Annotated in this window: 362 protein-coding genes, 2 tRNA genes, 41 pseudogenes and 2 riboswitches (2 of these 407 cut by a window edge); of the genes and pseudogenes, 202 read left to right on the top strand and 203 right to left on the bottom strand. The window is 41.4% G+C overall.

The window, feature by feature from the left end:
• Positions 1-198, top strand: the 3' end of a protein-coding gene (locus NSTCB13_RS19265; protein WP_448273514.1) for a sensor histidine kinase. Its footprint begins 2448 nt before the window's first position; the window shows 198 of its 2646 coding nt (coding positions 2449-2646); the start codon falls outside the window, past its left edge; its stop codon occupies positions 196-198.
• On the opposite strand, the gene NSTCB13_RS19260 is transcribed toward NSTCB13_RS19265, so the two are convergent.
• The 3 genes from NSTCB13_RS19260 to NSTCB13_RS19250 all read right to left on the bottom strand — a co-directional run bounded on the left by NSTCB13_RS19260 (position 195) and on the right by NSTCB13_RS19250 (position 2315).
• Positions 195-899 carry a helix-hairpin-helix domain-containing protein gene (locus NSTCB13_RS19260; protein ID WP_448273513.1) on the bottom strand — a complete coding sequence of 235 codons (705 nt, stop codon included), beginning with the start codon at positions 897-899 and terminating at the stop codon, positions 195-197. The genes NSTCB13_RS19265 and NSTCB13_RS19260 overlap by 4 nt on opposite strands.
• A gap of 21 nt (positions 900-920) precedes the next feature.
• On the bottom strand, positions 921-1262 hold the full coding sequence (locus NSTCB13_RS19255; RefSeq protein ID WP_448267376.1) for an NINE protein: 342 nt from the start codon (positions 1260-1262) through the stop codon (positions 921-923).
• 657 nt (positions 1263-1919) lie between these two features.
• On the bottom strand, positions 1920-2315 hold the full coding sequence (locus tag NSTCB13_RS19250; protein ID WP_445631223.1) for a hypothetical protein: 396 nt from the start codon (positions 2313-2315) through the stop codon (positions 1920-1922).
• Positions 2316-2873: 558 nt separating this feature from the next.
• On the opposite strand from NSTCB13_RS19250, the gene NSTCB13_RS19245 reads away from it, so the two are divergent.
• From NSTCB13_RS19245 to ftsH2, 9 genes and pseudogenes are all read left to right on the top strand, one after another.
• Positions 2874-3227 carry a hypothetical protein gene (locus NSTCB13_RS19245; protein WP_322692622.1) on the top strand — a complete coding sequence of 118 codons (354 nt, stop codon included), beginning with the start codon at positions 2874-2876 and terminating at the stop codon, positions 3225-3227.
• Positions 3228-3931: 704 nt separating this feature from the next.
• A pseudogene (locus tag NSTCB13_RS19240) lies at positions 3932-5394 on the top strand (TM0106 family RecB-like putative nuclease).
• A 209-nt stretch (positions 5395-5603) separates the two neighbouring features.
• On the top strand, positions 5604-6788 hold the full coding sequence (locus NSTCB13_RS19235; RefSeq protein WP_448267375.1) for an esterase-like activity of phytase family protein: 1185 nt from the start codon (positions 5604-5606) through the stop codon (positions 6786-6788).
• 325 nt (positions 6789-7113) lie between these two features.
• The gene (locus tag NSTCB13_RS19230) at positions 7114-8736 is read left to right on the top strand and encodes a serine/threonine protein kinase (RefSeq protein ID WP_448267374.1); all 1623 of its coding nucleotides are present in this window, start codon (positions 7114-7116) and stop codon (positions 8734-8736) included.
• 101 nt (positions 8737-8837) lie between these two features.
• Positions 8838-10352, top strand: coding sequence for a serine/threonine protein kinase (locus tag NSTCB13_RS19225; protein WP_448273512.1), 1515 nt, complete (start codon positions 8838-8840; stop codon positions 10350-10352).
• Positions 10353-10462: 110 nt separating this feature from the next.
• Positions 10463-10536: transfer RNA gene (locus NSTCB13_RS19220), tRNA-Asp, on the top strand.
• A 134-nt stretch (positions 10537-10670) separates the two neighbouring features.
• Complete coding sequence (gltX, locus tag NSTCB13_RS19215; protein ID WP_448273511.1) at positions 10671-12116, top strand: glutamate--tRNA ligase; 1446 nt, start codon at positions 10671-10673, stop codon at positions 12114-12116.
• Positions 12117-12467: 351 nt separating this feature from the next.
• The gene (locus tag NSTCB13_RS19210; RefSeq protein WP_445631230.1) at positions 12468-12962 is read left to right on the top strand and encodes a hypothetical protein; all 495 of its coding nucleotides are present in this window, start codon (positions 12468-12470) and stop codon (positions 12960-12962) included.
• Positions 12963-13623: 661 nt separating this feature from the next.
• Positions 13624-15511: pseudogene (gene ftsH2 / locus NSTCB13_RS19205) on the top strand (ATP-dependent zinc metalloprotease FtsH2).
• Positions 15512-15661: 150 nt separating this feature from the next.
• Here ftsH2 and rnc read toward each other — a convergent pair.
• From rnc to NSTCB13_RS19185, 4 genes and pseudogenes are all read right to left on the bottom strand, one after another.
• Entirely contained in the window at positions 15662-16348 is a 687-nt protein-coding gene (rnc, locus tag NSTCB13_RS19200; protein ID WP_448267371.1) for a ribonuclease III, read from the bottom strand.
• A gap of 97 nt (positions 16349-16445) precedes the next feature.
• Entirely contained in the window at positions 16446-16682 is a 237-nt protein-coding gene (locus NSTCB13_RS19195; RefSeq protein WP_448267370.1) for an HNH endonuclease, read from the bottom strand.
• A 658-nt stretch (positions 16683-17340) separates the two neighbouring features.
• Positions 17341-17949 (bottom strand): hypothetical protein, encoded by a 609-nt coding sequence (locus tag NSTCB13_RS19190; RefSeq protein WP_448267369.1) that lies wholly within the window; start codon positions 17947-17949, stop codon positions 17341-17343.
• A gap of 43 nt (positions 17950-17992) precedes the next feature.
• Positions 17993-18579 (bottom strand): annotated as a pseudogene (locus tag NSTCB13_RS19185) (Uma2 family endonuclease).
• 91 nt (positions 18580-18670) lie between these two features.
• Between NSTCB13_RS19185 and bchD the strand changes: the two are divergent.
• A complete protein-coding gene (gene bchD / locus NSTCB13_RS19180) occupies positions 18671-20695 on the top strand; it encodes a magnesium chelatase ATPase subunit D (protein WP_445631236.1) in 2025 nt (674 codons plus the stop codon).
• 51 nt (positions 20696-20746) lie between these two features.
• Here bchD and NSTCB13_RS19175 read toward each other — a convergent pair whose 3' ends face one another.
• Positions 20747-21532 carry an RNA polymerase sigma factor SigF gene (locus tag NSTCB13_RS19175; RefSeq protein ID WP_445631237.1) on the bottom strand — a complete coding sequence of 262 codons (786 nt, stop codon included), beginning with the start codon at positions 21530-21532 and terminating at the stop codon, positions 20747-20749.
• 507 nt (positions 21533-22039) lie between these two features.
• Between NSTCB13_RS19175 and NSTCB13_RS19170 the strand changes: the two genes are divergently transcribed.
• The 12 genes and pseudogenes from NSTCB13_RS19170 (at position 22040) to NSTCB13_RS19115 (ending at position 34844) form a co-directional block, all read left to right on the top strand.
• On the top strand, positions 22040-22768 hold the full coding sequence (locus tag NSTCB13_RS19170; RefSeq protein ID WP_448273509.1) for a Bax inhibitor-1/YccA family protein: 729 nt from the start codon (positions 22040-22042) through the stop codon (positions 22766-22768).
• A 315-nt stretch (positions 22769-23083) separates the two neighbouring features.
• On the top strand, positions 23084-25426 hold the full coding sequence (locus NSTCB13_RS19165) for a WD40 domain-containing protein (protein ID WP_448273507.1): 2343 nt from the start codon (positions 23084-23086) through the stop codon (positions 25424-25426).
• The gene (locus NSTCB13_RS19160; RefSeq protein ID WP_448273505.1) at positions 25359-25823 is read left to right on the top strand and encodes a WD40 repeat domain-containing protein; all 465 of its coding nucleotides are present in this window, start codon (positions 25359-25361) and stop codon (positions 25821-25823) included. The genes NSTCB13_RS19165 and NSTCB13_RS19160 overlap by 68 nt, the downstream gene beginning before the upstream one ends.
• A 133-nt stretch (positions 25824-25956) precedes the next feature.
• The gene (locus NSTCB13_RS19155) at positions 25957-28734 is read left to right on the top strand and encodes a peptidoglycan-binding protein (protein ID WP_448273504.1); all 2778 of its coding nucleotides are present in this window, start codon (positions 25957-25959) and stop codon (positions 28732-28734) included.
• Positions 28735-28855: 121 nt separating this feature from the next.
• A pseudogene (locus NSTCB13_RS19150) lies at positions 28856-28969 on the top strand (peptide chain release factor-like protein); the annotation flags it as partial.
• A gap of 121 nt (positions 28970-29090) precedes the next feature.
• Positions 29091-30222, top strand: a pseudogene (locus NSTCB13_RS19145) (PCRF domain-containing protein).
• Positions 30223-30347: 125 nt separating this feature from the next.
• Positions 30348-31470, top strand: a protein-coding gene (gene prfB, locus NSTCB13_RS19140) for a peptide chain release factor 2 (RefSeq protein WP_448273502.1) whose coding sequence is annotated in 2 segments (ribosomal slippage) — positions 30348-30419 and positions 30421-31470 — 1122 coding nt in all. Because the reading frame shifts where the segments join, the coding sequence is not laid out codon by codon here.
• A 265-nt stretch (positions 31471-31735) separates the two neighbouring features.
• Positions 31736-31891, top strand: a complete 156-nt coding sequence (locus NSTCB13_RS19135; protein WP_094350437.1) for a DUF3285 domain-containing protein — start codon at positions 31736-31738, stop codon at positions 31889-31891.
• Between the two features lie 127 nt (positions 31892-32018).
• Positions 32019-32546 carry an rRNA maturation RNase YbeY gene (ybeY, locus tag NSTCB13_RS19130; RefSeq protein WP_448270248.1) on the top strand — a complete coding sequence of 176 codons (528 nt, stop codon included), beginning with the start codon at positions 32019-32021 and terminating at the stop codon, positions 32544-32546.
• Positions 32547-32699: 153 nt separating this feature from the next.
• Entirely contained in the window at positions 32700-33155 is a 456-nt protein-coding gene (locus NSTCB13_RS19125) for a diacylglycerol kinase family protein (protein WP_445631243.1), read from the top strand.
• A 317-nt stretch (positions 33156-33472) separates the two neighbouring features.
• Positions 33473-34073, top strand: a pseudogene (locus NSTCB13_RS19120) (anthranilate synthase component II).
• Positions 34074-34076: 3 nt separating this feature from the next.
• Complete coding sequence (locus tag NSTCB13_RS19115; protein WP_448267359.1) at positions 34077-34844, top strand: MBL fold metallo-hydrolase; 768 nt, start codon at positions 34077-34079, stop codon at positions 34842-34844.
• 98 nt (positions 34845-34942) lie between these two features.
• Here the strand turns inward: NSTCB13_RS19115 and NSTCB13_RS19110 are convergent, their stop codons facing one another.
• Both NSTCB13_RS19110 and NSTCB13_RS19105 read right to left on the bottom strand, forming a co-directional pair.
• Positions 34943-36184: an FG-GAP repeat domain-containing protein gene (locus tag NSTCB13_RS19110; protein WP_448267358.1), complete on the bottom strand. Its 1242-nt coding sequence runs from the start codon at positions 36182-36184 to the stop codon at positions 34943-34945.
• Positions 36185-36582: 398 nt separating this feature from the next.
• Positions 36583-37050 carry an NUDIX hydrolase gene (locus NSTCB13_RS19105; protein ID WP_448267357.1) on the bottom strand — a complete coding sequence of 156 codons (468 nt, stop codon included), beginning with the start codon at positions 37048-37050 and terminating at the stop codon, positions 36583-36585.
• A 305-nt stretch (positions 37051-37355) separates the two neighbouring features.
• Here NSTCB13_RS19105 and NSTCB13_RS19100 point away from each other — a divergent pair.
• Positions 37356-38667: pseudogene (locus tag NSTCB13_RS19100) on the top strand (aminopeptidase P N-terminal domain-containing protein).
• A 168-nt stretch (positions 38668-38835) separates the two neighbouring features.
• On the opposite strand, the gene NSTCB13_RS19095 reads toward NSTCB13_RS19100, so the two are convergent.
• On the bottom strand, positions 38836-40026 hold the full coding sequence (locus tag NSTCB13_RS19095; RefSeq protein ID WP_448273501.1) for a sensor histidine kinase: 1191 nt from the start codon (positions 40024-40026) through the stop codon (positions 38836-38838).
• Positions 40027-40442: 416 nt separating this feature from the next.
• A riboswitch (cyclic di-AMP (ydaO/yuaA leader) is annotated at positions 40443-40679 on the top strand.
• A 101-nt stretch (positions 40680-40780) separates the two neighbouring features.
• Here NSTCB13_RS19095 and ntrB point away from each other — a divergent pair.
• The 4 genes from ntrB to NSTCB13_RS19075 all read left to right on the top strand — a co-directional run bounded on the left by ntrB (position 40781) and on the right by NSTCB13_RS19075 (position 45162).
• Positions 40781-41632 carry a nitrate ABC transporter permease gene (ntrB, locus tag NSTCB13_RS19090; protein ID WP_448273499.1) on the top strand — a complete coding sequence of 284 codons (852 nt, stop codon included), beginning with the start codon at positions 40781-40783 and terminating at the stop codon, positions 41630-41632.
• Between the two features lie 87 nt (positions 41633-41719).
• On the top strand, positions 41720-43162 hold the full coding sequence (locus NSTCB13_RS19085) for an ABC transporter substrate-binding protein (RefSeq protein WP_445631250.1): 1443 nt from the start codon (positions 41720-41722) through the stop codon (positions 43160-43162).
• Positions 43163-43212: 50 nt separating this feature from the next.
• Entirely contained in the window at positions 43213-44049 is an 837-nt protein-coding gene (locus NSTCB13_RS19080) for an ABC transporter ATP-binding protein (protein ID WP_448274189.1), read from the top strand.
• A gap of 16 nt (positions 44050-44065) precedes the next feature.
• A riboswitch (cyclic di-AMP (ydaO/yuaA leader) is annotated at positions 44066-44282 on the top strand.
• 259 nt (positions 44283-44541) lie between these two features.
• Complete coding sequence (locus NSTCB13_RS19075) at positions 44542-45162, top strand: universal stress protein (RefSeq protein WP_445632083.1); 621 nt, start codon at positions 44542-44544, stop codon at positions 45160-45162.
• Positions 45163-45627: 465 nt separating this feature from the next.
• Here NSTCB13_RS19075 and NSTCB13_RS19070 read toward each other — a convergent pair.
• The 3 genes and pseudogenes from NSTCB13_RS19070 to NSTCB13_RS19060 all read right to left on the bottom strand — a co-directional run bounded on the left by NSTCB13_RS19070 (position 45628) and on the right by NSTCB13_RS19060 (position 46340).
• A pseudogene (locus NSTCB13_RS19070) lies at positions 45628-45841 on the bottom strand (high light inducible protein).
• A 41-nt stretch (positions 45842-45882) separates the two neighbouring features.
• Positions 45883-46095, bottom strand: a complete 213-nt coding sequence (locus NSTCB13_RS19065; protein WP_445631252.1) for a high light inducible protein — start codon at positions 46093-46095, stop codon at positions 45883-45885.
• Positions 46096-46136: 41 nt separating this feature from the next.
• Complete coding sequence (locus NSTCB13_RS19060; RefSeq protein ID WP_448273498.1) at positions 46137-46340, bottom strand: high light inducible protein; 204 nt, start codon at positions 46338-46340, stop codon at positions 46137-46139.
• Positions 46341-47064: 724 nt separating this feature from the next.
• On the opposite strand from NSTCB13_RS19060, the gene NSTCB13_RS19055 reads away from it, so the two are divergent.
• The 4 genes from NSTCB13_RS19055 (at position 47065) to NSTCB13_RS19040 (ending at position 52558) form a co-directional block, all read left to right on the top strand.
• Positions 47065-50178 (top strand): MFS transporter, encoded by a 3114-nt coding sequence (locus tag NSTCB13_RS19055; RefSeq protein WP_448273497.1) that lies wholly within the window; start codon positions 47065-47067, stop codon positions 50176-50178.
• Between the two features lie 420 nt (positions 50179-50598).
• Complete coding sequence (locus tag NSTCB13_RS19050; RefSeq protein WP_448273496.1) at positions 50599-50871, top strand: hypothetical protein; 273 nt, start codon at positions 50599-50601, stop codon at positions 50869-50871.
• 279 nt (positions 50872-51150) lie between these two features.
• Positions 51151-51393 (top strand): hypothetical protein, encoded by a 243-nt coding sequence (locus tag NSTCB13_RS19045; protein WP_445631256.1) that lies wholly within the window; start codon positions 51151-51153, stop codon positions 51391-51393.
• Between the two features lie 223 nt (positions 51394-51616).
• Positions 51617-52558 (top strand): extracellular catalytic domain type 1 short-chain-length polyhydroxyalkanoate depolymerase, encoded by a 942-nt coding sequence (locus NSTCB13_RS19040; protein ID WP_448273495.1) that lies wholly within the window; start codon positions 51617-51619, stop codon positions 52556-52558.
• A 12-nt stretch (positions 52559-52570) separates the two neighbouring features.
• Here the strand turns inward: NSTCB13_RS19040 and NSTCB13_RS19035 are convergent, their stop codons facing one another.
• From NSTCB13_RS19035 to NSTCB13_RS19025, 3 genes are all read right to left on the bottom strand, one after another.
• Positions 52571-53401: a dienelactone hydrolase family protein gene (locus tag NSTCB13_RS19035; protein WP_448274188.1), complete on the bottom strand. Its 831-nt coding sequence runs from the start codon at positions 53399-53401 to the stop codon at positions 52571-52573.
• Between the two features lie 999 nt (positions 53402-54400).
• Complete coding sequence (locus NSTCB13_RS19030) at positions 54401-54922, bottom strand: DUF29 family protein (RefSeq protein WP_445631258.1); 522 nt, start codon at positions 54920-54922, stop codon at positions 54401-54403.
• A 95-nt stretch (positions 54923-55017) separates the two neighbouring features.
• Entirely contained in the window at positions 55018-55641 is a 624-nt protein-coding gene (locus NSTCB13_RS19025) for a class I SAM-dependent methyltransferase (RefSeq protein ID WP_334840874.1), read from the bottom strand.
• 93 nt (positions 55642-55734) lie between these two features.
• On the opposite strand from NSTCB13_RS19025, the gene hemH reads away from it, so the two are divergent.
• Positions 55735-56901 carry a ferrochelatase gene (hemH, locus tag NSTCB13_RS19020; protein WP_445631259.1) on the top strand — a complete coding sequence of 389 codons (1167 nt, stop codon included), beginning with the start codon at positions 55735-55737 and terminating at the stop codon, positions 56899-56901.
• A gap of 153 nt (positions 56902-57054) precedes the next feature.
• Here hemH and NSTCB13_RS19015 read toward each other — a convergent pair whose 3' ends face one another.
• The 6 genes and pseudogenes from NSTCB13_RS19015 to NSTCB13_RS18990 all read right to left on the bottom strand — a co-directional run bounded on the left by NSTCB13_RS19015 (position 57055) and on the right by NSTCB13_RS18990 (position 62023).
• Positions 57055-57594 (bottom strand): DUF4126 domain-containing protein, encoded by a 540-nt coding sequence (locus NSTCB13_RS19015; protein WP_448273494.1) that lies wholly within the window; start codon positions 57592-57594, stop codon positions 57055-57057.
• Between the two features lie 284 nt (positions 57595-57878).
• Positions 57879-58388, bottom strand: coding sequence for a nucleotidyltransferase domain-containing protein (locus tag NSTCB13_RS19010; RefSeq protein ID WP_448274187.1), 510 nt, complete (start codon positions 58386-58388; stop codon positions 57879-57881).
• A 43-nt stretch (positions 58389-58431) separates the two neighbouring features.
• A pseudogene (locus tag NSTCB13_RS19005) lies at positions 58432-58602 on the bottom strand (IS5/IS1182 family transposase); the annotation flags it as partial.
• Positions 58603-58939: 337 nt separating this feature from the next.
• A complete protein-coding gene (gene purB, locus NSTCB13_RS19000) occupies positions 58940-60235 on the bottom strand; it encodes an adenylosuccinate lyase (protein WP_445631262.1) in 1296 nt (431 codons plus the stop codon).
• A gap of 40 nt (positions 60236-60275) precedes the next feature.
• Positions 60276-60827 (bottom strand): DUF421 domain-containing protein, encoded by a 552-nt coding sequence (locus tag NSTCB13_RS18995; protein ID WP_445631263.1) that lies wholly within the window; start codon positions 60825-60827, stop codon positions 60276-60278.
• A gap of 182 nt (positions 60828-61009) precedes the next feature.
• Positions 61010-62023: a YihY/virulence factor BrkB family protein gene (locus NSTCB13_RS18990; RefSeq protein ID WP_448273493.1), complete on the bottom strand. Its 1014-nt coding sequence runs from the start codon at positions 62021-62023 to the stop codon at positions 61010-61012.
• A 211-nt stretch (positions 62024-62234) separates the two neighbouring features.
• On the opposite strand from NSTCB13_RS18990, the pseudogene NSTCB13_RS18985 reads away from it, so the two are divergent.
• Positions 62235-62864 (top strand): annotated as a pseudogene (locus NSTCB13_RS18985) (type I restriction endonuclease).
• A gap of 9 nt (positions 62865-62873) precedes the next feature.
• Here the strand turns inward: NSTCB13_RS18985 and NSTCB13_RS18980 are convergent.
• The 9 genes and pseudogenes from NSTCB13_RS18980 to NSTCB13_RS18940 form a co-directional block, all read right to left on the bottom strand.
• A complete protein-coding gene (locus tag NSTCB13_RS18980; RefSeq protein ID WP_445631265.1) occupies positions 62874-64403 on the bottom strand; it encodes a YifB family Mg chelatase-like AAA ATPase in 1530 nt (509 codons plus the stop codon).
• Positions 64404-64834: 431 nt separating this feature from the next.
• A complete protein-coding gene (locus NSTCB13_RS18975) occupies positions 64835-65323 on the bottom strand; it encodes a type II toxin-antitoxin system VapC family toxin (protein ID WP_445631266.1) in 489 nt (162 codons plus the stop codon).
• A gap of 399 nt (positions 65324-65722) precedes the next feature.
• A complete protein-coding gene (locus tag NSTCB13_RS18970) occupies positions 65723-66964 on the bottom strand; it encodes a pentapeptide repeat-containing protein (protein WP_448273492.1) in 1242 nt (413 codons plus the stop codon).
• Between the two features lie 564 nt (positions 66965-67528).
• Entirely contained in the window at positions 67529-69148 is a 1620-nt protein-coding gene (locus NSTCB13_RS18965; protein WP_448274186.1) for a hybrid sensor histidine kinase/response regulator, read from the bottom strand.
• A 36-nt stretch (positions 69149-69184) separates the two neighbouring features.
• A pseudogene (locus NSTCB13_RS18960) lies at positions 69185-69493 on the bottom strand (response regulator); the annotation flags it as partial.
• A 105-nt stretch (positions 69494-69598) separates the two neighbouring features.
• Complete coding sequence (locus NSTCB13_RS18955; RefSeq protein WP_448273491.1) at positions 69599-69970, bottom strand: response regulator; 372 nt, start codon at positions 69968-69970, stop codon at positions 69599-69601.
• Entirely contained in the window at positions 69967-73101 is a 3135-nt protein-coding gene (locus tag NSTCB13_RS18950) for a PAS domain S-box protein (protein ID WP_448273490.1), read from the bottom strand. Before NSTCB13_RS18950 ends, NSTCB13_RS18955 begins: the two co-directional genes overlap by 4 nt.
• A 4-nt stretch (positions 73102-73105) precedes the next feature.
• Positions 73106-73309: a helix-turn-helix domain-containing protein gene (locus tag NSTCB13_RS18945; protein WP_448274185.1), complete on the bottom strand. Its 204-nt coding sequence runs from the start codon at positions 73307-73309 to the stop codon at positions 73106-73108.
• A 383-nt stretch (positions 73310-73692) separates the two neighbouring features.
• Entirely contained in the window at positions 73693-74193 is a 501-nt protein-coding gene (locus NSTCB13_RS18940) for an HAD family hydrolase (protein ID WP_448273489.1), read from the bottom strand.
• Positions 74194-74232: 39 nt separating this feature from the next.
• On the opposite strand from NSTCB13_RS18940, the gene NSTCB13_RS18935 reads away from it, so the two are divergent.
• Entirely contained in the window at positions 74233-74355 is a 123-nt protein-coding gene (locus NSTCB13_RS18935; RefSeq protein WP_448273488.1) for a hypothetical protein, read from the top strand.
• 130 nt (positions 74356-74485) lie between these two features.
• Here the strand turns inward: NSTCB13_RS18935 and NSTCB13_RS18930 are convergent, their stop codons facing one another.
• The 5 genes and pseudogenes from NSTCB13_RS18930 to NSTCB13_RS18910 all read right to left on the bottom strand — a co-directional run bounded on the left by NSTCB13_RS18930 (position 74486) and on the right by NSTCB13_RS18910 (position 84178).
• Complete coding sequence (locus tag NSTCB13_RS18930; protein WP_448273487.1) at positions 74486-79201, bottom strand: WD40 domain-containing protein; 4716 nt, start codon at positions 79199-79201, stop codon at positions 74486-74488.
• A complete protein-coding gene (locus tag NSTCB13_RS18925; RefSeq protein WP_448273486.1) occupies positions 79198-79539 on the bottom strand; it encodes a hypothetical protein in 342 nt (113 codons plus the stop codon). Before NSTCB13_RS18925 ends, NSTCB13_RS18930 begins: the two co-directional genes overlap by 4 nt.
• A 486-nt stretch (positions 79540-80025) precedes the next feature.
• Positions 80026-81331, bottom strand: a pseudogene (locus NSTCB13_RS18920) (P-loop NTPase fold protein).
• Positions 81332-81716: 385 nt separating this feature from the next.
• The gene (locus tag NSTCB13_RS18915; protein ID WP_448273485.1) at positions 81717-83192 is read right to left on the bottom strand and encodes a pentapeptide repeat-containing protein; all 1476 of its coding nucleotides are present in this window, start codon (positions 83190-83192) and stop codon (positions 81717-81719) included.
• 275 nt (positions 83193-83467) lie between these two features.
• The gene (locus NSTCB13_RS18910) at positions 83468-84178 is read right to left on the bottom strand and encodes a pentapeptide repeat-containing protein (RefSeq protein ID WP_448273483.1); all 711 of its coding nucleotides are present in this window, start codon (positions 84176-84178) and stop codon (positions 83468-83470) included.
• A 277-nt stretch (positions 84179-84455) separates the two neighbouring features.
• On the opposite strand from NSTCB13_RS18910, the gene NSTCB13_RS18905 reads away from it, so the two are divergent.
• Positions 84456-85670 (top strand): FAD-dependent oxidoreductase, encoded by a 1215-nt coding sequence (locus NSTCB13_RS18905; RefSeq protein WP_448273482.1) that lies wholly within the window; start codon positions 84456-84458, stop codon positions 85668-85670.
• Between the two features lie 95 nt (positions 85671-85765).
• On the opposite strand, the gene NSTCB13_RS18900 is transcribed toward NSTCB13_RS18905, so the two are convergent.
• The 3 genes from NSTCB13_RS18900 to NSTCB13_RS18890 all read right to left on the bottom strand — a co-directional run bounded on the left by NSTCB13_RS18900 (position 85766) and on the right by NSTCB13_RS18890 (position 90942).
• Positions 85766-87586, bottom strand: coding sequence for a tetratricopeptide repeat protein (locus NSTCB13_RS18900; protein WP_448273481.1), 1821 nt, complete (start codon positions 87584-87586; stop codon positions 85766-85768).
• 187 nt (positions 87587-87773) lie between these two features.
• On the bottom strand, positions 87774-90692 hold the full coding sequence (locus NSTCB13_RS18895; protein ID WP_448273480.1) for a plasmid replication protein, CyRepA1 family: 2919 nt from the start codon (positions 90690-90692) through the stop codon (positions 87774-87776).
• A 7-nt stretch (positions 90693-90699) separates the two neighbouring features.
• A complete protein-coding gene (locus NSTCB13_RS18890; protein WP_448273479.1) occupies positions 90700-90942 on the bottom strand; it encodes a hypothetical protein in 243 nt (80 codons plus the stop codon).
• Positions 90943-91512: 570 nt separating this feature from the next.
• Here NSTCB13_RS18890 and NSTCB13_RS18885 point away from each other — a divergent pair.
• The 3 genes from NSTCB13_RS18885 to NSTCB13_RS18875 all read left to right on the top strand — a co-directional run bounded on the left by NSTCB13_RS18885 (position 91513) and on the right by NSTCB13_RS18875 (position 93379).
• On the top strand, positions 91513-92025 hold the full coding sequence (locus NSTCB13_RS18885; RefSeq protein WP_448273478.1) for a hypothetical protein: 513 nt from the start codon (positions 91513-91515) through the stop codon (positions 92023-92025).
• A gap of 17 nt (positions 92026-92042) precedes the next feature.
• On the top strand, positions 92043-92186 hold the full coding sequence (locus NSTCB13_RS18880) for a hypothetical protein (RefSeq protein WP_448267329.1): 144 nt from the start codon (positions 92043-92045) through the stop codon (positions 92184-92186).
• 389 nt (positions 92187-92575) lie between these two features.
• Positions 92576-93379: a hypothetical protein gene (locus NSTCB13_RS18875; RefSeq protein ID WP_448273477.1), complete on the top strand. Its 804-nt coding sequence runs from the start codon at positions 92576-92578 to the stop codon at positions 93377-93379.
• A 121-nt stretch (positions 93380-93500) separates the two neighbouring features.
• On the opposite strand, the gene NSTCB13_RS18870 is transcribed toward NSTCB13_RS18875, so the two are convergent.
• Positions 93501-93767, bottom strand: a complete 267-nt coding sequence (locus NSTCB13_RS18870) for a Txe/YoeB family addiction module toxin (RefSeq protein ID WP_448273476.1) — start codon at positions 93765-93767, stop codon at positions 93501-93503.
• 80 nt (positions 93768-93847) lie between these two features.
• Here NSTCB13_RS18870 and NSTCB13_RS18865 point away from each other — a divergent pair, with 80 nt between their 5' ends.
• The gene (locus NSTCB13_RS18865; protein WP_445631285.1) at positions 93848-94138 is read left to right on the top strand and encodes a DUF2281 domain-containing protein; all 291 of its coding nucleotides are present in this window, start codon (positions 93848-93850) and stop codon (positions 94136-94138) included.
• Entirely contained in the window at positions 94138-94512 is a 375-nt protein-coding gene (locus NSTCB13_RS18860; RefSeq protein ID WP_448267326.1) for a type II toxin-antitoxin system PemK/MazF family toxin, read from the top strand. Before NSTCB13_RS18865 ends, NSTCB13_RS18860 begins: the two co-directional genes overlap by 1 nt.
• 350 nt (positions 94513-94862) lie before the next feature.
• Here NSTCB13_RS18860 and bchB read toward each other — a convergent pair whose 3' ends face one another.
• Complete coding sequence (gene bchB, locus NSTCB13_RS18855; RefSeq protein WP_445631289.1) at positions 94863-96389, bottom strand: ferredoxin:protochlorophyllide reductase (ATP-dependent) subunit B; 1527 nt, start codon at positions 96387-96389, stop codon at positions 94863-94865.
• Between the two features lie 538 nt (positions 96390-96927).
• Between bchB and NSTCB13_RS18850 the strand changes: the two genes are divergently transcribed.
• Positions 96928-97623 carry a Uma2 family endonuclease gene (locus tag NSTCB13_RS18850; protein WP_448273475.1) on the top strand — a complete coding sequence of 232 codons (696 nt, stop codon included), beginning with the start codon at positions 96928-96930 and terminating at the stop codon, positions 97621-97623.
• A 256-nt stretch (positions 97624-97879) separates the two neighbouring features.
• Here the strand turns inward: NSTCB13_RS18850 and NSTCB13_RS18845 are convergent, their stop codons facing one another.
• The 3 genes from NSTCB13_RS18845 to NSTCB13_RS18835 form a co-directional block, all read right to left on the bottom strand.
• Positions 97880-98257 carry a DUF2358 domain-containing protein gene (locus NSTCB13_RS18845; RefSeq protein WP_322687975.1) on the bottom strand — a complete coding sequence of 126 codons (378 nt, stop codon included), beginning with the start codon at positions 98255-98257 and terminating at the stop codon, positions 97880-97882.
• A gap of 53 nt (positions 98258-98310) precedes the next feature.
• Positions 98311-98874, bottom strand: coding sequence for a hypothetical protein (locus NSTCB13_RS18840; RefSeq protein ID WP_448273473.1), 564 nt, complete (start codon positions 98872-98874; stop codon positions 98311-98313).
• A 160-nt stretch (positions 98875-99034) separates the two neighbouring features.
• Complete coding sequence (locus tag NSTCB13_RS18835) at positions 99035-99709, bottom strand: HupE/UreJ family protein (protein ID WP_448273472.1); 675 nt, start codon at positions 99707-99709, stop codon at positions 99035-99037.
• Positions 99710-99902: 193 nt separating this feature from the next.
• Here NSTCB13_RS18835 and NSTCB13_RS18830 point away from each other — a divergent pair, with 193 nt between their 5' ends.
• From NSTCB13_RS18830 to NSTCB13_RS18820, 3 genes are all read left to right on the top strand, one after another.
• Positions 99903-100529: a DUF416 family protein gene (locus tag NSTCB13_RS18830; RefSeq protein WP_448273471.1), complete on the top strand. Its 627-nt coding sequence runs from the start codon at positions 99903-99905 to the stop codon at positions 100527-100529.
• 212 nt (positions 100530-100741) lie between these two features.
• Entirely contained in the window at positions 100742-101368 is a 627-nt protein-coding gene (locus NSTCB13_RS18825; RefSeq protein WP_448273469.1) for a DUF416 family protein, read from the top strand.
• A gap of 10 nt (positions 101369-101378) precedes the next feature.
• Positions 101379-102098 (top strand): helix-hairpin-helix domain-containing protein, encoded by a 720-nt coding sequence (locus NSTCB13_RS18820; protein WP_448273468.1) that lies wholly within the window; start codon positions 101379-101381, stop codon positions 102096-102098.
• Positions 102099-102206: 108 nt separating this feature from the next.
• On the opposite strand, the gene NSTCB13_RS18815 is transcribed toward NSTCB13_RS18820, so the two are convergent.
• Positions 102207-102983: a DUF4886 domain-containing protein gene (locus tag NSTCB13_RS18815; RefSeq protein ID WP_448273467.1), complete on the bottom strand. Its 777-nt coding sequence runs from the start codon at positions 102981-102983 to the stop codon at positions 102207-102209.
• 605 nt (positions 102984-103588) lie between these two features.
• Here NSTCB13_RS18815 and NSTCB13_RS18810 point away from each other — a divergent pair.
• The 3 genes from NSTCB13_RS18810 to NSTCB13_RS18800 all read left to right on the top strand — a co-directional run bounded on the left by NSTCB13_RS18810 (position 103589) and on the right by NSTCB13_RS18800 (position 107645).
• A complete protein-coding gene (locus NSTCB13_RS18810) occupies positions 103589-104986 on the top strand; it encodes a beta strand repeat-containing protein (protein ID WP_448273466.1) in 1398 nt (465 codons plus the stop codon).
• A gap of 759 nt (positions 104987-105745) precedes the next feature.
• Positions 105746-106027 (top strand): hypothetical protein, encoded by a 282-nt coding sequence (locus NSTCB13_RS18805; RefSeq protein ID WP_445631298.1) that lies wholly within the window; start codon positions 105746-105748, stop codon positions 106025-106027.
• Between the two features lie 202 nt (positions 106028-106229).
• A complete protein-coding gene (locus NSTCB13_RS18800) occupies positions 106230-107645 on the top strand; it encodes a site-specific integrase (RefSeq protein WP_448273465.1) in 1416 nt (471 codons plus the stop codon).
• 198 nt (positions 107646-107843) lie between these two features.
• On the opposite strand, the gene NSTCB13_RS18795 is transcribed toward NSTCB13_RS18800, so the two are convergent.
• From NSTCB13_RS18795 to NSTCB13_RS18760, 8 genes are all read right to left on the bottom strand, one after another.
• Positions 107844-108563, bottom strand: a complete 720-nt coding sequence (locus NSTCB13_RS18795) for a DNA-directed RNA polymerase subunit alpha C-terminal domain-containing protein (RefSeq protein ID WP_448273463.1) — start codon at positions 108561-108563, stop codon at positions 107844-107846.
• 64 nt (positions 108564-108627) lie between these two features.
• Positions 108628-108885 carry a DUF7219 family protein gene (locus NSTCB13_RS18790; protein WP_448273462.1) on the bottom strand — a complete coding sequence of 86 codons (258 nt, stop codon included), beginning with the start codon at positions 108883-108885 and terminating at the stop codon, positions 108628-108630.
• 357 nt (positions 108886-109242) lie between these two features.
• Complete coding sequence (locus NSTCB13_RS18785; RefSeq protein ID WP_448273460.1) at positions 109243-109701, bottom strand: hypothetical protein; 459 nt, start codon at positions 109699-109701, stop codon at positions 109243-109245.
• Between the two features lie 17 nt (positions 109702-109718).
• Complete coding sequence (locus tag NSTCB13_RS18780; protein WP_448273459.1) at positions 109719-110483, bottom strand: hypothetical protein; 765 nt, start codon at positions 110481-110483, stop codon at positions 109719-109721.
• 195 nt (positions 110484-110678) lie between these two features.
• Complete coding sequence (locus NSTCB13_RS18775) at positions 110679-110891, bottom strand: hypothetical protein (protein WP_448273458.1); 213 nt, start codon at positions 110889-110891, stop codon at positions 110679-110681.
• Positions 110869-112437: a hypothetical protein gene (locus NSTCB13_RS18770; RefSeq protein ID WP_448273456.1), complete on the bottom strand. Its 1569-nt coding sequence runs from the start codon at positions 112435-112437 to the stop codon at positions 110869-110871. The genes NSTCB13_RS18775 and NSTCB13_RS18770 overlap by 23 nt, the downstream gene beginning before the upstream one ends.
• A 56-nt stretch (positions 112438-112493) precedes the next feature.
• Positions 112494-114371 (bottom strand): hypothetical protein, encoded by a 1878-nt coding sequence (locus NSTCB13_RS18765; RefSeq protein WP_448273454.1) that lies wholly within the window; start codon positions 114369-114371, stop codon positions 112494-112496.
• Positions 114371-115183: a hypothetical protein gene (locus tag NSTCB13_RS18760; protein ID WP_448273452.1), complete on the bottom strand. Its 813-nt coding sequence runs from the start codon at positions 115181-115183 to the stop codon at positions 114371-114373. Before NSTCB13_RS18760 ends, NSTCB13_RS18765 begins: the two co-directional genes overlap by 1 nt.
• A 110-nt stretch (positions 115184-115293) precedes the next feature.
• Between NSTCB13_RS18760 and NSTCB13_RS18755 the strand changes: the two genes are divergently transcribed.
• From NSTCB13_RS18755 to NSTCB13_RS18730, 6 genes are all read left to right on the top strand, one after another.
• Positions 115294-115632, top strand: coding sequence for a hypothetical protein (locus NSTCB13_RS18755; RefSeq protein WP_448273451.1), 339 nt, complete (start codon positions 115294-115296; stop codon positions 115630-115632).
• Positions 115633-115697: 65 nt separating this feature from the next.
• On the top strand, positions 115698-116300 hold the full coding sequence (locus NSTCB13_RS18750; protein ID WP_448273450.1) for a hypothetical protein: 603 nt from the start codon (positions 115698-115700) through the stop codon (positions 116298-116300).
• 23 nt (positions 116301-116323) lie between these two features.
• Positions 116324-116785, top strand: a complete 462-nt coding sequence (locus NSTCB13_RS18745) for a hypothetical protein (protein WP_448273448.1) — start codon at positions 116324-116326, stop codon at positions 116783-116785.
• A gap of 104 nt (positions 116786-116889) precedes the next feature.
• Positions 116890-117159: a helix-turn-helix domain-containing protein gene (locus NSTCB13_RS18740; protein WP_448271390.1), complete on the top strand. Its 270-nt coding sequence runs from the start codon at positions 116890-116892 to the stop codon at positions 117157-117159.
• Positions 117152-117400, top strand: a complete 249-nt coding sequence (locus NSTCB13_RS18735) for a winged helix-turn-helix domain-containing protein (RefSeq protein WP_448274184.1) — start codon at positions 117152-117154, stop codon at positions 117398-117400. The genes NSTCB13_RS18740 and NSTCB13_RS18735 overlap by 8 nt, the downstream gene beginning before the upstream one ends.
• The gene (locus NSTCB13_RS18730) at positions 117382-117951 is read left to right on the top strand and encodes an IS630 family transposase (protein ID WP_448274183.1); all 570 of its coding nucleotides are present in this window, start codon (positions 117382-117384) and stop codon (positions 117949-117951) included. The genes NSTCB13_RS18735 and NSTCB13_RS18730 overlap by 19 nt, the downstream gene beginning before the upstream one ends.
• On the opposite strand, the gene NSTCB13_RS18725 is transcribed toward NSTCB13_RS18730, so the two are convergent.
• Positions 117943-118158, bottom strand: coding sequence for a ParA family protein (locus NSTCB13_RS18725; RefSeq protein WP_448273447.1), 216 nt, complete (start codon positions 118156-118158; stop codon positions 117943-117945). The two genes, NSTCB13_RS18730 and NSTCB13_RS18725, sit on opposite strands and share 9 nt — an antisense overlap.
• Before the next feature lie 52 nt (positions 118159-118210).
• Here NSTCB13_RS18725 and NSTCB13_RS18720 point away from each other — a divergent pair, with 52 nt between their 5' ends.
• On the top strand, positions 118211-118438 hold the full coding sequence (locus NSTCB13_RS18720; RefSeq protein WP_448273446.1) for a hypothetical protein: 228 nt from the start codon (positions 118211-118213) through the stop codon (positions 118436-118438).
• A 148-nt stretch (positions 118439-118586) separates the two neighbouring features.
• Here the strand turns inward: NSTCB13_RS18720 and NSTCB13_RS18715 are convergent, their stop codons facing one another.
• The gene (locus tag NSTCB13_RS18715; RefSeq protein WP_335000902.1) at positions 118587-118781 is read right to left on the bottom strand and encodes a hypothetical protein; all 195 of its coding nucleotides are present in this window, start codon (positions 118779-118781) and stop codon (positions 118587-118589) included.
• 76 nt (positions 118782-118857) lie between these two features.
• On the opposite strand from NSTCB13_RS18715, the gene NSTCB13_RS18710 reads away from it, so the two are divergent.
• From NSTCB13_RS18710 to NSTCB13_RS18700, 3 genes are all read left to right on the top strand, one after another.
• The gene (locus NSTCB13_RS18710; RefSeq protein WP_448273445.1) at positions 118858-119283 is read left to right on the top strand and encodes a hypothetical protein; all 426 of its coding nucleotides are present in this window, start codon (positions 118858-118860) and stop codon (positions 119281-119283) included.
• Between the two features lie 486 nt (positions 119284-119769).
• Positions 119770-120942 (top strand): TRC40/GET3/ArsA family transport-energizing ATPase, encoded by a 1173-nt coding sequence (locus NSTCB13_RS18705; RefSeq protein ID WP_445631299.1) that lies wholly within the window; start codon positions 119770-119772, stop codon positions 120940-120942.
• A 270-nt stretch (positions 120943-121212) separates the two neighbouring features.
• On the top strand, positions 121213-124518 hold the full coding sequence (locus NSTCB13_RS18700) for a GAF domain-containing protein (RefSeq protein ID WP_448273443.1): 3306 nt from the start codon (positions 121213-121215) through the stop codon (positions 124516-124518).
• 176 nt (positions 124519-124694) lie between these two features.
• Here the strand turns inward: NSTCB13_RS18700 and NSTCB13_RS18695 are convergent, their stop codons facing one another.
• The 4 genes and pseudogenes from NSTCB13_RS18695 to dnaA form a co-directional block, all read right to left on the bottom strand.
• Entirely contained in the window at positions 124695-126134 is a 1440-nt protein-coding gene (locus NSTCB13_RS18695) for an SAM-dependent methyltransferase (protein ID WP_448270243.1), read from the bottom strand.
• A pseudogene (locus NSTCB13_RS18690) lies at positions 126131-126792 on the bottom strand (restriction endonuclease). The gene NSTCB13_RS18695 and the pseudogene NSTCB13_RS18690 overlap by 4 nt, the downstream one beginning before the upstream one ends.
• Before the next feature lie 377 nt (positions 126793-127169).
• A complete protein-coding gene (dnaN, locus tag NSTCB13_RS18685) occupies positions 127170-128333 on the bottom strand; it encodes a DNA polymerase III subunit beta (RefSeq protein WP_448273441.1) in 1164 nt (387 codons plus the stop codon).
• A 558-nt stretch (positions 128334-128891) separates the two neighbouring features.
• Positions 128892-130274: a chromosomal replication initiator protein DnaA gene (gene dnaA / locus NSTCB13_RS18680; protein ID WP_445631302.1), complete on the bottom strand. Its 1383-nt coding sequence runs from the start codon at positions 130272-130274 to the stop codon at positions 128892-128894.
• Positions 130275-130567: 293 nt separating this feature from the next.
• Between dnaA and NSTCB13_RS18675 the strand changes: the two genes are divergently transcribed.
• Entirely contained in the window at positions 130568-131812 is a 1245-nt protein-coding gene (locus NSTCB13_RS18675) for an HhoA/HhoB/HtrA family serine endopeptidase (protein ID WP_448273439.1), read from the top strand.
• A 154-nt stretch (positions 131813-131966) separates the two neighbouring features.
• Entirely contained in the window at positions 131967-132497 is a 531-nt protein-coding gene (def, locus tag NSTCB13_RS18670) for a peptide deformylase (RefSeq protein WP_448273437.1), read from the top strand.
• Between the two features lie 115 nt (positions 132498-132612).
• On the opposite strand, the gene NSTCB13_RS18665 is transcribed toward def, so the two are convergent.
• Together NSTCB13_RS18665 and NSTCB13_RS18660 are read right to left on the bottom strand one after the other, a co-directional pair.
• Complete coding sequence (locus tag NSTCB13_RS18665) at positions 132613-133212, bottom strand: arsinothricin resistance N-acetyltransferase ArsN1 family B (RefSeq protein WP_445631304.1); 600 nt, start codon at positions 133210-133212, stop codon at positions 132613-132615.
• 112 nt (positions 133213-133324) lie between these two features.
• Positions 133325-135016, bottom strand: a complete 1692-nt coding sequence (locus NSTCB13_RS18660) for an NAD-binding protein (protein ID WP_445631305.1) — start codon at positions 135014-135016, stop codon at positions 133325-133327.
• Between the two features lie 514 nt (positions 135017-135530).
• Here NSTCB13_RS18660 and NSTCB13_RS18655 point away from each other — a divergent pair.
• Together NSTCB13_RS18655 and NSTCB13_RS18650 are read left to right on the top strand one after the other, a co-directional pair.
• Positions 135531-136628: a D-alanine--D-alanine ligase family protein gene (locus tag NSTCB13_RS18655; RefSeq protein ID WP_445631306.1), complete on the top strand. Its 1098-nt coding sequence runs from the start codon at positions 135531-135533 to the stop codon at positions 136626-136628.
• Positions 136629-136984: 356 nt separating this feature from the next.
• Complete coding sequence (locus NSTCB13_RS18650) at positions 136985-137479, top strand: hypothetical protein (RefSeq protein WP_448273436.1); 495 nt, start codon at positions 136985-136987, stop codon at positions 137477-137479.
• A 1049-nt stretch (positions 137480-138528) separates the two neighbouring features.
• Here NSTCB13_RS18650 and NSTCB13_RS18645 read toward each other — a convergent pair.
• The 3 genes from NSTCB13_RS18645 to NSTCB13_RS18635 all read right to left on the bottom strand — a co-directional run bounded on the left by NSTCB13_RS18645 (position 138529) and on the right by NSTCB13_RS18635 (position 140974).
• The gene (locus NSTCB13_RS18645; protein WP_445631308.1) at positions 138529-139461 is read right to left on the bottom strand and encodes an alpha/beta fold hydrolase; all 933 of its coding nucleotides are present in this window, start codon (positions 139459-139461) and stop codon (positions 138529-138531) included.
• 19 nt (positions 139462-139480) lie between these two features.
• Positions 139481-139987 carry a DUF4112 domain-containing protein gene (locus NSTCB13_RS18640; RefSeq protein WP_448273435.1) on the bottom strand — a complete coding sequence of 169 codons (507 nt, stop codon included), beginning with the start codon at positions 139985-139987 and terminating at the stop codon, positions 139481-139483.
• 87 nt (positions 139988-140074) lie between these two features.
• Positions 140075-140974, bottom strand: coding sequence for a YihY/virulence factor BrkB family protein (locus tag NSTCB13_RS18635; protein WP_448273434.1), 900 nt, complete (start codon positions 140972-140974; stop codon positions 140075-140077).
• Between the two features lie 144 nt (positions 140975-141118).
• Here NSTCB13_RS18635 and NSTCB13_RS18630 point away from each other — a divergent pair, with 144 nt between their 5' ends.
• Positions 141119-141586: a hypothetical protein gene (locus tag NSTCB13_RS18630; RefSeq protein ID WP_445631311.1), complete on the top strand. Its 468-nt coding sequence runs from the start codon at positions 141119-141121 to the stop codon at positions 141584-141586.
• A 109-nt stretch (positions 141587-141695) separates the two neighbouring features.
• Here NSTCB13_RS18630 and thrC (NSTCB13_RS18625) read toward each other — a convergent pair.
• Positions 141696-142788 (bottom strand): annotated as a pseudogene (thrC, locus tag NSTCB13_RS18625) (threonine synthase).
• A 932-nt stretch (positions 142789-143720) separates the two neighbouring features.
• On the opposite strand from thrC (NSTCB13_RS18625), the gene NSTCB13_RS18620 reads away from it, so the two are divergent.
• Complete coding sequence (locus NSTCB13_RS18620) at positions 143721-143915, top strand: hypothetical protein (protein WP_448273433.1); 195 nt, start codon at positions 143721-143723, stop codon at positions 143913-143915.
• Between the two features lie 169 nt (positions 143916-144084).
• Here the strand turns inward: NSTCB13_RS18620 and NSTCB13_RS18615 are convergent, their stop codons facing one another.
• Complete coding sequence (locus NSTCB13_RS18615) at positions 144085-146460, bottom strand: hypothetical protein (protein ID WP_448273432.1); 2376 nt, start codon at positions 146458-146460, stop codon at positions 144085-144087.
• A gap of 255 nt (positions 146461-146715) precedes the next feature.
• Here NSTCB13_RS18615 and NSTCB13_RS18610 point away from each other — a divergent pair, with 255 nt between their 5' ends.
• Together NSTCB13_RS18610 and NSTCB13_RS18605 are read left to right on the top strand one after the other, a co-directional pair.
• Positions 146716-148383 carry an iron uptake porin gene (locus NSTCB13_RS18610; protein ID WP_448270241.1) on the top strand — a complete coding sequence of 556 codons (1668 nt, stop codon included), beginning with the start codon at positions 146716-146718 and terminating at the stop codon, positions 148381-148383.
• A gap of 445 nt (positions 148384-148828) precedes the next feature.
• The gene (locus tag NSTCB13_RS18605; protein ID WP_448273431.1) at positions 148829-149182 is read left to right on the top strand and encodes a hypothetical protein; all 354 of its coding nucleotides are present in this window, start codon (positions 148829-148831) and stop codon (positions 149180-149182) included.
• 249 nt (positions 149183-149431) lie between these two features.
• Here the strand turns inward: NSTCB13_RS18605 and NSTCB13_RS18600 are convergent, their stop codons facing one another.
• Both NSTCB13_RS18600 and thrC (NSTCB13_RS18595) read right to left on the bottom strand, forming a co-directional pair.
• Entirely contained in the window at positions 149432-149707 is a 276-nt protein-coding gene (locus NSTCB13_RS18600) for a ubiquitin-like small modifier protein 1 (protein WP_322692526.1), read from the bottom strand.
• Positions 149708-149796: 89 nt separating this feature from the next.
• Complete coding sequence (gene thrC / locus NSTCB13_RS18595; protein ID WP_448273430.1) at positions 149797-151107, bottom strand: threonine synthase; 1311 nt, start codon at positions 151105-151107, stop codon at positions 149797-149799.
• A gap of 955 nt (positions 151108-152062) precedes the next feature.
• Here thrC (NSTCB13_RS18595) and NSTCB13_RS18590 point away from each other — a divergent pair.
• From NSTCB13_RS18590 to NSTCB13_RS18565, 6 genes and pseudogenes are all read left to right on the top strand, one after another.
• Positions 152063-154583, top strand: a pseudogene (locus tag NSTCB13_RS18590) (beta strand repeat-containing protein).
• Between the two features lie 176 nt (positions 154584-154759).
• Positions 154760-155323, top strand: a complete 564-nt coding sequence (locus tag NSTCB13_RS18585; RefSeq protein WP_445631318.1) for a hypothetical protein — start codon at positions 154760-154762, stop codon at positions 155321-155323.
• 270 nt (positions 155324-155593) lie between these two features.
• Complete coding sequence (locus NSTCB13_RS18580; RefSeq protein WP_448274182.1) at positions 155594-157030, top strand: hypothetical protein; 1437 nt, start codon at positions 155594-155596, stop codon at positions 157028-157030.
• On the top strand, positions 157027-160791 hold the full coding sequence (locus tag NSTCB13_RS18575) for a TonB-dependent receptor (protein WP_448273429.1): 3765 nt from the start codon (positions 157027-157029) through the stop codon (positions 160789-160791). The genes NSTCB13_RS18580 and NSTCB13_RS18575 overlap by 4 nt, the downstream gene beginning before the upstream one ends.
• A gap of 367 nt (positions 160792-161158) precedes the next feature.
• Positions 161159-164029 carry a hypothetical protein gene (locus tag NSTCB13_RS18570; protein WP_448273428.1) on the top strand — a complete coding sequence of 957 codons (2871 nt, stop codon included), beginning with the start codon at positions 161159-161161 and terminating at the stop codon, positions 164027-164029.
• Positions 164030-164190: 161 nt separating this feature from the next.
• Positions 164191-165180, top strand: coding sequence for a DUF1350 family protein (locus NSTCB13_RS18565; protein WP_448273427.1), 990 nt, complete (start codon positions 164191-164193; stop codon positions 165178-165180).
• A 129-nt stretch (positions 165181-165309) separates the two neighbouring features.
• On the opposite strand, the gene argC is transcribed toward NSTCB13_RS18565, so the two are convergent.
• From argC to glpK, 3 genes and pseudogenes are all read right to left on the bottom strand, one after another.
• Positions 165310-166284, bottom strand: coding sequence for an N-acetyl-gamma-glutamyl-phosphate reductase (gene argC, locus NSTCB13_RS18560; protein WP_448273426.1), 975 nt, complete (start codon positions 166282-166284; stop codon positions 165310-165312).
• 71 nt (positions 166285-166355) lie between these two features.
• A pseudogene (locus tag NSTCB13_RS18555) lies at positions 166356-166959 on the bottom strand (hypothetical protein).
• A 235-nt stretch (positions 166960-167194) separates the two neighbouring features.
• Positions 167195-168710, bottom strand: a pseudogene (gene glpK, locus NSTCB13_RS18550) (glycerol kinase GlpK).
• A 233-nt stretch (positions 168711-168943) separates the two neighbouring features.
• Between glpK and NSTCB13_RS18545 the strand changes: the two are divergent.
• Positions 168944-169084 carry a hypothetical protein gene (locus NSTCB13_RS18545; protein WP_448267297.1) on the top strand — a complete coding sequence of 47 codons (141 nt, stop codon included), beginning with the start codon at positions 168944-168946 and terminating at the stop codon, positions 169082-169084.
• Positions 169085-169695: 611 nt separating this feature from the next.
• Positions 169696-170385 carry a CPBP family intramembrane glutamic endopeptidase gene (locus NSTCB13_RS18540; RefSeq protein WP_448273425.1) on the top strand — a complete coding sequence of 230 codons (690 nt, stop codon included), beginning with the start codon at positions 169696-169698 and terminating at the stop codon, positions 170383-170385.
• Positions 170386-170396: 11 nt separating this feature from the next.
• Here the strand turns inward: NSTCB13_RS18540 and NSTCB13_RS18535 are convergent, their stop codons facing one another.
• From NSTCB13_RS18535 to NSTCB13_RS18515, 5 genes are all read right to left on the bottom strand, one after another.
• Positions 170397-171563 (bottom strand): PAS domain S-box protein, encoded by a 1167-nt coding sequence (locus tag NSTCB13_RS18535; RefSeq protein WP_445631324.1) that lies wholly within the window; start codon positions 171561-171563, stop codon positions 170397-170399.
• 1627 nt (positions 171564-173190) lie between these two features.
• On the bottom strand, positions 173191-174483 hold the full coding sequence (locus NSTCB13_RS18530; RefSeq protein WP_448273424.1) for a hypothetical protein: 1293 nt from the start codon (positions 174481-174483) through the stop codon (positions 173191-173193).
• 352 nt (positions 174484-174835) lie between these two features.
• Positions 174836-175702, bottom strand: a complete 867-nt coding sequence (locus NSTCB13_RS18525) for an Rpn family recombination-promoting nuclease/putative transposase (protein ID WP_448270235.1) — start codon at positions 175700-175702, stop codon at positions 174836-174838.
• A gap of 137 nt (positions 175703-175839) precedes the next feature.
• Positions 175840-176277 carry a hypothetical protein gene (locus NSTCB13_RS18520; protein WP_448273423.1) on the bottom strand — a complete coding sequence of 146 codons (438 nt, stop codon included), beginning with the start codon at positions 176275-176277 and terminating at the stop codon, positions 175840-175842.
• A gap of 130 nt (positions 176278-176407) precedes the next feature.
• Entirely contained in the window at positions 176408-176551 is a 144-nt protein-coding gene (locus tag NSTCB13_RS18515) for a hypothetical protein (protein ID WP_448273422.1), read from the bottom strand.
• Between the two features lie 8 nt (positions 176552-176559).
• On the opposite strand from NSTCB13_RS18515, the gene NSTCB13_RS18510 reads away from it, so the two are divergent.
• The 3 genes and pseudogenes from NSTCB13_RS18510 (at position 176560) to mutS (ending at position 180659) form a co-directional block, all read left to right on the top strand.
• Positions 176560-176751, top strand: coding sequence for a hypothetical protein (locus NSTCB13_RS18510; RefSeq protein ID WP_448273421.1), 192 nt, complete (start codon positions 176560-176562; stop codon positions 176749-176751).
• A 383-nt stretch (positions 176752-177134) separates the two neighbouring features.
• Positions 177135-177599, top strand: coding sequence for a tellurite resistance TerB family protein (locus NSTCB13_RS18505; protein ID WP_445631330.1), 465 nt, complete (start codon positions 177135-177137; stop codon positions 177597-177599).
• Positions 177600-177976: 377 nt separating this feature from the next.
• Positions 177977-180659 (top strand): annotated as a pseudogene (mutS, locus tag NSTCB13_RS18500) (DNA mismatch repair protein MutS).
• 72 nt (positions 180660-180731) lie between these two features.
• On the opposite strand, the gene NSTCB13_RS18495 reads toward mutS, so the two are convergent.
• Positions 180732-181301: a peptidylprolyl isomerase gene (locus NSTCB13_RS18495; RefSeq protein WP_448267291.1), complete on the bottom strand. Its 570-nt coding sequence runs from the start codon at positions 181299-181301 to the stop codon at positions 180732-180734.
• Between the two features lie 119 nt (positions 181302-181420).
• Positions 181421-183403: a primary-amine oxidase gene (locus NSTCB13_RS18490; protein ID WP_448273419.1), complete on the bottom strand. Its 1983-nt coding sequence runs from the start codon at positions 183401-183403 to the stop codon at positions 181421-181423.
• 202 nt (positions 183404-183605) lie between these two features.
• Between NSTCB13_RS18490 and NSTCB13_RS18485 the strand changes: the two genes are divergently transcribed.
• Complete coding sequence (locus NSTCB13_RS18485; RefSeq protein ID WP_448267289.1) at positions 183606-184412, top strand: hypothetical protein; 807 nt, start codon at positions 183606-183608, stop codon at positions 184410-184412.
• A 190-nt stretch (positions 184413-184602) separates the two neighbouring features.
• Here the strand turns inward: NSTCB13_RS18485 and NSTCB13_RS18480 are convergent, their stop codons facing one another.
• The 4 genes from NSTCB13_RS18480 to rpmI form a co-directional block, all read right to left on the bottom strand.
• Positions 184603-185127 carry a tetratricopeptide repeat protein gene (locus tag NSTCB13_RS18480; protein WP_448267288.1) on the bottom strand — a complete coding sequence of 175 codons (525 nt, stop codon included), beginning with the start codon at positions 185125-185127 and terminating at the stop codon, positions 184603-184605.
• A gap of 97 nt (positions 185128-185224) precedes the next feature.
• A complete protein-coding gene (locus NSTCB13_RS18475) occupies positions 185225-186040 on the bottom strand; it encodes a transporter substrate-binding domain-containing protein (protein WP_448273418.1) in 816 nt (271 codons plus the stop codon).
• 12 nt (positions 186041-186052) lie between these two features.
• On the bottom strand, positions 186053-186409 hold the full coding sequence (gene rplT / locus NSTCB13_RS18470; protein WP_445631335.1) for a 50S ribosomal protein L20: 357 nt from the start codon (positions 186407-186409) through the stop codon (positions 186053-186055).
• Positions 186410-186428: 19 nt separating this feature from the next.
• The gene (rpmI, locus tag NSTCB13_RS18465) at positions 186429-186626 is read right to left on the bottom strand and encodes a 50S ribosomal protein L35 (RefSeq protein ID WP_445631336.1); all 198 of its coding nucleotides are present in this window, start codon (positions 186624-186626) and stop codon (positions 186429-186431) included.
• Positions 186627-186741: 115 nt separating this feature from the next.
• On the opposite strand from rpmI, the gene NSTCB13_RS18460 reads away from it, so the two are divergent.
• Positions 186742-187281 carry a GrpB family protein gene (locus NSTCB13_RS18460; protein WP_448273417.1) on the top strand — a complete coding sequence of 180 codons (540 nt, stop codon included), beginning with the start codon at positions 186742-186744 and terminating at the stop codon, positions 187279-187281.
• A 171-nt stretch (positions 187282-187452) separates the two neighbouring features.
• On the opposite strand, the gene NSTCB13_RS18455 is transcribed toward NSTCB13_RS18460, so the two are convergent.
• Positions 187453-188175: a hypothetical protein gene (locus NSTCB13_RS18455; RefSeq protein ID WP_448273416.1), complete on the bottom strand. Its 723-nt coding sequence runs from the start codon at positions 188173-188175 to the stop codon at positions 187453-187455.
• Between the two features lie 291 nt (positions 188176-188466).
• Complete coding sequence (locus NSTCB13_RS18450) at positions 188467-190926, bottom strand: ATP-dependent helicase (protein ID WP_448273415.1); 2460 nt, start codon at positions 190924-190926, stop codon at positions 188467-188469.
• A gap of 116 nt (positions 190927-191042) precedes the next feature.
• On the opposite strand from NSTCB13_RS18450, the gene NSTCB13_RS18445 reads away from it, so the two are divergent.
• Positions 191043-192209, top strand: a complete 1167-nt coding sequence (locus NSTCB13_RS18445) for an FAD-dependent monooxygenase (RefSeq protein ID WP_448273414.1) — start codon at positions 191043-191045, stop codon at positions 192207-192209.
• A 347-nt stretch (positions 192210-192556) separates the two neighbouring features.
• Here NSTCB13_RS18445 and aqpZ read toward each other — a convergent pair whose 3' ends face one another.
• Both aqpZ and NSTCB13_RS18435 read right to left on the bottom strand, forming a co-directional pair.
• A complete protein-coding gene (aqpZ, locus tag NSTCB13_RS18440; RefSeq protein ID WP_445631341.1) occupies positions 192557-193330 on the bottom strand; it encodes an aquaporin Z in 774 nt (257 codons plus the stop codon).
• 612 nt (positions 193331-193942) lie between these two features.
• Positions 193943-195031: a RuBisCO accumulation factor 1 gene (locus tag NSTCB13_RS18435; RefSeq protein ID WP_445631342.1), complete on the bottom strand. Its 1089-nt coding sequence runs from the start codon at positions 195029-195031 to the stop codon at positions 193943-193945.
• A 305-nt stretch (positions 195032-195336) separates the two neighbouring features.
• Between NSTCB13_RS18435 and NSTCB13_RS18430 the strand changes: the two genes are divergently transcribed.
• From NSTCB13_RS18430 to NSTCB13_RS18420, 3 genes are all read left to right on the top strand, one after another.
• Positions 195337-196281: a response regulator gene (locus tag NSTCB13_RS18430; RefSeq protein WP_448273413.1), complete on the top strand. Its 945-nt coding sequence runs from the start codon at positions 195337-195339 to the stop codon at positions 196279-196281.
• A gap of 82 nt (positions 196282-196363) precedes the next feature.
• Positions 196364-197071, top strand: a complete 708-nt coding sequence (ubiE, locus tag NSTCB13_RS18425; protein ID WP_448273411.1) for a bifunctional demethylmenaquinone methyltransferase/2-methoxy-6-polyprenyl-1,4-benzoquinol methylase UbiE — start codon at positions 196364-196366, stop codon at positions 197069-197071.
• A gap of 211 nt (positions 197072-197282) precedes the next feature.
• On the top strand, positions 197283-198518 hold the full coding sequence (locus NSTCB13_RS18420) for a DUF445 domain-containing protein (RefSeq protein WP_445631345.1): 1236 nt from the start codon (positions 197283-197285) through the stop codon (positions 198516-198518).
• A gap of 108 nt (positions 198519-198626) precedes the next feature.
• Here NSTCB13_RS18420 and NSTCB13_RS18415 read toward each other — a convergent pair.
• Positions 198627-199203: pseudogene (locus NSTCB13_RS18415) on the bottom strand (Uma2 family endonuclease).
• Positions 199204-199623: 420 nt separating this feature from the next.
• Here NSTCB13_RS18415 and NSTCB13_RS18410 point away from each other — a divergent pair.
• The 4 genes and pseudogenes from NSTCB13_RS18410 (at position 199624) to NSTCB13_RS18395 (ending at position 203916) form a co-directional block, all read left to right on the top strand.
• Positions 199624-201741 (top strand): DEAD/DEAH box helicase, encoded by a 2118-nt coding sequence (locus NSTCB13_RS18410; protein WP_448273410.1) that lies wholly within the window; start codon positions 199624-199626, stop codon positions 201739-201741.
• Between the two features lie 92 nt (positions 201742-201833).
• Positions 201834-202869: pseudogene (locus NSTCB13_RS18405) on the top strand (IS630 family transposase); the annotation flags it as partial.
• A 16-nt stretch (positions 202870-202885) separates the two neighbouring features.
• On the top strand, positions 202886-203716 hold the full coding sequence (locus NSTCB13_RS18400) for a hypothetical protein (RefSeq protein ID WP_448273409.1): 831 nt from the start codon (positions 202886-202888) through the stop codon (positions 203714-203716).
• Positions 203710-203916 (top strand): hypothetical protein, encoded by a 207-nt coding sequence (locus NSTCB13_RS18395; RefSeq protein WP_448273407.1) that lies wholly within the window; start codon positions 203710-203712, stop codon positions 203914-203916. The genes NSTCB13_RS18400 and NSTCB13_RS18395 overlap by 7 nt, the downstream gene beginning before the upstream one ends.
• On the opposite strand, the gene NSTCB13_RS18390 is transcribed toward NSTCB13_RS18395, so the two are convergent.
• From NSTCB13_RS18390 to topA, 7 genes are all read right to left on the bottom strand, one after another.
• Complete coding sequence (locus NSTCB13_RS18390) at positions 203907-205268, bottom strand: cytochrome P450 (protein WP_448273406.1); 1362 nt, start codon at positions 205266-205268, stop codon at positions 203907-203909. The two genes, NSTCB13_RS18395 and NSTCB13_RS18390, sit on opposite strands and share 10 nt — an antisense overlap.
• A 266-nt stretch (positions 205269-205534) precedes the next feature.
• Complete coding sequence (locus NSTCB13_RS18385; RefSeq protein ID WP_448274181.1) at positions 205535-207484, bottom strand: HD family phosphohydrolase; 1950 nt, start codon at positions 207482-207484, stop codon at positions 205535-205537.
• Positions 207436-208233: a hypothetical protein gene (locus NSTCB13_RS18380; RefSeq protein ID WP_448273405.1), complete on the bottom strand. Its 798-nt coding sequence runs from the start codon at positions 208231-208233 to the stop codon at positions 207436-207438. Before NSTCB13_RS18380 ends, NSTCB13_RS18385 begins: the two co-directional genes overlap by 49 nt.
• Before the next feature lie 229 nt (positions 208234-208462).
• Positions 208463-209404, bottom strand: a complete 942-nt coding sequence (locus NSTCB13_RS18375) for an ADP-ribosylglycohydrolase family protein (protein WP_448273403.1) — start codon at positions 209402-209404, stop codon at positions 208463-208465.
• Positions 209405-209531: 127 nt separating this feature from the next.
• Positions 209532-209981, bottom strand: a complete 450-nt coding sequence (aroQ, locus tag NSTCB13_RS18370; protein WP_448273402.1) for a type II 3-dehydroquinate dehydratase — start codon at positions 209979-209981, stop codon at positions 209532-209534.
• A gap of 19 nt (positions 209982-210000) precedes the next feature.
• A complete protein-coding gene (locus NSTCB13_RS18365; protein WP_445631350.1) occupies positions 210001-210141 on the bottom strand; it encodes a hypothetical protein in 141 nt (46 codons plus the stop codon).
• A 402-nt stretch (positions 210142-210543) separates the two neighbouring features.
• The gene (gene topA / locus NSTCB13_RS18360; RefSeq protein ID WP_448273401.1) at positions 210544-213195 is read right to left on the bottom strand and encodes a type I DNA topoisomerase; all 2652 of its coding nucleotides are present in this window, start codon (positions 213193-213195) and stop codon (positions 210544-210546) included.
• 633 nt (positions 213196-213828) lie between these two features.
• Here topA and NSTCB13_RS18355 point away from each other — a divergent pair.
• Both NSTCB13_RS18355 and NSTCB13_RS18350 read left to right on the top strand, forming a co-directional pair.
• On the top strand, positions 213829-214122 hold the full coding sequence (locus NSTCB13_RS18355) for a hypothetical protein (RefSeq protein ID WP_448273399.1): 294 nt from the start codon (positions 213829-213831) through the stop codon (positions 214120-214122).
• Entirely contained in the window at positions 214109-215200 is a 1092-nt protein-coding gene (locus NSTCB13_RS18350) for a DUF6745 domain-containing protein (protein ID WP_448267275.1), read from the top strand. Before NSTCB13_RS18355 ends, NSTCB13_RS18350 begins: the two co-directional genes overlap by 14 nt.
• A gap of 123 nt (positions 215201-215323) precedes the next feature.
• Here NSTCB13_RS18350 and NSTCB13_RS18345 read toward each other — a convergent pair whose 3' ends face one another.
• Genes NSTCB13_RS18345 through NSTCB13_RS18330 form a run of 4 tightly spaced genes read right to left on the bottom strand, consistent with a single transcriptional unit; the run spans position 215324 to position 222252 of the window.
• Positions 215324-216403 (bottom strand): hybrid sensor histidine kinase/response regulator, encoded by a 1080-nt coding sequence (locus tag NSTCB13_RS18345; RefSeq protein ID WP_448273398.1) that lies wholly within the window; start codon positions 216401-216403, stop codon positions 215324-215326.
• 12 nt (positions 216404-216415) lie between these two features.
• Positions 216416-216937, bottom strand: coding sequence for a response regulator (locus NSTCB13_RS18340; protein WP_448273397.1), 522 nt, complete (start codon positions 216935-216937; stop codon positions 216416-216418).
• A gap of 28 nt (positions 216938-216965) precedes the next feature.
• Positions 216966-220613 carry a PAS domain S-box protein gene (locus tag NSTCB13_RS18335; protein WP_448273396.1) on the bottom strand — a complete coding sequence of 1216 codons (3648 nt, stop codon included), beginning with the start codon at positions 220611-220613 and terminating at the stop codon, positions 216966-216968.
• Positions 220522-222252, bottom strand: a complete 1731-nt coding sequence (locus tag NSTCB13_RS18330) for a PAS domain-containing protein (protein ID WP_448273395.1) — start codon at positions 222250-222252, stop codon at positions 220522-220524. The genes NSTCB13_RS18335 and NSTCB13_RS18330 overlap by 92 nt, the downstream gene beginning before the upstream one ends.
• A gap of 1218 nt (positions 222253-223470) precedes the next feature.
• Between NSTCB13_RS18330 and NSTCB13_RS18325 the strand changes: the two genes are divergently transcribed.
• From NSTCB13_RS18325 to NSTCB13_RS18315, 3 genes are all read left to right on the top strand, one after another.
• Positions 223471-226809 carry a PAS domain S-box protein gene (locus NSTCB13_RS18325; protein ID WP_448267272.1) on the top strand — a complete coding sequence of 1113 codons (3339 nt, stop codon included), beginning with the start codon at positions 223471-223473 and terminating at the stop codon, positions 226807-226809.
• 155 nt (positions 226810-226964) lie between these two features.
• Complete coding sequence (locus tag NSTCB13_RS18320) at positions 226965-227699, top strand: response regulator transcription factor (protein ID WP_445631358.1); 735 nt, start codon at positions 226965-226967, stop codon at positions 227697-227699.
• Positions 227700-227954: 255 nt separating this feature from the next.
• Positions 227955-229046: a hybrid sensor histidine kinase/response regulator gene (locus tag NSTCB13_RS18315; RefSeq protein ID WP_445631359.1), complete on the top strand. Its 1092-nt coding sequence runs from the start codon at positions 227955-227957 to the stop codon at positions 229044-229046.
• A gap of 66 nt (positions 229047-229112) precedes the next feature.
• On the opposite strand, the pseudogene NSTCB13_RS18310 reads toward NSTCB13_RS18315, so the two are convergent.
• A pseudogene (locus NSTCB13_RS18310) lies at positions 229113-230412 on the bottom strand (dihydroorotase).
• Positions 230413-230681: 269 nt separating this feature from the next.
• Positions 230682-232046 (bottom strand): histidine phosphatase family protein, encoded by a 1365-nt coding sequence (locus NSTCB13_RS18305; protein ID WP_448273393.1) that lies wholly within the window; start codon positions 232044-232046, stop codon positions 230682-230684.
• A gap of 484 nt (positions 232047-232530) precedes the next feature.
• On the opposite strand from NSTCB13_RS18305, the gene NSTCB13_RS18300 reads away from it, so the two are divergent.
• From NSTCB13_RS18300 to NSTCB13_RS18265, 8 genes are all read left to right on the top strand, one after another.
• Positions 232531-233724 carry an aminotransferase class V-fold PLP-dependent enzyme gene (locus NSTCB13_RS18300; RefSeq protein WP_448273392.1) on the top strand — a complete coding sequence of 398 codons (1194 nt, stop codon included), beginning with the start codon at positions 232531-232533 and terminating at the stop codon, positions 233722-233724.
• Between the two features lie 71 nt (positions 233725-233795).
• Entirely contained in the window at positions 233796-234896 is a 1101-nt protein-coding gene (locus NSTCB13_RS18295) for a glycosyl transferase (RefSeq protein ID WP_448273390.1), read from the top strand.
• A 170-nt stretch (positions 234897-235066) separates the two neighbouring features.
• On the top strand, positions 235067-235867 hold the full coding sequence (locus NSTCB13_RS18290; protein ID WP_445631365.1) for a class I SAM-dependent methyltransferase: 801 nt from the start codon (positions 235067-235069) through the stop codon (positions 235865-235867).
• Between the two features lie 141 nt (positions 235868-236008).
• Positions 236009-236422 carry a secondary thiamine-phosphate synthase enzyme YjbQ gene (locus tag NSTCB13_RS18285; RefSeq protein WP_445631366.1) on the top strand — a complete coding sequence of 138 codons (414 nt, stop codon included), beginning with the start codon at positions 236009-236011 and terminating at the stop codon, positions 236420-236422.
• 312 nt (positions 236423-236734) lie between these two features.
• On the top strand, positions 236735-237484 hold the full coding sequence (locus NSTCB13_RS18280) for a hypothetical protein (RefSeq protein ID WP_445631367.1): 750 nt from the start codon (positions 236735-236737) through the stop codon (positions 237482-237484).
• Between the two features lie 32 nt (positions 237485-237516).
• Complete coding sequence (locus tag NSTCB13_RS18275) at positions 237517-238305, top strand: Nif3-like dinuclear metal center hexameric protein (protein WP_445631368.1); 789 nt, start codon at positions 237517-237519, stop codon at positions 238303-238305.
• 268 nt (positions 238306-238573) lie between these two features.
• Complete coding sequence (locus tag NSTCB13_RS18270; RefSeq protein ID WP_194042969.1) at positions 238574-238792, top strand: hypothetical protein; 219 nt, start codon at positions 238574-238576, stop codon at positions 238790-238792.
• A 576-nt stretch (positions 238793-239368) separates the two neighbouring features.
• Positions 239369-239680 carry a DUF6679 family protein gene (locus NSTCB13_RS18265; protein ID WP_012408115.1) on the top strand — a complete coding sequence of 104 codons (312 nt, stop codon included), beginning with the start codon at positions 239369-239371 and terminating at the stop codon, positions 239678-239680.
• 106 nt (positions 239681-239786) lie between these two features.
• On the opposite strand, the gene NSTCB13_RS18260 is transcribed toward NSTCB13_RS18265, so the two are convergent.
• Positions 239787-241454, bottom strand: coding sequence for an MBL fold metallo-hydrolase (locus NSTCB13_RS18260; RefSeq protein WP_448273389.1), 1668 nt, complete (start codon positions 241452-241454; stop codon positions 239787-239789).
• 517 nt (positions 241455-241971) lie between these two features.
• Between NSTCB13_RS18260 and NSTCB13_RS18255 the strand changes: the two genes are divergently transcribed.
• Positions 241972-242148 carry a hypothetical protein gene (locus tag NSTCB13_RS18255; RefSeq protein ID WP_445631370.1) on the top strand — a complete coding sequence of 59 codons (177 nt, stop codon included), beginning with the start codon at positions 241972-241974 and terminating at the stop codon, positions 242146-242148.
• Positions 242149-242344: 196 nt separating this feature from the next.
• Here the strand turns inward: NSTCB13_RS18255 and NSTCB13_RS18250 are convergent.
• Positions 242345-243988: pseudogene (locus tag NSTCB13_RS18250) on the bottom strand (calcium-binding protein); the annotation flags it as partial.
• Positions 243989-244752: 764 nt separating this feature from the next.
• On the opposite strand from NSTCB13_RS18250, the gene NSTCB13_RS18245 reads away from it, so the two are divergent.
• Complete coding sequence (locus NSTCB13_RS18245; protein WP_448273387.1) at positions 244753-245271, top strand: hypothetical protein; 519 nt, start codon at positions 244753-244755, stop codon at positions 245269-245271.
• Positions 245272-245293: 22 nt separating this feature from the next.
• Here NSTCB13_RS18245 and NSTCB13_RS18240 read toward each other — a convergent pair whose 3' ends face one another.
• From NSTCB13_RS18240 to NSTCB13_RS18230, 3 genes and pseudogenes are all read right to left on the bottom strand, one after another.
• On the bottom strand, positions 245294-245359 hold the full coding sequence (locus NSTCB13_RS18240) for a pentapeptide repeat-containing protein (protein WP_448274180.1): 66 nt from the start codon (positions 245357-245359) through the stop codon (positions 245294-245296).
• A gap of 94 nt (positions 245360-245453) precedes the next feature.
• A pseudogene (locus tag NSTCB13_RS18235) lies at positions 245454-245888 on the bottom strand (pentapeptide repeat-containing protein); the annotation flags it as partial.
• A gap of 266 nt (positions 245889-246154) precedes the next feature.
• Positions 246155-246943, bottom strand: a complete 789-nt coding sequence (locus NSTCB13_RS18230) for a tryptophan-rich sensory protein (protein ID WP_448273386.1) — start codon at positions 246941-246943, stop codon at positions 246155-246157.
• A gap of 135 nt (positions 246944-247078) precedes the next feature.
• Between NSTCB13_RS18230 and hisD the strand changes: the two genes are divergently transcribed.
• Positions 247079-248356: a histidinol dehydrogenase gene (gene hisD / locus NSTCB13_RS18225; RefSeq protein ID WP_448273385.1), complete on the top strand. Its 1278-nt coding sequence runs from the start codon at positions 247079-247081 to the stop codon at positions 248354-248356.
• Between the two features lie 170 nt (positions 248357-248526).
• Here hisD and NSTCB13_RS18220 read toward each other — a convergent pair whose 3' ends face one another.
• From NSTCB13_RS18220 to NSTCB13_RS18205, 4 genes and pseudogenes are all read right to left on the bottom strand, one after another.
• Complete coding sequence (locus NSTCB13_RS18220) at positions 248527-249132, bottom strand: hypothetical protein (RefSeq protein WP_448273383.1); 606 nt, start codon at positions 249130-249132, stop codon at positions 248527-248529.
• Positions 249133-249222: 90 nt separating this feature from the next.
• The gene (locus NSTCB13_RS18215; protein ID WP_448273382.1) at positions 249223-249903 is read right to left on the bottom strand and encodes an alpha-amylase family glycosyl hydrolase; all 681 of its coding nucleotides are present in this window, start codon (positions 249901-249903) and stop codon (positions 249223-249225) included.
• 278 nt (positions 249904-250181) lie between these two features.
• A pseudogene (locus NSTCB13_RS18210) lies at positions 250182-253341 on the bottom strand (efflux RND transporter permease subunit).
• A gap of 239 nt (positions 253342-253580) precedes the next feature.
• Positions 253581-255038, bottom strand: a complete 1458-nt coding sequence (locus NSTCB13_RS18205; protein WP_448273380.1) for an efflux RND transporter periplasmic adaptor subunit — start codon at positions 255036-255038, stop codon at positions 253581-253583.
• Between the two features lie 569 nt (positions 255039-255607).
• Between NSTCB13_RS18205 and NSTCB13_RS18200 the strand changes: the two genes are divergently transcribed.
• Positions 255608-256489, top strand: coding sequence for an Npun_R2479 family HD domain-containing metalloprotein (locus NSTCB13_RS18200; RefSeq protein WP_448267252.1), 882 nt, complete (start codon positions 255608-255610; stop codon positions 256487-256489).
• Positions 256490-256658: 169 nt separating this feature from the next.
• A complete protein-coding gene (locus NSTCB13_RS18195; protein WP_448273378.1) occupies positions 256659-257774 on the top strand; it encodes an ABC transporter permease in 1116 nt (371 codons plus the stop codon).
• Positions 257775-258080: 306 nt separating this feature from the next.
• Here the strand turns inward: NSTCB13_RS18195 and NSTCB13_RS18190 are convergent, their stop codons facing one another.
• Complete coding sequence (locus tag NSTCB13_RS18190; RefSeq protein ID WP_448273377.1) at positions 258081-260750, bottom strand: ATP-binding protein; 2670 nt, start codon at positions 260748-260750, stop codon at positions 258081-258083.
• Between the two features lie 302 nt (positions 260751-261052).
• Complete coding sequence (locus tag NSTCB13_RS18185; protein WP_448273375.1) at positions 261053-262123, bottom strand: AAA family ATPase; 1071 nt, start codon at positions 262121-262123, stop codon at positions 261053-261055.
• 191 nt (positions 262124-262314) lie between these two features.
• On the opposite strand from NSTCB13_RS18185, the gene NSTCB13_RS18180 reads away from it, so the two are divergent.
• Entirely contained in the window at positions 262315-262860 is a 546-nt protein-coding gene (locus NSTCB13_RS18180) for a hypothetical protein (protein ID WP_448273374.1), read from the top strand.
• Positions 262861-262901: 41 nt separating this feature from the next.
• Positions 262902-263507 (top strand): hypothetical protein, encoded by a 606-nt coding sequence (locus NSTCB13_RS18175; RefSeq protein WP_448273373.1) that lies wholly within the window; start codon positions 262902-262904, stop codon positions 263505-263507.
• Here the strand turns inward: NSTCB13_RS18175 and NSTCB13_RS18170 are convergent.
• Together NSTCB13_RS18170 and NSTCB13_RS18165 are read right to left on the bottom strand one after the other, a co-directional pair.
• Positions 263504-264530 (bottom strand): annotated as a pseudogene (locus NSTCB13_RS18170) (ABC transporter permease). The gene NSTCB13_RS18175 and the pseudogene NSTCB13_RS18170 sit on opposite strands and share 4 nt — an antisense overlap.
• Before the next feature lie 167 nt (positions 264531-264697).
• Positions 264698-266350, bottom strand: a complete 1653-nt coding sequence (locus NSTCB13_RS18165) for an ABC transporter substrate-binding protein (RefSeq protein ID WP_448273372.1) — start codon at positions 266348-266350, stop codon at positions 264698-264700.
• Between the two features lie 554 nt (positions 266351-266904).
• On the opposite strand from NSTCB13_RS18165, the gene NSTCB13_RS18160 reads away from it, so the two are divergent.
• The 6 genes and pseudogenes from NSTCB13_RS18160 (at position 266905) to NSTCB13_RS18135 (ending at position 273369) form a co-directional block, all read left to right on the top strand.
• On the top strand, positions 266905-267231 hold the full coding sequence (locus tag NSTCB13_RS18160; RefSeq protein WP_289795423.1) for a hypothetical protein: 327 nt from the start codon (positions 266905-266907) through the stop codon (positions 267229-267231).
• A 466-nt stretch (positions 267232-267697) separates the two neighbouring features.
• A pseudogene (gene psbB / locus NSTCB13_RS18155) lies at positions 267698-269229 on the top strand (photosystem II chlorophyll-binding protein CP47).
• A 113-nt stretch (positions 269230-269342) separates the two neighbouring features.
• On the top strand, positions 269343-269450 hold the full coding sequence (locus NSTCB13_RS18150; RefSeq protein WP_084227385.1) for a photosystem II reaction center protein T: 108 nt from the start codon (positions 269343-269345) through the stop codon (positions 269448-269450).
• A 374-nt stretch (positions 269451-269824) separates the two neighbouring features.
• A complete protein-coding gene (locus NSTCB13_RS18145; RefSeq protein ID WP_448273370.1) occupies positions 269825-270889 on the top strand; it encodes a 30S ribosomal protein S1 in 1065 nt (354 codons plus the stop codon).
• 131 nt (positions 270890-271020) lie between these two features.
• A complete protein-coding gene (locus NSTCB13_RS18140; RefSeq protein WP_448273369.1) occupies positions 271021-271755 on the top strand; it encodes an HAD family hydrolase in 735 nt (244 codons plus the stop codon).
• A 483-nt stretch (positions 271756-272238) separates the two neighbouring features.
• Positions 272239-273369, top strand: a complete 1131-nt coding sequence (locus tag NSTCB13_RS18135) for a sensor domain-containing diguanylate cyclase (protein WP_448273368.1) — start codon at positions 272239-272241, stop codon at positions 273367-273369.
• A gap of 257 nt (positions 273370-273626) precedes the next feature.
• Here the strand turns inward: NSTCB13_RS18135 and NSTCB13_RS18130 are convergent, their stop codons facing one another.
• The 5 genes from NSTCB13_RS18130 to NSTCB13_RS18110 form a co-directional block, all read right to left on the bottom strand.
• Positions 273627-274244, bottom strand: a complete 618-nt coding sequence (locus NSTCB13_RS18130) for a DUF4231 domain-containing protein (RefSeq protein ID WP_445631392.1) — start codon at positions 274242-274244, stop codon at positions 273627-273629.
• A gap of 9 nt (positions 274245-274253) precedes the next feature.
• Complete coding sequence (locus NSTCB13_RS18125; RefSeq protein ID WP_448273366.1) at positions 274254-275000, bottom strand: hypothetical protein; 747 nt, start codon at positions 274998-275000, stop codon at positions 274254-274256.
• A gap of 396 nt (positions 275001-275396) precedes the next feature.
• Complete coding sequence (locus NSTCB13_RS18120) at positions 275397-276500, bottom strand: AI-2E family transporter (RefSeq protein WP_448273365.1); 1104 nt, start codon at positions 276498-276500, stop codon at positions 275397-275399.
• Between the two features lie 289 nt (positions 276501-276789).
• A complete protein-coding gene (locus NSTCB13_RS18115; RefSeq protein WP_448273364.1) occupies positions 276790-277224 on the bottom strand; it encodes an NUDIX hydrolase in 435 nt (144 codons plus the stop codon).
• A gap of 21 nt (positions 277225-277245) precedes the next feature.
• On the bottom strand, positions 277246-277662 hold the full coding sequence (locus NSTCB13_RS18110) for a hypothetical protein (RefSeq protein WP_448267244.1): 417 nt from the start codon (positions 277660-277662) through the stop codon (positions 277246-277248).
• Between the two features lie 399 nt (positions 277663-278061).
• On the opposite strand from NSTCB13_RS18110, the gene folD reads away from it, so the two are divergent.
• The 3 genes from folD to NSTCB13_RS18095 all read left to right on the top strand — a co-directional run bounded on the left by folD (position 278062) and on the right by NSTCB13_RS18095 (position 280833).
• Complete coding sequence (folD, locus tag NSTCB13_RS18105; RefSeq protein ID WP_448273363.1) at positions 278062-278949, top strand: bifunctional methylenetetrahydrofolate dehydrogenase/methenyltetrahydrofolate cyclohydrolase FolD; 888 nt, start codon at positions 278062-278064, stop codon at positions 278947-278949.
• Positions 278950-279124: 175 nt separating this feature from the next.
• Complete coding sequence (gene crtE, locus NSTCB13_RS18100) at positions 279125-280057, top strand: geranylgeranyl diphosphate synthase CrtE (protein ID WP_448273362.1); 933 nt, start codon at positions 279125-279127, stop codon at positions 280055-280057.
• A 320-nt stretch (positions 280058-280377) separates the two neighbouring features.
• Positions 280378-280833, top strand: coding sequence for a divergent PAP2 family protein (locus NSTCB13_RS18095; RefSeq protein ID WP_094350479.1), 456 nt, complete (start codon positions 280378-280380; stop codon positions 280831-280833).
• A 278-nt stretch (positions 280834-281111) separates the two neighbouring features.
• Here NSTCB13_RS18095 and NSTCB13_RS18090 read toward each other — a convergent pair whose 3' ends face one another.
• The 4 genes and pseudogenes from NSTCB13_RS18090 to NSTCB13_RS18075 all read right to left on the bottom strand — a co-directional run bounded on the left by NSTCB13_RS18090 (position 281112) and on the right by NSTCB13_RS18075 (position 284102).
• A complete protein-coding gene (locus NSTCB13_RS18090) occupies positions 281112-281765 on the bottom strand; it encodes a hypothetical protein (protein WP_448273361.1) in 654 nt (217 codons plus the stop codon).
• Positions 281766-282027: 262 nt separating this feature from the next.
• Entirely contained in the window at positions 282028-282357 is a 330-nt protein-coding gene (locus tag NSTCB13_RS18085) for an MgPME-cyclase complex family protein (protein ID WP_445631400.1), read from the bottom strand.
• A 62-nt stretch (positions 282358-282419) separates the two neighbouring features.
• Entirely contained in the window at positions 282420-283139 is a 720-nt protein-coding gene (locus tag NSTCB13_RS18080; protein ID WP_445631401.1) for a SnoaL-like polyketide cyclase, read from the bottom strand.
• Between the two features lie 236 nt (positions 283140-283375).
• Positions 283376-284102: pseudogene (locus NSTCB13_RS18075) on the bottom strand (pyridoxine 5'-phosphate synthase).
• 191 nt (positions 284103-284293) lie between these two features.
• On the opposite strand from NSTCB13_RS18075, the gene NSTCB13_RS18070 reads away from it, so the two are divergent.
• The 4 genes from NSTCB13_RS18070 to NSTCB13_RS18055 all read left to right on the top strand — a co-directional run bounded on the left by NSTCB13_RS18070 (position 284294) and on the right by NSTCB13_RS18055 (position 293818).
• Entirely contained in the window at positions 284294-290200 is a 5907-nt protein-coding gene (locus tag NSTCB13_RS18070) for a trifunctional serine/threonine-protein kinase/ATP-binding protein/sensor histidine kinase (protein ID WP_448273360.1), read from the top strand.
• A gap of 125 nt (positions 290201-290325) precedes the next feature.
• Positions 290326-292242 carry a sensor histidine kinase gene (locus tag NSTCB13_RS18065; RefSeq protein ID WP_448273359.1) on the top strand — a complete coding sequence of 639 codons (1917 nt, stop codon included), beginning with the start codon at positions 290326-290328 and terminating at the stop codon, positions 292240-292242.
• Positions 292243-292399: 157 nt separating this feature from the next.
• Positions 292400-293038 carry a Uma2 family endonuclease gene (locus NSTCB13_RS18060; protein WP_445631405.1) on the top strand — a complete coding sequence of 213 codons (639 nt, stop codon included), beginning with the start codon at positions 292400-292402 and terminating at the stop codon, positions 293036-293038.
• Between the two features lie 36 nt (positions 293039-293074).
• Positions 293075-293818, top strand: coding sequence for a Uma2 family endonuclease (locus NSTCB13_RS18055; protein WP_448273357.1), 744 nt, complete (start codon positions 293075-293077; stop codon positions 293816-293818).
• Positions 293819-294062: 244 nt separating this feature from the next.
• On the opposite strand, the gene NSTCB13_RS18050 is transcribed toward NSTCB13_RS18055, so the two are convergent.
• From NSTCB13_RS18050 to NSTCB13_RS18025, 6 genes are all read right to left on the bottom strand, one after another.
• On the bottom strand, positions 294063-296561 hold the full coding sequence (locus NSTCB13_RS18050; RefSeq protein WP_448273356.1) for a caspase, EACC1-associated type: 2499 nt from the start codon (positions 296559-296561) through the stop codon (positions 294063-294065).
• A 30-nt stretch (positions 296562-296591) separates the two neighbouring features.
• Complete coding sequence (locus NSTCB13_RS18045) at positions 296592-296969, bottom strand: hypothetical protein (RefSeq protein WP_448273354.1); 378 nt, start codon at positions 296967-296969, stop codon at positions 296592-296594.
• A 415-nt stretch (positions 296970-297384) separates the two neighbouring features.
• The gene (gene ilvD / locus NSTCB13_RS18040; protein WP_448273353.1) at positions 297385-299070 is read right to left on the bottom strand and encodes a dihydroxy-acid dehydratase; all 1686 of its coding nucleotides are present in this window, start codon (positions 299068-299070) and stop codon (positions 297385-297387) included.
• Between the two features lie 598 nt (positions 299071-299668).
• Positions 299669-300307, bottom strand: coding sequence for a M10 family metallopeptidase C-terminal domain-containing protein (locus NSTCB13_RS18035; RefSeq protein ID WP_445631410.1), 639 nt, complete (start codon positions 300305-300307; stop codon positions 299669-299671).
• Positions 300308-301902: 1595 nt separating this feature from the next.
• Positions 301903-302799 (bottom strand): calcium-binding protein, encoded by an 897-nt coding sequence (locus NSTCB13_RS18030; RefSeq protein ID WP_448270227.1) that lies wholly within the window; start codon positions 302797-302799, stop codon positions 301903-301905.
• A gap of 271 nt (positions 302800-303070) precedes the next feature.
• Positions 303071-306193: an MFS transporter gene (locus NSTCB13_RS18025; RefSeq protein WP_448273351.1), complete on the bottom strand. Its 3123-nt coding sequence runs from the start codon at positions 306191-306193 to the stop codon at positions 303071-303073.
• 532 nt (positions 306194-306725) lie between these two features.
• Here NSTCB13_RS18025 and NSTCB13_RS18020 point away from each other — a divergent pair.
• From NSTCB13_RS18020 to NSTCB13_RS18005, 4 genes are all read left to right on the top strand, one after another.
• Positions 306726-308006, top strand: coding sequence for a general stress protein (locus NSTCB13_RS18020; protein ID WP_448267232.1), 1281 nt, complete (start codon positions 306726-306728; stop codon positions 308004-308006).
• 142 nt (positions 308007-308148) lie between these two features.
• A complete protein-coding gene (locus NSTCB13_RS18015) occupies positions 308149-308610 on the top strand; it encodes a BON domain-containing protein (protein WP_292741746.1) in 462 nt (153 codons plus the stop codon).
• Between the two features lie 182 nt (positions 308611-308792).
• Complete coding sequence (locus NSTCB13_RS18010; RefSeq protein ID WP_448273349.1) at positions 308793-309227, top strand: CAAD domain-containing protein; 435 nt, start codon at positions 308793-308795, stop codon at positions 309225-309227.
• 344 nt (positions 309228-309571) lie between these two features.
• The gene (locus tag NSTCB13_RS18005) at positions 309572-309979 is read left to right on the top strand and encodes a hypothetical protein (protein ID WP_445631415.1); all 408 of its coding nucleotides are present in this window, start codon (positions 309572-309574) and stop codon (positions 309977-309979) included.
• A gap of 106 nt (positions 309980-310085) precedes the next feature.
• On the opposite strand, the gene NSTCB13_RS18000 is transcribed toward NSTCB13_RS18005, so the two are convergent.
• Complete coding sequence (locus NSTCB13_RS18000; RefSeq protein WP_448273347.1) at positions 310086-310316, bottom strand: transposase; 231 nt, start codon at positions 310314-310316, stop codon at positions 310086-310088.
• 74 nt (positions 310317-310390) lie between these two features.
• On the opposite strand from NSTCB13_RS18000, the gene NSTCB13_RS17995 reads away from it, so the two are divergent.
• On the top strand, positions 310391-310567 hold the full coding sequence (locus NSTCB13_RS17995; RefSeq protein ID WP_448273345.1) for a hypothetical protein: 177 nt from the start codon (positions 310391-310393) through the stop codon (positions 310565-310567).
• A 126-nt stretch (positions 310568-310693) separates the two neighbouring features.
• Here NSTCB13_RS17995 and NSTCB13_RS17990 read toward each other — a convergent pair whose 3' ends face one another.
• Together NSTCB13_RS17990 and NSTCB13_RS17985 are read right to left on the bottom strand one after the other, a co-directional pair.
• Positions 310694-312244 carry a metallophosphoesterase family protein gene (locus NSTCB13_RS17990; protein WP_445631417.1) on the bottom strand — a complete coding sequence of 517 codons (1551 nt, stop codon included), beginning with the start codon at positions 312242-312244 and terminating at the stop codon, positions 310694-310696.
• 186 nt (positions 312245-312430) lie between these two features.
• Positions 312431-313402 (bottom strand): YegS/Rv2252/BmrU family lipid kinase, encoded by a 972-nt coding sequence (locus NSTCB13_RS17985; RefSeq protein ID WP_445631418.1) that lies wholly within the window; start codon positions 313400-313402, stop codon positions 312431-312433.
• An 826-nt stretch (positions 313403-314228) separates the two neighbouring features.
• Here NSTCB13_RS17985 and NSTCB13_RS17980 point away from each other — a divergent pair.
• The 4 genes from NSTCB13_RS17980 (at position 314229) to glgA (ending at position 317857) form a co-directional block, all read left to right on the top strand.
• The gene (locus NSTCB13_RS17980) at positions 314229-314966 is read left to right on the top strand and encodes a phycobilisome rod-core linker polypeptide (protein WP_445631419.1); all 738 of its coding nucleotides are present in this window, start codon (positions 314229-314231) and stop codon (positions 314964-314966) included.
• Between the two features lie 29 nt (positions 314967-314995).
• Entirely contained in the window at positions 314996-315175 is a 180-nt protein-coding gene (locus NSTCB13_RS17975; RefSeq protein ID WP_448273344.1) for a hypothetical protein, read from the top strand.
• Positions 315176-315308: 133 nt separating this feature from the next.
• Positions 315309-316280: a hydroxymethylbilane synthase gene (hemC, locus tag NSTCB13_RS17970; protein WP_448273343.1), complete on the top strand. Its 972-nt coding sequence runs from the start codon at positions 315309-315311 to the stop codon at positions 316278-316280.
• Between the two features lie 137 nt (positions 316281-316417).
• Positions 316418-317857 (top strand): glycogen synthase GlgA, encoded by a 1440-nt coding sequence (gene glgA, locus NSTCB13_RS17965; protein WP_445631421.1) that lies wholly within the window; start codon positions 316418-316420, stop codon positions 317855-317857.
• A 153-nt stretch (positions 317858-318010) separates the two neighbouring features.
• Here glgA and NSTCB13_RS17960 read toward each other — a convergent pair whose 3' ends face one another.
• On the bottom strand, positions 318011-319282 hold the full coding sequence (locus NSTCB13_RS17960) for a HEAT repeat domain-containing protein (RefSeq protein ID WP_448273342.1): 1272 nt from the start codon (positions 319280-319282) through the stop codon (positions 318011-318013).
• A gap of 267 nt (positions 319283-319549) precedes the next feature.
• Here NSTCB13_RS17960 and NSTCB13_RS17955 point away from each other — a divergent pair, with 267 nt between their 5' ends.
• From NSTCB13_RS17955 to NSTCB13_RS17940, 4 genes are all read left to right on the top strand, one after another.
• Positions 319550-319843, top strand: coding sequence for a hypothetical protein (locus NSTCB13_RS17955; protein ID WP_448273341.1), 294 nt, complete (start codon positions 319550-319552; stop codon positions 319841-319843).
• Between the two features lie 529 nt (positions 319844-320372).
• The gene (locus NSTCB13_RS17950; protein WP_322704097.1) at positions 320373-320612 is read left to right on the top strand and encodes a hypothetical protein; all 240 of its coding nucleotides are present in this window, start codon (positions 320373-320375) and stop codon (positions 320610-320612) included.
• Between the two features lie 32 nt (positions 320613-320644).
• Positions 320645-321553 (top strand): HEAT repeat domain-containing protein, encoded by a 909-nt coding sequence (locus tag NSTCB13_RS17945; RefSeq protein WP_448273340.1) that lies wholly within the window; start codon positions 320645-320647, stop codon positions 321551-321553.
• A gap of 4 nt (positions 321554-321557) precedes the next feature.
• Positions 321558-321710, top strand: a complete 153-nt coding sequence (locus tag NSTCB13_RS17940) for a hypothetical protein (RefSeq protein ID WP_448273338.1) — start codon at positions 321558-321560, stop codon at positions 321708-321710.
• A 58-nt stretch (positions 321711-321768) separates the two neighbouring features.
• Here the strand turns inward: NSTCB13_RS17940 and NSTCB13_RS17935 are convergent, their stop codons facing one another.
• From NSTCB13_RS17935 to NSTCB13_RS17920, 4 genes are all read right to left on the bottom strand, one after another.
• Positions 321769-322383, bottom strand: coding sequence for a HEAT repeat domain-containing protein (locus NSTCB13_RS17935; protein WP_448273337.1), 615 nt, complete (start codon positions 322381-322383; stop codon positions 321769-321771).
• A 428-nt stretch (positions 322384-322811) separates the two neighbouring features.
• Positions 322812-323306 carry a bleomycin hydrolase gene (locus NSTCB13_RS17930; protein WP_445631425.1) on the bottom strand — a complete coding sequence of 165 codons (495 nt, stop codon included), beginning with the start codon at positions 323304-323306 and terminating at the stop codon, positions 322812-322814.
• A gap of 78 nt (positions 323307-323384) precedes the next feature.
• A complete protein-coding gene (locus NSTCB13_RS17925; RefSeq protein WP_322667613.1) occupies positions 323385-323942 on the bottom strand; it encodes a bleomycin hydrolase in 558 nt (185 codons plus the stop codon).
• A 346-nt stretch (positions 323943-324288) separates the two neighbouring features.
• Positions 324289-324459 (bottom strand): NblA/ycf18 family protein, encoded by a 171-nt coding sequence (locus tag NSTCB13_RS17920; RefSeq protein WP_242060871.1) that lies wholly within the window; start codon positions 324457-324459, stop codon positions 324289-324291.
• Positions 324460-324761: 302 nt separating this feature from the next.
• Here NSTCB13_RS17920 and NSTCB13_RS17915 point away from each other — a divergent pair, with 302 nt between their 5' ends.
• The 3 genes from NSTCB13_RS17915 (at position 324762) to NSTCB13_RS17905 (ending at position 327175) form a co-directional block, all read left to right on the top strand.
• Positions 324762-325367: a phycobiliprotein lyase gene (locus NSTCB13_RS17915; protein ID WP_445631426.1), complete on the top strand. Its 606-nt coding sequence runs from the start codon at positions 324762-324764 to the stop codon at positions 325365-325367.
• Positions 325368-326114, top strand: a complete 747-nt coding sequence (locus NSTCB13_RS17910) for a hypothetical protein (RefSeq protein ID WP_448273336.1) — start codon at positions 325368-325370, stop codon at positions 326112-326114.
• A gap of 293 nt (positions 326115-326407) precedes the next feature.
• Positions 326408-327175: a phycobilisome rod-core linker polypeptide gene (locus NSTCB13_RS17905; protein WP_445631428.1), complete on the top strand. Its 768-nt coding sequence runs from the start codon at positions 326408-326410 to the stop codon at positions 327173-327175.
• Positions 327176-327426: 251 nt separating this feature from the next.
• Here NSTCB13_RS17905 and NSTCB13_RS17900 read toward each other — a convergent pair whose 3' ends face one another.
• The 4 genes and pseudogenes from NSTCB13_RS17900 to NSTCB13_RS17885 all read right to left on the bottom strand — a co-directional run bounded on the left by NSTCB13_RS17900 (position 327427) and on the right by NSTCB13_RS17885 (position 331243).
• Positions 327427-328341 (bottom strand): RluA family pseudouridine synthase, encoded by a 915-nt coding sequence (locus tag NSTCB13_RS17900; protein WP_448274179.1) that lies wholly within the window; start codon positions 328339-328341, stop codon positions 327427-327429.
• 257 nt (positions 328342-328598) lie between these two features.
• The gene (locus tag NSTCB13_RS17895; protein WP_445632095.1) at positions 328599-328949 is read right to left on the bottom strand and encodes a DUF952 domain-containing protein; all 351 of its coding nucleotides are present in this window, start codon (positions 328947-328949) and stop codon (positions 328599-328601) included.
• Positions 328950-329069: 120 nt separating this feature from the next.
• Positions 329070-329639: pseudogene (locus tag NSTCB13_RS17890) on the bottom strand (HAD family hydrolase); the annotation flags it as partial.
• An 89-nt stretch (positions 329640-329728) separates the two neighbouring features.
• Positions 329729-331243, bottom strand: a complete 1515-nt coding sequence (locus tag NSTCB13_RS17885) for a thioredoxin-like domain-containing protein (RefSeq protein WP_448273335.1) — start codon at positions 331241-331243, stop codon at positions 329729-329731.
• A gap of 39 nt (positions 331244-331282) precedes the next feature.
• Between NSTCB13_RS17885 and glsA the strand changes: the two genes are divergently transcribed.
• A complete protein-coding gene (gene glsA / locus NSTCB13_RS17880; protein ID WP_445631430.1) occupies positions 331283-332212 on the top strand; it encodes a glutaminase A in 930 nt (309 codons plus the stop codon).
• Positions 332213-332837: 625 nt separating this feature from the next.
• Here glsA and NSTCB13_RS17875 read toward each other — a convergent pair.
• A complete protein-coding gene (locus NSTCB13_RS17875) occupies positions 332838-334448 on the bottom strand; it encodes a hypothetical protein (protein ID WP_445632096.1) in 1611 nt (536 codons plus the stop codon).
• A gap of 537 nt (positions 334449-334985) precedes the next feature.
• Here NSTCB13_RS17875 and psaA point away from each other — a divergent pair.
• The 8 genes and pseudogenes from psaA to NSTCB13_RS17835 all read left to right on the top strand — a co-directional run bounded on the left by psaA (position 334986) and on the right by NSTCB13_RS17835 (position 342341).
• Complete coding sequence (psaA, locus tag NSTCB13_RS17870; RefSeq protein ID WP_445631431.1) at positions 334986-337244, top strand: photosystem I core protein PsaA; 2259 nt, start codon at positions 334986-334988, stop codon at positions 337242-337244.
• A gap of 118 nt (positions 337245-337362) precedes the next feature.
• Positions 337363-339588, top strand: coding sequence for a photosystem I core protein PsaB (psaB, locus tag NSTCB13_RS17865; protein ID WP_448267216.1), 2226 nt, complete (start codon positions 337363-337365; stop codon positions 339586-339588).
• Positions 339589-339657: 69 nt separating this feature from the next.
• Positions 339658-340053 carry a hypothetical protein gene (locus NSTCB13_RS17860; RefSeq protein WP_445631433.1) on the top strand — a complete coding sequence of 132 codons (396 nt, stop codon included), beginning with the start codon at positions 339658-339660 and terminating at the stop codon, positions 340051-340053.
• A complete protein-coding gene (locus NSTCB13_RS17855) occupies positions 340043-340249 on the top strand; it encodes a hypothetical protein (RefSeq protein ID WP_448273333.1) in 207 nt (68 codons plus the stop codon). The genes NSTCB13_RS17860 and NSTCB13_RS17855 overlap by 11 nt, the downstream gene beginning before the upstream one ends.
• Complete coding sequence (locus NSTCB13_RS17850) at positions 340249-340596, top strand: type II toxin-antitoxin system PemK/MazF family toxin (protein ID WP_448273332.1); 348 nt, start codon at positions 340249-340251, stop codon at positions 340594-340596. The genes NSTCB13_RS17855 and NSTCB13_RS17850 overlap by 1 nt, the downstream gene beginning before the upstream one ends.
• Positions 340597-340742: 146 nt before the next feature.
• A complete protein-coding gene (locus NSTCB13_RS17845; RefSeq protein ID WP_445631435.1) occupies positions 340743-340904 on the top strand; it encodes a hypothetical protein in 162 nt (53 codons plus the stop codon).
• Between the two features lie 32 nt (positions 340905-340936).
• Positions 340937-341378, top strand: a pseudogene (gene cynS, locus NSTCB13_RS17840) (cyanase).
• Positions 341379-341450: 72 nt separating this feature from the next.
• On the top strand, positions 341451-342341 hold the full coding sequence (locus NSTCB13_RS17835) for a DNA-methyltransferase (RefSeq protein ID WP_445632098.1): 891 nt from the start codon (positions 341451-341453) through the stop codon (positions 342339-342341).
• Between the two features lie 97 nt (positions 342342-342438).
• Here NSTCB13_RS17835 and NSTCB13_RS17830 read toward each other — a convergent pair whose 3' ends face one another.
• Positions 342439-342633: a hypothetical protein gene (locus NSTCB13_RS17830; RefSeq protein ID WP_094342069.1), complete on the bottom strand. Its 195-nt coding sequence runs from the start codon at positions 342631-342633 to the stop codon at positions 342439-342441.
• An 875-nt stretch (positions 342634-343508) separates the two neighbouring features.
• Here NSTCB13_RS17830 and NSTCB13_RS17825 point away from each other — a divergent pair.
• Both NSTCB13_RS17825 and NSTCB13_RS17820 read left to right on the top strand, forming a co-directional pair.
• The gene (locus NSTCB13_RS17825; RefSeq protein WP_448273331.1) at positions 343509-344564 is read left to right on the top strand and encodes an SGNH/GDSL hydrolase family protein; all 1056 of its coding nucleotides are present in this window, start codon (positions 343509-343511) and stop codon (positions 344562-344564) included.
• 63 nt (positions 344565-344627) lie between these two features.
• On the top strand, positions 344628-344984 hold the full coding sequence (locus NSTCB13_RS17820) for a DUF4864 domain-containing protein (protein WP_445631437.1): 357 nt from the start codon (positions 344628-344630) through the stop codon (positions 344982-344984).
• Positions 344985-345009: 25 nt separating this feature from the next.
• Here NSTCB13_RS17820 and larE read toward each other — a convergent pair whose 3' ends face one another.
• On the bottom strand, positions 345010-345837 hold the full coding sequence (gene larE / locus NSTCB13_RS17815) for an ATP-dependent sacrificial sulfur transferase LarE (protein WP_448274178.1): 828 nt from the start codon (positions 345835-345837) through the stop codon (positions 345010-345012).
• 341 nt (positions 345838-346178) lie between these two features.
• A pseudogene (hrmK, locus tag NSTCB13_RS17810) lies at positions 346179-348000 on the bottom strand (hybrid histidine kinase/response regulator HrmK).
• A 208-nt stretch (positions 348001-348208) separates the two neighbouring features.
• Here hrmK and NSTCB13_RS17805 point away from each other — a divergent pair.
• Positions 348209-349075, top strand: coding sequence for a branched-chain amino acid ABC transporter permease (locus NSTCB13_RS17805; protein ID WP_322697126.1), 867 nt, complete (start codon positions 348209-348211; stop codon positions 349073-349075).
• Positions 349076-349096: 21 nt separating this feature from the next.
• Here NSTCB13_RS17805 and psaX read toward each other — a convergent pair whose 3' ends face one another.
• Together psaX and lipA are read right to left on the bottom strand one after the other, a co-directional pair.
• Entirely contained in the window at positions 349097-349246 is a 150-nt protein-coding gene (gene psaX / locus NSTCB13_RS17800) for a photosystem I protein PsaX (RefSeq protein WP_194041075.1), read from the bottom strand.
• A gap of 179 nt (positions 349247-349425) precedes the next feature.
• Positions 349426-350331, bottom strand: a complete 906-nt coding sequence (lipA, locus tag NSTCB13_RS17795; protein ID WP_448273329.1) for a lipoyl synthase — start codon at positions 350329-350331, stop codon at positions 349426-349428.
• Between the two features lie 234 nt (positions 350332-350565).
• Between lipA and NSTCB13_RS17790 the strand changes: the two genes are divergently transcribed.
• Positions 350566-351213, top strand: coding sequence for a response regulator (locus NSTCB13_RS17790; protein ID WP_445631441.1), 648 nt, complete (start codon positions 350566-350568; stop codon positions 351211-351213).
• A gap of 388 nt (positions 351214-351601) precedes the next feature.
• Positions 351602-357280 carry an ATP-binding sensor histidine kinase gene (locus tag NSTCB13_RS17785; protein WP_448273328.1) on the top strand — a complete coding sequence of 1893 codons (5679 nt, stop codon included), beginning with the start codon at positions 351602-351604 and terminating at the stop codon, positions 357278-357280.
• 98 nt (positions 357281-357378) lie between these two features.
• Here the strand turns inward: NSTCB13_RS17785 and NSTCB13_RS17780 are convergent.
• A pseudogene (locus NSTCB13_RS17780) lies at positions 357379-358778 on the bottom strand (cytochrome P450).
• Between the two features lie 157 nt (positions 358779-358935).
• Positions 358936-359970: a terpene synthase family protein gene (locus tag NSTCB13_RS17775; RefSeq protein ID WP_448273327.1), complete on the bottom strand. Its 1035-nt coding sequence runs from the start codon at positions 359968-359970 to the stop codon at positions 358936-358938.
• A 449-nt stretch (positions 359971-360419) separates the two neighbouring features.
• Between NSTCB13_RS17775 and NSTCB13_RS17770 the strand changes: the two genes are divergently transcribed.
• The 5 genes from NSTCB13_RS17770 to NSTCB13_RS17750 all read left to right on the top strand — a co-directional run bounded on the left by NSTCB13_RS17770 (position 360420) and on the right by NSTCB13_RS17750 (position 364375).
• Complete coding sequence (locus tag NSTCB13_RS17770; RefSeq protein WP_448273326.1) at positions 360420-360560, top strand: hypothetical protein; 141 nt, start codon at positions 360420-360422, stop codon at positions 360558-360560.
• 67 nt (positions 360561-360627) lie between these two features.
• Complete coding sequence (locus NSTCB13_RS17765; protein WP_448273325.1) at positions 360628-361947, top strand: hybrid sensor histidine kinase/response regulator; 1320 nt, start codon at positions 360628-360630, stop codon at positions 361945-361947.
• Positions 361948-361989: 42 nt separating this feature from the next.
• Positions 361990-362118, top strand: a complete 129-nt coding sequence (locus NSTCB13_RS17760; protein WP_322690092.1) for a hypothetical protein — start codon at positions 361990-361992, stop codon at positions 362116-362118.
• A gap of 249 nt (positions 362119-362367) precedes the next feature.
• Positions 362368-362910: a methanogen output domain 1-containing protein gene (locus tag NSTCB13_RS17755; protein ID WP_445631446.1), complete on the top strand. Its 543-nt coding sequence runs from the start codon at positions 362368-362370 to the stop codon at positions 362908-362910.
• An 85-nt stretch (positions 362911-362995) separates the two neighbouring features.
• The gene (locus NSTCB13_RS17750) at positions 362996-364375 is read left to right on the top strand and encodes an ATP-binding protein (RefSeq protein ID WP_448273323.1); all 1380 of its coding nucleotides are present in this window, start codon (positions 362996-362998) and stop codon (positions 364373-364375) included.
• Between the two features lie 97 nt (positions 364376-364472).
• On the opposite strand, the gene NSTCB13_RS17745 is transcribed toward NSTCB13_RS17750, so the two are convergent.
• The 11 genes from NSTCB13_RS17745 to prfC all read right to left on the bottom strand — a co-directional run bounded on the left by NSTCB13_RS17745 (position 364473) and on the right by prfC (position 376565).
• Positions 364473-366077 (bottom strand): NAD(P)H-quinone oxidoreductase subunit N, encoded by a 1605-nt coding sequence (locus NSTCB13_RS17745; RefSeq protein ID WP_448273322.1) that lies wholly within the window; start codon positions 366075-366077, stop codon positions 364473-364475.
• A gap of 332 nt (positions 366078-366409) precedes the next feature.
• On the bottom strand, positions 366410-366553 hold the full coding sequence (locus NSTCB13_RS17740) for a hypothetical protein (protein WP_448267202.1): 144 nt from the start codon (positions 366551-366553) through the stop codon (positions 366410-366412).
• Positions 366554-366567: 14 nt separating this feature from the next.
• Complete coding sequence (locus NSTCB13_RS17735; RefSeq protein WP_448273320.1) at positions 366568-366840, bottom strand: hypothetical protein; 273 nt, start codon at positions 366838-366840, stop codon at positions 366568-366570.
• Positions 366841-366918: 78 nt separating this feature from the next.
• Positions 366919-367977 (bottom strand): WD40 repeat domain-containing protein, encoded by a 1059-nt coding sequence (locus tag NSTCB13_RS17730; RefSeq protein WP_448273318.1) that lies wholly within the window; start codon positions 367975-367977, stop codon positions 366919-366921.
• Positions 367978-368074: 97 nt separating this feature from the next.
• Complete coding sequence (locus NSTCB13_RS17725) at positions 368075-369046, bottom strand: CobW family GTP-binding protein (RefSeq protein WP_448267199.1); 972 nt, start codon at positions 369044-369046, stop codon at positions 368075-368077.
• Positions 369047-369277: 231 nt separating this feature from the next.
• Entirely contained in the window at positions 369278-370186 is a 909-nt protein-coding gene (locus tag NSTCB13_RS17720; protein ID WP_445631453.1) for an alpha/beta fold hydrolase, read from the bottom strand.
• Positions 370187-370350: 164 nt separating this feature from the next.
• The gene (locus NSTCB13_RS17715; protein ID WP_334770680.1) at positions 370351-370791 is read right to left on the bottom strand and encodes a SufE family protein; all 441 of its coding nucleotides are present in this window, start codon (positions 370789-370791) and stop codon (positions 370351-370353) included.
• 457 nt (positions 370792-371248) lie between these two features.
• Positions 371249-371758 (bottom strand): RNA recognition motif domain-containing protein, encoded by a 510-nt coding sequence (locus tag NSTCB13_RS17710; protein ID WP_448267197.1) that lies wholly within the window; start codon positions 371756-371758, stop codon positions 371249-371251.
• 638 nt (positions 371759-372396) lie between these two features.
• Positions 372397-372714, bottom strand: a complete 318-nt coding sequence (locus NSTCB13_RS17705; protein WP_448273317.1) for a hypothetical protein — start codon at positions 372712-372714, stop codon at positions 372397-372399.
• Between the two features lie 10 nt (positions 372715-372724).
• The gene (locus NSTCB13_RS17700) at positions 372725-374668 is read right to left on the bottom strand and encodes a M48 family metalloprotease (RefSeq protein WP_448273316.1); all 1944 of its coding nucleotides are present in this window, start codon (positions 374666-374668) and stop codon (positions 372725-372727) included.
• Positions 374669-374936: 268 nt separating this feature from the next.
• The gene (gene prfC, locus NSTCB13_RS17695; RefSeq protein WP_448273314.1) at positions 374937-376565 is read right to left on the bottom strand and encodes a peptide chain release factor 3; all 1629 of its coding nucleotides are present in this window, start codon (positions 376563-376565) and stop codon (positions 374937-374939) included.
• 124 nt (positions 376566-376689) lie between these two features.
• Here prfC and NSTCB13_RS17690 point away from each other — a divergent pair, with 124 nt between their 5' ends.
• The 4 genes from NSTCB13_RS17690 (at position 376690) to NSTCB13_RS17675 (ending at position 379427) form a co-directional block, all read left to right on the top strand.
• A complete protein-coding gene (locus tag NSTCB13_RS17690) occupies positions 376690-377049 on the top strand; it encodes a DUF4870 domain-containing protein (RefSeq protein WP_445631456.1) in 360 nt (119 codons plus the stop codon).
• A gap of 541 nt (positions 377050-377590) precedes the next feature.
• On the top strand, positions 377591-378571 hold the full coding sequence (gene hemB / locus NSTCB13_RS17685; RefSeq protein ID WP_448273312.1) for a porphobilinogen synthase: 981 nt from the start codon (positions 377591-377593) through the stop codon (positions 378569-378571).
• Positions 378572-378744: 173 nt separating this feature from the next.
• Complete coding sequence (locus NSTCB13_RS17680; protein ID WP_448273310.1) at positions 378745-379014, top strand: hypothetical protein; 270 nt, start codon at positions 378745-378747, stop codon at positions 379012-379014.
• Positions 379011-379427: a type II toxin-antitoxin system VapC family toxin gene (locus NSTCB13_RS17675; protein ID WP_445631459.1), complete on the top strand. Its 417-nt coding sequence runs from the start codon at positions 379011-379013 to the stop codon at positions 379425-379427. Before NSTCB13_RS17680 ends, NSTCB13_RS17675 begins: the two co-directional genes overlap by 4 nt.
• A gap of 90 nt (positions 379428-379517) precedes the next feature.
• Here NSTCB13_RS17675 and NSTCB13_RS17670 read toward each other — a convergent pair whose 3' ends face one another.
• The 4 genes from NSTCB13_RS17670 to NSTCB13_RS17655 all read right to left on the bottom strand — a co-directional run bounded on the left by NSTCB13_RS17670 (position 379518) and on the right by NSTCB13_RS17655 (position 381091).
• Entirely contained in the window at positions 379518-379838 is a 321-nt protein-coding gene (locus NSTCB13_RS17670; RefSeq protein ID WP_448274177.1) for a putative toxin-antitoxin system toxin component, PIN family, read from the bottom strand.
• A 95-nt stretch (positions 379839-379933) separates the two neighbouring features.
• A complete protein-coding gene (locus NSTCB13_RS17665) occupies positions 379934-380203 on the bottom strand; it encodes an AbrB/MazE/SpoVT family DNA-binding domain-containing protein (RefSeq protein ID WP_445631462.1) in 270 nt (89 codons plus the stop codon).
• A gap of 505 nt (positions 380204-380708) precedes the next feature.
• Positions 380709-380921, bottom strand: coding sequence for a DUF6887 family protein (locus tag NSTCB13_RS17660; RefSeq protein ID WP_292706909.1), 213 nt, complete (start codon positions 380919-380921; stop codon positions 380709-380711).
• Positions 380922-380929: 8 nt separating this feature from the next.
• Positions 380930-381091, bottom strand: a complete 162-nt coding sequence (locus NSTCB13_RS17655) for a DUF6888 family protein (protein WP_448270216.1) — start codon at positions 381089-381091, stop codon at positions 380930-380932.
• 331 nt (positions 381092-381422) lie between these two features.
• Between NSTCB13_RS17655 and NSTCB13_RS17650 the strand changes: the two are divergent.
• The 5 genes and pseudogenes from NSTCB13_RS17650 to NSTCB13_RS17630 all read left to right on the top strand — a co-directional run bounded on the left by NSTCB13_RS17650 (position 381423) and on the right by NSTCB13_RS17630 (position 386293).
• Positions 381423-382407 (top strand): annotated as a pseudogene (locus tag NSTCB13_RS17650) (pyruvate dehydrogenase complex E1 component subunit beta).
• Positions 382408-382566: 159 nt separating this feature from the next.
• A complete protein-coding gene (gene secD / locus NSTCB13_RS17645) occupies positions 382567-383979 on the top strand; it encodes a protein translocase subunit SecD (protein WP_448267193.1) in 1413 nt (470 codons plus the stop codon).
• Positions 383976-384965, top strand: coding sequence for a protein translocase subunit SecF (gene secF, locus NSTCB13_RS17640; RefSeq protein ID WP_448267192.1), 990 nt, complete (start codon positions 383976-383978; stop codon positions 384963-384965). The genes secD and secF overlap by 4 nt, the downstream gene beginning before the upstream one ends.
• Before the next feature lie 72 nt (positions 384966-385037).
• Positions 385038-385451 (top strand): hypothetical protein, encoded by a 414-nt coding sequence (locus NSTCB13_RS17635; protein WP_445631466.1) that lies wholly within the window; start codon positions 385038-385040, stop codon positions 385449-385451.
• 374 nt (positions 385452-385825) lie between these two features.
• On the top strand, positions 385826-386293 hold the full coding sequence (locus tag NSTCB13_RS17630) for a GNAT family N-acetyltransferase (RefSeq protein ID WP_445631467.1): 468 nt from the start codon (positions 385826-385828) through the stop codon (positions 386291-386293).
• A gap of 102 nt (positions 386294-386395) precedes the next feature.
• Here NSTCB13_RS17630 and NSTCB13_RS17625 read toward each other — a convergent pair whose 3' ends face one another.
• The 6 genes and pseudogenes from NSTCB13_RS17625 to NSTCB13_RS17600 form a co-directional block, all read right to left on the bottom strand.
• Complete coding sequence (locus tag NSTCB13_RS17625) at positions 386396-387328, bottom strand: sensor histidine kinase (protein ID WP_448273308.1); 933 nt, start codon at positions 387326-387328, stop codon at positions 386396-386398.
• Between the two features lie 103 nt (positions 387329-387431).
• Positions 387432-388034, bottom strand: coding sequence for an L-threonylcarbamoyladenylate synthase (locus NSTCB13_RS17620; protein WP_448273307.1), 603 nt, complete (start codon positions 388032-388034; stop codon positions 387432-387434).
• Positions 388035-388097: 63 nt separating this feature from the next.
• A pseudogene (gene prmC / locus NSTCB13_RS17615) lies at positions 388098-388989 on the bottom strand (peptide chain release factor N(5)-glutamine methyltransferase).
• A gap of 25 nt (positions 388990-389014) precedes the next feature.
• Complete coding sequence (locus NSTCB13_RS17610) at positions 389015-389833, bottom strand: Tic22 family protein (RefSeq protein ID WP_448273306.1); 819 nt, start codon at positions 389831-389833, stop codon at positions 389015-389017.
• Between the two features lie 674 nt (positions 389834-390507).
• Positions 390508-390581: transfer RNA gene (locus NSTCB13_RS17605), tRNA-Pro, on the bottom strand.
• Between the two features lie 744 nt (positions 390582-391325).
• Positions 391326-391877, bottom strand: coding sequence for a GNAT family N-acetyltransferase (locus tag NSTCB13_RS17600; RefSeq protein ID WP_322671979.1), 552 nt, complete (start codon positions 391875-391877; stop codon positions 391326-391328).
• A gap of 460 nt (positions 391878-392337) precedes the next feature.
• Between NSTCB13_RS17600 and NSTCB13_RS17595 the strand changes: the two genes are divergently transcribed.
• On the top strand, positions 392338-393057 hold the full coding sequence (locus NSTCB13_RS17595; RefSeq protein WP_445631472.1) for a hypothetical protein: 720 nt from the start codon (positions 392338-392340) through the stop codon (positions 393055-393057).
• A 115-nt stretch (positions 393058-393172) separates the two neighbouring features.
• Entirely contained in the window at positions 393173-394084 is a 912-nt protein-coding gene (locus tag NSTCB13_RS17590) for an alpha/beta fold hydrolase (RefSeq protein ID WP_448273305.1), read from the top strand.
• Between the two features lie 55 nt (positions 394085-394139).
• Here the strand turns inward: NSTCB13_RS17590 and tsaD are convergent, their stop codons facing one another.
• Positions 394140-395189: a tRNA (adenosine(37)-N6)-threonylcarbamoyltransferase complex transferase subunit TsaD gene (gene tsaD, locus NSTCB13_RS17585; RefSeq protein ID WP_448273304.1), complete on the bottom strand. Its 1050-nt coding sequence runs from the start codon at positions 395187-395189 to the stop codon at positions 394140-394142.
• Positions 395190-395505: 316 nt separating this feature from the next.
• Here tsaD and NSTCB13_RS17580 point away from each other — a divergent pair, with 316 nt between their 5' ends.
• The 3 genes from NSTCB13_RS17580 (at position 395506) to NSTCB13_RS17570 (ending at position 396987) form a co-directional block, all read left to right on the top strand.
• Positions 395506-396000 (top strand): Photosystem I reaction center subunit III, encoded by a 495-nt coding sequence (locus NSTCB13_RS17580; protein ID WP_448273303.1) that lies wholly within the window; start codon positions 395506-395508, stop codon positions 395998-396000.
• A gap of 39 nt (positions 396001-396039) precedes the next feature.
• A complete protein-coding gene (gene psaJ / locus NSTCB13_RS17575) occupies positions 396040-396189 on the top strand; it encodes a photosystem I reaction center subunit IX (RefSeq protein ID WP_094349471.1) in 150 nt (49 codons plus the stop codon).
• A gap of 276 nt (positions 396190-396465) precedes the next feature.
• The gene (locus NSTCB13_RS17570) at positions 396466-396987 is read left to right on the top strand and encodes a photosystem I reaction center protein subunit XI (protein ID WP_445631476.1); all 522 of its coding nucleotides are present in this window, start codon (positions 396466-396468) and stop codon (positions 396985-396987) included.
• Between the two features lie 98 nt (positions 396988-397085).
• Here the strand turns inward: NSTCB13_RS17570 and gmk are convergent, their stop codons facing one another.
• The 5 genes from gmk to tyrS all read right to left on the bottom strand — a co-directional run bounded on the left by gmk (position 397086) and on the right by tyrS (position 401441).
• Positions 397086-397685: a guanylate kinase gene (gene gmk / locus NSTCB13_RS17565; RefSeq protein WP_448270214.1), complete on the bottom strand. Its 600-nt coding sequence runs from the start codon at positions 397683-397685 to the stop codon at positions 397086-397088.
• Positions 397686-397851: 166 nt separating this feature from the next.
• A complete protein-coding gene (gene remA, locus NSTCB13_RS17560; protein ID WP_041233849.1) occupies positions 397852-398118 on the bottom strand; it encodes an extracellular matrix/biofilm regulator RemA in 267 nt (88 codons plus the stop codon).
• A 630-nt stretch (positions 398119-398748) separates the two neighbouring features.
• A complete protein-coding gene (locus NSTCB13_RS17555; RefSeq protein WP_445631477.1) occupies positions 398749-399429 on the bottom strand; it encodes a hypothetical protein in 681 nt (226 codons plus the stop codon).
• A complete protein-coding gene (pyrF, locus tag NSTCB13_RS17550; protein WP_448273301.1) occupies positions 399426-400142 on the bottom strand; it encodes an orotidine-5'-phosphate decarboxylase in 717 nt (238 codons plus the stop codon). The genes NSTCB13_RS17555 and pyrF overlap by 4 nt, the downstream gene beginning before the upstream one ends.
• A gap of 108 nt (positions 400143-400250) precedes the next feature.
• Positions 400251-401441, bottom strand: coding sequence for a tyrosine--tRNA ligase (gene tyrS, locus NSTCB13_RS17545; protein WP_448274176.1), 1191 nt, complete (start codon positions 401439-401441; stop codon positions 400251-400253).
• A 173-nt stretch (positions 401442-401614) separates the two neighbouring features.
• Between tyrS and NSTCB13_RS17540 the strand changes: the two genes are divergently transcribed.
• A complete protein-coding gene (locus tag NSTCB13_RS17540; RefSeq protein ID WP_445631479.1) occupies positions 401615-403540 on the top strand; it encodes a transglycosylase domain-containing protein in 1926 nt (641 codons plus the stop codon).
• Positions 403541-403633: 93 nt separating this feature from the next.
• Here the strand turns inward: NSTCB13_RS17540 and NSTCB13_RS17535 are convergent.
• Positions 403634-403958 (bottom strand): annotated as a pseudogene (locus tag NSTCB13_RS17535) (DUF1825 family protein).
• 126 nt (positions 403959-404084) lie between these two features.
• Positions 404085-405017 (bottom strand): DnaJ domain-containing protein, encoded by a 933-nt coding sequence (locus NSTCB13_RS17530; protein ID WP_448273300.1) that lies wholly within the window; start codon positions 405015-405017, stop codon positions 404085-404087.
• Between the two features lie 182 nt (positions 405018-405199).
• Between NSTCB13_RS17530 and NSTCB13_RS17525 the strand changes: the two genes are divergently transcribed.
• Together NSTCB13_RS17525 and NSTCB13_RS17520 are read left to right on the top strand one after the other, a co-directional pair.
• Entirely contained in the window at positions 405200-405574 is a 375-nt protein-coding gene (locus NSTCB13_RS17525) for an NINE protein (RefSeq protein ID WP_194042368.1), read from the top strand.
• Positions 405575-405588: 14 nt separating this feature from the next.
• The gene (locus NSTCB13_RS17520) at positions 405589-406122 is read left to right on the top strand and encodes a helix-hairpin-helix domain-containing protein (RefSeq protein WP_448273298.1); all 534 of its coding nucleotides are present in this window, start codon (positions 405589-405591) and stop codon (positions 406120-406122) included.
• A gap of 79 nt (positions 406123-406201) precedes the next feature.
• Here NSTCB13_RS17520 and lepB read toward each other — a convergent pair whose 3' ends face one another.
• Positions 406202-406774, bottom strand: a complete 573-nt coding sequence (gene lepB / locus NSTCB13_RS17515; RefSeq protein ID WP_445631482.1) for a signal peptidase I — start codon at positions 406772-406774, stop codon at positions 406202-406204.
• A 1715-nt stretch (positions 406775-408489) separates the two neighbouring features.
• On the opposite strand from lepB, the pseudogene NSTCB13_RS17510 reads away from it, so the two are divergent.
• Positions 408490-409399: pseudogene (locus NSTCB13_RS17510) on the top strand (polysaccharide deacetylase family protein).
• A gap of 48 nt (positions 409400-409447) precedes the next feature.
• Positions 409448-409819 carry a hypothetical protein gene (locus NSTCB13_RS17505; protein ID WP_445631484.1) on the top strand — a complete coding sequence of 124 codons (372 nt, stop codon included), beginning with the start codon at positions 409448-409450 and terminating at the stop codon, positions 409817-409819.
• Between the two features lie 397 nt (positions 409820-410216).
• On the opposite strand, the gene NSTCB13_RS17500 is transcribed toward NSTCB13_RS17505, so the two are convergent.
• Together NSTCB13_RS17500 and NSTCB13_RS17495 are read right to left on the bottom strand one after the other, a co-directional pair.
• Entirely contained in the window at positions 410217-411281 is a 1065-nt protein-coding gene (locus tag NSTCB13_RS17500) for a GltB/FmdC/FwdC-like GXGXG domain-containing protein (protein ID WP_448274175.1), read from the bottom strand.
• Positions 411267-414882 (bottom strand): annotated as a pseudogene (locus tag NSTCB13_RS17495) (glutamate synthase-related protein); the annotation flags it as partial. The gene NSTCB13_RS17500 and the pseudogene NSTCB13_RS17495, both read right to left, overlap by 15 nt.
• A gap of 1008 nt (positions 414883-415890) precedes the next feature.
• Here NSTCB13_RS17495 and NSTCB13_RS17490 point away from each other — a divergent pair.
• The 9 genes and pseudogenes from NSTCB13_RS17490 to NSTCB13_RS17450 all read left to right on the top strand — a co-directional run bounded on the left by NSTCB13_RS17490 (position 415891) and on the right by NSTCB13_RS17450 (position 425604).
• Complete coding sequence (locus NSTCB13_RS17490) at positions 415891-417966, top strand: phosphodiester glycosidase family protein (protein ID WP_448273297.1); 2076 nt, start codon at positions 415891-415893, stop codon at positions 417964-417966.
• A 254-nt stretch (positions 417967-418220) separates the two neighbouring features.
• Positions 418221-418640, top strand: coding sequence for a cupin domain-containing protein (locus NSTCB13_RS17485; RefSeq protein WP_104907515.1), 420 nt, complete (start codon positions 418221-418223; stop codon positions 418638-418640).
• Between the two features lie 257 nt (positions 418641-418897).
• Complete coding sequence (locus NSTCB13_RS17480) at positions 418898-419221, top strand: HesB/IscA family protein (protein WP_448273296.1); 324 nt, start codon at positions 418898-418900, stop codon at positions 419219-419221.
• A gap of 123 nt (positions 419222-419344) precedes the next feature.
• Complete coding sequence (rpsL, locus tag NSTCB13_RS17475) at positions 419345-419728, top strand: 30S ribosomal protein S12 (RefSeq protein WP_012410236.1); 384 nt, start codon at positions 419345-419347, stop codon at positions 419726-419728.
• 580 nt (positions 419729-420308) lie between these two features.
• On the top strand, positions 420309-420779 hold the full coding sequence (gene rpsG, locus NSTCB13_RS17470) for a 30S ribosomal protein S7 (RefSeq protein WP_069070112.1): 471 nt from the start codon (positions 420309-420311) through the stop codon (positions 420777-420779).
• 137 nt (positions 420780-420916) lie between these two features.
• Positions 420917-422995, top strand: coding sequence for an elongation factor G (fusA, locus tag NSTCB13_RS17465; RefSeq protein ID WP_445631488.1), 2079 nt, complete (start codon positions 420917-420919; stop codon positions 422993-422995).
• A gap of 23 nt (positions 422996-423018) precedes the next feature.
• A pseudogene (tuf, locus tag NSTCB13_RS17460) lies at positions 423019-424249 on the top strand (elongation factor Tu).
• Between the two features lie 183 nt (positions 424250-424432).
• The gene (gene rpsJ, locus NSTCB13_RS17455) at positions 424433-424750 is read left to right on the top strand and encodes a 30S ribosomal protein S10 (RefSeq protein ID WP_445631490.1); all 318 of its coding nucleotides are present in this window, start codon (positions 424433-424435) and stop codon (positions 424748-424750) included.
• Positions 424751-424962: 212 nt separating this feature from the next.
• On the top strand, positions 424963-425604 hold the full coding sequence (locus tag NSTCB13_RS17450; protein ID WP_448273295.1) for an LON peptidase substrate-binding domain-containing protein: 642 nt from the start codon (positions 424963-424965) through the stop codon (positions 425602-425604).
• 153 nt (positions 425605-425757) lie between these two features.
• Here NSTCB13_RS17450 and pheA read toward each other — a convergent pair whose 3' ends face one another.
• The gene (gene pheA, locus NSTCB13_RS17445) at positions 425758-426633 is read right to left on the bottom strand and encodes a prephenate dehydratase (protein WP_445631491.1); all 876 of its coding nucleotides are present in this window, start codon (positions 426631-426633) and stop codon (positions 425758-425760) included.
• A 462-nt stretch (positions 426634-427095) separates the two neighbouring features.
• On the opposite strand from pheA, the gene NSTCB13_RS17440 reads away from it, so the two are divergent.
• Entirely contained in the window at positions 427096-427683 is a 588-nt protein-coding gene (locus NSTCB13_RS17440) for a DUF1997 domain-containing protein (protein ID WP_445631492.1), read from the top strand.
• A gap of 167 nt (positions 427684-427850) precedes the next feature.
• Here the strand turns inward: NSTCB13_RS17440 and NSTCB13_RS17435 are convergent, their stop codons facing one another.
• The 5 genes from NSTCB13_RS17435 to NSTCB13_RS17415 form a co-directional block, all read right to left on the bottom strand.
• Positions 427851-428507: a ribonuclease HII gene (locus tag NSTCB13_RS17435; protein WP_448273293.1), complete on the bottom strand. Its 657-nt coding sequence runs from the start codon at positions 428505-428507 to the stop codon at positions 427851-427853.
• Between the two features lie 8 nt (positions 428508-428515).
• The gene (locus NSTCB13_RS17430; RefSeq protein WP_448273291.1) at positions 428516-430660 is read right to left on the bottom strand and encodes an Rne/Rng family ribonuclease; all 2145 of its coding nucleotides are present in this window, start codon (positions 430658-430660) and stop codon (positions 428516-428518) included.
• Positions 430661-431594: 934 nt separating this feature from the next.
• On the bottom strand, positions 431595-434135 hold the full coding sequence (locus NSTCB13_RS17425; RefSeq protein ID WP_448273289.1) for a TIGR03936 family radical SAM-associated protein: 2541 nt from the start codon (positions 434133-434135) through the stop codon (positions 431595-431597).
• Positions 434059-434322, bottom strand: a complete 264-nt coding sequence (locus NSTCB13_RS17420; RefSeq protein ID WP_448273288.1) for a hypothetical protein — start codon at positions 434320-434322, stop codon at positions 434059-434061. The genes NSTCB13_RS17425 and NSTCB13_RS17420 overlap by 77 nt, the downstream gene beginning before the upstream one ends.
• A 151-nt stretch (positions 434323-434473) precedes the next feature.
• Positions 434474-434803 carry an STAS domain-containing protein gene (locus NSTCB13_RS17415; protein ID WP_448273287.1) on the bottom strand — a complete coding sequence of 110 codons (330 nt, stop codon included), beginning with the start codon at positions 434801-434803 and terminating at the stop codon, positions 434474-434476.
• A gap of 471 nt (positions 434804-435274) precedes the next feature.
• Here NSTCB13_RS17415 and NSTCB13_RS17410 point away from each other — a divergent pair, with 471 nt between their 5' ends.
• Positions 435275-435475 (top strand): hypothetical protein, encoded by a 201-nt coding sequence (locus NSTCB13_RS17410; protein ID WP_292724859.1) that lies wholly within the window; start codon positions 435275-435277, stop codon positions 435473-435475.
• Positions 435476-435819: 344 nt separating this feature from the next.
• Positions 435820-435954 carry a hypothetical protein gene (locus NSTCB13_RS17405; protein ID WP_445631496.1) on the top strand — a complete coding sequence of 45 codons (135 nt, stop codon included), beginning with the start codon at positions 435820-435822 and terminating at the stop codon, positions 435952-435954.
• Positions 435955-436210: 256 nt separating this feature from the next.
• On the opposite strand, the gene NSTCB13_RS17400 is transcribed toward NSTCB13_RS17405, so the two are convergent.
• Positions 436211-436576, bottom strand: coding sequence for a hypothetical protein (locus NSTCB13_RS17400; protein WP_322683624.1), 366 nt, complete (start codon positions 436574-436576; stop codon positions 436211-436213).
• Positions 436577-436870: 294 nt separating this feature from the next.
• Between NSTCB13_RS17400 and clpS the strand changes: the two genes are divergently transcribed.
• The 5 genes from clpS to NSTCB13_RS17375 all read left to right on the top strand — a co-directional run bounded on the left by clpS (position 436871) and on the right by NSTCB13_RS17375 (position 439089).
• On the top strand, positions 436871-437152 hold the full coding sequence (gene clpS / locus NSTCB13_RS17395; RefSeq protein WP_012410249.1) for an ATP-dependent Clp protease adapter ClpS: 282 nt from the start codon (positions 436871-436873) through the stop codon (positions 437150-437152).
• A 72-nt stretch (positions 437153-437224) separates the two neighbouring features.
• Positions 437225-438058 carry a CPBP family intramembrane glutamic endopeptidase gene (locus NSTCB13_RS17390; protein WP_448273286.1) on the top strand — a complete coding sequence of 278 codons (834 nt, stop codon included), beginning with the start codon at positions 437225-437227 and terminating at the stop codon, positions 438056-438058.
• The gene (locus NSTCB13_RS17385) at positions 438055-438594 is read left to right on the top strand and encodes a hypothetical protein (protein WP_448273284.1); all 540 of its coding nucleotides are present in this window, start codon (positions 438055-438057) and stop codon (positions 438592-438594) included. The genes NSTCB13_RS17390 and NSTCB13_RS17385 overlap by 4 nt, the downstream gene beginning before the upstream one ends.
• Before the next feature lie 68 nt (positions 438595-438662).
• A complete protein-coding gene (locus NSTCB13_RS17380; RefSeq protein ID WP_448273283.1) occupies positions 438663-438839 on the top strand; it encodes a hypothetical protein in 177 nt (58 codons plus the stop codon).
• Positions 438840-438843: 4 nt separating this feature from the next.
• Positions 438844-439089 carry a hypothetical protein gene (locus NSTCB13_RS17375; protein ID WP_448273282.1) on the top strand — a complete coding sequence of 82 codons (246 nt, stop codon included), beginning with the start codon at positions 438844-438846 and terminating at the stop codon, positions 439087-439089.
• Between the two features lie 274 nt (positions 439090-439363).
• Here the strand turns inward: NSTCB13_RS17375 and NSTCB13_RS17370 are convergent, their stop codons facing one another.
• The 3 genes and pseudogenes from NSTCB13_RS17370 to NSTCB13_RS17360 form a co-directional block, all read right to left on the bottom strand.
• Entirely contained in the window at positions 439364-440002 is a 639-nt protein-coding gene (locus NSTCB13_RS17370; RefSeq protein ID WP_448273281.1) for a pentapeptide repeat-containing protein, read from the bottom strand.
• Positions 439999-441397 (bottom strand): annotated as a pseudogene (locus NSTCB13_RS17365) (DICT sensory domain-containing protein). Before NSTCB13_RS17365 ends, NSTCB13_RS17370 begins: the two are co-directional and overlap by 4 nt.
• Positions 441398-441484: 87 nt before the next feature.
• Positions 441485-443078, bottom strand: a pseudogene (locus NSTCB13_RS17360) (photosystem II high light acclimation radical SAM protein).
• Positions 443079-443667: 589 nt separating this feature from the next.
• On the opposite strand from NSTCB13_RS17360, the gene NSTCB13_RS17355 reads away from it, so the two are divergent.
• From NSTCB13_RS17355 to NSTCB13_RS17340, 4 genes and pseudogenes are all read left to right on the top strand, one after another.
• The gene (locus tag NSTCB13_RS17355) at positions 443668-444063 is read left to right on the top strand and encodes a DUF1830 domain-containing protein (RefSeq protein ID WP_445631504.1); all 396 of its coding nucleotides are present in this window, start codon (positions 443668-443670) and stop codon (positions 444061-444063) included.
• Positions 444064-444195: 132 nt separating this feature from the next.
• Positions 444196-444657, top strand: a complete 462-nt coding sequence (locus NSTCB13_RS17350) for a DUF4079 domain-containing protein (protein WP_448267172.1) — start codon at positions 444196-444198, stop codon at positions 444655-444657.
• A gap of 68 nt (positions 444658-444725) precedes the next feature.
• Positions 444726-445293, top strand: a pseudogene (locus NSTCB13_RS17345) (hypothetical protein).
• A 27-nt stretch (positions 445294-445320) separates the two neighbouring features.
• Positions 445321-446094, top strand: coding sequence for an ABC transporter ATP-binding protein (locus tag NSTCB13_RS17340; RefSeq protein WP_448273280.1), 774 nt, complete (start codon positions 445321-445323; stop codon positions 446092-446094).
• Positions 446095-446210: 116 nt separating this feature from the next.
• Here the strand turns inward: NSTCB13_RS17340 and NSTCB13_RS17335 are convergent, their stop codons facing one another.
• Complete coding sequence (locus NSTCB13_RS17335) at positions 446211-446984, bottom strand: response regulator transcription factor (protein WP_445631508.1); 774 nt, start codon at positions 446982-446984, stop codon at positions 446211-446213.
• Between the two features lie 582 nt (positions 446985-447566).
• Here NSTCB13_RS17335 and NSTCB13_RS17330 point away from each other — a divergent pair.
• A complete protein-coding gene (locus NSTCB13_RS17330) occupies positions 447567-447815 on the top strand; it encodes a DUF6761 family protein (protein WP_194042008.1) in 249 nt (82 codons plus the stop codon).
• Positions 447816-448161: 346 nt separating this feature from the next.
• Here NSTCB13_RS17330 and grxD read toward each other — a convergent pair whose 3' ends face one another.
• The 7 genes and pseudogenes from grxD to NSTCB13_RS17295 all read right to left on the bottom strand — a co-directional run bounded on the left by grxD (position 448162) and on the right by NSTCB13_RS17295 (position 453069).
• On the bottom strand, positions 448162-448485 hold the full coding sequence (grxD, locus tag NSTCB13_RS17325) for a Grx4 family monothiol glutaredoxin (RefSeq protein WP_445631509.1): 324 nt from the start codon (positions 448483-448485) through the stop codon (positions 448162-448164).
• Between the two features lie 105 nt (positions 448486-448590).
• Positions 448591-448849 (bottom strand): annotated as a pseudogene (locus NSTCB13_RS17320) (BolA family protein).
• A 226-nt stretch (positions 448850-449075) separates the two neighbouring features.
• Positions 449076-449684 carry a hypothetical protein gene (locus NSTCB13_RS17315; RefSeq protein WP_448267169.1) on the bottom strand — a complete coding sequence of 203 codons (609 nt, stop codon included), beginning with the start codon at positions 449682-449684 and terminating at the stop codon, positions 449076-449078.
• Positions 449685-450493: 809 nt separating this feature from the next.
• On the bottom strand, positions 450494-451249 hold the full coding sequence (locus tag NSTCB13_RS17310) for a lysophospholipid acyltransferase family protein (RefSeq protein WP_445631511.1): 756 nt from the start codon (positions 451247-451249) through the stop codon (positions 450494-450496).
• Between the two features lie 112 nt (positions 451250-451361).
• Entirely contained in the window at positions 451362-451847 is a 486-nt protein-coding gene (tadA, locus tag NSTCB13_RS17305) for a tRNA adenosine(34) deaminase TadA (protein WP_448273279.1), read from the bottom strand.
• Positions 451848-452020: 173 nt separating this feature from the next.
• A complete protein-coding gene (gene grxC / locus NSTCB13_RS17300) occupies positions 452021-452335 on the bottom strand; it encodes a glutaredoxin 3 (RefSeq protein ID WP_069070140.1) in 315 nt (104 codons plus the stop codon).
• 161 nt (positions 452336-452496) lie between these two features.
• The gene (locus NSTCB13_RS17295; RefSeq protein ID WP_448273278.1) at positions 452497-453069 is read right to left on the bottom strand and encodes a DUF981 family protein; all 573 of its coding nucleotides are present in this window, start codon (positions 453067-453069) and stop codon (positions 452497-452499) included.
• Positions 453070-453425: 356 nt separating this feature from the next.
• On the opposite strand from NSTCB13_RS17295, the gene glpX reads away from it, so the two are divergent.
• The 4 genes from glpX (at position 453426) to NSTCB13_RS17275 (ending at position 457287) form a co-directional block, all read left to right on the top strand.
• Positions 453426-454463 (top strand): class II fructose-bisphosphatase, encoded by a 1038-nt coding sequence (gene glpX, locus NSTCB13_RS17290; RefSeq protein ID WP_445631515.1) that lies wholly within the window; start codon positions 453426-453428, stop codon positions 454461-454463.
• Between the two features lie 240 nt (positions 454464-454703).
• Positions 454704-455990, top strand: a complete 1287-nt coding sequence (locus tag NSTCB13_RS17285) for a glutamyl-tRNA reductase (RefSeq protein ID WP_448267166.1) — start codon at positions 454704-454706, stop codon at positions 455988-455990.
• Positions 455991-456089: 99 nt separating this feature from the next.
• On the top strand, positions 456090-456650 hold the full coding sequence (locus tag NSTCB13_RS17280) for a DUF2087 domain-containing protein (protein ID WP_445631517.1): 561 nt from the start codon (positions 456090-456092) through the stop codon (positions 456648-456650).
• Positions 456651-456696: 46 nt separating this feature from the next.
• Positions 456697-457287, top strand: coding sequence for a Uma2 family endonuclease (locus NSTCB13_RS17275; RefSeq protein WP_445631518.1), 591 nt, complete (start codon positions 456697-456699; stop codon positions 457285-457287).
• Between the two features lie 88 nt (positions 457288-457375).
• Here NSTCB13_RS17275 and NSTCB13_RS17270 read toward each other — a convergent pair whose 3' ends face one another.
• The 4 genes from NSTCB13_RS17270 to NSTCB13_RS17255 all read right to left on the bottom strand — a co-directional run bounded on the left by NSTCB13_RS17270 (position 457376) and on the right by NSTCB13_RS17255 (position 460615).
• Positions 457376-457951, bottom strand: a complete 576-nt coding sequence (locus tag NSTCB13_RS17270; protein WP_448267165.1) for a Uma2 family endonuclease — start codon at positions 457949-457951, stop codon at positions 457376-457378.
• Positions 457952-458013: 62 nt separating this feature from the next.
• Complete coding sequence (locus NSTCB13_RS17265) at positions 458014-458577, bottom strand: YfbM family protein (RefSeq protein ID WP_448267164.1); 564 nt, start codon at positions 458575-458577, stop codon at positions 458014-458016.
• Positions 458578-458709: 132 nt separating this feature from the next.
• Positions 458710-459492: an ABC transporter ATP-binding protein gene (locus NSTCB13_RS17260; protein ID WP_445631521.1), complete on the bottom strand. Its 783-nt coding sequence runs from the start codon at positions 459490-459492 to the stop codon at positions 458710-458712.
• Positions 459482-460615: a branched-chain amino acid ABC transporter permease gene (locus NSTCB13_RS17255; protein WP_445631522.1), complete on the bottom strand. Its 1134-nt coding sequence runs from the start codon at positions 460613-460615 to the stop codon at positions 459482-459484. The genes NSTCB13_RS17260 and NSTCB13_RS17255 overlap by 11 nt, the downstream gene beginning before the upstream one ends.
• Positions 460616-460918: 303 nt before the next feature.
• On the opposite strand from NSTCB13_RS17255, the gene NSTCB13_RS17250 reads away from it, so the two are divergent.
• Both NSTCB13_RS17250 and NSTCB13_RS17245 read left to right on the top strand, forming a co-directional pair.
• On the top strand, positions 460919-461116 hold the full coding sequence (locus NSTCB13_RS17250) for a hypothetical protein (protein ID WP_322715232.1): 198 nt from the start codon (positions 460919-460921) through the stop codon (positions 461114-461116).
• A gap of 61 nt (positions 461117-461177) precedes the next feature.
• Positions 461178-461373, top strand: the 5' portion of a protein-coding gene (locus tag NSTCB13_RS17245; RefSeq protein ID WP_251959737.1) for a cytotoxic translational repressor of toxin-antitoxin stability system. Its footprint extends 62 nt past the window's final position; 196 of the gene's 258 nt are visible here — the first part of the coding sequence; it begins with the start codon at positions 461178-461180; its stop codon lies off the right edge, out of view.

Genomic DNA, 461373 nt, shown 5'->3' with positions numbered 1-461373 from the left:
TTTAAATTATTTCAACCTTTTGTCCAAGTTGAAACTGTTCCCGATCGTAGTTCTTCAGGCACAGGTTTAGGATTAGTTATGGTGCAAAAAATTGTCGAGTTGCATGGTGGAACTGTCCACGCCGAAAGTCAGTTAGGCAAAGGTAGTCGATTTACTGTGAAGCTTCCTTGGAAAAAGGCCAAGGAGTGGGGAGTCTAAGCGATGTGACGATAAGTATTAAACGGTAATCCAGTGCGCTGCTTGACATCAATCAACGATTTATACTCACCTCTTTGCTGCCTTTCGACAACAATTTGCTCTGCGATCGCTCTATCTAATCCACAGGTAATCAATTCATCAGTTGAATATGTGTTTAATCGTTTCCAAGAACAATCAGCTTCTTTTTTGTAGTTGTAGCTAAAAGTAATCAGTGGTGTAATTCGATCTACTTGCTTTTCGGGAATTCCGGCTATTTCGATTAACTCTTCTACATGAGTAAAAACATATCCCTCATTCATCAATGATTCGATGTTATTTGCATAAACTATCGGTAGTCCTAAGTAGTTAACTAGTTCATGTTTTGAGCATTCATTAATATCTACTTTTTCACGAGTATTCGCAACTAATTTTGCTAACTCTTGTTCTTCGGGAATTGGTAAATTCTTTGGATAAGTTTTGATTAAATAAAATTTCTTGAGATAAAACGCAACGCCAATCTGAGCTATCCAGGGCGCAAATGCTAAACTATTAGCTGATAAAGCTAAAGCTAATATAGAGATACTAATCCCTAGAACAACCCAAGTTTTAGTCTTGGATTTATAACCTGCATAGACAATCGCAAATCCCCCTAATGTTGGAATTAATGATAACCACACCCAAGCAGGAGTTTGTTGAAACCAAGATTTAGATTGTGACATCATAAATCGACTAATAGTTTTAATTTACAAAGATTTCAGAAGCTTTTGGCGTTTTTCTTCATACTCTTCTGCGGTAATTATCCCAGAATCAAAAAGATTTTTTAAATCAGCTAGCGCACTGGTTGCATCTTTTGCGGAGACGGCTCCACCTGAGCTTGCGATAACTTGATTATATTTTGTGTTAAATTCGGTATCTGACATCAAAACTAAGACGAAGAATTCAACAAAGGCTATTAAAGATGGTATACAAGTCCAAAAAAACAATAAGTACAAAATACCTGCTACATTTTCTCCTAAATAAAATTTGTGGATTCCCAACCACCCGCCAAAAAAGCAAAGTATAATTGCTGTAGATTTAGTCTTCATAACATTTACTTCCTGAATTAACTCTAATAAATATCTATTGGTATATAATACAACTAAAGTTTTTGAGATTTTTTGATTATTTCTGTGCTTTGTTAGTGAATTTTGCCGTCAAAAAATAAATAACGATTATACCTAGCTGAGATTCCATTAAGACTAAATATCCTTTAACTATGTAGTTTAAATCTAGGTTGGAATTGAAATAAAAAATCAAAGAACCAATTGCTAAATATGGAATTAAACGCAACTGATGAAGTTTAAGTTTTAGTCTTTCGTTATTCAAATCGCTCATCAGTAGATAAAGTTATATTGAACAACAGTTGCTTATTAACAATTAAGCAATTATTACAAATTTGCTTGGTTTAACAGATATTGACTGCTATTCAAAGCTAATCTTAGTTAATTTCTATCTGTTAAACCTCACGAATTTTACCGAGTTTGCTTATAGTTACATCAATAGACTTACGTAAAGTTTCTGATGACTAAAGTAAAATGCACAGCATAAAAATCACTGAAGTTTTGTTTTGCTTTCTTTGCTTTTTGAGACAACAAAACAATGCAACATTCAAGCATGACAGATCGGAAGTTCTTGTTCATGCTAAAATCTTGCTAAAAACAAGCTTTGTTTCAGTAGCAGCAGACTTTAATCTCAGGGCGCTTTTATACAGCCGTAGCATCCTTAATAACTGCTTCCTCTGAAGCCGATTTCAAGCGGGTTGCTCTACTTTTACGGATGCGATCGCTTTTGCGAACACCACCCGCCATCTGATATTCATGGCTATCTTTGCCGTACTTAAAAGCAACTCCCAGGAGCATTTTTTCACTCAAATCGCTCAAAGTTTTTTCCAACTCTTTCATCTCACTTTTATAAGAGTCAATCACAGCCAGAGTCGTATTATAAGCATCTATTTTACTGCGGTACTGTTGAATAACTTGTGCGACATTTTGCAAGTTACGAGTATCCCCAAAATCCATAGTGGGATCGATTGCTTTGAGTCCAGCGATTCTCAATTCAGCTTTTTCTAGAACGCGATATGTACGCTTTTGACGAGGCATAATGATGTTCTTTTGATGGTGTTCTAGAGCTAGCTTGCCTTACTAAAGCCTAATTTTGGTTGAGTATAATCCACAGTATTTGGTGTTTATTACAACAATCTACTCAGCAATGTTAACTAAAGCTATGATGTTTGTAACAAAAATCGTAGTCAGAGTAACTAAATTTGTAAAATTGTAACGAAAATCGTAGTGATGGTAACTAAACTCGTTATTTTAGTAACAAATTTGTCAGATTGTAACAAAAATTGTAGTGGTTGGTAATTAAACACAGCTTCAGCCAAGCGATCGCTCTTGTGCCACTGTTAAACATCCTTAATCTCATCCTGGCATATCTCAACGAACTTAACTGCGATCGCTCATAAACTTAACCAGATAATCCAACTTATCAAGAGATATCAAAGCGATAACTTATTAATCCCTAAAATAGCAAAAATCATTGACACGCTAAGTATATACGCAATAAAATTATTTTAGTAGAACCTAACAATAGAGTTAATCAAAATATTTTTCCCAGAGAATAATAGACGAGCAATATTAAAAATAATTTGGATCGAGCAAATGAACGCCAAAATTATTGCTTTCTTGGGGATTACGGCAGCCTTTGTAAGCTTAGGAAGCCAAGTCTACGCTCAATCACCAGCATCAAACTCAAATCCCGGACAATATCGATTAAGTGGTGATTCTCTACTTGGAATCGATCGGAAAACAGCCCAAGATGACTTTAGAAGTTTTTTTGAGCAAACTAATCCAGCAAGCCTTTCCAACAATAATAGAAGAGAAAATAAAACTCCAGCCCAAATTCGCTTTAACGAATCATTATCACAGCCAGACACCTCAGTTTTCTTAACACCGGCTCAGTCAGGCAGTGACAATGATGGATTGCAAGTACAGTTAGATATCGGGAGAAAATAAGCAGGGATAAAAGCTGACGGTGTAGTTTTAATTAATTATGCGTTGGCCAAAATCCTTGCTAATAGTCTGTTAAGTTTAAATTAGTAAGGTCAACAAGTTCGTAGTAAGCACTTTAGTGCTTACTACGAACTTTTCATTACTAGGTTAGACATTGTACTAAGCACAACTTAAAAATTATTTCCAGATTATTTTCACTCTTACTATTTTTACTTAAATCAAAAGAGTTTTATTAGAAAATATCGTTCAGACAATCGCAATTTTAACCGCTCTTACAGCCTCCTCTAGCAGAATAAAGTTTTGCACCTGACTCAATCCGCCTTCCTGAGTCGATAATTATGCAATCGTTTTGCAGTAAAATTAATCGTCAAGATAAGAGGAGAGCTTTGCGATGACTCGTGTCATCATGGTGTGACACGTTTACAGATGAGATCCGGCTCATGTTGTTTTGTCATGTAACCTTGTAATAATGGACAAATTGTGATTTTTACTCTCTTTTAGTTGTAATTTGGCACAAAAGCAAACGCTCTAGCTGTTGACAGTATAAAATAAACGGCAAATTAAGCGTGGACGCGTTGGCGTAGCGCACCCTATCCCTACAGGGAAGCAAGCTACGCAAAGCGTCTTGCAGAGAATGTATCGCCACTTCCAGATTTTAATTGTCACAGTTACTCCCAGATTCTGCTAATTATTGTTAACTTAAAAGGATGATAATTAATGCTGAACTCCTACTGCAATATCAACGCTGTAAACGCCGACCTTTTCTAGATATCCACGGTGACACAAGTCAGCGCGATGCTCCCAATGAGTTGCTACAGAAACTGCAACAGGATAAAATCGCTCATCAGTTGAGTGCTTTAGCACAGATGACTTATTATCAACCAGATTATGCTTATGGAAACTGGGAAAAGGGAGAGAAAGCAACTTTAGAATTGATGCAGCGTGGGGTTGAGTACATCTATAAAGGAGTACTGTTAGCAAATTATTCGCAAGCACACACCCTGCTAAGTCGTCCAGATTTACTTGTGAAACAGCCGGGGGACAATCAAATTTTGGAGATTGGATCTACGTCCCAGCTAGTATTGAACTGGGTAAGCGCCCTAAGCAAGAATATCAAGTTGTTGCTGCATTTCATGCCCAAGTATTGGCAACAGTGCAGGGAGTTGCACCTGAAACAGCTTTGCTCATATTGCGAACCAAAAATACAAATTATGCAGTGGATCTGTGCAAATGGACAATACGGATGCAGCAGATTTTGGAAGAGTTTATTCAAGTATTAAAGTTACCGAATCCGCCAGAGGTATTTATTTCTCGCCAAAAGTGCAATTTTTGCCATTGGTATAGTGAATGTTATGCGATCGCTCAATCTGAAAAACATCTCTCACTGCTACCAGGTGTAACACCGCTGCGCTATACTCAACTCCAAGCCTTAGACATTACCACACTGGAGTCTCTTGCTAACACCAGTCCCAGCAGCTTAGAAAAGCTACTTGGTTTTGACACCGAAGTAGCGCCCAAATTGGTAGTACAAGCTCAATCTGCACTAGAAAAACGGCCGTTGATTCTACCATATCCGCTACCAACAGAAGATATTACATTTACAGCGCCCATAGAGCTTTATTTTGATATTGAAGCCCAGCCAGACTTAGATTTAGATTATCTTTTAGGGGTTTTGGTTGTTAATAGACAAACTAATACAGAACAATTTTATTCTTTTTTAGCAGATAAACCAGAAGACGAAGAATTAGTTTGGCAGCAATTTTTGGATTTGGTTTGGCAATATCCCGAAGCGCCAATTTATCATTTTTGTGTCTACGAGTTTGATACAGTCAAACGGTTGGCAAAACTTTACGGCACTCCACATTCCTTAGTGCGTCCTGTACTGAATCGATTTGTGGATGTGTATGAGCAATTAACCCAAAGTGTAGCATTGCCCGTAGAAAGCTATGCCTTGAAAGCGATCGCTCGTTGGTTAGGATTTGAGTGGCGCGATAAAGAAGCCAGTGGTGCCAAGTGTATTTACTGGTACGATCGATGGTTAGAAACAGGCGATCGCACTTTACTAGAAATTATCCAACGCTACAACGAAGATGACTGCCGCGCCACCCATAAAGTAAAAAATTGGCTTGTCAACTTTTTCCAAGATGAATATGACTTACGATTAGCTTAAGTAATTTATTATTTTTTAAAGGTTTTCAAATTAAAAAATACGTTTTGAAAAGTCTCAGTAAAAAAACATCTGCTCAGACTTGTCACCAATTTAAAAAAAATGATTAGCGGGATTTTCAGGCTTGTATCTATTAAATTATTTATTTAATTGATATTATTTGAAGGGATGTATAAGTGTTTGTTCCTAAAAATATTTATTTGATAAAAATTATGCAGATATTTAAAAAAATCTTCGTATTTCCACGAATTATTTACTTGTTGATTGCAATTATAATTATTAGCTTTGTATTCACAAATTTTCCTTCAAATAGTGTTGAAATTAGTAGTATAAATTTTATTGGAGAAGCAACCTTAGAAAAAGGTTTAATATTTAAAGAAACTGAAATAGGAGGTTTATCTGGAATTACATATAATGCCAAAAACAACCTGTATTATGCTATTTCAGATGACCGGGGACAAAAAGCTGCCGCTCGTTTCTACACGTTAAAAATCGATTTGAGCAAAGGTTTACTAGAAAAAGATGGAATTATTCCAGTCAGCGTTACTACATTATTAAATGAAAATGGTCAAAGATTTCGCCCTGGTGAAACTGATACAGAAGGTATTGCATTAACTAATAAAGCGACTGTGTTTGTTTCTTCTGAAGGCGATGCTGCAAAATTAATTAATCCTTTTATTAAAGAGTTCTCACTATCTTCTGGTAGAGAAATTGCAACACTCCCTATACCAAACAAATTTTTACCAGATAAAACTAATCAAAAAGGTATCCGCAACAATTTAGCTTTTGAAAGCCTCACCATCACACCCGATAATAAGCATCTATTCACAGCCACCGAAAATGCTCTAATTCAAGATGGTGTCGCAGCGAAACCTAATATTGGTAGTCCTTGCAGAATTTTACAATACAACTTGCTCAACAACCAGTCAGAAAAGGAATTTCTTTACCAAACTGAACCAGTTGCACCATTTTTGAATCTGATTGGCAAATTCGCTAGTGGATTACCCGATTTACTCGCTCTCGATAATCAAGGACACTTCTTAAGTTTAGAAAGGTCTTTTACAGGTTTAGGATTTGCTATTTCCTTATTTCAGGTTTCTTTAGAAGAAGCCGATGATATTCATAATATTGATAGCCTTTTAGCCGTTGACTCCAAAAATATTAAACCAGTTAAGAAAAAACTGTTGTTAGATTTGAGAAAACTAGATGTACTGCTAGACAACATCGAAGGCTTAACTCTTGGCCCAAAACTACCAAATGGTCAACAATCATTAATTCTCATCAGTGATAATAATTTTAACTCCCTACAACGCACCCAGATACTAGCCTTTAAACTTAAAGTTGAAAATCCCTTAATTAGATTATTACGCCGGGTACTCCCAAATTTTAAGCTTTAATTGCACAGAGATAAAGGTGCTTAGGCGCAGCCCGTCATAAACATTGCAACTTAACTGCTATTTAGTTATTTCTGATTATTCCTGTGTATTTACTGAATATACTAAGTAATTTTATCTAGCTTATTTATAGTTTACGTGTAATTTCTCAACCGTACTCCTTAATAAATATGTTACACAATGTTTAGTAGCTTTTGCAGAAGGCTTAAGCATATTTACAGCATATAATTAATTTTCTCAAAATTCGGACATCTCTTAGATTTAAATTTAATAATTAGCTAGACTTATTAAAGTATTTTGCCAATAACATTTTTTATAAATGATTTTTATGCCAGAAAATAAAATTGAGAGTATGGTAGGGCAAAAGGCAGAATTAGACGATTACATCGGACATTTTTTAAACAATCGCTATTTAATCAGAGATTTGATTGGCAAAGGGGGGATGGGTAGAGTTTATCTAGCAGAGGATACTGCTAAAGACGGTATGCCGATCGCAATCAAAATCTTATCACTTAGTTTGTCAAACCAACAAATGTCCCAACGTTTTGCCAGAGAGATTTTTATTGGCGCTCAATTGGGTCGCAAAAGTAAACATATTGTTCGCATTTTAAGTTATGGAGTTACTGAGGATAAAACTCCATTTTATGTAATGGAATACCTCCAAGGAAAAAATCTTAAACAAATTCTGAAAATTCAGCCCTTAACAATATCGAAGTTTCTAGAAATTTGCAATCAAATTTGTTTAGGCTTACAATGTGCCCACCAAGGTATTAGTCTTAAAGGAGAGATTTACCCTATTGTTCACAGAGATATTAAACCAGAAAATATATTTATTGCTGAAGATAGTAAAAAAGGTGAAATTGTTAAAATTCTAGATTTTGGTATTGCTAAGTTTTTAACAGAGCGAAGTGGAATGACCCTAACAGATTCTTTTATTGGCAGTTTGCCTTACTGTTCTCCGGAACACATGGAAGGGCGTAAACTGCTAGATATCCGCTCTGATATTTATAGTTTGGGAGTATTAATGTTTGAGATGCTGACAGGTAAACACCCATTTCAAACAAAAAGTAACTCCTTTGGTACTTGGTATCAAGCCCATCGCTTTCAAATGCCACCTACAGTTGAAGAAGTAAATCCGCAAGTTAAAATACCAGAAATATTAGAAAAAATATTAATGACTTGTTTAGCTAAAGAAGTAAGCGATCGCCCTCAGAATATTAACCAAATATTAGAAGATTTAGAAAAAGTTAGTCTTCAAGTTAATAATGTTATTTTTAGTAATAGTACAGACATTATTAAAGTTTCGCTCCCAGTTCAATTAGTACCCGCAACTTTACTATCAGAAAAAGAGTGCTTGCAAAAAAATTGGCCTAAAAATAAACCAATTGCACCAATTGGTTTTCCCCATTTATTACAGACTTCTCAAAGACCTATACCAACTTTTTGGGCAATGTTGCCCAAACAAGAGATTGCAAAATTTTTGGATAAAATACATAGCACTGAATTTATTAGTAAAATGAATGTATATCCGATGCTAATGTGGTTAACAGTGTTATATGACGCCCAACCTTCTACGACTAAGTGGCTACCTTATTATCTGGATTTAAAAGATAACAAGAGTCAAAATATAGCACGTAGTTTAGCAGAAGTAGGCTACTATCATTTACTATTTTTCCCCTTAGAAGAGCCAACTCATTGCTCTCATGTAACGACTTTAAATCTCACGGCTAAACAGCGTCAGCAACTTTTAGATTGGTTAGATATGAGTCAACAGTCAAATGAATTGATTTTGCCTGGTCAAGCCAAAAATATTCTAAAAGCAGAGTACGAAAAGCTGAAGTTAGACATATTACGAAACTTAGCCACACATCAAAAATCTGAGACAGAAGTTTTAAAAACTTGGATAAATAAATTTTTGGAAATGTTTTTAAAAATGCTATTACGTCGTTGAAATTCTGCTAGTAAAATCAAAATGCTTGCCACCATTAACTAAGAATATTTTTATGTATTTATTGCTAACTTTCAATGGACTCAGCATCAGAGGTGAACAAAGTGAATCAGAGCTTATCTACATCTCCCAGTAGTACGGGCTTGCTTGCCAATCGTTATCAACTCAAGCAATTAATTGGCAGCGGTGGCATGGGTGAAGTTTTTTTAGCAAATGATGTTTTGTTAGGAGGTATACCAGTTGCTATCAAGTTTTTGACTCAAACTGTTGTTAATACCAAAATGCAACAAGACTTTGCTCGTGAAGCTTTAATGAGTGCAGCCTTGAGTCAAAAGAGCGTACATATAGTGCGGGCCTATGATTATGGTGTGAATGAGAAAGGAAAACCATACTACGTCATGGAATATTTATGTGGTAAGAGTTTAAAGGATTTAATTCCGCTATCTCTGCCCATGTTTTTGACTCTCTCTCGCCAAATTTGTTTGGGCTTACAGTGTGCTCATCAAGGAATTAACATTGATGGCAAAATTTGTCCGTTGGTTCATCGAGATATCAAGCCCGCTAATATATTAGTTATTCCCGATCCGATATTGGGCCAGTTAGTTAAAATTCTTGATTTTGGTATTGCTAGATTTTTGAATTATGCATCAACAGCTAGTACAAGTAGCGGATTTAATGGCACTTTACCCTACTGTTCTCCAGAACAGCTAGATGGAGAAAAATTAGATAGTCGCTCTGATATTTATAGTCTGGGTGTGATGATGTTTGAGATGCTCACAGGCAAAAAACCTTGGCAAACAGAAACTGATTACTTTGGCGCTTGGTATAAAGCACATCATTTTGAAGCACCAAACACGATCGCAGATGTTAAACCTACTATTAAAATACCTCAGAAGTTAAATAATTTAATTATGGCTTGTCTGGCTAAAAAAGCAAGCGATCGCCCTCAAAATATCGCTGAAATTTTACAAGTTTTAAACAGTCTAGAACAGTCTAATTGTCCCACTTTACCTACAAACTTCACCTTTAAGTCTCCCTTAAATTCTGCATTACCAATCACTGTAGAACAAAGCTATCGGCAACTTTTGTGGCCTCAAAATAAACCAATTCAAGAAATTGTTTTTCCCCAGCTTCTAGACACTCCCCAAGGATCTATAACAGCGCTATGGTTGATGTTGTCTAAACAAGAAATTAAAAACTATGCGGTTTCTACCCGTTATAACCAGTTTGTCTTTGTGACATCCCCTCATCCAATGTTGTTGTGGGTAACTGTACTCTATAATCAGCAATTCGCTCCTAAGTGGCTACCGTGCTACTTAGATATGCAAAATCCCCAAAATCTGAAGATGGTAAGTTTCCTGGCTGAAAATGAACAATATCCTTTGATTTTCTTTACTCTAGAAGCACCACATTCCTGCATCAAGGTTCTCAGCAGTCGCATTGAGTCAACTCAGCGGCAAATGTTAAAAACTTGGGTGCAACAAAGCCATAGTCTACCACCCACTTCTCAACCCCAATTGAGCAAACAGCTATTGAAACAGCAGTATAAACAAATGCAATCCCGAATATTGCAGCATCTGGAATCAGAGCCACAGGTTGTGTTATCACGGTCTCTTTAACGTATAATTTGCATCTTGGAGATACGTGACAAAAATCATTACTAATTCCTGACTCCGAAACACTTGACAAGTAGAAAAAAAATAGTGATAATAGCAAAGTTGCCAAACAAGGGACTGTAGTTCAATTGGTTAGAGCACCGCCCTGTCACGGCGGAAGTTGCGGGTTCGAGCCCCGTCAGTCCCGTTCTAAATTTATGAGTAGCGAATAACTTAAACTTAGGTGATATTAGATTCTGAATTACCCAAAGAGGTTGACTCAGGATTCAAGATTTAAATATAAGCTACATTTATCATGCTTTGCGAAAGAGAGAATTAACTGTGACTGTTAGAGTCCGTATTGCGCCGAGTCCAACCGGAAATTTACATATTGGTACAGCTAGAACTGCTGTATTCAACTGGTTATTTGCCCGTCACCACGGCGGTAAATTTATACTGCGAATAGAAGATACAGATTTAGAGCGATCGCGTCCCGAATACACAGACAATATTCTGGAAGGACTGCGTTGGCTAGGACTGAACTGGGATGAAGGGCCATTTTTCCAATCCCAACGCCTGGATCTTTATAAAGAAGCAGTGCAAAAATTGCTAGAGCAAGGATTAGCTTATCGCTGCTACACTACTTCCGAAGAACTAGAGGCGCTCCGAGAAGCTCAAAAAGCTAGAGGCGAAGCACCTCGCTATGACAACCGTCATCGCAACCTCACCCCAGAACAACGTGCCGCCTTTGAAGCCGAAGGTCGTTCTTTTGTGATTCGGTTCAAAATCGAAGACGATCGCGAAATTGTCTGGAACGACCTAGTCAGGGGAAAAATGTCTTGGCGAGGTAGCGATTTAGGTGGTGATATGGTCATCGCCCGCGCCTCAGAAGAGAGTAGCGGTCAACCTTTATACAACTTTGTCGTTGTAGTGGATGACATTGATATGCAAATCACCCACGTCATCAGGGGAGAAGACCACATCGCCAACACTGCCAAACAAATTCTGCTGTATGAAGCGATGGGTGCAAAAATTCCAGAGTTTTCCCATACACCGCTAATTTTGAACAGGCGAGGGCAGAAGCTTTCTAAGCGGGATGGAGTTACTTCTATTTCTGAATTTCAGAAAATGGGCTTTACTGCTGAAGGCTTGGTGAATTACATGACATTGTTGGGTTGGTCGCCACCAGACTCTACGCAAGAAATATTTACCTTAGAAACAGCAGCCAAAGAATTTGGTTTTGAGCGTGTAAATAAAGCGGGTGCAAAGTTTGACTGGGACAAGCTGGATTGGTTGAACAGTCAGTATATCCACAACACGCCAGTAGATAAACTCACAGATTTGCTCATCCCCTATTGGCAAGCGGCTGGCTATAAATTTGATGGTGGAAGAGAACGCCCCTGGTTAGAACAGCTAGTAACTTTAATTAGTCAGAGTTTGACTCGCCTGGTAGATGCAGTACCTCAAAGCCAACTGTTTTTTAGCGATACAGTTGAATTTAGCGATGAAGGCAGTACACAACTGAAACAAGAAGGTTCTACTGCTGTTCTGGAAGCGATTATCACAGCTTTAGAAAATCAGCTGCAACTCTCGGAAGCCGCCGCCCAGGAGATTATTAAACAAGTTGTCAAAGAGCAGAAAGTCAAAAAAGGTTTAGTGATGCGATCGCTCCGAGCAGCTTTAACTGGAGATGTTCATGGCCCCGACTTAATCCAATCTTGGTTACTACTAAATCAGATTGGTTTAGATAAGCCCCGCTTGAGTCGAGCGATAACGGAAGCTAAGTAGCGATTACTTGCAGATTTTAGAAATATTTGAGATTTTAGGGGCGCACAAACGTGTGCCCCTATCCATAAGAGACCTCTTGGCATTTGTGCCAAATGCCAAGAGATCGGGAAATGGGTGCATGTTAAAGGGGAATGTTAATTCTATCCCTTTTCCCTTTAACCCTTACCCTTTACCCGACAAATGCCAAGAAGTCTAAGGTAAAGCAATTATGGAAACAAGAAATCATTGACTAATTACTAATGAATTATCCCCCATTTCACATCTAAAATAGTTAGTCAATTCTCCTCATGTTGGGAACTTGGTGTGTAAAATTCATGTCTTCAAAAACACTTAGAAGCGAACGTAATTACAATGCCGACAAAAGCGCTCAATAGAGGGATGAGATTATCGTTCATGATAGTTACGCTCTTCATCATATCGACAGTTAACGCTGCGGTTGATGCTCAGGAAGCGCCAACGATATTTGGAGATGTCACCCTTAGCCCTCAGTTTTCCCCAGACCCTCTGACAGTTCGCGGGATGAGTGGTGGCTCAATATCTGGGAGTCAAGTAGGTGGAAGAAGCGAAACAGCCACTGGCCCTTGTACCGGATTTGTGGATGAAACACCAGACCACACATTAGCGTTAACAAGTAAATTTGACTACCTGAAGTTGCAAGTGCAAAGTCCTGAAGACACCACCATGATTATCAAAGGGCCCGGTGGTACTTGGTGTAATGACGATTTTGATGGCAAAAATGCTGGCATTGTTGGTGAATGGCTAGCTGGAAGTTACCAAATTTGGGTTGGTTCCTACGAAAAAGGCAAGTATCTCCCTTACACTCTAAAAATTACAGAAGTAAAGTAGGGTATTGGGCATTGGGCGTTAGGAGTGCTGTTAGCGATAGCGGGGCGTTTAGTCCGTGCTGAGTTAAGAGTTAGGAGTTTTGTTTATCTCCTTGTCCCCTTACTTCCTCACTCCCTCAGGGTGGTTTCATACAACGAGAGAAAAACTAAAAATAGATTTCAAAGCCTCTCTCCGCTTCGGGGAGAGGTTTGGAGAGGGGTCAAAATCTATGGTTATATATGAGAAATCAAGACTTATGTATTTTTCTTTTTTCGTATGAAACCACCCTGCCTTACTTCCTCACTCCCTCATCTCCCTGCTCCCCTGCTCCCTCATTTCGCCCACTCTTGTACAGACGCGATTCATCGCGTCTCCCTAAATAGAATCATGATTTAGAGCGGCTTGAACGATACAAGGAGCATTCTGGAGAAATTCTCTCTGTCTTTGCATACCGTTGCGCTCCCTTTTCTCGTGCGATATTGTATTAAAATTAAGTTAACTTTGATTAAGATTCTTGTTGGCATCGCCATAATGCTCTAATCGCCTTATGGCAGTGCATCTAAGAGATCAAATTAAACAAAATGGATTTATAAACATCCGTTTAACAGCTTAAAGTGACAGAGTGATGAACATTCGGTTACTAGAGCTAACGAGTTGTATAGGCATCTAGAGGCAAATTAAAATGAAATTCTCTTGGAAAGTCGTAGCACTCTGGACGTTGCCGGCTTTGGTAATTGGCTTTTTCTTCTGGCAAGGGGCGTTTGCAGGCGCACCTGCTGACATGAGTAAGAATGCAGCCAATACCCGCATGACTTACGGTCGCTTTCTAGAATACTTGGACAGCGATCGCGTCACCAGCGTGGATCTGTACGAAGGCGGTAGGACAGCAATTATAGAAGCCCGCGATCCAGACCTGGAAAATCGTGTCCAAAGGTGGCGTGTGGATTTGCCTGTTAACGCTCCTGAGTTAATTAGCAAGCTCAAAGAGAAAGCCATTAGTTTTGATGCTCACCCCATGCGGAATGATGGCGCAATTTGGGGATTGTTGGGCAATCTCATCTTTCCAGTTTTATTGATTACTGGGCTGTTCTTTTTGTTCCGGCGTTCTAGTAACCTCCCTGGTGGCCCAGGTCAAGCAATGAACTTTGGCAAATCTAAAGCGCGTTTCCAAATGGAGGCGAAAACCGGAGTCAAATTTGACGACGTAGCCGGAATCGAAGAAGCTAAAGAAGAACTACAAGAAGTCGTCACCTTCCTGAAGCAGCCAGAAAGATTTACGGCTGTGGGCGCACGGATTCCCAAGGGAGTGCTATTAGTTGGACCTCCTGGAACTGGTAAAACTTTATTAGCAAAAGCGATCGCAGGGGAAGCAGGCGTACCTTTCTTCAGTATTTCCGGTTCGGAATTTGTGGAAATGTTCGTTGGTGTGGGTGCATCCCGCGTCCGCGACTTGTTCAAGAAAGCTAAAGACAACGCCCCCTGTATTATCTTCATCGATGAAATCGACGCCGTAGGACGGCAACGGGGCGCTGGTATCGGTGGCGGTAATGACGAGAGAGAGCAAACCCTCAACCAATTGCTCACCGAAATGGACGGGTTTGAAGGTAACACAGGCATCATTATTATTGCTGCTACCAACCGCCCCGACGTACTAGACTCAGCATTGTTGCGTCCTGGTCGCTTTGACCGCCAAGTAACAGTCGATGCACCCGATATCAAAGGGCGTTTGGAAATCTTGCAAGTCCATGCGCGAAATAAGAAACTAGACCCTAGCGTATCTTTGGATGCGATCGCTCGCCGCACTCCTGGATTCACTGGTGCTGACTTAGCCAACTTACTCAACGAAGCAGCAATTCTCACTGCTAGAAGACGCAAAGAAGCCATCACCCTCCGCGAAATTGATGATGCGGTGGATCGGGTAGTTGCAGGGATGGAAGGCACTCCCTTGGTAGACAGCAAGAGCAAGCGCTTAATTGCTTACCACGAAATTGGACACGCCTTAGTGGGGACTTTGTTAAAAGACCATGACCCAGTACAGAAAGTTACCTTAATCCCACGGGGACAAGCACAGGGTTTAACTTGGTTTACACCCAACGAAGAACAGGGGTTAATTTCCCGTTCCCAGTTGAAAGCTAGAATTACTGGTGCTTTGGGTGGTCGCGCCGCTGAAGAGGTGATTTTTGGCGCTGCGGAAGTTACCACTGGCGCTGGTGGAGACTTGCAGCAGTTATCGGGAATGGCGCGGCAAATGGTAACTCGTTTCGGGATGTCCGACTTAGGTCCATTGTCCTTAGAAAGCCAGCAGGGAGAAGTATTCTTGGGTCGTGACTGGACAACCCGATCTGAGTATTCTGAATCTATTGCTTCCCGCATCGATGGACAAGTCAAGGAAATTGTTGAGCAGTGCTACGACAATGCTAAGAAGATCATCCGTGACCCATCGCACTGTCACCGATCGCTTAGTAGATTTGCTCATTGAAAAAGAAACCATTGATGGCGAAGAATTCCGCCAGATTGTAGCTGAGTACACTGAAGTACCTGAGAAGCAACAGTACGTACCGCAACTGTAATAGTTGACTCTTTTCTGATACCATCAGGAAAAAAGTAAAGTAACAAAAAGTAAAATGAGGATGGCGTATACCATCCTCATTTTTTTGCAATTTTTTAGTGTTAGGAAGATTCTAATTTGAAAATTCTCATAATTTATAAACCCCTAAACTCTACAACCAACCTTGTTTTTTCAACTTAGCTAGCGCATCTTCCGCAGCAGCTTTTTCTGCATCTTTTTTATTGCGTCCCTTACCTTCTCCATAAATTTTTTCATCCACCAATACTTTGGCTATAAATTCTGGCGCATGAGAAGGGCCTCCTATTTGGTCTGTGAAATATTTGGGGGGATTTGGAGTAACATTGCGTTGCACCCATTCTTGAAAGCGATTTTTTGAGTCTACATTAGAACGAGATACAATTATATGCTTAGGATCTACAGAATCAAATAGTGGTTCTATAATTTCGCGAACTGTTTCGATATTGGAATCACGATCCAAATAGTAAGCACCAAGAACTGCTTCAAAGGTGCTACTGAGCAAATTAGGATTTTGGTAGCCTCCGTCTCGAATTGCGCCTTTTCCTAACCGCATCCTAAAGTCTAAACCTACCTCTTCAGCGAACTTTGCCAGTTGCTTTTCATCTACAAGCGCCGAACGGCGCCGGGTTAATTCATCTTCTCCCATTTCTGCATGACGACTATAGAGATATTCACCACTTAAGAAATTCAGCAAAGCATCACCAAGAAACTCTAGGCGTTCGTTGTGTTCGCCTTCTCCGGGATTTTCATGCACATAAGAACGGTGGGTAAGCGCACGGCGTAAAAGTTTTTCATCATGGAATATTAGAAGTTTGTGCATTTTGATTTTTTCCTCTTTTTGGTAGTTAATTCAATGGAAAAGGCGGACAAGATGCCCACCTTCTAAGATCAGAGCCTTAATAAAATTAAGATGCTACCTAGAAACAGTTATTCTCTCTCCGGAGAGGCGGATAGAGACTGTTTCCGCGAGAATTGTTACATTGAAAGCAAGAAAGTCGTAAGTTTTCAAAAGAATTAGAACCGCCACGACTCTTAGGTAAAAGGTGATCAAATGTCAGATTTGCTTGTGGGATATTTTGACGACACCACCAACAGCAAGAACCATAAAAATCAATGAGTTGCTGCTTCTTATTACGTTTTTGTTTGGGATTCATTTTTTCGATGTTCCATTTCGCTTATTGTTTGGAACAGCATTGAAATATTAGGCATCTACAAGTAACGAATTTCTGTAGAGAGAATTAAGAAAAAATTAATTTGTCTATACAAAAAATTTGCTATGTACGCTTTCGTTTGGTTCAAGTCTCAGCCGTAGAACTCCTGGCTTCCTACCAAGTTTCGCGTCATCCTTTCCCCTGAACATTCATCCAAACATCTTGTCTTACCGTTGAAAGTCTAGTCAATCAGTTGACCTGACATTGGACTGAATACTCAGCCGAAGGGATGACACGAAGCTCGGCAGGAAACTAGGAATTCTGCTGCTGAGACAACACCAAAAACTTGCGCTTTAAAATGCGGTTATTTTGCTGTCTTATATACATAATCATATAACTAAATGCTGGATGTCAATAATTTATTTATGAAGATTTCGTAAAAGCATAGAAGTGTAACGGTTTGTCGTAAGATATCGCTTGCCATTCATCAGTTTTAAAAATCATCTATAGTATTCTTTCAAAACTACCATTTATTTAAAAAATATCTTATTTAATCAGGACTTACGCGAAAAATAGCCAAAAAGCTTAATTTATCGAACCGCCAAGAAATCAAAAACGCCAAGAGTTCGTAGAGTTTGTGTAGGTCCTATTAATAAATAATTTACAGTTGACTTTGCGCGATCGCACTATACAAAATACCTAAAATTTTCTTAATATCCTTAATATAATATTCACTCAAGTCAATCGAAACTACATTACCTTCAAGCTTGAGAAATTGCCAGATAGTACCGATAGTAACAGCACCATATATAGCTTTTATTTGATTTCCACCTCTCTCGTTAAATAACTGAGCAGCTACCATTTCGGCAATACATTGCGCTAAACCAGACCTCAAATTTTCATTTTTACTTTCTACTAGGACAATCACCGGACTTCGTACAAGCAACTGCTCCGAAGAAAGACTCAAAATAAAATCACAAAATCCGTTTAATCCTCGCTGGCTATCAACAGTAAAATCAACTCCAGAAAAAAAGCTTATTTCATAATTAAATTTGCGTCTAATTTCTAATAATATTGGACTAATTATCATTTCACTACGAGCCTTTTCCGAGCTTATTGCTACTGCTAAATCAATATTTTCACTCAGAATAGTAGATAATAAATCACTACATTCTTGCTCCGGTACATTTGCGAATAGCCCAGATGACTCGTGGATAACTAACCCAAAAAAATCAATAACTTCAATAAGTTTAAAATCGCTATAAGCCATAAAACTTACTCCTTTGTCTTATGATTGAATCCTATAACAAAGTTTAAAAATTCAGCTTTGGCGGAAACACCTTAGCTAAATCAAGAGCTAAATCAGTGAAACAGGGGAAATTTATTACTTCATTTAACAAGAAAATTCGCTTATTTGAATAACCATATCTGCCTTGATTATCCTGATATTGTTTACTGTAAACTTCCAAATAATGATCGAATAAATTGAATATCCAATAATAAGTAATACCCGCTTTAGCATAGAGAGGTATTTTAACATCTTGGTCATAAGCTAAAGAAGAATCTGAAACCTCCATTACCAAAAACACATCAGCAGGTTTAGGATGACCAGATAGATAATTATCATCTCGGTTTTGAAGAATAGCAAAATCCGTTTCAGGTTCACTATTCGGTGGCAAAGCAATCGGAGCTTGAGATTGCAAAGTTGCCCTATCACCTACAATTTTCGGAAGTTCTCGTAACAAGTTTCGCAAACAAGTTTCATCAGCCGTACCCTTGGATGCCATTTCAATAATTTCCCCATTAATTAATTCAATATGGTCATCTTCATGGAAAAGCCCAATTCTCCAAGCTTGTGGTATTCATCCAGTATGAAGCGTTTAGCCTGAGCAATACTCATAACCTTACCTTTGATCTCATTGCCATAATCCTTATTCTAAATGTGTCAGAAATTGGTATGCTAAAGGCCGAGACTCGCTATTGAAAAAACAATGCCTGCGCCTACTATCAATCCCACCATCACTGCCTTTCCCTTGACTGCCGTAGTCGGTCAAGAAGCAATTAAATTAGCCTTGCTTTTAGCAGCAGTCGATCCTGGTTTGGGAGGAGTAGCGATCGCAGGTCGTCGCGGTACGGCAAAATCTGTAATGGCTCGTGCTATCCACGCTCTACTACCGCCGATTGAAGTTGTCAAAGGTTCAATTAGTAATTGTGACCCCAACTACCCAGAAGAATGGGACGATCAACTTTTGGCGGAGTACGCAGACAAAGATATTCAAGATGTTCCCGTCGAAATTATCCCCGCGCCTTTTTTGCAAATTCCTCTAGGTATCACCGAAGACCGACTCCTCGGTTCAGTAGATGTTGAAAAGTCGGTAAAGCAAGGTGATACTATTTTTCAGCCTGGATTACTCGCTACAGCAAACCGGGGTGTACTGTACGTAGACGAAATTAATTTATTAGATGACCAAATATCAAATCAGCTTTTAACAGTATTATCTGAGGGACGCAACCAGATCGAACGAGAAGGGATTAGTTTTCAGCATCCGTGTAAATCCCTGTTTATTGCTACCTATAATCCAGAAGAAGGTGGATTACGAGAGCATTTGCTAGATAGAATTGCGATCGCCCTCTCTGCTGACGGTGTACTCGGCTTAGATCAAAGAGTAGAAGCAGTGGATCAAGCGATCGCTTATTCTAAATCTCCTCAAGACTTCCTCCAACAGTACAACGAAGATTTAGACTCACTCAAAACCCAAATCATCTTGGCGCGGGAATGGCTCAAAGAAGTAATCATCACCCACGAACAAATTGCCTATTTAGTGGATGAGTCCATTCGCGGCGGAGTTCAAGGACATCGCGCCGAGTTATTCGCCACGCGGGTTGCCAAGGCCGCCGCAGCTTTGGAGGGACGAACAACAGTTAATGCCGAAGATTTGCGCCGTGCGGTGGAACTGGTAATTGTACCACGCGCTACAGTTGTGCAGACACCACCACCAGATCAAGCACCACCTCCGCCTCCGCCTCCACCACAGAATCAAGAAGAACCTCCAGACGAATCTGAAGAGGAAGAACAAGAAGAACAGGAAGAAAATCAAGAGCAAGAACCTCCCAGCATCCCGGAAGAGTTTATCTTCGATCCGGAAGGGGTAATTCTTGATGACAGCGTGCTTTACTTTACTCAAATGGCGAAGCGGCAAGGTAAATCTGGTAGTCGCAGTGTCATTTTTTCTGATGACAGGGGACGCTACATTAAGCCGATGTTACCCAAGGGGAAAGCGCGACGCATTGCAGTAGATGCTACCTTGAGAGCAGCGTCTCCTTATCAAAAAGCGCGAAGAGAAAGACAACCAGATAGAAAAGTTATTGTCGAACAAGCTGATATTCGTTCAAAACGCCTGGTACGTAAAGCTGGGGCGTTGGTAGTATTTGTGGTAGATGCTTCTGGCTCAATGGCACTGAATCGAATGCAATCAGCTAAAGGTGCGGTAATGCAACTGTTGACAGAAGCTTATCAAAACCGCGACCAAATAGCATTAATTCCCTTCCGAGGAGAACAGGCCGAGGTATTATTGCCTCCAACACGTTCTATTGCTTTGGCGCGTAACCGTTTGGAAAGGTTGCCCTGTGGCGGGGGTTCGCCCTTAGCACATGGTTTAACTCAGGCTGTGCGCGTCGGCTTAAATGCTCAGATAAGTGGAGATATTGGGCAAGTTGTCCTTGTAGCAATCACCGATGGGCGAGGTAATATTCCTTTAGCGCGTTCTTTGGGCGAACAGCTAGAACCAGGAGAAAAGCCAGATATCAAAGGAGAATTATTAGAAATTGCTGCGAGAATCCGTGCTTTGGGAATGCAACTATTAGTAATTGATACAGAAAGTAAATTTGTGTCTACTGGGTTTGCTAAAGAATTATCGCAAACAGCAGGCGGTAAATATTATCATTTGCCGAAAGCGACAGATCGAGCTATTGCTGCTATGACCAAAGGTGCGATCGCTGATTTAAAATCTAGATAATTTGTCATTTGTCATTAGTCATTAGTCATTGGATTTTTGACTTAGCTATGACTACGATCCAGTGGGCATTACTTGTGGTTGTAAATAGCAAATCAAATCTTGAATTCCCTTTTGCAGATAGCGCGTTACTGTCATTGGACTAGTACCAATGTTCTTAGCAGCATCCTTGCGAGAAAGTTCCTTCAAAAATACCATTTCAACTGCCATGCGGGGCTTTTCTTCCAACATATTGATTGCGCCTTGCAGCTGTTGGCGTTCTTCTTCTTGTTGCAGAAGCACATGAGAACGAGGACAAGGAAGTGCCTCACCCAAGGTTATTTGACAATCAACATAGTTAACTGCGGTTGCATCTAAACTCAAAGGCATCCGGTTTTGAGCAGCTAATTTGGTTTCTTGCCACTCTTGTACAGATACCCGAAGTTGGCTGGCAATTTCAGCATCCTTGGGCGGGCGACCTAAAGACATTGACAAATCCTTGCGAATCTTTTGTCCTTCATTGTATAATTCTTGCCAACGACGGGGAATTTTTAATAAAGTACTGCGATCGCGCAAAAAGTGTAGCATCTCACCGCGAATATATGGCACTGCAAAGGAACTAAAAGCATATCCTTGGCTAGGATCGAAACGCTCAATAGCTCTAATCAAACCAAAATACCCAATTTGTTCTAAATCTTCATAAGGTTCATTGCATTGATGGCTGAATTTATGAGCCATTTTCCGTACTAAGCCAGTATGTAACTGTACAAGTTTATTACGAAGTTTAATAGAAGGATTCTGGTGGTACAAGTGCAATAATTCTATACCATCAGTTCGTAAAGAGGACTCACTTGTTGCCATATAAATTACCTTTGTTGTAACTCCTATTCCTGAGAAAATGGAGCTGCGTATATTTTCTTCTAAGCTGTTATTATTTTGCTGAATCAGGGAAGAATAAGCCATCGTCGTTTCACTGAACTTGTTAGGGGTCTAACTCTACAATTCAGTATTTGTACGCATGATTTTGCGAACCCCTCTATTACAGGTGATTTTTGCTTTTATATAACTGTTGAATGGTAAATAATCTTTAGCTTTTGCAACAAAAACTAGCTATTTATGCTGAACAATGCATTCCTGACCTCATATCTATCAGTCATACTGAGTGCAAGTATAGGAATCCGCTTTGATTCGGAGAAATTATTTGCGTAAGGAGGGAACAGGGAAGAGGGAATAAAAGTATACTGAGTTTTTTCACGCAATCAAATACGCTTCAGATTTGACAACTATATTAAATCCTTGGCTGTTAACCACAAAGATTGGTAACAATAGGAATAAGCAGAACGTTTTCCTAAAAAACAGTTTTTCAATATGAGCAATACCAGTAATTTTCGTGAAGCTATCCGTGAGGCTAAATCTCACGCTCTCGTTGGCCCAAACGTGATTGCCAACGCCCTCCCCTACGTCGGTGGTGGATTGCTGCTAACCGCATTAGGAACCTACGGCGGTTTGGGAATTATCCGTACTAACCCCGAAATATTCTTTCCCACCTTCATTGGTGCGGTGATTTTGGAGTTAATATTGTTTTTTGTTGCCCAAAATGTTGCCCAAAAAGGTAATAAAGGTCTTGCACTACCCCTGTTGGCAACCTACAGCCTGTTGTCTGGATATACTCTCAGTGGCTTGGTATTTGTCGCCTTGAGATCCCAAGGTGTTGGCATTCAAGGCATTGGTTTGGCTGCCCTTGGTTGTGGTGTCACCTTTATTGCTGCCCGTCAGATTGGTTCTAATCTTTCTGAACAAGACGGCATGGCTTTGACGAAAACCATCAATCTTGGTGTCATTGCCTTGGTGGTTGTGTGCCTTGCCCAATTCGGATTTGCTATGTTTGGTGTTTACACGCCAAATTGGTTAGAAATCGCCATCTCCGGTTTAGGAGTATTTCTGTTTGTTGGGGTTTCTGTTGTCGATTTTTACATCTTGCCCCGCACTTACAACGATGACCAATATCTGCCTGCTGCTTTGTCGATGTACCTTACTTACATCAACTTGTTTGTCTTTATCTTGCGGTTGCTAATTGCCATCAATGGTCGTGATTAATTACCTGTAGGCACTAACAAAAGTAAAGTTCTATAAAGCAAAAACCGTGGTTAAATTTTTAGCAACCACGGTTTTTTCATCGTTTTAATTTCCAACCGCCCTTTTAACCTTAGGTTGACACCATTAACACATGTGCAGACCTACAGGGAATTGTGGTTCGAATAGATAAAAAAGGTTGTAGTGAAAATTTGTGGAATAATTTATCATATATAAAATTTGCATTCAATTAATTCTTTTTCCAAAGGATATAGATTTTTTAAAACCAGGATAAAAGTAGTATTTTATCCAAATGTTATTAAGTTTTTATAAAATTATATGGCTGAGGCGTTTGTTTCTTACTCCCGCAAGGATAAAGAGTTCGTCAAAAGGCTTTATGAAGCACTCAAGCAACATAAGCGAGATGTCTGGGTGGACTGGGAGGATATTCCGTTCACGGCAGATTGGCGGAAAGAAATTTATGAAGGAATTGAAGGCGCTGATAATTTTATCTTTATTATTAGTCTGAATTCAGTCACTTCTAAAGTCTGCGGTGAAGAGATTGCATATGCCCTCAAGCATAATAAACGTTTAGTGCCAATTGTGTTGCAGGATGTTAAGGGCGTTCATCCCGAATTAGCCAAAATTAACTATATTTTCTTCCAAGAAAGTAATAATTTTGAGCAAGCCTTGCAATCATTACTCAAAGCACTCGATACTGATCTAGTTTATGTTAAACAGCATACCCGCTTACTCGTGCAAGCCTTGGAGTGGGATCGGAAAAAACGCAACAGTAGTTACTTACTACAAGGTAGTGAACTAGAAGAAGCAGAGCAATGGTTCACCCAAGGAGCAGGGAAAGAACCCTCGATCGCACCACTCCAACAAGAGTACATCGGCGAAAGTCGTAAAGCCCAGAGGGTACGTCACAGAACAAGATTTATTGCTCTGACATCAGGATTTGTAGTTTCAACAGGATTGGCTATTGTTGCTGGAATAGGGTGGAATGTAGCTATTAATCAACGGATAGCAGCACAAAAATCGGAACTCCGAGCCTTGATTTCAGCATCAGACGCACGTTTTACCTCGAATAGAAATACGATTGATGCCCTGATAGAAGGTTTAAAAGCCGGCAAGCAACTCAAAGAACTAGATACAGCCAAAGTCAACATTCCAAATCAAGAACGGGCGGAAGTTATGACTGTGCTAGGGCAGGCTCTTTACTGGGTAAGAGAGCGCTCACGCCTTCAAGGACACAGCGATTATATCAAAAGCGTTAGTTTTAGTCCCGATGGAGAAGCGATCGCTACCGCTAGTGGAGACAAAACAGTGAAACTTTGGAACAAACAGGGTCGTTTGCTGAATACTTTAAAAGGGCATCAAGATCAAGTTGTCAGTACAAGTTTCAGCCCCGACAGTCAAATCCTTGCTTCTGCCAGTTTAGACGGAATAGTGAAACTCTGGAAAGATGGCAAGGAACTTAAAACCTTTAAAAAGCTGAATACTAGAATTCGGGCTGTGAGTTTCAGTCATGATGGCAAGACCCTTGCTTCTGGTGGTGACGACAACATCGTGAGACTTTGGAACATACAGGGTCAGGAACTCAAAATGCTCAACAGGCATACAGGCCCAGTCTATAGTTTGAGTTTCAGCCGTGACGATCGGATACTAGCCTCTGCCAGTTTTGATAGAACGGTGAAACTGTGGAACAAAGACGGTAGGGAATTTAAGACCTTAGAAGGACATAACGATACAGTCACTAGCGTGAGTTTCAGTTCTGACAATACCCTCGCCTCTGCTGGTTATGACGGAACGGTGAAACTTTGGAATACTGATGGAAAAATGCTTTCACCTATTAACACGTCAAAAGTACAAAGTAGTCCCATCAACAGCATCAGTTTCAGTCCTGATGGTCAGACCCTTGCCACGGCTAATGAGGATAACAGCGTGACGCTGTGGCAGAGAAATGGCCAGAAACTTACTACTTTTACAGGACATAGTGGTGAAGTTAAGAGCGTGAGTTTCAGTCTGGATGGTCGTACTCTTGCATCTGCTAGTCAAGATCGGACAGTGAAACTATGGCAAATTGACAGCCCTTGGCAAACTATTCTTATTGGGCATCAGGCTGGTGTCAATCGCGTCAACTTCTCACTCGACGGGAAAGCGATCGCTACCGCCAGTGATGACGGAACGGTGAAACTCTGGAATCAGCAAGGTAAGCAGATTAAATCGCTGAAGATTAATGAATACAACATCTGGGATGTGAATTTTAGCCCAGATGGTCAAATAATTGCTGCTGTCAGTTCTGACGAAGGGGTGGTAAGACTGTGGAATCGGCAGGGTAAACTGCTTAAGACTTTAAAGCATAGCGATCGCATTCGCATTCATAGCGTGAGTTTCAGCCCAGACGGCAAAACAATTGCCACTGCTGGTCAAGATAGAACAGTAAAACTCTGGAATCGCCAGGGTCAGTTAATTAACACCCTAAACCATAGCGCTACTGTCTATAACGTCACTTTTAGTCCAGACGGCAAAATAATTGCCACTGGTAGTAATGACGGGATAGTGAAACTCTGGAATCGGCAAGGTCAGCCGTTTAACACCATCAACCATAATGCTGCTGTCTACAGCGTCAGTTTTAGCCCTGATAGTCAGACCCCTTGCCAGTGCTGGTGCAGATAATAAAGTAAAACTTTGGCAGCTTAACGGTCGGGCGATCCGCAGTCTTGATGGGCATAGTGCAGCTATCTGGCAAGTAACTTTCAGTCCTGACGGTCAGATGATTGCCACTGCTAGTGATGACAAAACAGTGAAACTTTGGCACAGAGACGGGACTTTGATTATTACTCTTACTGGTCATAGTGGTGAGGTGAATGGGATCAGTTTCAGCCCTGATGGTAAGACTCTCGTTTCTGGCAGTAAAGATGGTACAGCTATTTTGTGGAATGTAGAAAATCTCACCCTAGATAATTTGATCGGGCGTGGGTGCAATTGGCTGCATGATTATCTAGCGAATAATTCTCAGGGTCAAAGCGATCGCTATCTTTGTGATGGAGTTAAAACTCCGAATAAATCCTGATTTTGCCAATTTTCACTATTATTTCACGTGGTTAAATACTTCAAGAAAAGTAATAAAATTTAAATATTTTTTTGCATAAAAAGAACTAGGACGATAGATAACCATAACAGCAGAAATCTGAGAGGAAATCACCGTGGATAAAAAAGCAACAGGCTGGATACCAGACTACCCCGATTTTAGAGACTACGGCATAGACGAAATCAATCAGAAGTTAATTGTGAATGTTCAAAATATACAGATAAGTAATGATAATGATTTACAAACTAATCTAGAAGAATTATTTAAACTATTCTTAGATTCAATAAAAAATGAATTAAAGGAACCTTCCACAAAAACACTTGTTCCCAAGCTGAAAAACTTTGAGAAAAAAATAAGTAAAGGTTTAAAATTAGTCAACGCCAAGGCTATTAAAGAACAAATATTTTTAGCTCCTGGTTGTGCAGGTCAAGAAGTCTACAATCTTCAACAGAAGTTACTGAAATTTAGTAAACATCAGGATAAATTTGGAGCTGTGTGGCAAGAGAATATTGCTCAGTTTCAAGAAGCTGTTTCAGAATCAGAATATATGGAATATGGTTACTTTGGTAAAAATACAGAGAAGGCAGTAAAACTACTCAAGATGATTTTTGGACTCTCAAGTGTCTCAGATAAGAGTGTTGATAGTGTTGTCTCAAATGACAGTACTGACAGTGTTGTAGATCAAGTAACACTCTATACTTTAAACCAAACTTTGGAAATACTAGAAAGTCTAGAAGCAGAAAAAACTTCTCAATATGAAGGCACGGAAAAAACAATTAAAAAGTTGGGAATGTTTGATCCAGAAATTAAAGCCATTCAAATCAAACTGAATAAACTGGGTTATCTGAAAAATTTAGGAGAAAATAACGGGGCAATAATAGGATTCTTTGATTATCTCACACAGGATGCGGTTCAAGAATTCCAAACACAATATCATTGGCATGATGCTTCAAACTTTGATGGTATTTATGGAATAGTTTGCGAACATACAAGCAAAGCTTTAAATGATCTATTTCAGAGATATAATGCACAACAGCAAAAATCTGACGGTGACGATCGAGTTAAAAAACTACAAAAGCTTTTACGTGAGTTAGGAGAATTTGATGGACAAGTAACAGGGTATTTTGGATTACAGACACAGACAGCAGTCAAATCATTTCAGGCTAAATATGGACTAGCAGTAGATGGTCTAGATAATTGGAAAAAAACCTTAGAAGTATTATGTGAGCTAGTTGCGCTCAAAAAACAACAGCGGCGAGAAGTTTTACCTGTATCCTTAGCAATACCCATAAACCTTTATGAAATCATTTTAAGAGTTTTTGAAGTTTCTGAATTTCAAGCTGAAGATTTTGTTAATGAAAAAGGATTGCAACCAACTACAGAGACTAATGCTGAAAAAGAATTACAACCAGCTACAAAGACTAATAAGTCTGATATTGCTGAACACAAAAATGCATTGAAGCGATCAATTGATATGATAGTTAAATTGGTTGCTCAACTAATTTCTCCTTTAGCTCAACATAGAAATCTTGAAAAAGCAGTAAGAGAGGTATTAAATAAGCTAGATCAATGGTTTGATAAATCAGAATACGTTAACGTTCTTCGTAAAGAAAATAATTCACAAGAGAATCAGCAATTAATTAATGATGCTGTCAAAAATGAAGCTTTTCAGCAAAAGTTATGGAAAAAATCTAGTATTTTTTCTCAAGCAGGACAGGAAAGAAACTTATTTAAAGAATGGGATTTAAATCCAGTATCTTCATATATAGCTTTTTCAGCAATTTTAAATTTCCAAAGCTCCCTGAAAAATATCTGTCAAATAATTTCTGCTGAATCAAATAATGATAAAAATGAAAATGAGAGATTAGCTACTTCTTTAAAAAAGTCTTTAGAGAAGATAGATGAGATATTTCAGTCCATCAAAAATTTAGAAGTAAATATCAGAAATTTAGAAGTTAGTCTTAATTATAATCCTCAACTTCAGGAAGAAAATTATTTAAAAAATCAACAAAAAAATCTGAAAACAGTCATCCAAATACTTCCAGAACTCCAAGATGAACTAAAATATTTGGATAAAAACCCAGAATTTCAAAGTGATTTACTACTTCCGGTAGAAGGTAATTTACAGGAATCTATCAGAGAAAAACAAGAAGATGGCAAGAAGGTAACTGTATATTTATTAATGCCAGAATTTGTAGATTTAAGCTTTTGGTGTTCTCCAATTGAAGACCAAGGCTCATTGGATTCATGTACGGCACATGCTGGTGTTGCTTTAATGGAATACTTTGAGAAAAGAAGTTTTGATAGGTATGTCGATGCTTCTCGGCTTTTCCTTTATAAAGCGACACGTAATCTCATGCATCGTCAAGGTGATGTAGGAGCATCTCTTCGGCAAACTATGCAGGCAATGGCGTTATTTGGCGTACCCCCAGAAGAGTACTGGCCTTATATAGAAGATAAGTTTGATGAGGAACCAACCCCTTTTTGCTACTCTTTTGGTCAAAGTTATCAAGCGCTGAAATATTTCCGCCTAAATCCTCCAGGCACTACAGAATATATACTATTATTGCGAATTAAAGCAGCTTTAGCCGCTGGTTTTCCCTGCGCGTTTGGGTTTACTATGTATTATTCCATTGAGGATTTAAACCCAAGTGGTTATATTCCATATCCAGTTAAAAACGATAAGGTAAAAGGAGGTCACGCTGTTGTTGCAGTTGGCTACGATGACCATAAGATAATAGAGAATGCTGATGCTAGTAGACGGTCACAAGGAGCATTGCTAATTAGAAACTCTTGGGGAACCGATTGGGGTGAAGGGGGCTATGGTTGGCTTCCTTATGATTACGTATTGGAAGGGTTGACAAATGATTGGTGGGTCGCTGCTCAAGTCTAAGTGGTTTGAGACAGGACACTTTGGATTAGCAGCAAACAATTTGGGGGGAGGATCTACAGATGACAAACCGCTACACAACCCTAAGCCGCCTAAAAACCCACATTCCGCAACAGAAACATAGGTAAAGATGGTTCACATTCCTGCTGGAATTAGTGTATTTTGTAATCAAGAGCGCAGTCAGATGCGAAACAAAGAGAAAGCCTTGACTATTCTTAAGAGTAAATTGTTTGCGATGCCTACGGCTGGCTACGCCTACGCACTAGCCCAAGGTGTCTGTTAAATTTTCAGCAACTACGGTTTTTTATCGTTTTAATAGTATAATACGTAGACAAGTTCAGCCTAAAGTGAGTAAAACTATGCTAGAACTCTCAAATATCAAAATCGAAGTAGAAAGGTTGTCTAATATCTTGACCAAAGCTGAAGGCTGTCTTTGACCTGCAAGAACTCAGTGCAAGAATCGAGGACTTGAATCAATTAATTGCTCAACTTACTTTTTGGAATAATTCTGTCACTTTCTATCAAAAACTTCAAGAAATTGAATTCCTCAACGCTAAAAAGAAACAATATCAGCGATCGCACTTCATTCTAGAAGATATCAAGGCTGCACTAGAATTACTAGAATTATCTGCTGATGAGGAATTGTTGCAAGAGGCACAAAGCAACCTTACCCAACTTCAACAAGAACTTGAAACAGTAGAAATAGAACAATTTCTGTCCGATCCCTGCGACCAAAAGGGGGCATTCTTGGCAATTACGGCTGAGGTTGGAAGTATAGATGCTCAAGACTGGGCAGCTATGTTATTACAGCTATATCATCGTTGGGCAGTAAATCATAATCATAAAGTATATCTAGTGCAAGAGTCAGCAGGTGATTTAGGAGGGTTCAAACATGCCACCCTAGAAATTACAGGGCGTTATGCTTACGGCTGACTAAAATCGTAACAAGGAACTCATGCAAGAATAGAGCGAATTTCTCCTGTTCATGGCAATGGCAAACGGCATACTTGCCTAGCCAGCGTAGAAGTCAGCCCGATTTTAGATGAGTCTGTTGATTTTGAGATTCCAGAAAAGCATTTAGAAATTACTTTGCCCCGGCATCAGGGGAATGTTAACCGCCCAGAAACATGGGCACAGGTGTTTCATATTCCTACCGGGATTAGTGTATTTTCTAATAATGAGCGCAGTCAGATGCAAAACAAAGAGAAAGCCTTAGCTATTCTCAAGAGTAAACTGTTTGCTATCGCACTATCCCAAGGTGTCCAGATTGACAAAATTCAACCTCGGCTAATAAAGTCTCTATCCAGCAAGCTCATCCGTGAATATATCTTGCATCCTTACACCAAGGTGAAAGATTTACGTACCAATGTAGAAACACTTGCTGCGGCAGAGGTATTAGACGGGAAAATTGATTTGTTTATCAAAGCCTATCTGCAACAGCTAAATCACGCTACTTCAGTGAGTAAAGAAGCGCTTGATAATTTCAAGTAACTTTTGTAACTTATACAAGTAGTGCAGAAAAAATTTACCCAACTACAGCTAAAATCAAGAAACACAAGTAGAATAAAGAGCAATTTCTTAATCCAAAGCGCTCTATCTATCATTCAGCAAGCACTATGGAAGTTTTAGAACTCAAACGCGAAATCGAAACGTTGTCTAACCGCCTGGGTAAAACCCAGGACTATCTTTGACGTACCTGCACTGACAGCTAAAATTCAAGACCTCGAAAAAATATCTGCACAGCCAGAATTTTGGGATAACCAAACCCAAGCCCAGCAAACGCTACAAGAACTCAACGATCTGAAAGCCCATCTTCAGCAATACGATCGCTGGTACGCCAATCTCGAAGATACTAAGGCAGTTGTTGAATTGTTGGAGTTAGAAACTGATGAGGCACTACTCCAAGAAGCCGAATCTACCATCACCAAACTCAATCGTGACCTAGATCAATGGGAGTTACAACAGTTACTTTCTGGTCATTATGATGCGGAAGGTGCTGTACTGACGATTACTGCTGGTGCTGGTGGCACAGATGCTCAAGACTGGGCATTTATGCTAATGCGGATGTACACCCGTTGGGGCGAAGCTCACGGCTATAAGGTAACTTTAGCTGAAGAGTCGGAGGGTGATGAAGCCGGAATAAAATCGGCAACCCTAGAAATTACCGGTCGCTATGCTTATGGTTATTTGCGATCGGAAATGGGTACACATCGTTTAGTGCGAATTTCACCTTTTAATGCTAACGGCAAGCGCCAAACCAGTTTTGCCGGGGTGGAAGTGATGCCACAGATTGACAACTCTGTGCAATTGGATATTCCAGACAAAGATTTGGAAATCACCACAACTCGCTCTGGTGGTAAAGGTGGGCAAAATGTCAACAAAGTAGAAACTGCGGTGCGGATTGTTCACCTACCCACGGGTATAGCCGTGCGCTGTACAGAAGAGCGATCGCAGCTGCAAAATAAAGAAAAAGCCTTAAATCGCCTCAAAGCAAAGCTGTTGGTCATAGCCAAAGAGCAACGCGCCCAAGAAATTGCTGAAATTCGTGGCGATATGGTAGAAGCCTCTTGGGGAAACCAAATCCGTAACTATGTGTTTCACCCTTACCAAATGGTGAAAGATTTACGTACAAATACGGAAACGACAGCGATTGGCGATGTGATGAATGGCGAACTTGATACATTCATCCAAGCTTATCTGCGCCAAGAAAATAAACTAGTAGAAAATACTTCGGCATAGAGGCGCTCATTGCATAACATCCAATACGGTTCGGTTAAAGGGGAAAGGGTAAAGGGGAAAGGGGAATAAAAAACCTTTAACCGCAAACCCATTTCCCTTTTCCCCAAACCCTATTTTGAGTTCAAAATGCTTATCCAACCGTATTGGCATAACATCCCGATTACTAAGGCGTTTCATACAGAAACGCCTTAGCAATATATGGGCGATCGCAATTCTATCCCAGACCAACTGTTACAGTTATAAAAGAGTCTGTAGGCAAATAATTATGAGCAACTCACCTTCAACAGAACCTCAACCTAGCTACGTCAAACTCGCCATGCGAAACATGGTGCGCAAGGGTGGAACTTCCCTAAAGCATTTTGGATTGACTGCTGTAGGGCTTTTAGCTCTGCTTGTTGGTCTTGCTTACCTCACTCACTAAGCATTACGCAACTGGTGAGGATTTTTATTAGTCATTAGTCATTTATATTTCAAAGAACAGATGACCAATTGACTTAGGACAGTTTTAACAACAAATCGTAAACCTCAGACAAGGAGACTGTGTGCCCCTGAGAGTTGAACTATATGTGGAGGAGTATTTTTATGAGTTGTCCCCGACAACATCTGTAAAAATTGACGAGACTGATGCCCGAATTACCCCTGAAACTTGGGAAAACTGGTTTAATCACTGGTTGGAAATACTTCACCCTCAGATTCCACCAGCGCCAAGTTATGAAATTGGGCTGCGTTTGACAGATGACTTGCAAATTCAAGAACTGAATGCTCAATATCGTCAGCAAAATAAGCCGACAGACGTTTTAGCCTTTGCTGCTTTGGAGGTGAATTTTCCTCAAAGCAAAGAAATGCTTGCCTCTGTCCCATTATACTTAGGTGATATTATTGTGTCTGTAGATACAGCACAACGCCAAGCTCAACAACAGGAACATAGCTTATCAACTGAGCTAGCTTGGTTAGCTGCTCACGGTTTATTGCATCTGTTGGGCTGGGATCATCCTGATGAAAAAAGTTTGGAGCGAATGTTAAAACAGCAAGTGGGATTGCTGAATGCAATAGGTATTGCTATTGACATTGAATAGCAGTAATTGAAGTATCTCTTAATGTTAATTTTGGGTAATACTTTTATAATACTTCTGTGGAAAATTGCTTAAAGATTGCCTCAAAGTTAATTCTGCCATTAAGATCGGCGAATATTCCCACTGTAGCAACTCTGTTCTTGTGTTTTTAAGTCTATGTCCCAAAAAATTTCTCCATCACCAACGCCTACCTCGTTACAAACACTGGTGTCTAACGAACGGGAATTCTCCTGGAAAGTAGCCTCTAATTTATTTATTAGTTTTAAATATGCTTGGGCTGGAATCAGCTATAGTTTTCAAACTCAACGTAATTTTCGCATCCACGTAAGTGTTTGTGCAATGGCGATCGCTTTAAGCGTTTTTTTGCATCTGCAAGCGGTGGAAATAGCGGTAATTGGTATAACTAGTGGTTTAGTTTTAGCATTAGAGTTACTAAATACAGCACTTGAGTCTGTTGTGGACTTAACCGTTAAGCAGACATACCATGATTTGGCAAAAATTGCTAAAGATTGTGCGGCTGGTGCAGTACTTGTCTCTGCTTTCGTAGCGATGCTAGTAGCAGGTACGCTATTGCTCCCTCCTCTAGTAAGGTTAATTATATCGGCTTTGTAGACGTAATTTAGGCATCGCTAAGTGACTCATTAAGAGAATCACACTCTGTCCGAATTCCCTTTGCAGAATATATTCAAAATTTAAATCGTGCGATGTCTACAATGGTCACTGAAGCTCACTCGAAGTGCGGTCTACGCCAACGCGCCAAGCATCCTGGCTAAAGGATTTGGATAATCTTTAGAAAGTAGCCGTAGAGTAGCCGCTTTATACTTACACGTCTACGTCAGCATTATTTTTACACCTAATGAACAAATAGCATGAGATACTTATCTATGCTTTTTACAACTGATGAGTGGTAAAACCAGGAGTGATAAGCTTTGATTATAGTTATCGACAATTACGATAGTTTTACATATAATTTAGTGCAGTACTTGGGAGAATTAGCATCAGAGTTCCCAGTGGCAGATGACATTAAAGTTTTTCGTAACGACAAGATATCCATAGACGAAATTCAGGCATTAAAACCAGAAGCTGTAGTTATTTCTCCTGGGCCTGGGTCGCCCGGAAGATGCCGGCATTTCTTTAGAATTGATTGAACAGCTAGGACAAGAATTACCAATTTTGGGTGTCTGTTTGGGACATCAAGGCATTGGTCAAGTATTCGGTGGTAAAATAATTCCTGCTCCAGAGTTGATGCATGGCAAAACCTCTCAGGTGTCTCACACTGGAGTGGGGGTTTTCCGGGGATTAGAAAATCCTCTGACCGCCACCAGGTATCATAGTTTGGTAATCGAACGTGAGACTTGCCCAGATGTGTTAGAAATCACCGCTTGGGTTGAAGATAACACCATTATGGGAGTGCGACACCGGAACTATCCTCACATTCAGGGCGTCCAGTTTCACCCAGAGAGTGTCCTGACATCTTCAGGAAAACAGTTATTGCGAAATTTTCTGGAACAGTTACACTCAAGAGCATAATTAATGAAACGACGACAGTTGATGGGCTATGCTGGGGCGGGGTTGGTAACAGCTTTAGTTACTACCTTGGGTTCTGAATCTCAAGCTGACGCACAATCTAGCGGTTTATCAGTTCAGTGGTTGGGTCATACTTGCTTTCTTTTTACTGGTGGTGGTGCGAAAGTTCTCGTCAATCCATTTCGGTCAATCGGTTGCACAGCTGGGTATCGTCCCCCAAAAGTTGCAGCAGATTTGGTTCTGATTAGCAGCCAACTGTTAGATGAAGGTGCTGTGGATGTATTACCGGGAAATGCAAAACTCATCTACGAACCAGGAGTTTATGAGTTTAAAGGCATTAAATTCCAAGGAATTGCCATAGACCACGATCGCAAAGGTGGTAAGCAGTTTGGCTCAAATACTGCTTGGAGTTGGAAGCAAGGCGGAATTAATATCCTACACTTAGGCGGGGCTGCTGCACCCATTTCTATTGAGCAAAAAATCCTGATGGGGCGTCCCGATGTGGCATTTATTCCAGTGGGAGGCAGTGCAAAAGCCTACAATGCTGAAGAAGCAAAGCAGGCTGTTCAAGTATTAAATCCCAAGTTAGTGATTCCGACTCATTACCGGACACAGGCTGCTGATGCTGCTAAATGCGATCTTTCACCACTAGATAATTTTCTGACCTTGATGCAAGGTATGAAAGTGCGGCGTAGCAATGGAGATAGTATTTCTATTAGCCCTAAAGATTTGCCGGAGAATAGCGAGATTCAAGTTTTAAGTTACAAATTTTGAATAAAGGGAACTGGGAAAAAAGCAGGGGAAGCAGGGATAAAATCATGACTCCTGCCTCCATCTCCTGAATTCAGAATTCAGAATTCTGAATTCTGATTTTAGAACGTATACCACTCTCCGGTCAGCTTATCTGCGTCGCTGATGGGATTATCAACTGCTGTCGTTTCATTTATAGTCCAAATGGTGTCTGTACCTGCTGTCTGATCGCGCCAGTAGATATCAGTCTTGCCATCGCCGTTGAAATCGCCAAGTGATGGTGTCAAGGCTGCGTTATTAGCTGGTAAGAAAGCTTCAGTTGCAACTGTTGTGCCATCCATCAACCAAGCAGTATTCTCACCTGTGGTTCCATTGTGCCAGAAGATATCAGTCTTGCCATCACCGTTGAAATCGCCAATTTTGGAAGTCCAGGCTGGGTCAAGTGTCTTTAAAGCACCTTCTGTGACTAAAATGCCATTCATCGTCCAAACCTTGTTCTCACCAGTTTGAGCGTTTCTCCACAGAATGTCTGTCTTAAAGTCACCATTGAAATCACCAAGGCTAGGAGTCCAGGCGGCATCTTGTGATTGTAGAGCAAAGTCAGTCTTTTGCGTACCATCCATAAACCAAGCGACGTTATCGCCAGTTGTCTGATTGCGCCAGAAGATGTCACTCTTACCATTGCCGTCGAAATCAACAATGGTAGGAGTATACGCTGCGTCTGTAGTGTCTAAAACAGTTGCATTCAGAACTGTAGTGCCATCCATCTCCCAAATAGCATTCTCGCCAGTTGTGGTATTATGCCAGAAGATATCGGTTTTGCGATCGCCATTGAAATCGCCAATCTGAGGAGTCCAAGCTGGATCGACGCTACTTAAAGCAGCCGCACTACCAACTTTGGTGCCATCCATCAGGACAACGCTATTCTCACCGGTTGTCTTATTGCGTAATAAGAAGTCGGTTTTGCCATCACCATTGAAGTCAGCAATTTTGTAATCATAGGCGGATAGGTCAAATTGACCCAAAGAACCCTGTTCGATAACTTTTGTGCCATCCATCAACCGAATGATAATCTCACCTGTTGAAGAATTGACCCAAACTTTGTCTGTTTTACCATCACCGTTAAAGTCAGGAGTAATCGCCGCACTAGTTAAGTAAGGATTAGGATTGGGATTTGCTGATGTTTTAACAGGCACAGTTATCGGTTGACTTTCTAGTGCTAGCGAAGAACTCTTATTTCCAAACCCTAAATCATAATTTAAACTCTTCAGAGAAGTTGTCAAGATTTCTGATTTTGCAAAAGACTCTGATGCTAATCGAGATGTATTCAAAGCTAAGGGTGAGGAATTTTGATTTACAGGCATGGTGAATTTTTATTATTGGCTGTCATATTTTTTTAACTTTTTTTGCCAATCTCTTTCTGTAACGAAATAACATTTACCTGGTTTTCAAACTTTTTTTATAACTATTTTTTATTTATTAATGTCACTCTTTGAAGATAAATCTTTGTTTGTTTTAAACTATTATTCTAAAATTTTCAAGTTCTATATAAGCATTTGCAAAATATATTTTGTAATTAATATATGATTATTTATATATAAAAATGATTGTTTTATCTACTTTCTTTGACATTTGAAGGTTGTATAAAAAATCTATCTACGAATTTGATCTATAATTAGATAGGCTTAATTAAGATAGAAGCGATCGCTACATTATTCCTAACATATTTTGTATAATCTTAATTTGTTTCATTGACACTTTCTTAAGTAATAACTGAATCCTGACTAGTTTTTATTTTGTGAACAAGCTTAGATAAAAAATAACCTTGACCACCGGCTAGTCTTAAATCTGAGCTATCTAATTTAACCCAAGAAAAATCAAAGGCTATAGGGTTTTTGCTCGTACTTGGATGTATTTCCCAATGCCGCCAAGTAGATGGTGTAGGCTGAATTAATTCGAGATGATAAACATAACGTTCTTGAATTTCATTACGATAGGGAGTCATATTGTATTGATAAATACCTAATAACTCAATAATGCGAACTCCCTTAATACCAGATTCTTCATAAATTTCCCGCAGTACAGCTTCAGATGGCTCTTCACTTTCTTCAACTGTACCAGCAGGTACTTGCACACCAGCTTCAGGAAAGTCAGTATGTGTAAACACCATTAATTCATCTTTGTTGGTTACGTAAGCGATCGCTTTTTTTATTAAGGGTTGAGTAGACATATTTTTTACTGTGTGTTGCTAAATTTATAAAATACCAAAGTTTGTATAAAATCAACGTTTAAAACTTATTTAACTTCATAAATATCCTAAAATCTTCGATAACAACAAGATACCCGACTTCTTTTAGAAGTCGGGTATCTGAGTCTTTCGAGATAATTGATTATTCTCCACTGATTTATCAGTTGAGTGGAAACAAATATTGGTTAGAATAACTTAGATTAGCAGCTATTAAGAGGCATCATCTGTGCATTTGTTAGTCGCTAAAAGTGTCAAATACTACAATACTTTTTAAAAGTACATCAACTATGCAAGCAGAATATCGGCAGCGTCGCGAGCAATTAATGGCAAAAATTGGTGATGGAACAGCCATTTTTTGCAGTGCGCCAATGGCAGTGATGCACAACGATGTCGAGTATGTTTATCGCCAAGAAAGTGATTTTTTTTACTTGACTGGTTTCAATGAACCACAAGCAGTAGCAGTGTTAGCGCCGCATCATGCAGAACATCGGTTTGTGCTGTTTGTCCAACCGAAGGATCGCGAAAAAGAAGTATGGACTGGTTATCTTTGTGGGGTAGATGCAGCCAAGGAAATTTATGGTGCTGATGAAGCGTATCCCATTAAAGAATTAGATGAAAAGTTACCGCAGTATTTAGAAAAAGCCAGCCGGATTTACTATCACTTAGGACGCGATCGCAATTTTAACGATCAAATCCTGAAACATTATCAAAGTTTACTGCGGACTTATCCGAAGCGCGGTACTGGGCCGATCGCTATTGAAGATACTGGCCCTGTTCTCAACAGCATGAGATTGCTCAAAAGCGAAGCTGAGTTGGAATTGATGCGTCAAGCAGCTGCGATCGCCACCGAAGCACACAATTACGCCCAAGAAATCGCCGCGCCGGGACGTTATGAGTACGAAATCCAAGCGGAGATGGAACGCATCTTTCGAGTCCCGGGGTGGAATGGGACCTGCTTATCCTTCGATTGTGGCATCTGGTGTCAATGCTTGCGTACTCCATTACATTGAAAATAATCGTCAAATGCAGGATGGAGAATTACTGCTAATTGATGCCGGTTGTGCTTACGGTTATTACAACTCGGATATTACCCGGACATTTCCGGTTGGAGGTAAGTTTACGCCAGAACAAAAGACATTGTATGAGATTGTTTTGGAGGCGCAAAAACAAGCGATCGCTCAAGTCCAACCAGGTAATCCTTTCAAGTTAGTTCACGATACAGCAGTGCGCGTTCTCACAGAAGGTTTAGTCGAACTTGGCATCCTCAAAGGTGAAATTGATAAGTTAATTGAAGAAGAGAAATATAAACCATATTATATGCATCGCACCAGTCATTGGTTAGGTTTGGATGTTCATGATGTCGGTGTTTATCAGCATGGTGAAGACAAACCACAGATTTTACAACCAGGTCAAATTTTGACAGTGGAACCAGGATTATATATTGTGCCAGATACCAAACTAGCAGAAGACCAGCCACAGACCGATCCTCAATGGGTTGGGATTGGCATTCGGATTGAAGATGATGTGTTAGTTACACCTGGAGGACATGAGGTGTTAACTGCGGGGGTTCCCAAAGAAATAGATGAAATAGAAAAATAAAAAATGGAGATGATGCCAACCATCTGTAAGATACGTTTGTAAAGCACCGACGATTGTAAATCGCTGTTAATACGGACAAAACCCACAGAGGTGGATTTGAAATCCTTAATTTAGTATTAGTCCACGTAGGTGGACTTTGCTTTGTGTAGCCGCGACTTCCAGTCGCTTTTAAAGCTCCACTTCTAAAGGAAAAATCGCGGTGAAAGTAGAGCCAACGCCTACCTGGGAGGCTAGGTTAATTTGACCTTGCAATAGTTTTACTAAACGTGAGACGATCGCTAATCCCAATCCTGTACTATCAGGAAGATAGGGGCGATCGCTAGAACTGACGCGAAAGTAGGGTTCAAATATCTGGGCTTGGTTTTCGGGTGCAATGCCAATTCCAGTGTCAGAAACTGCGATCGCCCATCTCTGCTTCTCCAACACCTGACACATGATGATAATAGTCCCCGACTCTGTATAACGAATCGCATTACTAAGAAGATTTGTAACAATTTGTTGCAACTGAAAAGAATCTGTGATTAATTTTTCAGGGATGCGATCGCAATCGACTACAATTTGTAAATTTTTTCCCGCAGCTAAAGGTTCCAACATTTGACAGATATTATCGATTAATTCCCGCACATCGGTAGGCGCTAATTGGATTTTTATCTGTCCTGCCTCATAACGCGAAAGTTCTAGTACATCATTGATTAAATGGAGTAACTGTCTACCATTGCGTAGTACCCGCTCAATATGTTCTAAATTAGTATAGTTGTCTTTTATATCAGCCTTTCGTCGTTGTTGGCGTAAAAACAGATCCGAATAACCAATAATAGAAGTTAGAGGATGTTTTAATTCGTGGGCTAGTTGAGAAAGATACTCTTGATTGGCGCTAATTAACCGCGTGAGTTCCTCATTATGGAGCGTTAGTGATACTTGCAACTGCTGTAATTCCCGCAAGCGTTCTTCAACATAACTCTTGAAACATCGAGCGATCGCTTCGTCTAGGATAGCGTCAATCAAACGCATAGAACGAATTATCTCTACAGGTGTTCCCTCTAATAAATCTGCTTGTAGAGTATCAAGTATTATTGTTCGCAGCAGATGATATTCTCTAGCGATTTCTGCTGGATCAAAGCCTTGTTCGGCACGAATAGCTCCATGCTGAAAACTGGCAGTAACTATTGACTGAATATCATTATCCTGAAATTTTGAAAGCACTGTCACCATAGCTTTCAAAACATCAGGGACGTGATCCTTTACCGCTGTATAAGATAGATCGTCAGCACTTTCAATCCGTCTATCCTTGCGAACCGCTAAAATCCATTTATCGACGATGCTATCCGTTTTCTCAGCCAGTACTTGACTAAAATCCATTATGTTAAATTCAGCTAAAAGATAGATGAGTAAACTTCCATATCCAATTAGTTTAGCGAGTGCAGTGGATTTTTACCAAATTTAACAATTTAGTTCACCTATCAAAAGGAATAGATTATATATGTTATTTTATTTGCTAATTAAGTAGCCGTATATAAAATTTTATCAGTATCTTTTGTTTTCTATTAAAAAATATTAATTAAGCACGTAATATTCTTGATACTGGACTTGAATATATTGTTTAGCTGGCTGTGCAAGGAGTTCACTCACAACCAAACTAGAAACTTGAGTATTATTTAATACTGATAACTAATTATTAATGCTTAATTTAAGTATTAAAATAAACAATATTTTTCATAAGATAGATGGCTTTTACTGAGGATCGATGTTATATTGTGCATAATTTAGTATCCATTAGAGTAAGTCAGCCTAATTCGGCGTGTCACAGTGCATAACGCTGGAGCGGAGGAACCAAATTGTGGGGCGTATCTCATAGAAAGTGAGGAGTTGGAAGTAAGGAGTTAGAAGTTAGTTTACTAAATACTTAAATTTGTAACTCATAACTTATAACTCATAACTCATAACTTTCTTGTGAAGGGCATCTCTCAGCCCTAGCCCGTCAGCTAACTTCGTAGGCATTGAGAGGAGACTGAAGAGACGGCATTATTTATGATGTTCCGATCTCATCGGTGTCCCCCAAGGCTGGTACTGCTCGGATTTTTTGTACCTGCACTTAAATCTGTTGAGGTCGTAAATGATATTTCAACTAAATTTGGCTGCGATCGCCGCGATCGCTGGACAAGCTGCTTGGAAAAAAACAAAACCTGTTATTGTTAGGGATGTTTTCTTTCTACCTATATTGGGTTTCTTGGGAATAATTGTGTTGTGGTGGATTGTTGCACTTGCCAACCATGAATTGATGCCCACCCCACCAGAAGCTTTAATCGCTAATCTCGACTACATTTTAAATCCCTTCTATGAGCGAGGCCCAGGCAACTTAGGAATTGGTTGGTTGTTAATAGCAAGTCTGCGCCGGGTATTAATAGGCTTTTTGTTGGGTGCGGTAGTAGCGATTCCTCTGGGGTTTCTAATTGGCATGTCCAAATCGGCAATGCTAGCGCTCAATCCGATCGTGCAAATTTTTAAACCTGTATCGCCCCTAGCTTGGCTACCCATCGCCTTAGCAATTTTCAATTTAGCAGATCCTTCAGCCATTTTTGTCATCTTTATTACCTCTTTATGGCCAACAATTATTAATACCGCCTTAGGAGTTTCTAGCGTTCCCCAAGATTATTTAGATGTAGCACGAGTCATCGAAATGCCCCGTTGGCGACGGATTACAAAAATAATTTGGCCTGCAAGCTTGCCGTATATTTTTACAGGTTTACGAATTAGTTTAGGGATAGCTTGGTTAGTAATTGTTGCCGTAGAAATGCTTACAGGCGGTATTGGTATCGGCTTCTTTGTTTGGGATGAATGGAGTCGCTTAAACTTAAGCTCAGTCTTTTTAGCTGTGTTCATAATTGGCTTAACTGGATTAATTCTGGATTATGCCGTGGGCAAAATCCAAGGATTAGTAACCCATCGTCCTAAAACTTCCAACTAACAAAATTAGCCTGCTATCAAAACAGCAAGATTTAACGAGACTCTGCGCCTGAAGCGTGAGCAATTAATCACCAATGGAGCTACAAGAATGGGTGATATTAACTGGACTCGACGAGATTTTATCAAGGGAATAGGAGCAACAACGGCGGGAATGACGCTGTCTTCCTGTGGCATTTCAGGAGATAGATCGGCCAAAGGATTGACCGAAGAAGCCTTAGCTGTGCAACCAGTAGTTAAAAGCAGCGACCTAGAAAAACCCGATCTTACAGTTGGTTACGTTCCCGTTAATGATTGTGCGCCATTTGCGATCGCCTGGAAAAAAGGCTTCTTCCGCAAATATGGTTTGAACGTTACACTCAACCGCGAAGCCAGTTGGGCCACCTCCCGCGACGGTGTAATTTTTGGTCGCCTGGATGCTTCGCCCGTGGTATCTGGTGCCGTCACCAACGCCAGAATTGGTGCTGAAGGCGCACGCCACGCTCCCTTGTGTGCAGCCATGACCATCCATCGCCACGGTAATGCCATGACAATGGACAAAGCCATGTGGGATTTTGGGCTGCGTCCGTGGTACGAATACCAAGAACAATATGGTGATGGCGCGCTAGAAGCCTTTGGGCGCGATTTTCGAGGCTACTTTGACAAGCAACCGCCAGAAGGAAAAGTTTGGGCAGTAGTGCTGAGTTCGGCTATTTATGAATACTTTGTCCGCTACCTATCCGCTGCTGCTGGTGTCGATCCGCTTAAGGAGTTTCGGATCATCATCGTTCCGCCACCCCAAATGGTAACAAACGTGCGGATTGGTGCCATGCAAGCTTACATGGTTGCAGAACCTTGGAATACACGAGCAATAACAGGTAACGAAAACATCGGCTTTACCTTTGCACAAGGTAAAGAAGTCTGGTTGGGACACCCAGATCGTTTGTTGGGCGTGATGGAATCTTTCATTGACAAATATCCCAAAACCTATCGTTCTCTAGTCAAGGCAATGATTGAAGCTTGCCAATATTGCAGCAAAGTAGAAAACCGTCAAGAAGTAGCCGAACTGCTTACAGAACGTTCCTTTACAGGTGCAAGACCCAAAAAGAAAGATGCCCCTATCGCAAAATTTACAAGTCCGGGAATTCTCGGCAACTATAACTATGGCGGCTTTGACGGCAAAGACCGCACCATCGAAGCCGCTGACACCACGATTTTCTTCGATATTCCTGACAACCTTCCAAAACAGCCAGGAGAACACTCCACATTCTTATGGAGATCGAGAAGTATCTGGTTGATGACACAAGCAGCGCGGTGGGGACAAATCAAGCAATTCCCCAAAAATGCCGAGAAACTAGCAGAACTTGGCTGGAGAGCAGATTTATATCGGGAGATAGCATCGGAAATGGGCATCCAATGTCCCAAGGATGATTACAAGGTCGAACCACCAGAGGTATTTATAGATAAGAAAGGCTTCGACCCCAGCGATCCGGTGGGTTATCTGAATAGTTTTGCCATCAGGGCTAACGCTCCCACTCGTTTTTTCATGTCTTAATTCCCAAGTTCAAATATTGATTGACTAAATTATTTCCGGAGCCTTTGATGATGGAATATACCTCATTACCTATTAATACCCAGACCGAAGTTATACCCCGCGCTGGATTTTTAGAAATTGAAAATTTAGTCAAGTCTTATCCGACACCTGATAAAGATAACTTTGTCGTTTTAGATAAAGTCAATTTAACGATTGATGAAGATGAATTTATTTCTGTAATTGGTCACTCAGGTTGTGGGAAATCAACTCTCATAAAGATAGTAGCTGGTTTAGAAAAAGCAACTTCCGGTTCAGTCAGGCTAGATGGAAAAGAAATTCGTGAGCCAGGAGCCGAAAGGATGATGGTATTTCAGAACTATTCGCTGTTACCTTGGTTAACAGTGCGAGAAAATGTCCGTTTAGCCGTAGATGAAGTGCTAAAAAATGCTAATCGTGCCGAGAAAATTAGCATTGTAAATGAACACTTGGCAATGGTAAACTTGACGGCGGCGGCTGACAAATATCCTGATGAAATTTCTGGAGGTATGAAACAAAGAGTAGGTATTGCCAGAGCCTTAGCGATTCGTCCCAAAATGTTGCTGATGGATGAACCTTTTGGGGCACTAGATGCACTAACTCGTGGGAAATTACAGCGGCAGGTATTGGATATTTGGGAAAATAATCGTCAAGCAGTGATGATGATTACCCACGATGTAGAGGAAGCAATTTATATGTCCGATCGCATCGTTTTGATGACCAATGGGCCAGCTGCTAATATCGGGGAGATTTTAGAAGTTCCTTTTGAGCATCCACGCGATCGCGCCGCTATGCGAAACTCAAAAGAGTATTTTGAACTCCGCAACCACGCCTTAAATTTCCTCGATCGATATTTTGCCCAAGACGAGTAAATTAGATTATCATTTTTTTAGCGGGTAGCCTAATTCAAATCCATGAAAGCTGCATTTGGAACGGAGGAACCATATTGTGTGTGGGGCGTATCTCATAGAAAATGAGGAGTTAAGAGTCAGAAGTTAATAATTATTAATATTAACTCAGCACTCAGCACTCAGCACTCTTAAGAGAGAGACACCTTCCAGTCTTAGCCCGTCAGCTAACTCCGTAGGCAATGGAAGGAACCCCCAAGACCTTGGCTGTAATACAGTTATTATTGGGGTTTCCTTGACTAATTTAAGATTTGAAATTTTGGTTATCGTCACTCAATCTAAAATCCTTCGATGGTTCCTGAGCGAAGTCGTACCCCTCTGGGGAAGCAAGGCTACGCGTAGCGTCCCGCAGGGAAGGACTGAGCCTAGCCGAAATTCAAAATATAAAATTGGTCGCCCTGCTTCTCATTGCTAATTCATTTCATTAGGAGAAGTAAAGCTGTGCAAATTAAGCCAATGTTAGCACGTCTGCAAAGTGCCACAGGCCGAGATGACTTAATTGAACAAATGGTACTGTTGCCACAACCAAACAAACCTTTTTCTAAAAAACCTCAAAAGGCGAAAGCAATTAATCTAATTGTTGCTTATGATGCATCTCCCAACAGTCATACGGCATTAGATATTGCCTTTTGGATTGCCCATCAAACACGTTTGGCCACCAATACAGAAGTTACAGTTCAAGCCGTTTATGTAGTGGAAAATAATCAAAGCAATCAGTATCCAAATATCTTGAGTTTTCCCCAACAACAATCTTCATTAGAATGTGAAGTTAGTGAAGTATCAAAGTCTGTCACACAGGTATTGACTCAACCTAAATTACAGACAGCGATCGCTCCTCTACAACAAGCAGATATAATTCTCTGGCAAGCCCGGAGTTTGGCTGAAGAATGGCAGGGTTCTTTCAAATCTCATTTGCGGTTTGGCTGCATTTCTACAGAACTTAGCAAAGTTGTTGAATCAGAAGCGGCTGATATTCTGTTTCTAGGTTGTAACTCTGTCAATCATCCAATGATTGAAGCTCTAGGTTCTAATTTTCCCTGTGCTGTTTTGGGTATTCCCAGTAGTATTGATGAATAATCACTCTTTAAAATTTCAGTAATTTTTGTCAAATTTTGATCGTAGAAAAGTCACCTAGTTGTAAGTGACTTTTTTGCTACTCAATAAATAAACTTCCATAAGTAGTATGTGGAAAACTGGCAAGCATTTATAGAAGCCAATGCAATACTGCTAAGGCTAAAAAATAAAAACCTGTAGGTTGGGTTGAAGAACAAAACCCAACCTACGAATTAACAATCTTGGTAAATTTGCCAAATTGGTGCAATCTTGTACCGTCTCTGAATGGGAAGCGCTATAAGCACTTAAGTGCTTACTACAAACATATCTTAACCTGTGATAATGTTTGTGGCAGACGACTAGCAGTCTGGCAACCCAAAAATGCTGGGTGAGTGCTGGGGAAAGGGAAAAGGGTAAAGGGTAAGGGATTTAAACCCTTTCCTCCTTCCCCCTTCCCCTTTACCCCGCTTGCGTTCGCTTGGCGAACTACTAGTAGCTAATCAGATGTAAAACGTCGCGCAGGACACTATAACCAGCCAAATCCCAAAGCAAATAGGCTAGAAAGCCAATTGCTGCCAAACGACCCATTCCAAATTTCTGCTTGAGGAGTCCAACCAAACAAAAATGCATTCCGGTCTATGCCGTTGTATTCCGGTGCTACAACTGGTAAATCAGTAGAAGGACGAGTTTCTTGAGTTGCCATTTTTTTCTCCAATATCTAATAGGTTTTTAGGTGTTTAGTTTCTAGTAGCCAATCAGATGTAAAACGTCACGCAAGACGCTATAACCAGCTAAATCCCAAAGCAAATAGGCAACAAAGCCAATAGCCGCCAAGCGACCATTCCAAATTTCTGCTTGAGGAGTCCAACCAAACAAAAATGCATTCCGGTCTATGCCGTTGTATTCCGGTGCAACAACTGGTAAATCAGTAGAAGGACGAGTTTCTTGAGTTGCCATTTTTTTCTCCAAAATCTAATAGGTTTTTAGGTGTTTAGTTTCTAGTAGCCAATCAGATGTAAAACGTCACGCAAGACGCTATAACCAGCTAAATCCCAAAGCAAATAGGCAACAAAGCCAATAGCCGCCAAGCGACCATTCCAAATTTCGGCTTGAGGAGTCCAACCAAACAAAAATGCATTCCGGTCTATGCCGTTGTATTCCGGTGCTACAGCTGGTAAATCAGTAGAGGAACGAGTTTTCATTGTTTTTTCCTTCCTAATCAAGTTGGTTTTTATTCTTTAAATGCTCTCGTAACCAATCAAGTGCAAAACTCTATAGCTAACTAAATCCCAAATTAAATAGGCAAGAAAGCCAATCATTGCAAAACGACTGTTTAAAATTTAGGCTTGAGGAGTCTAATCAAACAGAAAATGATTGCGATCGCAACTATTATATTCTGTTGATATTATTGGCAAATCTTTAAAAAAAGGAGTTGCCATTTCCTTGCCTCAACAATTCGTTTGTTAACTTTAATGTAGCTATTAATAACTAGAATGCTTTCTGTCTATAGGCATAAAAGACAAGCACTTCTGTTGACCGATGCTCAAACGTATTATTATAAATAAATCCACCTAGAGAGGGTGATAAAAACAGATATTTAAATAAATCTAAACTCTTTAAAAGTAAACTATTTTGAAAATAGAGTTACTCACTATCAGTTAAACAATTAAAATTAAAATTAGCAGTAAAGTAAGTAAAATTGCTTGCCATTTAATTATGTTTTTTATCAAGAGATAGCAAAAGTTATATCTTCCGCTGGATGAGGGTTTCAGCCTTTGGAGAGATGCTTTCAAGAGGTAAATTCTACGATTGTGATCTAAAGAATTAGGTATTGCCATAAGTACAAACATAATAAATACTAAGAGTTGCTTCTCAAAAAATTCTTAATTCCCCCAAATTTAAACTTAGTAGGTAGAAGGAAATCCAATGTTCCAAAGTACGGAAATCATGGTGGGACTCTATAAACCACTATTGTGGTTAGCACAGGTTCCAGTAGAACGCTCAAACGTCACACCAGAACAAGCATCGGTTCTCTTTTCGGGCCCACGCTTTTTTGTGGCTTTAATCTCCGGTGTGATTCTTGCCTTTGCTTTCCAATTAGTTCTAACTAATCTCTCCCTTGCAGCCGGTATTTCCTACCTGGGGCACTCATCTGACTCAGATTCAGATAATGGAGAAGTCGGAAGTTTGGGCGGCAATATTCGCAAAATCGGCACAGCAGTGGGAATTTGGACATTAGTCACTGTGACTGTCGCCTTATTAATCGCTTCTTACCTAGCAGTAAAATTGAGCCTTGTCATCTCAGACCGAGGATTGGGAGCGACTCTCGGCTTAGTAATTTGGGGTGCCTACTTTTTGCTCCTAGTTTGGGTAAGTTCCACCACCGTAGGCTCCTTAATTGGCTCAGTTGTGAATACGGCAACATCTGGGTTTCAAGCGATTATGGGGACTGCTACCGCCGCACTAGGTGCGAAAGCTGTAAATAACCAAGTGGTAGCCACAGCTGAAGCCGCCGCCGCCGCTGTCCGTCGAGAACTAGGAAGCGCCATCGACCCCGTAAGTATCCGAGAAAACATTGAAGAGTACTTAGATAAGATACGTCCTCCAGAACTCGATGTGTCAAAGATTCGGAGTGATTTTGAAAATTTACTCAACGATCCGCAATTCAAAGCGATCGCTGGGACTCCAGATATCCGCAACATCGACCGCCAAAAGTTTATCGAGTTAGTCAGCAGCCGCACCGATCTTTCCAAAAAAGACGTTAGCCGCATTGCTGATACCTTGTATAAAGTTTGGCAGCAAGTGGTAAGTCAGCAACCAGCCACCCAAGACCGTTTGGGTGAGTTGATCGATTATCTGAAATCACTCCCAGCAGGACAAAGCAAGACAGATGAACTCAACGCCAAGTTGGAACGGTTACTAGCAGAAAAGGGTGGTTCCAAAGAATCTGACCAAAAAGCAGCTAGCGGGCCAATTCAAAGTACACTCCAGCAAGGATTATCTGCCTTAACCGGCATTGTGTTGGGACGTGCAGATTTGTCTGATTTGGATGTAGAAAAAATCTTAGGTAGTCTTACTAGCGCTAAAGATAAAGTCACCGAACAAGCAGATAAGTTAGGCTTGTCAACACCATCACAACCCTATAGCCCAATTCGGGCTGATGTCGAAAATTACTTATACAATACTTATGCTTGGCAACTGAGTCCAGAAAGAATTGCCCAGGAATTTCATGATGTCATTTACGATCCAGCAGCCGATCCTGGAATCGTCCGTAGGGAACTAGAACGACTATCCCGCAATGATTTCGTCAAAATTTTGCAACAACGGGGATTGCTGACTCAAGGTCAAATTCAACGCATTGCTAATCAGCTAGAAACTGTCCGCCAAGAAGTGCTAGTAACAGTCAGAGCTATTGAAGAAAGAGATATAGTCCAAGACTTGCAACGCGCAGTAGAAAGTTATCTGCTCGTGACTCCCAAGGCAGATTTGACACTCGAAGGCATCGAGCAGAATTTTAAACCACTGTTGGAAGACTCAGAGGCAGATTATGAAACCCTGACATTGCGGCTAGCTCACCTTGACCGTCAAGAAATTCGGCAGATATTGCTACAACGTAATGATGTCCAGTTATATGAAGTAGATAGCATTGTCGATGAGTTGGAAAAACAACGCGATCGCGTTTTGGTAGAATCCAAAGGACTAGCAGAACAGGCACAATATCAAGCAGAAACGCTGTGGTTAAATGTAGAATCATATCTGCGTAACACCGGCAAATCAGAACTGAATCCGGATGGCATCCGCGCCGACTTCAAAAAGCTACTTGAAGATCCGCAAGCTGGAATTAGCTCAATTCGGGCACGCTTGTCTCGCTTTGACCGCGATACCTTAGTACAATTGTTGAGTCAACGGCAAGATTTGAGTGAAGATCAAGTTAATCAAATCATCAATGCTACTGAGGAATCATGGTATAATATTCGCCACACACCTCAAATTGTAGCCGATAAAGCTAAAGAGCAATACGACTCTGTGACAACAACGATCGCAGATTATCTCCGAAATACTGGCAAACAAGAACTCAATCCTGAAGGTATTCAGCGAGATTTGACCAGATTGTTTGAAAATCCCAAAGAAGGAGCCGTCGCATTGCGCCGTCGGTTGTCACAGGTAGACCGGGATACACTGGTGAAATTGCTCAGTCAACGCCAAGACTTGAGTGAAGAACAAGTCAATGAAATCATTGATTCCATCCAAACTTCAATTCGTAACTTTGTGCGCGCGCCTCGTCGCCTAGCTAGCCGTACACAGCAAAGAGTAGAATCATTCAAAGGTTATCTAGAAGAGTATCTGCGCCAAACTGGTAAAGAAGAACTCAATCCTGAAGGTATCAAACGCGACTTGCAATTATTGTTGCACGATCCGCGAGTCGGCGTAGAAAGTTTTGGCGATCGCCTTTCCCAGTTTGACCGTGATACCATCATTGCCCTGCTGAAAATTCGGGAAGATATTTCTGATGAAGAAGCAGCACGGATTGCCGATAATATAGTGTCCGTAAGGGATCAATTTGTCGAACAAGTGCGCAGCATCCAACGCGGCATTCAAGATGCAATTGATGGGGTTTTTGCTCGCATTCGCAACTATCTCAACTCCCTGGATCGCCCAGAACTTAACTATGATAGTATTAAGCGCGATATTCGCACAGTTTTTGACGATCCCCAAGCAGGTTTCGATGCCCTGCGCGATCGCTTGTCCTCCTTTGACCGTGATACCCTAGTGGCAATCATGAGTTCTCGTGAGGATATCTCCGAAGAAGATGCCAATCGGATCATCGACCAAATTGAACGGGCACGCAACACAGTATTGCAACGTGCAGAACGCATACAGCATGAAGCCCAACGCCGTCTAGAACAGGTAAAGCATCAAGCACAGCGGCAAGCAGAAGAAACCCGCAAAGCCGCAGCTACAGCAGCGTGGTGGCTGTTTGCCACGGCATTCGTCTCCGCCATTTTCTCTGCATTAGGAGGAGCGATCGCTGTAGTTTAATAAGTTGTCTCCGCTAACTTTTCAGCCTCCCATAATGGGAGGCTTTTCTATTTTAAGGACGAAGAGAATAAAGTAAAAAAATACGTATTGGCATTTGTGTAATACCAATTGGAAAGAAGAATGCAACAAATAGACCATTTGTAGAGACGCGATGAATCGCGTCTTTACCCCGATTCATCGCATCTTTACCCAAGGATGTGTTGCAATCGTTAATTGAATTGCTACAAGTATGTCTTTCAATATAGTCATATATGAATATCCTTTACTGCTCTAATCTCAGCAATTAGATGGGTGAAAATAGAATTGGTTTAATGTTTTAATTTTATTAAATGACTTGCAATAAAATCTCAGCCTATCATCAATAAATTACTCCGTAATTTTTGCAAGTTAATAATTTTACCTAAGTAGTAATTTCAAACAATGGAAAACACGTTAGTTGATAAAACCTTCCGTGACAGCAGTGGCAAAATTGTTGTGGCTCAAATGCCAAACCCACCACTTATTCTTTGGATAGTAGCTAGTTTACTCACTCTGGTTTTTACAACTGGTAAAATCAATACAGTGTTAGACTTTGTGGCAAATGGCGCCTTGTTTACTTGGGCGTGGATGGAGCTATTTCAAGGCGTTAATTATTTTCGCAGAGCGCTAGGTCTTGCCGTATTGATTGGAATGATTGCATACAGAATCCTGTAAATATACATAATTAAGTAAAAAATAATACTAAAAAGGAGTAATTTTAAACTCCTTTTTTTTGTCCAAAGTTTAAAATGTGAATAAAGTCATACTGACATTATGACTTTATTACACTGTGTTTTCTTATTCAGCATTTTAAACTGAGAGCAATACAGCAAATCAATTAAGTCGTGTAACAAACAAAACTTACTGTAAAGCTAATGAGTAAGAATATCTGTTCACAACTTATTGATAAATGCTGTATAAAACTCAAACAAATTAATTGATGGAGATTTGAATATGAAACGTATTCTATTAGGTACATTACTTGCTCTCCCATTTGCAATTTCCTCCTTACCGTCACAAGCATCAGCAGCAGAAATCATTGTCAGACCCAATGTTCATAGAACTGCTATTGTGCGTAAACCTATTGTTGCCCGATATCAACGGAAGTTAATTCCTGCACATTGGGAAACAGTACGACGCGGTAACAGGTGGGTTAAAGTTAGAGTTCCTGCTCGTTATGTAAATGTCAGAGTTTAATATCTAAATAGAGGCTAACAACTAAAGTTGTTAGCCTCTATTAGTTAAAAAATTGGTTTATAAATAATACCAATTTAACAAAAGAATGCGACAAATAGACCATTTGTAGAGACGCGATGAATCGCGTCTTCACCCAAGGATGTGTTGCAATCATCAATTGAACTGGTATAAAATTTGAAAGTAAACAAAAATAGCTATTACCAGTCAATTTAATTTAATCAATATGAATATATATAAAAACTCTCAGCTTTGGCAAAAGCTTTTGATATTTATACTAGGAATTAGTTTCGTAACAGCCTGCGATTCCATTCAGGCTGACGAAAAAAATATAACTAAAGAAAAAATCTTGATTGGTGATAATTATGGAGAACTACACGATCAAGGTAAATTACGTACTTACTATTTTTACACTCCAAAATCTTATAACCTACACCGCCCGATGCCATTAGTTTTAGTGTTTCATGGAGATGAGGGTAATGGTCGGTCTATCAGTAACGTGACTCGCTTCAATAAATTAGCAGAGCAAAAAGGATTTATTGTTGTTTATCCAGATGGAATTGACCAAAAATGGAGCCTTAGAGGTAACGGTCAAGGAAAAGTAGATGATGTTTTGTTTGTCAGTGCTTTGATTAATCATCTTCAGCAGCAACTTAATATTGATAGTCATAAAGTTTATGCCACTGGTTTTTCTAGAGGTGGTATACTTACCCAAGCACTAGCTTGTAAGTTACCTGATAAAATTGCTGGCTTTGCATCAGTAGCTGGTTCGCTCCCAGTTAGACTTAAACCTAGTTGCCAGCCTCAAACTCCCATATCGATGTTAACGATCAACGGTACAAACGATCGCGATGTCCTTTATGAAGGTGATGATCACACTCGAAGAGGAGCGCTGGTTTCGATCTCAGACATGGTAGAGTTTTGGCGATCGCACGATCGATGTACCTTATCAAATGCATCTCCAAATTTTCCTGAAGATAAAGTGAAAACCGCTATCTACACAGGTTGCAGTGGCAATTCCGAAGTCTGGCAGCTAGCGGTAGTCAACGGTGGACATTTCTGGCCTGGTGGTTCTTCAACTGACGAGAACCTAAACAAATTCAATGCCAAGCTAGGGTTGAACGCCAGTGAAACAATTTGGGACTTTTTTCAGCGTCACAGTTCATAAGTAGCTAATTTTTTAAACACCATTTTCCTTAAACCATGCCAACAGCCGTTTCCAACCATCCTGAGCTTCTTGTTCGCGGTAGGAGGGGCGATAATCGGCAAAAAATGCGTGGGGTGCATTGGGATAGACGATAATTTCAGATTTGCTACTGCTGGACTTTAAGCGATCGCGCATCTGCTCTACTGTATCAACAGGAATACCTGTATCCTTGCCACCATAAAGTCCGAGAATCGGGACTGTCAGTTTTGATGCAATATCGACGGGATACTGGGGCTGAAGTTCGGTAGCATCGCCCACAAGTCGCCCATACCAAGCTACACCAGCCTTCACCTGGGGATTATGTGCAGCATATAACCAAGTAATACGACCGCCCCAACAGAAGCCTGTAATTCCCAACTTCGCGCCATTACCCTTAGCTGATTTCTTTGCCCACTCTACTGTGGCATCAAGATCGGATAATACTTGGTTATCTGGTACTTTGGCGACAATTGGACGAATTTCGTCTATGTTGCTTAACTTCGAGACATCGCCTTGACGGATAAATAATTCGGGTGCGATCGCTAAATATCCCAACCGAGCAAAGCGACGAGTGATATCCTGGATATGCTCGTGTACGCCAAAAATTTCCTGGATTACCAGAACAATTGGGAAATTATCACCACTAGCCGGTGCTGCTCTATAGGCAGGAATTTCGCCATCTTTGACAGGAATTTTCACTGCACCAGCTACTAACCCCTTGGCATCAGTAGTGATGACTCCGGCAGAAATGGGTTGTACTGCAAGGGCAAAACCTGTCGCCACTGTCGCTGTTGCAATAAATTTGCGGCGCGTTAGTTCTTTCATCATCTCTACGTTGAATTACTAAGTTCCTTTATATTTAGATTACTGTATGGTCAAATGCGCGTAAGGGTAGGTGTACAAATTTCACACCCGAAAAAAAGTGCTTCTATCTCAACACCAGCAAGCGTTTCACCCCACCAATTGTCCAAATTCATCCGCGCAATCTCTGAAATGCTTACAATAATTGAGTTTCAGCCTTCAACCTTTCCTGACACTCTTCCCAAAGAAATTCTCTAATGCTATGATTGCTCTAGAATCGCGCAACCGCACCTTGAAAACTAAATATAGCTTGGCTTTCAGGCTCCCGCTATTGCAATTAATCAAAATCCCTATTAGGGATTGAAACGTAGGTGTTGGTGGTGATTTTGACGCAATTAACCGATTGCAATTAATCAAAATCCCTATTAGGGATTGAAACTGGTTGTTGTGCATACTGATTTACTCAACTGTAAATTGCAATTAATCAAAATCCCTATTAGGGATTGAAACGCTGAATTCATTTCGCTTGCACCAGCTGCGGAGATTGCAATTAATCAAAATCCCTATTAGGGATTGAAACAAAACTCCCTTACCCTTGAAATGATACTTTCCGTCATTGCAATTAATCAAAATCCCTATTAGGGATTGAAACAAGGATATTCCTTTGCCTGTTCAGGCTAAATTAATTGCAATTAATCAAAATCCCTATTAGGGATTGAAACTTGACTATCATCCAACTTTGGAAAATACCACAATCATTGCAATTAATCAAAATCCCTATTAGGGATTGAAACTACTCAGATGCGACAGCATGACTAACTACCATTAAATTGCAATTAATCAAAATCCCTATTAGGGATTGAAACGCCGCCGCCAGAGTGTCTTAAAATCCTGGTTCTCTGGCTTATTACAATTTCTCAAAATCTCTATTAGAGATTGAAATATAGTAATGGGTGGAAAAGAATCATAATGATGACAAAATTGTAATTCATCAAAATTCCTATTAAGAATTAAAATATTTTTTTATCGCTTACCTGTTTTCCAATCTTCTCCACCGGATAACTGAGTTAAATTTTCAGCTAAAACTGCGGGTAACTCCTTAGCTGAATAGGAATAAGTTAGCGCCAAAAACTTCAACGCAGTCTGAAGAATTTGTTTTCTATCTACTATTTCAGATAGTTGAAATTGATTATATACTCCATTCATTACTTCATCACTCGCATCAGCGATCGCATCTTCAATCACTTCCTCTTCTATCAAACTCTCCCACTCACCTAAATTAATATAGTAAGATTTTTTATTATCTTTGATATTAAGACTTTTAATTTCTCGGATTGAATTACGAATAGAATTTGCCCATGAACCAGTTAATCGTTGTTCTACTTGGTTTTTAATCAGATGAATCAGCAGAATCCTTAAATAAGCTCGGATATTCCGCAGAATAGCTTGTTTACTCATGCCTTCTAATTCGTCTACAATTGCTAAAGCATCTGCATAACGTCCTTCCAAAATACTCTTTTTGAGGTCTATTAGTTCCTGCGTCATTTTTTCTTTGCCTACCTGCTTAAGTACTATATAAAAACAACCTATACTTTATTAATAGCAAAGTCTCTTCGCTGCCATTAATAAAGTAGTATTGTTCACTTATTCGCCTGTATCACTTGCAAACTCCCACCTGCATATAAAGTTGACTTACTCACTTCAAAGCCAGTCTTAGCTAACAACTCAGCTAAATCAGTTTTCAGTAATTCCCAAGCCGTTTCCGTCTCAAACAACAACAAAAACACTGATATCCCAGGCCAAAATATCGGATTTGTCGGAGCGTGAAAATCCACCAGCGTAAACACTCCTCCCGGCTTCAGCACCCGATAAACTTCATTAATAATTTTTCGTAATTGCTGAGGCTGCATCTCGTGTAAGGCAACGCTGGTATGTACCACATCAAACAAATTATCTGCAAATGGCATCTCTTCAGCAAAAGCTTCTACATAAGAAGCTTCCGGTACATTTAGCCGCGCCCGTTGCAAAGACTTGGGTGAAGCGTCCAATCCTGTTACGTTTTGTGAATTTTTTACTAAAAACTCTGTTGTTTGACCACTACCACAACATAAATCTAAAACTTGAGAATCTGAGTGAATTGTTAAGCCTTGCAAAGCAAGTTGCCGAAAACGTGCTTCACCACCTACACTTAAGGCTGCTAAACGAGAGATACCATCATATAACCACTGATAGCGGTAACTCCAATCCCTTAAAATTGTTGCCATTGCATATTTCCTTGCTATTAAGCTTTATATTTAATAAAGATATATTGTTAACATTAGTAAAAAACCTGAAAAGATTGGGGGAAAGTAACTGCTATGGGTCGTGTAGGCGTCTTATTACTCAATCTCGGTGGCCCTGATAAGCTAGAAGATGTCGGGCCCTTTTTGTACAATCTATTTTCCGATCCGGAAATTATTCGCCTACCATTTCGCTGGTTGCAAAAGCCCCTAGCCTGGTTTATTGCCACGCGGCGAACCAGAACATCTCAAGAAAATTATAAGCAAATCGGTGGTGGTTCCCCATTGCGGCAGATTACAGAAGCCCAAGGGGAAGCTCTAAAAGAACAGTTAGGTTCTTTGGGGCAAGAAGTTAATATTTACGTGGGAATGCGTTATTGGCATCCCTATACAGAAGAGGCGATCGCACAAATTACCCAAGATCGGGTAGAACACCTAGTAATATTACCACTATATCCCCAGTTTTCTATCAGCACTAGTGGTTCCAGCTTCCGGCTTTTAGACAAGCTTTGGCGAGAAGATCCAAAACTTCAACCGATTGATTACACCGTTATTCCTTCTTGGTACAAACAACCAGGCTATCTTCAAGCAATGGCGCAACTCATAGCCCAGGAACTTGAGCAATTTCCCAACCCGGATGAAGTTCATATATTCTTCAGCGCTCATGGCGTTCCGAAAAGCTACGTTGAAGAAGCAGGCGATCCTTACCAGGTGGAAATTGAAGAATGCACTGCGTTGATTATGCAGACTCTCAATCGACCCAATGCCCACACCTTAGCTTACCAAAGTCGTGTCGGGCCAGTAGAATGGCTTCAACCCTATACTGAAGATGCCCTCAAAGAACTAGGCGCGCAAGGCGTGAAAGATTTGGTTGTCGTGCCAATCAGTTTTGTCTCAGAGCATATCGAGACACTACAAGAAATTGATATTGAGTATCGAGAAGTAGCCGAAGAATCAGGAATTCACAATTTCCGCCGCGTACCGGCTCCCAATACCCATCCAGTATTTATTAATGCACTAGCCGAATTAGTGATTGATGCACTGAAAAACCCCAGTTTCAAGCTTTCGCAAGCTGCTCAAATGAAGAAAATGGTCAAAATGTACCCTCAAGAGCGTTGGGAATGGGGTCTGACAACTAGTGCTGAAGTATGGAATGGTCGGATTGCGATGCTGGGTTTTATTGCCTTAATCGTAGAGTTGATTACCGGTCACGGCTTCTTGCACATGATTGGGCTTTTGCAGTAAATGAAAAGAGTTAGGAGTTAGGAGTTGGGAGTTGGGAGTTTTTAATTTTTCTCGCTAACTCTTCACTTTTAACTTCTATCTTCATTCCTAACCCTTCTCTACGAGACGCTCCGCGAACGGCAGGCTCAGGGCATCGCTTCTCACTTTTAACTCCTAACTTTTTAGCCGATACCAGTCATACCACTGTTTAGCACTACGAACTGCAAACCAAAGCAGTATTAAAGCAATTAGTCCTCCTTGCCAAGGAGCATCAAAGGCAAATAGTACTAGAGCAATGCACAAGGTATCTTGAAGGAAGACTGCCCACAACGGTAAGCCACGTAACCGATAGAACCAACCAATTTGGACGAGCTGGAGTACCAAAGCTAATAAACCTCCAATTATGGCAATCAACCAGTTTGGGGTTGCTGTTGCTGTCGCTACTCCTAACCCCATAATCGCCCCTACAAGGGGAGACATGAATAACTGAACCACTTGGAGCAATCTTTGCCCCCAAAGCTTTTTTGAGGCTAATAATTCAATTAATGACCAACTGGTGAGGCAAAATAATAATATTGGTGGAGAAATGTGAGATAAGATTGGAACTTGTGACCACAAGCTGCTACCCTGCAATAATCCAATAATTAGCAAAGGTATGCCTATTCTCATTCCTGCTGCCGCAGAGGCAGAAAGTGTGGCTAGGATTTCAATCATCAAAGCACTCGTAGTATTAATAAATAACTAAGTATTTGTAATGTATACTACCCAGTGCTAGCAAGAATTCGAGCATCCAACAGATTGCAATATTAAATATTGTTGGTACCTTTATATAACAGAATTCAGGCGCAGTTTTTTTAACAGGCTCATCCTAAACATTAGACCTCTTGCAAAAGTAACTTTTGCACTCTTGCGGGAAAAAGGACTCATCTTGATTGGGAAAAGGTTTTTTTTATTCCTTTTCCCTTTCCCCTTTACCCCGACAAATGCCAAGAAGTCTATTATCCACAGTTCTTCTCAAACTCCTCGTACTCCAAAGGCAGCATGATGCCGAAATGGTAACAGAGCGCCTTAACATCGCGGTAATCGTTTTCATCAAACGCGTATCCAGTATGGAACCTCACCATCCACTTAGGCGATATACATCTTACGGGATATCCAGCTATCAAGCCATGTCCGGATAGTGAGTCATAAGGATATTCAATGCCATAAACATGATTACCCGTTGAATCAAATGTATACGAATGAATATCGATTTCATTCCCTTGGTGATTTACCAAAACAAAGTTGCAATCGCGTGTATCGTCGCAAAGCTTATCCTGATAGCCTCTAGTTTCAAGCAAAACTCTTATTTGAGCCACATCTTTGTGCTGAACAGCTATATCTAAGTCAGTATGGCTTCGAGTTTGCTTTCCAAGCAAAGCATCAACTCCCCATCCCCCATCAATGTAAACTTCAATTGCATTCTCCTCAAAAAGCTGCACTATCTTAATCACTTCCTGTGCAGTCATTTCAGGCTCATATTCTTGCATCTGAGCACTCTCTCCAATACTAAATCACCATTAAAACTTGGTCTTCAATAATTAATCTAGGACGACCTGTTTTCTTTTTCTTTTGAGCATCAGCTTTAACTACATCCACCATTAACTCAAAGGTTTGACAGCTTACTCCAGTCATAGGCTTAAATTTTCTTGAAGTAAGGTGTTTAGCTTTCTCTATTTTCACTGCTAATCAAATTTCCTAATCGCAAATTGCCAAATTTTTAATTATACGACAAAACATTTTTGCAAGAGATTCTATGAGCTGCGCTTACAAGGAACAATGAAAATGTCTTTTCCTCCTGCCTCCTGCCTGGTTGTTGAGCGTAGTCGAAACACTGCCTCCTGCCTTATTTTCAAGGCAGTTCTTGAGTATAAACAAGCTTGAAATCAAGGCTTTTAGCAATCAACATTGTCCTAGCCTATGTAGCTACGGCTATATATCTTTTTTGATGATATCTGCATATTTTTGGGGTAATTTACTTATAGTAAGTGCCTAAACTCCTACTACAAGTAAATTAATCTTAAATACCTAATCGTTGGTAAACTTCTTCTAAATGCCGCAGATGTTGCTGGGGATCAAAACAAAGCTCTAGTTCTGCTGGAGACAACTTTTGGGTAACACGCGGATCTTTGCTAATCAAGTCTTGGAAGTTTCCTTCTGGCTGATTCCAAGCGGCGTGAGCGCTTTCTTGAACGATCGCATAAGCCTCTTCTCGGCTGCTTCCCTTGTCTATCAAAGCCAGTAACACTTTTTGGCTAAACACAACGCCGCCGTAACAGTTGAGATTGCGTTTCATGTTCTCAGGATAGACCAATAAGTTTTTCACCAAATCGGTTATTTCTGACAACATAAAATGCGTCAAAGTACAAGCATCTGGCAAAATTACCCGTTCTACAGAACTGTGAGAAATGTCTCGCTCATGCCATAAAGCAACGTTTTCTAAAGCTGCACCGGCATGACTTCTGACGAGTCGTGCCATTCCCGTCAGTCGTTCCGAACGGATGGGGTTGCGCTTGTGTGGCATAGCTGAGGAGCCTTTTTGACCTTTGGCGAAAAATTCTTCAACTTCTAAAACGTCTGTTTTTTGGAGATTGCGAATTTCTACAGCAAAGCGTTCAATGGTTGCGGCTACCAAAGCTAATTGTTGCACGTAGTCAGCGTGGCGATCGCGGGAAATAACTTGAGTTGAGGCCGTATCAGGTTCGAGTCCGAGTTTTTGACAAGCGATCGCTTCTACACGCGGTTCAATATTCGCGTATGTTCCGACTGCACCAGAAATTTTACCGACAGCGATCGTTTGGCGGAGTATTCTCAGACGTTCTTGGTGTCGCAACACTTCTGCTAACCAACCAGCTAGTTTAAAACCAAAAGTAATCGGTTCAGCATGAATACCGTGCGATCGGCCAGCCATCACTGTCTGACGATGTTCCCGTGCTTTTTGGCGAATTACCTGAATCAAATCTTCCAGACGTTGCAATAATATATCCAGACTGGCAACTAATTGCAGTGCTAAAGCTGTATCCAAAACATCCGAACTAGTTAAACCCAGGTGAATGTAGCGTCCGGCATCACCAACATATTCATTGACATTTGTCAAAAAAGCAATGACATCATGGCGGACTACAGCCTCAATTTCCAACACCCGCTTTGGATCGAAATCTGCCTTGGCCTTAATTTCCTCAACCGCCTCAGATGGAATGTAACCAAGTTCAGCTTGAGCCTCACAAACAGCAATTTCGACTTGCAGCCAAGTTTTTAGTTTATAGGCTTCACTCCACAGATTAGCCATTTCGGGCAAAGTATAACGCTCAATCACAGTTCGGCACAGAATACAACCGTCATATTTTACAGTCTAATTAATGTACATCGCTTTTTAACGCTACTTTTTGCTCAGAGACGGAAGCAGTTTTTGAATCCGACATGATAATACTAATCCTGCCATCAGCTTCCATATACGCGAACTTCACATCAGCTAAAAATTCCACACCTTGCTGACGTAACTTGCTCATCAACTCATCATCTGTAATTAACTCTCGTTGCAGATGGCGTTCAATCATCCGACCGTTTTTTACCAATAGCAGCGGTGGCGGATTCATGAAACGTTGGAACTGGGGAAGTTTGTAACCCAACCAGTTCAGCAAGTAACTCCAAAAAATCACTGTTCCTACCAGGATAGCGCCTTCAGTAATTGATGTGTAATTACTTGCCATAGCATTTTGAGCAGCTTCTGCAAATAATACAACTACGAGTAAATCAGTAATTCCTAGTGTTCCTAATTGTCGGCTAGGAAGTAGGCGTAGCACTGAGAACAGCGATAAATAGACTAGCGATCCGCGGATAATCAACTCAAAGATGCTGATGCTAGGAATAAAAATTGCTTGCCAATTGATAAAAAACCATTTTTCCATTAGCACTGATTTTCTTCCTTGTTCAATGGGCTTCTGGAAAAAATCCAGTATAAAAAAAGTCAGAATTCAGAATTGCTGAATACTTTATTTATAACCTATGGCAAGAATAATTAATTACTTTGATGTGATATTAGATACAATATCTATTAGATTTATAAATATAAATCTCCAGTAATTAAAGATTAAAAACGCTGATTTCTTCTCTTTTTTAAGCGTTTAGGCTTCCTAAAATACTGAAAAAAGCGATTAATAAAGCGAGAAGATGGCTTTTTCTGACTCGATGCTTGTTCTCTTGGAGCCTTGCCATTATAGTTTGTGTTATCAGATATATGTACAGCATTTTTAGTTGGAACTATGCCGCTGCCATACCTTCGGGAATAAACTTGAGTGAATTCTGCACCGAAGAAAAGAATTTGTGCGGCATAGTTAACCCAAGCTAAAATCACCACTAGTGAACCAGCAGCACCATAGGTCGATCCAAAACTGCCATTACCTAAATATTGTCCTAATAAAAATTTCCCAATAGAGAACAAAACTGAGGTGAGAGCCGCTCCAATTAAAACATCACTCCATGCAATTTTGACATCTGGTAGAACTTTAAAAATTAGTCCAAACAGTACTGTAGTTATTGCAAAAGAGATGACTAAATTAGCAATCTGCCAGATGAAATCGAAACCTGGCAATAAGTTACTAAAGTATGTTACTAAGGTTGTTAATATCGTACTAATTACTAGAGAAACTAAAAGTAAAAAGCCAATTCCAATCACCATTGCAAAGGACAAAACGCGGAGGCGAATCATGTTATTTATGCCACGTCCAGGTTTGGGTTTCACTTCCCAAATCGTGTTCATCGCATCTTGCAACTCAGTAAATAAGCCTGTAGCGCCCAATAACAAAACTAAGACACTAATAATCGAAGCGATCGCTCCTGTTTTTGGTTGGTTAGCATTTTGGATGGCTGTTTCGAGAAACTTGGCGCCATCTACCCCGACTAAACCTTGAATTTGTCCGACAATTTGACCTCTTGCCGCTTCCTCTCCAAATACTGCACCTGCGATCGCAATTACAATAATTAGTAATGGTGCAATGGAAAAAATCGTGTAATAAGCTAACGCCGCCGCTAACCGTGAGGCTTTATCGTCACTCCATTCTTTGAATGTCTCTTGTAATAACTTCCAAACTTCTTGCAAATTCATCCAATCAGTCTCCTTGTAAGGGATGTTGCTTAGTCCCTGCTATATTGGATACTGATTTGTTGAGTTGCGGCATCCTCCCAAGGGTGTTTGTGAAGCGTTCTTAGGGAGGAATTTAGAATTTTATAGTCACATAACAATGCGATGTCTAGGGCAGGCGTAGCTGCGGCGCTAATTAGCGATAATTAAAGATGCGCTGATGTTGATCGAAGCAATGACACAGACCACAGCAATTACCACTCTTCAGGATGCAGAAAATCGATTTGGTTTTGTCCGTGTTGAAAACGAGCGATTTTTCCTAGAGTGGTATGAGGGGTTGTCTGAAATTACAGAAGCGGAAAAAGCTTCTGTGGATGTCGTGCGGCGCAGATATCTTTATCACCGTGCCGGAGGTGATTTACTAGAAGGGACAGTCATATTGTTGTTGGTGTCACCAATACTTGCATTTTCTGGATTTTACGATCCTCCTTTCAGAATTAAGGCTGAATCATCCGTGGAAGTAATGCTGAATGATGGCGAGGAGATACTGCGCGGACGAATTGATGTTTTAGTCTTACAAGATCGGTTGTGGGTGATGGTGTTGGAGTCGAAAAAAACCACACTCTCAGTTTGGTCGGCTGTACCGCAAGCTTTAGCTTATATGATGGCTAACCCCAATCCCAGTAAACCTGTGTTTGGAATGATGACGAATGGAGACGATATTTTATTTGTCAAAGTGACGCAAACAAATACACCATAGTACGATTTGCCAGGAGTTTTTGCTCCCTTTGTATCCGTGAGAGAACTGTACGCGGTTTTGCAAATTCTCAAGCGTATTGGTCAGTTAATTTCTTCTGCGTCTTAGCGTTCCTTTTTATTGCATTCTATCTATCGTGCGATATTGAATCGCTTCCGCTACATGATTGGTTTTTAGCTGATCTTCTCCTGCCAAATCTGCAATAGTCCGTGCTACTTTGAGAATGCGATCGCTTGCTCTTGCCGATAAACCTAATTTTCTAATTGCTGCTTCTAATAAATTGCGACTTCCATCATCTAACTTGCACCATTTTTGCAGATGACTGCTCTGCATTTGGGCATTGCAACGCAGATTTGCTTCTCCTTGAAAACGAGTAATTGCGCGATCGCGTGCTTCTTGTACTCGTTGACGCACCGATGTTGATGCTTCCCCCGTCGGTTGTTGAGTAATTTCTTCTGGTTTTAAGCGATTCACCGCCACTTGTAAATCAATCCGATCCATCAACGGCCCGGAAAGTTTTGCCCAATATTGCTCGCGTTGCCGAGGAGAACAAGTACACTGTTGGATAGTATCGCCATAGTAACCGCAAGGACAGGGGTTGGTACTCGCTACCAAAGTAAACTGTGCGGGAAAAACAACTGATAATTTGGTGCGGGAAATCGTCACAAAACCATCTTCTAAAGGTTGACGCAGAAACTCTAAAACATCACGTTTAAATTCTGTCAATTCGTCCATGAATAAGATCCCATTGTGGGATAATGATATTTCGCCAGGACGAGGGAAACTACCGCCACCCACCAGAGAAGGCCCGGATGCTGAGTGGTGGGGACTGCGAAAAGGGCGATCGCGTACCAATGTACCACGATTTTTCAATAAACCAGCTACCGAATGAATGCGAGTCACTTCCAAAGATTCGGCAAAGCTCAACGGCGGTAAAATTCCTGGTAAGCGCCTTGCTAGCATCGTTTTCCCACTACCAGGCGGCCCGACAAAAATTAAATTATGCCCACCAGCCGCAGCAATTTCTAAAGCACGACGCCCATGAGCTTGTCCTTTCACATCATGTAAATCTGCGCCAGGATAGGATACTGTTGCTATCTTTGTTGTACTATCGATCTGCACAGGTTTGTAACGCCCCGGATTATTTAAAAAATCCACCACCTCAGACAGATGTTTGCAGCCGTAAACAGCTAAATCTTCAACCACTGCTGCTTCTTGGGCATTATCAGCAGGGAGAACTAAACCTGCAATTCCCATCTTTGGCGCTGCTGCTGCGATCGGTAATACACCAGCCACAGGACGTAAACTGCCATCCAAAGAGACTTCGCCCAAAAATAGATAATCCCCCAACAAATCAGCGCTAACTTGCTCAGAAGCCGCCAAAATTCCTACACTGATAGGCAAATCGAAACAGGGGCCTTCTTTGCGTAAATCTGCCGGAGTTAAATTAATTACTATCTTTCGCATCGGAAAGGCAAAGCCAGTATTTTTTAAAGTTGCTTTGACTCTTTCTCTGGACTCTTGAATCGCTGAATCTGGAAGTCCCAAGACAACAATTCCCGGTAATCCCCCTGACACATCGACTTCCACGCCGACTTTGACGGCATCGATGCCCACAATTGATGCACTCCAGACTCTAGCAAGCATTGCTTATATAACAGTAAACCTTTAAAATCTCTAGCAGATGAGTTGGTGGATTGGCATTAGTAAAACCACATAGACAATTTTTTGGCATTGCTACGCCCACAGAAGCGGGTGCAGTGAGTTGTGGTGGTGCGATCGCACAATATCAAGAAACGCGATAATAATGTTTAAAAAGTCAGATCCCTCAACAGTATCAAAGCTGAACTCACTCGCGCAAAGATACTCTACGCTAAGGTAGACACGCTCTCAGTTTGCGTCGGGTGTAGTGACTTGTTAGACTGACGTTTGATCGGAAGTTTTACAACTTTACGCCCATGAGCAATCTGTTTCTTTCGTAGATCGTTAAAGATTGCGTTCAGGTCATAGTTAAATGAGCTAGCATATTCCTCTCTGTACTTATGAATTTCCTCTAAAATTTCATTTTTATACATAGATTATTCTCCTGTAAAATCGTATCCCATTAACTCATAGGGTGTACAGATGACTGGTAATTCATATCCAAGTTTAGAGCTAATTTGTGATAGCTTTCTCTGGATTTGGGCGTTTGCCATATGCTTACAGTTCCATGTTAACAGGTAGTCTAAACCGTAAACTGTTGCTAATGACATATGCAAAGCATCATTAGAGGCTTTTGGTGGTAGGTTGCTTTGTTGCAAAAACTCTTGTGCAAGCTCTATCGCTTCTTCTGTGAGATCGAGAAACGTTAAAGACTCTAACAAATTCAGCCTTTGATCCGCGATCGCTGCATCTCCCCTAGCCGCTTCATCTTCTACAATCTCAGAAGCATAAAGGACAAAAGAACCGCGACGAATATTCCACCAATCTTGCGTGATTTTCATGTTTGCTGCCAAAATCAAATTTTCTGTCGATCTGGCAGTCAAGTATCCCAAAATACTAGTTTCAATATAGACGGTTTCGCTCACAGAAATCTCTAGAATTTATTTATCCCTCATCCTACAGCGTTTAATTCTCCTTCTGAGGGTCTTGGATTTTCTTATGTCAACCCAATCTATAAGATCGGCGATCGCTCAGTCGCAAAACTACCATAACCTTATAATAAGGAGGGAATTAGCGGTCTGACGACCAAATTCACCGAGTTTTTGCAATTCAACCGACAATGACGATCGCAACTAATTAAAAACCTCTCGGCGTTTCATAATTATTAGTGATTAAAATTGCGTCAAATTTAGACTGATAGAGAATATTTATCAGGTTTTTGGGAATTTTTTAGTTTTGGGTACTAAATTAAACACGATAGGGACGCATAGTTATACCTCCCTATCGTGTAATCAAGTTTTAGATGCTGAAAATTTACCTTGTTATTACCGCCAGTGTTGAGGTATTTTCAGATTTTCCGGTAGGATAGTTGTGCGATCGCCAATTGCTTGTTCAATCTGCTGTGATTCTACATTTTCCGAGCCGCTCAAGTTGGCTCCACAGAGGTTAGCTTCTTGGAAATTAGCTTCTTGGAGGTTAGCTGTACTCAGTAATGCACTTTCTAGATTAGCACCAGCCAGTTTTGCCCTTTGCAAGTTACTGCCAATCAAGTTTGTATCTTGGAGATTGCTACCCTCGAAGTTGACTTCTTCTAAATTGGCATCACAAAGGATTGCTCCTTCTAAGTTGGCATCGCAAAGAACTGCTCCTTCCAAGTTGGCATCGCACAGAACTGTGCCTTCCAAGTTGGCATCGTAAAGAATGGCTTGGGAAAGGTTCGCTTTTCTAAGAACTGCGCCTTGGAGATTGGCTTCTGGGAGGATTGCTTTTTGCAGGTTGGCTTCATAAAAGATTGAGCCACAAAGACAGGTAACAGATAAGTCTGCTTCAGAAAGGTTTACTTTGGTAAAATTGATCCATTGCAAGTTAGCTCCGACAAAAATTGCTCTAGAGAGATTAGCTTCTGTTAAGTCTGCATTGCTAAGGTCTGTATTGCGTAAATCAAGTTTTTGATTGACTGGATCTTTAGATGAATCGCGTCTGCCAATGACAGTTAAGGCTGTTTGAATATCTGTAGGAAGTTTTGATGATTGTAGTGACTCATTCTCATATTCTCTATTCACCGGGGCATTCTCGCGGATAAAAGCAGCGAGGATTTCCATAATTGTCCAATGATCTTTCGGGGAATCTTTGGCAATTCGTTCTAAAGCATAAATTGCAGCAAATCGCGTTTCAATTTTTTCATTTCCCAGCTGTTCAATCGCTTTAGAAAAGCGTTCGGAAACAATTTCTTGGGGAGTTAGTTGTGTCTGATTGAGACAATTTCCGATATTGTTATCCCAAGCTAGTGTTTCAGTTAGTAGTTGCGTTAACAAGCTGTGATTCTCTTCTAGAGAGAGTCTAGAGGTATAGTAAGCATTAAGAATTAATGCCAATCCCCCAATAATTATGGCAATCGTTGTTAATGCTTGAGTAATGTATTCAATTTTTTCTTGATTTGAAAATCCTTGAATATTTTCAAAAAATAATATAATTAAAGTGAATGATAAAATAAATATAACTGAGACAAATGCCAACAAAGTCGTGAGTCCATTGGTTTTTATGAAAGACATGTCATAAGTCTTCATATCCGACTCCTTACGGAAATAAATTTAGGTTGATTCTAAGAGTATCCGTAAAGTTATGATAGAGTACAAACACGGAGAAAATTGGCGAACTATTAAATCTATTAGATAAAAATTATCTATATACCAATCCTGAATCATTCACGATCGACAAGATTATCGACTTTTTAGAGAAGTCAGGGATCTGATTATTCACGAATGATTAGACATCTAGTGAAGTTAAATATGCTATATCCAGAAACCTTGTAGAGACTTAGTACTGCTACATCTCTACACTCTTTTTCACTCAGATTGATTTGATAAAATTTTCAGGTATTTAGTCCACAATCCAGACGGAGAATGAAAAGTAGTGTAGTTCAATTACTTGAAAGGTACTGTCAATAAGGTGATATAAATTTTTGACAAGAGAATAAACTTTTTATATCAACACGCTGTTGGAGCACAACATTTTTCTGGATTACCAGGAGTATTCCAGGCAATTAAAAAGACCATATTACTTGTGAAGAATAGTTTCAAATCTGTAACCTTAAGCCAGTTCAATTACTCAGATCGATCGCAAACCCTAACCTAAGTAGATTGGACTAAGTTAGAAATCGCCACGAGCAATTCCTCTGGTGCTACAGGCTTAACAATGTGCTGTTGAAATCCTGCTTTTAGTGCGTATTGCTGATTGATTTCACCTGCATAAGCAGTCAGAGCGATCGCAGGCATCTTTTTTGCCCCAATTTTTGCTTCCAAATTCCGCACTTGTTGCATCAGCATATAGCCGTTCATTTCTGGCATTCCAATATCGCTGAGTAAGATATCTGGCTTTGACTGGGTTAGCGCTTGTAATGCTTCATCTCCTGATGCTACTGCGGTGACGATCGCGCCAAACTGTTCCAGCACAAAGCTGAAAAAGTCGCGGGTATCATCATTGTCATCCACAACCAGCACTTGTAAACCCATGAGGGGAGAGGAGGAAAAAGCGGCAGTTGAGGAATCAGTATTTGTGTCATCCTCGCTTGTCGTACTGTCTTCGATTAGCGGCAACCTGACTGTAAAAATCGCTCCTTGCTCCTCACCAGGACTTTCCGCCCAAACTGTTCCGCCGTGCATCTCGATCAAGTGACGAGCGATCGCTAAACCTAACCCTAATCCACCAAACCTTCTAGTTGTTGTACTGTCACCTTGACGGAAATAATCAAATACATGAGATAAAAAGTCAGGGTGAATGCCTTTACCTGTATCGCTGATAGTAATCTGCGCCTGAGCGTCGATGCGCTCCAATCGCACATTTACTTTTCCCTTAGTCTCAGTAAACTTGACGGCATTCGATAGAAGGTTCCAGAAAACTTGCTGTAAGCGGGCTGGATCGCCCAAAACTTTGCCCACATTTGGATCGAGCATCGTCTCAATCTGAATAGTTTTAGCCTCTGCTGCTAAATGCACTGTTTCCATTGCGGCTTCAATGGTGGATACCAGATCGACTGGGATCGTGTTGAGGCTGAGTTTGCCTTGGAGGATGCGAGAAACATCTAGTAAGTCTTCAATTAATTGAGCTTGTAATTTGGCATTGCGCTCAATAGTTTTCAGTGCTTTGTCGAGTCCTGCCTCATCAAACTTCCGGCTCTGCAATAGTTTTGCCCAACCGAGAATCGGATTCAAGGGCGATCGCAATTCATGAGAAAGTACCGCGAGAAACTCATCTTTGATTCGGTTAGCAGCCTCAGCTTCCGCCCTAGCTATTTGCTCAAGCTGCAAAAGGCGATCGCGTTCTGATTCGCTGCGTTTGCGATCGGTGATATCAGTTAGCATGGCGATCGCACCTAAACACTCACCTTGTTCGTTCAAAATCGTTCTTGCAGAAATCAGCGTCCAGATGTACGAACCATCCTGGCAACGCAATCGCCCTTCTTTGAGATCGCTTCCTTCTCCTTTGAACCACTCCAGTTTTGCTTCATCGGCGATCTCATCAGCCACCATAAAATCAAATATAGAACGACCGAGTATTTCTGCTGCCGGATAACCCAACATCTGAGATATCCGCTGATTCACAAACTCGGTTCGGGTTTTGGAGTCAATCATCCAAATTCCCTCATAAGAGGTATCAACAATTTGGCGATACTTGGCTTCACTTTTTTGTAAAGACTCCTCTGCTTGCTTGCGCTTACGCCGCTCCTTAGCTTCCCGCAATGCGCGTTGCACCGAGGGAACTAACCGCCCTAATCGTTGCTTTAATACATAATCGGTTGCACCATTCTTCAAAGCTTCGATCGCTAATTCTTCACCTAGTACGGCTGAGACAAAGATAAAAGGAACCTCTGGATAGTGATTTCGGGCAATTTCCAAGGCAGAAATTCCATCAAAAGATGGTAAGGCATAATCGGCAAGAATTAAATCGAAAGTTTCTGTTTCCAAAGCAGCTAGGAAATCAGCACCGGTTTCGACTCGGATCAGTTCGCAATTAATTCCCCCTTCAGTTAATATCATTTGGGCAAGCTCTGTATCTAACAGGCTATCTTCCAAGAGGAGGAAACGCAGGACATTCATCAGTTGCTCTCCTTTTGAGGATGAGGAGCCGGAGGTAAAGCACCAACTGGAGGCTGATTGATCACTGCCCAAAACAAGCCAACACCTTTAATAGAATCGGCAAAATCACGGTAATCTACTGGCTTGACAATATAAGCATTCACCCCTAGCTCGTAGCAGCGAACTAGGGTCAGGCTCCTCGCGAGAAGAGGTCAGTACCACCACTGGAATTACTCGCATTACTGGGTCAGATTTGAGTTGCGCCAGCACTTCTAGTCCATCAACTTTAGGCAGTTTCAAATCGAGCAACACTACAACAGGATACCCTTCCATTCGCAACCGGAACAACCCCCGGCGATAAAGATAATCTAATGCTTCTTCGCCATCACGTACCACCACTACTTCATTGGCGAGATGGTTTTCTGACAAGGCGGCTAGGATTAACTCTGCATCGTTGGAACTGTCTTCAATTAGCAAAATTCGCTTCAGTTCTTTCATTCACTCTCCTCTTTGGACAATTTAGGCAGCGAGAAATAAAAGGTGGCGCCACTGTCAACTACAGCCTCTGCCCAAACTCGACCATTATGCCGATGAATAATGCGTTGCACGTTTGCCAATCCAACACCAGTGCCTTCAAATTGTGGGTCGCTATGCAGACGTTGAAATACTCCGAATAGCTTGTGGACATATTGCATATTAAAGCCTACGCCGTTATCTTGTACAAAAAAGATAACTTCGTTTTCATTGTCAATACTGCCAACAGTAATTTCTGCTGGGTTTCGAGTCTGGCTATATTTTACGGCATTGCCTATCAAGTTGCGAAGCACCAGTCGCAGCATGGAGGGATCGCCCTGCGCTTCTGGTAGTGGCTCGATGTGCCAATAGATTATCTGTCCTGGGGTTTCTGCGATCGAGTCGCGTTTTACTTCTTGTACCAATTCCTCCATATTCAAGTTGATGTAGCGCATTTCGGTGCGCCCCATCCGAGAAAATGTCAGCAATTCATCGATCAGTATCCCTGCTTGTTTGGCAGTGTCGGCAATTATTTTCAAATAGCGCTGACTTGTTCGATCTAAACTTGTTGAGGTCTGGCGTTTCTGAAGCAATTCGACAAATCCGGCGATGTGGCGCAGTGGTGCCCGCAAGTCGTGAGAAACTGAGTAAGAGAAAGATTCGAGTTCTTTATTAGCGGCTTCGAGTTGGGCAGTGCGCTCTTGAATCCGTTGCTCTAGCATTTCGTTGAGTTGTTGCAGGGCGGCTTCGGCAACTTTGCGATCGTGAATGTCGCTGGCGATGCCCACCCATTTGATAATCTGTCCGTTTGCATCTCGAAATGGTAAACCCCGGACAATATGCCAACGATAGCTACCATCAGAAACTTGACGAAAGCGAACTTCTATTTCGTAGTTGGTGGCGTTAGCAACAGCCTGCATCGAACTTTTAAAGACGCGATCGCGATCGTCGGGGTGAATGACATAAATCCAGCCATACCCAGCGGTCTGCTCCATTGTCAGTCCGGTGAAATCTAACCAGTGTTGATTGCAATAAGTAATACCACCATCGCTACTGCCCATCCAAATGGCCTGTGGTGAGACTTCCGTTAAAATTCGGTATCGCTCCTCGCTGTCACGTAGCGCTTCTTCTGCCAACTTGCGATCGTGGATATCAACACAGGAGCCGATATAGCCAAGAAATTCCCCGGTTGGTGCAAACCGAGGCACACCAGTATCAAAAACCCAACGGTATTCGCCATCACAGTGTTTGAGACGATATTCGATTTGAAAATTTTGTCGGGCATCAAAGGCATGGGTGTATGTATCTAAGGAACGCTGAAAATCATCAGGATGAATACCTTCAGTCCACCCTTTGCCCATCTCTTGCTCCAGAGTCCGCCCGGTAAAATCTAGCCAGGGTTTATTAAAGTAGTTACAAAGTTTGTCAGTGCCGGACATCCAAATTAGTACGGGAGCAGTGTCTGCCATTTGGCGAAAGCGAGCTTCACTTTCGCGCAACGCAGCTTCTGCCCGATCGCGTTCGCGTAGCGCAGCTTGCTGTTCGCTGATGTCAGTGACTAATGCCGCATACCCTTCAACGATTCCCTGTCTATTAAACTGGGGAACGTAAATGGCATTAATGTAACGTGTGCCACCATCTTTATAAGGAACTTGACTTTCAAATGTTACCTGCTCTCCTGCTAGTACTTGTTCCACATAAGGACGAAGCACTTCATAAGCGGATTCACCCAAAACTTGCCAAAGATGCTTTCCATAAACTTCTGCCGTTGAATGCCCAAACCAATCTTGATAGGCTCGATTGTTGAAGCGGTAGCGTTGTTCTGAATCTACAAAAGTAATCAGAACTGGCAGCGTATCTGTAATTAAACGAAGTTCTGTTTCTCGTTGCCGCAGTGCTTCTTCTATGAGCTTACGGTTGGTGATATCGCGCCAGCAATCTATTGCACCAATAATCTCACCTTGGGAATCTCGAATTGGTACGACATTGGCGATCGCTGTAATTGTAGTACCATCTGGACGTTCAATGATGCATTCTTCATCGCGGATGATTTCACCATAGCGCGTAGCACGGTATAAAGGTAGTTGCTCTAAAGTGAGGGGCGTTACACCATCAGTCAAGAACAGATTGTAAAGCTGAACATAAGATTCAGAAGACATACCAACGAGAGATTCATTCGGTCTGCCCAAAAGTTTTTGCGCGAGTTTACTGTTAGCGATGATTGGAAAATCAGGGGGGCCGCCAGCGATCGTAATTCCCTCTGGGACGTGTTCTAGGAGCATTTGCAAAATGCTCTGGGCTTCTTTTGCTTGGCGGGAGAGATGCTGGGCTTCTGCTTGGGCTTGTTTGCGTTCGCTTAAGTCAAGTACAAAACCAATGATTGTCCGATCTCCCTGTTTAGCAAAACCAAGTAGAACGGGAACTAAAGAGCCGTCTTTGCGGATGTATTCCTGCTCAAAGGGCTTACAACTCCCAGTCATTGTCAGTTCTTGAATCGCTCGCTCGCTTACCTCAATATATTCGAGTGGAACAATATCGCCCCAGCGGATTCGACCAGAGCGCAAATCCTCGCGTGTATAATTGAGCATTTTGAGAAAGGCATCATTGGCTTCAACGATTAAGCCGTTCAGATTAGCCACAATCATCCCAATAATATTGGACTCGGTTAAGCGACTAAACCGTGCCTCACTTTCGCGTAGTGACTTCAGGCTCGCCTCTGCTTGCCGTTGGGCTGTGCGGCGTGATTCGTTAAGCCAGCTGATTAACCCTGCTGTCAGCATGAACACTACTAAGGGAACTACAATATTCAAATTTGTAATGTTCTGCCCGTGAAGTGGCTTAAAAAAGAAGTAATTGACTGCAAAAGTAGACAAAAGGGTAGCAAGTAACCCTGGCCCCAAGCCACCATACCAAGCACTCACCATCACCGCAGCAAAAAACAGTGCCGCAGGCGTTGAAGTGAGATATGGATTGAGTAGCAGAGTTGCCCATAGTGCTAAGGCAACGGATAGGGAAGCAACACCATAATGCAGCAGTTTCTCCCGGATGAATGCGCCCTTGTCTCTACTGCCAGTAAAGATTATTTGCGATTCAGATACCCTTGCCTTACGACTCATAACCCTACTCTGCTTCTGGAAAATACTGATTTAGCAGTCTTTTGCCAGGTTCACCCATCTTCCGTAACATTTCTTCTATTAGTTTTAGCGCTATGCGTGAAGGGACTGTATGCCCATTCTCCCAACGGTTGACTGTTTTGAAAGAAACTCCTACTTTAGCAGCAAACTGTTTCTGAGAAAGATTGAGCTGCTGACGAAGTTTCCGAATTAAATCTAAAATTTCCAGGCCGCTTTGTTAGAGACATCTCTGTGTTTTATCCCCATAGGATAATTAGCGTAGGACAGATGTCTTATTCATTGTCTCTTACTCAGGGAATATTTTAAAAGTGAATGGCTGTAATTTTAGGCACTTATCGATCCCTCCTAACCCCCCTTAAAAAAGCTACAGTGTACACACAAGTCAAACTCCGTATAAACGGTCATTAGTCATTAGTCATTTGTGTTTTGTGTTTCTAAGGACAAAGAACATAATGACAAAGGACAACCCTCATTAGTTAATGTGCAATTTTAATGCGTAACAGCTTACAATATTGCACAACTTCGTTGATGAATTGACTGCGATCGCTTACCCTTTTAGTACTCTTTTCGTATTTAAGCATTTGCACCCAGAATCGAAGAGTCATAGTGCTGTAGTAAATCTTCTGGCTCGTTGTCAATTGCGATCGCAAGCGATAGTTGTTCATCGCTAAAACTACCGCAGCGTAAAGCAATTACATTTATTCCGGCTTTATCGGCAGACTCAATATCGTAGGGAGAATCTCCTAGCAGCACGACTTTTTCAGGTGTCATTTGCCCTTTGTTCAAGGCAGCTTCTACAATTTCAGGAGCAAGTTTAGATACTTCGGCATCATTGGATGTAGTTACTTCCGATAGCAAATCATCTACTTGAGTAATTTTTAACGCGATCTCAAGTTCTTCAGAACTTGCTGAACTAGCGACAACCAGATGCAATCCCGATTTTTGCATCTTTAATATTAAGTTTCTGCCACCATTGGCAGCAGTAATCTGCGGTATATATTTGTCAAATAATAGTTTTTTGCGTAGTTGAGCGATCGCTTTGCCAGTTCCTTCTTCACCATTTAATTCTGGCACTACTTTGGGAATCAGATAATTCTAGAAGGTGCAGATAGCTTGAGCAAAACTGAGAAACCTTTGGAGCGATCGCATGAGACAATTCGAGTAGAGTGCGATCGCCTAGCGTCTCCAAAGGAGAATCGCCAGACTTTTGCCAATTATTTATATCATGTCCTTTGAAGTAACCATAATATCCGCATTACCCCACCCCGCCAAAGCTGCACTTTTGCTCCCCTCCCCTTACCAAGGGGAGGGGCTGGGGGTGGGGTGCAATGACTGTGGTAATCATAACCAATTAACCGACATCATATTACTTAATATCATCACAAAGACGCTTGTCACTCTCACTCAAATTCGGGTTATTCTGCAAATAATCATGCAGCCAATTGCAACCCCGCACTAGCAAGTGGTCTAAATTCTCCACAGGCCACAACCGCGCTGTGTTGTCAGATGATGCCGTGGCGATGGTTTTGCCGTCCGGGCTGAAACTCACACTTAAGACACTGCCTTGATGCCCTTGGAATTCTTGCAGCAGTTGCCCTTGCAGGTTCCACAACCGCGCTGTCTTGTCATCTGATGCCGTGACAATGGTTTTGCCGTCCGGGCTGAAACTCACACTTAAGACACTGCCTTGATGCCCTTGGAATTCTTGCAGTAGTTGCCCTTGCAGGTTCCACAACCGCGCTGTGTTGTCAGATGATGCCGTGGCGATGGTTTTGCCGTCCGGGCTGAAACTCACACTTAAGACACTGCCTTGATGCCCTTGGAATTCTTGCAGCAGTTGCCCTTGCAGGTTCCACAACCGCGCTGTCTTGTCATCTGATGCCGTGACAATGGTTTTGCCGTCCGGGCTGAAACTCACACTTAAGACACTGCCTTGATGCCCTTGGAATTCTTGCAGTAGTTGCCCTTGCAGGTTCCACAACCGCGCTGTGTTGTCAGATGATGCCGTGGCGATGGTTTTGCCGTCCGGGCTGAAACTCACACTATTGACAATGCCTTGATGCCCTTTGAATTCTTGCAGCAGTTGCCCTTGCAGGTTCCACAACCGCGCTGTGTTGTCATAAGATGCCGTGGCGATGGTTTTGCCGTCCGGGCTGAAACTCACACTTAAGACACTGCCTTGATGCCCTTGGCATTCTTGGATCTGTTGCCCTTGCAGGTTCCACAACCGCGCTGTGTTGTCATAAGATGCCGTGGCGATGGTTTTGCCGTCCGGGCTGAAACTCACACTATTGACTAAGCCTTGATGCCCTTTGAATTCTTGGATCTGTTGCCCTTGCAGGTTCCACAACCGCGCTGTGTTGTCAAATGATGCCGTGGCGATGGTTTTGCCGTCCGGGCTGAAACTCACACTTAAGACACTGCCTTGATGCCCTTGGAATTCTTGCAGTAGTTGCCCTTGCAGGTTCCACAACCGCGCTGTGTTGTCATAAGATGCCGTGGCGATGGTTTTGCCGTCCGGGCTGAAACTCACACTATTGACTAAGCCTTGATGCCCTTGGAATTCTTGCAGTAGTTGCCCTTGCAGGTTCCACAACCGCGCTGTGTTGTCATAAGATGCCGTGGCGATGGTTTTGCCGTCCGGGCTGAAACTCACACTACCGACACTGCCTTGATGCCCTTTGAATTCTTGCAGCAGTTGCCCTTGCAGGTTCCACAACCGCGCTGTGTTGTCATAAGATGCCGTGGCGATGGTTTTGCCGTCCGGGCTGAAACTCACACTTAAGACACTGCCTTGATGCCCTTTGAATTCTTGCAGCAGTTGCCCTTGCAGGTTCCACAACCGCGCTGTACCGTCAAGTGATGCCGTGGCGATGGTTTTGCCGTCCGGGCTGAAACTCACACTTAAGACACTGCCTTGATGCCCTTGGAATTCTTGCAGTAGTTGCCCTTGCAGGTTCCACAACCGCGCTGTACCGTCAAGTGATGCCGTGGCGATGGTTTTGCCGTCCGGGCTGAAACTCACACTATTGACTTCGCCTTGATGCCCTTTGAATTCTTGGATCTGTTGCCCTTGCAGGTTCCACAACCGCGCTGTTCCGTCAAATGATGCCGTGGCGATGGTTTTGCCGTCCGGGCTGAAACTCACACTATTGACACTGCCTTGATGCCCTTGAAACTGGTTGCGTTCTTTAATTTTATTGAGAATATTATCCAAAGCAAAAATAGGGCTGATAGCTGGATATTTTTCTAAAGGGCGACCATCTTTGACCAAAGTTTTTAATTCTTTACCACTCTGCACTGCTGCCAATAGCGATTCTAACTCTGCATATTCAAACTGTCTTAAAGCATTAACTCCAGCTCGTTCTAATTCGGTTCCCTTTTGTGCTTCTTTACGTGCTGCTTCTGCTGCTTCTGTTGCTTTCTGTGCTTCTGTAAGTTTTGCTTCCGCTTGTTCGAGAGTGGTTTGGACTTGTTGTAATTTTACCTCAACAGTTTTTATTTCTTCCCTTACAGTTTCAATTCTTTCCTCTGCTTGCAGGCGTTTTTCTCGCTCTCTAGTTAATTCTGCTAATATTTCATTGCCCTGTTGTTGGCGAATAAACGACACGAGATAATCATGTACCAATTGATAGCGGTCAGCAGGTGATTCTGGTAACAGCAATACTAACCTTGATGCCACAAAAATTTCTAACACCAAATCTAATTTATCAACTTCTGCCACCAAATCTGCGGCTAACTCAGCACGAGTTTTTAAAGGACGAGTGCCATTTTCATCTGTGAGTAAATATAAAACCAGTCGTGCAACCTGTTCATTTTCAAAACCACAATCATGAATAACTTCTTCTAAAAATCGCTCGACCAGTTTTTCTTTAGTACCAAACTGACGATACTTTTCTAAAGTTGTAATTTTCTCAGTTTGCAATTGCGTCCCCACAATTTGCAATTCAATCGGGCGCACCTCACCCAAATCACCTGCTAAATCCCGCACCAATTCATCAATTAGCGTAGGTTCTAGATAAAATTGCGAACGTGCTGTTAAACTCTCTACAACTGCCTTGGCATCGGCTGGGGAAAAGTTACCCAAATAATAGCGAATATTTTTATCGAGAATATTATTATTAATTACCGTCAAATCAAACAAACGGTCTAACTCTAATAAATAATGTAAATAATCTTCCCGTAATGATAAAACAACCTTTATAAAAGGAATATCTAAACAGACTCGCAAAAAATCATAAAACACTCGCCTTTGATGTTGGTCGGGATAAACAAAGAAAAACTCTTCAAACTGGTCAAACATTAAAACCGTCAACAAATTTCTATCGCCATTTTTGCGTAATTGTTCTAAAATAGCTGCTGAAGAATCAAAATTAACAGATAATTTCTTACCTCTAACTTCCTCAAAAGCCTTAGTTAAACTTTGCTCCAACATTCCCACCCAATCTGTATAAACTCGCAACAAAATAGGTAAAGCATCTCGTTCGCCAATAGCTTGCTGTTGCAACGCCGGGATTAATCCACCCTGCAAAATTGAACTTTTACCCACTCCCGACTGACCATGAATTACAGTCAATCTATGCTCAGTCCCACTAATTCTTTCTCGCAACCGCTTCACATCTTGTCCCCGTCCAGAAGCAGCGATTTCTTGAGCAATGGTTTCTGCATTTTCTACTTGCAGTGCAGAATTAATTGCTTGTCGTTGCGGGTTGAGGTAAGATGCACCAACAAAGGCGCGGAAACCATATTGTTGTTCGATTTGTAGTTGCTCTTGCTTAATATAAAAAGCTTTGAGATATTCACCTTGCTCAAAGTAGAGCAAGCGTAACCTTTCTAATATAGATATATATAATTGTGGGTTATATTGATGATTACTTTCAACTTTTGCAGTTTCTAAATTAGTAATTGCTGCTTGAACTAGACCTAAACCCTGTTGTGATTTGGCTAAAATAAATCGATATAATCCAAATTCATCTGATTGAATATTAGGTATATCAGCTAATATTTGTAATGCTTGCCCCGCCAGTTGATGAGCTTCATCCCAGCGTGACTGTTCTAGTGCTACCTCTGCCAAAAAACCATAATCTTTAGCCAATTGCAACGACGTGCCATAATTTTGATGTAGCGGCAGAGATTTTTCCACAAGGCTTTGCAACTCTGACCATGCTTGCAAACCTCGTAGTACTTCACCTAGTTTAGTAATATGTTTTGCGACTAAATCAGAACGTTGTGCTTGTTCAAAAATCTCAATAGCTTGCTGAAGGTAATTTCTAGACTCTTGCCAATAGTGTTGATTTTCTGTCTGATTTTTTTCAGCTTGGCGGTTATAAGCTAAAGCAATATTAGCGAGTAATATACCTTGTCGTTCTAAATAATTACTTCGTTGCCAGAACTGCAAACTTGGTTGATAATGTGCTAAAGCTGAATCTATTTGATCGTGTAGATAATCATTCAAGCCAAGCGAAAACTCTAAACTTGCTTGAAGTGCTGCTTCTAATACTTCTCCTCGATTTTGCAAATCCTGACGAGCAGTTTCTAATTCCCGGCACATTTGGGGATTAGGCGTTACCTCACCAGCAAAGATTTCATCACTTTTTTGCTGGAGAAAGTTGACTAACTCATCCGTAGGGTTTTCAAACTCAATGATAGTTGCCCAATTCTCTAAATCAGTTGCTAATCGAATAAATTTTTGCAGAACTGAATCATTAACCCATAACAATATCGGAAACGGGAAGTTTTTTCTAAACTCCTCCCGCACTTGGTTAGCTGAAGTCAGAACTGTATCAATATCTTTAACCGACTCCAAACCAAAAACCATCAATGCAGGTGGCTGTTCATCTCCCAACTGTTCGCGTATATTTGTGTAAAGCGTTTTGACAGATGCAGGTAAAGTAATTTCATGAATGCGTACAGGAGATAATTGGTGCAGGCGTTCTACCATGCGCTGACGTAAAGCAGCATAGTTACAGCGCAGCAAAATCAGCGAAAATGTTTCCTGAGAAAGGGTAATTGTTCGCACCAGAGTTTGCAATGAATGCTCATTGTCAAAGGCTAAATTTTCTGGCTCTTGCTGATTACTCATAACATACAGCAGTTTTCTTTTGCATAAAGTACAAAGTTACGGGTTTTGAGCCAGGAGGTGGGAGGCAGGGGGCAGAAAGGATGACGGACGATTTCTGCTAGTTGTAAAAGCTGTAGTTGTGAAGATGACAACTGACACGGCTCCCGCACTTGTTGAAACGGCTCCCGCACTTGTTGATCTAGCTCCCGCACTTGTTGATCTAGCTCCCGCACTTGTTGAAACGGCTCCCGCACTTGTTGATCTAGCTCCCGCACTTTTTGATTTAGCTCCTGCACTTGTTGATCTAGCTCCCGCACTTGTTGATCTAGCTCCTGCACTTGTTGAAACGGCTCCCGCACTTGTTGATCTAGCTAACGTTATTATCTCGTTCCCATGCTCTGCATGGGAATGCTCCTCGTTGAGGCTCTGCCTCTAATCTGGCATTGAGTCAGAGACTCAATGAATGCATTCCCAGTCGGAGACTGGGAACGAGGAAAGTCTTATCGAGCTAGGTTTTTAGGAAATAACTGAAAAACCCAAGGTTTTACCCCACCCTAACCCTCCCCTTATAAAGGGGAGGGAACTAGATTTCTTGTTTCCCCCTTCTCTTTTCCCTTTACCCTTTAACCTTTCCCCCTTATAAAGGCTACGGTGTACACACAAGTCTTTTACCCCACCCTAACCCTCCCCTTATAAAGGGGAGGGAACTAGATTTCTTGTTTCCCCCTTCCCTTTCCCCTTTACCCTTTAACCTTTCCCCCTTATAAAGGCGAGGGAACTAGATTTCTTGTTTCTCCCCAATATATCGGGGGGATTAAAGGGGGTAATTGTTCATATATGCCGATTTATAACCTAAATTCTTTGGCTTCTGCCAAAATCGGATTGATATCAAACCACGAACCATCCTCATTCCGGTATTCAAATACAAACATACTGCGGAGCAAAAGTTCGTATCTTTCATGACCTCTCAAGCTTTTCTTTTGCGCTACCTCACGCAGTACTTCCCATTCATCAGGCGTAATTGCTAAAGTTAGCTCATTGCGGCGTTGTTTAATCACCCTGTCTACGCACTCCCGCGACAAAGGCGGGTCTTCTTGCTGAAGACAGCGAAACAATAACATCAACAAGTTACGCAAATGACCGCCGCTAACTCGGCAAAGTCGCTCTAAAGTATCAGAATTATCAAAAACCTCGGTAATTAAATTCCGGCTTTGTTCCCAACTCACATCAGGAAAAGCCCTCGCCATCACCATCTGTTGCAGCAGCATGATTCCTTGTGAGAATTGCGAACCATCTTGTAATTGCACAGGAACCATCGGCAAAACCTTGGGGGTCTACGCCAAAGCGATTTGTTAGCCTTCCTAAAGCGTTGGAAAAAATCAACACTAACGGAATGGTATAAACAACATGACAATTTAGCTGGTTTAACTGTTCGCCCCGTTCCACAAAGAGATATTCTGGCTGGTAATGACCGGAAGGTTTCTGAGAATTATCCACTCTGTCGAGATTATCTATAATTACCACCAGTCCTTTTTTACCCTGCTGCTTGAGTTTTTCTCTAGCAGGCTTGAGCAATTCTTTGTTAATTGATTCCAAAATGCCATTGGTGCGCGGTTCTAAATATTGGCGTAACTGACTGCGAAGTTTGGGACTATCTTTCGTTTTGGCAGTAATTTTGGCAATACCAACAGATAATTCCGCCTCAACGCCTATATCTAGCGGCGTTTGCAAAAACTCAGAAATTTCGGTAAACAGATTTTTAAAGTATCCTGGTTTGAGGTTAATTTTGATTGCTTCCAGACTTTGACTCACCTCACGAGCTACTGCTAATAAAATATCTGTAACATCAATATCAGCCATATCCAGGCTTTGGCTAGACTCGAAATAAACCACATGAAATCCCTCCCGCTCTAAGTCTGCCTTTAGCCACAGTAATTCAGTGGATTTGCCACAACCGATATGTCCGGTAAACAATTGACAAGTGGGTTCTTCAGGTGCAAGGCGGGTGATAGTTCGCCCAAGTTCCTCAATAATTTTGGCACCACGCACTTTAGAGAAATCAATATAATATTGTTTATCTTCCGGTTTGCTCACGACCAGAGTTTTACTGGGGTTGCAAGCTTGAAAAAACCTGACTAAATCTAGTTTCATCACAAATTACCTGAAATCAGCCTAACGCTCTTGCCCATTACAGTGATTATACAGACGATAAAGCGGCTATTTCGGAAAAAACTTTTTCAAATTGAGCGATTATTTTTGTCTGTTTAATTAAACTTAAGTGAAAACTGTAAAATATAGAGCCACTTCTTGGAAGTATTAGCCACTCTCATCTATTTCTTGTTTTTCGCTAAATGAATAAACAATCCAATAAATAAAATTAGAACTATAAACAAATTTCTCGGTGTGTCTGTCTTGTTATCAGACATAGTTTTCATTTCGTTCATCTCCTGAATTGTTAGGGAGACTTTTTGGAAAAACTATAGCATTAAGTGAAAACGGTAGAATACGCCCAAATAACGAATGATGCTGCGATCGCTTAACCCGATTGCCGCCAATGTGTAGGTGCTTCGATATAATCAGGTAAGCGAGTGGTGCGATCGCCAACTGCCTCTCTAATCTGATCCAACTCTAAATTTTTCGCTCCTGTCAAAATAGTCCCTTCCAGTTTGACATCATTGAGGTTAGCTTGGGAAAAGTTAGCTCCCATTAGGTTTGCCTGAGTCAGGTTAGCTTGATAAAAGGTTGCCCTATAAAGGTTTGCTCCAATTAGATTAGCCTGATATAGGTCAGCTTCCGTTAAGCTAGCTTCTGAGAGGTTGGCAAAATAGACTTCTGTTTGGTGGAGTTTGGCTGCATTTAAGTTAGCGCCAGAAAGGTTAGCTCCATTTAAGTTAGCCCCACAGAGGTTAGCACCAATCAAACCCGTTTGCTGCAAGTTGGCTTTACCCAATTTTGCTCCTTGCAAGTTAGCTAAAAACAACTTTGCTCCAGAGAGGTTAGCAACTTTTAAGGTCGCTTGTTGTAAGTTAGCTTTATAAAGGTTCGCTCCCTGTAAATTAGCAGCCCGCAGACTTGCACCAGATAGGTTGGCTGAACGCAGGTTTGCTCCAGAGAGGTTAGTACGATTCAGGTTAGCCCAACAAAGGTTGGCTCCATATAAACTAGCTTTTAGTAATTTGGTTTCATAAAGAATCGACCTCATAAGTTTAGCGCCACTAAGGTCACATCCACTCAAGTCAGCCCCACGCAGGTCTGCCCCACTCAAGTCAGCCCCACGCAGGTCAGCTTGTTGCAGGTTAGTTTTTAGTAGGTCTGCTTGTCTAATATCGGTGTTACGTAAATCAAGTTTTTGATCTTTTGGGTCTTCGAGTAAATTACGCCTGCCGATAACAGTCAGGGCTGCTTGAATATCGGTGCGTATTTTAGGGAATTCTTCATGGAGATTTTGCTCCAACTGCGGCGTTGGACGCGACCCACTTCTACGCCGACTTGAGTAAACTGCTCCTTGATATTCCGGCTTTTGTTGCTCGCCTTTTACGTGCTGGATGGGTGCATTCTCTCGCACAAAAGCAGTGAGAATTTCCATAATTGTCCAGTGTTCTTGAGGAAAATCCTGAGCAACCCTTTCTAAAGCATAAATTGCGCCTGTCCGGGTTTCCACCTTTTCATGGCCAAGCTGGGCAATTGCGCCCATAAAGCGCTCTGCAATCAATCTGTCTTGATTGAGTTTGGCATTTTGCAGGCCAATTTCTAAGTTTTTCTCAGATGCGATCGCACTCTTCTGCATCGCTTGGGCACGCCTTGCTGCATAATAAGTATTAAACATTGCTGCCGATGCCAGAAAAACTATTGCAGTAGTTGTTAAAGCTTGGTTTCTATACTGAATTTTTTCTTGAATTGACAATTCTTTAATATTGGACAAGACAAAGAAAATTACAGTCAACGAGCAGCCAAATATCGCTGTTAAAGTTATCAACCAATTCAAAAGAGCGTCTGTCTTTTTAGAAGACATGGTAAAAATTTTCCTTACAACCTAGAATTATTACTTAGATGTTAAGGAAAAATAGTATAGCATTTAGCAGAAATTTATAATAGGTGTCAAAACACTCATTGAACTAAGGAATTATATCTAATATAATTTTACGTCACACATTAAGAAACGCTTGCGCTACAAAAATTACGAATTACGCTGAAAATAGAGAATGAGGAGAGAGGCAAGGCAGTTAGTTGCGTCTCTACTAAAGAGTCGGGAAAAATTTTTCAATCAGCAATCAAGCGAATATGATATTACTCAGAGAATTTGGTTTCTCTAAGGTTTGCTTCATCAAGTATGGTGTCATAGAGAATTGCTCCATGCAAGCTAGCTAGATATAAACTGGCACGATGCAGGTTAGCTTCAGAAAGGTTAGCTTTCTCTAGATTAGCTGCACTAAGGATTGCTCCTTCTAAGTTCGCTAGATATAAATTAGCTCCTTCTAGATTAGCTGCACTAAGTATTGCCCCCGCTAGATTAGCTTCTCTAAGATTAGCCCCAGCTAGATTAGCTTGATAGAGATTTATCTGTTGTAGATTCGCCCCTTTCAAGTTTGCTCCTCTGATATCCGTGAAGCTCAAATCAAGTTGCTCATTTACTGGGTCTTTGTTTGCATTTCTTCTAGCAATAACAGTCAGCGCGGCTTGAATATCTAAACGAATTTTTGTTGACAGGTGACTCGTTACTTCCTCTTGGGGCATATAAGGAGCATTTTTTCGTACAAAACTAGTAAGAATATCTACGATCGTCCAATGGTACTGTGGATAGCTATAAGCAATTTGTTCTAAATCATTAATTACAGCTAGACTGATTTCTATAGTGTTATTTTCTAGCTGTTCGCTTGCTATTCTTAAACGTCGTTTTAGCGAATGATGCTGATTTTGTTTAACTTGTTGCTGGAAAACAGGTATCCGCAGGAATATTTGGGATAGCTGGATGTGACTTTTTGATAAAATGTTTTTCATGGGATTAAAGACATTAATAATTAATGGAAATGAATGTCAATATCTACTTTTTATTGAATAAATTATTTACGTCTGCTATTGTTTCATACATATTTAGTACCGAAATTTCTTTATGTAATTAACAAAATTGAAAATATAACTTCTGAGTAAGTAAACATAAGCATACCTACTCTTGCCATTCTAATAATCAGTTGTATTCACTAGTCTTTAGTCTTCACGGACAATTAACTCTCATCATGACAATTTTGATTTGTTTATAATCATTGATTAACTAAAGATGACTATTAAAACTCAGCAAACTATACAACCAATAGTTAAAAATCTGGTGTTAATTGGTGGCGGTCACAGCCATGCTATTGTTATAAAAATGTTCGGTATCAAACCGTCAACAGGAGTACGTTTAATACTGATTACCACAGCATCAGAGACAGCCTACTCTGGGATGTTACCAGGACATATTGCCGGATTTTACAGCCACAATGAATGCCATATTGACTTGCAACCCTTGGCGAACTTTGCTCAAGTACAATTGTATATTGACACGGTAGTTGCCCTTGACTTAAAAAACAACAAAGTTCTTTGTGATAACGGACTGGCGGTAGATTTTGATGTGCTGTCTATTGATATTGGCAGCACTCCAGCCATACTGTCTGTATCAGGTGCGGCAGAATATGCGATCGCAGCTAAACCAGTATCGCAGTTATTAGAGCATTGGTATGAATTAATTGAAGCTGTAAGTAAAAATCCTCAAGAACCAATTAGGATTGCGATCGTAGGTGGTGGCGCGGGCGGTGTAGAATTAGCGCTATCGATGCAATCTCGTTTACATCGGATTTTGGATGAAACTCAACAACCCATTCAAAACCTAGAAATTCATTTATTCCAACGCGGACAAGAACTGATGCCTAATTACCATCAATCAGTGCGGCATCAACTTCAGCAAATTTTAACTGACCGAGGTATTAAGTTACATCTGGGAGAATCTGTGTGTAAAATTGCACCTAAAACCCAGAATGAAGCTAAAGAAATATTTGAAATTAAATGTGAATCTGGTTTGACAGTAGAGTGCAATAAGATTTTTTGGGTAACACAAGCATCAGCACCCGAATGGTTAAAAAACGCTGGACTAGCAACTGATGAGCAAGGTTTTATTTTAGTAGAAGACACGTTGCAATCTCAAACGCACCCGCAGGTATTTGCATCTGGTGATATTGCCACAATGGTAAATCATCCGCGTCCGAAAGCTGGGGTATTTGCTGTTAGACAAGGTAAACCTTTGTTTGAGAATTTACAGCGAATTTTATTAGGTAAGTCACTCAAACCTTATAAGCCACAGAAACAATATTTGAGTTTAATTGGTACAGGAGACAAACGAGCGATCGCAACCAGAGGCACTTTTACTTTACCACCCCACAAACTCTTGTGGCATTACAAAGATTGGATTGACCGCCGCTTCATAGAACGCTTTCGCTTTGAAGAAACAAAGGAGTAGGAAGAGACGACGCAATACTGTTCGGTTAAGACAAGAGACGCCGATTTATCGCGTCTTTGTCATGATTTATCTTGTCTTGCGACTCCCTTATTTCTTCATTGAAGCTGTTCAATAAGCTCAACAATTTGTTGATAATACTGGATATTTCCTTCTTGGTAATACAAGTCTGCGGATTTCTGAAAATCTTTAATTGCTCGCTGAGAGTCTCCCAAATTCCGGTAGACATCTGCTCGCAGGATGTAAGCTGAAGCCCAATTAGGCTGACGCTGTAAAGCTTGGTTTAAGTCTGCAAGCGCTCCTTGTAAGTCTCCCAACAGAGAACGGCTACGACCCCGATTGTACCAGTCTTCGGCAAAGCTGGGGTCAAGCGCGATCGCTCGGCTGTAATCTTCTATTGCCCCTTGATAATCTTCTAAGGCATAGCGAGCATTGGCGCGATCGCTGTAAAATGCAGCAGATTGGGGATTTATTTGCAAAGCTTGGGTGTAATCTGCGATCGCACTTTCATATTCTTCTAAAGCATAATGAGTGGAACCTCGGTTGTAATATGCTTCAATTAAATCAGGATTAATTTTTAATGCTTGATTATAATCTGCGATCGCTCCTTGTTCATCCCCTAAAAGACGACGAGCATTTCCCCGATTGCAATACGCTTGAGAAAAGTCAGGAACAAGCTCTATGGCTTGAGTGTTATCATCAATTGCACCCTGTAAATCGTGCAGAGCTTCACGGGCAATACTCCGACCATAATAAGCTGCGGCTAAGTTATCATTAATTTGCAATGCTCGATCGTAATCTTTAATTGCGCCTTTATGATCTCCTATAGAACGACGAGCCGCCGCGCGATCGCAATATCCTTCTGCTAAATTAGGATTGAGTTGTAATAGGCGATTGCTATCTTCAATTGCACCTTGATAATCTCCCAATCGCCGACGAGCATTTGCGCGAAAGCCATATACTAAAGCAAGAGTCGGGTTTTCTTGTAATGCTCGATCGTAATCTGCGATCGCACCTTGATAGTCTTCAAGAGTACTACGAACTAGACCTCGCTCACAATAAGCTTGCACATCATCAGGATTCAGCTTTAATGCTTGGTTAAAATCTTCGATTGCTTCATGATAATTTTTGAGGTGAGCAAGCACTAGACCCCGATTATAGTACGCTCCGGCAAAGCTGGGGTTGATTTTTAGAGCCTGGTTGAAATTAGCGATCGCACTTTGATAATCTGCTAAAGCGTAGTAGGCATTACCTCGGTTATGATAAGCCTCTGCCAAGTTAGGATCTAATTGTAATGCTTGGTTATGGTCAGCGATCGCTTCCTGATAATTGCCTAAAATATGGTGAATATTGCCGCGATTGCTGTAAGCTGCGGCAAAATGGGGATGCCATTGTAAAGCTTGCTGAAAATCTGCGATTGCCCCTTGACGATCGCCACGTTCAAAACGAGTTACGCCCCGATTATGATAAGCATTGGCAATATCAATATTGATATTATCAGCTAATTGGGTACTCATTTCGATAGTTTGGATATAATCTGCGATCGCTTTGTCGTAGTTTTCCAAAGCAAAGTAAGCATTGCCGCGGCTGTGGTAAGATTGCGCTAAATTTGGATCGATTTGTAATGCTACGTTATGATCTGCGATCGCTCCTTCATAATCGGCTAAAAAGTAACGAGCATTAGCGCGGTTATAATAGGCTGTGGCAAAATTAGGATTAATTTCGATAGCGCGATTGAAGTTAGCGATCGCACTGCGATAATCTTTGAGCTGACCACTTAAAATCAGCCCTAGATTATGGTAAGCTTCGGCATAGTCAGGATTTAGCTTGATTGCTTGGGTGTAAGCTGCGATCGCTGCTTGATAGTCTCCTTGCAAATTGTGGTTTAATCCTTGTTTAAAAAAATCTTCAGCATTCATATAGTTTTTTTGCCTTTTGACATTCTCTAGCCTAAAGCATCGGGATTCTTAACGATATATTTTCAAAATTATTCCAATTAGGCAAAGACCAATGCCCAAAACCCAGTTGTAGAGACGCGATTTATCGCGTCTTGAAATACCACTCATCTACACTACACTGTGCAATTATCACAAAAATTCAGGATTGCTATATTGTTGATAACGGAAGAGTAGGCATAGAAACCATCTGGTTCGCTTTCTCAGACTTCGTTTGCATAATTTCAAATTTCCAGTCTGAAGAGTAATCAGGCAACTCATAACCAACACTCTTAACATGAGCCAACATCACCTCATCTCGTTGATGCCAAACAGCAAATATTTTTTCTCTGCCATCATATAGCGTTTCTAAATCAATTTGATAAACCTGATTCACTCGTTTCAGCTTCAAACCCAACAAATTTAATAGTCTACCGAGTATTTTGATTGCTGATACTTGCTCTTTCTCGCCGACTAAATTAATACCAAGCGCTCTTTTAATATGCTTACTATGCTGAAAAGCAATATTTTTCAGCAATATCAAATCTGTATCGTTTTCAGTAAATTCGCGTTTTTCTTCGAGAAACTGAAGCATTCCTAAAGCTCTCATAGCTTCAACTTTGAGCGTGTAAGTTTTTAAATCTGGGAGAAAAACTTTTCCTTCACCCCAAGATAATTGCTGATGCCATTCTTGTTCATCCCTAACGTGAAAATACTCGCTTTCGTGAGTTAAATAATAGTGGATTAACAACTGACGATAATATCCGTGTTCATCTTGCAATTTCAGCCAAGGAGTAATTTCTACACCATATCTTTGCCTGAGAATATATTTGTTAATTTGGTTGCGTTCTCCATCCGTTAGGGAATGCTTGACTAACATTTGCTCATATTCTACATAATCTATATCTTTAGCATTAGCGACAGCAGTTGCTACCGATAGTTGGTTTTGCTGCTTAATTTCTTTAATTTTGCGTTTAATTTCTTTAGCTTTTTGACGACTTTGTGCCCAATCTTTTTGAACTTTAACAATTTCTACAATTAACCTTTTGCGGGTAGCTAAATCATCGGCATCGGTTGCCAAAAATGCCAGACGTAAATCTCGAATAATATTATTATGGACTGCATTACTCCGCACTTGAATTTGATGCCCATCAGCAATTAAACCATCTTGCATCGATTGCCGATAGAGACGAATAGAAGCATTTACCCTTGCAGATAACTTTGCCCAAGTTCGCAAATGAATCGGGTCATAAACTAAGGGTAAATCCACATCTATTTTATGTAGAGGACTCAACAAAGCTAAGTTTTCTTTTTGATTTTCTTGATACCAATCAGATAACAAGCGATAATTTGTACTCCCACTACCAATCAAACCAATACCTCGTTTAGCACACCAGACAACACGCGGTACATCATCCCGGACTCTTGCTAGCGCTTGTCTTGCTTCCGAGTCAGGAATTACCCCTTGAAAAATGCCATAAACACGGTCGAAATGTTGGACATCAATACTAATTCCCGTACCAAGGCTAGGAGTAACAAAAACGCCGTCATATTCCGATATTTTTTGATTAATCGCTGCAATAAAATCAACTGCTGCGTGACCTGGTGTATTTGTAGTGTGACTACTAACTACCAAAGTTTTAGGAAATTGCCGCCGTAATTTTTGTAGCCTTTCTTTCAAATAACGTTCAATTGTTTCACAACTATAACGCCCAGCGCGACTATCGGTAGTAACATAACATTTACGTCCAGCAAGTAAATCTAATTCTAATTGGTGAATTAGCGGTGTTGGGTTTGGTGAATCATAAAAAGTTACGTCCCAACCTTGTTGAGGCTTCCACTGGTTGAGAACTACCCAAGGTGTTAATTTAATTCCTGCCAATCCCTGCAAATATTCTAGTGAGACATCTGACAAATCAGCATCTTGAGCAATTACTAATCCTCCAGTTGTTAAAACTGTAGCTATTAATTGTTGGAATAATTTTAATATTTTTACCCGCTTGTGCTTACAAGTGTTACTATTTAAAAGATGCCATAAAGATTGCTCCACTTCATCTAAAATTATTATTGCTCCCCGCCAATGTTCTGGGTTAAGTTTCCAAATCGAATCAACGCATAAGCCGAGAGATTGCTGAGGGAATAGAGAGCGTAGGATAGGAGGAGCGGGGGTAAGTGTTTTATTAATCTTTTTCTCTGCATCGTCTTTATGTGTTCCCCATTGAATACCAATTTTTTCACACAAGAATCGTCCAAGTATGATTCTGTGAGTAATTAACAAAACGGGTTGGTTTCGACTTTTTGCTTCTCGAACAACGCCTTGCAATGCCGTAGTTTTCCCCGTTCCTTTCGCTGATTTGACTCCTACTAATCCAGAGGTGGGGAAAGGTATTTCACCTATATAAGGACGGTTAAAGGTAAGTGCAGCAGGAATACTTAACTCGGTGTGGGGTTTGGTTTGAGCAAGATAGATTTCTAAATCAACACTTTGGCGATAAACTTTCTCAAAATTATTTACACCCTTAGCAACAATAAACTCATCAACCCCTTTTTCTATTCCTGGAAGTTCGATGACTTTTACAGGACAATTTTTTTGCTGAAATAAACAGCCAAGTTGAGAAATAGCATTGTTTACAGCAGCAATTGTCTTGGGTTGAGTTTCAAAATCAAAGCAAATGTAAAAGCTGCGCTTTGTAATCGCAAACGCGGCCAAATCGGGAATTAGCTGACGACGGGTAACTTTACCAAATTCATCTTTCACAACCCGATAACCACTGGTAATTCCGGGAATGGCAATGGCTACATATCCTTGCGTCAACAACGTGGCTGCTTTCTTTACACCCTCGCAGATGATGAGAGGAATGTTCTGTTGCATCACCCATTGCCAAAAGCCTCCAGCTTCGCCATCAGGAGTAATAGTGATATTTTCAGGCATGACCAGATTGTAACGCCCAGCGACTTGCTGCCACACTTGCAACGTTACCCGCAAACAAAACACCCGCGTTGGTGTGCTGGGGGGATGCTCGTACTTGATGGACTTGCCATTGTGATTTTGTCGGGGTTGGTTTGGCTTAAAGCATCCCCATTCCATCATTTGCCAATTATTCAGAGGGGTCTAGTCCCGAACACCACCAACCACCTTCTGTGATGTGAGCGTAACGCTGCAACCAACTACTTTTCACCATTCCGGTATTGGTGCGGGGGAGTAGCTCAGAAATCAACAGGTACTCATAAGCTGTTACACCTTGGAGCGACCTAAAATTGAGATGCACTAAGTGTAAGTCTATACCACTACTCTTGACTAATTCTTCAAGGTGTTGGGGGTGTAAATAGTGCAGATGCATAGGTAAAGGCGCGAAGGGAAGACAATGAGATTAAAACCTTAACATGCATCTGCTTTTTTTTAATACGCGAGATTGCGATGCTTTTATGATAATTTTGTTACTTCGTTGTTAGAGACACATCGGTTAGAACTATAGTGGGTTATTCTGCTTATTAGATCCCCGAAGTAATAATTTTGTATTGTGATATTTGTTCGCTTTTAATTTTTATTTATCAGTAAATTTCTACGTTAAGGAATGCGATCGCTACATGACATCGCTATAAGGTAATATTTTCATATACTTCAGCAAAGGCTTTACACTGAGCATCCACTCTAGATCGCGCCTGTAACCTCTCTGAATCCAAAACGCTCACTCTACATAGCCTTTAAACCTCGCTCCAAAGGTTTGAGATAGTCTTGAGTATTAATTTTTCTTTGCGATCGCAGCTAATACAGATACCTCAACGTAAAACTTTTACTCCAGTAGTACGGTAACTTCTCAAGCTGATTGGAGGTAAAATAAACTACAACTTTTAAAATAAGTTTAATCTGCTTTATAAACCCTTTGCTTTTAGTTGCGAATGTAGGAAATATGGCTTTGTACTTTTTCATTTTTCCGTGTGTTTGTTTCATCACTGGCTATTTTTTATTTAAAAATAGAAATAATGAAATCTCACATTTAGTAACTGTATTTGCAGCTATCAGCCTGATTTTGGGTTTAATGTTAGCTCCTTGGCAGATTTTACTTCTACTATTAATTCTTATTATTATCAGTGCAAGCTATGAGTATTATACAAACAAAATAGTCAACAGAGAAACACAATTTACACAACAGCCAGTACTCAAATCAGAACCAGATTATCACTTAATCTACCGTGGAGCTTCCTATCATCATGACCTCAACCCCAAATTAGATGGGGAAACCACAGCATCAGTAACCCATAAGTTGAGCTTTCGAGGATGTACTTATGTTGTTGGCGCCGATTTGAATACCCAATCGACTGGAATCATTACACCACAAGCAACTCATAAGTTGAGCTTTCGGGGAAGCACCTATTCTATAAATAGAACTACGCACAGAGAAATTAAAGAGCAAGGTAGTTAGAAACTTGGTGCAAGCCTTTGAAAGTTTACATTTTATTGGCTCATACTTTCCAAATCCAAGAGGCGATGTCTACAATGGGCTATGACGATCGCAAACACTACACTACCGATGAGATACTAGTGCTATTTATGTCAATTTCTGCTGTAGCACCTGCAATTTAATGTCATTATAGACTTTATGCCCAGCAATATGCGATACCAGTACAGAGCTTATAGCGATCGCACATCCTCGACTATTGCCTACTGAACTCTATGCTGCAAGATTTGCGCGATCGCTATAAATCACAACCATTTAACGAAATAACTCATACAGATACTTTGAGAAATGGTATATAATCTACGGCTTTGTCAAAAATCCTAGACAAACAAATAATGTTAAAAAATAAGAAAATATTGTGGAAACTACTGTTGAGAAAGTTTATTTTTTATATAAGTGAAGTGGAACTTCTTTAGTAAAAGAGATATCTAGTTAATTTGATTATTAACTATTCACTCCTTGAGGAGGCGGTTAGTCTCCAGAAATAGACAACATATTTTTAAGCTGTAAAATTATGTGGAAATCAAAGTTAGTATTTAGATTGATACTGTCGGCTGCGGCGATCGCCACTAGCGTGCAGCTAAGTTCAGTGAGTAACTATGCTATTGCTGAAAGTACATCTTCTAATGCGACTGTTGAATCTGGGCAACAAAATCAAAGTTTAGAAGATGCTAAAGTTGCTCTGGCAGGAGTTGGCATAGGAGCGATCGCAGGCTTACTCATTTCTGGTTTATGGTATCAGAAACGTCGTTACCACAAAATCCAGTCACGTGCCAAAATAAACCGCTTTCGTGAAGAGTTTCTCTGTGGCTCTTTAGCAGATTATTATTTATCTAATTATAAAGCAAATTCTTCACCTACAAATTCTCGGAAAACTTTACCAACACCCACTAAAGAAGAATCCCCTACTTCTGAGGAAACTTTCGTAACGCCAACTAAAGAAGAAATATCCGATCCATCTACTTCTGAAACAAATAATCTAGCAGCAGAACCTATGCTAACCGCACTATCTGACTGCTACCACAAGTTGATTGAGGAAATTATTAATACTGACCTCAAAGATAAAATCAGTTCTAAAGACTATATATATCGTCAATTAGTAGAAAATGTGAGTAGTGATAATGGTGAAATCTTTGAACGCTGTTTGAGCGATCGCTTGCATTCCATTCAATCTGAACTACATAAAGTAATCAATTCTCCAAGTTTATTCCAAAAAGAGACTCCTGAGTTAAAGAAAGCCCGTTTAAATCGCACCTTGAAGACATTACAAAGTATTCAAGGAGAATGGGAACAAGTTCAAAAACAAACACTAAATTAAGCTTCAGTTAACCCAACTGTGCAATAAATTCTCACAGACTGAAAAGCAAAAAACTTTTCAGTCTTGTTACCAAACATAACTAGCATTTTCAGTAATGATATCGAGCTTGAAGAAAATCAATTCAGTCATCACTTACTAGATAAACAATCCGGTGTTCTTGAGTAAGTCGCCGCGACCAAGCATCTGAATCTAAGTATTTCAATGGTTCAGGTTTACCAATACCTGTAAAAGGATCTCGCATAATCGCTTCAACCGAGTTAAAAATACGAAGCGCAGTTTTGCGGTTTGTCTCTACCCAATATACGAGGTCTTCCCGAAATTCTGGATGAAATACAGCATCTCGAACTTTATTTTCTTGGGGTTGGGTTTCATCCTTCTTCTTCGTCAATTCCCAACTTCTGACGCAACCCTATTCTGAAAAATAGGGGCTATGAGTTACACTGTTCAGTAAAGATTGTGGTTGCAAGCATGGATTCTCTTAAAGAAAAGATTTTGGATAAACTAGAACGCCTTCCAGAAAATGCACAGCAGCAAGTTCTAGATTTTGTTGAGTTTTTAGAATGGCGAAAGAAAAATCGTCAACAAACTCGGCTATCTGTAATCAGTGAAGAATTAGATGAAGAATCTGATATGGGATGGCTAGAAACTGACTTATCAAATTTGGGTAGCTATGAACCTTATGATTGGCAACCCGGCGAACTAGATAAAGGTTTACCTGTTAAGTATGTTCCTGGGATGGGAGTAGTAATTGTTGAATAATGACAACTCGTTCTTTACAGTTTGGGGATGTTGTAACAGCACGTTTTCCTCAACAAAACCCTCAAGGTCGTGAGCAAGAGGGTTATAGACCTGCAATTGTTGTAGGGTTCCCAAACCGCTTGGGGATACCTCGCTTTTCGTTAATAGTTGTAATTCCCATGACTACTGATAGAGGGCAAACGTGGGCAATCGCTTCACCAGATTTATATCCACGTTTTGCAGCAGGAGTTGCTGGATTAAATTCACCATCTATTGCTTTATTAGATCAAATCAGAGTTTTAGATGTTAACCGTATTGTTGATTATCGAGGGAGTTTGACACCTGACGATTATGAACTTATTTCGATTGGACTTCAGCGTATGATTAATCCTTGAACTATAGATTAAAGCAACTCAGTAATATGTAAATATTTTATTTTACATCGTTTAAGCAATCTACTTAATAATACCAATTTGAAAAAAGAATGCGACAGATACATACGGACAAACCTTTGTTTTGTCTGGCTTTCTTAATGCATGAATTTTGAATTGGTATAAATTATTCATATTAATTTTTGATACAAGAATAATTTAATCAATAAAAAACATATTAGGAATGTAATTTAAATTTATGGAGTACTAAAAATATCGAAATTTTTACTTTATTATGTTTATATGCCTAACTAGAGAAGTGGTGAGAAGCAGATATTACCACTCACCACTCACTCTAATCAAATATTCCCAATCTACGCCCCGACAGCTTCCTTCGCGGCGTACAATACCTCAGCGTTGATTTCTTTAAAACCGCGATCGCGGGCAAATTTCTCAGTATTACGCTTCACTTTGCCGCGCACAAATCCCGGAATTTTATTCAATTCTGCTTGACCATCTTTTGTCCAATTCAAATCAGAATCAGCAGAAATTCCCCTAGTAATAACTTCTTTGGTATCGTGACCGCCAAAGATTTCTAACAGGTGATCTTCCATTCCCAAAGTGAAGGAATTGTAGATCAAATCTGTAATTTGATTCGTGCCTTCGTAACCCATAAATGGTTTGTAACCAATGGGGAAGTTTTGGACGTGGATTGGTGCAGCAATTACACCGCAGGGAATATCCAAACGCTTACCAACGTGGCGTTCCATTTGCGTACCGAAAATGGCAGAGGGTTCGACACGAGCGATCGCATCCCCAATTTCACCATGATCTTCGGAAATTAGCACTTCATCGCAATACTCGCTCACCTGTTCGCGGAACCAATCTGCATCATATTTGCAGTAGGTTCCAGCCCAAACAACATGAATCCCCATTTCTCGCGCCAGAATCTTGGTAATGGCGGCGGCGTGGGTATTATCACCAAAGACCACAGCTTTTTTGCCAGTCAAGTTTTGACAGTCAATCGAACGGGAGAACCAAGCAGCCTGAGATACATGCAGGGTTTGCTCATTGATGAAGTCTTCATAGTCAACTTCTGCACCTTGAGCGTTAATTATCTGCTGAATCTTGCGAATACAACGGGCAGTTTCCACTACACCCATTGGAGTAATGTCTATATAAGGTGTGCCAAATTGTTCTTCCAAGTAACGAGCTGTAGTTAAACCAAGTTCGCGGTAAGGCACTAGGTTAAACCAGGCTTGGGGCATCTTTTTCAAGTCATTCACCGAAGCACCTTCAGGAATTAAGGTATTTACCTCAATTCCCAAGTCAGCCATTAGCCGTTTCAGTTCGGTGCAGTCGTGATTGTTGTGGAAACCAAGGGTAGTAGTACCGATAATGTTCACCGAGGGCTTTGCAGTTTTGCCCTCTGCCAATTCGCCCCGCTTCCGGGCTTTTTCGATGTAATATTGGACAATTTGATCCAAAGTGCGATCGGCGGCTTGCAGTTCGTTGTAGCGGTAGTGGTTCACATCCGCCAGCATTACGTCTCCTTTTGCTTCCAACTGCGCCCGTTCGACAAAGTTGTGCAAATCCTCTTGCAAAATGCTGGAGGTGCAGGTGGGAGTTAACACAATCAAATCTGGGTGTTCCTCAGCATCCTTGCGGGTGATGTTATCTACCACCTTTTCTTGGGAGCCGCGGGCCAAAACGTTGCGATCGACGACACTGGTTGTCACCGGAGTAAAATCCCTTTCCCGCGATAGCATGGAGCGCATGACGTTAAAGTAGTCATCACCAAGTGGGGCGTGCATAATCGCATGAACATTTTTAAAAGAGCTAGCGATTCGCAGAGTGCCGATGTGGGCTGGGCCAGCATACATCCAGTAAGCCAATTTCATGTTTGTGTCTCCCTTTTAAACTCAAATAACTAAGTAAGTGGGCGTAAAAATATAAGATGAGAGCTTACCACCAACCCCTTCGTGCGTAGTTTACCGCCGTAGGCATCGCCCAGCGTGCCGTTGCTAGAGAAGGGGAGAGGTTTGGAGAGAGGTATTATCTTTGAATTCAGCCCATTTACTTATAAGTACTTGATTATTAAATCGTTTCTGATTTTCTCAAACCTGCTGGCTGAAAAAAAATAAGGTTTGTTGCGGGTTTTAGGTGAGGCGATATAGCTGAAACCTATTTAATGCTTGGGATGCAGCTATCAATTTAAACAACATTGCTGATGATTTTGTAAAAAAATCTTAATGTTTCAGTAAATTAGACCTAACAAGAACAGCCCCTTCCCTACTAGCCTTGGAGAGTAAAATTCAAAGCCTCACTCTAAAAGGAGTGAGGAATGGAAGTGAGGTCAGAAGTCCTTCATTCTCTAGTAGGTTGTGTTTTTACCTAATTCGCTAAGATGTACACAAGCTCATTTTCACAACAATTACGGTGAAGACACCCTCCCAACTTTGGACAATTCCTCCTTTGGAAAATGGCGACAAACTCACCCGCTACGAATTTGAGCGTCGCTACAATGCCACCCCTAACCTGAAAAAAGCTGAATTAATCGAAGGAATTGTCTATATTATGCCTGCTGCTTTGCGTTTCCGAAGTCACGGTCAACCGCATGGTTGGATTTTGACATGCCTTGGTACTTACGAAGCTGCAACTCCTGGTGTAGCTTTGGGAATTGAACCTACCGTCCGCTTAGACTTAGATAACGAACCTCAACCCGATGTTGTTCTGTTGATTGAACCGGAAGCAGGTGGTCAAACGCGGCTGAGTGAAGATGATTATATTGAAGGTGCGCCAGAGTTAGTTGTGGAAATTGCTGCTAGTAGTGCGGCTATCGATCTTCATGGCAAAAAACAGGCTTATCGTCGCAACGGTGTCAAAGAATATATTGTTTGGCAAGTTTTAGACCAAAAGTTGACTTGGTTTTCTCTGGAACAGGGTGAATATTTGGAGTTAGTACCTGACAATGAAGGCATTTTGCGAAGTCGGGTATTTCCAGGCTTGTGGTTAGCGGCGACGGAGTTATTAGCAGGTAATATGCAGGGTGTGTTGAAGGTTTTACAAGCAGGTTTGCAGTCTGCTGAACATGAGGATTTTATCAATAAATTGGGTAGGATTAACCCCCTATAAATAGGAAAAATATCTTAACCAATTATGTTTGCACACCAAATTCTTCTGCTTTAGTATGTATAGTTAATTCAGCAGAAATTTCCGGATTTTTGGCAGCCGTCATCATAATTAATGACTTTCGTGATTACATCTAGTGTAATAGCCAGAATTCAGTCCTAATTTTGTTTGCGTAGCATTTCGTCAGAGAAGACTAAAGTCCTCACTACAAACCATGAAGATTTTGATGGTAATTATATTATTTGAATCATCCACTTTTTCAAGAGGAAAAATGCTGTTTCACCACATCTAAGCGGGAACAGTTCCAATAATCGATATGGGAAATAATCAAACCATCAGAGTTAAGACCTAATTCACTCCAACCAGGAATAGAGATCCGTGGTTTCCAGGGGAGAGGAGTATTCCAACTAAGTGTCCACTCAGTTTTGATTGTGTCTCCTAAACGTTGAATATTATGTAAGTCCATCTTGGGATTTAAAAACCAAGTTTCGATAAAATTAATCATCGCTTTGTAACGTTTAACACCACGGAATTTATTCATCGGGTCTTGAAAATAAACCTCTGGGGCATAAATGCTGTAAGTTTGATTGACTGGGAATCTTTGATAGTCTTCTTTGAGGATTTCAACGAGATTCATGATAGATAAATATATTTGTAAATTAGTTGAATATGAAAACTGAAAAACTGAAATTAACCCTCATTCCATAAACGTTCTAACTGACGCCGCCAAGCAGTTAAGACTTCTTCTTGCGCTTGTGAAGTTTGATTTATTTCGCCCATCATTCCTTCAGCGTAAAAGCGTTCTAAACTTTGCATAGTAGCTTGCAGAGATTGTCCTTGCTGTTTTGCTACTTGAATAATTTGCCGGATGCGGCTTTCAACTAGTTGATTAAAGACATTATCCAATCTAGTCTGATGGAGAGATAAAAGTCGGTTAATTGCATTGGATAAATCTGCACTCACTAAAGTTTTGCTGTGATGTTGAAATACCGCCCAAATTACTCTTTCATGCAAAGCGTAACGTACTTCTTGAGTGTCATCAAAGTTGGCTTCTAGGAACTGTTCTAAAAATGGTTGGGCTTCTTGGATGGGCAGAATAGGCAGTAAAACTCGCAGCCAAGTATTATCTTCGGAAAGCAGCACCAACAGCCGAAAAGTAGGAGTGTCTACTTGCCACGATCCAGGAGCAGTCGTAGTAACAGCCGATGTGTCAAATAATTCTGTAAGCGTAGCCGCAATTTCTTCAGGTGTCATAACTTTTGATTTATATATAGCCTCTAGATTAGCGCAGAGGTGCATCAACATATTCACTAGAAAGCTCGATCCAGTTTAAAAACGCAGTGGGGGCGCACAGCTAGGTGTACGCCCCCACGAATGAATGTATTCCACTGAATTGAAATATCTGATTTAAATTTTAAATAAGCGAATTGCTCAAAAACACGATACCGATCGCACACAAAGCGAAACCAGCAAGGCTGATTTTCCAGGGTAAAATTCGGTTTATCTCTCCCATACCCATTCCAACACCAATTTCTCTAGCACTCATGGCAACGGCAAACAGAGTTAAGGTAATGCCTAGTATATAGGCAACGACTGATATTGTTCCTGCGCCAATAATAGATTCAGCATTAGCATAACCCTGAAATAAACCAGCACTGATGCTCATCAGCGCAAGCACCAGAAAGTTTAGTTGATTTGGCATCATCAGCATAGTACCAAAAACGATGGTAGAAATGGCGATGGCTATTTCTGTGCCTAGTAAATTTAGCTGAAATATATGAATTACAATGCCTAAAACTGTTGCCAAGACAAAACATCCAGCGATCGCAGCGCCACGAACAAACACAGATGAGAGTAAGCCAATCGCAACAATACCAACTAAACAATTTAAACTAATTACTGGATCTGCCAATCCCCAGACAAAGGCTTCCCAGCCGTTGGAGATGTTATGGTCAAATGGTGTTCCACTCAATGAACTCAGTAAGCTAATTAAAATTAAAGCTGCGATCGCCCCAATATGGCGAGGCATTAACTTTGAGGTATAAAATTCTGGTGAATCACGGAATTCTGATAATTTAGTTTTGAACATCACTATATGCCAAATTAGTTTTTTCGGTAATTTATACTACCCAGCTTTCAAAAAAAACTAACAGTTATGTAAAGCCGCAGTTGTAGGAACAGCCCTGATAATCAACTGTATTAATAATCACCAGCAATTTAAATTTAAGATGCGATCGTTGATTAGCGATCGTTTCAAATGACAATACAACTAAAGTATAATAATGAATCTAAAGTACGGTGAATTCGATATATTAGAGCGAGAACTAGAAGCTCTTCCACCGATGCATCGAGTGGCGTTTGCAGCAGCTTGTTGCGAGAGATTGTATCCACACTATGATATTTACTTGCGAGCAGCTAGAGAAGATGATTGGGATGGAGAAGATTTATTTAGAGTAGCACTCGATGAAATCTGGCAATTTTTGGCAGGAAAAAAGGTTGATGTGGCAATATTTCGTCAACTTTATTCTGATTCGGACGAAAGCTACCCCGATTATGAAAACGTAGAAACTCCAGAAGCACAGAGAGCCGCAAGTGCAATTCTCTATATTTTGGAACTTTGTTTAGATCCAAGCGTACAACAGACTATTTCAGTAGTAGAAGAAATACATGAAACTCTTTTTGAGTATATAGATTATTTATGCCAGTGTGAAGACGGATATTCAGAAGATATGTCCCACGAAGAACTAGTAGAAATAGTTTCCAACCATCCGTTTACAGTGCGAGAAATGACAAAACAAAGCGAAGATTTGCGGCGTTTGCGAGAAACTCTCACCTTAACTGGTGAGTTTTTACAATGGCTGCGTACTTCTTCTGAAAATGGTGGTAAAAGTCTGCTAGATTTAAGTTGAGAAAACAATCGTGAAGGGTAGGAGTATAGAATTCAAAAAAACATAGCAGAAAATTCTCACATCAATTAATAATTGTTTCAATAACTGCTGACATACAACTAAATTGAAAATCATCTAAATTAAATAATCAAATCAAATAAAACTCTTGTGGGGTCGGCATCTTGCCCGCCCTAATTATACAACTTAAATGCAGAGCAGCTTAAATTATAAAAATGAATTTAAAGTACCGTCAATTCCATATAGTGGAGCGAGAACTAGAAGCTTTTACACCTATGCATCGAGTGGCATTTGCGGCAGCTTGTTGCGAGAGATTGTATCCACACTATGATATTTACTTGCGAGCAGCTAGAGAAGATGATTGGGATGGAGAAGATTTATTTAGAGTAGCACTCGATGAAATCTGGGAATTTTTGGTAGGAAAAAAGGTTGATGCGGCAAGATTTCGTCAACTGTATTCTGATTGTGACCAAAGCTACCCCGACTATGAAAACGTAGACACTCCAGAAGCACAGATGGCAGCAAGTGCAATTCTCTATATTTTGGAACTTTGTTTAGATCCAAGCGTACAACAGACTATTTCAGTAGTAGAAGAAATACATGAAACTCTTTTTATCTATATAGATTATTTATGCCAGTGTGAAGACGGATATTCAGAAGATATGTCTCACGAAGAACTAGTAGAAATAGTTTCCAACCATCCGTTTACAGTACGAGAAATGACAAAACAAAGCGAAGACTTGCGGCGCTTGCGAGAAACTCCCACATTAACTGCTGAGTTTTTACAATGGTTGCGTACTTCTTCTCAGAATGGTGGTAAAAGTCTGCTAGATTTAAGTTGAGAAAACAGTCGTGAAGAGTGCTACTAAAGAACCTCAAGAAAACGCAGCGTCAAATTTGGATGCTGTAAAAATTAAATGGTTTCGCCACCATCTCTCTATATGGGGAACGCAAAACTTACGCGATTTTCCTTGGCGGCAGACTTGCGACTCTTACGCAATTCTCGTTGCAGAATATCTGCTACAAAAAACAGACGCAGCTACGGTTGTTCCTATCTACAAAGCATTTCTCTTTAAATATCCTACGCTCGAAAACTTAGCCAAGGCAAGCATTGATGAATTGAGCGAATTGCTTGAGCCTTTAGGTCTTTACTTCAGAGCAAAAAGACTGTACCAATGCGCTCGCATCATCTTAGAGCAGTATGGAGGAAAAATCCCCGATTCAGAAAAGCAGTTGCTTGAATTACCTGGAATTGGTAAATATACAGCTCGTGCTATTTGTTCTCAAGCCTTCAGTCAACCGCTAGCCGTACTCGATACTAATGTCGCTCGCATCCTCGAACGCTTCTTTGGCTTGCAAGGAGAAAGAGTGAAATCGCGCTGTAAAATTCTTTGGGGTGCAGCAGAAATAATTGCTCCTAATAAAGAAGTTGGCAAATGGAATCTAACCTTGCTAGACTTTGGAGCGATAATTTGCAGGGCAAAAAATCCTCTTTGTAATGATTGCCCTCTTTCAGCAAAGTGCAATTATGTCCAAACGCAACGTAACTTAGAGAGTCTTAATAAAACATAGCATCAAGTTTATCAGAACACAAAATTATCAAGGCTTTTTTGGGATTTTTTGTTACTCAACCAAACCTACTATTCTAAATTTATTTCTGTATAGCACTGTTTTTACTTTTTAATTTTCGTTGATTGATTCTGACTGCTGAATACTGACTTCTGAATTCTTTATGACGATGTACTCAACTAATTGTTGAATCATTTTGGCATCTGTTTCACTTAAACTTTCTAACTCAATTCTATTGTTTTCTTGTGGCGTACTAGAGTCGCTACTATATATACGACGAGTCAAGCCTACAGGACTATTACCATAAAATGTTGTATAGAATACACACGCTGCTACATACGATCCAATCGGACTAGGGTGGCTTCGATCCGAACTGTAAAGGTTTAATTTCAGATTCGCTTCTTGGATTTTTTGCCAAGCTATTCCCACAGGTGCAACTTTAGCTTTCAGTTCTTGAGCAATGTTCGTGTAAGCATCAGTCAATATCTGTTGCGTTTCTGGTTGATTTTGCTTTGCCCAAGTCAAGTAAAATAGTGTTTGGGAATTGACTCGCTTAATCTCGGCATCAAACAGAGTAGCGTACTTGTACATTTCCTGGGGATTGGTAATTGGTAAAGTACTTTGCTCTTGCAGTACTACGTAATCCCAGCGTTTCGCTTTCAAAAGCCTGAGTGCTTTGCCACGTTTCCAGTGGTTTTGAAGTGTAGCTCCACCAACCACAACCATTTCAGTTTCTAACTTTTTAGTTTCTTTTGCCGAGGCAGCTAACTGTTGTGTCAACCAAGGAAGATCGTTGAAATATGTATAACTGTTACCAATAAATAAAACTCTGATTACCTGTTGTTCAGCTACGGGAAAAGAATTTCTCTGAATCTGCCTTGCTAGCATATTAAACAAGACAATTATCAGAAAGAGGAATAAACATACATATACTATCTTGGTATTGCTCATCTTCCCTGAAATCTTTGAAGTATAACTTATTCTTAGACAGGATTTTTTTGGAAATAGTTCTGACTATTGATGAGTGGATGAAAATTTTTCCCAAGAGATTGCAAATTTTACCTAACCTAAAACTCCGTAAGTTATTTTGCAATCATATTGCCTCAATTATCCAAAATTACTTTAGTTGATGAACTAGATACACTCCTCCATCCCCGTTGCCTCTTAATCGTTTTTTGATAGGGGAGAGCGAACAACTACGGTTGGCTGACTAATTTGATTTGGGTCTTTGATTTTGACGCTACCCGTAATTTCTGTAATTTTGGCAGACTATGAACTTTTATAAAAAATTGGCTGGTTCTGCATAAAACTTGTGCGTCCAACGTAAAGTAAACAGGTACTAGCTTGATGAAGATGAATTGTCATGTACTCGATCTGTTATTGCCTAACCCTTGTTTAGAAACTACTGCTTATAAACTTAGAAAATTCTTCTTCAAAGAGCAAGACTTTCACAGGTTAAAACTTCAACACACACAATTGCGGAAATTTGTATTATGCCTAGACTAATTGTTTCTTTACCCCCATTCATAGGCACTTCTGGTTCCGATCTAGTGGTGGGACAAGAAGATAATGCATTATTGCCAACAATTCCAGCAATTGGAATTGAAGTTCTAAAAAACGGAGTCATTGATACTCAAGCAGGTAAGGATACGATCTCTGGCACAGGCACTGGTGGCGGTGACGGCTTTGACGCAAGCACAGGCACTGGTATTGCTAACAGTGGCATTATCAATGCAGGGAGTGGAGACGATACGATCTCTGGCACAGGCAGTGGTGGTTCTGGGTATAGAAGCAATGAACCTGGTACAGGTATCTCTAACACTCAGAGTGGTTACATTAATGGAGGAGACGGGAAAGATTTGATCGAGGGAACCGGAACCGGAGGTGACGGAAATATCGGAGCCATCACTATAGGCATCCAAAACACTCAGAAGAGCCGCATTGATGGAGGATTTGGGGATGACTCTATCTTTGGAACTGGATCGGGAACGAATGCTATAGGAATCTCTAACACTGAGGGCAGCAACATTAATGGAGGAGAAGGGAACGATTCTATCAAGGGAACTGGAACTGGTGGAATTAGTAGTACTGGAGGAGAAGGTACAGGTATCTTCAACAGTGGTGGTAGCAACATTAGTGGAGAGAAAGGAAACGATTCTATTGTTGGTATTGGCAAGGGCAGTGATGCAATGGAAGAACCTTTTAGATCGTACGATGCGGGTAGGGGTGTAGGCATCTCCAACAGCAAGGGTAGCACGATCGCTCTTGGGCAGGGAAACGACTATCTCTCTGGCACAGGTACAGGGGGTGCAGGGTTCTACGCTGATGACCCTTTTGGGCAAGGGCCAGTGGAGCTTGCACCTGGTGTAGGTATAGGCATTGTTAACAGTGGCACAATCAATTTAGGCGATGGCAACGATACTCTCATTGGCACTGGCATTAGTCAAGGCACAGGTATTCTTAATACTGATGGCATTATTTATCAAGGGGCAGGAGCTGATATCCTTACCGGTTATGGCACCAGCATTGGCATTCAAGGCGGCACCATTGATGGCGGAAACGGTAACGATAAATTCAAAGCCCGTCGAATTGATGCTAACGGTAATACTGTTTCCGATCAAGGGGGTGCTATTGCCAATGTCTTGATTAAGGGTGGAGGTGGAAATGACATATTTGATGTTGGTTACGGTAATGCCACGATCGATGGTGGATCGGGATCGGATAAGCTAATTCTGTCCGATCTCAAAAGTGATTACATTATTACAGGTACAGGCAGCCCGAACAATTACACCATTAAGCGTGATGAGTTCACCTTGAATGTCTTGAATGTTGAGGAAATTGCCTTTAGTGGCGTTCCTTTACAGCAAAGTGTGCTTGGGACTGTGAATTAACGTGAGTCTCCAACGGAGGCGCACCTGCGGGAAGGGCGAAAGAAACAAGTCAAATCCTCTTCCCCTCTGCCTTCTGCCTCCTGCCTCCTGCCTTGTTTCTTAGGAGTTCGATGAACCTCTCCCGGACAACCTCGCTCTCCCACGGAGAAAGGGAGGAGCAACGAGAAATTAGGGTTTTGACTCCCCTCTTTGACACGGAGAGGGGTTAAGGGAGAGGTCAAAAAAGGGCTTGCCGAACTCACGTTGAATTAGGAATTTCCAACAAATAAATTATCCAATTTTGTGGATTGGGATGAGGTCTTGATAACCGCAGCAGTCGGTTATCTGAAGCGCAACAAGAACACTTTACTTTTTGTAGTGTTAAAAATCACCCAAAGTTATACCATTTTAGATTTTGGATTTTAGACTTCGGCTCCTTTCGGCTCCGCTCAAGGCAAGTCGCTCAGTCGAACGATTTTGGATTGGGAATTAACTTGGTGCGTCTGGCTTGGTGTGAATCCATCTGTCGTAATTATTTTTCAAATTGGTATTAGCGCACAAGAAGTAACTCTCAAGCCTTGTAACAACTAGTGTCTAGAAGTATAGATATTTGCCATCAGAGTAAAAAATCTAATTGCCAGTAAACAGCCCCGATCGCAATTTTTAAGTAATTAAACCATAGTGCATGGTAGCACAACTGTCCTGCCCTACGGGGGATTGAAACAAAATCCCTCAATACTTTAGAGTTAATAATAAACTCAACTTCAAAGCGCGATCGCAATGACTGATAAAGAACTCAAACATCTAATTGAGAGTAATGCTAAAACAGTCCAAGCTATGTTAGATGAAATGGCGGAAGCACGACAAGAACGCCAAGAACTCCGAGAAGGAATGCTCCAAATTCAGAATGCAGTCGCACAGTTAACGAATATACAAGAGAGAATAACCAATTTACTAATTTCTATTGATGGCGATCGCCCCACAATTCTTAAAAAACTCTCAGCACTGGAAACTAAGCTTGACCAGTTATTGCAGCAAAACCTAACGGATGAGTTAGGGTGAATACTCATAATAATGCCTAGACGTGTTGAAACAACATTTATTTTCCTTAAACAGTCGATAATGTAAATAAATGTAAAAAATTCTCAGGCAGGATAAAAGCATCTATGCGTGTAAATTTTAATGACTGGATAAACTGCTAAAATGCTTTTATCTCAGTCATTAAAAGACTGATATCCACATTTTGAGCATGGAATGAGCATTTATGGTTAGCAGCGTTAAAACTGCCACTGGTAAGGCTAGGAAGGGTGAAGTATCAGTCAGGTTAGACTCTGGGAATGTTAAGGCTTGTTTCCCGCGTCCTTACTTCCCAGGTGAACCTCACCAAGTGAAGAAAGCAACAGGTATTTCAAAAATAGAGGGATGGGAAGACAAGGCAGGAATACTGAAACGTAGGTTACAGCTAGAGGTAGAGGAGGGAAAGCTTACAAACCCAGATGGAACATTTAACGAAAATAGATTTCGTGAAATTCTTGTAGAGCAAAGACTTAAACCAAATTTAAAAATAGTAGAGAATGCCACAACGTCAGACGGTCAACTCCCACCTAAACCAGAGTTATCTATTCTTGAGGTTTGGGATATGTATTGTGAGTACAAAAAACCATCTTTGAAAGAAACAGTCTACAAGCTTGACTACTGTAAACGTTACCCAAATTTAATTAAATCAGCAATTAAAGCAGTAGGAGATAAAGACGGTGAAAAAATTAGAAACTGGTTGATAGAAAATCGAAGTCTTGAAACAGTTAAAAATCTTTTGTCTTATTTATCAAAAGCATACGATAGAGCGATAAAATCTAAGCTTGTTGATTACAATCCTTTTGAGAATATGGCTCAAGATTTACAGCAATTAGGCTCAAAAGGGAAAAAACATAGTGAAGTAGAAATAGAAAATGATAAAGATGTTTTAGACAAGACAAAAGCTTATACCTGGAAAGAAGCTAAAGACGTACTTTTTTACATAAAGAATAATCCTTATGTTTGTCATTGGTATTTTTTTGTAAAATTTAAATTCTTGACTGGATGTAGAACAGGTGAAGCAATTGCCTTCATGTGGGGAGATGTACTATGGGATAAAAAACAAATTGTTTTTAGGCGAACATACAATGAACGCATTAAAAAGTTTCTTCCCACGAAGAATGAAACTATAAGATTTTTCCCCATGCCTGAAAACGGTGAATTATGGAATCTCTTGAAATCAGTTCCACAAGGTGAGTTAAATGAAATTGTTTTTAAATCCAAAAACAATAGAATTATTTCTGCTAGAACTTTCAACAATACTTGGCATGGTGGCGTTAACGGAACAAAAGGGATTATTCCAAGTTTGATAGAGCTAGGTAAACTATCTAAATACTTGCCACCTTACAACACTAGACACACGTTTATTACTCATCAAGTATTTGATTTAAGTAGGGATGAAAAAATAGTAAATGCATGGTACGAACATTCGGAAAAAGTCAGCAGAAGGCATTATCAAGATATATCAGACAAAGCTTTGCAAATAAACCCTGACTTACTTGACGATCAGCAAAGTTTACAACGATCAGAAATTGATTTACTTAAACAACAGCTAGCCGAACAGCAAGAGTTAATTAATCGACTAATGGAAAGTAAAGGTAAATAGAGAAATATCTTCCAAACTTCTCCAAGTACAGACTCCAAGTAAATTAAAAACCTCTAGGAATAAGCCTTCTAGAGGTTTTTTTGTGTATGCCACCTACACTAAATAGCTGCTCAACAAATAAAATCACACTCACCTTTGAGAGTCTTTTTTCTGAAAGGTATGTGTAGCAAGCATTCTAGACACTGCAAAACTGTAATTTTACTTTTGGTGGCATAACGACGTAGCGCACGTACCTTGTTTTTGACACTGCAATATTGAAAACGGCTCATCAAGTCCTAGCGTGTAGCTTTCGGTATCACTGCTCAGAGAGAAGGTGTGTGTTCCGGTTCTGGGGTCTGGTAACTCTGGTAATTCAATCCCTCGGCTTTGCAATGCTTCAACTATCTGAGATACAGATTTATTTCCCAGATTTTTCAGCGTTCGCAAGCCTGTGACACCATATTTCTTTAAATCTTCTATTGTGTTAACTTGTGCATCGAGAAGCGCCGTATAAGTACTTCTTTTCAAATTCAATGACTCAATACTGTTTTCATCAACAACATTTATTTCCTCTACGGGATGTACATTACTGTTGGCAACCTCTACAAGCTGATTATCCGGCGAGATTGAGTCTACACTTTTAGGGATGCTAATTTTGTCAACACTGCCTACATTAGCATCAACAACGCTTACAAGCTTATTGTCCTCAAGTATCTCTAGAACTCTATCTATTTTTGTTAGTTGCTCATAAACAGTATTTACACTCACGGTTGGTTCTACACCAGCATCAACAGAGGCTAACCAGTCATTTTTGATTAGGTTGGATAACTCTGACTTTATATGGTTAGGCTTCAATCTGCCTTCTGTAATTAACTTCTCGACAACAGAATGTGGCACACGAAAGCTTACAATAGGCGATTCCTTGGTTTTTTTTCCCATATCTCTCCCCACCTTGTCAACAGTGTACACAGTAAACATAGCATTGTGTGTACACTGTTGACAATCATTCATTAACGTCTTTATTCTCAATTCCTAATGCCTTAAAGCTCTGTGTTAATTGCTGCCATAGCAACTCAATTTCCTCATAGCACTCCTCTGAAGAAATTTTACCCAACGTCTCTTGATTAGAGAGATAATAAACACGTTGAGAAAATTCTTGAAGATTAGCATTGAATAAAAAACTTTGAGGCGTGTACTTACCAAGATATCGATAGCGCTGGTATAAAAAATTGTTCTTGTCTATTTGATTGTCGTTATCCATATAAGAATCTCCTTAGTACAAATCTAGACTTAGTTTTTTCACATTGCTTTGACATTTAAATCTACATAAAGTATTAAAATTACCGTGTTTAAATAGCAATCACTTAATTCTACTTCTTACCCTTAGTTTTCCTTGAAAGCAGCACCTTGTTTTGAAGTTCATATTTATCAGTATTTTCCGCAACCGGAGACAGCATAAACAACCTTGCAGCCGCCCCTAACACCTGTTCGTCAGACACTTCCAAATATTCTTGAGTGGAATACCACCATATTTAGTTCTGTTAATCACTTCAAACTTACATCTCATCTCTTCTTTTACTCCTAAGTTCTTAGAGTAGTACTTGGAGAAATCTCAATGTTAGTCTCCTCTATTCCTAATAACAAAATCTTCATGCTTATGTAGGAAACCTTGTACTTCTTTCAACTCCTTTCTTATCTCTTTGACTTCCATTTCTATCCTCACTGATTTGTTATCAATTTTTTCATTTAGCTGTCCGAACAAAAATTGTACAGCTTCCTTCCTATTTTCAAAATTCTGTAAATGAATCCCAAGCATTTTATCGTGAGCATTAAACTCTGATTGCAAAATTCTCACTTGCTGTAACAATCTTTCATGCCCTTCACTGCTTGCATGATTTTTTATATCGTCTTTTAAATCTCTGATATCAGAAGCTACCTTATTAAAAGTACTAACTATTTTTACTAGTGAACCCAATAAAACAGTTAAACTCACGACTATTCCCAGAAAAACACCAGTTGATTCTAATCCAACCGTAATGGTAGGTTGTGAATTTGATGTTACTCCTATTGTCATCATTTTTTTTCACAAAGGTATTACATCTTATAAGCTGAAATTTTATTTACCAAAAACGCATACCCGTTTGACAAAGCATTCTTACCCCATACGGTAAATACAAACTCTTGCAATCCACCTGTAGTAATTGTAATCGTGCGAGTAATGCGCTCATATATCGTAGTGGAATTATACCCATCTAAATCATCAAAAACTTGTACCCCATTGATAGATAATTTAAATTTTCCTTTGTTATTAGCGCGAGTCACTAACATCACTAATGTGTAAGTGCCAGAAGCTAATAACACCGTAAATGAAAAGCTATCATTCAGTGCAGCAGGGTTTTGCTGCCACATAGTAGAATAAAAGCTTGCGGCGACTTGCACGGGGGATAGTGCATTACCGACTAGCACTTTACTTGTATCGTGAAAATGTTGGAACCCTTGAGATAACACTTTTTGCAAAGCAATAACTTGTGTTTGCAAATCTTGGATCTGAACTCTTTGATTAGCATTCTCGTTGTTAACATAAGAAATTATTGAATCTTGGGAATCAACCGCTTGCTTCAATAAATTTACATTTGAAACAAGACCATTAAAATTACTCCAAAGGCTATTTTCGGCTACCTCTATATTACCTAGCCTTGTATTCTGATTAGCTAATTCATTTGCAATGCTTGTGATTGACCCTTCGTTATCTTCTACTGTAGTTTGAAGTGTTGCCAGTGCATTTGTTATTGATGCAATAGCAGCATTCAATTCTGTAGCATTAAAATCAATATTCACACTCGCTGGATATAACGGCATATTGTTTAAGCTTGTTAGACAAGCCGCTAGAAAAACTGGACAATTAAAGTTTACTCTATTGCAAATTCAACACCATCACCTAATCTTAACAAATCACTCTTTTCTCAATCGCTTAATTGCTATTTATTGTCTATGTAGTGAGATAATATCTATTTTACTTAGAGTACTACTTGGAGTATTCCGAGAAACATCTTACTAGAAAGGTATTATGTCATCAGCACTTATCCAAGTTGGAATAAGAATCAAAGAATCTTCTGACAAAGGCAACACTTTAACACTGTTTGAACTTTCATCTATTTCTAATACTTCACCTTCTCCATATATACCTGTTTCAGAGTAATATTCAATTGTTTCTCCAATCGACAAAAAAACCGTAATACTTTCCTCATTTTCCTGTATAAACGACATTTCTTTTCTTTCCTGTTAAATCAACTAAATTAATCGGTGGAACATTTACCCCAACATTTAGATAAGCGTGTTGAAAGGTTACGACTCCTTCTTTTCCTCTAACTGGTAGTTTTTCTACTTTGCCCCTAATAGTTACTTTTTCAGGGGTTGCACTTATCCCATTAATCGGCTTACTTCCTATTCTCAATAAATCATCATCAACCTTGTGCCCTTGGATGTCTAAAACTTGTTCTACTATCCTCCTAGCCTCTGCTTGGGTTGTCACATCTAATTTAAGTTGATATCCTTTTTCAAAATCACAATAAGTATAAACCTGCTTTCCTTTATTTACCTTAAAAGGTGGTGAAGCAAATTTACGATAAATTACATCAGCAAGAGTTTTTAAATAAAAATCATCTGCAAAATCAGTTTTACTTTTATTCATCAATCTGAAAGATATTTGCATTGATAATTTGTCTGTAATTTCTCCTTTTAATGGGTCTTTATTTTGCTTTCTATAAAATTTTAAAACTACCTCTGGCTTATATCTTCTTTCCGGCATATCATCGGCTGGAACTCCATAAACTACCCCTAAATCCCTATCACCTAGTTGGTTGTAAGTAGCAAGAGTTTGGATAATGACAGGTTTTAGAAGTTCTTCACTTCCACCAAGTACAATCTTTTCATCGGGATTATCCCGATTCGGTGTTATTTCTACATATCGTGTGTGCCCTAGTGGAGGTACACTTTGCTTTGCAATCATTTGCGCTGATAAATATGTATCAACTGCATTTGCGACAACATAACCAGCTTCCACACAAGCCTCGTCAGCTTCCTCTAAAAACTCTTCTGCAAACTCACGCATCGCCCCGTCTGTACCAAAGGTATTATCGAGAAAGTCTTCCGTAGCACTTGCAAAAGACCACGGTTTACTATCTTTGCTTCCCCATCCTTTAACAGCTTTTTCAGCATTTGCACCAAACAACTTCTTTACTAAATTACTGTTACTTTTAATAAGCTTTCGGACATTCTTATATGTTTCTGTAAATAATATTTGAGTACCAAGCCTCAATGCGCTGTTAAGCAATGCTCCTAAATTTTCGAGGAATTCCTCTAAAAATTCCTCACCCACTTTTGCTAACACCACCGCTCCGAGTGGTTCATTAAATACTGCGATCGCCGCACCGGGAAGAATACCGCAAGCTATATAACCAAATGCATTGCCAAGTGTTCCACCAAGTTGACCTGCTAGCGCTGTCCATTGAGAATTGATAGATGCTTCCAATTGTTCGTCTGTAGCATTCCAATTAAAATTCCAGATGAATTGTTTTGTTGCAACGAACCACCCCCAAAAAGTAGACCAAGAAAATTTAAAAAAACCAGTAAGCTTACCTACCAAAAACCCAGTAAGTGACCACGATGCATTAAATACCCATCCTACAAAACTGATAACACCGTTGTCTTCTTTCTTCTTAATTCCCTCCTCCATTCCTTTGATGATTCTAGTACCAACTTTACTTCTAACGACCCTTGATGTTAACTCTGATAACTCAAAACTTATAGCCATATATGCTCCCCAGAATATCGCCGTGAATGACATACACGATTGTTATTACAACAAAGCTATTTAGCCGTTTCCTTTCCGTCTTTGTCGTAGCGTCCTTTTTCGCTTCCTATTTCTCGTATTTTTGGGCGCTCTTTGTAAGGTCTACCCCAAGGATTAACAGTATCGGTAATTCCAGATACTTCGATAAAACCACGCTCTGCTTGTTCTGTGAAATCGTTAAAATCGCCTTGTTCCCCATCCTTGTGAACTTCCTTGATAGCATCAGGATTACCAAACAATTTTTGTTTCAAGGCTTCTACTGGATCTCCTGTAATCTGTCTCCAGTTCTGAGCATTCCACCGAGCAGCCATTGTTTTAAGGATTTTTAAATCATCTTGTAAATCATTTTTATCGGTATTTTCATAAGTAACAATCTCTACGTTTTTCTCTTGCAACGTTTTGCTAAGATTTTCACCACCGGGAGTAAACAATGAAGGTACTTCCTTCTTTTTTTGTTCTAGCTTGTACCCCAAAAATTCGGCATTTGCTAAAGCAACATCAAGTGTTTGTACAGCAAGATTTTTTGTCATCCCAGCTTCACCCATAGCCTTGAGTGCTGTAATAAGTGTTGCGTGAGTGTCACGCTTTATTGTAGTTATTAATCCCAAAAGTTCTGCCATTGCTTCTGCTTGATTTGGGAGTGATATTTTTTCGTTTTGATTCCCTTCCTTCACGAGATCAGCATCTTCTATTTCTATTTCAATGGGGTAAGCACCCATAAGAGCATCAAGTTGTTTTGTTTGCCAGAGCATTAATTCTGCTAACGATTCAATATCTATCATCTTGGGATTCTGTTTTGTAAAATTATCAGGAACTTTAGCAGGTAAATCACCAAGTCTTTTTAGTACAAGTTTCAGTAAATCATCATTGCAAGACATACATTCACATTCCTTTTTCGGTGGTAGTGATGGTGGAGGCGGAAGAAAAGAATTACCGCAAATAAAATACCAACGGTTTATAAGTAATTCTGATTTTACGTTAGGGGCTGTAGCGTTATTTGTGAGCCTTGCACGGTTTATTTTCGTACTGTAACTATCTTTATCAATTGGCGTTGCTCTTGGATCTGAAAAATATTTTGGGTAAATAAGTCCTGTAAGTTTTTGTGTTTCTGGGGTTCCTGATGCGTAAGTTGCCCAATAAAAACGATAGTTACTACTACCGTTCAATGTCCATTCAGATGAATCATCGTTTATATCTCCTACGATTCCTCCTCTACCTTCCCAAATTTGTGCCGCGCCGACTAAATCACCATTGCTAAACTCTCTCATGTATCGAGTATTCGTAATCTCATCTAACGTGTAGGTTGCTTCCACCATCAAGTCAGCAAGATTGCCTCTCACATATACTTTATTTTCAAGTACTGGAAACACCCAGTTAGTAACCTTTAAAGTACGAGCATAAGTGTATTCTGCGTCAACACCTGAGTTATAAACTTTTTTTTCTCTTAACGTTTGTTCCGCCCCGTTCACTTGTAACCAAATACCTGAATCACATAGTGCTGGAGGATTGGATATTATTTCTTCACCTGTCCAGGGTGTAGGTTCGACAGCAGTAATTAAAGGACGACAACTAGGATTGCGATAAACAATTTGAAATGGAGGCAGTTTAATAAATCCAAGCGTTCCACTAAATTGAACACCAAAGTTACATTCATCTTGAACAATATTGATATCAAATGAAATAGGATTACTAACATCAAAAGGATTTTTACTACACCAAGGACTATCAGGATATCTATCACAATCCATTGGATCAGCAGGTGTGTTAGGTGTTGCATAAATACCACCAAATACAGGTACTAAACTCTCCTGTGGTTCTTCAGGTTCATAAGTGTAGAAAGGAGTATTTTTCTTTTTTATAGGTGGCTTGTATGCAATTGGTTTATCAGAAAGCATCAAACAAACTCCCTGATATCTATCGCTGTACTTCCACTTTCTACAATTCCATAGTAAGCACCTGTATACAGTGGGCTTGGTGCTTCGTAATAGTCACCTGGTTCTAGTTTTACTAGGTGACTAATAATTGAAACACCTTTAACAGTATCCAGAAAAACATTTTTATTGCTTGAATTGAAAAATGTAATTCCTTTTCTATTCGCATTGCTATTTACAATCGTGCTTGCAATTGCGGTAATGTTATTAACAATTTTTACGCTAGTGTCTACTAGTTTTTCTATAATTACGTGACGAGTTAAATTACCGCAAGCCGTAACTTTATCTTGACCCTTAGCGCTATTTTGTAATAGTCCATGTCCTACGGCTCTTATTTGTAAACCTAACATTGAATTATTACCTAGCGAATGGCTTCCTAGTGAATATTCTCTATATGGATAAGGGTCACTATTTAGTAAAGAGTAAGCCGCTATTCTTTGCCAATTCAAAGTACCGTCAATGCCCACAACTATATCAAGCTGGATTCTCGGAGACTTCCACTCCAAGTTAATCGCTGCTAATAGTTGCTTTGACTCGCTATCTTCTAGCTCGAAAACAGGAAACGGAACCGGAGGCAGCGAGTAAATCCAGCTAGTTGCTCTTAGGTTTTCCACTTCTAAATATTCATCAATCAATCTGTACCCAGTTTTTGAGTACGGCACATAGTTAAAAATCGGGACAACACTAGCCCCGGAATTAGGGTCAAGCGTGATAGCAATTTTTTGCTTGATTGTTAATTCTTGTATCGTCATATAGCGATAATAATTTTCTAACATCTTAACCTATTAGAAAAACATTGTTAAAAAATTATTTTTAAGACACTTGACAAGCCTTTAAAAGCATTGCTAGATATGTCGTGTACCCGTTTTTATAAAAATTAAAAAATATGGCTACTGTTAGCGATTTAACTTTTTCTGAAATCTCCGCTAAAGTCACCGACCCTGCATTAAAAACTTGGTGGGATGGACTTAATCCTCTACCTGCTGGTGTAGACACTGCTGAAATGTTTGCAAAATTATTGCAAGCTGCATACACCGCACAAGTTGCAAAAAACACCGCAGCCGGAACACTTGCAACGGGTGAAGCGTTAAATGCTTATCCTGCTCCAACAACCGGAACAGTCCAAACTGAGCCTACTAGTGGATTGCAATTTTATAACGCCAGTTATGGAGTAAATATTATTGCTGCCGTTGATTTAAACACCACAACTCCAGCGCGAGTTTAATTCTGATAAGTAGGGTGATGTTAAATTATTCCCCTACTTATTAAAAATTATTTGGATGAAATAAGATGACAAAACGTTTATATTTTCCACTCAAAAGAAGTACTAGCAATGATACTCAAAGAGAGAACCCCGACCCTCTCGGCAACTTTTCATGTCTTAGCGTTACTGCAAAATTTCTAGATATAGAGAAGTTTGCAGTACCATTTTTGAAGTCAAAAACTGTTAAGCCGACGAAAGCGAGAACTTTGGTTAGGGCTGATGGTTCTAGTGTCAAGCGTGGAGAAAAAAATGCTGATGGTATTCCTGTAGAACATGAAAGACCCGGCTCTCTCTCAAAAGGGACAAGACGCGTAGTTCTCACCACAGGTAAAAAAATTGGAGACTCATCTACTTATCACACTATTTCCTTTCGATTCCCATCTTTCGCAACGATTATTGTAATTGCTGACGCTCTCGGTACTTTAATTCCTGCGAATAAAATTAAAGCAATTCCGACTGCTAACGATATTTCCCCTTACTTTAAAGTAGTTGGCGGAAGACAATATCCAATCATGCAGAAAGCTGCCGCTGAATCGAGTACTCAAGCACAAGTCCCATTGACTGCTGCTCAGTTAAAACAACTAGCTGGTGCTGGGGTAGAAGTTTATCCCGGATTCAATCTTCCTTAGTAAGTAATTGTGTAATTATCAAAATGTTTAAAGTTGCTAGTGAATGGAAGCAAATCATTAATGAATATCGTTCTAATGAAAAGGCTTCCATTCCTGCAATTGAACCGAAAATAAATTTTACTTCAAACATAATAGGAATTTTTGTAACCTCGCCGTCATCTCCTAGCAATTGGTATTCTGCTGGAGACTTTCTACAAATTTATCAAGTAGGATTTGGTACGGCCGGTTACGCTCAAGGTGAATTTTTAAGGGTAACTTTAAACCGTTATCAGGTTCACCGATTTAACAAGCTTCCATCTGATGAGAATAAATACTTAATATCGTTTATCCCTAAGTTCTACCTGAAAGACATTGATTTAAAGGTTTGGGAGTATATCGGGAATCAAGGAGCAAACCTAGATTCACTTGAGGCAAGCATTAAGGCTGTACACCAGAGAGTGATATCTGAAACCGCAAGTATCAAAGCACTCTTAATGAAATTATAGCAAACACCATAAGTTCTGTTCATAGCAGTATTAATGGGACTTATACCAATTTAATATGAAGCTGCATATAATAGAGGAAACAAACTCGATAAATAAAAAGAACCATGAGCCGCCCTTTTAAGATTGAAATCGCAGAGAGCGAAGAAGAACTTAAAAAACGTTTACAAACAGCGAACTTAGGAACCCAGAAAGAAAAGCTTATTATGCTGTGGTGGATAAAAAGCGGGCAGGTTAAAGAGGAGCAAGATATTGGAAAACGCTTGGCAAGAGATACTTCAACGGTCACGAGATGGTTGCAGAAGTACAAAACTGATGGGATATCAGGCTTATTAGAAATCAAAAAAGCACTCTTGTGCAAAACGGAAAATCGATGATGCTGCGATCGCAGCACTCTCAGAGGAGTTAAAAACAGGAAAAGGCTTTAGTAGCTATGGTGCAATAGTTGAGTGGTTAAAAAAAGAACATGGACAAGATATAGAGTATGCAACGGTTTATGCCTGGGTTCGATATCGATTAGGGGCAAAACTAAAAGTGCCTCGCCCTCAAAGCCATAACCAGGACGAGAAATTAGTATCTGAATTTAAAAAAAACTCGGAATCATTCTTAATTGTCTAGAAAAACATCTTTCCCCCGGCAAGTGTGTTCGTTACTTGTGCCAGGATGAAACTAGGGTTGGACTCAAAACTCTTACAGGAAAAGTGATTACAGCTTCCGGAGTTAAGCCCACTGTTAAGGTGATATGGCCAAGAGATAACTTTTGGATTTATGGTGCAATTGAACCATTGACTGGAGATCATTTCCTTTATGAATATCCAAAACTAGATGGCGAGTGTTTTCAACAGTTTTTGGATTGGCTATCTGTACAATTAGGCTCGGATTATGCAATTTTACAGATTGACCAAGCACCAGCTCATACAAGTTCCACGATTAGCTGGCCAGAGAATATTATTCCTCTATTTCAACCACCATTGGCTCCTGAACTCAATCCTATCGAAAGGCTTTGGCAAGCTCTCAAGAAACCTCTCAAAAATCAACTTTTCTCTTCTCTACAAGCTTTACGCGATCGCATCCAAGAAATATTCGATCAACTTACACTTGAACAGGTAATATCTATCTCTTCTTATAACTTTATTCTCGAAGCTTTATTCTATGCAGCTTCACATTAAATCGGTATAAGGTAGTTCCCTTGAGCTTTCCAGATAAGTTGAAAACTCTGTATCTCCTAATGCTGCAATAGATAGGTTACATTGAGGATCGAAGTCAATAAGTAGCACCCTTTTACCTAGATGTGCTAGTGATGTCCCCAAATTCCAAATTGTGGTTGTTTTCCCAACACCGCCTTTGTTGTTAAACAATGCAATTACTTTTACCATAGATCCTTCCTTTTTTCTAAGCCAGTAAAGAATTTGTCGTTGTTGAAATAGGATGAAAATCAATAGGCGCAGACGCACCAAAGTTTTAACCCAGTCAGAGATACAGCTAATCTTCAGTTACGGCTTAGACGATAATCGCAACGCAGAATCTAACCGCGTAGCTTGCCTCTTAATACATTTGGTATTGCGGGAAAGGGAAGGGCGATCGCGCCTGGGGACGTATGCTGCTACAACCTGTATATACGCCTGTTTTAGCTTGGCTAAGTGCTGGGGAGAATGATATTTATACTTATTTTTGGCAAAGATATTATTGTAAAACTATAAATTTAAGGCTAGAGTCAATTTCCTAACCCTAGCCTTAAATCTGTTATATGTATTGCTTTTCAACTATCTGTAATTTAGACAGAATGTTAGAAATAAAGCTCTAATTACTGTTGCCTTCCTTTCTTTTCATCCAGTGCTTTTTGAATAGCTTCTCTACAAAATTCAGGAGGGTCATCTTGTGCTTTGACCGCTTCTTTCATGGATTCTGATACTCGAAAACTGAGGTTAGCCGTTAACGGTTCCTCTCCTTTACGTTGACCAGGTTCTAAATTTTCAGGAGTTCCTCTAGGGTTAGGCATTTATGTAGAAACGTAAATGTAGCTTGAATCGATTGCGCGCAACCAAATAGAGTATTAAATCGGTAGGTAATTCACCGTGGAAAGTTGTTACCTACCGATACCACTTTTAGAAAATGGCTACTCTATGTTTACACGATCGGAACTCGAAATCAAAACTATCCAGGAGTTAAAAGATTTGTGTCGCCGCTACGGTCTTAAGCCTACTGGGAACGCTGGATATAAAACTAGCTACGTTACTTCACTTATAGCCTTCCCTGCGATCGCACTTAACCAGATGCAAGAAGGTAGGGGATTAAGACGATTAAGTTTTGAAGCTTTCCAAAATATCGGTGCTGCACTCGATCAAATGAATTCTCCAACTGACGAACAAGCAGCGCTTATCAAAATCACGATGGAAAGACGTTCACTTCATCCGCCTCAATCATGGGAACAGCAAAAGCTTCTCAATCTCTACATAGCTAAACAAAAGCTAGAAGAGGTTATGTATTTACTTGGTGAGTAGATAGGTTAAGAATTTCAAGCTAATAGCAAAAGACCTCATGGGAGGTCTTTTTTTGTTTGTGTCCGAAGTTCTCCAAGTAGTTCTTAGAGAAACTAGAACATAATCAACGTATAGATAATATTTTTGTACTACTTTCTCTCTTATTCTCAATAGTGAATGATAATGACTCTCGCTGTGATCTGAGTTATGCCTAAAATGCCCTAGAACTTAGTACTAGTAAGGGAATGATGGAATGTAGAGAGAATTACGAATAGATGCCCTAGTGGCAAAAACGGCTGTAACCCTTGTGTGGTGGGGAGTGAGTTAGACTTAAAGTATTACTTGGAGTTTTTTTGAGGTTAAAAGTGTGTGAGCATATATTGAGCATCAACAATGAGTATTAATTCATACTTATTCTTGATGTTTAATTACTTAAGTTATGGTGTTTGAGCATTAACTGAGCATTTTCTGAAAAATAAACTCTCAAAGCATAGGTTTTTCGTTTATATGCGTGTAATTTTAATGACTGGTAAAGGCGGCGTGGGCAAAACTTCTGTCGCGGCTGCAACTGGACTCCGTTGTGCGGAACTAGGTTATCAGACGTTGGTTTTAAGTACAGATCCCGCCCACTCTCTTGCAGACAGTTTTGATATGGAATTGGGACACGCACCCCAAAAAATTCGCCCAAATCTCTGGGGTGCTGAACTGGATGCGCTGCAAGAACTGGAGGGAAACTGGGGTGCTGTGAAACGTTATATTACCCAAGTTTTACAGGCAAGGGGTTTAGATGGCGTACAGGCGGAGGAATTGGCAATTTTACCAGGCATGGATGAGATTTTTGGCTTGGTAAGGATGAAGCGCCATTACGATGAAGGTGAGTTTGATGTCTTAATTATCGACTCAGCCCCCACCGGCACAGCACTGCGTTTGCTGAGTTTACCTGAAGTCGGTGGCTGGTATATGCGCCGTTTTTACAAACCATTTCAAAACATCTCGGTAGCACTTCGACCTCTGGTTGAACCTTTTTTTAAACCAATTGCTGGTTTTTCGCTACCTGATAAAGAAGTAATGGATGCACCTTATGAGTTTTACGAACAAATTGAAGCTCTGGAAAAAGTATTAACAGATAACACTCAAACCTCAGTGCGTCTAGTAACAAATCCCGAAAAAATGGTGATTAAAGAGTCTCTCCGTGCCCATGCTTATCTGAGTTTATATAACGTTGCAACAGATTTAGTCGTGGCTAATCGCATTATACCGAGCGAAGTCCAAGATCCATTTTTCCAACGTTGGAAGGAAAGTCAGGAGCAATATCGCCGAGAAATTCACGATGATTTTCACCCTCTACCTGTAAAAGAAGTTCCCCTATTTTCTGAGGAAATGTGTGGATTAGCTTCATTAGAACGCCTGAAAGAAACTCTTTATAAAGATGAAGATCCAACTCAGGTTTATTACAAAGAAACAACTCTTAGAGTAGTGCAAGAGGAAAATCAATACAGCTTAGAACTTTACTTACCTGGTATTCCTAAAGACCAAGTTCAACTCAGTAAAACTGGAGACGAATTAAACATTACTATTGGCAACCATCGTCGTAACTTAGTTTTGCCACAAGCCTTAGCAGCACTACAACCAGGGGGAGCAAAGATGGAAAATGACTATCTAAAAATCCGCTTTGCTTAGAACACAAGAGTTGAATTTTGTTGAACGTTACTTTGTCAACAAAAAGTTAAAACTAAAATGCAAGAAATTTCTCTTGTAGCTAGTACAGACGCAATCTTTTTAGCGTCTGTTTTTATGATTTTTTGGTGAATTTTAATCAAAGCCAAAAAAATATTTTTATTAATGATTTGACCGTAGTTTTACTGAAGACAAAATGATGAAATAAATTTCACAATGTCTTTAGATTTAATTATGCCAGTTTTCAAATTATTAATTTATTTTGCTATAACAATGACCTCCAATCCCGAACAAGATTTGCCCTTATGTCGCAATGAAGAAAGTTTACTACGCCGCATTACAAACCGTATCCGACGAAGCTTAGAGTTAGAAGAAATTATCACAGTGACAACGACAGAAGTGCGATCGCTATTAAAAACCGATCGAGTGATGATTTACAAATTTCATCCTGATGGTAGTGGTCAAGTGATTGCTGAATCAACTAATAAAAATTGTTTGCCGTCGCTACTAGGGCTAAATTTTCCTTGCGATGACATCCCATCTTATGCCCGCGAACTATTTATCAAATCACGGGTGCGTTCTGTTGTGAATGTTGAGACTAAAGAGATTGGTCAAATTCACCTGCATGACTTGGATAATGGAGATATCTCAGAAGAGATCCGTTACCGCCCTGTAGACCCCTGTCATATTGAATATTTGACGGCAATGGGGGTAAAATCCTCTGTAGTAGCGCCTATTCTCTATCAAGACCGACTTTGGGGGCTGCTGGTTTCTCATAATTCTGAAGCGCGTTCGATTTCAAAATATGAGCTAGAAGCAATACAAATAGTAGTCGAGCAGCTGTCAATGGCGATCGCTCAAAGTACCCTTCACACTCAAGTTCGCAAAACAGCCGAACGAGAAGCGATCGTTAACCGCATTGCTACCCTATTACATTCACTGCCGACGATTGTCTTACAGCCAGCCCTAGAAGCTGCTGTTGCTGCCTTTAATGGTGTTGGTGGCAGGCTTTGTATTAGAAATGAAGCTCTTGATTTCCACAATGGCAACGTCACCAGCTTAACAGAATGCTTAATACCAGGAAATAGCTGTATCAAGCTTTATATCTGTGGAGAACAACCTGTAATGCCAGAACAAACTATATATCCACTAATCGAGCAATATAGTCTCTGGCAGGAACACTACAAGTTTACTAACTACGATGTTTGGGCGATTTCAGATATATATAACACTCCTGGGTTGCGAAGTTTGCAAGTTGCTTTTCAACCAACTAAAATTCGCAGCATATTGATGATCCCACTCCAGTATCGTCAGCAGTTGTTGGGCTACTTAAGTATTTTCCGCAATGAAGTAGATACAGAAACTTTATGGGCGGGACAGCATGAGTGCGATCAAAGGCAACAGTATCCCCGGCGATCCTTTGAGGTTTGGCGCGAATCTAAAACAGCACAAGCTCAAAAATGGACAATTGACGAGATTGAACTGGCTAGAAACCTCAGTAAACATTTTGCTTCCGCAGTTCAGCAGTATGAACTACACCAACAAGTACAAGTTTTTAATGAAAATTTAGAAAAACAGGTTAGAAGACGCACTGTTGAGTTACAACGGACAGCTGAACAAGAACAGGCTGTGTTTAAAGTTATTGCCGAGATTCGAGAATCTTTGGACACAAATACGATTTTTCAGACCACAACTAAAGAAGTTTGTCAATTAATCAAAGCCGATCGCGTTTCTGTTTATCGTTTCGATGCTAATTGGGGTGGTGAATTTGTCGGAGATTTCGAGGCTGCTAGTCCATACTGGTCGAATGAGTCCGAACTAGGTATTAATACTATTTGGAATGATACCTACTTACAAGATACAGAAGGAGGACGTTACCGCCACAATGAAACATTTGCAGTCGATGACATCTACAAAATGGGGTTTACTCAGTGTCATATCGACAATCTAGAGCAGTTTCAAATTTACGCTTTTGTGCTTGCGCCGATTTTTGTTGGACAAAAACTTTGGGGTTTGTTGGCAACTTATCAACACACTGGCCCTCGGCAATGGAAAACTTCTGAAGTTAACTTCCTCAGTCAGATTGCTGCCCAAATGGGCGTAGCACTCCAGCAAGCTGATTTACTATCTCAGACACGACAACAGACATTAGATTTGCAACAAGCAGCAGAACAACAACGGGTATTGTTTGAAGTTGTGGCGAAAGTTAGAGAATCTCTCGATCTAGATGCGATTTTTCAGGCAACTACCCAAGAAATTTGTAAATCACTACAAGCGGATCGAGTTGCAGTCTACCGCTTCCAGGCTGATTGGAGTGGTGAATATATTGCTGAGTTTGTAGGCGATAACTGGTTAAAGTTAGTAAGTTCAGATACCAAGACAGTTTGGCAAGATAGCTATTTGCAGGAAACCCAAGGTGGGCGATATCGTCACAATGAAACTTTTGCTGTTAATGATATCTATGAAGTTGGCCACTCTCAATGCCACATTGCAGTTCTAGAGCAAATTCAAGCAAGAGCTTATACGATCGCACCTATATTTATCGGGCAACAGCTATGGGGCTTATTAGCAGCTTACCAAAATTCTGCACCCCGCCATTGGGAAGCCTCAGAAATTAAATTTATTACTCAAATTGCCAATCAGCTTGGAGTTGCACTCCAACAAGCGCAATTACATAATCAAACCAAAGAGCAGACGCAAAAGCTAGCTCAAGCTTTGCATGATTTACAGCAAACTCAAACCCAACTGATCCAAACTGAGAAAATGTCCTCATTAGGGCAATTGGTAGCTGGTGTGGCTCACGAAATTAATAACCCCGTGAACTTCATTTATGGCAACATCAATCATGTCAACGATTACACCCAAGATTTACTCAGTATTCTAGACCTTTATTTGCAAAATACTTCCAACCCTAGTCCTGAAATTAGCGATCGCGCCTTCGAGATCGACTTAGAATTTATCATCGAGGATTTGCCCAAAACTCTATCTTCCATGAAAATTGGGGTCGATCGCATCCGGCAGATTGTCTTGGGTTTACGGAATTTCTCTCGTCTTGACGAAGCAGAAAAAAAACCAGTTGATATTCATGAGGGCATTGATAGCACCTTGCTAATTTTGCAACATCGCTTGAAAGCAAAACCAGAAAGTCCGGCGATTAAATTAGTCAAAGAATACAGCAACCTTCCCTTAGTAGAGTGCTATGCCGGGCCGCTAAATCAAGTATTCATGAATGTTTTAAGCAATGCGATCGATGCTTTAGAAGATTACACGCAATCTCAATCAAAATCTCATAGTAGTCAAATTACTATCCGTACTCATTTTGGAGAACTTGAAGGCAAAATCAAGAGTGTAGTAATTCGCATTGCAGACAATGGCCCAGGAATACCCGAAGCTATGAAGGCAAGAATTTGCGATCCATTTTTCACAACTAAGCCAGTGGGAAAAGGCACTGGCTTGGGGTTATCGATTAGTTACCAGATTATTGTAGATAAACATGGTGGTGTGTTGAAATGTGATTCTCAGCCGGGGTTAGGTACAGAATTTTGGATTGAAATTCCGATTAAACAAATTCGTCATTAGTCATTGGTCATTTGTCATTTGTCATTGGCAAAAACTTTTACCTTTAACTAAAGCGTATTACCGATCTCCAAATTTTTGAAGAACTTGGGGTTCTAAATCAAGGTTAAATGATATTTCATACTACAGTAATTGGATTTTGATGACAAGCAATAATTGTATTGTTAAACAACACATTATCATACTAACCTTGCTAAAGCTGCCAAGTTTAAGCTATTTAAAATAGTAGACTTAATTGGACGTTTTTCATCCCAAAATATTAGAGATAAATAAAAATCTTTTGCTAATGAAGAAGTTAAAAGCTTATATGATTCGTATGCACTTTTCTCATCAACAAAGCTGAAAAAGTAAACAGTATCATCAAAAATAGGAGGCTTTTCATTTATTTGACCAATTAATCTAAAACTTAATTTTTTATAAAGTCCACAGATTGCTATTTTCCAAGGTGCAAAAGTATATGAGCCAACACCAAAAATAGAGAATCTAGGGCTATTTTGATAAATTTTACTTTTCCTATTATTTAAAAAACTTTCATGCTTTTCTAAATATGCCCATGTTTTAGGTGCTAAATCTTTTATAAATTCAGTAGACTCGCCAACAAAACTTTGAGTAACTAAAATATATCGATCGGTCGCTTTTGTTTTATTTTGGGCAACAGAAGAACCTTTAACTAAAGGGAAAATATAAGTTTCTTCGAGTTCATAAGATTCTCCTAGCCCGTTTATAAAATAGTCATTATTTTTGCGAAATTCCATGACTTTAGCGCAATCATGCTTAATACCAGAACGCCATTTTGTTTTTGATTGCTTATTGTATAAGCTTTCTACTTTTTTAAATGTAATCAAATCCCTAACAAGAATATTATTTAAATAGCCTATACGAGAGCAAACTGAGCTTTCAAGACTATCAAATACATCACAATAATATTTTTGTGAGTTGGAATCAAATTTACAGAAAAATAAGCAAGCTTCAACAGCAGCATCAAAATATTTCTTAGAATCTATCTTATAAACTGCACAGTAAGCAAGATTTAGCTTTTCCGAATAGATATAATTTAAAATTTTTCTAGAAACCGAAGTTTTACAAAGCACCGCTAGATAACTGTTATGCTTCTGTAAGTATTGTACAAACTGTATGAGCATCCATTCTGATATATCAAAATTACTTTTTCCCGTAATTGCATCTAAACCAGTATGATTTTGAAAATTGCTCTTTTTAGGCAAATTTACGCCCCCAATACTACCCTGTTGTGAGTTTGTTACCCAAGGTAAATTACCAAGCACTAATATTTCTTCATTTGATTCACTTATTAGTGATAACCAATCTACTTGAAAAAAATCCTCACATTTAATTTCAATCCTTTGGTCATGTAAAAACTTTTCTTCTTCTATAATCTGTCTAAAGTAATCAAGGTTTAATTCAATTCCTAAAATTTTTTTTGCTGAGTCAAAACAAGATGAAGCAGCTTCAACAAAATTTCCTATTCCACAAGTAGGCTCAATTATAATATGTGGCTTAACACCAAGCTCTACTAACTTTTTACATACCCGATAGGCTAATTCTATCGGCGTTTGAAAATCGCCGTATTCTACTTTAAGTTTTTGAACAGTACGCATCAGGGATTAGCTCTATAAACGGTAATTATACCTTTTTCTTGACCAGCACGTTCTATCACTCTCCCATACTGAAGTCGCCATTTAAAGCATTGGAAATCGTTAAAAATCCCTGTAAAGGTGGATTTCTCAATATTTCATCCGCGATGTTACTTGCTTCAAGTTCGTCAACAGGCAAATTGCGGTCGAGCATAAAAGCAATTAGGTCATCTTTATTACCTTCGTTCTCTAAAATACTAGAAATTCCACGTGTCATCTGGAAATCTGCGGTTTTTTCAGCACTTACGTAAATCGTATGCAAAATATTCAGAGTAGCCGTGCGGTTTATACTATTATCTGCCTTATCGTAGACAAAGATAAGCAACGAATAGCCAAGCCCAAAAATTTTTTGGCGTGCAGATTTGAATGGGCATGATGATTGTGGTTGTCTAACACTTGTTACCTTCATATCTATAAGCAACCCCGGAAAATCAATACCACTCGCAGAGTTACCTTGTATGAAATCGTACTTAGCTTTTAAGTAAAGTCGAAATTTCTGTTCCAGGTAAGTTCCGACAGCTTTTCCATCAGTAACACCATACAGCAGAGGTTCTGGATGCTGAGACTCGGCTAATGAAAATATTTCAGCTTCTAAACAGAGGATTTCTGCTGTCAAAATCGGCATAGGTAAAGGAAAACACAGGGTTAAACACCATATTTTATATTATTGACAAACTTCTCACTCTTGTGGAATGAATCAGCCCTGCCGCAAGCAAAGAGCAGGGCTGTTTCATCCGAAATTTCAGGGATTTTGTCAAGAGTATGAGTCAGAAATTTGCTTGAGTGGGAAAAACAAAAACTACCACCTCAACCAGTAAATTTAAGTGCAATCGTCATTTTTCTGCCCAATCAGATTTTTAAGTCACCTGATTTTTTTGCTTGGAACGCTTGTAAATCAGTGCCTTTTAGGGAATGAATCAGCCCTGCTTGCGGGGAGGGGATTAAGGGGTGGGGTGCAATGACGTGGGAATCATAACTAATTATGCGGACATGATATCACCTCTAACTTCTAAGTTGCACCGGCATAGCTAAATAGGTCATTTTCAAACCACCCAATGGTGTAAAAATCACTGGAGTTAGGCTTTGATTTAAATGCATTTGAATTTCTGAAGATGGTAACTCTTTCAAGCCTTCCATTAAATATTTAATGTTAAAGGCAATCTCAATATTTTCCCCAGAAATTTGTGCAGGCATCGACTCTCTACCACTGCCTACATCTTGAGCTTCACAAGATAAGGTAATTTCTTGAGCTTCGTTATCAATACTGAGTTTAACAATATTATTTTTCTGATCGGCTAACACAGCAATCCGCTCCAAAGTGCTGACAAATTGTCGCCGTTCGATAGTTACTTGTCGCTCAAATTGGCGGGGAATTAATTGTCGATAAGCAGGATATTGCCCTTCTAATGTGCGACTAGTCAAGCGTTGATTTTGCCATGCAAACACAACTTGACCTCGATCGAAATACAAAGCTACAGGTTCATCTGATGAGGCGCTATGAGCTAACATTCGTTGAAGTTCGCGTAATGCTCTAGCTGGTACTGTCACTTCTACTTGACTAGTTCCGCCTAGAGGACGCTCGTTGCTAGTTTCTACGACTGCGAGGCGATGTCCGTCTGTAGCTGCAAATTCTAGGATGTCTTGTTTAACTGTTAAATGCACTCCCGTGAGTACTTGCTTGGTTTCATCACCACTGGTAGCAAACAATGAACCGCGTAATCCTTCAATTAATGCAGTGATCGTGAGATGAATTACTTCTGTATTTTCAATTATAGGTAGTTCGGGAAATTCTTCCGGCCCCATTGCTCGGACTTGGTAATGTCCGCTTTTGGGTGTGAGTGTGACAATTAAACCTTCTCCACCAGATGTTGCACCTGTCAAGGCTGATTCATCGTCTAAAGTGATTTCGCCTTCTGGAAGACGAGAGGTGATGTCTACAAGTAACTTAGCAGGAAGTGCGATCGCCCCACTTTCCCATACCTCTGCGTTAAAGCTGGTGCGGATTCCCAAGCTAAGATCGAAGGCTGTTAAGCTTACTTGGTTAGTTTCAGCATCCGCTTGTAACAGCACATTGGCAAGTACTGGATGAGTTGGTCGTGAGGGGACTGCACGACTAACGAGTGAGAGGTTTGTACTGAGATCGCTTTGGGAGCAAACTAATTTCATAAGTCAGATACAGCTTGTGAAAGATATCGTAACATCCTTATGTTTATAGGCGATCGCTATTTGTTTGATTAGCATGTAAGTATAATCCGCCATCAGTATTGCTTCTTAACTGCAAACTGTAACAATTTAAACATCTGCAACACATATTCTTCCATGTATAAGAAACCCTTAAGTATTTCCATGAAAGTGCGATCGTCAGCTAGCTAAAATCTATTTGATGAGTGAATAAGTTTGTAGTAAGGACTTTAGTCCTTGATTTGAGCGCTAAAGCGCTGACTACAAACTCAGCAAACTTAACAGATTACTAGAAAACTCCACAATTTCTATTGCAATTATAGTTAGGCAAGTTTACCTTGTGGAAAACTTGTGGAAAAGTACTTGAGTTTTTCCACAAGGTAATTATACTCAATTAAATTTTCACTGTAAAATATCAAGTTTTCCCCAGTTTTTTGCACAATATAAGTTAAATTTAATCAATTTTTAGACGTTACTTAATATTCTTGACCCGTCAAAGCTCATAATTCAGACTCCTGCTTGTGGAAAACTTAAAATAAATCTTCAGGATGGTTTTTGAGAACGGCTAGTCATATTGATGCGATCGCTCAATTCACGTAGAGTTTGTACTAAGGTGCGATCGCTCTGCTGAAGTTGAGTAATTTTATCGCAACTATAGATTACCGTTGTATGGTCTTTACCACCAAACTCCTCGCCTATTCTCGGCAAACTCAAGGTCGTGTGTTGGCGCATGAGATACATTCCTAATTGACGCGCCCAGCTTATCTCTCTTCGTCGCGAGTTACCTTTGAGGTCATCTATTGAAACATCAAAATTATCCGCCACCACCTTTAAAATTGCTTCTGGGGTAGCTGCCATTTTTTCATTAGGCGGTTCTAAAACTGGCGTGATATTGTCCACCGTCATCGGTAAACCCCAAATAGAAATATAAGCTACCGCCCGAATTAAAGCTCCTTCTAATTCTCGAATATTAGAAGTATAGTTAGAAGCAATGTACTCTATCACATCGCGGGGAAGACTAATATTTTCATCCTCAGCTTTTTTCTGTAAAATTGCCATTCTCGTTTCTAAATCGGGCTTTTGGATATCTGCAATTAAACCCATAGAAAACCGAGAACAAAGACGTTCTTGCAAGCTGGGAATTTGGTTGGGCGGACGGTCGGAAGCAATGACAACTTGTTTACCAGCTTCATGTAAAGTATTAAAAGTATAGAAAAATTCCTCTTGGGTATATTCCTTTCCTTCCAGAAACTGAATATCATCAACTAATAAAACATCAGCCGCTCGGTAATGCTCTCGGAAACTTTGCATACTATCCTTACGGATAGCTGTAATTAAATCATTAGTAAATTGCTCAGTAGAAACATAAAATATTTTACAATTAGGAAAAATTGCATAGCGATAATGACCAATAGCTTGCATTAGATGAGTTTTACCCAAGCCGACACCACCGCATAAAAATAAAGGATTAAATTCTTTACCTGGAGATTCTGCAACTGCCAAAGAAGCAGCATGAGCCATACGATTGTTAGCACCAACTACAAACCGCGAAAAGACATATTTAGAGTTTAAGTCAGTAGTTTGATGATTATGATTAGGAACAGCTTCAGAAATACTGCTGGAATTTGGTGATTCCCAAGCAACCTCTCGTTCACTAAAATGAGAAACTTGATCGCCTTGATCAACGGTAATGTAAATTCCCACGGGATGACCGAGAATATCTTGGACTACATGAGCAATAGTATTGATGTAATACTTCTGTAACCAATTACGAGCAAATGGGTTAGGAGTGCGGATAATCAAACAATTATTTTCTAATCGCTCTGCACTAGCAGTTTTGATCCAAGTTTCAAAGGTAGGTCGGGATAGTTCAAGCTTTAGGCGCTCTAGTACCTGAATCCACAGACTTTCTATGGGAATTTCCATTATCCACCACCTTTGCTGCTAATCGTCACAATAGAAGAGAAAGCACTAATTTAGCATTGAGACACGCTAGACCTAAAATAAGCTTTTAAGTTGTAACCATTTTGGGATCTACCCAGTAGGCAAGATCCTAACACCCACTGACCAAACCGAGTGCTGAGTGCTAAGTGGTGAGTAAAATAAAATTTCTCAGAGCTTTTGTACCCAGTATATGCATCGTCCCTAATGAGCGGTTTTAACTCAGCACTTTGCACTTTTAACTCAGCACTCTCATTGACACGGAGAAGCAACGACACATGAAGATAACAAACCATCACTCAGCACCCAAAAAGATTGAAACCAGGGGTTTACCCCAGAGGTTGTGGATGCTCTCATATGGGGTAGCAGTGGTGTTTTTGGGGAGCTGCTCTCTTTTACCTGCTAAGACCATTGATAATCAGCAAAGCGATACTCAAGCCCAAAACACACCAGTACCGAATCCGGTAATTGTCCCCCCACAGATTTTCTCTTCGTCTGGAGATCCTAATTTTGTTGTGAAAGTAGTGCAACAGGTGGGGCCTGCGGTAGTTCGGATTGATTCTTCCCGAACAATCACTTCTCGCGTACCAGACGAATTTAACAACGATCCATTTTTCCGGCGGTTTTTTGGAGAAGGAGCGCCACAGCCTAGACAACGGGTAGAACGCGGTAGTGGCTCTGGATTTATTATTAATTCTTCCGGTCAAATTGTTACCAATGCCCATGTGGTAGATGGTGCTGATAGAGTGACTGTTATACTCAAAGATGGCCGGACTTTTGATGGGAAAGTTTTGGGTGAAGACCCAGTAACGGATGTGGCAACGATCAAAATTAATGCTAACAATCTGCCAACTCTAGCTGTGGGTAACTCCGATGCCTTACAACCAGGAGAAGCTGTAATTGCCATTGGTAATCCCTTAGGCTTGAATAATACCGTCACATCTGGGATTATTAGTGCTACAGGGCGTTCTAGTAGCGATATCGGTGCAAGTGACAAGCGGGTTGATTACATCCAAACGGATGCTGCAATTAACCCTGGTAATTCCGGTGGCCCATTGCTCAATGCTCGTGGTCAAGTGATTGCAATGAATACAGCGATTATTCGAGGCGCTCAAGGCTTGGGATTTGCTATACCCATTAACACCGTGCAAAGGATTGCCCAAGAATTAATCGCTAAAGGCAGGGTGGATCATCCTTATTTGGGTGTGCAGATGGTGACATTGACACCAGAAAATAAAGAAAGAATCAAAAATGTTGCAGGCGATCGCTTAAATCTTACAGCAGATGAAGGCGTTTTGCTGGTTGAGATTGTGCCGCGATCGCCTGCATCTGTAGCTGGTCTACGAGTCGGTGATGTGATTAAAAGCATTAACAGCCAGCCTGTTACTAAAATTGAAGAAGTACAAAAGCTAGTAGAAAAGAGCAAAATCGGTACTAAATTACCCATAGAAGTGGAACGCAATGGGCAAATTGTCCAAGTAGCAGTTCAACCTGCTCCTTTGCCAGTCAGACGTGAAGGATGATGTTTGTCATTTGTCATTTGTCATTTGTCATTTGTCATTGGTCATTTGTCATTTGTCATTTGTCATTGGTTATTTGAAAAATAACTGACATACTTCACTCTCTCCATGCCCCATGCCCCATGCCCCATGCCCCATTACCTAAAGGAGTTTTATCGTGACTGAATTAGCGCCAATAATTCAATTAGGCAATCCAACATTGCGCCAAAAAGCTGCTTGGGTTGAAAATATTCAAGATGAGCAGATTCAAAAATTAATTGAAGATTTAATCGCCACTGTTGCCAAGGCTAACGGCGTGGGAATTGCTGCGCCTCAAGTAGCACAATCCTATCGTTTATTTATTGTGGCTTCCCGTCCCAATGCCAGGTATCCCAACGCGCCGGAAATGGAACCTACTGCCATGATTAATCCCAAAATCATTACTCATTCAACTGAAGTTGTCAAAGATTGGGAAGGTTGTTTAAGTGTTCCAGGAATTCGGGGGTTAGTTCCTCGCTATAAATCTATTGAAGTAGAATACACTGACTCTGAAGGCAATTTACAAAAACAAGAATTAACCGATTTTATCGCTCGGATTTTTCAACACGAGTACGATCATCTCGACGGTATTGTATTTGTAGATCGCCTAGAGAACACTCTTGATATGATTACTGAGCAGGAATACCAACAACGAGTAGTTAACAAATAAATGGGAGTGGGGAGTGGTGGTGAAAAAGCAAACGATTAACCTAACCCCCTAACCCCCTTCCCGACCTTTACGGAAAATTATGTACAAATGTTAAATAGCTAAGGGCAACACCAAGTTAAACGCGAAGTAGCAAGAGTCCATTTTTTAAAGTTTGATTCCACAGAGATGATTTTTGAGCTTCTGGCAAAGAAAGAGGCTGATTTACTGATAACGGTGGTTCTTGTTGCAGAGATAGTTGCCACCAGCCAACATCGTGCCACTTACTAAATTTATATCCAACTCTGTAAAAAACACCTAGAGGCAAAAAACCGACAGCCTCATGCATAGCTACACTTGCTGGGTTGGGTAAAGCGATCGCAGCAAAAACGTTATAAAATCCTTGGAGTTGCAGCAAGCCAAAAAGAGAAGTGTATAAAGCTTTAGCAACTCCTTTTCTGCGATATTCAACATTTACATACACGGATGATTCTACAGACCATTGGTAAGCAGCACGAGTCCGATAGGGAGTAGCATAGGCATAACCTAGAATCTCACCGTTAATTTCACACACTAGCCAAGGCATCTGCTGTTGATAGTTATTGATGCGTTTTTCAAATTCTGTTTTGCTGGGAGGCTCTATCTCAAAGGAAATTGAAGTTTCCCACACAACAGGCGCATAAATTGCCAGCATTTTTAAAGCATCACTTTCGTTAGCTAGTCTAATTGCAGCTTTCACAACAGATCCTTTTTGGATTTTAATAATTGGCTAGAAACTAGGTTTGAAAAGGCTTTTGGCTTAAGTTTACATCAATGTCACGCATGAGGGTGCAATGACTCTGGGAATTGTCTTAAGCGTGTGCTTCACAAACTTGCTCGCCCCGCCACAATTGATACAACCGTGTAGCTGGCATAGTCATATATAAAACATCGCCATCACTGAGGTTTGTTTCTAATAAATCCCAGCCGTGAAGAGTTTGGTGATTTGTTTCTACGTACAAAGGTACACAGTCAGCAGACATTGCTACATCTTTCACCCACTGACCGCAAAAGACGTGTGAAGCTGTAATTACAGTGGCAAAAGCTACCCAAAGACTATCGGCTGTGATGCCATTGCCCAGGATACGTCCCCCTAGTGCAGCGGCGGCAAAAGCTGGTGCTGCTAATTCAGCCGGACTCAGCACTGCATCGAAGCCAAATAGCTGTTGGGCTATGCCAGCAAAATCAGGATCGCCATAATGAACAATCACCGGAATACTGGGTGCCAAACCTTTGGCTTTAAGGGCAATTTCCAAATTGGTAGCATCATTGCTAGTAACAGTAATCACTGCGGCGGCAGAGTTTATATTGCTAGCTTTGAGTATTGTGCGGAAGCTGGCATCACCCTGAATCACAGGGATACCGAGTTCGCGGGCGGTGTTGATATATTTACTGTTGGAGTCGGGTTCAACAACGACAACTTCATGTCCGCTGGCGTGGAGTTGCTGAACAATTCTCACCCCAATACCACTCAAGCCACAGACAATGTAGTGCGATCGCTGGGGAATTCGGGCTGCATCCCAAAATTGCTTAAAGCGGCTTCCTAAGACAAAATCGGTGAGCATGGCATACCAAATACCAATCACCACTGCTCCAACCAGCATCATAATAACAGTAAATAACTTAATACTGTTAGGAGCATTTTCTACTACTTTGTCATTGCCACCCGCTCCCGTAATCATGCCGACAGAAAAATATAGAGCATCCACAGGAGACAAACTCAACTCAGCCGACATATAGGTAAATGTAGCGATCGCAATAACCGTCAATAGTGCAATAGCTCCCACCACTACCGAACGCCCGTGTTCCTGAAACTGCCTAAGATTAGTCATAACTTTCAGCAGTTTTCTAATCAACGATCTCCGGGGAGAACGGATGCGGGGTTGTGTACCAATAATTATGCGATCGCCTACTTGAATCTCTTGGCCAGCTATGACAGCTGATACTAAATCCATCTCACCTTTGACTGGTAAGTAATAAATTAGCATCCGCGATCGGTCTGACCACAATTCACTCAGCTTTCGACCTTTCCAGAAGTGGTTTTGATCGATGTATTCTTCGTGAATTGGCCAAGTTTGCTGAAATAATTTAATTTGTCCGATCGCTCGGTTTCCCAGCGCTGCAAAGGTGAATACGGGTGCTGCTAATCCGACAACACTCATACTCAAATGGTCTGGCAAACTTTGATCTAGGCGCTCACCCAAATTTGTATTATAAAAACGGTTAATAATCCGAATCTGGGGATTTAGCACCCGCGCTTGCATCATAATAGACAAATTCAGAGCATCTTTAGATCCAGCGATGACTAAAGTGTGTGCCTGTTGAATTCCTGCTGCTGTCAGGGTAGAAGCTGCTTGTAAATCTCCAACAATCACATCTCCTGCGGTTTCGCCAGGGATAGATTGATGATGAATGCCAACAACGAAGGCTCCCTGATGTCTCAGCAGACGAAAGGTTTTATATCCGGTACGTCCTAAGCCACAAACAATAATTCTGGGTTTCATGAAACGGCAGCATCTTTTACAGGTAGGGCTGCATTTCTAGTTAGTTATCAATATTGATTGTTGCCCATTTTTCTGGAATATTACTGTAGCTGACAACACGATTGTTTTAATTGGAGGCAGGGGGCAGGGGGCAGGGGGCAGGGGGCAGGGGGCAGGGGGCAGGGGGCAGAGGGCAGGGGGCAGAGGGCAGGGGGCAGGGGGCAGGAGGCAGGAGGCAGGGGGCAGGGGGCAGGTTTTTTTGATTAGACAAATTTTTGGGATTTTAAAACCAAAACCATTGTCTGAGAACTTAAAACTACGTTCAATAATTGAGAACATTCTCAACTATTTATCGAAAGCCTAAAAGCCTGTCCTTGAAAGGCAGGGGGCAGGGGGCTGAGAAGCAGAGGGGAAAAACTTACTGCAACTTCTCCCCTGCTCCCCCTGCCTTCCTCGATAAAATAATCTAGAAAAATATGGCAATTTTTGTAGGTTGTGATACGCTATCTGCTTGAGAAGTGTGGAGGAGCCGAAAATGACTAAGCTGCGGGTGGGGTTACTGTTTGGCGGTCGTTCGGGAGAACATGAAGTTTCGATCAAATCAGCACGGGCGATCGCTAACGCCTTGAGTGCTGGGGAAAATGCTAGTAAGTACGAAATATTGCCTTTTTACATCCAAAAAGATGGCCGCTGGCTAGCAGGAGAACCACCCGAAAAGGTTTTAGCAACCGGCAGTCCGTTACTGGAATCGGCATCAACTTCTGAGGGAAATCTGACATCCAACCCTCAAGCCCAAACTCTGAGCAATTGGCAATCTCCCTCTCAAGTTGCCCAAGTAGATGTTTGGTTTCCCATTCTCCACGGCCCTAACGGTGAAGATGGAACGATTCAAGGCTTACTCACCTTGATGCAAGTCCCTTTTGTCGGTTCTGGGGTGTTAGGTTCGGCAATGGGAATGGATAAAATTGCCATGAAAATGGCTTTTGAGCAAGCAGGATTAGCACAGGTAAAATACAAGGCGGTAACTAGATCGCAGGTTTGGTCTAATCCGTGCGTATTTCCGAAACTGTGTGATGAAATTGAGGCAACATTAGGTTATCCTGCTTTTGTCAAGCCTGCTAATTTGGGTTCATCAGTGGGTATTGCCAAAGTGCGATCGCGCCCAGAATTAGAAGCTGCTTTAGATAGTGCTGCCAGTTACGATCGCCGACTAGTTGTAGAAGCTGGGGTAGTCGCTAGAGAAGTTGAGTGTGCCGTTTTAGGTAACGAGCAACCCCAAGCCTCTGTCATTGGAGAGATTACTTATGACAGCGATTTTTATGATTATGAAACTAAATATACTGAGGGTCGGGCAGATTTACTGATCCCAGCCCAGCTTCCAGAGGCGATCGCTCGTCAAATTCAGGACATGGCTTTGCAAGCTTTTGCTGCTGTTGACGCTGCTGGGTTAGCAAGGGTAGATTTTTTCTATGTGGAAGCAACACAAGAAGTATTTATTAACGAAATCAATACCTTACCAGGCTTTACTGCAACGAGTATGTATCCTCAACTCTGGGCACAGAGTGGAGTCTCCTTTCCAGAATTAGTCGATCGGTTAATTCAACTTGCTCTTGAAAGGCATTCTCCTAGCTGACAGAACAAAGAAGCAAACTGATTTCCGATTATTACGGTAAAAAGCCACAATAAATACAGAACTTTGGCAAAATTTAGCCAGATTTGGTAGCTTATGTCTTACAAAAAAGCTACTTAAATCTAAATTTTGTTACGGATACCTGATGCTTGACTCCTCCAGTACAATTTATTCACTAGAGGGGTACAAATCTGAAAGTAATCATGGAAAAAAGTCAGAGTGTACAGCGCGAGCGAACCCAATTAAAAAGGGCTACTCCAGAGCTGACAAACAGGAAATCGAGACTAAAAAACAGCTCGAATGTTCTGATATATCTGGTTGCACATCATCCTTGGCTATTGTTAACCGGGTGTTTAGCCATGTTTATGGGAGGTGGTGCCTTTGCTTTATATAGCTTAGGTAATGCTGGCCCCGTGCCACAAGAAGAACCAGAAAAAATCCCAGTTATAGTTGAAGAACCAATCAGTCCGCCTTCTGAGAATAGCAATCCTACACCTTTATGGATGGTTGCTGCGATCGTTCTCAGCTGTGGCGGTGGTTCTTTGCTGATTTTCCGAGTGCTTAACCGCACCAAGCAACCGCAAAAAGTTCAAAAACAGGTTAATCGCCATCAGGTACGCTTGGCACAGAAGCATTACCAAAAATTGGAACCAAATCTTCCCAAGAGTCAGCCAATTTTTGTGCCACAGCCACAACTAATGCCCCTGATGCAGATGCAACCAAAAACAAAGCATCTGGTAACTGTTCTCCCAGCAGAACACAAGCACCACCTGGATACGCGCACAGAACCCTTAGCAGAATTGATGGATCTTCGTAAAAATAGTTCATTGTCTGCTATTTTACGCCAGTATTAATACTACCGTAAAGTAAAACCCCGTTAAATTAACACTTTTTGCCAATTAGCTTGGCTTAGATTCCCGACTTTCTTTAAGAAGTCGGGAATCTTGTTATAGCGTTTTCCATTCAGATGTGGTACGAGGTCATATCGCAAGGTGTAGGCAATACTTTTCGGTTAAGGGGGAAAGGGGAAAGGGAAAGGGTTTGAATTTACCTTTTCCCCTTTGCCCTTTAACCTTTTCCCAGACCAAAAGAGAGATTATTAGGCTTATCCGAAAAGTATTGAAGGTGTAGGGGCACGGTATGCCAAAAATCTCGTTTCTAGCCTCTGGCTAGAAATGCTGCTCTTGGTGGCTCTGCCGCGAGTTCGGGAGGTAGATCCTCTCATTAAGCATTCCCAATCTGAAACTAGGAACGAGATAATGTACGAATAATTAATTTGCTATATAGCGGTTTAACTGCTTTTAAAAAGTTAGATATGAGCAATTAGGATATTTAAAAACTTGCCAAAATGGCAACCAGCTTTTGACGATTCAAGTTAAATTGTATGAAGATAAACGACTTCAAGGGTTTGATTATCAGGGGCTACCACCTAAGAGGATTCCTTTTGTAAAACACTATTTACTAAGTGATTTACAAAAACAAAAAGCTATCTATAACAATTATTTGCAGAGGATTTATCTCAGTAAATAAGTTCAATAATTAGGTTTGGCATTTGCTGCAACAGGAATATTAAATGCGTGCAGGCGTTGTTGAACTACGCATTAGCCCCCAATAGGGGTAACGTCTGTATACATTCCTGTTCGCTTCAGCAGCAAATGATAGAGTGGGAGTTTGAAAGCTGACTGATATGCTTCCTCCCACTCTCTTTTTATCAAAACAAAATTCAGGAGTCAGGATTCAGGAGTCAGAATGAATTTTGTGCAACTGGTATATAGCGCAACAGTAGCACTCCTGCACAAAAGCAAGCTACGCGCATCGTCTATCTGCAACACGCTGCGCGAAGTAGAGAGCGTCTGAATCACCGGATTAATATTACTGAATTCTGGCGTATCTGTTTTCTTCTTTAAAAATTAGTATCTTGTAAAAACTTAAGAATCGTTTTATTCAACACCGCAGAAGCCCCTGTTGAGGCATCATGACAACAGTTAGATAAAATCTGTAATTTGGAATTGGGGATATGTTGATGTAATTTTTGACCATGACTAGCAGGAAACCAACTATCTTGCTCACCCCACAAAACTAGTGTGGGACACTTAATTGCACTCAGGTTATTTTGAATTTTGGTGAGCATATTGGGCTTATTTGCTTGCCAATTCTCAATTTCTCGCGCGGCTATTTGTAACTCTTCGGCAACTTTTGCGATCGTACCAGGCAATTCAGTAAACGGGTAAGTTATCCAATAGATATCTTCCTGCGTTAATATTGAGGGATCGAATAATACCCTACGTCTTTCTATTGCCATAACTTCTTTAAATAGAGGTGCAAACAAATATGCCAGACGTAAGGAGTCAATTGTTTGCATTATTTCTAAGGGCGTTTGGGCAAGCAACCACATAGACCAATGAGGTAGCTGTTCGGCAAAAACAGGTACATTTACTACTATAAGCCGTCCGATTAACTGCGGGTTTTCTTGAGCAAGAGCAAGGGCAACTAATCCCCCTAAAGATTCTGCCACAATGACTGCGGGTTCATCACATAATGCCTGAATAATTCTTTGAAATTCAATAACTTGATGACCGTTGTGTTCTTTACGAGACAATGGTTTTTCGGAAAAACCAAAACCTTTGGCATCAAAACAAATTACTCGGTAATATTTAGATAATGCTGCTACGCTGTGCCGCCAATTGTAGCTCCAACTCCCCATACCATGTAATAAAATGAGCGGTTTACCTCTACCTCTTTCGCCATAAGCAATTTGTACAGGATACCCTTTAGCGTCACTAATAACTAAACTTTGCCGCCCTTTGGGAAAAGTAGCTTGCCACCAATCTTTCATTCTTTTATCAATAAACAATTTAACCGCCTGTAAAGGCGTTCCACAGGATTCTAATTAGGATCACAGGCAATGCTACTAAGACAATGGAGATGAGCAATAATCCAGCCAAAACGGCAAAGATAAACCATCTGTCTGCACTCTTTTGCTCGCTAGGAAACTTTAAGTATTCTTCCAAGAGCTTGATATTATTAGTGTTAGCTCTCCAGGCAACATCAAAAAAGTCTCCTAAAACTGGGACAGCGCCTACCAAGCCATCAATGATTACGTTCAAAACCATTTTACCTAGAGTGGCTCTAGATACGCCTAGCCGTGCTGCTTCTAGAATAATGTAGCTAGAAAACATTATTCCCAAAAAATCACCACCAATCGGTATGAGTCCTAAAATTGGATCTAAACCAAAACCAATCTTTGTGCCAGGAATGGTAATAATATTATCCAGCAGCCGACTTAGCTGACGCAGGCGCTTCAAGGTGGGTGCTTTGGCATCAGGTTCAATCATCGGAAATCGAGGAGGAGAATCAGTCATAGAGGCGATCGCTAACTTTGTATTGAATCGTTAGATATTTTACTCCCCTACTGAGCTTTTGCAATCATTTTCTCAAGGATTTACGAATTAATATTTGACTTGCGATTGTGGCTGGGCTTTTAAGCGCATATCTTCGCCGACAGTCACGTTCAACTGATCGCCGATTAACAGAACAGCAGCGCTCATTGACAGCCAGAGCATTAAAACTATCACTGCTCCTACAGCACCATATACTTTATTATAATTGCCAAAATTCGCCACATACAGCCGAAATAGGGCAGACAATATTGCCCAAAAAACAGCTGCTAAAATTGCTCCAGGCATCATTGGCGTGCCTGAGTTCCACTTGCTTGGGCCATAGCGATAGACAAAGCCAAAAGCGACAGCGACAATACTTAAAGCTAAAGGCCAGCGTAACAGTAGCCAAAGATGCAACAAAAAGATTAAAGAACTATTTTCGCGCACTACTATTCCCAAAAGCCAGTCGCTAGTAAACACTGAGAAAGAAGCCAATACTAAAAGCAACATAGTACCGACTGTTAATCCCAGAGAGACAAGCTTGGCCTTCCAAAAGGGGCGGATATTTTCTGGAGGAATTTGATGGATTTGATCGAGGGCTGTCATTGCGGTACTCACCGCTCCAGAAGCAGTCCAAATTGCTAATACAAAGCTTAGAGAAAATAAACCACTGTTTTTGGAGTTAGTAATTTCTGTGGTAGCAAAATCACGAATTAGCTCCAGAGCTTGTTCGGGTAGGATTTGACTTAGTTGTGCCGCCAGCTGTTTAAAGGTGTTTTGTAAAGATTCTGCCAATAAGCCAATGGCTGTGATGATAGCAAGAATTGCTGGAAACAGCGATAGCATGGCATTAAAGGCGATTTCCGAGGCGAGTCCAAAAAGTCGCCTTTCGATTGTTCTGGAAAAAGTTTTTTTAATCGTGCGCCAATTGAGGTGGCGAAAGAAGCGAAAAAAACGAAGCTTTGGCATAATTTAGAGTTAAAACTGGTTGGGTTTATTAACTACTGTGCTAAATTTTGCGTAGCGATCGCATCTATACTTTCTACCGCAAGAATACTGAGTCAAGAGTTTCTAATTAATGACCATTGAGCAATGACTAATGACTATTAATGTATGAATCAAGATTTAACACAACAGTGGTTGACAGAAATCCAGGTAATCAAAGAGCAGATGGCACAGCTTCAACACGAGCGCGATACAGCTTGGGAAAGTGCCCAAAAATGGCGTCAGCTTTACAACACAGAAGCAGAACAACGCCGTACAGATACTCAACTTTCCCAACAGACGATCGCTTCTCTCAAAGCAGAACTGCATAAACTCCAAGGTCTTGAAATAGACACACTAGCTGCTGGGACACCAGCAACTATCCAACAAGAAATAGAACAGCTAAAATCTGTGGAAGACTTGCAAGCTAAACTGATCGCCGCAATTAAAGAACGCGATCGCCTCTTGCAAGCTTTGAAAACTGAGCAGGACAATCATGCCCAAACCCGCAATAGCCTTACTACTGCATTGGGTGATGCTATTGATAGCCTGACGCGCGAACGAGCAGGAGCAGGGAGCAGGGGAGCAGGGAGATGAGGGAGTGAGGGAGATGGGGGACAAGGGAGACAAGGGAGACAAGGAGATAAATAAAACTCCTAACTCTTAACTCCTAACTCCTAACTCAGCACTCTTAACGCCCAATCCTCTAAAATCCCATTGCCTTGGCTACTGCGCCCAGTTCTGCGGCGATACCTTGTTTAAATTGACTGTGATTGTGTTTAATAGCTGTATCTGGGTCTTTTAAACCATTGCCTGTGAGGACACAAACCACTGTCGCTCCTGTAGGAATTTGGTCTTTCACCTGCAACAACCCAGCGACAGAAGCGGCGCTAGCAGGTTCGCAGAAGATACCTTCTGATGCTGCCAAAAGTCGATAGGCGTCGAGAATTTCGGCATCGCTAACGGCGTGGAAATTTCCCTGACTGGCGGTTTGGGCTGCGATCGCTAACTCCCAACTTGCAGGGTTGCCAATCCGAATTGCTGTCGCTAGGGTTTCGGGATGCGCCACTGGCTGACCGTGGACTAAAGGGGCTGCACCTGCGGCTTGGAATCCCATCATCTTGGGTAAGCGATCGCACTTTCTGGCTTGATGATATTGACAAAATCCCATCCAATATGCTGTGATATTTCCCGCATTGCCCACGGGAATACACAACCAGTCTGGTGCATCACCCAATGCATCGACAATTTCAAAGGCTGCTGTTTTCTGTCCTTCTAGTCTGTAGGGATTAACTGAATTCACCAAAGTGATCGGATAGCTTTCGGCCATGTCGCGGACAATTTCTAAAGCTTGGTCAAAATTACCTTTAATTGCCAATACTTCTGCACCGTACAACAATGCTTGAGCTAATTTGCCCAGTGCTACATAACCGTCGGGAATCAGTACAAAAGCATTCATACCTCCGCGTCTGGCATAAGCGGCGGCGGCGGCTGAGGTGTTGCCCGTGCTGGCACAAATGACTGCTTTTGCCCCTGCTTCCTTGGCCTTGGAAATTGCCATAGTCATCCCTCGGGTCTTTGAAGCTGCCGGTGGGATTAAGACCGTCATATTTTACAAAAACCCGTACTTGTCTGCCAATGCGTTCTGCGATCGCTGGCGCTGGTATTAGAGGCGTGTTACCCTCCAACAGAGTCACAATCGGTGTTTTTTCGCTGACAGGCAAGTATTCGCGATAGGCTTCTATCAGTCCAGGCCAGGGTTGGCGATGAGATGTAGCAACAGACAGGCTCAAAGTCACGGGATTTAAAATTTCTTAATGTAAGGATTGGATATTTAGAAAGTGTGGGAGCGGGAAGCGCAAAATGGGAAACAGGAAGAAAGTAGATTTTTCGTTACCAGCTGGCTGTTCAGAGTTTCCTAATCCCAAAGAATCTTGTTAAGAATATTATTTTTTGTGGTGCAAGCGTTTCACTGACTATTTTATTTAGAACGTTAATTTATCATAAACTGCCACGGCGACTTCGGTTCAACAAATTACCTCAGAGGAGACTGACAAGGTAAAAAATCATCTGTAAATCTATAGGACTCTTATTTGATTTTTGAACAAGACTGAGTACGTGCTTATCCTATTTTTTATTTTGTGTTCCCTGTCTATAGAAATAAATTCTCCGAATTAAACCTGATTTCTATATCAGACTTACGTCATAACTCTCTAAAGCTCTTCTTTATCCGTGGTTTTAGTCGCGTTTACTGAATCATTTTATTCAATTATATCTATGTATTTTCCTACTCTATGTGTTTTAGTGAAGATAGGAAAATACTTAAGAGGCTGTCTCTTTTTGATGTTAGCCTTCCACCTCCCTTTCTACGAGAGACTGCACCAAGTGCCAGTGCTTCGCCCTACATTTTTTCATGATTTAGGATAATTCTTGATATAGTCTACATATAATTTCTTGCGTAAATTCCTCAAAAACAGCGATAATCATTTGTACAACCATAATTGACAGAGTATAAATTAACTATTCTTAAGTACCTTCCCGTGGAAGGATGCTTTACACACTTGAGTCAGTGTTTTTTTGGAACACAGCCATTATAATCACCGTCTTTTATGATTGAACCCAAAATCCATTAGAGTAATTGATTGAAAATATACAATTATTTAATAAAGCTTAAAAGAGCATTATTATAATATTTCTAATGGTGTGAGTTAAATAGTGGATTTAATTAACGATGCCTACTTATTTATCTAGTGTTTCCGATCGCGAGTCCCAGACTGCCTGGGTCAGTAAGTTAACCAAGTCTTATTATCAAGACGATCAGCAAGCTAAATTGATGAATTTACAAGCGGAGGTAGACTCTTTGTTGCAGCAGTTGGAAAACCTGAAGCACCAACGTCTAGCCGAAACCAACCAAAAAGAAGAATAAGTCAGTCTTCTAGATAGCGATGTCTACGACGGGTGGTTCCTAAGCGCAACCGTACCACTTCGTGGAAGCAAGCTAGCAAGAGCGTCTCCGACAGGAGAAGGGCTACGCCTACGCTTTTCCCCTCTTTAATTTAAATTTGAGTAAAGGGGAAATTGGAGTCAGGGGTGCGTTATTCAAAGCGCTGATTTTTCTCTGACCAGCGCCTCAAACTGTAGTTATGAGCATTTTCTACCAGTAAAGCTAAGGATTGCACCCCTGAAATCTTGGCGATCGCAGAGAGTCTTTGTAAGTAATTTCCTGTAAAATCAGTGTAAATAACTTTATTTGCATCAGACAAAATTATAGTGCGATCGCGGCGCTGCTCTGTGTTTTCTCCCTGAATTTCAGGTGTCGGCTGATTCAAGGATGCTATGGCTTCTGGTGAGATAGTCAAGATTATTTCTGGTTGAGCGTTATTTGTTAAATCAATCACTTGAACGGGCCAATCACCCAATTTTTCCTGCATCTGTTCAAAGCTAGGAATAGCACTAACCGGAAATTCACCGGATTTTTGTAAAGATTGCCACAGACTCGATAGCATTACCTTCACCCCTTGGGGATTTTGTTGATGCATTTCTCGTAAAGTAATAGGAGATGGTTGCACCCATTCCAATGCGGCATTTGTCAAAGCTAAAGGTTTGGGTTGGAGAACATCATTTTGATTATCTGGAATTTTTGGCCCAGCAGCTAATAGGCGCAAAACTTTACCCCGTAGTTGCACCGCTTTGATAGCGGCTATAGTAATTTTTTGCTCTCCATTTGGCAACCAAACTACAATCTGGATTTCCGGGTCAGAACTGATTCCCAAAGTTTTCCAGAAAAATTTGGCGGCGTCAGTTTTTGGTGGGTTGAAATTCTCAAAAGGAAAATTTAGCCAGCGTTTCCCGTCATTAAATGCACTTACCTCCACCTGATACCAAACTTGGTTATCCGTAAGTTTCAAATCTGCTGGGGAATTTGGTTGCAGCCATTCGGTGTTGGTAACTTGAGTAATTGGTTGCACCGTACCAACAATCTGACTAGGGTGAGTCGAGGATATTTGCGATGTTCCCTTACCATTGAGTCTTGATAATAGACCTTGAATATAGGCAAGATTCTCTTTTGTAATTTTTGGTTGCGCTTTTAACCAAGAATTAGCGTGTTCTTCTCCTCGCTGAACTGCTAAAATTAACGCGAACCAAGCTTGCACCTTTCGTCTATTTGGGTTCACCTGCAACGCCGCCACTGTGCGATTCCATAACCGTTTTTCATCAGCTTTGAGTAGAGTAGCAATTTCTTGGGCATTATGTGGCGAGGTTTCAAATACCTGTAACGCTTTCTCCCAACGACCATCAATCAAATCTGCTAGCACTTCTTGACTAGGACTTGCCCAAATTTTCTGGGCTTGGGTTTTAGTAAATTGAGAATGCAAGCGAATCAAATCCATTTGTGCTTGCGCCGCTTCTGGTAAAACTCCTTTGCGCTGTTTCTTGATGAATTTCAACCATTCAAAGGCTGGTGTCCACAATCCGCTACGAGCAATTGACAAGGCACTTTGGTATCCAAAATCCTTGAAGGTCGATGATTGGAGGCTAATCGCCTCCAATTGAATTGGTTTGAGGAATAACTTCAAAGGCTTGACTTGGTAAACCTGTAAGTGCGGTTCTAAACCTACTGTTTGATCGATAACTAACTCTTTTGTACCATCACCAGTTACCTGCTGCCATTTCGGCAATTGTCCATTAGGACTAGTCCAAGACAACATTTGTAGTAAATTGGTGCGTTCTGGATTGTAGTATACGACATAACCGTAGCGGATCGTATCAGTTGCTTGTTGGCGTTTACCCCGCAAATCAAACCAAACCCCTGATGATGGTGTCTTACCTTCAAAGCGTTGCACTTCAGTTAAAGGTAGGGGAATACTGATATCCTGGGGTTCTGAAGTTCCATCAAGCAAAGAAGAAATCACAAAGGATTCATCTGGGCCAGTTACAGATAATTGAGTCGCTAAATAGTAGTAATTTTCTGACTGAGATTTAAACTCTAACTCTTCTGAGCGCTCGTAAACCCTGAGTTCCACAAGTTCTTCACAATCAGATTGACAATTAGCACGTTGTTGAAAAACTGGTAGTAAAAATGAAGTTTTCACATCCTGATTTAAAGGCAGGGTTTTCCCAAATATTTGGTTTTTTTTACTCAAATCGAGTTTAATTTGTTTGAGAGTTTGGGGGCGTTCGTGCTTACCAAGGGGGATTTGTGCCCATGCAGGTAAAATTTTATTTAGCCAGCTTACCTCGTCTGGATTGAAAATGAAGAGAACACTAATCCAGGCAAAAGCCATAATTAGACTAGCACTACTTAAGATAATTGCGTAGCTTGCCGCCGTAGGCATCGCTAATATTGATGACAACCAACTTCCTCGTTTTAGCTTTTTCTGGGGTTTTTTAGCGACGCGTTTCATCGCACCAGCATGAGGTTGATTTGGTTTAGAGGCTTTTGGCTTCAGCTTGCGTGAACGATTTGCCATAGATTCGGGATTAGAGAATTGAGGATTAGGGATTGAGAAACTTTTTCCTAGTCCCCAGTCCCGAATACCCAATACCCTGTTATACTCGCCCTTGCAAAAGTTGCCCAGAAGCATTAAGTCTAATTTGGGGCAAAATCCGTAAATGTCCCCATGTGAACTCTAAACGATCGCGAATACACTCTTCACTTAAGTATGTGAGCAGAGTGTAAAAAATTGAAAGGTAGACTTATTAGCCGCAGTCATCGCAAAACCTGGATGCTCGCATGGTTACTAATTGTGGGAGTAAATGGAGTTGCACAAAAAGCATTAGCACAAGAATACATCAATCCAGAAACCACTCAGGAAATAGGAGTTCAGGGCGATAATATTATTCCCTCATCCTCCTCCATTTCCCCAGAAGAACCGATGGCCCAAGTTACATCGGTATCTCAACTCAAGGATATACAACCCAACGATTGGGCATTCCAAGCCTTACAGTCTTTGGTGGAACGCTATGGTTGTATAGCCGGCTATCCAGATAGCAGCTATCGCGGTAATCGCGCCTTAACTCGGTATGAATTTGCTGCGGGTGTAAACGCTTGTTTAGATAGAGTCAACGAATTAATCACTACAGCCACCAACGATTTAGTCACTCGCGAAGATTTAGCAATATTACAAAAATTACAGTCAGAATTTGCCCCTGAATTAGCAACTTTGCGGAGTCGTGTTGATAATTTAGAAGCCAAAACTGCTGAAATTGAAGCCAACCAATTCTCAACAACAACTAAACTCAGTGGATTACTGATAGTTGGTATTCAAGGACGAACTAACAATCGTGGTGATGTTAATCCTAGAGATGGACAAAAGGATACAGATGATGCAGGGACAAATATTAATGTTATTTCCCTGGCGCAGCTGTATTTAACTAGTCAAATCACTCCCAGTAGTTACTTGTTTACAGGTCTTTTAGATGGTAACGGAACAACTGCGCCTAGATTTACCAATAGTGTTTCTCGGAATGATGTTTTACTTGGCTACGAATTTCCTACAGATAGCTTAATTGTAAGTGACCTAAATTTTCATTGGCTGGTGACAAATAAATTAGCAGTAATGGTAGGAACAGAAGGCGTAAGTATGCCAGCTGCTTTCCGAGGCCCCAATCGGGTAGAAAGCGCTGCAACAGGGCCATTATCTTATTTTGCCCAAAGAAACCCAATTTTAAATATGGGATATGGTCACGGCGGTATAGCTATTGATTGGCAATTTGCTAAACGCGCTAGTTTGCAGGCAATTTATACTAGTTATCAACCAGGAAATCCCGGTAAAGGTAGCGGTTTATTTGATGGAACCACCACTACAGGTGTGCAATTACTGCTGACACCAACTGATACTCTAGATTTAAGTTTATATTACGTTAACAATTACGCTTCCGATGGTTGTTTGCTAACCTTTGTTGGTGATGAATGCTTAACTACAGTTAATACCACTACCGGAAAATCAGCACCGCTACAAACTAACGCCGTGGGTGCAACTCTTACTTGGCAAATTTCTCCCCGCATTAGCGCAGGTGCGTGGGGTGGTTATACTAAATCTTATATTCCTGGGCAGTCGGGAAGTGTAGAAACAACAAATTATATGCTGTTTCTGAATTTCCCTGATTTATTGAAGAAAGGAAATTTAGGAGGAATTTATGTTGGTCAACCTCCTAAAATCACTCGTAGTGACTTACCTGTAGGAAATAATGTCCCTGATTTTATCAATACAGGCTTAGGACGAGCAGGTGGACAACCAGGCACGACCACTCAAATTGAGGCATTTTATCGTATTCAGTTAACAGATAATATTAGCATTACACCAGGAATAATTCATCTTATCCAGCCTGGTAACACACCAGATAGTGACTCAGTTACTATCGGCATTCTGCGGAGTACTTTTAGTTTTTAATCCTGCTTGCAAATCAATATTATATAATTTAAGTCTTGATAGCACTTAAATTAAAAATTCAATTGGTCTTAATCAATTATTAAATATATCTTTTTTAATGCTATATACCTAATTTTCAAGAGATACAAAAAAGCGTTTGATTCACCGCCAAATCTCGATATCAATCCAGTATATAACAACATCTCAAATTAATTTATTCACGATTATATTCATCAGACATCTTCCTATAGGTTGTTTGCAAATATGCTGAAACTTGATAAATTCAGCTTTGATATGACCAAATATGTAATAATAGAAAATTAATCTGCCATAAGCTATAATTTTTATCAGTATCTTTACAGCTATAAGGAATAATTTTTGCACTTGCTAATGCCTAGCAAATACTGTTTATAATTGGACTTTTGTGGGTAATACTAGACAAAAATTACTGACGAAAAAGTTCATCATGAACCTAAGTATAGTTGATGATAAATTGCAGATAGAATTTACGTTTAAAGAGCAACTGCTAGCTGTTCGTTTGAATAAGCTTTGGCAAATATCACTAGCTCATATTGAACGAGTTACAACAGCCGAACCCCAAAGTAATTGGCGAGAATTGCGCGCCCCTGGTAGTTTTATTCCTGGAGTGATTAAAGCTGGAACTTATTACACTAACCGAGGTAAAGAGTTTTGGTATGTGAATCGAGAAACAAATTATTTAACCATTGAATTGCGAGATGAATCTTACAAGCGGATTATCTTAACTATTGATAACAATGAGTCTTGGCAACAAAGACTTGTTCAGATCATTGCTGTATAGTTAGTCAAGTAAAATCAGTCCCACAAGATTAAGTTGTGCGGTATTGCTTATTAGTGTCAACATAAGCCATATGGGTGAAATTCTTGTTTTCACCTAACAATCGCCTGGAAATGCTGGCTGCATTGTTTGTACCGCGAGTAAGAGAGGCGGCAGCCCTCTTAATAAGTATTCCCAGTCGGGAACTGGGAACAAGTCAATGTTGCAAAGCTTTGTCTAATTAGGCTTCTACCTTATTTGGTGTTTTGTGTATTAACCACCGGCGACAGCTGGGACAATACTTACTTCATCGCCATCTTTAAGTGTTGTATTAATACCATCTAAATGGCGAATATCTTCGCTATCAACGTAAAAATTTACAAATCGACGTAGCTTGCCTTCTTCATCGCACAACCGGGATTTAATACCAGGAAAGCTTTGTTCTAAGGAGTCCAACAATTCAGCAATGGTGCTACCGTTGGATTCTAGACTAGCTTGATTATTAGTCAAATTCTGAAGAGTTGTAGGAACTAAAACTGTTACAGCCATACTAAGTACAAAGTGAAGAGTTAAAAGTGAAAAATACAATTTAAGAGTTAGGAGTTATGAATAAAAAACTCATAACTCATAACTCCTAACTAAACGAGGACTTGTTGCCATTCCAAGCGATCTAGAGTACGCGATCGCTCTAGCGCACGTTCAAAACTATCGAGTTTTGCATCAATAGTCAAGGGTTCACCAATGTAGCCTTGGATTGCTTCTTGGGTTTTCAAACCATTTCCTGTGATGTAAATCACGGTGGTTTCATCTGGATCGATTTTGCCAGCTTCTACCAGTTTTTTCAGCACGGCCACGGTTGTACCACCAGCCGTTTCTGTGAAGATGCCTTCGGTTTCTGCCAGCAACTTGATGCCATCAATAATTTCTGCATCATTGACTGATTCAATGTTACCACCAGTTTTCTGAGCTAGCTCCACAGCATAAATACCGTCTGCTGGATTGCCGATCGCTAGCGATTTCGCAATTGTATTCGGTTTAACTGGTTTAATAAAGTCGCGTCCTTCTTTGAAGGCTTGGGCAATGGGCGAACAACCTTCAGCTTGAGCGCCACTGAAACGGACGCTCTTATTTTCTACTAAACCAACTTCAACAAATTCTTGGAACCCTTTATAAATTTTTGTAAAGAGCGAACCAGATGCTAAAGGAGCAACAACACGATCGGGTAGTTCCCAGCCTAGTTGTTCTGCAACTTCAAAACCTAGTGTCTTAGAACCTTCAGAGTAATAAGGACGCAGATTAATGTTGACAAAACCCCAGCCATGTGTATTTGCAACTTCCGAACAAAGACGATTGACTTGATCGTAGTTGCCTTTGACGGTCATGAGGGTGGGACTGTAGATCAAGCTACCGAGAATTTTACCAGCTTCTAAATCTGCGGGGATGAACACACAGCAGTCTAAACCGGCATGAGCTGCGATCGCCGCTGTAGAATTTGCTAAATTACCAGTGCTAGCACAAGAAACAGTAGTGAAACCTAACTCCCGCGCTCTGGATAGAGCGACTGACACCACCCGATCCTTAAAACTCAGGGTGGGCATATTCACGGCATCATTTTTTATATAAAGCTTATTTAGACCCAGGCGACGGGCAAGACGGTGGGAACGAACCAAGGGAGTCATCCCCGTTCCCACATCTATAACATTGTCGGTTGCAACGGGCAAAAAGGGACGGTAGCGCCAAATTGAATTGGGCCCAGCTTGAATTGTTTCACGAGTGACAGTCAGACGTAGGGCACTGTAGTCATATTTGACTTCTAACGGGCCAAAACATAACTCACAAACATTACTGGCTTTGAGTTCGTATTCCGCACCACATTCTTTACACTTCAAGGATTGAAAGTAGGCAGTGCTGGTTTGGGTTGGGGTTTGGGTTTTGATTGCCTGAGTCATAAAACTAGCTTTCCCTGTTTGTCTGTCACTTGTCGCCTGATACTAACACGAGCAAAAATACCAGTCAAACATACCCGACATTTTTAGTCGGGTATGTTTGGTATTGATAGGAATGATTATTGTAAAATTTTAATACTAGTAATCTCTATTTTTAGTATTTATACGTATATTGTTAATGTTATGAAAAAATAAAATAGCTTTTATTATTCAGCATTAACACTGGAAAGTGCTATGATTAAATCGCATTTTTTTATGACTAAATTGCATTTGTTGAAATTGCTATCCTATTTAAGCGAGCTAGATTGCCTAGTTAATTTTCAATTTTTTTGATCTAAATGACTTTCCAGGGCAGTATATATTTCTGATAATAAAGACTCAAAAACATTTATATATATAAGTTTTAGTGTGTTTAGCATCTGAATCAACCCACTCAAATTGCTATGTGTGTTGCCACAATAAAGTTAATTTTTCAGCTTTGATTCACTCATTGATAGCTATAGAAATTACTTATTTATACGGAAGATTTTTTTTGCTTTAAAAGCTACATTGCTATTTACATCTCTAACTAAGCAAAATACAGTAATAAATTACACATATTTGCGATTGCCAGCTTTGATTCTCAAGGGTAAGCGTAAAACCACTATAGGACTCATATTTGATTGGGTGAAAAAACTCAGTACACTTTTATTCCTTTTTACCTGTTCCCTGTTCCCTGTTCCCTGTCCCCTGTCTCTACGAGTGATTCAGGAATCCGATTTGATTCCTATAGACAAGTTATTTCTGGTTATTGTCTCAATATAATTTCCCAGGAGTGTCAATAATTTAACTCCTTAAATATGTATTCCCAAAACTTCAACGTTTTGGGCAGCCATAATCGGTAATTCCTTAAAGGGAATTGCCGAACCTTATCCTGTCTCAAAATCCGAGATACAAGTTCAGCAAACAAACTACTTATATGGTAAATAGAAATCAATCCGTAAATAAGCAGCGTCAACTTTACCAATTTCTAGTAGCAACAGCATTATTAACTGGTAGCCTTTTTCAATTTCTCGCACCCGTATTAGCTGACGGAACGACTGCGGGTACATCTATTAGTAACACTGCAACAGCAACCTACGAAGATCCCAACAGTCCAGGGACAACTATAAATGCCACTTCTAACACTGTCGTTGTCACTGTAGCAGAGGTTGCTGGAATCACCGTTACAGGGTCTGGAGTTACAGATAACAATGGCGGAACTGTTGGAGTTGGCGACTTACTAACCTACACCTACACCTTGACCAATGTAGGTAATGACCCCCACCAAATTCCACATTCCCAACCAAGCGACAACAACTGGGCCGGGTACAGTTTCTGGCACATTACCAGGTGGTACAGCTAATAGCCTGCAATATAGCACCGATGGTGGTCTAAATTGGATAAACGTCCCTCAAGGTGGCGTAGACACACCTTCTGTTCCGGTTAACGGTACTGTGTTAGTACGTGTGCCAGTAACTGTACAAGCTGGCGCTCAAACCAATGATGTCATTACTGTTACTCTTGGTAATACTCCTGGTGATGCTCAAAACCAACTGCGGAGTCCTGATGGTGGTGACATATTTACTGTAGATAACCCCGATGGTAGTGCTGGTGAGGTATCTGGCACACCAGTTAATGGTACGCGGGAAGCTAGCGCTACCGAGCAAATTAAGGTTGGTTTAACGGTGAAGACCTATGCTTTAGCCACCATTCTCAAGACTCGCAGTGGCTATAACAATGCTGGCACAACTGCAATTACAGATGATAAATTGACCTACGATTTGAGTTTGCGAGTTGAGTCCAACGATCCCACAGGACAGGGAATTACACCAGCAGCTTTGACGGGTACAAGCATCAATGTTAATGGTGTTGCTGGCACTTATATCTTGGTTTCTGATGCGATTCCTGCGGGTACAGATTTAGCAGTAGCACCAACTGCACCTCCTGGTTGGCAAACAGTTTATACAACTACCGCAGTTGGAACTAATGCTAATACAGCTAGTTGGACTACGACAGCACCACCCTTGGCCTCAGTCACTCGCGTTGGTTTTATCAATAATCCAGCGACTATTACTTCCATCGCTCCTGGGACAACAGTGAATGGCTTCTCGATTCAGCTAGCCGTTGAATCAACTGCAACTTCACCCTTAATCGTCGCTAATATCGCTCAATTGTTTGGTCAAACACCCAGTAGCAATTTCCCAGTATACGACGAATCTGGCGACCAAAACCCTAGCAACTATGACGGTTCCCCAGGTAGTATGACACCTCCTACGGGTACAGATACCAATGGTGATGGTATTCCCGATACTTTACCGTCTGGCAACGTTGATGATGGCTATATTAATACTCCAGCATCTCCAGAAACTGGAACTGACACGGGTAATAACAACAGCGGTACTGGTACAGGCGGTGAGGCGAACGTCTTCACAGTGCAAGCGCCTATTGCTTCAGCGTTACTCAACGGGCCGCAAAATGCCCCAGATGCTACTGGGCCATCAGGTGGAACCAACGATGATTTCACTAACAAATCTTCTCTCGTTCCTGCTGGTACAGCACCAGGCAGTACACTTGACCCACAATCAGTTGGCTTCACCAACACTATTAAGAATAGTGGTACTGATGCAGGTGTCTTGAAGATAGAGCCGACGCCACCAACAATTCCAGGAGATTTACCAAATAATACAAAGGTGACTATTACCTATAATAGTCAGTCTGCTGTCTATACCTACAATAATGGAGTTTTCAGCACAACTGGTACAGTAATTACAATCCCCAACGTTGCTCCTGGTGCAAGTATCAACTATGGTGTGGAAGTTGATTTACCTCCAGGCACGCAGTTATCTACTGATATTAGTAAAGGCTTCCCAGTACCCATAATTGCTTCGATTGACAACTATACGACAGATACCAACGGTGATGGAATTAAGGATACTGGCAACGATAATACCTTTGATTCATCCAACATCACTATCGATCGCGTCTACACTGGTTTCCTGAAACTGCTGAAAATGTCACGAGTCTTACAAGGTACTGGGCCTGTAGTCCAGGGGAATGATAGCACATTCAGTATCGATCCGAAGAAGCCTTCACCAGGAAACATTATTGAGTACCAAATTCAATACACAAATATTTCCGATCCTCAATCTGGAACTGGGAATGTGATTTTGAATGCTAATAAAGTTGTGATTACTGAAGATGGTACGAAAAGCCCCAATAACTGGGCATTAGACAACGATGCTAGCGGTCAAATTGATACTAGCAACATTGTTGGTTCAGCTAAGGATTCCGGGAGTGCAACCATCCAATTTTTCAGCGGTAATCCAGCTACTAACTCTGGTATCGACCAAACTGGAACTACGGCAAACACTGATGTTGCTAAGTACATAGATACTGTCACTGGCACGATCGCACCGGGTATTCAAAGAACATTTACCTTCCAACGCAAGGTGAACTAATTCCTTGGGATTGGGGACTTTGAAGTTTGCACACTCTGGTACAGAAGAGTCTGCGAAGCATTTGACCCGATCCCAACCCCAAACAGCAAGCAAATAGGAGAGTGACTTTTTCTGAGCAAAAGCTGGGAAAGATAAGTCAACAATTCACATTCTGGAAGTTTTTTGAGGTGATTTATATGAAGCGTGTTTCTTTTGCAGGTTTAGGAGCATTTGCTCTCATTGCCACAGTTCCATTTATCGGTCAAATTCCGGGAATCGCAAATGTATGGCATTCAGAAAGTGCTGTTGCTCAGAATATCAAAACTCAAGGGCAAATTCAATTGCGCTTAGAAGCAGAAAAGCAAGTGGTGGCTCAGGATCGACAAGGTAAGCAAAGCCAAAAATGGGAACCTTTAAAAGGTCAAGTTGTGGTGCGACCAGGAGATGTATTGCGATATACCTTGATTGGCGAAAATCAGAGCGATCGCCCAGTGAAGAATTTGACTTTCAATCAACCTATTCCTAAAGGAATGGTCTACGTGCTTAATTCTACCAATGTCGCCAAAAATGCCAAAATAACTTACAGCATTGATGGTGGGCGTAGCTTCGTCGAAAATCCCACTGTTAAAGTTACTCTTCCTGGCGGCAAAGTGGAAACCAAACCAGCCCCAGCCATTGCTTACACTCATATTCGTTTCCAGATTCCGTCACTTGCTGCGAAAACAACAGTCAAGGCGACTTATCAAACCCAAGTGCGCTGATTAACACGCCGCCTTACTAACTCCCAAAAGAACCGCAATCAAAAATATTTTCAGATTTTTATCTGGAAACGAGATTTTTAAAGGATTTTAGCTTAACTGGATTTCCCCAAATAAATAAGTGCTTTTATTAACAACAAACTTGACATTTCAGAGGAGATGTGTTAAGTGAGCCGTCCTCAAAACCATAAGCAAATTACTTCTAGCGGTAGCTGGTGGCGACGGTTAACAGCTACTGTTCTTCTGGGAAGTTTTTTGCATACTACTATATCTATGCCAGCGATCGCGCAACAGACTAACAATCTGGTTGCGTCTTTGCCATTAATAAATCAAGCTACTTATACTTATACAGATTCTGCTAGCAATTATCAATATCAAGGAAGTTCTGAGCAAATTAATGTTAGTCCTATCCCCTTACTCGATCCATTAGGACGGATTTTAGGTTGCGCTGGGACAATTTTACCTGACTATACAGGTTTTTCAGTTGGGGTATACGAACCTAACTCTAGCGACCCAACGGGGACAGAATTGAGCAACTTAGTTTCTCTGACTAGAACAGAGTTACCAGATATTCCCAATAACAACGTTCCTGGTGGTAAATCTCCAAATACTGAGAATAGTAATCCCTACTTCGTTACGAATAACCCTGCGGGTGTCTACAATTTCCTACTCGATCCGAATAAAGGTCAAACCGCTCCAGGTAGAACCTACATTTTTGTAGTTAATCCACCACCAAATTCTATCTATAAACAGCGACGGGTCAAGATTGAAATCCTTGCTAACACTGGAACACAAGGTAATGGTGTTGTGCGATATGTGGCCAGTTCTCTAGATGGTCAACCAATCAGTCTTACAGGTGAAACCAGAGTAGAGCAAACAGTGGTTTTAGTTCCCAATGCAGAAACGGTGGGACTGGATTTATTAGCCTTTGAATTCACTACAAATTTGTGTCAAGCCAATCAGTTACAGATTATTAAAACAGGCGATCGCGCTACTGCTGAACCTGGAGATACGGTAATCTATCGCCTGTCAGTAAAAAATCTTGCTGATGCTGGTTTGAATAATATATTTGTCACCGACAACCTACCTTTAGGATTTCAATTCTTGCCGAAATCGGTGCGGGGAGAGTTGGACGGTCAACCAGTTGCGATCGCTTCAGAACGCAATGGTAACACAGTGACATTCCGCACAGACGTAACAATTTCCCCAGAGAAAGTCTTGAATATTGCCTACGCTGCTCAATTAACAGCTGATGCGCTGCGTGGTACTGGTCGCAACAGTGCGATCGTTAATGGTCAACGAACTGATAACCGTTTTAGTACTAAGGATGGTCCAGCAACCCACCAATTAAAAATTCGTCCAGGAATCGTTTCTGACTGTGGCACGATTATCGGTCGGGTGTTTGTTGATAAAAACTTTGACGGAGAACAACAGCGTGGTGAACCTGGAGTAGCCAATGCAGTGATTTTTCTGGAGGACGGAAACCGCATCACTACAGATCCTAATGGTTTGTTCTCCCTAGCTAACGTCTTACCTGGATACCACACAGGTGTACTAGACCTTAGCAGTGTAGCGGGTTACACCCTAGCTCATAACGAAAAATTCCGCGAACGAAATAGCCAATCTCGCTTGGTGCATTTAGAGCCTAGTGGCTTAGTACGCATGAACTTCGCTGTCACCCCAACATTTCAGGAGTCAGTCAAGAAATGAAAATCAGACTGCACTGTATAACTACATTTAACCTGAGATTGATGGGGGCGATGCCAGTAGTAGCTCTCAGTCTTATTTTATACCCTGTAATAGTCAAAGCAGAAATCACTAGTGAAAACCTCATTTTGCCTGATTCCCATTTGCAAGCAGAAAAGAGTGTCGAAGATCCTGACTTTTCAGCGCATCTGGAAAACCTCTCTTCTTCTAAAGGAGAAGCTTTAAATTCTCTACCTCTCGAATTTACCTCAACTTCTTCAGCATCGGCTGCTGATACTTCAATTCCCAATGTCCAGCCGAGTGAAACGGAAATACTACCATTTCAACCAGCAACTTCTGTAGGTTTGCCTAGAGAATTACGCAAAATTGCAGAAGTACAGGACGCGGGGACAAAGGGACAAGGAGTAAATGAAAATCTTCCTGTGTCCCCTACTGTCCCTATCTCTACAGCAATTAAAATCCTGACTCCGACGGCTGACAGTGTTGTAGACGTACAAGCAAGCACGGTGATTGTACAGTTTCCCGCTGGGAGTCAAGTGGAATTGCGGGTAAATGGCGCGTTGGTAGACCCTTCTTTAGTGGGACGGACGGAAACTGATGCTACCACCAATTTAGTAACGCAGACATGGTATGGTGTCTCGTTAAAAGAAGGTACAAACACCATTTCTGCACAGGTTGTTGGAGGAACAGAACCCCCTGTAACAGTGCAAGTTGCAGTGCGAGGAGCGCCGAAGCAATTAACTTTAGAAACAGTTGAGTCTCGTATCCCAGCGGATGGGCGTTCTACGGCGACAATTCGGGGTCAACTCCTTGATGCAACTGGCAATCGCTCGAATCGTGATGCTATTGTCACCTTTATACCTACTGCTGGGGAGTTGGTTGGGAAAGACTTCAAACCCGATGAACCGGGATTTCAAGTGGAGGCGAAAGCGGGGCAATTTACAGCGACGTTGCGATCGCAGCTAAAAGCGGAAACTGTGACAATTCGGGCGATCGCAAATGATTTAGAAGCCTTCACCCAACTGCAATTTGAAACGGCACTGCGTCCGAGTTTAGTTACTGGGGTAATTGATTTACGATTGGGGGCTAGAGGTACAAATTATTACGGCAGTTTCCGTGATTTCCTCCCTCCTGACAAAAACAACGGAACGCAATTAGATTTCCATTCAGCGATATTTGCCACTGGTGCGATCGGAGAATGGTTGTTTACAGGCGCATACAACAGTTCTCGTAACCTCAATGAAGATTGCAACTGCGATAATCGCCTGTTTAGAACTTATCAATTCAGCGAGCAAAACTATCCTGTCTACGGCGATAGCTCGAAAGTTGATGTAGTTGCTCCTTCCATTGATAGTGTATTTTTGCGTTTTGAGCGTTCAGCTCGTACTCCTGGCGCCGATCCTGATTATGCGATGTGGGGTGACTATAACACAGAAGAATTTGCGCGGCGATCGCAGCAATTTACTTCTATCACCCGTCAACTCCACGGTTTTAAAGCTAATTACAACTTAGGAAACCTCCAAATTACAGGTTTCTATGGCGACCACTTAGAAGGGTTTCAACGGGATACGATTGCTCCTGATGGTACTAGTGGTTATTACTTCCTTTCTCGCAGACTACTACAAGCCGGTAGTGAAAATGTCTTTATCGAGTTAGAAGAACTCAATCGTCCTGGGACTGTATTAGAACGCAAACAGCTCAACCGAGGCCCAGACTACGAAATCGACTACGATCGCGGTACTTTATTATTCCGCGAACCGATTCTTCGTACCGATATCGATCGAACCGGACAAGTATTGGTGCGTCGGATTGTTGTTAGCTATCAATATGACACTGAAGACTCTGACGGGAACATCTATGCTGGTCGTTTGCAATATAATCTTTCCCGCAAACTTAATTCCGAAAGTTGGATAGGAGCAACTTACATTCAAGAAAATCACGGAGTGCGCAACTTTCAACTCTACGGTGCAGATGCACTGATTGCTTTGGGTGACAACGGTAGGTTAATCGCAGAATATGCCCATTCCACGAATGATTCTGATGTCGTGGGAAAAGTTAGAGGTGATGCTTACCGTTTAGAAGCTGAAGGAAAGATTGCTAATGGAGTTCAAGGTCGTGCTTATTATCGCTTTGCTGATACAGGTTTTGCCAATAATGCCACTATCAGCTTTGTCCCAGGACAAACCCGTTATGGAGCGCAGGTTACAGCTAAAGTCACCTCAACTACCAACGTCAGAGCGCAATACGACCACGAAGACAATTTTGGGATTGCTCCCCAACCTTTAGACACTTTTGAAGAACTGTTTGCACCGCGTTATGAGGCGATACCTGGTAGTAAGGTTGATAATTCACTGACGACGATTTCTGCTGGAATTCAACAACGCTTGGGTAGCGCCACTATCGATCTGGATTGGATTCACCGTCGTCTGGAAGACCGTATCCCCGACAGTACCCTAAGTAGTAATTCCGATCAACTGCGATCGCGTTTTTCAGTTCCTCTAGCTAAAAACCTGACTTTCCAAGCCCAAAATGAACTGAGCTTATCTTCCCAAAAAAATGCTATTTACCCAGACCGTACCATTTTGGGGTTGAATTGGGCAGTAATTCCTGGTGTCAACGTCAGTTTAGCCCAACAGTATTACAGTAGCGGTCAATATTCGGGTAATTCCATCACCAGCTTGAGTGTCAACGGCGAACACAAACTCGGTTCGGATACTACCTTAACTGGTCGTTACTCAATTTTGGGTGGCGCTAACGAAATGACTACTCAAGGAGCAATTGGTATAAATAACCGTTGGACTATTGCTTCGGGATTGCGGCTGAACGTTGCTTACGAACACGTATTTGGCAACTTCTTCGGACGCACTTTAGCGGGTCAACAATATGCTCAACCCTACGCCTTTGGTCAAGCTGCATCTGCGATCGGATTTGATGGTGGCGATAGCTACAGTGTGGGGCTGGAATACAGTGATAATCCGCAGTTTCAAGCCAGCGCTCGTTACGAACATCGTTCTTCTTCTGGAGGTAGTAATACAGTAATTACCGTAGGTGCTGCGGGTAAAATTTCTCCGGCTCTCACAGCTTTGGTACGTTATCAACAAGCTGGTTCTTCCAATCAAAAGCTTTCAGGATTGGGAGATACTGCTAACCTCAAGCTGGGTTTAGCCTACCGCGATCCCAATAGCGATAAATTTAATGCTTTATTGCGTTATGAATATCGCAAAAATCCATCAACCATCCCTGACACCATTCTCTTAGATAGTGGTACGGGTTCCGAAGACCATACATTTGCTTTAGAGGCGATTTACGCTCCTAACTGGCAATGGGAATTCTACGGTAAGTATGCTCTACGTAACAGTACATCTTACATAGCTAACGATTTAGCGGGTACTAGCACAGCTAATCTGGCCCAAGTACGCGCTACCTATCGTTTGGGATATAGCTGGGATTTGGTGGGTGAAGCTCGTGTAATTAGTCAGTCTAGCTATAGTGAGACAGGCTTTGTTCTTGAAACAGGCTACTACCTCACGCCTAACCTGCGTGTTTCGGCTGGTTACGTCTTTGGTAAAGTTGATGACCGAGATTTCTCAGGAACACGTTCTGCGGGAGGCGCGTATTTAGGCTTTACGGTTAAGCTCAACGAATTGTTTGAAGGCTTTGGACAACAAAAACCTATAGCACGTCAGCCAAAGGAATCAGCGATGAAAACTTTGATCGGTAAACTCAAGGCCGCAATCAGGGGGATGCCAAAACGTGAAATATAAAAGGGTTATTTGATGTAGAGATGTTCATTGCAACCTCTATCTCTATATACGAATTTAACCTTTCCCTGTGGGAATACTATAGGAATCCGGTTTGATTCGGAGAATTTACTTGTGTGGTGCGCATTCGCAAAGCGTCTCGCAGAGAAGCGCAGCGCAAGCGCGATAGGCAGGGAATAGGGAACAGGAAAGAAAGCTTTCTAAGGTGTACTGAGTTTTTTCACCCAATCAAATATGAGTCCTATATTGTCGTAAGATTTTTGATTTGCTTTGAATCTAGTGCAAAAACGTTTCAATTTTCATGTTGGTATTTGTATATTTATAAACTCAATATCATTGCTTACATATTATGTATTTTTATTGGAAATAAATGATGAAATATTTACTTAAGAAATTCAGAGCGATCGCCACAGTAAATATCGATAAAAATGATAAATTTTTTCTGACTGTGGACAATCCAGTTCAAAAAAATATGGGAAAGCGATTAACAATTAGCCGTCAAAAACTATGGCTCAGTAGCGTGGGATTTTTTTTATGTATTTTCGGCAATAGTATCCAACCTAGCTTGGCTGAAGGCAGCAAAGAGTTAATTTCTGATGGCGGATACAGACCTTACCTGGAATGGTCAGATTTATTACTGGCAGGTATTGTTCGGAAAACCATACTCAAAGTTTATGTTCAGCAAGGAGAAACAGTTAATCTTGGCTCTAGTGTGAATACTAGTTTCTCAAACCCACAAGATATTGTTTATCGCAGTCCCTTTGGTGGTCAAAATGGCTCTTGTGATGTTTTGAATACTGGTTTTGGTTTTATTGACACCGTAACCAAAGAAACGGCTGGCCCTTTACCTAATGCTGGTGGCTATACCCCTTGTAGTTTCGTGGCTACAGAAACAGGTATTTACGAAGTTGAATTTCATTCTCCGAATACAGCTGGTGCAAGCAATCCGCCGCCAACAGTTGCAACGGCTGCATTTCCTACAGGTAATAATCAATTTTCAGGAGTGGCGGCTTGGGATATCACAGTTCGAGATAGTAACGGTGTTGCCAAAAAAGGGCGAGTATTTACTAACTATATTGCTATGAATATGGGGGCAAATGCCAGTAGTGGTACTCCTGTAGCACTCAACTCTAAGCTTTATATTCAAACCAAAGATGGATATCGTTACGAAACTGACATGAATGGAGTCGATCCTTTTGGCTTCATCTTTTTTGCTAATAACCGGGGATATATTGACACAACAAATAGCAGCACTCTTTACCATTCTGCTGGCGGTGCTAGTAATAATAGTTTGATCTTTCCAGGCAATGTGCAAGTTCAAAATCCAAATGTTTCTGATACGACAACAGACATTACCCACCTAGTTTTCTTCAATCGGCCAGACACCGCAACCCTTAATTCTTTGAGTATTCCTATTGCAGCAACGATTCCCACAGTACCGACTTCGTTCAAATTCACTGGGGGTAATGGAGGTAGTGGGAACCAAACTTCTGTGGGTGTGGGAGGAAATTTTAGTTTCAATGCTGCCTCAACTGGTAGCTATCAAATAATTATTGACACCAATAATGATGGCATTTTTGACCCTAGTAGCGATAGAGTAATACAAAATGTGCTGTCTGTCGGCTCAAATGTGGTATTTTGGGATGGGAAGAATGCAAGTGGGGTAAATCTCCTACCTCGACCAGGAAATGCAGCATACAATGCCATAATCACAACACGATCGGGTGAATATCACTTTCCCATGTTGGATGCTGAAAATAATCCGCTGGGGTTTAAAATCACGATGGAAAACCCTCCGGCTGCTTTTCCTAACCTTGTAGATCAAAATGGCCAGCAAATTGGATCGACTACCATTTATTACAACGACAACAACTATACTACCGCTAATGGCACGGCGATTAACTTAAATGGTACGGGAGCTACTAACCCACGTAATGCTGCTAGAGGGATCAATAGTGTGTCAGGAGAGCATGAATTTAGTAGTAATTATGGTGACTTTAAGGGAATAGATACTTGGACATATTTCCCAAGTCAAGCAATCACTACTCCCTTGGTAATTACTACTAACACTCAAGCAAATGTCATAGGAACCAAATCTGTTCGCTTCCTTGCAGACAATGATAGTAGCGGAACTGTGACTGTAGGCGATCGCATCGAATATACCATTACTTATTCCAACCTAAATCCAGGTAATAGCGATGCAATTAACTTTGTTATTAACGATTTATTACCCTCACAATTAACCTTTGTGAGTGCAGCAATTACTGCTGCAACTTCAGGAAATAATATCATAATCAATCCCAGTTACAACGGTACTAGTGTTGTTGCTGTAACAAATTCTGGAACTCTGCGCGTAGGTGATACGATTACCATTAAAATTACTGCCACAATTAATAATGCCAATGGCGGTAATCCAATTAGTAATCAAGCAAATGCTACTTTTAACACACCTGATAATCCTACAGGAACTGTTGGTACAGTCTTTACAGATGCAGACTCTGCTGGCGCTACGAATAATCCACCGACTCTTGGTAATTCGTTCTTACAAATTACTGATAATGGTGTAAATATCGGTAATAATCCTGCCAGTACGGCAGATGATGACCCCACTTTATTTACAGTATTAAATACTGTTAGTTCTAACCCGAAATTACTATTAATTAAACGCATCACCCGCCTCAATAACCAAGATTTAACTGATATTGTGGATGGTCGCAGTGATGTTGCGACTAATGCCAGTAACTATGTACCAGAACCTTATGCTACTGATGATAGCGATCCTAAATGGCCTGTTGGCTACTTGCGAGGATTAATTAATGCTGGCACTGTCAAACCTGGAGATGAATTGGAATACACTATATATTTTCTTTCCAATGGTGTTGGTAATGCAACTAATGTGAAATTCTGTGACTTAGTTCCAACTAATGTTAATTTTATTCCTACTGCTTTTAATGGTATGACTCCTAGTGATGGTGGCTTACCAGCAGCAGATCGAGGAATTGCCTTAGCTATTGGTTCTACTACACCTACGCTTTATCTTACTAATGTAGGAGATAGCGATCGCGGGCATTTTTATATAGCTAACGAATCAGGCACACCATCATACTGCGGTACTAACACCAATGGAGCAGTAGTGGTCAATATTACAGTCCCCAGTTTTCCTAATTTACCTGCTGCGACTGGATCGGGTACACCAGCTAATTCTTATGGTTTTGTCCGCTTCCGCGCCAAGGTGAAATAGTTTTAATCACCGCTAACTAGTGTAATTAAGGGCATTAGGAGAGTTCCGGCTGTACGGGAAGAAGCGATCGCAGTTTTGTAAAAATATCTTTTGAATAATCCGAAAAACAATAACTTCAGTTTGGAGATTTAGCATATACCTACAAATAAGTCATAGGAAATATGAATCTAAAACTGAGATTTAAACCAGTTTCTCACAGTTGGGTTGCTTTACATCCAAAGCCTAAAGGAGTAATTCAATTTATTGCTGGGGCTTTCTTTGGTACATTTGGCCCTATGCTTTTTTATCGTTATCTGCTTCAATCTCTATTTGAGCAGGGATATACAATTATTCTTTTGCCGTTTAATTTTACTTTTAACCATTATCTAGAAGCTGGTTTTCTGATGAGAGAACAGTATGAAATTCTGCCAGAGCTTGTGAAAATGGCAAGTGTTGCAGGATATGATTATGAAGCCTATCTAGATGATAAAAACTTTTCTTGGATTGGACATAGCCTTGGCTGTAAATATATCTCGCTGTTAGAAGGATTTACTGCTTTACCTCCAGAGCCTCAAGATAGAGAGCAGTTTATTCGTAACCTGCTATCTAATACTTCCGATGAGTCAGAGATAGAAAGTGTGATTGCAGACATTAATCTTCTCTTTGATGAACTAACGCGAAAAACGGCTGAAGTTAAAAAATTAATTTACACTTATGTGTATAAGAATATCCAAATTAACAGTGTTTTTATTAAAGGACAGGTTTCTATCCTCTTAGCACCTGCTATTGCTGACACAGGGAGCGCAATTCGTCCTCAATTTTTAGCGGATATCATCGACAATCTTGGTTGGGGTGTGAAACCAACTGTTAAAGAAACTCAGTATTTAATCAAGGATAGTGGGCTATTTAATATTATGGGTTTAGTCTGTTTCAAATCAGACAATATTGCCAAATCAACCTGTGAATGGTTTACTAATATTTTGCAAAAGCCACCTCAAAATTTTCGGAAAACTGTAGCAGGTGGACATTTAAGACCTTTAGGTATTCAGCTAGCTAAGTATGTCGTTAATCTTTTTGATAAACCGTCAATTGAATCAGTTCCACAGCGAAACAAAGCATTTGAGCATAATGTAATTAAATTGCTTGAAGAACTCAAAGAAAAATCAAGATGATGGGCATTGGGCATGGGGAAGAGGAGGCAGGAGGCAGGAGGCAGAAGTTCTTTAATTTTGAATTTTGAATTTTGAATTTTGAATTGATTTCTCCCCTGCTCCCCTGCTCCCCTGCTTGCTAACCCTCTTTCATGACAATCCCAACTCTTCTGGAAAACCGAGCATGATGTTTAGGTTTTGGACTGCGGCTCCTGATGCGCCTTTACCCAGGTTGTCAAGACGAGCAACTAGCAAGACTTCTTTAGTGGTATCATTGGCAAATACAAAAACCTGAACAATATTGGTATTATTCAGTGCGATTGCATCTAGAAATGTTCCGTCTCTGAGCAGTGTAGAATCTTGGAATGGAGCAACTTGCACGAACTTTTCACTTTGGTAGTAGTCAGCGATCGCTTCATAGATAACCTTACCTGATGGTGGATTCTCTAAGGTTCCCAGTGGCAAAGGTACTTGTACTAACATCCCCTGCTCAAAATCGCCCACGGCTGGTACGAATAGTGGCGGCAATGCTAACCCTGAGTAATGTTGCATTTCCTTAACGTGCTTGTGCCCAAACTGCAAACCGTAGATGCCATAAGGGTAGAGTGACTCTGCCCCGGCTTGCTGTTCGTGGAAGCTATGATACTGTTTAATGAGATTCTTTCCGCCACCAGAGTAACCTGACACTGCATTAACGGTGATGGGAAAGTTACTGTTCAGGAGTCCTTTGGCAATCAATGGACGGATACAAGCTAAAAATCCTGTGGGATAACAGCCCGGATTACTGACAAATTGGGCGCTGGCGATTTTCTCTCGCTGTCCGGGATTTAGTTCGGGGAAACCATATACCCAGTCCTTAGCGGTGCGATGGGCAGTGCTAGCATCAAGAATCTTAACTGTATTACTACTGACTAAGCTAACAGCTTCACGGGCTGCATCATCAGGTAGGCAGAGAATGACAACATCAACGGCATTGATTAGTTTGGCTCGCTCAGTTGCATCTTTACGTTTAGATGCCTCAATGCTAACCAACTCGATATCGTCGCGTTGGTTGAGGCGTGAGTAAATTTGTAAGCCTGTGGTTCCCGATTCTCCATCAATGAAAATCTTCGGTTTAGTAGTCATAGCCTTCTGATTATATGGAAGTGATATTTGACAAAGTAAGAGTTATTTTAACGAGCAATTTTTGCATGAAATTAGCCTGCTTTCACCATCCACACCAAAAAGCTCAGAATTGGTTCGATAGGAGGAAGCGAATAATCCATTAAATCAATTGTGACTGTTTGTCCCTCTAGTTTCAGAAATCGCCATTGGGTTCCACTGCTTACAGTACCGTAAACTGCTGTTAAAGGTTGTTCTCTGGCTTGGTTGAATCGCTGTGCAGCTACCATTTCTGCAATGCATTGTCCCCAATCCAGATTTTAAATCTGATTTTTTTGCTTCAACAATGACAATTGCAGGTGCTTCCACTGTTAATTGTTCGGGCGAACGGCAAAGTAGGAAGTCACATACACCGTTAAGTCCAATACTCGGATCGACGTTAAACTCTTCCCCTGAAAATACGCTAATTGTAGAATTAAAGATGCGTCGCACTTCCAGTAATATAGGATTAATTATCGCCTCTGAACGAGCTTTTTCTGTATCTACTGCAATCGCCCACGGTAAATCTTCTAAAATACCTTGGAGTCTGAAACTTGGAGTAATGGGTTCAATTGAGTCTGGGAAAAAGCGAACTCCTTCTATAGTATTTAGATGAAAATCTTGTTTTACTCGGTCAATGTTGAATTGACTGTAGGGCATGATAAATCAATACTCCATCCATTTGTTGATTAGACCTCTTGCAAAAGTAACTTTTGCACTCTTGCGGTCAAAGGGGTTCATGTTAAAGGGGAAAGATTTTTTTATTCCTTTTCCCTTTCCCCCAAACCCAATTCCCTACAAATGCCAAGAAATCTATTGTAATAGATTGTTATTTTTTCCTTCGCCTTCCCCCTTTCAGGATCTAAATTTTCGCTTTAACTCGTTTTTGGCTCGGTTACTCCTCCCAAGCTAGAGTACGTTTCACTGCTTTTTGCCAAGTACCAAATTTGGACAAGGGAAAATCACTCTTCGGCTCAAACACACGCTCAATTTGCCGTTGTTTCACCAGTGCTTCATAGCTCTGCCAAAATCCTACAGCTAAACCTGCCGCAAATGCTGCACCCTGAACGGTGGTATCGCGCATTATTGGGCGTTCAACTGGAATACCCAACACATCAGCTTGAAATTGCATCAAAAAATTATTCTCACAAGCACCACCATCTACGGTTAATCGCCCAACTGGAGTACTACTAGATGCATTTATCGCTTGCACCACCTCCAGAACTTGATAAGCGATCGCTTCCAACACGGCGCGAACTAGATGCTCTGGTTGTACACTGGCGGTAATGCCGAAAAAAGCTCCCCTGGCACTCATATCCCAATAAGGTGCGCCCAGTCCACTAAATGCTGGCACAAAATAGACTCCGCCGCTATCTTTTACCTGATTGGCCATTGCTTCAGTTTCAGCAGCAGTTTTAATCAACTTCAGGCGATCGCGCAACCATTGAATACAAGCGCCACTAGTAAACATACTGCCTTCAAGGGCATAGCCGACATCTAAAGTATCCTTGGTATTTGCTTGTGTCCACGCCACTGTCGAAATGAGTTTATGGTGTGAGCGCACAATTCGATCGTCTGTGTGAGCTACTAAAAAGCTACCAGTACCGTAAGTGCATTTTACCAAACCGGGGCGATCGCAGCCATGACCAAATAAAGCCGCTTGCTGATCTCCCAAGATGGCAGTAATGGGAATTTCAGCACCCAACAAAGTTGCATCAGTGACTCCAAATACTCCTAAACTCGGCTGAATCTGGGGCAAAATATGGGCTGGAATTTGCAACAGATCCAATAAAATCTCATCCCACGTACAGGTTTTAAGATTCATCAACATTGTACGGCTGGCGTTGCTGTGGTCAGTAGCATGGACTTTTCCACCTGTGAGATTCCACAACACCCAGCTATCAATAGTACCTGCTAAGACATTGTTCAGGTCAATATCAGTAACATTGTCTAATAGCCATCTGAGCTTGGTAGCAGAAAAGTAGGCATCAATGATTAATCCGGTGCGATCGTAAATTTCATCAGCGTAGCCTTGCTCTTGTAACTGGTGGCAAAGGGGAGCAGTGCGGCGATCTTGCCAGACGATCGCTTTATGGAGTGGTTTACCAGTCGTTTTGTCCCAAATCATACAGGTTTCGCGCTGTACAGTTAGTCCCAAAGCTGCGATCGCTGATGGTACAATCTGGGCATTTGCAATTGCAGTTTGCATTACCCAACAGGTATCCTGCCAGATTTGTTGAGGGGTCATGTTCTAACCATCCTGGCTGAGGATAATACTGAGTTAATTCTTTATATGCCTGTCCAACAATCTTGCCGTCTGCGTTAAATACAAAGGCGCGATTGCCTGTCGTACCTAAATCCAGTGCTAAGATGTAGCCCGATGATAGAGTTTTTTTGCCAAGTGTGTGCATAGCCGCTTTTAATGTTGCGTAGGCGTAGCCCAACCTAGACATCGCGATTTTAGCAATACGCCTTCAATCACATATACATTATTTTGGGTACATTTTGAATTTCCTGTTTGGATAGCGTTACGTCTCTGTAAGTTTAAAAACGCTACAATTTTACGCAAGGGACTTCCAAATAAAAAAATATACAACTTTTCTTGTGGGGTGGACATCTTGTCCGCCCCTGTCAACGGGCGCTCGTGTCGCCCACCCCACAAGAGTGGATAATTTATTTCTTGGAAGTCCCCAAAGTTGTACTTAGCACAATAGGTATTGATGTCCGCCTCAAATCCCAAACCTTGACAACATTGCAAGACGCTGTGTATTGGAATTATGTGTAAGTAAGTATATCGGCACAGGAAATAATTATCAAAATGCTGCGTTCAAAGGAATATTACACACAAATTCATATAAGTTTTAGGATTAAATTTATGTGGCAATATACAAAGTGTCACTTTATTTAAATCTGATGACGATCCTCATGTTTTATAGTTTGCATATAAAAATTAATAGTAACTCAATACAATTCACCAAGATGTGAAAAATCATTATAAAAACACAAATCGCCATTTTCACAAAAGACTAATTCTTGTAGAGACGGCGATTCATCGCGTCTAATTATTGTCGATACGGCGATTTTCGCGTCTAATTATTGTCGATCCGGCGATTCATCGCGTCTAATTATTGTCGATACGGCGATTTTCGCGTCTAATTATTGTCGATCCGGCGATTCATCGCGTCTAATTATTGTCGATACGGTGATTTATCGCGTCTAATTATTGTCGATACGGCGATTTATCGCGTCTCTTACCTTAACCAACAGTATTGATAGTAAACCTCGTTAATATAGATTTTATTACAAGTAATCATCTTAATTTAATCTAAAAACTATAAATTTAAAAATAGATGTATTTGAAAATTCAAAACCATCAAAATATAACAAAGTTTCCCGATGTTAAAAGCTAACCAAAATCAAAATGCACTACTAGCTCTGTTGTTACTTGTGCCAGTTCCGAGCATTGGTATTGCAACTCAGCTATATATACTCCCTGGCTTCCAAGGACATTTAGTAGCTTTATTAGCTAAAATCTGGTTATTGCTAGTACCCATTATTTGGTTATTATTTTTCGAGCAAGAAAATTTAAAATTTGAATATCCTAAAAGCCGTGATTTATTAGCTGGTGTCGGATTAGGGCTATTAATGCTAGGCATCATTTTGATTGTTTATTGGCTGCTGGGCGCAAAATGGATAGATGTTGAATATGTTCGCGATCGAGCAACACAAGTTGGATTGAACAGTTTTATAATTTACTTAGTCGGTGCAGTGTATTGGATATTTGTTAACTCTTTACTTGAGGAATTTGTCTGGCGTTGGTTTGTTTATCGTAAATGTGAAATTTTGGTATCGAGTCCTTTAGCTGTAGTACTGTCTGCACTATTTTTTACGATTCATCATGTTGTTGGTTTAGCAGCTTACTTTGATTGGCGTGCGACAACATTATGCTCATTGGGAGTGTTTCTCGCAGGGGCGGTTTGGTCATGGTGCTACTTAAATTATTGCTCGATTTGGCCTGGATACATCAGCCATATTTTTGCAGATATAGCAATTTTCCTAATTGGCTGGCAACTGATCTTTACTTAAGAAAAATGTCATCAATCAACATTTCTCAAGATAATATGTTTTTTGAAGTCGAAACTGATTATACCTTCTTCTTGCAATTTCCCTATCAATCGTGTAATTGTTACTCTAGTGGTACAACAGGCGCTAGCAATATCTTCGTGAGTAAAGCGAATATTTAGGCGAGTTCCCTCTGGTACAGTTTCACCCACTTCTCGTTTCAAAAGTTGTAATAGATGTTGTAAGCGATCTTGTACTCGCCGTCTACCAGAAATTGCTAAAAAAGATTCTGTTTGCTGTAACCGCTGCTTAATTTTTGGTAGAAGCGTATGGCTCAGTGTTGTAGAAGCTGATATTTCTGTTGCATAAATTGACACTAAGCTAACATCAGCAAGCGCTGTTGCTTGGTAAATGTCTAAAGATGTCAAACTAGAACCAAAAACCATTCCTGGTGTTGCCAATCCAATCAGCACTTCTTCACCCGTTTCACAGTAGGTACTGAGTTTCACCAAACCCTGAGAAACATACCAAATTACTAATGGGTTGAGGGGAATAGTTTCTCCTTTATCATATTTATGTAGGGGGCGATTGTTGAAAATGTCACTCTTGTCTTTAATTGCTGATTCTAATTGCTGACGCTGGGTTATATTACGCACCATCCAGCGCAGAGAAATTGCCTTACCCTGCTGATTGCGGACAACTGTCACTGTCAAAGCTGCATAAAATAGCTCGCCATAACGTTGTTGCAAACGTACCAATAACTCTTTAACTTTGTCTGATTGCGATAGCTGTATCAGTTCGTTGCGAATTTGCTGACGTTCTTCTAGAAGGACAAAGTTAATTATTGGTTTGCCCACTAAAAAATGCTTGGAAACATTCAACAACTTAGCTACGGTGAGGTTAGCTTCTTGGATAATTCCTTCTGTATTAGTCACTAAATAGCCGTCTGGCGCTAACTCGAATAAATCTTGGTAGTGATGGCGCTCTGCTTCTAACCAATTCCGTGTTTTTACTAGTTCCTCGTTTTGCTGATAAAGTTCCTCTGCCGCTAACTGTGCTATTTTTGAGGTGTTATGGAGTTCCTTAAAAGCTTCCGGTAACAAATCAGGCGAAATCCAAGGTAATAAACTAGCAGTTTGGTATAAATCTGCTAAACGCTTGTGCAATATTTCTGTACGTTGGACAAATTTTTCTATGTTCACCTTAAATTCCCGCCATTTGCTTGCAGAAGTTAAGTAAAAAAACTACTAAGTAAACCCTTGAAAAAAATTGCAGTATACTTAATTTTATTGAATTATAAATTTAATAGGTTATAAATTGCAATTTTCATGTAATTGAAGTAATAAAGTTAATTTATTTTGGGTTTTTGACAATTTATATCCTATAGTTGCTACAGATTAGCCAGTTTTTAAATGACACATGTAGCATTCAACCTAGATGCTCAAAGTAAATTGAATCTACAAATTGCAAAGCATCCACAGAGATATTTATTTACTAGAAATTTTACGGAGTTCTGCTAAGTATTACTTCTACCCTTGGTGGTAAAATTATGTAAACTCAGCTAAATACGAGTACCAAATCTGCCATCTAAGATTATGCTAATTTTTGACTAAACTGATAAGTAAGTCAAAATAACGATTAGCAAAGAGCAGATACTACACTCGGAAAACTCTACATCTCAACCTTAATTTCTGAATAGTATTGTTGAATCCGCTTTGTCATTCCTCCTAAGAAATAATTTAGTACTAATAATAATTGTTTCCATCTTTACTAAAAGGATGTTTGGAAAGCTATATTTGTTACCCAAAGTCTCTAATACCCCCCTAACCCCCCCTTGGAAAGGGGAGGAAATAGTCTTTTGAAGCCCTCTTTTATAAGGGGGGTTGGGGGTGTAATGTCACAATTTAATATGCTATACGACACTTTTCAAACACCCTCTAAGAATAACTAATAAGACTTTACCCAACTTCCATCACAAGAATTAAGCAATTACTACCAAAGAGATAGAATCTAAGTTAAGTTTGTTGGTGATTCTGAATACTTTGGCTATTAATAAACTTAATAAACTTTATAAAAAATTCATAACAAGATTCCCAATTTTTTTAAGAAGGTGTTTTAAAAGTTTTATTGCTAACACCAAAAGCTTAGAAATTTCAACCTTACTCCTTTGTAGGGGTTAGATTTCATCTCGACGCTAGGTACTTCTCCTTTAGCGCAGACCTTCCCATTTTCTTTAAGAACTTGGGAATCCAAGCCTTTCCATCTTCAAATTCATTATAAAACTATCTGACACGGGTAAGAGTAAAACTATTAAGAACAAGCAATGGTCTACTATATCTAGAATTGTAAAGATAAATATTAATAAGTTAAAAAGGTTTGTATCGCCAATCACGTATGAACTTAATAATTATCCGTCTCTTTAGTTAGAGGATAAATGAAGTAGTAAGCTGGTGTAATTTAACAATGCGTAACAGCTAATCAACGCGCAAGTTACAAGGAGTGATGAGTGAGGTGTCAAAGTAATAAAATCTCATCACTCCTTTTTACTTAACGTGAGTTTGATAAACCTCTTCCTCCCAACCTCCCTCTCCCACGGGGAAAGCAGGGTAATTTCATACAACCAGAGAAAAACTAAAACTGGGTTTCAAAGCCTATCTACCTTTCGGAAAGAGGTTTAGAGAGGGGTAAAAAGCCATGCTACAAAACAAGAAATCAAGGCTTATGTATTTTTCTTTCTTCGTATGAAACCACCCTGCTCTAATGCACTATTTTTTTGCTTGCCACGCCACTACAATTTTTCTTAACTGAACTGTATTGGTTTATGAGCTACTAACGAATACCATCATTATCAATGGCGCTGTAGCTGTCGCTGGGGAAAAGCCCCAACCAAGGGTCAGAACTAGGAGTTAAAAATAGTTGTCCGTATACTTGTTCATTGAGCGCTTCCACACTCCTTGTTTGCTTACCCTGCATAAACCATTGATGAATTTGGCTGTGCAACATATATTCATTTCTGACTGTATCTAAAGCCATTGTGGCTTCAAAATTTTTCACTATTATCGGCAAATTATCTTTTTGAGTGTTGGCAGATTGAGACTTTTTAGCTCTAATTAGAGAGATGCTGTTTCGATCTAGCTTGACATCGGCGGCATAGAGTTGAGCAATTTTGTCCCAAACTTTCTGGTCAGTAATTTCAGCTAAGGCGTTTTGATTTCGTTCAGCATTAGACTGGAGAGCAGTTAACATTGGCGTTTCAACTCTCATTTTAGAAACTGCTAGAGAGCTTGCTATTTCTGCTGTTGGTGGTTGAGTGGGATTACTGGGAGTTTCTGCCAACTTAGGGGGAGATTGGATACCCAGGCGGGATAAATCTGCAACCCATTGAGCTTGGATAGAATTTAAGCGATCGCTGTGGTATTTTCTTAAATAAGACTCGCGATCGCTTGGTGTAAGTTTACTGTAATTTTTTACTGCTAATTCAGCCTGCTCTAGCTGCTGCAAAAATGCTTTGGGACTATATAACCCTGGAATAGCATCGATTGGCCGACCTGATGCATCTAATACATAATGAATGCTATTGCCTGTAATCGTTCGCTCCAACTTGCGTCCGTCGCCAAAATCAATAGTTACTTTGGGTACAGGGCGCACTGATTGCCAATGCAAAATAAAACGGTCTTGAAGCAGTTTAGAAATTTCTACATTCGGATACAGTGCTACCCTGAAGAATCTACTATTAGCACAACTCAAATCTTGATCCAGCCTACCCAATAACCGCAGAGATAGAATGGGTTTACCACTAGCTCTAGCAGCAGCTTTGGCTTGTTCTATATCAGTATACCAGTACAAACGAGAGGCGTAACAGTCCCGTTGTTGACAAAGTTCATCTAAAGCTAGCCGAAGTGCAGGAGAAGGTAGAACTGCTCCTGAAGAAGCGGTATTTAATGTATTAGCATGGGATTTAAGAAATACTTGTAACCCTTTTGGGCCCTGTTTCCGAAGTACAGAAACTTCTTGAGATAGGTTGGAGATTTCAGCTACAGGAGTTTGAGCATCAGCTATCTGCACAAAACCGAAGCTGACTAGGATGAGTGCGAAAGGATATTTGCAGGTTCTAAATTTCATATATTTTCAGATATTTTCAAGGAAAATAGAGGGTGTGAGTGGGGAGCATCCGGTTTTGGCAATAACGAACAGAAAGAATTTGGTTGATACTCTCAACATTCCACTGTCAGCCAGAAATTTTAATCCTAGTGTTTACAGCAGTTTTGATGGATTTGAACCTTTTCGAGTGGAAGCAATACATTTATTTTGACCCTCTCTCCAAACCTCTCTCCTAAAAGGAGAGAGGCTTTGATGCTCACTCCCCAACGCTAGCTCTTAAGGGGTTGGGGATTAGGTCTGTATTTCGTGCAATTGAGAACCGCTATCTATATAAGATACTGTGGGTAACTTGCTTACCCGTAGAGATAGTTTCTTAATCTTCTTGATTGGGTTGAGGTAAAGAAATATTTCCTAAGTAATTCACTAAATCGGTTTGACTGGAGAAATCTAACAGCGCCTCAGCTAAATCTTCTAGTTGAGTAATGGGTAATGTGCAAATTTGCTGTTCTATCTCTGGCTCAATTGCGCTAACCCGACGTGTTAACTGACGCATAATCAGTTGTAGCGCCTCCTGTTTCTTTCCTCGTTCTTCTCCCTGTTGCAATCCTTTTTGCAGAATGTCTTGGTAAATCACAGATTCTTGCATAATTTCCTCTCTGAAAAGCTGTGTAATCAAACTTTTATCAAACCGCAAACCAGCTAAAACCTGAACACAAGCTGATATGTTCTGTCGTTCGTCTGTTTCTTCAATCATATCGACAGCAGTAGCGACTTGAGTTAATAAGTCTGCGGGTGAGTCGGTTCTGGCTAATGTCGCCAGTGGTAAAAGTGCAGGGTTAGCTAGCAGCGGTGTGGGATCTTCTTCCCATAAACGAATCACTCGATACTCGTGTCTGGTTTTTTTATCTACATACTGGGTATTAAAAACAATTTCTGAGGAGGTGGGTTGTAAAAAAATCAACACCTGCTCAATATCACACCAGTATTCTCGTTTTAATCTGGTGTAGTAATCTAGCATCCGAAAATCAAGCGGGGTTTTGGATTTTGGTGTCGTTTGAAACTCTAAATGTAAGATTTGATTGGCGATTTGCAGGAATGTCACCGAATCAGCACGAATCGGTTCGAGATTGAGTTCGGTTTTAAGTACTTGGATATCTAAGATGTCAGATGCAAGTAGCCATCTGGCAAAGTCACCAGGGTATTTTTCGGCAAGGTATTTGCAGGTGTTATCGTAACTCAAGGGCGTATATTTGATATGTTGTGGTCTAATTGCATATTTGGGTATGGAATTATGAAAAACTCCACCCATAAGTGAATGGAGTTTTTTAATACACAATTTTATGCTTGACAACGCACTAGATTTATGCAAAAAGTGGATTATTGCAGCAAAGGAGTTGTGTTTTTACCGTTAGTTGACGCATCCGCAATTGCAGCTTGAGCCGATTCTGTGGAAAGAACCGCTACAATTGGAGCAACTTTTGAAATAGATTTTTTATTTCTTTTTCCATTAGAGCCGCCAGCTTTGGAATACTGTATACTGTTTCTGCCGTAGATAGTTGCAACTCCACTTAGCATTCGTTCAGACATTTCGGAGAGGGCTTTATCCATCTGGATTATTGTTTTACGCGATTCTTCAAGATTGGATACAAGCGTGTTATGAGCTTCTAACGTCGCACGGGTAGTATTGATGAGGTGGTTGTAGGATTCAATGTTTAATCCATATCCTAAATCCAGATTTTCATCAACGGATTTAAGCAAGGCAAGACGAAGTTGGGCTTTGTCAACAGCAGCAGAACTACGAGTTCTTAAAGACATGAGATATCCTTTTTTTTAAGATTTCCTTTTTCAACATAGTGGAGTATCCTTTTGCCTGAAATGGGTAGTTTTGTGGATTTATTTCATTAAAAGTTCAACGAAATAATTACGAGTTTGTCTGTATTTTTACTCATTTTTCATATCTATTTGTTGTTTGAGAATAAGTGCAATCAGCAATTGCGATCGCTAAATCAACAATTGCGATCGCTAAATCAACAATTGCGATCGCCAAATCAACAATTGCGAACTCCAAATCAGCAATTGCGAACTCCAAATTAGCAATTGCGAACTCCAAATCAGCAATTGCAAACTCCAAATCAGCAATTGCGAACCCCAAATCAACAATTGCGAACTCCAAATCAGCAATTGCGAACTCCAAATCAGCAATTGCGAACTCCAAATCAGCAATTGCGAACTCCAAATCAGCAATTGCGAACTCCAAATCAACAATTGCGAACTCCAAATCAACATTAGAAAGGGGAAAAAAGAAATTTAATCGTATACACAAGTCGAATTACCCCCCTTAATCCCCCCTTCGACAAGCTCAGGGCATCGCTTATAAAGAGGGGAAAAAAGAAATCTATCTAGTTCCCTCCCCTTTATAAGGGGAGGGTTAGGGTGGGGTAAAACCCCGGTTTGTAGGTTACGCAGCGTACACAAGTACTAAAAATCTCATTGCTTAAGGAAACTTAACCGTTTTTATACGCAGATGAATATACTCTCTGCGTATTTTTTACGAAAAAAAGATTCATCCCAATGTATATTTCTGCATTCTTTTGGGAATTATAAATCGAGGAAGCATGATAAATCACAAAATATGACTTCCTGAAATATCACGTAACTTTTAGAGGATAATTATGTCTAAACGCAAGTTGCCCAAAGGTCGTAGTGTTAGTTCAGTTGCTCTAGAACCAGAAGTGGCGATCGCAATTCTTGGGTTATTTTCCGCTGCGGCTGATGGTGAAGGTATTTCTTCCACAGAAGAATATGCTTTGAGTGAATTTCTCGGTCGGGTTGACTTATTTGAAGATTACTCTGAAGAAGACTTTGAAGAATTGACCGAAAAAGTCGTCAGCTTGATTGAAGAAGAAGAACCAGAAGATTTAATCGCTCAGTCTATCGAATCCTTACCCAATAGAGGTTATCGGGAAGCTGCATACATTACAGCTATCTTAGTAGTAGGGATTGACGAAGAAGTACCTGAAAGCGAACAAGATTATATCTCTGAACTTCAAGAAGCCTTAAATATTTCAGACGAACGCGCACAAGAACTTATAGACGCAGTGTTCGGAGAAGAAGACGAAGAAGAGGAAGAAGAGTAATATTTTTTGACTTGCAACCCCATACCATTTTGGATTTTAGATTTTAGACTTCGGCTGCGCTCAGTCGAACGATTTTGGATTGTGAAATCTCCATTAAATAAGTGTTTCAGTTTTCCATCTGTCGCAATCATTTTTCAAATTGGTATCAGTCATCTACCATCTTTAATTTGGGGTTGCTAATTTAGAATATGAAATAATTTTGTTTGAGTTAAGTTGTTCAGATTCCCGGCTTCATGAAGAAGTTGGGAATTTTGCATTGTATCAAAATTAACATTTTTCAGATAAAGGTAAAATATCCTTGAGCGATCGCCATTCAACTTTCACATCACGTTATCATCGGATCTTGTGGAATTTCTGTGCATAACTCGATAGCATCTATGACCGCCTCTCACTCCGAAACTCCATCTACCAAGCCCGATGCAAGTACTTTTATTTCTGACCATCTACAGGTGGATCGCAGTAAGCTAAGTCAAATGTACTTGCATTATGTCGAGACGAAGGATAAATATCCTCACGCGGTATTGCTGTATCGGGTAGGAGATTTCTTTGAATGCTATTTCCAAGATGCTGTCAAACTAGCGCAAGAGTTGGAATTAGTTCTCACTAGTAAGCAAGCTGGGGAACAGGGACGGGTGGCGATGTCTGGTGTTCCGCATCACGCTTGGGAACGCTACGCGACGATGCTGGTGGAAAAAGGCTATGCAGTCGTAATTTGCGACCAAGTGGAAGATGCTTCTGAAGCTGCTGGGAGATTAGTGCGGCGAGAAGTAACGCGCATCCTTACCCCCGGTACTTTGCTAGAAGAAGGAATGCTCAAATCCAGTCGCAATAATTACTTAGCAGCAGTAGTAATTGCCGCAAATCATTGGGGTTTAGCTTATGCAGACATCTCTACAGGAGAATTTCTCACGACTCAAGGTAGCGATTTAGAACATTTGACTCAAGAATTAATGCGCTTACAACCTTCAGAGGTGTTAGTTCCGACAAATGCGCCCGATTTGGGTAGTTTGCTGCGTCCGGGAGAAACTTCGCCACATCTTCCTGAGTGTTTGCCACCATCATTTTGCTATAGTTTGCGATCGCAACTTCCCTTTTCTCAAGGAGAAGCTAAACCGAGATTATTGCAGAAATTTAAAGTGCGATCGCTCGAAGGACTCGGTTGCGATCGTCTTCCTCTCGCTGTTCGTGCAGCCGGTGGTCTTCTGGAATACCTGGAAGATACCCAAAAAGAAAACCCTGTCACTCTTCAAAGACTCCGCAGCTACACTGTCACCGACTATCTAATTGTTGACAATCAAACCCGTCGTAACTTAGAAATTACCCAAACCGTTCGGGATGGCACTTTTCACGGTTCCCTACTTTGGGCATTAGATAAAACTAGTACAGCAATGGGTGGGCGGGCTTTGCGGCGATGGTTGTTGCAACCGCTACTCGATATTAAAGGCATTCGGGCACGTCTTGATACCATCCAAGAATTGATGGAAAATACACCCCTGCGTCAAGATTTGCGGCATTTATTAAGGCAAATTTACGATCTAGAACGCCTCACAGGCAGGGCGGGTTCTGGTACAGCTAATGCTAGAGATTTAGTAGCTTTGGCAGATTCTCTCTCACGCTTACCGGAATTATCCAACTTAGTAGTTGAGACGCGTTCTCCATTTCTCAAAGCTTTGCAGAAAGTCCCAAGTGTGTTGGAAGAATTGGCACAAAAGTTACACGCACATCTTGTAGAGTCGCCACCCATACTAATTAAAGAAGGCGGATTGATTCGCCCCAGTGTGAATCCCCTATTGGATGAAAGAAAAGCAACTGTAGAAGCAGACCCAGCAGTGGATTGCCAACTTGGAAGTTGATGAAAGAGCTAAGACAGGAATTTCCACACTCAAGGTAGGATTTAACAAAACCTTTGGTTATTACATCAGCATTTCTCGCACCAAAGCCGACCAAGTACCCGCTAATTATATCCGCAAGCAAACCCTGACCAATGAGGAACGTTACATCACCCCTGATTTAAAAGAACGAGAAGCCCGGATTTTGACGGCGCGAGAAGATTTAAATCAGTTGGAATATGAGATTTTTACAGCGTTGCGGGAAGAAGTAGCACAAGAGGCGGAAGTAATTCGCAATCTGTCTCGTGCAGTGGCGGCGGCGGATGTATTGTGTGGTTTGGCGGAGTTAGCGGTACATCAAGGTTATTGTCGTCCCGAAATATTGCCAGGAAGAGAGATAAACATTGTTGATGGTCGTCATCCCGTGGTAGAACAGTCTTTACCTGCGGGTTTCTTTGTGCCGAATTCAACGCAATTGGGTCAAGAGTCGTTAGCAGATGACCAAGAACAAATAACAAATACTTCTCTACGAGAGGCTGCGCCAACGACTACGCTCAGTACAAGTGACAAAGGACAAATGACAAATGACAAAGGACAAATGACAAATGACAATCCCGATTTAATTATTCTTACCGGGCCAAACGCCAGTGGCAAAAGTTGTTATTTGCGTCAGGTAGGATTGATTCAGTTAATGGCGCAAATTGGTAGTTTTGTACCAGCTAGATTTGCCAGATTGGGAATATGCGATCGCATTTTCACCCGTGTCGGTGCAGTAGATGATTTAGCAACTGGTCAATCTACCTTCATGGTGGAAATGAATGAAACTGCAAATATTCTCAATCATGCCACATCTAGGTCGCTAGTATTATTAGATGAAATTGGTCGCGGCACAGCAACATTTGATGGTCTTTCCATCGCTTGGGCGGTGGCAGAATATATAGCAGTGGATATTCGATCGCGCACAATTTTTGCCACTCACTACCACGAGTTAAATGAACTGGCTAGCATTATCCCGAATGTGGCTAATTATCAAGTGACAGTGAAAGAATTACCCGACCAAATTATCTTTTTGCACCAAGTTCAACCAGGAGGTGCTGATAAGTCTTATGGAATTGAAGCGGGAAGATTAGCGGGTTTACCAGCCGTAGTTATTAAACGGGCAAAACAAGTGATGGGGCAAATTGAAAAACACAGTAAGATTGCGATGGGGCTGCAAAATCTTGATGGGTAAGCAAGTTTGTAGTAAGGACTTTAGTCCTGATTTTCTAAACACTAAAGTGCTTACTACAAACCGAGGTGTTAATTACTGCCTAAAAATTTCTACTTTTTTTAACACCACTTCTTGATTCGGACGATCTCTAGTTGTAGGCACATTAGCAATCTTGCTAACTATATCTAGACCTTGGACAACTTCACCAAAAACACTGTGATTGTTGTCAAGGTGAGGTGTTGGTGCTTCTGTAATAAACCATTGCGAACCATTAGTACCGCGTCCGGCATTAGCCATCGACAAGATACCTGCACGAGTGTGTCTCAATTCAGGATGAAACTCATCTTCAAATTGATATCCTGGGCCACCAGTACCCCATCGGTTGGCTGTATCTAGATAACGACTCAGAGGATCGCCACACTGAATCATAAAATTAGGGATGACCCGATGAAAGCGAACTCCATCATAAGCTGGAGTTCCCTTACCAGATTGACCAGTTTTAGGGTCTTTCCAGTCGATTGTTCCAGTTGCTAGACCGACAAAATTTTTGACGGTGTTAGGAGTTCGCTCTTCTTCCAAACGAACTACAATTTCACCCAAGGAAGTAATTAAACGAGCGTGCAGTGTTCCATCACCGGGAATATTAATTTCTGGAAAGTTCATTAGATATCCTATTTTAACAAGTGCCAGTGTTTGAACTATATAAGTTTATCAGCATTCAAGTTACCGCCTTTAGACATAACAAAAAACCTGAAGGCAGGAAACTTGAGCCAACAAATATTTTACTCAGGTAAATTTATCGCTGGATTCCGGCTAAAGAATCCTCTAGGGACTAACTTAAAGCCAACTCGGTGAACAGGCATCACAGGCCAATCTTCCGATCGCGGAATATGAGTTACGCCCATTGTGTACCACATTACGATATCTTCACCCATCAAGGCTTCATCGTCTGCAATATATTTTGGCAAACCCTGCCCAGCTTGAGTTTGGTTGGGATAATCGCCGCCAGCATAAAGTTCAGTAGGTTTATATTTTGTTACCCAGAGGTGATGAGTTGCAAATTCTGCCCTTTCCCGGATTTTTGAACCTTCCACAGGGAAAAATATCGAGTTTCCTTCAGGCATCAGCATATATCCAGGTGCAGCACCGAGAGTATTCTTTTTGTCTGCACTGGCAATCATCCATTCCCGACTGCTTTTCATATCCAAATCCCGCACAGCAGCCGTTTCTTTGACTAGTGGAGTTTCTGCAAGTGCGATCGCATTTCCTAAAGGATTTTCCTTATCCATCGGCAAAGCTTTCACATTCATTTCCATCACAGAATTAGCCTGACCATCAACATCGAAATCTAGGCGATAATTGAAAAAGTGCTGATGATTTACTCCAAAGATATTCTTAGCAATTAACCGACCATAAGAATCGTCATCAGATGGCTTTTGGGCAGCCGTTCCCTGCGCCAATACAATACCCGTTAATTCATTTTGGACTTCCAAAGTCCCATCTTGGTGAAAGATCCAATTGATGCTGTAATCATAGTTATCAATGGCTACCGTCATCTTCATCACTAATTCTCGACTGCGACGGACATCATTACGCTGAGTATTATATTCATAGTGTTTCCACAGCATTCCGTTGTCGCGCTCGTAGATACCGATAACCCCTGGTATTTGATAAGGTTCTCCCTGTTCATTAGCAAATACAGCATTTAACAACAAGCCATTTTCAGGAATTTCTTTACCTAATTCCATCGTATTTGCTAGTAAACCTAAGTTATATTCTCCAACATCAAAGGCATTTCTAAATGACCAAGTAGGCTTAGGATCGCCATAAGGTACTACCATTTCTGAAAGGCTAGCACGGTATAAAAGTGGTCGAATGTTTTCCCCGTCTTTGTGTGTCACTTGGTAGAGCATTAATCCATTGCGAGGATGCATTGAATAGCGAAACTTCCAACCTTGCCAGCTAATTTCATTGTCTGCGATCTGGAAACTTCTACCATTAGGTTGGAGTATTTTTAATGCTTTAAGTGGTGAAAGTAATTTACCCAAGGATTTGAGATCGTAATCCCAGTTTTCTTCAGAGAAAGGTATGTTTCCTCTATCAACAAAACTAGCAATTTTACCCGTATTCAAATTGACTGTTGCTAAAACTCCTTCGATGGGACTACCGTAATAATTCCAGCTTTTACCTTTGTAGTAAGATAAGCCGCGACAAAGACGATTACCTGTTGCTTCTTCCTGTTCGCTGAGAATTCCTGGTGCCCACCAACTGATTTTAACTCGATCGAAATCGGTAATTCCCCGCCTTTGCATCGCTTTTTGCCATCGGGGATCGGCTTTAACTACCTGAGTTGCTAGTTCATATTCTGAATTAGCGATCGCAGGTTGAACAGACGGTATTTCTTTCCAAGAACTTAAGGTTTTGCTTGTCAGATCAACAATTCCTTCAAAGGTTTTGTTTTCTGATCGCTCATAGATTACCAAAAAAACTTTTCGCCCAAAAGCTTTACCAGGTGTAAATTTTATAACTTCTTCTTTATCTGGTTCTTGTAAAGCAATAAGTGGAAAAGCTGCCATTTCGCTCAAAGTTTTTTCTCTTTGGATGACAGAAACGGCTGTGTTAATTTCTACCTCAGTTAGCGAAGTGAGAGGATGGGAAATCGAAGGCTGTTGAGCCATCAATTTTTCCATTAATCCGATTGAGATAAAAATGACAACAATGATGGCAATAGCTAGCCACAAAAAACGCTTTAGCCGCTTAATCATCTTTGACGTTTTTACAAAAGACTTATAGTTATCTATTTCCAAGCCTAAGATTCAAACCCGATAAAATATAGAAGCTAAAGCCAAATTAATTTGCCAACAGAGTCCCCGATTGTGAAACCCAATATATTCCTTGATTTAATTGATGTAGCTCATAATTGCTCGAGAGAGGTTAACTGGATCGACATCAGTGAAGAACAGTAATATGGATGACGATCAATTCATACGTGAGGCAGCAGAGCGTTTTACACGCTCTTGGTCTCAAAGGCGGGGTATTCAGTCGATCGATCGAAATGCTGCCGTTGTACTCGTGAAAGTACCATTAAATCAGCTATCTGATGCCCTTGCCGAGAAAGCGATCGAATCTCAACGCAATGTGATGGGAGCGGAAATCGAAGTTTCAGGCACTTGTGTGTTCGCGTATCAACTAGTTGGACACCCTTGGTCGATTATGATTTCTGGCCTAAGCCTACTGTCTCATCCATCAATTTTGGAATCAAGCGAGTTAGCTCAACTTTCAAAACAATTAGGACAAACAGTTATCAGGCTACTTGTAAGCGACGGTGGAGGCGAAGACGGTTATGACTTGTTTGAAGGTGGAGAATTGGTTGAATACTTTAGGGGGGTAGATGGTAAGTTAAGTGATGATTCTAATGAATATGGGATTCAATCGCAGCGATATCTATTGCCGTACCCAGACGATCTCGATGATGACGAGGACTCCGAAGCCCAACCAACAGCATACTTCTGGTCGCGTCGTCGCCAAGTAACAGCCGAAGAGATTGGCAATATTTGGCATTTTATATGTCAGTTTATGTTTGATTATGATGCGTTCGATCCTGCCATTGACTCCAGGTATTTACTAGGAGAATACTTTCTGAGGTGTGGCCGCTATCGAGTTCAAAATCCAGGCTTCACTTTAGTTTTTGGTTATGACGAAGATGGGCGTAGGCAGGAAGTCACTTCTGTACCTGATTTAGCTAGGGTCGATTACTTCAGATTTGGAAATTGATCTGCTATGGAATAAATGTATAAAAATGCAATAGTTTGGCACAACAGGTACTGAAGAACCAAATAAATTATCCAAAATTATTTGTACATTTGTAGGGGCGTATTGCAATACGCCCTGAAAGCCCCCGATCTCGCGTCGCTCAATCTAAAATCCAAAATCCCAAATCAAAAATTATTTGACGCTTCAGCAATTAAGCAGAAACTAAACGGCGTAAAGATTCAGCACGACGTTTAGCAATAGAGTTATTTGGAGCAAATTTAAGTGCTTCTTCGTAACTTTGTAACGCCTGAGTAGTTAATTTTTTCTTTTCGTAGGCATGACCGAGATTATTCAATCCTGTTACGTAGTCTGGTTTAGCTTTTAGGGCTTCTTTGTACTGACGAATTGCTAAGTCATATTGCTCTTGGGTGAAATAAACATAGCCCAGCCCGTTATAGATGGGGGCGATATTTTCTTCTCCCTCTTCTTGGGCAGCTTTGAGAGCTTTTTGAAATAGCGCGATCGCTGGAGAATACATTTTTTTTTCTGAATAAATACTGGCTAACTCATAATATTCTTGAGTCGTACCCTTTTCTTTCTCTAACTTCTTTCGCAATCTTGCAAAAGAGCCTTCAACCTTGCGAGTTTTGAAAATCTGGCGAAAAACACCCACGGCTGCAATTGTGAGTGTAACCACCAAAATTGAGAGATAAACAACGGCTAGACTGTTATCCATTACTGCAAATACAAATATTATAAAGTTTGTTATTTGTCCTTTGTCCTTTGTCCTTGGTTATTTGTTAATGACCAATGACCAATGACTAATGACCAATTTACGGTAAACCCCAATATTGAGAGCGTTGCTGGAGCCAACCTTTTTCTAAATAACGAGCGATCGCTTGATTCACATTTCGTCTAAACTCATCGTACTGCAATCCTTTGGGCATTACTACACATAAGGGTTCAGTTGATAACTTAGTTGGCAGTAACCGATATTGAGGATATTGTTGCACCCAACCGCTTAGAACACTAGCATCTGCGGCGAAGGCGGCGGCGGCATTATTTTCTATTTGCTCTCGCGCTTCTATATATGAATTCACTCCTACTAACTCGGCATTTGGCACATAGTACCGCACTTGAGCAATAGTGCTGGAGTTATTGAGTACGGCAATCTTTTGTTTTGATAGATCGCTCAACTGCTGAATTGAAGTATTTTTTGTAACTAGTCTAGTGCCATCCAAATAGTAGGGAACACTGAAACTAACTATGCGGCTGCGAGATTCGGTTGCTGTGACTCTAGCGATCGCAAAATCAACTTTCTTGTCTAAGACTACAGACAGGCGATCGCGATTCGCTACAGGTTGAAATTTTACAGCTTCGGTTTTACCAACCAAGTCAACTGCCAAACGCTTGGCCAAGTCAATTTCTAAGCCTTGCAAATTCCCGTTGTCATCTTTAAATCCCAAGGGACGCAAGTTATCTTTCACGGCAACATTTAAATAGCCCCGCTGCTGAATTTCTGACATTTCGGCAGCAGATGCAGTTAATCCCGTTCCCACTAGAGAAAAGCAAAAAATCCAAAAGATAGTGATGGATAATACCAGATGTAACCGAGTAATTGTTTGCCGTCTGTTACATCTGTTATACATCCCTCACCACCTTTATCCTTTAGCTTGAAGTGCCAATTGTGCAACTTTGCCGAAACTAGCTGGATCGAGGACTGCCAATTGTGCCAACATCTTGCGATTTAGTTGGATATCAGCTTTTTTCAAGTTACCGATCAACTGGCTGTAACTCAAGCCGTGTTGCCTGGAAGCAGCGTTGATGCGGGTAATCCAGAGGCGGCGAAAATCGCGCTTTTTCTTTTTGCGATCGCGGTAGGCACTCCGTAGCGCCTTCATCACTTGTTGGTTGGCAGTTCTAAACAGAGTTGAATGGGAACCGCGAAAACCTTTAGCTAGTTTGAGAATTTTATTGCGGCGTTTGCGAGCTACATTACCGCGTTTTACCCGAGTCATAATTTATTTCCTAAAATACTTACAAATATGGGAGCATCAAGCGCACGTTAAGTTCATCGCGTTCGTGTACAAGCGCACTCTTACGCATATCACGTTTTTTGTCAGAAGATTTGTGTTCTAAAAGGTGGCTTTTGAAAGCTTTGCGACGGACGATTTTGCCGCTACCGGTGGCACGGAATCGTTTTGCCGCGGCTTTACGAGTCTTTAGTTTAGGCATGGTCTAGCTTTGATTCGACACGATCCATTATTATATACTATTAAAATTGCTATAACTGCAATTAAATAAAGGATTTAAGCAACGGCGATCGCTCTAGATCGAATTAATTTCACCTATGGATGAGGTCAATATAGTTGAATATGACCCACGTTGGGCGACTTTGTTTACAGAAGAAGCCGAACGAATTTGGCAGGCATTAGGCAATGACTTAGTTGTAGAAATTGAACATATTGGTAGTACCGCAGTACCAGGAATGGCAGCTAAACCAGTTATTGACATCATGGTGGGAGTGCGTTCCTCAGTAGATGCAAAATCTGCTATTTTGGCTTTAGAATCTTTGGGATACGTTTATTGGTATGAAGACCCACGTCCTGGACGAATGTTTTTTGTCAAAGGAATGCCACCATACGGAAAGCAACGTACTCATCATATTCACATAGTCGAAATTGACAGCGAATTTTGGGAGCGCAAGCTATTTTGCGACTATTTGAGAAAGCATCCTGAAGAGGCGAAACGCTACGAAGTTCTAAAACGCGACTTGGCTACAAGTTTTCGGAGCGATCGCGAAGCTTATACCAATGGTAAAAATGACTATATCCGTGCTGTGATGGTCAAAGCACGGTGTAAGGAGATGGGGAAAAGTCAAAGCCATTAGACTTCTTGCATGAATCCTTACCCTCACCCTAAATCCCTCTCCCAAGCTTGGGAAAGGGACTTTAAAATTGACTCCCCTTCTCCCAAAATTGGGAGAAAGGGTTGGGGGATGTAGCTCCGCTTTCCGCAGGGTGGGCAAGTTTTGCATTCGTGCAAGAGGTCTATTGATTATTTAACTTTTTTCAGCAGCGTTAGCTTTGGGATCTAAAATTATTTGCGAAGTGGATTTATTCACATGGTAAATCCAAGATTGCCCTTTAACCTTGACAATTACTTCCCAACCTTCCACGGGGTCGTACTGCTGGGTGCAGACTTCGCCAAAGTTGAATTGGCAGAGATTTCCAAAGGTTTTTGGTGTAGCTTGAGTAATTTTTACATCAGTAATTTCCACCCCAGAACGGCTTGAGGCATCGTTCAAAATTGCATCTGCGATCGCCTTGGGCAATGTTTGTGAAGTACTCACTTTCGGATCTAATATTCTTTGCTTTCCAGATTTATCTACATGGTAAGTCCACGAATCTTGGCGGACTTTGACAACTACTTCCCAGCCTTCAATGGGGTTGTATTCCCTAGTACAAACTTCTCCAAATTTAAACTCACAGGGATTACCAAAGGTTTTCGATGTGACTTGGGTAATCTCTAATTCCCGTTTACGTAGACCGGAACGGAAGGATGCATCTCCTAAAATTTTATTAGCGATGGTTTTTGGTAACTCGTTTGCTTGGGATTGGGATATTTGAGTGCCGTCTGGGTAAGGAATAGCCCCAGCAGAATTGTTTTCAATGACTCCGAATCCACAAGATAGCAAGCTTGTCAACACTAGCGTCAAGAAAATTCCTCTGGGTGACTGGAAGGTACTTTTAATTACGGCAGATGCTTGGATGATGGATTTCATATATTATGTATTGATTGTTAAAAATTGAACAGATAATATTGCAATTGCAATCATAGTTTGTTTGACGTTGCACTCTTAATTCAGTTTCCTTATAAGAGGTTGTTTGAAAAGTGGTTGGCTATCTATCCCGCCTCGGAATAAATTCCGAGTCTCGTAACGAAAGGCTTCTTTTAGAGGACTAAAGAAGAAATTTAGTTCAGTCCACTTGAGTGGACTTTAGCTATCAGCCCGGAACTTTAGTTCTGGGCGGGATATTTGCTCAGTGTGCGACTTTCACTTGAACAGATATACTTATTTGCTCATTGCCGCTAAATTCACCACACATTCAGGAAATTGGCGTTTTAATGCTGGAAACACCGGACAAGGCGCTTGTTCTTGTAAATTGTCTGGTTTACTCCAAGTAAAAGGGGCTTTCTGCGCCGCAGACATCCACAACAAAAGCTTGGCCCGTGTCATGGCCACATAGAGTAAACGATACTCTTCAGATGTTTTCAAATTTTTTGCCACCTCCCATGCTTGACTAACATCCGGTATGATGGATTCTTCGTGGAGAGTAGCGCGAATTTGGGCGCGAGCTACTTCTGATAAGGTAAAGTCGCCTAAAAATTGGCTTTGGGGAGGAACCCAAAATCTGCCAGGAATCAAGTTTTCGTGGAGAAAGGGAAGAAACACATAGTCCCAATCTAGCCCTTTAGCTTTATGCATAGTGATAATTGTCAGTTGACCGCGACGGGTATAACGTTCTTCCGAATCCTCGGTTTCCACTGGTTCAAACCGTTCGGAACTAACGATTTCACTTAAAGCTGACAGCATTCCCCCCATCGAACTATTGCCAGCTATCTGCTGGTTTACCCGTTCTGCGAGTTTATCAGCAGTTGCCAATTCTGCTTGGTCATAATTTAAAGTCAAGGCGAGAAAGGAAATTAGCTGGTAAAGAGGCAATTCCAAACGAGCGCGGAGCAAGCTGCGACACAAGCGGGCAGCTTTTTGTACTGTTTCTGGCTGGGGTGCTGCTAGGGGGCCAGGATACAAAAACTCTTCTGGCAGACTAGCAAGGGCATTGAGGTCTTGGGTAGGAATTAATTGGCGCTGTACTAATGCTTCTAGGGCTGCTTTGAGGTAATCGGGGGAGTGGGGGCGATCGCAAAATTGCAATAATGCCAAAATCTCTTGAGGAACATGGGAACGGCGATCGCGTTCTCCCACATCGTAAAGTGTAATTTTATGCTCTTTGCACAGAGGTGTCAAAGCTTCTGCTAACCATCGTCCTTGACGATTTTCTCGGACTAAAATCGCGGCACTATTTTTTGTTGGATCTTCACCAAATAACTCAATTACTCTTTGAGATAACAATTCAACGGTGTGATGAATATCACGCGGGGTATAAAGTTCTAATCCTCGTCCTACGGGTGCGGGGTTAGCGTTAGCTTGCGGATCGCCAACTTCCACAGGGCGAATTGTCTGCAAGCGAAATGGTACTTGTCGGTTGTCAGGAATCTGTTGTTTGTTGTTAGTTTTGGTTGTTGCTAACCACTGATTATTGATCCATTTGAGGGCAAAGTTAGCGGCTTCAATGATAATTCTAGTACTGCGACCAGCTCGATCCATCGTTGCCAATCGTTCGATGCGATCGCACTCTTCGCAAAATTGCCGGAAATAAATCGGATCGGCTGGAGTAAAGGTAGAGTTAATCGCCTGGTTAGGGTCGCCAACTCGCACTAGATTGAGTGTTGACTGATGACTGATGACTGATGATTGAGGAGTTATTATTCTCTCCCTGCCCCCTGCCCCCTGCCCCCTGCCCCCTGCCTCCTCTCCCCCATTACTTGCCAAAATTTCTAATAGCTGCGTCTGAAGAGGGCTAGAATCTTGGGCTTCGTCTTCAAAGACGGCGAATATTTGGTTTTGCTCGATGCGGCGGGCGCTGTCGTTTTCTAAAACGCGCAGTGCGGCTAAAATCATATCGTCGTAATCGATAAAATCACGCGATCGCATCAAGTTTTGATATTGCTCGTACAATCCCGCCGCTACACTCAAAATTGCATATTCGTCTGTGGTTTGCTTACTCCACTCGCGCAACAATTCTGGCGATATCCCAGAACTTTTTGCTTCATGAATTACCGTATTAGCCAATTCTGGTAATACTTCTGTTCGCAATACCGATTGACGACGCAACCTTTCTGTCTCTTCTCCATCAAATTGATGACCTTCCAATAACCGCAAATATACATCTGGATTATTTACAATCCATTGTTCTACAGCAGTTCTGATCAAGCGGTGACTTTGGGTCGGTGTAATTAATATGACATTTTCTAACTCTAAACCTGACAAATCAGAATGGCGGTTGGCAATGTTCAACGCTAGACCGTGTAGGGTATAGACAAAAAATCCTGTTTGAGGTAGAGATAAATCATCTCGTAAAAATTTACGAATCTTCGCTTTAATATTGGCAGCAGCGGAGCGAGTAAAAGTAACCACTACCAACTGACGGCGGGAGGATGAACGCTCATATTGACGAGCGATCGCGATCGCCGCCGCCGCCGCCATTCCAGTAGATTTGCCTGCACCAGGAACGGCTGAAATCGCCAAAGGGCCAGATTGCCAATCAGCCATTTGCTGCTGTCCAGGGCGGAGACTGTTGCGGATGCGTGCTATGGCTTCTGCCCGTAGGGATGACACAGGCAAAAGCCCAGACAATTCTGGGTGGAGTGATTCTGGAGGTAAAGCAGCAGTAAAATTAGTGTCTGACATTATAAAATTTTATATTTTAAATTTAAGATTTAATCCAAAACCGCAGATATCAAAAATCATTGTTGTTTATCTGTAGTGACAAATATTTAATTGCAAACCAATTAGCTAATAGCTATATGAAGATACTAACAACAAAGAAAATTATTTTGATTGGCGGCGGCATCGGTGGCACTGCAACTGCGCTTGCTCTTTACCGGGCTGGATTTGAACCCATTGTTTACGAGCGCACGGCAACATTACGCGAAGTTGGGGCAGGAGTCGCGCTTTGGGCAAACGCTACCCATGTCCTAAAGGAGTTAGGCGTGTTGGACGATGTGTTACGCCAGAGCAATCCAATTACCAATTATCAGTTCTTCTCCCAGATGGGCAAAGAATTAATGAACCTCTGCATCAATCATTTTGAAGTGCCAGCCTTAGCCATCCATCGTGCTGATTTGCTCTCGCTGCTCTGGCGGAAACTGTCGAGTGAGCATTTTGTTTTGGGTCAGACATTTGAGCGTTTCGAGCTAGTTGGAAACAAAGTTCGTGCCTATTTTACTGCTGGTTTAGCAGATGAAGGCGATGTGTTGATTGGAGCTGATGGACTCAGATCAAAGGTGCGATCGCAACTGTTTGGTCAAGTAAAACCGATTTATCGTGGGATGACATCGTACCGAGGGCTGACGAATTACATACCTAACACTTATAAACCTGGATACATTTGTGAATTTCTGGGTTCCGGCAAAGCCTTCGGATTTGTGACGATTGGTAAAGGGCGAATGTATTGGTATGTAGCATCCAAAGCCGCAGAAGGACAATCCGACGCACCTGTTGGTCGCAAGCAAGAACTTCAGGAAATGTTTCAAGATTGGCCTACCCCCATTCCTGAACTCATTGCTGCAACTGATGAAACCAGTATTTTGAAGACTGATCTCTATGACCGTGTACCGATTCCCAAATGGAGCTTTTCAAACATCACGTTACTTGGTGATGCCGCACACCCAACTCTACCAACGATGGGACAAGGGGCGTGCATGGCAATTGAAGATGCGCTGGTCGTTACTCAGTGTTTGCTAGAACATTCAGATCCCGCAGCAGCTTTGCGCCAATACGAATCGCGGCGGCTGGTTCGCACCAAAAAGATTGTTGAACAATCTTTACTAATAGGAAAAGTTGCTCAATTAGAGAATCCTGTTGTTGTGGCAGTAAGAAATACATTAATGAAGTTGTTGTCACAACAGTTTGACAATGACTATAGAGCTATTCATGCTTACAGAGTTAGCTTGAAACTCGATAAATACTGATTTTATATTGGTTCTTAAAGTTGGTTATGAGCAAGAATAATTGGCTAGCGATCGCGCCTGACTACGGTCATTCTTCCGGTTCAGGCGACACACAAAACTAATTAGTGTCTTTGTAAGTGGGAAAACACAAGAATATCCTGGCATTAAAAAGCAATTTCTGGGCGAGCAATTGAACATTCTTTTAATCCCCTGACTGAACAAATAACGCTTGGCTAATTTGTTCAGTCAGGGGATTGTTAAGAAGTCTAAAAATGAAATCTCAAGCGATGCCTACGGCAGGCTGTGGTTTTGATCGGCTGCTGTAAAACCAGAAATATCGCGCCAGATCGTACAGTTGAAAATGACTTTTAGACTAGCTCTTTGACGTTTTGCCGTTCACCTACGGTTGATTCACTAAAGATGGCTACATACAACCATCCTGCTAAAATAGCCCCCAAGATCGGAGCTATCCAAAACAGCCAGACTTGCGAAAAAAGTTCTACACCTGCAAATAGAGCAACTCCCGTACTACGGGCAGGATTAACCGAGGTATTGGTTACAGGAATGCTAATTAGGTGAATTAAGGTGAGTCCAAAACCAATTGCTAGGGGTGCAAATCCCTTAGGAGCGCGGCTATCAGTCACACCCAGAATAATCAGTAGAAACATGAAAGTCATCACAACTTCAGTAATCAAACAAGCAAATAGTGTGTAACTACCTGGAGAATGAGTACCGTAACCGTTGGTAGCTAGTGGGTTGGAACCAGTCAGGGTAAATCCAGCTTTGCCGCTAGCAATTAGGTAGATAATGCCCGCACCAACAACTGCACCGATTACTTGAGAGGCGATATAAGGTAGTAAGTCAGATCCCGGAAAGCGCTTACCTGCCCACAATCCAAAGGAAACAGCTGGATTGAAATGACCACCAGAAATATGACCAAGAGCATAAACCCCTGTGAGGACAGTAAGCCCGAATGCCAAAGATACACCTACTAATCCAATCCCCAACGGAAAAGAAGTATTCTCGCTGATTTTTGCAGCATCTGCTGTGTAGGCTGCGGCTAGAACAGCACTACCACAGCCACCTAAAACAAGCCAAAATGTGCCGATAAATTCTGCCAAACAACGTTTTGTGAGAGACATTTTTGGAAAATTCCTTGTTTCGCTACAAATGAGTAATAGTTACGTTACACAATCTTTAAGTCATTGCTGTCAACAGAAAATCTATTGCCTTTATTTTGTGATGAAACTAAGCTGTCAACAGAAAATCTATTGCTTTTATTTTGTGATGAAACTAAATTGAAAAAAATCGGAATTTTTTTCTCAATAGTTAATTATCGTGATAAAATATGAAAATACAGTAAAATTTCAAATAACCAAAAAAATACTTAATTTTTTAATAATTTTCATTTTATATAGCGGTATGCAGTTGAGTGAAAAACAAAAATTTTCCTGAAATGATTTTACAGTAAGGGCTTTGGTATTCTTATCAAATCGATAACCGCTATAATATAGTTGTTGCAATCCGGTTGGTCTTAGCTTCAAAAACCGTAAACTGCTTAGCTTGCTTATCTAGTAATGGTATCAAGACAAACCCAACAAATGGCCAAAAATGTTGGGTTTAGTTCTTCAACCAACCTCCGATTTTCATTAACTCAAGCGTGTTGAGATTTTTGCTTTAGTTGGTTTCATGTCCAACACTCCCACACCTTCAGGCGTAGGAGTGTTACGCAGTTAGCTCGTCAAAAATTGAATTTATTCGTCAATCTGCCATGAATCCTTAGTTAATTCTTCATCCAGAATTCTCTTAGGACGCACAATGATCGTAATTTGTCCTAGTAGAGGAATTTCTGGCTCAGTTTCAAACCATTGAAAATCTAATTCACCACCATTTTCAACGACAAAATAGCTGGAGGCATCCCATTCTCGTTGGGCACGATCTATGACAACTAAGACTGGCTCTGTTTGGCTTTGGGTTTGGATGGGGAAGCGATCGCTATTTGCTAAAATCACTACTGGATCTTCTGCCGCCAATAGTACTTGCCAACCAGGTAAAGGTACCCAAGCTTGCTCTCCAGAAAACTTGACCATCCGAAAAGGTTCAATTTCTGTCACTATGGGCACAGCTTGCAAGTCTTGGCGTGATAATGGCAACTCTCCTACTACAGGCAAAATTCGGGGTAACTGTTCTTCAAATTCCAGGCGGTAAAACGGTAAAATTGGCGCTGGACGCTGAGGAACAGTAGTAAAATCAGTCAGTAGTTGTTCGATTTTTTGCCTTGCACCTGGCGTATGAGCAAAACGCAAACCTTTGGCAATTAGGCGCGATCGCTGTTGTAAATCTGCATTTTGGCGTGCTAGTTTCCAAACTTGGTGAGCAACCGCATCTCCAGGATGAGCAGAAAACCCTTCTGGCAAAGTGCGAAAATAGGAAAACTCTTTAATTGCTTTTGCTATATCCCGTGCCTCATCAGCATCAACATTGTGGGCAAATATCAGTTCGGCAGCGGCGGCGCGTTCTTCTTGAGTAAGTAAACGTAGCTCGTATAAAACATCGCTGCCACGTGTAGTATAGTGCGATCGCGTTTCTTGCGATACTCCAAACTTTTCCAAAGAATTGTAAACTTGAGAACCAACAACCACTTGGTTTTGTTGAATCGGCTCAAATCCAGTCGCCTCAAAAATTTCTTGGGGGTTGTAACCAATTTTTAGCAACGAGGCGATCGCGGCTCCCCATTCCACCCAGTTGCCTTGTTTTTGCCTCAGTCTTCGCAGTAACTCTTGTGCTACATCATTGTTAGCATTATCTTCGGGATTCTGAGTGTTGGGTGGTAGATCAGTCATAATCGGAGTGCAAGCTTCAACTTGAGAGGTTAATTAACACCTCATGAGCAAGTATTATTCTAATCTATACCCAGACCTACACCTCATCCACGATCAAAACTGCCATAGTTTTGCTGATTTAGTTAGTTTTTCTAGTGGAACATTTTTTCAGATATTTGGGCAGATAAATTTCCTCTGTAGCGCTCACTATTAGCGTTCTCAAATATGCAAAATAACTCCGTATAAACCCTTGGCGATTTTTGGCTATTCTCAACTAAACTTGGTATGGAATATAACAAGAGAGTGAATATTTAAAGGAAAATCTTATGGATAAACCCAATCTCGAAATTGATAAAGTCCAATCTCAAGTTATGACTCTCGAACGACCAAAAAAGCTGAAAATACTGGTAGTTGACGATGAGCCAGATAATCTCGATTTACTTTATCGCACATTTCGACGCGACTTTAATGTTCTAAAAGCTGATAGTGGGGTGAACGCTCTACAAGTTTTGGCGGCAGAAGGGGAGGTAGCGGTGATTATCTCCGATCAACGGATGCCAGAAATGAAAGGTACTGAATTTCTCAGCAAAACTGTACCTCAGTTTCCCGATACAGTAAGAATAATTCTCACTGGATTTACTGATATAGAAGACTTGGTAGAAGCAATTAATGCCGGACAAGTCTACAAATATATTACCAAGCCTTGGGACCCAGGGGAACTGAAGGCAGTAGTGCAAAGAGCAGCCGAAACCTACGACTTGCTTAAGCAACGTACAGAAGAATTACGCCGCGCTCATGCTCAAATGGCGTTACTGAGTGTTTTGGTACAGGTAACTCAAGCCGCTTCTAGCTTAGAAGAAACTCTCGCTCCCATTGCTAGGGCTGTGAGTGAAACTTTTGGGGCAGACGGCTGTATTTTACAACTTACAGATGGAAAAACTCTGGTTGCAACTCAAGGAACTTATAGCTATACAGGTACAATAGAAAATTGGCTATCTCTTGACCCACTAACCAAGGAAGCGATCGCTACAGGACAAATGCAAGTTTCCTTAAATGTACTTAAAGACACTAAATTAGTTGATGCAATTCACTACCAAAATACGGGCGTGCAAGCACACTTAGTCATCCCAATTAGCTACCGCAATCAACTTTTGGGTGTATTGTCGCTACAGTGGAAACAACCTTGCACTTTGCGAGAAGATGAATTGGTGCTAATTAATTTATCAGCGCAACTGGTAGCGATCGCTCTGACTAGTAGTCACTCCCATTAAGGTATTGTGTAGTTGTCATTAGTCATTTGTCCTTTATCCTTGGCAAATGACGAATGACTAACGATCAATGACTTATTGACCAATGACTAACGAAATTCAGTCCATTTTTAACCGTATTGCTCCAGTTTATGACCAGTTGAACGATTGGTTGAGTCTGGGACAGCATCGAATCTGGAAGGAAATGGCAGTAAAATGGAGTGCAGTTAAACCAGGAGATACTGCATTAGATTTGTGTTGCGGTAGTGGTGATTTAGCTTTACGTTTAGCACGGCGTATCGGAGCAACAGGGGGACAGGTGTATGGAGTGGATTTTTCCCAAAACCTGCTAGAAAAAGCTAAAGAACGCTCGTATTGGCAGTACCCGCAACCTGCTATCACCTGGGTAGAAGCTGATGTCCTGAATTTACCCTTTGACGACAACCAATTTGATGCTGCAACAATGGGCTATGGTTTAAGAAATGTTAAAGATATTCCCCGCAGTCTCCAAGAGTTATACCGTGTTTTGAAACCGGGAGCTAAAGCCGCAATTTTAGACTTTCATCGACCGAGTAATCCTCAGCTACGCGCCTTTCAACAGTGGTATTTGGACAATTTTGTGGTACCAGTTGCCAATTATTTAGGCTTAAAAGAAGAATATGCTTACATCAGTCCCAGCTTAGATCGCTTTCCCATCGGTAAAGAGCAAATAGAGTTAGCTCATCAAGTTGGTTTTGCAGTTGCCACACACTACCCCATTGCGAACGGTATGATGGGAGTGCTAGTGCTTAGTAAGTTAGGAGTTATTAGTTAAAAGTTATGAATTATCAGTAGTGATAAATTCTCATTTAAAATTTATCATTTCTAACTCCTAACTCTTCTAAAGACAAGGGTTAATCGCGTCTCTACTGTTAACTCCTAACTCCTAACTCCTAACTCTTAACTCCTAACTTTTAACTCCTGACTCTTGTACAGACAAGGGTTAATCGCGTCTCTCCTAACTCTTAACTTTTTTAATTCTTCCCTTGGACTGGTCTCATCTTTGGCTTTATGTGTCTCCCCCGGTACTGGGTGGAATTATTGGCTATTTCACAAATGATATAGCCATTAAAATGTTGTTCCGTCCTTACCAAGCAATTTATATTGCTGGACGAAGAGTACCCTTCACCCCTGGATTGATTCCCCGCAACCAGGAACGTTTGGCTTTGAACATTTCTAAAACAATCATGGGGTCACTTTTGACACCGCAAGAATTGCAAAATCTGGCGCGGCGTTTGTTGCAAACAGAACGCGTGCAATCAGCGATTCTTTGGTTGTTGCGATTAGCAATTGAACAAATCAAAACAGATAAAAACGAGAAAAGTGCCAAAATTGTAGCGGGAATTTTGCGGGATTTACTAGGGGAATCTTTGCCACGATTGCTTAAGGTTTTAGCGCGGCGTGAAGATTTTTTAGAAGCGCAGATAAATCAAATTTTTGACCAGATATTGCTGGAATTTCAACTGAGTGAAGAACAAGCTACACGGCTTGCTGATTGGTTGTTGCAAGTAGTTTTACCGCCGGATCTTTTACGCCAAACGATAGTTGATTTTTTGACCGATCGCACAATTCAAATTATCGATGAAGGCTTCCGCGAAAAAACCAGTGGAACTTATTGGGTAGTAGCAAATTTGTTTGGCTTACGTAATACTCTTACACGGCTACGAACTTTTTGTTTGGATGAAAAAGAGGTTGCTAATACTCGCTTGCAGGAATTGACTCAAGATTTGCAAATGCGCGATCGCATTCGCAAATTACTGCAAAATTTATCATTACAAAACTTGCCAATGGGTACGGTTCGTCAACTCCGAAAAACCACCCGCGAAAGTGTCCGCCATTACCTGCAAAATAGTGGCAGCGATTTTTTACAAGGATTAACTGATTCTGTTGATTGGGAAAATATTGCTGTAGTCCTGCTGAATCGTGTTAGTACTTCACCAGTTGTCAGTACTTCTTTAGAAGTCATGAGTCAAGAATTGGCTTTAATTTTAGAGAAGTATTTGGAAAAAGATTTAGAAGCAATTGTGGCGCAAGCAATTCCGATTTTGTCAATAGATCAAGTGATAGTCGATCGTGTAAAATCAACTTCACCTGCTGATTTAGAAGCTGCAATTGAGGGAATTGTCAAAAATGAATTGCAAGCAATTGTGACTTTAGGTGGTATTTTGGGTTTGGTTGTGGGGTTATTGCAATCAGTGTTTTTAGTATTAAGTCAATATTAATTTTTCTGTAAATTTGTATTACATTAGAGTTGCAAGTTCTGCCGATTTTGAAATGAGTGAAATTGAGCAATCGCCTTTTGAGAAGAGATGTGAGTAAAAAGCGATCGCCTAACTCAAAATCTGTGCTAAATCCAGCACCAATCCAGGTAATACATCCTCTCCTGATAAGCTAGTAGGCGATCGCAAAATCTCAACTTCCTGTCCTGGACGGTAAATTTCCACCTGTTGGTTTTGCGGATCGATCAGCCATCCTAAACGCACACCGTTGTCAATGTACTCCTGCATTTTTTGTTGCACTGTCTTTAAGCTGTCTGAAGCAGAGCGTAATTCTATCGCAAAATCTGGAGCGAGTGGTAGAAATTTGTCGGGGTCTGGATTCAGGGCTTCTAATCGCTCTCGGCTGACCCCAAGATGCATCTGGAGAGCGATTTGCGCCATTGGGGAGTTTAAAACCCGTTGAAGAATCAAAAGTCAAACCTGTGCCATCAGCGTCAGCCCAATTACCTAAGCGCTGTGTCAGTCTACTATTTCGATTTCCACTTTCCCATCCAGTTGGTGGCATGATAATTAATTCTCCTTCTGCTGTGCGCTCAAGTCGCAAATCTCGATTATTCTGACACAGTTGGAAGAACTGCTCATCTGTTAGTTCAATGGTGGGGCTGAGGTTCAGAATCAGGGCAGTCATAATTGCCTCTCAAGCTTGCTAACTGTAGCGTAGCACTCGGTTGACATAGTAGGTTGACTATCTAATAATTGCCATGCTTACTAGAGAGCTATTTTCAGTCATGTAGAAATTTGTTTCACTGTTGTCTGTCTGATAACAGCAGATGAAAGGTGATGTTTTTTCTCTCAGCTTATACTTGCAAGATGCTGTATTCAATCACACCCTCTTATTGTTCTGTTGACTTAGCCTATTTAGTCTAAATTTCAGAACCTACCCTCGCTCACAAGTAAAACAGAGAAAGCGTTATAGCTCTCCTTCAATGCTTATAGCATCATTTTGCTTTGCTATTAATTTTATAGTATTAAATTTTACATAGAGTTTAAAATTATCTTAGTTCAAGGCTTATATTGTAAATCTGATTAATATTAGAGAGTATATTAAATGAAAGAAAGACAAAAAATCACTAGGTTTAACGGAATATCAAAGTGGTTATCTAACTCAGTTAGTGAATCTGAAGATAAGCAATACACACATCGTCTGCTCAAAGAAGATAAAAACCAACGAGATATAATTCTCAGCGAATTAATATTAATCGTTCAAAAAGCTCATGGTGATGCTCGATCTCGCCTTCGTAAGTTAGCAGGGAATTCTCTTGCTCCATTTGGTGAATTTTCAGAAAGCGATCCCAGCGAAGGGTATCCTGAACGTCTTCACATCCAGACTCTTAAAGGTTTTTTTGGAGAGATATTTGCAGGGATTATTGCTGAAAACTTTTCTCCTTTTGAACATGATGACTGGGAAGTTCCTGCTTTCCTTTTTCGATTTCATCCAGTTGTGTTTCAGCATTTAGAATTTATAAATCAAACTGGAGAAAGTGCAAAGAACCAGCCTGGACGCACAGGTGATGATTGTCTTGCCTTTCGGCGTAATATTAAAGGAGAAATAATTGGTTATTTGGCTTGTGAAGCTAAATGCACAGCGAAACATGATACGGATATGATATCTGAGGCGCATAAAAAGGCAAGTGCTGCAAATATAAAGTCAGTTGATATTTTGCAAATAATAGAAATTCTACTAGATTATAATGATTCTTTTTCATCAGAATGGGTTAATGCTCTAAGACTTTTACGAGAAGAAAAGACTAATCAAATTTATAAACGCTGCGATTTAGTTAGTTATATCTGTGGTCAACATCCTATCAAAAAAGCAGCCTGGATATCTACTGAAACAGCCCACGAAAAATATACAGGAGGAAGAAGACTTGAAGCTGTTGAAATTCACCTGCATGAAGTTGAAAAGCTGATTACAACAGTGTACAGTCAGCGGACAATTGTTGAGGTTTCAACACAGGTTTATAACCCAACAATCCAACAACCACATGATGCAGAGGTTGCAAAAACAAACTCTGATGTCATAGTAGAGGGAGAAGTTCTGCAAAATGAGATGACTCAACCAAGTAACGAAGTCATTGCTTTAGCGACAGAACTACAAAATAGTCTGGCGGGTAGCAAGCTAACTCCAGCAATTGCAAAACTTTATAGCCAACATACCAGACTTCGCGCAGGAGAAAAGGGATTAACTGGGTGGCGAGAAGATGAAGCGGGTGAACGATTAAATGATGCTATGCGCCTTATTGAGGCTGCATTTATCCAGCGAGAAACTGGAGATACTAACTGGCGTAATCGAATGCTAAGGGCTGGTGAGTTATTTGAATGGCTATCTCATCCCCAACTAAACCCAGATATTTTACCAATTCGTTTACTTGCAGCAGCTGTGTATGAACTTGCTGGTTATCCTGCTAGGGCTGCGGGTTTACTCAATGAAGATATAAGTGAGGGAATAGAGTCAGAAATTCTACGTTCGTTGCTAAAAGCTGATTTTCCCATTTTATTGCAACAGCTGACAGAATATTGGGCAACTGCAAGTTCATCAAATTTCCAAACTGAAACAAGTCTTCTTTGGGATGAGACTGATACAACTGCTGACAGATTTAACAAGTTGATTGTTAAAAAAACTGCTAGTTCTTTAGGAATTTTATGTGCAAAAATGCGCTGGGGAAATGAACCAAGATTAGAAAAAGCTATTGAAAAGCTTTCTGATATTGCTAAAGTGCTTCTTCATGGACATGACACTTATTCTTGGCTTTTAGGTAAGTTATGTGCTGAAGTTGCTTATGTATATATAGAAACTTCTCTACGACATCATTTAGAAGCACTTTCTCAGATGATTACCCAAAATGGTAAAACTTTCTTGGAGCGTTATTTACGCCAAAGTTATCAAAAGTGTAAAACTTTAGCATGGCGTTCTCAAATTTGTGGAATTGAACGACTAGCAATAACAGAATCATTTGCGCTTTGTACTCCTACAGGTTCAGGAAAAACAACGATAGCTGAAATTGCTATTTTGCAAAGCTTGTTTTTTGAAACAACAAATTCTAACAACTTAAGTAACTCGGCCCCTTTAGTAATTTACTTAGTGCCAAGCAGAGCGCTTGCTACAGAAGTTGAATCAAGTTTGTCTCGTGTTTTAAAGCGTTCCACTAATAACAATGTTATATAGGAATCATATTTGATTTCTGAAAAAACTAAGAGATAATACTGAGGTGTGTATCTGTCTAAGAACGAACAATGATAAACCAGGATCTACAAGCCGCGATCGCAGAACTACAAGAATTTATAGATGATCGCCCAGATGCGCGTGAGGTAAGGAAAGCTTTGGCAGTTAAACTGGTTTATCAAGGTTACAAGTATGAAGAAATTCAAATAATTTTAGATGTGTCACTTGGTTCGATAACAAGCTGGAAACAAGCCTACGAGGAATATGGAATTTCGGGGCTGCACTTGAACCACAAGGGAAGAAAAGGCTACTTAACTGCTCAACAACGAGAAGAAATCTTAAGTTGGTTGCAAACAAAGGAGTGTTGGGAACTTGGCGAACTCGAATATAAATTGGCTTTTGAATACGATCTAACTTATGAATCAAAACGGAGCTATTACGATTTATTTGATGCGGCAGGAATTAGTTGGAAGAAAACTACTTCTTTGAATCCAAAAGCTGACGAGGATGCTGTTGCTGCAAAAAAAAAAGAGATTGAAACACTGTTGGCAAGGCATCGGGAGGAAATCGAGACAGGAAAGTTAAAAGTATTACTGCTTGATGAATGTCATTTAATGTGGGGAGATTTAAGCGGATATGTTTGGGGAAGAACTGACCAAGAGATAACAGTGAGAGTTGTTAATGTACGAGATAAACAGACATACTACGGGGCAGTTGACTATTTGAAGGGAGGCTTACTGCTCAAAGCATATAACGCAGGTAACTCAGAAAATACGATTGATTATCTACGTTATTTATTAGATCAGTCGCCCAACCAAAGATTACTTCTTTTTTGGGATGGTGCTTCTTACCATCGTTCACATCTGGTTCAAAACTTTTTAGGCGAGATAAACCTTGGTTTGTCTCAAGAACACTGGAAAATTCATTGTGAACGCTAAAGCCCCTAATTGCCCATCACAAAATCCAATTGAGGATATTTGGTTACAAGCTAAAACTTGGGTACGGCGTTTCTGTGCTTTGATTCCTTCGTTCTCTCATCTCAAATGGATGTTTGAGTGGTTTCTCCGAGACACTACCTTTGATTTTGCCACTCTTCAAATGTACGGAGCTTTTTCAGAAATCAAATACTAGTCCTATAGTTACAGGTTTGTATGGTGGAACTGACTGGGGGCCAACAGATGTATGGCTGACATCAGAACAGCCAACAGTTTTAATTTGCACTTATGAAAAAGCAGAAGCTTTAATGAAATTCTTAGGACCTCTATTTATTCGTAGAGTATCGCTTATTGTACTTGATGAAGCCCACGCAGTTCAATTCGATGGTAATAAAGATTCTTTGCAAAAAGCTGAGAATAGATCCTTACGATTAGAGTCATTAAGTGCAAGACTATTTACTTATATAGAACAAAATCATAGCCGAATTATTGCACTATCCGCTGTCGCATCAGAAATAGAAGGTGCTTTAGCAAGCTGGGTAGAGAATTCAACTAACGCTAGCCCAGCAAAGACAAATTACAGAAGTACACGTCAATTAATAGGTCGTCTTGAATGCCTGCCAGGAAGAAGATTTGAAATACGCTATGACTTACTGGATGGAAGAAAATTAGAATTTCAAGAAGGTGGTCAAGCTGACACACCTTTTATTCCAAATCCTTTTCCGACATATCCTCCTGTGCCAAAGGGAAAAAAAGAAGGAGTTGAAAAGAGGTTACGCCCTTATCTTTTTTGGGCAGCTATGCACTTAGCTGCACCAGATGAAAAAGGACAAAGACGTACTGTTCTTATTTCAGTAACACAACAGATTGGTGGTTATGCTGAAGACTTCCTCAAATTATTGAATTCAGCATGGTCAAAAGTAGAAAAGCCTTCATTTTTTAAAGACCCTAGTGTCTTGCAGTTTAATAATGTACTAATTAAATTGTTGAACGGCATTTACCAACTCCCAAACCTCCGAACCGAATTAATGTCAATTTGCTGAAAGATTTTAGCAAGGCTCCAAGTAAAAATTGGAGAGTAGTACCAGTAGAAATTGGGGATGATATTCAATGGTTTGATTTAGCAGGATTTCCACTCGCAATTTGTCAAAAGCCTGAAAAGTGGCAGTCTGATTTTCTAAATACCTACGATTTCATGCTAGATGCAGAAAATCGATTTGTTTCATCAAAGGTTTATGTTTGACTTTTCAAGGGATGCTTTATCAGCAAAGGCTCAATATCTGCTTCTAGAGTATCTTTAACTTTAGAAGGCTGACGAATTGGAGCGATCGCAGAATGATCCGGTTTTACTGTCCAGTCGTAATGGCGAAGCAGTGTGGAAAGCACGATTTTCATTTCCATCTGGGCAAATTCCATGCCTAAACATCTGTGAGAACCATGACCAAAACCCATTAGTGCTAAAGGATGTTTCTTATCTTCTTCACGAGGTGGTGCAAAGCGATCGGGGTCGAAGCGATCAGGATCGGTGTACAGTTCTGGTAAACGGTGAGTCAGCATCGGCGAGATAGTCACAAACCAACCTGCTGGGATGCGATAACCTGCATACTCAATATCCTTGAGAACTCCACGATTATAGGCATACACTGGCGGATAGAGCCTTTCTGCTTCCTTGAGGACGTTGGTTAAATCTGAAAGTTGTTTGAGATGGGACAGGTTAAGAGGATTATTTCCCACAACTGCTAATTGTTCTTTACGCAGTCGCTCTCGCCATTCTGGGTGATTACCTAATTCAAAGATTACCCAAGTCAGCAATGAGGCTGTTGTCTCATGTCCAGCAAATAGTAATAATAGTGCCTCGTTGATTATCTGTGCTTCGCTCAACTTATTGCCGTCTTCATCAACAGCTGCTAGCAGTAATCCCAAAACATCTTTTGATTCTTCTAAGTTACCTTGCTCGATACGCTGTGCGATTTCTTGACGCAAGAAAGCTACTAACTTACCCCTAGCATTTTGACCGCGACCATATAAAGTAAAAGGGACATTCAATTTGAATATCGCCATACTGCTAGAGAGCAGTTGTGTAAACCACTGACTGGTTTGCTCAACTTCGCTCTTATTCTGACTTCCCAAAAACAGACGAGTCGCAACCATTAGGGTAAGCTGACGGAAACTAGAATTTAGAGGAATTGTTCTCTGTCCCCAATCTTTGAGGAAGTCTTGCACAATATTTTCAATAGTATCGAAGTATGTAGCGATCGCTGTGCCGTGAAATGCTGGATACATTAAGCGACGAGTTAGGCGATGTTCTTCCCCATCTTGTAATAAAATATTGTTGCCAAATGTTGATTCTAAGAAATACCACCCGATCCGCGACGACATATTTTCCGCCTGTTCCACCAGCACCAGCCGATTAGCATCAGGGCCAATTAAATAAGCACGTTTACGCCCCATGAGGCTCGTTTTAAAAACTGAACCATGCTGCTGGAATCTTCGCCATAGATACAGTTCTAAATCCCGAAATATTTCTAAAGTCTCCCCCAAGATGGGCAAGCCATAGCTACCAGGCATTGACTCGGCGGATTTTAGCTGCCGCATATTTGAGTACCTCCAGCAGTAATTAGCTACAGTATCTACTTAATTGTAAAGCGCAGTTAGGTTCCCACCAGAGGAAGCTTTGATGAACGGAATATTTGGAACTAAAAAATGGATGGCTGAACTTGCTAGAAAAGGTGAAAGTTCTACTTCTGCTGCAAAATCTGAGACATATCGACTAAATGGTACAAATTGAAACTACGATCGCACCTCAAAAAAAAACCTCTTAACAACATTATTAACAGATGTGCGTAGGCATAGACATCGCATTACGAATTCCGCCCAGTGCTACTAGCCTTTAACTTCGGATAAGCAATGCGTTTGTGATGAAATTGCTCCCAAACATCCACAAATATCTGGGCAATTTGTGACATCTCTTCCCGTTTTAATCCTGAATCTACGAGTTGATTGTCTTGCCACTTGGCACGCAGGATATTATTTAGCATTGCTAAAGCTTGTTCTGTGGAGACATCTTTAACCGATCGCTTTTCTCCCACAGATTTAGCCGATACTTGCAGCGATCGCAGCGCTGCTTCACAAGAATCTGCTAACATGACAATTCCGGTTTCTCGTGACTGGGGAATTGGCCCATCGTAACGAAAGTCTGCGTCATCTACAGTTAAACTTGGATCTTCTTGAGCCATTTGCTGGGCTTGGTGATGGAAATAAGCAATCAGTATCGTTCCCTGATGCTCTGGAATAAAAGCTTGAATCGCCGTAGGTAAGAGGTGTTTACGCGCCATTACCAACCCTTCACTTACGTGCTTTTTGATAATTTCTGCACTCTTCCAAGGATCTTTAATCTCTGTATCGTGTTTATTCGGCCCGCCCATTTGATTTTCAATAAAACCAAGAGGGTCATGCATTTTGCCAATATCGTGATATAGTGTCCCAGCTCTGACTAGTTCAACATTGCATCCTAATTCTTTGGCAGCAGCTTCAGCCAGAGTCGCCACAAGCAACGTATGTTGAAAAGTTCCCGGAGTTTCAGTAGCGAGTCGTTTTAATAAAGGGCGGTTAGGGTTCGCCAGTTCTGCTAGGCGAATTGGGGTAACTAAATCAAAAACTTTTTCTAGATAAGGACTCAAACCCAAGGCGATAACACTCCAGCCTAAGCCGGATAAAGCAAATAATCCCGCTTCTTGGAAGACAATATACCAGGTTGAACCAAATACTTGACCAATTAAAATTTTAACAAGCAGGTAAATGCCACCTTGAGTTAAGGCGATCGCAACGCCTAATAATGCCAACTCTTCACGCGATCGCAATCGGTGAGCAATATAACTACCTAATATTCCTCCTCCGACACCAGCTAAAAGCGCAGCCTTGCTCATATCCAAACTAATGCCTAATATCGGCCACAGCAGGCCGACAACTGTCAACCCCAAAGTGGGGCCGTAAAAGCTTCCCAACAATAAACCAAGGGCGCTCCAAGTGGTATAGGGCAATCCAATGACGATTACTCCTGGCACACTCAGAGTTAGCAATAACACCAACAGGCGATCGCGTTGTCGCAATTCGTAATCAATATGGCGTTCTACCCAGACAAAAATGCCAATCGCGATCGCGATCGCGCCTCCCAACTTCACCAATTCCTGCCACTTTACCTCCCGACGAATCAAATGATAATGCTCCAGTACCTCAAAGTCCCATGCAGTAATCTGCGCTCCTTTTTTGACAATCACCTCACCCTGCCGTACTTTCACCATCACGGGTGGCACTCCAGCCGCCGCCTTTTGAGCATTTTGTCTGGTTTGTTCTTCATCCTTTTGCAGATTCGGCTTGAGTACAGCTAACAACAGATTCTTTGCCAAAGTTTCAGCGGATTCTGGTACAAAAGTCTGTAATTGTAAACTCACCGCATCTTGCAAGATATTTTTTGGCAGTCCCTGTGGAATGCCTTGGGTGAGAATCCGCTCTATACTTTGATGGATTCCTATTTGGGTTTTTTCCCATTCCACATCTGATAAATCCAAAAGTAGAGATTCTTCATATACTGCTTCGGGGGTAACAGTCTCTAACTTTAAAAGTTTGGTAGTGGCTTGGATGTATCTTTGACGTGTTTGGGAAATTTCGGCAATCACTAAGGACAAGCTTTTCTCTGGAGTTGTGAGACGGTAAGATTCTAGTTCTGCTACAGCTTGAGTAAAATCAGTGTTTTGAGAAAAATCTACTGGCTGTGTCTTTTGTAGACTCTGGGAATCAGATTTGGATGTGATGCGTGGTTGCCGTTTCTGATTGGGTGCAGCTGGGGTGGTTTGTCCCCGATTCTTTTCTGCTGCTGATTTTTACTATTTTCTACAGCCGATAGCACTGCTTGCCATTCCGACTCAGAACAAGAGCGGAGGTAACGTTGGGTGGAGATGGATAAAACTACAGGATCGAAAAAAGGAAAAGCTCCAGCAACAGCGCGAATTTCGTTGCCATCATCTAGAAGTTGTTGCAAATTTTCGTTGATTTTTTCGTTGACTCGCGCATCAAGCATCAACACCTGTAAGGAGCTTGTGCTGACGGCTTTGCGCTCGGCTTCGGTTTTTTTCTGATCTTCGATGCTAGCTGTGTAAGGCGCTGTAATCGTTTGGGGTGCAGGATGTCCTACTTGGAGTTGAGTCTGGTTGTATAATTTATGACCAATAATACCTGTAAGGGATACTACAGCGATCGCCAAAATCACCGAGTAACGCTGTTTATATGCCCAATCTAAACAGACTGTACAAATACTACTCTTAATGTTGACAGATTTTGCCTTTGACCTGAGCGCTCTTTCTTGTTTTCGGCGTTCGCTTTTCTTATTGGTTTTTGATAAAAACAGAAATACATTCTTGAGCATAGTCCTTAGAAGTTTCCTTCTATGGGTTTTACCTTTGGGACTTCTCATTAACTTTCCTTTACGGCGTAGTGTTTTGTACTGTCGCCGCCAGTGAGTCAATTGCTGGTTCAAGAACTGCAAAAATTTATGCATTTTCATTATCTCTACCTGCAATTGCCGACTTTGATAGTTCAAAAAAGACAATCATCAGGAAAGTTCGATCTGCGACGGTTGTAACTAGATGGTGCGGCTTTTTTATTGCTGATTTACCACAATAGTTAGCTACAGAATCAGTCCAAGGGTTTACTGAAAAATACTAGTATATGAAATTAATACAACTGTGGCGGAAGTTTGCCTAGCTTTAACCTCTTATCTGGTTAATTTAAGATTAACGCGACCGAATAACGCGAGGAGCTGCGTAAACTGAAAGCAAAGCCATTTCACATCCCTCCTCTGTTAACTCTTTTGGGTTTAAGGTAAGATTATACACTCCTGACCATACCCCTACAAATGCATCGGTCAATTCTAACACTTGAGAAAAGCTAGTTAGTCCCCATACTGGAGAATTCCTCTGCAAGAGCAAGACTTGCCAATTTACGGGAATTCCGCCTATGCCGTTATATGCTCCCGACAAAGCACCAGTAATTGCACCTGTAGCCTGTGAATTTAGAAGCGTAGCATCTTGTTGAGAATTGCGATTGTGAGTAGCCTGTAAAACTGTCAGGCGAAAGTCTTCTAAGGTACTCAAAAAGCAGTAAAATGCCATAGCAATAGTGTTACTAAGTTTTTCTTCCCTAGCAAACTCAGCTTGGGTCGTTGATAATCCGGCTCCTTGCTCTAATAAATTCTGGACTCTTAATAATTTTTTTGGGATTGATGTCGGTGTTTCTCCGATAAAAGAAATTGTTTGTGGGATAAGAGTTAGAGGGTCAAGTTTTTCAGTTAGGGCAAGAGCGATCGCATATCCTACTGCTAGTGTTCCATCCCTGATTACTGGATCATCCTCCCAGATTTTCAGCACACGCAACAAGTTTTGTCGCAGCTTAATCGGATTTTCGTGGAAAAAGAGGGCTACTGGTAATGTGGCAATAATTATTTTTATCGAGATGTCATCAGTTACTACTAAATGAGGAGATTCTTCTTGCTGACGCTCTATCCAATTATCTAAATCTAATCTACCCAAGGCAATCAAACTCTGGATACCCAGAACCGCCATTATACCTAAATCTAGGGAACTCTCAAACTGTACTTTACCACCAGAAGCTAAACTTCCTCCCAGGATTGCTCCGAGTAAAGTTCCTTTAAACCGACTTATAGGAGAGTAACGCATGAATTATATAGTTAAAAGTGAGTAGTGAGGAGTGAGGAGTTAATGAGAGATTGCTAATTCCTAACTCTTGTAGAGACGCGATTAATCGCGTCTCTACTACTAATTCCCAACTCCTAACTCCTGACTCCTAACTCCTAACTCTTAAATGATCTATCAAAGCTTGTAAACCCAATAAGTAACTTTGAACCCCAAAACCACTTATTTGCCCGATCGCAACTGGGGCGATATAAGAATGATGGCGAAATTCTTCCCGACGGTAAATGTTACTCAGATGTACTTCCACTGTGGGCAAGTTAACAGCAGCGATCGCATCTCGCAAGGCCACACTTGTGTGGGTGTATGCTCCTGCATTAATCAGAATTCCCTGATGTTGCCCTAACGCACTATGAATAGTATCTACCAAAATTCCTTCGTGATTTGACTGCAATGGAAAAACTTTCGCCTGTAATTTGAATGCTTCTTCTTCTAACAGGCGATTAATTTCAGCTAGTGTCAGCGAACCATAGATTCCTGGTTCTCGCTGTCCTAGCAAATTTAAGTTTGGCCCATGCAGTGCCAGAATACTTAAGGATTGCAACGCCGATACCACTGTGGGGTTACTGGCGACGCCGAGAGCGATCGTTCACAGGAATCGGAATCAGTTCCGGTTCCGGTTCAGCCTCTGGCCCTAATAGGCTTTCAATTAACCTACGAGCTAATTCCTTAAGCTTTTCCAGCACCTTTTCTATATAGTCCATGAACTGACCGCTCCTGAGATACTACCTCAATTTTTGATTAACAGGTACGCAGAAAAAAACATACTTTCGCACCTCTGGCTTCCAATCGGGCTGATACACAATCCCGCATTTGGGACATAAGCCACTTCTAAAATTTAGCGTTGTGTTTTCCCTTACTTTTTAGAGTATCACACTTGAACCTAATGAACTGTATCCTATCAAGGATGGATATCAAGGGTCAAGAGTTAAAAATCGGACTTTAGATAGACTATTGAGTAGGAATTTTAGATTTTAGATTTTGGATTAAGAGAATTTTGAGATTCATGTCTTGCCCGTTATGGGCGAAATAAATCTCAAAGACACGCCTTTGTGGCTAATGCTACGCTAGCGTAAATCTAAAATCCAAAATTGTTTGACTTACCACTAGTTTTCTGTACCCTTTTTCTTGGCAGCGGTTGTTGATGATTTCGCAGTTGACTTAGATTTGGAAGTCGTTGATTTACTCGTTTTGCGAGTCGATTTTCCGGTCGATGTCTTAGCTGCCAACAAGTTCAGCGCCGCCGCCAGGGTTACATCTTCTACCGTTTGACCTTCTGGGATACTGACATTAGTTTTGCCATGCTTGATGTAAGGGCCATAGGGGCCATCGTAGATGTTAATTGTTTCTCCATCTTCTGGATGCGTACCCAATTCGCGTAAAGCTGCCTTTGACTTGCTGTTGGTGGAACTGCGCCCCTTTTTCGGTTCGGATAACAGTTCTAATGCACGCTCTAGGTTAATTGTCAATACATTGTCAGCAGCTTTCAGGGAGCGATAGTCTTTCCCCTCCTTACCCTGGTCATGAACCACATAAGGGCCAAAGCGTCCCAAACTTGCTTGGATTTTGCCGCCAGTAACTGGATGAACTCCTAATGTCCGGGGTAGTGCCAATAGACCAACAGCCATTTCCAGGGTAACGGTTTCTGGGGTAACACCTTTGGGTAGGGAGGCTTGTTTCGGTTTGGGGTTTTCGTCGGTTTTGTCACCCAATTGCACATAAGGCCCATAAGCACCAATTTTTACATAAATCGGTTCGCCAGTTTCGGGATGGCGGCCTACCTGGTCAGGGCCTGTGATTTTTTGCCGCAGCAATACTTCTACCTGTTTGGGGTCGAGGTCGGCTGGTGTTAGGTCTTTGGGAATGGAGGCGGTGATAACCCCCTCACCGTTTTCGACTTCAATGTAGGGGCCATATTTCCCAATGCGGACTTTGGCATCTAAATTTTCTAGTTCTACAGTCCTAGCTTTGGTGGCATCAATCTGGCTTTCCTGCTCTTTTACCAGTGTTTCCAGTCCTTTGTCTCCCAGATAGAATTGCTGCAAGTAGGGTAGCCATTTCGCTTCACCTGTGGCAATGTCATCCAGGGTTTGCTCCATCTTCGAGGTAAAACTGGGATCGACAACATCCGGGAAATGTTTTTCCAGCAAGTCGGTGACGGCGAAAGCGGTGAAGGTGGGAATGAGAGCGTTAGTCACCAAATGGGCATAACCCTTATCGATGATTGTGCCAATGATGCTAGCGTAGGTACTGGGACGACCGATACCTTCGCTTTCTAATGTTTTCACTAAAGTTGCTTCGGTGTACCTAGCTGGCGGTTGGGTTTCGTGCCCAACTGCTTCTAGCTCTGTACAATCAGGACGATCGCCCACTTTTAGATTTGGTAAAATTACTTCCTGGTCTTCCAGTGCTGCTTCTGGGTCGTCTGAACCTTCGACGTAGGCACGTAAGTATCCGGGAAATTCAATCCGTTTGCCAGAAGAACGGAATCCAGCATCCTCGACTTGCAATTGCACCGTAATTTGAGTTTGCCGGGAATCAGCCATTTGACAAGCAACAGTCCGCTTCCAAATCAAATCGTAAACGGCAAGTTCCCGACCGCCCAAACCAGTTTCTTGGGGGGTGCGGAAGGTGCTACCCGCTGGACGAATTGCTTCGTGTGCCTCTTGTGCGCCTTTGGATTTGGTGGTGTATTGCCGGGGTTGGGGACTGAGGTATTGTTGACCGTAGAGCTTTTCTACACAACTGCGAGCAGCTGCGATCGCTTGATCTGACAAATGCACCGAATCTGTTCGCATATAGGTAATATACCCTTGCTCGTACAAATTCTGGGCAACCCGCATCGTGTCACGGGCTGAGAGACGCAGTTTCCGGTTAGATTCTTGTTGCAGTGTCGAGGTGGTGAACGGTGGCGACGGTTTGCGCGTCACTGGGCGTTCTTCGATGTCGTTAACATTCCAGGTTTTCCCAGTTAAGCGTTCTTTAAGGGCTACCGCTTGTTCTTCGTTGAGCAACAAGACATTACGACCTGCGGTAATTTGTCCGGTTGCGGCATCAAAATCGCTGCCGTTAGCAATTTTGGTTCCTCCCAGTGTTACCAACTGGGCAGCAAAGGGGGTTTTTTCCTTTGACAAACTAGCTTTCAAATCCCAGTACGTACCCTCACGGAAAGCGCGGCGTTGGCGTTCCTTAGTGACTAAAAGTCGCACAGCTACAGATTGTACTCGCCCAGCAGATAATCCCCAGGCGATTTTTTTCCATAGCAAGGGAGATAGGGTATAGCCCACCAGCCGATCTAAAATCCGTCGGGTTTCTTGAGCGCGAACCAACTGCTCATCAATATTGCGGCAGTCTTTCAGAGCTTTTTTGATCGCCTCTTGGGTAATTTCGTGAAACACCATCCGCTTAGTCGGAACTTTCGGCTTCAGCAGTTGGTATAAATGCCAACTAATGCTTTCACCTTCCCGGTCTTCGTCCGTTGCCAGAATCAGTTCATCTACATCCTTGAGGGCATCTTTGAGCTGGGTAACAATTTTCTTTTTGTCTTTCGGGACAACATATACCGGTTCAAAGTCGGCGTCCACATTTACTCCTAGCTGCGCCCATGATTCTCCTTTGACGGCAGGGGGAATTTCACTAGCCGACTGGGGTAGGTCACGCACATGACCCATAGACGCCTCCACCCGATAGCCTGATGGCAGGTAGTTGCGAATGGTACGAGCTTTTGTTGGAGATTCGACGATGACGAGAGTTGACATGGAAATTTCAATAAAAACAAGAGCTACTAAGCTAAACAGTCAAATTGAGGTAACTTTTACAAATTGTCAAGATAAATGGTCACGCTTAGGGCGGTGATTTAATCCTCACATAAACTACCTGTTTGGGAAAAAATCCGCTGAACTTAATGCTCAGTCTGTCCCAGAGAATAAATGAGGATACGCTGGGTTTGAATTTCCAGCTATTTCAATCTTTAACTTATCTAACGCATAATTGGCGACTATAGTTTTCAAAATATCCTTTAATTGGGAATTGGGCATAGGGCATAGGGCATAAAGCATGGGGAATGGGAGATGAGAAAGCAGGGGGAGCAAGGGAAGAATAATTATTATTGAATTTACCAATGCCCAATGCCCAATGACGGCAGTTGCTCCACTTGGGGAGACCCCAAGACCCAACGGGAAAGGCAGTCCCCCAGACGATCAAGGACTCGCTCTAAGCGAAGCCATGCCGAAGGCTTTACGCTGCGCTATCGACGGGAACCGCCAAGACGGGGGCTGCCTCACCGCACTGCCTCCCCAATGCCCCACTCTAATAGAGCTTGTGCCAAAATTAAATCAAACTTGAGAGCAAAAGCGAAATAGCATTTATACTTATGTCAGGAAAGCAAAACCATGCAACCAATTCGTCAGGGTGATGTTATCTTACTACCTGTGCAGCAGGTTGAAGGACAAAAAATACCTCATTTAACTTTGGCAGAAGGCGAAGTTACAGGTCATAAGCATCAGATTACTGAGGGCAAGGCGGAATTATCTGAAAAAGATGGCACACTTTATTTACGTGTTATTTCAGAGTCGGCGTTGCTAGCTCATGAGGAGCATAAAGCTATTTCTATTCCCCAAGGTGACTGGATGGTGAAAATTCAACGGGAATACGAGCCTGAAGGTTGGCGTTATGTCGCTGATTGAAAAGTTAACACCTGAGCAAGAGGCTTTGATTCCAGTTTATCGGGAAAAGTGGCGAGCGATCGCGCTTTCAACTGAGCGGATTGATAAAGAAAAAGCGGCAGAAATTGTAAAAGCTGCTTATATTGCAATTGACTATGAACAACCTGAAATCCTTTTTCACGACAGTCCTTATGCAGCTTGCAACTGGATGCTAAAACTATCACCTCAATTTGTAGACAGTTACCTCAATGAACCAAAGAGTTTAGACAGCTTATTTTCGCCTCATATCTTTCAAGAACTTTCGAGAAAACTTCATGAACAGCTTGGCAAAAAATTATTATATAAACAATTTTATAAATACTTCTCTGGTATGGCAGATACTCTGGTAAATCATGAAATATTTAATGACTTAATTGAAAAATTTTGTACTCAAGTAAACGAGCAACTAGAGGATCATTCGTGGCTAATTGAAGTTTACCTTCATAACTCCTTTAGACTTGAAAATCACGGTAATTGGATGGACGGATATGATTTTTGCATATCTGTTTTGAACATCGATCATCCTCAACAGGAATGGAAAGTATTTCAATCTTTAATTCAAGAATGTGGTTGGTTGTTTGCGTATGATGATATTTGTATAATATGCGATCGCCCCCTTCACCTACGCTTCGATAATCAAAATCGCCTCCACGCTGAAGGCGAACCCGCGATTGAATTTATTGATGGATATAGCCTGTACTCATACCACGGTGTAACCTTGCCTGAAAAATACGGTAAAATCCACCCGCAGCAATGGCAATCTCAATGGATTTTAACAGAAGAAAATGCCGAACTACGACGAGTACTAATTCAGGGTATCGGTTACGCTAGAATTTGCGAAGAATTGCAAGCTATTGAATTAGATAATTGGCAAGAATATACACTATTAAAAATTGATAACAATGTGGATATCGAGCCGATTTATTTATTAAAAATGACTTGCCCTAGCACAAGCTTTATTCATGCCTTGCGAGTTCCACCGAATATGAACTCAGCGCGTGAAGCAATTAGCTGGGTAAATTGGGATGTAGATCCAGAAGAATTTGGTGTACAAACATAATTACTTAAAGGACTTGCCGATTTAGAAATTGTTCAAAAAGGTAATGACAATCTATTCATGCTAGATGTCACCTTAGCAGAAAGGGCATACTGTAATTCTTAAATGCAGTAACTTGAGAGTTAATTATTCATTTTTGAGTAATACAGTGAAGATACTACCATTTGGATAATTATCTTCGATGGTAATCGTACCGGAATGTGCCTCGATCGCCATTTTGCAGAAAGCCAATCCTAAACCAATTTGCGAAACTTCTGGTATGGAAGTTCCAATTTCATACTTCTCGAAAATGATTTGTCGTAACTCCAGACTTACTCCCGAACCAGAATCAGCGACTTGCACTTTTACACCGCCTGCTACTAAATACTCTCCCCGTAGGGTGACTTGAGACTTGTACGGGGAGAACTTAATGGCATTGGAGAGCAAATTATCCAGCACTCGACGAAAGAGAACTGCATCTATTGCAACAATACCACCAGGTTCGGGTAGTTCGCGTATCAGAGTCAGATTCTTTTGATTAGCGATCGCCTCAATATCTGCCAATGCTGACATACACAGCGTACAAAGGTCTACTTCTGTATAATTGAGAACCATTTTCCCCGATTCCAGCTTTGCCACGATCAGCAAGCTATCGATCAACACTTGTAGTTGTTGTCCAGCAACTAAAATTTGATCGACTTTTCTTTGATGCTGTTCAAATGACAAACCTGACAACCGTAGAATTTCTGCGCCTAAAACAATACTGGTAAGTGGATTTCGCAGATCGTGCACAATCATATTTACCATATCTTCTCGCAGTTTTAGCAATACTTGCATATTGTCGTATTGCTGTTTAATCCGCAACATGGAATGAACTCTAGCTCGTAATTCCACACCATTGACAGGTTTACTAATAAAGTCATCTGCACCCGTCGCCAGACATCGAGCCAAATCTTCTTTATCGGTTAATGCTGTCACCATAATAATCGGCACTGCTTGCCATTGGGAATTGGCTTTGATGCATCGGCAAACTTCCATCCCATCCAGATCGGGCATCATCACATCTAATAAAATCAGATCGGGCTGAAAACTGTCGAGGCGGTTTAGAGCTTGTTGACCACTAGGAGCGTAGTATAGCTGGTAGTTTTCACCATCCAGCAAGGTTTCAATTACATCAAAATTATCGGGTTCATCATCGATTACTAAAATAGAGAGTTGACTATCCATCGAGAATTTCCGCTACCTTCCTAAAAGTTGTTGAATTGTAGTTACAAGCTGTTTAAGTTTTACGGGTTTGGTCAAATATTCGTTAGCTCCAGCTGCGAAACTTGTTTCGCGATCGCCGGGCATAGCTAACGCTGTTAGTGCAATTATGGGAATATGCACAAATTGGCGATCGTTACGGATGCGGCGGATTGCTTCTAATCCATCCATTCCTGGCATTTGAATGTCCATCACAATTAAGTCAGGGCGTTGAACTCTCACAAGATCGATAGCTTGTTGTCCATTGTTTGCCAAAATGAGATGATACCCTCGACTTTCAAGATAGGCGGACATCGTATCAATATTTGCTTGATTATCTTCTGCCAACAAAATCAAAGGAGTTTCCAAAAAGACTTCTGGCAATACAATTAAATTTGGCGAGTCAGAACGGGCAGGATGTTGTAGTTTCTCTATAGTTACCTGAAGTTGAGCGCGGGTAATGGGTTTGACCAGATATTCAAACGCTCCTTGAGCTAGTCCTTTGCTATGTTCATCCACAACTGAAATGATGATCGTTGGAATATCTTTAGTTTTTGGGTTGGGTCTTGAGTTGATTTAGCACCTCCCAACCCGATAGGTTCGGTAGTTGCAGATCGAGAATGATTAGAGCAGGTTGAACTCGCACCACCTCTTCTACGGCTCCTTCACCTTGGGGATAGATGATAGATTGCATTCCCATTTCGTTGAAATAACGAGTAATCTGATCGGCCGCGGCCACAGAATCTTCAATAATCACAACTTGAGCATTTTCAGCAATTAAGGGATAGCTGGGTAATGAAGTAGTTACCTGCTTCCTGAGAAAATTATCGCTGGTACGATAGGGAATACGGACGGTAAAACAACTTCCTTTTCCAACTTCACTGCTAACTAAGACTGTTCCTCCATGTAGGGTAATAATCTTTTGTACCAGTGCCAAACCTAGACCAGTGCCACTGTACTGGCGGTTAAGGCTGCTGTCAAGCTGGATAAAAGGCTGAAACAGCTTGCCAATTTCTTCAGGGGCGATACCGATGCCGGTGTCAGTGATATGGAAGCAGAGATTTGGGGAAGATGAGGGGGATGAGGAAGACAAGGAAGACAAGGAAGACAAGGAAGACAAGGAAGACAAGGAAGACAAGGAAGAATTTACTTCCCCTGCTCCCCTGCTCCCCTGCTCCCCTGCTCCCCTGCCCTCCTGCCCCTCTGCCTCCTCCAGCCTGACTTCTAGCGTTACAGATCCCCGTTCTGGCGTAAACTTGACAGCGTTACTTAACAGGTTGATCAGTACTTGACGCAGGCGGCGATCGTCTACTTGGATGCTGTCAATATTGTCAGAAATATAATTACTAAGACGAATATTTTTTTTCAAAGCCATCTGTTTGACAAAAGCAAGGCTGGTATCACACAGGCTCCTAACAGAAACATCACTTAGTTGCAGTTCCAGTTTGCCAGATTCAATTTTAGACAAGTCTAGAATGTCGTTGATTAGTTCTAGTAAGTGTCTGCCACTGCGCTCAATAGTGGCGATCGCTTTTGCTTGTCTTTCATTAATGGAGCCGAATACACTTTCTTGTAAGCCTTCTGACATACCCAAAATCGCATTCAGAGGTGTTCGCAGTTCATGGCTCATGTTGGCGAGAAATTCGTCTTTGAGGCGAGTAGCGCGGGCAAGTTCCATATTGGCGTTAGCAAGCTGCTCATTTGTTTGCCGTAATTGTGCTTCGGCTTGTTTGCGTTCTGTGATATCTTCATGAGATACCAGTACGCCAATCACCTCTTTGGCGCTATTAGTCAGGGGAATTTTATTAGTTCGTAGCCAGAGTTGTTCGCCATTAGCCCCTTCAAATGGCTCCTCATAGCCTAGTTTAGGTGTTTGGGTGTTCATCACCATCGCATCGTCTGCACAGTAGAGGTGTGCTAACTTGGCCCAAGGTAATTCAAAATCGGTCTTGCCGATAATTTCATCAATTGTCAGTTGAGAATGGCGGATAAATGCTGGATTGCAGCCGAGAAAGCGCGATTGGCGGTCTTTCCAGAAAACACGTTGCGGAAATGTATCTAGTACAGTTTGCAGCATTTTACGTGATTCTTCCAGTTCTTGCGCGGTCTGTTTGCGTTCGCGGATATCAAACAGGGTGGTGCGGCTGTATAGATAGTTACCCTCTGCATCCTTGACAGCAGTAGCGCTTACCAGCACTGGGAAAACTGTGCCATCTTTACAAATCATGTCAAGTTCCAAATCCTTCACCGAACCCTGCTTTTTGAAGTGAGGATAGTTTTGCGCAAAGGACAAGCCACTTGCTTGGGTGAAAAAATTCAGCACGGGTTGACCAATCATTTCCTCACGGGTATAACCCAACCATTGCAGTTCAGTCTCGTTTACCTTAAGCAATCGGCCTTCGCTATCGAGGGAATGATAGCCACAGGGAGCATTATTGTATAAATCTTCGACCTCATGGGCATATTTCGCCAATGCCTCTTGTGCTTCTTTCCGTTCGCTGATATCAGTTATCCTAACTAGATTCATGGTGCGTCCGGCTACAGTAATCGGCTTGGCTGCAATGTTTCCCCAGAAAATCTTACCCTGAAGAGTAATATATTCAATCTCTAGGCTCCAGAAACCTTTTGAGTGCATATCTCTGACGATCGCATCCGTTTCGTTGGTAGTGAATGGCCGCAACTGGAGTGTCTGCCCATTGATATCGACCAATTCAGCGTTGTCAACCGCCTCAAACATTTCTACTGCCCGCCGATTGCAATCTAGGGTGAGCAGGGTTTGCGGATCGACTAGAAAGATGGCATCGGCAGATTCGTTAAAAATTGCTTCTCGCAAATCCCGATTGTGGATGAGTTCCTCTTCGGCTTGTTTGCGTTCGCTGATATCATAGTTAACCCCAATCATCTGTACAGGTTCACCCTGTTGGGCACGCTTGAGAATGCCGTAGCCTTTAAGATAACGAATTTCTCCACTTGGTTGAACGATGCGGAACTCGACATTATATTCTTGCTTTCCTTGCAGAACTTGCTCTATAGTTTCCAACATATAAGGGCGATCGTCTGGGTGCAGGCAGTTTAACCAAGCATCAAAAGAACCGTCAAAATCAGTGTTGCTCACTCCATACAGTTCGTACATTCGATCGTCCCAAATCTGCCTTGCTTGGACGAAATCATATTCCCAAATACCAAATCCTCCAGAGCTGATAGCTATGGTTAGCCGTTCGGAGAGGTGATGCAACTGTTCTTCTGCTTGCTTGCGTTCGCGCAGTGCGGCTTGCTGTTCGCTGATATCTGTCAGTGTGCCGATGTAGCCAATAATGGTGTCGTTGGCGTTAATTTCGGGTAGCACTTGGACATAGAACCAGTTAATGCTGCCATCTGGGCGTAGATGTCTGCCCTCACTCTGATAAAATTCCCTTGGGTTAACACGTTCTTGCTCAAATTTCAAAGACCATTCCCTCCCCAAACGCTCGGCATCTTCTGGGTGCAAAGCCTGTAACCAACCTATCCCCAATGCTGCCTGTGTTGGTCTACCAGTCATCTCACTCCAGCGATCGTTAGCATAGATGCAGTTACCAAAGGCATCCAGTCGGAAAATAGCTACAGGAGCCGCTTCTGCCAAATTTGCATAACGGAGTTCGCTGTCTCGAAGGGCTGTCTCTATTTGTTTTTGCTGGGTAATATCTTTGGCAATACCCAAAAATCCGATATTGTTTCCTTTTAGATCCTGGAGAATTTTTACTGACAGAAATACAGGGAATCGAGAGCCATCTTTACGAATGTAAGTCCATTCGTTTTCATAAGTGCTTCCGTCTTGAGTGACGATAGTAAAAAATTCTCTACCAGGTGCAATTTCCCTACCCAATTTCAACGAGAGTTCTGCTGCTCGTTGCTTGAGTTCCTCTGGGTCGTGAAATGTAGTTGGATTTATTTGCCGAACAACTTCATCTGCTGTGTAGCCCAACATTTTCTGAGCAGCTGCGTTAAAGGTTTGGATGCCATTCGAGTTATTAGAAATAATGGCATAGTCAGTACCATCTAAAATGGCTTGTTGCAAATTAGCGATCGCTAACAATTGAGCTTCTGCCTGTTTGCGTTGTGTAATATCAATATGGCAACCAATCATCCGCAGGGGATTGCCGTCTCGATCCCACGCAATGACGCGACCGGAACAAATGACCCCAAACGGTAGAACCATTTTTATGTCGATATCTCACCTCATTGTAAAAGGGGATTTGTCCGCGACTTTGGACGTGTTGCTCAAAAAGTTCTAGAACACCCGGTAAATCCTCTGGAAAAATCAGGTGTTGCCAGCTGTGTGGTGTATTTAGCAATTCCCAATCTTCGTAGCCTAACATCTGCTTGAAGGTTAAGCTCAAGTACTCTTGATTGCCCTGAATATCCCAGTCCCAGTAACCTGCTAGGCCGACTTTGAGAATTTGCTCCAGAAGACGTAATTCAATTCGCAGCATTTGGGCCCGCCGCCGCTCCTTTTCTGAGAACTTGCGTTCTGTAATATCTATCAGCACGCCCAGCATCCGCAGCAGTTTTCCGGTTGCGTCGTAAACTCCGCGTCCTTTTGCCGATACCCAATGAATGCTGCCATCTTGCCAGACAACTCGATATTCCACAGCATAATCGGTTTGGGTAGCGATCGCTTGCCTCAGTTGCGGCTCAACCCATTCTCGATCCTCTGGATGGACTTGACCCCGCCACTTTTCATAAGTCCAGTTCACATCACTCAGATCGGAACCAAAACAGCGAATTGCATTCTCGCTAGCAAATATTTGATTGATGATTGGGTTCCACTCCCAATAGCCAATACCAGCAAAACTCAGAGTAAGCTTGAGTTTCTCTTCGCTAGCTTTTAGCGCTGCTTCTGTCCGTTGGCGTTCTGCTAGTTCTGCCTGTAATTGCTGATATGCACTTCCTTGTTGAATGGCGATCGCTATTTGCACCGCTAGTCGATCCAACAAATCTAGTTCTACTGATTGCCAATGACGAGGCGCACTACATTGGTGAGCAATTAATAATCCCCATAATTGCTCTTTGACCAAAATAGGTACTACCAGATTGGCTTTGACTTCAAATTTTTCTAGAAGCTGCAAATGACAATTTGTTAAACCAGCCTGATGAATATCGTCGATTGCTCGTTTTTTCCCTTGACGATAGTCACTTCTGGCTTTCTTGTGAAAGCAGGTGTCTATAATCTGCTTTCCCAGAGCCACTGTCCAACCAGGAAGCACTGATTCTGCGACAATTGTACCGCTCATATCCGGCTGAAATTGATAGACCACTACTCGGTCTGCTTTGAGAAACTGCCGTACTTCTGTAGCTGTGGTACGCAGAATCTCTTCTAGTTTCAGAGACTGACGAATCCGTAAGGCGATCGCAGCAATCAGTTGTTGTTGTTCCCGACTTTGTTCTAACTGCCGAGCCAAATCCATCCGTTCAATGGCATGATGAATTGCACCTTGAAGAACTTCAAGTGTGAGTTTATTTTTAACCAGATAATCTTGCACACCACTTTTCATCGCACGAACAGCGATGATTTCATCCCCTTGTCCTGTTAGCAGAATCACAGCAGTTTGAGTATTGCTATGACATTCCCAAAACTGCTGAATAAACTTCAGTCCATCCCCATCAGGCAACGCGAAATCTAGCAAAATGATATCTGGAATCTCCTGTTGACACCATTTCAGTGCTGGCGTTAGCGTTTCAAATTCCAAAAAGCGGTAGCTATACAGGCTGTCTTGCTTCAAAAAGCGACGATATACTTCCCGATCTTCAGCGCAATCATCAATCAGCAGGATTGTGAGGCAAGGAGGATAACTCATAAGTTAAAAATACAAACGCGATCGCGTTTCAAAAAATTATAGCTCGATATCATCGTCTTAATTGCTTGATGTAAATCAAATCACGCTTGGACAAGAAAAACATAGAACAGGCAAAATACCTGAGATATTTTTATATTGCCCTTTAGCGCGATATTTTGCCCAAATACCTTAAAATTTTGGCATTTTAATCGCTTTACGATTAGGTGTTATAAACGAATGGCTTCGCAGTTTTACTTAAACACCTCCTCAGAGATTCAGTAAATTTGCGGTCTTCAAAATTCATCAATTAACAGCCGCAAAAGTAACACTCAAACCTCTGTTTTGCAGTGATTTTTACCATCAGCCAGATTGTTTTAAAGTTTCACATCATCGGTTTTATTGGCTTGTTCCTTACCATTCTTCTAGAAAATCTCCTCTATCCTACGGATGAGCTAGAGTTGCGACTCAGTATTTATTCAGGAATCACAAATAGCCATTCAAGTAAATACTCTCAATTTCATTAGAAAAAAAATCCTGTTTTTCCTCGATTACATTTTCATTTAAATTTTGAATACTAAAACTATTACAAACAATAATTACTAGAAAACATTTGTTTGTAACCAGTTCATTCTCTTGAAAATTTCCAGTTTAAGTACAATTCCAAAAGGAGTTTTAACCTAATGTCACTATCAGGTGTAGAGCGTCAGTTACAGCATAAATTAGACCTTAAACAAGCTGTAAATCACAAATTGAATCCTGTTAACATTGTGTTTTTACTAGTAGGTTTAATTATTCTAGGAAGCTCTAGTTTTATTATCACCTCTTATGTATTGTCTTCAATTAGTTTGATAATTTCATCTTCAGATGCTAATCCTACATCAATTCCCTGGATTGAGAATAAGTTTGACTGTCAATTCAGTAGTAGAACCTGGCGAGATAACAAGTGTTGGGATTATGAACATAATCCTATGTTTTAAAGTTGACTTCTAATTACTTGGATTACACTTAAGCTGCATCTACCTTAAAGATCGTTATTTTTTTACATCAAGTAACAATTCATAACTCAACCCAGTAAAAAACCAAAACATCTTTCATAACAAATAAAAACTATTAAAAACAATATAAATTTTTATAGCAATAAAAAAATCATAGAAAACACTGATGTTTTTTCATTAAATATAAGTAAAATATTATTTACCTTTTGATTAAATATAATTCCATTTCAAGCATATATACATAATGTTCATTAACTCTCTCATCTCTGATAATTTACAACAGACTATCATTCGTCATCCGCTTGTTGTTAGCTCTGAAATTATGCTTCCAGATGTGATTGCATTAATCAATCAAGCATCAGCTAATCATGATAGTTTGCCAATCAAGCATAGCAATTATTTACCTAATCCTGGTAAAGATATAGGTAGCAACACATCTCAAGCCACCAGTTGTGTTTTAGTTCTAGAAAACTCGCATTTGGTGGGGATAATTACGCAACGAGATTTAATTAAGCTGACAGCCCAAGGTCAAAATATAGAGGGTATCAGTGTTGCCCAAGTGATGACCAGAGAGTTAATAACATTGAAGCTAAAAGATTTTAAAGATGTTTTTACTGCTTTACATTTGCTAAGAAAAAATCGAATTTGCCACCTGCCTATTATTGGAGATCGAGAAGAGTTAATTGGATTAGTTACTCCCACTAGTCTACTGGCAGTTTCTATTCTACAAGCCGAACTTTACAATCATACACGAGTTAAACTTGTAGAACGCCAAAAAATTGAGGCAGAACTGCGATTGGAGCGTAATTTTGTTTCTACCGTTTTGAATCTAGCAGACGCTTTAGTTATAGTACTAGATTGCCACGGAAAAGTTGTTCGCTTTAATCATACTTGCGAACAAGCTACAGGTTACGCATTCGATGAAGTTAAAGGAAAATGTGTTTGGGATGTGCTGCTGTTACCTGAAACAACAAAATGTATCAAAGATATTTTTCAAAATTTAGCCGAGAGAGAATTCCCTCAACGTTACGAAACTTCTTTAGTTACTAAAGATAGCGATCGCCGCTTAATTTCTTGGTCAAATAAGGTCTTACTTAACTCTAATAATCAAGTTGATTATATTGTTTGTACAGGCATTGACATTACTGAAAGCCGAAAAGCACAAGAGGAACTCCAACAGACTCGCAACTTTTTACAGTCGATGATTAATAATCTGCCTGTAGCCGTCTTTGTTAAAGATGCTAAACCAGAAAGTTTTGGGACAGTCAAGCTCTGGAATCATACCTGCGAAAATATTTTTGGTGTTACAGCAGAACAGGCTATTGGCAAAACAGATTACGAATTCTTCTCGAAAGAACAAGCAGACTTTTTCTATCAAAAAGACCTAGAAAGTTTTGCTAGCGGTGTACTTCAAGATATTTCTGAAGAACCTATTGACAGTCCTAGTTTTGGCAGAAGAATTTTACACATGACTAAAATTCCTTTGTATGACAAAAACCATCAACCCGAATACCTATTGTGTATTTCCGAGGACATTACAGAATATAAACGAGCAGAAAAAAATCTACAACAAGCAAAAGAGCAATTACAAACGGTTTTAGATGCACTACCTGGGTTTGTTTCTTGGGTAAATGATGATGGATATTATTTAGGGGTTAATCGCCATTTAGCTGAAAGTTTTAACTTGACTCCTGATGCTTTTGTTGGTCAAGAATTGGGCTTTATGGAAAATAGCCCACAATTTACAGAATTTATGCATGAATTTTTAAATAGGCAAGATGTAGCAGATTCTAAGGTTATTGATGTCCAAATTAATGGTAAAACATGTAATTATTTGCTCGTAGCTCAAAAATATCAACAAAACACAGCCGCCGTTGCCATCGGAATCGATGTTACAAAACGCAAACAAGCTGAAATAGCCTTACAAAGTTTAATAGAAAGTACAGCTTCTACAACTGGACGTGACTTTTTTCCAGCATTAGTTGAGCATATTTCTTCGACTTTAGATGTCCGTAATACTTTAGTAAGTGAGTTAATTGATGAGCAAGCTCACACTTTAGGATTTTGGTCTGATGGGCAGTTACAACCCAATATTTGCTATGACCCAAAATCAACTATATGTGAAACTTTGCTCAAGCAAGGATTTTACCAGTGTAGTTCGAGAATTCAGCAACTCTTTCCTAATGCGAAAAGATTAGCTGCTATGGAAGCTGAAAGTTCTATGGGAGTTATTTTAAGTGATGATTTTGGTCAACCAATTGGCTCACTATGCATAGTAGATGACAAACCTATACCTGACCAACATAAATTTGAAGGAATTCTCAAAGTATTTGCAGCCAGAGCATCTGCTGAACTGCAAAGACAACGAGCGCAAGAAGCTTTACAAAAACTCAATCAAGATTTAGAAATCAGGGTTAAACAACGCACTTTAGACTTACAACAAAGTGAGGCAGAACTTAGAGCTATTTTTAATCAAGCAGCTGTGGGAATTCAGCTAGAAACTTTAGATGGACATTTTGTTAAAGTTAATCAAAAGTTATGTGAATTTTTAGGCTATAGCCAAGAAGAAATCCTCCAAAAAAACTTTAGAGATATCACACATCCAGAAGATATACAAATCCATCTAAATAAATTGCAACAATTAATAGCAGGAAAAATAGAAACATTTTCCATTGAGAAGCGTTATTTACATAAAAATGCTAATGTAATTTGGATAAATCTAACGGTATCTCTAATTCGAGATCCGATTGGCAAACCAATTTATGCGATCGGTGTAGTTAAAGATATACGCGAGCGCAAACAAGCTGAAGAAAATATTTGTAAAGCTTTAGTAAAAGAAAAAGAACTCAGTGAGTTGAAATCTCGTTTCATTTCTATGACCTCCCACGAGTTCCGAACTCCTTTAGCTGTGATTGCTTCCTCTGCTGGAATCTTAAAAAGCTTTAGCCATAAACTAGATGAAGAACAAAAGCATAAACATCTCCAATGCATTGAGACTTATGTGCAACATACTACTCAACTATTAGATGATATTTTGCTAATTAATAAGGCTGAAGCTGGAAAATTGGCATTTGAACCAACTTGTATTAATTTAATTAATTTCTGTCGTTCTTTGGTAGAAGAAATTCAACTCAATTCTTCAAAACATACCCTAACCTTTTTTCCTCAGTATTTAGGGAACTCATTAATAGACGATCCCTTTATGGCTTGTATAGACAAGAAACTTTTGCGACAAATCTTGAGCAATTTGCTTTCAAATGCTGTCAAATACTCGCCAGATAGTAGCAATGTTCAAATTGATTTATTAGTTCAAGATGAAAGCGCAGTTTTTCTAATTCAAGATGAGGGTATTGGTATTTTACCAGAGGATCAACAGAACTTATTTGAACCATTCTACCGAGCGAGTAATGTTGGTAATACGCCAGGAACTGGATTAGGTTTGGCAATAGTCAACAACTGTATAGACCTTCATAGAGGAAGAATTACTCTCACTAGCCAGGTCGGAGTAGGTACGACTTTTAGGGTAGAACTGCCACTGATTATAAGTGACTTCCTCAATGAAAAATATCGAATGTGTTATTAGTAAATAATTTTAGGGAACAATAAACTGCGGGAGATTGTTTGGAATCTAATGTAAAATCCAAGTTCTCATCTGAATAATTAGTTTTAACAACTGTATTTACTGCGTCTGTAGATATCGCAAAAATGCCTAGTAAAAATCAATATTTGAAGAAGCCAATGAACAAAAAAATATTAATAATTGAAGATGAAGTCCAAATCTGTTCAAATATTCAACAGATTTTAAGTTTTTCTGATTTTAATACTATTACTGCAAATAATGGTTTAGAAGGATTACGACTTGCTAAAACAGAACAACCAGACCTGATATGTTGTGACGTTATGATGCCTGAACTTGACGGTTACGGTGTGCTAACGGCCTTACGCCAAGATCCTGTAACTGAATTTATCCCAGTAATTTTTCTGACTGCAAAAGTAGATCGTGGTGACTTACGCCAAGGTATGGAATTAGGAGCCGATGATTACCTGACGAAACCTTTCTCTATGGACGAACTTTTGAAGGCAATTCAGGTCAGATTAGATCGAGTAGAAAAACCAGCTTTAATCAAACAACAATACGAGCAAGAACATCAAGAAAATACCAAGTTGAAGCAGGAGATAGAGATAAATTCACAAAAACTGCAAGAGAGCCAACACCTAGCAGAAATATGTAACGAGGTTTTACAAAAACTTTTACAAGATTTAGGCAATCCGCTTTCAAATATCAATATGGCAATCTATATGCTGAAAAAAGCTCAATCAGATGTTGAGCGCGATCGCTACTTGAGTATCCTACAACAAGAGTATGCTAGAGAAATGATGTTTTTGAATGAAATGAAGAATTTACAAGCATTATTAACCCCAGAAAATGCCAATATTTTGCAAAATTTTAATTTGCTTAACCATAGCAAATAGTATATCTGCGCAACAAATATATTGAAATAGATCGGCGTTTTTACTTAGATCATTAATATGATTATACGGTATTATTGACAATTAATTTTTCTTGTTTAGCAAGATAAGCTTTGTGTGGATATAGCGTTTCCTAAGCAACTGAAGTATACCAAATCTTGTTAACCAAGGTTAGTAGCTTTGGAAACGTATCTTACTAGGTCGTAAATTGCTATACCAATAATATAAAACTGATACTTTTATTTTTATTAATCATAAATGAACACAATTTTAATTATAGAAGACGAACCCCAAGTCAGGGGAAATATTCAGGAAATTTTACAACTTTCTGATTTTGAAACTTTGATAGCTGCAAACGGTAAGATTGGATTAGAAATTGCTCAAGCAAAATTACCAGATTTAATTATCTGTGACATTATGATGCCTGAACTAGACGGTTATAGCGTACTGTCTGCTTTACGTCAAAATGAAGCAACTATCAATATTCCTTTAATATTTGTTACTGCTAAGGCAGAGCGTTCAGATTTTCGTCAAGGAATGAATTTTGGAGCTGATGATTATTTGACTAAACCATTTACTCCGGAAGAATTACTCAATGCGATCGCTTCTCGTCTTGATAAACACGCTTCGGTTGAGCGCCAAGCTCAAGCCAAACTAGACGAACTGAGAATGAATATTGCTCACTCATTACCTCACGAACTAAATACGCCTTTAAATGGTATTCTCGGTATGTCACAGTTGTTAATACAAAATTGTGAGTTCATGCCTGACTCTGAAGAAGTCGAAATTGCCGAATTAATTTACAAATCCGCCAATCGCTTGAATGTACTAGTTCAAAGATTTTTATTATATAGTAATCTGGAGTTAATAACTAAAAGTCTCGAAAAAACTCGTCAATTCAAAGAAAAAAAAGATAGATGTTTTGCTGAAAAAATTCTTATTGAAATTGCTTTTAAAAAAGCTAAAGAAAACTGTAGACCAAAAGATTTAAAGTTAGATATCGAAGAATCTACAGTACAACTATCAGAAGAAAACTTGAGTATTCTGATTGAAGAATTACTGGATAATTCTTTCAAATTTTCTTTGCCAAGCAGTGAAATTCAAGTTATGAGTAAGATAGAAGGTAGCAAATTTAATTTATATATAATTGACAATGGCAAAGGGATGACAATTGAAGAGATTAACAAAATTGGAGCTTTTGTACAATTTAATCGAAAGTTATGGGAGCAACAAGGCTCTGGCTTAGGACTGGCTATTGTTCAGCATATAGTTAAATTATATGGTGGTGAATTTACAATCGCTAGCATTCCTGAGAAAGGAACTATTGTAAGTGTTAGTTTGCCTTGCTAGGGTGTACTTGCCAATATAACCACAAGAAAATAGCCAAGTTATATTCAGTGGTTTTAAGTGCGCTTTTTAACACCAGGTTTGCACAACATGACCCTTTAACTGTTGTCCTAACCAAGGTGTATTTTGTGAAAGTGTATAAAGACTTTTCCGTTCAACTTTCCAAGTTTGCTGGGGATCAAATAAAGTAAGTTCCGCTGGTTGATGAGGTACGATCGCACTTACTTTTTCTCCCAAACACTCTGCTGGATTGGTACTCAATGCCCGCCATAATTCTAAAGCTGTAAATTCCTCAGTTTCAACCAGATATTGCCATAAAAGAGGTAATGCTAATTCTAAACCAATTGCTCCTGGAGGCGCTTCGGCAAAGGCTTGGACTTTTTCTTCGTAGCTGTAGGGTGTGTGATCGATAGCGATCGCATCGATTACACCCACACGTACCCCTGTACGTAACGCCGCCATATCACTGGGATTACCTAAAGGCGGATCTAAATGCAAGCTGCTGTGATAACTCTTAACTGCTTTAGTATCAAGTAAAAGGTGCATCCAGGTGGTGCTGGCGGTGATGGGTAAACCAGCGGCTTTAGCTGAAGCAATTAATTCCACGCTGCGAGCTGTGGAAACACGCATGATATGAACTGGTGTGCCGATGGTTGCAACCAATTCAAGCATAGCTGCGATCGCAGTTGTTTCAGCGCTGACGGGTATTGGAGGTAAACCAAAACGCAGAGCATTTGTCCCTTCTCTCATGACACCATTGGCTGTTAACTGGCGATCGCTAGGCCAAAATGCTACTGGTTTACCCAATGGCTGGAGATACTCTAACACTCGCCGCACCAGCGCCAAATTTTCTAAAGGTTTACCATCAGTAAAACCAACAACTCCAGCAGACGCTAAATCTGCCAATTCCGTCATCTGTTTCCCAGCAATATCTACAGTGATTGCACCCCAGAGATGAAGCAGGGGAAGAGAAGAAGACAAGGGAGAAAAATCGCCCCCTTGTCCCCCTTGTCCCCCTTGTCCCCCCTCTCCTCTTCTGCAACTGTGCCACAAGCGCAGGGTTATCAATAACTGGGGATGTATCGGGTAAAATGCTAACTCTAGTAAAGCCGCCAGCAGCAGCAGCTTGTAAGAAAGACGAGAGGGTTTCCCGTTCTTCAAAGCCAGGTTCACCAGAGTGGCTGTACAAATCAACTAATCCAGGGCCGAGAACTAATCCCTGACAATCTCTGATTTGAGTATCGGAACTGATGTCAGAAATGTGTGAAGCCACTTCTCGGATATAACCATCAGCAATCAGTACATCAAAGAGTTCATCGATTTCAGAAACAGGGTCAATTACTCGTACTTTTTGCAGCAGTTCAATCATAAAAGTTTTAGTTATGAGTTAGGAGTTAAGTAGGTAGGCATAATTAAACATAAAGTAAAATCCTAGTTCGTAGTGAGTGATTCATCGCTCAAAGAAAGGATTATAGGACTAAAGTCCTTACTACAAACTTTAATTTATTTACGTCTAGCTACTTCTGAGTTATTTGTTTTTCAGTCATTGCTTCTAACTTTATTCCTCACTCCTCACTCCTCACTCCTTCTAACTCCTCACAGGCTAAACGTCCCGCTGACGATAACAGCACTTAGCACTCACAATGCTCCCGCTGCTGTTTTATCTAGTACACCTCCACCAAAGTGATAAGTGATATTCATTGCTTGCAGTACTGGTAAACCATCGATTCCAGCAGGATAGTCAATAACACTGACTGCACCATTACCCTGACGAAAACTCCAGAAGTTTTCCAGCGATAAACCCAGAATGTGACAAAGTAAGGTTTTGTTAGTAGCGTCATGAGCTACTACTAATACAGTTTTGAATTGATTATTTGATGCTGTTTGCAGAATTGATTGCCAAGCTGCAACGCTGCGCTCCCACACCTGTTGTAAATTCTCTCCTTCAGGCATTTGCACTTGCGTTGGTATCAACCGCCATCGCTGCAATTCTCCTGGAAACTCTTGCTCTATCTCTGTTTCTAATTTTCCTTCCCAGAGACCATGACTGATTTCTCTTAAACCATCTTGCAATTCTAATTTTACATTCGGATGTTGTTTTAAGATAATCTCTGCTGTTTCTTTAGGGCGCAGCATTGTGCTACTGCAAGCAAAATCAATTCCTACTTCTTTGAGAAATTCGCTGGCTTTTTGTGACTGTTGTCTACCGTTGTCGTTGAGGGGGACATCAATTTGTCCTTGAAACCTGGTTTGGCGATTCCAGTCGGTTTCACCGTGACGCACTAGTAACAATCGTACTCCTTGATGATCCGGTCGGAATGAAGGTAGAGTTTCTCCGGTGTGTTGCGTCTGATTTAAGGATTCTAGCTGGACTGGTTCGCCTAATCCGCCAGCAAAATTTAATACGGTGATCCCACAGTTAGATTGCTGGATTGAGTGGTAGCGACTAGGAGGGATTCCTAACGCTGTGCTAATCAAAGCGCGATTGATTCCGTTATGTCCCACGATGAGAATGGTTTCGCCTTGATGTTGAGACAAAATTTCTTGCCAAAACTGCCGTGCTTGTTCGTATAAAGCAAGAACGGGAAAATGTTCTCTTGTTCCTTGTGCATCATTAAGCAGCATCCGCAGTTCGTCGGGGTGTTGATGCCAAGTGCGGTAGTCTTCAGCAAATTTTTGCTTGACTTGGGCAGTCAGCAATCCTTCCCATAAAGGTAGGTCGATTTCTAGTAGCAAATCAGAAACTTGAACTACAGCAGATTTTTGAGCATGAGTAGCTAACTCACTATGGATAATATCTGCTGTGTGTTTCGCTCGTTGTAAGGGGCTGCTGTAAATCGTATTAAATAAGATATTGCTGAGGGCTTTGCCTACTAGACTTGCATCCTTACGACCTTTTTCGGTTAATGTTGATGCATCAGTGCGTCCTTGGATGCGCCGCTCGGTGTTATAACCGCTTTGACCGTGGCGCACAATGATGACCTTTAAAGTTTTATTTTTCAAAAGCTTCAGCCTTATTTTTACAAAAAATACTCAATTAATGCTCAAATAATTAATTAAGTGCATAGTTGCACATTAAAAGTATAAATTTATACTCATTTTCAATGCTCAATATATGCTCAGATTTATCTTACTTCCTAATTACTCCAAGTAATACCTGAGTTAAAATGACTCCTTACAGTACAAGCATTCTAGCCGTTTTGACGATCGCGGCATTCATTCTTATCTGTTAATAGTTCCATCCTTTGACTCGAAATGGTAGACTGGAGGCAATTCTAGGCATGAATAGGGATATCGTGAGAGTCATTATCACTCACTATTGATAATAGACTGGGTGCGATCGCCGGAAATACCATCAAAGATGTAATCCATGAGGTCTTGGAACCAGCATTGCCAGTCGAGGGGATGCCGTAACGTCGGCATGAGAAACTGTCAAAATACTTTTGAATATCAATAGCCTGCAAACAGCAGATATCCCTTGTAAATTATGACTAGTATTTCTGCATCACCAATCAAGCTGCATCGTCATCGAGAGCAATTTCCCGCTTTAGGGAATAAGGCTTATTTTAACTATGGAGGACAAGGACCCATGCCCCAAAGGGCAATGGATGCGATCGCCGAAACTCAAGCTTATGTTCAGCAAATAGGCCCCTTTGGCAATGAGGCGTTTAGCTGGATAGCACCTCAAACTCAAGCCGCAAGAGAAGCGATCGCTTTAGAATTAAATGCACCAAGCCAAACAATTACTCTCACTCAAAATGTCACTGTTGGCTGTAATATCGCCATGTGGGGCATTGAATGGCGGGCTGGCGATCATCTACTGCTCTCAGACTGCGAACATCCAGGCGTAATTGCTACAGCAAGAGAAATCTCGCGGAGATTCTCTGTAGAAGTTACCACTTGTCCCCTAAAAGCGACTTTAAATGAGGGCGACCCTGTAACCATCATTGCCCAGCACTTACGCCCCAATACCCGCCTAGTAATATTGAGTCATGTTTTCTGGAATACCGGTCAAGTTTTACCTCTGGACAAAATTGCCGAAGTATGCAGAAATAATCATTCTCCACTATTAATAGATGCTGCCCAGTCTGCTGGTTTATTGCCTTTAAACTTGACTGAATTGGGAGTAGATTTTTATGCTTTCACTGGTCACAAATGGCTATGTGGCCCTGCGGGTGCTGGTGGCTTGTATGTCCGACCAGAAGCACGAGAAAGCCTAAAACCTACGTTTATTGGCTTGAATGGTGTTGTTGTAGATAGTCAATCTCAACCTGTGGATTGGCTTCCCGATGGGCGACGATATGAAGTGTCTACATTAGCTTATCCGTTGTATCTTGGTTTAAAGGAAGCGATCGCAATTCATCAGCAATGGGGAACATCACAGGAACGTTACGAGCAAATTTGTCATAATAGCGAGTACCTCTGGCGACAATTGACGGCGTTACCTGATATTAAATGTTTGCGAACTTCCCCACCTGAAAGCGGTATAGTCTCTTTTCAACTTGCAAATAATCAACCTCAAGCTCATTTGAAGTTGGTGCAATTTTTGGACTCACAAAAAATATTAACTCGGACAATTGCCGATCCTAGCTGTATACGTGCTAGCGTTCATTACTTTACTTTAGAATCGGAAATCGACCAATTGATTGAGGCGATTCAAAATTTTTGCAAAATTAATTAAAAGTTAGGAGTTGTAAGTTAGCGTGTAGAGATTATGATTTTAACTCCTAACTCCTAACTCCTAACTTAAAAATGGAACGCCCAATCTTATACATAACCATAACTAACCACGGCTTTGGTCATGCTACCCGCACGGCTTCTGTAGCTGCAACAATTCAAAAGTTATGTCCAGAAGTTTTACTAATTGTGGTGAGTACTGCCCCACGCTGGTTGCTAGAGTGTTATATAGAAGGCGATTTTATCTATCGTCCTCGTGCATTTGATTTGGGTGTGGTGCAAACAGATAGTTTGACAATGGATAAAGTAGCAACTTTAGAAAAGTTGCTAGATATTAAGAAGCATCAAAATTCGCTGATTGCCTCAGAAGTGAATTTTATCCGCCAAAATCGCGTTAATCTTATCTTGGCAGATATTCCCTTCCTCGCTCCTGGGTTTGCCAAAGCTGCAAATATTCCCTGTTGGATGATGAGTAATTTTGGTTGGGACTTTATCTACCGAGATTGGGGAGGCGAATTTACCGCAGTTGCAGATTGGATTAGTGATTGGTACTCAAAGTGCGATCGCCTGTTTCGTCTTCCTTTCCACGAACCAATGCCAGCTTTTAATAATATCACAGATGTCGGCTTAACAGGCGGTTCTCCCCGTCACTCTGCTGATGATTTACGTTCTCTTTGGGGAATAACTGCACCAGTCGAAAAAACCATTTTGTTGACCTTTGGTGGTTTGGGTTTACAGCAAATCCCTTATGATAACCTAGAGCGATTTCCAGATTGGCAATTTATTGTATTCGATCGCTCTGCCCCTGATTTACCGAATTTAGTGAAAATTAATGACCACAAATACCGCCCTGTAGATTTTATGCCTATTTGTGGGCGAGTCGTTTCTAAACCTGGTTATAGTACTTTTTCGGAAGCCACAATACTAGGAGTACCAATTGTCACCATACCGCGTGAAGACTTTGCCGAAGCAACTTTTATAGTAGAAGGCATAGCTAATTATAATCAGCATCAAATCATCACCCCATCTGAGTTTTTTCAAGGGACTTGGAATTTTCTTTATGAGTTACCCCAACCTCCAAGGCAATCTCAACCAATTGCTAAGGATGGTAATGAAACTATAGCTCAAGCTGTTATCAATTATTACCAAACTAGAGATTGTAGAGCGTATTCCTAATAGTAGATGATATTACGAAATTACTAATATATCTTAATTTTGTAAATGCCGAAATTGCCTTCGCCTCTTGATTGCATACTTAACTGCTAGTTAACTTTGATACGTTATTTTTGCAGAGTGAATGGGGGGCGATCGCTTACTGCCGATCGCTCACAAGGAGAACTACCGTTATGGAAAAATGGAATCCAGAGGATTATTGCAAAAATTCTTCCGACCAACAAAAATGGGCACAAGAGGCAATAGTGAAACTTAACTTAAAAGGAAATGAAAGTATTTTGGACATTGGTTGTGGAGATGGAAAAGTCACTGCTGATATTGCCAGTTATATACCTAATGGTTCAGTTATAGGTATTGACAATTCTTCAGAAATGATTGATTTTGCTCAAAAAACCTTTTCTCCAAGTGATTTTCCTAACCTTAGTTTCCAACTTGCAGATGCAAAAAACTTGAACTTTAACAAAAAATTTGATTTGATTGTTTCGTTTTTTTGTCTTCATTGGATTATCGACCACATTCCGGTTCTTACAGGTATTGAAAGGAGTCTCAAACCAAATGGTAGAGTATTACTGCAATTTACGGGAAAAACAAATAATTCTCATATAGATACTGTTATGAGTAAAGTTATGTCGAGCGCAAGCTGGAGTAAGTATTTTGCTCAATTTACTTGGCCTTGGGGTTTTTATGAACCAAATGAATATAAGAATTGGTTAGAAAGTGTTGGTTTAAAAATCAATCATGTTAAATTACTTTCAACAACAAAAGGAATTTTTGAAGGAAAGGAAAGATTGAATGGATTTATCCGAACAATATTGTTTCCCTTTACCGCCAGAATACCAGAAGCTTTACAGCAAAATTTTGTTGAAGAGATAAGCAAAACATACTTGGAAACTTATCCTTCAGATCGCATGGGTTTTATATATGTTCCACCAGTAGTGAGATTAGAAGTAGACGCGACTAAAATTGCCAATTAACAGATTATTTGTTGTTAGTAAACATTCTTAATTGGCAGGATATTTTGATTAGATGTCAATTTTAATAATAGTTGAGTCGTGTGGCGATCGCCAGAACAAGTTGTTTAATATGCTTATAATACCTTAATTTCAGTATTCCACATGACTCACTATCAAAAGTTACTCAGAATTTCTACTACTGGCAAATCTTTTCAAAACATCACCGCAAAAATTGCAGCTATAGTTGCAGAATCGGGAGTAGAAACTGGCCTTTGTACTTTATTTTTGCGCCACACTTCAGCTAGTTTAGTAATCCAAGAAAATGCCGATCCTGATGTACTTGTAGATTTAGCTAACTTTATGGCAAAACTTGTGCCAGAATCAGGCAAATACATTCATGATGCCGAAGGTTCCGATGATATGCCGGCACACATTCGTACTGCACTTACCCATACTTCTGAACATATACCTATTAATCGCGGTCATTTAGCATTAGGAACTTGGCAGGGAATTTATATTTGGGAACATCGTCAACGCAGTCATTCTAGAGAACTAGTTGTGCACATTTCTGCATAGCAAATTTCTTAAATTTAGAAATCGTAGTTAAATTTTATTAGGACTTACGCAAGTGTCCTATTTTTTTTGTGCAGCTTGTCCAAAGTCAATAATCAATAATCCCAAAACCTTGACTTTAGCCAGATTATGCTAAGTATTTTTACACTCTGGGGATGAGAAAATTCCTTTATTGATAATTAACTAGATATACACTGAGTATTTCATGTCAGTTTGTAAACTTAAAAGTTAAGTTTATTTATATAAGTTTAATAACTTATTTGTTTTAATATAAAATAACACTTAATGTAACCTGCTTGGGCTATTACTATTACTATGAATCAAAAACTAATACCAACTAATACTTTTCAGTTTATTGATGAAATCTTTACCCAGCAGTCTGTTAAATTATTATCACTGAGTCCCAAAAAAACATTAATTACCAGCTTTGCAGAGTTAGGAAATTTGATTGCGGAACAAAATACCGACATTCAAATTATCACAACTATTCAAGAAATTCTCGAAAGCATAGTCCGCACTCAATTGCAAAACTTTCCAGAAAACATCTTTTGGGATTTCGATTTTCTGGTAAGCAGTATGCTTAGGCAGGCTTTAAATGCAGAGGAGGGCGCTATTACATTCTTAAAAGTTTTTGGTGAAAAGATGGTTTGTCTAACAAAGATGTTCGGCAATAAAACAGAAATCCGCTTTCGTTATGTTCATGATTTTATGTATGGGTTTGAGTGGGCTAGATGGGTACAAAAAGAGCCAGAAAAACGCGCACATATAGAGCCTTTTAGTCTGTTATTTTTAGATTATTTACTCATCAAAGGTAAGGAACTTTTACAACGTATTAATCATGGTCAGGTTGTATCTTATAAACTGTGTGAAACGGGCTACCGCAACCCCTTCACTTTTTCTCGCGAACCAGAAGATGAATACCGTCTATTAACTTATCTTGCTGAAGAACAACTTATTCCAGTAACAGTATGGAACTGGAATGCTAGCCCTGTATGGAACAAACCTTTCCAAGAAATGCGCCAGCAATTAGCATTAAAATTAAATATTCAACCACAGAAACGCTGATTAGTAATTAAAAATTACTGAAGAAGATAATTATGAAAATTGCTGATTTAATTACTTGGTTTGAAGCATGGGCGAATCCTGCTTGGTGTGAAAGTTGGGATAATTGTGGCTGGCAAATTGAACCAGGAGTTTTGCAGGAAAAAGCACGGGTTTTGGTCTGTTTGACACCGACTTTGGCGGTAATGCAGGAAGCGATCGCAAAAAATGCTAATCTGATATTTGCCCATCACCCTTTGATTTTTAATCCTCTCAAATCTTTACGTACTGGTGAAGCGATCGCTGAAATGGTACGGTTAGCCTTTACCCATAATATTGGTATTTACACTGCCCACACGAATTTTGACCAAGTGCAAGATGGGACTGCTGACGTGTTAGCTCAGATTTTAGAACTCAAAGAAGTTACCCCCATCGAAGTTACACAACCAGGATTAGGATATGGTCGTGTTGGTTTGCTAGAACCATTTCTGACCTTACAGGAATTACTCACCACCATTCAAACCCGACTTTCTCCCCCTAATTTGATTTTTTCCCCAACTGCTGATTTACAGCAAACAATTTCACGAGTTGCTGTTTTGGGTGGTTCGGGGGCTAGTTACATTTCAGCCGTCGCCAAAACAGGTGCCCAAGCTTATCTAACTTCTGACTGTAAATTCCATCAGTTTCAAGAAAGCCGCGATTGCAATCTTATTTTAATCGATGCTGGACATTACGCTACCGAACGTCCGGCTTGCGATCGCTTAATGCAAAAATTCCAGTCTTTAAACTTAGACTGGGTACAATTAAGTCAAAAAGATGAAGATTTCCGCCAGTTTTTTGCTTGATTGCTGATGTTTAATTGGATTTTGTAGATGCTTCTCGAAAAAATTGTTGTATTTTAATTTTGTTAAGTATCAGCTTTTCAACATTGATGCTGAAAATTTTTTTGCCCTTTTATCTGTGTAATATTAAAGTATCAAAAACTCATATTGTGATGTAAATCACTGGTTGACGTAATACTAATCACACAGTATTAATGTTTCATATCAATTAGCAAGAAAGGAAAATGTTCCACACTAGACCTAATAATTTGCTCACTCTGCCCTAATCAAGATGATTCGCACAATTATTGCATCTGCTTTCCAAACTGGATATCTTAGTGTTGAATCTGAGGGTTTACTCCAGCAGGTGCTAGCCACTAAATGCTATCAGTCAGAGGATTTGCCAGAGCTTGCAGCCCTATACGATGCAGTTCGCGCCGGAAAAATTAAACGAGAAGCATCCTCGTCGAACGTGCTTATAGAATTTCCTTTACCACATAAATCCTCCTAAGACTTCTGGAGTAGAATTTTCTCATGGTGTTTTCCTCTACTCTTCCCTGACGCTGTTGCCTTTTTTCAGGTTTTTGACTGAAAAACTCAAAACTATTTGGGTGTTGTTGTTGAAAAGTATCAAGGTCAGCAAGAGAATGAGTTAAGATCAGATACAAGTGGGTAAAAGTAAAGCCAAGTCCCCGGACTTCCCAGTAATGCCAATGATTAAAAGTAGGCAAATTAAACAACCGCAATCAACGATTGTTTTCGAGTATTCTTTATTACATAATGGTAAGAATGACTCAGCAGCAAATATGAACCTGGTTAGGACAGGTACCGAACTGTTTGACTTCTATAGAAGCAGACATTCCCTAAAATAAGCTGGAGGGAGATTGAGTTCATTGTTAGAGCAACCATTGATTTATGACCCAACATTATCCTGATATTTTGATAAATAGAAGCAAATCTTGGGATTGGGTTATGAAGCGCACTTGTTCTAAACAGTGAAATTAACCTCTTAAAGGTGTAATGTAATGGGGTAGAACCCAGATTTTGACAGGTTTAACTACGTTGTTTAAAAAGGCAGAAACAGTACATGCTACACCGCAAGATTTATCAACTGTGTTGCGATGGGCGCGAGGTATGTGTTTTCTTGCGGGACCAGCAACGCTGGATTGAACGCGCCCGCATCATAGACATAGAGGGAGATTTAGTGACCCTACGCTATGAAACAGAAGAAGAAGACGAAGTTTGTTCTTGGGAAGAAATGGTTCGTCTCGAGAGCATTGGTGCTGTAACGCAAAAATTGGCTTCAGTACCGCGCGGTAATGTAGAACCTCTGATGACTGAAGATTGTCCCGAAGCAGAGCGCATTCACAACCGTTACACTGACTCGAATCCAGAATAATTAGTCATTAGTCATTAGTGATTGGTCATTGGTCATCGGTCATTAGTTATTGGTCAAAAATGACAAAGGACAAAGGACAAAGGCCAAAGGACAAAATAGCTAATGACTATTGGCTATCATTCAAGCCTTCAAAAGCAGGACAGTAACCTTCGAGAGTTACTTTAAAGTTATACAACGGGGAAGCTGGATTCCAACACCGCTGCCCCCTTTGATGTCGGCAAGTACCACAACAGTCTACATCTGTCCAGGTATAGCGATCGCTGTTTTGGTTAAGCAGTTCTCGTTGAGACAATCCCCTTAATACTAATTCTTCCCCTTGCCAACGAGCTTCGATTAAACCAGTATCGGCAAATTGCCGCCAACGCTGATCGGCAGTAATCACATTCGGTAAGGTGATTGTGATTACTGTTCCTAACTCTGTGAGTTCGCCTTCATAGTTAGTCTCTGGTGCTGCCGGTTGTAAAAATGTGTCGCCGATGGGTAGTTCTACTAAAGTATCAGCCGCCGGAGAATGTACGTGGTAGCGGTTTTGCAACTCCTCTAAGCTAGTCAGGTCTGCCAAATAGCCAGGGGAACCATGAACAAAAACCACGTGCTGGGGTCGCAAATTATGAATTAGCTGCGTAGTACCAGGGCCATCGCTATGTTGAGCTAAGAGATAAGTTTCAACAGTGGTGGGTGCTAAATATTCTTTGTTAACTTTTATATCAATTTTTTCCGGTAGGAGAATCAGCCAAGGCCCGGTGTCTAATTGGCAGTGTTCGCCTAAATCAGATGTCGAGTCGGTGAGGACAATACAAGGTGACTTACCGACATTGGGGCGATGTTCTGGTTGGAGACGACGCACGCGGGGACGTACCCGTTCATCCCAAAATAAGGGTTGATGGCGGGCGAAGTTCTGCACCGATGGAGGGAGATGGGGTAGCAGTTCCAGATATGCATCGCATCCAGTGGCGACAGCACCATCTACCCAAATATCTAAATCTCGTCCGGTGAAGTGGTGATGCGATCGCAAGAGCATTAATAATTCTTGACCTAATCCTAAAGCCGGGGTGGGAAGGATTACAGAACAATGGTCGGCGATCGCTCGATTAATTCGCTCGGCTAGTTGATTTTCTTGGTTGCGGCGGTGAGGATGACGGGATGTGCCATAACTACCTTCAATAATTAGCACATCCAAATCTAAACCCCGCAGTTCCTCTAAACGCAAACCTTCTACTAGTCGGGAGTTTGATAAGAAAAAGTCCCCTGTATACAGTAGCTTGTAAGTACGCTGCTGGGTGGTATAGGTAAGGAGAATTGCCACTGCTCCTGGTAAATGCCCTGCGGGAAATAATTCTGCCACCAAACCATCTTGAAATTCCACAGGCGATCGCAATGGCAAGGCATGACAAAATTGGGAAATTTTCTCAGGGTCTTCATCTACCCAATTCAGCGGTAGTAACTTGCTAGTTACCTCACTACCATAAATCGGTAACTTGGGAAAAGCTGTATGCAGCGCCAGTAAGCCTTTAGCATGATCTGGGTGGGCATGACTAATCAAAACTAAATCTGCTGGTAGGGGCGAACTAGTTCCACGTCCCGATTTAGTCAGCCCCTTAGCCAGCGATGAAATATCCTCAAAACCACAGTCCAATAGGATGCGGTGTGGGCCCATTTTCACCAACAAACACACGCCCTCATTGTCATGCTGGACACTATAGGGGAAACATTCTAATTCACTACCTAGTTCCGCAGCATCTACGCGAGAGGATGCCGATAGATTATCCCTCATGCTCTCCTCCCCTCAAACCTCATCATCATGGACATATCCCAAAAGCCAAAAGTTACACAAATTTTGGTTTTGTGACTTAGGGGTAAGTTTTATCGTGCGCCCCTACACCCTGAGAATACAGATTTTTGATTGGGGAGGACGCCTGCACCGAACCCGGACTGATTCGGAAAGGTGGGCTAACCAGAAGCCATCAAACTAGTAGCTCAAGGAGTTTGCCTCTTGTTTGTTTTCCCTTTACAAGTTTTGAGCGCTCTTAGCCAACTCACCCTCCGGGAAGTCGATCGAGCGTCTACAGATTTATCTTAATGTGCGGAGCCATTGCCATGATAATTATCTGAATCATAGAATCCATTCTTCGTGCCAAAAAATAAGCACGAAAGTGTAAATATAACTGTTAATCCAGCTAGAATCAGCTTTACATCCATTTGTCTGCTGCCCTTTACTCAAAGACTTTCCTATATTAATTTAGTGCTTCTGCAATCAAACGGAATCACTAGAAAATCTTTACTATGCTTATATGGATTGGGCAATAGGTAAATTTACCACAATCAGTCAGATTGTAGAACCTTTCGGTCAAGCTGTCTATCTAGATGTAAAGCAATATGACAACGAGCAATCGTTTACAGCCCGTAAAAATCTTCGTTTGAAAATAGCATCTCGCAAACCGTACTGCTTGGTGATTAAAGAGTGCTAAGGGATTTCCAAAAAATAAATTATCCCAATAAACGTAGACGCATACCCCTACGGGGATCTTGCTACGCAAAGCGTCTGTCTGCGACACACTGTTCGCGTTCGTAGGCCACAGGCTACCTATTCCAGGCGCAGAGAACACAGAGAGAATCTTTGCATCAGTTTTGGGATATTTTTTATTTAGAAGTCTCTAATTTCGATTAAACAACCACAAAATTGTTTTCGCTGACTGACAATCCAGTAGATAGTTGTGCAAATTTTACCTGAGTAAACCCAGACGCACTGCCATCAAGGTCAAAGAACAGTCCACCTGTAGCACTGTTATAGATAAATCGTTGATTGCTTGTCGTCACAGATGTTCCGAGGGTAAACTGACTTGTCTTAAGCGAACCTGGTGATAACCCACCGCCAAAGCCAGCAGCCGATACCTGAATCAGTTCATTAGTCGCGTTGAAGTCGTTAATACTGTCAACACCTTTACTGTAACTATTGAAAACAAAGGTATCAGTACCAGTTCCTCCATAAAGGATGTCATTACCAAAACCACCTATAAGGATATCATTCCCACTGCCACCATAGATTGTGTTCTTACCAAAGGCGCTAGAAGCGGAGATATAATCATTGCCAGCGCCACCATCGAGTAAGTTATCACCTTTTGAATTACTAGCATCCAAGTTATCGTCCCCAGTGCCACCGTTAAGAGTGTTTTTTCCAGACGAGCGAGAGTCGTATGTAATGGAGACATCGCGGGGTGAATACGGGTCGCTAGGAGTGTATTTGAAGTAGCCAGAGATGGAGAGATAATCATTGCCATCACCCCCAGAGAGCAAATTATCACCTGTTGAACCGCCAGCACTCAAGGTATCCTTACCTGCACCACCGTTGAGGGTGTTCTTACCAGACGAGCGAGAGTCATAGTCTTGGTAGTTACCTCCTTCGTAGTAGCCAGAGATGGAGAGATTATCATTGCCATCGTCCCCAGAGAGCAAATTATTGCCTGTTGAACCGCTAGCATTCAAGTTATCGTCACCTACGCCACCGTTGAGAGTGTTCTTACCAGACGAGCGAGAGTTGTATTCGTAGTCTGGGTAGCTAAAGCTCTCATAGCCCGAGATCGAGAGATAATCATTGCCATAGCCCCCAGAAAGCAGATTATTGCCAACAAGGGAGTCATTCCCCGTACCACCGATGAGGGTATCATTTCCCGCACCACCAATGAGGGTATCATCACCCGCCCCACCTCTGAGCAAATCGTTTCCACTCAAGCCATCGATGTTGTCATTACCGCCTTGACCATTAACTACATCATTGGAATCCTCTAACCCCGTAATGTTATTGTTGAGGTCATTGAGGAAAGTTACTGTGTTCTTGATGCCCAGGCTAGTATCAGTAGAGTTGGAATCGAGGACATTAAAGCTGTCGGTGATGCTATTTTGCCCGTCAAACAGGATATTACCAATTGCTGGTTTGCCTCCAGAAGCTTTCAGATTCTCTAAATTTTCTAGTTTGAAATTTTGTAGAATAACTACGGTATCAGTATTCCCCTCAAAGGTGATTTCTAGATCGTTGCCATTCTGAATCAGCAGTAAATTTTGAGCAGTTAATCCTGCACCTTGAAATTTGATGGTGTCCACTTCAGCAATAACTGCTGCTGTCGGGTTAGTTCCTTTACCTATGCCACCAAAATCAGTAATTGTATCAGTGCCGTCGCCCAAGTCGTAAACAAATTTATCCTTGCCACCGCCACCAGTTAAAAAATCATTCCCAGTACCACCAATGAGAGTATCATTCCCAGTACCACCCTGTAGTAAGTCGTAGCCGCTGGTTCCAATGATGTTTGCCATAACTTTTGCCTACCTGATTCTATTTTTTCAGTAATTTCAGTTCTCAACTTTGAATTTAATGCTGTTTTCGGGCACAAAATACTCACCGAAGTTGACGTATAACTTAAGAATTAGGAACAGTAATATTCATCAAAGATTCACTCTATGAAAAAGCTTTTCAGTAGCACTGATTTATTCTCAAACTATCTAAGTCAAATGGCACTGTACACACTAATCAGGGTGTAAATTCAAGTCAATAGTTAACTACTGACAAAAAAGGAGATTTTTATACCCTCGTTCCGGTAAATTCTGCGTGCATATCTACTTTGAAATATAGAACATCTAAATAACCCAACACTAACCATATACTACCGCATTTACTTAGATGTTACACACTTTAAATTTAGTTCAAAAATTTAGTTCAAGGTAAGGAGAGATTTGTTGTACTCAGGTTAATTAAAATATTCTCGACTAGCTTTGAGGGTGTTTAAAAAGTATGCCAAGCCTAAATTAACTTTGAGAGCGTGTGTAAGTCTGCGCTCTATCTAGTTCGTTAGGTGTTTTAGCTTACAAGCGATCGCAATTTTTTCGAGAATTTCTAAGCAAAACTTGCGAGTCTCGTCTTGCTTGAGTTAGTAAAAATGGACTTCTTAGGATTGTGGGTAAAAGTTTCTTCTTTAATATTTCCCTTTTCCATTTCTCAGTAATTACCCTGACTTGAATTTACCCAATTAATTACTAAAATCTAATACTAGATTCAATTTAATATTTGTTCGGATATGAGTATGATTTCATTTAAACCTTTGATTTTGATTATAGGCACTAGTATTGTTTTACTGCCTCTGCTGTCCAACTGGTGCGTCCAAGCACAAAATCAATCACAAAATATTGAGCTAAAAGTTTATAGTGAAAACGAGCAAAAACAAAGCTGTCCAGACAAGGTGATTGTCACTGAAAAACCCCATCCTTATCAAGAAGGCAGTTTTGCAACAGATGGCTCTATTAACCTGAGTGCCTATGCCAGTAACATCTCTGTTCAAGCCAGTAATAGCTTTAGTGTTACATGGGTTGGGACACTCAAGCCAAAATATGCTAAATGCTTTGCTTCTGCTGGAATGACTAAGGTTGACGGGCAAGACTACTCTGGAAAAATTAATTATTTACGAATGCACTTTGTTAAAGGTAAAGTTTACTTTATCTTAGATTTGGCTGGTGGCTCTGATGCTAATGATTATCCCCTAGTAGTGCTAAAAAATCGTTTAAAGAATGGCAATCCTACCTGGACTTGGGGTGGAACTGACTAGAGATAATATTGGAGTTCGGCGATTATTGTTGAGCAAAAGCCAAGTCACTTTCAATTAACTTGGCATTTGTTAGGTTGGCCCCACTCAAATTGCACAAGTGAAAATTTGCTCCTCTTAGGGTCTGCTAATGACAGATTAGCTCCTGTTAAATCTGCACCAGTGAGGTTGACTTCACTTAAGTTAGCACTACTGAGGTTAGCCCCTTGAAGTGAAGCTTGTTGCAGGTTTGCCTCACTTAGGTTTGCCCTCATCAAGTATGCTTTACTCAAGTAAGCTCCACTTAAATTAGCTTGACTGAGGTCTGCTGCTGTTAAATCAGCTTTACTTAGATTGGCTTGACTTAAGTCCGCCCAACTCAACGAGGCATAACTTAGGTTAATTTCACTCAGCTTCACTGATGCAAGTACTGCACACCTCAAATTAGCATTAACAAAATTTCTTTCTCCGATTGCATAACGGCGTAAAATTTCATTCGTTGTTACTCTGTCTAAAACAGCTTTTGATGCGCCTTGATAACACCAAGTGGCTTTTAATAGTTTGGCAGCAGTGTTAACAGCTACCTCATCACTAGAAGCTACAATTACACCATTGCAGCCATCCCATTGACCGTTAAGCATCAAGGCAATCTCATTAGCAGCAGCAATTGAGTCAAATAGTAAAACAGATTCTTTGTGCCGTTTTAACCAGTTATTCCAACCAATCGAGATAATATTTTTCATTCCTATAAATTTTGGTCTTTTCAGACAATTACGGCTCTAACTATCTATTCTGACTAATAACAATCAGACTGGTGTGTGTAACAACCGACCATTATTGTGTGTGCTTAACGAACGCTTGCTAAAAGTTTTCTCTTGACCGACGCTGGGCGGGTACGTCATCACACTTAAATATGTTCTTGTTGGGTACGTAAGCTGTTAATCGTAGCGGTTAAAACTAGAATAATTGCCAAAACTAATACGGTATTTCTGAGCATTGAGTTATCAGAATGCTTGAATGCGATCGCTACCAGTGCCCAGATTGTTACTCCTGTATAAGCGATGTCTCGACGCTGGATGACCATAACTGCTGCAACTGCTGTTGCTATTAATACCATAATGAGAGTCCAGATTACAGCAGAAATCCCCCAACCGTTCCACCTGTGAAAATCCAAAGCACACGCTACATTGACAATAGTCGCCACGCTAATCCAACCTAGATAAATGCTAATTGGAAAGTGAATACACCATTTTTTTAGCCAAGGTACACGCGATTTGCCAATTTCTAACTGCACATAAACACCAATTAGGGGCAACAGAATCAAGAGCATTGCAATTACAGAAAGAGCAAAAAGCCTAGACAAAAACAGATACACCCAGATACTTTGAGCAACACAGGCGATCGCCAACAAATAACCTATCTCACGTAAATCAGGCTCATGTCGTTGGTTAGGTAGAGCTTGGTATACCCCAAAAGCAAACAACCCAAGGTAAATCAGCCCCCAGATAGCAAAGGCGTAATTGGCAGGGATAATCAGAACATTTTTAAACAAAGTATTGGAAATTTCCCCGATGCTAAGTCCATTGAGCGGAAAAACATTCGATACTACGTTGATAAAAAAAGCACCAAAGATTGCAGCCAAAGTAACAAGCTGTCGCCAAAGATCCCGGTAATTGTCTCTTGTAGACTGCTGCATAGATGTCAACTCATAATCTTTTGTGCTTTTAGCTTACATCTGAAAAACAGCGATGCATATAAGCCACAGTCATATCTAGCGAGTTAATCAGGAGTTAAACTAATTATTGACCTCACTGCTTTTAAGATACTGTCCATGCAGCTACTTCAAACTACCGACAAAGATTTTTCTGTCAAATTCAAAACCCTTGTAAGCGATCGCCGGGAAGTTACAGTTGATGTTAGTGGGACAGTACGTGAGATTCTAGCTGATGTCAAAGTGCGTGGTGATGCCGCAGTCAAGGACTATACTAGCCGCTTCGATCGCAACAATCTCCAGTCTTTGCATTTAAGCGAAACTTTTATTGCCGAACACGCAGCCCAATGTCCTACTGATGTCTTGGCTGCACTGGAATTTGCTGCTGAGAGGATTGTGGCTTTCCATGAAAAACAACTACCGCAAGATATTGCTTACAGCGATGCAGTCGGGGTAAAACTGGGATTGAATTGGGTAGCACTCTCGCAAGTGGGAATTTATGTACCAGGGGGACGGGCTAGCTATCCAAGTTCTTTGTTGATGAATGCCCTACCAGCTAAAATTGCTGGTGTTGAAAGAATTGTCATGACAGTACCAATGCCTGGCGGTGAGATTAATTCCGTTGTATTGGCTGCTGCTCAAGTTGCCGGTGTTACAGAAATATATGGCATTGGTGGGGCGCAAGCGATCGCAGCATTAGCTTATGGTACAGAAAGCATTGCCCCAGTAGATAAAATAGTTGGCCCTGGTAATGCTTATGTTGCTGAAGCCAAGCGCCAAGTCTTTGGCACTGTTGGCATTGATAGCATCGCTGGACCTTCTGAAATTTTAGTGGTAGCCGACAGCCAGAACAACCCAGATTGGATTGCCTGGGATTTACTATCGCAAGCAGAACACGATCCTAGTGCCCAGTCAATCTTAATTACTGATTCCGAAATCTTCGCGCAACAAGTAATCAAGGCTGTTGAGAAAATTCTCATCGATTTACCCACCAGAGAAGTTGCCAGTGCAAGTTGGCAAAATTATGCAGCCGTGATTCTAGTTAGCGATTTAGCCGAGAGTATACCACTGCTCAATCAACTAGCTCCAGAACATGTGGAATTGTGTGTGGACAACCCGCAACTCCTTGCCAATCAAATTAAGTGCGCCGGCAGCGTGTTTTTAGGACGCTATACTCCAGAAGCGATTGGCGATTATTTAGGAGGCCCTAACCATGTACTGCCAACTGCCCGTTCTGCCCGCTTTGCTTCTGGTTTGAGTGTGTTCGACTTTCTCAAACGAATTACTTTTTTAGAATGTGACAAAGAATCATTGCAGACAATAGGCAAAGCAGCTGTCACCTTAGCAGAGGCAGAAGGTTTGCCAGCCCATGCAGGTAGTGTATCTGTACGCTTGTAATAATAAAAAACTGAGATAAGTAAAACGGCGTAAATCTTTGTAGTTGGGATGAGGCAGGAGGCAGTGTTTCGACTACGCTCAACTGCCGCGTAGTCGAAACTCAACAACCAGGCAGGAGGCAGGTGGTCACTGAGCAAAGCCGAAGTCAGGCAGAAGGCAGGAGAGAGCATCTACATTTGACATTGATTAAAAGGTTCTCGAACAAAATAGAGTGCATCGCGTTTTTGAACTTCCATACCGCCTCTATTCCAGCTTCCCCAACGAGTTATAAATTTTTTCCCACCTTGGGGACGTTCAATCGCAACAGTAAAATTATTACCGAGTTCCCGATAACATCCATCTAAATTCGTTAAAGTCAAATCCAGTGCTGGGATATTAAATTTATTCTCTCCTTTATTGACAACAAAAAATCCTTCACTGCCCCGCTCCATTAGCAATACAGTCGGACTATCAATTGTTGCTAAAACATTTTCTTTGGTATTTTTTCCCTGAGTTCCTCGTTGATGCATAATTTGGCGAAATTTGACACCATATTTGATAAAAGGAACATCTTGATTATCCCAGTTGAGTATTAAAGGAGTGCCACTTTCTCTCGCCAAGATATAGGCTGTTGCGAGGAAAGAGTCAGAAGGATCGCTATAGGGGTTAATGGCATTAAAATTAATCTCGCGGATCGTATCGTGGTTTCTGCCAAAAGTGACGCTACGCGGATCGTTTATGGCTGTGGGAACTCGCAGAGAACGCAAATCTCCACCAAAGCTGAAGGCATTTTTCATTGAATTGTAGAGAACAAAATCTGTGACAGCAGCAATCCAGTTATAATTTTCTGCACTGGTGTCGCTATCTGCAATTACCTCAAGATAATTCTATGCTTTGCCTTTACTTTGTCGATCCACATAGCTGATGTACTCTTTAAGAACATCTGCTGGGATATGTTTGGCAGCATCAAACCGAAATCCATCAATTCCTAAATCTAGTAATTTTTTTAAATGAGCTTTTTGAATTTTTTTAACATTATTGGTAAATCTCAATTCAGGAAGTCCACCTAACCAACAATTAATTTCTGAATCTCTATTGCCATCACTGTAATTAATGCTACAAGATTTTTTTGCTGGACGATTTGAATCCGAATTAAAGTCATTTATAGAAAGACCTGGAAATTTAGTTAAATCTTCAAAATCATCATTGCCATCTAAATTAGCCATGTGATTGAAAACAACATCAGCAATCACTTTGACCTGACAACTGTGGGCTTGATTAATAAGTTCTTTTAAATCTAAGAGTGAACCTCTACCTTCGATAATGCTGTAATCTACAGGTTGATAGCGTGCCCACCATTCTAGAGCAGGATTAGATTTTTGGGCTGGAGAAATTTGAATGTGAGAGTATCCTTGCTTCCCTATTTCACAAACAAACTTTTCAATATCAATGTACTGTTGATCGAATGCATGAAAAATCGCAGAAGGTTTTTCTCCTGCTAATGTCTTAATCGGGTAAATACAAGTTGCGCAGATGACAACTGCACAAATGAAGATATTTATTATCAAAGATATTACTCCTCAACCGTATTGTGTTTTACTATTAGTTTGCCAAAGAAACTTGACTTTTTATTGAGTAATATCATGTCCGCTTGGTTACTTATTAAACCTCAAGAACCCCTCTCCGTATGTATTGAGGCTACGGTGTACACACAAGTCGAATTACCCCCCTTAATCTCCTCTTAAAAAGACGTGAGTTCGACGAGTGCTATTTTGACCTCTCCCCCAGCCCCTCTCCTACCAGGAGAGGGGAGCAAAACAATTACAAATCCAAAATTGATTGGGCATTATTGACGCGATGGTTTCTTACCAAAGCCATAGCGTGTTGTATCCATAATCCAAGTTTGGAAGTTGTCAATGTAACTAAATATCACTGGTACTACTACCAGTGTCAACAGAGTGGAAGTTGTAAAACCGCCCATAATGGCAATTCCCATTGGTTGGCGAACTTCAGAACCCGCGCCGATTCCCAATGCTAAGGGCAGAATCCCGGCGATGGTTGCGAAAGAAGTCATTAAAATTGGGCGCAGACGTGATACGCCTGATTCAACCAGCGCCTGACGTTGGGTTTTGCCTTCTTGCATATTGATGATGGTATAGTCAACTAACAGAATCGAGTTTTTGGTGACAATCCCCAACAGCAACACAATACCAATCAAGGCATATATTCCTAAGGGTTTTTGAGCAACCATCAACGCTACCAATGCCCCACCTAAACAAAAGGGTAAGGCTGCCATAATCGATAATGGATGGAGAAAGTTGTTATACAGCAACACCAGAATTGCATAGATACACATTAATGCCAGCCCCAAAGCACCGCCAAAGCGACCAAAAATGTCTTGCATAATTTTGGCACTACCTGATGGTTGCTGTATTACTCCTGGCGGTAAGTTTTGCATTGCAGGTAGTTTGTTGATTGTCTGGACTGCTTCTCCTAAAGAAAGCCCTTGCAAATTCGCTTCTACAGCTACTTGACGGGCGCGATCGTAACGGTTGATAGTAGCAGGGCCGCTACCAAAGCGGATATCTGCCACTGCTATGAGAGGAACTAATCTGCCATTTTGACTAGGGACTTGCAAATTTGTGATTGTGTTGATATCAGCCCGCGCTTCGGGATCGATTTGGACGCGAATCGGGATTTGACGATCGCTTAAATTAAATTTCGCCAAGTTGGCCTCATTATCGCCGATGGTGGCAAGGGAAGCAGTCCGAGCGATCGCTTGCACTGTCACTCCCAAATCTGCTGCCCGTTGCGGGTTAGGAATTACCAAAATCTCTGGTTTGACTAAACTTGCAGTAGATGCCACTTCTACCAATCCAGCTAACGATCGCATCTGCTTTTCTAGGGCATCAGCAGCTTGATTCAAAGCTTCGGGATTTTCACTTCTGAGGACAATTGATAAACCTTTGCGACTGTCACCCGGTGACTGACTTTGAAAACTAATTCTCGCTCCTGGTATTTGCTCAAAGTTAGGACGTACTTGTTCCTCAAACTGTTTTTGGGAAATATTTCGTTTCTCTCTGGGTTTGAGATTAATCGCAAGGTTGGCAGAATCGATCTCTTCTGTTGCTAGTACGCGTTCAACTACTGGATTTTGGCGGATAATATCAGTTGCTTGTGTAACTACTTTGTTAACGTCTTCTAATGTGGAACCAGGAGGTAATTCTATAGATACGTTGGAAATTCCGAAATCGCCATCATCAACAAAACCCTTGGGAATCAGGGGAACCAGCATCAGACTGGCAATAAAAAAAGCGAAAGCGATCGCCATTGTTGTCAATCTATGGCGTAACGCCCACTGTAAAAGCGATCTATAAGGTTGAAAACCGCGACGCTTTTCATCTCCAAGTTTTCTACTTCCGTTCCCACCACCTGGAAGTGTAAATTTAAAATTAAAAATTTTTATTACTCCCCCTGCCCCCTGCCCCCTGCCCCCTGCCCCCTGCCCCCTGTCCCCTGCCCCCTGCCTCCTTTAACAGATACGCCCCCATCATCGGCGTAACCATCCGCGCGACAAGAGTTGAAAAAATTGTGGAAACGGCAACGGTAACGCCAAATGGTTGAAAAAATTGCCCTGGAATCCCACCCATAAAGGCAACGGGCAGAAACACTGCAATAATCGTTGCTGAACTGGCGATTACCGCTAACCCTACTTCGTCGGAAGAGTCAAAAGCAGCTGACCAAGCTGACTTGCCCATAGCCATGTGGCGTTCCATGTTTTCAATTTCGACAACGGCATCATCTACCAAGTTGCCCACTGCCAGGGCTAATGCCAACAAAGTCATATTGTTGAGGGTGTAACCAAGGGCTTGCTGCACTGCGAAGGTGGGAATTATTGACAAGGGTAAGGTGACAGCCGTAATTAATGTTGCTCGCCAGTCCCGTAAAAACACTAAAATCACGATTACCGCCAGCAGCGAAGCTTGAATCAATTCATCAATGGTGCTTTGGTAAGATTGGCGGACAATATCGGCTCTAGTAAAAATTAAATCCAGTTTGACATCGGGGGGAAGGGTTTTTTCCAGTTGTTTGACTGCTGCTTTCACTCCTTCTTCTACAGTCACCAGAACGCTGCCAGTACTACGTAAGACTTGAAAAGCTACCACAGGTTGATTATTCAAACGGGCGGCTTGGCGCACATCTGCAAATTTATCTTCTACAGTTCCCAGGCTAGATAAAGGTACAGAACCGCCTTGTGGTAAAACGATTTCGTAGGTTTTCAAAATATCCACACTGACGGCACTTCCTAAAGTACGGATACTTTGTTCGCTACCACCAACTTCGGCACGTCCGCCAGGTAAATTAATGTTCAAAGCGCGGATTTGGTCGTTTACCTGAGTAGCAGTGATCGCTAAAGATTGTAAGCGGTCTGGATTAAGATTAATGCGAATTTCTCGGTCAACGCCACCCACACGCTGAATTTGGGCTACACCACGAACTCCCAACAAAGCACGGCTAATAGTTTGGTCTACGAGATTGCTTAATTCTTCTACAGAACGCCGATCTGATTTAACTGCGTAGGTAATCACCGGGCCGCCGGAAAATTCTAGGCGTTCCACAATGGGGTCGTTAATGTCTTGGGGTAAATCTTGGCGAATTTGAGCGATCGCATTTCTAACATCATTGGTGGCGCGATCGCTATCTGTACCTAAAACAAAATTGATTGTTGTCTGAGAATTCCCATCGCTAACGGTAGAAATCATGTAATCGATATTGCCCAACCCCGCCACAGCATCTTCAATTTTTTTCGTCACTTGGGATTCTAGTTCTGCTGGGCCTGCACCCGGTTGGGTAACTTTGATCGAAACTGTTGGTACATCAATATTTGGGTTAATATCAATCCCCAAGGATATGAATGAGAACCAACCGACAACCGTCAAAATTAAAAATAAAACGATCGTGGGAACAGGTTTTTTAATCGACCAGGCTGAGATATTAAAAGACATTGGGAAATTTGAGATTTGGGATTTGTCATTTGTCATTGGTCATTGGTCACTTGTACTGAGTTTCGACACTTCGACTGCGCTCAGTGCATCGCTGCGCGGTAATCGAGCGACTTGTACTGAGTTTCGACTGCGCTCAACTACCGCGTAGTCGAAGTAAGTCGAGATTCAACTACCGCGAAGCCGTTGGCGCAGCCTCTCCAAGAGTTGTATTGGTCATTGGTCATTTTTCCCTATTCCCTTCAATTTGCAACTCGAACCCGATCGCCATCTTTGAGATAGCCTGCACCATCAACGACAACGCGATCGCCTAACTGTAACCCACTCTTGATTTCCACTGTGTCGTTATTGCCAGGATCTCCTAACTCTACTTTCTGGCTGCTGACTGTATTTTCACCCGATAGGATGAATACAATTACACTTGCGTCAGCTTGGGACTGGACTGCTTTTTGTGGCACTACCATTTTCATCCCTGAGTCAGTAGTAATTGCAGCACTAGCAAACATTCCTGGTTTTAGCAAAGTTGTTGGCGGCAAGTCAATTTTCACTGTCGCTTCCCGTCTTTGATCGTTTAGCTGTGGTTGTATGTCTCTGACTCGTCCCTGCGATCGCACCCGCCGATCGACATCAGAAGTAATTTGCACCGATGCGCCAATTTTCACCTGAGTTAGTTGAGTTTCGGGCACCTTCGCCTGAAGTTCTAACTTTTCATCTCGGATAATCGAAAATAGCTTTTGTGTGCCACCAATCACCGTCCCCACTTGGGTTTGCGGCGGCACGCCAGTGACATCACCGACTCTAGCTAATTTCTCGGCAATTACTCCTGAAACCGGCGCACGTACTACAGTTTGTTCCAATTGAGTTTGCAGTTGTTGCACTTTCGCAGCACTGCTTTTAACATCGGCTTTGGCTTTGTTGACGATCGCTTGGGCGTTATTAATGTTAGCTTGGGCACTGCCGATATTAGCCTGGGCACTACGTATATTTTCTTGGGACAGGTTGACAACTTCTATGGCAGTTTTCACAGCGTAAGAACGAGTATCAAGTTCTTGTTTGCTGATCGTTCCAGAGTCAGCGAGTTTTTGATAGCGCTGATAATTTTTGGCTGCTTCCTCCAATCTCGCCTTAGCTTGAGCTAAATCGGCTCGTCTTTGCTGGACTATTGCTTTATTTGATGCCAAATCTGCCTGCTTGGATGCCAAATCGGCTTGTTTCGATTCCACATCTGCTTGTTTCGATTCCACATCTGCTTTTGCTTGACTAATTTGATTTTGCAGTATGGAACCATCTAACACTGCCAACACTTGACCTTGTTTGACAAAAGCTCCTTCTTTGACATTTGCGGGGATGCTTTTAATTTGTAAACCGTTTGTTTGTGGTAGCACCGGAATTAAATCACTCGCGGCTACAGTCCCAGTAGTTTTGAGTGTACGGACAACACGGGCCGTTTCTACTGTGGCGATCGTAACTGTCATCGCTGGGTTAACTTTTTTATCCGCTACCGCGCTTTGTTGACGGGATGGAAAACGATTTAATACACTCATTCCAACCAAGGCGATCGCAATTCCTAAACCAGCACCCAAGAATAATGGCTTCAACCATACCCTGGTTTGCTTTCGATCTGATTTGCTCAAAAAATTCCGCTCTTGGGGGGTTATAGCTTCTTCCACCTCAACTTCTGAAAGACTTTCATCGCTCACAATTTCACCTCTACTTGCTGTTTATACATACCAAACCTTGGTATTTTCTTAAAAAAACTTGAAGTTTATTTACTTCGATATCAACTATGACGTATTTCATAGTGAATGTCTTTTATTTGCAATAGTATATAATATAACTTTTTAGCTAAGAGAAATTACTGTTAAAAATGGTAATAAATTTTATGTAGATTATGATAAAAAAATTCTCTCATCTCATAGAGCTACTCTATGTCACACACCGTCTGTATTGAGATCACTGTCATCCAATGCTTAGATATGAAAAACTAAATATAGCCGATCTAGATTTATCTAATTAGAATCGAAAGTATTTATGTACCTTGGTAGACCAGGAAATTATTTTTTACACGTAATCAATCATTTCTCTAAAGCCTTTGTGTTGCTAGGAAGTTATATATCCAAACATAGATAAAGCTAGCGTCTACAGGTACGCGTGAGTTACAAAGGAGCAAACTCCATTGCCTGAAATTCCAGCAAGGATGGCCTTGATTAGGGAATTTTGAAATCAATCAAAATCAATAAAAAATTGGTATATACCAGAGTCACCAGATATGTTCAATGCCACTGAAATTTTAATTGATGCCTTCGTAAATGAAATTCGAGACGGCTATCGCCGCACTTATGGCTGCTTTAAACATGATTATCAGGATATTATCGCCTGGGCGGGTAACATGGCTTTGGAAAACATTGCCAATAGCGATGCCCTTTACCACAATGTTGAACACACTGTCTTAGTCACCCTGGTGGGACAAGAAATTTTACGTGGCAAACACATCAGGGAAGGCGGTGTTTCTAGTGAAGACTGGTTACATTGTATTATTTCTTTAGTCAGTCATGATATTGGCTATGTTAAAGGAGTTTGCCGACAAGACCGAGAAACAGCAAACTTATATGCCACAGGTAAAAATGGCAAAATGATTTCTGTGGCTGCTGGTGCTTCTGATGCCAGTCTGACACCGTATCATGTTGATAGAGCCAAGCTGTTTATTGATGAGCGGTTTGGAGGTCACAAGTTAATCGATGCTGAGGCAATTAAGAGCAATATTGAATTGACTCGATTTCCCGTACCTGCGGCGGAAGATCATCAAGATACGAAGTGCTTTGCAGGATTAGTTCGTGCTGCTGATTTGATTGGTCAACTAAGCGACCCACGTTACCTGAAGAAAATTACTTCTTTATTTTACGAATTTGAAGAAACTGGTGTAAATAAAGTTTTGGGCTATAATACCCCTGCCGATTTGCGTAACAACTACGCTAAGTTTTACTGGAATGGCGTATATCCTTATATCCAAGAAGGACTGCATTATCTATCATTGACACAACAGGGAAAACAAATTCTCGCGAATCTTTACTCAAACGTGTTTGTTGTAGAACATCAAAAACAACAGGAAGAACAGCAGCGGTATTTGGAGAAGTTAGCAGTTAAAAATTAGGAGTTGGAAGTAGAGACGCGATTAATCGCGTCTGTACAAAATAGGAGTAGAGACAAGGGTTAACCTTTGTCTGTACAAAAGTTGGGAGTTGAAAATTATTAATCATGAGTTATGAATTAAGATAAAAACTTAATAACTCATAACTCCTAACTTATAACTCCTAACTACTATGGATTGGTGGCGACGACTTAAGAAAAATCCTTTGGCACGATTTGGGGTAACTTTGCTGTTAATTTTCTATATAGCAGTAATTGCAGCTGATTTCGTAGCTCCTTATGACCCCTATGCTTCACAGCCTAATGGTTCACTGCTGCCACCAACGAAGATACACTGGGTTTCTCAGTCAGGGCAGTTTATTGGCCCTTATGTTTATCCGACGACTCAAGGAGATACGAATTTAGATACAGGCGATCGCGAACTCATTGTAGACTCGAAAAAGCCTTCGCCTCTGCGTCTATTTGTCTCCGGGTCAGAATACCGATTGTTACAGATGAGTTTGCCATTACCGCCTACGTGGGATGAAGTCACAATCTTTCCTGGTATTCCCTTAAATTGGCATTTATTTGGTACAACAACTGGTGCAAAATTAAATATTTTCGGTACTGATGACCAAGGCCGCGACCAATTTAGTCGCTTGCTGCATGGCGGTCGCATCAGTATGTTTATCGGCATTTTTGGCATTATTATTACCTATCCCCTCGGTTTGCTCATCGGGGGGATTTCTGGCTATTTCGGCGGTGTGACTGATAGCATCATTATGCGTTTGGCAGAAGTGCTAATGACTTTCCCTAGTATTTATCTTTTGGTAACATTGGGCGCAGTCTTACCAGCAGGTTTAAGTAGTACCCAGCGCTTTTTGCTGATTGTGGTGATTACTTCGGTGATTAGCTGGGCTGGTTTAGCACGGGTGATTAGGGGACAGGTACTATCAATTAAAGAGCGAGAATTTGTCCAAGCCGCGCGGGCAATGGGCGCGAACCCAATTTATATCATTATCCGTCATGTTTTACCGCAAACGGCTAGTTATGTAATTATCTCTGCGACTCTTGCAATTCCCAGCTTTATTGGTTCAGAAGCGATATTGAGTCTCATCGGCTTGGGTATTCAACAACCAGACCCCTCTTGGGGCAATATGTTATCTCTGGCTAGCAATGCTTCAATTTTGGTGTTGCAACCTTGGCTAATTTGGCCGCCGGCTGTGCTGATTATCCTCACAGTGTTGGCATTCAACTTACTCGGTGATGGGCTGAGAGATGCCCTCGATCCGCGTAGTTTAAGAAGATAAGCTTTTAGAATAGCAAATGGAGTCGCCGATATAACAAATGCGAACTCCGAAATAGCTTTTGCGAACTCCGAAATAGCTTTTGCGAACTCCGAAATAGCTTTTGCGAACTCCGAAATAGCTTTTGCGAACTCCGAAATAGCTTTTGCGAACTCCAAAATAGCTTTTGCGAACGCCGAAATAACTTTTGCGAACTCCGAAATAGCTTTTGCGAACTCCGAAATAGCTTTTGCGAACTCCGAAATAGCTTTTGCGAACTCCGAAATAACAAATGCGTAGGCGTAGCCAGCCGTAGGCATCGCTCGTACTCTACTGCTGCAAAACCCAACGGCGAAAAAGTTCCACCATAATCCGCCAACTTCCCTGAGTTTCCTCAACGACATCATGACGCTTCAGAGTATTTAGCGCTTCCTGTAAATTGGTGTCGTTCATACCTGTAGAATGAGCTAAGGCATCCAGACTTAGCCCTTCTGGGTGAGGTGCAAGCACTTGTACAATCGCTTGTTGACCCTCAGCACCCCGCGCCGCCTGACCCCAAATCCCATCAAAGTAGTAGCGTCCCCGTTTGAAAAACTCAGGGTTATTGATAACTGCTTCCACGTCTTCTACTGTGAAAACTGGGTCGCGCGATCGCCCTTGCTCAAAAACAAAGTCATTGTAGCGGCGTACTAGCTGAAAACCCAGTAGTTGTACTAAATATGGTTGACCATGTGTCAAAGCATAAATTTCATCTAAAGCTTCCGGGATGTAGTCGAGGGGGAAGTCTTCATTACCTGGGTTAGCAAGAATTTGGCGAGTAGCTGCACGTTTTTGAAAGCCTACATGAATAGGAATGACGCTAGCAAAGAAAGGTTGAAAATAATCTGCTGTCATCTCCTCCAAAGTGTGCAACCCAGCAAAGGCAAAGGCGATTTTAGAACTCATTTGCACCAAACCGCGCAGAAAACCCATAAACTCGATAGGAATTTTTTTCGCTTCTATTAAATCTTCAATTTTCTCAAATTCGTCTAAGGCGATGATTAACCCACCGTTTAGCTTTGCTTCAACCTGTTTCAAATAACGTTCAAAAGTCCGGTAGGGGAGATTTAGTAAATCAGCGTCAGCTGGTGCTGGAAGTTTTACAGTTTGAGAAATTTCATCACAAATTGCCATTAGTACTTCACCCACACCTTGCGGACTATCCCCCAAACGTAGCAAGTTGACGTATGCTAGCTGGATTTGTGAGCCTAGACAGTTAGCAGCGTTAAGCAGAATAGAAGTTTTGCCCATGCGCCTGTGACCGTAGAGAACTACAGACTGGAGTTGATTACCCATGACCCAGAGTTCTTCTAACTGTCTGATGATATCTTCTCGCCCAATAAAGAGATGACCTTGAACGGGGTCGCCTACAACATAAGGATTAACCACAGGCTTGGTGATGGAAATTTCTCCCACTTCACCAGTGATTTGTAAAAGGCTTTTTTGCCAACTTTGAGCGATATCTATTATTAACCCTTGCTCTGCTTGCGGCAAGGTGTCGGCTTGATTTAGGATTTTTGTTAGTTCGCCTAATGCTCGATTAAGAGCTAAAGACCTGGCTGAACGTGAGACACTGCGCTCTACAAACTGGACATCTTCAACAACTAGACGCAGATTAGCAAGGACTTTCCAAGTAATTGGACGTAAAAGCGGTTCCTGTGGAAAAGGAGGAACTTGGATAGCAGCAATAGACGCTGATGTTTGAGCTTTCTGAAACGCTGTTAGAGTTTGGGCAAGGGTAAACATTTCCTCCCCATAGAGAAGAGAACGCACTATTGTAAAAGCCTTTACTGCTTTCGCTGGTTGTTTTTCATGTAGATGCCAAAAACCAGCCGCAGCAACACGAGCAGGAATATATAAGCAAGTATCTGTATTAAGACGAGGCTGTAAACCCTCTTCCCAATTAAGACGACGCTGTAAACCCTCTTCCCAAGAACAAGACAAGAAAAAGAACAAGGAGGAGTGGAAGAAACTTTTGATAAACGTTGATTTTAGGATTTCATCTAGAGAAACTGAGGCAAAATGTACTATATTCCAATCAAAAGGATTTGCCGCCAGTCGAGAGACAGTCCAAATAATTTGGTCTGAGGGAATTTTGGCAAGTACTCTATTGACTGCTTGGACAACAGGAATGAATTGTAAGGTATATGCCAGCAGTTCATTAGTATTATGTAAACCTATTTCCCAATCATTTTGCAGCCAATTTTCCAAGTGCCAGACAAGATTAGGAAGAGGAAGCGGAGTAGTGCGAGAGAATAGCCAACTACCGTTTTGGATGATTCGCAGGTTTAAAAGTGAGCCAATAAGCCAAGTTTCTGGACGTAGTACCGCCACGCCAAACGCCACGTTGAACTTGTTCAACACCACGCTCAACGCGCCGAACGCCACGTTGGACAAGTTGAACACGCCAAACGCCAACATCAACACGCTTAACGGCACGTTTTCCCTCACGCCTGACGCCACCGCCACACCAAACGCCACACCAAACGCCACACCGAACGCAACCCCTAACGCAACCCCTAACGCCACGCCTGACGCCACGCCTGACGCAACCCCGAACGCCACACCAAACGCCACACCGAACGCAACCCCTAACGCAACCCCTAACGCAACCCCTAACGCAACCCCTAACGCAACCCCTAACGCCACGGCGAACCAGTTAACGGAAATATTTAGAGTCTGAAAAATTAAACCTATAGCTACAGGTGTAATTACTGTTAAAACTAATCCTTGAAAAAGTAACTGACATTGGATAGTATTTTGACGCAATAACTCCCATCTCTTCCGCCAATTCATTTCGCTTTTAGGAATATACCCACCCCCGAATCTGTCCACATACCACCGCAAAGCCTGGGGAAAGAAAAAAACCCAATACAAAAGGCGCAGATAATCTAAGGGGTTCCACAGCGAGAGGGGACGCTTCAACTTGGGCGCTAAGTCTAGGCGGGGTACTGGGGTCATTATTCAACCTCCATCATCACCCGTGAAGAACCTAACCCCTCAGCCCCTTTGTCTCTGAGGGAAGGGGAAATATAAGTAATCTTGTTCTCCTTCCCTTGTAGGCTACCGTGTACACATAAATCGGAGTTACTTTGAGATCCCGGTTTTACCCCCCTTAATCCCCCCTTGGAAAGGGGGGAAACAAGAAAATCTAGTTCCCTCCCCTTTCCAAGGGGAGGGTTAGGGTGGGGTAATTCGATAACTTGTGTGTACACCGTAGCTTGTAGGGGAGGGGTTGGGGGAGAGGGTCAAAGCGGTGTCATTCATTGCAAACTCTCCACATACCGCGAATAAGTTTGATAACACGATTGCATCAGTTTGCGAGGATGTCCGCCACTTTGTTGGATGAGTTGGATGATTTCCTCTTCAGTAAAACTCACTGAAGTTTTAGCCAAACGGCTGGTAATAAAATGACGGGCGCTGATTTCATCCCAAGGTTTTATATTTTCCTCTTGGCAAATACCTGCCAGTGGAGATGTTTTGCCATTATCCTGACTGTCGTTAAATAGCTTGTCCAGAGGTTCGCTAGCAGCTAAAATCAACCGCAAAGAAGCATCACGCCCTTCAGCTAAACCGCGCAATTGATCCCTAACTTGGCGAGTAAAGCCGTTTTCAATTAACTTTCCTAAATTATCTATAGCTAATAGCACTTTTTTATTTTGCAAATTGCGAGTTAGTCTATAGCCTTTGCTTTCAGGAATACCAATTTTATCGCACAAAGCAAAGTAGAATTCATCTTCATCATGAACTCCATTATTTAAATCTAAAAAAACTGGCTCGCGTGGTAACTGTAAATAATTTTTTGCCTGTTGGCAAATCACCCATAACAAAGATGACTTGCCGATTCCTTCTTCTCCTATGAGCGCAACACTACTATTACTGTTAAGTACTTCAAATACCCGTGATATTTCGCGCTTCCTGTCAAAAAACTGTTGTGGGTCTTCTATTCTGCCGTGTTGGGGAATAAAAGGATTATGATTTTGCTGTAATGGATTAGCTGAGTGTGATTCATCTTTTAGTGGTGGATTAGTTGGTTCTACAATTGGTTCTTGGGAAAGTGAAGCTTCTTCTAAATACTTTTGATATCCTACTATTATTGAATTTTTAAAAGTTCTTTTTTTAACTTCTATTTCTAGAAGTTGTGTAATTTTTTTGCATAACTTTGCACCCACCTCTCTCACATATTCTTCACTATAGGAGCCATCATTAACAATCTCTGTATACTCCTTCCCTTCCCACATCCCTAAAAAGAGCTTTTGTTCTAAGTCATTTAAGACTTGCTTATCGTTTGCAAGTAGCTTATTAATGAATGTTAATGCTTTTTGTGAGTCCATTAGGTGTAAGTGAATTGGCAGAGCAAAGTTAAAATCAGTCAGTAGTGTAATACTTTACTCTACAAACCTACATTTGCCTACTTTACCTTACAACAATTTAATCACTCAAACTCCCTACTAGCGCCTACCTATAGAGCTTATGTTTCAAGTGATGATGGTGTTATACCAAAAAAAGTCGAGGAGTTTGAAAAATGGCAACTTTTAGACAACAGCTTGTACTTGCTCTCATCGCTGCTACCAGTGCCATACTAGCCACGATAGCGCCTGCATTAATTGAGCGGGATAAAAAATCTGCTTCAGAACCAAAGCCTTTTGTCACCGCCACCTCTGCAATATGTGACAAAGTTCTTGCCGATAAAGTCTGTGTCGCCAATCTTACAGTGCAGGTTAATAGCAACGAACTTCAGCAAGTGACAAATCGCGATCGCATACCTCTAAAAGCTGGAGATACTCTAAGATTATCAAATCTAACTTATTGCATACCATCTAAAGCTCCAGTCAATCGAGTAGAAGTAAAAGTTTATTTGTTTCCAAATGGAGTTGAGAGTTATAAAAATAGATTTTTCACTCCTAGTAACTTCCCAATTAGTGCTGATTGTCATAATATTGGTAACTTTCAAAAAACTTGGAAGCTTGAACCAGGACAGCACCGAGTTAGCATATCTATTGTCAAATATGTTGGCAGCAACAGAATTGTAGACAGTAGTTTCTATTTTAATTTGGATGTTGGGCGGTGATTTCAGTTTTCTATTTCAAAGCGAGAAAGAGTAATAGTTCTATGGCTTACAGCGAGTTTAGTTTAGCTAAAGCAAAACAAGAGTTTAGTTTAACCACGTTAGAAAAACGCGATATTTTCGCTCCCGTTACTGAGTTAACAGCGAGTAATTTACTTGTAGAAACACTCAATTATAACCTGGATATTGCTTTAGGTAGTAATAGTGAAAAAGCGCGTTCTGAGTTAATTATTGCGCCAATTTTAGTTGATTTACGCCGACAATTACACGAACAAATTGGTTTATTTTCTGGAGTAGATTTCACTGTCGATAATGCCAAAGGATTAAATGGTACTTGCGATTTTATTATTACTAAATCTCCAGAAATTCTAATTTTGACAGCACCAGTAATTACAGTTGTAGAAGCTAAAAAAGAAAATATTAATGCGGGTTTGGGTCAGTGTGCAGCCGAAATGGTAGCAGCCCAAATATTTAATGAGCAAGCTGCAAGTGAGATTAAAACAATTTATGGTGCAGTCACAACGGGCAGTATTTGGCAATTCCTGAAACTAGAAGCACAAACATTGAGCATTGATTTAAGCGAATATTATCTCAAAGATGTGAATAAAATTCTGGGGATTTTAGCCAGTGGTATTTCTCAAGAAATTTAATATCGAATTCGCGGGGTCTACATAAGCATTTAAAATGTCAATCAAAATGCTGGCGCTGACAACGATCGCACCAAAAAATACCAATACTCCCTGGACTGTGGGATAATCGCGATCGGCGATCGCTTGATACAGTCGATTAGCCAAACCAGGCCAAGAAAATGTTACCTCTGTCAAAATCGCTCCACCCAATAGAGATGCAAAAGTTAATCCCAAGACTGTAATTACTGGAATTAAGGCATTCTTTAAAGCGTGGGAGGCTAAAATCTTATTTTCACCAATACCTCTAGCTCTAGCCGCTTCTACATAATCGGCTTGCAAGGTTTGCTTTAAATTCACTCGCACAATTCGCTCAAAAATTCCACTGAGCAAAATTCCCAAAGTGAGACTCGGTAGAGCCAGATGGTGCAAAGATGCGAAAAACTGAGTGAAATTTCCACCGAGTAAGCTATCAATTGTATACAATCCAGTCACAGTAGTGGGAGCCGGAAGATTGGGCGGAAAGCGGTTTGAATTGGGAAACCAACCGAGTTGGACTGAGAAAATCAACTGCAAAAGCATTCCCGCCCAAAACATGGGGAGCGCGTAAGTGATGATCCCAAATAAGCGCCCGCCGACATCAAAATATGTCCCAGGACGAGAAGCCGAAAGAGTCCCAACCGCAATGCCGACGATGAGTGCAACCGCCATACTACATACTGCTAACTCCACCGTCGCTGGGAAATATTGCCCAATAATGTCCCAAACATTCTCTCCCCGACTCAACAAAGAACTTCCCAAATCAAAGCGCAACAAATTTCCCAAATAATTGAGGTACTGTAACCACAGCGGAAGGTTTAAACCGAGTTGTTTTCGCAATTCTTCTTTAGCTGCTTCGGGCGCACGTCCACCGAGAATTGCATCTGCTGGATCTCCTGGTGTTGCTCTTAATAAGAGAAATACAATGGTGATAATAGTTAATAGCTGAAGTGGCGCAAGAAGCAACCGAGAAACAATGTAATATTGTAAAGCTTTAGAACGAGACATAAGTAATTTTTAATTCTTAATTCGTAATTCGTAATTCGTAATTTGTGATTCGTAATTCGTAATATTTGGGCTTTTCACCACATTAAATTGTCAAATTTGTGGCTTTTAGCTGTTGGAATTTAAACCTCAAAAAATTAAATTACGAATTACGAATTATCAACTACGAATTATTTTTTAATTGTCTGGTAAACCAAAATTTGGGTAGGGTTAAGTTTTACGCCATTAACACCATTTCGGGCAAATACATAGTCTTTGTTTTGCCATAAGGGAACGTAAGGTACATCAGTAGTTACTTGCGTTTGAATTTCGTTAAAGATTTTCTGGCGCGCTTCGGGGTTTTGTTCTTTGCGTTGCCCATCAATCAGTTTATTTATAGTTTCGTTATAGTAGAACGAACCCTGAGTTTGACTGCCTCCATCTTCGCATCCTTTAACAGTTGAACCTTTGTCACAAGATAAAAATGGCTGGACGTAATTATCTGGATCTAAAAAGTCTGGATACCAATCAAGTAAAGCTGCTGGATACAAACCCTTAGCAATGTCTTTAAAGAAGGCAGGCCCTTCCGCTTGGGTAACTTCAAATTGCAGTATTCCATCCATTTTGACATCCACAAGAGATTTGAGTGTCTGTGCTGCCAAACTACGAGTAGGTGAACTAGAAGGATACCAAACTTGCACTTTTGCAGGATTTTCTTTGGAGAAGCCAGCAGTAGTTAACAATTTTTTAGCTTGATCGAAGTTAGCATCACCATATTTATCTTTGAATAATGGCACAGAAACTTTAAATGTCGTGGGAATCATGCTATAAAGCGGATCTGCTTGACCAAATAATACTCGCTCGTTTAAAAGTGGACGGTCAATTAAGGAGGCGATCGCTTGTCTTACCTCTAATTTATCTAAAGGCTTTTGATTGCGGTTTAATACCAGATAACTTACTACACTACCTTCAGCTGCGATCGCTTGCCAATCCCCTTTTTTACCACCTTCTTCCAAGCTCCGATTTTGATCTGGTTGCAGCGACAGATAAGCTACATCGATTGCACCTGTACGGAAAGCATTAAACAAATTAACCGGACTAGTTTGAATTTGGAGATTAACACCTTTGTTAACTGGTTTTTCTCCCCAATATTTATCAAACACATCAAATCGGATGGAATCAGTACCATACTGTCCTAATTTGTAAGGGCCAGTCCCCACAAAAATATTTGGCTTGAATTTACCAGCGCCGACTTCGTAAGCTTTAGGCGAAACTGCACACACTCCAGGAAAGGCCAGCAGTGAAGGAAAGGCTGCAAATGGCTTTTTCAGCTTGATGGTTAACTCATATTCGCTTGTCGGTTTTACCGAATCTACTATATCCCCTAGTAAGAAAGAAGGTTTTCCTTTATTTTGAATAAAGCGGTTGATGGTAAACGCCATTGCTTGAGCGTTGAAGGGAGTTCCATCGTGAAAAACTACACCTTGGCGTAAAGGGATGGTATAAGTTAAGCCGTCTTGACTGACTTTGGGTAATGCTGTAGCTAGTTGGGGTTTAATTTCGGTGCTTCCTGATTCGTAATTATAGAGGCGATCGCTCATATTAAACACTAAACCCAAAGCTGCTAACTCATAAGCATCAGCCGGATCGAGGGTTCTTGGCTTGGCTGTTGTACCGATAGTAATCCGACCATCACCTGTAGGGGTATTTACAGAACCAGATGGCGGCGTAGTTGACTGCGGACGAGGAGCGCAACTAACAACTAAAAATAAACATAGACAGAACAAAGATAGGAATTGTGTAATTCGACCCCATCGTTTCACGAACAAGGAAAACCAGGTCATAGCAATAATATATTTGATCTCAGCGGTCAGCAATTTTACTACATTTGTGACTCTTATGCTGAATCTTCACAATTTATAGTGGTTCCAATACTTGTCGGGTTTTGGGGAAAAGGGGAAAGAAAAAACCTTTAACCTTTACCCATTAACCTTTTCCCCAAACCCTATGCCGAGTTAAAAATGGTTAACCGAGCAGTATTGGGATACGCCTATGCACTATTTTGTTACAAAAAATCATTAATAAAATATAAAATTTAATATTTAAGATTTGTTAAGTATTGAAAAGTTTTTATGTAATTAAATTTTTTAACAGTTGGTTAAATTTGTCGTAAATTCATATTTACTAAAAAAATGGGTATTTGTTAAGCTTTGACACTTAACCCAAGTAGTGTACGTTGAGATTTTACTTGTTGCTACTTGGGAACAGACACCGACAAAGGGTTTTCTCGTCAAGATCGGCTGTATTCTCAAAAAGAAGTGTGTTTGAACATCAGCGACTAAAGCGATCGCGATATTGTTAACAGCAGATTGAAAGTCGAAATAGTGAGACTAAGACCGTGAAGTATTTCTTTCTATCTGAGGGATGGGCAGTTGCAAGAGTCTGGGCATCTGATGGACTCTGGCAAATAACCGCATGGCGACGCCAACCAGATATTCAGCGAATGAATATTTGTTTAGTCGAAGAAAATGAATTGCTCTGGCTTTATCGAGTTGAAGAAGCCGTTTTAACCGTGGAAGTGAAGCCAACAACACCAGTAATTGGTAGTCAGACCATCGGTCAAGTAGTACTCAAGCGTCTGATGAGCGCCGAACAGGTAATCGAACGCCTGGGTACAGCCGAGGCGAAGTGTCAACTGCAAAATATCCACTTGGTTGTTCAGTAGATAGTGGGCATGGGGTACAAGAGGCAGAGGGGCAGAGGGGCAGAGGGGAAACAACTTACTTACTGCAACTGCTCCCCTGCTCCCCTGCTCCCCTGCCTCCCCTCTCATCGTAAAGAAAAGATAAGCAAATTTCATCCTCGACGGGTATTGGTAGCGAAAAAACTTGGAGATGCTACGCGATCGCATCAATTTACACGCTTGCAAACAATTCCATCAATAGTTACACTTTTTAAAACATTCTCATTTTTGCTTGGCGATGGCTACCCTAACATAGGTAAACCTCCCGAAGCGAGTAAGCATTGCCAAAGCACCCACGCTGTCTGACTTATTAAGACTAAGCTGTGGTGATACTCTGGTGGCAATAACAAAAAACAAGAGAGAGTTTTATGAGTGGCGATTTTCGTCTTTCATAACCTCAGTAAGAAAATTGGTTTGTAAACTAACTCATCGAGGAGGAGCGTAGTCGATGGGACTACCCTGGTACCGAGTACATACAGTCGTTCTGAATGATCCAGGGCGACTGATTTCTGTACACCTAATGCACACAGCCTTAGTAGCTGGCTGGGCTGGTTCGATGGCACTCTACGAACTAGCTGTTTTTGACCCTAGCGATCCAGTTCTTAACCCAATGTGGCGTCAAGGAATGTTCGTCTTGCCGTTCATGTCACGTTTGGGTGTTACTCAATCTTGGGGTGGTTGGAACGTTACTGGTGGGCCATCAACCGATCCTGGCTTTTGGTCATTTGAAGGCGTTGCTGCCGCTCATATTGTTCTTTCCGGTCTGCTATTTCTAGCCGCCGTATGGCACTGGGTTTACTGGGATTTGGAACTTTTTAGAGATCCCCGCACTGGTGAACCCGCTCTCGACTTGCCAAAAATGTTTGGCATTCACCTGTTCTTATCTGGTCTCCTTTGTTTTGGATTTGGTGCTTTTCACGTCACCGGACTATTTGGACCGGGGATATGGGTTTCTGATGCTTATGGTCTAACTGGCGCTGCCCAGGCAGTAGCACCAGAATGGGGCCCAGATGGTTTTAACCCCTATAACCCTGGTGGCATTGCGGCTCACCACATTGCCGCTGGTGTTGTTGGTATTATTGCAGGCTTATTCCACCTGACAGTTAGACCCCCCGAACGGCTCTACAAAGCTCTGCGGATGGGGAACATCGAAACAGTACTTTCTAGCAGTATTGCAGCAGTCTTCTTTGCTGCTTTCGTGGTTGCTGGTACTATGTGGTACGGTAACGCCGCCACTCCCATCGAATTGTTTGGCCCTACCCGCTATCAATGGGATCAAAACTACTTCCGTCAAGAAATTCAGCGCCGCGTCCAAACAAACGTTAGCCAAGGTGCAACCCTTGAGCAAGCTTGGTCGCAGATTCCTGAAAAATTGGCTTTCTATGATTATGTCGGTAATAGCCCCGCCAAAGGCGGTCTATTCCGTACAGGGCCAATGGTAAAGGGTGATGGCATTGCTCAATCTTGGCAAGGTCACGCCGTATTCAAAGATTCCGAAGGACGAGAATTGACCGTGCGTCGTCTCCCCAACTTCTTTGAAACCTTCCCAGTGGTTTTGACTGATGCCGATGGAATTGTCCGCGCTGACATTCCCTTCCGTCGGGCAGAATCTAAGTATAGCTTCGAGCAGTCTGGTGTCACCGTTAGTTTCTACGGTGGCGATCTAAATGGTCAGACCTTTACAGAGCCAGCCGATGTGAAGAAGTACGCTCGTAAGGCTCAAGGCGGTGAAATCTTTGAATTTGACCGGGAAACCCTGAACTCTGATGGTGTATTCCGCACCAGTCCTAGAGGTTGGTTTACCTTTGGACACGCCGTATTTGCTCTGTTGTTCTTCTTTGGTCATCTCTGGCATGGCGCTCGGACAATCTACCGAGACGTATTTGCTGGTGTTGACGCGGATCTGGAAGAGCAAGTTGAGTGGGGGGTCTATTCCAGAAAGTGGGTGACAAATCAACCCGCCGGAAAGAAGCCCTTTAATTTCAGTGCTGAGTAAAGAAGTGCTGAGTTCTGAGTTAAGGCTCTGACTCAGCACTCAGGTGACTCAGCATTAAAAACTTTAACAACTGGCTGGATAAAGAGGAAATCGTAATATGGAAAGCGTTGCGTACATCTTGATTTTTACTCTGTGTATAGGTACTCTCTTCTTTGCGATCGCATTTCGCGAACCCCCTCGCTTTGAGAAACCAAAAGATAAGTAGATCCTATCCACAGACTTTTAAGCGGATTTAATCTTAATATCCGTTGCTACTAAGTATGGTGGCAACGGATATTATTGTGTTTGTCATTTGTCATTTGTCCTTTGTCCTTTATGTTGCTTCTCACTACTAACCAATAACAAATGACCAATACTTCGGCTTCTCTTCGAGACGCTACGCAAACGCTCAGTACAAGTGACCAATGACCAAATATTGTGATATAATTTCCAATCTTGGGAGTAGATATGTGTTAATGCTAGCTTTTCTGCGCTAGGATGAAAAAGGATGTTTTGTGTAAGCTGCCATAGTACTGCTTGCATAACGCATCGCAATTGTCGCACCACCTTTACGGAGACTAGAACCAGGAACAAATCAGCATGGTCAATCAGAATTTAACCGCTACAGAAATTGGATTCACTCACGAAGATTTCGCTGCTCTACTTGACAAATACGATTATCATTTTAGCCCTGGTGATGTTGTCCCAGGAACAGTTTTCAGTATAGAGCCGCGCGGCGCTCTGATTGACATTGGTGCTAAAACCGCAGCATATATACCTATACAAGAAATGTCTATTAACCGGGTGGATAGCCCGGAAGAAGTATTACAGTCAAACGAAACGCGCGAATTTTTCATCCTTACCGATGAAAACGAAGATGGTCAATTAACCCTTTCCATTCGCCGTATTGAATATATGCGGGCTTGGGAACGCGTGCGGCAGTTACAAGCAGAAGATGCGACTGTCCGTTCTGGCGTATTTGCAACCAATCGCGGTGGAGCATTGGTACGAATTGAGGGATTACGTGGCTTTATTCCAGGTTCTCACATCAGTACCCGCAAACCTAAAGAAGAATTGGTCGGCGAGGATCTGCCGTTGAAATTCCTAGAGGTGGACGAAGAACGTAACCGCCTCGTTCTATCTCACCGTCGGGCGTTGGTTGAGCGCAAGATGAACCGCCTAGAAGTCGGCGAAGTAGTAATTGGTACTGTTCGTGGGATCAAGCCCTACGGTGCTTTCATCGACATTGGCGGCGTCAGTGGTCTACTGCATATTTCTGAGATTTCTCACGAACATATTGATACACCTCATAGCGTGTTCAATGTCAATGATGAAGTAAAAGTTATGATCATTGATTTGGATGCAGAAAGGGGTCGCATTTCCCTATCTACCAAGCAGCTAGAACCCGAACCCGGTGACATGATTAAAAACCGAGATTTGGTTTATGATAAGGCGGAAGAAATGGCTGCTAAGTATCGCGAACAGCTATTAGCCAAGCAGCAAGGTGCTACTGCTGCGGCTACACCGGGGGAAGTTCTTGCAGACGAAGATATTCCACCAGCAACAGAACTTGACGAAGATATTCCAGCAGTTGCGGCATTTGAAACAGCAATTCCAGCAGCGACGGAAATTGAAGAGGAAATTCCAGCAGCTATTGAAGAGTAATAGATTTTTTATAGTTTTACTTGTTTTTAAGTAAGAGTATCAAATCATTTTATAAAGAGGGTTTTTCCCTCTTTTTTTATGTCGAGAATCGGTGAAAGTGAAGAGTTGAGAGTAGTTAGAAGTTAAATATTATGGCAACCATTCAATGTAAAAATATCACTTTTGATAATATCCAGGCAATTTTGTTTGACAAAAACGGTACTCTAGAAGATTCAGAAACGTATTTGCGATCGCTAGCACAAAAAGCAGCAAGATTAATAGATGCTAAAATTCCTGGAACTGGGGAACCCCTATTAATGGCATTTGGCATCAATGGCAATTTTCTAGATCCCGCAGGTTTAATATCAGTAGCAAGCCGCCGTGAAACAGAAGTTGCGGCTGCGGCATATATTGCCGAAACAGGAAGAGGATGGTTTGAGTGCTTAAAAATAGCCCGTCAAGCTTTGGATGAAGCGGAAAAATACATTGGAGAAACTCCTTCACCACTGTTTGTAGGTAGCCTAGAAATTTTGAAATACCTGCGGGAGGGTGGTCTAAAACTTGGCATTCTCTCGGCTGCGACAACTGAAGAAGTACGCAATTTTGTAGCCAATCACCAGTTAAGCGATTATATCCAGTTAGAAATGGGCGTAGATGAAGGGCCAAGTAAACCAGATCCAGTGCTATTTTTGCAAGCTTGCCAAGCTTTGGGAGTTGAACCGAGCGCTACCTTGATGGTAGGTGATTCAGTTGGGGATATGCAAATGGCGCGTAATGCTAAAGCCGCAGGTTGTATTGGTATCACTTGGGTAGGTAATTCAGATAACGTCCGAGGTGCAGATGTGGTGATTAATCAACTTGATGAAATCAAGATTTTAAAGGATTAATTTAATGCGAGTTCAATGAACTCAAAAAACGGCATTTGGGGCGTTTTCTGACACATTAGTTTTCAAATGACACAGAAATCATCTATGTCACAGAATATCTGTGTCAAATCAAGTCAGTATACCGTAGTGTCTGTCTATACCTGAGAAGAAGCTTTCTATTTTATTCGCAAAAATCATGTTAAATTAACATATCAATATAATTTTGCAACCTTTCTTTAGATAGATAGTTAAAGAAATCCGTAATATCTCTCATAGAATAAAATAATAAATTTTTTAAAATTAGGGTAAACGCATTTAAATTCTGTTATCCATATCCAACAAGGATTTCAAATTTTTATTTCCAAAAATAAATAATGCTTTAAACCAAGGTTTCAGTAAGCATTATACAAATAAGATGCGTTTACCTTGTTTTTGAGAATAAAGACATTGCGATCCGATCGCAGTCTCAACTAATTTTCGATCATTTTTTATTGGTGTAAGCACATGAATTTTCAAAGCTCTGCTTCACCTGTCATCATTTCTGATTCTAATGATGTCAAAGTTGAAATGTCTTATGTTCAGGGGATAGAGCATTTAATTGAGGTTGTTCAAGCATTGTCACTAGCACGAACGCTAGAGCAAATTATGGAGATTGTACGAAAGTCTGCGCGTGAGTTGACTGGGGCAGATGGGGCTAGTTTTGTGCTACGAGATGGAGATCAATGTTATTACGCAGATGAAGATGCGATCGCTCCTTTATGGAAAGGGCAACGCTTCCCGATGAGTATTTGCATTAGTGGGTATACAATGCAAAACCGCCAATCCGTTGTGATTAGCGATATTTATGGAGATCAACGGATTCCATTTGCAGCTTACCAACCGACTTTTGTAAAAAGCTTGGCAATGGTGCCGATCCGAACGTGTAACCCCATCGGTGCAATTGGAATATATTGGGCAACGTTACATCAGCCAACGGTAGAAAAAGTAAAGCTATTACAGGCATTGGCAGACACAACGGCTGTCGCAATGGAAAACGTGCAGATTTATCATGAATTAGAACAAAGAGTCCATAATCGAACTGCTGCATTAGAAAAAGAAATAGAAGGACATCAAAAAGTTGAGGCAGAAGTTAGGCGCTTATCTCTAACAGATGAATTAACCGGAACGTACAATCGACGAGGCTTTTTTCTATTTGCAGATCGGCAATTAAAATTAGCTAATCATCTACACAAGCCCTGTTGTCTCTTATTTATAGATATAGATGGATTAAAGCAAATCAATGATACGTTTGGACATGAAGTTGGAGATCGTGTAATAGTAGACGCCGCAGACTTACTAAGTCAAACCTATCGAGATTCTGACATCGTTGCCCGATGGGGGGGTGATGAGTTTGTTGTATTCATTCCTAAATGTTCACATCATACGAATGCAATTAGTGTTCGCCTACAAACTAACATTGATTTATTTAATCAGAATCCAAGTAGAAATTATCATCTATCAATGAGTATTGGAGTTCAAGAGTGCGTTATCAACGAAGATGTTTCATTGGAAAAACTCATATTCCAGGCAGATGAGTTAATGTACCAGCAAAAACGTGCCAAGCGAAGTTCTAGCAATAACAATAGCAGCTTTTAATCCCTTAGAAAGCATATCTAGTGTTAATACTCAGCTTTTTTATCTCTTTTTTCATTCCCGACAGTTCTTCCGCTATCTTGACCTAATTCTCAATTTATACTTTTTAGCTTTTTATTCGTTTAAATTACGTTAATTTATTGCAATTTAGATAAAGTCCATCAATAATCAAAACTTCATTATCCCGATTACTATACTGAACTTTATTTATAGCTATTATTATATTTTTATCTAACAGAGAAGAGTTTATTGAATTAATTTTATTCTTCGTCTTTATTCTCTTCTAAATTGGTTATCTTTGTATTTTGCAGAAGGATATCGTCTTCCTGATTAGGTTTTTCTTCTTTCTTTTCTTGTACAACTTGAGTAGCATATATTTCCACATCTCGCTGAATAATATCTTCTACATGACTTGCAAATAGATTAAATGCTTGTTGATGACTTGGATAAATCCGATAAGGGCCTGTCAACTGCGAGAATTGCCACCCTTGGGTTTTCAAAGACTCAACTGTTCGGCGATAGTGTCGCCAGCGTTCCCCATAGTGAAAAAACTCTTCAATGGCAGCACTAATAGCAACTATTTGGCTCAAACCAAAAGTTAACCACATAAGGATATCCCTATCCCGATTGTTAGGTTTGAAATTAGTGTTAATATTTAGACTTACTAATGCCGGGAGAACGACACCACCAATAATAGTTGTTACCCGTAAAAAATAATGGCGATCGCGCGATGTATTCGCCTTCCTTTCCATCCATAGTACTTGCTCTAACCAGCGCGATCGCAAAAAATGTTTTTGCACATCACCTAAGTTAATACCTGCAAATAACTTGTTAAAATCTTCTTTTAAAAATTCATGATAACTATTTTTTTTAGCCATTTTTTACTCCTAATTAGAAAGTAACCCCTTAATTACTTTGCCTAAATTATCAACTCCTTTCTCTATGTCGATTAAGTCGATGTATTGTAATGTACCAGATTTAGCCAGCTTTTTAGCTCGTTCATCAGTAGCTTTTCCACGCAAAGCATCTGCAAGTATATCTGCGGTTCTACCACTACCAGCAATCACAAGAACTATCCTGTCGCTATTAACGCTAAAAAAGGCATCCTTAAAGGTAATTTCACCACCGTTCAAGAGTATTGTCATTGAAGGTGCATCATTGGCCAGCATAGTCGCAACGTCAGATATCCAAGGAGACTCATCGCCCCAATTTTTTCCAGGAACTAGTACAAAATGAGTATGGTTTGGCTCTAACGGTGTTAAATCAGCAACAGTTTCCGAATGATTAGGTAAAGCCACTTTGCCTTCAGGTGTCACACCAACTAAAGCAAACTTAGCACCTATTTGAGTACGAGCCGCACCCATCATTCGCATAATTCCTACATCCGTACCCCCATCGACGACATAAGCCCCCAACGTTTCGGCCATAGGGGCTAAAACTTCCACAAACAACCGTTGAATACGAAGAAAATCAGCTTCACTGATGTTACTTGCACCCCCCACTATTACTAAAACAGGACGCGAACCGCCAAGCCCTATTTCCTCAAGAGCATAAGCCAATTCTTTTGGTTGCTCAACTTGAGTCGCTAGTGCTGTTTTCCCATTGTCAAAGGTAAGTTTTAAACAACTTTTCATTTTTTAAAAATACTGACTGCTTAGGTTTCCCAGCGTAGTGCCTCACAGTCATTTTCTGCAAGTGTTGTATTCCGTTTTCACCTGAAAAATAAAGAATTTTATAATGCTTTTGTCGGCGTTGATCGTTGATTAATGCGCTACCAGATTTCCTTTTATAAGTAAATGTATGTAAATGGCGATGCCTGCTGTGGTAACAGAGCTTTGTCCTTTGCGTAGTGTCTCGTAGACAAGTGCAGACTACACTTACACTCAAGTTTTTTACGATTATTTTGCTTGCTGGAAAACTTTTGATGCACTAATTAATAGCTTCTTATTTTTTTGCATCATAAATTATGATTTTGCACTTTATTTATAGACAAAATCGCCAGTTTTTAAGTTCATCTGAATGATTGGATTTTAACTATAAGTTCCAGCTCTATCAGTTATTACCGTAACAGGTTCGGACTCTATATCCTCTATCTTATTAAACTCTCCAGCTTGCCAGCTATCTGTTGTATCTTTGATAAAGCTGGCAATAGGGATCGCAATTAACAAACCCAGTACTCCTCCCAACTTTGCCCCCAGCAATAAAGAAATCACCACCCACACAGGATTTAAGCCAGTCAAATTGCTGAGAATTCGAGGTGCAATAATATTAGAATTAATTTGATCGATCGCAACAGCTACACCTAAGACTTCCACCCCTAACCAAAAATTTTGCAGCGCTACCAACAAACTTACTATGGCGATACCTACCCCCGTACCAAAGGGGAAGAGTGAAAATAAACCAATACCAATACCAAAAAGTAAAGCTAGGGGAACTTGCAGCGCCAAAAACACCAGAGTAATTGTCACCCCTAACACAGCTCCCAATGTTGCTTGACCGATAAAGTAATTGTGGAAATCTTCTCGCAGTAATTCCCGTACTCTTGGCCCAATATTAGGGGGAAACCACTGAAAAATTCCGTCCCAAAGACGTTCACCATTCAATATTAAGTATATAGTCAGCACTACCGCTAGCAGCACATTGAGGACAATACCAATGGTATCGACAGCAAAACCAAGAATTCTACCAGTGAAGGACTGAAGTTGGTTAGATAATCGTTCCAGAACTTGCGTGAATAAACCACTTAAATTAATCGGAAGTTGCTGTTGACTTAACGCCCAATCTTGAAAAGCTTGCAGCTGCTGAGTACCAGAATCAATCCAACTGGGCAAAATATTAGCCAGTTCAACGAGTTGTTGAATAATCAAGGGAACCAATGTGATGCCTAAAGCTACTAAAATCACCAGAGTCAAAAGCAACACTCCCCCGATCGCTAAGTTGGGTTTCACTCCTTGTTCTTGGAGAAACTGGATTGGATAGTTCAAGACAAAAGCTAGTAGGATGGCGGCGGCGATAACGCTAACTAAGGGTTGAAAATACTGTATAACTTGGAGCAATAGCCAGCCGTTGAGAATAGCAATGGGAAATGCCAATCCTATAGTTAACCATCGCGGCAGTTTGTTTGCTGATTGCATTAGCGATCACCTCATAAGAGTTCTAACTTTATTTTGGCTTCTAGGGATGTGGGGAGTAGGGGAGCAGGGGAGCAGGGGAGCATACTTCGACTACGCTCAGTAACCAGGGGAGCAGGGGAGCAGGAGAGTGAGAGAGTGAGGAGACAAGGGGGACAAGGGGACAAGGGGACAAGGAGATAAACAAAACTCCTAACTCCTAACTCAGCACTGGCTCAACGCCCCGCTATCCATGTACAGCACTCAGCACTCCCAATGACAAATGACTTATGACTTATGACTTATCCCCAAATTATGTTGGATTTTTCTCAATAAAATCCAACATAATTTTCTGATGCATTGTCCCTAAAGGTCGCACTTCGCCAGCATTTTGTGAATAACAGTTACCTTGGCGAATATCTTCTGGTGTAAATAACGCCATATCCCAGCCTTCATTTAGAACCAGTTGATTTAATTCCACTAAGAGTGGTGCATGAAAGACATGACGGACAACTCTTTCGTTGGGATAACAGCCAAATTCAATAAAAGGTGGTAGCTCGTAGCCGATTTCTTCTAAAATTTCTCGTTTTACCGCTACGTCTGGCGTTTCACCAGGTTCGATGTGACCGCCGAACAGCGCCCAATAACCAGGGTAGAGAATACCGGGGATGTTATCACGCAGTTGCATGAGAAACTTGTTTTTTTGGTAGAGAATTGCGATCGCTACGTGCACCTGTTGATTGTTCATATCTTTATTTTTAATTTTTAATTATTCTTCTTCTAAATAAACTTCCCCCAATTCTTTGCCAGCTAAGGGAATACTTCGGTAGCGAACTTTACCCTTAATTACAACTTCTGAACCTTCACCCAGATTTTTTTGATTGGTGACAACCCAAATTTTGCCCGTTGAGTCCTTAATTTTATAAGCCCATTGTTTGATCAGGGGAGCTTGCTTTTCTACCTGACCTTGGATGTAAACTATAGCCTGATTGTCTTGTTTTGGTTTAATTTCTCCAATTGGAGTGACATTTGTACCAATTTTTAAGCCAGCACCACGTAAACCAGGCGATGTCAAGTTACCACAACTACAAAGTCCTGCTATCAGAAAAAAACTTAACCCCAAACGGTAAGGAACAATACTGTGCCCGTACAAGAAAGAAAGAGATAAATTTCTTATTTGTCGCATAAAAGCCACCGATTTATTTATTTTGGGCATTGGGAGTGCTGAGTGCTGAGTGCTGTACATGGATAGCGGGGCGTTGAGCCAGTGCTGAGTTAGGAGTTAGGAGTTTTGTTTATCTCCTTGTCCCCTTGTCCCCTTGTCTCCTCACTCCCTCACTCTCTCACTCTCTCACTCTCCTGCTCCCCTGCTCCTCTGCTCTCCCACTCTCCCACTCTCCCACTCTCCCAATTCTTTATTCTTCAGATGATGCCGTTGATCTGAGAAAATAAACATTATGAATTTACTGTGAGAGAAACGCTACGACATCAAACAGCAACACAATAATAGTCGAAAGTCAAGAGTTAAGAATCAATATTTTCATTTTGGACTTTGGACAAAAAGCGAACATAGCTGGGAATTTTCATGGAAACAAAAACTGCCAAAATCCTTGATGGGAAAGCATTAGCTGCAAAAATTCAGCAAGAACTTTCTGTTGCTATTACACAATTACAACCAAAAATTGGACGACCGCCTGGTTTAGCAGTGTTGATGGTTGGTGATAATCCAGCATCAGCGGCTTATGTACGCAATAAAGAAAAAGCTTGCACTAAAGTCGGGATCGCTTCTTTTGGTAAGCATTTTCCTGCCGAAACTACCCTTGAGGAGTTAGAAGAGGTAATTGCTGCACTCAACCACGACAAAAGAGTGGATGGCATTCTTGTGCAATTGCCCTTACCTAACCACCTGGATGCTGTAACTCTACTACATCAAATCGATCCCGATAAAGATGCTGATGGACTGCATCCAGTTAACTTGGGGCGATTAGTACGGGGAGAAACTGGGTTACGTAGCTGCACCCCGGCTGGTGTGATGCGGCTTCTACAAGAATATGAGATTCCTTTGCAGGGAAAACAAGCAGTAGTGGTAGGGCGCAGTATTTTGGTGGGTAAACCGATGGCGCTGATGCTATTAGAAGCTGATGCCACAGTCACGATCGCTCACTCGCGATCGCATGACCTGAAAACCATCACCCAAAATGCTGATATTCTAATTGCAGCAGTAGGTCGTCCCGGATTGATCTCTGCTGATATGGTGAAACCGGGCGCTGTTGTGGTAGATGTGGGAATGAATCGCGTCACCGATGCTAATGGCAAAAGTCGTCTCATTGGCGATGTCCATTTTGAATCAACCGCTGATGTCGCAGGATTTATCACCCCAGTTCCTGGTGGTGTCGGCCCGATGACTGTTGCCATATTGTTGGAAAATACATTTGCTAGCTATTCTAGAGCGGCAAAAGAAGAAAGAGAGTGAGGAGTCACAAGTGATGAGTTAAAAGTTGAAAGCGATCGATTAAAAGTTAAGAGTTATTAACTCCTAACTCCTAATTCCTAACTCCTAACTCCTAACTCTTCATTTTTTTCAGTCCCCCAGCACCTTAAAATTGTGACGTATAAGGCAAAAATCGCAAAATGTCAGGAATTAAAGAATGGTAGCAACTGATAACGTCCAAAAGACACCACCAGAAGAAGCCAAATTTAACTTAGCAGCTTATTTAAAAGAGCGACAAAAGCTTTGTGATAATGCTTTGGATCGGTCTATCTCGGTCATTTATCCAGAAAAGATTTATGAGGCGATGCGCTACTCATTATTAGCTGGAGGTAAGCGTGTACGTCCCATTCTTTGTCTTGCCACCTGTGAAATGATGGGTGGAACCATTGACATGGCCATGCCAACAGCTTGTGCTGTGGAGATGATCCACACAATGTCGTTGATACATGACGACCTGCCAGCGATGGATAATGACGATTACCGTCGGGGAAAGCTGACGAATCATAAAGTCTATGGTGAAGATGTCGCGATTTTGGCTGGGGATGGCTTGTTGGCTCTTGCTTTTGAGTCTGTTGCCATTGAAACCCCTCAAAGCGTTAAAAGAGAAGTAGTTTTACAGGTTATTGCCCGTCTTGGTCGAGCCTTGGGGGCAGGTGGTTTGGTCGGCGGTCAAGTTGTCGATTTAGAGTCGGAAGGTAAATCTGATATTTCCTTAGAAACCCTAAATTTTATTCATAAACACAAAACAGCCGCCCTGTTGGAAGCTTGCGTAGTTTGTGGCGGGCTGATTGCTAATGCATCACCTGAAGATGTGCAGCGGCTAACCCGTTATGCTCAAAATATTGGGCTAGCATTCCAAATCATCGATGATATTTTGGATATCACTTCTACTCAAGAGCAATTAGGTAAAACAGCTGGCAAAGACCAAAAAGCTCAGAAAGTTACCTATCCTAGCCTTTGGGGACTTGAGGAATCGCGCTTAAAAGCCCAAGAGCTAGTTAAAGAAGCTTGTGTGGAATTAGAACCATTTGGAGACAGAGCTAAACCACTCCAAGCGATCGCTCATTTTATTACCAGCCGTAATAACTAGTAACGCTTTGGGTAATTCCTAATTCGTAATACTCGCCTTCACGCGAGAAGCAAGCTACGTAATTCGTAATTCTTATACCGCAAGCGTTTCATTGATTGGGAATGGGTGGTTTATTTACACCATACTGTACTACTACTGCCCAACGAAATTAAAAATTCACTGATTCAAAATTACAAAAGCTTATCAAATCAGCTTTTAGACTATTTTGAATTGTTGGTCTTTTTCCAACGTGATAGATCGATTTGGAAATTTTGGGTTGAATCTAAATGTTTCCTCAATCAACAACTGCTGCTAATATTTACTAACCTAACCAAAATAACATGCAGGACATAGGCAACATTTTAGACAACCGGGTGCTGCTGGTTGCTCTGGTAGCTTGTTTAATTGCTCAAGCATTAAAGCTCGTAGTTGAGATCGTCAAACATCGCAAACTGAATGTGCGTGTTTTGGTGACAACCGGAGGTATGCCCAGTGCCCATTCGGCTCTGGTTACGGCTCTAGCCGCTGGTGTAGGGCAAACACTGGGTTGGGCATCTCCTGATTTTGCCGTTGCGATCGTTTTTGCCATCATTGTCATGTATGATGCAGCTGGAGTTCGCCAAGCGGCTGGTAAGCAAGCTCGTATTCTCAATCAAATGATTGATGAATTATTTCACGAAAAACCAGACTTTAGCCAAGACCGTCTGAAAGAATTACTCGGACATACACCAGTCCAAGTAATCGCTGGATCGGCTTTGGGTATAACCATCTATTGGTTAGCTAGGTCTGCTTATTAAACTAGAGCAATAAATCTTTGTTTGAGGGGCTATTGATCATTAATAACTGGTAATTTGTCAATCAATTTTGGATTTTGGATTTTAGATTTACCCCGTGAATAAATTTAGGGAATTAAAAATGAAAGGATTTGTTCCAAATAACTTGCTTCACGCAAAGCGAGTATAAATATATTCCCTGGAAACCCTTTGAAATTTTGAATTTAAAATCACAAATTAGGTCAATTGACAAATTACCACGTCTGGTAGATCGCATCAGGATACCAGTGAACTTAAGATAGCTAAAACCGCACAGTCGAGCGCAGCAAAATCACTTTACGACTATCTACTAGGCTGGCAACGAAACCGCCATTGTTTAGCTTTTGCAATGTATTATACGCTTCAGTTTGGTTAGTGGTATAAACTGCTAGCAAGTAAGGGCGTTGTCCATAAGAAACAAAACCGACGTTACCTCCGACCACTTGCTGCACACTATTTACTAGTTCTGGACGGTTGTAATAATCTACCAGTACTGCATAACCTTCTCCTAATGCTTGAGGATTATAGCTGACTGTCTGCTGAGGTGGTTTGGGCTGTGACTGTGGCTGCACATCTGCCGTTGTCGTTGGTCGAGTGGTAATTATGGCAGACAAGCCAACAATATTACTGACATATCTTGCCCAACGATTGGCGTCGTCAATTTTGTTAAAACCCCCGACTCGCGTTACGGTTTCGTTGAGATATTTGCAGGTGATAGTTTTTAGTTCAGGTGGTAAGGCGCTACGTAACTGCTTTTGATTATTTGTTGTGGGACTGACTACTAATAAAAGATACTCACCCGCATTTGGTGGTTGACAAGAGGGAATGGTTTTTTGAGCAAGTACAGAACTCATACCACCAATCAACCCTACAATCGCTAATCCTAAAACACTTGGGAAATTCTGAAATCTATGCACAAAAGTTAGATTATGTAAATTAAGGTGTCTTAGAAGATTTTATAAGAAAAAAGCTGAAAACCTAGCTACTTCAGTATGGTGATGAAATCCGTGTCAAAAAATATATTTTGTTACTCAAAAATCAAATTAGGGAGTGGGGAAGAGGCAGAGGGGTCAGGGGAGACAAGGGGACAAGGGGACAAGGAGGAATTATTGAACAAGTCTCTCCCTTGTCTTTTCTCCATGCCCAATGTCCAATGCCCTATGCCCCAATGCGCTATGCCTAAGATACGGTAGCTAACGATGCCAAAGCATCTGGTATTGCCTCAGAAGGAGCCTGGAATTCTCCAGTAATGACGTACTCTAAACGCAGTTTTAACCAAGTAATAAATTGAGGATTTGTAGAAATAATTGCTACTGCTGGTTGGGGACACTTCGTTTTTAGCTCTGTAAACTGCGGTGTTTCCAAGAAAGCTGGTTGCTCAACTAACCAAAAATCTATTTGTTTTTCTTGTTCGTGGTAGTTACGGGTGCGTTCTTTGAGAACTTCGTGTATCGGTTCTTCTTCGAGAAGAAAGCGGTGACTTGCCAAAACGTAATGGTATGTTTGCATTTTCATCCTTTGGTTGCTATGTGAATAATTTCAGGGCACAGTGACTCTGTACCCTGACAAAACTAACTTTTGTGGGATTTCTTAAACCAAGAACTGAACGGACAAGCACTTTTCTGGTTTTCAGATTTTATCTGTTTGCCACCAGATGTTAGCTTTTCCAAGAACAGATTATTGTCGAAGTAATGTTCTAAGGAAATAATCTTCAAGTCATCGGTAACTTTTGCAATGGTCATGCCGATAATTTCTAGCGTCTCTCCAGTAGGTGCATGGTCTTTGTATTCTCCGTTAAAATGTCCCCAATGCCGCCATTTAAATGTGACATTCGGTGGCCCAGAGAAAACTTCCATTACTTCCCAAGGAAATCCTTGGGGAAATGTTGTGTGGAAGACTTTTGCAGATGATTCAAAACTTTCTTCTGAAGCCTTATAATGCTCTGAATCAGCCATAAATAAATTGTAAGTACCTTGGGCTGATAAATCTGCTGCGGTATACTCTACTCCGCCATTAGTACTGACGCGAAAGTTGTCATTCACAATAGATAACCACTCTTGCGGGTTAGCTTTGAAAGATACCTCCATCTCAAAGGTTCTCACCAAGTTTTGCACGATCGCTTCTAGTGTTCCTTCAAGATGATTATAGATACTTTCTTTAGCAAGATTCTCTTTTGAACGGGAATAATCAGGCGGTGTCTGATAGCGCCACTCGACATCAGTACTTTCTGCTATCACCTTATCCCGATCCTGTACCCAAAGTGGTAGGTTGTTAGATTGTGTTGCGCTCATAGAAGTTTTTGCTGAAGATTCGATCCCAATTTCTAGATTTCGCAGTGACAACCCCTCTTTTAAGATACGGGAGTGAGGAGTGGGGAGAGGGGGGAGATGGGGGAGATGGGGGAGACAAGGGAGACAAGGGGGACAAGGAGGAATTATTGAACAAATCTCTCCCAAGTCTTCCCCCTCTTCCTTGTCTACCTTGTCTCTTTTCCATGCCCAATGCCCAATGCCCAATGCCCAATGCCCTATTCCCCATTCCCTCTTATAGCTTGCTTCATCTCGCGGACTGCCCTTTCCATACCTACTAATGCTGCCCGACTGACGATGGTATGACCAATGTTCAGTTCTTCCATGCCTGGAAGCGCAGCCACCGGATAGACGTTCCAGTAGGTGAGTCCATGACCAGCGTTGACTCGCAATCCAGCTTGAATCGCTTGTTCACACCCTTTAGCTAATATGGCTAATTCTCGGTGGCGATTTGTTTCATCTTTAGCCTCAGCATATTGTCCGGTGTGCAATTCAATAAACTGCGCCTGTATCTTGACAGATGCTTCGATTTGTGCTGTTTCGGCATCGATAAATAAACTAACTGGAATGCTAGCGCTTTGCAATTTATCGACTATTTCACCTATTCTAGCAATTTGCCCGACAATATCTAGTCCGCCTTCTGTTGTGACTTCTTCGCGCTTTTCGGGGACTAAAGTCACGTAATCTGGTTTGATATCGAGAGCGATCGCCAGCATTTCATCTGTAGCGGCCATTTCTAAATTAAGATGCGATCGCACTGTTTGCCGCAATATCCGCACATCCCGATCTTGGATATGTCGCCGATCTTCACGCAAATGCACCGTAATTCCATCAGCACCCGCTAATTCTGCCAGCACCGCCGCCGCTACCGGGGTCTGGTTCCACCGTCCGCCGCGCTTGCCGGATAGTGGCGATGTGGTCAATGTTAACGCCAAGTGTAGGCACCCCAGGTTTCTCCCAAATCCACAGTCCTTAGAACTTGATTTTACCGGAAATAGTGGTAGTTTTGCTGAAAGAGCTACACATAGATTACACGCGTACAATGCAATTGTTTAAAAGAAAACTGAGTTAGCAAAAGCTTATTCTTGGGCAAACTACTTTAAATAAGTAGCTGATTTCACAAGAGTTGATGAAGTATGAATACAGCAGTTGAGCCGATGGACAAGCTTTTGAACTATCAAATTAGCGAACAACTTTATGCAGGCTCTAGAACCGTAGTTTACCGTGCTATTCGAGAGGCGGATCGACTTCCGGTTGCGATCAAACTGCTCCAGCAAGAGTATCCTAGCTTCAATGAACTGCTGCTGTTCCGTAATCAGTACACTATTGCTAAAAATCTTGACCTACCCGGTATTGTTCGTCCCTACAGTCTGGAACCTTACCGCAACAGCTATGCTTTGGTGATGGAGGATTTTGGTGGTATTTCCCTTAGAGATTGGCTCAATCAAAAAATGGAAAGCAACCAATATACTTTGACAGAGTTTTTGGATATTGCGATCGCTTTGAGTAATACTCTTGACGGACTTTATCGCCATCGAATTATCCACAAAGATATCAAGCCAGCCAACATCCTTATCAACCCAGAAACTAAGCAAGTCAAGTTAATTGACTTTAGTATTGCCTCTCTTTTACCCAGAGAAACCCAAGAAATTTACAGTCCTAATGTCTTAGAAGGTACTCTCGCTTACCTTTCTCCAGAACAAACCGGGCGGATGAATCGCGCAATCGACTATCGCAGTGATTACTATTCCCTCGGCGTTACCTTCTATGAATTACTGGCTGGACATCTACCTTTTAAGTCTAACGATCCGATGGAGTTGGTTCACTGTCATATTGCCAAGCAACCAGAGCAATTAGGAGGTAGGGGGCAGGGGGCAGGGGGCAGGGAGGAAGAAATTCCCGAAGTTCTTTGTGAAATTGTGATGAAATTGATGGCGAAAAATGCTGAAGACCGCTATCAGAGTGCATTAGGGCTAAAATTTGATTTAGAAAAATGTTTGTCTCAATTGCAAGAAATTGGCAGGGTTGAATCCTTTCAATTGGGTGAGCGGGATATTTGCGATCGCTTCATCATCCCAGAAAAACTTTACGGTCGCCAAGCCGAAGTTCAAAATTTACTGGATGCCTTTGAGAGAGTCAGCCAGGGAAGCACTGAAATTATGTTGATAGCGGGCTTCTCTGGCATTGGCAAAACTGCTGTGGTAAACGAAGTCCACAAGCCAATTGTACGACAACGGGGTTACTTCATTAAAGGTAAATTCGATCAGTTCCAGCGCAACATCCCTTTCTCTGCCTTTGTGCAAGCTTTTCGAGACTTAATCAGGCAACTGCTGAGTGAAACTGATGCCCAATTTGAGCGGTGGAAGCGCAAAATTCTTTTTGCTTTGGGTGAGCATGGACAAGTAATGATCGAGGTGATTCCAGAACTGGAAAGTATGATTGGTAAACAGCCACCTGCGCCGGAACTCTCTGGAAGTGCGGCACAAAATCGCTTCAATTCGCTGTTTTTGAAATTCACTCAAGTCTTCACTGCATCAGAACATCCATTAGCGATCTTTATTGACGATCTGCAATGGGCAGATGCTGCTTCTTTAAACTTAATGCACTTGTTAATGAGTGAAGCTGACATCGGCTATTTATTGTTAATTGGTGCTTATCGAGATAACGAAGTCAACCCAGTACATCCCCTGATGCTGACTTTAGAAGAGATTGAGAAATTAGATGCCACAGTCAATACGATTACCTTATTACCCCTCGATCGGGTTTCTATCAATCATTTGGTTGCAGATACATTGAGTTGCTCTTTAGCTTTAGCCACACCTTTAACAGAATTAATATTGAGCAAAACTAAAGGGAATCCTTTCTTCAGCACCCAGTTTCTCAAAGCGCTACATCAAGATCGACTAATTACATTTAATTTTGATGGTGGTTATTGGGAATGTGATATTGCTCAGGTGCGATCGCTCGCTCTTACCGATGATGTAGTAGAGTTCATGGCAATTCAGCTTCAGAAATTGTCAGCAAAAACTCAAGAAGTTTTGAAGTTAGCAGCTTGTGTCGGAAACCAATTTGATTTAAAGACATTAGCGATCGTCTATGAAAAATCTCAGTTGGAAACAGCCACAGATTTTTGGAAGGCTGTACAAGATGGGTTGATTATTCCTACCAGTGAGGTTTATAAGTTCTACCATGATGAGTCTGAATTTAGAATTCATACTTCAGAATTTCAGCAACACAATTCTCCTGACTCTTGCTCTTACAGATTTCTTCATGACCGTGTTCAGCAAGCGGCCTACTCTCTTATCCCTGAATCTCAACGAAAAGCTACTCATTTCAAAATTGGGCAATTACTGTTAAACAATACATCACCTGAAGCGCTTGAAACCAGCATTTTTGACATTGTTAATCAGCTAAATGAAGGAATTGACATAATTGATGGACAATCTCAAAAATATGAACTTGCTCAACTGAATCTAATTGCTGGTAAGAAAGCAAAAGCTTCTACTGCTTATAAAGCAGCCCTGAAATATTTTACATTAGGTAGAAGTTTGCTCATAGCAGAAAGTTGGTTAACTAACTATAAAATTACGTTTGAATTATATCGAGAATCCGCAGAATCTGAATATCTAACTGGCAGTTTTAACCAAGCCGAGAAATTATTTGAGATAGCGTTATCTCAAAGTCAAGATAGGTTTGAACAAGTAGAGATTTATAAGATTCAGATGTATCTGAAAATGACTCAGGGGGAAAATATCGCAGCTAGCATTGAAGCTGGAGTAAAAGGTTTGAGCATTATGGAAATGCATCTGCCAGTCACTCCTGAAGAACAGCAAGCTGCTATCGAAACTGAACTTCAAGAATTAAAAGCTAAACTGCAAACGGTTCGTATATCAGATTTATTCGATCTGCCTGAGATGACAGATCCAGAAAAGAAGGTTTGTATGGGTATTTTAGCTGACCTTTGGGCAGCAGCTTATATGGGAGGAGATGAATATTTCACTTGCTTGGTTCCTCTATTAACGATCAATTTATCATTTAAATATGGCAATGCAGAAAGCTCTGGTTTTGCTTACTGTATATATGGGATGAGTCTAGCAAATCAAGGAAATTATCAAACTGCTTATGAGTTCGGTACATTAGCACTAAAACTCGATCGTTACTTTAATAGTACTCAATTTATTTTTAAGACCAATAATATCTTTGCACACACGATTAATCCCTATAATCAGCATTTGAAAACGAATTTGCCACTTTCTCAGGAATCATTCCAAGTCTGTCAAGAAACTGGAAATTTGGTGTTTGGTGTTTGGGCGGTTTCGTTTTTGATTTGGGCAATGTTAATTAAGGGCGATCGCCTCTCAGATGTTTATGCGGAAACTGAAAAATATTTGAGTTATGTGCAACAGGTTAATGATGTCAATATGCTGTATGCGTTTACTTTACAGCGGCAGTTCTTATTGAATTTGCAAGATATATCTAAAAACACCGATTTATTAGATGATCGCAACGACGAAGATATTCCCTACATAGAAGTATGGAGACAGAAGAACAATTTCGATCATGGAATTAATTGGTACTGCTTTCTCAAAATCCAATTATCGTACCTTTATGGTCGTTACACAGATGCTGTGCAAGCAGCAGAAGAAGCTGAAAAAACTCTTGCTTGTAACTCTGGCTTTTTCCCAATTATTCAGTATCATTTCTATTATCCACTCAGCTTGATAGCTCTCTATCCCAATGTGACATTAGAGAAGAAAAAGCAGTATTGGGAAATTATTCGCGAGCATCAACAAATTCAGAAAAATTGGGCGAATAGTTGTCCAGACAACTTTCTACATCGATATCTCTTATTATCTGCGGAAATAGCAAGAATTTCTGGCAAGTATATGGATGCAATCGAGTCATACGATCGCGCCATTGCCAAAGCTAAAGAAAACGAATATGTCAACGAAGAAGCTCTCGCCAACGAGCTTGCAGCCAAGTTCTATTTAGAATGGGGCAAAGAACGCATTGCTCAAGAATATTTGATTAATGCTTACTATTGCTACACCCGTTGGGATGCTAAAGCCAAAGTCGACGATCTAGAACAGCGTTATCCACAACTGCTAGCTCCAATTTTACAACAGAAGCGTTCACTACTCACACCCAATGAGACGTTCGCAAATATTGACAGCATTAGTACCTTCCACCCAAGCATTCATAAATCAGTAACCTCTAGCAGCAATACATCAGTAATGCTAGATTTGGCAACAGTTTTAAAAGCCTCTCAAACTCTCTCCAGTGAAATTGAACTGGATAAATTACTTACGAAGCTGCTACAAGTGGTGATTGAAAATGCTGGAGCAGATAAGTGTGCGTTACTACTCCTTAAAGAAGATAGATTGCTAGTTGAGGCGATGGCTCAAGTTGGGCAGCAATCAACGGTGTTACAGTCCATTTGTGTGGAAGATAGTGCAGATGTTCCTCATAGCCTAATTTACGCCGTCAAACGCAGCCTGGAACCTACCGTTATCCTTGATACAACATTGCATCCGGCGTTGATAGCCGATCCCTATATTATTCGTCAGCAACCTAAAAGCTTGCTGTGTACGCCGATTCTCTATCAAGGGAAACTGTTAGGGATTTTATATTTAGAAAACAATTTAATGACTGGAGCGTTTACTAGCGATCGCGTCGAAATTCTCAATTTATTATGTACTCAAGCTGCAATTTCCCTAGAAAACGCTAGGCTTTATCAGCAAGCACAAAATACTCTAGAAAACCTGGGACAGACTGAACAATTTTTACGATTAATTATTGACAATATCCCCCAGTCTGTTTTCTGGAAAGACTGCAATAGTGTTTATTTAGGCTGTAATCATAAGTTTACGCAAACTTGGGGTCTAGGAGTGCCAGAAAATGTTATTGGTAAAACAGATTATGACCTTGGCTGGACTAGCGAGCAATCAGATTTTTTTGTAGCGCGCGATCGCCGCATCATTGAGTCTGGGGAAGCGGAACTCAACATTATCGAAACCGTGCAACAAGTAGATGAAAAACATAAGTGGTCTAATACAAATAAAATTCCTCTAAAAGATAGAGAAGGAAACGTTTTTGGCATTCTCAGCACATCTGAAGACATTACTGAACGCCAACAAGCACAACAATTGTTACAGCAGCAAAAACAACAGTTGGAACAAGCGTTGCAAGAACTCAAAACGATGCAATTGCAAGTGGTGCAAAATGAAAAAATGTCTGCCCTTGGCAATCTGGTAGCAGGTGTTGCTCATGAAATCAACAATCCTGTGGGCTTTATTGCTGGTAATATTGAACCTGCCAAAGATTATGTTAAAGATTTGTTTGGATTAATTAATCTTTATCAGCAAAATTTTCCCAATCCCGGTTTAGATATTCAAGATGAAATTGATGCCATCGATCTGAATTATTTACGCGAAGATTTGCCTAAATTACTAGACTCGATGAAATTGGGTGTTAACCGGATTCGTAGTATCAGTACCAGTTTGCGAACCTTTTCCAGAGCAGATAAGGACTATAAAGTTCCTTTTGATATTCACGAAGGCATAGACAGTACTATTCTGATTCTCAGACACCGTTTAAAAGCTAATGAAAACCGTCCAGCAATTGAAGTGGTGAAGAATTATGGCAAACTACCCCTAGTGGAATGCTTTGCAGGACAACTTAATCAGGTGTTTATGAACTTGTTAGCAAATGCCATTGATGCGCTTGAACAATACAATACAGAACGCAGTTTGGAAGCGATTCTTGCCAACCCTAATTGCATCACTATTCAAACTCGTGTAGTAGATTCAGGTCAAAATGTTTTGATTAAGATTGCTGATAATGGCGTGGGGATGTCACCAGAGGTTAAACAAAAAGTATTTGACCATTTATTTACTACTAAGCCTGTCGGAAAAGGCACTGGATTAGGATTAGCGATCGCTCATCAAATTGTGGTAGAAGCACATGGCGGTTCGCTCTCTTGTACTTCCGAACTTGGAAAAGGTACAGAGTTTGTCATTCAAATCTCTGCTCAACAACAATAATGAGTGCTGTTAGCGGTAGCGGGGCGTTTAGCCCGTGCTGAGTGTTGAGTGCTGAGTAAACTAGAAATTACTCAGCACTTTTTATTTTTAGTTTTTCAAATGTAACTGGTAGGAAAGCTATAATCATGCTGAAATTGCAGAAAATCTGGTCAAAAATTCATCTCCGATGGAATGCCCAAAGCAACAAAAAATACTACTCATTTCAATGGCGATCGCGGAAGTTTATATTATTATCAATAGTGATAATTCTGTCTATTAGCATTAGTGCCACAGCTATCACTAGTTACAAGATTGTTAAGGGATTGCTACTCACTAGTCTCAAAGAACAAGTACTGTTAAAAACACGGCGAGGTCAGGATGATATCGATAACTGGTTAGCCATTCGGAAGACAGAAATTAAGACTTTGGCAAATACTACTGTAGTGCGATCGCTCGATTGGTCTATAATGGAATCTTACTTACAATCTGAGTTGAAGCGGCTGCAAACGTTTTTGCTCATGGGGTTGGTCACACCGGATGCTGCATTAATTAATACTCATCACGATCGTCTCAATGTTAAAGACCGAGAATTTTTTCAGCGGAGTATAGCGGGTGAAACAGTAGCAACCGATCCAATTATTGGACGCACAACTAAACAGTTACAGATTCAGATTAGTTCGCCGATTCCTGCCAAAACAGGCATAAAGCCAGCAGGTGTTTTAATGGGAGGAATTCCAATTAACCGAGTCGTTGAGGCGATCGGCAATTTACATCAAGGTAAAGTCAGCTATGCCTTTGCGCTGAATTCTCAAGGAGTTCCCATCGCCCATCCCAACAAAGAACTAATTGGTACACCCGAAAAAGCTGCCAAAAGTTTTCTGAACTCGCGCAATCCCAGATTAGTTGAAATTAGCCAGAAAATGTTAGCTAAACGCACAAATATTGAATTGCTTCAACTTGATGGTAAATGGAGTTATGTTGCTTACACTCCCCTCAGAGAAGCAAATTGGTCAGTAGCGTTAATTGTGCCAAAAGAAAATATTGAATCGCCATTACAGGCGTTGAACCTGTTGGCTACAGTTTTGGGAGGATTGCTATTGATTGGGTTGATTAGTGCGTGGCGACAGGTGCAGCTATATGAACAGATTCGCGATCGCGCCTTGATTTCTAGCCAGCAGGCGCAGCAACTCAGCAAAACCCTGAAAGAATTGCAAAATACTCAAGCTCAACTCATCCACACCGAAAAAATGTCTAGTCTGGGACAATTAGTGGCTGGAGTGGCACATGAAATCAATAATCCCGCCAATTTTATCCATGCCAATCTCAACCATGCCAGCGTTTACTGTCAAGATATCCTCGATTTGCTCAAGCTTTATCAACAAACATACCCAAATCCTACCCCTGAAATTAGCGATCGCGTTCAAGACCTTGATATTGAGTTTCTGGCAGAAGATTTACCCAAATTAATGGCATCAATGCAAGTGGGAACCAAACGCATTCGTGAAATTGTACTGTCGCTACGTAATTTCTCGCGCCTCGATGAAGCAGATATGAAATTTGTAGATATTCATGAAGGATTAGATAACACTCTGATGATTTTGAACCGTCGCCTTACAGCCACGCCCAATTTACCAGAAATTCAGATCGTTAAGCAATATAGCGATCTACCGCTAGTAGAATGCTACGCAGGGCAACTCAATCAAGTGTTTATGAATGTTCTCGTGAATGCGATTGATGCACTAGAAGAAGCCAGCCAAAAACGAAGTTTTGAGGAGCTTAAAACTAACCCAAATCAAATTAAGCTCCAAACCCAAATTGACAAATCAAATCATTGCGCGATCGTTCAGATTTCCGATAATGGTATTGGGATGTCAGAGAATGTCAGGCAACGGGTATTTGACCACATGTTTACTACTAAACCTGTGGGTAAAGGAATCGGATTAGGAATGGCGATCGCTTATCAAATTATTGTAGATAAACATCGAGGGACTATTGAAGTTGATTCAACCCCAGGATATGGAACAGAGCTTACCATCCGTATTCCTTTAACAAGTAAAAATTAAAAATTGCTGACAAAATTGAAACAGTCAAAGATTATATCAATGAATTATTTTGGTTAATTTGTACACTAATGGTCATAAGCGATATACTTTAAGAAAGTTGATTTGTAAATTCCATCTAATACATACAATTATTACTATATCAACTCTCTGAGGTAATATGCTTTTAAAACTGCAACAAATTATTGTTAACCCTGGTCAACAAATGTTACTTAAAGATATTAGTTGGCAGCAGTTAGAAGATATTTTAGCAGAAATGGGAGAAAGACGTGCAGCACGTATTTCTTATAGTCATGGTTGGTTAGAAATTATGGTTCCTCTACCAGAACACGAAAAAGATAAAGAATATATTGGTGAATTAGTAAGAGTTTTATTAGACAAACTCCAAATTGATTTTGAGCCTTTTGGTTCCACAACACTAAAAAATGAGCGAATGCGGCAAGCAGTAGAACCAGATACCAGTTTTTATATTCAAAATCAAGCTGCTATAATTGGAAAAAATCGCATAGATTTAAATATAGACCCACCACCAGATTTAGCAATCGAAATAGATATTACCTCTCGCACTCGATTTGAGAATTATGAAATTTTGGGAGTTCCTGAACTTTGGCGACATACACAAAAAGGTTTAGAAATTTGCTTGCTAAAAGAAGGTAAATATATAAAATCTGAATCTAGTCCTAATTTTCCTGACATTCCAATTGTTGAATTAGTTAATAAATATGTGCAGCAGTGTTTAACAATTGGGAGAAGTCAAGCTATGCGTAACTTTCGAGATTGGGTAAAGAATAATTTATGATAAAAATCTAAAGCTTTCTGAGAAAGGCGATCGCTCATGACTACCGAAAACAACCCAAGAGCCATTCTAGATTGGGAACACCCCACACCGCCCACAGATTTAATTTTTGATGGCGGAGAACCCTTGGAATCAAATCGCCACCGTATTGCCATGAATGTGTTGATTCGGTCATTGCAGCAAGCTTGGGCTGACCGGAATGATTTTTTTACTGGTGGCAATATGTTTATTTATTACAGCAGCGCCCAAGTACGTAACCAGGATTTCCGTGGCCCCGATTTCTTTGCTGTCCTGAATGTGGACGGGACTAATTCTCGTCAAGGTTGGGTAGTGTGGGAAGAAAACGGTCGTTATCCTGATGTGATTGTAGAATTAATGTCACCATCCACAGCCAAAATAGATAAGACTGTTAAGAAAGACCTTTACGAACAAACTTTTCATACTTCAGATTATTTTGTCTATGATCCCTTTGACCCGACTTCTTTGCAAGGGTGGCATTTAGATCGTAATCAGCAATATCAATCTTTGACACCAAATGAGCGTAGTTGGTTGTGGTGTCAAAAGTTAGGTTTATGGTTGGGAACCTATGAAGGAACAATAGACAGAGAAACGGCGGTATGGTTGCGGTTTTATGATGTCGCTGGCAATTTAGTTTTATTACCAGACGAAGCTGCTGTCGCACAGGCACAAGCCGCAGTTGCACAAGCCGAAGCCGCAGCTGCAAAAGCGGCTCGTTTAGCAGCTAGATTGAGAGAGTTGGGTGAAAATCCAGATATTTTGTGAGGGATTTTAGCAAAGAAGCTATTTCGCAATACCCAGATCCCCTACTTCTTTGAGAAGTTGGGGATCTAAATTTTCACAAATAATTTAGGAATAGTGTATTTTTTTGAAGTATAAATTAAAAACTAGATGCGATCGCTATTTCCAAATCTCACAACAAATAAGTGCGTAGTTTACCGCCGTAGGCATCGCTATTTTCAAATATATAAATGAGTAAGTGCGATCGCTATTAACTAAAGCTGGAAAACTAAGGTTGAATCGGCACAAATTCATATTGATCAGTGCCAGCTTTTCGTTGAACTTGGACTAAGAATATGGGATTGTCTTTGCGATCGCCTGACTGTGTAAAAAATTGAATCTTTCCTGTTGCACCATTGACTGAAAACCCTGGACTGTGTAGCGCTTTTTGTAGGTCTTCACGGGTCTTGCTTTGCTGCAAACCTTTAACTATTGCTAGAGTTGCATCATAAGATGTCGCTGTTCGCCAAGTTACAGGCGCTTTCCAAAGTTGCATAGCATTTGATGCAAAAGGATTATTAGGAAATGCTGTGGGATGCCAAGGTACGGACGTGGTAATGTCGTTGATATTTTGCCCTTCTTCTAAGGTTTCTTTCGTATACAGTGATGGAGTACCAAATAAAGCTAACTGACCTTGATTAGCTCTTATTAACGCATCACCTCGCCCAGTTTTGTCCCTTGATTTGTCAATGTATAAAGCTAATACTAAGGCATTAGCACCTTTCTTTATAGCTTGAGAAATGACTACTTGTGGGTTAAATTTAGAGTCATCAAGATTACAATCTATAGGATTCATAGTGCCGCCAGCCCTTTTGATCGCTTCTATAAAACTATCCTTAACCGACCCATTATCCGGATTTTTATCGACACAGATGAGAAAGTTAGTCTTTCTCTTCTCAGTGATGGCATAACGAGAAATACTATCTACTATGGAACTAACACTGGGAGCAGTAAGGAAAATATAGTTACCAATATTAGCAATGGAGGTAATGTTCCGGGCATAACTAGTAGGCGATATCATCACTAGCCCAGCGTTTTGATATACTGAAGCTGCGGGGATTGTAGCACGACTAGCATTATGTCCTACTACGGCTAAAATGCTCATATCTTTGACAAACTCAGTGGCAATATTTGAGGCAGTGTTTGGATCATTATCATCGTTTGCGATCGCCACCTCCAAAGCTTTACCATTAATACCGCCACTGTTATTTACTTCATTTTGAACTTGAGCCACACCTTGTAACATCTCTTTTGCTATATTTGGACTTTCGCCAATGGGTACGCTCACGGCAATTTTGATCCAATTTCCTTGTTGACGAGCCTTAGCATTATTCAAATAAATCAATGCTTCTGGATCGCTAAAATTTGCTGCTCGATATGCCTGGAATTTCCTAATAGCACTCAGACAATCACCTTCAGTAAATGCTTTAACTCCAGCTTCTTTATCTGGGTTTGTATCTTGTTTTAATAAAATTTCTTCACCTAAGCTGATTCTGTAATTCAAAATATACTGCTCTTTATTAACACAGGTTTGAGGTGAAGGACGAAAGAAATATACAACACCACCACCAATAACTATTCCAATTATTCCGATAATGCAGACTTCTATATAGTATTTAAAACTGCTATTTTGGGGGCGTGGAGGAGGTAAGCTAGGTGAGTTTTCGGCAATTATTGGAGCTTCGATTAGCGCTATATCTTCATCTCTAAGTCCTAACGCTTGTTGAAGACGTTTCAAATCAGCACGAGTATTTTCACTAACAGTTAATTTATTTTTAGTTGCTTCGATGAAAGCCTTTTGATATTCCTGTAAATTTTCTTTGTAGTCTTGATAAGGTTTTAAAACCTCAGCCTCAATAGTAGAAGCTTCATCAAGTTTAAGTCCTAACTCTTTTTGTCGCTTAGTTAAAGGAATACGACCCATATTAATAATCTCACCGTCTCTTACCCAATAATCAACTTCTCGACGATATATAAGCTTGGGATCATCAATAGGTGCTTTAGCAAGGTTTATTTTATAGCCTTCTTTGATAGCATATATCTCCGGTTTCATTGCAGGAGTAGCTTCTTGTACTGCTTTGGTGGCATATTCATGCAATTCATCAACAGAGATCCAACCATCTTCATCCCGATCTGCTGCACCAGTCTGCAACCCCTCAACTATATAGCGAGTGTAAGTTGAGGTATCTGCCCCTTGCTGTTCAAAAGAATATTGGGTTGAAGTCGAAGATGTGAGAACAGCCCGTCCTTCTCCACCTAATTGGTTCTTGATATCCACAAAACCATTATCTTTAGCTGCCATGCCCTCGGCAAAGGCCCCACTAAAGCAACAATCAAGAATCACTACTTGGTGTTTAGAGCGGCTATTGGTCATGAACTTATGCACAGAACTAGCTGCTACTGCCGTTGTCTCAATAAGTTTCCCCTGTAAATTTTTACGGGTGTTGCGAGTAGCAAAGTAAAGCTTACCGCTCTCATCTTTAATTCCATGACCAGAGAAAAATAACAGCAAGAGGTCATCTTTTTGACGACCATCAAACAAAGTTTCAATAGCTTCGTCCATTGCTTGTCGTTGAGGATTTATCAGTGGTGTTACACGATCAAAACCGCCAATCTCTGGGTTCTGCAAAACTTGCTGCATTGCGTCAACATCTTTTATTGTCGCTGGCAATGAAGTAAGACCAGGCTCATACTCACTAACTCCTATCAGTAGTGCTACTTTCGCCATCTCTTTATTCTTCCTTACTGCTGGGATTTTTTAGTTACCTGCGATGAACTTTTGCGCTTGTTCAATGGCGGCGTTTAACTCTTCCTGACTGCTAGCTTTCACCTTGAGTTTCTTACCGTTAGCCTCAACTTCCAGTTCAATGGTTTTGTTACCCAAGCGATCGCCCAAAAATCCCAGCAATTTCTTAAAATTGGCAAGGCTCACCTCTGCTTGCAACACCCCCACCAGAAAACCACCAACAGATTTGGCTCCTTGAGGTATTTCTGTAGCTGCTACTAGTTCAGCACTTTCAACATCTAAGTCTTTGATCTCTCGCAGCAGATTTCGTGTTTCCCGTTCTTGCTCCTCTGCATCTAAATCTGGATTAGAAACAGCGATCGTCAGTTTGACGTTAGATTCAGAACTCATTTTGTGCCCTTTTAGGTTTTTCAGCAGTTGATGGTCAATAGTATTTCTGTAGTATATCGATTGACATCACTTCTTCTATGTAAATTTCCTGAAACTTTTTCAATATTTTTCCAAAAACTCACGAAAATAAGGTAAAAATCTGGTATAAATACAGAACGTCCCTCTTCAATAGCTTCAAAACTTAGAGGCGATCAATAGTATTTCATCTGACAAATTGTTTCGATACAGCAGTTTGTTTTACCACGCTTGCGATCGCAAAGTAAGTTACTGAGTTTGTCCTTGCAAATTCTTTAGAAGCGATCGCTAGATCAAACGATTACATAACAGCGTAAATCCAGCGATCGTCTCAAATAACTAGACAAGGGGCTTCAGCCCCTTGTTAAAGGTAGGCAAAGCGCCACAGTTGTCAGGTTAACTAAAACAAGTCCAAATCTGTTACAGCACCAATACTGCTAGAAGATACCAATTTGGCATATTTCGCCAACACGCCTTTAGTATAACGCGGAGCCGGAGGTTGCCAGTTGGCACGACGACGAGCCAATTCTTCTTCGGATACGTTCAACTGCAATAAACGAGCGGGTGCATCAATCGTAATACTATCGCCTTCTTCTACAAGCGCGATCGCCCCACCAACTGCTGCTTCTGGTGCAACATGACCAACCACCATACCGTAAGTACCGCCAGAAAAGCGTCCGTCGGTAATTAATCCGACAGCATCACCCAAACCAGCCCCGATAATTGCCGAAGTGGGAGCCAACATTTCGCGCATTCCAGGGCCGCCTTTAGGCCCTTCGTAGCGGATGACGAGAATATCACCAGCTTGAATCTTACCCGCCAAAATTGCATCTAAAGAGGCTTCTTCTGATTCAAATACTCGTGCAGGACCGGTAATTACTGGTTTTTTCACGCCGGTAATTTTGGCGACAGCCCCTTCCGTTGCCAAATTACCTCTGAGGATGGCTAAATGTCCTTGAGGATACATCGGGTTATTCCAAGGGCGAATCACATCTTGATTGGCAGATGGTTCTTCTGGGATGTCTGCTAATATCTCTGCAATGGTTTGACCGCTGATGGTGAGGCAATCACCGTGTAATAAATCATGCACAAGTAACATCTTCATTACTTGCGGAATGCCGCCAGCTTTGTGCAAATCTGTAGCCACATATTTACCACTTGGTTTTAGATCGCACAAAACGGGAACGCGAGCGCGGATAGTTTCAAAGTCGTCTATAGTTAACTCTACATTAGCGGCGCGAGCGATCGCTAAAAAGTGCAGTACTGCATTGGTCGAACCACCCACCGCCATAATTACAGAGATAGCATTCTCTATAGATTTGCGGGTGATAATTTGCCGGGGTAAGATTTGTTTGCGAATCGCTTCGACTAAGACAAATGCTGATTTTTCGGTGCTGTCGGCTTTTTCGGCATCTTCTGCCGCCATTGTCGAAGAATATGGTAAACTCATCCCCAGCGCTTCAAATGCTGAAGACATGGTGTTAGCTGTGAACATTCCCCCACAGGAACCAGCACCCGGACAAGCGCGACTTTCGACTTCTAATAATTCCTTGTCGTCAATTTTTCCCGCACTGTATTGACCAACAGCTTCAAAAGAACTGACAACAGTTAAATCGCGTCCGTTGTAGTGACCGGGTTTTATTGTGCCACCGTAAACGAATATTGCCGGGATATTCATCCGGGCGATCGCTAGCATTGCCCCTGGCATATTTTTATCACAACCGCCAATGGCTAGGACACCATCCATACTTTGTCCAGTACAAGCGGTTTCAATGGAATCGGCAATCACTTCCCGCGACACCAAGGAATATTTCATCCCTTCAGTTCCCATCGAAATCCCATCGCTAATGGTAATCGTACCGAACACTTGCGGCATTGCTCCGGCAGTTTTAATCCCCACTTCTGCCCTTTGTGCCAGTTGATTTATTCCCATATTACAGGGAGTGATCGTACTGTAGCCGTTGGCAATGCCCACAATAGCTTTATTGAAATCTTCATCTTTAAAACCAACTGCACGCAGCATAGCTCGATTAGGCGATCGCTGCACTCCTTGCGTTACAACTTGGCTTCTCAAATTCTCCGACATCTTTTTTCCTTCCGTGCCATCATCGCAACTGTTGCGATTGTATTACCTGATGATTTTCTCATGCCTGGGCAGTGCGATCGAATATGAGTAATTCTCTATGTTTCACTGTGTCTTTTAGTCAGCCCTAATTAGAATAAATCTTCATCTAAGCGTTTGTGTTAAATAGGGATGATTCTTGTGTATGACATTTAGAGTGCCGGAAATACTATGGATAGCAATACGAATTTAAATATGAAAAAAAGTCATTGCCCCAAGGTGAGGCTCTGACTTTCCACATTTATAAGCTTAGTATATTGATATTGATTCCGGTGCACAGATGGAGACACTCTAACTTTGCACTAGAGTTCTTCTTCAAAATTATATCTGCCTTGAAAATAGTGACTAGGGATTGAAGACTGGGAAAGAGATATTTTCATTCTCTAAGGGACTTCCAATTAAAAAAATATTCCGTCGCTTAGAAGGCAGGGGGCAGGGAGCAGGGAGCAGGGGGAGAGAAAGTCGTATTGATAGGGGTGAAATGGGATAATTTATTTTCTGTAAGTCCCTAATGCCTTCTACCTTCTGCCTCCTGCCTTATTTTCAAGGCAGGAATATTAAATTAAAGAATGAGGTCACTTGACACTACTTGTGGTGCTCCTATAAGCCGAATTTGAAAATTAGCCGACAGATTCCCATCGGTGTTACCTTCGAGAACACCTCCTGAATAACGGATTTGGCCGGGTGCGGAGAATTGGGCACTTCCAATGAAAGTGAAAGCTTGATTACCCCCAATAGTGGAGTTGGCATCAATATTAAATAGATCGATGCGATCGCCTGGCAAGCTGCCATTTCCACGAAAGTCAGTGATGATGTCGCGTCCCGAAAGTGGAGTATCAGAAATTGAGTTGTACTTGAAAACATCATTACCCGATCCTCCAGTGAGAATATCCTTTCCACTACCGCCAGTCAGGACATCATCCCCAGTACCACCATTGAGCGTATCGTTACCAGCACCACCGTTAAGAATATCGTTACCAGCGTTACCAAAGAGGTTATCATTGCCACCACCAGCGTTAAGGATACTCTTGCCACTACCACCTATAAGGGTACTGTTGCCACCACTAGTGTTAATGACATCGCTCTGACCATTATTGCTACTACTGCTACTACTACTGCCACTGCCACTACTACTGCTATAACTACTAGAGCTGGCACTAACACTGCCGCTACCAGAGGAGATTGATATTGAACTTGCCATTGATGAGTTTCTCCTAAACTTAGAGGAAAAAAAAATTACCTCTTTACTTCTCCATTATAAAACGGCATTGCTGATTAAGAGTATGAATTTGATTTCCTTCAAATGCATAAAGCAAGCAATTTAAAACATGGAATTTGGGAATTCCATACTTTCATTCAGCAATGCCGACAAAACCAAGTCAAAATATCAATAATTGAAGTATATTGTTGAGCAAACCTGATTAGAACAGTCCTTGACTATTAAGTTTGAATATTTGAGAGTATTTGAGAATATTTAAGAAGTGCTAGATGTATTTGATGATATTTATTTCAAATTTGTACCAAAAATCATCTGATGCCCTTGTACCTTATCTTTTCAGTTGTTTCAGTTGGAAAGTACTCAATAACAAGAGATTTTTCTACGTGATTATATATATTTAAGGACATTAATAATGTATTTATAATAACAGTACTATAGTATTACCCTCCAGCAAACTTTTTTTTAGAAAAAATAATAATTAGCTTTTTTATTCTCTGGTCAGAATAAAATGGAAAACCTTTGTCCAGGTAGAGCTGGTGAGAGCATATTGATATTTGTTTAGTGTTTTCTGTAGTTATATATAACAAATAATTGCCAATAAGTTAAAAGCTTTGTTAGACAGATGACACGAAGAAAAACCTAAAGATTTGTGTAACTTGATAACAAATAATTACCAATAAGTTAAAAGCTTTGTTAGACAGATGACACGAAGAAAAGCCTAAAGGTTTGTGTAACTTGAATTCGTTACCAGTCTTAAGACTTGAAATGTGTTTCGAGAGGGATGCTGCCTCCCACACCTGATTGGAACAAGTCTTTGGTGTTAAGTTTGAGAGCTAATTTGTAAACTCAAGTAAAGTACTTGTCTTGCAAGGATTTCAGGAATTTGAGTCAAAAAAATACTTATTCGCTGAAACTCAGACCTAGTAACGAGTTGAGTATCCTTCAGATTTTCTTTACGAATCAGCTCTGAAGATTTGACAAGCACTAGATGTATTGATGCTCTTGGCATCAAAATTATGCCAAGAGTAATGTCATGTCTTTATATCTTTACTGTTTGCAGTAGTAGGATGGTATGAAACAAGTTGATTTACTCCTACAGAAGCGCATAACTTTTAGAACGTTTTGATGTTATCCACAATCACAACACTATACTATTACTTTCAAGCCTAGTTTTTTCTATCTATAAGAAAGAGTAATTATCCCTTTTTTATTCCTCTCGCGAAAACAAAATCTGAAACCTTTGTTCAGATAGGGTTGGTTTTGCTTTTTGAGATTTATTCGATGATTTATCTAGTTATATATAAGGAAATAATTGCAATAACTTAAAAGCCTTGTTAACCAGCGCAATCGCTACGTCCCTTGTGTCACAACTTGCCTTCTCAAATTATCTGACATTTTTTCATTAAGTGGCATCATTACAACAGTTGCGATTGTATTACCTAATTTTCTGATATATATGCGGCGCAATTTAATAACTATAAACTATAACAGAGGCAAGCTAAACTTATCTCTCTTTGCGACTATTCAATTATCAAAATTCTGCATTCTGCCTTATTTTTAAGGCAGATAATATTAAATTAAAGGATAATGTCGCTTTCTACTAATTGTGGCGCTCTTGTAAGCCGAATTTCAAACTCAGCCGACAGCTCGCCATCAGTACTACCTTGGAGAATACCTCCTGAATAACGGATTTGACCGATTGCAGAGAATGCACGACTCCCGATAAAAGTGAAAGCTTGATTGCCTTCTTTAGTGGAGTTGGCGTCAATAGTAGATAGATCGATTTGATCTCCTGCAAGGATGCCGTTTCCTACAAAATCAGCGATCGCATCCTGTAACAAACCAGGTTGGCTCTCTGAAACGAAGTTGAAATCGAAAACATCGTTACCCAATCCTCCAGTGAGGATATCAGTCCCACCAACACCAATGAGGATACCACCGTTACCAAAATCACCGCTAATCGTATCGTTACCAGATCCGCCAACTAGGCTATCGTTGCCTAATCCACCGATAAGACTATCGTCGCCAGAACTGCCGTCAATCTTATCGTTGCCCGCTCCGCCGTTAATTGTATCGTTGCCCACCCAACCGTTAATTGTATCGTTGCCAGATCCGGCGTTAATCCTATCGTTGTCATATCCACCGTCAATCGTATTATTGCCATCACCAGCGTTAATCGTATCGCTGCCTGTTCCGCCGATTATTGTATCGTTACCAGATCCGGTGTTAATGATATCGTTGCCAGAATCGCCGTCAATCCGATTGTTCCCGGCTCCAGCGTTAATCGTATCGTTGCCAGAACCGCCATTAATCGTATCGTTCCCAGATCCAGCGTCAATCTTATCATCGCCAGATTGGCCGTCAATTCGATTGTTGCCAGAACCGCCGTTAATCGTGTCGTTGCCAGATCCGCTTTGAATTTTATCATTGCCAGATCCGGTGTTAATCGTATCGTTGTCAGATTTGCCGTAAATTGTATTGTTGCCATCACCGGCATTAATCGTATTGTTGCCATTTTTATTACTCTTGCGATAACGAAATATGAAATATTTTTTCAGATAGAGTTTTTTGATATATCATTTAGAGCGAACAAGGCTTTTCCGATTTTTGCACAGATGCGGTAATCATAAGTAATTAACGGGATTTAATCTCACGGTAATTTTTTGATAAATAAAAAAGTGGCATTCATTTGTAAAGACTGAATGCCACTTTGTATTTCTCATAATTCTTGATGACGGAGATATTTTACCCAGGTAGAGTTATCCCAGTCACAGCGATCGCACCTGCGATCGCACTGGCACAAAGAGAAGTAATTGCTGTCCCAAATATCCACCATGCAGCATTTGCAACGGTTTTCTTAGTTTCTTCGGCTTGCTTTTTAGCTTGCTCTTGAATCGCTTTCAGGCGTTTTTGAGTTTCTTTCTGAATGCGTTCGGCTCGATGCAATACGCTATCTCGCGCCGCTTCTATTTGGTTAATAATGCGGTTAGCATCCGCCTCGGAAATATCTTCACGAGAACTCAATACAGCAACTAAGGTATCACGATCGAATTCACTGAGGCGATCGCGCAATGCTTCAAATCCGGCTTGGGGATCGTCGAAGACTTTCGCAAAGTCTTGCTTAATGCCTTCATAGTTGAGTTCAGAACGATTCAGGGAGTTGAGATAGTTGCGAACTTTGGCAAAAACTCCATCTAGCACTGATTGCACTTTCTGCTGTATCTGCTGGAATTGTTCGACAATCGAACTGCGAACAGAATCAATTTGATCGACAATTCGGTTAGCTTCTTCTTCTGAGATATCCTCACGTTGGGATAATAGCGCCACAATTGTCGAACGGTCAAATTTTGCGGCGCGATCGCTTAAACTCTCAATTCCAGCGCGGGGAGAAGACAATAGCAATTGTAAATCGCGTTTGATTCCTTCGGGATTGAGTTCTTCTTTGTTGGTATTACGCAGATATTCTTCGAGATTGGCTTCAAAATCTAAAGCTTGTTGAGTGGTGCGCTTGGCTAAACGTCGTGGCGCTCTCAGGATATCACCAATGGCATCTTGAGCGCGATCGATGATCTGATTAACCTGCTCTTGGCTCAAGTCGCCGCGTTGACTCACGAGTTTTACTAAGGTTTCTCGATCGACATGAGACAAGCGATCGCGCAGTGCTAAGGCTCCAGCTTGAGGATCGTCGAGTAATTTTTCCAAATCGGCTCTGATACCTTCTGGATTAAGTTCTTCCAAGTTGGTATTGCGGAGATATTCAGCGATCGCTTTTGTAGTTTTTTCGTACTGTTCTTTCGCTTGTTGCGGTACTTGTAAAATACTATCTCGGACTGCTTCAAGCTGATCGAGAGTTTCGTTTATCTGTTCTTCGCTCAAATCTTGACGCTGACTGAGCAATTGTACCAAGGTATCGCGGTCAAATTGGGATAGGCGCGATCGTAAAAGGCTAATTCCGGCTTGGGGATCGTCTAGCAAAATTCTAAACTCGCGTTTGATCGCTTCGGGATTGAGTTCGTCTTTGTTAGTATTTCGCAGATATTCTTCAACTCTTTGGCGCAGTTCATCGGCTTTCGCTTTTGCTTGCTCTTGCAATTCCCTAGCACGATTCAAAAGATTATCGCGGTTGCGTTCGAGTTGACTAACAATATTATTAGCTTCCTCTTCGCTGATATCTTGACGCTGACTGAGTAATTGTACAAAAGTATCGCGGTCAAATTGCCCGAAGCGGCTACTTAAATCTTCAAAGCCAGCTTGGGGATCGTCCAGCAACTTGCCAAAGTCCCGTTCAATACCTTCGGGATTAAGTTCGTCTTTACCCGTCGAACGCAGATAATCTTCGATGCGGCTGCGGAAATCTTGCCCTTTTTCTCTTGCTTGAGCCTGTTTGACAGTTTCTAAAACTTCCAGGCGATCGCTTTCCATTTGCTCAGAAATTTCTTTCACCCTAGCTTCGCTAAGATCGCCACGTTGCTTTAGTAAGTTGGTGAAATATTCTTGATTGATTTCTTCCAACTCCCGTCTCACAGTTGTTGAATCTGCATTTACGTCATAGATGACTTCTTTAAATTCATCTATTAGAGTAATTCGGTTAAAGTGCCAAGGGAACGAATGCAATATGTAGTCTTCTACATCTGCCTTAATCGCGTTTTCTAATGATATGGGTAATTTTGTAGATACTTGCTCAGTTGCTTCCTCTCTAAACTTTTGAAATTGTTCTGTGACTTGCTCGACATCGACATCTTGAACTTTTTCTTTCAGTTTTTGCAACTGAGTTGTAATTTTGTTCACATCAATATTAGAAAGGTTTACCCGTTCCAGAACTGCTGGCGCAGCTGCACTTAAACCATACGTAATAGCTTGCTTGATTATACCATTGCCATTACCGCCTCCGATTGTAACCAATTCTTGCAGCCGTTCACCTAATTGCTCAGAATTAAGTTCTTCTGGTGTAGCGGACTTGAGTAAATTAATTACTTGTTCGGTGGGATTTTTGCGATTTAAAGCTTGTTGCCATGCACCTTCAAATTGGTCGGCAATGTTATTGATATCTTCTTGAGATAAATCGCTACGGCTACTGATTAAATCAACGACTTGTTGGCGATCGATATTTTGTAAAAGTTCGCTGTTTTCAACAGATTGCAAATCTGTATCTTTAAGAAGTTGGTCAAATTGACTGCGAATTTGTTTGATATCCAGCTTTGGCAATTGCAGAGAACCTAAAGTACTTTGGAGAGTATTTTTAATACTTTCAGAATCAAAACCTGAAGTTAATTCCCGCCGGACTGCGGCTGTAATATCTTCAGCAGTAGAAACTAACTGTTTTTTTGCAGTATTAGCACTGATGCCAGCAGTTGCCGTACCCATCAGAGTTTGAAAACCAGAAGTAACAGTATTCGATATAGAACCAATTAAAGAACCTACTGCTGATGAACCCAACCAAATTACTAGTGAAAAATAGGTAGACCAAATGACTACACCAATAATTGCTCCTAAAAATGCGCTTTCGATTAGGCTAAGTTTTACTGCTAAAAAACAAGCAATAAATAATGCGATACTAACGGTTATTAACGCCCAAGCACCAATTTTAGCTTGACCTTTACGAATTGTCTTACCCAAACTTTCAGACTGATCGTCAGAATCTGAGCCAATTTCCCAAGATGAAATTCCGACTGCAACTGAAAAGTTTGTTAATAATAATTGAAAGGCAAATGCCATCAAAACCCCAGCTAGCAGTGCTACCAACAATTTAGGTCCAGAAAAAACAACTGATGTTTCTTCTGGAGTTAGTACTTCCTGAGCTAAAGTTATCGGCGCTAATCCCAAAGGTAGCTGATTCCATTCCAAAATACTTAAAACAGCTTGAAACATAGAAATTTCTCACTTTTACTCAATTAAATACCCATTTATAAAATGGCTTATTTATCAGCTTAATTATCATTTATGTAAACTGACACTTTCTTAAGTAATAAGTTGGTTGTCCAAAAGTCGTATAAAAAAATAAATATTTATTTTGTATAAGTTAACTACAATTTATGATTTGATTAATATTTTCTTGAAAAAAATATTGGGCAAAAATGAATTTTGTAAAACTGTATCTACCGATATAGCAAGTTTGGAGTGGGTGAGTTACACTAGCAAACCCTAGAAAAGAATATTTTGTTATCAATTGTATTAAAGAGATTGAAAACAGAGAATAATTGTTATAAAAACTTTAGAAAATAAAACATATTTTCTGATAGAGATTTAATTACTAACTTTAGATAAAACCACCTATATCTAATGATAGAGAGAAAAGTTCTCCCAAGCGATTGATGAAAACTAAATAGAAACATGTATTAATAAGGGTTACTACGAGCTATGAATTAGTAAATAATTGATTTGTTGCTGAGGAGAAAGAATAATGGTAGTCGGTCTACATAAACGTGCTGTAGGTGTATTTTCTCATCGTCGAGATGTTGAACATGCCCTACATGAATTAAAAAAAGTTGGCTTTGACATGAACAGAGTTTCTGTCATTACTCAAGATGGTGACAGAGACGATATTGCTGGTGCGGATGTGAGCGATCGCGTTGGCGATCAATCTGACGAAGGTGCTAAAGTCGGAGCAGCTACAGGCGGTGCTTTGGGCGGATTGACTGGCTTATTAGTTGGTCTTGGCACTTTAGCAATTCCTGGAATTGGGCCAATCATGTTGGCTGGAGCCGCAGCAACTACCCTAGCTACAACTCTCGCTGGCGCTGGTATTGGTGCAGTAGCTGGTAGTTTACTTGGTGCATTAATTGGTTTAGGAATTCCTGAAGAACGAGCTAAAGTTTACGACGAACGTGTTAGACGAGGACACTATTTAGTCATTATTGATGGTACAGATTCAGAAATACTTAGAGCAGAATCAATTTTAAATCATCAGGGTGTAGAAGAGTTTGGCATTTACGACCACCCAGATGCGACAAATCCAGCCACTGGTTATGTGACTCCAGCTGCAACTGCGGGTTATAGTGGTGTTTCCAAACGTGCGATCGGGGTATTTTCTCATCGTCGAGATGCAGAAGCAGCAATTACAGAATTACGAGATGCAGGTTTTTCCTTGAATCAAGTCTCCATCATTGCCAAAGATACAAACGGTCATGGGATCGGTGGTGTAGATGTAGATAGAAACGTTGATACAGGTAATAAAGCAGACGATGGTGCAAAAGCTGGAGCTGCTACAGGCGGTGTTCTAGGCGGCTTGACCGGTTTATTAGTTGGACTTGGAACTCTAGCAATTCCTGGAATCGGGCCTGTAATTGCTGGTGGCGCAGTTGCAACAGCTTTAGCGACAACATTAGCTGGTGGCGCGATCGGTGCAGCAGCCGGTAGTATTGTCGGCGCACTTGTTGGCTTGGGAATTCCTGAAGACAGAGCGCGAGTCTATAGCGATCGCTTTCAAAGAGGCGACTATTTAGTAATTCTCGATGGTACAGAAGCTGAAATTCACCAAGCTGAAGCAATTCTTAAGCGTCGAGGTATTGAAGAATTTGCAATCTATGATGCCACTGAGATTAGTGACTATCGCCCAGGTTCCGACCGAGTAACGCATAGTGACGCCGCAGTAGTCGATCCGATTCGCCCCAATTACTCAACAGAATCTCATAGAAACGATCCTGCTGTAGTTATTGTCGATCGTCGTGATGAAGTACTTTAACCTAAAGTAGTTTTCACTCACACTAATTAGACAAAATTGCAGGAGCAATAATTTGAAAACTTTGCTCCTGACTACCAAAACTTGCTCCTCACTTTTGCCGTAAATATCAATAGATTTCACTTTCTGATTCAGAATTAAACCAATGAAAAAGCTAACCCCCTTCGTAATTAGTTGCCTTTTAGTTTTTGGCGTTGCTGCTTGTGATAACGCTTCTAAAACAAGTGAATCTGCACCCAACAATCCTAATGAGGCTCCCCAAACACCAACTGCAAAAACAACAGAAGCTTCTCAAAAAGATGCACAAAGTGAAGTTCGCAGAAGACAACTCAATGAAGATATTCGTGCCCGCGAACAGCGCAACAATACCACTGGTGGCGATACAAAAAGAGCTAAAGCTGACTTAGAAAGTGAAGTTCGCTCCAAATTAGAGGCTAATATCCCCAAGAGTCAACTAACAGTTAATGCCGCAGATGGTGGTGTTGTGACTGTGGCTGGAACTGTCACCAATCAGCAGGAATTGGCTAAAATTGAAAAATTAGCTAAGGAAATTAAAGGTGTTAATAGTGTAGTTGTGAAAGCAACTGTTGCCAAAGTAACTAACTAAGGCAAATAACAAATCCAAAGGAGCAGTTAGCCGTAAACAAATTTAACTGCTCTTGTTAAACCTGAGTGGTCAGTAAGAAGTTTAACTGACCACTAATAATCGATCGCTGACAACCTTAATAACTATATTTCATTGATGCTCACAGTTATACAAAGTCTTGTAGTTACCAAACAATAAAAACTATGGAAACCGAACAACAGCAACGTGAATCGATCAATGCTTCCTTATCACAAGGTACGCTAGCACTTGAAGGTACTGATACTGCAAACTTGCCAAAGTTACCCCCAGCATCTGAACCTGAATCTCAATTGCAGCAAATTAGCAGACAAGTTTCTCAATTTTTAGAGCAACTGCCCCAATATTTAAGTGACTTTTTTCGGGACTACAAGCAGCCTCTAATAAGCGTTGCTTTAATTTTGGCAGCGATTATTACAGCTAGAGTAGTACTGACAGTGCTAGCGGCAATCAATGATATTCCTCTACTATCACCACTTTTTGAGTTAGTTGGAATTAGTTACACCAGTTGGTTTGTTTTCCGTTATCTACTGAAGGCTTTAACTCGCCAAGAATTAGCCGATGAAATTCAATCACTGAAAAACCAATTCCTGGGCGAGTAAATTTTCTATCCATTAAACAAGAATTTACACGGGCAAATAGAATTTGCAGCTAGACAAACTCTCGTCCGCCTTTGCAGAATTGGATAGGGTCTCTTATAGTTGCAGTTCTAATTGCCCTTTTTATATTTAAGTTGACTTCAACCAAAACCCTTGTTCTACCAATAAATGTCAATTCACAGTATTTAACCGGACTCAATCTTAATCTTTTAGATACATCAAAAGATAGAGAATATAACATTATTTTTAAATTTAAGTCACTTCTCAAGATAGTAGCTTGGAGATCGGAAACAGCCTAATCTAGTTTCTGAAGTTATTTAATAGATTCTTTAACGAGGACATAAATTATGGCTAATGAAGCAGTTAAGAGAGATACAGATTCATCCGATAGAGCGGAAGTCAATAATTACGATCGCGGCATTATCCCTGCTGAAACCGCCGCTAGAATGGAAAGAGAAGGAGATAAATTCAAAACACGTCCCACGGAAGAAAAAGAAGCAGACGCACCTACTGACGATCAAACCGATTCCGAAAGTATACGTACCACTGACGGCTATACCGTAGATAATGAAGGTTTGTCTAATAACTATGCAATTGAACCGGAAATGTATTACGAAGAACCAGGTGATGCACGCCAGCAAGCCGCAGAAGATAAGCAAGAACGTATCGAAGAACTTGGAGAAGTTAATCAGGATGAGGAAGGCAAGTTGACAGATAAGGGCGACAGTCGCGGTAGAGGCCCAGGAATAATTTAATTAACAACTCTTTTGCTGGGTGCAATTACACGTAAGAAGGCTAAATAAGTGGTTTCTAGAGACGCAATAATTGCGTCTCTAATTTTATGGCCGAATAGCAGTGCCATTAAACGGACTTCTTCGCGAATGCTGGATACGGTGCTAGTGGCAATATCTGGTAGTCAACGTAATCAACCTCGATCGGTGTAGCGATCGCCACGTCACTGTAATAATTGGAAGCACCCTTTCTACCTGTCTTCTGTTGGTTACGCCACTGCTCTATGATCTGTTCATTCACCCAGAAAGTTATACTGCCTCGTTGCTTTAGTGCTGGATCATAAGCGTTCCAATTTTTCACTTTGTACTGGGCTTTCGTCTTCATCTTTGAGCTAGGCTGCGAGCGAACATAGGCGATAGGTAAAATTTACCATCTTGTCTATTCACGCAACAACGCCGAGTGGAAATATAGTAAACGTCTTGTCTCAATGGTCACTGGCTCCAGTTCCAATTAACGCACTTTATCCTAGCCGAAAATATATTCCGATGAAAGTCAAGGTCTTTGTAGGTTCCTTGAGCAAAAGATGCGATCGCATGACTTCCAGAAAATAAACTGATACTGTTGGTGAACTTAATAATTCACCCAAAAGTCGGAGAATTGCAGAGTAATGAAACTAAGCCTTTTGCCTAATACTTCTCTTAGCTTAGTACAAATGCCCAATTTCCAATGCCCATTCCTTAAATAATCAGCGGCTCAAGTTCGCGATTATGCCATTGCCGCTGATACCATTCGGCAACCAAAGGACGGACAATAAACTTGGGCTGTTTATCGCCTTTAACATCAATACGTAAACCTGAATAAGGTCGTCGCTTCTGAGAACCTTGACCGTTGCGACCGATGAACAGATGCGATCGCGCCACTAATCTATTCTCCTCCATCAAATCTGCTCCTTCAATTCGCTGGCGTCGCAAACTAAACCCGCTACCGCCACAAACAATCCAGTGGATATGAGAATCAGCGTGTCCCGTATCCATTGTTTCTAAGTGTTCCAAGCAGTGGGCGTGACCATTTATTACTAAATCTACTAAAGGACGACCCTGATTTAAGGAACCGATTTCTTTAGCTACCGCATCCAGTACGCTACGCAGGCGATCGCGAACAATTAGAGTTTGTGCTTGTTGCCACTTCGTCGCCTCAGTTACATAGGGAGGATGATGGAAATAAATTATCCTTCCCCGAACTTCAGAATTATTCCAAGATTCAATTAATCTTTGCTTGAGCCAATCCAGTTGTTCAGTGTCGGTCAGTGTTGTTTTATTAGTGGCTAGTTGCTTATCGATATCAACAATAATTTCTTCAATTTGTGACATCTTGGCATGGAAGTCATCTAATTGATCCGCTTCACTGGGGTTTTCCGGTCGAAGTTTGGCTGAAGTTTCAATAATTTGCAGTTTTTCTTGCTCTAAATCTTCACGACGTTTTTCTAAGAGTTTGCGATCGGCGTTACCTTTTTTTGTTTTCGGTAGCGGTGGTGGATCGTTAAAGGTATTAGAATCTAAAGCAAAGAAATCAATACCGCCATAACGAAAAGTGTAATAGCGATTGGGAAGGCGGGTAAATTGCCCCGGTTGATAGGAAAGACAACGACCTGTGTCTGTCTTGGCTGTGTAATACCGATCTAAGTGACTGGCTAACTCTCCTGGAAGCTGAAACGCCTTTAGATAGTCGAGAAATGCCTTTGCGTAAGCGTCACCGCATCCTGAGCCATGTAAGCCCACATCTAGGTCTAACCGCGATCGCAACAGGTGGCGAATGGGTAATGTTGTTAGAGATGCCAAGCTCAATAAGATTGGCAAGTTATAGTAATCGTGATTTCCCGGCACTGGTAAAATGGGCAGCTTAAAAACCATCTGGTCATAAGCAATCCGTTTGCGATGCTCTATGCCAGAGATAAACTCTCGGTAAGGCTGGATGAAATTTTGCTGGTAATATTCACTCGATCCCACTAAATAAATCACATCCCCCGTATGCAGCATAAAACGGGATTCGTTGTGATGAGGCAGCATAAGTTCAGCTACTTGTCGCTGGGGATTGTGTCCTCTGTGCCTGCCGGAACCACTATCACCGACAACTAAAAATGAGAACTCAGAGTTGTCTGTTTGACCATCTTCCAAAACCAGCCGAGTTTGGTCAATATCCCGTTCCACAATTAACGGATCTTGCCACCGTACCCGCTGATTCATTTTCCGAATTTTCTTAGCGATCGCTGGATCGGATACAAGTTTCAATGCAACCTACTCCTGAGTTTTCAATTGAAGGGGAGCAGGGAGGGCAGGGGAGCAGGGGAGCAGGGGAGCAGGGGAGCAGGGGAGAAGTTGCAGTAAGTCTTTCTCCTCTGCCCCTCTGCCCCTCTGCCCCTCTGCCCCTCTGCCTCTTCCCAATGCCCCATGCCCCATGCTCCATGCCCCATACCCTCATTCTTCTGCTGTATCTTTCATCTCAATAACTAGATTAGGGAGTCCCTCTAGTTTTTCGGTCGGCTCAACTTCTTCTACTAATGGTACGAAAATTCTTAAGCCTGCTGGTACACACTTAATTTCTACAGGTGTTGTGCCTACTATTTCACCATCTAGAACAACTTTTTGTGGTGGCTCAGTGGTAATTTTAAATTGTTTGGCTCGCAGGAAACCAATATCATCTCGTTCAACGGCGTTACCTGTGGAAGCCGTTTGAAATAGATGAAACGTGGCAGCGATCGCTCCTGCTTTGTTAGTTGGAGCTACAATCGTTAAATCTAGTAACCCATCATCATAAACCAGACCTGCTGGGCCTTGAGCCAAAACTGAAGTGGGAGGCGCGGCATTTGCTACCGTTACTGCACAGGCACTAGTTTTAATTATCCTATCTTCAGTTTCAATCTCAACATCAAAGTTTTTTAAATTTCTTAATTGCTGGATTCCTGCCAAAACGTAGGCCATCATCCCAAAGCGATTCTTGGCGTCTCGATCTGCTAATTCTACAGTTTCAGCTTCAAAGCCAATACCCGCCAAAAGTACCATTGGGCGATCGTTGCAATAGGCTACGTCTACATGGGTGGTTGCTCCCTGCAAAATTGTCTGACACGCACCTGCGATCGTGTCAGGAATTCCTAAAGCTGTGGCAAAAGCGTTCGCTGTTCCTCTGGAAATGATCCCAAATGGGATATCAGTTCCCACTACCGCCGCCGCCGCTATTGAGAGAGTACCATCTCCCCCGGAAGCAATGATTGCATCTACCCCTCGCTCTACAGCTTGATATGCCAGTTGGTCAGCATCGATTTCTTCAGTTGTAAAATAAATATCTAGATCGATCTCTGGCTCTAATATTGCCCGAATTTCTGCTAGCTCTGTATCTGGGTCGCCCTGACCCGCAACAGGATTGAAGATCAGACAGGCGGAACGATTCATAAGGTATAATAACTAAACTTGGATAACTAATGAAGATAACAAATTATTCTTAGCATTCCTGTAAATTTTCAACTTCCCTTTTGGGGCTGAGTTTTTTAGAGATATTGACCAAGTTCAGCGCCATCTGCGATCGCATCATACCACCAAGAAAAGGCAAGAACCTTTAATCGTTCTTAAAACCTTCCCAAAGAACTCTATTTTTAGCTGCCTGTTTCAACATCACTCAACTGAAAAGGTGTTTGTTAGTCGGTAGAAAAATTTAAAGCCATCATCAGAATTGTATATAGACAGGTTTTAGGAAATTCCTATATTATGGGAAGTGAGCAAATTACTATTCTTGAGTCGTAGTTTCAGCAAAGTGAAATCAGCGATCGCAAGTTTGTATGTTTAGTAGCGAAGGCAATTTAATTAAACTTTAGGCATCTATTCAGTTGCGCTCCCATCAATGCGTAAATCTAGCTACTATCTCAATTAATCAGACAAGTTGCTTGAGCAACTTATTCAAGGTAGATAAAGTTCCACTACAGCCTATTAGTACAATGTCTAACTTAATCTTGAAGGTTTGTAGTAAGCACTTTAGTGCTTAGAAAATAAGGACTGAAGTCCTTACTACGAAATTCAATTTGGCATACTACTAATCAATTTGGCGGTAATTACAATTCAAAGGGCTAATAACTGGGGATAAGGGAGACAAGAGCAAAATTAAATGCCCTTCAGGAATGCTGAGTTGGGAATCTTCAGAAATCCAAACTGACTCAACGCCTAGCTAACGGAACTGTTTTGGCTCATACATAATTCCCAATCCCTACAAATTTATAGCTCTAATATGCCTATTCCTTTGTTAAGCTATTCCCCCTCATCTCGAAATCATCGTGTATCTGGATATGAGATTCTTGGCGACGAGCAACCTAGAATTTATACAGCCGAATATCTGCAATCATCACTAGAAATGGATGCCTTGATTAAGGCAGCCTATCGCCAGATTTTCCACGAACAACAAATGCTAGATAGCAATCGCCAAATCTGTCTAGAATCCCAACTAAGAACTGGTCAAATTACAGTCAGGGATTTCGTTCGAGGATTAGCAATATCTGATGCATTTCGACGACTCAATTACGAAAGCAACAATAATTACCGCTTTGTGCAGATATGCGTACAGCGCTTATTGGGTCGCGAGGTTTACAATGAACGCGAAAAACTAGCCTGGTCAATTGTGCTAGCTAGTAAAGGACTGCACAGGTTTATCGACGATTTGGTGGATAGTGAGGAGTACATGAGTAACTTTGGTTACAATACAGTCCCCTATCAACGGCGACGGATTTTACAAGGACGCTCTCTAGGGGAATTACCTTTTGCCAGAATGGCTCGTTATGGCGAAGATTATCGCGATAAATTGCCGCTTCCCTTGACGAGAAAGCAGGTTGAGCCTTTTAATTTACAGACCTTCTTACGTAGTTCTGACAGAGATGTGGTGTTATTGCTATTAGCTTCGACACTGGTACTGATTGCCTTGTTTAGTTTGCTGACTACATTCGGTTATTTGCCAAAATTTGGTGGGTACTAGCTGAAACTTGAGATGTAGCGATCGCCATTATGAGCGATCGCCTTCAACAGTCAGAACATTACAAACAGCTACAAACACTCAACCCTGAATTAGAACACTGCGTTCAACAACGAACTCAAGAGTTAGCTAAAGTCCGCTCACAAGGAGCAATGAAAATTCCTTTTCTCCATTCCCGATTCCCGATTCCCCATCCCCTTCTACATATTTGAGATTTCACAAACAAGCTTTTGGTAAAGAATTGTAATCCAAAATCCCAAATCCAAAACCCAAAATTCGCATGAGTCCCTGACTACGGTAGTCTAGATGAGAGTGAATTTATCGCCTCCTTTGATATATTGTTTTATGACTTCAGTTGTTTCTAGTCCCCCACGCACTATTCGGATTGGTTCGCGCAAAAGCCAACTTGCTCTGGTTCAGACCTACTGGGTACAAGAGCAACTCCAGAAAGCCTTTCCCGATCTCACTTTTGAAGTCCACACCATGTCTACCCAAGGCGATAAAATCTTGGATGTAGCATTAGCTAAGATTGGCGATAAAGGACTTTTTACTAAAGAACTTGAACTCGGAATGATCGATCAAGAGATTGACTTTGCGGTTCATTCTCTCAAGGATCTGCCGACTCACTTACCAGAAGGGTTAACGTTAGCAGCAATCACTGAACGAGAAAACCCAGCCGATGCATTAGTGGTGCATGAAAAGCACAAAGATAAACAAATCGATACATTACCAGAAGGTGCGGTAATTGGTACATCTTCGCTGCGGCGTTTAGCACAGTTACGCCATCATTTTCCTCACTTTACCTTTAAGGATGTGCGGGGAAACTTGATTACACGGTTGGCAAAACTGGATGCAGGCGAATATGATGCTTTGATTTTGGCAGCAGCAGGATTAGAGAGATTGGGAATGGGCGATCGCGTTCATCAAATCTTACCTAAAGAAATCTCCCTCCACGCGGTTGGACAAGGAGCTTTGGGGATAGAATGCCGTGCTGATGATAGTGAAGTGTTATCTCTACTCAAAGCAATTGAACATCCCGAAACCCACGATCGCTGTCTTGCCGAACGATCTTTTCTCCGTTCTCTAGAGGGTGGATGTCAAGTACCTATCGGTGTAAATACAGAAATATCTGGTGAGAATTTAACTTTAACCGGGATAGTCGCCAGTGTAGATGGTCAAAAGTTTGTCAAAGATACCGTCACCGGACTTGCCAATAACGCCGAAGCACTAGGCACAGAACTAGCAGAACTGTTGCGGCAACAGGGAGCGCAAGAAATTTTATCAGAAATTTTTGCGGTGATTCAGCGCGGTTCCTAAGCAATTGGGCAAGCCAATGTGATTAGATAAGAATTGATCGCCGTTGCACTAAAGATGTGCCAGACGCGACAATTCGCGTTGAGCGGGATTTCAGAAAGTTAATTTGACAATATCGACTCAGGGAAGCAAAAATTACCATGCGGATTCTATTTGTTGCAGCAGAGGCAGCACCAGTTGCGAAAGTAGGAGGAATGGGTGATGTTGTCGGGGCATTACCCAAAGTCCTGAGAGAAATGGGGCATGATGTGCGGATATTCTTGCCTTACTACGGCTTCCTGCCAGACAAAATGGAAATTCCCTATGAACCCATCTGGTGGGGAGATGCGATGTTCCAGCATTTTGCAGTGTATGAAAGTATTCTGCCTGGTACTGATGTTCCCTTGTACTTATTTGGACATCCGGCCTTCATGCCGCGCCGCATCTATTCTGGAGATGATGAAGATTGGCGGTTTACATTGTTTGCTAATGGTGCAGCAGAGTTCGCCTGGAATTACTGGAAGCCAGATATTATCCATTGTCACGATTGGCATACAGGAATGATTCCCGTATGGATGCACCAAGATCCTGATATCACCACAGTGTTTACCATCCATAATTTGGCTTATCAAGGGCCGTGGCGTTGGTATTTAGAGAAAATTACTTGGTGTCCCTGGTATATGCAAGGACACAACACAATGGCGGCGGCAGTACAATTTGCCAATAAGGTAAATACAGTTTCGCCTACATACGCCGAGCAAATCAAGACACCTACTTACGGTGAAACATTAGAAGGTTTGCTGTCTTTTATTAGCGGTAAATTATCTGGAATTATCAACGGTATTGATACCGAAGTTTATAATCCAGAAAATGACAAATACATTGAGCAAACCTTTACTGCTGATACTTTAGAAAAACGCAAAGCCAATAAAATTGCTTTGCAACAAGAAGTAGGATTAGAAGTTAATTCCAAAGCCTTTTTTATTGGGATTGTTACCCGATTAGTAGAACAAAAAGGCATTGATTTAATATTGCAAATCCTCGATCGCTTTCTATCTTATACAGATGCCCAGTTTGTGCTGTTGGGGACAGGCGATCGCTACTATGAAACTCAGATGTGGCAATTAGCATCCCGCTTTCCCGGACGCATGGCAACTTACTTACTGTATAACGATGCCCTGTCTCGCCGGATCTACGCTGGTACTGATGCTTTCTTGATGCCTAGCCGTTTTGAACCATGCGGTATTAGTCAAATGATGGCTTTGCGTTACGGTTCTGTGCCGATTGTCCGCCGCACAGGTGGATTAGTTGACACCGTAAGCCATCACGACCCTGAAAATGCTGCTGGTACTGGTTATTGCTTCGATCGCTATGAACCGTTAGACCTTTTCACCTCTATGATCCGCGCTTGGGAAGGTTTCCGTTTCAAACCGCAATGGCAAGAACTACAAAAACGTGGCATGAGTCAAGATTTTAGCTGGTATCAATCTGCCAAGCAGTACGTGAAGTTGTACAGATCGATTTACGGTTTGCCAGAAGAAGAAGAGACGCCAAAACCAGAGTTAGTGTTAAACGAAGCAGTCACCAGTAGTAAGTCCTAAACCGCCAGTAGAAGCGTACAAATGTGCGTTAGCTGCCGGCAACCCCTGCCGTGTTATCCGGGAACTAACTCCTAACTCTTGTACAGACGCGATTAATCGCGTCTCTACTCCTAACTCTTGTACAGACGCGATTAATCGCGTCTCTACTCCTAACTATTGCTTACTCGTCGCTTTCGCCCTAATTAACCAATCACGATCGCCAGCGCAAATTTCCCGACCGGACGAGTCTCCTAAGCGGTCTAGCGCTAATAAACAAGCGTATTTCAAATCCCAAATCGGTGTATTCAGGCAAATTTTGATTTCAGGAATTGCTCGCGAATCACCCAATTCACCAAGAGCGATCGCACACGCCGCACGAGATTTTTGAAACTGGGGTTCGCGGTTGTGCAAGTTTTCTATTAATAAATCGTAGGCGGGTGCATATTTCAGCCAGCCGAAAAGTTTCATCACATGATAATGAGCGCCATAGTCGTTATATGCTTTATCGCCATAAGTTGTTAACAATGCTGCTGGTGCTTCTTGTGGATAGATATCTAGTAAGGTTTTTGTCGCTAAATAGCAGCGTCCAAAATCGGTTTCGTAAAGTTCGTTAATCACAAAATCTAGAACAGGGGTGGCGTCATACTCATGTACTAGATCGAGGTCGTTGGGGCGATCGTAGAGTACTTGCTCTAAGTAAGGTTGAATTTCTGTAAAGGTAATTTCACCACTGGGAACGCCTGCATCCAAAAGCATCCGCAATGCTCGTAACCGGAATACCAGAGATACTGGACAACGAGCGATTTCTGGGATGGCTTTATAGTAGCGGGAATCAATCAAATCTTGAATGCAACCGCGTCGTGCATTGACGCTAGAACTTTGCAGTAGCGCCATCACCTCAGTAATTTGGGAGTAGTCACCCGTGAATCGACAAACTGTAGCGATCGCCGCACTACGAGTAGGTTCATCCTCAGATAAAGTAAATTTTCGTACACGTTCAAGGGACGGGTGATAATCAGCGTTAGCTAAAGTGTGAATAATGACTCGATAGATTTGACCTGGTTTATCCAGAAGTTGCGCCACCTCTTCGAGAATTTCTGGATCTTTAGTCCCGATTTCTCCGATCGTCCACACGGTATTTTCAACAGTATAAATATCATCATCTTTAAGACATTGGCGAATTACAGGTAAAGCTGATTGTGCCTGCAATCGCCCCAGACTTTCCACGGCTTTGCGTCGGACAATGCGGTGGTCTAACTCATCAGGGTTACTGTTTTCAATCGCCCGCACCAAAGCCGCGATCGATTGCTCAGTCGGAAAGTTAATCAAATGGGAAACAGCAATATACTTATCAGAAGCGTCTTCGAGTTGTTCTAATGGGGTATCAATAATTGCGATCGCTTCTTCTTGTGTTAGCCCAAACATTTTAAAAAAACGTTTATCCATTGATTTGTAAATTGCTTTTGGATAATTTTAGAGATCGCTTTTACTATCGTACTAGGGACTGGGGACATGGAAATAGCGGTAAATGATGTTTATGCATTAAATTATCAAAAAATGCAGTTGCTCCCTGGAGTTTAGACTAGATGCCAGAGATGAAAAAATAAAGCCTAGAAACTGATGCGATCGCTTAAAAGAGAAGATAAATATTTTTGTAATAGCATAATAAATGTCGTTAACAGGATAATTTTTAAAATTTGTTGAGATAATAATATGAATAACAATCCAAATGACTCGGATTGGGAACAACAACAATCTCAAGGAGCTAATTCTGAAGTTACAGAGTTAGAAGCTTTACGGTCTGAATTACGCGAATTAAAAGAAGAAATTAAGAATAAACAACAGATTACAAGTAGCGACATAGCAAAAGGTGTAGCTGGAGGGATTATGAGGGTAATCATTACTTTTGTTATCCTGTACTTTGCTTTAGCGTTCATTGTTCTCTTCTTTACAGCAGTTACAAATATTTATCAAGAGAATTTGCCTAGTACAACTCGGCATAAATAAGCCACCCATTTGAAAAGTCTAAAATCCTTACGCAATGGGAATTACGAATTACGAACTTGTACTGAGCTTGTCCTGAGCGTAGTCGTACCACTTTGTGGAAGCAAGCTATGCGTAGCGTCTCCGACAGGAGAAGGGCGTAGCCCTAAAGCCTGCGGCATAGCTACGCTTAGCGCGCAGCCTCTCCAAGAGTTGTATTACGAATTAAGAATTACGCCTTACGGTACTAGTGCCCTGTCTATAACAGGTCGTTCAGTGACGCACTTTCAATAAAAAAGCCTAAAAGACTGATTTTAACTGTAGTTGAGTTCAACTTTTGAAGATTTTCCTCAAAAAGCTTTACCAGTAGTAACGCGATCTGAGAAGATCAAAATATATCTACTTGTGAGTTATTAATTTAGTTGCCTCTTGCCAATTGTTCAGTTTTATGTAACAGCTAAGTCCTGGTATTTAGCAAGTCACTAAATACAAACGATAGTCGAACATTCAATGCATATCATTCATATAAACACGCATTTAGGAAACAAAACTTATGGATGAAACTTCAGAACTCACAACAACCGATAACGTAACCGCTCAAGATGTAGCAGAAGTGATTGCAGAACTTGAGCAATATCGGGAACGTCTAGTTCAAGAAACTACGGAAACGGCAAAACGGGCTAAGTTGAAGAAAGTAAGCGTTATGGCAAACCTAGAGCCTGAGCTTGCCAAGATTGATTCTGCCCTCCAAGAACTCCGTAATCAGCAGGCTGCCCTGAGTGGCAGCAACTAGTCATTTGTTTTAATAGTTTAGCTAGAGATTATATGCTCAACTCCGAAACTCAATCCGAGGCAGATTCGTTAAATCTGTCCCATGCAGAAACTGACGCTTTATTTAAAGCGGTGAGTGAGCAATTAAGCTTAAACACCTTCAACTCGGATGACCAAGAGCTACTAAAGCGGATGGTTGAGAGTATGGGAGACTCACGAGGCATGGTGAGGTTGAGTTTTGCAGAGGCTTTGGGTAAAATCGGCAAACCAGCGACCCCTTTATTGATGGAAGCTGTGGCAAATCATCCCAACCCAGTTGTGCGCAGAGCCAGTGCTAAAACCTTGACACTGATTGCTGACCCGATCGCAGTTCCGACTTTGGTCAATGCCCTCTTAAATGATGAAGATATGGTGGTCAAAACCTCGTCGGTGGGGGGGCTTGCCAAAATAGGTAAAGCAGCTGTACCAGCATTGCTGAAAATCTTAGCGTCAACCGAGTATCCAGAAAGTGCCAAAGGTCATGCTGTATGGGCGTTAGGATTTATTGGGTCAGAGGCGAAGGAGCATTTATATCGAGAGATTAACTCCGACTCTGCTGAAGTTCGGGCTGCGGTGGTGGGTGCGATCGCTAAAATTGCTCAAGAAGGCACTCAAGAAGGAGCATTTAATATTTTAATTAACGCCCTCAACGACCCATCTGAAATTGTCAGGTGTGAAGCCGCAGCAGCTTTGGGTAGCCTGACCTATCGTTCGGCAATTCCTAGCCTTGTTGAATTACTATATCATCCCGATTGGGAAACCCGAAAAGCAGCGGCTCTGGCATTGATGAAAATTGGCGATGGTGCTGCTTTAGAACCCCTGCAAGCCGCATTAACTAAGGAAGAAGAAGCGGGGGTTCAGGCGGTGATGAAGTTGGCGATTTCTCAAATTGAGAAGCAGTTAGAGGAAGAAGCTTGGGAATAAGGCGATGGACATTTACACTCCCAAGGTGATTGAGACGAAAGAAGAGTACGATCGCGCCCTAGCAATAGCAGAACGCCTAACATTTTCTCAAAACCGGACTCCAGAAGAGCAAGCTCTGCATCAGCTGATAGTAATGCTGATTCTGGACAACATGTAAGACCGTTTAAAGGCACTGCTTTTAGAGGCAATGTTGGTTGAAAGAAGAATCCTCGCCGTTAAGAAGGCGAATTGTCAAATTTAATCACTTGATCTAATCGGGGTAAAGCGCTAACTGCTGACTCTCGAACATACGGATCGACAGATTCATCATTTGTCAATGCCGTCAGCACTTCCACCCCACGGATATCACCCATCGAACCGAGTGCATTGACGATCGCCACAGCCACCGCAACATTATCTATTGTTTTCAAAGCTTCAGTCAAAATCTCAAAGGCGGGCGATCCAATTTCACCCAGTGCCATTACGGATGCAATATAAACAACTGGATTTGGGTCATTGAGCGCTGTTTGCAATCCCTGTAAACCCTCATTCGGGAAGGGAACATCGGGATGATTAGCAGCAACCTGTGCTAGAGCTTTAGCACAACTACCCCGAATGGTTGCATTATCACTATTTACTAATGACTCTACCAGTAGCGGTACAGCATCTGTACCAATAGCACCCAGTGCTTTTACCGCAGCTCGCCGATAAGTGACATCTTCTTCATCTAAAATACCCATTAGCCGAGGAATGGTATTTTCATCACGGACATCAGCCAGTTCCCACATGGCTCGTTCCCGCAAATTGGGATTGGGGTGTTTTAACTGTGCAAATAGAGAATCTATTGTCATAAAAGAAAATTTCCCTGTTAAAATCCCCCAAATTCAATCATAGGACTTACGCACTTTGCACATTGACCATTATGTAAAGAGTCAGCTTGTTAAACTAAAAGTCTTACCCTGCCTCGTTCCCAGGCTGTGCCTGGGAATGCGATCGAGGTGGGCTGCTGCCTACTTGTTTGACGCTAGGTAGAGCCTCCCATAAGAGGATTACAAGGCAGAGCCTTGTAACGATAAGTAGCGCACACTTAGCTGTCTTTGTCAATGCGTAAGTTCTAATTAATTACGAATTACGAATTACGAATTACGAACTACGAATTATTAACAACAGAGGGACTCTTGGTCAATCACCCAACCTGATACAGGCAAAGCAACAGACTGAGAGTCCCTGAGTTTTAGAGGATGACGATCGCTCGTCTACGTCTAGTCAATCCTTATGACTATGAAAGAGAGTTGATTACGTAGTCGAGGAGATTGCGGAACTCAACCAACGCTTGAGGAGACAAGTCGCGAGGAGAGCAAGCGCGATCGCGAGTATAAGTCAATGCGGTAACGTAGGGAGCGGTGGGCAGATTCAAAGAGCGATAAACTTCGCGAGCACCTGCAATACCCCACTCATCCAGAGGGCCAGTACCGCCCACAACTAAGCTGTAGTTGATCAAGCGTAGGTAGTGCTTGATGTCGCGCAGGCACTTGTCTTTCTTAACTTGAGTATCGCCAGCTTCACCTTCTTGGCTCAGGAAAGGATATTTCTTGAACGCAGCATCATAACCTTCTTTAGCTACGGCATCGATCCCAGAAGCTAGCTTTTCAGCAGCTTCTAGACGAGCATTAGCACGCTGAATACTACCTTGAACGGATTCTAGATCGGAGGTGGTTGGAAAACGACCTGCTGCATCAGCAGATCCAATAACTGTAGTGATAACTGATTTCATTGCTTTTTATACTCCAGATTAGATTTGATCGAGTTTTAATTTCAGTTTGCTTGGCTAATAGCCTTTAGCCATGAGCAATTAGCTCAAAGCAGAAATAACGCGATCGAAGTAGCTAGCAGCTTCAGCAGCTAGAGCAGAGCAGTCGCCTTGAACAACTTCTTGTTTGCGGAATTTTTTACCAGCGTTAGCTTCAGTATTGGTGTTGGTGATGTGAGCGACACTGATAGCCTTCAGGATTTGGAAAGCCCGTACAGAAGAGCCAGTGGGTACGCCCAAAGCTGTGTAGGTTTCTTTCAAACCGTTCAAAGCGCGATCGTCTAATACGGAAGAATCACCGGCCAACAGCGCATAAGTTACATAACGCAGAACGATTTCAGCATCACGCAAGCAAGCAGCCATCCGACGAGTGGGGTACAAGTTACCACCAGATTGAATCAAGCCTGTGTTTTCACAAGCAATTCCAGCAATGGCATCAGAAACCGCACAGCTAGCGTTGCTGGCGATCGCATTCACTGCATCAAGGCGCTTGTTGCCTTCAGCGATGAAAGACTTCAGGGCTGCCAAGTCAGCACCACCGATAGGAGCGGTTTTGGCATCAGCCGCAATTACAGCTCTGGAAAAAGCATCAAGAACCATGAGTTCTCCTTAATATTCACAAATGGCGGATATTATTTTTGGCGTGTTCTCGATCAGGTTAACTGCGAGTAGCCAAACAAAAACATAGGGGATCGATAGTGCCCTAGTCTTTACTATGAGAGACAAAGTAACAATCTGTAATATTTCTCTTGAGTATGGGGAATTGGGCATTGGTGAAGAAGCTTTGTAGGCGGGGTGCTCTTAGCAAAGAGTAAAACTCTTCTCCCTTGCGCTTTGCTTCCTGCTAATTCTCTAGACCCAATGCCCAAAAAATTAAGACTTACGCATTTTGATGGAACTCTCCCATTGCGTAAGTCTTAAGGAAAAAATTTTGTTTTTTAGTCGATCAAGCTTGTTTTAGGAGATGTTTGACCAAATTATCTTTCACCATCATCTGCCGTAAAACTTCTAGTAAAAATTCTTGAGCTTCTTGTTGACTCAGATTTTTTACCTGATCTTTCAAATTTTGTAAGCGAAACTGTTGTTCTAAAGTTAATTCAACTGGAAAGTCCATCATTCACTCCTGTGATTGACTGCATCAAAGGGTATTTGTTGTTAGTAGAAGACGATCGCTTTCTATTAGTCTAGCATGTGGATATTAAAATGTCTACATTGTCAAGCTATAAGAAATCACACTCATAAAAGTTTACAATTGCATAACAACACCTCTACAGATTCCTTTTTAGGGTGTTTATTGAAGCTGGCCGCTAATCGCTGTAATGATTAGAATGTTTATATACCAACTACTCTAAAAAGAAACAACTCGCAAAACATCATCCGCAGGAGCAATAAGTAGGAGTCAGAAGATTGATAGACGCAATGGAATTTTTTCAGCTAAGTGCTGGTAAGTGGCGATCGCAACGTGTAACTCATCATCTGGCGTTCAAGCGCTCAGAGATAGGAGAATCGGATATACAGGTAGAAACTCTCGATGCCAATCATCCCGAAATCATAGAATTGTGCCGCTATCATGAGATTGACCCCAGCCTTTCAGTCGGTGGTTCGCGCGTGCGTTGGCTAGGAACAATGGCTTGGGATCGAGAGGATGAGGAGAATCATCAGGGGAAAACCATATTTGCGATCGTGCCTGATAGCGATAACCCAAGGCAAGGCAAATTACTCCGTGAAAGAGGTTATGCCGAAATAGTGCCTGTAGTTGGTCTTTTTCACATGGATGATGAAGATGGACTAGTGTTGACAACCGAATATGAAACAATGAGTTCCATTGAGCGATTCTGGTTCGCCAGCCCAAATATGCGACTAAGAACCAGTACAGTCAAAAGGTTTGGCGGCTTTAGCACCGCATCGTTTTGTAGCGAAAGCCGCATTGATTCTGTTGAGGCTTCTAGCTCAGAAGAAGTAACACAAAGACAAGAAGCGGATATTTTGGAAAAAACACAGTTTTATTCAGTTTTGGGCTGGTGAATGATTCTCAAGCAGAGCGATGCTTTTACTCGTGGGCAAGATTATCTCCATCGGGTACAGGGACTTGCCCTAGAACCGGGTATGGTGAATGTGTTTGATAACCTCCGCGATCGCATTCCCATTTATACTTGGATCGGTGAAAATATTAACGCTGTGAACGCTCAGATCAACACCTATCTAGAAGTTTGTCATCAGTGTTTTCATCCCCAAGAGCGTCGCCACATCCAAATTTTTGCAGTCCCCATAGCTCAATCTTTTGGCATAGATGGGCTATGCAACATTCTCACAAACCCAATCACTATTTTGATAGATGTTGGTCGAGTTGCACCTAAAGACTGGTTTGGTGTAGTCGTCCATGAATACGCCCATGCCCATCTAGGAGAGTTTGGTCACAATGAGCAATTTGCTGCTATCCTATCTCATCTATGCTTAGGGCTGGGATTGGAACCACCCTACTGGGAGGCAGGAATGGAAGCAACTTTGCGTAGCTGGCCTTACTGTAAATCAACCATAGATCCCCTGGAATTTTGGATAGGGTCGCTGAGTCGCCGAGGGGAGCAGGAGAGTAGCACTTCGACTACGCTCAGTGATCGAGGAGTAGGGAGTGAGGGAGTGAGGGAGTTAGGGGACAAGGAGATAAACAAAACTCTTAACTCAGCACTCAGCACTCAGCACTCAGCACTCAGCACTCAGCACTCAGCACTCCTAACGCCCAATGCCCCATATTTTATTAATTTCTTTTGCTAAATGTTAAAAATTATTGCTTCAGTTCAAAAAGGTGAAACTGAATCTCATAATCTAAAATATGTGAATAAGATTTTTTAGTCATTTACGTAGTCATTAAGCTGGAAGTCTGATTACCTATTTATTGATTAGCTATGGGTTGAATCCAGCAGACTAATCATTTATCCTACGAATACTTAAATTTCCCTTAGTTAAGTTTCGTGAAATTTAATCAGAATCTGAAGTTTTGATACAACTACTCCCTTAATATGTGATTAAAAGTTGTTAACTTTAATTAAGAACATGGAGGCTTTAGAGTGCCACTTCCTCTGTTAGAGTATGAACCTTCAAGTCAAAATCAGCGTGTAGCTGGATACGAAGTGCCGGGTGATGAACAACCCAGGATTTTCACTACCGACAATATACTTTCTCCGTCAGATTTAGGCGATCTGATCGAAGCAGCATATCGTCAAATTTTCTTTTATGCCTTTGCTGCCGATCGCGAAACATATTTAGAGTCTCAACTCCGTAATGGACAAATTACAGTACGGGACTTTATTCGTGGGTTGGTGCTTTCCAATACCTTTAAGAAAAGCTTCTACGACCTCAACAATAATTATCGCTTTGTTGAGCAAGTAATTCAGCGAGTTCTAGGACGCGATCCATACAGCGAGCGGGAAAAAATCGCCTGGTCAATTGTAGTCGCTACCAAGGGGATTGTAGGCTTTATTGATGAAGTGCTTAACACTGAAGAGTACCTGAGCAATTTTGGATACTCCACAGTGCCTTATCAGCGCCGTCGGATACTCCCATCCCAATCTGAGGGTGAGTTGCCATTCAACATCAAATCTCCGCGATACGAAGATTATCACCGTGCCAAACTGGGTTTCCCCCAAATCATTTGGCAGGTCGAAGTACGCAGATTCCTCCCACAAGAGCAAAAGCCGAAAGCTGGCGATCCAGCTTTATTCTTGGGTTTGGCACAAAGTATCAATGCAACTGGCAATCCTCCACAACGGGTTTCGCCATACAACATCGATATCGAAAAGTCTGTACCTTATCGGCAACTCTCAGGAATTAAATAACAACGATTTTTGGTCGGTGGCTGGCTAGTACATCCATTCGATCGCTTTATAGCGTGCATAAGTCTTGGGTTATGTAGGAGTTTTATTTAGATATAACTAAGTGAAACAGACTCTATCCCATGTCTAATGCACGCTAGTTGTTAATGGGCATTGGGCACTTGTACTGAGCGACTCGTACCGAGCGGAGCCGAGGTAAGTCGAAGTATTGCGCATGGTTTTTTTTCTGGATGCTTAATGTCTGTGAAATGGTTCTACTTTGTTCGTCTTTTTAGCATCTCTAAAAGTTTTGTGAAGTGGGCGGGAGGAGTCGCTGTCACCTCAATCAACTCCTCAGATAGGGGATGCTGCAATTTGAGTCGCCAAGCGTGTAGTGCTTGACCAGGTAAATTTACACCCACTGAATGGCCAGAACTATAAACTGGATCGCCGACAATGGGATGACCGATTTTGCTACTGTGGACGCGAATTTGATGGGTGCGTCCAGTTTCTAATTGAAAGTGAATTAAGGTGAAGTTACCAAGGCGTTCTAATATTTTCCAGTGAGTGACGGCGACTCGTCCGCCTTGTTCGACAGGCATAACAGCCATTTTTTTGCGATCTTGGGGATGACGACCAATGGGCAAGTCGATAGTGCCACTTTCAGTTTTTGGCACACCGTAAACTATGCCCAAGTATTCTCGTCGTGCAGTTTTTGCTTTCAGTTGTGCTTGTAAATGATGATGGGCAATATCTGTTTTAGCGATCGCGATCGCACCCGTAGTATCCTTATCCAATCGATGGACAATTCCCGGACGTTGGACTCCGCCAATTCCTGGTAAATTAGGACAGTGAGCCAATAGGGCATTTACTAAAGTACCATCTGGATGACCGGGCGCAGGATGGACAACCAAGCCTGCGGGTTTATTAAGAATAAGTAACTGATCGTCTTCGTAAAGGATATCTAAGGGGATATCTTCGGCTTGCAGTTCTAAAGATTGAACTTCTGCTATTTCGAGAGTGATGCGATCGCCTAGCTTGACATTGATCTTCTTGGATGTGCAAACTCGATCGTTAAGTTGGACATTGCCCTGTTCGATTAACTGTTGGATGCGCGAACGGGATAAATCTGGTAATTCTTGGGAAAGGTAACGGTCAAGGCGATCGCCTTTGGTGTTGGTGCAGTGTATCGTACTCTTTAGGGAAAGCAAGCTAGGTGTAGCATCCTCAAGTGGAGTTGAGAAGCGATCGCCCTTGGCGTTGGCAAAGCCATCGCTATTTTCTTGGATTTGTAAATTAAATTCGGTCACAATTGCTCTAGATTATTAATTCCCCTTCTTTAAGTAAAGCGCGGAATGCTTTAAATGGCTTCTCGTCTTTCCTCTTCAGCATCCTTGGCGTTGGCGCAGCGTGTTGCAGACAAGTCTCTCATAGAGAAGGCGGTTCGTTATTCTAAATCTATAACTTCTTGCGGCAACTCAAATAAACCATCTTCTCCAGTTTCAAAGTCAATCACTTGATACACAGCATCAATATTTAACTCACCATAAATGTGAGGAAATAATTCCCCTATTTCAGCAGGTTCATAGCGAATTTCAGGTCGGACTTTTTCAGAATCAATAAAAAGTAGTACCAATTTTTTTTGATTATCAAAAAATCTTTTTGCAACTTTGAGTATTTGCGTTGATTTTGAACAGTGGATAAAACCTTCACTGTCTAAAGAATCAGCGCGATATGTACCGAGATTTTTTGCTTGTTCCCATTGTTGGCGTTTAGTAATGTGGAGAATAGTGTTCATAGAAAATCTAGGAATTACTGCATATTGTAATATTTTCAATACATCTTCTAAATTTGTAAAGTCTTTAATTACTTTGGTAGCACCTACATTTGTTAATGTAGTATCACCTATTCCAATAAAAGCAATATTCAACCGATAGGCTGCTTTGACATCCCAAACACCATCACCGACAAAAACAATTTTCTGAAATTTTTCAACTTGATAAACATTCTTTGCTTTGATAATAGCTGTTTTAATAATATCTTCTCGTGAAAGTGCATCATTAGCTGAAGCCAATGGAATGCCTTCTATTTGTAAATTAGCTTTTTGAAGTTTTAATTCAGCAGATTCACGCCAACCACCAGTTGCGAGCGCAATACACCAATCAGGGTCTAGCTGTAATTTAACTAATACATTTGCAGCACCAGGAATTTCGCTGAATAAATCTTGTTTATTAATAAATCCTTCCTGGAGTAGGCTAACAAAACGTGTTTTCAGTCTAACTATCTCTTCATCTGAAGGAAGACGTTCTAATTTTTCTTTGAAAATTTGTTGGGTAATTCCAGAATCTGTAGTGTATGCGTATTCAGACCAATTTGTATTTATACCAAAAATGCCAAATTCCAATGCAAAGGCTTGTACAAAACAATTTTCATCAATTTTGTTGGTATTTGTTAGTGTACCATCAATATCAAAAACGACTAATTGCATACGAGCGATCGCTAAATATTATTCTTTAAAATTTCATACCCAGACGACGAAATACAAAGTTTTGATTTCTGCCTTTAAGGAAGATAATTCTATAAATTAGGCGGAATACAAATATCCGGCGCGCATAAACCAGGAAATTTAAGCGTTATTACTTCAAAAGTATTCAAATCTACGCGGCGGATAGCATGATTATTGGTATCAGCAATATATAGATATGAATTCAAAACACTCAATCCCGAAGGTTCAAAAAACCGAGTGTTCTTACCTTGATCATCTTGTAAACCAGCAGAACCATCTCCCAAAACTGTTTGACAATTCCCATTAGGGCTAACTAATTTAATTTTATGATTATAAGTATCTGCCACCCACAAAAAATTCTGCGCGTATTCCACTCCTAAACAGTGTTGTAAACGGACATCTTCACCTTGTCCATCTACATCGCCAAAACCAAATAAACCGCCACTACCGCAAACAGTTCTTACTTGATACGGTTCGACAATTCCTACACTACGAATTGAACTAACTTCACTGTCAGCAATATATAATTCTTGCTCATTATTAGTAATACCGCTAGGTTGAGCAAAGGCAGATTCAGTAAGTGAACCATCAATACACGCTTCTGCACCAGTACCAGCATAAGTTTTGATGATACCAGTTTCTAAATCCATTTGCCAAATTTGATGCGGCCCAGCCATTACAATAAATAGGGTATTTCCTACTTTCACTAAATCCCAAGGAGAATTTAGTGCGGTTTCTAAACCAGCACCGCCATGAGGATGGATATTACGGCTTTGTTCGCCAGTCCCCGCAATAGTTTCGACGATTTGGCGTTTTAAATCAACTCGCCGCAGTGCATGATTTTCTGTATCAGCAACATAAAGAATCTGATTTTCGGCATCATAAGCCATTCCTTGCGGTGCAAAAAATTGTGCTTCGCTAAATGAACCATCGGTTAAGCCAGATTTTCCAGTACCAATTAAATGTAGAATTTCTCCGTCGAAACTACTCATAACTAGGCGGTGATGTCCAGAGTCAGCGATGAATAAACCCATTTGAGTAGCTAGAACTTTACCAGGAAAAGCTAAAGGTGTGATTAATGGTTGGCGCTGTTTTTCTAAAGTTAAGTTGATTTCTTGGAAATTAATTGTGCCTTTGTCTTGGTGTTGCTGAATTAACTTTTGAATCAACTCATCTAAAGTGTCACGATTTCCTTCACCAGAAATCTGGGCGATCGCATAACCTTCTGGATCGATAACTATTAATGTAGGCCAAGCACGCACAGCATACTCTTCCCAAATCCGAAAACCGCTGTCAACTACAATAGGATGTTCAATGTCGTAGCGCAGGATGGCTTGGCGAATATTTTCTGTTTCTTTTTCGTTATCAAATTTGGCAGAGTGAACGCCGATAATAGTAAGACTATCTTTATATTTTTGTTCTAAATATTTCAGGTTTGGCAGAATATGCAGACAATTGATACAGCAGTATGTCCAAAAGTCTAAAATTACGACTCTACCCTTAAGTTGTTTAAGAGACAATGGTTTATCGGTATTGAGCCAAGAGTAATTTTGTGGTAATTCTGGCGCTCTGACACGGGGAATCATACTAATTCGTAATTCGTAATTCGTAAATAATAATTTAACGTGGCTGTATTTGTTGTGAAAGGACTTGAAAAATTAACTACAACGGAGTTATCAGGCTGGGTGCAGCTAGCGAAAACCCAAGTTGAACGAGGACAAGTTGCCGATCGCATTCCGCAATTGGCTAAAGCTAATCCTGATTGGTTTGCAGTTCATATCTGCTGTAAATCTGGACACACCATCAGCTTTGGGGATACAGCTTGTGTGTTCCCGCTAATGAGTGTAATTAAGACATTTTCTCTACTTTATCTGCTAGAACATCTCAGAGCAGAAACTGTTTTCGGCTGGGTTGGGGTGGAACCATCGGATGCACCCTTCAATTCTTTAGAACAATTGATTAGCGATCGCGGCCATCCCCGCAACCCGATGATTAATAGTGGGGCAATTACTTTGTCTGATAAGTTACCAGGAAAGGACGCGAACGAACGCACTTTTTTATTTTGTCAATGGCTCAACCAATTAGCAGGTTGTCAACTAAGCTTAGATGAGGTGATGCTAGCTTCAGTGCGATTAACCCGCTCAAAAGCCAATGAAGCGATCGCAAACTATCTTGCCGAAACAGGTCATCTAAAAAATATTGAAATAGCACTTGACACCTACGAGCAAATATGCTGTATATCTGGGCGAGTTGAAGATTTAGCCGTATTAGGAAAACTGCTAGCTTGTGAAAATAGCTATTTTTCACCACAAAACCGTCGCATTGTCAACGCTGTGATGTTAACTTGTGGACTTTATGAAGCTTCTGCCAAGTTTGCAGTCAGAATTGGTCTACCGATGAAATCAGGAATTGGTGGTGGGCTTGTAGCAATAGTACCAGGAGAGGGGGCGATCGCTTGTTACAGTCCAGCTTTGGATGGTGTAGGAAATCCGGTCGCGGGTCTTGTTTTTGTTGAGGCTTTAGCACAAGAGTTGCAGTTGAGTATTTTTGGCTAAATCCTGTTTTTGAATAGGCAGAGAAATGATAAATTCTCTACCACTACCCACCTCAGATTTACAAATTAGTCGTCCTCCATGTTTTGCGACAACCATCTGATGACTAATTGAACGTGAGTTCGACAGACCTCTGCCTCTCCTAAAAGGCTACGGTGTACACAAAAGTTTTCTAAAGCTGTCCCACGTCTTGAGCTGTAATGTAAATGCATCGACTTGTTATGCCAATACATCGACTTGTTATGTAAATGCATCGACTTGTTATGCCAATACATCGACTTGTTATGTAAATGCATCGACTTGTTATGCCAATACATCGACTTGTTATGCCAATACATCGACTTGTTATGCCAATACATCGACTTGTTATGCCAATACATCGACTTGTTATGTTAATGCATCGACCTGCAAAGATTAGCCCACCCTAAGTTACACCTAACTTTTCTACGTTATGTGGAAAAGCTAACGATTGACCTAACCCCCTAACCCCCTTCCCTGCGAGGGAAGGGGGAAAATTCAAAGTCTCTCTGTTTTTGGAGAGAGAAATAGAAGAAAGGTTTTCCAGATACCATGAAAATTCAGGTTTTTCGGGTAATTCAACAGAAGGAGGTGTTGGCGTTACCTCTGCTTATGGTTCTAGTGTTGGCGTAATAATTTCTGGTGCAGGAGACTCAATAATCTCTGGCAGCGTTGGTGGCAAACTAGGAGATGGGGCAACTGTTACTTGGGGAGTAGGTGTCTTGGTCGTTCGACGGTTAAAAAATCCGCCAAATCTAGATTTTGTTGGTTGAGGCGCAACTTTTTCGGGTAACGGTGTTGATTCGGGAGTTGGCGTTACCTCTGGCTGTGCTTGTGGTGTTGGCGTAATAATTTCTGGTGTTGGAGACTCAATAATCTCTGGCAGTGTCGGTGGCAAACTAGGAGATGGTGCAACTGGTGCTTCTGGGGTAGGAACTTTACCAGCCCCACGGTTAAAAAATCCACCAAATCTAGGTTTTGTTGGCTGAGGCGTTACTTTTTCAGGTAACGGTGTTGATTCGGGAGTTGGTATTACCTCTGGCTGTGGTTCTGGTGCTGGGGACTCAATAATTTCTGGTGGTATTGGAGACAAGCTGGGAGTTGGTGTAGCCGTGGGAACTTCTAATTTTGGTTGTTCTGGCTGTGTTTTGGATTTTTCTGGAATTTCGGTTTCCGGAATCGGCTGTTTTTCTACCTTGGGCTGTGTTGGGGGTGTTTTTTCCACAGAAGGTGTGGGTGTGGGTTTAGGTGCAAGTTTATAATTCGGGTCTACAATAGGGCGCACCTCATCTGCTGTGAGTTCTCCTCTGACAATTCTCGACAAAGTGTCTTTACCCTTTGGCTGGTAGTCAATCAATCTAACTGTAGTATTAAAAGCATTTTTGACAGCATTTCCCTGATTATCGATAAATTCTAGTTTTACCCAGTTTTTCCCTGGACGGAAGCCTTTAAGATAAACTGCCTGCCAGCGATCGAAAATAAAGCTTTCACCATTAATAGTGGAGCGAATGCGCCAATCACTGAACTCGTCGTTGGGGTTTTCCTTACCAACAAGGTGCAGAGGAGCGTTAGTTAGGTAAAAGTCCAGTAAGATTGGTTCTGCCCCGTAGCTACTTTGAGGACGGCTGTAAGTTAGCAGGGGTAATTTAGGATCTGGGGTGTTGTCGTCGGTTTTGGTGAAGACGTGAAATGTTGTTTGGGCATAAGCGCCTTCATTCTTAAAGCTTTCATGCCAAGGACGAGAGGCAAAGACGCGCAGGGTATGACTACCTGGAGACAAGTCTGGCAAAACTAAAGGCTGATTCAGGTCGTAAACAGGTATATAAGGTTGATTATCCAGAATTACGTGTAAATGTGGCCCCAGTTGTAATTGTGGGTCTTTAAATATTGGTAGATCCTTAACCTGAAAACTAACTGTAACTTTGTTGTCTTGAAGAACTTCATCAAATTTTGGAGTAACAATTGTCACTTGTGGCTGATAAACTTCCAAAATTGGACGCAGTTCTTGAATAACAGATGGAGGGGAAACTTCCGAAAATTGCTTTGAAATTTGAGAAATCTTTGGAGAGTTTTCTTTATAGGCAGTAGATACTTCCTGGCTGTCGGCTTTCTCGCCGCAACTGGTCAAGCTTAATACCAGCACTAATATCATTACCCACCTGAGAATCGGGAACCTCTGAGGGAGGAACTTCTCTAACACCCTTTTCTGCCACGAGTTCATGCGCTGCACCCAGTGATAGTCTTTGACAATTGACAGATTATTTTGGCTCAAACTGTCCATCTGGAACTATAGCCCAAAAGGTGAAATCTGCCTTACATCCTATAAGTTTTCCTTTATGTCTCATAAAATTTTAAAATTAAGTCATATTCTTTACAGTGTTTTACTTGCAAAAATTGAAATATGACATAAATGTTCATGAGTAATCGCAGTAAAAGTTGGGACATCCGCTACATACAGCCAAACCATAAATTTTACGAATTGTTATTCTTTGTAAATTAAATAGTTAAACTATTGACTTTTGGACAAAAAGTTTGAAGTTAAAAGCCAGTTAAGGCATGAATTTCAGCAATATTTGAGCAAGTTTGAATTATTGTTAAAATATCTCCAACAATGTACAAGTGAAGACTTTATAATTCAACGAGAAACAACAATCCACATAGGTCTTCATCGCGGCTTCAGTACAATTCTGGAATTTGCGGTAATGGTTAATTTTGTGGTATTCATGATTCCTCATTCCTTATCAAGAGAGGAGGTCGAATGACAATAAGTCCTCCGGAGCGAGAGGAAAAAAAGGCAAGAGTAATCGTCGATAATGACCCAGTTCCAACCTCATTCGAGAGATGGGCGCAACCTGGACACTTTGACAGATCCTTAGCCAGAGGTCCCAAAACCACCACATGGATTTGGAACCTGCACGCACTCGCCCATGATTTTGATACACATACAAGCGATTTAGAAGACATCTCCCGCAAGATATTCTCAGCCCACTTCGGCCACCTGGCTGTAGTGACAATCTGGTTGAGTGGGATGATTTTCCACGGCGCGAAGTTTTCTAACTACGAAGCTTGGCTAAGTGACCCGTTAAACGTTAAGCCTAGCGCTCAAGTCGTTTGGCCCATTGTCGGACAAGACATTTTAAACGGTGATGTTGGCGGTGGTTTCCACGGTATTCAAATCACCTCCGGTTTGTTCCAAGTATGGCGTGGTTGGGGGATTACCAACTCATTCCAGCTTTACTGCACAGCGATCGGTGGATTGGTATTAGCAGGCTTGTTCCTATTTGCCGGCTGGTTCCACTACCACAAACGCGCTCCTAAACTGGAATGGTTCCAGAATGTGGAATCGATGCTAAATCACCACCTGCAAGTACTGCTAGGTTGTGGTTCCTTGGGATGGGCAGGTCACTTAATCCACGTGTCCGCACCGACCAACAAGCTTTTGGATGCAGGCGTTGCTATAAAAGACATACCCTTGCCCCACGAGTTCATCTTGAACAAAGACTTGTTGACCGAACTGTACCCTGGCTTTGCAGCTGGTTTAGCACCTTTCTTCACCTTGAACTGGGGTCAGTATGCTGACTTCCTCACCTTCAAGGGCGGTCTGAACCCGGTAACAGGCGGCTTGTGGTTGACTGATATTTCTCATCACCACTTAGCGATCGCAGTTCTCTTTATCATTGCTGGTCATCAGTACCGAACCAACTGGGGTATTGGTCACAGCATTAAAGAGATCCTAGAAAACCATAAAGGTCCTTTCACCGGTGAAGGTCACAAAGGTCTCTACGAAAACCTGACCTCATCTTGGCACGCTCAGTTGGCAACTAACCTCGCCTTCCTGGGTTCGTTGACCATCATCATCGCGCATCACATGTACGCGATGCCCCCCTATCCATATTTGGCAACTGATTACGCTACACAGTTGTGCATATTCACTCACCATATTTGGATCGGTGGCTTCTTAATCGTTGGTGGAGCAGCTCACGCTGCCATCTTCATGGTGCGCGATTACGATCCAGTTGTGAATCAAAACAACTTGCTCGATCGGGTAATTCGTCACCGGGATGCGATCATTTCTCATCTAAACTGGGTGTCTATATTCCTCGGCTTCCACAGCTTTGGACTGTACATCCACAACGACACGATGCGTGCATTGGGTCGTCCCCAAGACATGTTCTCTGATACGGCAATTCAATTGCAGCCAGTATTTGCCCAGTGGATACAAAATATCCACGCTTTGGCTCCTGGTACAACTGCACCCAATGCCCTAGAACCAGTTAGCTATGTCTTTGGCGGCGGTGTATTGGCTGTTGGCGGGAAAGTGGCAGCTGCACCCATTGCTTTAGGGACAGCGGACTTCCTAATTCACCACATTCACGCTTTCACCATTCACGTCACCGTCCTAATTCTGCTCAAAGGTGTGCTGTTTGCCCGTAGCTCTCGTCTGATTCCAGACAAAGCAAACCTGGGCTTCCGCTTCCCCTGCGACGGGCCTGGTCGTGGCGGTACTTGTCAAGTGTCTGGTTGGGATCACGTATTCCTCGGACTTTTCTGGATGTACAACTCCCTGTCTATTGTAATTTTCCACTTCAGCTGGAAGATGCAATCAGATGTTTGGGGAACCGTAGATGCAGATGGTGTTGTGACTCACATCACTGGTGGTAACTTTGCTCAAAGCGCCATCACGATCAATGGTTGGTTGCGTGATTTCTTGTGGGCACAAGCGACACAAGTCATCAACTCCTACGGCAGTGCGCTATCTGCTTATGGACTTATGTTCTTAGGCGCTCACTTTGTTTGGGCATTCAGCTTGATGTTCCTGTTCAGTGGTCGTGGCTACTGGCAAGAATTAATTGAGTCCATTGTTTGGGCGCATAATAAACTGAAAGTAGCACCATCAATTCAGCCTCGCGCTTTGAGCATTATTCAAGGTCGGGCGGTAGGGGTAGCTCACTACCTATTAGGTGGAATTGCTACTACTTGGGCATTCTTCCATGCACACATCCTTTCAGTAGGGTAGCAATCAGGAAATTTTGGATTTGAAATTTTAGATTTTGGATTGAATCCAAAATCTAAAATCCAAAATCCAAAATTCAACTGGTACTTGATGGCTAAAGGTCAGAGGATTTATTAAACCTATGGCGACAAAATTTCCGAAATTTAGCCAGGATCTCGCACAGGACCCGACGACTCGTCGGATATGGTATGCGATCGCTACAGGCAACGACTTTGAAACCCATGATGGCATGACGGAAGAAAATCTTTACCAAAAGATTTTCGCAACTCACTTCGGTCACTTGGCAATCATCTTCCTGTGGGCATCCAGCCTCCTGTTCCACGTAGCCTGGCAAGGTAACTTTGAACAGTGGATTAAAGATCCCCTTCATATCCGTCCCATCGCCCATGCGATTTGGGACCCCCACTTTGGTAAACCAGCGATCGAAGCTTTTACCCAAGCTGGCGCTAGTAATCCGGTAAACATTACCTACTCTGGTCTCTACCATTGGTGGTATACCATCGGTATGCGGAATAACAGCGAACTGTACAACGGTTCAGTGTTCTTGCTGGTATTTGCTGCTGTATTACTGTTTGCTGGTTGGCTGCACTTGCAACCCAAGTACCGTCCTAGCTTGGCATGGTTTAAGAGCGCTGAACATCGCCTGAACCACCACTTAGCAGGTTTGTTTGGTGTTAGTTCTTTGGCGTGGGCTGGTCACTTAATTCACGTTGCTGTCCCTGAATCTCGCGGTCAGCACGTAGGTTGGGATAACTTCCTGAATACCCCACCCCACCCAGCAGGTTTAACACCATTCTTTACAGGTAACTGGGGTGTTTACTCTCAAAACCCTGACACTCCTGGACATATATTCGGGACATCGCAAGGTGCAGGAACTGCAATTCTGAGTTTTTTGGGTGGTTTCCATCCCCAGACAGAAGCTTTGTGGCTGACTGACATAGCTCATCACCACTTGGCGATCGCAGTTTTATTCATCGTTGCTGGTCACATGTACCGGACAAACTTTGGGATTGGTCACAGTCTCAAAGAAGCCTTGAATGCCAAGAATTTCTTTGGTATTCCTGTTGAAGGGCCGTTCAACCTACCTCACCAAGGTATCTACGACACCTACAACAACTCCCTGCACTTCCAATTGGGATGGCACTTAGCAGCGCTAGGTGTTGTTACTTCCCTAGTAGCGCAGCACATGTACTCCATGCCTTCCTACGCATTTATTGCGAAGGACTACACAACCCAGGCAGCGTTGTACACGCATCACCAGTATATTGCTGGATTCTTGATGCTTGGTGCATTTGCTCACGGAGCAATCTTCTGGGTACGTGATTACGACCCAGAGCAAAACAAAGGCAACGTACTTGAGCGCGTGCTGAAGCACAAAGAAGCGATTATTTCCCACCTCAGCTGGGTATCCCTTTTCTTGGGCTTCCACACCCTTGGTCTGTACGTCCACAACGACGTAGTAGTTGCTTTCGGTACTCCTGAAAAGCAAATCTTGATTGAGCCAGTATTTGCTCAATTCGTCCAAGCTGCTAACGGTAAAGTACTGTACGGTTTAGATACTTTGTTATCTAATCCAGATAGTGTTGCTTACACAGCATGGCCCAACTACGCTAACGTTTGGTTGCCAGGCTGGTTAGATGCCATCAATGCTGGTACTAACTCTCTGTTCTTGACAATTGGGCCTGGCGATTTCTTGGTACACCATGCGATCGCTTTAGGTCTGCACACCACCACCTTGATCTTGGTCAAAGGTGCTTTAGATGCCCGTGGTTCTAAGCTGATGCCCGATAAAAAGGACTTCGGCTATTCCTTCCCTTGCGACGGCCCCGGTCGTGGCGGTACTTGCGACATCTCCGCTTGGGATGCCTTCTACCTAGCTGCGTTCTGGATGCTCAACACCATTGGTTGGTTGACCTTCTACTGGCACTGGAAACATCTCGGTATTTGGCAAGGTAACGTTGCTCAGTTCAATGAGAACTCTACATACCTCATGGGCTGGTTCCGCGATTACCTCTGGGCTAACTCCGCTCAGTTGATTAACGGCTACAACCCATACGGCGTGAATAACCTGTCTGTTTGGGCTTGGATGTTCTTGTTCGGACACCTAGTTTGGGCTACCGGCTTCATGTTCTTGATCTCTTGGAGAGGTTACTGGCAAGAGTTGATCGAAACCCTTGTTTGGGCACACGAACGTACTCCTCTAGCTAACTTAGTTCGCTGGAAAGACAAGCCCGTTGCTCTGTCCATCGTTCAAGCTCGCGTAGTTGGTTTAGCTCACTTTGCAGTTGGTTACGTTGTAACTTACGCTGCATTCTTGATTGCTTCTACTGCTGGTAAGTTCGGTTAATTCGGCTGCTAGTTTTGTAGATAAGTAATCAAAATCCCCTGCCGCAAGGTGGGGGATTTTTTTGTTAAATTGATTAAGTTTAAAATTACAGTAATAGAAGTTAAAAATACTATAAAAATAAGTGGAAATAAAGTGCAATTTCAACAAAAATCTATTCTCAAAGAAAGTTGGTGGCTGATGTGGTGTAGTTTTCCTAACTTAAATTGGGCAAGGTTAAGAACTTACGATGATTTTTCCGCTGAGATATTAGATTGTGATGGTTCTAAATACACATTTTCTAATGAAGAAGAAGCACGTTACTTCTTAATGGAGGATGAATATACACAATTTGAATCACTTGACCAAGAAGATGAACAAGAACTCGGTATCCCGTTGTGTTTCATACAGATACCGGAAGGAAAAAACGAAAATGAATTAATAGAAAAAATGTATGTAAAACAAACCGAAATACGAAATGAACACTAAACTTGTTGAATCATTGTTGCAAGTTATCCTATCTCTTTCAGAGGAAGAGCGATCGCTTTTGAAAGAAAAGCTATTTTTCGATGAATCAGAGCCTTCAACTGATGAGCTAGTGCTACTTGCCCAGAATGGAGGAGCCTTTAACTTTCTTGAAAATGAACCAGATATATACTCACTTGACGACGGAGAACCTATCTAATGTCTCTCCAAAAAGGTGATATCGTCTTAGTTTCATTTCCATTTACAGACTTGAGTGGAACAAAGCTACGCCCTGGTTTAGTTTTATGGATAGACACTATAGGCGATGATGTCACTTTATGTTTTATTTCATCTCAAAACATAAGTAGTTTGAGTCCAGAAGAGTTTATCTTAGAACCTTCAGATCCAGATTTTACTAGTACTGGATTACGGGTTGCTTCTAAAGTTAGGGTGACTCGAATAACTACCATAGAGCGTAGACTAATCACCAGAAGAATAGGTAAATTGGGAACAAGTCAAGTTCAGCAGTTGAACTCAGTGATTCTTCAAGCTCTGAAAATTACATAATTTCAAGTATGTTATGAAGCTAGTGAAAACTGTGTAGTTTACCGCCGTAGTCATCGCCTAAAATTAACTTAGCGATCGCCAGCTATGAGCATAATAATCTACAAGGACTCACTGGAAATCCTGGTTATGGTGAAGTTGCTTGTATTATGAAAAAACGAATTTCAGTAGAAAAATATTCAGCAGTAATCTCAATTATTATCTGTTGTGACAATCGAATTGTTTGGCGGCAAGTTTGTGCTGAGGAACCCCTCAAAGGTTGTCTTGTAGTGGCAGACGAAATACAAACGCGAATCAGGCGATCGCAGTGATAGTATATATGGAAAATCAGGGGAGTTATCAGGTGTCTGTTCCCGAAATTACTGAAAAGCTATTAGCAGCAAAACAAGAGAAAGGATTAAGCTTTGCCGATTTAGAAAAAATTCTCGGACGGGATGAAGTCTGGATTGCTGCTGTCATCTACCGTCAAGCTAGTGCTTCCCCAGAAGAAGCTAAGTTACTAATCGAAGCATTAGGGCTAGGCCCAATTTATATTAATGAGTTGACTGAATATCCTGTCAAAGGATTAGGCCCAGTTGTCCCAACTGACCCCACTGATTTATCGTTTCTACGAAATTATGCAGGTGTACGGATTCCCGCTTAAAGCCGTGATTCACGATAAATTTGGCGATGGAATTATGAGCGCCATTGACTTTACTTTAGATGTAGAGAAAGAAGAAGACCCCAAAGGCGATCGCGTTAAAATCATTATGTCTGGGAAATTTCTACCATACAAAAAATGGTAGTATTTCAATAACATCAAAACAAGTTATAACTATAAAACTGATATTACTTGATAAATCTTGCAAGAACAACCAATAACGCCACCTAAAGAAATAATTATTAATCCCTCTTATACTCAGCAGAACAGAGCCGCATATTTAGGTGATAGTCTGAAACTGATTAAGTTTATTGATGATAATAGTGTTGATTTAATTCTCACCTCACCGCCATTTGCACTCACCCGAAAAAAAGAATACGGTAACGAAACTGCCGAAAAATATATCGAGTGGTTTCTACCTTTTGCATCCGAATTTAAAAGAGTACTGGCAGATAATGGCTCATTCGTACTAGATTTAGGCGGCGCTTACTTACCTGGTAATCCCGTGCGGAGTATTTACCAATACGAACTTTTAGTCAAATTATGCAAAGAAGTAGGTTTCTTTCTTGCTCAAGAATTTTACCACTATAATCCGGCTCGACTGCCAACCCCTGCTGAGTGGGTGACAATCAGGCGGATTCGTGTGAAAGATTCTGTAAATACAGTTTGGTGGTTGTCTAAAACACCCAATCCTAAAGCAGATAACAGAAAAGTATTAAAACCCTATAGCCAAAGTATGAAACAGTTACTCCTCAATGGCTATAAAGCAAAAATACGTCCAAGTGGACATGATATTTCTGATAAATTTCAAAAAGATAATCAAGGTGCAATTTTGCCGAATTTGTTAGAAATTGCTAATACTGAATCGAATAGTGCTTATTTACGACGCTGCAAAACAGCAGAAATTAGACCCCATCCAGCACGCTTTCCTCAAGGGTTCGTCGAGTTCTTCATCAAATTTTTAACTGATGAAGGTGATATGGTATTAGATCCATTTGCAGGTTCTAATACAACTGGCTTTGTTGCTGAAACTCTGCAACGCCGATGGATATCTTTTGAAATTAATGAAAATTATGTAATGGGAAGTCGTTATCGATTTAGCCAATAACCAAATTAAGTAAAGAGTCAGGAGTAAGAAGTTATTAAAATTTATAACTCATAACTCATAACTCATAACTCATAACTCTTAACTTCTAACTACTTACTCAAATTTCTCCATTCACTTGCATTTGATGAACTCGATCGGCTAGCTCTTGACGACCTCGATCATCTAGTTTATCAATAGCTAACATCCCCATCAGAATAACTTCTTTCAGGGTCAAACGTGTGGAATGTGCCTGTTTTTGCACAATCTCTTTAATAATGGGACTGACACCAATCGCTGTACTAGCTCTAGCCACAGAAGAAAAGGAAACACTAATGATTCAGCCTAAATCTTAGCACTTTCAATGAGGTTATTCTCTAGAGCTAAAACTTTATTTAAGTGTGTTTCAACTCATACTTCAAGGAGTAGACATAAATTTGAAATTACGTATAGTGAGTTATCAAATTTTCAGTATGGCAAACCTGATACTTGCTCATTGAGGACACGTTATCGTATGATATCAATATTCTCAAAAGTTAGAATTTTGGCTATTTTTTCCAAAATTTCCACTAAGTTCTCAATTGTCATATTGAAGATACGAGCTAATTTTGATATAGCAGGGAAGTCAACTGTTGTCGTTTTGTGACGACGCGCATAACTTGTAACTCTGCTGCAAATTACCTCACAATGGTCAGAAGCTTCTTTTAGTGACCACACTTTCACTTGTGCTAGTTATCGAAGCTGTAATCTGAACTAATCACATCTTTAATAACTAGCCAACTCTCATGCGATCGCGACTATTAACTGAAATCTAGAAACCTAAAATCTGATGTTTATTTCACATATTAGCAACATCAAAAGCAAAAACCTTTGTTCTGAGATCCTCAAAAATAACTCACTAATCGCCAGTTTGCAAACCTGGTTATATTTGTGATAACTGAGTTAGAAAAAGCGAGCGGCTGATGAGAACAGTGCTTTCAGCAGAAGTATTCGCACAAATAAGACTTGTATACCACCGGGAAAACCCTACTTTAAAGAGATCGTAAATTGTCATATATAATCTCATGAACACGCTTTACAGAAATATACAGCGTAAATAAAAATAATAACTTAACCAAAGTAAAATTTTCCTGAATACAGCCAATTAATGCCGTCATAAGGAAAAGCAGTGAGTAGAGGAGAGAGAAAGCGATGAGGGACCCTTATCTGTTGGCAGCAGGCTTGTTAACAGGATTAGCAATACCAGCATCGGCTCTTCCACATCTGTCAATTGTCCTGCCAGAAAGTTCTAGATTCCTGTGGGATTTAAAACAGGGTTCGCAGACGATAGTCAGTACAAAAATTATCAATAGCGTCGATCTCTCCTTACCCGAACTCAGCTCTCAAGCGTTCCAACCCCTAAAAAGTTCGCAGCCAATAGTAAGTGAGAAAAACGTCCCTAGCGTACCAGAATTCAGCAGTCAGGGATTACCAGTATCAACAGAGTCATCACTCAACCCCAGCACCCAAGCAACTAGCCTCTTATTGACATCTGGAAATCAACTTTACTACCAAAGATTGGCAGCTCTGAAAACAGGTCAGATTTATACACGCGTAGATAGTGATAATTTGCAATCATTGTGGGAGTCGATCAAGAAACGTCAACTAACTTATGACGACTGGAAAAGTTTATTAGCTTTAGAAGCAAGAGCGATCGCTCAAGGTCAAGGTGCCAATCATCTAAGTATTTTAGTTGGTGATTCTTTGAGCATGTGGTTTCCCAGAGAAAAACTGCCTGCTGGTAAATTGTGGCTGAATCAAGGCATATCTGGAGATACTTCTAGTGGCGTTTTAAAAAGATTGGGGGCATTTTCAGCAACGCGGCCAGATGTTATTTACATTATGGCTGGGATTAACGATCTACGAAAAGGCGCTAGTGATGAAACAATTTTGTATAATTATCGCCGGATTGTCCGGCGTTTACGCCAGACTCACCCCAAAGCTCAAATCATTGTCCAATCAATTTTGCCTACTCGTTTACCAAAAATTTCCAATAGCCGTATTCGTCACCTCAACATCCAACTAACCGCGATCGCTAGACAAGAAGGTGCTAATTATCTCAATATTTATAGCTGGTTTACGGATATGGAAGGCAATTTGCGCCCAGAGTTGACCACAGATGGGTTGCACCTGTCTCAAGAGGGATATGATGTGTGGCGAACGGCACTACAGCAGATAGAATACACACTCACTCAGCGTGAGAGTTGAGCGATCGTGCCGACACTAAAAGCGATGTCTACGATGGGCTGCGCCTATGCAATTTTTTAATTTATGGAAGTTACTGAAACTGATGCCATCAACATACGTTCTGTAATTGAATACCAATTAGCAGCCTTTAAAAAAGATGATGCCCAAGGCGCTTTTGCCTTTGCTAGTCCGGCGATTCAGGCGCAATTTGAAACCCCAGAAAATTTTATACAGATGGTAAAGACAAGTTATCCAGCAGTATACCGTCCTCGTTCTGTCTTTTTTGAGAAAATAACAACCATCCAGGGAAACATCACTCAACCAGTGCTGCTACTTGCTCCTGATGGAGTCCCGTTGAGGGCTTTATATTTTATGGAAAAACAGCCGAATAATATCTGGAGAATTAACGGTTGCTTTCTAGTTTCTCTAGATGGTAAATAAACTCTATATTTATAGAACTAAAATCCTATACTTTAACCCCCAAGGCTTCCCTATTTAAAACCTGATTTAACTTACCGCTACGATAACCTTCTAAATCTAAGGTTACGTAGATAAATCCAAAATCTTGAAATGCCGAAACTAGTGTTTGTAAATCGTTAGTTAATACAAACTCTTTGATTTGTTCTGGTGGTAATTCAATACGTGCTGTATCCCCTTCCGATCGCACGCGTAAATTCTGCCAACCTAGCTTTCGCAGATAAATTTCTCCTCTACCAACTCGTTGCAACTTAGCGACAGTAATTTCTTCACCGTAAGGAAACCGGGAACTGAGACAAGGTTGAGCAGGTTTATCCCACCAAGGTAAACCGAGTTGTTGCGAAAGTTGGCGAACTTCAACTTTAGTGACACCCACTTCAGCTAAAGGCGATCGCGCCCCTCTCTCTTTCGCCGCCTGAATTCCTGGGCGATAATCATGCAAATCATCAGCATTTACCCCATCCACCACATAAGGATAACTCAACTCTAAAGCTAAAGGTTTGAGGGTATCGTGCAACTCACTTTTGCAAAAATAACAGCGGTTAACCGGGTTAGAAGTGTAATTGGGATTTTCCATCTCGTGAGTCTGGACGATTTTATGAGGAATCCCAATTGTTGCAGCTTGAATTTTGGCGTCTTCCAATTCTTCTGGTAACAGTGAAGGAGAAACAGCAGTGACAGCCAAAGCGCGATCGCCCAACGCATCATAAGCAATTTTGGCAACCAAAGTGCTATCAACGCCCCCAGAGTAGGCAATCAACGCCTGCTCCATTTCTGTAAATAAGGCTTTTAATTGCTCAAATTTTTCTGTCAGCATCATTTCCCAATCCTGCCAAAACCTTACAGCACCCAATCATTTATATTGTAGTCATTGGTCATTGGTCATTGGTCATTGGGAAAGACTTGTTAAAAGGTTTCCACTCAAATCACCTTGTCCCCTTGTCCCCTTGTCTCCTTCTCCCCTACCCCTCTCTTTCTGGGGCAGGTTTTTTTGATTAGACAAATTTTTGGGATTTTAAAACCAAAACCATTGTCTGAGAACTTAAAACTACGTTCAATAATTGAGAACATTCTCAACTATTTATCGAAAGCCTAAAAGCCTGCCCTTGAAAGCCTACCCCTCTGCCCCCTGCCCCCAGCAAGAACTGCTCCCCTGCCCTATACTGGCGGTTTGCTGTACTTAGCCACCAGACGGGCTAAAAGTGGTAAATCAATTGGTTTAGAAATATAGTCATTTACTCCAGCTGCTAGACAGGTTTCGCGATCGCCTTTCATCGCCATTGCTGTTTGAACAATTACCGGAATCGTCCGATATTGCTCGTGTTCTCGCAGTTGTTGCACCAAGTTAAGACCATTTCCATCTGCCAAACAAACATCCATTAAAATTACCGCTGGATCTAGCTGTGTTAGAGCTTCCCACATCTTGTCAGCATTCTTAACCCAAGCCACTTGATATCCCAATTTATGTAAATAAATTTGTATTAAATTAGCGTTGGGTAAATCATTTTCTACCAGCAAAATTTCTACAGAGGAACTAGGTGTCAAAGGCAGAGGAAATGAGGGAAAATTTGCTTCCTCTGCTTCCTTATCTACCCTGACTCCCATCTCTTGTTTAAGGGGAAGTACAAGGGTAAAACGGGAGCCACGATCTATTTCCGATTCAACTTTCACCGAACCACCGTGAATTTGGGCGAGTTTCTGAGTCACTGTTAAACCTAAACCAGTACCTTCAATGCCATCTGCTACGGCCTTGGCAATTTGGAAATATGGCTGAAACAGTTGAACTTGGTCTTCCTGGGAAATGCCAGTGCCTGTATCCCAAACTGTAAAATGCACAAATCCACCTTTGGAAGCAATGTGTAAGCCAACACTTCCAATACTTGTAAACTTTAGAGCGTTGAAGAGTAAATTCAACAACATTTGCTTGAGTCGTAAGGGGGTCAGCTACTAAGGTTGTAATATCAGGTTCAAGTTCTAGACACAGTTTCAAACCTTTATTAGCAGCTTTCTCTTTCACCAATGCCAAAACATTGCCACACAGTATTGGCACATCTATTGTTTCCCACTGTACTTCTAGCTGATTTGCTTCAATTTTAGAGAGATCCAAAATATCATTAATCAGAGCTAGTAAGTGTTTACCGCTAGACTGAATAATATTTAAATACTCTTGCTGGCGTTCTTTAGTTGGTTCGTACCCTGGGGCTAAAAGCAGATGGGTAAACCCAATAATGGAACCAAGCGGTGTGCGAATTTCGTGGCTGGTGTTTGCCAGGAACTGATTTTTCAGTTGATTGGTGCGCTCCAATTCTTGATTAGAGTTACTTAACTGTTGACACCGTTGCGACCAAGACAGGATGTGTCTAAGTTGTAACAAGGCTGTAGTACAGCATTTGGCAGACCTTGTTATCAATTGCGATCTGAGTTGAGCTTGCGATTCTATGAATGACTCATGATGAGAACTTAGGGGCGCTGTGGCAAGAATTAGCCAGCCCATAACGCTGCCAGAATCATCCGCCAACCGCCAAGCGCTCGGTAGTTGCTGATTCTCAAGCTGTTGCAAATCTTCAATTTTTATGACTTCTTGCAATCTCAACAGCAGCTTTTTTTCTGCTGTCAGCACTTCTAAAAATAAAGGTGGTGAATTTGGGGATGGAGAACGAGAAACATAGCAAACTGTGGCAACAGTTTCTTGTGGTTGACACATAGCGATGCCTACGGCACATTCTGTAAGTGCCAGATTACTGCTGTGAACAGCACTGTTAATCTCGTTAACCACGGTTTGGAAAATTTCTGCTTGTGCTGCTTCTGACTGTGGGACAGTGTTACAAGCAGAAAGCAAGCAATCATTAAGGCGACTTTGCAACTGATTTAAGCTGCTCTCCAGCCACAGCTGCGCGCGAAGTTGCTCAATTGTTGTCAAAAGTTTTGGCGTTGCATCTATCAGTGATTTTTGGTCTGGTAAGCTTGAATACTGCTGCATGGTCAACTAGACCGCTGAACAAGTTTAGCTTCGCATAAAAATCCCAACAGGATTTTATGTATATTAGCCGAGAATTCTTTTTTATTTATAAACGATAACTTATGTTGTTATAAACCATAACTTATGATGTCGAGTTTAGCAGCTACTCCAAAAAAAAATTATTGTATAAACCACCAACCTAAAATTTTTTAAACGCAACTGAAAACTTATGGATGCACAATTCGCTCAACTAATCGTGAATGGGATTGCGGTGGGGAGCATTATTGCTCTAGCCGCAGTCGGACTGACTCTTACTTATGGAATTTTACGGCTATCTAACTTTGCTCATGGTGACTTTCTCACTTTAGGAGCCTATCTAACTTGGCTGATAAATACCATTGGAGTGAATATTTGGCTGTCAATGATTTTGGCGGCGGCGGGAACAGTAGCAGCAATGCTGTTATCGGAAAAGTTACTGTGGTCAAAGATGCGCTCTATCCGTGCTACTTCCACTACGCTAATTATTATTTCTATCGGACTTGCCTTATTTCTTCGGAATGGGATTATTTTTATCTGGGGTGGCAGGAACCAAAATTATAATTTACCTGTTACTCCGGCTTTAGATATTTTGGGTTTAAAGATACCGCAAAATCAATTATTGGTATTAGGGTTAGCGGTACTGGCAATTTTGGCGCTGCATTACCTGTTGCAAAATACCAAAATTGGTAAGGCGATGCGAGCAGTTGCCGACGATCTGGATCTAGCTAGAGTTTCAGGTATCAATGTTGACCGAGTTATTTTTTGGACTTGGGTAATTGCTGGCACGATTACGTCATTGGGCGGCAGTATGTATGGGTTAATTACAGCTGTGCGCCCAAATATGGGTTGGTTTCTAATATTACCATTATTTGCCTCAGTAATACTTGGGGGGATTGGCAACCCCTACGGTGCGATCGCAGCAGCTTTTATCATTGGCATCGTCCAAGAAATCAGCACTCCTTGGCTGGGTTCACAGTATAAACAAGGTGTCGCACTGTTAATCATGATTTTGGTGCTGCTCATTCGTCCCAAAGGTTTATTCAAAGGAACGATTTGAGCAGCACCTATCCACTTCTAACTACTCAATAATGTGGAAATACCAGGCTGCTACCAGGAAATTGATAGCTAACAAGAATATTGCCCAGCCTGTGCGATAGGCGTAGGGAGGTTTAGCTCCACTGTCGGCAACTGGTAAATCTGCAGGATTCTTTGTTGTTTTAGAGGTCATAATCCGATTCTCCTATGTCATGACTTTTTAAGAAATACCAAACTGGCGTACCAAATACCCAAATTCTTTAAGAATATTTGTGTGAATTTGGAAATTGGGCATTGGGCATGGGGCATTGGGCATTGGGCATTGGTTATTTCTTCCCCTGCCCCCCTGCTCCCCCTGCTCCCCCTGCTCCCTCATTCCTCCTCTCCAGCATGATAGGAACTGCGAACCAGAGGCCCAGAACGAACATGGTTGAAGCCCATTTCCCATGCTAATCTGCCAAGCCGATCGAATTCCTCTGGAGTCCAATATTTTTGGACTGGCAAATGTTCTAAAGAAGGACGCATATACTGCCCAATAGTCAAGCGATCGCATCCCACAGCCCTTAAATCAGCCATTGCTTCAATAACTTCATCAACTGTTTCTCCGTGTCCCAGCATCAAACCTGATTTGGTGGGAATTGTCGAATCGATTTCTTTAACCGTAGCCAGCACCAAGAGGGAGCGATCGTATTTGGCTCCCCGGCGCACTGGCCCAGTTAACCGCCGCACTGTCTCAATATTGTGATTGAAACAAGCTGGTTTGGCTTTGACAATCATCGCTATCCGCTGGCGTTGACCTTCTTCCCCAACACCAGCACCACCCCAAAAATCTGGGGTCAGCACTTCTATTTGAGTCTCTGGATTCAATTGGCGGATAGTCGCGATCGTCTCGACAAAATGCCCTGCACCTCGATCGGGCAAGTCATCACGGGCTACAGAAGTCAGCACCACATAACGCAATCCCAAAAGCTGCACCGCCTGGGCAACCTTTTCTGGTTCCTCTAAATCAAGAGGCATTGGTGCATGACCTTTATCTACTTGACAGAAAGCACAAGAGCGTGTGCAAGTAGGCCCCATTAGCAAAAAAGTTGCAGTTTTTTGGGCATAGCACTCTCCACGGTTAGGGCAGCGTCCTTCTTCACAAATCGTGTGAATTTGGCGCTGCTTAATAATGCGTTGTACGGTAGAGATTTCACTGGCTTTACCAATCGAGCGACGTAACCAGCTAGGCATTGCCTTAATTTCGGATTTTAGTTCGGCTTGTTGTGACGAAATCATAAACATCCAAGCAAGATGCGGATATAGATGTAGTGGTCTGTTGATTAAATATCACAATGACACAAATTTAAAAGAGCGCAAGCAAAAGTTTTGCAAAACACTTCTAACAATGTCATTTATACCGAAATATACTATCCCCCAATCCCTAGAAATTATGTATATAGTGGGAGGATTCTCAAGGACAATCGGCAAAGCCGCTATTTACACTTATAGTTTCTGTTAGAGCAAACAGTCGTGGCAAGCAACAAGATTTTAGTTATCGATGACACTACAGTTGTCAGGGTAAAAGTACGAGAAATGTTGCCTCCGGGCAATTTTGAGGTACTGGAAGCAAAAGACGGTGTGGAAGGACTAAATTTCATTCTTCAGGAAAAACTCAGCCTGATTATGCTGGATTTCCTGTTGCCTAAAATGAGTGGCTGGGAGGTTTTCCAGAAAGTTCAAGCCGATCCAGAGTTAAGGAAAATTCCTTTAGTGATCATGTCTGGTCGCAAGGAAGAGGTGACTGAGAAAATCACAGAACCATTTGAATATTTTGAATTTCTGGGCAAACCTTTCGATCAGAAACAACTAATTGGTGCAATTAAGCTAGCTATGGCTAAGGCAAAACAGCCACGCCCAGAACTAGTCTCAGTAGGAGCAGCAATTGGTGTCAAAAATAGCACAATAACAACCTCTGGTGTCGTCAATGGTACGGTAGTAGCTCCTAGCGTTGCAAATAGCGTCACAGCCCCCAGCATCACAACTCCCAGCACTGGAGGAGTCTCCGAGGCAGAACTTAATGCATTGAATGAGAAAATTGTCAAAATGCAAGCAGAAATTGATGGTTTGAAGAAACAGCTAACTCAGGTTGTGACTTTTATTAAACAAAAAATCAAGTAGTATTTGTGCTCGTTATTATTATCGCAGCCAAAAATACACCATCTATACTGGTGTCCGGTTAAAAGCGGATAAAAATAGTTAGTTCAAAAACACTTATGTTGATAAATCATCATTATTTAGTGAGGTACAGCTTGACCTAAGCCCGGTAAAGCTGTACTTTATCTTCCCTCTTAGTAAGTTTAAAGAGAGGTTGTGGTTGAGATTTTGATATGTACTTCACTTAATGAGGGAACGCTACAGTTTAAAATTCAGATATTTAGTAATAAAAATATATTACAAGTCATATTTTATAATACAAATTAAACAAAAAAATCCTCTTTCATGATGAGCATAGTCTTTGCGCGGGAATAATAAGCCATAGAAACAATAATTATGAGTATAGTCTGCAATGTTAGTAGTATCAGATACTTTATATTCGTTTCCTGGCTATCGCATTACTGAACAAATCTACTCAGGCAGTAAAACCCTAGTTTATCGAGGTATTAGAGAAAAAGACCAAAAATCAGTCGTTCTCAAATTGATGCGGAATGAATATCCTACCTTTGCGGAAATAACTCAGTTCCGAAATCAATATATCATCACCAAAAACCTCGATTTTCCTGGCATAGTCAAAACCTATAGCTTAGAAAATTACCGTAACAGCTATGTCTTAGTGATGGAAGATTTTGGCGGTATTTCCCTCCAAAATTGGCAAATAGAGGACAAGGTAAAAAAGGAAAACTGGCTTTCCCTGAACGAGTTTTTCCACATTGCGATTAAAATTGCTTCTACCTTGGAAAGACTCCATCGCGATCGCATCATTCACAAAGATATCAAGCCTGCCAACATCCTCATAAACCCTAGCACAGATGAAATCAAACTCATCGACTTTAGTATTGCCACCCTTCTGCCAAGAGAAATTCAATTTCTCACGAATCCCAACACCTTAGAAGGTACTCTGGCTTACATTTCCCCAGAACAAACTGGAAGGATGAACCGAGGTATTGACTACCGCACTGATTTTTATTCCCTTGGTGTCACCTTCTTTGAGCTCCTCACCGGACAGTTACCCTTTACCAGCAAAGATCCGACGGAGTTAGTTTATTCTCACATTGCCAAACAACCGCTAAGAGCCAGTCAGATTAACTCCAATATTGGGCCAATTTTGTCTGACATCATCAGCAAGCTGATGGCAAAAAATGCCGAAGACCGCTATCAGAGTGCTTTAGGGTTAAAACATGACTTGGAGGCGTGCCAAAGCCAGTGGCAAGAAACAGGAAATATTGCACCCTTTGAACTCGGTGTGAGAGACATCTCAGACCGTTTTATAATCCCCGAAAAACTCTACGGTCGCCAAAGTGAAGTTGAAACCCTACTCGCTGCTTTTAAGCGTGTAACGAGCGGGGCAACAGAAATGATATTAGTCGCAGGTTTCTCTGGCATTGGCAAAACTGCCGTGGTCAATGAAGTCCACAAACCGATTGTGCGGCAGCGTAGTTACTTCATCAAAGGGAAATTTGACCAGTTTCAACGTGACATTCCCTTATCAGGATTAGTGCAAGCCTTTCGGGACTTAATCGGGCAACTGCTCTCAGAAACTGATGCCCAAATTCAACAATGGAAAGTCAAAATTCTGCGGGAATTGGGGACACAAACTCAGGTGATTATTGATGTCATTCCTGAACTCGAACAGATTATTGGTAAGCAACCTCCGGTTACTGAACTCTCTGGCAGCGCTGCCCAAAATCGTTTCAATTTATTGTTTCAAAAATTCATCCAAATCTTCACAACTAAACAACATCCCCTAGTTATCTTTCTCGATGACTTACAATGGGCAGATACGGCTTCCTTAAAATTAATTAAATTATTAATGTGTGAAAGCATGTTATCTTCTTTTTCAGAAGAAACAGAACAAATGCATGAAACCAAAGGAGGGTTTTTATTAATTGGTTCTTATCGAGATAATGAAGTTTTTAAGGCACATCCGCTTTCTTTGACACTACAAGAGATTCAAAAAGCAGGAGCAATCATTAATACAATTACCTTGGCACCTCTAAATCAAGGTGATTTAAATCATCTAATTGCTGATACACTTCATTGTTCTGAATCAGTTGCTTTTTCTCTTACCCAGATGGTGTTTGCTAAAACTAAAGGCAACCCCTTCTTTTCTGTTCAATTTCTCAAATCTTTACATGATGATGGGCTAATTGTATTAAACTTTGATGCAGGTCATTGGCAGTATGATATTTCCAAAATAAAAGATTTAGCTCTGACAGATGATGTAGTAGAATTTATCGCCCTGCAAATAGAAAAATTGCCAATATATACCCAAAAAGTTTTGAAGCTAGCTGCCTGTATTGGGAATCAATTTGACTTAAAAACTCTGGCGATCGTTAATGAAAAATCTGTAGTAGATACAGCATCAGACTTGTGGCAAGCATTACTTGATGGGCTAGTTTTACCACAAGCTGAAAATTACAGCATTTTTTCAAAAGATAATACTAATCAAGAATTCATTGTTGATCGAATAGAATCTACACAATTTTCAAATTCTAATTTACAGCTACCTAAGTATAAATTTGTCCATGACCGAGTGCAGCAAGCAGCTTATTCTTTAATTCCTGAAGAACAAAAAAAGCCAATTCACTTAAAAATTGGGCTACTGTTATTGAACAATATTCCGGTTTTAGAACAGGGAGAAAAGATTTTTGAGCTTGTCAATCAGTTTAATATCGCAGTAGAATTCATCTCTCCTCAAGCTAAACGAGATGAATTGGCCCAGATGAATTTAATTGCTGGACGTAAAGCTTTAGCATCAACAGCTTATCCCGCTGCTGTTAAGTATTTAACTATCGGCATCCAATTACTGGCAAGTGATAGTTGGGAGACTAAATATCAACTAATCCTAGCTTTGTATGAGACAGGAGCAGAGGCTGCGTATCTAGCTGGCGACTTTAGGCAAATGGAGCAATTAGTAGAAGTAGTGTTGGCACGAGCAAAAACACTGCTAGAAAAAGTAAAAGTTTATGAAGTCAAAATTAAAGCTTATGGAGCGCAAAACCAAGCACTAGAATCTGTCAGGACTGCACTAAGTGTTCTAAAATTGTTGGAAGTTGAGTTGCCTGAAAATCCTAGTCAGTCAGATATTCAGCTAGCGATCGCTGAACTAACATTAAATTTAAATGGAAAGCGGATTGAGGATTTAATTGATCTGCCAGAAATGACGGCAGAACAAACATTGGTAGTTATGCGGATTCTATCGAATGCGCTTTTTTTCGCCTATGCAGTTACTCCTGAACTTTTTTTCCTGATTGTTCTTAAACAAATCAACTTATCGCTTAAATATGGCAATGCCCCTTTGTCCGCCTTTGCATACGTTCTTTACGGAACGATCCTCTGTAGTGAAAAGGGAGATATTCAGTCTGGCTATGATTTTGGCAAACTGGCTTTAAGTTTGGTGGCTAAGTACAATGCTAAAGAAGTTGAAGCAAAAGTTATGGAGGTATTTCATGGAGGTATCCGTCATTGGAAGGAGCATCCTAAGGAAACATTAAATACTGTACTAGAAGCTTACTCTCTAGCGATAGAAACAGGAGATTTAGAATTTGCAGCTTTATTTCTTCAGTTTTATTGCTTCTGTTGTTATTCCATTGGTAGAGAACTTACAGGGCTGGAACGCGAGATAGCAAACTACAGCAATGCTCTGAAGCAAATCAAGCAAGAAAGAGCGTTTAACTGGAATTGTATCTATCAACAAAGTGTCTTAAATTTACTGGGGTTTGTAGAAAATCCTTGTCGTTTAATTGGTGCAGCCTATGATGAGGAGAAAATGCTGCCACTGCATTTGGAAGCCAAGGATGGAATCGGACTTTTATATCTATATTTCCATAAACTACATTTATGCTACTTGTTTCAGCAGTTCCCTCAAGCAGCTGAAAATGCCACCCTAGCTGAAAAGTATTTAGATAGTGGTACAGGACAACTAGTTGTTCCTGTTTTCTATTTTTATGATTCTCTGGCCAAACTGGCGGTGTACGCCGATGCACCTGATTCAGAGCAAAAGCGTATTCTCGATCGGGTGCAAGCTAATCAGGAAAAGATGCAATATTGGGCATATCATGCCCCAATGAATAATTGGCATAAATTTTATTTGGTAGAAGCAGAAAGGTATCGAGTTGAAGGTAAATATTTTGAAGCAATGGAAGAATACGACCGTGCTATCTCCCTAGCTGAAGAACATGACTACAAAAATGAAGTAGCTTTAGCTCAGGAACTTGCAGCAAAATTTTATCTAAAATGGGGCAAGCAGAAAATTGCCCAAACCTACTTAATTGATGCCTATTATGGATACGTTAATTGGGGAGCAAAAGCCAAAGTTGACGATTTAGTAAAACGCTATCCCCAATTACTCACTCCTATATCCCAGCAACAAAAACAGAGTATCCCTGCTAGCGAGGAAAGCGCTTCTTTCAATAGCATATCTATATCATCTTTATCTACCCTAAGTAATCAACAAACTGTTATTGGCTCGAAGACAAGTATTTCTGATTCTCTGGATTTAGCCGCATTCATTAAAGCATCTCACGCACTCTCTGGAGAAATCGAGCTTGAGCGACTACTTTCTACTTTAATGGAAGTTGTTATGGAGAATGCAGGAGCTTCTAAATGCGCTTTAATTTTGAGTGAAGGTGATAACTTAGCATTAACTGTCACAGCAGTTTGTTCAAGTTCAAATTTTGAACATACCTATACTGAGTTTCCATCAACTTGCCTTGAATCAAGCTACGATGTTCCCATTACTTTGATTAACTATGTTAAACGCTCTAGAGAAATCTTGGTTATTGATGATCCAATAGCTGTTTCTTTTCTAGCAAGTGATAGTTATATCACTAGTGAAGAACCTAAGAGCTTATTGTCTATACCTCTTCTAAATCAAGGTAAATTAATTGGGATTCTTTACCTAGAAAATCGTCTGACAACAGGAGCATTTACACGCGATCGCATAGAAGTTCTCAAACTTCTCACCACCCAAGCAGCAATATCTCTAGAGAATGCTATTCTTTATAAAAACTTGGCACAAGCTAAAGAAAGTTTGGAGGAATACAATCATACCCTAGAGGGAAAGGTTCAGGAAAGAACTCAAGAACTCAACGACAAAAATCAATGTTTACAACAAACTTTACAAGAATTGCAAAGTACCCAAATCCAATTAATTCAAAGTGAAAAGATGTCTTCTTTGGGACAAATGGTAGCGGGAATTGCTCATGAAATAAATAACCCGATTAACTTTATTCATGGCAATATCAATCATGCTAGCGAGTATGTTCAAGAGTTGCTGGATTTGATAGTTATTTATCAGCAAGAATATCCCCATCCTTCCCCTCTAATTGAAGAGAAATCTGACGAGATTGACATAGATTTTTTATCAAAAGACCTTATCAAGATTTTAGATTCCATGAAAGTAGGGAGTTCGCGTATCCGAAATATTGTTTTGGGCTTACGTAACTTTTCTCGCTTAGATGAAGCTGAAATGAAACCTGTAGATATTCATGAGGGAATAGACAACACCTTAATGATTTTGCAGCACCGACTGAAACCAAATAGCAATTTACTAGAAATTGAAGTCATCAAAAAATATGGACAATTACCAGAAGTTATTTGTTACCCTGGTCAACTAAATCAGGTATTTATGAATATCCTGAGTAATGCAATTGATGCTTTAGAAGAGTTATTTATCATAGATCATCCATCATTAGTAAATAATCGAGAAGAATTAACAAATGATATAAATACGTCACCGACTTTTCATCGTGTACGACAAATTCACATTTTTACTGAACTAACAAATTCTAATACGGCGATAATTCGGATTACTGATAACGGTTCTGGCATGACAAAAGCCGTGCAGCAGAAAATATTTGACCCATTTTTTACCACCAAGTCAGTAGGAAGTGGTACAGGTTTAGGGTTGTCGATTAGCTACCAGATTGTCGTGGAAAAACACAAAGGTAGTTTAACCTGTGATTCTACACCAGGAAAAGGAACTGAGTTTACTATTGAGATACCAATGCAACAGTTAGAGGGCTAGATGAGTAATCGATCGAGTCCAAACCTAAGAGTACTAAAAACGCAGTTTTTGTGAAAAGCTGCGTTTATAATATTTATTAAAATCGCTCTGACAGATTATTAAAAGACAGATGTGGATGTAGTTGTCATATTCACTCTAGGCTCTTCACGCACATGTCGTCCTGTAACTACCATCTTCACCCCATTAGCAGGCGCAAGTGCAAAACCTCGACGTTGAGGATGCTCTGGCCGCTTACCAGCTAGAGCAAGTTGATAGCCTGACAGTACTTTTGCTAATACTAGCTTCATTTCAAACACAGCCAAAGCTTCACCCATACAGCGACGAACTCCACCACCAAAAGGCAAAAATTCATAGGCAGAAAATTCGTGTTCTAGAAAGCGTTCTGGTTTAAATTGCTGAGGCTGCGGATATAAATCCTCGCGCTGATGAGCCAGGTAAATACTGGGAACCAGTAATGTTCCAGAAGCTAAAGGATGTCCTAGTAGTTCACAGGATTCTTGGACTATCCTGGGGAACGCGAACATTGCAATCGGGTAAATTCGCAAAGTTTCATTACAAACAGCCGTGAGATAAGGCAGTTGGAAAATGCTCATGGGATCTGGGGAATCACCGAGGGAATCAAGTTCTTGAAGCAATTTCTCTCGGACTTTCGGTAAATGATGAATCCAATACAATCCCCAAGCCATTGCTGTTGCCACTGTTTCGTGTCCCCTGCTACCATCAGTGTCATCAAATCATCACGCAACTCTCGATCTGTCATCGGATTACCTTCTTCATCCCGCGTTAACATCAGCAAGGATAAAATATCGATGCGATCTGGATTGGGTTCTTCCCGGCGTTGGGCAATTTCAGCGTAAAGCAATTCATAAATTTGCTGCCGTTGACGCAGAAACCATCCCCAAGGACTCCAAACTCCTAAATCTTGTTGCAGGAAGGGGAAAAAAAGGAAGCTAGAAGTAAAGGGTGAGCTAAAGAGATCCAAAAGCAACGCCATTAAGCGCTTGATTTTGTCGTAACGTCCTCCCTTATGCAAGCCAAAGACAGCTTGTAAAATGATTTGCAGAGAAATTTCCTGCATTGCAGTACGAGCTAAGAAGGGCTGATTTAGCGGTAACTGACTAAAAACTTGTTCGGTGAGATTAGAAATCAAAGAGCCGTAGGCTCGCATTCTGTCACCATGAAAGGAAGGCATTGTGAGTTTTCGCCGCCGTTTATGGCGTTCACCGTTCAGCATGAGGAGTGAATATTCCCCGGCTAAGGGTTCAAATATTCTGTTCACTTTACCAACGAATAGAAACTTCTTCCGATCGTTAGTGAAAATTTCCTTGATTGCTTGAGGATGGTTCACAAAAACCACAGTCTCCCCAAAACCAATTACCTCAGCAGTAAAAATGTCAGGATATTGCTGAGCTGCATTTTCCATAAAACTAACGGGGTCTGCAACCCACTGGATTTTCTGGAGCAAAGGGGGAGTTTTTAGTGGATTAGGTAGTTGCATTTGATTTTTCATACTGAAATTGCGTTATTTTTGTATTGTTAGTTATGGGGTAATATTGATTCACTTTGAAGCAGTAAAATTCTAGATGCTCCCAACACCTTTAAAAAAATCGTTGGGAGCATCGTGAAAAATATTCTCTGAGATATTATATTTTTCCTTATGATGGTAGTAAAACTTTCATGTTTGAAAGTACTTGCATATTGCTTTGAGATTTATCTAGCTCTAAAGTTTCTACTAACTCCAGTCTTTCTATAGTTTGATAGCGATCGGAATTAAAGTACCAATCGAGATTGCCGCGTATCCAGGCGTACATTCCTGATATGTATTTTGCAAGTTCAGCATCTAATTCTTCTCCAAAAGATGGCAGACATGCTTCTAATTCGAGCAGTTCTCGTACTTCTCGATCGTGGATGTCGATTGCACGCTTAATCGCTATTTCTAGAGGTAGTTTCTGTTGATAGTGCAATACTAATACTAGATTGTGAACATCACCACTTGCCATTTCTCTAGAATACGAGAAGATATCATTACACCAGGCAAGAATATTAATTGTCTTCTCCTTGAGTTTTTTAAAGATGTCGTGCTGTCGTAAAATATCAGGAATCAGCAATTGCTCGCAAAATTCAATCAATACTACGGTAAGATCCCCCGCCGAACTTAAGTTTCGTATTCTGATATAAGTATCAATATCCGGTATTATTTCCTGTGCGCGATTACTTGCTTCCTGTACACACCCGGCGAAGTATTCCTCAAAGCTAAAAACAAAGTGATGGAACCATTTTATGCTCCCTATTTGGAGCATCCGTTGTCGTAGGTCACTTAAAGCATAGCTAAGGTGTATATCGTTGCTTGTAAGTTCTGCTCCATTTAATATTTCAATAAATCTCTGGTGAAAAAGCTTAAGTGCTTCAGGTTGTTGGCCTAAATCTGACATATCACATTGATCGTCCCAAATAAACAGCCAACTGAACAAGTCACTGGCAATCTTTATTTTTTCCAGATTGCAGTAAGGATAAGCACCTGCTACGAGCTTGAAAAAATTTGACTTGAGGAAACGTCGATAAACTGATTCATTTGCCAGTAAGTTAAAGCAAGTTACCCATTCAAGAGCATACTCTTCTAAAACATCAATATGCTTATTGATATGGGATGAAAATGGACAGTATAAATCGGAGGAAAGTAGTTCCTTCATAAAAATATATTAGTTAGAATTAACTAACATAAAGTACAGGAAAATAAAATCAATAGACTCATAGAAAGCCTATAAAATTTTTTTGAAAATAACTCCCTGTCACACCACATATATACAGTGTGTAAATCATATTTACGTCACTGTATATATGTGGTGTGTAAATCTATATGAGTATTTTCAAACTTAAACAGTATTGTTCTATGTTTTTTTTTTTTTAATAACCGTAAATATACCGTAATTTTCTGGAATGATATTTTTTTATAAAAAAAATTACATCTAAGAATACTCATGATAAACACTGTTGACGAAATGAAAAAATTAACTTATGGCATCAACAATATTATTCTGGGTTAGCGCTACTTTTATAAAAAGGCAAGGGTAATAATGACTAATTTCAGAGCGATCGCCTTTATAAAGGAAGATATTTTTCTCTACTGAAATTAAGATTGGTGGTTAATATTTCTTATGTAGCGATCGCCCCAACGCAAAGCTATAGGCAATTTAGCGTGAAAATGTTGCTGTTATCAGAGTTTTTGGGAACTATAGGGTTGTCAGACGATAAATTGGCAGTCTGTCTACCAAGAAAATAGAGAGGACTTAGCTGCGATCGCAAGGCAAAAGGCAATAACTAACAATGAATAAAATTAATTTAAATATATGAATGAAAAACCAGATATGAAAATGCTTTATACCCCAGAAGATAGTTTAATCTTAGTGGTAGATGATACTACTACTAATTTAGAAATTGTCTTTGATATATTAACTAATGTAGGCTTTAAAGTGATCGCGGAAAATGATGGAGAAAGAGCACTGAAGCAGGTTGAGTATCAACTTCCTGACTTAATTTTATTAGATGTGATGATGCCAGGAATAGATGGATTTGAAACTTGTAAAAGACTGAAAGCAAATTCAGCTACTTGTGATATACCTGTAATTTTTATGACAGCAAATTCTGATACTCATAGTAAGGTAAAGGGTCTAAATATAGGAGCAGTTGATTATATCACAAAACCCTTTCATCAAGAAGAATTATTAGCTAGAATTAAAACCCATCTTCAATTACGAAATCTCACAAAAACTTTAGAAAAACGAGTTTTAGAAAGGACAGCAGCATTATCTAGGGCATTAAAAGACCTACAAGAGTCTCAACTTCAGCTTGTACAGACGGAAAAAATGTCTGCTCTTGGTCAATTAGTAGCAGGAGTTGCTCATGAAATTAATAATCCAGTTGGTTTTATTCATGGCAATCTTGGACACGCTTCAGTATATTTCCAAAACATGATTAACATTATTGACCTTTATCAGGAGCACTATCCTAATCCAGTTCCAGAAATTCAAGAGGAAATTGCAGCCATAGATTTGAAGTATATACTTGCCGATCTACCTAATTTGATTTCCTCAATGAAAGAGGGAGTTCAGCGCATTCGCAACATTAGTACCAGCTTGAGAACCTTTTCTCGAGCAGATAGCGATCGCAAAGTGTATTGCAACATTCATGATGGTATAGACAGTACAATTATGATTCTCAAACACCGTTTAAAAGCATCCGAAGATCGACCCGATATTCAAGTAATTAGAGATTACGATATATTGCCAGAATTAGAATGTTTTATCGGGCAACTCAATCAAGTATTTATGAATTTATTAGCTAATGCTATTGATGCTTTAGAGGAGTCTAATGTAGGACTGACCTATATGGAGATTGAAGCAAATCCTAATCAAATTTTGATTCAAACTACTCTCACTGAAGATAAAAATTATATCTTGATTAGGATTAAAGATAATGGCGTGGGAATGTCGGCTGATGTCCAAAAAAAAATCTTTGACTATTTATTCACTACTAAGCCAGTCGGTCAAGGTACAGGATTAGGCTTATCAATTGCTCGTCAGATTGTTGTCGAAAAACATGGAGGAACTCTAGAGGTAAATTCATCAATAGGGCAAGGTTCAGAATTTATCATTAAACTTCCCATTTAATAATTATAGTAAGTTACGTTTATTAACATAATAAATAAATTTATGTTCAAGGCAGTAGTAGACCACAGTAACGATCCAGATTCTCTTGCAGCAGTTGAAGAAGTTCTTCAGCAATGTGCCAGTTCTCTTGCAAAAGATATACCAAAAGCTGGGATTATTTTTGCTGGCTAACCTTTTAAGACTCGATCTAATTCCCCACTCTTTAAGGAGGGTTATAAAAAATAATGAGGAGTTAACCTAGAAGAAACTATCAAGACCGTAAACTGTCACAACAATAAGGCTCAGAATTTCTTATGAACATTTTTTCCTGATAACCAAAAGCAAACATTAAATTCTCAGAATAAAAAGATTAAGTAGTTACTTTATAGAAATTTTGGGGAACTCTATAAGTGTACTTCCAAGATTGTATTCTCAAAATTTATGATCGATGTACCCAAGGACTCAATAGCTACGCTTAATCTTTCTTTAGAACGCGACATATTTTTACGTACACTAATCAGAGAATTATCTGGTACTTTGCAGGATGTAGTGGGTTTAGAAGAAGCTTCGGGATTTATTAGCGTTGTTGGTGAAAGGATGGGAAGACAGATTAACCAAGATTATAAATCTGCCCTGGAAATCTCTAACCTTTCTCGTAAGCAGGTAGCTGATGTCTTGATTGATTTAAAAAAACGAATCCAGGGCGATTTTTATGTTATTGAGCAGAATGATGAAAAAATCGTCTTTGGCAACCGTGTTTGCCCATTTGGCGACAAAGTACTGAATCGCCCTGCCATGTGTATGATGACTTCAAACGTGTTTGGAACGATCGCAGCTAATAATCTCGGATATGCAAAAGTAGAATTGCAAGAAACAATAGCAGAAGGTAATTCTGGATGTAAAGTTATTGTTTATTTAAAACTTACAGAAGAAGCAGAAGATGCAGAAGGTCGAGAATACTTTAGGGGACTAGAATCTGTGTAAATCCTTTACGATTAAACAAAGTAACTCCAGGATTAAGCTTAGTGCAGATATGTAAAGTAGAGTCAAACCTAAAAGTTGAAGCCCCATGACTCCTGAACAATTTATTGAATTTGCCAGAGTTTTACCAGAACCTTTACTTCTGGTAAGTGCAGAGGGTCAGTTGTTAGCGACGAATCAACCAGTAGCAGATATGCTGGGGTTACGCCGTCAAGAACTGCGGGGAAGAATGCTCTTTGAACTAGTAACTGAGTCTAGCGACGATCTTGTAAAGTATTTACAAGCTTGTTCAAGTAGTAGGGCAATGGTGATTGGCTCTTTGACTTTACGAATGAATGATGGACAAACCTTAATATGTCGTAGTCAAGGAGCAGTTATTCAACCTTGGTCTCCTGAATCTTCAGCTTTAATTCTGTTACGGTTGGAAAATAGAGTTTTAGCCAGTAGTAATTTCGTTCTGTTGAACGAAAAAATTGATGAGTTAGCCAAAGAAGTTCAGAGACGAAAACAAGCAGAAGAAGCGCTCAAGAAAGTGAATCAAGAGCTAGAAATTCGAGTCGAGGAACGTACAACTGCTTTACAAGACACATTAAATGAACTACAACTTACGCAAACTCAGCTTATCCAAGCTGAGAAAATGTCTAGTTTAGGCCAGATGGTCGCTGGTATTGCTCATGAAATTAATAACCCCGTGAGTTTTATTTATGGGAACCTCCACCACGCTCATAAATACACTCAGGATTTACTGAAATTAGTCGAAGCTTATCAACAAGCTTTTCCAAATACTCTTCCAGAAATCCAACAGCAAGTAGAAGAAATAGATTTAGATTTTTTGATTCAAGATATAACCAAACTCTTCCAGTCCATGAAAGTGGGAGCAGAACGCATTCAGGAAATTGTTAAATCACTACGTAATTTTTCCAGGCTGGATGAAGCAGAACTTAAGCAAGTCAATATCCATGAAGGAATTGATAGTACTTTGATGATTTTGGAGCATCGCCTGCAAGCTAGGCATGAGTACCCAGAAATCAAAATCATCAAAAAATATAGTCAGCTACCGAATGTAACTTGCTATCCTGGTCAACTCAATCAAGTGTTTATGAATATTCTTGCTAATGCAATCGATGCACTGGAAGCATCAGCGCTCAACAGTCAGTATTCAGAAGTAAATACACAAAAAACTGAAAGTCAACAACTGATAAATAATAATCCCCAAATTCAAATTAAAACTGAGCTAATCGATGAAAAATGGATAGAAGTTAGTATTGCTGATAATGGTTTGGGGATAAATGAACAAGTTCGCTCAAAACTATTCGATCCGTTTTTTACCACTAAAACTGTGGGTAAAGGTACTGGACTAGGGCTATATATAAGCTATCAAATTATAGTTGAAAAACATAACGGGCAACTTAACTGTTTTTCTGTTCCGGGAAAAGGTGCAGAATTTGTAATTAAAATACCTATTTAATTAGCCTCATAAAATTTCAGTTTAAAGATATAACAACGCCTGTCTGCTCATTAGCAAACAGGCGTGTCTTTGATTACAAAATCTGGTTGAGACTCAATTATATCTTGGCAGTAGAATCAACAGAGGATTCAGACTGACTAACCGAATCTAACTTTGGTAAAAGCAGTGGATTTTCTGCTTTTACATTAGTGTTGATTGTTGCTTGCAAAAATGGGGTATGGGAGATGGAATTGTTAGCCAATGTAAACAGTGGATTTGACAAAATCCCTGCTATGGAAGTGGCAATTAATGTTACCACCAACCCGACCTGCAAAGGTCTTAGCCCAGGCAAATCCCAACGCACTTGTGGATAATTCTTCACCGCGTCGGACATTTCATGGGGTTCTTTAACTACCATCATCTTAACTACGCGAATGTAATAGTAGATGGAGACGACGGTGGTAACTAAGCCCAGCAAAACTAACCAATAAAGTCCTGCTTGCCAACCAGCCCAGAATAAGTAAATCTTGCCGAAAAACCCAGCCAATGGTGGAATACCACCCAAGGAAAGCAGGGAGATACTCAACCCCAGTGTTAGGAGTGGGTCTTTTTGATATAAGCCAGAGTATTCGGCAATCTGGTCAGTTCCCGTCCGCAGTGAGAACAGGATGATGCAGGTAAAGCCGCACAGGTTCATGAACAGGTAAACCAGTAAGTAGAATATCATACTGGCATAGCCTGCCTGAGTACCAGCAATCAAGCCAATCATCACAAACCCAGCTTGAGCAATGGATGAATAAGCTAGCATCCGTTTCATGCTGGTTTGGGCTAGGGCGACTACGTTACCCAAAATCATGCTCAGAACGGCAAGAGCTGTGAAGACAAACCTCCACTCGTCAGCAACAAGGGGGAAGGCTGTTGTTAACAAGCGGATGGCTAAGGCAAAACCAGCTGCTTTGGAACCAACAGATAAAAAGGCGATGACTGGGGTGGGAGCGCCTTCGTAAACGTCTGGTGTCCACTGGTGGAAGGGTGCAGCGGAGATTTTAAAGCCAATACCCGCGATCGCAAAAACCAGGGCAATCACTAAACCTAAAGATTGTCCCACTTTTGCTGTGGCAATGCCATTAGCGATCGCACTTAGTTCAGTTTGTCCTCCAGATAGTCCATACAGCAGGGATACACCGTACAAAAATATTGCTGTACTGGAAGCTCCAATTAACAAGTATTTCAGCGCCGCTTCGTTGGAGCGGGGGTCACGCTTGGTATAACCTGTTAACAGGTAAGAGGAGATACTCAGGGTTTCTAGGGAGATGAAAATCATTACCAACTCACTAGCCCCGGATAAAAACATCCCTCCTAAAGTAGCACTCAGCAAAATAGCGATGAATTCGGCTAAAGCCGTGCCGCTCTGCTCAACGTAGCGAATTGACATTAGTATAGTCACAATCGCAGACAAGGCAATAATACCGCGAAAGACAATACTCAGGTCGTCACCATTAAAGCCACCGCTAAAAGAGATGGGATTAAGAGAGTCCCATTGAAAATATAGGGCGATAATCGAAGCAAATAAACCTGCGATCGTTAGATATCCAATCCAGCGTCCAGATGTACGCCCCAAAATCAAATCAACAATCAAAACCCCCAAGAGGGTGAGAATAACAATCCCCTCTGGTAAAATCGTTCCAGCGTTTAGCTGGGATGCAATATTAGCAAAATCCATGAGATGTATAGGTTTTGGCGATTAGACATTAAGGCTAACTCTGTTCACTCTAGCAAGTTTTCTAATCCCCGGACTAGCTCTTTTAACAAGAGCTTAACAGCTTGGATGCAGATGGCGATTGCACCAACCTTAATACTTTACCAGCAGCTTTCTCAGTATCCAGGGATTCACTTAACAACTTTCCTACTTCGTTTTTCAGGTGTGACCAAATAATTTGTAATTCGTAATACTCGCCTTCATCCGAGAAGCAAGCTACGTCATTCGTAATTAAAAATGGTACAAGTTGTTACTGATAGGAATCAAGAATTACTTATTATCAATTACGAATTATTTTAATTTTTAGTGAATACCTTGATTACATAAATAATTATGTCGCAGTCAGGGCGATCGCGTAGCGTGCCGTAGGCTATCGCCACGGATAAAAAGCTCATAAAATTAATCAGGGCACAGCATTGCTGTGCCCCTACAATATTCATAACTCCTAAATTTATTAAAAATCGGCGGATGGCAGTTTGCCTTGTAAAGACTGAAATTTAGACTGAATACAGTTGGCACAATTGCAACCAACTCGATCGATAATCGGATTAGATGTTTGAGTCAACATTGGTATTACCAGATCGGGAATTTGTTGTGTAGATACAACCGTAACAATTTGTGTAGGGTATAGAGATTTCAGGTTGGATGCGTGTGCTGGATTGACTACCAGCAGCATAGATACCAGAAATGCGGGACAGGCAAGTAAAATCAGTTTGACAATTTTCATAAATCACACAAAGATAGCTTTGCTGATACAGCATAGCTAATAAATTGCCCAGCTTCAATTTTAATTACCAAGTATTGTTTAACTACGCCCAAATCCTTGACCCCGCAAAACCTTTGACCATACAACTAATTCGCCCTGTTCACCGCCTGCGGCCAGTAACTTACCTTGGGGATGCCAAGCTAGGCTAGAAAATCCTGCTGAGACACCTGTGATAATTTGGGATACTTCCTTGGCTTTGTTCCACAAACACAACCAGCCATCAGCAGCAGCAGAAGCCAGAAGGAAGCTTTTGGGTGCAAAGGCGATCGCATTGATTACACCCACATGATTAGTTAATACTCGTGCTTCCCAACCTAAAGAATCATCCTCTAGCTTTTCCCAGACTACAATACCTTCAACGCTAGAAGATGCCAGTATTGGCGCACCTACTTTAGTCATAGCTTCGGACCACGCCAATTGGCGAATTTTACCAGGGAAGCCACGCATCACCCAAGGGTCGGGGTTGTTCCATTCTAAAACGGTGACGCTACGATCCATGTTGCCAGAAGCCAGAAATTTACCATCGGGCGACCAAGCCATCGCTAAACTGACAGTAGTCATATCTAAGCTGTATGGTTCTTCATCCCAGTTTTGACTATGCCAAATCTTCACTCCCTTGTAACCACCGATAGCCAAATACTGCCCATCAATGCGCCAATCTATACCCAATACTGAAGAGTTGTCGAAATTCAGTGTCACGACAATTTCACGAGTATCTGCATCCCAGACTTGGACGTAACGCCCTAAACTAAAAGCCAGTTGGTTACTGGTGTAATTCCAAGCTAGCTTGTCAACCCATGCAGGGGCATTTTCCAAGGTGGCGATTAATTCAGTATCGCGCCAAATTTTCACCTGTCCATCTTGTCCGCCAACAGCTAAAAATTTTCCATCTGGCGAAAAAGCGAGACAGTCTACTGATTTACCGTTACCAGTTTGTAAACTTGTGAGTTCGCCATCATTCCACAAAACTACTTCCCCAGCGGCGGAAGTTGCTGCTAAAGTTTGACCTTGTGGCGACCAAGCGATCGCAGTTACATAATCTGAAAGTGTCCCCGAATAGTGTTGTTCAAATTCCTTAGATTTGGTTGTGGAGTTCATATTTTCTACAGAAGTTAGAAGTTAGGAGTTAGGAGTTAGAAGTTAGGAGTTAGGAATTTTTAACTCATAACTCATCACTCATAACTCCTAACTTTTTTTATGCTAGACAGGCGAGAAAATCTTCCTTGAGTTTGGCTGCATCAAGATTGCGACCGATGAAAACTAGTTCATTTTTGTGGGTTTCGTTTGGTTTCCAAGGGCGATCGGGTTTGCCATCAAAGATCATGTGTACTCCTTGGAATACAAATCGATTATCTTCTCCAGCAATATTTAAAATGCCTTTCATCCGAAAGATATCTGGGCCTTGAGTACGCAGTAACTCGGAAAGCCAAGCGTTTAATTTTTCTCCATCAACTGCACCTGCTTCTACTAGAGCCACAGAATAAACAGTTTCATCGTGTACGTGGGCATCTTCGCCTAAGAAATCTGGATCGATTTCTAATGCGCGTTCTAAATCAAAGGCTTTTACACCTAACAAAGCATCCATTCCGAGTTCAGAATTTTGGGTACGGTAGATTTTTGCGATCGCATTCATTGCCCGAATCCGTTTTTCTAATTCATTCAACTCTTCTGGCGCTACCAAATCTGTTTTATTAAGTAAAATTACATCGGCAAAAGCAATCTGTTCTTGTGCTTCGTCTGCATCCCAATGCTGCCAAATATGTTTGGCATCGACCACTGTCACCACCGCATCTAAAGACAGTTGGCTTTGCAAATCTTCATCAACAAAAAAAGTCTGAATTACTGGTGCTGGATCGGCTAATCCAGTTGTTTCAATTACTAAATGGTCAAATTTATCGCGCCGCTTCATCAAATTGCCAATGATGCGAATTAAATCGCCGCGCACTGTACAACAGATACAGCCATTATTCATTTCAAAAATTTCTTCATCTGCATCGATAATCAATTGATTATCAATACCCACTTCCCCAAATTCATTAACAATCACAGCAACTTTTTTGCCGTGTTCGTAGGTGAGGATGTGATTGAGTAGAGTCGTTTTACCTGCTCCCAAATAGCCTGTAAGAACAGTAACGGGAACTGAATTGTTGATTACGTCAGCCACCATACTCTAAATTCCCCTTATCTCACCTTATGGATAATCATTATCGCCTATGATAAATCTTTTTATATTTTTCTGCGAACTTGCTATTATTTTGGGCTTCATAAAAATAATTACATAATTTAATCAAGAAATATTTTATTTTTATCCATCTATAATATGGCGATTCTCATTTGAATAATTAGGGGCGCACATCTGTACGCCCCTAAAATGGGATCTATGTTCATCTCTGGTTAATTATTTCTGAGATAACAAAAAATCTTGAACTGCTTCTAAAACAACTGCTGGGTATTCTTCATGCAGTCCCAAAGAACCGGGAATGACAACGCTTTTCACTCCTGGTAAGGCTACCAAAGCGTTCATTTCTTCTCGTGATTTTGGGGGGCTAGATTCCCCAATTACTACCATCAAGGGTACGGTTAAAGACTGTACAATTTCTAAAAAATCAGATTGTTCGCGTACAGCATCGAGATTACCAGTTACAAAGGCAGCAGAAGCAAATCGCGCTCCTGGTTGTTGAGTGGTGTGCCACTTTTTCTCAATGAAACTGGGTGTAATTTTAGCCGCGTCAGTAAAGACATGACGGCGGTACATGAAACTTAAGAAAGATTGAGTAGTGTTGAGTTTGTAGAGAGCTTGACCAAGTATAGGCGATCGCACCAATTCTCTCACAACGCCAGCTATCTGTTGACTTGCCCCCATTGTTGGTAAAGGCCCACGCCAAGTAGGAGCCAACAATACAATTTTTGAGAAAGCAGCCTGCTTGACAGCTAATTGTAAAACGTATGTAGCAGCATGACCAGCCGCCACCACAGTAACAGGAGTATTAAAAACAGCTTTGACAAAATCTTCCAGAAATTGCTGATAAATTTCTGGTCGATAATTCAAACTAGGGCGAGAAGATTCACCAAATCCCGGCCAGTCTAAGGCTACAACTTGAAAATTGGGAGCTAGTAACTTGGCAAGTTCGCCGACTTCCAAACGCGTCGAAACACTGCTGAAAGCTGGTAGTAGCAATAGCGGTGAACCTTTCCCGAGGGTTTCATAAACAACGCGCAATTCCTGATTTTCCCAGTTCCAGAGATATTCTTGAACTACTCCACCAAAACCAGTAGCAGCAGAGGTAGATAATAGATTGGTTGACATGACACTAAATTTTGGTAGTTGTACCTTATTTGTCCTTTGTCATTTGTCCTTTGTCCTTTGTCCTTTGTCTTTTGTCCTTTGTTGATAACCAATAACTAATGACTAATGACTAATGACTAATGACCAATGACCAATGACTAATGACTAATGACCAATAACCAAGTTTAGCTAGGCAAATCTAACTTACATTCCAATGCTTTTTTTTGCATGGTTTTAAAAATATTGTAAAATCCATTCGCACGGGAAGGTGTCAGGCTAACATTTAAACCTGTTTCTTGAATAAAATCTGGAGTAAGTTGAACAATCTCAGTTGGCGTTAGTCCATGTAATCCCTCTACCAGAAGCCCGACTAATCCTTTGGTTAACTGAGAATCGGAATCGCCCTGAAATACAACCTTACCATCATCCAAGGCTGCGGTGATATAAACTTGAGACACACAACCAGGAACTTTGTTTTCGGGTAATTTATCAGCTTCTGGGAACTCATTGAGCTTCTGAGCATACCAGATTAGCTGTTCGTAGCGTCGCTTCGGTTCGGAAGCGCGTTGAAAGCGCTGGACAATTTTAGCGAGCGCAGGTGGCAAAGAATCTAGAGTTGAGGACATAACAGAAGCTGAAAACGATCGGTATCTCCTTGAGTGTAGATTATCTTTAGAGCAATCGCGCCTCTGGTTCTCTTGGCATTATCAAGCTTGCCATTACTGACTCTAATTTATCAAATCCAGCTAATTACTGCGTAGTCGCAGCCCAAGCTAGGTATCGCATCCCCATCGTCCAGGTTTTTCAATGCCTCTAATTACAAAAACTTAATTTTATTCTAAATAGAAAACTATATAACTTCGTAGCATATTGTCTGCGAATCTACTGCGCTTACCTTTGCGTCCCTCTGCCTTGAAATTTCAACCCTCAATTCTCCACGATTCGACAATGCTATGCTTACGCACTTACAAAATTAGCTGCAAGTAGATTTAACCAAGCAGCTAGATAACTATCAACAATAATTAAAAATTAAAAACCAAAAAAAATTCTGATTTTTAATTTTTAATTTCTCTCCCTTGAGGATTAATTTGTAGTTTGTGCAGCTAACATCTGCTTCAGCTTTTCTAATTCCGAAGCCCAACGAGGATCTGGACGAATAGCGTCTGAATCGGTGGTTGTAGTGCTGCTTTCGCGAGAACCTCCGCCACCGCCGCCACGACGAGGCTTCTTAGAGCTTTTCTCACGACGGCTACCTTCTCTGTTGGGGCTAGGAGTTGGGGTACTATTACTAGTACTAGCAATAACTGGTTTAGGAGCTTGCTCGTCGCCCTCTTCACCCTTTGTCCGAGGTAATGCCTTCTCTAGCTTAATGGGAGTGTCTTTGAACATCTGACCATTATACTTTTCAATAATTTCGTCAGCTTGTTCGTCATTATTGACTGTAAGAAAACCGAAACCACGGCATTTGCCAGTTTTGCGGTCTTTAATTAATTTAGTAGTTACAGCATCACCTTCTGCTGCAAAAACGGCTTGCAGATCTTGACGATCTATTTCATCTTTAGGCAAATTACCTATATATAGGCGAACGGACATGAACTATACCTCCAGAGTTGAATGAACATGGCAAGGCAAGAAAACAATCATTTAGCTTTGGCTTTTAAATAGATGCTATTGACCAAGACTGCCATAAACCAATTTTTTTGCTCGAAACTGTCAACCTATACAACAATACAGTTTTTCGTCGGGATCAAGCTTGTTTAATCCAAAGGCTCACACTAATGGTGAGCTAATAACACCTTAATTCTAAGAATTGTAAATTTAATAGCCTATTGCCTGCTAAAGTACCCGCTTTCTTCTATGCCCTTTTTCGCAGAATCAAATACCATTCCTTACATTACCACGGTATTTTCTACGTAGCTAGTTTAGCGCCTACATTTTCAGCATTACTATTACTAGATCGTAACATAAAACACATTTTTTTATGCAAGTGAGCATATTTTGAAACAAAAACCAGCCAGTGGCTGGTTAATTTGCTGCTGTGTTGGGAGGATAAAAGGTATAGAGCGGGGAAAAAGCACCTAAATCCACAACTAAGCGGTGATGCTGAGTTATGTCGGTTGCTTTTGTTTGTGTAAATAAATGTAACATTTGTTAAGGAAACCTGCAACTTTTCTTTACATTCCGATTTGTCCTTTGTCCTTTGTCCTTTGTCCTTTGTCAATGCCCAATGACTAACCAGTTAGAAAGACGTATGCGCCCCAAGCCTGTGCTGCAACAGCCAAAAAAGTAGACCAAATGGGATGCGGGCTATGAATGGTTTTACCACTTTGAGTTTCTAGGGTTTGGATATCGATCCAAGGTGTTGCTCCTCGTCTGAACCAACCTGTGACGATAATTTGCCGCCCGATTAGATCCTGATGATTGACTGACTGTCCTAGCCAAGAAATGTGGTGCAATTTCACCAAACCTGCGCTGGATTGCAAGATTAAATCTTGCGCTAGGGTGTTACTAGTACCTTGACGACCTAATAATTTACCTACAAGACGCACGCTGACGCTATCAATAGGTAAGGCAGAAGGGGTCAGCTAACAGGTTGGGTAAGCTGTCGTCAGTTTGTACGGTGGCAGGTTTAATATCGGGGAAGAAAGAATTAATCCGCATCACAGTACCGATGCTAAAGCCAATCAGAAGGCAGCCTGTAATGAAAGACCAATCTTCATATATCCACTTTAGATTTAAAAACTTGAGTGTGAATGCTAGTTGCCAGGTTAGCCAGACGAAAGCTGCAAACAAAAGCCCTAGAGGAATTCCCAACCAGGGAGCGACTTGTAATAGAAAAGACTGACGCTTAACCTTTGATGGAACGCTATCAAAATGTAGTTCGGTGTCTAGATGCCAGTGACGGGCTATTTGGCAGAGGCGTTCGAGGCGATCGCCCATTAAAGGATGGCTATTATTAATCGTAAACCATCGGCGATAAGGATTGGCGGTATCCCACTTCAAAAAGGATTCAAAAGATAGATTACTGGCAATAGTGCCCAAAGATAAACTCTGTTGGTAGCTAACTGGTGTCAGCAGATTTAAGCTTTCTAGTTGCCAACTGGTGTGTTCTTGTTTTTGGATGTCAGCGGCAATGCCAATGGCAATTTTGAGTAAAGCGCGAATCAGAGCATTGGGATTACCAGTAATTTCAGCGGCGACGCGATCGCTATAATAAAGCCGCAACCGCGACAACCACAATGCAGTTCCAGTCAACAAACACCAAATTCCATAAATTAGACTCGCCAGAATTGTCACTGGCCAGCGCCAAATTTTCGCTGATATTTTGTCTCCCAACTCCGACACTTGCTGATATAGCTGATGAGTTGGTAGTGTTACCAGCAGCAACAAAGACATTACAGCAAAATCCCAGTGAGCTATATGCCCGAGCTGCGTGGCGTAAATAATGGCGATTTCATCATCTGCTAACTGCTCTAATAACCCTTGACTCACAACAATCCTGGCATTACGTGGTAAACTACCATAAGTCAGAATAATTGGTGCAGCCGTTGGTAAAATTCGCAGTTTGGGTAACGGCCAGTGCCGCTGTTGGCAACAACGTTGTAGCACCCGAACGGCTTCGCGGCTATGAGTATTCAATACATCTTTCGGAAATTCTCGCTGACCATACAAGTTCGCCAGTAGCAGATCCAGCAACCAAGGTGATACTCCGATTAAAATCACCAATGCGATCAGCAACAGTTGGGTAGGATCTTCGTATAAAAGCTGTATCGGCTCCAGATAAGGTAGTTTGACTAAAGTCTGGTTGATTAATCCCAATGCGAATTTGAGGATTTCTCGGATCGTCCAAAACAGGGCGATGAATGTCCCTGCGGACAGTAGCCGCAAGGGAATTAATTTTGGTTTACGTAGTGGTTGCCATGCTTTGGCGCGTTGTGCTTGCCGCCAATAAATAACGCCGAATAATTTGGCTTGAGTGCGGGTAACAGAACCCATGAAGCCGCTTAGGGGTGTAGCCGATGGTGGCGGTGGTGGCGGTGTCGCTAATGTAGCTTTGAGTCTAGCTAGTGGCACCATCGGCGGGATGTCGTCGCTTCTGGTTTCTATGACTCGATCGTTCGGTTTTTCCTCTGATGTAGGAGTTTCCGGGGGAGTAATGGGGGTTGAATCTGGTGTTGAATTCTCAAAGGGAACAAATCCAGTTTCGACTTTTTTTGATTCTCGATCGGATTTTTTACGTTTTGTCAGGTGTTCGAGAGCGCGTGTTGCCCACTCTTGAACTTGCGGATTGTTACTCTCAATGAGATTCTGGGAAATAGCGATCGCTTTGGAAACTTCGCCAGTGCGAGCATAAGCCATCACTAAACCAACTTGGGCTTGTAAGCTAGCAGTACCGCTTTGACTGGTAGCAATAGGTTCTAGTTGGGCGATCGCTGTTTGGTAATTTCCCTGCTTGAGGGCAACTAAACCAGCCTCCAAAGACGGTTTGGCATGTGAAGGCATACAAATTCTGGCACTCCAATCTCTTCTAAACGATCCACGTTTGGGCAAAAGCGCGAACCTCGGATGCCGTGGAAATCAACCGCGCTCAAGTTTTGCTTGTCAACTAATTTTGGATTTTGGATTTTGGATTTTGGATTGAGCCTGACTACAAGGTTACTTGGCTCAAGGATTTTAAATTAAGGATTTTAGATTTGTTCTACTCACTAGGGGCAAGGCATGAACAAAAAAATCTAAAATTTAAAATCTAAAATCTAAAATTCGTAGTGAATTATTTCTCCACTGGTTGTTGACTAGAAAATACTGGAGCGATCGCGCTTAATTTTAACTCTGGATGGTCGCCCAATAACTGTTGACAATTCCATTCATTACGGAATAGCAACACTGGTCGTCCCATACTGTCTTTAACTGTAGTGGTATTGAATATTCGTCCCACTTTTTCTAATGCTTCCCAACCACCCTCAACCCAACGGGCGACACTGTAGGGCAATAAATCTAATATGGTTTCTACACCATACTCATTTTGTAAGCGAAACTGTACCACCTCGAATTGCAACTGACCCACCGCCGCCAAAATTGGATCGCGCTTGGCTTCATCAGTTGAATACATAATTTGCACAGCACCTTCTTCTCGCAATTCCGCAACGCCTTTTTGGAATTGTTTAGATTTCGAGGGGTTGGGATTCCTCAAAGATGCAAACAGTTCCGGCGAGAAATACGGAATCCCCTCATATTCGAGCTTTTGTCCCGTGTAAATTGTATCCCCGATTGCAAAAACACCAGGATTATTCAAACCGATCACATCGCCAGGATAAGCCACATCAATCGATTCTCGCTCTTGAGCAAAGAGTTTTTGCGGGCGAGATAGACGGATGAGTTTACCAATGCGGGCGTGATTCACCATCATATCTTTTTCAAACTTACCAGTGCAAACCCGGATAAATGCGACGCGATCGCGGTGTTTCGGGTCCATATTCGCTTGCAGTTTGAACACAAACCCCGAAAATTCCGGGTATGTAGGGGGAACTTCGCCAACACTGCTGATATGAGAACCGGGTTTGAGGGCATAGTCGAGGAAATACTTGAGGAATAACTCGACCCCGAAGTTAGTCATGGCGCTACCAAAGAACACAGGCGTCATTTTGCCTTCGTGTATCAACTGTAAATCTAGTTCTGGACCAACTCCTTCTAACAGTTCTAGATCGTTTTTCAGTTGATAGTACAGATTTTGTTCTAGCTGTTTTTCTATTCTCGGATCGCCTAACTCTACTATCGTATCGCGGGCTTCTCGGCTGCCGTGGGCGCTGCGTTCAAACAAGTGAATTTGTTGCTTGTGTCGGTCAAAAACACCTTTAAAGCGATCGCCCATACCAATCGGCCAGTTTACCGCATAGGTTTGCAATCCCAATTCTTGCTCAATTTCATCCAACAATTCCAGAGGTTCCCTTCCTGGGCGATCGAGCTTGTTGATAAATGTAAAAATTGGGATACCCCGCAACTTACACACTTCAAACAATTTACGGGTTTGCGGTTCCAAACCTTTTGCCGCATCAATTAACATCACTGCATTGTCGGCAGCAGCGAGGGTACGATAAGTATCTTCACTGAAATCTTGGTGTCCGGGAGTGTCTAATAAATTGATTTGACAATTCTGGTATTCAAATTGCAACACTGTGGAAGTAATGGAAATACCTCGTTGTTGCTCCATCGCCATCCAGTCAGAAGTAGCCTTTCGCTGTGCCCGTCGTGCCTTAACGGCCCCAGCTTCGTGAATTGCACCCCCGTACAGGAGTAGCTTTTCAGTTAGTGTAGTTTTACCAGCATCCGGGTGAGATATAATCGCAAAGTTGCGGCGAAGTTCGACTGCTTGAATAAGTTCAGACTGAAGTTCAGTAGACATAAATGTATTTGTTTGAAAGCTAGCTTAATTTTTTTTGACTCTGGCAAGTCTTTTAATCTTAAGACAACGATGCTCATGATAGGGTCGTAGTATAACCAACAATCTGACTAAATAGGAGAAAGCAATGTACGACACAGACAAGCGAAAGCTTCTATCTGCCTTGTCTCATGGAGCGATTTTTTTCAGCACAACATTGGTATCTGTAGGCATACCTATCGCCATACTGCTCGTATCTGACGATCCTGTTGTTAAAGAAAACGCCAAAGAATCCATCAATTTCCACTTTAATGTCTGGTTTTATGGTGCAATTCTGGGAGCGCTGTTTTTTCTATTCGGTTGGTTAGTATTACCTCTATTATTGCTGGGGCCACTAGCCGGTCTGGGATATCTATTACATTGGGGATTAACAATTTGGGCGCTCATTAGAGTTTTCAACAATCCTGATATACCCTTCCGTTATCCTTATATTTTCCGAGTTTTTTAGCATAGATTATGGGTATGGGCATTGGGCACTTGTACTGAGCGTAGTCGAAGTATTGGGCATTGGGCATTGTAAATTATTTGTTATCAATTACAACATTTCATTAATTTGTAGCGAATTCTCTGCGTGCCTCTGCGTTTACCTTTGCGTCGGCAGTCACTCATGGAGGAAACCCCCTTTTCTACGAGACGCTTTGCGTTCGCGTAGCGTTCCAAAGGAAAGGCGCTAGCCTCTCACGAATGGGAGAAGACCGCGCTGCCTCCCCTTTGCTTTTAAATCTCAACCCTCAATTCCCCACAATTTTGCCAACAGACAGTCTTATCATTTTAAATTTTGAATTTCTTCATAATGTTGTTTTTTTTCCAGTCCGTCGGATAGGTGCAACCAAGCTGTAGAATACAAAATTGCCCTACAACTTGATTAAGAGTAGGGCCAAGGACGGTTAAGCACTGTTTGTAGTCTGTCTGACGGCAGGAAAATTTTAGCCTGCTTTTGTGACGCTTTGTTTTGTGTCTATTTGGGTTGTTTTTCTTGATAAAATTTTATGTTTCCTATACATCGCCCCCGTCGTCTGCGTACTCATCCTCAACTGCGCCGGATGGTTCGTGAAACTGTTTTAACAACAAGCGATTTAATTTACCCACTATTTGCTGTACCGGGTGAGGCAATCGCTAATGAAGTGAAATCCATGCCCGGAGTCTACCAACTTTCGGTAGATAAAATTATTGAAGAAGCAAAAGAAGTTTACGACTTAGGAATTCCTTCGATTATTCTATTTGGTATTCCGGCTGATAAAGATGTGGATGCCACTGGTGCTTGGCATGATTGCGGTATCGTCCAAAAAGCGGCGACGGCGGTAAAAGAAGCAGTGCCAGATTTGGTTGTAATTGCTGATACTTGTTTATGTGAATATACTAGTCACGGTCATTGTGGTTATTTAGAAACTGGTGATTTAACAGGACGAGTTTTAAATGACCCAACTTTGGAATTGTTGAAGAAAACGGCAGTTTCCCAAGCAAAAGCAGGTGCTGATATCATCGCGCCTTCAGGAATGATGGATGGGTTTGTGCAGGCAATTCGTCAGGGTTTGGATGAAGCCGGATTTCAAGATACGCCGATTTTATCTTATGCTGCTAAGTATGCTTCGGGTTATTATGGCCCATTTCGGGATGCAGCAGACTCGACACCACAATTTGGGGACAGAAGAACTTATCAAATGGACCCAGGTAACGCCCGCGAAGCGATTAAAGAGATTGAATTAGATATCGCTGAAGGTGCTGATATGCTGATGGTTAAGCCAGCCTTGGCATATATGGATATTATTTGGCGCGTCAAAGAAGCAAGTAACTTGCCAGTTGCGGCTTACAATGTTTCTGGTGAGTATGCAATGGTGAAAGCTGCGGCTCTCAATGGTTGGATTGATGAAGAACGGGTGGTTTTGGAAACTTTAACTGGGTTTAAACGCGCTGGTGCAGATTTGATTTTGACTTATCATGCCAAAGATGCGGCGAGATGGTTAAAGTAGGCTAGGCATATTGAATACTAATTTAGTGGGAAATCTCACGCAGAGGCGCGAAGACGCAGAGTTGTGTTTTGGTGTTTGGGCGTGAGATTCTTTATATTTTGGGTTTGGCTGGTGCGAAATTCAAACAAAATTTAACTAATCCACGTTATACTTGTCATACGTGTATTGCAAAGATGATAAAAGTTATGCTCAGTGTCAGGCTGGATGAAGAAACAGAACGGCAGCTAGCCGATATTTTAGCTCACGAGCAAACAGACAAGAGCGAGTTAATCCGACGCTTGATTGCTGAACGCTGGCTAACCTTACAAGCGGGTAAAACTTTGGTAGAGAGGCGGGGTGGGGGACACCCTGAACATCTGCTACAAGATGCACCAACGGATTTATCAGAACGCTCAAACCGTAAAAAAGCGATCGCTCAATATCTCAACAAGCGGCATTCATGACCTATTATCCGCTTATACTCGCGGATAGCGGGTTTTTGTTTGCGTACTACAGCGCCAGAGATCGGTATCACCAACAGGTGCGTCGCTTCTTTGAAAACTGTACTTCTAGGCTGGTAACTACGCCCATTTGTATTGCAGAAGTGGTGTGGTTGCTTAACTTTGATTGGCGTACACAAAACGAGTTTCTTCTAGATGTTGCTAAACAACTCTACGAGTGTGAGCAACTATTACCACAAGATTTTTCGCGCATTGCTGAGTTGAATACTCAGTACAGAGATTTACCAGGGGATTTTGCAGATTTATCCTTGATTGTTATTTCAGAGCGTTTGGATATTGCTGCGATCGCTACTTTGGATAGTGATTTTAATATTTATCGATGTTATCGGAAAAAACCTTTTGAGCGGGTGTTTTAGGGATGCGATGGCTACTTAATTATAATTTTTTCAAAAGTAAAATCACTATATGACATATCAGGAGACACCTTCAGACAACAATGATAAAACTTAATCTAAAAAATAACGACTTAAAAAATCTTGCGGAGTTAAAATTGGAATTCCATTAAATTCTATCAACACCAATAAATCTAAATCACCAGTAACAATTGCTTCAGCATTTGCCGCAACAGCCGCAGCCAAAACTAAATTATCTTTTGGATCGCGTAATTGAGGAGCATCTACAGAGACAGTTGGACAATCATTTGATAAACCCTTGACTACAGAAATCAAATCCTCAACCGTATAACCTCTTTGTTGTAGTCGCAGTTGAAATTTATCACGTTTTAAAGTTGTTTCTAGTTCTAATAATAAAAATTCAGAAGCAAATATATTAATTTGTTAATTTCTTGCTAAACGCAAGGTTTTACCAGGAACACCTCCCCACAACAAAGCTGAAATCCAAACATTTACATCAAGGATAACTCTCATGGGTTAGACCATAACTCTTGTCTGACATCCTTGACAATTTCACTAATTTCTTCCAGCGTGGGTTGATTAGGATCGGGTTCTAAATCTTCTAAGCCTTGCAGAAATTCATCTAAATTTACATTCGGTTTAGTAATTTTTTTCAACACAATTTCATCTTCTGTAACCGAGACTTCATACTCAGTAGAGGGTTGAAGCTGTGCTAACACTTCTGGAGGAATTTCTAGCTTTCCATCAGCCGTTACTTTGGCAATAATAGCTGTGTTCATAATTTTCATATTTGAGTCTAATTCGATTTTATCCTTTTATTTATGGCATTTGGCTGGGGTGTAAATAAAGAATCGCTTGTATTTAGACAATTATAGGTAGACCTTTTTCTCCTTCCTTATCTCCTAATACTGTTCGGTTAAGGCAAGAGACGCGATGAATCGCCGTCTTTACAATAATCAGTCTTTCGTATTGACAGTGATTTATTGCATCTTTAGCGATCTAGAATTTTTATCAAAAAACCTTAACTGAACCGTATTGGGATATAACCAATCTGGCTGTAAAAATCGATTTCTTGGATAAGTTGGCTGCTGGTAATTAATCCTTGGTGATTTGAATTTTGTAGGACACGCATCTTGCGTGTCCTACAAAATGGTTGATTTGTTGAAGTTAGCTATTTACATGATAGGTAAATTGTCAAGTGTGTAGTACATAAATACAGAATTCCCTTCTTTGCCAGAGTGGGAGGCGATCGCTGTTAAAATTTGGTTTGAGGGTTGCGATCGCTCAAGCTTGCTTTCGTAGTCTTTCTAGGTTTTGTTGATGCAATTCTGGGAAGTTTTCTAAATCATCTATTGACTGCGGTGCAGGGAAGATTACAGCGTCTTCAGAGGTGAATCTATCTAGATAAGTTTGAAAAGCTTCATCATCTTCTCTGTGGTCAAGAATATATTGACGCAATTGGACACGGGGCATTGTCATAAAATCTGGCTTACTCATACATATCTCTACTTCCCGTCTAGGTAAATTAGAATTTCATTTTCTTCACCAGCGAGAATCACAAGATTTTTTGTTCGTTCATCGATTCGCACTAAAAACACAGGTAAATACATTTTAGTAGCCCAAAAACTTAAGATAAACAACGTTTTCAATTGTTCTACAGTAGGGATATTTAAATTGTTGCTACAACAAATTTTTTACTCTAACGTGATTAAAGTTAAGTTAGTATATTTCAATCGTGAATATCTGAGTATATTTTAAACATAACTCTACGTTTTATTACATAGAGAAACCAGCCGCATTTGGTAGAGTCAGAGGCGATCGCTGATAAAAGCTCTAAAATCTAAATTAAATAGCTTTGATATAGTTATGGCAATCACTCGCTCTATGCTAGGGGCCGTTTATTTAAAAAACCTAAACTCTAACTAGTGCGATCGCTCACTGTATTTGCGACAGCAGCACGATAAAATTCTAAAACCATAATCGTACTAAAAGGTCTAAATGGCAGAAACACTATTCTTCAACGCCTTACGGGAAGCCATTGATGAAGAAATGGCGCGTGACTCCAGCGTATTCGTTCTCGGTGAAGATGTTGGACACTACGGCGGTTCCTATAAAGTTACCAAAGACCTGTACCAAAAATATGGCGAACTCCGCATTCTAGATACCCCCATCGCTGAAAATAGCTTTACTGGGATGGCTGTGGGAGCCGCAATGACTGGGTTACGTCCGATCATTGAAGGCATGAACATGGGCTTTTTACTGCTTGCCTTCAATCAAATATCCAACAACGCTGGGATGCTGCGCTATACTTCTGGCGGTAACTTTAAAATTCCAATGGTAATTCGCGGCCCTGGAGGTGTAGGGACGGCAGCTAGGTGCAGAACATTCCCAGCGACTAGAAACCTACTTCCAAGCTGTGCCAGGGTTAAAGATTGTTGCCTGCTCCACACCAAGAAACGCCAAAGGACTGCTGAAATCCGCTATCCGCGATGATAATCCGGTGTTGTTCTTTGAACACGTTTTACTTTACAACTTGAAAGAAGATTTACCAGAAGAAGAATACCTCCTCCCCCTAGATAAAGCAGAAATTGTGCGTCCAGGGAATGATGTGACAATTATTACTTATTCACGGATGCGCCATCATGTAGTGCAAGCCGTAAAAACTCTTGAAAAACAAGGATACGATCCAGAAGTTATCGATTTAATATCCCTCAAACCATTAGATTTTGATACCATTGGTGCATCAATACGTAAAACCCATAAAGTCATTGTTGTGGAAGAATCGATGCGCACTGCGGGTATTGGAGCAGAAGTCATCGCCTCAATCAACGATCGCTTATTCGATGAATTGGATGCGCCAGTACTACGGCTTTCTTCCCAAGATATCCCCACACCTTACAACGGCAATCTGGAACGACTAACAATCATTCAACCAGAGCAAATAGTAGAAGCTGTGGAAAAAATGGTGGCGTTGCGAGTATAGAGAAAAGGGAAAAGGGAACAGGGAATAGGGAATAAATTCAACCCCTACTCCCTACTTTGTACAGACGCGATTAATCCCGTCTCTACCCACTCCCCATTTCCCAACTCATAACTCCTCAAAAGAACGCTATTATAGCGTTTGTCAGTTGCGAGTTATGGTATGCAAAGACAGCAATCGCTATTAGTTTTGATTTTAGTCCTGATAATCGCCGCTATTACGGTGATTGCCACAATTCCGATACCTCTAGGGCTGGACTTGCGCGGAGGTTCACAGCTCACAATTCAGGTGAAACCATCAGCGGATATCCCCAAAATCACCGAACGCGAATTGGAAGGTGTGAAGAAAGTTGTCGAAGGCCGGATTAATGGTTTAGGTGTTTCTGAGCCAGTAATCCAAACAGTCGGTACAGATAAAATATTGGTGCAACTACCAGGAGTCAACGATCCAGAACAAGCTGAACGGGTGCTAGGGGGTACAGCACAGTTAGAATTTCGTACCCAAAAGGCGAATACAGAAACTCAACTGCTTGCTTTTCAAGCATCAAGAGCCGAATTGAAATTTAAGCAAGAAGAATTAAGAAAGAGTACCGACAAAGCGGCAATTGTCAAGAATCAAGAAGACTTACAAAAAAATAATCAAGCGATCGCAGAATTGTTTGAAAGCACTAATCCACCGCTAATTGGCAAATACCTCAAGGATGCCTATGGTGAACCCACTCAAGGTAACAACTGGAATGTTGCCATTCGCTTCGACCAAAAGGGTGGTGAACTGTTTGCCAATTTGACAAAAAATCTCGCTGGTACTGGGCGTAGCATTGGTGTTTTTCTAGACAATGAACTAATCAGCGCTCCCACTGTAGGTATAGAATTTGCCGCTACTGGGATTACAGGTGGTTCTGCCGTGATTACAGGACGTTTTACCGCCCAGCAAGCCAATGACTTAGGCGTGCAGTTACGTGGTGGCGCATTACCCGTACCAGTAGAAATCGCAGAAAGGCGGACAGTCGGAGCTACCTTGGGTAAAGATAGCATTCAAAGTAGTATTTATGCTGGAGTCGGTGGTTTGACTTTAGTATTAATATTCATGGTGGTTTACTATCGACTACCAGGATTGATTGCGGATATATCACTAGCGATCTACTCTCTCTTAACTTGGGCAACCTTTGCTTTGTTGGGCGTTACCTTAACTTTGCCGGGAATTGCTGGTTTTATTCTCAGTATTGGGATGGCAGTTGATGCCAATGTGCTAATTTTTGAAAGGACGCGGGAAGAATTGCGGGCAGGTAAATCTCTGTATCGTTCTGTAGAATCGGGTTTTTATCGGGCATTTTCTAGTATTTTAGATAGCAACGTTACTACATGGATTGCTTGCGCTGCCCTATTTTGGCTGGGGTCTGGTTTAGTTAAAGGTTTTGCTCTAACCTTAGCTTTGGGGGTAGCTGTGAGTATGTTTACTGCAATTACCTGTAGTCGGACATTGCTGTTTTTGGCAATTTCAATTCACTCTTTGCGCAAGACAGAACTTTTCTGTCCAAACCTGCCAGCATCGAATAAGGCAGAGGTGACTCAATGAAACTAAGTATTAATAAATCGCGATCGCTTTGGTGGACTATTTCTGCTGCTATCATCATCGCTGGTATCATCTCAATGGTGATTTCTTGGCAACAACCCAGTATTCGCGCACCCTTACGCCCCGGTTTAGATTTTATCGGTGGTACGCGGTTGCAGTTTGTCCGAGATTGCACCAAACCCGGTAACTGCGACAAACCAATCGATATCAACGCTGTCCGAGAAGTAGCAAAAGCGCAGGGACTAGGTGATAGCAGTATCCAACTTGTCTCAGAAAATGGTGTAGAAAATGGTGTACTAATTCGGTCAAAAGATTTGAGTGTCGATCAGCGTACCAAATTACAAAACGCTTTGAGCGAAGAAATCGGCGTTTTTGATCCACAAAAGAACCAGATTGACTCCGTTGGCCCCACTTTGGGAAAAGAACTGTTTACATCTGGGATGTTAGCTCTGATAGTTTCCTTCATCGGTATTACTATTTACATGAGCTTCCGTTTCCAGTTAGATTATGCTGTGTTTGCGATCGTTGCCCTATTCCACGATATCTTGATCACAGTTGGGGCTTTTTCAATTTTGGGTTTGGTGGCAGGCATCGAAGTAGATAGCCTGTTTATCGTCGCTTTACTTACGATCACAGGTTTTTCAGTCAACGATACAGTGGTAATTTACGATCGCATTCGGGAAACCCTGAAAATCCATCCCGAACAGCCAATTGCCCAAATTGTAGATGATGCGGTTAACCAAACATTGACAAGATCGATCAACACTACCTTAACCGTATTACTGACATTATCTGCAATCTTTCTATTTGGCGGAGAAACACTGAAATACTTTTCCCTGGCTTTGATTGTTGGCTTCACAATGGGGGCTTATTCGAGTATTTTCATCGCCAGTACTCTTCTAACTTGGTGGCGAGAGCGTCAAGGGGAATCCCAGGTGTTAGACAACGCTGATTCGATTGATACATCTCCCAGTTCCCAGGATAGTTAAACTTGTGTATATTTCAAAATTGGGTGAAAGCATTTTTAATTGCTCACCCACGCCTTGCAATTTTATTCCCCTATGGATCAACCGGAAGAACGATTAAATACTGTCCCAGACTTTGAGAAATCTGACCCATCGTTTGCTCAACAAGTACAAAGGCTACATCAGCTGACAGTATATGGCAGGTGGCTGTTTGTGGGCTGTTTATGGCTGACTGTTGCGCCTGTCTCCTTGTGGGGTCTACGTGCAGAAATTGCTCTGTGGCAACAATATTTTACCTGGGTAGCAGTGAGATTTGGATTGTTCTACCATCCACTGTCTACCTTCGGTCTCGCTTTTTGTCTGGGGATGACTGCTGCTGTTTTAGTTTGGCAAAGTCGGAATATTCTATTTGGACTGCCACCGCAGGAAAAACAACGTTTAGAAAAACAAGTTTATCGGATACGTCAACAGGGAGCAACTCATCCTCTATGGAAGTGGGTTTGTCATTAAATTTTCTTGCTCTACACGTACAGAAATTTATAGCAAAATATGACTGAAATCAAAGTTTAAATTGATGGGTAAGCAAGTTTGTAGTGAGTTAGCGCGGTCTTCTCCCAAGGGGAGACGCCAAGGGCGATGGGGGTTTCCCCCATGAGCGACTAACTTTCCCGTTGGGGGTCAGGACTTTAGTCCTTAATTTTCTCAGCACTCAAGTGCTTACTACAAACTTTTCATTACTAGCTAGCTTAGACATTGTACGAGACATCTGCTGAAAAAGAATGTAAAGACTTAGTAGTGCTACGTCTCTACAAGACTTCTGAATAATGCATATTTAATTTCATCAAATGTCTGCTCAAAGATACTGCTAAAAGTGGATGCCATACATGAACGATCTTCAGATTAAGTTTAGCGATCGCAAGTCTGAAATTGACCTTTATCAACTCCAAGAACTGTTAAACGTTTCCGCTTTCTGGGCAAAGGGACGCAGTATTGAAGACTTAGGTATCGCTATTGCCAACAGTGAGCCAGTAATTTCCGTCTGGAATAGCAATCGGCTCATTGGCTTTGCCAGAGCAACATCTGATGGCATCTATCGCGCCACAATTTGGGATGTTGTGATTCATCCAGAGTATCAACATAGTGGTTTGGGAAGCAATTTAGTAGAAACCGTTTTAAGACATCCTCGTATGAAGTCGGTTGAGCGAGTTTACCTGATGACTACTTACCAACAGGGTTTCTACGAAAAGATTGGTTTTCAAAGCAACACTACCACTACGATGGTGCTACACAATCAAGCTAACCGTACTTTCCTTGCTGCTACAGAAATTCAGCTTCAAGAATCATCGAAATAGTTCCGAGCAATGAGTGCTGTTAGCAGAAAGCTAGGGTTTAGCCCGTGCTGAGTATAAGAACTGTAGTAGGGTAGTCAAGGCGCAAGATTTCCTATTTACTACTCAGGACTCAGCACTACTCACTAAAGGGATAGATATTTGTATTCTGGTACGCAAGAGTGGTTCCTTGACAATAGTCGAGGGCAAGATTTCTAACTTTCCTCCCATAACTTCCACCAAAGTCTGATTGATTAATAGTCTCATTCCTGGGGAAAGAGTAGCGTTTTTGTGGTCAATCGGAGTCAACCGCTCTTCAAATTTGAGCAAATCAATCGGCTCACTCAAAGGTACAGCATGAGTTGGTAAATCTAGCCAAATGTTTACAAAATTGTTTGTAGGTAGAGTGCTACTGGAAATACAAATGCTGCCTTCCTCCATCTGAGTAATGGCAGTGTCTATTAAACTTATCAATACTTGGCGCAGCCAAAGGTAATCTGTCAAAACATAAATTTCTGAGTCGGCGGGTAATAATTTTAAGGGAAAATTGCGATTTGCCGCCAGCATATAAGTTAAATCATGAACCTCCTCTAAAATTTCGGCTAAGGCTCTGGGCTGAATATCTAATTTATTAGTGCCGTGTTCAGTTCTAGCAACATTGAGAATTTCATCCATTAGCTTCAGCAACTTCAGCGTCCGCTCGTGAGCTTGGGCAATGAATTCTCGCTCTTCAGCCGGATTTTCACACAAATCTGACAAAATTAATTGATGTAAGCCAATCAAACCATTAAAAGGCGATCGCAATTCATGGGTAGTCCGCGCCAAAAAACCAGCTTTAAACTGGCTCATTTCCTTTGCCATCAGATATGCCAGCTGCGTTTGCTGTAGCTGTTGTGATATTAGCGACATATCCTGTTGAGCTAATGGCGCTACTGGGGATGAGCTAGATGAAACATTAGGCGATGCCTGCTTTGGGCGTAGCCATCGCCCAAATAACTGAGGAAAAACCATACCTAGTGCTATTCCTACTCCTAGATATATCCAGTTGCTCCAATTCATATCTGGCAATTATTAACTTGCTAATTAAGTACAACAGCGCCAACTAAAGTTTCAGATTTCTCTGTTGTTAACACCACGAAAACAACATTATAACTACCTATACTTAGTTATCACTCGATAAATCTAACTCGATCGCACCTTGTCGCAAAATCTGCCAATTTATCCCTGTCCATTTCGCAACGGTGGAAGGTATACCCATCCCTGGTATTTCACTCTGGTATTCTGTCGTTGCTAAAGTCAGAACCTGGGGAAACTGAGTCTCAATTTCTGTCATTGTTTGCAAAGGCGGCTGACCAGAAAAATTGGCGCTAGTGGTGGCAAGAGGGCCTGTTTGCGCCAAAATAGTTTGAGCGATCGCACTGTTTGGTACTCGAATCCCAATTGTTGTTGGATCGATGGGATTCATAACTTTTGGTAAGCGTTCGCTCGCTGGCAAAACTAATGTCAGCCCTCCTGGCCAATATTTATCTGCTAATTCTTGCCAAACTTTATATTCATTCTCACTACCTTTGACATACGGCCACAAATCTTCAGCACTAGCCGCCATCAAAATCAAAGGTTTGTCTTGACTGCGTTGTTTCGCCGCAAAAATTAATCCTGCTTTTTCTGGCATCGCTGCAAGTGCCGGAACAGTATCCGTCGGAAAGCTCACCAAAACACCAGCACGTGCGCCAGCTATTAGATTTATTAAAGAAACTTGGGTCATATTTACAAAATGAGGAGTTAGAAGTTAGGAGTGAGGAATTTCATAACTCATCACTCATCACTCCTAACTTTTGTAGGCCAGGGCAAAACGTTCAATTCCAGCTAAATCAGCGTGAATTTGAATCTTACAATAGCTACCTTGATTTTGTAAAAGTTCTCGCACTGCATCCGCTTGTCCCAGCCATCATCTCAATCAGCCACACGCCACCCGATTGCAAATAACTAGGGGAGATTTCGATCAAATGACGAATGCAATCTAAGCCATCAAGGCCACCATCCAAAGCTAGATGTGGTTCGTGGTTAACGACTTCTGGTTGCAAAGTAGGTAAGGTGTTGGTGGGTATGTATGGAGGGTTTGACACCATACCACTGAACTGACCTTTTAAGAATGTCAGTGGCTCCCACCAGGAACCTTGATAAAATTGAATCCGGTCAGCAAGACCCAAATTATCAGCGTTGGATCGGGCGATCGCCAGAGCCTCTAAACTGTAATCAACTGCATGAATTGTTGCTTTTGGCAAGACATCTGCTAATCCCAGTGCGATCGCTCCACTCCCAGTACCCAAATCCGCCCAATGTCCTGATACACCGTTAGCAGCTGCTAAAGCTAAATCGATTAAGTACTCTGTTTCTGGTCTGGGAATCAAAACTGCGCTTGACACCGCAATTTGAAAGTTACGCCAAGGTGTCATACCGGCAATGTACTGCACTGGCAAGCGATCGTTTAATCGTCTCTGCCATAGCTGTTCTAACTCTTCTAGAGGCAATTGCAGCTGAATTTGCGGCCAATTTTTAAAAGACTCCAAACGCAGTGCCAAGCGGTCTAATCCAGCAACTTCAAGAAGCAGCCAATCTACCTCAATTGATGGGACATCAATGGCGATCGCTGCTTTCAAAGCTGCATTCCGCCACTGCCAAAGTTGTAAACCAGAGACTATCAGATGTTTCTCCCCCATACCTCAACTTTGGAGCGCATATCCGTTATTTTTTCGGAGCGGGGGCAGCAGCTGGCTTGGCACCTGGCGATTGATTTGGCGCCAGGGAGCGAATAAAGTTGATCGACTCCCTTGATGGATACAGAACAATTTTATTGATACTAGGATCGCTGCTGCTATTGAGAGCTTCCATAACACCGTACAAATCTACCACCTGAATTTCAGTATTGGCTCCTTCCTTTGGCACGGCTTTTTTGAATTCCTCTAACAGAGCCACTGCTTGTTCTTTCTCAAAAAAGAAAGGGATGTATCGCTCATTACCTTTAGCAAGGGGAATAGTCAGATAGCTATTATCTTTCTTAAATTTGGGTACAAATAAGGGAATACCGTTGAATTGCTCTACCTTTTTACCACTTTGATTGAGCATACTTGTTGCCGAGGCTACTTGCTGTTGCGTCGGAACTAAAGTATAAATCACAGAATCTGATTTCTTTTTGCTTTCTTGAACTATTTTATAGTAGTCTGCCAAGGACAAAGGTCTAACCTGTAGAGTGCTTGCTAACTGAGGATTTTCTTTTTTGAGCCGATTGTCAAGGAATTTTTGAGCATCTTGCTTGCTAATAAAAAATCCTACTTGGGAGATCGGCTTGGATGCGTTGTTTCTTGAAAGAACTACGAATTCGCCTTTAGGATTGGTGAGCGTGAATACTGGTACTTCTTGGAGCTTTTTCACTACCTGATCTTGTGGCAGAGCGATCGCCTCTAGATTGCCCATTCCTGGTAGATTGCCTATCCCTGAAAGCCCTGTTAAAAATACACTGCCAGCTATACCCAATGTTGCGCCTAAGCGAATAAATGATTTCATGACTGCTCCTCGCATCAATAGTCCAATTAAATTAAACAAATGGTTGGATTTGCACAGCACCAACTAGCTTTAGTTATATAGCAATTCATTTTAGTTTTGAAAAATTCATTATGCGCGTTGAGGTTGAGTGTTAAGCGTGAGGCAGCCCGGTCTTGTTGTTCCAACAAAGAGCGACTGCCGTTAGCGCAAGCGGTAGCGACACAGGAGCGTCACCCGGAGTTTCAACGGTCAAAATCCAATGTTCCCTAACTATTTAGAGTTGCTATAGTATCGTTTTCACAAATTGGCTGTGCTAACGTTGTGTTTTTCTAGGTTTCGCTTCGCTATTTACCGCGAAATGCCGTAGATGCTTATTATATGTCTTCTCAAACAGCAAAAAGTTTCTCCATCTCTCCAACCTTGGAGATGATAAATGCTATTTTATCGACTTTTTCTAATATTGGTTGACGCTATTACTTAATCAACGTTCCATCTGCGATTGATTTAATATCTTCTCAAATCTATACAAAGCTCAGTGTTCAGAATATCTTACTACTGAATGACGAAATTTGTCTGTTAGGCTTCAACCACAGAACAGCCTAATTGGTCTTCACCGTAAAAATATCTAATTAAATTGCAGATGTTAGTAAATAAAACTTAACTAACTACTCTAGCTGTTAACTATATTAATTAAATCGGGATGACAGGATTTGAACCTGCGGCATCCTGCTCCCAAAGCAGGCGCGCTACCAAGCTGCGCTACATCCCGTTATACTCATTCGCTTTTTTGGGTTTGCTTTTTAGCTCTCCATCAAAGCGATCGCGCTTTCACAAAAGCGTTAAAGCAATCATATCACATAACACTGCTCATGCCTAATATATTTAACGTGAGTTCGACGAGTGCTATTTTGACCTCTCCCCCAGCCCCTCTCCTGGTAAGCTACGGTCTACACACATCTCTAAAAATCCTACCCACCCAATATTTCTGTTCAAGTGAAAGTCTCACACTGAGCAAATATCTCGCCCAGAACTAAAGTTCCGGGCTGATTAAGCGAAAGGCTTCTTTTAGAGGACTAAACAAGAAATTTAGTTTAGTCCTCTAAAAGAAGCCTTTGGTTATGAGACTCGGAATTTATTCCGAGGCGGGATAGATACACTGCACCAACACTTGTGTGTACACAGTAGCCTGGTAGGAGAGGGAAGCAAAAACCCTCCTTACTCGTTACTCCTCCCTCTCCCAAGGGGAGACGCAACGCGTTCGCCTTTTAGGAGAGGGAGGCTGGGAGGGAGAGGTCTGTCGAACTCACGTTATATTTATATCTTCTGCAAATACTAGCTAGATTAGATATTTGGATTAATAAAGATTAAAGGTTTGTCTGCCGACTTAGTTTTACAAGAGATATTACTACTTGTGCGTTCGTCGGCTAAACCTTGTCAAACCAAATTTCAATAATAGATTTGTACTACTATACCTGATTTTATTGTGCGAATCGGGTTTTATTTGGATTGAGCATTAGTGAGGATACCAGAACATGCCTTTGATGCCTTCTGGATCGGCCATAAACCCCATAGTTCGGTAGAAATCTACAACATGGGGGTCAGCGAAGAGAGTGACATTACTAATTTCTTCACTCCTAAGTTTTTTGAGAACGTATTTCATCAGCGCCTTGCCCAGTCCTTGACTTTGAAAGTCTGGATGAACCACTACATCCCAGATAGTGGCATTAAAGGCGTGATCTGAGGTAGCACGGGCAAAACCAATGAGCCGCTTTTGGTTTCCTCTCACTTGCCACATTGAAGCAACGAGAAAACTATGCTCAATAGCTTTTTTTACTTTTCTTAGAGGACGACGCGACCAACCAACTGCATCACAGAGTTCTTCTAACTCATATAGGTCAATATCTCGTTCCGTGCTGAAGACGATCCGAGCCTCCTTGGAAGCAGCTTCGCTAATACTACTGGGGCTGGAGTTGCCCGCAGTTTCTGCTGTATGCTCTTCAAAGAGATTTGTCCTAGTTGTCCCTACAGATTCAGGAGTACTAAACCAAGTTTTCCAAAAACCCATGCCAACGCGGTTCGGGTAGTATAACTGAATTGGTTTCCACTCTTAGGAGTGTTGATTCACTTTTAACATCGCTAACCCCATTTATACCCTATTACACTCAAAGTTTTTCGGTTGTTTTCGGGATTTGCAATGGTAACAGCCAGTTAGAGCGTGTTTCACACCAATCATTTTCAACTTTAGCATTTTGTTGTAAAGGCTAGGAGAAATTCACCAAAAGGGTAAGGATATAAACAATTCAAAATTCAAAATTCATAATGGAAAACCTAATCTTGGCAATTGCTCCTATAGAGCTTAAATGCACGTTAGCTTAGAAGTGAATTGTATACAAGGGATTGGGCATTAGGTATCGAGAACACTCTTCTGTTGTCTCCTTGTCCTCCCAGTAGTCCCCGACCCCCAACACCCAACCCCCAACACCCAGCCCCCAGATGACGAAAGCAAGCGAGTTTTACCCTTAACAATGGCTTCTGGTTTAAAATCTTCGACACTGGAACTCCTAAAGCGCTTTAATCGAGCGTTTCCCCAGTTTTATGAGCAATTCGTCAGTAGTGAAATTCAACTGCAAAATTTGCGGCTAGCCTACCGTCTCTATAAAAGTAGACGCGCTGTGATTGAACTGAAACCGGAAGGTAGCAAAAGTGCCCTGCATTTTGCTTACCGCAACCAGTCTTTTCTCCTCAGCGATATTTTTGGTGTACTAGCAGCTTATGGGTTGACTATCCACGGTTTAAGTTTATACGGTCAAATCCGTCCGCCAATGTTAGTTTTTATCAAACTGTTGGTATCTCGTGGTAGTAAAGCCTTGACCGAGAAAACCGCAGAAAATGTCTGTCGCGCTATTCGCGAGGCTTTAGGAGGTCGGTTTGAGGTAGAAGAGATGCTGGCGGTAGAATTTAATCTTGACACTGGCTTAGAGCAGGTACAAACTGAGTTTTATGTCGATCCGGTATTTCATCTCCCTGCCTTAGTGATTGAAGCTGATAATCAACCAGGATTATTCTACAAAGTTATGTATGCTATCTGGCAGGAAGACCTTCTGGTAGTCAATGCCAATTTACTGGTTTGGCGCGGACGTACACGGCTAATTCTCTACTTGTTAGGGCCGAATGAAAGTCTCATTCCTGAATATCTGGGTCACAAAATTGCTGAAGGAGTGCGACAGAGGTTGCTGGGTAAATAAAAAAAGTGAGAAGTTATGAGTTATGAGTTATGAGTTAAAAATTCTCCACTCCTAACTTCTAACTCTTTCTACTTTAGTATTTAGTCGCACCCGTCCTTAAGGGTACGATACAAGTATGGCAACTATCGAAATCTTGGGCGTTCCACACGCATACGAGCTAACGGCTCCCACTTCCTGCCCCCATGCTTTAGTATTTATCCACGGTTGGCTCAATAGCCGTGGATATTGGCAACCTGTGATTTCCCGTCTATCAGATGATTTGCAGTGCTTGTCCTATGATTTGCGGGGTTTTGGTGAATCCCAATCCCAAGTAAAAACCGATTTTAGTCGAGCACAAACGTCTTTGAGTATAACGCCCATCTCCAGCAGTACGGCTGACTCATCTTTCGATTCTCTTTATACTCCTGCTGCGTATACTCAAGATTTAGCAGCTCTTTTGAAACAATTGAATATTAAAAGTGCTTGGCTAATTGGTCACTCATTAGGCGGGACGATCGCTCTTTGGGGAGCAGATCAAATGCCTGAGCGTGTTAAGGGAGTTATCTGTATCAACGCTGGCGGTGGTATTTACCTCAAAGAAGCCTTTGAGCAGTTTCGCTCGGCGGGTCAGAAATTTTTGCAAGTCCGTCCGCGCTGGCTGTCCCAAGTGCCTTTGATTGATTTGCTGTTCACCAGAGCTAGTGTGGCTCGTCCTTTAGAGCGCTATTGGGCACGTCAGCGAGTAATAGATTTCGTTGTGGCTGACCCAGAAGCGGCTCTGGGAACTTTGTTAGACTCCACAACTGAAGAAGAAATCAATCGTTTACCTGAGCTAGTATCCCAACTGAAGCAGCCAGTTTATTTTTTGGCTGGCGCGGAAGACAAGGTTATGGAACCCAAGTATGTGCGCCATTTAGCTAGCTTTCACAGGCTTTTTCAATATTGTGGTGACAATGTTCTGGAAATTCCTAATTGCGGACACCTGGCTATGTTGGAACAGCCGGATGCAGTCGCCGATCACATCCGATCAATAGTCATTAGTCATTAGTCATTGGTCATTACAACTAACAAATGACAAAGGACAAAGGACAAATGACAAATGACTACTCAACAGGCTGATACAATTTCATCACCTGAGTAAGCCCTAATCTAGATTCAACGCCTAGTGTCAGGGGAGACGTATGACCACGGGATAGATGGTCAGCGGCGGCACAGCCAATCATGGCGGCGTTATCGGTACAGAATTTTAGAGGTGGGAATAGGACGCGTAGGTTATGTTTAACGGCGGCGGCTTGGAGATTTTTTCTCAAGCCGCTATTAGCTGCTACACCGCCGCCAATGGCAATTGTGTCTAAATTATAGTCAAGGGCACAGGCGATCGCTCTTTTGGTTAGCGATCGCGCGATCGCATCCTGAAAGCTCGCTGCTATATCTGCCACTGGTACTTGTCCAGTATCTTTCTCTAACTGCTGCACTAAACGTAATACAGCCGTTTTTAACCCACTAAAACTTGCATCATAACGATGAAACCCCCCAGCAGGTAAAGAAACTTTTCCTTCCGGTAAAGCAAAGGCTTGAGGATTACCCTGCTGTGCCAACTTGTCGATCGCTGGCCCACCGGGATAACCCAGCTTTAACAATCGCGCCACTTTATCAAAGGCTTCACCCGCAGCATCATCACGGGTTTGTCCCAAAGTTTCGTAGATACCACAATCTTTGACATAAATCAAGCTTGTATGTCCGCCTGAAACCAGTAAGCTAAGAAAAGGGGGATTTAAAGTTGATTCGCTCAAGTAAGTTGCACAGATGTGACCTTCGAGGTGATGAACTCCCAAAAATGGCTTATTATGTACCATCGCTAGAGTTTTGGCAGCAGTTAACCCTACCAATAGCGCTCCTACAAGTCCAGGGGCACAAGTGGCGGCAATTGCGTCAATTTGTTCCCAATTTAGTTGGGCTTGCTCTAAGGCTTGTGCGATCGCAACATTTATCGTTTCCAAGTGCTGGCGAGACGCTACTTCTGGTACTACCCCGCCATACTGCTGATGGACTGGAATTTGCGAGGCTACGATACTGCTGCAAACTTTACGATTGTTAACAATTGCGACGGCTGTTTCATCACAACTGGTTTCTATTGCTAAAACGGTTGTCATTGAGAGTGCTGATTGCTGAGTTTTTGAGTTCTGAGTCCTGAGTCCTAAGTCCTGAATAGTAGAGAAAAAATCTTGCTTCTTTACTACCCTACAACAATTCTTATCCTCGGCACTCGGAACTCAGCACGGGCTAAACGCCCCGCTTCCGCTAACAGCACTAATTTTGGTTGAGAAGCTTTAACTTTTATTTACTTAAACTTTACTCGGTTCCCACCCAAGAGTATGATGACTTCCTAGTTATGCAAATAAACAACTGTACAAGCCGCTTCGTTTTGTACAAAGAACTTCTTGTTTTGTAATAAAAGGAAACAACTCTATGCGACGATTGTTTGCTTTGATGTTAGCGATTAGTCTTTGGTTCAATTTTGCCCCCCCAGCACAAGCTTTAGGGGCTAATTTGACACCGTGCAAAGACAATCCCGCTTTTCAAGAGCTAGCAGCTAATGCCCGTAATACCACCGCCGATCCTGAATCTGGGAGAAAGCGGTTTGAGCGTTATTCTCAGGCGCTGTGCGGTCCTGAAGGATATCCTCACTTGATTGTTGATGGTCGTCTAGATCGTGCTGGTGACTTTTTGATCCCTAGCATTTTGTTTCTATATATTGCTGGTTGGATTGGTTGGGTAGGTCGTGCCTATCTGCAAGCAGTCAAAAAAGACCCGAACACTGAACTAAAAGAAATCCAAATCGATTTTGGTTTGGCACTACCTATCATAGCGTCAGGCTTTACTTGGCCAGTAGCAGCAGTCCAAGAATTTCTCTCTGGAAAATTAGCAGCCAAGGATACAGAAATCCCCATTTCCCCACGCTAAATCAGCTTAACTAATTCATTCGTTTTGGAGACTAAATTCATGGCAGACAAAGGCGATCAATCAGCTTATTTGATTAAATTCATTTCCACAGCGCCCGTGGCCGCTACGATATGGCTGTTCATCACAGCAGGTATCTTGATTGAATTCAACCGCTTTTTCCCCGACCTACTTTTCCACCCACTACCATAAGTGTCAGATAGGATTTAGGACTGGTGAATCAATGTCTTGTTTTTTGCTTAATATTGTGTAGTTGATTTTTTCAGCTTAGTTAGGCAGAATTATCACTAAAATAGCCGGCAAAAATAGTTTTTTGAAACTCGTGATACTGTTTACAGATCGCGAGTTTCACGGTTTTAAAATCAGCTAAATTAATTTTTCTAAACTTCCTAAACAAAATGCTTCTTTAGCGACAATTATTATTAATATAAAAATGCCACCATTTTAATTTAGAGGCGAACATAAAATATGGCACAAGCAGTAGATGCATCAAAGAATCTTCCCAGCGATCCTAGAAATCGGGAAGTTGTTTTTCCCGCATTTGGCGATCCACAGTTAGGCAACTTAGAAACCCCGGTTAATTCTTCTCCTTTGATCAAGGGGTTTATTAATAATTTACCTGCCTATCGCCCAGGTTTGGCTCCTGCTAGACGCGGTTTGGAAGTTGGTATGGCTCATGGTTACTGGCTATTTGGCCCCTTTGCCAAATTAGGCCCACTGCGGGACACAGATAATGCTAACTTAGCTGGGTTACTGTCAGCTATTGGCTTGGTTGTAGTTCTCACAGGCGCTCTATCGCTGTATGCAAATAGCAATCCACCCAAAGCACTTCCTAGTGTTACCGTACCCAAGCCTCCAGCAGATGCTTTTAACTCTAAAGAAAGCTGGAACAACTTCGGCAGTTCTTTCTTAATTGGTGGTATTGGTGGTGCAGTAGTTGCTTACTTTTTGACCAGTAATTTGGCACTAATTCAAGGTCTATTTGGTTAATTACTAGCAGTTAGCAGTAGAAACGCGATTAATCGCGTCTGTACAGGAGTTAAGAATTAGGAGTTTAAATTCATAACTTCTAACTCTTAACTCCTAATTTATTTAAACAAAACTCTTTCAATATCATTTAAAGCAGTTTCAAAATCGTCATTAACGATTTGAATATCAAATTCATCTGCGGCTTGAATTTCTTCTTGGGCGCGAAGCAAACGACGGGCGATCGCTTCTTCAGAATCTTGGGCACGAGAGCGTATTCGTTTCTCTAATTCATCAAAGGAAGGCGGTAAAATAAAAATGCTGAGGGCACTGGGGAAGGAAGCACGAATTTGTCTTGCCCCTTCTAGTTCAATTTCCAGCACCACCAACTTACCGAAATGAATTTGGTTAAGTACTGCTTCACGGGGTGTGCCGTAATAGTTACCAGCAAATTCTGCCCATTCTAAAAATTCGCCTTCAGCAACTAATTGTTCAAACTTACTGCGACTGATGAAGTAATAACTTTTGCCATCGATTTCCCCTGGACGGGGAGAACGAGTTGTTACGGATACAGAATAATAGAGTTCTGGATGACGCTCTAGGAGCGATCGCATTAAAGTGCCTTTACCGACCCCACTAGGGCCAGTTAAAACAATTAATTTGCCTAAATGTAAGCATTCTTCGGTAGTCGCACTACTCTGGATCGGTAAAACTGGCATCATCCCTTCAACCTGTGAATCAATCAATACATATTATTCATTAGTCTTGTATTCCTGGTCTAGTCCACTGGTGACTAAGGAATTTGTAGCAAGAGTGACAAAAAATTTGTCTAATTCACATGGTACTACCGATACGGTGCAAAGAGGAGTAGGAAAAACCCCCTGCTAGTCAATTATCTACAGTTTGATGCTCGCGAGAAATCACAAAGCGATTTGCTACCGTTTCCGGCTGAATCGCTGACAGAATTACGTGGCTGGAATCGGTGATAATTACAGCCCTAGTCCGACGACCGTAAGTTGCATCAATCAGTTGACCTCTGTCTCGTGCATCGGTAATAATCCGCTTAATTGGGGCAGACTCTGGACTGACAATGGCAACTACTCGGTTGGCAGAGACGATGTTACCAAACCCGATGTTAATTAACTGAATGTCCATAAAAAAAACTGACGCTAAAGGCGGTTTGATAAAGCTTGAAATAAACTTCTTTCCATGTTATCGCCAAAAAACGGGAGTTACAACGCTTAAATTTAAGCCAATCTCCGTTTTTAAATAATGTCTGCTTCTTTTAGCTATTTATTAGCTATTTTTCCTAAAAATATTCCTAAAGATACAGGTAAAATCATACTGATACGAGCTAGTTAGCTAATGTAGCTTCTATGAAAATAATTAGTACTGCAAGAGGCGAATTCAAAATTCACAATGACGCTTGCAAACTCGCGAACAAAATTCAAACAGGTATACAGCGTAAGCATTTTACTGATTTGAAATGAGTAGTTTCTTTACGCCATGCTGTAAAAAGTTAGCTTACCTTTAACAAGGGGCTATGCCGTGCCAGAGCATTTCAAAGAAAGTAAATAATTTTCAAACTTGTGTTGTTGTTCATTATTCAATCTTTGAATCTCCTCAATCAAACGATCCTAATCAAGATGTTCTAAATCTTGTTATTGCAATTATTTTAATGTAGTTTCTAACTACAAGTGATAATCCTGTTTATAGAGAATTTGAGTAAGTATTTTTAGATATTACTTAATATTCTTCTAATTTACGAAGATTGGGAATTAGGTTTTATTGACGTAAACTTCCAGCTTCACAATCGCGCAACCAAGCTTTAACCCCTTGGGCAACAGTACCGTTACTACTATCTCGTGGTGGAGATAGTGGTTGCTGTTGTGAATAGGAACCTGCTTGAGAAAACATCATCACTAGTTGCCAACCACTTTTAGTGTTAGTCAATAACAGCCAGTGAAATTCTTGCAATTCTACAACTTTCCGATCTATGTACTGCCGCTCCAAGGTAGTAAAGAAAACTTGCTTAACTCCTGATGCAGCACTTTTAGACACATCTGCACTATATTCTTCCAGGTTAAGGGGCAGAGGATTAAACTCAGGTCTTCCTGCCACTAACATATAACTGTAAACCTGACTGCTTCTACTGAGGCGGCGGGCGCGTTGACTAGCGCGATTGGTATAACTAGGTAATTTTTGCAGTAGCTGTATAGTTAATGTTTCTAAATTTTGCTCAGAACACAAAGACTTCGCACCACTGTTCGCATTTTCCCTTTCTGCAAGCGTCGAGGGTTTAGGGATAGGGTTTATCGAGAAGGCTGGGTAAGCAAAGCTATTTGAAACTACAACCCAGAAGCCACAAGCAAACAGGAAACTATAATGTTTCTGACTGAGTGAAGAGGCAAGATTGTTCTTCTCTACACCCTGCACTCTGAGTTTCTCACTGACTCTTAGCTTCATGCCACCGCGATTAACTCCTCAGAAATTCTCTTCCAGGCTAACTCAGGCTCAGTAGCAGTGGTGATGGGACGACCAATCACTAGATAATCTGCACCGGCAATAATAGCTTGAGCTGGAGTGAGCGATCGCTTTTGATCGCCAATATCAGCCCAAGTTGGTCTAACCCCTGGACAAACTAGCAAAAAGTCATTTCCACAAGTTTGTCGTAGCTGTGCCACCTCTTGAGGCGAACAAACTACCCCATCCAAACCAGATTCTTGAGCGAGTAGGGCCATTTCTAGAGCATATTCTGGCAATTCTAGGGGGATTTTTAAATCAAATGCCAACTGCCGAGCAGAAATGCTTGTTAGCAGGGTAATCGCAATTAACTTTGGTGGTTTTACACCCGCTTGTGCTGCTCCTACTTGTGCCGCTTCTGTTGCAGCCTTGAGAGCTTCTCTACCACACGTAGCATGAATTGTCAATAAATCCACACCATAACGAGCTGCACTACGGCAAGCACCTGCAACAGTGTTGGGGATGTCATCAAACTTTAAATCCAGGAAAATCCGCTTTTGCCTGGATTTTAGCACTTCCAGAATTTTCGGGCCAGTGCTGGTAAACAACTCTAAACCTACTTTGAAGAAAGTAACATCCTCAAGTCGATCTACAAGGGCGATCGCACTTTGTTCATCCGGTACATCCAAAGCCACAATTATTTTGTCATTAGTCATTGGTCACTTGTACTGAGCGTAGTCGTTGGCGTGGTCACTGAGCGTAGTCGAAGTGCAGCCTCTCCAAGAGTTGTATTTGTCATTAGTTTTTTCATTCTTACTCCCAATTTAGGGTACTAAGCGCACAAACTTATTTTTTCCAACTTGTAAAACTTTACCTTGTAATTCACCAAGAGCATCGAAAGTGGTATCAGCATCGGTAATGCGATCGCCATCTAAACGCACTCCACCCTCTTGAATTTTCCGCTTTCCTTCACCTGTACTTTTACACAAGCCAGTGACATTGAGAATATACGCTAACTTCGTAGGGAACTGCGATACCTCAGCTAGAGAAAATTCTGGAACTGCACCTTCTTTACCGCCGCTTTGCGCTGCAACTTTTGCCTCTTGAGCTGCTTGTTCGCCGTGGTACTGTTTAACAACTTCCCATGCTAAGAGTGTTTGGCGATCGCGGGGATTTTCTGGCAGTCGATCCAAAGGTAAATCCGTCAACAGTTCAAAATACTGTTCTAGGAGATGATCGGGAACTCCTTGCAACTTTTGATACTTTTGTCCTGGGTGTTCTGACAATCCGATATAATTACCTAAAGACTTAGACATTTTTTGCACGCCATCTGTGCCAATCAAAATTGGCAGTAGCATTCCAAATTGGGGCTTTTGACCAAAATGGCGCTGCAAATCTCTGCCTACAGCAATATTAAATTTCTGATCGGTGCCGCCTAATTCTACATCTGCCTCAACTGCAACCGAATCAAAACCCTGCATTAACGGGTACAGGAACTCATGGATAAAAATCGGATTCTCTTTTTTATAGCGATCGGCAAATCCTTCCTTCGCTAACATCTGCCCCACCGTCATCGTCGAGAGTAACTCCAAAATTTTCTCTAAGTTGAGCTTAGAGAGCCATTCGGAGTTATAGCGCACCTCTAACCTTCCTGGTGTGTCAAAATCCAAGATAGGACGTACTTGATTTAAATAAGTCTGAGCATTTTGAGCTACATCTGCTTCTGTAAGCTGACGACGCACTTCAGATTTACCAGTTGGATCGCCAATACGCGCTGTAAAATCGCCAATAATTAAAACTGCTGTATGACCTGCATCTTGAAATCCTCGCAGTTTTCGTACTGGTATGCTATGACCAAGATGAATATCAGTACCAGTAGGGTCAATCCCCAATTTGACCCTTAAAGGTTTGTTTGTAGTTTGTAAGAGCCTTTCTAGACTTTCGCTGTTAACATCAACTGATTGTGGGAATACTTCTACTACACCACGACGCAACCAAGCAAAATCTGGCGTCATGCTAAGAGATTCATTATTACCTATGTTTTGCACACTAGAAGTTAAGTTGGTTATAAACACTTGCAATTTATCCACTTTCTCATCCGCCAAACTACTATAATTGCAAAAAACTAACCGCCTTGCTTCACCCAATCAATTACAGTTAAATTTACAAATGAGGAAGTGAAATAGCCGTGTCGTCGTCTAGGACTTTTGAAGATAAACAGCCACAGCGTCGGGCTTCATCAGGTTTTGAGTTTTTGAAAGGAGTCGGTCAGGTAACTGGCGGTACTCTCCTCTCAATCACCATGCTGGCAAGTTCCATTGTAGCCGGAGGACTGGTTGGTTTAGCCATCAGTTTCCGTAATTTGCCAGATGTCAGACAGCTACGTAACTTCTTTCCCTCAGAAACTACTTACATTTATGACGTTAAGGGCAAACTCTTAGCGAGTATTCACGGGGAAGCCAATCGGGAAGTCGTACCCCTAGATAGAATTTCCCCGAACTTAAAACGGGCAGTATTGGCAAGTGAGGATAGCCACTTCTACGATCACCACGGTATTAACCCTACTGGTGTTGGCCGGGCTATAGTAGTTAACGCTGTAGCAGGTGGAGTCAAAGAAGGTGGCTCCACTGTTACTATGCAGTTGGTAAAAAACCTGTTTTTGTCTCAAAAGCGGGCCTTTACCCGTAAGTTAGCAGAGGCTGTGCTAGCAATCCGGTTAGAACAAATTCTCACTAAAGACCAAATATTAGAAATGTACCTCAATCAAGTTTATTGGGGTCATAACAATTATGGTGTACAAACGGCAGCCCGCAGTTACTTTAATAAATCATCAGAATATTTAAGCTTGGGTGAGTCAGCAATGATGGCGGGTTTGATCCAAGCACCAGAAGAATTTAGCCCGTTTGTGAGCATGAAGCTGGCAAAACAGAAACAAAAAGAAGTGCTGGGACGGATGCTGGAATTGAACTGGATTAGCCAGTCAGAATACGATAATGCCCTCAAGCAAGAAATCAAACTTGGTAAAATCAAATCCTTTCAAGGTAGTGCCCTACCTTATGTAACCAATACCGTAGCGCAGGAGTTGGCTAAGAAGTTTGGGCGTGAGACACTACTCAAAGGCGGGATGCGGGTGCAAACTACAGTTGACGCCAACTTCCAAATCATGGCTGAGGAAACTGTTACGAAGTGGCATAAAACACTTTTAGAGCAGGGATTATCTAAGAATCAAATGGCCCTGGTAGCAGTCGATCCACGCACGCATTTTATTAAAGCATTGGTGGGTGGTATAGATCCGAAGATCAGTGAATTCAATCGTGCGACTCAATCTCAGCGCCAGCCCGGATCTTCTTTTAAACCGTTTGTATATTATACTGCTTTCGCTAGTGGGAAATATGCACCAGACTCAACGGTGGATGATTCTCCAGTCAGCTATCGAGATGGTAACGGTTGGTACTTTCCCAGAAATTATGATGGTAGTTTTAGGGGAGCAATGCCAATTCGCACAGCTTTAGCCCAATCGCGAAATATTCCTGTGATCAAGGTTGGTAAGGCTGTGGGGATGAATAGAGTCATAGAAACCTGCCGGACTTTAGGAATTACGAGTCCGATGGAACCTGTGACTTCCTTGCCACTTGGTGCAATTGGTGTCACCCCTCTGGAAATGGCTAGTGCATACGCTACTTTTGCTAATTATGGCTGGCAATCTCCACCAACTGTAATTGCCCGTGTCACCGATAGTAGTGGTAATGTGTTGCTGGATAATACCCCGAAACCGCAACTAGTTCTCGATCCTTGGGCATCAGCTGCAATTATCGATGTGATGCGATCGGTAATCACTGAAGGTACAGGTAAAAGTGCTGCGATCGGTCGCCCAGCCGCAGGGAAAACGGGAACAACATCATCAGAAAAAGATATTTGGTTTGTTGGCACTGTGCCACAGTTGACAACTGCTGTTTGGGTAGGGAGAGATGACAATAGACAATTAGCTGACCATGCCACAGGTGGTGTCATGGTTGCTCCCATTTGGAAAGATTTTATGGAGAAGGCACTTAAAAACGTACCTGTAGAAAACTTCAAGCCACCTTCCCAGTTTTCTCGTCCCAAGTCAAATTAAAGTTAGAAGCGATAAGTTATGAGTTATGAGTTGATTGACAACTCCTAACTCCTGTAGAGACGCGATTAATCGCGTCTGTACTTCTAACTTTTGCTAGGGCTGTTTTTCTAGCTCGGCTTTCATCCGTTCTAAAGTGAGGTGCATTTGGTCAAACATTTGTTGCGGAGTAACACCGAACTGACCCTAATTGGGTTTTCAGTTGTTCTACTGTCATTTGTGCCATGAAATCTTCTGATAGCTCGAAGCGCTTCATAAAGATGCGGTACCGATCCATCATGGTTTCCATTTGCTCAATAAACAGCTTTTTGCCATCGCGGTCAAATTTGCCGTAGCTGTTGCCAAGCTTGATCAGCGCTTGATAATCCTCAAACAGCTGTTTTGCTTCTTGCTGAACTATTTCAGAATCGAAGAATCCCATATTGCTTATACTAAACCGAGCGCCCAGACTCAGTAGCTTAATAGTTTTACTTCTATTTATTATTTTAGTCTAGGGGAGTAATCTAGTCACGAAGCTTCGCTTTTGGTACGGTTTGTTACCGAAATTTCAACACTTGACTTGAGAAGGTTTCCCCTTGTTAAATCGACTTAATAAACTCGCAATACTCAGAGCTTTAGCCATTGATTTCGGATTGGTATTTTCACCCGGTTCAATTTTCAGTCTGGTAGCGTATTTCTGAGCTAGTGAATCTTGCGGGTTAAGTTTTAATGCTTGACGGATATAAACCCTGGCCATCCCGATAAATTTCTGTTTTAGATGTACTAAACCTAATAAAGCATAATAGTCGCTGTTATTTGGCTCTAACTTGATGGCATCGCGCAGTTCTTGTACGGCTAGGGCCCAATTGGCTAGCCTGACGTACTCAATCGCTCGCTGGTAGTGACGTTGGGCGTAATTTGTCAAAACTGGTTTGACATTAGTTTCTTGATTAAATGTCAATTCAATTGGCTTGACTTCTACTTCCGGGATGATGCGAACAGCTTTTTGCGGTAGAAACAAGTCAGGTTTATGCAACTGTAAGTAAACTAAATTCAGTATACTAATTTGTTGTGTAACTTGATAAAACTGATGGAGTGATTTGTATTGAGCTTCTGCATAGGAAGCGATCGCTTCTTCGTAAAACAATTCTGCTTGGGGTGCAGACATTTCTATAATTTCCTGAGCTATGGCACTTTGCCTACACAAATCTTGCTGCTGTAATACTCTTGCGTCCGATCGCAGCATGGCTATAGCAATCAAACGCTTGTGTCGATTTTTGAGTTGTTCGTAAGCTGGATTGATTAAATAGCTAAGTATTGCCGTTGCTAATTCTTGTTCTGGATTGCAACTTTTAGCATAGCGATCGGGATGTAGCAGTTTCGCTAAAGTGTGATAGCGTTTAAAAATCTGGCGATCGTCAGCACTCACAGAAATTCCTAGCACAGCGTAAGGATCGCAAAGCTGTTTAAACCATTCTGGTGGTAGGAAAGTCTGTGACATCGTAGTAATCTAGATCCGTTAAAAACTTAAAATTAGCATCAAAGCTCAATGCACAGTCATGTGAAACTTACTCAAATTTCTTCAAATTGGGGATTGGGAAGATTTAGTTAGGGATGAATTGTTTCTGTGCCTTTTGGCTGTCTTATTGTAGAAATTATGGTATTCGTATATTTATTAGAAATATGTTGACTAAGCGCAAAAGCCGAAGTGTTGCCGCTGTTTTAGCTTTTTCTGGCACGCTGACAATTTCAGGATTACATAAATTCTATCTAGGACAGCCGTTGTGGGGTGTTTTATATGTGTTGCTTTCCTGGACGCCGATCCCCAAGGTAGCTAGTGCGATTGAGGGAGTTTGGTATTTAGCCCAAGACGAAGAAGCTTTCGATCGCAATTTTAATCTAGGCAAGTCAGCAGCAAGGAACTCGCAAAAAGCGATTAATCAGGTGGGAGCGATCGCTGACGCAATGCGAGAATTAGATGCTCTGCGCCAGGATGGACTGATTTCAGAGTATGAATTTGAACAAAAGCGCCGCCAATTGCTAGACCAGATTTCTTAAGGTAAGCAACAATCATGAATAACTGGCTACCTTTAAATTCCAGACTGCAAAAACTCCGCGCCAAGCTCCTCAACGATCCCTACTATCGCCTACAATCTGGGGAAGAAATTCAAATAGCGGCCCAATTAGGTATCCGCATTGATGCTAATCAAGCCACTGTAGATGATTGGTTACGCCTACCAGGTTTGTCAATTCACCAAGCGCGATCGCTTGTGGAACTTTCACATTCAGGTGTGAAATTTTACTGTATTGAAGATATCGCTGCGGCTTTGGGTATGCCAGCGCCGCGCTTAGAGCCATTAAAGCCTCTGCTGAATTTTATTTACTATGACCACGAATCTTTAGAAAATCCTACCCATTTAGTCAACCCGAACACAGCAACCGTTGAAAAATTAGCACAAATTCCATTTGTAGATTTATCTTTGGCGGAAGCAGTGGTGCAAAATCGGCAATCAGCCGGTCCCTACCGTAACCTGGCTGATTTCCAGCGACGGCTGGAGTTAACTGGTGATGCGATCGCCCAGATAATGTATTATTTGAGGTTTTAAGTTAAAAGTTAGAAGTCTTAAAATAACTCCTAACTCTGGCAATTTTGGATTGAAAGAAAAATCTCAAATCCAAAACTGATTAAATAAACCCAATGCGATCGAGAGGCCAAAAGCGAAACGTTGCCCGACCGATGACATTTTTTCTGGGTAAAAAGCCCCAATAGCGAGAGTCATTACTATCATTGCGATTATCTCCCATAACAAAAAACTCGTCTTCTGGGACTTTCACTGCTTGATATGGCTGATTTGGAGGTTCAGCGATGTAGTCTTCTGCCAAGGGTTGACCGTTGAGGTAGACTTTGCCAGAAGCAACACTAATTACCTCACCAGGCTGGCCAATAACTCGCTTGATAAACGCTTGGTCTTTGGGATATCCTCGACGTTGTAGTTCTGCGGGTGGCTGAAAAACAATAATATCGCCAGTTATGGGAGGGTGAAAATGGTAGGAGATTTTTTCAACTACCAAGCGATCGCCAGTATGTAAGGTGGGTAACATCGAGTCAGAAGGTATATAGCGCGGTTCGGCGATAAAAGTCCTGATCAGGAATGCCAAACACAGTGCGATCGCAATTAAAATCAGATTTTCTTGCGAACTACGCCATACTTTTAACGACGCACGCTCTTTTTTTGCATCACTTTCGTGAGGAATCATAAAAGTTTCTAGCCAGTTTCAGAAGTGAGACAAATACCTTGATTATTTTGACTCAAAAGTTATATTAATAGGAAAACAGGGTTTAAGGTCAACCTATACAGACATTAAATAATACACTTACCCATTTGCTAAAGATAAGCAAAAGTACTGTAAAGAAACTATGACTTGTCTAAGGTAATATAAGCTAATAGTTAGGATTGCTAAATAGATAATTAAAAATAAAAAATTCTAATTGCTGTAATTATAAAGCAAGTTATGAGACAATTGTAAGTTTTGTTTCTTCCTGCAAAATAAGCTAGTTACAGACTGCTAAAGCGATACAACCAGTAGGTTTTTTCTTTAAACAGAAAATTGGTCGTATAGTTGCAAAATAATCTACCTGATGTTTGATAGTATCTACCTCACTTTACTGAAAAAAGGCAGATAGCGCAGCGTAAGGCCTTCTCTACGAGAGGCTGCGCCAACGGCATGGCTTCGCTGAGAGCGAGTCCGCGTACTCTTACAGAGAAGCAAGCTACGCGCAGCGTCTCGCAGAGAGCGTCGGGCAGTTTTGCTGGAGGTTGAGTTACAAGAAAATACATTTTTTAAGTAAAATTACATAAACTTAACCAAAATTTAAATGTACTTTTAAATGCATAAATATAGTTCAAAACAGCGTTTTTAGTAAAAAATACTACTTTTAAAGATGAAATATAGACTTTATTACTTCAATGGATAAATGCTATTCTATTGTGATTTTAATCACTTGCCTATATTTACGAAATTAATTTCCGTAATTACACGGTGACAGTGCATATTAAACTGTACTATTAATTAAGATATAAACATACTTAATTATCGAAAAAAACATTCACAGACAGAAGGCTACTAGCAATTTGAGCTAAAGTATCAGCATCCGAAAGAGAAATAAGCTGCTGATAGAATTATTTTTCTTGAATAAGTCAAAGGTAACTAGATTGAAACAATAAATGCCCCTTGCCAATGAGAAACTATATTGAATCAATTTTCGTCTGGTCTATTTCATAGAAAGTACAAGGTAACATTCTGTCAGTTAAAAATTTAACTTTTTCTTAAAAAGGAAACAATGGCAACAGGCAGTAAAATATATCTTATCAAGATAGAACTAATAGTTTACCAGACTCTTATTTTAAAGAGACCGCACCCTTTTAAGTAATTTTGTATGTTAATCAAACAATACACTTAAGTTGTAAACTATGCAGTTTTACAGTGAGAAAGTCTGACTAAAAAAACTTCAGTCTGCGAAAAGTGCAAATTGTAGGTATGACAACTAAGTTCATCTTATTTGAAAAGCTATAAAACTTGAAAGGATAATGCTGCCTTAGCGGTGAAGCGAAAAACAACACTAATTCAGAACTCCTATTTAAAAGGATTTTGGGGTGTGGTTAATTATTTGATTGTGTTCCTCTTCTTCTTCGAGCTAGTGGTGAGAATGTGGAAGCGCAAAGCTTACCTTTTATGACTGGGTTGAAATTAAACAGTAGCAAATATTGTATATTCAACGCTGTCCAAATCGAGAGCGTATAGATTTCAGTTAAAGCAATATAGTCTGTCTTATCAATTCTGAATTCTCGTTAGTACCAATTCTAATTTTCATGATTACCAGAAAGCAGCTGGGATCTAAATATCTAATAAAAATGTGCTATAACGTACCGTCATAACTGTGGTGATGGTTCGATCTTTGAAGGAGCGTTGAGGTGGAAAACAATAAGTCGTTTCTGTGGCCAGAAGGAATATTAATTGCGCTACTTGCTTTAGGTGGTGTTTTTAGTCTTGCTTTTATGATGCTTCTAAGGCCAAATGCTTCGGATGCTCAGAGTAGACCCAAGTATAAATATCAAGGATGTATCTGCAAACGTAGGAACTCAGCAACGCATTGAGAAATTAAAGGCGGCGATGCTTACAAGTTGGCAGCAAGAAGCACAAACAAAGGGTCTAGCCTACCCCATACCATCACGTTTTCAAGGGGCAATAATTAATGCTGCAAAACTCACTCAGGGTGAGAAAGTAATTGCTCTTACCTTTGATGATGGTCCTTGGCCTCAGACTACAGAGCAAGTGCTAAATATTCTGAAATCAAATAATATCAAAGGGACGTTTTTTGTAGTTGGGCAGAACCTCAAAAATTATCCAGAGTTAGGAAAGGAGATTGTCGCTCAAGGTCACGTCATTGCCAACCATACTTGGCATCACTGGTATCACTTCTTTAATCAACAAGCAGCTGCTTTTGAAATTGAGCGCACAACAGACTTAATTTATCAAGTTACAGGTGTCAAAACAAATCTGTTCCGACCGCCTGGTGGTATGCTACACAATGGATTAGCTGGTTATGCAAAAGGACAAAAGTATGCTGTGGTGATGTGGTCGGCTGATTCCACAGACTACAAGTTACCAACTGTACCAAAGTTGATCGATAACGTGATTAAAGATTCAAAACCTGGTGGGATTGTGCTGATGCATGATGGTGGTGGTAATCGTTCTAGAACTGTGCAAGCTTTACCAGAAATTATTAGCAACTTTAAGAAGCAAGGCTATCGCTTTGTGACGATTCCAGAACTTTTAGAAATCGAAGATGCTGACCAAAAGTTGCTTGCTACCAAAAAGTAATAATGATTAATTTAGATTATCTAGGAACCAGACGATCTAACATTATCAATGCTTATCATAATATTTTTTGCATCACCTTTTCCTGAGCCACCAAGCACTCTAGAGTTCTTAATAATTCTGGCAATAATATTTGGGCTACCCTTTTTTGGAGGAGCATTTATAGGAATAGCTACTCTACTTATCACAAGGAAAACCAATTTTTTTATTGAAATATTTAGACTATTAATTGCTGCTATTGGAGGATATGAATGTCTAGTAATTGGGTATATTATTCTTAATAAAGATTCATTTAAAAATTCAAATGAAATACTTAAAGTAATTATTAATTTTCCTCTTGATTTTAGATTTTTTATTCCGAGTATGTTGGGGGCAATAGGTGCAAGTATAGCTATATTTATGATGAGAAAAGTATTTCGCTAGCGTTCATAAATTCCTAAACTATAAATGTAACCTTTTTCTGTTTTTTGTTTTAGAAGTATTTGTTTTTAGATTATTCTTGGGGATGTTCGACGGAGTTATTACACGAGTGTTTTAATTAAACGTGAATTCGACAGACCTCACCCACCCAGCCTCCCTCTCCTGCGTTCGCGCAGCGTCTCGTTCGCGTTAGCGTCTCTGAAAGAGAAGAGAAAAGAGGGAGGAGCAACGAAAAATTAGGCTTTTTGCTCCCCTCTCCTGTTGGGAGAGGGGCTGGGGGTGAGGTCAAAATCCTGTGCATCGAACTCACGTTAATTAAAATTATCAAGCATACGCTGCCGTAAATTCTTATTAGGCACAATTCATGAATTGTGCCTACTTCATTTTTTAATTCCGATGTCTAATGACTAGTCACTAAACTGAACTCAGTTGTTTTTTCAGGATTAGCTTCTGGACTATCAGCTTCAGAAGGCGGAACTAACTGCCAGAATTTCGGCAAAAATTCTTGCCAGTTTTGCAGAATTTTCTTCGCCTTTGGTGAACCAGTGCGTTCTGCATGATTTTGGATTAATTCTTGCAGTTGCTTTGCACCTACTTCGGTAATCACCCGCTGTATTTTGACAATTTCCGGGTTGACTAACTCACGAAATGAGTCGTCTTCATCCAAGAAGTATGCGAGTCCACCAGTCATTCCAGCAGCTACGTTTCGTCCTACTTTGCCAAGGACGACAATCACACCACCTGTCATGTATTCACAACAGTGATCTCCAGCACCTTCAATTACTGCTACGCCTTTGGAGTTTCTCACAGCAAAGCGCTCTCCTGCTAGACCGTTGGCAAATAATATGCCGCCAGTAGCACCATAGAGACAGGTATTGCCAACTATCACGTTTTGTGATGCGTTATAGGTAGCATCTGTTGGAGGTTTGATGATGATTTCACCACCATGCATCCCTTTACCTACATAGTCGTTTGCTTCTCCTTCCAAGTTCAGAATTATGCCTGGGAGGTTGAAAGCACCAAAGCTTTGTCCAACACTACCTGTAAAGTTGAGATTAATTTGTCCTTCGAAGCCACTATCACCGTATTGAGAAGCGATCGCACCCGCTAATCTTGTGCCCACTGTTCTGTCAGTATTGATAATTGGGTAAGTCTTGGTGACAGTAGACTGATCCCTAATAGCAGCTTGAATGTCAGGATCGGCAAGGAACTTGTCATCCAAAACTACGCCGTTGCTGTGAACTTCTTCATGTACCAACCAACTGCGATTGTCTTTGCTATTTGGTAGCTGAAGTAAACAGTCGAGATTCAACGATCGCGTTTTGGTGAGATTTACTTCTTCGCGCAGTTTTAATAAATCTGCACGTCCAACGATTTCTGACAAAGAACGATAGCCAAGTCGGGCTAACAAACTGCGTACTTCTTCCGCAATGAAGTAAAAGAAGTTGACAACTTGTTCCGGCATTCCCGTAAACCGCTTGCGGAGTTCTTCTTTTTGAGTAGCAACACCCACAGGACAGGTATTCATGTGGCAAACTCTCGCCATAACACAGCCTTCAGCAATCATGGCAATGGAACCGAAACCGAATTCTTCACCGCCCATTAATGCACCCATTACCACATCCCAACCACTCTTGAGTCCGCCATCTACGCGTAAAATCACGCGATCGCGCAGGCCATTTTCCATCAAGACGCGATGCACTTCACTTAAACCCAGTTCCCAAGGGGAACCAGCATGTTTAATCGAACTGAGTGGCGATGCACCTGTACCACCATCATGTCCAGAAATCTGAATAATATCAGCGTTTGCTTTGGCTACACCAGCTGCGATCGTGCCAATGCCAACTTCTGCAACTAGCTTCACCGACACCTTTGCTTTGGGGTTAATTTGGTGCAGGTCAAAAATCAGTTGTGCTAGGGTCTTCAATGGAATAGATATCGTGGTGTGGTGGTGGCGAAATCAGCGTAACACCTGGTTTGGAGCGCCTTAACATTGCAATGTATTGGCTCACCTTGGGCCCTGGGAGTTGTCCACCTTCACCAGGCTTGGCACCTTGGGCAATTTTGATTTCAATTTGTTTGGCGTTGACTAAGTACTCTGGGGTGACACCAAAGCGTCCCGATGCAACTTGCTTAATGGCACTATAAGCTCGATCGCCATTCCGTAAACCTTTTAAATGAGGTAGGGTTGGCGAGTAACCAGATTCGTCTACATCATCTAAAACTGTGTAGCGCACTGGATCTTCGCCACCTTCTCCAGAATTGGATTTACCGCCAATGCGGTTCATAGCGATCGCTAAAGTTTCATGAGCTTCTCTTGACAAAGCGCCTAAAGACATCCCACCTGTGCAGAAGCGTTTGACTATTTCATATACTGATTCCACTTCTTCTAGAGGAACCGACGGGCGATCGCCTTGAAAGTCTAGTAAATCTCGCAAGGCTGTTACTGGTCTGCCTTGGAGGTGCTTTTTATAAACTTCGTAGTGGTCATAGTTTTTGTCATCTAGAGCCTTATGCAGCGCCTTAACCATTTCGGGGCTATTCATGTGGTACTCGCCGCCAGGACGGTACTGCACAAAGCCCAGGTTTTGTAACTTACTAGCCGTCAGTTCTGGGAAAGCTTTGCAGTGGAAGGAAAGCACTTCATCAGCAAGTTCGGTAACACTCAAACCACCGATGCGGGAAGTCGTCCCACGGAATCCCAGTTCAATTAAATCTCCACCAATGCCAATAGCTTCAAAGATTTGGGCTGCTTGATAGCTGGAGAGCAGAGAAATTCCCATCTTGGAGAGAATTTTTAACAAACCTGATTCTACTGCTTTGCGATAGTTTCCTAAAGCTTGTTCTAGGGTGAGGGTGGGAATTTTTTGCACACCCATTAACTTTTGAGTTTTGGGATCAGACCACCAATCACGCACCGTATCTAAAGCCATGTACGGGCAAACTGCACCAGCACCATAACCAATCAGACAAGCAAAGTGATGGGTACTCCAGCATTGAGCAGTATTCACAATCAGGGATGTTTTCATTCGCAACCCCTCACGAATCAGATGGTGATGCACCGCACCTACTGCTAATAGGGGAGGAATGTAGGTATATTCTGTGTTGAGACTGTCATTAGCTTGATCGCTTAATATTAAAATCTTTGCACCTGCCCGGACTGACTCAGCTGCTTGTGCTTGTAAAGATTGCACAGCAGCTTTCAATCCTTCAGGGCCAGTGGCGATCGCAAATAGGGTTGACAACTCAGCCGTGGCAAATCCTGACAGCTTAATTGCCTCTAATTCACTATCAGTTAAAACTGGCGATTCGAGTTTTAATCTCCGAGCATATTCTGGCTTAGGTTCTAATAAGTTACCCCGTTCACCCAGTTCAACTTTTAGAGACATCACTAGCTTTTCTCGCAGGGGATCGATCGCTGGGTTCGTCACCTGAGCAAAGCGCTGTTTGAAATAGTCATAAAGCAGGTGGGGCTTTTGCGACAGCACCGCTAAGGGAATATCATCACCCATGCAGAAAGTCGGTTCTGAACCTGCGATCGCCATTGGATGAATCACCATATCTACATCTTCTGTGGTGTAGCCAAAGGCAGTTTGACGCTGAAGTAAGGTTTGCTTGTCAATTGTCACTTGTGCTTGGTCATTTGTCATTTGTCCATTGCCATTTGCTGGTGACGGATGACTAATGACTAATGACTTTAATTCTTGACGATGCTGTTGTAGCCATTCTCCATAAGGATGCTGCTTGGCGATGCGCCTCTTTATATCCCAATTCTTCAGCACTTCATGATTTTCTAAATCCACAGCAATCATTTGCCCTGGGCCAAGTCTACCTTTCTCGACAATATCGGCTTCTGGGAAATCCACCACACCAGCTTCCGAAGCTACAACAATGTAATCATCTTTGGTGATCGCGTAACGAGCTGGTCTTAAACCATTACGATCTAGTGTTGCACCAACTTTTTTGCCATCGCTGAATACTAAAAGTGCTGGCCCGTCCCAAGCTTCTTGCAAACCACTGTAATATTCGTAGAAATCAACAATTTCTGGAGATTGACGTAAAGAAGGCTGATTTTGGTAAGCTTCTGGAACCATAATCATTAAAGCTTCCAAGGGGCTGCGTCCAGAGCAAACCAGCAATTCCACTACGTTGTCTAGGGTAGCTGAGTCGCTATTATCAATGTGAACTAATGGCTTGAGTTCCTCGATGCGATCGCCCCATACAGGATGATTCAGGCTAGCCTCTCGTGCCATCATCCAGTTGATGTTACCCAATAAGGTATTGATTTCGCCGTTATGACCCAAAAGCCGCATCGGTTGGGCTAGGGGCCACTTGGGCATGGTATTGGTACTAAAGCGGCGGTGATAAACAGCAAAGGCGCTTTTATAAGCTGGATTTTTTAAATCGTCATAAAAACTGCCCAAGACAGCGGAACGCACCATGCCTTTATAGACAATTGTGCGACTTGACAACGAACAAATATAAAATTCTTCTGAGATGTTAGTTGCAGCTTTACTAATTCGGCGGCGGGTAATGTACAACTGCCGTTCTAATTCATCACCGCTTTTATCAACGGAAGCTAAAAAAACTTGTTCAATCTGGGGCTGATTTTCTCTTGCTTGTACCCCCAGCAAATCAGATTGCACTGGTACTACTCGCCAACCCAATACAATTAATTTCTCTTCAGCAGCTACTTGCTCAACAGTCGCCCTAGCTTTTTGTGCAACTTGCTGGTCTTGTGGTAGAAATATCATCCCCACAGCTATGCGATCGCTAGATGGAAATTCCTTCCCCCTTTGGGCAAAGTCTTGTTGGAACAACTCCCAAGGGATAGCTGTCAATACTCCAGCACCATCACCAGAGTCGCGATCGGCGCTACAACCTCCCCGATGTTCTAAGCAGGTTAAAGCAGCTAAGGCTTTTTCGACAATTTCGTGGCTGGTATGATTTTGGCGATGAGCAATAAAACCGACACCACAGGCATCTCGTTCCTCTACTAACCACTTTTGCCCCTGATAGGTATCTCTTGAGTTGATATCCGCTGTGATTTTCTGTCCTTGATTCATCGGTTTATTATTCATACCCTGTTCCTGAAGTATTGAGTTACCAATTTTGCCACTACATTGTGGGAAAAAATTTCTAAATTCAGCGATGGAAAATATATAAGCACCGAAATTTAGGGAAAAAAAATTTTAACTTCGGTTTTACTTTCTCAGTTTTCCCGTGTTAAAATAATTGCGTGTTTTTTATGTGTTTATGCGGTGTTAGACAATTTACCTCCGCCAAGACATTATTTTTGCCCTGACAGTTTCTTTTTTATATTTTGAAGTTAAGTATTTTTTCAATCTCTTTTTTCCAGATGCACACTAGCTACTCATGGAGCCTATTTCGGCTCACCTGAAACAAAACTAAAACTGAACGCTGCACTATTTTTTCAAGCCAAAGCCCAGATAATTTGTAATCGATCGCGACAATCAAGAACTCACTCTAAGCAGTCGCGTTGCGTTTATTAAAGAAGCTATGCTAAAGGCTTTACGCTACGCTACCTTAATTCGTGGTTGCAATCAGTGAGGGGTTCTACCCTCCATTGTCTTGTTAACCATTGAATTAAAAATTGAGTCTGAGCTGGTGTACCCTTTTAATTACGAATTAGTAATTATTTGGTTATCCCGATCCAGCAATAAAATCAGCGTATTACAATATATACCCATTTGACAATTCCCAAATATTTTTGTTGTCTAGAATTTTGCCGCTTACCAGTTGCTGTATGTATTACTATTAACTAGACATTACTGAAGTAATAACAGTAGCAACGTTCATCTTGGATTAAATATCTTAATCCAATTTGGATAACCAAAACTACCGTATGTAGTGTGGTTAGAATTAGTGGGAGTTAAAAAACTTGATTGCAGTGGCTTTAGCGTCTAAATAAATTAATGTGTATCTACAAGAGATAACTAGCCAATATATAGATTATCATATTTATTCCAAAAAAAAGTCATGTTTCCTTTATATTTCCAAATAATTGGTTAGTTTAAACCTTGGTGATAGTTTTCAAAAATATCTAGTAAATTATGGTAAAAATGCTGAATTGTTGCCAATCAGAGATTAGCGACGGCTTTACAAATGCCAAGGGCGATCGCAGATTTTTTTGGGCTACAGTGTCACCAATACTTTTAACAGTACTGTGCTTAACGACTACTTGTGCTACCAGCGCCCAAGAGTCTCCGAAAACTACCAAATTTATACCCAGGTTAATCTCACAATCACCTGCACCTCCTTTAACAGGTGTAGCATCCTCTGGAAATCAAATTTCCCTCAATGGGCGTACTTTACCTGGAACTTGGTTACAACGGTCTGGAAAATCTGGCCAGGTGACAACCAATATCAGTGATGGGGCATTCAGGCAATTAATTGGAGTAAATTTCTTAAGCAGTAGTAATTCAGCGAAGCAACCAATACAGTGGTTTTCGTCCGTGACAACGCCACTAGTTTTATCCACCAGACTAATAGGAGCATATCGCTATCTGGATATTAGCAATTTTGCTCAAACATCTGGATGGGAAATCCGAACCAATGGCAACATTTTGGTGATTGCTACCCCAAAAACACAAATCACAAATATTGTTCAGAGCCAGGAACCTCTAGAAGCGAGTGCCCCTTTGCAACAGACTCGGATTCGTGTCGATTTAGATCGTCCCACTCCCTGGCAACTTGCACAAGGATCGGCGATCGCCAAACCGCAAACACCATCTTTCGATCCAGATACGCCAACCCCAAAATCCACTGTACCGCCAAATCGGAAGTGGACAATTACTCTTGATGGAATCGCCGATCCCATTTTGATAGAACGCTATACTCCCCAGCCACCAGTAGCACCAATAGCACCACCATTGTTGCCAAACTTGCTCAAACAATTATTACCAGTTACACCAACACAACCAATACCAGCAGCACCAGCCCCAACCCCTGAACCACTGATTCAAAAAGTGGAGGTGGTGAAAAACCAAACCATTATTAGTCTGAGCGTTCCCTTTGGTTTATCACCTCAAGTTAGTACTGTTGCTAACCCCAATCGCCTGATTATCGATATTCGACCCGATCCTTTAGAAGAACGAGATATTACTTGGGCCCCAGGATTGCGCTGGCGACAGCATTATGTCAACTTAGGCACAGAACGCTTTCCGGTGGTCTGGCTAGAAGTTAATCCCCGCAAATTTGGGCTAACATTGAAACCGATGTGGGCTAGTCCTGATGGACTTGCGGGTACTGCTCCCTTAATTCAAACAGCACAACGTTACTTAGCAGTGGCTGGAATTAACGGTGGTTATTTTAACCGTAATAACAGATTGCCATTGGGTGCGATTCGTCGGGATAATCAGTGGTTATCAGGCCCGATTCTTAACCGAGGTGCGATCGCTTGGAATGATTCAGGTCAATTTTACTTCGGTCGTCTCACCTTGGAAGAAACTTTAATTACGGCAAATGACCAGCGCCTACCAATTCTGTTTCTCAATAGTGGTTACATTCAAAGTGGCATTGCTCGTTACACCCCAGCTTGGGGATCGACTTACACGCCGTTGACGGATAACGAAATTATCTTAGTGGTACAAAAAAACCAAATTACTAATCAGTTACCAGGCGGCAAAGTTGGTGAGACGCCGATTCCCATTCCCCAGGATGGCTACCTACTAACTTTACGCGCTAACGCTGCTAGCGCTGCCTCTGGGCTACCTATTGGAAGCGCAGTAAGTATTTCCAGCGCCACTACTCCAGTTGATTTTAGTCGTTATCCCCACATTATCGGAGCGGGACCGCTATTAGTCCAAAATCGTCAAATTGTCCTTGATGCCAAAGGTGAAAAATTCAGCAACGCCTTTATTGCCGAAAAGGCTATTCGCAGCGGTATTTGCACAACGGCAACAGGGACATTAATGATTACTGCCACACATAATCGTGTCGGCGGTTATGGGCCTAATTTGGCAGAACATGCTCAATTGATGCAACAGATGGGCTGTGTAGATGCTTTAAATTTAGATGGCGGTAGCTCTACCAGCCTTTATTTAGGAGGGCAACTACTCGATCGATCGCCCAGTACCGCTGCTCGTGTTCACAACGGAATTGGTATTTTCCTGCAACCACGAAAATGAGGTAATAGGGAAAAACTTAATCCTCAATCCCAGTCACTTTTTAAAGTTTAGAACAACCTATCATTTTGCTTGATGAAGACTTGGTGTAGACATCAGAATTTTAGTAGTAATGGTTTACACCATCAGGTTTGATTTTGCTATGTTTATCAAAGTGCGACAAAATTGCTGATTTCCAAGGTTGCAAGATAGCGCCAAATTTTTTTATCAATAATTAAGAGTACCAACGGTTTGTTATGTCTTCAAATGAGGTAACTATGGCTCGATATCAAGAAACTACACAGACTGAAACTCTACACCTCCCTCCAAACATAACTTCCAGGGGCGTTGCTGCAACAGAATTACGTCCTTGGGGTGCTTTTACAGTTTTAGAAGAAGGGCGCGGATACAAAATTAAGCGCATCGAAGTTAAGCCTGGACACCGCCTCAGTCTACAAATGCACCATCACCGCAGCGAACATTGGATTGTCGTCTCTGGTACAGCTAGAGTAGTTTGTGGTGAGAAAGAAGTACTACTGAGCAATAATGAGTCAACATATGTACCCCAATGTACATCTCATCGTTTAGAGAATCCTGGCGTGATTCCGTTGGTATTGATTGAAGTCCAAAATGGCGAATACTTGGGAGAAGATGATATTATTCGCTACCAAGATGACTATGCCCGTACCAAAGATTAAAACCAAAAGAACGCTATTAATGCTCTAATCCCAAAGCTGAATACATTTTTGTTTGTGTAAACCGTCTTTGTGAACGAACTACTACACCCCAGAAGTCCCTACCTTGACTAGGTGGGGACTGAAGCATGTTAGTGTTATAAATGTAGTAATAGCGATCGCGCTCATGCCTTTGGTGATTTGGAATTTTTTTGCACAAGCAAGGGTCAACCTATCTGTAAAATGGAAGATGGGGTATTCAACTGCAAAAAACGAGTTCCATGATTCATCTGAGTCAAGCAGCCGTAAGTGAGATTGGGCGAATAAAGTCCAAGCAGCCAAATGTCTTGTTTCGATTGGCAGTAAAACCAGGTGGTTGTTCTGGATTCTTTTATGATATGTCCTTCGATGAAACAATAAAAGTTGGCGATCGGGTTTTCAACTTGGATGAGATTCAAGTCGTCATCGATGCCACAAGCTTAAATTACCTCAACGGTTTGAGAGTTGATTATTCAGAAGACTTAATGGGTGGTGGTTTTCGCTTCCACAATCCCCAGGCGATCGCTACCTGTGGCTGTGGCAATTCCTTCTCCTTTAGTCATTAGTCATTGGTTCTCACAAAGGACAAATGACAAAAGACAAATAACAATTGACATAAAGCCGTAAAAAAAGATATAATCAGGATTTGTTAAAACTTAGACCATAAGCAGCTTTACGCGCTGTAACTCATGCCAACAATACAGCAGCTAATACGAAATGAGCGCGAACAAGCGCGTCAGAAAACCAAGTCCCCGGCTCTGAAACAATGTCCCCAACGTCGGGGAGTTTGTACCAGAGTATACACGACCACACCAAAAAAGCCTAACTCAGCCCTACGCAAAGTAGCAAGAGTCAGACTTACCTCTGGATTTGAAGTCACAGCTTACATTCCAGGCATTGGTCACAACTTACAAGAGCACTCAGTTGTGATGATTCGTGGCGGTCGGGTTAAGGATCTACCAGGCGTGAGATACCACATTATCCGTGGCACCCTAGATACAGCCGGAGTCAAAGACCGCAAGCAAGGCCGTTCCAAGTATGGAACCAAGCGTCCTAAAGAAGCGAAAAAATAGGATTAGGCGATTAATCGCATCCAAGACGATTAATCGTCTATCTTAAAAGCGCCCAAGGGCAAAAGAAGGAGCGCCGTCTTTGTTCTAGGAGTTGCGATCAAGGCTACTAAAGTCTGTTTCCAAAAATCAAGCAAACTACATCTACACTAAGCGAGCAAGTGTAGAAGTTCTGAGGAAGAAAATGCTGTAACCCACAGCGAATTTCTCATCTGAACATTAAAGTTTATAATCTTGTCGCCTTGAGTATTTCGTTGCAGATAGTAAGTCAAACAATTTTTGATTTTAGATTTGCGATAGCGTAGCATTAGTGAGTTATCGAGCGTCTTTTGGATTGGTCGAACCCAGCAGGGAATTAGGCTTACAGACTTTTGATTTTTTCAGATCCTTGGGATCGGAATAGATACCAAAAACTTTTAATCCAAAATCCAAAATCCAAAATCCAAAATTGGCAGTAAATAAGTCAGACTTGCTGTAACGGTCGAAAAAACTGAGGAAGTCTGAGGGTTGGGTTGTACCGCTTTTAGTTTCCGGTGTCTGATAGCATATAATTTCGTTGCCAATTCCGAATTAAAGGTGAAGTATGTCTCGTCGTGGTGTTATTCAAAGGCGCCCAGTTCCGTCTGACTCCGTATATAACAGTCGCCTTGTGAGCATGATTATCAGACGGATCATGCGTCATGGCAAAAAATCACTTGCCGCACGCATTGTTTATGATGCATTAAAAACTATTGAAGAACGCACTGGTGCTGGTGCCTTAGAAACCTTTGAAAGAGCAGTGCGAAATGCCACGCCTTTAGTAGAAGTAAAGGCTCGGCGAGTTGGTGGAGCAACCTACCAAGTACCAATGGAAGTGCGTACAGAACGGGGCACTACTTTAGCACTGCGTTGGTTAGTGCAATATTCTCGCTCCAGGCCAGGCCGGACAATGGCCAGCAAATTGGCAAATGAGTTAATGGATGCTGCCAACGAAACTGGCAATGCCATTCGCAAACGCGAAGAAACGCACCGGATGGCGGAAGCTAACAAAGCATTCGCACACTATCGTTATTAAGTAAAAAAGCGATATATCGCTTTGCCGAAGCGGTATATCGTAGATTTACACAAAAAGACGGTTTTCCGTAAAAGTATAGAATCTTAACAAAGAGTAATATACAAGATATCATGAGGCAAAAACTATAGGAGGTAGCTGTGGCACGCACGATCCCGCTAGAGAAAGTACGCAACATTGGTATTGCGGCGCATATAGATGCGGGCAAAACAACAACAACAGAGAGAATATTATTTTACTCTGGGATAATTCATAAAATTGGCGAAGTTCATGAAGGAACTGCCGTCACAGACTGGATGGAGCAGGAGCGGGAACGGGGAATCACCATTACTGCCGCTGCGATCAGTACCAGTTGGAAAGATCATCAAATTAACATTATCGATACTCCGGGTCACGTAGACTTCACAATTGAAGTTGAGCGTTCCATGCGCGTGTTGGATGGTGTGATCGCAGTATTTTGTTCTGTGGGTGGCGTGCAACCGCAGTCTGAGACAGTGTGGCGGCAAGCAGAACGCTACAAAGTTCCTCGGATAGTCTTTATCAACAAGATGGATCGCACGGGAGCGAACTTTTATAAAGTTCACGACCAAATCCGCGATCGCCTGCGGGCAAATGCGATCGCCATTCAACTACCAATCGGTAGTGAAAATGACTTCCAAGGTATCGTTGACCTTGTCCGGATGCGTGCGTATATTTACGCAAACGATCAAGGAACTGATATCCAGGAAACTGATATCCCGGAAGCGTTGCAAGCGCAGGTAGACGAATATCGCACCAAGCTAATAGAAGCTGCGGCAGAAACTGATGATGCTCTGATGACTAAGTACTTCGAGGGCGAAGAACTTACAGAACAGGAACTTCGGACTGCTCTGCGTACAGGCACAATCGCCGGGACAATTGTACCAGTACTATGCGGCTCGGCATTCAAAAATAAAGGCGTACAGTTGATGCTGGATGCCGTTGTCGATTACCTGCCAGCACCAAGTGAAGTACCACCAATTCAAGGCTTACTGCCGAATGGCGATACTGTTGAGCGGCGGGCTGATGACAACGAACCCCTAGCCGCTCTGGCATTCAAGATTATGGCTGACCCTTATGGTCGCCTGACATTTGTTCGTGTTTATTCTGGTGTCCTGAAAAAGGGCAGCTACGTTCTCAACGCTAGTAAGAATAAAAAAGAACGGATTTCCCGCTTAGTTCTAATGAAGGCAGATGAACGGCAAGATGTCGATGAACTGCGAGCGGGTGATTTGGGAGCAGCTTTGGGATTGAAAGACACCTTGACAGGTGACACGCTCTGTGATGAGGGAGCGCCGGTAATTCTGGAATCCCTATTCATTCCTGAGCCTGTAATCTCGGTAGCGGTTGAACCCAAAACCAAAAACGACATGGACAAGCTGTCCAAGGCTCTGCAATCTCTCTCAGAAGAAGACCCCACCTTCCGTGTCCGTGTCGATCCGGAAACAAACCAAACCGTAATCGCGGGGATGGGAGAGCTACACCTAGAAATTCTAGTAGACCGGATGTTACGAGAATTCAAGGTGGAAGCGAATGTAGGTGCACCGCAAGTAGCTTACCGAGAAACAATTCGGAAAGCTGTGAGCAGAATTGAAGGTAAATTTATCCGCCAAAGTGGTGGTAAAGGTCAATACGGTCACGTTGTGATCAATTTGGAGCCTGGAGACCCTGGTACTGGCTTTGAATTCGTCTCCAAAATTGTCGGCGGTTCAGTACCGAAAGAGTACGTTGGCCCCGCAGAACAAGGAATGAAAGAAAGCTGTGAATCAGGTGTTCTAGCTGGATATCCATTGATTGACGTTAAAGCAACGCTAATTGATGGGTCATACCACGATGTAGACTCTTCGGAAATGGCTTTTAAAATCGCTGGTTCAATGGCGATGAAAGAAGCTGTGCTGAAAGCTTCACCCGTCCTCTTAGAGCCTATGATGAAAGTTGAGGTTGAAGTTCCTGAAGACTATATCGGGAACGTCATTGGCGACCTCATTGCTCGCCGAGGGCAGATTGAAAGCCAAAGCACCGAACAGGGACTTGCTAAGGTCGCATCCAAAGTTCCGCTGGCGACCATGTTTGGCTACGCCACTGATATCCGGTCAAAAACGCAAGGTCGGGGTATCTTCACGATGGAGTTCAGCCACTACGAAGAAGTGCCTCGCAGCGTAGCTGAAACTATCATTGCAAAAAGCAAAGGGAACGCTTAGTTAAAATAAGGAAATGAGTATTCATGGCACGCGCAAAGTTTGAAAGGAATAAACCCCACATCAATATCGGTACAGTTGGCCACGTTGACCACGGTAAAACTACCTTGACAGCAGCCATCACCATGACCTTAGCAGCTATGGGTCAGGCTGTAGCTAAAGGCTACGACCAAATTGATAATGCCCCAGAAGAAAAGGCACGGGGTATTACCATCAATACCGCTCACGTAGAGTATGAAACTGCAAATCGACACTATGCTCACGTAGACTGTCCAGGACACGCTGACTATGTGAAGAACATGATCACTGGTGCTGCACAGATGGACGGAGGTATCCTTGTAGTTGCTGCTACCGATGGTCCTATGCCTCAAACCCGCGAACACATTCTGTTGGCAAAACAGGTTGGCGTTCCCAGTCTGGTAGTCTTCTTGAACAAAGAAGACTTGATGGACGATCCAGAACTCTTGGAACTAGTGGAATTAGAACTGAGAGAACTGTTAAGCAGCTATGATTTCCCTGGCGATGATATCCCTATTATCAAAGGCTCTGGTCTGCAAGCTCTAGAAGCAATGACCAAGAATCCCAAGACCCCAACGCGGTGAAAATCCTTGGGTAGACAAAATCTATGAACTGATGGATGCTGTAGATTCTTACATCCCCACACCAGAGCGGGATGTTGATAAACCCTTCCTGATGGCTGTAGAAGACGTGTTCTCAATCACAGGTCGTGGTACTGTAGCCACTGGTCGGATTGAACGCGGTGTAGTCAAAGTAGGCGATAACGTTGAACTAGTAGGTATCAGAGATACTCGCGCTACTACCGTAACTGGGATTGAAATGTTCAAGAAGAGTCTTGAGCAAGGTATGGCTGGAGATAACGCTGGCGTACTACTCCGGGGTATTCAGAAGACTGATATTGAACGGGGTATGGTAATTGCCAAACCAGGTTCAATTAAACCTCATAATGAATTTGAAGGTGAAGTGTACGTCCTTACAGAAAAAGAAGGTGGTCGTAAGACTCCATTTTTCGCTGGCTACCGTCCCCAGTTCTACGTGCGGACAACCGATGTAACTGGTACTATCAAAGCCTATACCTCCGATGAAGGCAAAGAAGTAGAAATGGTGATGCCAGGCGATCGCATCAAAATGACAGTAGAATTGATCAACGCGATCGCGATTGAACAAGGAATGCGCTTCGCTATCCGCGAAGGTGGTCGCACCATCGGTGCAGGTGTCGTCTCCAAAATTATCAAGTAGCACCTTTTTGCTCATAACAAAGGAGCAGAGATGGTATATATTTTGCCTCTCTGCTCCTTTCTCTTCCCTCTATAAATAAGGTAATAGGTTACAGGGGACAGGTAATAGTTTTCTGTAACCTTTACCCTGTAACCTTTAACCTGTAAATACTCCCCTAATTACGCAGAACCTGGAAAATTAAAGATGGCAACTCTACAGCAGCAGAAGATTAGAATTCGCTTACAAGCCTTTGACAGGGGCTTATTAGATACATCTTGCGAGAAGATTGTAGACACCGCTAACCGCACCAACGCTACAGCCATAGGCCCAATTCCTTTACCAACAAAACGCCGGATCTATTGTGTGCTGCGATCGCCTCACGTAGATAAAGATTCACGAGAGCACTTTGAAACCCGTACTCATCGCCGGATTATAGACATTTACCAGCCTTCTTCTAAGACTATTGATGCCCTGATGAAATTGGATCTACCATCGGGTGTAGATATTGAAGTCAAACTTTAATTTAGTCATTAGTCATTGGTCATTTGTCCTTTACTAATGACAAAGGACAAAGGACAAAAGACAAATTACATTAGTATGAATATTTACACAGCCCTGAAGAAATATATCTCAGGGCTTTTATTTAGCTAGGAAACAAATGATAGAATGTAGATAAAGTACGGGAAAAGCAGAGAAAAAGAAATTTTAAAGATTAAGTTTATACCAAAGTAACAATGACATCATCTTCTAAAATTGCAGTTCGCGAACTACCTCTGTTCCCGTTACCCGAAGTAGTTCTGTTTCCTACCAGACCATTACCCCTGCACATCTTTGAATTTCGCTACCGAATCATGATGAACACGATTTTGGAGAGCGATCGCAGGTTCGGTGTTTTGATGTTCGATCCAGTCAAAGGTACAATTGCAAACACTGGCTGCTGTGCCGAAATCATTCATCACCAAAGGCTGCCAGACGATCGGATCAAGATGATGACTTTAGGGCAGCAAAGATTTCGTGTCTTAGAGTATGTTCGTGAAAAGCCATATCGCGTTGGCTTAGTTGAATGGATTGAAGACCAACCACCGACTAAAGATTTGCGGCCTTTATCAACTGAAGTAGAACAACTACTGCGAGATGTGGTGCGTCTGTCAGCCAAATTAACCGAACAAAATATTGAATTGCCGGAAGATTTGCCCGATCTACCAACAGAGTTATCTTATTGGGTAGCCAGTAATCTTTATGGTGTCGCCGCAGAGCAGCAATTATTGTTAGAAATGCAAGATACTGTAACTCGTCTAGAGCGGGAAGCAGAAATTTTAACTTCTACTCGGAATCACTTGGCAGCTCGCGCTGTTCTCAAAGATACATTTAGTTAAAAGTGAGGAGTAGAGACGCGATTAATCGCGTCTGTACAGTGAGGAGTTAGGAAGAAAAACAAAAATAAAAGCTCGACTACTTATAATTTATATTTACTAGCTGATAACTGGTAAATCCTAAATAATAACTCTTAAAAAAGAACTTCTAACTTTTTAAGTAATGGCGGCGATCGGTAAAACATTGTAAGCGCCAAGAATTTTTAAAATCTCTGTGTGGGTAGTTAATTCTGCTAAAGCAGATTGCATTTGTGCTTCTTTGGCATCTGCTTCTAAATCTATGAAAAACAAGTATTCGCCTAGCGATCGCTTCGTCGGACGAGATTCAATTCGGCTGAGGTTAATCCCTAGTTGAGCAAATATTTGCAAAGGTTTGACCAATGCTCCGGGTGTGTTAGCAGGCATACTAAAAGCCAGTGATGTGTGACTAGCAGGCGCTTTTCTTACCTGATATCCAGCCTCCACTTCACCGTGACTTACTACCCAAAAACGAGTAAAGTTTTCTGGATTGTCGTTGATACCACTAGCAAGTATCGGCAGGTTGTAGAGTTGAGCTGCTCTACTAGAAGCGATCGCTGCTGTTGTTGTCTCTTGCTCCAATCGCTGTAGTGCTTCGGTTGTAGAATTGCTGGGAATAATCTGTACAGTCGGGAGAAACCGCTCTAACCATCCCTGACATTGTGCCAAAGCTTGCGGGTGAGAGTAAACAGTTTTAATTATATCTAAGCTAGACGCGCAAGAAATTAACGTATGGACAATGGGTAATATCAAAGCCAACTGAATTCGCAAACTGTCTAACTGCCAAAGTGTATCCAGTGTTGTTGTAACACTCCCTTCAATAGAATTTTCTGCTGGCACAACAGCCAGGTGGGTTTGACCATCAGCAACGGCGTGCAGTGATTGGGAAATGGTGGGATAGGGACATAACCTAGCTTCAACTCCCGTACTTTTAGTTAGCCAGTTGACATAAAAAACAGCTGCTTGTTCTGTGTAAGTGCCGGGAGGCCCTAAATGTGCGATCGATAAAGTCATACTTTTAGCCTTGAGTTGCGAGTCTAATGCCTAAACAAAGATTATGATATTTTGGTTTGGCAAATATATCCAACATTTATTCTTACTAAACACTGTTATCTCTAAAATTTACGCACTAAAGGGATAGAAGGAAATATGTATCCAAGAAAACAAGTTATGAAAATCAGTCTTCTGGCAGATAGATTTCCTAGTAGTTTTTTACTAAATCCCTCTAAAGATTTAAAAGCAATGATATTGGTTTCTACCCAAAATAAAGAGCACATTATTGTTTTTGTGTCAATATTTAAATCATAATCTATATTTCTTGAACCAAGATAGAATGAGCGTAACAACTTTGTGCTAATGAGTATAGCTGATAAGCAACAGTCGTTTTTACAGTCAATAAATTTTGTAATTTTCTAATAATCAAAACTAAGTTGTTAAAAAATATTAAAATTAAGAAACAGATATTTTTATTAGCTCATGGCTACCCGGTTTACTGCCTCCCAATCGGTTGAAATCGCTGTTCCAGAGCAGCCTATTCCCATTCAGCACTACTTGCGTCAGCCTCAACGTCTGGTTAAGGCTTTGGTTGACAATAGCCGGATTCAGCAGCTTTCTGAGGAAGTATTTCGCTTGAAAATGCGTCCGCTGACTTTTATGTCATTGAGTATTCAACCTACTGTAGACATGAGAGTCTGGGCAGAATCAAATGGAATAATTTATTTGCGATCGCTAAACTGTGAAATTTTAGGTTTCGAGTATATTAACCAGCGCTTTGCTCTCAATTTAAAAGGCTATTTGTCTCCCAAAGAGTTTAGCACTGGCACACGCCTGCAAGGAAAAGCTGATTTAGAAGTAGTGGTGGATTTTCCACCGCCATTTTCCTTTACTCCTAAGCCGATTTTAGAAACGACTGGTAATGGTTTGCTCAAAAGCGTGCTGTTGTCGGTCAAGCAAAGGTTATTGAATCAACTTTTGACGGATTATCGCTACTGGGTGATATCACAAACCAAAGATAGAGGACTTGACAGTGATAGTACTGAATTACCAATCCTGAATGCTGAGTAATTTGTTAACAAACAGAATTTAGGAGTCACGAGCCAGAATACCCTTTCAGGGTAGCAAGCTACAGAATTGAACTCTGTAATTAGTAGAAAGTCTGTAGCTTGCTTCCCACAGCTTATCCCCTACTAAACTAATTTATTCTGTATTCTGTATTCTGTATTCTTCTTCAATCACTCAACACTCAGATTTTTGATTTGGCAAGGACGAAAAGACTGACGATGTAGGGGTGAGGACCCGTATTGTTGCAAAGCCAGCAAATGCCGCTGGCTACCATAACCCTTGTTACACTCCAGGTTGTACATAGGGTATTTTAATGCTAGACGCATTATTAATTCGTCACGCCAAATTTTAGCAACAATACTAGCAGAGGCAATAGCGAGCGATCGCTCGTCCCCTTTAACTATTGTTTGTTGCGGCAATAGCAAATCTTTGATTGACTGATTGCCGTCAATTAAGCAGAGTGCAGGCTGTACCTTTAACTTCAGCACAGCCCGCTTCATTGCTAACAACGTCGCTTGCAAAATATTTATCTTGTCAATTTCGGCAGTAGAAGCAAACCCAATTTTCCAATCTATAGCCAGCGCACAAATTTGCTGCGCTAGCTGAGTTCTCCGAGAACTAGACAACTTTTTACTGTCTTTAATTTTAGCTGCCATCAGTATTGGCAAAGCGCGATCTGGTAGGATTACTGCTGCCGCCACCACAGGCCCAAACAGAGCGCCTCGCCCTACTTCATCCACACCTGCAACCAACCCTGGAATATCTGACAAGGTAGAAAATTCTAGCCAAGTGGATTGTTCCAAAGGCGTTGGCGATGTTTCTACCATAAAGCAAATTAATTATCCTCGATCGCTGAAGAACGACGGCGGCGGCGACGGCTGGCTGTGGCGCTACTATTAGCTTCACTTTCATCTGCGATTTCTTTGGCCGCAGCAGCTTTTGCAGACAAGCGTCCCGAAGGATTCACAGTTAACTCCGATGGTGGTTCAGTTGTCTCTTCGAGCAAAGATTTTTGTTCTGGCTCAATAACTTTTGGTGTCGGTATTTTGCTTGCAGTTATTTCAGGTGTTGCCTTTTGGGCAATAGTGATTATTTCAGGTGTTGCTTTTTGGACAATAGTTGATTCTGAGGTTGATTCAATTGGGGTCGTTGGTTTTTGACCGGGCTGAATCACATTAATAATCACAGACTTGGTATTTTTAACCTCTTGCTCTAACTTCACTAAGGGAGATATTCCCATCAAGGCAAATATATCCTGTTCTTGGAGGCTCATTTCTACAGTTCTAATCTCCGGTAGTTCTACCACTGGCTTAACTGGTTCTGCCTTGATAATTTTAGTGCGCTCTACTCTTTCACTCCAGCCTGGTTTACCAAGGGTGGGCGAGGGAATTTCTGGTGCAACTCCTAGTTCTGTTTCTACATCCAGGTCTAAATCTGGCTCGTTAACAAAAGCCAGGGGATTGGGAACAATCCGAGCTTCATCTTTCCCGTTTAACCCATTGACACCAATTCGACTGCGGCGAGTTCGGGTACGGCGCTTATCATTAAGTTCTTGATAACTAGGATGATTGATCAGATTTAGGTTGCTCAATTCCGAGTCGCCGTCAAATCCTTCCCCAAATCCATCATAGGTTTCTCGTGGTTCCGGGATACGCGCAGATGGCTGACGTGGTTCTCGGTGAGGCAAGGATACAAAACGCTCGCGCTCTGGTGTCTCTGTAGGTATCGGTAATCGGTTTTCGAGTTCTCCAGGCAGACGCACGGTATGTCCTAAACCGCCACAGGTGGGGCAAGTTTCACCAAACAATTCATAAATATTTTGGCCCTGACGTTTGCGGGTCAGTTCTACTAAACCCAGTTCAGTAAGTTGGGCAATCTGGGGACGAGCTTTGTCTGCTTTGAGTGCTTTATTAAAGTGTTCGAGAACTTGTAGTTGGTCGCGTCGCGATTCCATATCGATAAAATCAACGACGATCACCCCAGCGATATTTCGCAGACGCAACTGGCGAGCAATTTCTGTTGCTGCTTCGCAGTTTGTCCACAAAACTGTTTCTCTAGCTGTTGCCGATCGCGTAAACGAACCTGAGTTAACATCGATTACGGTTAATGCCTCCGTCGGCTCGATGATAATGTAACCGCCAGAAGGTAGGTCTACCCTTGGTTTCAGGGCTTCTCTAATCGCAGCAGTGATGCGGAAGTACTCTAAAATTGGGGAGCGATCGCGATGATGGTCAATCAACAATCCCTGCGGTGTTTGACCGCCACTCCAATTCTGCAAGTACTGTTTGACGCGCTTCAAACCAGTACTGGAATCTACCACAATCCGATTGACATCCGCGCCGTACATATCCCGCAATACGCGCTGGATAAAGTCATCGTCTCGGTTGAGCAGTGCTGGCGCACGGGTAGAATGGGCTTCTTGCTGGATAGCCTCCCATTGCTTTTGCAGCAACTCCAAATCTTCCATAATCGCTTCTTCGGGTTTACCTTCTGCTTCTGTACGCACAAGCAAACCCATTCCCGCCGGCTTGACCAAAATCGCCAGCGCTCGCAAGCGGTTGCGCTCACTTTCACTTTTAATCCGTCGGGATAAATTTACGCCTCTGCCGTATGGCATCAGTACTACGTAGCGTCCGGGTAAAGTAATATTCCCCGTGAGCCTGGGACCTTTTGTCCCTGTTGGCTCTTTCATTACTTGCACCAAAACTTTCTGTTGTGGTGCAAGTAGTTCTGTAATTGCCGCTGCGGTACGCTTGAGCTTCAATGGTCCCAAGTCGGTAACATGAATAAAACCGTTGCGCTCTGGGTCGCCAATATTCACAAAAGCCGCATCTATCCCAGGTAATACGTTTTCTACTACTCCTAAGTAGATATCACCTATTTGATGATGACCCGTAGCAACAACGAGTTCCTGTATTTGATCTTCAGAAAAAACCGCAGCAATTTGGTGCTGCTCCGCGATGATAATTTGTTTCGGCATTCAATTTCCTCAAAAATTGGCAGCACTTATAGGTTTGAGGTTTGTTGTATCAAGTCCGGTTAATTACTTAATAATTCAAAACTAATTGCGTCTTTGCATCAGTTTGAATTCCCAGTGTTTTCTCGGTTTGATATTATACTTTCGCTGTCCTCGCAACCCTCAAAAGGCGCTACTGATAATAAAAATCGCAAATCTGAGCTTCTAAGTTAAATAGCTATTGGCGCTCTTAAGAGCGTTTTTACGGCTGATTATTCCAGAACTGCTGCATATCGTTTAAGCTATTAAATCAACCGTTCGTGGTTGATTTGTGATGCAATACTCTCAAATCTTGAGAGTTCTGAGTTGAAGTTCTAAATCCTGAGTGAGCATTGTAACTCAGGATGTTTTCTTTGAGAGTAACCTATTGAATTCGTTAAGAAAAAGAAACTATTTCTATTTTCCATTCCCTGGATTTATCTTAGGGTTATACTCAGCAGCCACAGTTGCTACCCTGCCTTGAGCCGTTCTAAACTAAGACAAGCACCGCTTTGCGCGTCTCGCGAACGTCTACAAGTAAGCAGAACCGACAGCAGTTGCTTTAACTCTAAAAAAGTAATGCACTAGCTCTTGGGCACTACGTGGATTAGACATTCAGCAGTTGTTTAAAAAGCATGAATTTAGAGAAGCTAACCGAGCCTGCTGTTAGTTACTGATTCACAAGGTAGCTATATAGATGTGCATTCTTTTATCTGCTTTTTGTTTGTCTAGGATAAAATCCTAGAAGTTGCACTCTAATATCTTTACTTTCGCCCCCTGAATACCAGGGTAGTGAACCAGCTAATTCAATGCAGCGCCAGAAAATTTCTCTTCACCCTATTCTAACGCAACCTTGCTAAAAATCAATTCCTGTGAGCTGCCATTTTAGGACAACTACTAGCAAGTTGCCCTACAGGGATTATACCCCTAAAATTAGCCGATTGCGGTGGATGTGCAGGAGTTGAAATTCTACACCAGCCACTGTCTCTAGCATAAACAGGATTTGTTCGGGACGCAACAGCAAACCGTCCTGGCGATAGCTACCTAAATAACGGATTACAGATGACATAGATTCTGCAATGCTATTGTGGGTTTCTACTAATTCCAGTTCAAATAAGCGATCGCGCAGATTTATTAACTGGCTCTTGCCTGATTTAGTTGTTTGCTCGTACCAAAGTTCCTCTTTTGCTTTGATTGTATCAATCCAGGTTTGCCATTGTATGGGTGTTGTTTCTGCTAGTGCTGTTACAGTAATTAAATACTCTGCGGACTCTAGCAGTTGGGTAGCGGCACTAGCTTTTAAATCTATCTGCTCCACATTATATATAGGTATGTCTGTGGGCATTTCATGAGCCAACTTTCTGAAGAAAGTATCAACTTCCACTGGCACAGTTAACTCAAAATCTGCAATTTCACCGCTGCTAGTAGCCCCTAGAGCCAAAGCAGTTGCTAGAGAAATGCGTGGCATTGGGTGAAACCCACCAGTAAAAGCAATTGGTAAGCCGGATCGCCGCACAATTCGGTCAAACAGACGGATTAAATCAAGATGGCTTATTAAAGCCATATTACCTTGTTTCCCAAACCAAACTCGCAGTCTTTGCGCCTTAGTTGTGTTGGGGACAAATTCGCCAGCAAATTTTGGGATAACAGGTGATTTAATCACCACGTTGTGCCCAAAATCAGTGCCACAGACGCCACAATGAGAACAACCTTCAAAAGAGCAGTCTGGTACAATTGCAGCTTCTAGAGCGCGTTGCAAGTCTTCTTGGAGCCACTTTTTGTCAATCCCGGTATCAATATGATCCCAAGGTAGGGGAATATCGAGGGAGTGGGAAGAGACGCGATTAATGGCGTCTGTACTAGAGAGTGAGGAGTTAGGAGTTAGGAGTTGGGTATTTTCTTCATCTTCTGTGCTCCTGGGCGCCTCTGCGTGAAACAAATTCCATTCGCCATTTTCTACTTGGCGGTATTTCCAATCTAAATCAGCTTGGGCGATCGCAGATCCCCAAGCGCTAAAAGCTCGATCTAAATTTTCATACCAGGAATCCATACCTGCACCCAATTCCCACGCCAGGCGGACTACTTTGCTCAAGTTGCGATCGCCTCGTCCCACAAAATCTTCCATTGCCGAAATGCGGACATCGGTAAAATTTACCTTCACTGCCTTGATTCGGCGGAATTCTTGCCGCAACAGGTTTTGTTTTCGCTTAAATTCAGCGGTAGAAACTGAGTGCCACTGGAATGGTGTATGGGGCTTGGGCGTAAAGTTAGAAATTGTCAGGTTAAAGTTCAGGGGTTTTCTGCCCTTACCCCGACATTCTCGCTGTAGCCAGCTTACCGTTTCCGCAATGCCCACAACGTCAGCATCGGTTTCACCTGGCAAGCCAATCATAAAATACAACTTGATTTTATCCCAGCCTTGCTCCCAAGCGGTTTTTACTCCCCGCAACAATTCTTCATTCGTCAACCCCTTATTCACAATGTCTCGCATCCGCTGAGTACCAGCTTCTGGAGCAAAAGTCAGTCCACCTTGGCGCGTACCTCCCAGGATATTGGCAATATTTTCATCAAATCTGTCTACCCGTTGGCTTGGTAGAGTCAGAGAAATATTTTCATTTTTTAAGCGATTTTTGATTTCCATCCCCACTGCTGGTAGGGACAAATAATCAGAACAACTCAAAGATAGGAGGGAAAACTCATTGTAACCAGTTGCCCGCATACCCTGTTCAATTGCTTCTACAACCTTATCGGGTTCTACATCCCGTGCTGGTCGAGTCAGCATTCCTGGTTGACAGAAGCGACAGCCACGAGTGCAACCACGCCGAATCTCAATGGTCAAACGGTCATGCACCGTTTCTACATAAGGAACTAACCCAATGGAATATGCTGGTATGGGAGTTGCAACCCGTCGCAGAATTCGCTTCGGCACATCTGGACGAAGAGGGTGAACTGAGCCATCCTCTGCCATATCGTAAAACTGAGGCACATATACACCTGGTATCTGTGCCAAATCCAGTAACAGCTGTTCCCGACTTAATCCTGCTTGTTTGCCTTCTTCTAACACCAAACCAATTTCTGGCAGCAGTTCTTCTCCATCTCCAAGGGCGATAAAGTCGAAGAAGTCAGCATAAGGCTCAGGATTTGATGTCGCTGTTTGCCCACCAGCAAAAATCAACGGAAAGTATGACTGGGTATCGATAGATTCCCTGACTCCCTGCCCCTCTGCTCCTCTGCTTCCCTGCCTTTCTTGCCATGTCAAGGGAATTCCAGCCAAATCCAACATTTCGAGGATATTAGTTGCACCCAGCTCGTAACTGAGGCTAAAGCCTAAAATGTCGAATTCTGTCAGCGATCGCTTTGACTCTACCGCAAACAATGGCGTATTAGTTTCGCGTAGTTTGGCTGCCAGGGTCTTTTCCTGGGAGGTAGGCGCGATCGCACAATTGACGCGGTTGGGCATTCAAGATGTTATAAAGGATGATGTGCCCTAAATTAGATGCACCGACTTCATATACTTCTGGGTAGGTTAAAACCCAACGTATTGCTGTCGTACCCCAATCTTTGTGTACCGCTAACAGCTCGTTACCTAAGTAACGTGCTGGTTTTAAAATATCCGACGTTATTAATTTTTCAACTGCAACAACCACTGTGCTATCTTCTAGCTACCTTAATTACAGCTACCTAAACCCAACATTAGCATTGAATTAGGTCTTCTAACAGATTTTATCGTTGCAACTTACAACTCCTTTACATAAAGTCCACTTAATTATTGCCCGAACCTTTGTCTTTTACATAAAGTTATATTTGGGCCAATTTGGCTTCAGCGTCTAATATTTCAAATACCCTATCGAGTTGCGTCAGTTCAAAAATCATTCTAATTTGTGGGGCAACAGCGCTAAGTTGGCAACTTCTTCCTAAAGTCAGAGCCAGCTTGTGTGTAGATAACAATGCCATCAACCCCGCGCTGTCTAAGGATTCTACTGCTGCGAGGTCTACTACCAAGGTGGAAATACCATTTTGCGCCAACGCTGTAGCCATATCTCGTTCAAATTCCAAGGCGTTTGCAGCATTTAAACACCCTTGGGGGCGAATAACTGCAATCTTGGGATAGTTAAGCACTGCCTGCATAGTTACATCCTATTAAGAATTTTGAAGCGTCAAGCTAAGGATTATTTGAACATAAACTCTATTTTGTTGCATCGACCATACGTCTTAGCTCTCTTTGCTGAATCTTTATTGCTTTAGGATGTCTGTTTAAAGATTGTTATAATTCCAGGTTAAAATGTGTTTATATATACTTTTTTTTTATGTCACTTCAAAAACAATCAACTATAGACGGCCATAAAGCAGACAATTTATCAGTAACTATGCTGAGAAAGCTTGCTTAGTCTATAACTAAAGCTAATTTAGCCAAGTCTTAACAGTAGGTTAAATCTTACACTTTAGCGTTGCTGATGGCATACAGCAAAGTCATAGTGAATTATCTCTCTAACTAATTAAATTGTGATATATATCACTACTAAGTTAGTATTTGGATCGCTCTTTATACTGAGGCCAATCTGGGATTATTAGTGTCATATTACAGTTGGGTTATTACTTATGAAAACTCAGTACGCTATTCGTAAATTGGTAGAAAAAGCTCTTGACATTAAAAAACTAACTCCTGAGATAGAGAATGAAATCAACTCAGAACTGACGGAATTAGGGTACATTTCTGATGTTGATTACGAAGCCTTAGAATTATTAATGGCAGAGATGGATGCTGGACGAATCCAGTTGGTTCCTAGCCTGGGATTTTAAAATAATTCATAATCACGCTTTCTAAGAACGCGAATAGCGTGTTGCAGACAGAAGTTCTGTGTAGCTTGCTTCTCTGTAAGGATACGAGGACTCCCTAACGTAATTCGTAATTAAATCTAGCAGGGGGATAAAAGGGCGGTATGATTAGCTAGTATTTTTCTATGAGGTCGATTATTTAAATAGTTAAGGTGGCGTCAGCTGTACTCAAAAACCTCTACATTGTGCATTCTATCGAAAATCGCCATACAGTTCGCTAAACGCTTAAAAAAATTCCTCCCAATCTGTTTGCTGAATTTGTCCACAAGCGGAATGAACTCGTTGCTAAGGGAGTTGATATCATCAATATGGCTACTGGCGAGCCAGATAAACTGACTTCTAGTCATATCCTTCAGGTGATGCATGAAGCGATTGACAACGCTCCTAACCACAATTATCGACCTTACGAAGGGACGAAAAAATTTCTGGTGCGAAGAATTTAGCAATCGAATTTCATAGTCTTCAACACATGAAAAATGCTGGGAATTAGGGACTGGCGACTGGGAAGACAAGGGGGAATTATTCAAGAAGTCTCTATGTTGCCTATTCCCAATGACGGCAGTTGCTCCACTTGGGCAAACCCCAGACGCTCGTACCTCGCTTGCCGCCGGCGCTATGCGCTAAAGCGTCTCCCCTTCTCCCATTCGTGAGAGGCTAGCGCCAAGGGAGAAGACCGCACTGCCTCCCCCATGCCCCATCCTAATCTCCAATCACCAATCCCTCTTGATATGCTTGCCAAAGTTGGTGAATAAACTGATTGAGTTGCTGCTTTGCGGCTGAATCAGGTTCAGTTTTTGGTTCTTTGGCTAAAAGTTGGCTCAAGAAGGTAATTACTTCTGTGTCTAGTGCTGGGCGAAATAAATTGGCAGGCCAAAGTAAGTCAGATGCGTCTCGCAAATCGGTAATTAGGGGTGATTCTTCTATAAAAGTAACCATTAATAAAGGACGCACCCAGCACAACTGGCGGGAAACTACAAATTGAATGACTTCTGCATACAGGTTCCTGTCGCCATACTCTAGAGACACAATTTGTCCCGTTTGAAGAAAATCTAGGCTCATGTCCATCTTGGGCAGGGGCAAGGATTGTTTTGCTTGCAACTTCTTTAATTTTAAAAGTGAAAATGCGCTACGTTTAAGAAAAGCTTCTGTAAGATTAGGGTAGCACTCTTACGGCAGCCATGTCTTAGACGTGTGCCTTATCAGGTGGCTACGCAAAATTAATCAACCAATCCCTGCCAGCAAAGGGTTTTCCTAGCATAGTATCTGAGCAGAAATACTATAGAATAGGTAAACAACTGTTGAGCGATCGCAAAACAGAGACTTTGTTGTAGTGAACTAACGAGAAAAGAGCAAAGAGCCGTGTCAGTTGAAACTATTCAAAAGCCTTCCACAACCCGCAAGCTCGCGCCTCGGTATCGCGTTTTGCTCCATAACGACGACTACAACTCGATGGAGCATGTTGTGCAGTCACTAATAGCCACTGTGCCAAGCCTTACCCAACCCCAAGCTGTGAGCATCATGATGGAAGCCCATACTAACGGGTTAGCTTTAGTCATTACTTGCGCCTTGGAACACGCTGAGTTTTATTGCGAAACATTGATAAGTCACGGTTTAAGTAGCACGATTGAACCTGATGAATAGTCATTGGTCATTTGTCATTTGTCATTGGTCATTAGTCAAAATATAGAGTGTTGGCTGGTGACTGATATTAGTATGAAAAAAAACCTTGTCCGTTTAGCTGAACGCCCTGCCCCTATTAGGCTGGGTGCTTTTATTTTGACTTTATTGTTGCTATGGTTGCCATTGGCTACACCAATATACTTACTAGTGTATGATTCAAACTTAGAAAGTATATTGACATTGGTATTGTTATATGCGATATTTATTCTCCTCCTGAAACTATGGGGTAAATATGTTTACCAGCAGCCCCAAATTCTGCGGCATTATGGCTTAGAATTCACGCGGCAAAACGGTGTGGATTTACTGCGTGGCTTGGCTCTGGGGATAATTAATATTTTGATACTTTTTGGGGTAGAAAGTTTATTGGGTTGGTTGGTGTGGCAACAACCGAAAGTTTTTTTGCTGAAAGTTGTTTTAGAGGGTTTACTTGTTGGCTTAGGTGTTGGATTTGCTGAGGAATTGTTATTCCGAGGCTGGTTGCTAGATGAGTTACAACGAGATTACAGTCTGCGTGTGGCACTGTGGACAGATGCAACTGCCTTTGCTACATTGCACTTTATTAAACCTTTGGAAGCAATTATTCATACACTGCCGCAATTTCCAGCTTTAGTACTGCTGGGATTAACGCAGGTATGGGGAAAGCGTTGGCGGAGGGGACGCTTGGGTTTACCAATTGGTTTACATGGTGGTTTAGTTTGGGGTTACTACATTATTAATGTGGGGAAATTAGTGAAATACTCTGGTGAAGTTCCTGATTGGGTAACTGGTGTGAATAATAATCCCCTGCAAGGAGTGATGGGGGTGTTGTTAATGAGTGTACTAGCTTTGTGGATACGGGGGCGAACTGAGCGATCGCGTCATATATGAAAATAAAAATATTAATCGTATCAGCTTTAGTACTAATTATTCCACTAAGCTTCCTTTTTACTGGGTGTAATAATAAAGACGAAAATAAGGCAATGGATGAAAAGATATCAAAACTTGAGAAAGAAACAGAAAAGCATATTATATATAAGATTCAGGAGCAACAGAGTTACTTCTCCAAACACAAAACCTTTTTTAAACCTCCTGATGAACCAGGAACTAAATATGGTTACTTTCCACCAATTTTCGGAAGAGAAATTTGTTATGGTTACTATACTGAGATAAATGCTGACGTTATCTCTAAGACAACTACTGATGCTGTTTATAGCTATGCCGTTCAAGACTATTGTAATGGAAAGTGGGGCTTTGAGCTTAAGTCGTATGTTGGAGCAGTCTTTGCTGTTCCCATTACTGGAGATAAACAACTGAAAACGCTAAGTATTGTTTGTAAAAGCGTTGAAAGTTTTGCCCCACCCTCTCGCCCAAAATACATTAACGGCATAGTAAAATGCCCCAATAAGACAACGAAAGTATATTAACGCGAGGAAGGACTGAGCGATCGCCTCTCTGATAAGATCAGCACTGGCTTACATAACACTTACCATTTGTGGAACCCACAGAAGAGCAATACTTAGTAATAAATGCCTTAGAAGCTCTAAACTTACTTGTTTGGAGATTATATGATGAAGACACAGGGTATTGGCACATTCAAACTCCTAGCACTGTTTTACCCTTGGCAACGATATTACAAAACGGCGAAGTAGTGACCTTCGGATGGGAATAAAACGATGACGCAATCTAACACCATTAAACAGCAGCAAGCGCAAAGAATATTAGAATTATTTGCGATCGCACGTCAGCGATATTTAGATGCAGGAGGAAATCCTCGACGTACCCCAAGAGGACTCAAGGGAGATGATTATATGACAGATGAGGAAAGGCAAGAAGCGTTGCTGTTAGGAAGGCAAATTTTCCCACAAGAATATATTGATAATACAGCACAGAGCATTAAATATCCTCCCGTGGAAAGCTAGCCCATTCTTCAGGCCTATATCAATTTCCTCTGTGGAAGGTGCGTTTGCTAAATCAGCACATAGTCCCCACAAGGATTGGCGGGGAAAGGTGGAGAGTTTATCTGTTAACTCGCGTTTTATATCAGGAGCAATTTGCTGGATCAAACGTACTTTGTCCACAGTTGAAAGCTGCTTTGCTAGTCTGATAATTTCTTTTAGGCTTACAAATTATCACCTGCTTCATCTGTAAAAATTTTAACAATAGCCAAGGTTACTGGGCTTTTTGGTAGAATCTTTACGCAAGTGCCTCAACCACAGTCCCCACCACACACGCTTTATTCAAATTAACACCACTCAAATTTGCACCTTCTAACTCTGCACAGAGTAAATTCGCTCCCGTCAAATTCGCCCCTGCCAAATTCGCCCCCCGCAAGTCGGCTTCTTCCAGGTTTGCTTCACTCAACAACGTCCCTTGCAAATCGGCGCGACTCAAATCTGCACCTTTGAGATTTGCCGCTGTCAGGTTTGCACCGCGCAAGTCAGCACCGCGCAAATCAACGCCTTGCAAGTTCACATTCATCAAATTAGCACCACTCAAGAAAGCACCCACCAATGACACATCACTAAGTCTGGCTCCCATCAAGTTAGCGCCACGCAAATTGCTACCCCGCAAGTCAGCACCTGTTAAATCTGCTTGCATCAGGTTCGCTCCCATTAAATTCGCCCGCAAGTCAGTTTGTTGGAGGTTCGCCCCCATTAAATTCGCTCCCTCCAAATGCCCACCTTCGAGTTTGGAAGCAGCGAAATTAGTGCCGACAAGGGTAGCGCCAGCAAGATTAATCCGGCTTAAATCCAGTCGAGAGAGTTCCTCGTCTTCTAAATTTGCGCCTGGAAGTTGTTTGAGTTTTCCTAATTTAATGGCTTCAATGTTCATGTAAAGTAACTACCAATCTGCTCACTTATCTTGCTGTGGCTGTCCCCATTGAGAATCAAGTATCCAAATGCCGGCGCTGACTTTGGGTGTCATGATGGGTAAGTCGAGTCCCTGTTGTAAACCCATCACCAATAAAGTTAGGGTATCTACAAGTTTAGGGTCAAAGCGGGTAGATTGTTGCTGTCTGCACTCATCTAAAGCTTGAGTAAATATCTGTTCCCGGCTTTGATTTGACGATTTTCGCTCATTGACTCGCCACTGAAAGTCTGCCAATAATGCCAAAATCCTCGACTCTAGGGGAATTTCATCTCCAGATAAACCTGCTGGTTCCCCTGTGCCATTCCACCACTCGCTTTGGTGAGTAATAATTTGGGCAACTGCTCGTAATCGTGGCATGGTTCGCAATACTTGCGCCCCTGGTACTAAGGGACAAGTTAAGGGACAACTAGGGGCATCTTCTTGGTAGCGTGTGGATATACCGTCAGTGAGAACGCTTTCTGCTTTCTGTAACGGATCTATGCGATGCAACAAAGCCGCCAAGCGCAATCTTTTAATCTGCCATGCGGGAAGATCCAAAAGCTGGGCGATCGCTTCAGCAAGTCCTACCACTTCCGCAGCTGCCATTGGATTGTTGACATCTGCCATATCCATTAGTTGCGCCATTCGCAAAAAGGCTTGGATTTCGTTGGAAACCAAGTTGCGATCTAGGGTTTGTTGGTGAGACGCTGTTGGGATGGATAAATTATCTTGCCCAGTCTGGAGGTAATCTACTACACGTGAGACAACTGCACCTAAATTTTCCGATCTCGCCATTGACGGGACAATTTGTTGTTTGTCGGCTGTGAGTTTTTCTGCCAGTTCTGGGTTGTATTTTTTGATGTGAGCGATCGCTATTTCTGCTGTCTCTTGTACTAACTCCGGCTCAAATGTCCACAAGCCATAGAATTTACGCTCTAAGTCCGATGTCGGTACTCCAGCGCTGCCATAGTCAGCCTCTGATAATTCTTGACAAATTACCATTGCTGTGTATTTTGGCGATAAAATAATTAAGTGCCACTCCTGCGCTACTGGATCGCCTGAATCTAATCCCACTAAGTCTACATTGGGGAGCTGGCTGGTAGAATGTTCAGCAAAGCCAGATTCAGAGGCAGCCATGATGGCAATATGGCGACTGTACTGGGCGATGTCTGCATATCGTTCAGCTTCTTGTAGATACCATTTCCCCTGTTGAAAGGCTGTGATGACTAAGGGTGTACCGTCATCGGCTAAGATATGATCTTCTAGAGCGTGGCACAGAGCAACTAAGGTATTTTTATAGTAAACACCGAATCGAATTGGCCTGGTGGTATGGCGATGGGCTGTTTCTAGCTTTTGTAGTATTGAACCTTCTAACATGGGATTTGGTAAAAATAACCGCAGAGGCACTGAGTAAGAAAGAGGGAGAAATTCAAAATTCTGAATTTCTTCATATTTTAGTGTTTTCTAGGATACACCTGCTAACTGTTTTTCTTTCGTCTCTAATGGTGCTGTCAGTGCTGCTTCTAAGTCAGCACAACCCAGCTTTTCTTCTAAGATGTTCATGACTTCGCGTCCGAAGTCGTTGGGGTTTTGTTGCCAAGCTTGCAAGCAGACTTCGCCGAAGAATGAACCAAGGGGTTCGGGATTCCAGAGAAGTTTTTTGGCTGTCCCACGGCATCAAACTCATTGGATCGTACCCTGGCTTGAGGATGCCTTCTTTGAAAGCATATTCTTCCAAATGGGTATGGGGTTGTAGTCCAATAAAGAAGATAGCAGGTTCGACTTTATCAGCACCAAAAATCCGTTCTAGTTCGCGGTGGTAAGCAATGGTTTGGCGGATGGTTTCGGGACGTTCGTCAATCACATTAAAGGAGTAGTTGACGGAAACTAAGTCGTTGAAACCAGCGGCTTTTAAGTCACGGCAGTTTTGCAAGACGGTTCGCAGGTTGTAACCCATCCGCATTTTCCGCACAAGTTCTTGAGAACCACTGGTAATCCCGATTTCAAAGTAGTTCATTCCGGTTTTCGCCATCAACTCACACAATTCCGGTGTCAAATTGTCGGCTCTGATATATGCTGCCCAGTGGATATCTGTCATACCAGAATCGACGATTTTTTGCAACAATTCTACAGCATCGGCGATAAATTTTTTCGCGGGGATGAATTGAGCATCGGTAAACCAGAAATTGCGAATGCCGCGATCGTATAATTGGCGCATCTCAGCAACTACTTCATCTGCTGGGTTGATGCGTACTTGTTTGCCTTCGACGACGGTGTAGACGCAATAACAACAGTTGTGGGGACAACCACGTTTAGTTTGTACACCTATATAAAAGTCTTGCTCTTGCAGGTAAAAGTTAAATTCCGGCCAGATGCTTTCGATATAGTCGTAGTTACAAGCTGTTTTTTCTATTGGGGTGGGTTGTTCGTGAATTAGCCGTTGACGTGGTTGAGTTTCTCCGGCAACGTAACAGCGTTCATCTCGAAAATCTCTGCCACTTAAAAGTTTTTCCAGCAGGGTTTCGCCTTCACCCACAGAAATAATTGTTCCTTGGGGTAAACTTTTACCCAATTGCTCGTAAAATACGCTGACTGCACCACCACCGACAACTACGCGAGCATCAGAATTATATTTTTGGGCACGCTTTAAACCGCGTTTGATTAAGCTCTGGTTTCGCCACAACTCTACATAATAAGCGATGAAGATTCGCAAACCGCCCAATCCGCCGCGTAGTTTCAATAGAGGATTCTTGGCATAGTAAAATTCAAAGGCGTTTTGCAACGGGTTGCCACCACGTCCGCCAACTGGGGCATAAATTTGAATATCCCGCCAAGAAAATACTAGCAGTGTCGGTTTAAATTCATCAATACAGCGATCCAGAGCCGAACTGTAATCTAAAGGTGGCACTGTTCCCAAATCAAAGATGCGCTGTTCAATATTAGGAAACTGCTTGTGGACATGATCGCTTAGGTAGACAACCCCAATAGGAAAGATGGGGTTACAAGGAAGGCGAACGTAAAGAATTCGATTTTCCATCATCTGTGTTTTAACTTCCATCTTGCCAATCTGTGGAGAAAGCGAGAAAAACATTCACTTTTAAAGTGTGTGCTTGTTTTATTTGGTTTTATCGATCGCAATCATGCTTGACATTTCAGCCGATTATTGATACCCGCTAACCTGCCGTTAACAACTGCCAAAAACGCTAAAATTGCTGTGCATAAAACATACATGGAATCTATAGAGAGCTTTCTGAAGACATTTTTTCATATAGCTTTACCATAACATTGAGTTTATTCATTAAGCGATGATCCCTGCCGATTAATCCTGGGATAGATGAAAGAGCAAAACTCACTTCCTCGCTATGCTAAAAGCTAGGGGATCGTTATTATGTCAATTCCCTAACAATCTGCTTTCAGAGAATAGAAACTTTTATACCAGCAAAAAATCTCAAAAACTTTTCTTTATAGTGTATAATTCCGAAAAAGGTGTGAATAATTACAAAATTTTCATAACTGAAAATATATCTTTAGACAGAAATAATCTACAAAGACTCAGTTGGTATTCGCAGTTACAACAACTGGGGATCAGTGGGTGTTAGGCTTGGCTAGTGTAATGTAAAATTGTGGCGTAAAGCTCCTCAGCAGTTATGGCTCAAATATTAGATCCTCTACCACCTGAGCAATCAGGAAAAATTCTCTGCTGCTACATTAATGCCACGAGCAAAATACAGGTAGCTCGCATCTCCAATATTCCCAACTGGTATTTTGAAAGGGTTGTTTTCCCTGGACAACGTTTAGTTTTTGAAGCTCCACCAAAAGGTCAAGTGGAGATTCATACAGGGATGATGGCAAGTGCAATTTTATCCGATAAGATTCCGTGCGATCGCCTGATGCTCGAAGAACCCAGTACTAATGAGTTTGATACAGACTCATCAGATGAAAAAGACCCTTTTAATACCAAACTAATGGTGCAGCAAATTAATACAAAAATTGGAGATACTACAAAACCCTTGCAAATCCTTGGTTTAGCCTCAGTTGATTAAAAAAACAATTTTATCTAAATTTAAGGGTTGCTAATTTAGCAGCCCTTTTTGTTTACTTTTTGTTTATTATTTATTGGGTATGGGGCATTGGTTATTCTCATTGTCTCCCTCATCTCATCTACAATCATTCTTATGAATCTGCCTTCATTTCTTTGGTTGTGGAAAATAGCCGCCTGGTCGATGGGGTTGTCCCTGCTGGCATATCTAATGTTAGCAATCACCGGCGTTTGGATGTTTCGGGCGAGAACTTCGCAACAATTTCCTTTTATTACGCCATTTATGGGCGGTAATAAAGGGGTGCGATCGCTTCACTATACAATGGGCATCAGCATGGTAAGTTTAGTGCTACTACTGCTAGCGATCGGCATTGTTGGCACTTTAGGGCACTTTGGTTCTTTAGGTCACTCGTCACACCTGGTCTCAGGATTGATAGTGGTAGCATTAGTTTTACTATCTGCTTTTAGCGCCACCCAAATTAGTGCTAGACGACCTTGGGCTAGACCCTTACACATCGGCGTAAATATTATTCTATTTATAGGATTTGCCTGGGTATCCCTTACTGGTTGGATTGTAGTGCAGAAGTATTTACCGTGAACTGCCATACATCAACTACCAGGGACATAGACCTATCCTACAATGAAGAAAAGCATTGTAATTGAGCCGTGACAGCAAACTCAGCCTATATCTCAGCTTCTGTTTTTCGTCTATCTCCTTTGATTCGGATAACGTTGCTGAGTCTATACATAGCACTCACAGTCCCATTACCCTTTTTATCGCAGGTAACAGCTGCACCCGTACCTCCAGAATTATTGTGGATAGGGATTGGCATCGGTTTAGTTGCCTTGTACGCGGTATTAACTGAACAAGTAATGGTAGATGACGAGGGAATTCAAGTTACTTACCCCGCCTGGGTGCCTCACTTTTTTCGTAAAGGCTGGGTCTTTACCTTGGTCACAAGTCAAAGAGTTAAAACCCCGCAGTACTGGCCAAGGAGGGCTAGTTTATTACTTCCTCAGCCAGGATGGGAAAGCTTATTTACTACCGATGCGTGTAGCTGGATTTGCCCGTTTGGTGCAAATTGTCCAAGCAAAGACGAGTATTGACACCACAGATGTTCGCCCTTTAGCGCAGCCTTGGATGTACCTGATTTTACTAGTATTCACTCTGCTGCTACTATTAGTCGATGGCTGGGCGATCGCTACAGCTTTAACTAGTACACAATTAACTTAGGTTATTTCTCTGCAATCCTCAGTCCCGTTGAATACAGCAAAAGCCACACTCAGGCTAGAGCAAGTTAATCTGTTTACAAAGCTGAAAACCCAACTTCCCGGCAATCAGCAAGGGTATCCCATATTGCGAGATATTGACTTGGAGGTATTTCAGGGCGATCGCATTGCCATTGTAGGCCCAGTAGGCGCTGGGAAAACTTTGTTATTACGCCTCATCAATCGCCTAATTGAACCCACGAGTGGTAAACTCTATCTTGAAAATCAAGAATATCGCCAAATTCCCGTCATCCAGCTACGGCAGATGCTTGTACTTGTATTGCAAGAGTCAAAGCTGTTGGGGATGACAGTTGGGCAAGCCTTGGCTTATCCTTTAGTTTTGCGTGGTTTACCCAAACAGACAATTCAGGAACGAGTCAATCACTGGACAGACCAACTGCACATTCCCCATGAATGGTTAGGGCGAACAGAGGTGCAACTTTCTGCGGGACAACGAGAACTAGTAGCGATCGCTCGTGCCTTAGTCATCCAGCCTAAAGTATTATTATTAGATGAGCCAACCTCTACCCTCGATACTGGTACGGCTTCTCATTTAATGCAAGTCTTAACCCAGTTGAGTCAAACTCATCAAACCACGATTTTGATGATAAATCACCAACTGGAACTAGCCCAGATGTTTTGCACTCGGTTATTACACCTACAACAAGGTCATTTATTCGCAAATCAAACAGCCTCAGAGATAGACTGGATTGAATTACGAAAAAGCCTGATTCAAGCAGCAGCTCAAGACGATTTTGGATTTTAAATTTTGGATGAGACAGGAATCAGGAATCGTTTTCTTACTCCCCCTCACCCCAATGCCCACTTGCCCTGAGCGACTTGTGCCGAGCGAAGCCGAGGTAAGCCGAAGGGATGCCCCATTCACACTTGACTACTAGTAAGTGTTGAACGTTGATTATTAAATCTCTCTCTAGCTAACTTTGTTGTTTGTGACAGTGAAATATTCGTATTCAAAATTTCCATGTTAAAACGGTATCCAACATTACGGATAGTTTGAATCAAATTGGGTTGCCGGGGATCGAGTTCAACCTTTTTCCGCAGCGATAAAACGTGAGTATCAATGGTACGAGGGTTATCAATAGCGTCAGGCCAAGCACGACGCAGCAATTCCGATCTACTTAGAGGTACTCCTCCAGCTTGTGCTAAAACGTACAGTAAACTGAATTCTTGAGGCGTTAAGTCAATAAACTCCCCTTGAAAGCGGACACGACGCTGAACTAAATCTATTTGCAAAGTGCCATAATCCAAATAAGCTGGTGCAATAGGTGTGCGCTTCCGCCGAATCAGTGCCTCTACCCGTGCCAAAAACTCTTGCATTCCAAAAGGTTTGCTCAGGTAGTCATCTGCACCCGCCTTTAAACCTGCAACTATATCAGCTTCACTATTACGCGCAGATAGCATTAAAATTAGAGGTTGCTGCTGACGATGCAACCAACGACAAAACTCAATGCCATCACCATCAGGCAGGTCTGCATCTAAAACTACCAGTGTTGGTTGATGGCTTAAAAATACTTCCCTTGCTTGATAAATACTGGCAGCTTGATGCACGCGGTATTCCAGTTGTTGCAAGTGCCAACCCAACAACGATCTCAAATGGGGATTCCCCTCAATGATTTCTATACAAACCGAACCCACGGCGGCAAGACCCCTTAGCGTCGATGACTTTCAAAGTAACAAGCCCATCTCTAAGGTTTTGTAGCCTTTGTTACTTCAATTGCAATTAACTTTACATTTCCTAATAAAATGAGTGGCAATATCTTTAATCTATGCCTTGCTGATAGGCGATTAGAAATATTATTAAATTTTTATTAAATTTCTCGAAAGTGTTGTTAGACTTATAAAAAGTTCTTTTAGCTTAACATTTTGCTTTTAGATGGGTGTTATATGACAAATATCTAGAACCCAACTAGCTAACCCTGCTACAACAGCTTTTCAACTTGATGATGAAAGTCAATTTTATCGCAAAAATTTAGTGCTTCATCCAGGAATATAACATCAATACAATTGGGCTGTTGATTGTGAAAATCAAAAAAATAACTTAGCAGTTAACTAGAATCGATGTTTTCTGGAATAGGATTAAAGTAGCTTGTAGCTGCTATGAGGGTAATACCCAAAGTAGATGTGTTGACCTTGAGTTGATGCCAAAGTGAAATTACACTTCACTTTTTAGCGTGAATCATTTACAATTCTCATTCCAAAGAGATTAATACAGCAGTTATGCTCCAAGACACACAAACCATCCGCTATTACCAAAGACTTACCGATGCCTTCATCGAGCTATGGAATCGCGGTTATCGCACGGATGATATGCGGATGTATTTGGATGGATATCTAGCCGCACTGCGACATAGCAATGTCATTGAACCTTATCTGATTCATCGCCTAGAAGAGGAGGCCAGCCGCTTCTTGTACGATGGATCGAACTTTGCAGTACCGCAACCACAGCCACAACCCGATTACTACTAAGTACCATTTGCCTGGTCGTTGATAGTAACCGTTAATTACCGCAGATGATTATAGCATATTATCTGTATTCGTCAACGGGTTGTCGTGGTGTGAAATTTTGGAGATATTGTATTGATTAAACGCATCCCCTCAGCCCTATATTGGTTTTGCCAATTAGACTGAGGGGATTGTTGTTTAGCAATAAAATCAAGTCCAACAAAGAGTATTTTTGTCATAAACCGATTAAAAAACCCTTGAAAGGGGAAATAAATAGTATCTCTCCTTTCAAGGATATTAAAAACGGCACATTAACTCGATTGCGAAGTGCAAATTCAGCAACATACCCTTTAGTTTGGCTAAAGAGAGCTTAAGAAGCTAATGCTACTTCTACCTTTTCTTGCAATTCACCTTTTTGGTACAGTTCAATCAAGATATCAGAACCGCCAAGGAATTCACCATTAATATATACTTGGGGAATTGTCGGCCAGCTAGAGTATTCTTTAATACCTTGACGAATTTCCGGGTCTGAGAGAACGTCAACCGTCTCAAAGGGAACTCCCAAGGTATTGAGAATCTGCACAACATTGTTGGAGAAACCACATTGGGGCATTAACTTGTTTCCCTTCATAAAAACTAAAATCTTGTTTTCTTGTACCAAGCTATCAATTTTGTCTTTGAGTTCTGGTGTCATGGTAATTATGTTTCCTATGTTGCATTAATAGAGTGAGGAGTGAAGAGTGAGGAGTTAAAAATTCATAATTCATAACTCTTAACTTCTAACTTCCAACTCCTAACTTTAGGAACTTGCTGTTGCTTGCCAAGCTTCGGGAGTGTATGTTTTCACCGCCAAGGCATGAATCGCTTCAGTTGACATCGCTTGACCCAACGCACCATAAACTAACTGGTGCTGTTGCACTAGTCCTTTACCTGCAAAGTGCGATGAAACTACTGTTACTTGATAGTGGGTCGCCGCCACCAGTCAAGTCTTGCACCTGAACCTGTGCGTCTGGCAGTTCCGCCTTGATCATTTCCTCAACCTGTTGCGGACTAATCATCGCAATTCCTGAAAAAACTTACTTTTCTATTATTAACAGATATAGAGCAAATGCCTGTGCCAACTTCAGGCTTTGGCAAGGCTGTAGATACACGCGCCTCTAAGGTGTATTTTTGAGAACGCTCAGGTTTTGGCTGCGGCGGATAGCTCTATCCTAGCACTGGGGCGTTCCCAAGCGACTGGTTAAGGAAATGTGGGTAGGGAAAAACAGGTAACAAAAATTTAATTTATTTTTTTGGGGATGAGGAAGATGAACTACCACCTTCTCTGGGATAGGGAGAATCAACAAAACCCAACTCAAATAACTGTTTATAGGCTTTCTTGCCTAAATCCCGCGTCGGGTTTTGACTCTTAATTATTTGAATCAACAATGGTACAGCTAATTCTGGCTGATTTTGTGCCCGATGTACCAATGCTAGCTGAAAAGTGGCTTCATCTCGCTTTTGGGCTGTTAATAGAGCTTTTTGACGCTGAGAATCAGAAACTCTGTTGTCAATTCCCGAAAAGCTAGAATTTAACTCTTGATAAAAATTAGATAGCTGATTATAAACTTGACGTGCTTCTTGCAGTTTCTTAGCAGCTAAGGTGTAGTTTTGAGCAGAAACAGCTTGTTCTGCATCTTTTACTAAGCGATCGCCACCTGCAATGCTCAAAAGGCTGTTATTTTCGGTTATGGGGCGGAGGTTATTAGGATCGTTGGGGTCAATGAGTTGTGGTTGGCTGGTAGTGCCTGGTGACTGTAATACCTGAGCATTCACAGGTGATAGCAGGCTGAGGACTGCTATAACTGATAAAACAGTACGGTGCATCAAGGTAACAGCGACAGCAGTGTTCATGGGATCAATTAGTGCGACAACTATACAAAAGAGTTATGGAAACTTCGGGTATCTTAACTCTGTTTTGGTCTTGGACAAAGCAAAGTTACATCCTAAGTATCTCTGATTTAGACTAAAAATCAGTTTAATAGAGTTCCCATTACCCCTGTATACTAATAAACTTATATCGCTGTGATGAGTGATACCTACGGGAGAGTGCGTCACCATCTGCTTAACTACCAGCTTTCCTCCCCAATAATTAGACTTCTTGCATAAGTCGGGAAAAGGGGGAAGGGGGAAGGGGAAAAGGTTCTGCAAAAGTCCCCTTCCCCTTTAACCAAAACCTTTTCCCCCAAGAGTGCAAAAAGCACAAATGCCAAGAGGTCTATTATCTCTGGTTAACTGGGATATTTGGCAGGAGAATTTTCTCAAAGCACTGCTTGAAGTTTTTGCGTAGGCGTAGCCCGCACTTCTGCTGCGCTCAGTGACCGCCGTAGGCATCGCACCAAATTATTTCAGATTAGCCATGTCTTCAGTCGGCGCTTCCTAACTTTTATTTAACTGTCTGACCGAATGTGAAAATATTTATCATCAAGCAATTCAGTAGTTTGCAGACAATTAATTAGCTATTGGCTCAAAAAAATGCCAATTTGGCTGAATATATTATTAATAGAGCGTAATCTATATATATACATCCTCAAAGGTTGCAAAATACTACTGATGTTTTGTGACTTACTCAGGATGAATATAGCAGTTAGTAATTAGTGTCAAATATTGGATTTTGCAGTTTCTTAATTATGCACGGTCAATAATTATGAGGTTTTACTAAATCAAGAATTAGTAATTTCTGCAAATGCGTGATTAGTAACTTTTGTTTCTTGATGGCTCAATTGTTGCAGTGCCTTTGCTAAATCAGTTGTGATGCTTTTTGCATCTTGTTTTATACAGCCATTCATGTAATCCGCGACTCTAATTGGGGAGCCAATGTCAATACTCACATCTGTACCCCAATTGGGATAAGGTTGGCTGTAATTAATTCCTATGGGTATAATTTTCACTCCCAGCCCGGAATGACTAGATTCAGCACTCAAAGCAAGACGAGCAATTCCCGGTTTCAACTGATGAACTTGGCCATCACGAAAAATGTTGCCTTCTGGAAAGATTACCAGGGTTTTGTGCTGCTGAAGTAGCTCTACTCCATGTCGTAGCGTGCGGATTGATGGATGCTTAGAATTTACAGGAAACCCACCCAAACGTTGGACAAACCAGCCTTGCAAACCTTGGCATTCGTCAACTGTTACCATAAATCGCAAGTCTTGCTTTCTCAGACAAGCGGTAGCGTAGGGTACAAGCAAGGCATCCCAACGCGCCCGATGGGTAGGCGCGAGAATCACAGGCCCAGTTGTGGGGATATTTTTTTGTCCGGTTATTCTAATTTGTCCAAAGAATAATGGTAATAGGCAGTGACGCCCTAATAAATATGCCAGAGGACTTAACCAAGGAGAAACCCTTGAGGTAGTACCAGCTACCTGATGATTTGCTGGTGTGTGCTGGCAGGTATCGGATGAAGAGTAAAATTCCATCATGACGGATGCAGCTGATTGACGGGTAAAATTTAACGAAAAGTCTGATTAGTTACACCGTAGATTCTCTTGCGTGACTTGTCTGGTACTAGATGGACAGTTTTACCTCTGTCCGTTAGTTTACCTTACGCCGCCTAGCAGCAAACCAAGTCTGTAATTGCTGACGACAAGCTGACTCTAGAATGCCTCCGATTACTTGGAGACGGTGATTAGAAGCAGCACTATCAGGGATGTTAATAACTGTACGAATGGCGCCAGTTTTTGTATCGTCTACTCCATATACCAGTATTCCTAGCCGTGATTGGACGATCGCACCTGCACACATCGGGCAAGGTTCGAGAGTTACATAGAGTGTGCATTCATTAAGATGCCAATTTTGTAAAGTTGTTGCCGCTGTCTTGATAGCGAGAATTTCCGCATGAGCGGTAGGGTCTTTGTGACGCTCTTTTCTGTTTTCTCCTTCTGCTAGCAATTTGCCTGTTGAATCAATGATAACAGCACCTACAGGGACTTCACCCGCATCACCTGCTGTTTTTGCTAATTCTAAGGCATAACTCATCCATTGTTGATGTATAAGATATTCTGTGTATTTAGTTAACATATTCTTATCAATATAAAAACTTCAAAATTCCACACATTTTCTAGGATGAGTATCTCGCCTGTCCGACAAGAAATAAAAAGCATATAGCCCGCAGATTAGAAGTCTGGGGCTAAACAAATCAAAATTCTTAAATTTAGCGTTACCAAGCCAGCCATTCGGGGCTAATTTGATTTCTAAATAGCGGCTTGGGCTAAAAGGGGATCGAGTTGACTTTGTGTGTCTAACTGATAGAGGTCATCGCAGCCGCCAATGTGCTGGTTATTGATAAAAATTTGTGGTACAGTACGGCGACCGTTGGCGCGTTCTGCCATTTTAGCTCTAGCTGCTTCGTCGCCGTCGATTTTGTATTCAGTGAAATTTACACCTTTCCACCACAGCAGCATTTTGGCTCGAATGCAGTAAGGACAAGTTTGCCAGGTGTAAAGTTCGACGTTGGCTTTGACTCGCTCTGGATGGCGATTTAAAAGGGGATTCAGAAAGTCCAGCATGTTTTATTAAGCAAAGTTTTAACTACGTCTCTAGCCTAGAACATTAGACATTTTGCAAAAGTAACTTTTGCTTTCCGGTTGGCGAAAGGAAAAAGGGGAAATTCCATACCTTTACCCTTTACCCTTTCCCCTTTTCCCTACTTCTACAATAAGTCTATTGCTTACCGCATCGGCGCTGGAACCCACTTTTGGAAACCCTCCAAATGATTCCAGTAAGCTAAATATCCAGTCAATGCCCAAATTAAAGCGGCTACTATCAGCACTGCTGTGCCAATTAGCCGCCAAGTTCGGTTGGTTTTCCAGTAGAGAGTTGGTGCTGCAAAAATACCACCTAATCCAGTTAAAATAAAGCCGATTCCCGATAAAAGCGGTTGCTTTGTCAAATTCAAGTTGATGATACGGATACCGACTACGATCGCAACTACACCAGCAAAGAAGCCGTAAATTGCGATTGTCAACAAATCCCAACTTTGAGCAAGAGAAATCGCAGCCGCCACAAACAAGATTCCAAATAGGATACTTGTTTCACCGAAGGCAATATTGAAGCTACCCATTATTGGCCAGGTGAAGCTCATGTGTAAACCAGTTGTGAGTGCGATCGCACCCGTAATTCCGAAACCGGGAATCCACTGTCTCTGATTAGAACTATCTATACCACGATACACATAGTCAGCCAGTAGAAATAGCCCAGCTACCATGTTGATTAACATCAGTGTGATGTAGTCGATAAACACGATTAACCTCTGAATTTGACAAGCTTTTTACTTTGCGTCTCGTTTTTTAGTTTTTAGTGAATTCACCAGCTTTTTTTCTTTATTATTTTATACCTAAAGATAAACACTGAATAAAAGCAATGTTTTAGATATACACTGCTACCTATTTGTGCTAGTTCTTAACTTAGTTGCTTTTGAACACGCTTTATACTGGAGTAGTTAGGGGTGAAAAATGAGGATGTGTTAACTGGCACTTTTCTAACGAGTTAGCAGTAAAACTTAACTTTCTTCCACGTGTATCCGCCCTTTGGTAGACTTGAAAACTGAAATGGCCAGATAAAGCAGCGGAAATTCAAGCAGTTGAGAGGGCAGACTCTGTGGAAAATACACTTGGGTTAGAGATTATTGAAGTAGTAGAGCAAGCGGCGATCGCATCCGCAAAGTGGATGGGTAAAGGCGAAAAAAACACTGCTGACCAAGTAGCTGTGGAAGCTATGCGGGAGCGGATGAATAAAATCTATATGCGCGGTCGCATTGTGATCGGGGAAGGCGAACGCGATGACGCGCCGATGTTATACATCGGGGAAGAAGTTGGTATCTGTACCCAACCAAATGCCGAAGCTCTCTGTAACCCCGATGAATTAATCGAAATTGACATCGCCGTTGACCCCTGTGAAGGTACGAACTTGGTAGCTTATGGACAACCTGGTTCGATGGCTGTCTTGGCAATTTCTGAAAAAGGTGGATTATTTGCTGCTCCTGACTTTTACATGAAAAAGTTAGCAGCACCTCCCGCCGCTAAGGGCAAAGTAGACATCAACAAGTCAGCAACAGAAAACCTCAAGATTCTCTCTGAGTGTCTAGATCGCTCGATTGAAGAACTCGTGATCGTGGTGATGAAGCGCGAACGCCACAACGATTTAATTAAAGAAATCCGTGAGGCTGGAGCGAGAGTCACCCTAATTTCAGACGGTGATGTGGGTGCAGCTATAAGCTGCGGTTTTGCTGGAACTAATATCCACGCGCTGATGGGTATCGGTGCGGCTCCTGAAGGTGTAATCTCGGCAGCTGCAATGCGTGCTTTGGGTGGACACTTCCAAGGTCAACTGATTTACGATCCCGCAATCGTAAAAACAGGTCTGATTGGAGAAAGCAGAGAAGCCAATATCGATCGCTTAAAGTCTATGAATATCAATGACCCCGATAAGGTCTATGATGCTCATGAATTGGCATCTGGTCAAACTGTTCTGTTCGCTGCTAGCGGCATTACCAGTGGTAATCTCATGCAAGGTGTACGTTTCTTCAACGGCGGAGCCAGAACTCAAAGCTTGGTAATTTCTAACCAGTCAAAAACTGCTCGATTTGTTGATACAATTCACATGTTTGGTGAAGGCAAGACTCTCCAACTGAACTAATTTTTAGGGGATGGGGAATGGTAAAAGTAGAGGTGAAGCATTAGGAAATAAATCTTTCTAGAAAATGGAAAAATAGTCAACCAAATGCTTCATCGTTACACTAGTTAGTAGTTAGTATTTAGTGATTAGTTATTGTTTATTAGTTGGAAAAATTATCAACCAATAAACAAAAATTCCCCATTCCCTATTCTCACTCAATGCCCTATTTTCAACTACCAACTAGTAACTACGATTTAGCAAATGAATATAGCAGTGGTGGGGTTAAGCCATAAAACAGCCCCAGTAGAAGTCCGGGAAAAACTGAGCATTCCAGAACCACAAATTGAAGGTGCGATCGCTCAACTGGCCAGCTATCCCCATATTGATGAAGTTGCAATTCTTAGTACTTGTAACCGTCTGGAAATTTACATTGTTGCCAGTGAAGCAGACCAAGGTATTCGGGAAGTAACGCAGTTTCTTGCGGAATACAGTAAATTACCCGTGCTTTCTCTGCGACAACACTTGTTTATGCTGCTACATGATGATGCAGTGATGCACGTTATGCGGGTAGCAGGTGGTTTAGATAGTCTGGTACTCGGAGAAGGTCAAATTCTGGCTCAGGTGAAGACTACTCACAAACTGGGACAGCAATATAGCGGTATAAAAACCATTTTGAATCGATTATTTAAACAAGCGCTGACAGCTGGTAAGCGGGTTCGCACTGAAACGAGTATTGGTACTGGGGCTGTCTCTATCAGTTCGGCAGCTGTAGAGTTAGCACAGATAAAAGTGGCAAATTTGGCAGCTTGCCGAGTGGTAATTCTGGGTGCTGGTAAAATGTCGCGCCTCTTGGTGCAACACCTAATTTCTAAAGGTGCTGTGGAAATTAGTATTGTAAATCGCTCTCGCGATCGCGCCCAAGAATTAGCAAAGCTGTTCCCTCAACAACCGATCAAAATTCATCCACTATCGGAAATGATGAGCGTAATTGCCGAAAGCGATCTAGTGTTTACAAGTACTTCGGCAACAGAGCCAATACTTGACCGTGCCAAATTAGAAATGGTTTTAGAAGTTCAGCGCTCTTTAATGTTATTTGATATTTCTGTGCCGCGTAATGTTCATGCGGATGTAAATGAATTGGAAAATGTGCAAGCGTTTAATGTGGATGATTTGAAGGCTGTTGTAGCGCAAAACTACGAAAGCCGTCGCAAGATTGCACAAGAAGCCGAGCGACTCTTAGAAGAAGAAGTGGAAGCCTTTGATATTTGGTGGCGCAGTTTAGAAACTGTTACCACTATTAGCTGTCTGCGAAATAAAGTAGAAACCATCCGCGAACAAGAGTTAGAAAAAGCTTTGTCGAGATTGGGTTCGGAATTCGCCGAAAAACATCAAGAGGTGATTGAAGCATTAACACGGGGAATTGTCAATAAAATTTTACATGACCCGATGGTGCAATTGCGATCGCAGCAAGATGTTGAAGCTAGACGGCGCTGTATGCAAACTCTGCAAATGCTGTTCAACCTCGATGCAGAAGAACAATTTAGTTAAATTTAACAACAAAATCCCCAGCTTCTGTGAAAAGTTGGGGATCTGAGCTTTCAATTAGATATACTTCTAATTAGATATCTATCTAATTAGAAGTTAGTTATGCAACCAGAGCAATTTAATATCTTACTGCGCTTTTTCAAGGCATTAGCGGATGATAGCCGATTGAAGATTGTAGGTATTTTGGCGAATCAGGAGTGCAGCGTTGAAGAATTGGCGGCGCTACTGCAACTTAAGGAACCGACGGTATCCCATCATTTAGCGAAACTTAAAGAGCTAAATTTGGTGACAATGCGTCCTGAAGGTAATAGCCGTCTATATCAATTAGATAGTGAGGCTTTGCAAAGCATTAGCAAGGAAATTTTCACACCTGAGAAGATAGCATCCTTGATTGAGGATGTGGATACTGAAGCTTGGGAAAGCAAAGTGTTGAAAAACTATTTCGAGGGTAATCGCCTCAAAGAAATTCCTGCTAGTCGGAAAAAGCGCTTAGTAATTCTCAAATGGTTAGCAAACCAGTTTGATATAGGAGTCAACTACCCTGAACGCCTGGTAAATGATATTCTCAAACGCTACCATATCGACTGCGCCACCCTGCGACGAGAGTTGATTGCTTGCCAGTTAATGCAGCGAGAAAATGGGATTTATTGGCGTATAACGTAGATATGAAAGATGAATAAGCAACCCCATAATCATAGGTCGTATATTTATGCAATTAGAAACACAAAAATTATATTACACACCTGAAGAGTATTTAGAAATTGAAGAAAAGGCAGAATACAAAAGCGAATACCGTGATGGAGAAATTGTACCAATGACGGGTGGCACTACAAATCATAATAAAATTGCAGGCAACTTTTATGCTTATTTGAAGTTTGGGTTGAGAGGCAATAATTATGATGTTTATATTGGTGATGTGCGTTTATGGATACCCCGTTATCGGCAGCATACATATCCTGATGTGATGGTGATTGAAGGACAACCTATTTATACAGGAACCAGCACAACAACGGTTATGAACCCGATGTTAATTGCTGAAGTTTTATCTAAATCGACTAAAAATTATGACCAAGGCGATAAGTTTCTTTATTATCGCTCTATTCCCGAATTCAAGGAATATATTTTAATTGACCAATATCAATATCATGTGATGCAATATGTAAAAACTGCGGAAAGTCAATGGTTATTTACTGAACTTGAACATGAATCTGCAATTTTATCGCTGCAAACAGTTGATTTTCAAATTGAATTGCGCGACCTTTATGAGCAAGTCAATTTTGCAGAAAATAACGAAGATTAAAAAATAAAGCTTTGATTCACCCCGGATGCTGATTTATCCAACAAAATTAACTTGGAATTGTTTAGGGAGTAGCTACCAAAATCCTTCACTAAATTTGTATTTCTTCCTCGGTAAAGATAGGAGGCCACAATTCAGTAATGGGTAATTCCCAACCGGGAAAAAGTTCTGGTATAGTTAAAATTTCGCCATTTTCTAAAACTGTCGGTTCACCTGTAGAGCGATAAATTGTAACTGTCTCTTCATCAGGGTCAATTAAAATACCGACGATCGCTCCTAGTTCTATAAATTTTAAAATCTTGGCTACTATAAGTTTAATTTTATCGCTCTGAGATTTAATTTCTACCACCAAGTCAGGGACAAGTTCTCCAAAGTAACGAGGACTTTGGAGAAGTCGGGAAGCACGAACAAAGGAAACATCGGGTGCTTTGAGGTTTGTATCTGGCATGATAAAACCGCCAGCAGAATCAAAGACTCTTCCCCAGCGACGAGGATTTATCCAAGCAAAGAGAAAGGCGATGAGACGACTACTGATTTCGCTGGATACAATATCTGACGGGCCCATGACTGAAATTTTCCCATTTTCGAGTTCCAGCTGGTAATCTAAACCTGCTTCGGTAAAAGCGGTTTGAACTTGCTCTAAATCTTTGACTGTCATCATTGACATAAAAAGCTTTTTCCACTGAGATATACAACTCGATTTTAACAAGAGCCAAATTTGCAAAAAAATTAATTAGATGAGAGCAAAACAATATCACCTTCTTTTGCAGCATTCTGAAAAAACTCTACCAATTTTGGATATAGTTCAAACAATGGCTCTATCTCCTCTTCTTCCCATCCTCCAGGGCTAGGATTTGGGTAAATTTCCGCTTCATTAAATACAGTAGAATTAAATCGCCTCTTCAATTCTTCAACAGAAATTTGACTTAAAGCATTGGCAACATCTCGAACCTCTTCAAGTGTGAGATAGCGTACAAATCCGTAACCCGCTTCAAACTGTGTCGGCGTACCTCCCATGACTACATTACAAAGAGGCGGTAATGCTTGGGTATCACCTTCCAAACTTGACTCTCCAGTGAGAAGAAAATGTAGTGCGTGCCAATCTTCAAGGCTGAAGTAATGTTCATCGCTTCGTTGCTCTTGTAATTGGGCAATCATTGCCTGTGGATTACTAAAATCAAAAACTAAATTATCTAAATCAGGATTAAAAAAAGATGCTGCTGCTTCAGTATCATTCTGAATTTCTGCAAACTTTTGTGGCGTAATGCGTTTATAGCTAGCTGTAATACCCATAATATTTACTCTAATCTAAACACCATTAATAGTGTTAACTTGAACTTTGGACAAGTCACAGTATTTATGTACTTTTATTTGTCCAAAGTCAAATCACTAAATACATTGCATAAACAGAAAGCTAATCACATTCTATTTTCCCAAATAAGCTTCTAGAACTTTGGGATTAGTTTGAATTTCTGCGGGTGTCCCGTCAGCCAAATTCTGTCCTTCGGCAAGTACCCAAACGCGATCGCACAAGGACATAACCACATCCATATTGTGTTCAATAATCAGAAACGTCATCCCATCTTGGCGGTTCCAAGTAATAATGCGATCGCAAATATCATCAATCAGTTTCGGATTCACCCCAGCCGCCGGTTCATCCAACAAAATCAACTTGGGATTAGTCATCAGCGCCCGTCCCATTTCTAGCAGCTTGCGTTGTCCACCAGACAAGCCACCAGCGTAATCGTGTGCTTTTTTTGCCAAGCCTACTGATTCTAACAGGAACATTGCCCGCTCTTGCAGTTGCTTTTCTTCCTTAGCTACGATGTGCGGTTGCAACTGCACCTGCCAAAAATTTTCACCCGTTTGTTTTTGCGCCGCCAGCAGCATATTTTCTAACACCGATAACCGCGAGAGAGTTCGTGCAACCTGAAAGGTACGGATTACTCCCTGCTGGGCAATTTGATATGGTTGCAAGTTGTGAATCGGTTCGCCGTCAAAAATGACTCGTCCCTTATCAGGGCGGATGAAGTTTGAGAGTAAGTTAAATAAAGTAGTTTTACCAGCGCCATTGGGGCCAATCAAGCCCGTAATGCTGCCTTTAGCAACTTCGATTCTGGCCTCATTAACTGCTTTGACACCACCAAAGCTTTTAGAAAGTCCACTGGCTGCCAAAAGGGGAAGTGGAGATGAATAGTTATTTACCAAGGGTGAGTTCCTCTTTTTTCCCTAAGATACCTTGAGGACGCCAAATCATCAGTACCATCAAAATTAATCCGATTACCATGATGCGAAATGCGCCCAAACGTGCTTCATCAAGGGAAACGATTCTGGGTAAGACTTCTCGCGTCAGGGCATCGTAAGCAAAGAAAATTACTGCACCTAAGATTGTGCCAACATTATTCCCAGAACCGCCTAAAATCACCATAATCCAAGTGTCAAAGGTGATCTGCGGTTGAAAATTATCAGGGTAGATAGCGCCCAGTTGCCAAGCGAAGAAAGCACCAGCGATACCTGCGATCGCACCGCCTAACATCAGAGATTGTAATTTATACCAAAAAACATTTTTTCCCAGCGCTTTAGGAATTTCTTCATCTTCGCGGATGGCTTTGAGAATTCTACCCCAAGGCGATCGCACCAAAATTTCTAACCGCCAGTATACAAATGCTAAAACCAACAGCAACACCAGCATTAAACCCGCTTTTGGGTTGTAATTATACAGTCCAATCGCCCCAGAAATATAAATCGCTACCGCCAAAATTGCTAACACAATTCCCACACCCAAGCGGGATATAAATTCTTGTTTGCTAGTCGTCCTTTTGCCTAAATCAGTAGTCCGAGATATTTGAGTGGTGCGAATCCATTGCCACAAAGTAAAGAAAGTTACAGCAGCCAGCAGGGTTAAAAGCCCAATCATGATTAATCTGACAAACAAACTTGGCTCTGTGGATAGGGGTATGGGGTAACTTTGTACACCAAACGCCCCAGAAATCCAGGTGTCACCCACAGGTAATTCCTGATTATTCACCACCAAACGAATTAATTCGCCCGTACCAATGGTGACAATTCCTAGATAATCTTCTCGTAAGCGGAGAGTTACAAAACCAATTATCAAACCCAACAAAGCAGCGACAATTGCCCCAGCCAGTGCTGATACAAGTAAGGGTACACCCTTTAAGCTTAACAATACCGTTGTATATGCTCCCAGAGTCATGAAAGCAATATGACCAAAGTTAATTAATCCCGTAAAGCCCCACTGTAAATTCAGTCCTAGTGCGAATAGAGCAAAAAGCGCCGTAGAAATTGCTAAGAAAATTAGATAGTCAACCATATTAAATTATTTGGGAATTGGTCATTTGTCATTTGTCATTTGTCATTTGTCATTTGTCACTTGTACTGAGCGAAGCCGTTGGCGCAGCCTCTCGTAGAGAAGTATTTGTCATTTGTCATTGGTCAATAGTTATTTATTATTCTCCCCTGCTCCCTGCTCCCTGCTCCCTGCCCCCCTGCTCCCTGCCCCTCTGCTCCTCTGCCCCCCGCGCCGGGCGAATAAATTTTAGCGTAGCTTGAGCGGAGCTAATTTTATGGGAATACTATTTATTGTTGGTGTTTGGTGGTAGGGAATAATTAACGTATGAATTTACTGCGACTTAGAATGCATCACTTAATCGAGCAATTAGGCGATGACGATTTGCAAGACATTTGGAATGTTCTTGAAGCATTATATTATGACTTTTATATGCTCAAAGCGATACAAAAAGTCAAGCGATCGCAGCAACCGTGGGATATCTTAACCCATGAAGAAGCTGTAAGACTGTTGATGTTTTTTTAATTCAGCAGCGCTTTTGAGCTAGTGCCAGTGGCCCCTCAAGTTTTGGTGAAGGTAACGCCCAGTGAGTCTGGAAATGCGCTATGCCAGGTCTTTTTTGCTAGACCTGAAGAATTTAGAACCTGCCGCCTACGAGCGGGTGCATGATTTTGTTTTTATTGAATTAGCCCAAAAGTGGCAGTTGAGCGATCTAAAAGAACTGCGACAGCTTGATAGTGAAGGCATTTTTCACCGCTTCACCCTAGACAATTATCTGATTG

The organism is Nostoc sp. DSM 114160 (assembly GCF_053470305.1).
Note: the sequence above shows the minus strand (reverse complement) of the source record. Positions and strands in the feature narration are given on the sequence as shown.

What these genes read in the sequence shown, in the direction of transcription:
- NSTCB13_RS19260 (WP_448273513.1), bottom strand. Translation starts at nt 899, where the DNA reads ATGATGTCACAATCTAAATCTTGGTTTCAACAAACTCCTGCTTGGGTG.
- NSTCB13_RS19255 (WP_448267376.1), bottom strand. Translation starts at nt 1,262, where the DNA reads ATGAAGACTAAATCTACAGCAATTATACTTTGCTTTTTTGGCGGGTGG.
- NSTCB13_RS19250 (WP_445631223.1), bottom strand. Translation starts at nt 2,315, where the DNA reads ATGCCTCGTCAAAAGCGTACATATCGCGTTCTAGAAAAAGCTGAATTG.
- NSTCB13_RS19245 (WP_322692622.1), top strand. Translation starts at nt 2,874, where the DNA reads ATGAACGCCAAAATTATTGCTTTCTTGGGGATTACGGCAGCCTTTGTA.
- NSTCB13_RS19235 (WP_448267375.1), top strand. Translation starts at nt 5,604, where the DNA reads ATGCAGATATTTAAAAAAATCTTCGTATTTCCACGAATTATTTACTTG.
- NSTCB13_RS19230 (WP_448267374.1), top strand. Translation starts at nt 7,114, where the DNA reads ATGCCAGAAAATAAAATTGAGAGTATGGTAGGGCAAAAGGCAGAATTA.
- NSTCB13_RS19210 (WP_445631230.1), top strand. Translation starts at nt 12,468, where the DNA reads ATGCCGACAAAAGCGCTCAATAGAGGGATGAGATTATCGTTCATGATA.
- rnc (WP_448267371.1), bottom strand. Translation starts at nt 16,348, where the DNA reads ATGCACAAACTTCTAATATTCCATGATGAAAAACTTTTACGCCGTGCG.
- NSTCB13_RS19195 (WP_448267370.1), bottom strand. Translation starts at nt 16,682, where the DNA reads ATGAATCCCAAACAAAAACGTAATAAGAAGCAGCAACTCATTGATTTT.
- NSTCB13_RS19190 (WP_448267369.1), bottom strand. Translation starts at nt 17,949, where the DNA reads ATGGCTTATAGCGATTTTAAACTTATTGAAGTTATTGATTTTTTTGGG.
- bchD (WP_445631236.1), top strand. Translation starts at nt 18,671, where the DNA reads ATGCCTGCGCCTACTATCAATCCCACCATCACTGCCTTTCCCTTGACT.
- NSTCB13_RS19175 (WP_445631237.1), bottom strand. Translation starts at nt 21,532, where the DNA reads ATGGCAACAAGTGAGTCCTCTTTACGAACTGATGGTATAGAATTATTG.
- NSTCB13_RS19170 (WP_448273509.1), top strand. Translation starts at nt 22,040, where the DNA reads ATGAGCAATACCAGTAATTTTCGTGAAGCTATCCGTGAGGCTAAATCT.
- NSTCB13_RS19165 (WP_448273507.1), top strand. Translation starts at nt 23,084, where the DNA reads ATGGCTGAGGCGTTTGTTTCTTACTCCCGCAAGGATAAAGAGTTCGTC.
- NSTCB13_RS19160 (WP_448273505.1), top strand. Translation starts at nt 25,359, where the DNA reads ATGCTGCTGTCTACAGCGTCAGTTTTAGCCCTGATAGTCAGACCCCTT.
- NSTCB13_RS19135 (WP_094350437.1), top strand. Translation starts at nt 31,736, where the DNA reads ATGAGCAACTCACCTTCAACAGAACCTCAACCTAGCTACGTCAAACTC.
- NSTCB13_RS19125 (WP_445631243.1), top strand. Translation starts at nt 32,700, where the DNA reads ATGTCCCAAAAAATTTCTCCATCACCAACGCCTACCTCGTTACAAACA.
- NSTCB13_RS19115 (WP_448267359.1), top strand. Translation starts at nt 34,077, where the DNA reads ATGAAACGACGACAGTTGATGGGCTATGCTGGGGCGGGGTTGGTAACA.
- NSTCB13_RS19110 (WP_448267358.1), bottom strand. Translation starts at nt 36,184, where the DNA reads ATGCCTGTAAATCAAAATTCCTCACCCTTAGCTTTGAATACATCTCGA.
- NSTCB13_RS19105 (WP_448267357.1), bottom strand. Translation starts at nt 37,050, where the DNA reads ATGTCTACTCAACCCTTAATAAAAAAAGCGATCGCTTACGTAACCAAC.
- NSTCB13_RS19095 (WP_448273501.1), bottom strand. Translation starts at nt 40,026, where the DNA reads ATGGATTTTAGTCAAGTACTGGCTGAGAAAACGGATAGCATCGTCGAT.
- ntrB (WP_448273499.1), top strand. Translation starts at nt 40,781, where the DNA reads ATGATATTTCAACTAAATTTGGCTGCGATCGCCGCGATCGCTGGACAA.
- NSTCB13_RS19085 (WP_445631250.1), top strand. Translation starts at nt 41,720, where the DNA reads ATGGGTGATATTAACTGGACTCGACGAGATTTTATCAAGGGAATAGGA.
- NSTCB13_RS19080 (WP_448274189.1), top strand. Translation starts at nt 43,213, where the DNA reads ATGGAATATACCTCATTACCTATTAATACCCAGACCGAAGTTATACCC.
- NSTCB13_RS19075 (WP_445632083.1), top strand. Translation starts at nt 44,542, where the DNA reads ATGTTAGCACGTCTGCAAAGTGCCACAGGCCGAGATGACTTAATTGAA.
- NSTCB13_RS19065 (WP_445631252.1), bottom strand. Translation starts at nt 46,095, where the DNA reads ATGGCAACTCAAGAAACTCGTCCTTCTACTGATTTACCAGTTGTTGCA.
- NSTCB13_RS19060 (WP_448273498.1), bottom strand. Translation starts at nt 46,340, where the DNA reads ATGAAAACTCGTTCCTCTACTGATTTACCAGCTGTAGCACCGGAATAC.
- NSTCB13_RS19055 (WP_448273497.1), top strand. Translation starts at nt 47,065, where the DNA reads ATGTTCCAAAGTACGGAAATCATGGTGGGACTCTATAAACCACTATTG.
- NSTCB13_RS19050 (WP_448273496.1), top strand. Translation starts at nt 50,599, where the DNA reads ATGGAAAACACGTTAGTTGATAAAACCTTCCGTGACAGCAGTGGCAAA.
- NSTCB13_RS19045 (WP_445631256.1), top strand. Translation starts at nt 51,151, where the DNA reads ATGAAACGTATTCTATTAGGTACATTACTTGCTCTCCCATTTGCAATT.
- NSTCB13_RS19040 (WP_448273495.1), top strand. Translation starts at nt 51,617, where the DNA reads ATGAATATATATAAAAACTCTCAGCTTTGGCAAAAGCTTTTGATATTT.
- NSTCB13_RS19035 (WP_448274188.1), bottom strand. Translation starts at nt 53,401, where the DNA reads ATGAAAGAACTAACGCGCCGCAAATTTATTGCAACAGCGACAGTGGCG.
- NSTCB13_RS19030 (WP_445631258.1), bottom strand. Translation starts at nt 54,922, where the DNA reads ATGACGCAGGAACTAATAGACCTCAAAAAGAGTATTTTGGAAGGACGT.
- NSTCB13_RS19025 (WP_334840874.1), bottom strand. Translation starts at nt 55,641, where the DNA reads ATGGCAACAATTTTAAGGGATTGGAGTTACCGCTATCAGTGGTTATAT.
- hemH (WP_445631259.1), top strand. Translation starts at nt 55,735, where the DNA reads ATGGGTCGTGTAGGCGTCTTATTACTCAATCTCGGTGGCCCTGATAAG.
- NSTCB13_RS19015 (WP_448273494.1), bottom strand. Translation starts at nt 57,594, where the DNA reads ATGATTGAAATCCTAGCCACACTTTCTGCCTCTGCGGCAGCAGGAATG.
- NSTCB13_RS19010 (WP_448274187.1), bottom strand. Translation starts at nt 58,388, where the DNA reads ATGACTGCACAGGAAGTGATTAAGATAGTGCAGCTTTTTGAGGAGAAT.
- NSTCB13_RS18995 (WP_445631263.1), bottom strand. Translation starts at nt 60,827, where the DNA reads ATGGAAAAATGGTTTTTTATCAATTGGCAAGCAATTTTTATTCCTAGC.
- NSTCB13_RS18990 (WP_448273493.1), bottom strand. Translation starts at nt 62,023, where the DNA reads ATGAATTTGCAAGAAGTTTGGAAGTTATTACAAGAGACATTCAAAGAA.
- NSTCB13_RS18980 (WP_445631265.1), bottom strand. Translation starts at nt 64,403, where the DNA reads ATGCTTGCTAGAGTCTGGAGTGCATCAATTGTGGGCATCGATGCCGTC.
- NSTCB13_RS18970 (WP_448273492.1), bottom strand. Translation starts at nt 66,964, where the DNA reads ATGAAGACTTATGACATGTCTTTCATAAAAACCAATGGACTCACGACT.
- NSTCB13_RS18955 (WP_448273491.1), bottom strand. Translation starts at nt 69,970, where the DNA reads ATGAAAGAACTGAAGCGAATTTTGCTAATTGAAGACAGTTCCAACGAT.
- NSTCB13_RS18950 (WP_448273490.1), bottom strand. Translation starts at nt 73,101, where the DNA reads ATGAGTCGTAAGGCAAGGGTATCTGAATCGCAAATAATCTTTACTGGC.
- NSTCB13_RS18930 (WP_448273487.1), bottom strand. Translation starts at nt 79,201, where the DNA reads ATGAGTAATCAGCAAGAGCCAGAAAATTTAGCCTTTGACAATGAGCAT.
- NSTCB13_RS18915 (WP_448273485.1), bottom strand. Translation starts at nt 83,192, where the DNA reads ATGTCTTCTAAAAAGACAGACGCTCTTTTGAATTGGTTGATAACTTTA.
- NSTCB13_RS18910 (WP_448273483.1), bottom strand. Translation starts at nt 84,178, where the DNA reads ATGAAAAACATTTTATCAAAAAGTCACATCCAGCTATCCCAAATATTC.
- NSTCB13_RS18905 (WP_448273482.1), top strand. Translation starts at nt 84,456, where the DNA reads ATGACTATTAAAACTCAGCAAACTATACAACCAATAGTTAAAAATCTG.
- NSTCB13_RS18900 (WP_448273481.1), bottom strand. Translation starts at nt 87,586, where the DNA reads ATGAATGCTGAAGATTTTTTTAAACAAGGATTAAACCACAATTTGCAA.
- NSTCB13_RS18895 (WP_448273480.1), bottom strand. Translation starts at nt 90,692, where the DNA reads ATGATGGAATGGGGATGCTTTAAGCCAAACCAACCCCGACAAAATCAC.
- NSTCB13_RS18890 (WP_448273479.1), bottom strand. Translation starts at nt 90,942, where the DNA reads ATGCATCTGCACTATTTACACCCCCAACACCTTGAAGAATTAGTCAAG.
- NSTCB13_RS18885 (WP_448273478.1), top strand. Translation starts at nt 91,513, where the DNA reads ATGGCTTTGTACTTTTTCATTTTTCCGTGTGTTTGTTTCATCACTGGC.
- NSTCB13_RS18875 (WP_448273477.1), top strand. Translation starts at nt 92,576, where the DNA reads ATGTGGAAATCAAAGTTAGTATTTAGATTGATACTGTCGGCTGCGGCG.
- NSTCB13_RS18865 (WP_445631285.1), top strand. Translation starts at nt 93,848, where the DNA reads ATGGATTCTCTTAAAGAAAAGATTTTGGATAAACTAGAACGCCTTCCA.
- NSTCB13_RS18860 (WP_448267326.1), top strand. Translation starts at nt 94,138, where the DNA reads ATGACAACTCGTTCTTTACAGTTTGGGGATGTTGTAACAGCACGTTTT.
- bchB (WP_445631289.1), bottom strand. Translation starts at nt 96,389, where the DNA reads ATGAAATTGGCTTACTGGATGTATGCTGGCCCAGCCCACATCGGCACT.
- NSTCB13_RS18845 (WP_322687975.1), bottom strand. Translation starts at nt 98,257, where the DNA reads ATGAATCTCGTTGAAATCCTCAAAGAAGACTATCAAAGATTCCCAGTC.
- NSTCB13_RS18840 (WP_448273473.1), bottom strand. Translation starts at nt 98,874, where the DNA reads ATGACACCTGAAGAAATTGCGGCTACGCTTACAGAATTATTTGACACA.
- NSTCB13_RS18835 (WP_448273472.1), bottom strand. Translation starts at nt 99,709, where the DNA reads ATGTTCAAAACTAAATTATCAGAATTCCGTGATTCACCAGAATTTTAT.
- NSTCB13_RS18830 (WP_448273471.1), top strand. Translation starts at nt 99,903, where the DNA reads ATGAATCTAAAGTACGGTGAATTCGATATATTAGAGCGAGAACTAGAA.
- NSTCB13_RS18825 (WP_448273469.1), top strand. Translation starts at nt 100,742, where the DNA reads ATGAATTTAAAGTACCGTCAATTCCATATAGTGGAGCGAGAACTAGAA.
- NSTCB13_RS18815 (WP_448273467.1), bottom strand. Translation starts at nt 102,983, where the DNA reads ATGCTAGCAAGGCAGATTCAGAGAAATTCTTTTCCCGTAGCTGAACAA.
- NSTCB13_RS18810 (WP_448273466.1), top strand. Translation starts at nt 103,589, where the DNA reads ATGCCTAGACTAATTGTTTCTTTACCCCCATTCATAGGCACTTCTGGT.
- NSTCB13_RS18805 (WP_445631298.1), top strand. Translation starts at nt 105,746, where the DNA reads ATGACTGATAAAGAACTCAAACATCTAATTGAGAGTAATGCTAAAACA.
- NSTCB13_RS18800 (WP_448273465.1), top strand. Translation starts at nt 106,230, where the DNA reads ATGGTTAGCAGCGTTAAAACTGCCACTGGTAAGGCTAGGAAGGGTGAA.
- NSTCB13_RS18795 (WP_448273463.1), bottom strand. Translation starts at nt 108,563, where the DNA reads ATGGGAAAAAAAACCAAGGAATCGCCTATTGTAAGCTTTCGTGTGCCA.
- NSTCB13_RS18790 (WP_448273462.1), bottom strand. Translation starts at nt 108,885, where the DNA reads ATGGATAACGACAATCAAATAGACAAGAACAATTTTTTATACCAGCGC.
- NSTCB13_RS18785 (WP_448273460.1), bottom strand. Translation starts at nt 109,701, where the DNA reads ATGATGACAATAGGAGTAACATCAAATTCACAACCTACCATTACGGTT.
- NSTCB13_RS18780 (WP_448273459.1), bottom strand. Translation starts at nt 110,483, where the DNA reads ATGCCGTTATATCCAGCGAGTGTGAATATTGATTTTAATGCTACAGAA.
- NSTCB13_RS18775 (WP_448273458.1), bottom strand. Translation starts at nt 110,891, where the DNA reads ATGTCGTTTATACAGGAAAATGAGGAAAGTATTACGGTTTTTTTGTCG.
- NSTCB13_RS18770 (WP_448273456.1), bottom strand. Translation starts at nt 112,437, where the DNA reads ATGGCTATAAGTTTTGAGTTATCAGAGTTAACATCAAGGGTCGTTAGA.
- NSTCB13_RS18765 (WP_448273454.1), bottom strand. Translation starts at nt 114,371, where the DNA reads ATGCTTTCTGATAAACCAATTGCATACAAGCCACCTATAAAAAAGAAA.
- NSTCB13_RS18760 (WP_448273452.1), bottom strand. Translation starts at nt 115,183, where the DNA reads ATGTTAGAAAATTATTATCGCTATATGACGATACAAGAATTAACAATC.
- NSTCB13_RS18755 (WP_448273451.1), top strand. Translation starts at nt 115,294, where the DNA reads ATGGCTACTGTTAGCGATTTAACTTTTTCTGAAATCTCCGCTAAAGTC.
- NSTCB13_RS18750 (WP_448273450.1), top strand. Translation starts at nt 115,698, where the DNA reads ATGACAAAACGTTTATATTTTCCACTCAAAAGAAGTACTAGCAATGAT.
- NSTCB13_RS18745 (WP_448273448.1), top strand. Translation starts at nt 116,324, where the DNA reads ATGTTTAAAGTTGCTAGTGAATGGAAGCAAATCATTAATGAATATCGT.
- NSTCB13_RS18740 (WP_448271390.1), top strand. Translation starts at nt 116,890, where the DNA reads ATGAGCCGCCCTTTTAAGATTGAAATCGCAGAGAGCGAAGAAGAACTT.
- NSTCB13_RS18725 (WP_448273447.1), bottom strand. Translation starts at nt 118,158, where the DNA reads ATGGTAAAAGTAATTGCATTGTTTAACAACAAAGGCGGTGTTGGGAAA.
- NSTCB13_RS18720 (WP_448273446.1), top strand. Translation starts at nt 118,211, where the DNA reads ATGAAAATCAATAGGCGCAGACGCACCAAAGTTTTAACCCAGTCAGAG.
- NSTCB13_RS18715 (WP_335000902.1), bottom strand. Translation starts at nt 118,781, where the DNA reads ATGCCTAACCCTAGAGGAACTCCTGAAAATTTAGAACCTGGTCAACGT.
- NSTCB13_RS18705 (WP_445631299.1), top strand. Translation starts at nt 119,770, where the DNA reads ATGCGTGTAATTTTAATGACTGGTAAAGGCGGCGTGGGCAAAACTTCT.
- NSTCB13_RS18700 (WP_448273443.1), top strand. Translation starts at nt 121,213, where the DNA reads ATGACCTCCAATCCCGAACAAGATTTGCCCTTATGTCGCAATGAAGAA.
- dnaN (WP_448273441.1), bottom strand. Translation starts at nt 128,333, where the DNA reads ATGAAATTAGTTTGCTCCCAAAGCGATCTCAGTACAAACCTCTCACTC.
- dnaA (WP_445631302.1), bottom strand. Translation starts at nt 130,274, where the DNA reads ATGGAAATTCCCATAGAAAGTCTGTGGATTCAGGTACTAGAGCGCCTA.
- NSTCB13_RS18675 (WP_448273439.1), top strand. Translation starts at nt 130,568, where the DNA reads ATGAAGATAACAAACCATCACTCAGCACCCAAAAAGATTGAAACCAGG.
- NSTCB13_RS18660 (WP_445631305.1), bottom strand. Translation starts at nt 135,016, where the DNA reads ATGAAACCCAGAATTATTGTTTGTGGCTTAGGACGTACCGGATATAAA.
- NSTCB13_RS18655 (WP_445631306.1), top strand. Translation starts at nt 135,531, where the DNA reads ATGACTAAGCTGCGGGTGGGGTTACTGTTTGGCGGTCGTTCGGGAGAA.
- NSTCB13_RS18650 (WP_448273436.1), top strand. Translation starts at nt 136,985, where the DNA reads ATGTTTATGGGAGGTGGTGCCTTTGCTTTATATAGCTTAGGTAATGCT.
- NSTCB13_RS18645 (WP_445631308.1), bottom strand. Translation starts at nt 139,461, where the DNA reads ATGAAAGATTGGTGGCAAGCTACTTTTCCCAAAGGGCGGCAAAGTTTA.
- NSTCB13_RS18640 (WP_448273435.1), bottom strand. Translation starts at nt 139,987, where the DNA reads ATGACTGATTCTCCTCCTCGATTTCCGATGATTGAACCTGATGCCAAA.
- NSTCB13_RS18635 (WP_448273434.1), bottom strand. Translation starts at nt 140,974, where the DNA reads ATGCCAAAGCTTCGTTTTTTTCGCTTCTTTCGCCACCTCAATTGGCGC.
- NSTCB13_RS18630 (WP_445631311.1), top strand. Translation starts at nt 141,119, where the DNA reads ATGAATCAAGATTTAACACAACAGTGGTTGACAGAAATCCAGGTAATC.
- NSTCB13_RS18620 (WP_448273433.1), top strand. Translation starts at nt 143,721, where the DNA reads ATGCCTACTTATTTATCTAGTGTTTCCGATCGCGAGTCCCAGACTGCC.
- NSTCB13_RS18615 (WP_448273432.1), bottom strand. Translation starts at nt 146,460, where the DNA reads ATGGCAAATCGTTCACGCAAGCTGAAGCCAAAAGCCTCTAAACCAAAT.
- NSTCB13_RS18610 (WP_448270241.1), top strand. Translation starts at nt 146,716, where the DNA reads ATGCTCGCATGGTTACTAATTGTGGGAGTAAATGGAGTTGCACAAAAA.
- NSTCB13_RS18605 (WP_448273431.1), top strand. Translation starts at nt 148,829, where the DNA reads ATGAACCTAAGTATAGTTGATGATAAATTGCAGATAGAATTTACGTTT.
- NSTCB13_RS18600 (WP_322692526.1), bottom strand. Translation starts at nt 149,707, where the DNA reads ATGGCTGTAACAGTTTTAGTTCCTACAACTCTTCAGAATTTGACTAAT.
- thrC (WP_448273430.1), bottom strand. Translation starts at nt 151,107, where the DNA reads ATGACTCAGGCAATCAAAACCCAAACCCCAACCCAAACCAGCACTGCC.
- NSTCB13_RS18585 (WP_445631318.1), top strand. Translation starts at nt 154,760, where the DNA reads ATGAAGCGTGTTTCTTTTGCAGGTTTAGGAGCATTTGCTCTCATTGCC.
- NSTCB13_RS18580 (WP_448274182.1), top strand. Translation starts at nt 155,594, where the DNA reads ATGCCAGCGATCGCGCAACAGACTAACAATCTGGTTGCGTCTTTGCCA.
- NSTCB13_RS18575 (WP_448273429.1), top strand. Translation starts at nt 157,027, where the DNA reads ATGAAAATCAGACTGCACTGTATAACTACATTTAACCTGAGATTGATG.
- NSTCB13_RS18570 (WP_448273428.1), top strand. Translation starts at nt 161,159, where the DNA reads ATGATGAAATATTTACTTAAGAAATTCAGAGCGATCGCCACAGTAAAT.
- NSTCB13_RS18565 (WP_448273427.1), top strand. Translation starts at nt 164,191, where the DNA reads ATGAATCTAAAACTGAGATTTAAACCAGTTTCTCACAGTTGGGTTGCT.
- argC (WP_448273426.1), bottom strand. Translation starts at nt 166,284, where the DNA reads ATGACTACTAAACCGAAGATTTTCATTGATGGAGAATCGGGAACCACA.
- NSTCB13_RS18540 (WP_448273425.1), top strand. Translation starts at nt 169,696, where the DNA reads ATGTTAAAAGCTAACCAAAATCAAAATGCACTACTAGCTCTGTTGTTA.
- NSTCB13_RS18530 (WP_448273424.1), bottom strand. Translation starts at nt 174,483, where the DNA reads ATGAAATTTAGAACCTGCAAATATCCTTTCGCACTCATCCTAGTCAGC.
- NSTCB13_RS18520 (WP_448273423.1), bottom strand. Translation starts at nt 176,277, where the DNA reads ATGTCTTTAAGAACTCGTAGTTCTGCTGCTGTTGACAAAGCCCAACTT.
- NSTCB13_RS18505 (WP_445631330.1), top strand. Translation starts at nt 177,135, where the DNA reads ATGTCTAAACGCAAGTTGCCCAAAGGTCGTAGTGTTAGTTCAGTTGCT.
- NSTCB13_RS18495 (WP_448267291.1), bottom strand. Translation starts at nt 181,301, where the DNA reads ATGAACTTTCCAGAAATTAATATTCCCGGTGATGGAACACTGCACGCT.
- NSTCB13_RS18490 (WP_448273419.1), bottom strand. Translation starts at nt 183,403, where the DNA reads ATGATTAAGCGGCTAAAGCGTTTTTTGTGGCTAGCTATTGCCATCATT.
- NSTCB13_RS18485 (WP_448267289.1), top strand. Translation starts at nt 183,606, where the DNA reads ATGGATGACGATCAATTCATACGTGAGGCAGCAGAGCGTTTTACACGC.
- NSTCB13_RS18480 (WP_448267288.1), bottom strand. Translation starts at nt 185,127, where the DNA reads ATGGATAACAGTCTAGCCGTTGTTTATCTCTCAATTTTGGTGGTTACA.
- NSTCB13_RS18475 (WP_448273418.1), bottom strand. Translation starts at nt 186,040, where the DNA reads ATGTATAACAGATGTAACAGACGGCAAACAATTACTCGGTTACATCTG.
- rplT (WP_445631335.1), bottom strand. Translation starts at nt 186,409, where the DNA reads ATGACTCGGGTAAAACGCGGTAATGTAGCTCGCAAACGCCGCAATAAA.
- rpmI (WP_445631336.1), bottom strand. Translation starts at nt 186,626, where the DNA reads ATGCCTAAACTAAAGACTCGTAAAGCCGCGGCAAAACGATTCCGTGCC.
- NSTCB13_RS18460 (WP_448273417.1), top strand. Translation starts at nt 186,742, where the DNA reads ATGGATGAGGTCAATATAGTTGAATATGACCCACGTTGGGCGACTTTG.
- NSTCB13_RS18455 (WP_448273416.1), bottom strand. Translation starts at nt 188,175, where the DNA reads ATGAAATCCATCATCCAAGCATCTGCCGTAATTAAAAGTACCTTCCAG.
- NSTCB13_RS18450 (WP_448273415.1), bottom strand. Translation starts at nt 190,926, where the DNA reads ATGTCAGACACTAATTTTACTGCTGCTTTACCTCCAGAATCACTCCAC.
- NSTCB13_RS18445 (WP_448273414.1), top strand. Translation starts at nt 191,043, where the DNA reads ATGAAGATACTAACAACAAAGAAAATTATTTTGATTGGCGGCGGCATC.
- aqpZ (WP_445631341.1), bottom strand. Translation starts at nt 193,330, where the DNA reads ATGTCTCTCACAAAACGTTGTTTGGCAGAATTTATCGGCACATTTTGG.
- NSTCB13_RS18435 (WP_445631342.1), bottom strand. Translation starts at nt 195,031, where the DNA reads ATGACTGATCTACCACCCAACACTCAGAATCCCGAAGATAATGCTAAC.
- NSTCB13_RS18430 (WP_448273413.1), top strand. Translation starts at nt 195,337, where the DNA reads ATGGATAAACCCAATCTCGAAATTGATAAAGTCCAATCTCAAGTTATG.
- ubiE (WP_448273411.1), top strand. Translation starts at nt 196,364, where the DNA reads ATGACTAACGAAATTCAGTCCATTTTTAACCGTATTGCTCCAGTTTAT.
- NSTCB13_RS18410 (WP_448273410.1), top strand. Translation starts at nt 199,624, where the DNA reads ATGAAAGAAAGACAAAAAATCACTAGGTTTAACGGAATATCAAAGTGG.
- NSTCB13_RS18390 (WP_448273406.1), bottom strand. Translation starts at nt 205,268, where the DNA reads ATGCGGCAGCTAAAATCCGCCGAGTCAATGCCTGGTAGCTATGGCTTG.
- NSTCB13_RS18380 (WP_448273405.1), bottom strand. Translation starts at nt 208,233, where the DNA reads ATGAAAATGCATAAATTTTTGCAGTTCTTGAACCAGCAATTGACTCAC.
- NSTCB13_RS18375 (WP_448273403.1), bottom strand. Translation starts at nt 209,404, where the DNA reads ATGCGTTACTCTCCTATAAGTCGGTTTAAAGGAACTTTACTCGGAGCA.
- NSTCB13_RS18365 (WP_445631350.1), bottom strand. Translation starts at nt 210,141, where the DNA reads ATGGACTATATAGAAAAGGTGCTGGAAAAGCTTAAGGAATTAGCTCGT.
- topA (WP_448273401.1), bottom strand. Translation starts at nt 213,195, where the DNA reads ATGTCAACTCTCGTCATCGTCGAATCTCCAACAAAAGCTCGTACCATT.
- NSTCB13_RS18355 (WP_448273399.1), top strand. Translation starts at nt 213,829, where the DNA reads ATGCAACCAATTCGTCAGGGTGATGTTATCTTACTACCTGTGCAGCAG.
- NSTCB13_RS18350 (WP_448267275.1), top strand. Translation starts at nt 214,109, where the DNA reads ATGTCGCTGATTGAAAAGTTAACACCTGAGCAAGAGGCTTTGATTCCA.
- NSTCB13_RS18345 (WP_448273398.1), bottom strand. Translation starts at nt 216,403, where the DNA reads ATGGATAGTCAACTCTCTATTTTAGTAATCGATGATGAACCCGATAAT.
- NSTCB13_RS18335 (WP_448273396.1), bottom strand. Translation starts at nt 220,613, where the DNA reads ATGGTTCTACCGTTTGGGGTCATTTGTTCCGGTCGCGTCATTGCGTGG.
- NSTCB13_RS18330 (WP_448273395.1), bottom strand. Translation starts at nt 222,252, where the DNA reads ATGAGTTATCCTCCTTGCCTCACAATCCTGCTGATTGATGATTGCGCT.
- NSTCB13_RS18325 (WP_448267272.1), top strand. Translation starts at nt 223,471, where the DNA reads ATGTTCATTAACTCTCTCATCTCTGATAATTTACAACAGACTATCATT.
- NSTCB13_RS18320 (WP_445631358.1), top strand. Translation starts at nt 226,965, where the DNA reads ATGAACAAAAAAATATTAATAATTGAAGATGAAGTCCAAATCTGTTCA.
- NSTCB13_RS18315 (WP_445631359.1), top strand. Translation starts at nt 227,955, where the DNA reads ATGAACACAATTTTAATTATAGAAGACGAACCCCAAGTCAGGGGAAAT.
- NSTCB13_RS18300 (WP_448273392.1), top strand. Translation starts at nt 232,531, where the DNA reads ATGACTAGTATTTCTGCATCACCAATCAAGCTGCATCGTCATCGAGAG.
- NSTCB13_RS18295 (WP_448273390.1), top strand. Translation starts at nt 233,796, where the DNA reads ATGGAACGCCCAATCTTATACATAACCATAACTAACCACGGCTTTGGT.
- NSTCB13_RS18290 (WP_445631365.1), top strand. Translation starts at nt 235,067, where the DNA reads ATGGAAAAATGGAATCCAGAGGATTATTGCAAAAATTCTTCCGACCAA.
- NSTCB13_RS18285 (WP_445631366.1), top strand. Translation starts at nt 236,009, where the DNA reads ATGACTCACTATCAAAAGTTACTCAGAATTTCTACTACTGGCAAATCT.
- NSTCB13_RS18280 (WP_445631367.1), top strand. Translation starts at nt 236,735, where the DNA reads ATGAATCAAAAACTAATACCAACTAATACTTTTCAGTTTATTGATGAA.
- NSTCB13_RS18275 (WP_445631368.1), top strand. Translation starts at nt 237,517, where the DNA reads ATGAAAATTGCTGATTTAATTACTTGGTTTGAAGCATGGGCGAATCCT.
- NSTCB13_RS18270 (WP_194042969.1), top strand. Translation starts at nt 238,574, where the DNA reads ATGATTCGCACAATTATTGCATCTGCTTTCCAAACTGGATATCTTAGT.
- NSTCB13_RS18265 (WP_012408115.1), top strand. Translation starts at nt 239,369, where the DNA reads ATGCTACACCGCAAGATTTATCAACTGTGTTGCGATGGGCGCGAGGTA.
- NSTCB13_RS18260 (WP_448273389.1), bottom strand. Translation starts at nt 241,454, where the DNA reads ATGAGGGATAATCTATCGGCATCCTCTCGCGTAGATGCTGCGGAACTA.
- NSTCB13_RS18255 (WP_445631370.1), top strand. Translation starts at nt 241,972, where the DNA reads ATGGATTGGGCAATAGGTAAATTTACCACAATCAGTCAGATTGTAGAA.
- NSTCB13_RS18245 (WP_448273387.1), top strand. Translation starts at nt 244,753, where the DNA reads ATGATTTCATTTAAACCTTTGATTTTGATTATAGGCACTAGTATTGTT.
- NSTCB13_RS18230 (WP_448273386.1), bottom strand. Translation starts at nt 246,943, where the DNA reads ATGCAGCAGTCTACAAGAGACAATTACCGGGATCTTTGGCGACAGCTT.
- hisD (WP_448273385.1), top strand. Translation starts at nt 247,079, where the DNA reads ATGCAGCTACTTCAAACTACCGACAAAGATTTTTCTGTCAAATTCAAA.
- NSTCB13_RS18220 (WP_448273383.1), bottom strand. Translation starts at nt 249,132, where the DNA reads ATGAAAAATGCCTTCAGCTTTGGTGGAGATTTGCGTTCTCTGCGAGTT.
- NSTCB13_RS18200 (WP_448267252.1), top strand. Translation starts at nt 255,608, where the DNA reads ATGTTCAATGCCACTGAAATTTTAATTGATGCCTTCGTAAATGAAATT.
- NSTCB13_RS18195 (WP_448273378.1), top strand. Translation starts at nt 256,659, where the DNA reads ATGGATTGGTGGCGACGACTTAAGAAAAATCCTTTGGCACGATTTGGG.
- NSTCB13_RS18190 (WP_448273377.1), bottom strand. Translation starts at nt 260,750, where the DNA reads ATGACCCCAGTACCCCGCCTAGACTTAGCGCCCAAGTTGAAGCGTCCC.
- NSTCB13_RS18185 (WP_448273375.1), bottom strand. Translation starts at nt 262,123, where the DNA reads ATGGACTCACAAAAAGCATTAACATTCATTAATAAGCTACTTGCAAAC.
- NSTCB13_RS18180 (WP_448273374.1), top strand. Translation starts at nt 262,315, where the DNA reads ATGGCAACTTTTAGACAACAGCTTGTACTTGCTCTCATCGCTGCTACC.
- NSTCB13_RS18175 (WP_448273373.1), top strand. Translation starts at nt 262,902, where the DNA reads ATGGCTTACAGCGAGTTTAGTTTAGCTAAAGCAAAACAAGAGTTTAGT.
- NSTCB13_RS18165 (WP_448273372.1), bottom strand. Translation starts at nt 266,350, where the DNA reads ATGACCTGGTTTTCCTTGTTCGTGAAACGATGGGGTCGAATTACACAA.
- NSTCB13_RS18150 (WP_084227385.1), top strand. Translation starts at nt 269,343, where the DNA reads ATGGAAAGCGTTGCGTACATCTTGATTTTTACTCTGTGTATAGGTACT.
- NSTCB13_RS18145 (WP_448273370.1), top strand. Translation starts at nt 269,825, where the DNA reads ATGGTCAATCAGAATTTAACCGCTACAGAAATTGGATTCACTCACGAA.
- NSTCB13_RS18140 (WP_448273369.1), top strand. Translation starts at nt 271,021, where the DNA reads ATGGCAACCATTCAATGTAAAAATATCACTTTTGATAATATCCAGGCA.
- NSTCB13_RS18135 (WP_448273368.1), top strand. Translation starts at nt 272,239, where the DNA reads ATGAATTTTCAAAGCTCTGCTTCACCTGTCATCATTTCTGATTCTAAT.
- NSTCB13_RS18130 (WP_445631392.1), bottom strand. Translation starts at nt 274,244, where the DNA reads ATGGCTAAAAAAAATAGTTATCATGAATTTTTAAAAGAAGATTTTAAC.
- NSTCB13_RS18125 (WP_448273366.1), bottom strand. Translation starts at nt 275,000, where the DNA reads ATGAAAAGTTGTTTAAAACTTACCTTTGACAATGGGAAAACAGCACTA.
- NSTCB13_RS18120 (WP_448273365.1), bottom strand. Translation starts at nt 276,500, where the DNA reads ATGCAATCAGCAAACAAACTGCCGCGATGGTTAACTATAGGATTGGCA.
- NSTCB13_RS18115 (WP_448273364.1), bottom strand. Translation starts at nt 277,224, where the DNA reads ATGAACAATCAACAGGTGCACGTAGCGATCGCAATTCTCTACCAAAAA.
- NSTCB13_RS18110 (WP_448267244.1), bottom strand. Translation starts at nt 277,662, where the DNA reads ATGCGACAAATAAGAAATTTATCTCTTTCTTTCTTGTACGGGCACAGT.
- folD (WP_448273363.1), top strand. Translation starts at nt 278,062, where the DNA reads ATGGAAACAAAAACTGCCAAAATCCTTGATGGGAAAGCATTAGCTGCA.
- crtE (WP_448273362.1), top strand. Translation starts at nt 279,125, where the DNA reads ATGGTAGCAACTGATAACGTCCAAAAGACACCACCAGAAGAAGCCAAA.
- NSTCB13_RS18095 (WP_094350479.1), top strand. Translation starts at nt 280,378, where the DNA reads ATGCAGGACATAGGCAACATTTTAGACAACCGGGTGCTGCTGGTTGCT.
- NSTCB13_RS18085 (WP_445631400.1), bottom strand. Translation starts at nt 282,357, where the DNA reads ATGCAAACATACCATTACGTTTTGGCAAGTCACCGCTTTCTTCTCGAA.
- NSTCB13_RS18080 (WP_445631401.1), bottom strand. Translation starts at nt 283,139, where the DNA reads ATGAGCGCAACACAATCTAACAACCTACCACTTTGGGTACAGGATCGG.
- NSTCB13_RS18070 (WP_448273360.1), top strand. Translation starts at nt 284,294, where the DNA reads ATGAATACAGCAGTTGAGCCGATGGACAAGCTTTTGAACTATCAAATT.
- NSTCB13_RS18065 (WP_448273359.1), top strand. Translation starts at nt 290,326, where the DNA reads ATGCTGAAATTGCAGAAAATCTGGTCAAAAATTCATCTCCGATGGAAT.
- NSTCB13_RS18060 (WP_445631405.1), top strand. Translation starts at nt 292,400, where the DNA reads ATGCTTTTAAAACTGCAACAAATTATTGTTAACCCTGGTCAACAAATG.
- NSTCB13_RS18055 (WP_448273357.1), top strand. Translation starts at nt 293,075, where the DNA reads ATGACTACCGAAAACAACCCAAGAGCCATTCTAGATTGGGAACACCCC.
- NSTCB13_RS18050 (WP_448273356.1), bottom strand. Translation starts at nt 296,561, where the DNA reads ATGGCGAAAGTAGCACTACTGATAGGAGTTAGTGAGTATGAGCCTGGT.
- NSTCB13_RS18045 (WP_448273354.1), bottom strand. Translation starts at nt 296,969, where the DNA reads ATGAGTTCTGAATCTAACGTCAAACTGACGATCGCTGTTTCTAATCCA.
- ilvD (WP_448273353.1), bottom strand. Translation starts at nt 299,070, where the DNA reads ATGTCGGAGAATTTGAGAAGCCAAGTTGTAACGCAAGGAGTGCAGCGA.
- NSTCB13_RS18035 (WP_445631410.1), bottom strand. Translation starts at nt 300,307, where the DNA reads ATGGCAAGTTCAATATCAATCTCCTCTGGTAGCGGCAGTGTTAGTGCC.
- NSTCB13_RS18025 (WP_448273351.1), bottom strand. Translation starts at nt 306,193, where the DNA reads ATGTTTCAAGCTGTTTTAAGTATTTTGGAATGGAATCAGCTACCTTTG.
- NSTCB13_RS18020 (WP_448267232.1), top strand. Translation starts at nt 306,726, where the DNA reads ATGGTAGTCGGTCTACATAAACGTGCTGTAGGTGTATTTTCTCATCGT.
- NSTCB13_RS18015 (WP_292741746.1), top strand. Translation starts at nt 308,149, where the DNA reads ATGAAAAAGCTAACCCCCTTCGTAATTAGTTGCCTTTTAGTTTTTGGC.
- NSTCB13_RS18010 (WP_448273349.1), top strand. Translation starts at nt 308,793, where the DNA reads ATGGAAACCGAACAACAGCAACGTGAATCGATCAATGCTTCCTTATCA.
- NSTCB13_RS18005 (WP_445631415.1), top strand. Translation starts at nt 309,572, where the DNA reads ATGGCTAATGAAGCAGTTAAGAGAGATACAGATTCATCCGATAGAGCG.
- NSTCB13_RS17985 (WP_445631418.1), bottom strand. Translation starts at nt 313,402, where the DNA reads ATGAATCGTTCCGCCTGTCTGATCTTCAATCCTGTTGCGGGTCAGGGC.
- NSTCB13_RS17980 (WP_445631419.1), top strand. Translation starts at nt 314,229, where the DNA reads ATGCCTATTCCTTTGTTAAGCTATTCCCCCTCATCTCGAAATCATCGT.
- NSTCB13_RS17975 (WP_448273344.1), top strand. Translation starts at nt 314,996, where the DNA reads ATGAGCGATCGCCTTCAACAGTCAGAACATTACAAACAGCTACAAACA.
- hemC (WP_448273343.1), top strand. Translation starts at nt 315,309, where the DNA reads ATGACTTCAGTTGTTTCTAGTCCCCCACGCACTATTCGGATTGGTTCG.
- glgA (WP_445631421.1), top strand. Translation starts at nt 316,418, where the DNA reads ATGCGGATTCTATTTGTTGCAGCAGAGGCAGCACCAGTTGCGAAAGTA.
- NSTCB13_RS17960 (WP_448273342.1), bottom strand. Translation starts at nt 319,282, where the DNA reads ATGGATAAACGTTTTTTTAAAATGTTTGGGCTAACACAAGAAGAAGCG.
- NSTCB13_RS17955 (WP_448273341.1), top strand. Translation starts at nt 319,550, where the DNA reads ATGAATAACAATCCAAATGACTCGGATTGGGAACAACAACAATCTCAA.
- NSTCB13_RS17950 (WP_322704097.1), top strand. Translation starts at nt 320,373, where the DNA reads ATGGATGAAACTTCAGAACTCACAACAACCGATAACGTAACCGCTCAA.
- NSTCB13_RS17945 (WP_448273340.1), top strand. Translation starts at nt 320,645, where the DNA reads ATGCTCAACTCCGAAACTCAATCCGAGGCAGATTCGTTAAATCTGTCC.
- NSTCB13_RS17940 (WP_448273338.1), top strand. Translation starts at nt 321,558, where the DNA reads ATGGACATTTACACTCCCAAGGTGATTGAGACGAAAGAAGAGTACGAT.
- NSTCB13_RS17935 (WP_448273337.1), bottom strand. Translation starts at nt 322,383, where the DNA reads ATGACAATAGATTCTCTATTTGCACAGTTAAAACACCCCAATCCCAAT.
- NSTCB13_RS17930 (WP_445631425.1), bottom strand. Translation starts at nt 323,306, where the DNA reads ATGAAATCAGTTATCACTACAGTTATTGGATCTGCTGATGCAGCAGGT.
- NSTCB13_RS17925 (WP_322667613.1), bottom strand. Translation starts at nt 323,942, where the DNA reads ATGGTTCTTGATGCTTTTTCCAGAGCTGTAATTGCGGCTGATGCCAAA.
- NSTCB13_RS17920 (WP_242060871.1), bottom strand. Translation starts at nt 324,459, where the DNA reads ATGATGGACTTTCCAGTTGAATTAACTTTAGAACAACAGTTTCGCTTA.
- NSTCB13_RS17915 (WP_445631426.1), top strand. Translation starts at nt 324,762, where the DNA reads ATGGAATTTTTTCAGCTAAGTGCTGGTAAGTGGCGATCGCAACGTGTA.
- NSTCB13_RS17910 (WP_448273336.1), top strand. Translation starts at nt 325,368, where the DNA reads ATGATTCTCAAGCAGAGCGATGCTTTTACTCGTGGGCAAGATTATCTC.
- NSTCB13_RS17895 (WP_445632095.1), bottom strand. Translation starts at nt 328,949, where the DNA reads ATGAACACTATTCTCCACATTACTAAACGCCAACAATGGGAACAAGCA.
- NSTCB13_RS17885 (WP_448273335.1), bottom strand. Translation starts at nt 331,243, where the DNA reads ATGATTCCCCGTGTCAGAGCGCCAGAATTACCACAAAATTACTCTTGG.
- NSTCB13_RS17875 (WP_445632096.1), bottom strand. Translation starts at nt 334,448, where the DNA reads ATGAACTCGTGGCAGAAAAGGGTGTTAGAGAAGTTCCTCCCTCAGAGG.
- psaA (WP_445631431.1), top strand. Translation starts at nt 334,986, where the DNA reads ATGACAATAAGTCCTCCGGAGCGAGAGGAAAAAAAGGCAAGAGTAATC.
- psaB (WP_448267216.1), top strand. Translation starts at nt 337,363, where the DNA reads ATGGCGACAAAATTTCCGAAATTTAGCCAGGATCTCGCACAGGACCCG.
- NSTCB13_RS17855 (WP_448273333.1), top strand. Translation starts at nt 340,043, where the DNA reads ATGAACACTAAACTTGTTGAATCATTGTTGCAAGTTATCCTATCTCTT.
- NSTCB13_RS17850 (WP_448273332.1), top strand. Translation starts at nt 340,249, where the DNA reads ATGTCTCTCCAAAAAGGTGATATCGTCTTAGTTTCATTTCCATTTACA.
- NSTCB13_RS17845 (WP_445631435.1), top strand. Translation starts at nt 340,743, where the DNA reads ATGAAAAAACGAATTTCAGTAGAAAAATATTCAGCAGTAATCTCAATT.
- NSTCB13_RS17825 (WP_448273331.1), top strand. Translation starts at nt 343,509, where the DNA reads ATGAGGGACCCTTATCTGTTGGCAGCAGGCTTGTTAACAGGATTAGCA.
- NSTCB13_RS17820 (WP_445631437.1), top strand. Translation starts at nt 344,628, where the DNA reads ATGGAAGTTACTGAAACTGATGCCATCAACATACGTTCTGTAATTGAA.
- larE (WP_448274178.1), bottom strand. Translation starts at nt 345,837, where the DNA reads ATGCTGACAGAAAAATTTGAGCAATTAAAAGCCTTATTTACAGAAATG.
- NSTCB13_RS17805 (WP_322697126.1), top strand. Translation starts at nt 348,209, where the DNA reads ATGGATGCACAATTCGCTCAACTAATCGTGAATGGGATTGCGGTGGGG.
- psaX (WP_194041075.1), bottom strand. Translation starts at nt 349,246, where the DNA reads ATGACCTCTAAAACAACAAAGAATCCTGCAGATTTACCAGTTGCCGAC.
- lipA (WP_448273329.1), bottom strand. Translation starts at nt 350,331, where the DNA reads ATGATTTCGTCACAACAAGCCGAACTAAAATCCGAAATTAAGGCAATG.
- NSTCB13_RS17785 (WP_448273328.1), top strand. Translation starts at nt 351,602, where the DNA reads ATGTTAGTAGTATCAGATACTTTATATTCGTTTCCTGGCTATCGCATT.
- NSTCB13_RS17775 (WP_448273327.1), bottom strand. Translation starts at nt 359,970, where the DNA reads ATGAAGGAACTACTTTCCTCCGATTTATACTGTCCATTTTCATCCCAT.
- NSTCB13_RS17765 (WP_448273325.1), top strand. Translation starts at nt 360,628, where the DNA reads ATGAATGAAAAACCAGATATGAAAATGCTTTATACCCCAGAAGATAGT.
- NSTCB13_RS17760 (WP_322690092.1), top strand. Translation starts at nt 361,990, where the DNA reads ATGTTCAAGGCAGTAGTAGACCACAGTAACGATCCAGATTCTCTTGCA.
- NSTCB13_RS17755 (WP_445631446.1), top strand. Translation starts at nt 362,368, where the DNA reads ATGATCGATGTACCCAAGGACTCAATAGCTACGCTTAATCTTTCTTTA.
- NSTCB13_RS17750 (WP_448273323.1), top strand. Translation starts at nt 362,996, where the DNA reads ATGACTCCTGAACAATTTATTGAATTTGCCAGAGTTTTACCAGAACCT.
- NSTCB13_RS17745 (WP_448273322.1), bottom strand. Translation starts at nt 366,077, where the DNA reads ATGGATTTTGCTAATATTGCATCCCAGCTAAACGCTGGAACGATTTTA.
- NSTCB13_RS17740 (WP_448267202.1), bottom strand. Translation starts at nt 366,553, where the DNA reads ATGAATATTGTAGGGGCACAGCAATGCTGTGCCCTGATTAATTTTATG.
- NSTCB13_RS17735 (WP_448273320.1), bottom strand. Translation starts at nt 366,840, where the DNA reads ATGAAAATTGTCAAACTGATTTTACTTGCCTGTCCCGCATTTCTGGTA.
- NSTCB13_RS17730 (WP_448273318.1), bottom strand. Translation starts at nt 367,977, where the DNA reads ATGAACTCCACAACCAAATCTAAGGAATTTGAACAACACTATTCGGGG.
- NSTCB13_RS17725 (WP_448267199.1), bottom strand. Translation starts at nt 369,046, where the DNA reads ATGGTGGCTGACGTAATCAACAATTCAGTTCCCGTTACTGTTCTTACA.
- NSTCB13_RS17720 (WP_445631453.1), bottom strand. Translation starts at nt 370,186, where the DNA reads ATGTCAACCAATCTATTATCTACCTCTGCTGCTACTGGTTTTGGTGGA.
- NSTCB13_RS17715 (WP_334770680.1), bottom strand. Translation starts at nt 370,791, where the DNA reads ATGTCCTCAACTCTAGATTCTTTGCCACCTGCGCTCGCTAAAATTGTC.
- NSTCB13_RS17710 (WP_448267197.1), bottom strand. Translation starts at nt 371,758, where the DNA reads ATGTCCGTTCGCCTATATATAGGTAATTTGCCTAAAGATGAAATAGAT.
- NSTCB13_RS17700 (WP_448273316.1), bottom strand. Translation starts at nt 374,668, where the DNA reads ATGCCTTCACATGCCAAACCGTCTTTGGAGGCTGGTTTAGTTGCCCTC.
- prfC (WP_448273314.1), bottom strand. Translation starts at nt 376,565, where the DNA reads ATGTCTACTGAACTTCAGTCTGAACTTATTCAAGCAGTCGAACTTCGC.
- NSTCB13_RS17690 (WP_445631456.1), top strand. Translation starts at nt 376,690, where the DNA reads ATGTACGACACAGACAAGCGAAAGCTTCTATCTGCCTTGTCTCATGGA.
- hemB (WP_448273312.1), top strand. Translation starts at nt 377,591, where the DNA reads ATGTTTCCTATACATCGCCCCCGTCGTCTGCGTACTCATCCTCAACTG.
- NSTCB13_RS17680 (WP_448273310.1), top strand. Translation starts at nt 378,745, where the DNA reads ATGATAAAAGTTATGCTCAGTGTCAGGCTGGATGAAGAAACAGAACGG.
- NSTCB13_RS17675 (WP_445631459.1), top strand. Translation starts at nt 379,011, where the DNA reads ATGACCTATTATCCGCTTATACTCGCGGATAGCGGGTTTTTGTTTGCG.
- NSTCB13_RS17665 (WP_445631462.1), bottom strand. Translation starts at nt 380,203, where the DNA reads ATGAACACAGCTATTATTGCCAAAGTAACGGCTGATGGAAAGCTAGAA.
- NSTCB13_RS17660 (WP_292706909.1), bottom strand. Translation starts at nt 380,921, where the DNA reads ATGAGTAAGCCAGATTTTATGACAATGCCCCGTGTCCAATTGCGTCAA.
- secD (WP_448267193.1), top strand. Translation starts at nt 382,567, where the DNA reads ATGCAAAGACAGCAATCGCTATTAGTTTTGATTTTAGTCCTGATAATC.
- secF (WP_448267192.1), top strand. Translation starts at nt 383,976, where the DNA reads ATGAAACTAAGTATTAATAAATCGCGATCGCTTTGGTGGACTATTTCT.
- NSTCB13_RS17635 (WP_445631466.1), top strand. Translation starts at nt 385,038, where the DNA reads ATGGATCAACCGGAAGAACGATTAAATACTGTCCCAGACTTTGAGAAA.
- NSTCB13_RS17630 (WP_445631467.1), top strand. Translation starts at nt 385,826, where the DNA reads ATGAACGATCTTCAGATTAAGTTTAGCGATCGCAAGTCTGAAATTGAC.
- NSTCB13_RS17625 (WP_448273308.1), bottom strand. Translation starts at nt 387,328, where the DNA reads ATGAATTGGAGCAACTGGATATATCTAGGAGTAGGAATAGCACTAGGT.
- NSTCB13_RS17620 (WP_448273307.1), bottom strand. Translation starts at nt 388,034, where the DNA reads ATGACCCAAGTTTCTTTAATAAATCTAATAGCTGGCGCACGTGCTGGT.
- NSTCB13_RS17610 (WP_448273306.1), bottom strand. Translation starts at nt 389,833, where the DNA reads ATGAAATCATTTATTCGCTTAGGCGCAACATTGGGTATAGCTGGCAGT.
- NSTCB13_RS17600 (WP_322671979.1), bottom strand. Translation starts at nt 391,877, where the DNA reads ATGGGTTTTTGGAAAACTTGGTTTAGTACTCCTGAATCTGTAGGGACA.
- NSTCB13_RS17595 (WP_445631472.1), top strand. Translation starts at nt 392,338, where the DNA reads ATGGCTTCTGGTTTAAAATCTTCGACACTGGAACTCCTAAAGCGCTTT.
- NSTCB13_RS17590 (WP_448273305.1), top strand. Translation starts at nt 393,173, where the DNA reads ATGGCAACTATCGAAATCTTGGGCGTTCCACACGCATACGAGCTAACG.
- tsaD (WP_448273304.1), bottom strand. Translation starts at nt 395,189, where the DNA reads ATGACAACCGTTTTAGCAATAGAAACCAGTTGTGATGAAACAGCCGTC.
- NSTCB13_RS17580 (WP_448273303.1), top strand. Translation starts at nt 395,506, where the DNA reads ATGCGACGATTGTTTGCTTTGATGTTAGCGATTAGTCTTTGGTTCAAT.
- psaJ (WP_094349471.1), top strand. Translation starts at nt 396,040, where the DNA reads ATGGCAGACAAAGGCGATCAATCAGCTTATTTGATTAAATTCATTTCC.
- NSTCB13_RS17570 (WP_445631476.1), top strand. Translation starts at nt 396,466, where the DNA reads ATGGCACAAGCAGTAGATGCATCAAAGAATCTTCCCAGCGATCCTAGA.
- gmk (WP_448270214.1), bottom strand. Translation starts at nt 397,685, where the DNA reads ATGATGCCAGTTTTACCGATCCAGAGTAGTGCGACTACCGAAGAATGC.
- remA (WP_041233849.1), bottom strand. Translation starts at nt 398,118, where the DNA reads ATGGACATTCAGTTAATTAACATCGGGTTTGGTAACATCGTCTCTGCC.
- NSTCB13_RS17555 (WP_445631477.1), bottom strand. Translation starts at nt 399,429, where the DNA reads ATGAAGCTAAGAGTCAGTGAGAAACTCAGAGTGCAGGGTGTAGAGAAG.
- pyrF (WP_448273301.1), bottom strand. Translation starts at nt 400,142, where the DNA reads ATGACTAATGACAAAATAATTGTGGCTTTGGATGTACCGGATGAACAA.
- tyrS (WP_448274176.1), bottom strand. Translation starts at nt 401,441, where the DNA reads ATGACGCCAGATTTTGCTTGGTTGCGTCGTGGTGTAGTAGAAGTATTC.
- NSTCB13_RS17530 (WP_448273300.1), bottom strand. Translation starts at nt 405,017, where the DNA reads ATGTCACAGACTTTCCTACCACCAGAATGGTTTAAACAGCTTTGCGAT.
- NSTCB13_RS17525 (WP_194042368.1), top strand. Translation starts at nt 405,200, where the DNA reads ATGTTGACTAAGCGCAAAAGCCGAAGTGTTGCCGCTGTTTTAGCTTTT.
- NSTCB13_RS17520 (WP_448273298.1), top strand. Translation starts at nt 405,589, where the DNA reads ATGAATAACTGGCTACCTTTAAATTCCAGACTGCAAAAACTCCGCGCC.
- lepB (WP_445631482.1), bottom strand. Translation starts at nt 406,774, where the DNA reads ATGATTCCTCACGAAAGTGATGCAAAAAAAGAGCGTGCGTCGTTAAAA.
- NSTCB13_RS17505 (WP_445631484.1), top strand. Translation starts at nt 409,448, where the DNA reads ATGCTTATCATAATATTTTTTGCATCACCTTTTCCTGAGCCACCAAGC.
- NSTCB13_RS17500 (WP_448274175.1), bottom strand. Translation starts at nt 411,281, where the DNA reads ATGCCGGAACAAGTTGTCAACTTCTTTTACTTCATTGCGGAAGAAGTA.
- NSTCB13_RS17490 (WP_448273297.1), top strand. Translation starts at nt 415,891, where the DNA reads ATGGTAAAAATGCTGAATTGTTGCCAATCAGAGATTAGCGACGGCTTT.
- NSTCB13_RS17485 (WP_104907515.1), top strand. Translation starts at nt 418,221, where the DNA reads ATGGCTCGATATCAAGAAACTACACAGACTGAAACTCTACACCTCCCT.
- NSTCB13_RS17480 (WP_448273296.1), top strand. Translation starts at nt 418,898, where the DNA reads ATGATTCATCTGAGTCAAGCAGCCGTAAGTGAGATTGGGCGAATAAAG.
- rpsL (WP_012410236.1), top strand. Translation starts at nt 419,345, where the DNA reads ATGCCAACAATACAGCAGCTAATACGAAATGAGCGCGAACAAGCGCGT.
- rpsG (WP_069070112.1), top strand. Translation starts at nt 420,309, where the DNA reads ATGTCTCGTCGTGGTGTTATTCAAAGGCGCCCAGTTCCGTCTGACTCC.
- rpsJ (WP_445631490.1), top strand. Translation starts at nt 424,433, where the DNA reads ATGGCAACTCTACAGCAGCAGAAGATTAGAATTCGCTTACAAGCCTTT.
- NSTCB13_RS17450 (WP_448273295.1), top strand. Translation starts at nt 424,963, where the DNA reads ATGACATCATCTTCTAAAATTGCAGTTCGCGAACTACCTCTGTTCCCG.
- pheA (WP_445631491.1), bottom strand. Translation starts at nt 426,633, where the DNA reads ATGACTTTATCGATCGCACATTTAGGGCCTCCCGGCACTTACACAGAA.
- NSTCB13_RS17440 (WP_445631492.1), top strand. Translation starts at nt 427,096, where the DNA reads ATGGCTACCCGGTTTACTGCCTCCCAATCGGTTGAAATCGCTGTTCCA.
- NSTCB13_RS17435 (WP_448273293.1), bottom strand. Translation starts at nt 428,507, where the DNA reads ATGGTAGAAACATCGCCAACGCCTTTGGAACAATCCACTTGGCTAGAA.
- NSTCB13_RS17430 (WP_448273291.1), bottom strand. Translation starts at nt 430,660, where the DNA reads ATGCCGAAACAAATTATCATCGCGGAGCAGCACCAAATTGCTGCGGTT.
- NSTCB13_RS17425 (WP_448273289.1), bottom strand. Translation starts at nt 434,135, where the DNA reads ATGCCCAACCGCGTCAATTGTGCGATCGCGCCTACCTCCCAGGAAAAG.
- NSTCB13_RS17415 (WP_448273287.1), bottom strand. Translation starts at nt 434,803, where the DNA reads ATGCAGGCAGTGCTTAACTATCCCAAGATTGCAGTTATTCGCCCCCAA.
- NSTCB13_RS17410 (WP_292724859.1), top strand. Translation starts at nt 435,275, where the DNA reads ATGAAAACTCAGTACGCTATTCGTAAATTGGTAGAAAAAGCTCTTGAC.
- NSTCB13_RS17405 (WP_445631496.1), top strand. Translation starts at nt 435,820, where the DNA reads ATGGCTACTGGCGAGCCAGATAAACTGACTTCTAGTCATATCCTTCAG.
- NSTCB13_RS17400 (WP_322683624.1), bottom strand. Translation starts at nt 436,576, where the DNA reads ATGGACATGAGCCTAGATTTTCTTCAAACGGGACAAATTGTGTCTCTA.
- NSTCB13_RS17390 (WP_448273286.1), top strand. Translation starts at nt 437,225, where the DNA reads ATGAAAAAAAACCTTGTCCGTTTAGCTGAACGCCCTGCCCCTATTAGG.
- NSTCB13_RS17385 (WP_448273284.1), top strand. Translation starts at nt 438,055, where the DNA reads ATGAAAATAAAAATATTAATCGTATCAGCTTTAGTACTAATTATTCCA.
- NSTCB13_RS17375 (WP_448273282.1), top strand. Translation starts at nt 438,844, where the DNA reads ATGACGCAATCTAACACCATTAAACAGCAGCAAGCGCAAAGAATATTA.
- NSTCB13_RS17370 (WP_448273281.1), bottom strand. Translation starts at nt 440,002, where the DNA reads ATGAACATTGAAGCCATTAAATTAGGAAAACTCAAACAACTTCCAGGC.
- NSTCB13_RS17355 (WP_445631504.1), top strand. Translation starts at nt 443,668, where the DNA reads ATGGCTCAAATATTAGATCCTCTACCACCTGAGCAATCAGGAAAAATT.
- NSTCB13_RS17350 (WP_448267172.1), top strand. Translation starts at nt 444,196, where the DNA reads ATGAATCTGCCTTCATTTCTTTGGTTGTGGAAAATAGCCGCCTGGTCG.
- NSTCB13_RS17330 (WP_194042008.1), top strand. Translation starts at nt 447,567, where the DNA reads ATGCTCCAAGACACACAAACCATCCGCTATTACCAAAGACTTACCGAT.
- grxD (WP_445631509.1), bottom strand. Translation starts at nt 448,485, where the DNA reads ATGACACCAGAACTCAAAGACAAAATTGATAGCTTGGTACAAGAAAAC.
- NSTCB13_RS17315 (WP_448267169.1), bottom strand. Translation starts at nt 449,684, where the DNA reads ATGAACACTGCTGTCGCTGTTACCTTGATGCACCGTACTGTTTTATCA.
- NSTCB13_RS17310 (WP_445631511.1), bottom strand. Translation starts at nt 451,249, where the DNA reads ATGATGGAATTTTACTCTTCATCCGATACCTGCCAGCACACACCAGCA.
- tadA (WP_448273279.1), bottom strand. Translation starts at nt 451,847, where the DNA reads ATGTTAACTAAATACACAGAATATCTTATACATCAACAATGGATGAGT.
- grxC (WP_069070140.1), bottom strand. Translation starts at nt 452,335, where the DNA reads ATGCTGGACTTTCTGAATCCCCTTTTAAATCGCCATCCAGAGCGAGTC.
- NSTCB13_RS17285 (WP_448267166.1), top strand. Translation starts at nt 454,704, where the DNA reads ATGAATATAGCAGTGGTGGGGTTAAGCCATAAAACAGCCCCAGTAGAA.
- NSTCB13_RS17280 (WP_445631517.1), top strand. Translation starts at nt 456,090, where the DNA reads ATGCAACCAGAGCAATTTAATATCTTACTGCGCTTTTTCAAGGCATTA.
- NSTCB13_RS17275 (WP_445631518.1), top strand. Translation starts at nt 456,697, where the DNA reads ATGCAATTAGAAACACAAAAATTATATTACACACCTGAAGAGTATTTA.
- NSTCB13_RS17270 (WP_448267165.1), bottom strand. Translation starts at nt 457,951, where the DNA reads ATGTCAATGATGACAGTCAAAGATTTAGAGCAAGTTCAAACCGCTTTT.
- NSTCB13_RS17265 (WP_448267164.1), bottom strand. Translation starts at nt 458,577, where the DNA reads ATGGGTATTACAGCTAGCTATAAACGCATTACGCCACAAAAGTTTGCA.
- NSTCB13_RS17255 (WP_445631522.1), bottom strand. Translation starts at nt 460,615, where the DNA reads ATGGTTGACTATCTAATTTTCTTAGCAATTTCTACGGCGCTTTTTGCT.
- NSTCB13_RS17250 (WP_322715232.1), top strand. Translation starts at nt 460,919, where the DNA reads ATGAATTTACTGCGACTTAGAATGCATCACTTAATCGAGCAATTAGGC.